This is a genomic window from Cognatilysobacter xinjiangensis, from assembly GCF_014651995.1.
In the GTDB taxonomy this organism is placed as follows: Bacteria; Pseudomonadota; Gammaproteobacteria; order Xanthomonadales; family Xanthomonadaceae; genus Cognatilysobacter; species Cognatilysobacter xinjiangensis.
In genome coordinates this window covers 1,017,282-1,469,245 of sequence record NZ_BMXY01000001.1, presented here as the reverse complement: position 1 = coordinate 1,469,245, position 451,964 = coordinate 1,017,282, and the positions used below count along the sequence as shown (strand labels likewise).

The 451,964-nt window shown below is 69.4% G+C and carries 431 protein-coding genes, 8 tRNA genes and 9 pseudogenes (1 of these 448 only partly in view); 253 read left to right on the top strand and 195 right to left on the bottom strand.

What is annotated here, in order from left to right:
* Nucleotides 1-36 precede the first annotated feature (36 nt).
* The 6 genes from pgaD to IE066_RS06970 all read right to left on the bottom strand — a co-directional run bounded on the left by pgaD (nt 37) and on the right by IE066_RS06970 (nt 6,152).
* Entirely contained in the window at nt 37-516 is a 480-nt protein-coding gene (pgaD, locus tag IE066_RS06995; protein ID WP_189448121.1) for a poly-beta-1,6-N-acetyl-D-glucosamine biosynthesis protein PgaD, read from the bottom strand.
* Nucleotides 513-1,763: a poly-beta-1,6-N-acetyl-D-glucosamine synthase gene (gene pgaC / locus IE066_RS06990; protein ID WP_189448119.1), complete on the bottom strand. Its 1,251-nt coding sequence runs from the start codon at nt 1,761-1,763 to the stop codon at nt 513-515. The genes pgaD and pgaC overlap by 4 nt, the downstream gene beginning before the upstream one ends.
* Before the next feature lies 1 nt (nt 1,764).
* The gene (gene pgaB / locus IE066_RS06985; RefSeq protein ID WP_189448117.1) at nt 1,765-3,369 is read right to left on the bottom strand and encodes a poly-beta-1,6-N-acetyl-D-glucosamine N-deacetylase PgaB; all 1,605 of its coding nucleotides are present in this window, start codon (nt 3,367-3,369) and stop codon (nt 1,765-1,767) included.
* Nucleotides 3,369-5,471, bottom strand: coding sequence for a tetratricopeptide repeat protein (locus IE066_RS06980; RefSeq protein ID WP_189448115.1), 2,103 nt, complete (start codon nt 5,469-5,471; stop codon nt 3,369-3,371). The genes pgaB and IE066_RS06980 overlap by 1 nt, the downstream gene beginning before the upstream one ends.
* 189 nt (nt 5,472-5,660) lie before the next feature.
* The gene (locus tag IE066_RS06975; RefSeq protein ID WP_189448113.1) at nt 5,661-5,978 is read right to left on the bottom strand and encodes a hypothetical protein; all 318 of its coding nucleotides are present in this window, start codon (nt 5,976-5,978) and stop codon (nt 5,661-5,663) included.
* A 97-nt stretch (nt 5,979-6,075) separates the two neighbouring features.
* A tRNA-Pro gene (locus tag IE066_RS06970) sits at nt 6,076-6,152 on the bottom strand.
* Between the two features lie 123 nt (nt 6,153-6,275).
* Here IE066_RS06970 and hisS point away from each other — a divergent pair.
* The 12 genes and pseudogenes from hisS (at nt 6,276) to IE066_RS06910 (ending at nt 18,901) form a co-directional block, all read left to right on the top strand.
* Nucleotides 6,276-7,658, top strand: a complete 1,383-nt coding sequence (gene hisS, locus IE066_RS06965; protein ID WP_189448111.1) for a histidine--tRNA ligase — start codon at nt 6,276-6,278, stop codon at nt 7,656-7,658.
* Nucleotides 7,655-9,568: an HAL/PAL/TAL family ammonia-lyase gene (locus IE066_RS06960; RefSeq protein WP_189448108.1), complete on the top strand. Its 1,914-nt coding sequence runs from the start codon at nt 7,655-7,657 to the stop codon at nt 9,566-9,568. The genes hisS and IE066_RS06960 overlap by 4 nt, the downstream gene beginning before the upstream one ends.
* Nucleotides 9,569-9,885: 317 nt before the next feature.
* Nucleotides 9,886-10,224: a YerC/YecD family TrpR-related protein gene (locus IE066_RS06955; protein ID WP_189448106.1), complete on the top strand. Its 339-nt coding sequence runs from the start codon at nt 9,886-9,888 to the stop codon at nt 10,222-10,224.
* Entirely contained in the window at nt 10,221-11,129 is a 909-nt protein-coding gene (gene hisG, locus IE066_RS06950; RefSeq protein ID WP_189448105.1) for an ATP phosphoribosyltransferase, read from the top strand. Before IE066_RS06955 ends, hisG begins: the two co-directional genes overlap by 4 nt.
* A pseudogene (gene hisD / locus IE066_RS06945) lies at nt 11,126-12,380 on the top strand (histidinol dehydrogenase). Before hisG ends, hisD begins: the two are co-directional and overlap by 4 nt.
* Entirely contained in the window at nt 12,377-13,456 is a 1,080-nt protein-coding gene (gene hisC, locus IE066_RS06940; RefSeq protein ID WP_189448103.1) for a histidinol-phosphate transaminase, read from the top strand. Before hisD ends, hisC begins: the two are co-directional and overlap by 4 nt.
* Nucleotides 13,453-14,580: a bifunctional histidinol-phosphatase/imidazoleglycerol-phosphate dehydratase HisB gene (gene hisB, locus IE066_RS06935; protein WP_189448101.1), complete on the top strand. Its 1,128-nt coding sequence runs from the start codon at nt 13,453-13,455 to the stop codon at nt 14,578-14,580. The genes hisC and hisB overlap by 4 nt, the downstream gene beginning before the upstream one ends.
* Complete coding sequence (gene hisH, locus IE066_RS06930; protein WP_189448873.1) at nt 14,577-15,176, top strand: imidazole glycerol phosphate synthase subunit HisH; 600 nt, start codon at nt 14,577-14,579, stop codon at nt 15,174-15,176. The genes hisB and hisH overlap by 4 nt, the downstream gene beginning before the upstream one ends.
* The gene (hisA, locus tag IE066_RS06925) at nt 15,173-15,925 is read left to right on the top strand and encodes a 1-(5-phosphoribosyl)-5-[(5-phosphoribosylamino)methylideneamino]imidazole-4-carboxamide isomerase (protein WP_189448099.1); all 753 of its coding nucleotides are present in this window, start codon (nt 15,173-15,175) and stop codon (nt 15,923-15,925) included. The genes hisH and hisA overlap by 4 nt, the downstream gene beginning before the upstream one ends.
* The gene (gene hisF, locus IE066_RS06920) at nt 15,919-16,692 is read left to right on the top strand and encodes an imidazole glycerol phosphate synthase subunit HisF (RefSeq protein WP_189448097.1); all 774 of its coding nucleotides are present in this window, start codon (nt 15,919-15,921) and stop codon (nt 16,690-16,692) included. Before hisA ends, hisF begins: the two co-directional genes overlap by 7 nt.
* Nucleotides 16,685-17,317 carry a bifunctional phosphoribosyl-AMP cyclohydrolase/phosphoribosyl-ATP diphosphatase HisIE gene (hisIE, locus tag IE066_RS06915; protein ID WP_229790696.1) on the top strand — a complete coding sequence of 211 codons (633 nt, stop codon included), beginning with the start codon at nt 16,685-16,687 and terminating at the stop codon, nt 17,315-17,317. Before hisF ends, hisIE begins: the two co-directional genes overlap by 8 nt.
* A 33-nt stretch (nt 17,318-17,350) precedes the next feature.
* Nucleotides 17,351-18,901, top strand: a complete 1,551-nt coding sequence (locus IE066_RS06910) for a calcineurin-like phosphoesterase C-terminal domain-containing protein (RefSeq protein ID WP_189448093.1) — start codon at nt 17,351-17,353, stop codon at nt 18,899-18,901.
* Nucleotides 18,902-18,908: 7 nt separating this feature from the next.
* On the opposite strand, the gene mtnC is transcribed toward IE066_RS06910, so the two are convergent.
* From mtnC to IE066_RS06890, 4 genes are all read right to left on the bottom strand, one after another.
* Nucleotides 18,909-19,604, bottom strand: a complete 696-nt coding sequence (mtnC, locus tag IE066_RS06905) for an acireductone synthase (protein ID WP_189448091.1) — start codon at nt 19,602-19,604, stop codon at nt 18,909-18,911.
* Between the two features lie 72 nt (nt 19,605-19,676).
* A complete protein-coding gene (locus IE066_RS06900; RefSeq protein WP_189448089.1) occupies nt 19,677-20,234 on the bottom strand; it encodes a 1,2-dihydroxy-3-keto-5-methylthiopentene dioxygenase in 558 nt (185 codons plus the stop codon).
* A gap of 13 nt (nt 20,235-20,247) precedes the next feature.
* The gene (locus IE066_RS06895; RefSeq protein ID WP_189448086.1) at nt 20,248-20,895 is read right to left on the bottom strand and encodes a methylthioribulose 1-phosphate dehydratase; all 648 of its coding nucleotides are present in this window, start codon (nt 20,893-20,895) and stop codon (nt 20,248-20,250) included.
* 136 nt (nt 20,896-21,031) lie between these two features.
* Complete coding sequence (locus IE066_RS06890) at nt 21,032-22,570, bottom strand: amino acid permease (RefSeq protein ID WP_189448085.1); 1,539 nt, start codon at nt 22,568-22,570, stop codon at nt 21,032-21,034.
* A gap of 151 nt (nt 22,571-22,721) precedes the next feature.
* Here IE066_RS06890 and IE066_RS06885 point away from each other — a divergent pair, with 151 nt between their 5' ends.
* Nucleotides 22,722-23,303 (top strand): NUDIX hydrolase, encoded by a 582-nt coding sequence (locus tag IE066_RS06885; protein ID WP_189448083.1) that lies wholly within the window; start codon nt 22,722-22,724, stop codon nt 23,301-23,303.
* A gap of 55 nt (nt 23,304-23,358) precedes the next feature.
* On the opposite strand, the gene IE066_RS06880 is transcribed toward IE066_RS06885, so the two are convergent.
* The 7 genes from IE066_RS06880 to IE066_RS06850 all read right to left on the bottom strand — a co-directional run bounded on the left by IE066_RS06880 (nt 23,359) and on the right by IE066_RS06850 (nt 29,562).
* On the bottom strand, nt 23,359-23,748 hold the full coding sequence (locus tag IE066_RS06880) for a hypothetical protein (protein WP_189448081.1): 390 nt from the start codon (nt 23,746-23,748) through the stop codon (nt 23,359-23,361).
* Between the two features lie 95 nt (nt 23,749-23,843).
* Complete coding sequence (yeiP, locus tag IE066_RS06875) at nt 23,844-24,410, bottom strand: elongation factor P-like protein YeiP (protein ID WP_189448079.1); 567 nt, start codon at nt 24,408-24,410, stop codon at nt 23,844-23,846.
* 12 nt (nt 24,411-24,422) lie between these two features.
* A complete protein-coding gene (locus tag IE066_RS06870) occupies nt 24,423-25,193 on the bottom strand; it encodes an SDR family NAD(P)-dependent oxidoreductase (protein ID WP_189448078.1) in 771 nt (256 codons plus the stop codon).
* Between the two features lie 50 nt (nt 25,194-25,243).
* Entirely contained in the window at nt 25,244-25,735 is a 492-nt protein-coding gene (locus IE066_RS06865; RefSeq protein ID WP_189448076.1) for a GNAT family N-acetyltransferase, read from the bottom strand.
* Nucleotides 25,732-26,628 (bottom strand): hydroxymethylglutaryl-CoA lyase, encoded by an 897-nt coding sequence (locus IE066_RS06860; protein ID WP_189448074.1) that lies wholly within the window; start codon nt 26,626-26,628, stop codon nt 25,732-25,734. Before IE066_RS06860 ends, IE066_RS06865 begins: the two co-directional genes overlap by 4 nt.
* Nucleotides 26,625-28,625: an acetyl-CoA carboxylase biotin carboxylase subunit gene (locus IE066_RS06855; RefSeq protein ID WP_189448072.1), complete on the bottom strand. Its 2,001-nt coding sequence runs from the start codon at nt 28,623-28,625 to the stop codon at nt 26,625-26,627. The genes IE066_RS06860 and IE066_RS06855 overlap by 4 nt, the downstream gene beginning before the upstream one ends.
* 151 nt (nt 28,626-28,776) lie before the next feature.
* Nucleotides 28,777-29,562: an enoyl-CoA hydratase-related protein gene (locus tag IE066_RS06850; RefSeq protein ID WP_189448070.1), complete on the bottom strand. Its 786-nt coding sequence runs from the start codon at nt 29,560-29,562 to the stop codon at nt 28,777-28,779.
* A 155-nt stretch (nt 29,563-29,717) separates the two neighbouring features.
* Here IE066_RS06850 and IE066_RS06845 point away from each other — a divergent pair, with 155 nt between their 5' ends.
* Genes IE066_RS06845 through IE066_RS06835 form a run of 3 tightly spaced genes read left to right on the top strand, consistent with a single transcriptional unit; the run spans nt 29,718 to nt 32,090 of the window.
* A complete protein-coding gene (locus IE066_RS06845) occupies nt 29,718-30,008 on the top strand; it encodes a FeoA family protein (RefSeq protein WP_189448068.1) in 291 nt (96 codons plus the stop codon).
* Nucleotides 30,005-31,861, top strand: coding sequence for a ferrous iron transport protein B (gene feoB / locus IE066_RS06840; protein ID WP_189448066.1), 1,857 nt, complete (start codon nt 30,005-30,007; stop codon nt 31,859-31,861). Before IE066_RS06845 ends, feoB begins: the two co-directional genes overlap by 4 nt.
* Nucleotide 31,862: 1 nt before the next feature.
* Nucleotides 31,863-32,090, top strand: a complete 228-nt coding sequence (locus IE066_RS06835; RefSeq protein WP_189448064.1) for a DUF6587 family protein — start codon at nt 31,863-31,865, stop codon at nt 32,088-32,090.
* Nucleotides 32,091-32,097: 7 nt separating this feature from the next.
* On the opposite strand, the gene IE066_RS06830 is transcribed toward IE066_RS06835, so the two are convergent.
* The 10 genes from IE066_RS06830 to IE066_RS06785 all read right to left on the bottom strand — a co-directional run bounded on the left by IE066_RS06830 (nt 32,098) and on the right by IE066_RS06785 (nt 42,086).
* A complete protein-coding gene (locus IE066_RS06830) occupies nt 32,098-32,454 on the bottom strand; it encodes a hypothetical protein (protein WP_189448062.1) in 357 nt (118 codons plus the stop codon).
* Nucleotides 32,451-32,996, bottom strand: coding sequence for a bactofilin family protein (locus tag IE066_RS06825; RefSeq protein WP_189448060.1), 546 nt, complete (start codon nt 32,994-32,996; stop codon nt 32,451-32,453). Before IE066_RS06825 ends, IE066_RS06830 begins: the two co-directional genes overlap by 4 nt.
* Nucleotides 32,997-33,092: 96 nt before the next feature.
* Nucleotides 33,093-34,703, bottom strand: coding sequence for a carboxyl transferase domain-containing protein (locus tag IE066_RS06820; protein WP_189448057.1), 1,611 nt, complete (start codon nt 34,701-34,703; stop codon nt 33,093-33,095).
* Nucleotides 34,704-35,056: 353 nt separating this feature from the next.
* Nucleotides 35,057-35,437: a hypothetical protein gene (locus IE066_RS06815; protein ID WP_189448055.1), complete on the bottom strand. Its 381-nt coding sequence runs from the start codon at nt 35,435-35,437 to the stop codon at nt 35,057-35,059.
* Nucleotides 35,438-35,600: 163 nt separating this feature from the next.
* Nucleotides 35,601-35,924 carry a hypothetical protein gene (locus IE066_RS06810; protein ID WP_189448054.1) on the bottom strand — a complete coding sequence of 108 codons (324 nt, stop codon included), beginning with the start codon at nt 35,922-35,924 and terminating at the stop codon, nt 35,601-35,603.
* 116 nt (nt 35,925-36,040) lie between these two features.
* On the bottom strand, nt 36,041-37,222 hold the full coding sequence (locus tag IE066_RS06805; protein ID WP_189448052.1) for a thiolase family protein: 1,182 nt from the start codon (nt 37,220-37,222) through the stop codon (nt 36,041-36,043).
* A 113-nt stretch (nt 37,223-37,335) separates the two neighbouring features.
* On the bottom strand, nt 37,336-38,319 hold the full coding sequence (locus IE066_RS06800; protein ID WP_189448051.1) for an alpha/beta fold hydrolase: 984 nt from the start codon (nt 38,317-38,319) through the stop codon (nt 37,336-37,338).
* 17 nt (nt 38,320-38,336) lie between these two features.
* Entirely contained in the window at nt 38,337-39,494 is a 1,158-nt protein-coding gene (locus IE066_RS06795) for an isovaleryl-CoA dehydrogenase (RefSeq protein WP_189448049.1), read from the bottom strand.
* A 73-nt stretch (nt 39,495-39,567) separates the two neighbouring features.
* A complete protein-coding gene (locus tag IE066_RS06790; protein WP_189448047.1) occupies nt 39,568-40,671 on the bottom strand; it encodes a Glu/Leu/Phe/Val dehydrogenase in 1,104 nt (367 codons plus the stop codon).
* Nucleotides 40,672-40,919: 248 nt separating this feature from the next.
* Entirely contained in the window at nt 40,920-42,086 is a 1,167-nt protein-coding gene (locus IE066_RS06785) for a tetratricopeptide repeat protein (protein WP_189448045.1), read from the bottom strand.
* Between the two features lie 95 nt (nt 42,087-42,181).
* On the opposite strand from IE066_RS06785, the gene IE066_RS06780 reads away from it, so the two are divergent.
* The 4 genes from IE066_RS06780 (at nt 42,182) to IE066_RS06765 (ending at nt 48,795) form a co-directional block, all read left to right on the top strand.
* Nucleotides 42,182-45,700, top strand: coding sequence for a methylmalonyl-CoA mutase family protein (locus tag IE066_RS06780; protein WP_189448043.1), 3,519 nt, complete (start codon nt 42,182-42,184; stop codon nt 45,698-45,700).
* 249 nt (nt 45,701-45,949) lie between these two features.
* Complete coding sequence (locus tag IE066_RS06775; RefSeq protein WP_229790695.1) at nt 45,950-46,975, top strand: DUF262 domain-containing protein; 1,026 nt, start codon at nt 45,950-45,952, stop codon at nt 46,973-46,975.
* A 3-nt stretch (nt 46,976-46,978) separates the two neighbouring features.
* Nucleotides 46,979-47,620 (top strand): MAE_28990/MAE_18760 family HEPN-like nuclease, encoded by a 642-nt coding sequence (locus IE066_RS06770; protein ID WP_189448039.1) that lies wholly within the window; start codon nt 46,979-46,981, stop codon nt 47,618-47,620.
* 245 nt (nt 47,621-47,865) lie between these two features.
* Nucleotides 47,866-48,795, top strand: coding sequence for a hypothetical protein (locus IE066_RS06765; protein WP_189448037.1), 930 nt, complete (start codon nt 47,866-47,868; stop codon nt 48,793-48,795).
* 22 nt (nt 48,796-48,817) lie between these two features.
* On the opposite strand, the gene IE066_RS06760 is transcribed toward IE066_RS06765, so the two are convergent.
* From IE066_RS06760 to IE066_RS06740, 5 genes are all read right to left on the bottom strand, one after another.
* Nucleotides 48,818-49,132, bottom strand: a complete 315-nt coding sequence (locus tag IE066_RS06760) for a hypothetical protein (protein WP_189448035.1) — start codon at nt 49,130-49,132, stop codon at nt 48,818-48,820.
* Nucleotides 49,133-49,145: 13 nt separating this feature from the next.
* Nucleotides 49,146-50,260 (bottom strand): IS3 family transposase gene (locus IE066_RS06755; RefSeq protein WP_189448032.1). Its coding sequence is split into 2 segments (ribosomal slippage): nt 49,146-50,008 and nt 50,008-50,260, totalling 1,116 coding nucleotides; the frame shifts between segments, so codons are not numbered across the junction.
* Nucleotides 50,261-50,296: 36 nt separating this feature from the next.
* Nucleotides 50,297-50,725: a transposase gene (locus IE066_RS06750; RefSeq protein WP_308427428.1), complete on the bottom strand. Its 429-nt coding sequence runs from the start codon at nt 50,723-50,725 to the stop codon at nt 50,297-50,299.
* Nucleotides 50,726-51,011: 286 nt separating this feature from the next.
* On the bottom strand, nt 51,012-51,986 hold the full coding sequence (locus IE066_RS06745) for a tetratricopeptide repeat protein (protein ID WP_189448030.1): 975 nt from the start codon (nt 51,984-51,986) through the stop codon (nt 51,012-51,014).
* Nucleotides 51,987-52,205: 219 nt separating this feature from the next.
* Nucleotides 52,206-53,123 (bottom strand): tetratricopeptide repeat protein, encoded by a 918-nt coding sequence (locus IE066_RS06740; RefSeq protein ID WP_189448028.1) that lies wholly within the window; start codon nt 53,121-53,123, stop codon nt 52,206-52,208.
* Between the two features lie 385 nt (nt 53,124-53,508).
* On the opposite strand from IE066_RS06740, the gene IE066_RS06735 reads away from it, so the two are divergent.
* The gene (locus tag IE066_RS06735) at nt 53,509-53,700 is read left to right on the top strand and encodes a CsbD family protein (RefSeq protein ID WP_189448026.1); all 192 of its coding nucleotides are present in this window, start codon (nt 53,509-53,511) and stop codon (nt 53,698-53,700) included.
* 196 nt (nt 53,701-53,896) lie between these two features.
* On the opposite strand, the gene IE066_RS06730 is transcribed toward IE066_RS06735, so the two are convergent.
* From IE066_RS06730 to IE066_RS06720, 3 genes are all read right to left on the bottom strand, one after another.
* Nucleotides 53,897-55,207 carry a DUF2254 domain-containing protein gene (locus tag IE066_RS06730; RefSeq protein ID WP_189448024.1) on the bottom strand — a complete coding sequence of 437 codons (1,311 nt, stop codon included), beginning with the start codon at nt 55,205-55,207 and terminating at the stop codon, nt 53,897-53,899.
* 168 nt (nt 55,208-55,375) lie between these two features.
* The gene (locus IE066_RS06725; protein WP_189448021.1) at nt 55,376-55,939 is read right to left on the bottom strand and encodes a DUF305 domain-containing protein; all 564 of its coding nucleotides are present in this window, start codon (nt 55,937-55,939) and stop codon (nt 55,376-55,378) included.
* Nucleotides 55,940-55,954: 15 nt separating this feature from the next.
* Entirely contained in the window at nt 55,955-56,272 is a 318-nt protein-coding gene (locus IE066_RS06720) for a topoisomerase DNA-binding C4 zinc finger domain-containing protein (RefSeq protein WP_189448019.1), read from the bottom strand.
* A gap of 507 nt (nt 56,273-56,779) precedes the next feature.
* On the opposite strand from IE066_RS06720, the gene IE066_RS06715 reads away from it, so the two are divergent.
* From IE066_RS06715 to IE066_RS06695, 5 genes are all read left to right on the top strand, one after another.
* Nucleotides 56,780-57,097: an ArsR/SmtB family transcription factor gene (locus IE066_RS06715; protein WP_189448017.1), complete on the top strand. Its 318-nt coding sequence runs from the start codon at nt 56,780-56,782 to the stop codon at nt 57,095-57,097.
* Nucleotides 57,098-57,112: 15 nt separating this feature from the next.
* Nucleotides 57,113-57,679, top strand: coding sequence for an ArsI/CadI family heavy metal resistance metalloenzyme (locus IE066_RS06710; protein ID WP_189448015.1), 567 nt, complete (start codon nt 57,113-57,115; stop codon nt 57,677-57,679).
* A gap of 1 nt (nt 57,680) precedes the next feature.
* Nucleotides 57,681-58,067 carry an arsenate reductase ArsC gene (locus tag IE066_RS06705; protein ID WP_189448013.1) on the top strand — a complete coding sequence of 129 codons (387 nt, stop codon included), beginning with the start codon at nt 57,681-57,683 and terminating at the stop codon, nt 58,065-58,067.
* Between the two features lie 331 nt (nt 58,068-58,398).
* Nucleotides 58,399-59,436, top strand: a complete 1,038-nt coding sequence (gene arsB / locus IE066_RS06700; protein WP_189448871.1) for an ACR3 family arsenite efflux transporter — start codon at nt 58,399-58,401, stop codon at nt 59,434-59,436.
* Between the two features lie 206 nt (nt 59,437-59,642).
* The gene (locus IE066_RS06695; RefSeq protein ID WP_189448011.1) at nt 59,643-60,326 is read left to right on the top strand and encodes a type 1 glutamine amidotransferase domain-containing protein; all 684 of its coding nucleotides are present in this window, start codon (nt 59,643-59,645) and stop codon (nt 60,324-60,326) included.
* Nucleotides 60,327-60,545: 219 nt separating this feature from the next.
* Here the strand turns inward: IE066_RS06695 and IE066_RS06690 are convergent, their stop codons facing one another.
* The gene (locus IE066_RS06690; RefSeq protein WP_189448009.1) at nt 60,546-60,941 is read right to left on the bottom strand and encodes a host attachment family protein; all 396 of its coding nucleotides are present in this window, start codon (nt 60,939-60,941) and stop codon (nt 60,546-60,548) included.
* 231 nt (nt 60,942-61,172) lie between these two features.
* On the opposite strand from IE066_RS06690, the gene IE066_RS14760 reads away from it, so the two are divergent.
* The 3 genes and pseudogenes from IE066_RS14760 to IE066_RS06680 all read left to right on the top strand — a co-directional run bounded on the left by IE066_RS14760 (nt 61,173) and on the right by IE066_RS06680 (nt 63,654).
* On the top strand, nt 61,173-61,379 hold the full coding sequence (locus IE066_RS14760; RefSeq protein WP_229790694.1) for a hypothetical protein: 207 nt from the start codon (nt 61,173-61,175) through the stop codon (nt 61,377-61,379).
* A gap of 24 nt (nt 61,380-61,403) precedes the next feature.
* A pseudogene (locus IE066_RS06685) lies at nt 61,404-62,579 on the top strand (pyridoxal phosphate-dependent decarboxylase family protein); the annotation flags it as partial.
* 220 nt (nt 62,580-62,799) lie between these two features.
* A complete protein-coding gene (locus IE066_RS06680) occupies nt 62,800-63,654 on the top strand; it encodes a PA4780 family RIO1-like protein kinase (RefSeq protein WP_189448869.1) in 855 nt (284 codons plus the stop codon).
* Nucleotides 63,655-63,825: 171 nt separating this feature from the next.
* On the opposite strand, the gene IE066_RS06675 is transcribed toward IE066_RS06680, so the two are convergent.
* Nucleotides 63,826-64,923, bottom strand: coding sequence for a diguanylate cyclase domain-containing protein (locus tag IE066_RS06675; RefSeq protein ID WP_229790692.1), 1,098 nt, complete (start codon nt 64,921-64,923; stop codon nt 63,826-63,828).
* A gap of 14 nt (nt 64,924-64,937) precedes the next feature.
* Between IE066_RS06675 and IE066_RS06670 the strand changes: the two genes are divergently transcribed.
* The 5 genes from IE066_RS06670 to IE066_RS06650 all read left to right on the top strand — a co-directional run bounded on the left by IE066_RS06670 (nt 64,938) and on the right by IE066_RS06650 (nt 69,274).
* Nucleotides 64,938-65,399 carry a pyridoxamine 5'-phosphate oxidase family protein gene (locus IE066_RS06670; protein ID WP_189448007.1) on the top strand — a complete coding sequence of 154 codons (462 nt, stop codon included), beginning with the start codon at nt 64,938-64,940 and terminating at the stop codon, nt 65,397-65,399.
* Nucleotides 65,400-65,484: 85 nt separating this feature from the next.
* Nucleotides 65,485-66,381 (top strand): COG3650 family protein, encoded by an 897-nt coding sequence (locus tag IE066_RS06665; protein ID WP_229790691.1) that lies wholly within the window; start codon nt 65,485-65,487, stop codon nt 66,379-66,381.
* A 118-nt stretch (nt 66,382-66,499) separates the two neighbouring features.
* Nucleotides 66,500-67,750 carry a threonine synthase gene (locus IE066_RS06660; protein WP_189448003.1) on the top strand — a complete coding sequence of 417 codons (1,251 nt, stop codon included), beginning with the start codon at nt 66,500-66,502 and terminating at the stop codon, nt 67,748-67,750.
* 101 nt (nt 67,751-67,851) lie between these two features.
* Nucleotides 67,852-68,130 carry a hypothetical protein gene (locus tag IE066_RS06655; protein WP_189448001.1) on the top strand — a complete coding sequence of 93 codons (279 nt, stop codon included), beginning with the start codon at nt 67,852-67,854 and terminating at the stop codon, nt 68,128-68,130.
* Between the two features lie 358 nt (nt 68,131-68,488).
* Nucleotides 68,489-69,274 carry a hypothetical protein gene (locus IE066_RS06650; RefSeq protein WP_189447999.1) on the top strand — a complete coding sequence of 262 codons (786 nt, stop codon included), beginning with the start codon at nt 68,489-68,491 and terminating at the stop codon, nt 69,272-69,274.
* A gap of 643 nt (nt 69,275-69,917) precedes the next feature.
* Here IE066_RS06650 and IE066_RS06645 read toward each other — a convergent pair.
* The 3 genes from IE066_RS06645 to IE066_RS06635 form a co-directional block, all read right to left on the bottom strand.
* Nucleotides 69,918-72,191 carry a PAS domain-containing protein gene (locus tag IE066_RS06645; protein ID WP_189447997.1) on the bottom strand — a complete coding sequence of 758 codons (2,274 nt, stop codon included), beginning with the start codon at nt 72,189-72,191 and terminating at the stop codon, nt 69,918-69,920.
* 196 nt (nt 72,192-72,387) lie between these two features.
* A complete protein-coding gene (locus tag IE066_RS06640; protein WP_189447995.1) occupies nt 72,388-72,669 on the bottom strand; it encodes a hypothetical protein in 282 nt (93 codons plus the stop codon).
* A 280-nt stretch (nt 72,670-72,949) separates the two neighbouring features.
* Entirely contained in the window at nt 72,950-73,276 is a 327-nt protein-coding gene (locus IE066_RS06635; RefSeq protein ID WP_229790690.1) for a hypothetical protein, read from the bottom strand.
* 184 nt (nt 73,277-73,460) lie between these two features.
* Between IE066_RS06635 and IE066_RS06630 the strand changes: the two genes are divergently transcribed.
* The 3 genes from IE066_RS06630 to IE066_RS06620 all read left to right on the top strand — a co-directional run bounded on the left by IE066_RS06630 (nt 73,461) and on the right by IE066_RS06620 (nt 78,006).
* Entirely contained in the window at nt 73,461-74,762 is a 1,302-nt protein-coding gene (locus IE066_RS06630; RefSeq protein WP_189447991.1) for an MFS transporter, read from the top strand.
* 106 nt (nt 74,763-74,868) lie between these two features.
* Complete coding sequence (locus IE066_RS06625) at nt 74,869-77,118, top strand: tetratricopeptide repeat-containing diguanylate cyclase (protein WP_189447989.1); 2,250 nt, start codon at nt 74,869-74,871, stop codon at nt 77,116-77,118.
* Between the two features lie 258 nt (nt 77,119-77,376).
* Nucleotides 77,377-78,006 (top strand): hypothetical protein, encoded by a 630-nt coding sequence (locus IE066_RS06620; protein WP_189447987.1) that lies wholly within the window; start codon nt 77,377-77,379, stop codon nt 78,004-78,006.
* 192 nt (nt 78,007-78,198) lie between these two features.
* Here the strand turns inward: IE066_RS06620 and IE066_RS06615 are convergent, their stop codons facing one another.
* Nucleotides 78,199-78,555, bottom strand: a complete 357-nt coding sequence (locus IE066_RS06615) for an MmcQ/YjbR family DNA-binding protein (protein WP_189447985.1) — start codon at nt 78,553-78,555, stop codon at nt 78,199-78,201.
* A gap of 155 nt (nt 78,556-78,710) precedes the next feature.
* Here IE066_RS06615 and IE066_RS06610 point away from each other — a divergent pair, with 155 nt between their 5' ends.
* Nucleotides 78,711-80,159, top strand: coding sequence for a hypothetical protein (locus IE066_RS06610; RefSeq protein ID WP_189447983.1), 1,449 nt, complete (start codon nt 78,711-78,713; stop codon nt 80,157-80,159).
* A gap of 47 nt (nt 80,160-80,206) precedes the next feature.
* Nucleotides 80,207-80,815 carry a DUF6445 family protein gene (locus IE066_RS06605; protein WP_189447982.1) on the top strand — a complete coding sequence of 203 codons (609 nt, stop codon included), beginning with the start codon at nt 80,207-80,209 and terminating at the stop codon, nt 80,813-80,815.
* Between the two features lie 199 nt (nt 80,816-81,014).
* On the opposite strand, the gene IE066_RS06600 is transcribed toward IE066_RS06605, so the two are convergent.
* Nucleotides 81,015-81,407, bottom strand: a complete 393-nt coding sequence (locus IE066_RS06600; RefSeq protein ID WP_189447979.1) for a GFA family protein — start codon at nt 81,405-81,407, stop codon at nt 81,015-81,017.
* Nucleotides 81,408-81,450: 43 nt separating this feature from the next.
* Nucleotides 81,451-81,957 carry a DUF1579 family protein gene (locus tag IE066_RS06595; protein WP_189447977.1) on the bottom strand — a complete coding sequence of 169 codons (507 nt, stop codon included), beginning with the start codon at nt 81,955-81,957 and terminating at the stop codon, nt 81,451-81,453.
* Between the two features lie 416 nt (nt 81,958-82,373).
* On the opposite strand from IE066_RS06595, the gene IE066_RS06590 reads away from it, so the two are divergent.
* From IE066_RS06590 to IE066_RS06550, 10 genes and pseudogenes are all read left to right on the top strand, one after another.
* Nucleotides 82,374-82,817, top strand: a complete 444-nt coding sequence (locus IE066_RS06590; protein WP_189447975.1) for a FecR family protein — start codon at nt 82,374-82,376, stop codon at nt 82,815-82,817.
* A gap of 4 nt (nt 82,818-82,821) precedes the next feature.
* Nucleotides 82,822-83,436, top strand: coding sequence for an OmpA family protein (locus tag IE066_RS06585; protein WP_189447973.1), 615 nt, complete (start codon nt 82,822-82,824; stop codon nt 83,434-83,436).
* A gap of 49 nt (nt 83,437-83,485) precedes the next feature.
* Nucleotides 83,486-84,589: pseudogene (locus IE066_RS15005) on the top strand (CHASE2 domain-containing protein); the annotation flags it as partial.
* A gap of 204 nt (nt 84,590-84,793) precedes the next feature.
* Nucleotides 84,794-85,340: pseudogene (locus IE066_RS15000) on the top strand (HD-GYP domain-containing protein); the annotation flags it as partial.
* Nucleotides 85,341-85,732: 392 nt separating this feature from the next.
* Nucleotides 85,733-86,611 (top strand): acyltransferase, encoded by an 879-nt coding sequence (locus IE066_RS06575; protein ID WP_189447969.1) that lies wholly within the window; start codon nt 85,733-85,735, stop codon nt 86,609-86,611.
* Nucleotides 86,612-86,772: 161 nt separating this feature from the next.
* Nucleotides 86,773-86,982, top strand: a complete 210-nt coding sequence (locus IE066_RS06570) for a hypothetical protein (RefSeq protein ID WP_189447967.1) — start codon at nt 86,773-86,775, stop codon at nt 86,980-86,982.
* Between the two features lie 101 nt (nt 86,983-87,083).
* Nucleotides 87,084-87,845: a hypothetical protein gene (locus tag IE066_RS06565; protein ID WP_189447965.1), complete on the top strand. Its 762-nt coding sequence runs from the start codon at nt 87,084-87,086 to the stop codon at nt 87,843-87,845.
* A gap of 120 nt (nt 87,846-87,965) precedes the next feature.
* Nucleotides 87,966-90,005 (top strand): M13 family metallopeptidase, encoded by a 2,040-nt coding sequence (locus tag IE066_RS06560; RefSeq protein ID WP_189447963.1) that lies wholly within the window; start codon nt 87,966-87,968, stop codon nt 90,003-90,005.
* A gap of 79 nt (nt 90,006-90,084) precedes the next feature.
* On the top strand, nt 90,085-90,570 hold the full coding sequence (locus IE066_RS06555) for a VOC family protein (RefSeq protein ID WP_189447961.1): 486 nt from the start codon (nt 90,085-90,087) through the stop codon (nt 90,568-90,570).
* Nucleotides 90,571-90,692: 122 nt separating this feature from the next.
* On the top strand, nt 90,693-91,904 hold the full coding sequence (locus tag IE066_RS06550) for an MFS transporter (RefSeq protein WP_189447959.1): 1,212 nt from the start codon (nt 90,693-90,695) through the stop codon (nt 91,902-91,904).
* Nucleotides 91,905-91,935: 31 nt separating this feature from the next.
* On the opposite strand, the gene IE066_RS06545 is transcribed toward IE066_RS06550, so the two are convergent.
* Nucleotides 91,936-92,571 (bottom strand): tetratricopeptide repeat protein, encoded by a 636-nt coding sequence (locus tag IE066_RS06545; RefSeq protein ID WP_189447957.1) that lies wholly within the window; start codon nt 92,569-92,571, stop codon nt 91,936-91,938.
* 52 nt (nt 92,572-92,623) lie between these two features.
* Nucleotides 92,624-94,276 (bottom strand): Na+/H+ antiporter, encoded by a 1,653-nt coding sequence (locus IE066_RS06540; protein WP_189447955.1) that lies wholly within the window; start codon nt 94,274-94,276, stop codon nt 92,624-92,626.
* A 150-nt stretch (nt 94,277-94,426) separates the two neighbouring features.
* Here IE066_RS06540 and IE066_RS06535 point away from each other — a divergent pair, with 150 nt between their 5' ends.
* Together IE066_RS06535 and IE066_RS06530 are read left to right on the top strand one after the other, a co-directional pair.
* Nucleotides 94,427-94,975: a YdeI/OmpD-associated family protein gene (locus IE066_RS06535; protein ID WP_189447953.1), complete on the top strand. Its 549-nt coding sequence runs from the start codon at nt 94,427-94,429 to the stop codon at nt 94,973-94,975.
* Between the two features lie 200 nt (nt 94,976-95,175).
* A complete protein-coding gene (locus IE066_RS06530) occupies nt 95,176-95,739 on the top strand; it encodes a hypothetical protein (protein WP_189447951.1) in 564 nt (187 codons plus the stop codon).
* Nucleotides 95,740-95,757: 18 nt separating this feature from the next.
* Here the strand turns inward: IE066_RS06530 and IE066_RS06525 are convergent, their stop codons facing one another.
* From IE066_RS06525 to IE066_RS06505, 5 genes are all read right to left on the bottom strand, one after another.
* Nucleotides 95,758-96,375 carry a trimeric intracellular cation channel family protein gene (locus IE066_RS06525; protein WP_189447948.1) on the bottom strand — a complete coding sequence of 206 codons (618 nt, stop codon included), beginning with the start codon at nt 96,373-96,375 and terminating at the stop codon, nt 95,758-95,760.
* A gap of 125 nt (nt 96,376-96,500) precedes the next feature.
* Entirely contained in the window at nt 96,501-96,998 is a 498-nt protein-coding gene (locus IE066_RS06520; RefSeq protein WP_189447946.1) for a lipocalin family protein, read from the bottom strand.
* 92 nt (nt 96,999-97,090) lie between these two features.
* Nucleotides 97,091-97,813, bottom strand: coding sequence for a GAF domain-containing protein (locus IE066_RS06515; RefSeq protein WP_189447944.1), 723 nt, complete (start codon nt 97,811-97,813; stop codon nt 97,091-97,093).
* Nucleotides 97,814-97,895: 82 nt separating this feature from the next.
* Nucleotides 97,896-98,036, bottom strand: coding sequence for a hypothetical protein (locus IE066_RS06510; RefSeq protein WP_189447943.1), 141 nt, complete (start codon nt 98,034-98,036; stop codon nt 97,896-97,898).
* A 29-nt stretch (nt 98,037-98,065) separates the two neighbouring features.
* Nucleotides 98,066-98,275, bottom strand: coding sequence for a hypothetical protein (locus IE066_RS06505; RefSeq protein WP_189447940.1), 210 nt, complete (start codon nt 98,273-98,275; stop codon nt 98,066-98,068).
* A 312-nt stretch (nt 98,276-98,587) separates the two neighbouring features.
* On the opposite strand from IE066_RS06505, the gene IE066_RS06500 reads away from it, so the two are divergent.
* Nucleotides 98,588-99,145, top strand: a complete 558-nt coding sequence (locus IE066_RS06500) for a DUF3228 family protein (RefSeq protein ID WP_189447938.1) — start codon at nt 98,588-98,590, stop codon at nt 99,143-99,145.
* Nucleotides 99,146-99,161: 16 nt separating this feature from the next.
* Here IE066_RS06500 and IE066_RS06495 read toward each other — a convergent pair whose 3' ends face one another.
* Both IE066_RS06495 and IE066_RS06490 read right to left on the bottom strand, forming a co-directional pair.
* Nucleotides 99,162-100,472: a PQQ-dependent sugar dehydrogenase gene (locus IE066_RS06495; RefSeq protein WP_189447936.1), complete on the bottom strand. Its 1,311-nt coding sequence runs from the start codon at nt 100,470-100,472 to the stop codon at nt 99,162-99,164.
* Nucleotides 100,465-100,899: a DUF2231 domain-containing protein gene (locus IE066_RS06490; RefSeq protein WP_229790689.1), complete on the bottom strand. Its 435-nt coding sequence runs from the start codon at nt 100,897-100,899 to the stop codon at nt 100,465-100,467. The genes IE066_RS06495 and IE066_RS06490 overlap by 8 nt, the downstream gene beginning before the upstream one ends.
* Nucleotides 100,900-101,067: 168 nt before the next feature.
* Between IE066_RS06490 and IE066_RS06485 the strand changes: the two genes are divergently transcribed.
* Nucleotides 101,068-101,328, top strand: coding sequence for a glutaredoxin domain-containing protein (locus IE066_RS06485; protein WP_229790688.1), 261 nt, complete (start codon nt 101,068-101,070; stop codon nt 101,326-101,328).
* Between the two features lie 3 nt (nt 101,329-101,331).
* Here IE066_RS06485 and IE066_RS06480 read toward each other — a convergent pair whose 3' ends face one another.
* Nucleotides 101,332-102,069, bottom strand: a complete 738-nt coding sequence (locus IE066_RS06480; protein WP_189447935.1) for an rRNA pseudouridine synthase — start codon at nt 102,067-102,069, stop codon at nt 101,332-101,334.
* Between the two features lie 219 nt (nt 102,070-102,288).
* Between IE066_RS06480 and IE066_RS06475 the strand changes: the two genes are divergently transcribed.
* The gene (locus IE066_RS06475; RefSeq protein ID WP_189447932.1) at nt 102,289-102,963 is read left to right on the top strand and encodes an alternative oxidase; all 675 of its coding nucleotides are present in this window, start codon (nt 102,289-102,291) and stop codon (nt 102,961-102,963) included.
* A 64-nt stretch (nt 102,964-103,027) separates the two neighbouring features.
* Here IE066_RS06475 and IE066_RS06470 read toward each other — a convergent pair whose 3' ends face one another.
* Together IE066_RS06470 and IE066_RS06465 are read right to left on the bottom strand one after the other, a co-directional pair.
* Entirely contained in the window at nt 103,028-104,125 is a 1,098-nt protein-coding gene (locus IE066_RS06470) for an NAD(P)/FAD-dependent oxidoreductase (RefSeq protein WP_189447930.1), read from the bottom strand.
* 182 nt (nt 104,126-104,307) lie between these two features.
* The gene (locus IE066_RS06465; protein ID WP_229790687.1) at nt 104,308-105,150 is read right to left on the bottom strand and encodes a class I SAM-dependent methyltransferase; all 843 of its coding nucleotides are present in this window, start codon (nt 105,148-105,150) and stop codon (nt 104,308-104,310) included.
* 184 nt (nt 105,151-105,334) lie between these two features.
* Between IE066_RS06465 and IE066_RS06460 the strand changes: the two genes are divergently transcribed.
* The 3 genes from IE066_RS06460 to IE066_RS06450 all read left to right on the top strand — a co-directional run bounded on the left by IE066_RS06460 (nt 105,335) and on the right by IE066_RS06450 (nt 108,731).
* Nucleotides 105,335-106,249: a M14 family metallopeptidase gene (locus IE066_RS06460; protein WP_189447926.1), complete on the top strand. Its 915-nt coding sequence runs from the start codon at nt 105,335-105,337 to the stop codon at nt 106,247-106,249.
* Nucleotides 106,250-106,316: 67 nt separating this feature from the next.
* Nucleotides 106,317-107,036 carry a hypothetical protein gene (locus IE066_RS06455; protein ID WP_189447924.1) on the top strand — a complete coding sequence of 240 codons (720 nt, stop codon included), beginning with the start codon at nt 106,317-106,319 and terminating at the stop codon, nt 107,034-107,036.
* 69 nt (nt 107,037-107,105) lie between these two features.
* Complete coding sequence (locus tag IE066_RS06450) at nt 107,106-108,731, top strand: POT-type proton-dependent oligopeptide transporter (protein WP_189447922.1); 1,626 nt, start codon at nt 107,106-107,108, stop codon at nt 108,729-108,731.
* A gap of 157 nt (nt 108,732-108,888) precedes the next feature.
* Here IE066_RS06450 and IE066_RS06445 read toward each other — a convergent pair whose 3' ends face one another.
* Nucleotides 108,889-110,091, bottom strand: coding sequence for a PQQ-dependent sugar dehydrogenase (locus tag IE066_RS06445; protein WP_189447921.1), 1,203 nt, complete (start codon nt 110,089-110,091; stop codon nt 108,889-108,891).
* Between the two features lie 148 nt (nt 110,092-110,239).
* On the opposite strand from IE066_RS06445, the gene IE066_RS06440 reads away from it, so the two are divergent.
* Nucleotides 110,240-110,740: a GFA family protein gene (locus tag IE066_RS06440; RefSeq protein WP_189447919.1), complete on the top strand. Its 501-nt coding sequence runs from the start codon at nt 110,240-110,242 to the stop codon at nt 110,738-110,740.
* Nucleotides 110,741-110,809: 69 nt separating this feature from the next.
* Nucleotides 110,810-111,331 carry a type 1 glutamine amidotransferase domain-containing protein gene (locus IE066_RS06435; protein WP_189447917.1) on the top strand — a complete coding sequence of 174 codons (522 nt, stop codon included), beginning with the start codon at nt 110,810-110,812 and terminating at the stop codon, nt 111,329-111,331.
* Between the two features lie 60 nt (nt 111,332-111,391).
* On the opposite strand, the gene IE066_RS06430 is transcribed toward IE066_RS06435, so the two are convergent.
* From IE066_RS06430 to IE066_RS06415, 4 genes are all read right to left on the bottom strand, one after another.
* Nucleotides 111,392-112,444 (bottom strand): NAD(P)-dependent alcohol dehydrogenase, encoded by a 1,053-nt coding sequence (locus IE066_RS06430; protein ID WP_189447915.1) that lies wholly within the window; start codon nt 112,442-112,444, stop codon nt 111,392-111,394.
* Nucleotides 112,445-112,603: 159 nt separating this feature from the next.
* Nucleotides 112,604-113,110 (bottom strand): RcnB family protein, encoded by a 507-nt coding sequence (locus IE066_RS06425; protein WP_189447912.1) that lies wholly within the window; start codon nt 113,108-113,110, stop codon nt 112,604-112,606.
* Between the two features lie 55 nt (nt 113,111-113,165).
* On the bottom strand, nt 113,166-113,309 hold the full coding sequence (locus IE066_RS06420; RefSeq protein WP_189447910.1) for a hypothetical protein: 144 nt from the start codon (nt 113,307-113,309) through the stop codon (nt 113,166-113,168).
* Nucleotides 113,310-113,320: 11 nt separating this feature from the next.
* On the bottom strand, nt 113,321-113,626 hold the full coding sequence (locus tag IE066_RS06415) for a hypothetical protein (protein ID WP_189447908.1): 306 nt from the start codon (nt 113,624-113,626) through the stop codon (nt 113,321-113,323).
* A 457-nt stretch (nt 113,627-114,083) separates the two neighbouring features.
* Between IE066_RS06415 and IE066_RS06410 the strand changes: the two genes are divergently transcribed.
* Complete coding sequence (locus IE066_RS06410) at nt 114,084-114,875, top strand: SDR family NAD(P)-dependent oxidoreductase (protein WP_189447906.1); 792 nt, start codon at nt 114,084-114,086, stop codon at nt 114,873-114,875.
* Between the two features lie 69 nt (nt 114,876-114,944).
* On the opposite strand, the gene IE066_RS06405 is transcribed toward IE066_RS06410, so the two are convergent.
* Complete coding sequence (locus IE066_RS06405) at nt 114,945-116,033, bottom strand: alkene reductase (RefSeq protein WP_189447904.1); 1,089 nt, start codon at nt 116,031-116,033, stop codon at nt 114,945-114,947.
* Nucleotides 116,034-116,243: 210 nt separating this feature from the next.
* Between IE066_RS06405 and IE066_RS06400 the strand changes: the two genes are divergently transcribed.
* On the top strand, nt 116,244-116,669 hold the full coding sequence (locus IE066_RS06400; RefSeq protein ID WP_189447902.1) for an organic hydroperoxide resistance protein: 426 nt from the start codon (nt 116,244-116,246) through the stop codon (nt 116,667-116,669).
* An 11-nt stretch (nt 116,670-116,680) separates the two neighbouring features.
* On the opposite strand, the gene IE066_RS06395 is transcribed toward IE066_RS06400, so the two are convergent.
* The 3 genes from IE066_RS06395 to IE066_RS06385 form a co-directional block, all read right to left on the bottom strand.
* On the bottom strand, nt 116,681-116,878 hold the full coding sequence (locus IE066_RS06395) for a hypothetical protein (protein ID WP_189447900.1): 198 nt from the start codon (nt 116,876-116,878) through the stop codon (nt 116,681-116,683).
* 86 nt (nt 116,879-116,964) lie between these two features.
* Complete coding sequence (locus tag IE066_RS06390; protein WP_189447899.1) at nt 116,965-117,516, bottom strand: peroxiredoxin; 552 nt, start codon at nt 117,514-117,516, stop codon at nt 116,965-116,967.
* A gap of 105 nt (nt 117,517-117,621) precedes the next feature.
* Complete coding sequence (locus IE066_RS06385; protein WP_189447897.1) at nt 117,622-118,377, bottom strand: alpha/beta hydrolase; 756 nt, start codon at nt 118,375-118,377, stop codon at nt 117,622-117,624.
* Nucleotides 118,378-118,416: 39 nt separating this feature from the next.
* Between IE066_RS06385 and upp the strand changes: the two genes are divergently transcribed.
* The 6 genes and pseudogenes from upp to IE066_RS06360 all read left to right on the top strand — a co-directional run bounded on the left by upp (nt 118,417) and on the right by IE066_RS06360 (nt 123,981).
* Nucleotides 118,417-119,049, top strand: coding sequence for a uracil phosphoribosyltransferase (gene upp / locus IE066_RS06380; RefSeq protein ID WP_189447895.1), 633 nt, complete (start codon nt 118,417-118,419; stop codon nt 119,047-119,049).
* A 131-nt stretch (nt 119,050-119,180) separates the two neighbouring features.
* Entirely contained in the window at nt 119,181-121,298 is a 2,118-nt protein-coding gene (locus IE066_RS06375) for a M13 family metallopeptidase (protein ID WP_189447893.1), read from the top strand.
* Between the two features lie 129 nt (nt 121,299-121,427).
* Nucleotides 121,428-121,799, top strand: a complete 372-nt coding sequence (locus IE066_RS06370) for a response regulator (protein WP_189447891.1) — start codon at nt 121,428-121,430, stop codon at nt 121,797-121,799.
* Between the two features lie 198 nt (nt 121,800-121,997).
* Nucleotides 121,998-123,176: pseudogene (locus IE066_RS06365) on the top strand (ATP-binding protein); the annotation flags it as partial.
* 30 nt (nt 123,177-123,206) lie between these two features.
* Entirely contained in the window at nt 123,207-123,575 is a 369-nt protein-coding gene (locus IE066_RS14755) for a response regulator (protein ID WP_268244875.1), read from the top strand.
* 7 nt (nt 123,576-123,582) lie between these two features.
* On the top strand, nt 123,583-123,981 hold the full coding sequence (locus IE066_RS06360) for a hypothetical protein (RefSeq protein ID WP_189447889.1): 399 nt from the start codon (nt 123,583-123,585) through the stop codon (nt 123,979-123,981).
* A 76-nt stretch (nt 123,982-124,057) separates the two neighbouring features.
* Here the strand turns inward: IE066_RS06360 and IE066_RS06355 are convergent, their stop codons facing one another.
* On the bottom strand, nt 124,058-125,881 hold the full coding sequence (locus IE066_RS06355) for a GGDEF domain-containing protein (RefSeq protein ID WP_189447888.1): 1,824 nt from the start codon (nt 125,879-125,881) through the stop codon (nt 124,058-124,060).
* A gap of 133 nt (nt 125,882-126,014) precedes the next feature.
* Between IE066_RS06355 and IE066_RS06350 the strand changes: the two genes are divergently transcribed.
* Nucleotides 126,015-126,740 carry an SOS response-associated peptidase gene (locus tag IE066_RS06350; RefSeq protein WP_189447887.1) on the top strand — a complete coding sequence of 242 codons (726 nt, stop codon included), beginning with the start codon at nt 126,015-126,017 and terminating at the stop codon, nt 126,738-126,740.
* Nucleotides 126,741-126,758: 18 nt separating this feature from the next.
* Here the strand turns inward: IE066_RS06350 and IE066_RS06345 are convergent, their stop codons facing one another.
* From IE066_RS06345 to IE066_RS06330, 4 genes are all read right to left on the bottom strand, one after another.
* A complete protein-coding gene (locus tag IE066_RS06345; protein ID WP_189447886.1) occupies nt 126,759-128,573 on the bottom strand; it encodes a DUF7844 domain-containing protein in 1,815 nt (604 codons plus the stop codon).
* 14 nt (nt 128,574-128,587) lie between these two features.
* On the bottom strand, nt 128,588-128,896 hold the full coding sequence (locus IE066_RS06340; RefSeq protein ID WP_189447885.1) for a DUF2388 domain-containing protein: 309 nt from the start codon (nt 128,894-128,896) through the stop codon (nt 128,588-128,590).
* Between the two features lie 76 nt (nt 128,897-128,972).
* The gene (locus tag IE066_RS06335) at nt 128,973-129,272 is read right to left on the bottom strand and encodes a hypothetical protein (RefSeq protein ID WP_189447883.1); all 300 of its coding nucleotides are present in this window, start codon (nt 129,270-129,272) and stop codon (nt 128,973-128,975) included.
* Nucleotides 129,273-129,406: 134 nt separating this feature from the next.
* The gene (locus tag IE066_RS06330) at nt 129,407-130,075 is read right to left on the bottom strand and encodes a M23 family metallopeptidase (protein WP_229790686.1); all 669 of its coding nucleotides are present in this window, start codon (nt 130,073-130,075) and stop codon (nt 129,407-129,409) included.
* Here IE066_RS06330 and IE066_RS06325 point away from each other — a divergent pair.
* Nucleotides 130,074-130,589 (top strand): DUF1993 domain-containing protein, encoded by a 516-nt coding sequence (locus tag IE066_RS06325; protein ID WP_189447881.1) that lies wholly within the window; start codon nt 130,074-130,076, stop codon nt 130,587-130,589. The genes IE066_RS06330 and IE066_RS06325 overlap by 2 nt on opposite strands.
* Nucleotides 130,590-130,673: 84 nt before the next feature.
* Nucleotides 130,674-131,663, top strand: a complete 990-nt coding sequence (locus IE066_RS06320) for an SDR family oxidoreductase (protein WP_189447879.1) — start codon at nt 130,674-130,676, stop codon at nt 131,661-131,663.
* A gap of 6 nt (nt 131,664-131,669) precedes the next feature.
* Here IE066_RS06320 and IE066_RS06315 read toward each other — a convergent pair whose 3' ends face one another.
* Nucleotides 131,670-132,782: a DUF1615 domain-containing protein gene (locus IE066_RS06315; RefSeq protein WP_189447877.1), complete on the bottom strand. Its 1,113-nt coding sequence runs from the start codon at nt 132,780-132,782 to the stop codon at nt 131,670-131,672.
* 131 nt (nt 132,783-132,913) lie between these two features.
* Between IE066_RS06315 and IE066_RS06310 the strand changes: the two genes are divergently transcribed.
* Both IE066_RS06310 and IE066_RS06305 read left to right on the top strand, forming a co-directional pair.
* Entirely contained in the window at nt 132,914-133,381 is a 468-nt protein-coding gene (locus tag IE066_RS06310; RefSeq protein ID WP_189447875.1) for a DUF1203 domain-containing protein, read from the top strand.
* 121 nt (nt 133,382-133,502) lie between these two features.
* A complete protein-coding gene (locus IE066_RS06305; protein WP_189447873.1) occupies nt 133,503-133,769 on the top strand; it encodes a DksA/TraR family C4-type zinc finger protein in 267 nt (88 codons plus the stop codon).
* On the opposite strand, the gene IE066_RS06300 is transcribed toward IE066_RS06305, so the two are convergent.
* The 9 genes from IE066_RS06300 to IE066_RS06260 form a co-directional block, all read right to left on the bottom strand.
* The gene (locus tag IE066_RS06300; RefSeq protein ID WP_189447871.1) at nt 133,770-134,243 is read right to left on the bottom strand and encodes an NUDIX hydrolase; all 474 of its coding nucleotides are present in this window, start codon (nt 134,241-134,243) and stop codon (nt 133,770-133,772) included.
* Nucleotides 134,244-134,303: 60 nt separating this feature from the next.
* Nucleotides 134,304-134,696: a hypothetical protein gene (locus tag IE066_RS06295; RefSeq protein WP_189447868.1), complete on the bottom strand. Its 393-nt coding sequence runs from the start codon at nt 134,694-134,696 to the stop codon at nt 134,304-134,306.
* A gap of 62 nt (nt 134,697-134,758) precedes the next feature.
* The gene (locus IE066_RS06290) at nt 134,759-135,088 is read right to left on the bottom strand and encodes a hypothetical protein (protein ID WP_189447866.1); all 330 of its coding nucleotides are present in this window, start codon (nt 135,086-135,088) and stop codon (nt 134,759-134,761) included.
* Nucleotides 135,089-135,148: 60 nt separating this feature from the next.
* The gene (locus tag IE066_RS06285) at nt 135,149-136,048 is read right to left on the bottom strand and encodes an SDR family NAD(P)-dependent oxidoreductase (protein WP_189447864.1); all 900 of its coding nucleotides are present in this window, start codon (nt 136,046-136,048) and stop codon (nt 135,149-135,151) included.
* 66 nt (nt 136,049-136,114) lie between these two features.
* The gene (locus IE066_RS06280) at nt 136,115-137,092 is read right to left on the bottom strand and encodes an MBL fold metallo-hydrolase (protein WP_189447861.1); all 978 of its coding nucleotides are present in this window, start codon (nt 137,090-137,092) and stop codon (nt 136,115-136,117) included.
* A gap of 71 nt (nt 137,093-137,163) precedes the next feature.
* The gene (locus tag IE066_RS06275; RefSeq protein ID WP_189447859.1) at nt 137,164-138,003 is read right to left on the bottom strand and encodes an NAD-dependent protein deacetylase; all 840 of its coding nucleotides are present in this window, start codon (nt 138,001-138,003) and stop codon (nt 137,164-137,166) included.
* Nucleotides 138,004-138,051: 48 nt separating this feature from the next.
* On the bottom strand, nt 138,052-138,852 hold the full coding sequence (locus tag IE066_RS06270) for a glucose 1-dehydrogenase (RefSeq protein ID WP_189447857.1): 801 nt from the start codon (nt 138,850-138,852) through the stop codon (nt 138,052-138,054).
* Nucleotides 138,853-138,921: 69 nt separating this feature from the next.
* Complete coding sequence (locus tag IE066_RS06265; RefSeq protein ID WP_189447855.1) at nt 138,922-139,230, bottom strand: HPF/RaiA family ribosome-associated protein; 309 nt, start codon at nt 139,228-139,230, stop codon at nt 138,922-138,924.
* Between the two features lie 60 nt (nt 139,231-139,290).
* A complete protein-coding gene (locus IE066_RS06260) occupies nt 139,291-140,064 on the bottom strand; it encodes an alpha/beta hydrolase (protein ID WP_229790685.1) in 774 nt (257 codons plus the stop codon).
* A 90-nt stretch (nt 140,065-140,154) separates the two neighbouring features.
* On the opposite strand from IE066_RS06260, the gene IE066_RS06255 reads away from it, so the two are divergent.
* From IE066_RS06255 to IE066_RS06245, 3 genes are all read left to right on the top strand, one after another.
* Entirely contained in the window at nt 140,155-140,835 is a 681-nt protein-coding gene (locus IE066_RS06255; protein ID WP_268244859.1) for an SOS response-associated peptidase, read from the top strand.
* Nucleotides 140,836-140,939: 104 nt separating this feature from the next.
* Nucleotides 140,940-142,049 (top strand): sensor domain-containing diguanylate cyclase, encoded by a 1,110-nt coding sequence (locus IE066_RS06250; protein WP_189447850.1) that lies wholly within the window; start codon nt 140,940-140,942, stop codon nt 142,047-142,049.
* A gap of 79 nt (nt 142,050-142,128) precedes the next feature.
* Nucleotides 142,129-142,827 (top strand): COG4315 family predicted lipoprotein, encoded by a 699-nt coding sequence (locus IE066_RS06245; RefSeq protein WP_189447848.1) that lies wholly within the window; start codon nt 142,129-142,131, stop codon nt 142,825-142,827.
* A 36-nt stretch (nt 142,828-142,863) separates the two neighbouring features.
* On the opposite strand, the gene IE066_RS06240 is transcribed toward IE066_RS06245, so the two are convergent.
* The 4 genes from IE066_RS06240 to IE066_RS06225 form a co-directional block, all read right to left on the bottom strand.
* Nucleotides 142,864-143,079, bottom strand: a complete 216-nt coding sequence (locus IE066_RS06240) for a hypothetical protein (RefSeq protein WP_189447847.1) — start codon at nt 143,077-143,079, stop codon at nt 142,864-142,866.
* A 142-nt stretch (nt 143,080-143,221) separates the two neighbouring features.
* Nucleotides 143,222-144,064: a cyclic di-GMP-binding domain-containing protein, MshE-related gene (locus tag IE066_RS06235; protein ID WP_189447845.1), complete on the bottom strand. Its 843-nt coding sequence runs from the start codon at nt 144,062-144,064 to the stop codon at nt 143,222-143,224.
* A gap of 10 nt (nt 144,065-144,074) precedes the next feature.
* Complete coding sequence (locus tag IE066_RS06230; RefSeq protein ID WP_189447843.1) at nt 144,075-144,455, bottom strand: response regulator; 381 nt, start codon at nt 144,453-144,455, stop codon at nt 144,075-144,077.
* Between the two features lie 99 nt (nt 144,456-144,554).
* Nucleotides 144,555-145,796: a TIGR03862 family flavoprotein gene (locus IE066_RS06225; RefSeq protein ID WP_189447840.1), complete on the bottom strand. Its 1,242-nt coding sequence runs from the start codon at nt 145,794-145,796 to the stop codon at nt 144,555-144,557.
* 89 nt (nt 145,797-145,885) lie between these two features.
* Here IE066_RS06225 and IE066_RS06220 point away from each other — a divergent pair, with 89 nt between their 5' ends.
* The 5 genes from IE066_RS06220 (at nt 145,886) to IE066_RS06200 (ending at nt 149,500) form a co-directional block, all read left to right on the top strand.
* Nucleotides 145,886-147,514, top strand: coding sequence for a serine hydrolase (locus IE066_RS06220; protein WP_189447838.1), 1,629 nt, complete (start codon nt 145,886-145,888; stop codon nt 147,512-147,514).
* A gap of 52 nt (nt 147,515-147,566) precedes the next feature.
* Nucleotides 147,567-147,719, top strand: coding sequence for a hypothetical protein (locus tag IE066_RS06215; RefSeq protein ID WP_189447836.1), 153 nt, complete (start codon nt 147,567-147,569; stop codon nt 147,717-147,719).
* 31 nt (nt 147,720-147,750) lie between these two features.
* On the top strand, nt 147,751-148,098 hold the full coding sequence (locus IE066_RS06210; RefSeq protein ID WP_189447834.1) for a hypothetical protein: 348 nt from the start codon (nt 147,751-147,753) through the stop codon (nt 148,096-148,098).
* Between the two features lie 54 nt (nt 148,099-148,152).
* A complete protein-coding gene (locus IE066_RS06205; protein WP_189447832.1) occupies nt 148,153-148,893 on the top strand; it encodes a sulfurtransferase in 741 nt (246 codons plus the stop codon).
* Between the two features lie 88 nt (nt 148,894-148,981).
* Nucleotides 148,982-149,500: a pyridoxamine 5'-phosphate oxidase family protein gene (locus tag IE066_RS06200; RefSeq protein WP_229790745.1), complete on the top strand. Its 519-nt coding sequence runs from the start codon at nt 148,982-148,984 to the stop codon at nt 149,498-149,500.
* 138 nt (nt 149,501-149,638) lie between these two features.
* Here IE066_RS06200 and IE066_RS06195 read toward each other — a convergent pair whose 3' ends face one another.
* Entirely contained in the window at nt 149,639-151,684 is a 2,046-nt protein-coding gene (locus IE066_RS06195; protein ID WP_189447830.1) for a DEAD/DEAH box helicase, read from the bottom strand.
* Between the two features lie 176 nt (nt 151,685-151,860).
* Between IE066_RS06195 and IE066_RS06190 the strand changes: the two genes are divergently transcribed.
* Complete coding sequence (locus IE066_RS06190) at nt 151,861-153,423, top strand: protein adenylyltransferase SelO (protein WP_189447828.1); 1,563 nt, start codon at nt 151,861-151,863, stop codon at nt 153,421-153,423.
* Nucleotides 153,424-153,458: 35 nt separating this feature from the next.
* Nucleotides 153,459-155,345, top strand: a complete 1,887-nt coding sequence (locus IE066_RS06185; RefSeq protein ID WP_189447826.1) for an ATP-binding cassette domain-containing protein — start codon at nt 153,459-153,461, stop codon at nt 155,343-155,345.
* Nucleotides 155,346-155,573: 228 nt separating this feature from the next.
* On the opposite strand, the gene IE066_RS06180 is transcribed toward IE066_RS06185, so the two are convergent.
* From IE066_RS06180 to ftsY, 4 genes are read right to left on the bottom strand one after another with little or no spacing between them, the layout of a single operon-like run.
* Complete coding sequence (locus IE066_RS06180) at nt 155,574-155,843, bottom strand: oxidative damage protection protein (protein WP_189447824.1); 270 nt, start codon at nt 155,841-155,843, stop codon at nt 155,574-155,576.
* 1 nt (nt 155,844) lies between these two features.
* Entirely contained in the window at nt 155,845-156,909 is a 1,065-nt protein-coding gene (gene mutY, locus IE066_RS06175; RefSeq protein WP_189447822.1) for an A/G-specific adenine glycosylase, read from the bottom strand.
* On the bottom strand, nt 156,896-158,173 hold the full coding sequence (locus IE066_RS06170; protein ID WP_189447819.1) for an AsmA family protein: 1,278 nt from the start codon (nt 158,171-158,173) through the stop codon (nt 156,896-156,898). Before IE066_RS06170 ends, mutY begins: the two co-directional genes overlap by 14 nt.
* On the bottom strand, nt 158,170-159,576 hold the full coding sequence (ftsY, locus tag IE066_RS06165) for a signal recognition particle-docking protein FtsY (protein WP_189447817.1): 1,407 nt from the start codon (nt 159,574-159,576) through the stop codon (nt 158,170-158,172). The genes IE066_RS06170 and ftsY overlap by 4 nt, the downstream gene beginning before the upstream one ends.
* 75 nt (nt 159,577-159,651) lie before the next feature.
* Here ftsY and rsmD point away from each other — a divergent pair, with 75 nt between their 5' ends.
* From rsmD to IE066_RS06130, 7 genes are all read left to right on the top strand, one after another.
* Nucleotides 159,652-160,269: a 16S rRNA (guanine(966)-N(2))-methyltransferase RsmD gene (gene rsmD / locus IE066_RS06160; protein ID WP_425488901.1), complete on the top strand. Its 618-nt coding sequence runs from the start codon at nt 159,652-159,654 to the stop codon at nt 160,267-160,269.
* Nucleotides 160,266-160,763, top strand: a complete 498-nt coding sequence (gene coaD, locus IE066_RS06155; protein WP_189447813.1) for a pantetheine-phosphate adenylyltransferase — start codon at nt 160,266-160,268, stop codon at nt 160,761-160,763. Before rsmD ends, coaD begins: the two co-directional genes overlap by 4 nt.
* A gap of 21 nt (nt 160,764-160,784) precedes the next feature.
* Complete coding sequence (locus tag IE066_RS06150; protein WP_189447811.1) at nt 160,785-161,282, top strand: hypothetical protein; 498 nt, start codon at nt 160,785-160,787, stop codon at nt 161,280-161,282.
* 171 nt (nt 161,283-161,453) lie between these two features.
* Entirely contained in the window at nt 161,454-161,717 is a 264-nt protein-coding gene (locus IE066_RS06145) for a YfhL family 4Fe-4S dicluster ferredoxin (RefSeq protein WP_189447809.1), read from the top strand.
* The gene (gene ggt, locus IE066_RS06140; RefSeq protein ID WP_189447807.1) at nt 161,717-163,453 is read left to right on the top strand and encodes a gamma-glutamyltransferase; all 1,737 of its coding nucleotides are present in this window, start codon (nt 161,717-161,719) and stop codon (nt 163,451-163,453) included. The genes IE066_RS06145 and ggt overlap by 1 nt, the downstream gene beginning before the upstream one ends.
* 81 nt (nt 163,454-163,534) lie before the next feature.
* Nucleotides 163,535-163,939 (top strand): YbjQ family protein, encoded by a 405-nt coding sequence (locus IE066_RS06135; RefSeq protein ID WP_229790684.1) that lies wholly within the window; start codon nt 163,535-163,537, stop codon nt 163,937-163,939.
* Nucleotides 163,940-163,964: 25 nt separating this feature from the next.
* The gene (locus tag IE066_RS06130; protein WP_189447805.1) at nt 163,965-164,588 is read left to right on the top strand and encodes an alpha-ketoglutarate-dependent dioxygenase AlkB; all 624 of its coding nucleotides are present in this window, start codon (nt 163,965-163,967) and stop codon (nt 164,586-164,588) included.
* 3 nt (nt 164,589-164,591) lie between these two features.
* Here the strand turns inward: IE066_RS06130 and IE066_RS06125 are convergent, their stop codons facing one another.
* Nucleotides 164,592-165,443 (bottom strand): SDR family oxidoreductase, encoded by an 852-nt coding sequence (locus IE066_RS06125; protein WP_189447803.1) that lies wholly within the window; start codon nt 165,441-165,443, stop codon nt 164,592-164,594.
* An 89-nt stretch (nt 165,444-165,532) separates the two neighbouring features.
* On the opposite strand from IE066_RS06125, the gene thpR reads away from it, so the two are divergent.
* Both thpR and IE066_RS06115 read left to right on the top strand, forming a co-directional pair.
* Complete coding sequence (gene thpR / locus IE066_RS06120; RefSeq protein ID WP_189447801.1) at nt 165,533-166,084, top strand: RNA 2',3'-cyclic phosphodiesterase; 552 nt, start codon at nt 165,533-165,535, stop codon at nt 166,082-166,084.
* 42 nt (nt 166,085-166,126) lie between these two features.
* On the top strand, nt 166,127-166,876 hold the full coding sequence (locus tag IE066_RS06115; protein ID WP_189447799.1) for a DUF72 domain-containing protein: 750 nt from the start codon (nt 166,127-166,129) through the stop codon (nt 166,874-166,876).
* Here IE066_RS06115 and IE066_RS06110 read toward each other — a convergent pair whose 3' ends face one another.
* Both IE066_RS06110 and IE066_RS06105 read right to left on the bottom strand, forming a co-directional pair.
* Entirely contained in the window at nt 166,877-167,761 is an 885-nt protein-coding gene (locus IE066_RS06110; RefSeq protein ID WP_189447797.1) for an MliC family protein, read from the bottom strand. It lies immediately after the preceding gene.
* A gap of 173 nt (nt 167,762-167,934) precedes the next feature.
* The gene (locus IE066_RS06105; protein WP_189447795.1) at nt 167,935-169,716 is read right to left on the bottom strand and encodes a M14 family zinc carboxypeptidase; all 1,782 of its coding nucleotides are present in this window, start codon (nt 169,714-169,716) and stop codon (nt 167,935-167,937) included.
* Nucleotides 169,717-169,791: 75 nt separating this feature from the next.
* Here IE066_RS06105 and IE066_RS06100 point away from each other — a divergent pair, with 75 nt between their 5' ends.
* The 10 genes from IE066_RS06100 (at nt 169,792) to IE066_RS06055 (ending at nt 181,956) form a co-directional block, all read left to right on the top strand.
* Nucleotides 169,792-170,421 carry a glutathione S-transferase family protein gene (locus IE066_RS06100; protein WP_189447793.1) on the top strand — a complete coding sequence of 210 codons (630 nt, stop codon included), beginning with the start codon at nt 169,792-169,794 and terminating at the stop codon, nt 170,419-170,421.
* 34 nt (nt 170,422-170,455) lie between these two features.
* Nucleotides 170,456-171,052, top strand: coding sequence for a rhomboid family intramembrane serine protease (locus tag IE066_RS06095; RefSeq protein WP_189447790.1), 597 nt, complete (start codon nt 170,456-170,458; stop codon nt 171,050-171,052).
* Between the two features lie 59 nt (nt 171,053-171,111).
* Nucleotides 171,112-171,384, top strand: a complete 273-nt coding sequence (locus tag IE066_RS06090; protein ID WP_189447788.1) for a GNAT family N-acetyltransferase — start codon at nt 171,112-171,114, stop codon at nt 171,382-171,384.
* A 55-nt stretch (nt 171,385-171,439) separates the two neighbouring features.
* Nucleotides 171,440-172,159 (top strand): pseudouridine synthase, encoded by a 720-nt coding sequence (locus IE066_RS06085; RefSeq protein WP_189447786.1) that lies wholly within the window; start codon nt 171,440-171,442, stop codon nt 172,157-172,159.
* A gap of 65 nt (nt 172,160-172,224) precedes the next feature.
* Nucleotides 172,225-173,064 (top strand): DUF3298 and DUF4163 domain-containing protein, encoded by an 840-nt coding sequence (locus tag IE066_RS06080; protein ID WP_189447784.1) that lies wholly within the window; start codon nt 172,225-172,227, stop codon nt 173,062-173,064.
* Entirely contained in the window at nt 173,064-173,768 is a 705-nt protein-coding gene (locus IE066_RS06075; RefSeq protein WP_189447782.1) for a UdgX family uracil-DNA binding protein, read from the top strand. The genes IE066_RS06080 and IE066_RS06075 overlap by 1 nt, the downstream gene beginning before the upstream one ends.
* 71 nt (nt 173,769-173,839) lie before the next feature.
* A complete protein-coding gene (locus tag IE066_RS06070; RefSeq protein WP_189447780.1) occupies nt 173,840-175,072 on the top strand; it encodes a putative DNA modification/repair radical SAM protein in 1,233 nt (410 codons plus the stop codon).
* Between the two features lies 1 nt (nt 175,073).
* A complete protein-coding gene (locus IE066_RS06065; RefSeq protein ID WP_189447778.1) occupies nt 175,074-176,498 on the top strand; it encodes a UdgX family uracil-DNA binding protein in 1,425 nt (474 codons plus the stop codon).
* A 345-nt stretch (nt 176,499-176,843) separates the two neighbouring features.
* The gene (asnB, locus tag IE066_RS06060; RefSeq protein WP_189447776.1) at nt 176,844-178,550 is read left to right on the top strand and encodes an asparagine synthase B; all 1,707 of its coding nucleotides are present in this window, start codon (nt 176,844-176,846) and stop codon (nt 178,548-178,550) included.
* A 97-nt stretch (nt 178,551-178,647) separates the two neighbouring features.
* Nucleotides 178,648-181,956, top strand: a complete 3,309-nt coding sequence (locus IE066_RS06055; RefSeq protein WP_189447774.1) for an EAL domain-containing protein — start codon at nt 178,648-178,650, stop codon at nt 181,954-181,956.
* A 3-nt stretch (nt 181,957-181,959) separates the two neighbouring features.
* On the opposite strand, the gene IE066_RS06050 is transcribed toward IE066_RS06055, so the two are convergent.
* The 3 genes from IE066_RS06050 to parC all read right to left on the bottom strand — a co-directional run bounded on the left by IE066_RS06050 (nt 181,960) and on the right by parC (nt 187,482).
* Nucleotides 181,960-184,308 carry a penicillin acylase family protein gene (locus IE066_RS06050; RefSeq protein ID WP_189447771.1) on the bottom strand — a complete coding sequence of 783 codons (2,349 nt, stop codon included), beginning with the start codon at nt 184,306-184,308 and terminating at the stop codon, nt 181,960-181,962.
* A gap of 45 nt (nt 184,309-184,353) precedes the next feature.
* Nucleotides 184,354-185,010 (bottom strand): thiopurine S-methyltransferase, encoded by a 657-nt coding sequence (locus tag IE066_RS06045; protein ID WP_189447769.1) that lies wholly within the window; start codon nt 185,008-185,010, stop codon nt 184,354-184,356.
* Between the two features lie 228 nt (nt 185,011-185,238).
* Nucleotides 185,239-187,482 carry a DNA topoisomerase IV subunit A gene (gene parC, locus IE066_RS06040; RefSeq protein ID WP_189447767.1) on the bottom strand — a complete coding sequence of 748 codons (2,244 nt, stop codon included), beginning with the start codon at nt 187,480-187,482 and terminating at the stop codon, nt 185,239-185,241.
* Nucleotides 187,483-187,710: 228 nt separating this feature from the next.
* Between parC and IE066_RS06035 the strand changes: the two genes are divergently transcribed.
* Both IE066_RS06035 and IE066_RS06030 read left to right on the top strand, forming a co-directional pair.
* Nucleotides 187,711-187,795, top strand: a tRNA-Leu gene (locus tag IE066_RS06035).
* A gap of 114 nt (nt 187,796-187,909) precedes the next feature.
* Nucleotides 187,910-188,095, top strand: a complete 186-nt coding sequence (locus tag IE066_RS06030) for a hypothetical protein (RefSeq protein ID WP_189447765.1) — start codon at nt 187,910-187,912, stop codon at nt 188,093-188,095.
* Between the two features lie 50 nt (nt 188,096-188,145).
* On the opposite strand, the gene IE066_RS06025 is transcribed toward IE066_RS06030, so the two are convergent.
* Nucleotides 188,146-188,769, bottom strand: coding sequence for an RES family NAD+ phosphorylase (locus IE066_RS06025; RefSeq protein ID WP_189447763.1), 624 nt, complete (start codon nt 188,767-188,769; stop codon nt 188,146-188,148).
* Nucleotides 188,770-188,877: 108 nt separating this feature from the next.
* Here IE066_RS06025 and IE066_RS06020 point away from each other — a divergent pair, with 108 nt between their 5' ends.
* Genes IE066_RS06020 through IE066_RS06000 form a run of 5 tightly spaced genes read left to right on the top strand, consistent with a single transcriptional unit; the run spans nt 188,878 to nt 193,918 of the window.
* Nucleotides 188,878-189,888: a magnesium transporter CorA family protein gene (locus IE066_RS06020; RefSeq protein ID WP_189447760.1), complete on the top strand. Its 1,011-nt coding sequence runs from the start codon at nt 188,878-188,880 to the stop codon at nt 189,886-189,888.
* Between the two features lie 39 nt (nt 189,889-189,927).
* Entirely contained in the window at nt 189,928-192,384 is a 2,457-nt protein-coding gene (gene rnr / locus IE066_RS06015) for a ribonuclease R (protein WP_189447758.1), read from the top strand.
* Nucleotides 192,385-192,395: 11 nt separating this feature from the next.
* Nucleotides 192,396-192,821, top strand: coding sequence for a VOC family protein (locus tag IE066_RS06010; protein ID WP_189447756.1), 426 nt, complete (start codon nt 192,396-192,398; stop codon nt 192,819-192,821).
* 57 nt (nt 192,822-192,878) lie between these two features.
* On the top strand, nt 192,879-193,640 hold the full coding sequence (gene rlmB / locus IE066_RS06005) for a 23S rRNA (guanosine(2251)-2'-O)-methyltransferase RlmB (RefSeq protein WP_189447754.1): 762 nt from the start codon (nt 192,879-192,881) through the stop codon (nt 193,638-193,640).
* A complete protein-coding gene (locus IE066_RS06000) occupies nt 193,640-193,918 on the top strand; it encodes a CBU_0592 family membrane protein (RefSeq protein ID WP_229790683.1) in 279 nt (92 codons plus the stop codon). The genes rlmB and IE066_RS06000 overlap by 1 nt, the downstream gene beginning before the upstream one ends.
* A gap of 15 nt (nt 193,919-193,933) precedes the next feature.
* On the opposite strand, the gene rnt is transcribed toward IE066_RS06000, so the two are convergent.
* From rnt to IE066_RS05945, 11 genes are all read right to left on the bottom strand, one after another.
* Nucleotides 193,934-194,557: a ribonuclease T gene (gene rnt / locus IE066_RS05995; RefSeq protein ID WP_229790682.1), complete on the bottom strand. Its 624-nt coding sequence runs from the start codon at nt 194,555-194,557 to the stop codon at nt 193,934-193,936.
* A gap of 91 nt (nt 194,558-194,648) precedes the next feature.
* A complete protein-coding gene (phoU, locus tag IE066_RS05990; RefSeq protein ID WP_189447752.1) occupies nt 194,649-195,344 on the bottom strand; it encodes a phosphate signaling complex protein PhoU in 696 nt (231 codons plus the stop codon).
* A gap of 15 nt (nt 195,345-195,359) precedes the next feature.
* Nucleotides 195,360-196,169 carry a phosphate ABC transporter ATP-binding protein PstB gene (gene pstB, locus IE066_RS05985; RefSeq protein WP_189447749.1) on the bottom strand — a complete coding sequence of 270 codons (810 nt, stop codon included), beginning with the start codon at nt 196,167-196,169 and terminating at the stop codon, nt 195,360-195,362.
* 29 nt (nt 196,170-196,198) lie between these two features.
* A complete protein-coding gene (gene pstA, locus IE066_RS05980; protein WP_189447747.1) occupies nt 196,199-197,047 on the bottom strand; it encodes a phosphate ABC transporter permease PstA in 849 nt (282 codons plus the stop codon).
* Nucleotides 197,047-198,009 carry a phosphate ABC transporter permease subunit PstC gene (gene pstC, locus IE066_RS05975; protein WP_189447745.1) on the bottom strand — a complete coding sequence of 321 codons (963 nt, stop codon included), beginning with the start codon at nt 198,007-198,009 and terminating at the stop codon, nt 197,047-197,049. The genes pstA and pstC overlap by 1 nt, the downstream gene beginning before the upstream one ends.
* Before the next feature lie 37 nt (nt 198,010-198,046).
* Nucleotides 198,047-199,123, bottom strand: a complete 1,077-nt coding sequence (gene pstS / locus IE066_RS05970; protein ID WP_189447743.1) for a phosphate ABC transporter substrate-binding protein PstS — start codon at nt 199,121-199,123, stop codon at nt 198,047-198,049.
* 164 nt (nt 199,124-199,287) lie between these two features.
* Nucleotides 199,288-200,316: a phosphate ABC transporter substrate-binding protein PstS gene (gene pstS, locus IE066_RS05965; RefSeq protein ID WP_425488900.1), complete on the bottom strand. Its 1,029-nt coding sequence runs from the start codon at nt 200,314-200,316 to the stop codon at nt 199,288-199,290.
* Nucleotides 200,317-200,483: 167 nt separating this feature from the next.
* Complete coding sequence (locus IE066_RS05960; protein WP_189447741.1) at nt 200,484-201,719, bottom strand: OprO/OprP family phosphate-selective porin; 1,236 nt, start codon at nt 201,717-201,719, stop codon at nt 200,484-200,486.
* An 86-nt stretch (nt 201,720-201,805) separates the two neighbouring features.
* Nucleotides 201,806-202,513: an endonuclease III gene (nth, locus tag IE066_RS05955; RefSeq protein WP_425488899.1), complete on the bottom strand. Its 708-nt coding sequence runs from the start codon at nt 202,511-202,513 to the stop codon at nt 201,806-201,808.
* Nucleotides 202,514-202,761: 248 nt separating this feature from the next.
* Nucleotides 202,762-202,992, bottom strand: coding sequence for a hypothetical protein (locus IE066_RS05950; protein WP_229790681.1), 231 nt, complete (start codon nt 202,990-202,992; stop codon nt 202,762-202,764).
* 125 nt (nt 202,993-203,117) lie between these two features.
* A complete protein-coding gene (locus IE066_RS05945) occupies nt 203,118-203,912 on the bottom strand; it encodes an enoyl-CoA hydratase/isomerase family protein (protein WP_189447737.1) in 795 nt (264 codons plus the stop codon).
* Nucleotides 203,913-204,137: 225 nt separating this feature from the next.
* On the opposite strand from IE066_RS05945, the gene IE066_RS05940 reads away from it, so the two are divergent.
* The 3 genes and pseudogenes from IE066_RS05940 (at nt 204,138) to IE066_RS05925 (ending at nt 206,570) form a co-directional block, all read left to right on the top strand.
* Nucleotides 204,138-204,842 (top strand): FKBP-type peptidyl-prolyl cis-trans isomerase N-terminal domain-containing protein, encoded by a 705-nt coding sequence (locus IE066_RS05940; RefSeq protein ID WP_189447735.1) that lies wholly within the window; start codon nt 204,138-204,140, stop codon nt 204,840-204,842.
* An 81-nt stretch (nt 204,843-204,923) separates the two neighbouring features.
* A pseudogene (locus tag IE066_RS05930) lies at nt 204,924-205,719 on the top strand (CoA pyrophosphatase).
* The gene (locus IE066_RS05925) at nt 205,716-206,570 is read left to right on the top strand and encodes a sulfurtransferase (RefSeq protein ID WP_189447729.1); all 855 of its coding nucleotides are present in this window, start codon (nt 205,716-205,718) and stop codon (nt 206,568-206,570) included. The pseudogene IE066_RS05930 and the gene IE066_RS05925 overlap by 4 nt, the downstream one beginning before the upstream one ends.
* A 6-nt stretch (nt 206,571-206,576) precedes the next feature.
* On the opposite strand, the gene IE066_RS05920 is transcribed toward IE066_RS05925, so the two are convergent.
* The gene (locus IE066_RS05920) at nt 206,577-207,353 is read right to left on the bottom strand and encodes an enoyl-CoA hydratase/isomerase family protein (RefSeq protein ID WP_189447727.1); all 777 of its coding nucleotides are present in this window, start codon (nt 207,351-207,353) and stop codon (nt 206,577-206,579) included.
* A gap of 87 nt (nt 207,354-207,440) precedes the next feature.
* Here IE066_RS05920 and IE066_RS05915 point away from each other — a divergent pair, with 87 nt between their 5' ends.
* Nucleotides 207,441-207,890, top strand: a complete 450-nt coding sequence (locus IE066_RS05915) for a copper chaperone PCu(A)C (protein WP_189447726.1) — start codon at nt 207,441-207,443, stop codon at nt 207,888-207,890.
* Here IE066_RS05915 and IE066_RS14750 read toward each other — a convergent pair.
* Entirely contained in the window at nt 207,887-208,288 is a 402-nt protein-coding gene (locus IE066_RS14750; protein WP_229790742.1) for an acyl-CoA thioesterase, read from the bottom strand. The two genes, IE066_RS05915 and IE066_RS14750, sit on opposite strands and share 4 nt — an antisense overlap.
* 452 nt (nt 208,289-208,740) lie before the next feature.
* Nucleotides 208,741-211,629: an excinuclease ABC subunit UvrA gene (gene uvrA / locus IE066_RS05905; protein WP_189447724.1), complete on the bottom strand. Its 2,889-nt coding sequence runs from the start codon at nt 211,627-211,629 to the stop codon at nt 208,741-208,743.
* Nucleotides 211,630-211,927: 298 nt separating this feature from the next.
* Between uvrA and rplU the strand changes: the two genes are divergently transcribed.
* From rplU to cgtA, 3 genes are all read left to right on the top strand, one after another.
* Nucleotides 211,928-212,245 (top strand): 50S ribosomal protein L21, encoded by a 318-nt coding sequence (rplU, locus tag IE066_RS05900; protein ID WP_189447722.1) that lies wholly within the window; start codon nt 211,928-211,930, stop codon nt 212,243-212,245.
* Nucleotides 212,246-212,260: 15 nt separating this feature from the next.
* Nucleotides 212,261-212,521, top strand: coding sequence for a 50S ribosomal protein L27 (rpmA, locus tag IE066_RS05895; RefSeq protein ID WP_189447720.1), 261 nt, complete (start codon nt 212,261-212,263; stop codon nt 212,519-212,521).
* 157 nt (nt 212,522-212,678) lie between these two features.
* Nucleotides 212,679-213,764 carry an Obg family GTPase CgtA gene (cgtA, locus tag IE066_RS05890; RefSeq protein ID WP_189447718.1) on the top strand — a complete coding sequence of 362 codons (1,086 nt, stop codon included), beginning with the start codon at nt 212,679-212,681 and terminating at the stop codon, nt 213,762-213,764.
* Between the two features lie 197 nt (nt 213,765-213,961).
* Here cgtA and rpsT read toward each other — a convergent pair whose 3' ends face one another.
* The gene (rpsT, locus tag IE066_RS05885) at nt 213,962-214,234 is read right to left on the bottom strand and encodes a 30S ribosomal protein S20 (RefSeq protein ID WP_115646483.1); all 273 of its coding nucleotides are present in this window, start codon (nt 214,232-214,234) and stop codon (nt 213,962-213,964) included.
* A 137-nt stretch (nt 214,235-214,371) separates the two neighbouring features.
* On the opposite strand from rpsT, the gene murJ reads away from it, so the two are divergent.
* The 6 genes from murJ (at nt 214,372) to IE066_RS05855 (ending at nt 221,504) form a co-directional block, all read left to right on the top strand.
* A complete protein-coding gene (gene murJ / locus IE066_RS05880) occupies nt 214,372-215,982 on the top strand; it encodes a murein biosynthesis integral membrane protein MurJ (RefSeq protein WP_189447717.1) in 1,611 nt (536 codons plus the stop codon).
* A 37-nt stretch (nt 215,983-216,019) separates the two neighbouring features.
* Nucleotides 216,020-216,970: a bifunctional riboflavin kinase/FAD synthetase gene (locus IE066_RS05875; RefSeq protein WP_189447715.1), complete on the top strand. Its 951-nt coding sequence runs from the start codon at nt 216,020-216,022 to the stop codon at nt 216,968-216,970.
* Between the two features lie 76 nt (nt 216,971-217,046).
* The gene (gene ileS, locus IE066_RS05870; RefSeq protein ID WP_229790740.1) at nt 217,047-219,842 is read left to right on the top strand and encodes an isoleucine--tRNA ligase; all 2,796 of its coding nucleotides are present in this window, start codon (nt 217,047-217,049) and stop codon (nt 219,840-219,842) included.
* 45 nt (nt 219,843-219,887) lie between these two features.
* A complete protein-coding gene (lspA, locus tag IE066_RS05865) occupies nt 219,888-220,397 on the top strand; it encodes a signal peptidase II (RefSeq protein WP_189447711.1) in 510 nt (169 codons plus the stop codon).
* A 9-nt stretch (nt 220,398-220,406) separates the two neighbouring features.
* Complete coding sequence (gene ispH, locus IE066_RS05860; RefSeq protein WP_189447709.1) at nt 220,407-221,357, top strand: 4-hydroxy-3-methylbut-2-enyl diphosphate reductase; 951 nt, start codon at nt 220,407-220,409, stop codon at nt 221,355-221,357.
* 71 nt (nt 221,358-221,428) lie between these two features.
* Nucleotides 221,429-221,504, top strand: a tRNA-Thr gene (locus tag IE066_RS05855).
* Nucleotides 221,505-221,545: 41 nt separating this feature from the next.
* On the opposite strand, the gene IE066_RS05850 is transcribed toward IE066_RS05855, so the two are convergent.
* The 4 genes from IE066_RS05850 to IE066_RS05835 all read right to left on the bottom strand — a co-directional run bounded on the left by IE066_RS05850 (nt 221,546) and on the right by IE066_RS05835 (nt 228,676).
* Nucleotides 221,546-223,648: a putative bifunctional diguanylate cyclase/phosphodiesterase gene (locus tag IE066_RS05850; protein WP_189447690.1), complete on the bottom strand. Its 2,103-nt coding sequence runs from the start codon at nt 223,646-223,648 to the stop codon at nt 221,546-221,548.
* A gap of 362 nt (nt 223,649-224,010) precedes the next feature.
* Nucleotides 224,011-226,200, bottom strand: coding sequence for a sugar nucleotide-binding protein (locus IE066_RS05845; RefSeq protein WP_189447688.1), 2,190 nt, complete (start codon nt 226,198-226,200; stop codon nt 224,011-224,013).
* Nucleotides 226,201-226,216: 16 nt separating this feature from the next.
* Nucleotides 226,217-227,401, bottom strand: a complete 1,185-nt coding sequence (gene glf / locus IE066_RS05840; protein ID WP_189447686.1) for a UDP-galactopyranose mutase — start codon at nt 227,399-227,401, stop codon at nt 226,217-226,219.
* A 12-nt stretch (nt 227,402-227,413) separates the two neighbouring features.
* Nucleotides 227,414-228,676 carry a glycosyltransferase gene (locus IE066_RS05835; protein WP_189447684.1) on the bottom strand — a complete coding sequence of 421 codons (1,263 nt, stop codon included), beginning with the start codon at nt 228,674-228,676 and terminating at the stop codon, nt 227,414-227,416.
* A gap of 59 nt (nt 228,677-228,735) precedes the next feature.
* Here IE066_RS05835 and IE066_RS05830 point away from each other — a divergent pair, with 59 nt between their 5' ends.
* The 4 genes from IE066_RS05830 to IE066_RS05815 are packed head-to-tail and all read left to right on the top strand — an operon-like array spanning nt 228,736 to nt 233,700.
* The gene (locus IE066_RS05830) at nt 228,736-230,586 is read left to right on the top strand and encodes a glycoside hydrolase family 2 protein (protein WP_189447682.1); all 1,851 of its coding nucleotides are present in this window, start codon (nt 228,736-228,738) and stop codon (nt 230,584-230,586) included.
* On the top strand, nt 230,586-231,674 hold the full coding sequence (gene galT, locus IE066_RS05825) for a galactose-1-phosphate uridylyltransferase (protein ID WP_189447680.1): 1,089 nt from the start codon (nt 230,586-230,588) through the stop codon (nt 231,672-231,674). Before IE066_RS05830 ends, galT begins: the two co-directional genes overlap by 1 nt.
* Nucleotides 231,671-232,744, top strand: a complete 1,074-nt coding sequence (gene galK, locus IE066_RS05820) for a galactokinase (protein WP_189447677.1) — start codon at nt 231,671-231,673, stop codon at nt 232,742-232,744. The genes galT and galK overlap by 4 nt, the downstream gene beginning before the upstream one ends.
* Nucleotides 232,741-233,700 carry an aldose 1-epimerase gene (locus IE066_RS05815; RefSeq protein WP_189447675.1) on the top strand — a complete coding sequence of 320 codons (960 nt, stop codon included), beginning with the start codon at nt 232,741-232,743 and terminating at the stop codon, nt 233,698-233,700. Before galK ends, IE066_RS05815 begins: the two co-directional genes overlap by 4 nt.
* Nucleotides 233,701-233,738: 38 nt before the next feature.
* On the opposite strand, the gene IE066_RS05810 is transcribed toward IE066_RS05815, so the two are convergent.
* Entirely contained in the window at nt 233,739-233,948 is a 210-nt protein-coding gene (locus IE066_RS05810) for a hypothetical protein (RefSeq protein ID WP_189447674.1), read from the bottom strand.
* 199 nt (nt 233,949-234,147) lie between these two features.
* On the opposite strand from IE066_RS05810, the gene radA reads away from it, so the two are divergent.
* From radA to IE066_RS05785, 5 genes are all read left to right on the top strand, one after another.
* Nucleotides 234,148-235,557 carry a DNA repair protein RadA gene (radA, locus tag IE066_RS05805; protein ID WP_189447672.1) on the top strand — a complete coding sequence of 470 codons (1,410 nt, stop codon included), beginning with the start codon at nt 234,148-234,150 and terminating at the stop codon, nt 235,555-235,557.
* Nucleotides 235,558-235,653: 96 nt separating this feature from the next.
* Nucleotides 235,654-236,067: an MAPEG family protein gene (locus tag IE066_RS05800; RefSeq protein WP_189447670.1), complete on the top strand. Its 414-nt coding sequence runs from the start codon at nt 235,654-235,656 to the stop codon at nt 236,065-236,067.
* Between the two features lie 109 nt (nt 236,068-236,176).
* Nucleotides 236,177-236,536 (top strand): putative quinol monooxygenase, encoded by a 360-nt coding sequence (locus tag IE066_RS05795; RefSeq protein ID WP_229790680.1) that lies wholly within the window; start codon nt 236,177-236,179, stop codon nt 236,534-236,536.
* A gap of 200 nt (nt 236,537-236,736) precedes the next feature.
* Nucleotides 236,737-237,027 (top strand): antibiotic biosynthesis monooxygenase, encoded by a 291-nt coding sequence (locus tag IE066_RS05790; RefSeq protein WP_229790679.1) that lies wholly within the window; start codon nt 236,737-236,739, stop codon nt 237,025-237,027.
* 119 nt (nt 237,028-237,146) lie between these two features.
* The gene (locus IE066_RS05785) at nt 237,147-237,617 is read left to right on the top strand and encodes an energy transducer TonB (RefSeq protein ID WP_189447666.1); all 471 of its coding nucleotides are present in this window, start codon (nt 237,147-237,149) and stop codon (nt 237,615-237,617) included.
* Between the two features lie 273 nt (nt 237,618-237,890).
* Here the strand turns inward: IE066_RS05785 and IE066_RS05780 are convergent, their stop codons facing one another.
* Nucleotides 237,891-238,163: a hypothetical protein gene (locus IE066_RS05780; RefSeq protein ID WP_189447664.1), complete on the bottom strand. Its 273-nt coding sequence runs from the start codon at nt 238,161-238,163 to the stop codon at nt 237,891-237,893.
* A 239-nt stretch (nt 238,164-238,402) separates the two neighbouring features.
* Here IE066_RS05780 and IE066_RS05775 point away from each other — a divergent pair, with 239 nt between their 5' ends.
* The 7 genes from IE066_RS05775 to IE066_RS05745 all read left to right on the top strand — a co-directional run bounded on the left by IE066_RS05775 (nt 238,403) and on the right by IE066_RS05745 (nt 242,711).
* Nucleotides 238,403-238,717 (top strand): hypothetical protein, encoded by a 315-nt coding sequence (locus IE066_RS05775; protein ID WP_189447661.1) that lies wholly within the window; start codon nt 238,403-238,405, stop codon nt 238,715-238,717.
* Nucleotides 238,718-238,995: 278 nt separating this feature from the next.
* On the top strand, nt 238,996-239,427 hold the full coding sequence (gene arr, locus IE066_RS05770) for an NAD(+)--rifampin ADP-ribosyltransferase (RefSeq protein WP_189447659.1): 432 nt from the start codon (nt 238,996-238,998) through the stop codon (nt 239,425-239,427).
* Nucleotides 239,428-239,567: 140 nt separating this feature from the next.
* Nucleotides 239,568-240,068 carry a GNAT family N-acetyltransferase gene (locus IE066_RS05765; RefSeq protein ID WP_189447657.1) on the top strand — a complete coding sequence of 167 codons (501 nt, stop codon included), beginning with the start codon at nt 239,568-239,570 and terminating at the stop codon, nt 240,066-240,068.
* Nucleotides 240,069-240,326: 258 nt separating this feature from the next.
* Nucleotides 240,327-240,506, top strand: coding sequence for a hypothetical protein (locus tag IE066_RS05760; protein ID WP_229790678.1), 180 nt, complete (start codon nt 240,327-240,329; stop codon nt 240,504-240,506).
* Nucleotides 240,507-240,606: 100 nt separating this feature from the next.
* Complete coding sequence (locus IE066_RS05755; protein WP_189447655.1) at nt 240,607-240,918, top strand: antibiotic biosynthesis monooxygenase family protein; 312 nt, start codon at nt 240,607-240,609, stop codon at nt 240,916-240,918.
* Nucleotides 240,919-240,944: 26 nt separating this feature from the next.
* Nucleotides 240,945-241,529 (top strand): hypothetical protein, encoded by a 585-nt coding sequence (locus IE066_RS05750; protein ID WP_189447653.1) that lies wholly within the window; start codon nt 240,945-240,947, stop codon nt 241,527-241,529.
* 60 nt (nt 241,530-241,589) lie between these two features.
* Nucleotides 241,590-242,711: a M23 family metallopeptidase gene (locus IE066_RS05745; RefSeq protein WP_229790677.1), complete on the top strand. Its 1,122-nt coding sequence runs from the start codon at nt 241,590-241,592 to the stop codon at nt 242,709-242,711.
* 141 nt (nt 242,712-242,852) lie between these two features.
* Here the strand turns inward: IE066_RS05745 and IE066_RS05740 are convergent, their stop codons facing one another.
* The 5 genes from IE066_RS05740 to IE066_RS05720 form a co-directional block, all read right to left on the bottom strand.
* A complete protein-coding gene (locus tag IE066_RS05740) occupies nt 242,853-244,400 on the bottom strand; it encodes a DHA2 family efflux MFS transporter permease subunit (RefSeq protein ID WP_189447651.1) in 1,548 nt (515 codons plus the stop codon).
* Between the two features lie 98 nt (nt 244,401-244,498).
* On the bottom strand, nt 244,499-245,683 hold the full coding sequence (locus IE066_RS05735) for an HlyD/EmrA/EmrK family protein (RefSeq protein WP_189447649.1): 1,185 nt from the start codon (nt 245,681-245,683) through the stop codon (nt 244,499-244,501).
* Nucleotides 245,680-247,155, bottom strand: coding sequence for an efflux transporter outer membrane subunit (locus IE066_RS05730; protein ID WP_189447647.1), 1,476 nt, complete (start codon nt 247,153-247,155; stop codon nt 245,680-245,682). The genes IE066_RS05735 and IE066_RS05730 overlap by 4 nt, the downstream gene beginning before the upstream one ends.
* Before the next feature lies 1 nt (nt 247,156).
* Nucleotides 247,157-247,606, bottom strand: coding sequence for a MarR family winged helix-turn-helix transcriptional regulator (locus IE066_RS05725; RefSeq protein WP_189447645.1), 450 nt, complete (start codon nt 247,604-247,606; stop codon nt 247,157-247,159).
* A gap of 91 nt (nt 247,607-247,697) precedes the next feature.
* Entirely contained in the window at nt 247,698-248,489 is a 792-nt protein-coding gene (locus IE066_RS05720) for a cytochrome C assembly family protein (RefSeq protein ID WP_229790676.1), read from the bottom strand.
* A gap of 84 nt (nt 248,490-248,573) precedes the next feature.
* On the opposite strand from IE066_RS05720, the gene ffh reads away from it, so the two are divergent.
* From ffh to IE066_RS05670, 10 genes and pseudogenes are all read left to right on the top strand, one after another.
* Nucleotides 248,574-249,941 carry a signal recognition particle protein gene (gene ffh / locus IE066_RS05715; RefSeq protein WP_189447644.1) on the top strand — a complete coding sequence of 456 codons (1,368 nt, stop codon included), beginning with the start codon at nt 248,574-248,576 and terminating at the stop codon, nt 249,939-249,941.
* Between the two features lie 128 nt (nt 249,942-250,069).
* On the top strand, nt 250,070-251,185 hold the full coding sequence (gene wecB, locus IE066_RS05710) for a non-hydrolyzing UDP-N-acetylglucosamine 2-epimerase (protein ID WP_189447642.1): 1,116 nt from the start codon (nt 250,070-250,072) through the stop codon (nt 251,183-251,185).
* Nucleotides 251,182-253,398, top strand: coding sequence for a glycosyl transferase family protein (locus tag IE066_RS05705; RefSeq protein WP_189447640.1), 2,217 nt, complete (start codon nt 251,182-251,184; stop codon nt 253,396-253,398). Before wecB ends, IE066_RS05705 begins: the two co-directional genes overlap by 4 nt.
* The gene (locus IE066_RS05700) at nt 253,395-255,821 is read left to right on the top strand and encodes an NfrA family protein (RefSeq protein ID WP_189447638.1); all 2,427 of its coding nucleotides are present in this window, start codon (nt 253,395-253,397) and stop codon (nt 255,819-255,821) included. Before IE066_RS05705 ends, IE066_RS05700 begins: the two co-directional genes overlap by 4 nt.
* 110 nt (nt 255,822-255,931) lie before the next feature.
* Nucleotides 255,932-256,189, top strand: a complete 258-nt coding sequence (gene rpsP, locus IE066_RS05695) for a 30S ribosomal protein S16 (RefSeq protein WP_189447636.1) — start codon at nt 255,932-255,934, stop codon at nt 256,187-256,189.
* On the top strand, nt 256,189-256,740 hold the full coding sequence (rimM, locus tag IE066_RS05690; RefSeq protein WP_189447635.1) for a ribosome maturation factor RimM: 552 nt from the start codon (nt 256,189-256,191) through the stop codon (nt 256,738-256,740). The genes rpsP and rimM overlap by 1 nt, the downstream gene beginning before the upstream one ends.
* 70 nt (nt 256,741-256,810) lie before the next feature.
* Nucleotides 256,811-257,599 (top strand): tRNA (guanosine(37)-N1)-methyltransferase TrmD, encoded by a 789-nt coding sequence (gene trmD / locus IE066_RS05685; RefSeq protein ID WP_189447633.1) that lies wholly within the window; start codon nt 256,811-256,813, stop codon nt 257,597-257,599.
* Nucleotides 257,600-257,712: 113 nt separating this feature from the next.
* Nucleotides 257,713-258,126 (top strand): 50S ribosomal protein L19, encoded by a 414-nt coding sequence (gene rplS / locus IE066_RS05680; RefSeq protein ID WP_189447631.1) that lies wholly within the window; start codon nt 257,713-257,715, stop codon nt 258,124-258,126.
* A 185-nt stretch (nt 258,127-258,311) separates the two neighbouring features.
* Nucleotides 258,312-258,857: pseudogene (locus IE066_RS14995) on the top strand (Mut7-C RNAse domain-containing protein); the annotation flags it as partial.
* Between the two features lie 121 nt (nt 258,858-258,978).
* The gene (locus tag IE066_RS05670) at nt 258,979-259,383 is read left to right on the top strand and encodes an RNA-binding S4 domain-containing protein (RefSeq protein WP_189447629.1); all 405 of its coding nucleotides are present in this window, start codon (nt 258,979-258,981) and stop codon (nt 259,381-259,383) included.
* 19 nt (nt 259,384-259,402) lie between these two features.
* Here IE066_RS05670 and IE066_RS05665 read toward each other — a convergent pair whose 3' ends face one another.
* The 3 genes from IE066_RS05665 to IE066_RS05655 all read right to left on the bottom strand — a co-directional run bounded on the left by IE066_RS05665 (nt 259,403) and on the right by IE066_RS05655 (nt 261,916).
* Nucleotides 259,403-260,038 (bottom strand): DUF937 domain-containing protein, encoded by a 636-nt coding sequence (locus IE066_RS05665; protein ID WP_189447627.1) that lies wholly within the window; start codon nt 260,036-260,038, stop codon nt 259,403-259,405.
* A gap of 27 nt (nt 260,039-260,065) precedes the next feature.
* Nucleotides 260,066-260,272 carry a DUF3606 domain-containing protein gene (locus tag IE066_RS05660; protein WP_189447625.1) on the bottom strand — a complete coding sequence of 69 codons (207 nt, stop codon included), beginning with the start codon at nt 260,270-260,272 and terminating at the stop codon, nt 260,066-260,068.
* Nucleotides 260,273-260,371: 99 nt separating this feature from the next.
* The gene (locus IE066_RS05655; RefSeq protein WP_189447623.1) at nt 260,372-261,916 is read right to left on the bottom strand and encodes a catalase; all 1,545 of its coding nucleotides are present in this window, start codon (nt 261,914-261,916) and stop codon (nt 260,372-260,374) included.
* 150 nt (nt 261,917-262,066) lie between these two features.
* Between IE066_RS05655 and IE066_RS05650 the strand changes: the two genes are divergently transcribed.
* Complete coding sequence (locus tag IE066_RS05650; protein WP_189447621.1) at nt 262,067-262,693, top strand: TMEM175 family protein; 627 nt, start codon at nt 262,067-262,069, stop codon at nt 262,691-262,693.
* Here the strand turns inward: IE066_RS05650 and mutS are convergent.
* On the bottom strand, nt 262,690-265,242 hold the full coding sequence (mutS, locus tag IE066_RS05645; RefSeq protein WP_229790739.1) for a DNA mismatch repair protein MutS: 2,553 nt from the start codon (nt 265,240-265,242) through the stop codon (nt 262,690-262,692). The genes IE066_RS05650 and mutS overlap by 4 nt on opposite strands.
* Before the next feature lie 132 nt (nt 265,243-265,374).
* Between mutS and IE066_RS05640 the strand changes: the two genes are divergently transcribed.
* The 9 genes from IE066_RS05640 to IE066_RS05600 all read left to right on the top strand — a co-directional run bounded on the left by IE066_RS05640 (nt 265,375) and on the right by IE066_RS05600 (nt 272,258).
* Nucleotides 265,375-265,872, top strand: a complete 498-nt coding sequence (locus tag IE066_RS05640; protein ID WP_189447617.1) for a CinA family protein — start codon at nt 265,375-265,377, stop codon at nt 265,870-265,872.
* Nucleotides 265,873-265,917: 45 nt separating this feature from the next.
* Nucleotides 265,918-266,541: a transcriptional repressor LexA gene (lexA, locus tag IE066_RS05635; protein WP_189447615.1), complete on the top strand. Its 624-nt coding sequence runs from the start codon at nt 265,918-265,920 to the stop codon at nt 266,539-266,541.
* A 10-nt stretch (nt 266,542-266,551) separates the two neighbouring features.
* Nucleotides 266,552-266,743, top strand: coding sequence for a YegP family protein (locus IE066_RS05630; RefSeq protein ID WP_189447613.1), 192 nt, complete (start codon nt 266,552-266,554; stop codon nt 266,741-266,743).
* A 154-nt stretch (nt 266,744-266,897) separates the two neighbouring features.
* Nucleotides 266,898-267,926, top strand: a complete 1,029-nt coding sequence (gene recA, locus IE066_RS05625; RefSeq protein WP_189447612.1) for a recombinase RecA — start codon at nt 266,898-266,900, stop codon at nt 267,924-267,926.
* Nucleotides 267,927-268,387: 461 nt separating this feature from the next.
* A complete protein-coding gene (locus IE066_RS05620) occupies nt 268,388-268,816 on the top strand; it encodes a regulatory protein RecX (protein WP_229790738.1) in 429 nt (142 codons plus the stop codon).
* A 125-nt stretch (nt 268,817-268,941) separates the two neighbouring features.
* Nucleotides 268,942-271,605, top strand: coding sequence for an alanine--tRNA ligase (gene alaS, locus IE066_RS05615; RefSeq protein ID WP_189447609.1), 2,664 nt, complete (start codon nt 268,942-268,944; stop codon nt 271,603-271,605).
* A 116-nt stretch (nt 271,606-271,721) separates the two neighbouring features.
* Nucleotides 271,722-271,925, top strand: a complete 204-nt coding sequence (gene csrA, locus IE066_RS05610; RefSeq protein ID WP_189447607.1) for a carbon storage regulator CsrA — start codon at nt 271,722-271,724, stop codon at nt 271,923-271,925.
* A 65-nt stretch (nt 271,926-271,990) separates the two neighbouring features.
* A tRNA-Ser gene (locus IE066_RS05605) sits at nt 271,991-272,083 on the top strand.
* 98 nt (nt 272,084-272,181) lie between these two features.
* Nucleotides 272,182-272,258: transfer RNA gene (locus IE066_RS05600), tRNA-Arg, on the top strand.
* Between the two features lie 250 nt (nt 272,259-272,508).
* Here the strand turns inward: IE066_RS05600 and IE066_RS05595 are convergent.
* Complete coding sequence (locus tag IE066_RS05595; protein WP_189447605.1) at nt 272,509-273,648, bottom strand: glutathione-independent formaldehyde dehydrogenase; 1,140 nt, start codon at nt 273,646-273,648, stop codon at nt 272,509-272,511.
* Between the two features lie 230 nt (nt 273,649-273,878).
* On the opposite strand from IE066_RS05595, the gene IE066_RS05590 reads away from it, so the two are divergent.
* Both IE066_RS05590 and fnr read left to right on the top strand, forming a co-directional pair.
* On the top strand, nt 273,879-274,130 hold the full coding sequence (locus IE066_RS05590) for a hypothetical protein (protein ID WP_189447603.1): 252 nt from the start codon (nt 273,879-273,881) through the stop codon (nt 274,128-274,130).
* Nucleotides 274,131-274,277: 147 nt separating this feature from the next.
* Complete coding sequence (gene fnr / locus IE066_RS05585; protein ID WP_189447601.1) at nt 274,278-275,042, top strand: fumarate/nitrate reduction transcriptional regulator Fnr; 765 nt, start codon at nt 274,278-274,280, stop codon at nt 275,040-275,042.
* A 6-nt stretch (nt 275,043-275,048) separates the two neighbouring features.
* Here the strand turns inward: fnr and IE066_RS05580 are convergent, their stop codons facing one another.
* The 17 genes from IE066_RS05580 to IE066_RS05500 form a co-directional block, all read right to left on the bottom strand.
* Nucleotides 275,049-275,771, bottom strand: coding sequence for a sulfite exporter TauE/SafE family protein (locus tag IE066_RS05580; protein WP_189447599.1), 723 nt, complete (start codon nt 275,769-275,771; stop codon nt 275,049-275,051).
* A 1-nt stretch (nt 275,772) separates the two neighbouring features.
* Nucleotides 275,773-275,925: a cbb3-type cytochrome oxidase assembly protein CcoS gene (ccoS, locus tag IE066_RS05575; RefSeq protein WP_189447597.1), complete on the bottom strand. Its 153-nt coding sequence runs from the start codon at nt 275,923-275,925 to the stop codon at nt 275,773-275,775.
* Complete coding sequence (locus IE066_RS05570; RefSeq protein WP_189447595.1) at nt 275,922-278,303, bottom strand: heavy metal translocating P-type ATPase; 2,382 nt, start codon at nt 278,301-278,303, stop codon at nt 275,922-275,924. The genes ccoS and IE066_RS05570 overlap by 4 nt, the downstream gene beginning before the upstream one ends.
* 11 nt (nt 278,304-278,314) lie before the next feature.
* Nucleotides 278,315-278,815, bottom strand: coding sequence for a FixH family protein (locus tag IE066_RS05565; protein WP_189447592.1), 501 nt, complete (start codon nt 278,813-278,815; stop codon nt 278,315-278,317).
* The gene (locus IE066_RS05560; protein WP_189447590.1) at nt 278,815-280,353 is read right to left on the bottom strand and encodes a 4Fe-4S dicluster domain-containing protein; all 1,539 of its coding nucleotides are present in this window, start codon (nt 280,351-280,353) and stop codon (nt 278,815-278,817) included. The genes IE066_RS05565 and IE066_RS05560 overlap by 1 nt, the downstream gene beginning before the upstream one ends.
* A complete protein-coding gene (locus IE066_RS05555; RefSeq protein ID WP_189447589.1) occupies nt 280,353-280,646 on the bottom strand; it encodes a hypothetical protein in 294 nt (97 codons plus the stop codon). The genes IE066_RS05560 and IE066_RS05555 overlap by 1 nt, the downstream gene beginning before the upstream one ends.
* Nucleotides 280,647-280,659: 13 nt before the next feature.
* On the bottom strand, nt 280,660-281,586 hold the full coding sequence (ccoP, locus tag IE066_RS05550) for a cytochrome-c oxidase, cbb3-type subunit III (RefSeq protein WP_189447586.1): 927 nt from the start codon (nt 281,584-281,586) through the stop codon (nt 280,660-280,662).
* Nucleotides 281,583-281,729: a cbb3-type cytochrome oxidase subunit 3 gene (locus IE066_RS05545; protein ID WP_189447585.1), complete on the bottom strand. Its 147-nt coding sequence runs from the start codon at nt 281,727-281,729 to the stop codon at nt 281,583-281,585. The genes ccoP and IE066_RS05545 overlap by 4 nt, the downstream gene beginning before the upstream one ends.
* A 3-nt stretch (nt 281,730-281,732) precedes the next feature.
* On the bottom strand, nt 281,733-282,359 hold the full coding sequence (gene ccoO, locus IE066_RS05540) for a cytochrome-c oxidase, cbb3-type subunit II (protein ID WP_425488898.1): 627 nt from the start codon (nt 282,357-282,359) through the stop codon (nt 281,733-281,735).
* Between the two features lie 4 nt (nt 282,360-282,363).
* A complete protein-coding gene (ccoN, locus tag IE066_RS05535; protein ID WP_189447581.1) occupies nt 282,364-283,845 on the bottom strand; it encodes a cytochrome-c oxidase, cbb3-type subunit I in 1,482 nt (493 codons plus the stop codon).
* Nucleotides 283,846-284,061: 216 nt separating this feature from the next.
* Nucleotides 284,062-284,595 carry a hypothetical protein gene (locus tag IE066_RS05530; RefSeq protein WP_189447579.1) on the bottom strand — a complete coding sequence of 178 codons (534 nt, stop codon included), beginning with the start codon at nt 284,593-284,595 and terminating at the stop codon, nt 284,062-284,064.
* Nucleotides 284,596-284,668: 73 nt separating this feature from the next.
* Nucleotides 284,669-286,066, bottom strand: coding sequence for an oxygen-independent coproporphyrinogen III oxidase (gene hemN, locus IE066_RS05525; protein ID WP_189447577.1), 1,398 nt, complete (start codon nt 286,064-286,066; stop codon nt 284,669-284,671).
* A 170-nt stretch (nt 286,067-286,236) separates the two neighbouring features.
* Nucleotides 286,237-287,067: an alpha/beta hydrolase family protein gene (locus IE066_RS05520; protein WP_229790674.1), complete on the bottom strand. Its 831-nt coding sequence runs from the start codon at nt 287,065-287,067 to the stop codon at nt 286,237-286,239.
* On the bottom strand, nt 287,064-287,858 hold the full coding sequence (gene thiD, locus IE066_RS05515; protein ID WP_229790673.1) for a bifunctional hydroxymethylpyrimidine kinase/phosphomethylpyrimidine kinase: 795 nt from the start codon (nt 287,856-287,858) through the stop codon (nt 287,064-287,066). The genes IE066_RS05520 and thiD overlap by 4 nt, the downstream gene beginning before the upstream one ends.
* Nucleotides 287,855-289,252, bottom strand: coding sequence for a PhoH family protein (locus IE066_RS05510; protein WP_189447573.1), 1,398 nt, complete (start codon nt 289,250-289,252; stop codon nt 287,855-287,857). The genes thiD and IE066_RS05510 overlap by 4 nt, the downstream gene beginning before the upstream one ends.
* 76 nt (nt 289,253-289,328) lie before the next feature.
* Nucleotides 289,329-289,802 carry a peroxiredoxin gene (locus tag IE066_RS05505; protein ID WP_189447571.1) on the bottom strand — a complete coding sequence of 158 codons (474 nt, stop codon included), beginning with the start codon at nt 289,800-289,802 and terminating at the stop codon, nt 289,329-289,331.
* A gap of 7 nt (nt 289,803-289,809) precedes the next feature.
* Nucleotides 289,810-290,385, bottom strand: a complete 576-nt coding sequence (locus IE066_RS05500) for a glycine cleavage system transcriptional repressor (RefSeq protein WP_189448838.1) — start codon at nt 290,383-290,385, stop codon at nt 289,810-289,812.
* A gap of 151 nt (nt 290,386-290,536) precedes the next feature.
* Here IE066_RS05500 and dapA point away from each other — a divergent pair, with 151 nt between their 5' ends.
* Both dapA and IE066_RS05490 read left to right on the top strand, forming a co-directional pair.
* Nucleotides 290,537-291,439, top strand: a complete 903-nt coding sequence (gene dapA, locus IE066_RS05495) for a 4-hydroxy-tetrahydrodipicolinate synthase (protein ID WP_189447569.1) — start codon at nt 290,537-290,539, stop codon at nt 291,437-291,439.
* Nucleotides 291,440-291,452: 13 nt separating this feature from the next.
* On the top strand, nt 291,453-291,947 hold the full coding sequence (locus IE066_RS05490) for a hypothetical protein (protein WP_189447567.1): 495 nt from the start codon (nt 291,453-291,455) through the stop codon (nt 291,945-291,947).
* Nucleotides 291,948-292,014: 67 nt separating this feature from the next.
* On the opposite strand, the gene fdxA is transcribed toward IE066_RS05490, so the two are convergent.
* The gene (gene fdxA, locus IE066_RS05485; protein WP_189447565.1) at nt 292,015-292,338 is read right to left on the bottom strand and encodes a ferredoxin FdxA; all 324 of its coding nucleotides are present in this window, start codon (nt 292,336-292,338) and stop codon (nt 292,015-292,017) included.
* Between the two features lie 113 nt (nt 292,339-292,451).
* Nucleotides 292,452-292,527, bottom strand: a tRNA-Glu gene (locus IE066_RS05480).
* A gap of 102 nt (nt 292,528-292,629) precedes the next feature.
* Here IE066_RS05480 and pcnB point away from each other — a divergent pair.
* From pcnB to pgi, 6 genes are all read left to right on the top strand, one after another.
* Nucleotides 292,630-293,943: a polynucleotide adenylyltransferase PcnB gene (pcnB, locus tag IE066_RS05475; RefSeq protein ID WP_189447563.1), complete on the top strand. Its 1,314-nt coding sequence runs from the start codon at nt 292,630-292,632 to the stop codon at nt 293,941-293,943.
* On the top strand, nt 293,940-294,434 hold the full coding sequence (gene folK, locus IE066_RS05470; protein ID WP_189447561.1) for a 2-amino-4-hydroxy-6-hydroxymethyldihydropteridine diphosphokinase: 495 nt from the start codon (nt 293,940-293,942) through the stop codon (nt 294,432-294,434). The genes pcnB and folK overlap by 4 nt, the downstream gene beginning before the upstream one ends.
* Nucleotides 294,435-294,438: 4 nt before the next feature.
* Nucleotides 294,439-295,254, top strand: coding sequence for a 3-methyl-2-oxobutanoate hydroxymethyltransferase (panB, locus tag IE066_RS05465; protein ID WP_189447560.1), 816 nt, complete (start codon nt 294,439-294,441; stop codon nt 295,252-295,254).
* A 2-nt stretch (nt 295,255-295,256) separates the two neighbouring features.
* On the top strand, nt 295,257-296,114 hold the full coding sequence (panC, locus tag IE066_RS05460; RefSeq protein ID WP_189447558.1) for a pantoate--beta-alanine ligase: 858 nt from the start codon (nt 295,257-295,259) through the stop codon (nt 296,112-296,114).
* Between the two features lie 81 nt (nt 296,115-296,195).
* Nucleotides 296,196-296,576: an aspartate 1-decarboxylase gene (gene panD / locus IE066_RS05455; protein WP_189447556.1), complete on the top strand. Its 381-nt coding sequence runs from the start codon at nt 296,196-296,198 to the stop codon at nt 296,574-296,576.
* A 3-nt stretch (nt 296,577-296,579) separates the two neighbouring features.
* Nucleotides 296,580-298,094 carry a glucose-6-phosphate isomerase gene (pgi, locus tag IE066_RS05450; RefSeq protein ID WP_189447555.1) on the top strand — a complete coding sequence of 505 codons (1,515 nt, stop codon included), beginning with the start codon at nt 296,580-296,582 and terminating at the stop codon, nt 298,092-298,094.
* 3 nt (nt 298,095-298,097) lie between these two features.
* On the opposite strand, the gene IE066_RS05445 is transcribed toward pgi, so the two are convergent.
* Both IE066_RS05445 and queG read right to left on the bottom strand, forming a co-directional pair.
* A complete protein-coding gene (locus IE066_RS05445) occupies nt 298,098-298,541 on the bottom strand; it encodes a TfoX/Sxy family protein (RefSeq protein ID WP_189447552.1) in 444 nt (147 codons plus the stop codon).
* A 26-nt stretch (nt 298,542-298,567) separates the two neighbouring features.
* Entirely contained in the window at nt 298,568-299,677 is a 1,110-nt protein-coding gene (queG, locus tag IE066_RS05440; RefSeq protein WP_189447550.1) for a tRNA epoxyqueuosine(34) reductase QueG, read from the bottom strand.
* Between the two features lie 22 nt (nt 299,678-299,699).
* Between queG and IE066_RS05435 the strand changes: the two genes are divergently transcribed.
* The 7 genes and pseudogenes from IE066_RS05435 (at nt 299,700) to IE066_RS05410 (ending at nt 306,908) form a co-directional block, all read left to right on the top strand.
* Entirely contained in the window at nt 299,700-301,151 is a 1,452-nt protein-coding gene (locus tag IE066_RS05435; protein ID WP_189447548.1) for an NAD(P)H-hydrate dehydratase, read from the top strand.
* Complete coding sequence (gene tsaE, locus IE066_RS05430) at nt 301,148-301,621, top strand: tRNA (adenosine(37)-N6)-threonylcarbamoyltransferase complex ATPase subunit type 1 TsaE (RefSeq protein ID WP_189447545.1); 474 nt, start codon at nt 301,148-301,150, stop codon at nt 301,619-301,621. The genes IE066_RS05435 and tsaE overlap by 4 nt, the downstream gene beginning before the upstream one ends.
* 80 nt (nt 301,622-301,701) lie before the next feature.
* Nucleotides 301,702-303,183 (top strand): N-acetylmuramoyl-L-alanine amidase, encoded by a 1,482-nt coding sequence (locus tag IE066_RS05425; protein ID WP_189447543.1) that lies wholly within the window; start codon nt 301,702-301,704, stop codon nt 303,181-303,183.
* A 79-nt stretch (nt 303,184-303,262) separates the two neighbouring features.
* Nucleotides 303,263-304,270: pseudogene (gene mutL / locus IE066_RS14990) on the top strand (DNA mismatch repair endonuclease MutL); the annotation flags it as partial.
* A gap of 195 nt (nt 304,271-304,465) precedes the next feature.
* Nucleotides 304,466-305,059, top strand: a pseudogene (locus IE066_RS14985) (DNA mismatch repair MutL family protein); the annotation flags it as partial.
* Nucleotides 305,038-305,964, top strand: coding sequence for a DUF1684 domain-containing protein (locus tag IE066_RS05415; RefSeq protein ID WP_189447539.1), 927 nt, complete (start codon nt 305,038-305,040; stop codon nt 305,962-305,964). The pseudogene IE066_RS14985 and the gene IE066_RS05415, both read left to right, overlap by 22 nt.
* An 11-nt stretch (nt 305,965-305,975) precedes the next feature.
* Nucleotides 305,976-306,908 (top strand): TraB/GumN family protein, encoded by a 933-nt coding sequence (locus IE066_RS05410; RefSeq protein ID WP_189447537.1) that lies wholly within the window; start codon nt 305,976-305,978, stop codon nt 306,906-306,908.
* A 7-nt stretch (nt 306,909-306,915) separates the two neighbouring features.
* Here the strand turns inward: IE066_RS05410 and rnfB are convergent, their stop codons facing one another.
* From rnfB to IE066_RS05390, 4 genes are all read right to left on the bottom strand, one after another.
* Nucleotides 306,916-307,323 (bottom strand): Rnf electron transport complex subunit RnfB, encoded by a 408-nt coding sequence (gene rnfB / locus IE066_RS05405; RefSeq protein ID WP_189447535.1) that lies wholly within the window; start codon nt 307,321-307,323, stop codon nt 306,916-306,918.
* Between the two features lie 28 nt (nt 307,324-307,351).
* Complete coding sequence (gene metG / locus IE066_RS05400; RefSeq protein WP_189447533.1) at nt 307,352-309,430, bottom strand: methionine--tRNA ligase; 2,079 nt, start codon at nt 309,428-309,430, stop codon at nt 307,352-307,354.
* A 127-nt stretch (nt 309,431-309,557) separates the two neighbouring features.
* Nucleotides 309,558-309,983, bottom strand: coding sequence for a DUF2147 domain-containing protein (locus IE066_RS05395; protein WP_189447531.1), 426 nt, complete (start codon nt 309,981-309,983; stop codon nt 309,558-309,560).
* A 525-nt stretch (nt 309,984-310,508) separates the two neighbouring features.
* Nucleotides 310,509-313,448 carry a TonB-dependent receptor domain-containing protein gene (locus IE066_RS05390; RefSeq protein ID WP_189447529.1) on the bottom strand — a complete coding sequence of 980 codons (2,940 nt, stop codon included), beginning with the start codon at nt 313,446-313,448 and terminating at the stop codon, nt 310,509-310,511.
* 147 nt (nt 313,449-313,595) lie between these two features.
* Here IE066_RS05390 and apbC point away from each other — a divergent pair, with 147 nt between their 5' ends.
* A complete protein-coding gene (apbC, locus tag IE066_RS05385; protein ID WP_189447527.1) occupies nt 313,596-314,660 on the top strand; it encodes an iron-sulfur cluster carrier protein ApbC in 1,065 nt (354 codons plus the stop codon).
* 79 nt (nt 314,661-314,739) lie between these two features.
* Nucleotides 314,740-315,315, top strand: coding sequence for a dCTP deaminase (dcd, locus tag IE066_RS05380; RefSeq protein WP_189447525.1), 576 nt, complete (start codon nt 314,740-314,742; stop codon nt 315,313-315,315).
* Between the two features lie 6 nt (nt 315,316-315,321).
* On the opposite strand, the gene IE066_RS05375 is transcribed toward dcd, so the two are convergent.
* On the bottom strand, nt 315,322-315,732 hold the full coding sequence (locus IE066_RS05375; protein ID WP_189447523.1) for an HIT family protein: 411 nt from the start codon (nt 315,730-315,732) through the stop codon (nt 315,322-315,324).
* A complete protein-coding gene (locus tag IE066_RS05370) occupies nt 315,729-316,391 on the bottom strand; it encodes a dienelactone hydrolase family protein (protein ID WP_189447520.1) in 663 nt (220 codons plus the stop codon). The genes IE066_RS05375 and IE066_RS05370 overlap by 4 nt, the downstream gene beginning before the upstream one ends.
* 129 nt (nt 316,392-316,520) lie before the next feature.
* Between IE066_RS05370 and rimO the strand changes: the two genes are divergently transcribed.
* Nucleotides 316,521-317,906 carry a 30S ribosomal protein S12 methylthiotransferase RimO gene (gene rimO, locus IE066_RS05365; protein WP_189447518.1) on the top strand — a complete coding sequence of 462 codons (1,386 nt, stop codon included), beginning with the start codon at nt 316,521-316,523 and terminating at the stop codon, nt 317,904-317,906.
* A 37-nt stretch (nt 317,907-317,943) separates the two neighbouring features.
* Here the strand turns inward: rimO and greB are convergent, their stop codons facing one another.
* Both greB and IE066_RS05355 read right to left on the bottom strand, forming a co-directional pair.
* Nucleotides 317,944-318,447: a transcription elongation factor GreB gene (gene greB / locus IE066_RS05360; RefSeq protein ID WP_189447516.1), complete on the bottom strand. Its 504-nt coding sequence runs from the start codon at nt 318,445-318,447 to the stop codon at nt 317,944-317,946.
* Between the two features lies 1 nt (nt 318,448).
* Nucleotides 318,449-319,915 carry a helicase HerA-like domain-containing protein gene (locus IE066_RS05355; RefSeq protein ID WP_189447514.1) on the bottom strand — a complete coding sequence of 489 codons (1,467 nt, stop codon included), beginning with the start codon at nt 319,913-319,915 and terminating at the stop codon, nt 318,449-318,451.
* A gap of 132 nt (nt 319,916-320,047) precedes the next feature.
* On the opposite strand from IE066_RS05355, the gene IE066_RS05350 reads away from it, so the two are divergent.
* Nucleotides 320,048-321,607: a transglycosylase SLT domain-containing protein gene (locus IE066_RS05350; protein WP_189447512.1), complete on the top strand. Its 1,560-nt coding sequence runs from the start codon at nt 320,048-320,050 to the stop codon at nt 321,605-321,607.
* A gap of 73 nt (nt 321,608-321,680) precedes the next feature.
* On the opposite strand, the gene asd is transcribed toward IE066_RS05350, so the two are convergent.
* Nucleotides 321,681-322,532: an archaetidylserine decarboxylase gene (gene asd, locus IE066_RS05345; protein ID WP_189447510.1), complete on the bottom strand. Its 852-nt coding sequence runs from the start codon at nt 322,530-322,532 to the stop codon at nt 321,681-321,683.
* Nucleotides 322,529-323,167, bottom strand: coding sequence for an SCO family protein (locus IE066_RS05340; protein WP_189447507.1), 639 nt, complete (start codon nt 323,165-323,167; stop codon nt 322,529-322,531). The genes asd and IE066_RS05340 overlap by 4 nt, the downstream gene beginning before the upstream one ends.
* A 79-nt stretch (nt 323,168-323,246) precedes the next feature.
* On the opposite strand from IE066_RS05340, the gene prmB reads away from it, so the two are divergent.
* The 11 genes from prmB to IE066_RS05285 all read left to right on the top strand — a co-directional run bounded on the left by prmB (nt 323,247) and on the right by IE066_RS05285 (nt 335,281).
* Nucleotides 323,247-324,185 (top strand): 50S ribosomal protein L3 N(5)-glutamine methyltransferase, encoded by a 939-nt coding sequence (gene prmB / locus IE066_RS05335; protein WP_189447506.1) that lies wholly within the window; start codon nt 323,247-323,249, stop codon nt 324,183-324,185.
* A gap of 66 nt (nt 324,186-324,251) precedes the next feature.
* A complete protein-coding gene (aroC, locus tag IE066_RS05330; protein ID WP_425488920.1) occupies nt 324,252-325,376 on the top strand; it encodes a chorismate synthase in 1,125 nt (374 codons plus the stop codon).
* 133 nt (nt 325,377-325,509) lie between these two features.
* Nucleotides 325,510-326,523: an aspartate-semialdehyde dehydrogenase gene (locus IE066_RS05325; RefSeq protein WP_189447502.1), complete on the top strand. Its 1,014-nt coding sequence runs from the start codon at nt 325,510-325,512 to the stop codon at nt 326,521-326,523.
* Nucleotides 326,524-326,614: 91 nt separating this feature from the next.
* Nucleotides 326,615-328,282, top strand: coding sequence for a type IV pilus assembly protein FimV (locus IE066_RS05320; protein ID WP_189447500.1), 1,668 nt, complete (start codon nt 326,615-326,617; stop codon nt 328,280-328,282).
* Nucleotides 328,279-329,112 carry a tRNA pseudouridine(38-40) synthase TruA gene (gene truA / locus IE066_RS05315; RefSeq protein WP_189447498.1) on the top strand — a complete coding sequence of 278 codons (834 nt, stop codon included), beginning with the start codon at nt 328,279-328,281 and terminating at the stop codon, nt 329,110-329,112. Before IE066_RS05320 ends, truA begins: the two co-directional genes overlap by 4 nt.
* The gene (locus IE066_RS05310) at nt 329,109-329,780 is read left to right on the top strand and encodes a phosphoribosylanthranilate isomerase (protein WP_189447496.1); all 672 of its coding nucleotides are present in this window, start codon (nt 329,109-329,111) and stop codon (nt 329,778-329,780) included. Before truA ends, IE066_RS05310 begins: the two co-directional genes overlap by 4 nt.
* A gap of 45 nt (nt 329,781-329,825) precedes the next feature.
* Nucleotides 329,826-331,055 (top strand): tryptophan synthase subunit beta, encoded by a 1,230-nt coding sequence (trpB, locus tag IE066_RS05305; protein ID WP_189447495.1) that lies wholly within the window; start codon nt 329,826-329,828, stop codon nt 331,053-331,055.
* Nucleotides 331,056-331,166: 111 nt separating this feature from the next.
* Nucleotides 331,167-331,958, top strand: coding sequence for a tryptophan synthase subunit alpha (trpA, locus tag IE066_RS05300; RefSeq protein ID WP_189447492.1), 792 nt, complete (start codon nt 331,167-331,169; stop codon nt 331,956-331,958).
* Between the two features lie 94 nt (nt 331,959-332,052).
* Complete coding sequence (gene accD, locus IE066_RS05295) at nt 332,053-332,931, top strand: acetyl-CoA carboxylase, carboxyltransferase subunit beta (protein WP_189447490.1); 879 nt, start codon at nt 332,053-332,055, stop codon at nt 332,929-332,931.
* Complete coding sequence (gene glmM, locus IE066_RS05290; protein ID WP_189447487.1) at nt 332,928-334,277, top strand: phosphoglucosamine mutase; 1,350 nt, start codon at nt 332,928-332,930, stop codon at nt 334,275-334,277. Before accD ends, glmM begins: the two co-directional genes overlap by 4 nt.
* 62 nt (nt 334,278-334,339) lie before the next feature.
* Nucleotides 334,340-335,281 carry an isopenicillin N synthase family dioxygenase gene (locus IE066_RS05285; protein ID WP_189447485.1) on the top strand — a complete coding sequence of 314 codons (942 nt, stop codon included), beginning with the start codon at nt 334,340-334,342 and terminating at the stop codon, nt 335,279-335,281.
* A gap of 97 nt (nt 335,282-335,378) precedes the next feature.
* Here the strand turns inward: IE066_RS05285 and IE066_RS05280 are convergent, their stop codons facing one another.
* On the bottom strand, nt 335,379-335,957 hold the full coding sequence (locus tag IE066_RS05280) for a DNA-deoxyinosine glycosylase (protein WP_229790671.1): 579 nt from the start codon (nt 335,955-335,957) through the stop codon (nt 335,379-335,381).
* Between the two features lie 3 nt (nt 335,958-335,960).
* On the opposite strand from IE066_RS05280, the gene tpiA reads away from it, so the two are divergent.
* The 25 genes from tpiA (at nt 335,961) to pnp (ending at nt 361,479) form a co-directional block, all read left to right on the top strand.
* Entirely contained in the window at nt 335,961-336,713 is a 753-nt protein-coding gene (tpiA, locus tag IE066_RS05275) for a triose-phosphate isomerase (protein WP_189447483.1), read from the top strand.
* Between the two features lie 14 nt (nt 336,714-336,727).
* The gene (gene secG / locus IE066_RS05270; RefSeq protein ID WP_189447481.1) at nt 336,728-337,177 is read left to right on the top strand and encodes a preprotein translocase subunit SecG; all 450 of its coding nucleotides are present in this window, start codon (nt 336,728-336,730) and stop codon (nt 337,175-337,177) included.
* Nucleotides 337,178-337,272: 95 nt separating this feature from the next.
* Nucleotides 337,273-337,357 (top strand) — tRNA-Leu (locus IE066_RS05265).
* A 95-nt stretch (nt 337,358-337,452) separates the two neighbouring features.
* Nucleotides 337,453-337,809 carry an NADH-quinone oxidoreductase subunit A gene (locus tag IE066_RS05260; RefSeq protein ID WP_189447479.1) on the top strand — a complete coding sequence of 119 codons (357 nt, stop codon included), beginning with the start codon at nt 337,453-337,455 and terminating at the stop codon, nt 337,807-337,809.
* Between the two features lie 13 nt (nt 337,810-337,822).
* On the top strand, nt 337,823-338,389 hold the full coding sequence (locus tag IE066_RS05255) for a NuoB/complex I 20 kDa subunit family protein (protein WP_229790670.1): 567 nt from the start codon (nt 337,823-337,825) through the stop codon (nt 338,387-338,389).
* Nucleotides 338,390-338,421: 32 nt separating this feature from the next.
* Nucleotides 338,422-339,129 carry an NADH-quinone oxidoreductase subunit C gene (locus IE066_RS05250; RefSeq protein WP_189448835.1) on the top strand — a complete coding sequence of 236 codons (708 nt, stop codon included), beginning with the start codon at nt 338,422-338,424 and terminating at the stop codon, nt 339,127-339,129.
* A 71-nt stretch (nt 339,130-339,200) separates the two neighbouring features.
* Nucleotides 339,201-340,430, top strand: coding sequence for an NADH-quinone oxidoreductase subunit D (locus tag IE066_RS05245; protein ID WP_229790736.1), 1,230 nt, complete (start codon nt 339,201-339,203; stop codon nt 340,428-340,430).
* A gap of 28 nt (nt 340,431-340,458) precedes the next feature.
* Nucleotides 340,459-340,986, top strand: a complete 528-nt coding sequence (nuoE, locus tag IE066_RS05240; RefSeq protein WP_189447476.1) for an NADH-quinone oxidoreductase subunit NuoE — start codon at nt 340,459-340,461, stop codon at nt 340,984-340,986.
* 6 nt (nt 340,987-340,992) lie between these two features.
* Complete coding sequence (gene nuoF, locus IE066_RS05235; protein ID WP_189447473.1) at nt 340,993-342,357, top strand: NADH-quinone oxidoreductase subunit NuoF; 1,365 nt, start codon at nt 340,993-340,995, stop codon at nt 342,355-342,357.
* The gene (gene nuoG, locus IE066_RS05230) at nt 342,354-344,582 is read left to right on the top strand and encodes an NADH-quinone oxidoreductase subunit NuoG (protein ID WP_189447471.1); all 2,229 of its coding nucleotides are present in this window, start codon (nt 342,354-342,356) and stop codon (nt 344,580-344,582) included. Before nuoF ends, nuoG begins: the two co-directional genes overlap by 4 nt.
* A 3-nt stretch (nt 344,583-344,585) precedes the next feature.
* Nucleotides 344,586-345,647, top strand: coding sequence for an NADH-quinone oxidoreductase subunit NuoH (gene nuoH, locus IE066_RS05225; RefSeq protein ID WP_189447469.1), 1,062 nt, complete (start codon nt 344,586-344,588; stop codon nt 345,645-345,647).
* Nucleotides 345,648-345,663: 16 nt separating this feature from the next.
* Nucleotides 345,664-346,152 carry an NADH-quinone oxidoreductase subunit NuoI gene (gene nuoI, locus IE066_RS05220; RefSeq protein WP_189447467.1) on the top strand — a complete coding sequence of 163 codons (489 nt, stop codon included), beginning with the start codon at nt 345,664-345,666 and terminating at the stop codon, nt 346,150-346,152.
* A 7-nt stretch (nt 346,153-346,159) separates the two neighbouring features.
* Complete coding sequence (locus IE066_RS05215; protein ID WP_189447464.1) at nt 346,160-346,792, top strand: NADH-quinone oxidoreductase subunit J; 633 nt, start codon at nt 346,160-346,162, stop codon at nt 346,790-346,792.
* Nucleotides 346,789-347,115, top strand: coding sequence for an NADH-quinone oxidoreductase subunit NuoK (gene nuoK, locus IE066_RS05210; RefSeq protein ID WP_189447463.1), 327 nt, complete (start codon nt 346,789-346,791; stop codon nt 347,113-347,115). The genes IE066_RS05215 and nuoK overlap by 4 nt, the downstream gene beginning before the upstream one ends.
* A 13-nt stretch (nt 347,116-347,128) precedes the next feature.
* Nucleotides 347,129-349,282, top strand: a complete 2,154-nt coding sequence (gene nuoL / locus IE066_RS05205; RefSeq protein WP_189447460.1) for an NADH-quinone oxidoreductase subunit L — start codon at nt 347,129-347,131, stop codon at nt 349,280-349,282.
* Between the two features lie 28 nt (nt 349,283-349,310).
* Nucleotides 349,311-350,834 (top strand): NADH-quinone oxidoreductase subunit M, encoded by a 1,524-nt coding sequence (locus IE066_RS05200; protein WP_189448834.1) that lies wholly within the window; start codon nt 349,311-349,313, stop codon nt 350,832-350,834.
* 9 nt (nt 350,835-350,843) lie between these two features.
* Nucleotides 350,844-352,310 carry an NADH-quinone oxidoreductase subunit NuoN gene (gene nuoN, locus IE066_RS05195; RefSeq protein ID WP_189448832.1) on the top strand — a complete coding sequence of 489 codons (1,467 nt, stop codon included), beginning with the start codon at nt 350,844-350,846 and terminating at the stop codon, nt 352,308-352,310.
* 79 nt (nt 352,311-352,389) lie between these two features.
* Nucleotides 352,390-352,466: transfer RNA gene (locus IE066_RS05190), tRNA-Met, on the top strand.
* Between the two features lie 152 nt (nt 352,467-352,618).
* On the top strand, nt 352,619-353,227 hold the full coding sequence (rimP, locus tag IE066_RS05185; protein WP_189447458.1) for a ribosome maturation factor RimP: 609 nt from the start codon (nt 352,619-352,621) through the stop codon (nt 353,225-353,227).
* 5 nt (nt 353,228-353,232) lie between these two features.
* A complete protein-coding gene (gene nusA, locus IE066_RS05180) occupies nt 353,233-354,744 on the top strand; it encodes a transcription termination factor NusA (RefSeq protein WP_189447456.1) in 1,512 nt (503 codons plus the stop codon).
* A gap of 128 nt (nt 354,745-354,872) precedes the next feature.
* Entirely contained in the window at nt 354,873-357,455 is a 2,583-nt protein-coding gene (gene infB, locus IE066_RS05175; protein WP_189447454.1) for a translation initiation factor IF-2, read from the top strand.
* On the top strand, nt 357,455-357,844 hold the full coding sequence (gene rbfA, locus IE066_RS05170) for a 30S ribosome-binding factor RbfA (RefSeq protein ID WP_189447452.1): 390 nt from the start codon (nt 357,455-357,457) through the stop codon (nt 357,842-357,844). Before infB ends, rbfA begins: the two co-directional genes overlap by 1 nt.
* 72 nt (nt 357,845-357,916) lie before the next feature.
* Entirely contained in the window at nt 357,917-358,834 is a 918-nt protein-coding gene (truB, locus tag IE066_RS05165; RefSeq protein WP_425488919.1) for a tRNA pseudouridine(55) synthase TruB, read from the top strand.
* Between the two features lie 160 nt (nt 358,835-358,994).
* Entirely contained in the window at nt 358,995-359,255 is a 261-nt protein-coding gene (rpsO, locus tag IE066_RS05160) for a 30S ribosomal protein S15 (RefSeq protein WP_189447447.1), read from the top strand.
* A gap of 115 nt (nt 359,256-359,370) precedes the next feature.
* On the top strand, nt 359,371-361,479 hold the full coding sequence (pnp, locus tag IE066_RS05155) for a polyribonucleotide nucleotidyltransferase (RefSeq protein ID WP_189447445.1): 2,109 nt from the start codon (nt 359,371-359,373) through the stop codon (nt 361,477-361,479).
* A gap of 75 nt (nt 361,480-361,554) precedes the next feature.
* On the opposite strand, the gene IE066_RS05150 is transcribed toward pnp, so the two are convergent.
* Together IE066_RS05150 and IE066_RS05145 are read right to left on the bottom strand one after the other, a co-directional pair.
* Nucleotides 361,555-363,012 carry a DUF1501 domain-containing protein gene (locus IE066_RS05150; RefSeq protein WP_189447444.1) on the bottom strand — a complete coding sequence of 486 codons (1,458 nt, stop codon included), beginning with the start codon at nt 363,010-363,012 and terminating at the stop codon, nt 361,555-361,557.
* Nucleotides 363,013-363,016: 4 nt separating this feature from the next.
* Complete coding sequence (locus tag IE066_RS05145) at nt 363,017-364,825, bottom strand: DUF1800 domain-containing protein (RefSeq protein ID WP_189447442.1); 1,809 nt, start codon at nt 364,823-364,825, stop codon at nt 363,017-363,019.
* 182 nt (nt 364,826-365,007) lie between these two features.
* Between IE066_RS05145 and IE066_RS05140 the strand changes: the two genes are divergently transcribed.
* The 12 genes from IE066_RS05140 to pbpC all read left to right on the top strand — a co-directional run bounded on the left by IE066_RS05140 (nt 365,008) and on the right by pbpC (nt 386,177).
* Nucleotides 365,008-365,622, top strand: coding sequence for a CDP-alcohol phosphatidyltransferase family protein (locus tag IE066_RS05140; RefSeq protein ID WP_189447440.1), 615 nt, complete (start codon nt 365,008-365,010; stop codon nt 365,620-365,622).
* A 49-nt stretch (nt 365,623-365,671) separates the two neighbouring features.
* Entirely contained in the window at nt 365,672-366,553 is an 882-nt protein-coding gene (locus IE066_RS05135; RefSeq protein ID WP_189447438.1) for a poly(R)-hydroxyalkanoic acid synthase subunit PhaE, read from the top strand.
* Nucleotides 366,553-367,647 carry a class III poly(R)-hydroxyalkanoic acid synthase subunit PhaC gene (locus IE066_RS05130; RefSeq protein WP_189447436.1) on the top strand — a complete coding sequence of 365 codons (1,095 nt, stop codon included), beginning with the start codon at nt 366,553-366,555 and terminating at the stop codon, nt 367,645-367,647. Before IE066_RS05135 ends, IE066_RS05130 begins: the two co-directional genes overlap by 1 nt.
* 4 nt (nt 367,648-367,651) lie before the next feature.
* The gene (gene ligA / locus IE066_RS05125; RefSeq protein ID WP_189447434.1) at nt 367,652-370,156 is read left to right on the top strand and encodes an NAD-dependent DNA ligase LigA; all 2,505 of its coding nucleotides are present in this window, start codon (nt 367,652-367,654) and stop codon (nt 370,154-370,156) included.
* Complete coding sequence (gene epmA, locus IE066_RS05120) at nt 370,153-371,127, top strand: EF-P lysine aminoacylase EpmA (RefSeq protein ID WP_189447432.1); 975 nt, start codon at nt 370,153-370,155, stop codon at nt 371,125-371,127. Before ligA ends, epmA begins: the two co-directional genes overlap by 4 nt.
* Nucleotides 371,128-371,227: 100 nt before the next feature.
* Complete coding sequence (locus tag IE066_RS05115; RefSeq protein ID WP_189447430.1) at nt 371,228-371,950, top strand: DUF3011 domain-containing protein; 723 nt, start codon at nt 371,228-371,230, stop codon at nt 371,948-371,950.
* 38 nt (nt 371,951-371,988) lie between these two features.
* Nucleotides 371,989-373,041: an S-methyl-5-thioribose-1-phosphate isomerase gene (mtnA, locus tag IE066_RS05110; protein WP_189447428.1), complete on the top strand. Its 1,053-nt coding sequence runs from the start codon at nt 371,989-371,991 to the stop codon at nt 373,039-373,041.
* Nucleotides 373,042-373,310: 269 nt separating this feature from the next.
* Nucleotides 373,311-376,007 (top strand): DNA gyrase subunit A, encoded by a 2,697-nt coding sequence (gene gyrA / locus IE066_RS05105; RefSeq protein ID WP_189447426.1) that lies wholly within the window; start codon nt 373,311-373,313, stop codon nt 376,005-376,007.
* Between the two features lie 198 nt (nt 376,008-376,205).
* Nucleotides 376,206-377,468 carry an HD-GYP domain-containing protein gene (locus IE066_RS05100; protein ID WP_189447424.1) on the top strand — a complete coding sequence of 421 codons (1,263 nt, stop codon included), beginning with the start codon at nt 376,206-376,208 and terminating at the stop codon, nt 377,466-377,468.
* A 2-nt stretch (nt 377,469-377,470) separates the two neighbouring features.
* Entirely contained in the window at nt 377,471-378,778 is a 1,308-nt protein-coding gene (locus tag IE066_RS05095; RefSeq protein WP_189447422.1) for a putative bifunctional diguanylate cyclase/phosphodiesterase, read from the top strand.
* Nucleotides 378,779-378,854: 76 nt separating this feature from the next.
* Nucleotides 378,855-383,798, top strand: coding sequence for an alpha-2-macroglobulin family protein (locus IE066_RS05090; RefSeq protein ID WP_189448831.1), 4,944 nt, complete (start codon nt 378,855-378,857; stop codon nt 383,796-383,798).
* A gap of 30 nt (nt 383,799-383,828) precedes the next feature.
* Entirely contained in the window at nt 383,829-386,177 is a 2,349-nt protein-coding gene (pbpC, locus tag IE066_RS05085; protein WP_425488897.1) for a penicillin-binding protein 1C, read from the top strand.
* A 17-nt stretch (nt 386,178-386,194) separates the two neighbouring features.
* Here the strand turns inward: pbpC and IE066_RS05080 are convergent, their stop codons facing one another.
* Nucleotides 386,195-386,677 (bottom strand): peroxiredoxin, encoded by a 483-nt coding sequence (locus IE066_RS05080; protein WP_189447420.1) that lies wholly within the window; start codon nt 386,675-386,677, stop codon nt 386,195-386,197.
* Nucleotides 386,678-386,813: 136 nt separating this feature from the next.
* Between IE066_RS05080 and IE066_RS05075 the strand changes: the two genes are divergently transcribed.
* Both IE066_RS05075 and IE066_RS05070 read left to right on the top strand, forming a co-directional pair.
* Nucleotides 386,814-387,308, top strand: coding sequence for an Hsp20/alpha crystallin family protein (locus IE066_RS05075; protein ID WP_189447418.1), 495 nt, complete (start codon nt 386,814-386,816; stop codon nt 387,306-387,308).
* Nucleotides 387,309-387,431: 123 nt separating this feature from the next.
* Entirely contained in the window at nt 387,432-388,319 is an 888-nt protein-coding gene (locus IE066_RS05070; RefSeq protein WP_189447417.1) for a DnaJ C-terminal domain-containing protein, read from the top strand.
* Between the two features lie 53 nt (nt 388,320-388,372).
* Here the strand turns inward: IE066_RS05070 and IE066_RS05065 are convergent, their stop codons facing one another.
* From IE066_RS05065 to purB, 11 genes are all read right to left on the bottom strand, one after another.
* A complete protein-coding gene (locus IE066_RS05065; RefSeq protein WP_133499922.1) occupies nt 388,373-388,738 on the bottom strand; it encodes a response regulator in 366 nt (121 codons plus the stop codon).
* Nucleotides 388,739-388,795: 57 nt separating this feature from the next.
* Nucleotides 388,796-389,785 carry a YhdH/YhfP family quinone oxidoreductase gene (locus tag IE066_RS05060; protein WP_189447414.1) on the bottom strand — a complete coding sequence of 330 codons (990 nt, stop codon included), beginning with the start codon at nt 389,783-389,785 and terminating at the stop codon, nt 388,796-388,798.
* A gap of 19 nt (nt 389,786-389,804) precedes the next feature.
* Nucleotides 389,805-390,407, bottom strand: coding sequence for an LOG family protein (locus IE066_RS05055; RefSeq protein WP_189447412.1), 603 nt, complete (start codon nt 390,405-390,407; stop codon nt 389,805-389,807).
* A complete protein-coding gene (locus IE066_RS05050) occupies nt 390,407-391,264 on the bottom strand; it encodes a class I SAM-dependent methyltransferase (protein ID WP_189447410.1) in 858 nt (285 codons plus the stop codon). The genes IE066_RS05055 and IE066_RS05050 overlap by 1 nt, the downstream gene beginning before the upstream one ends.
* Before the next feature lie 70 nt (nt 391,265-391,334).
* A complete protein-coding gene (gene lpdA / locus IE066_RS05045) occupies nt 391,335-392,765 on the bottom strand; it encodes a dihydrolipoyl dehydrogenase (RefSeq protein ID WP_189447408.1) in 1,431 nt (476 codons plus the stop codon).
* Nucleotides 392,766-392,825: 60 nt separating this feature from the next.
* Nucleotides 392,826-394,055 carry a dihydrolipoyllysine-residue succinyltransferase gene (gene sucB, locus IE066_RS05040; protein WP_189447406.1) on the bottom strand — a complete coding sequence of 410 codons (1,230 nt, stop codon included), beginning with the start codon at nt 394,053-394,055 and terminating at the stop codon, nt 392,826-392,828.
* A 58-nt stretch (nt 394,056-394,113) separates the two neighbouring features.
* On the bottom strand, nt 394,114-396,945 hold the full coding sequence (locus IE066_RS05035) for a 2-oxoglutarate dehydrogenase E1 component (RefSeq protein ID WP_229790668.1): 2,832 nt from the start codon (nt 396,943-396,945) through the stop codon (nt 394,114-394,116).
* Nucleotides 396,946-397,103: 158 nt separating this feature from the next.
* Entirely contained in the window at nt 397,104-398,003 is a 900-nt protein-coding gene (locus IE066_RS05030; RefSeq protein ID WP_189447402.1) for a GNAT family N-acetyltransferase, read from the bottom strand.
* Entirely contained in the window at nt 398,000-399,175 is a 1,176-nt protein-coding gene (locus IE066_RS05025) for a cupin domain-containing protein (protein ID WP_189447400.1), read from the bottom strand. The genes IE066_RS05030 and IE066_RS05025 overlap by 4 nt, the downstream gene beginning before the upstream one ends.
* A complete protein-coding gene (gene bla, locus IE066_RS05020; protein WP_229790667.1) occupies nt 399,172-400,056 on the bottom strand; it encodes a subclass B3 metallo-beta-lactamase in 885 nt (294 codons plus the stop codon). Before bla ends, IE066_RS05025 begins: the two co-directional genes overlap by 4 nt.
* Nucleotides 400,056-401,432, bottom strand: coding sequence for an adenylosuccinate lyase (gene purB / locus IE066_RS05015; protein WP_189447399.1), 1,377 nt, complete (start codon nt 401,430-401,432; stop codon nt 400,056-400,058). The genes bla and purB overlap by 1 nt, the downstream gene beginning before the upstream one ends.
* Before the next feature lie 105 nt (nt 401,433-401,537).
* Between purB and IE066_RS05010 the strand changes: the two genes are divergently transcribed.
* Nucleotides 401,538-402,947 carry a class II fumarate hydratase gene (locus IE066_RS05010; RefSeq protein ID WP_189447396.1) on the top strand — a complete coding sequence of 470 codons (1,410 nt, stop codon included), beginning with the start codon at nt 401,538-401,540 and terminating at the stop codon, nt 402,945-402,947.
* Between the two features lie 73 nt (nt 402,948-403,020).
* Here the strand turns inward: IE066_RS05010 and IE066_RS05005 are convergent, their stop codons facing one another.
* From IE066_RS05005 to IE066_RS04980, 6 genes are all read right to left on the bottom strand, one after another.
* Nucleotides 403,021-403,656, bottom strand: coding sequence for a DUF2884 family protein (locus IE066_RS05005; protein ID WP_189447394.1), 636 nt, complete (start codon nt 403,654-403,656; stop codon nt 403,021-403,023).
* A gap of 23 nt (nt 403,657-403,679) precedes the next feature.
* Nucleotides 403,680-404,324 (bottom strand): hypothetical protein, encoded by a 645-nt coding sequence (locus tag IE066_RS05000; protein ID WP_189447391.1) that lies wholly within the window; start codon nt 404,322-404,324, stop codon nt 403,680-403,682.
* A 175-nt stretch (nt 404,325-404,499) separates the two neighbouring features.
* Nucleotides 404,500-405,501 (bottom strand): ABC transporter permease, encoded by a 1,002-nt coding sequence (locus IE066_RS04995; RefSeq protein WP_425488896.1) that lies wholly within the window; start codon nt 405,499-405,501, stop codon nt 404,500-404,502.
* Nucleotides 405,498-406,385: an ABC transporter ATP-binding protein gene (locus IE066_RS04990; RefSeq protein WP_189447389.1), complete on the bottom strand. Its 888-nt coding sequence runs from the start codon at nt 406,383-406,385 to the stop codon at nt 405,498-405,500. The genes IE066_RS04995 and IE066_RS04990 overlap by 4 nt, the downstream gene beginning before the upstream one ends.
* The gene (locus tag IE066_RS04985; RefSeq protein ID WP_189447387.1) at nt 406,382-406,753 is read right to left on the bottom strand and encodes a GntR family transcriptional regulator; all 372 of its coding nucleotides are present in this window, start codon (nt 406,751-406,753) and stop codon (nt 406,382-406,384) included. Before IE066_RS04985 ends, IE066_RS04990 begins: the two co-directional genes overlap by 4 nt.
* Before the next feature lie 3 nt (nt 406,754-406,756).
* Nucleotides 406,757-406,996, bottom strand: coding sequence for a hypothetical protein (locus IE066_RS04980; RefSeq protein WP_189447385.1), 240 nt, complete (start codon nt 406,994-406,996; stop codon nt 406,757-406,759).
* Nucleotides 406,997-407,174: 178 nt separating this feature from the next.
* Here IE066_RS04980 and bamJ (IE066_RS14935) point away from each other — a divergent pair, with 178 nt between their 5' ends.
* Genes bamJ (IE066_RS14935) through IE066_RS04955 form a run of 5 tightly spaced genes read left to right on the top strand, consistent with a single transcriptional unit; the run spans nt 407,175 to nt 411,223 of the window.
* Nucleotides 407,175-408,161, top strand: a complete 987-nt coding sequence (gene bamJ, locus IE066_RS14935; protein ID WP_308427425.1) for a BamJ family beta-barrel-assembly machinery protein — start codon at nt 407,175-407,177, stop codon at nt 408,159-408,161.
* Between the two features lie 34 nt (nt 408,162-408,195).
* Nucleotides 408,196-408,999 carry a BamJ family beta-barrel-assembly machinery protein gene (bamJ, locus tag IE066_RS04970; RefSeq protein WP_189447383.1) on the top strand — a complete coding sequence of 268 codons (804 nt, stop codon included), beginning with the start codon at nt 408,196-408,198 and terminating at the stop codon, nt 408,997-408,999.
* A gap of 31 nt (nt 409,000-409,030) precedes the next feature.
* Nucleotides 409,031-410,368, top strand: coding sequence for a UDP-glucose dehydrogenase family protein (locus IE066_RS04965; RefSeq protein ID WP_189447381.1), 1,338 nt, complete (start codon nt 409,031-409,033; stop codon nt 410,366-410,368).
* The gene (locus tag IE066_RS04960; RefSeq protein ID WP_189447379.1) at nt 410,365-410,595 is read left to right on the top strand and encodes a SlyX family protein; all 231 of its coding nucleotides are present in this window, start codon (nt 410,365-410,367) and stop codon (nt 410,593-410,595) included. Before IE066_RS04965 ends, IE066_RS04960 begins: the two co-directional genes overlap by 4 nt.
* Before the next feature lie 7 nt (nt 410,596-410,602).
* Nucleotides 410,603-411,223: a DUF2058 domain-containing protein gene (locus IE066_RS04955; RefSeq protein ID WP_189447377.1), complete on the top strand. Its 621-nt coding sequence runs from the start codon at nt 410,603-410,605 to the stop codon at nt 411,221-411,223.
* A gap of 22 nt (nt 411,224-411,245) precedes the next feature.
* Here the strand turns inward: IE066_RS04955 and metH are convergent, their stop codons facing one another.
* The 3 genes from metH to IE066_RS04940 are packed head-to-tail and all read right to left on the bottom strand — an operon-like array spanning nt 411,246 to nt 416,076.
* A complete protein-coding gene (gene metH / locus IE066_RS04950) occupies nt 411,246-413,987 on the bottom strand; it encodes a methionine synthase (RefSeq protein WP_189447375.1) in 2,742 nt (913 codons plus the stop codon).
* A gap of 47 nt (nt 413,988-414,034) precedes the next feature.
* Nucleotides 414,035-415,126 (bottom strand): homocysteine S-methyltransferase family protein, encoded by a 1,092-nt coding sequence (locus tag IE066_RS04945; protein ID WP_189447373.1) that lies wholly within the window; start codon nt 415,124-415,126, stop codon nt 414,035-414,037.
* On the bottom strand, nt 415,123-416,076 hold the full coding sequence (locus IE066_RS04940; RefSeq protein WP_189447371.1) for an ArsR/SmtB family transcription factor: 954 nt from the start codon (nt 416,074-416,076) through the stop codon (nt 415,123-415,125). The genes IE066_RS04945 and IE066_RS04940 overlap by 4 nt, the downstream gene beginning before the upstream one ends.
* A 121-nt stretch (nt 416,077-416,197) precedes the next feature.
* On the opposite strand from IE066_RS04940, the gene IE066_RS04935 reads away from it, so the two are divergent.
* From IE066_RS04935 to IE066_RS04910, 6 genes are all read left to right on the top strand, one after another.
* The gene (locus IE066_RS04935) at nt 416,198-417,382 is read left to right on the top strand and encodes an acyl-CoA dehydrogenase family protein (protein WP_308427433.1); all 1,185 of its coding nucleotides are present in this window, start codon (nt 416,198-416,200) and stop codon (nt 417,380-417,382) included.
* A 138-nt stretch (nt 417,383-417,520) separates the two neighbouring features.
* A complete protein-coding gene (locus IE066_RS04930) occupies nt 417,521-422,470 on the top strand; it encodes an NAD-glutamate dehydrogenase (RefSeq protein WP_189447367.1) in 4,950 nt (1,649 codons plus the stop codon).
* 106 nt (nt 422,471-422,576) lie between these two features.
* Nucleotides 422,577-423,368: an NAD kinase gene (locus IE066_RS04925; RefSeq protein WP_189447365.1), complete on the top strand. Its 792-nt coding sequence runs from the start codon at nt 422,577-422,579 to the stop codon at nt 423,366-423,368.
* Nucleotides 423,369-423,447: 79 nt separating this feature from the next.
* Nucleotides 423,448-424,341 carry an SDR family oxidoreductase gene (locus tag IE066_RS04920; RefSeq protein ID WP_189447363.1) on the top strand — a complete coding sequence of 298 codons (894 nt, stop codon included), beginning with the start codon at nt 423,448-423,450 and terminating at the stop codon, nt 424,339-424,341.
* Between the two features lie 21 nt (nt 424,342-424,362).
* Nucleotides 424,363-424,569 carry a DUF2795 domain-containing protein gene (locus IE066_RS04915; protein ID WP_189447361.1) on the top strand — a complete coding sequence of 69 codons (207 nt, stop codon included), beginning with the start codon at nt 424,363-424,365 and terminating at the stop codon, nt 424,567-424,569.
* A 41-nt stretch (nt 424,570-424,610) separates the two neighbouring features.
* Nucleotides 424,611-425,540, top strand: coding sequence for a 5'-nucleotidase (locus IE066_RS04910; protein ID WP_189447359.1), 930 nt, complete (start codon nt 424,611-424,613; stop codon nt 425,538-425,540).
* Here IE066_RS04910 and IE066_RS04905 read toward each other — a convergent pair.
* From IE066_RS04905 to asnS, 14 genes are all read right to left on the bottom strand, one after another.
* Nucleotides 425,537-426,097, bottom strand: coding sequence for a DUF2939 domain-containing protein (locus IE066_RS04905; protein ID WP_189447357.1), 561 nt, complete (start codon nt 426,095-426,097; stop codon nt 425,537-425,539). The two genes, IE066_RS04910 and IE066_RS04905, sit on opposite strands and share 4 nt — an antisense overlap.
* 79 nt (nt 426,098-426,176) lie before the next feature.
* Nucleotides 426,177-427,616: an exodeoxyribonuclease I gene (gene sbcB, locus IE066_RS04900; protein WP_189447355.1), complete on the bottom strand. Its 1,440-nt coding sequence runs from the start codon at nt 427,614-427,616 to the stop codon at nt 426,177-426,179.
* Nucleotides 427,613-428,971, bottom strand: a complete 1,359-nt coding sequence (locus IE066_RS04895; RefSeq protein WP_229790666.1) for an FAD-dependent oxidoreductase — start codon at nt 428,969-428,971, stop codon at nt 427,613-427,615. The genes sbcB and IE066_RS04895 overlap by 4 nt, the downstream gene beginning before the upstream one ends.
* Before the next feature lie 114 nt (nt 428,972-429,085).
* Nucleotides 429,086-430,363: a kynureninase gene (kynU, locus tag IE066_RS04890; protein WP_189447351.1), complete on the bottom strand. Its 1,278-nt coding sequence runs from the start codon at nt 430,361-430,363 to the stop codon at nt 429,086-429,088.
* A gap of 4 nt (nt 430,364-430,367) precedes the next feature.
* Nucleotides 430,368-431,378, bottom strand: a complete 1,011-nt coding sequence (locus tag IE066_RS04885; protein ID WP_189447349.1) for an amidohydrolase family protein — start codon at nt 431,376-431,378, stop codon at nt 430,368-430,370.
* Nucleotides 431,379-431,447: 69 nt separating this feature from the next.
* Nucleotides 431,448-431,999 carry a 3-hydroxyanthranilate 3,4-dioxygenase gene (locus IE066_RS04880; protein WP_189447347.1) on the bottom strand — a complete coding sequence of 184 codons (552 nt, stop codon included), beginning with the start codon at nt 431,997-431,999 and terminating at the stop codon, nt 431,448-431,450.
* Nucleotides 431,996-432,430 carry a RidA family protein gene (locus tag IE066_RS04875; RefSeq protein WP_189447345.1) on the bottom strand — a complete coding sequence of 145 codons (435 nt, stop codon included), beginning with the start codon at nt 432,428-432,430 and terminating at the stop codon, nt 431,996-431,998. The genes IE066_RS04880 and IE066_RS04875 overlap by 4 nt, the downstream gene beginning before the upstream one ends.
* On the bottom strand, nt 432,427-433,092 hold the full coding sequence (gene can, locus IE066_RS04870; protein ID WP_189447343.1) for a carbonate dehydratase: 666 nt from the start codon (nt 433,090-433,092) through the stop codon (nt 432,427-432,429). Before can ends, IE066_RS04875 begins: the two co-directional genes overlap by 4 nt.
* The gene (locus IE066_RS04865; protein ID WP_189447341.1) at nt 433,092-434,522 is read right to left on the bottom strand and encodes an aldehyde dehydrogenase; all 1,431 of its coding nucleotides are present in this window, start codon (nt 434,520-434,522) and stop codon (nt 433,092-433,094) included. Before IE066_RS04865 ends, can begins: the two co-directional genes overlap by 1 nt.
* Nucleotides 434,523-434,536: 14 nt before the next feature.
* The gene (locus IE066_RS04860; RefSeq protein ID WP_189447340.1) at nt 434,537-435,322 is read right to left on the bottom strand and encodes an SDR family oxidoreductase; all 786 of its coding nucleotides are present in this window, start codon (nt 435,320-435,322) and stop codon (nt 434,537-434,539) included.
* Nucleotides 435,323-435,324: 2 nt separating this feature from the next.
* Complete coding sequence (locus tag IE066_RS04855; protein ID WP_189447337.1) at nt 435,325-435,966, bottom strand: FMN-binding negative transcriptional regulator; 642 nt, start codon at nt 435,964-435,966, stop codon at nt 435,325-435,327.
* Nucleotides 435,963-436,259, bottom strand: coding sequence for a hypothetical protein (locus IE066_RS04850; protein WP_189447335.1), 297 nt, complete (start codon nt 436,257-436,259; stop codon nt 435,963-435,965). Before IE066_RS04850 ends, IE066_RS04855 begins: the two co-directional genes overlap by 4 nt.
* Nucleotides 436,260-436,261: 2 nt before the next feature.
* Entirely contained in the window at nt 436,262-436,570 is a 309-nt protein-coding gene (locus IE066_RS04845; RefSeq protein WP_189447333.1) for a hypothetical protein, read from the bottom strand.
* Nucleotides 436,570-437,970, bottom strand: coding sequence for an asparagine--tRNA ligase (gene asnS / locus IE066_RS04840; protein WP_189447331.1), 1,401 nt, complete (start codon nt 437,968-437,970; stop codon nt 436,570-436,572). The genes IE066_RS04845 and asnS overlap by 1 nt, the downstream gene beginning before the upstream one ends.
* Before the next feature lie 136 nt (nt 437,971-438,106).
* On the opposite strand from asnS, the gene IE066_RS04835 reads away from it, so the two are divergent.
* From IE066_RS04835 to IE066_RS04775, 13 genes are all read left to right on the top strand, one after another.
* Nucleotides 438,107-438,442 carry a HesB/IscA family protein gene (locus tag IE066_RS04835; RefSeq protein ID WP_189447329.1) on the top strand — a complete coding sequence of 112 codons (336 nt, stop codon included), beginning with the start codon at nt 438,107-438,109 and terminating at the stop codon, nt 438,440-438,442.
* 75 nt (nt 438,443-438,517) lie between these two features.
* Complete coding sequence (locus IE066_RS04830; RefSeq protein ID WP_189447327.1) at nt 438,518-440,323, top strand: DUF885 domain-containing protein; 1,806 nt, start codon at nt 438,518-438,520, stop codon at nt 440,321-440,323.
* A gap of 151 nt (nt 440,324-440,474) precedes the next feature.
* Complete coding sequence (rpsF, locus tag IE066_RS04825) at nt 440,475-440,897, top strand: 30S ribosomal protein S6 (RefSeq protein ID WP_189447325.1); 423 nt, start codon at nt 440,475-440,477, stop codon at nt 440,895-440,897.
* A gap of 12 nt (nt 440,898-440,909) precedes the next feature.
* A complete protein-coding gene (gene rpsR, locus IE066_RS04820; protein WP_031372470.1) occupies nt 440,910-441,140 on the top strand; it encodes a 30S ribosomal protein S18 in 231 nt (76 codons plus the stop codon).
* Nucleotides 441,141-441,323: 183 nt separating this feature from the next.
* The gene (gene rplI / locus IE066_RS04815) at nt 441,324-441,776 is read left to right on the top strand and encodes a 50S ribosomal protein L9 (RefSeq protein ID WP_189447323.1); all 453 of its coding nucleotides are present in this window, start codon (nt 441,324-441,326) and stop codon (nt 441,774-441,776) included.
* A 222-nt stretch (nt 441,777-441,998) separates the two neighbouring features.
* Nucleotides 441,999-443,411, top strand: coding sequence for a replicative DNA helicase (locus IE066_RS04810; RefSeq protein WP_189447321.1), 1,413 nt, complete (start codon nt 441,999-442,001; stop codon nt 443,409-443,411).
* Between the two features lie 83 nt (nt 443,412-443,494).
* Nucleotides 443,495-443,707, top strand: a complete 213-nt coding sequence (locus IE066_RS04805) for a KTSC domain-containing protein (RefSeq protein ID WP_189447319.1) — start codon at nt 443,495-443,497, stop codon at nt 443,705-443,707.
* 62 nt (nt 443,708-443,769) lie between these two features.
* Nucleotides 443,770-444,864, top strand: coding sequence for an alanine racemase (gene alr / locus IE066_RS04800; protein ID WP_189447318.1), 1,095 nt, complete (start codon nt 443,770-443,772; stop codon nt 444,862-444,864).
* Nucleotides 444,865-444,867: 3 nt separating this feature from the next.
* Nucleotides 444,868-446,334 (top strand): cryptochrome/photolyase family protein, encoded by a 1,467-nt coding sequence (locus IE066_RS04795; protein ID WP_189447315.1) that lies wholly within the window; start codon nt 444,868-444,870, stop codon nt 446,332-446,334.
* 81 nt (nt 446,335-446,415) lie between these two features.
* Complete coding sequence (locus IE066_RS04790; RefSeq protein WP_189447312.1) at nt 446,416-447,096, top strand: YiaD family glycine zipper/OmpA-like lipoprotein; 681 nt, start codon at nt 446,416-446,418, stop codon at nt 447,094-447,096.
* Between the two features lie 145 nt (nt 447,097-447,241).
* A complete protein-coding gene (locus IE066_RS04785; RefSeq protein ID WP_189447310.1) occupies nt 447,242-448,240 on the top strand; it encodes a ligase-associated DNA damage response exonuclease in 999 nt (332 codons plus the stop codon).
* Entirely contained in the window at nt 448,237-449,829 is a 1,593-nt protein-coding gene (locus IE066_RS04780; RefSeq protein WP_189447308.1) for an ATP-dependent DNA ligase, read from the top strand. Before IE066_RS04785 ends, IE066_RS04780 begins: the two co-directional genes overlap by 4 nt.
* Nucleotides 449,826-451,964, top strand: the 5' portion of a protein-coding gene (locus tag IE066_RS04775) for a ligase-associated DNA damage response DEXH box helicase (protein ID WP_189447306.1). The gene runs 609 nt beyond the window's last position; the window shows 2,139 of its 2,748 coding nt (coding positions 1-2,139); its start codon is at nt 449,826-449,828; the stop codon falls past the right edge of the window. The genes IE066_RS04780 and IE066_RS04775 overlap by 4 nt, the downstream gene beginning before the upstream one ends.

The following is a 451,964-nucleotide window of genomic DNA, read 5'->3' as shown; positions in this document are numbered from 1 at the left end:
AGCAGCCGCCGGACATGGCGCCGGCGGCTGCGTGGCTCAGGCGGGTGGTGCGAGCGGCGTATGGTGGTGGATGCCGGCAAGTCTCGCGTCCTCGCCCATGTTCAACGTTATCGATTTCGCGCCGGCAAGCTGCCGCGACAGCTCCGGCGGCGCGAGCAGCGACTGCGCGACGTCGTCACCGTCGACGTTGCGCGGCGTGCTGCGGCGGTCCTGCCCGCCGAACTTGTGCCGGTTGTATTCGGCCCATCCCACCAGCAGCACGGTGGCCACCAGCGCGAGCACGAGGATGACCATGAACACGCTGTTGTCGAAGCGGTTGTTTCGCACGTACAGCTCGACATAGCTGGTACGCACGCCCATTACCCAGGCGAGGACGGTGAGCACCGGGAGCCACAGGTAGGCGTACAACGCCCAGGCGGCGAGGGTCAGCACACCGTGCAGCGTGCGGGTGGCGGTGGAGGCGCGGGTCTTCGGCGCGTAGATGAACGGGCTGGGATCGGTCGCGGGCGTGTTCATCGATAACCTCGGTCGGGACTGGTCCACGTGGCGATGCCGCGTGACTTGGAGAAAAGCGTCTTGGGTACCGCGACGATGGTGGTCAGCAGGCTGAGCATCCAGTAGGCCAGCGGGTACCAGATGATCCAGAAGTAGTTCCAGCCGATGCCGCGCTCGTAGCGGCGGTCGATGATCATGCTGATCGCGAACTGCAGCAGGCAGGTGACGCCGAGCACGACGCCGTGCCAGCGCGGAATCAGGCCACCGGTCTGCAGGCCCGGCGGAATGTCGAAGAAGTAGCTGAGCAGCCAGAGCACGATCGACAGCAGCATCACGTAGGCCCAGACCACGCTCAGCAGGTACTCGAACACGACGCCCCACATGCGCCGCCGGCGCCAGGCGTTGAGCGACTTCGCATGCCGCGTGATCACTTCCACGCCGCCGCGTGCCCAGCGCAGCCGCTGGCGCCACAGGCCGCGGAATGTCTCGGGCATCAGGATGTAGGCCAGCGCGTTCGGCTCGTAGCGGATGTCCCAGTGGTCGATCTGCAGCCGCCAGCTGACGTCGATGTCCTCGGTCACCATGTCGTCGGACCAGTAGCCGACGCGGTGCAGCGCGGTCTTGCGGAAGGCGGAGATCACGCCCGACACGGTGAAGATGCGCCCATAGCTGCGCTGCGCGCGCTTGATCATGCCGATGATCGAGCTGAACTCGCCCACCTGCATCTTGCCCAGTAGCGTCGAGCGATTGCGGATGCGCGGATTGCCGGTCACGGCGCCCACTCGGGGGCCGCTGGTGAGGTGCGAGACAAGCCACTGCGTCGCGTTCGGGTGCAGCAGCGCGTCGCCGTCGATGCAGACCAGGTACTCGCTGCGCGAGGCCAGCGTGCCCATGCGCAGTGCATTGGCCTTGCCGAGGTTCCGGTCGAGGTGGATGACGCGCATGTTCGCGTGCATCGCCGCAAGTGCGTCGAGGCGCGCGCCGGTGTCGTCGGTGCTGCCGTCGTCGATCGCGATGATCTCGAAGTCGGGATAGCGCTGTGCGACGAGCGAGGCGATGGTCTCGTCGATGCAGGCACCTTCGTTGTGGCAGGGCACGAGGATCGAGACCATCGGCGTGGTGGACATCGCCGGCAGGTCCTCGGGCCCGGCGGCATGCCGTTCGCGGCGGAGGTAGTAGTAGATGCCGCCCGCCATCCAGAACAGCGACATCACGATCGGGTAGAAGAACGCGAATCCGAACAGGACGCCGAGGAGATCGAACTGCATATCAGCGCTCCAGGTAGGGGAACGCGCGGGCGCTGATCGCTGCGCGTGCCGGGTCGAGGGGCGGCTGATCCTTCAGAGCGATGTCCTGGAAATAGGCGACGTGGCGGCCTCCGGAAGCGATGACGCGGCGCGACAGCGCTTCCAGCGTGTCGCCGTCGGCGGCGGTGGCGTCGATGACGAATACCGTGCGTTCCAGTGCGCGCGGCGTGGCCGCCGCGTCGGCGACGATCCGGTCGACGGTCGCGGCGCGCGCATCGGCCGGCAGCATCACCGCGGTGAAGTCGAAGCCGGTGTCGCCGGCAGGCGGCACCGCCCCCGGCTGCAACGCCTGCGCCACCACGAGGCCCGGTCGCCAGCGAGTGGGTGAAACGCCCGTGGCACCGCCGGCCAGTACTACCCCATCAATGGGCGTGCCCGCGGCCAGCGCGTCGACCATCGCGGCATCGCCCGCCGACAGCCAGGCGAACACGCGCACGTCGGCACGCGCGGCCAGACGCGCGGCGACGTGGGTAAGCAGGTCGTCGCGCATCGCGACGCCGGGCGCAGGGAAGTACGAGGCATCGGCACGGCCGTCGCCGTTGGTATCGGACGTGGCCTGCAGGAAAACGTGGCTCGGTTTGATGGAGCGGATCCGCTCGACCATTGCATCCACATTGCGGGCCGTCGTGGCCGCATCGGCGCCGACCACATCGTCGAGCGCGACACGCACCGCGCGCAGACCATCGAGTCCGATGTCGCGGCGCAGCTCGTAGGCGATGTCGCCCGAGCCGGGGTTTTCGTGCATGACCAGTCGCGCGAGGCGGGTCGGCTCGCCGTCCACCCGGGCGACCCCGGCATGGCGCAGATCGGCGGTGCCGCTGCGGCCATCGGCGTCGATGGCGAGCGTCAGGCCGAGGGAAGCGGCGAGCGAGCGTGCCGTCGCGTTGCCGCCGCCCGGCCAGACCACGGCCTGCGGGCGCTGGCCGGTCGCGCGCTGGATCGCGTCGATGCTGGTCGCGAGGTCGCTGCGCAGTCGCTCGCGATACGCCGTGTCGGTTTCATAGCCCCCGGCCCAACGGCGGGCACGCACCGCAGGCAGAAGGTCGCCCTGCGGATCGACCGGAACGGCCGTGGCCAGCGCATGCCCCTGCGTGGCGAATTCGACGAGCCCACTGGCCTGGAGCGCCTTGACGTCGTTCCACGACAGGAAGGCATCGCCCGGCACCGCGCGCGAGCCGATGCGCACGGCGTCGGCCGGTGCACGTCCGATGCGTTCGGTCGGCAGCGCCACCAGCGCCGGATAGCCGAACGCACGTAGCAGCGGCAGCGCCTGCGTGTAGGTGCTGCGGTAGCCGCCGTCGAAGGTCAGCAGCACGGCCTTCGACGGCAGCGCGCCCCGGCCGGCGCGGGCGTCGCGTACCGCCTGCGCGGTCACCGGCACGTAGCCGTGCGATCGCAGCCAATCGAGCTGCATCGCGAGATTGCGCGACGTGATCGCGCCGGTATCGGGCTCGCCGTCGGCGATGCGGTCGCGCACGTCCTGCCAGCCGAGGACGACGACGGCCTGCGCCGGGCGCGGCAGTAGCGCGGAAACGAACAGCGCGAGCGAAAGGACGACCGAGCGCATCAGAACCCCCACCGGTAGGCCAGCTCGAACGCGATGCGGCGCTCGCGTCCACCGTCGTAGACGGGCTTCGCCCACGACACGCCGTATTCGAAGGTATGCCCGAGCGCCGGTCGCCACTCGTGGCGGTAGGCGACCGACGGCACCCACTTCGTGCCGAAGCCTTCCTGCCAGTACGGACCGGCCTGCAGCTCCAGGCGCTGGCGCAGGTAGGCGTCGTAGCGGCGCCAGATGAGGTGGTTGAAGCGCACGCCGACCGTCGCCATCGCATCCCGCGACGGATTGAAGTAGGGCGCGTCGTCGCGCGAGCCGCGGCTCAGCCACAGCGAGCCGAGGCCGTCGATCATCAGGTGCGGCGACGTGTACAGGCGCCAGCGCCCGAACGCGGACAGCTGGTCGCGTTCGTTGCCGTCGTCGTAGCGCAGGTGCTTGATGCGCATGTCGATGGCGCCGAGGTCGTTCGGCCGCCAGGACGCCATCAGCGAGGCCGAGTCGGCCTGGATGCCCGCGCGGCGCGCCTGAAGCGAGGTGTCGACGTCGTTCTCCGCGACCTGCGCACGCAGCGTCCAGGTATCGCTGAGGAACCAGCCGGCATCGACGGTCCAGGCATCATCCTTGTTCGGCTCGTCGACGTTGTAGCTCGACAGCCGGAAGCCGAACTTGCCGTGGCGATAGTCGAGTGCGCCGCCGATGCGGCGATAGCGCACGGTGTCGGGCTGGAAGTGGGCGTCGACGGTGTCGCCGACGATGCCGACGCGCCAGCGGTTCTTCAGCAGCGGCGTCCAGGTCTCGAAGTTGAAGCGGTGGTCCTCGATGCCGAACGGCGAGCCCGCGGCCGTTTCGGCGTCGTTGCGGCCCTTCACCCAGCCGATGCGGCCCATCGGGCCATTACGCAGCCAGATCTCCTTCTGCAGGCGCTGCGCGTGCAGGTCCTTCGGATAGCGCGACTGCACCTGGCGATTGGCGTCCATCGCCGCGTCGATCTCGCCGATCTCGTAAAGCGCGGAAACACGGCCGATCTCGGCGTCGCGCTCGCGCGGGTCGAGCGTCAGCGCCATGTCGTAGCGCTCGAGCGCCTGAGTGGGATGGCCGCGGCGGTACATTAGCGCGCCCATTGCCGCCTGCGTGCCGGCGCGGTTCGGCGCGATGCGCACCAGCGGCTCGATGATTTCCTGCGCGCGAGCGTTGTCGTCGCCGAAAGAGATCATCTGGCCGTAGGCCATCTCGGCGCGGAAGCGCTTCCAGTTGGCCTGGTCCATCTCCACGCCGGCACGCTCGATCCACGCGGGCTGCGAGGCGACGAGTTCCCGCATCATCGGCAGCGCACGGTCGAAGCGCTCCTGCTCCAGATACGCGTAGGCCAGCAGGATGCGCGTATCCACGTCCGACGGGTTCAGCGCGACCGCCTTCTCCAGCGCCTCCTGCGCGTCCTCGGGACGGTGCAGCGCGAGGTAGGAATCGCCCGCCGGGCCATGCGCATAGGCGGGCAGGTCGACGCCCTCGCGGACCAGCGCCTCGTACTCGTCGACCGTTTCCTGATAGCGGCCCAGCGCGTTGAGCGCGGTGAGCGCGTCCATGCGCAGTCGTGTCTGCTCCCACTGCGTGCGGTCGGGACGGGCCTTGAGCTCCAGCAACGCGTCGTAGGCCCGGCGCAGCTCGGCGTTGGGGTCGTCGGCGTTCTCGGGGTAGGCCATGCCCCAGCCGATCATCCGTGCGACGCGGTCGCCCTCGATGCGGTCGCGCTGCCAGTCGGCGAAGTCGGCCGGCTGGCGGCGGCGCAGCTCGTCCGCGCGATAGGCGGCGCCGAGGTCGGCCAGCGTGATGGCCTGCATCCGGTAGGCCACGTCGTCACGCGGGTCGGCCGCGAGCAGGTGCTGGTAGATCCCCAGCGCCTCGGCGAAGCGCTCGGCCTTGCGGGCGGCCTCGGCGCGGGCCAGCAGCCCGTCGCGGACGTCGCGGCCGGTGACGCGCGGCAGATCCGGCGAGCTGCCGGCCGCGGCCGCCACCGCGGTAGGGGTAGGAACTGCCGCCGGCTGCTGCGCCATCGCAGGCGCCCAGGCCAGGGGCAGAAGCAGTGCCAGCGCATGGGGTCGTAGTGGACGCACGTGTCGATCCGAGTCGAAATCAGGGCTGAACGGCGCCGAGTCTTCGCCGCTCCGTGTGAAGGCAACGTGGGACGAATCGAGAATGCGGTCACAATTTAAGCGGCCTTAGCGGCGCGGCCGCGGCCGCTTGGCGGCGGCGCCTACGGGCGGCCGACGAGCGGCGGTACGACAACCAAGCGGCGGTGTGGCCTAGGATTCTTCGGGGTCGGCCAGTTCGTTGAGGTGCTCGACCCGCTGCTTAGCGGTGTCGGCGATTTCCGCATCCCAAGGCGACGGGCCGCGGACAATGACGTTCGGAATGACCGCCGCGGACGACTGCCGCCACACGCGGTTGAGCGATTCGCGGTCGGGATGCGACAGGATCAGCGCGGAAAGCATGCAGTCGTTGACCTGCGCGCGGCCGATCATGATGGCGAGGTACTGCGCGAGCAGCGACATCTGCTCCTTCAGGAAGGCGACCTCGCCCTCCAGCGCCTCGACGCGGTCCTGCTCGGATTCATCGTTCATGGCCCGAGCCTGACAGCCCCGGCTTGTCGACCCGGTGAAACCACGGGCGACGGACACGAAAAAGCCGGCTCGAGGCCGGCTTTTTCGATGAATCATTTGGTCGGGGAGACAGGATTCGAACCTGCGACCTCTACGTCCCGAACGTAGCGCTCTACCAGACTGAGCTACACCCCGACACCGAGCCGCAAAGTCTAATGGGCCGTGACGGCTACGACAAGGGGCTGTGAACGATTCCGGCGGAGAAGGGCTGCCACCGTAAACTGTGACGTCCGATTTCCGCCCGTTCCGGGGACACCCTTGATCAAGCCACGCACGCCGGCCGGAGTGCTCGAACTCCTGCCGCCCGACCAGATCGCCTTCCAGCGGATGCTCGACGTCATCCGCCGCAATTTCGAGCGTTTCGGCTTCCTGCCGGTGGAAACGCCGGTGATGGAGCTTTCCGACGTCCTGCTGACCAAGTCGGGTGGCGAGACCGAGCGGCAGGTCTACTTCGTGCAGTCGACCGGCGCGCTGGAGAAGGCGGGCGAGGGCCTGCCGGAAATGGCGTTGCGCTTCGACCTCACCGTGCCGCTCGCGCGCTACGTGGCCGAGCACGAGCACGAGCTCGCGTTCCCGTTCCGTCGCTACCAGATGCAGCGCGTCTACCGCGGGGAGCGCCAGCAGCGCGGGCGCTTCCGCGAGTTCTACCAGTGCGACATCGACGTGATCGGCAAGGACGCGCTCTCGGTGCGCTTCGATGCGGAGCTGCCGGCTGTCATCCACGCGGTGTTCTCCGAGCTCGACATCGGCGCGTTCACCATCCAGCTCAACAACCGCAAGCTGATGCGCGGCTTCTTCGAGCAGCAGGGCGTGGCCGACCCTTCGCTGCAGGCGATGGTGCTGCGCGAGGTCGACAAACTCGACAAGCGCGGCGCGGACTACGTGCGCGAGACGCTCACCGGCGAAGGTTTCGGCCTCGCCGCCGACGCGGTGGATCGCATCCTGCGCTTCGTCGAGATCCGCTCGACTTCGCATGCCGACGCGATCGCGACGCTGGACCGCCTGGCGAACGATGGCGAGGTCAACGACGCGCTCGTCGCCGGCGTCGCCGAGCTGCGCGAAGTACTGGAACTGGTGCGCGCGATGGGCGTGCCGGAATCGGCCTACGCCCTGAACCTGTCGATCGCGCGCGGCCTCGACTACTACACCGGTACGGTCTACGAGACCACGCTCGACGATTACCCGCAGATCGGCTCGATCTGCTCGGGCGGGCGCTACGAGGACCTCGCCAGCCACTACACCAAGTCGAAGCTGCCGGGCGTCGGCATCTCGATCGGCCTGACGCGCCTGTTCTGGCAGTTGCGCGAAGCTGGCCTGCTGGGCGCTGCCGAAAGCACCGTGCAGGTGCTGGTCACGCAGATGGAGGCCGCGCATCTGCCGCACTGTCTGTCCGTCGCCGCCGAGCTGCGTCAGGCCGGTTTCAACACCGAAGTGGTGATGGAAGCGTCGAAGCTCGCCAAGCAGTTCCGTTACGCGGATCGCGCCGGCATCCGTTTCGTGGTGGTGCTCGGCGACGACGAGATCGCCGCGAACAAGGTGACGGTCAAGGACCTCCGCCGCGAGGACCAGTTCCAGGTCGACCGCGCCGAACTGGCGTCGACGCTCCGCGTCGAACTCGCACAGCCGGCGGTCCGCGCATGAAGCCCGTCCACCTCGACGGGCGCTCGCTGACGCGCGCGCAGGTGCTCGCCGTCGCCTACGGGGCGCCGGTAGAGCTCGACGAGGCGCAGCTGCCGGCGGTCGCGCGCGCCGCGGATTTCCTCGCCGAGCAGGTCAGCCGCGAGGAGCCGATCTACGGTGTGTCGACCGGCTTCGGCAGCAATGCCGATCGACTGCTCGGCTCGTACCGGCTGCGCAACGGCGCGGGCAGCGATGCGAACAATCCGCACGAGTCGCTGCACGCCGAACTGCAGCGCAACCTCATCGTCACCCATGCAGTCTGCGTGGGCGAGCCGTTCGCGCCGGAAGTGGTGCGCGCGATGCTCTGCATCCGCATCAACACGCTGATGCGCGGGCATTCGGGCATCCGGGTGGAGACGTTGCGCGCGCTCGCGGCGATGCTCAACGCCGGCATCGTGCCGGTGGTACCGCAGCTCGGTTCGGTCGGCGCGAGCGGCGATCTCGCGCCGCTCTCGCATCTGGCCATCGTGCTGCTCGGTGGCGGCGAAGCCTTCCTCGGCGGCGAACGCCTGCCGGGCGGCGAGGCGCTGCGTCGCGCAGGGCTCGCGCCGGTCACGCTGTCGTACAAGGAGGGCCTCGCGCTCAACAACGGCACCGCGCAGATGCTGGCGACCGGGGTGCTCGCGCTGGCGAAGCTCGAGGATCTCGTCGACACGGCGGACCTCGCCGCGGCGATGACGATCGATGCCTTCGCCGGTCGCCTCGGCGCGTTCAAGCCCGAGGTGCATGCGCTGCGCCCGCATCCGGGCCAGGTGCACGTCGCCGCGCACCTGCGGCAGTTGCTCGAAGGCTCGACGCTCGCCGACATCCCTTACCACCTCGTACCGCGCTTCCGACCCTGGCTGCCCGAAAGCTGGGCGACCGAGGAAGCGCGCGAGCTGCGCTTCGACATCGGCTGGGACTGGGTGCCGACCTCGCAGCGCCACGGCCGCGAGAAGTTCTACGAGCGCTTCCTGCCGTTCCGCGGCGGCAAGAAGCACCAGCCGCAGGACAGCTACTCGCTGCGCTGCATCCCGCAGGTGCACGGCGCCGTGCGCGACGCGATCGCGCAGGCCGCGCGCGTGCTGGAGATCGAGCTCAATTCGCTCACCGACAATCCGATCGTGTTCCCGGACGCGCAGGCCGAGCACGTCGAGGATCAGGTCGTATCCGCCGGCCATTTCCACGGCATGCCGCTCGCGCTGGCGATGAGCTACGTCAAGGCGGCGATCCCGGTATTGGCGAGCATCTGCGAGCGTCGGCTCAACAAGCTCGTCGATCCCGCCACGAACGACGGCCTGCCGGGCTTCCTGATCGGCAACGAGGACGCGACCGAGTCGGGTTTCATGATCGTGCAGTACACGGCCGCCGCGATCGTCAACGATCTCGCCAGCCGGGCGATGCCGGCCTCGGTGTATTCGATCCCGACCAGCGCGAACGCCGAGGATCACGTGTCCATGGGCGCGAACGAGGCGCGCCACGTGCTCGCGATGGCCGACGACCTCGGCAAGGTGCTGGGCCTGGAGCTCTACACCGCCGCGCAGGCGCTGGACCTGCGTCGCGACATGATCAATGCCGCGCGTGCGCTCGCACGCCAGCGTCCCGTGGACGAGCTGGCGGGGAAGATCGCGGGCGCACCGGCGGCCAGCGCGGATCGCTCGACCTTCGAGGCGGAAGTCGAGTCGCTGCGGCGCCAGCTCGCCGACACCGGAGAATTCGGCCCGGGCCACGCCGTGCGCGCCGCGCACGATGCGATCCGCGAGTCCATCGCCTTCATGGGGTTCGATCGCGCGATGGACGGCGACGTACAGGCGGCGGTACGACTGGTGAAGGACGGCCGCGTGCTGGCGGCGGCGCGTGACGCGGTTCTTCGGCGCGGCAAGATCGCCTGAAGCAGCAACATCGCGAGACGACACGCACGGGCCGGACTTTCCGGCCCGTTTTTTTTCGCCCGGAGCAGACGAGGGGCAGGTAGCCGGGCCGGCGTCGGGCCTGCGCTGCATCCGAGGCGTGCGGCTCCGCGCCGCCGCTTCGCCCCCGGTCGATCCCGCCTTCCGGTTGTCCCCTGGCGGCGCACGCCGAGCGACGTCGGCATGTGCCCTTGGCGCCGACTTCGACTGAATCAGCAACGCAACGGGCCGCGGACGCGCGTTGACACGGCGGTCGCCCGGCAATTAATGTACTAGCACGCTAATACATTGGAGCGACGATGAAGCGCCGCCCACCCCTCGCCGACGCCGACGCCGACAAGCAGCTTTCCCTCGAAGCCCTCGCGGCGGCGTTCGCCTCGCTGAAGTCGGCCGACGACGTCATGGCCTTCCTCGACGACCTCTGCACGCCCGCCGAACTGGAGGCCATGGCCGACCGCTGGCGCGTCGTGCCCTATCTGCTGGACCGCGTGCCCTATCGCGAGATCCACGAGGAGACCGCGGTCAGCGTCACCACCATCGGCCGCGTCGCACGCAGCCTCGAATACGGCGCCGGCGGCTATCGCACCGCCATCCAGCGCACCACCGCACCGCGGAAGTCCCGCAAAGAGAACGCATGAGCCCCGCCGTCGAATCCCGCGATCGCCTGCGCATCGCCATCCAGAAATCCGGTCGTCTGGCCGACCCCGCGCGCGCACTGCTCGCGTCCTGTGGCCTGAGCTGGCGCGAGAGTCGCGACCGCCTGTTCTGCTACGGCGAGACGCTGCCGGTCGACCTGCTGCTGGTGCGCGACGACGACATTCCGGGCCTGATCGCCGACGGCGTCTGCGACCTCGGCATCGTCGGCCGCAACGTGCTCGAGGAGCAGGACGCCGAGCGCCTGCGCGGCGGTGCGACGCCCGCGTTCCGCGAGATGCGCTCACTGGGTTTCGGAGGTTGCCGCCTCGCGTTGGCGGTGCCCGAGAGCTGGAGTTGGCAGGGCCCGGCGCAACTGGCCGGAACCCGCATCGCGACGAGCTACCCGGCGCTGCTGCAGGCTTGGCTCGAACGCGAAGGCATCGTGGCCGACGTGGTGACGCTGTCGGGCTCGGTCGAGATCGCGCCGCGTCTCGGACAGGCCGACCTCGTCTGCGATCTCGTCTCCAGTGGTGCCACGCTCGCGGCCAACCAGCTGAAGCCGGTGGCGACGCTGCTGGAGAGCGAAGCGGTACTCGCCGGCCCGGTCGGCGAGTTCGACGGCGAGCGCGCGTTGCTCGCGGAGATGCTGCTTCGTCGTCTCGACGGCGCGCTTCGCACGCGCCACAGCCGCCTGCTGATGTTCCAGGCCGAGCGCAATGCCATTCCGCAACTGCTGCCGCTGCTGCCCGATGCCGAGACGCCGACGCTGCTGCAGGTCGATGGCGCGGACCGCCTCGCGCTGCAGGCGCTCTGCCACGGCCGCCTCACCTGGCAGCGGCTGGAGGACCTCAAGCGCGCCGGCGCGCAAGGCCTGATGGTGTTGCCCGTCGAGAGCCTGCTGGCATGAGGCGCGTCCGCTGGTCCGACCTCGACGCCGTCGCGCGCGAGGAGATGCTGCGACGTCCGGCGCAGCGCGTCGCCGACGACGTCACGGCCGCCGTCGCCGCGCTGGTTTCCACGGTGCGCAATGGCGGCGACGCCGCACTGCGCGAACTCACGCAACGTTTCGACGGCATTGCGCCGGCGACGTTCGAAGTCGAAGAGCAGGCGTTCGCCACGGCCGGGGCCGCGCTGACGCCGGGGCTGCGTCGCGCCATCGACGAAGCCGCCGCGCGCATCCACGCCTTCCACGCCGCGTCGATGACGCAGCCTGTTGCGATCGATACGGCGCCCGGCGTGCGCTGCGAGCGCGTGCTGCGGCCGATCCGGCGCGTCGGCCTCTATGTACCGGCCGGCTCGGCACCGCTGCCGTCCACCGCGCTGATGCTCGGCGTGCCCGCGGCGCTCGCCGGCTGCAGCGACATCGTGCTGTGCTCGCCGCCGCGCGCGGATGGCAGCGTCGATCCTGCCGTGCTCTACGCCGCGCGCGCCTGCGGCGTCCGTCGCGTGTTCGCGCTGGGCGGAGTGCAGGCGATCGCGGCGATGGCCTTCGGCACCGAGTCCGTGCCCAAGTGCGACAAGCTGTTCGGCCCCGGCAACGGCTGGGTCACCGAAGCCAAGCGCCAGGTATCGATGACCGAGGGCGGCCGCCGACCTCGGCGCCAATGCGTCGTTCGTCGCGGCCGACCTGCTGTCGCAGGCCGAGCACGGCGCGGACTCGCAGGTGCTGCTCGTCAGCAACGAAACCACGGTGCTGGAAGCGGTGGAGACCGAGATCGAGCGCCAGCTGGCCACGCTGCCGCGCGCCGAGATCGCGCGACGCGCGCTCGATGCGTCGCGCCTCGTCGAGGTCGATTCGCTCGAGGCCGCGTTCGACGTGAGCAATGCCTATGCGCCCGAGCACCTGATCCTCGCGCTGCGCGAGCCGCGTCGCTGGCTGGATCGCGTCGAAGCCGCCGGCTCGATTTTCCTCGGCGACTGGGCACCGGAAGCGCTCGGCGACTACTGCAGCGGCACCAACCACGTGCTGCCCACCGGTGGCGCCGCCCGATTCACAGGCGGGCTGAGCGTGGCCAGCTTCCAGACCGCGATTACCGTGCAGGAAGTCGCGCGCGAGGGTATCGCGGCGATCGGCCCATGCGCCGTCGAGCTGGCCGGCGCCGAGGGCCTGGACGCGCACCTGCGCGCGGTCGCGGTGCGGCTGGAGGCGCTCGCATGAGCTCGCCGATCGATCTGGTGCGCGCCGACCTGCGCGACTTCGCCGGCTACCGGTCCGCGCGCAGCGACAAGCTCGACGGCGACGTCTGGCTCAACGCCAATGAATCGGCCTGGCCGAATTCCGCCGACGCCTCAGCACGTGTGCGTCGCTATCCCGAGCCGCAGCCCGAAGCGCTGCGCGAGCGACTGGCCGCGCTGTACGGCTGCCGCGCGGACGAGGTGATCGCCGGCCGCGGCAGCGACGAGGCGATCGACCTGCTGGTGCGCGCCTTCTGCGTGCCGGGGCAGGGCGCGATCGTCACCACGCCGCCCACGTTCGGCATGTACGCGGTGAGCGCGCGCCTGCACGGTGCGCGCGTGGTCGAAGCCCCGCTGGTGGACGAAGGCGCGTCGTTCCGTTGCGATGCGGACGCGATCGAAGCCTGCGTCCTCGGCAGCGGCGCGACGCTGGTGTTCCTGTGCTCCCCCGGCAACCCGACGGGTGAAATCGTTCCATTCGACGTCGTGCGCGACATCGCCACGCGACTGGAGGGCCGCGCCATCGTGGTGGTCGACGAGGCTTACCAGGAATTCGCATCGACCGCTTCGGCGCTGACGCTGTTGCCGTCGATGCGCAATGTCGTGGTGCTGCGCACGTTGTCGAAGGCGCACGCACTCGCGGGCGCCCGTTTGGGCGTCGCGATCGGGGATGCCGAACTGATTGCGTTGCTGCGCCGCTGCCAGGCGCCGTATCCCCTCCCGCAGCCCTGTGTCGACCTCGTGCTGCGCGCACTGGATACCGATTCGTTGGCGACGACGCGTGCCAATGCGGCAGTCGCGACGCGCGAGCGCGGCCGCCTCGCCGCAGCGCTCGAAGGCGCAGCCGGTGTGAGGCGGGTCTACGTATCGTCGGCCAACTTCCTGCTGGTGCGTTTCGATGACGCGCAGGCTGCGTTCCAGCGCCTGCTTACCGCCGGCGTGGTGGTGCGCGACGTGCGCGCGCAGCCCGGCCTGGGCGACGCGCTGCGCATCACCATCGGCTCGGCCGAGCAAAACGATCGCGTGATCGCGGCGCTGGCCGAGGCGGTGCCGGCATGAGTCGACCCATCCTGTTCGTCGACCGCGATGGCACGCTCATCGAGGAGCCCGGGGACTTCCAGATCGACAGCTACGCCAAGCTGCGCTTCGTCGAGGGCGTGATCCCGGCGATGCTGAAGCTGCGCGATGCCGGCTACGACTTCGTGATCGTCTCCAACCAGGACGGCCTCGGTACCGATGCGTATCCGCAGGAGAGTTTCGACGGCCCGCACGCGCTGATGATGCAGGTCTTCGAAAGCCAGGGCATCCGCTTCCGCGACGTGCTGATCGATACGAGCTTCCCGGAGGACAACGCGCCCACGCGCAAGCCGCAGATCGGCCTGGTGTTGCCCTACCTCAAGGACCGCACGATCGACTGGGCGCGTTCGGCGGTCGTCGGCGATCGCCCGACCGACGTGCAGCTGGCGGACAACATGGGCATACGCGCCTTCCAGCTGCGCACCGCGCAGTTCGGCGGCGAGTGGGACTGGGCCGGCATCGCGCATGCGCTCGCCGACGCACCGCGCACCGCGCGTGTCGAGCGCACGACGAAGGAAACGCGCATCGTCGTCGAGGTGGATCTCGACCGCGCCGCCGAGCCGCGTGTGCGCACGGGCCTAGGCTTCTACGACCACATGCTCGAGCAGCTCGGCAAGCACGGCGGCTTCGCCCTGTCGCTCGAGTGCGAGGGCGACCTGCACATCGACGAGCACCACACCATCGAGGACTGCGCACTCGCGCTCGGCCAGGCGTTGCGCCAGGCGCTGGGCGACAAGCGCGGCATCGGCCGCTATGGCAGCGACGTCGTGGCGCCGGACGTGCCCGACGCGCGCCCGACGACCTACGGCCTCAATCTGCCGATGGACGAAACGCTCGCCAGCGCCGCGCTGGATTTCTCCGGCCGTCCGTACTTCGTGTTCGACGGCGAATTCCGCCGCGAGCGCGTCGGCGATCTGCCGACCGAACTGGTGCCGCACGTGTTCCGATCGCTCTGCGAGACCGCGGGCCTGAACCTGCACCTCGCCGTGCGTGGGGACAACGACCACCACAAGGTCGAGGCCTGCTTCAAGGCGGTCGCGCGCGCGCTCCGCCAGGCGCTCGCGCGCGAGGGTCGCGAGCTGCCGTCGACCAAGGGAGCGCTCTGATGGAGGTCGTGCTGATCGACGCCGGCGGCGCCAACATCGGCTCCGTGCGCTATGCCTTCGAGCGCCTCGGTGCGAGCGCCCGCTTCAGCGCGGATCCGGCGGTGATCGCCGCCGCCGACCGCGTCGTGCTGCCAGGTGTGGGCGCCGCGGCTGCGGCGATGGCCCGCCTGCACGAGCTCGGCCTGGAAAGCTGCGTGCGCGACCTGTGCCAGCCGTTGCTCGGCGTCTGCCTGGGCATGCAGCTGCTGTTCGACTCGTCGGAAGAGGGCGACGTCGACTGCCTCGGCCTGTTGCCCGGGCGGGTGCGCAAGCTCCAGGGCTCGCCCACGCTGCGCGTGCCGCACATGGGCTGGAATACGCTGGAGCCCGTGCTCGACGACGCGCTGCTGGACGGCGTCAGCGCCGGCGACAGTGCGTACTTCGTGCACGGGTACGCCGCCCCGGTGACCTGTGACACGCTCGCGACGTCCACGCACGGCGAGACATTCGCCGCCGTCGTCCGTCGCGGTAACCGCATGGGCGCGCAGTTCCATCCCGAGCGCTCGGCAACGATCGGCGCACGCATTCTCGAGAACTTCCTGAAGGTGCCGGCATGAGCGGCTTCGAGGTCTATCCCGCCATCGACGTGCGCGACGGCCGCGTCGTCCGCCTGAAGCAGGGCGACTACGCGCAGGAAACGCGCTACGCCGACCAGCCGCTCGAGGTGGCCTCGCGTTACGCCGCCGCAGGCGCACGCTGGCTGCACCTGGTCGACCTCGACGCGGCGCGCGACGGCGGCTATTCCATCGCGGCGCTGCTGTCGGGCATCAAGTCGAAGACCGCACTGAAGGTGCAGACCGGCGGCGGCGTGCGCAGCAAGGACGATCTGCTGCGGCTGTTCGACGCCGGTGCCGATCGCGTGGTGGTGGGCTCGCTCGCGGTGCGCGAGCCCTCGACGGTGGCGGGGTGGATCGAGCGCTACGGCAGCGAGCGCATCACCGTCGCGCTGGACACCCGCGAAGTCGAGGGCGAATGGCGTCTGCCGACGGCCGGCTGGACGCGCAGCGACGGCACCTCGCTGTCTTTCCTGCTCGCGCTCTACCTCGGCACCGGGCTGCGCCACCTGCTGTGCACCGACATCGGCCGCGACGGCATGCTCGGCGGCCCGAACATCGCCCTGTACCGGGAAATCATGCAGCTCGCGCCGCGCGTTGCGCTGCAGGCCTCCGGCGGCGTGCGCGACCTCGCCGACATCGAGGCGGCCCGCGAGGCCGGCTGCGCGGGTGCGGTGCTCGGCAAGGCGTTGCTGGAAGGCCGCTTCAGGCTCGAGGATGCGGTGGCGCGCGCGGACGCGATCGCATGCTGAGCCGTCGCGTCATTCCGTGCCTGGACGTGCGCGACGGCCGCGTGGTCAAGGGCGTGCGTTTCCGCGACCACGTCGACATGGGCGACATCGTCGAGCTGGCGCTGCGCTATCGCGACGAGGGCGCCGACGAGCTGGTGTTCTACGACATCACGGCGAGCCCCGAGGGGCGGAGCGTGGACCGCGGCTGGGTCGAGCGCGTCGCTCGGCTCATCGACATACCGTTCTGCGTCGCCGGCGGCATCCGCAGTGTCGACGAGGCGCGTGCGGTTCTGCACGCGGGTGCGGACAAGGTGTCGATCAACACGCCGGCGCTCGACCGCCCCGAGCTCATCGGCGAGCTCGCCGACGCCTTCGGCGTGCAGTGCGTGGTGGTCGGCATCGACAGCCTGCGCGACCAGGACGGCGAATGGCGCGTGCGCCAGTACACCGGTGACCCGTCGCGAACCCGCGCGCTGGCACGCCGCGCGCTGGACTGGATCGTCGAGGCGCAGGACCGCGGCGCCGGCGAGATCGTGCTGAACTGCATGGGCAGCGACGGCGTGCGCAGCGGCTACGACATCGAACAGCTGGCCGCCGCGCGCGCGCTCTGCCGGGTGCCGCTGGTCGCCTCCGGCGGTGCCGGGGATGCGACGCATTTCGTCGACGTGTTCGAGAAGGCCGATGTCGACGGCGCGCTCGCCGCGAGCGTCTTCCATTCCGGCAGCATCCGGATCCCCGAACTCAAGCAACAACTGGCGGCCGCCGGCATCAAGGTGCGACGTGTCTGAACCCCTCGCTTTCGACGCCGGTGGCATCGACTGGAACAAGCAGCAGGGTCTCGTTGCGGCCGTCGTGCAGGACGCCACGACGCTGCGCGTGCTGATGCTCGGCTGGATGGATCGCGACGCGCTCGCCCACACGCTCGCGACGCGGCAGGCGACCTTCTTCAGCCGCACCCGCGGCCGCCGCTGGACCAAGGGCGAGACGTCGGGGAACGTGCTCGAGGTGGTGGACCTGCGCCTGGACTGCGACGGCGACACGCTGCTGGTGCTCGCGCACCCGCGCGGCCCGACCTGCCACCTCGACCGTGCGAGCTGCTTCCCCGATGCGCCCGGCGCGTTCCTGGGCGAGCTCGATGCGCTGATCGCGCGCCGCGAGGCGGAACGGCCGGCCGGCAGCTACACCACGAGACTGTTCGACGCGGGCGTGCGCCGCATCGCGCAGAAGGTGGGCGAGGAGGGCGTCGAAACGGCGCTGGCTGCCGTCGCGCAGGACGAGGCCGCGTTGCTCGGCGAATCGGCCGATCTGCTGTATCACCTCACGGTGCTGCTGCGCGCGCGGGGCCTCTCGCTCGACGACGCGGTCGACGTGCTGCGCGCACGCCACGCCCCCGGGCCCGTAGTCGCCAGCTGATACGCTTTTGCGCTGCCGAACCGGAGCGCCCGCATGATCCGCACCCTCGTCGCCCTCTGTCTCGCACTCGCGGCCGGTGCGGCGCAGGCGCAGGCCGCCGCGTGCGGCGGCGTCGTGTACGACGATCGGGATCGCGACGGTATGCGCGACGCGACCGAGCCCGGGCTCACTGGCGTCCGCGTGTCGGACGGCATTTCGATCGCGACGACGGGTCGCGACGGCCGCTACCAACTGCCGGCGAATGGCGAGCGCGCGCGCTTCGTGATCAAGCCTTCCGGATTCGACGTGCTGCGTGCGGCCAACGGGCTGCCCGCTTTCTGGCGTCGCTCCGCCGACGGTGCCTGTCCCGACTTCGGACTGGTGCGCGCATCGAAGGCCCCGGCTGAACTCGACGTGCTGGTGTTCGCCGACACGCAGACCAAGTCGATGACCGACGTGGACTACTACGCGCGCGACATCGTCGAGCCGCTGCGTCGCGCCGGTGCTGGTCGAGCGCATCTCGGCATGACGCTGGGCGACATCGTCGACGACCATGTCTCGCTGTATCCGGCGGTGACCGAGGTGACCACCCGCCTGGGCCTGCCGTGGCTGCACGTGCCCGGCAACCATGACGTCGATGCAGGCGCGGCGAGCGACGAGGATGCGCTCGGCAGCTTCCATCGCCACTTCGGGCCCGACACCTTCGCTTGGGAGGAAACTCAGGCCGACTTCCTGATGCTCGACGACGTGGTCACGCTGCCCGGCCAGCGACCGGCCTACGTCGGCGGGCTGCGCGAGGACCAGTTCGCCTTCATCGAGGCGTACCTCGCCACGCGCGATCCGAGCCGGCTGCTTGTCGTCGGCGTGCACATCCCGTTCTTTCCGGTGGGCGGCGAGAGCTTCCGCACCGCCGACCGCGAGCGCCTTTTCGCGATGCTCACCCGGGTACCGCGCGTGCTGCTGCTGAGCGCGCACGGCCACGTGCAGCGGCATGTCTTCCACGATGCGGCCACCGGCTGGCACGGCACCGGGCCGTTGCACGAGTACAACGTCGGCGCGGCCTGCGGTGCGTTCTGGTCCGGCGTGCCGAATGGCGACGGCATCCCCGATTCGACGATGTCGGATGGCACGCCCAATGGCACCGCACGGCTGCAGGTGGGCGCCGACGGCCACTACCGTCTCGCCTGGCAGCCTGCGGGCGTCGATGCGACCGCCGGCGCGTTCACGCGCGCGATGCGCCTGCACGCGCCGCGCGCGCTGCGTCGCGGCGCGTATCCGGCCTGGGGCGTGTACGCCAACGTGTGGATGGGCACGCCCGACATGCGCGTGGAGTTCCGCGTCGACGGCGGCGAATGGAAGCCGATGAAGCGCGTCGAGCAGCCCGATCCGTGGCTGCTGGCGGAGAACGTGCGCGATGATGAAGCGGAGGCGCTACGCGGTTACGACCGCTCGCCCGAGGCCGATGCCTCCACGCACCTGTGGCGCGGCGCGCTGCCGACGACGCTGGCCGCGGGCCTGCATCGCGTCGAGGTGCGCGCGTTCGATCCCTGGCAGGGCCTGCAGACGGCCGACACGAGCTATCGGCTCGTCGACGCCACGCCCTGAAAACGCGTCAGACGCCGATGTCGGCGAAGGTCTCGACGCGGCGGTGGCCGTGCGTGGCCTCGCCCTCGCGCGGCTGCGGATAGTCCTGGCGACGATCCAGCAGCACCGTCTGCAGGCCGGCCTCGCGCGCGGCGTCGAGCTCCTCGACCACGTCGGAGAGGAACAGGATGTCGCCCGGCGCCTGGCCGATCGCCTCGGCGATGCGCGCATAGCTCGCGGCTTCCCGCTTGCCGCCGGTTTCGGTGTCGAACCAATTCGAAACCATTCCCGTCAGATCCCCGGCGTCGCTGTGGCCGAAGAAGAGCTTCTGGGCGGGCACGCTACCGGAGGAATACACGTGCAGCGGATAGCCCGCGTCATGCCATTCCTGCAGTGCACGGGCCGCATCGGGATACATGTGCGCGGTGAAATCCGCGCGCCGGTAGCCGGAGTCCCAGATCATGCCCTGCAGCGCCTTGAGCGCGGTGTGCTTGCGGTCCTGGTCGATCCAGCCCTGCAGCACCTCGACGATCGTGTCGTCGCTGCAGACGCCGCCCTGTTCGGTCGCCACCGCATCCAGCCAGCGACGCACCTCGGGCTCGCCGCCGCGTTCGCGGACGAAGCCGGGCAGGGCGCGGCGCGCGTACGGGAACAGCACGTCCTTCACGAACGAGATGCTGCTGGTGGTGCCTTCGATGTCGGTGAGGATCGCGCGCACGGGCATGGCGGGGGTCCGGAAAAAGCGAGGCCCGGCATTGTCGGCCGGGCCCCGGTGAAGTGCCAGCGTCGGCGGCGCTCAGCCGGCCTGGCCGGGCTCGAAGCGCGGGAATTTCTGCGCGATGTCGGTGCCGGTGAAATGGCCGACCCAGCCGTCCGGCTCGGTGAAGAAGCGGATCGCGACGAAGCTCGGCTCCGGGCCCATGTCGAACCAGTGGTGCGTCGAATCGGGTACCGAGATCAGGTCGCCGGCGACGCACTTCATCTCGTAGACCTTCTCGCCGACGTGCAACGTGAACAGGCCCGAGCCGGCCACGAAGAAGCGCACCTCGTCCTCCTTGTGGAAGTGCTCGTCGAGGAACTTCCTGCGGGCTTCCTCGCGCGCGGGGTTGTCCGGCGCGATGCTCACCACGTCGACGGTGCGGAAGCCGCGCTCGGCGACGATGCGGTCGATGTCGGCGCGATAGGCCTCGAGGATCGCTTCCGGCGGATCGCCCGCCTGGATCGGCTTGCTGGCCTCCCATCGCTCGAAGCCGACGCCGATCGGCGCCAGCTCGCGCTGGATCTCGGCGAGGTCGGTGGTGACGAGCTCGGGCTGGTCGGGAGTGGCGTCGTGGAAGATGCGCAGGCGGCTCATGGCGCGCTCCGGGTCAGTTGGACGAGGCGCCGAGGCGGCGCATCTCGAGCTCGCAGGCGAGCAGGAATTCGAAGGCTTCGAGGTGGCGGCGCGCCTCGGCCATGTCGCGGCCCCAGGCGTACAGGCCGTGGCCCTCGATCAGGTAGCCCCACATCGGGCCGCCGTCCAGCAGCGCCTCCACCTTGGACGCCAACTCGGGCATGTCCTGCGTGTTGGGCAGCACGGGTAGGTCGAGCAGCGTGTCATGCGTGGTGTTGCCGGCAAAGGCCTTGAGCAGCTCGTAGCCTTCCAGCCGGATGGCGCCCTTCGCCGCATACAGGCGGGAGGCAACGGTCTGGTTCACCGAATGCGTGTGCAGCACGCAGCCGATCTCCGGGAAGCGCTTGTAGAGCTGCGTGTGCAGCAGCGTCTCGGCCGACGACTTCTGCGTGGTTGCGACAGGGTTTCCACCGACGTCCACGACCATGATGTCGGCCGCCACCAGTCGGCCCTTGTCGCGGCCGGACACGGTGATGGCGACGTTCGTGGCGTCCATCCGACACGAGAAGTTGCTGCTGGTCGCAGGCGTCCAGCCACGCTCGGCCAGCTCGCGCACATTGACGATGATTTCGTCGGCGCAGCGGGCCAGCCGCTGCGGATCGTAGGGCAGGGAAGCGGTCATCTGCAGAGTTTAGGGCAGCCGGGTGGCGGCCATGCATCGGCGGCCGGGCCGCCGGGTTCCGCCTGCGGAACTGTCGCCACAAAAAAAGAAACGGCGCAGTTGCCCGCGCCGTTTCCTTGCCGTGCTGCCGTGCCGGTCAGGCCTGCGGACCCTCGTGGAACGGCGGCTCCGGATCGATGCGCGGCGTAGGCGTTGCATCGCGGTTGCCCGGTGCGAGGTGGCTGCGGCGGTAGCCGTAGAGGAAGTAGATGACCAGGCCGATCGCCGCCCAGCCGAAGAACATCGACAGGGTATAGCCCGAGAGGTTCAGGAAGAGCAGCAAGCAGCCGGCGACCGCGAGCGGGCAGACGATCCACACCAGCGGCGTACGGAACGGACGCGGGCGGTTCGGCTGCTGGACGCGAAGGATCATCACCGCGGCCGAGACCATGACGAACGCGAACAGCGTGCCCGAGTTCGAGATATCCGCCAGGATGCCGACCGGGAACAGCGCCGCGAAGGCGGCGACGAACACGCCGGTGATCATCGTGATCACGTGCGGCGTGTGGAAGCGCGGATGGACCTTCGACAGCCGCTCCGGCAGCAGTCCATCGCGGGACATCGTGAAGAAGATGCGGGTCTGGCCGTAGATCATCATCAGGATGACGGACGGCAGCGCGAGGCCGGCGGCGATGCCGATCGCATTGCCCCAGTTGGCAAAGCCGAGCACACGCAGCACGTGCGCCAGCGGCTCGCGGCTGCAGACCAGCGCCTCGCTGCCCTGGCAGGCCGCCGCCAGTTCAGGGCTGCCCGGATGCAGCGCCATGCCGTCCGGCCCCATCATCGGCTGCGAGCCCACCGAACCAACGGCGCCGTAGCCGACCAGCAGGTAGAACAGGGTGCAGACGCCCAGCGAACCGATGAGGCCGATCGGAATGTTGCGATTCGGATTCTTGGTTTCCTCGGCCGCGGTCGAAACCGCATCGAAGCCGACATAGGCGAAGAAGATCGAAGCGGCCGCACCCAGCACGCCGACACCGCCCAGCGGGCTGCCCCAGCCGGTCGGGAAGAACGGCTCGAAGTTGGCGTCCTGCGCCGCCGGCACCGCGATCGCGATGAAGGCCGTGAGCGCAGCCACCTTGATCAGCACCAGCACCGCATTGACCTTCGCGGACTTGGAAGTGCCGATCACGAGCAGGCCGGTGACGACGAGCGAGATGAGGAAGGCGAGAAGGTTGAAGCTACCCCCGTCCAGCGGGCCTGCACGAAGAGGCAGTGGAAGCCCCATGCCCGCACTCGCGAGCAGTCCGTTGACGTAGCCGGACCAGCCGACTGCGACGGCACCCGCCGCGATCGCGTATTCGAGCACCAACGCCCAGCCGACGGTCCATGCGAGGCCCTCGCCGAGGACGCCGTAGGTGTAGGTGTAGGCGGAGCCGGATACCGGCACCATCGATGCGAGTTCGGCATAGGCCAGCGCAGCGAGGCCGCAGACGATCGCCGCAATGATGAAGGCGATCATCATCGCCGGACCTGCCTTCTGGCCGGCCTCGGCCGTCAGGACGAAGATGCCGGTGCCGATGATCGCGCCGATGCCGAGCATCGTGAGCTGGAAGGCACCGAGCTGTCGCTTCAGCGACTTCTTTTCGGCAGTCTCGAGAATCTTGTCGAGCGGCTTGACACGCCAGAACAGCATTGCTTTCTCTCCCCAGGAAAAGCCCGGGCCTGACGGACCGGACAACCCGCCGACCTTAGCCGCAGCCGCAGGCCATGCACAAGTCGCCTTTCGCCTGCTTTCGTCGCTAAGCGGGGATAATGCTGCACTGCACCCAAGAGGACGCTGCCGTATGGACCTCGCATACGACCCGCAATCGATCGACCGCCTGCGTGGCGAGCTCGAGGACTACGCGCGGCGCTGGCCGGATGAGGCGGAGGTCGTCGGCCATTTCCTCGAGCTGCTGGACGAGGTCGAGAGCGCGCCGTTCACCCGCGCGCGGCTTGCGGGCCACTTCACCGGCTCGGCTTGGCTGGTCGATCGCAGCGGCGCGCGCGTGCTGCTCACGCACCATCGCAAGCTCGGGCGCTGGCTGCAGCTGGGCGGCCATGCCGACGGTGATACCGACCTCGGCCGCGTGGCGTTGAAGGAGGCGGAGGAGGAATCCGGTCTGGATGGCCTGACGCTGGAACCGGGCCTGTTCGACCTCGACCGTCACTGGATTCCCGAACGCGGCGACGTGCCCGCGCACTGGCATTACGACGTGCGCTACGTGGTGCGTGCGGGCGCGAACGAGGCGTTCGTGGTCAGCGAGGAGTCGCTTGACCTCGCCTGGCGCGACGTGCGCGAGCTGCTCGCCGATCCGTCGTCGGACGAATCGGTGCGGCGCATGTCGGAAAAGTGGCGCGCGTGGTCGGGGCAACAGGCGGGCTGACTGCCCACGGCCGCGCGATGTATCGGCACCGCGTGTCGACGATCTCGCGACCGCTTCAGCGCTGCTGGTAAGCCGCGAGCAGCGCCGCCACCGGCGCATTGGACGCGTGCCGCTGGCGCAGCTCGGTCAGACGGCGCTCCAGGCCCGCGCAGCTCGTGCGAAGCCCCTCGACGATCTCGCTGCGGCGATGGCGGTCGGCGGGGCTTTCGGACGACGGCCAGGGCGCGGCGCGAAAGTCCTCGCAGGTGTCGCGGTCGTCGACGAAGGCGCGCACGTCGGCCGGCAGGTCGCACCACGTGGCGAAGGCCTCCCGCTTGGCTGGCGCCGGACAGCTGAGCACCAGTTTCGGCGCCGCGGCGGGCTTGGGCGCCGCGGTCTTCTGCGGCGCGGTGGTGGCGCAGCCCGCGCAGGCGGCGAGGACGAGAGCGATGGGAAGAGCGCGCATGGTCACCTCAAGGACGTCGGAGGGCGCGATGCCGGCGTGGCCGGCGACGGCGCGGAGATGGGACCGGCCGCCGCCGTGCGAGTTCCCGGTGCCGATCAGTCGGCGCGGCCGGCGAACTCGCCCGTGGTCGTATTGACCAGCACGCGCTCGCCGTTGCCGATGTACTCGGGAACCATGATCTCCAGGCCGGTCGACAGCTTCGCCGGCTTCGGGCGCTTGGTCGCCGTGCCGCCCTTGAGCTCCGGCGGCGTCTCCACGACGTCCATCGTCACGGTCTGCGGCAGTTGCAGGCCGACCGGCGCATCGTCGATGACCTGCACGTAGCAGCCCGAGAGATCCGGCACGATGTAGCCGGCCATGTCGCCGACGACGTCCGCGTCGAGCGTGTAGGGCGTGTAGTCCTCGTCGTCGAGGAATACGAACGCGTCGCCGTCCATGTACGAGAACGTGGCCTGGCGACGGACGAGGTCGACTTCGCGCAGGTCGTCGTCGCCGTCGAAGCTGGCGTCGAGCTTGTTGCCGCCCGGCACGCTGTACATGGTGAAGCGGAAGCGCACGTTGCCGCCGCGGCCTTGCGGGCTGCTGCGCTCGATGTCCCGGATCTGGTACACGCCGCCGTTGTGCTCGACGACGTTGCCCTTCTTGATGTCGTAGGCCTTCATTGCAGTTCCTGATTACTTCGGCGCGAGGCGCGTCGCGCCGTCGAGGCGGATGGTCTCGCCGTTGAGGTAGGTGTTGCCGAGGATGTAGGCCGCGAGGTCCGCGAATTCCTCCGGCTTGCCCAAGCGCGACGGGAAGGGAATCGACGCGGCCAGCGACTGCTGCACCGACTCCGGCATGCCGTCGACCATCGGCGTCCAGAACACGCCCGGCGCGATGGTGAGCACGCGGATGCCGAAGCGGGCCAGCTCGCGCGCCATGGGCAGCGTCATGCCGACCACGCCGCCCTTCGACGCGGAGTACGCAGCCTGGCCGATCTGGCCTTCGTAGGCAGCGACGGACGCCGTGTTGATGATCACGGCGCGCTCGCCGTCCGTGCCGGCCTCGTTGGCCTGCATCACCTGCGCGCAGGCCTTGGCGACGTTGAAGCTGCCGACCAGGTTCACCATGACGGTGGTCTGGAACTGCGACAGCGGCATCGGGCCGTCCTTGCCGAGCACGCGGCCCGAGCCGAGGATGCCCGCGCAGTTCACCGCGACGTTGAGACCGCCGAGGAACTCGTTGGCCGCCGCCACGTTCGCGACCACGCCCGCCTCATCGGTGACGTCGGTGCGGAAGAATTTCGCCTTGTCCGCGCCGAGTTCGGCGACGGCCGCCTGGCCCTTCTCCTCGTTGACGTCGAACAGGGCGACGCGGCCGCCCTCGCGGACGATGCGCTGGGCGACGGCGAAGCCGAGGCCGGAGACGCCACCGGTGATGACGGCGCGGGCGTTGGAGATCTGCATGGCGGATCCTCGAAAGGCGGAAAGGCCGCGATTCTACCGGCGGGCGCCGATCAGAGCTCGCGCAGGTACCAGATGTCGCAGCCGCCGTGGCCGGTCGCGCCCAACGGCGCGTCGATTCGACGGAAGCCTGACCGCTCGTACAGGCGCATCGCCGCGTCCATGCCGGTGAGCGTTTCGAGATAGCAGCGGCGGAAGCCGAATTCGCGCGCCTTCCCGAGCGACAGCTCCATCACCTTCGCGCCGGCACCCAGTCCGCGCGCACGCGGCAGGAAATACATCTTGCGCAGTTCGCAGGTGTCGGCGTCGCCGCCTTCCAGCGGCGCCACGCCGCCGCCACCGACCACCTCGCCGTCGACTTCGACGACGAAATACGCAGCGCGCGGCGACGAGTAGGCGCGATGCATCCAGTCGACCTCGGGGTCGTTGATCGCGAAGCCCGAGCCGCAGGCGCCGAACTCGGGCATCACGCCGCGGATGATCGCGGCCATCGCCGCGTCGTCGCGCGCCTCGATCGGGCGGATCGTGTATTCGGCCGGTTTCATGCGGCGGCGCTCCGTGCGCGCGTGACCTTGCTGGACGTCTCGCGGCCGAGCAGCCCCGCCAGCCAGCGGCCGGTGTCGACCAGCGCATCGAGGTCGACGCCCGTCGTCATGCCCATGCCGTGCAGCATGTAGACCACGTCCTCGCTGGCGACGTTGCCGCTTGCGCCCTTCGCGTACGGGCAGCCGCCGGTGCCGGACACCGCCGAATCCACCACGCGCACGCCTTCCTCGATGCAGGCGAGGATGTTGGCCAGCCCCTGCCCGTAAGTGTCGTGGAAATGCACGGCCAGGGCCTGCATCGGCACTTCGTTCGCGACGGCGCGCAGCATCTGCCGCGCCTTCACCGGCGTGCCGACGCCGATGGTGTCGCCCAGAGACACCTCCTCGCAGCCCATCGCGTGCAGCGCCTTGGCCACGCGCACCACGTCGGCCACGTCGACCTCGCCCTGGTACGGGCAGCCGAGCACCGTCGACACATAGCCGCGCACGCGTACGCCGTCGGCCTGCGAACGCTCCATCACCGGCGCGAAACGCTCGAGCGACTCCTCGATGGATGCATTGATGTTCTTGCGGTTGAACGCTTCGGACGCTGCGGTGAACACCGCGATGTGCGTGACGCCGACCTCGCGAGCGCGCCCGTAGCCCTGCAGGTTCGGCACCAGCACGGGATAGTCGACGCCCTTGCGACGGGAGATGCCGCGATAGACGTCGGCTGCGTCGGCGAGCTGCGGCACCCATTTCGGGCTGACGAAGCTCGTCGCCTCCACCACCGGCAGGCCGGTCATCGACAGCCGATCGATCAGCGCGATCTTGTCGGCGGTCGAGATGATCGCCTTCTCGTTCTGCAGACCGTCGCGCGGGCCCACTTCGACGATGCGGACGAAATCGCTCACGACACGACCTCCAGCAGCACCAGCGCAGCATCGGCCTCGACGAAATCGCCCGCCGCGCCGCGCACTTCGGCCACCACGCCCTCGCGCGGGGCCTTGAGGCTCAGCTCCATCTTCATGGCCTCGATCACCATCACTTCCTGGCCGGCGCCTACCGCGTCGCCGGGCTGCACGCGTGTGACGACGATGCGCCCGGGCATCGGTGCCACCACGCGATCGGTGCCGCCTTCGGCGCCGCCCTGGTGCTCGTCGTGCAGCGGCGCGGCCGCAAGTGCGAGGCGGCGTTCGCCGTCGTGCACGCTCCAGTAACCGCGCTCACCGCCGACGGCGACGCGCATCGCTTCGCCATCAAGACGGAGGCTGAGCGCGCCATCCTCGATGCGCGCGCCTTCGACCTCGTGCATGCGACCGGCGTGCTCGACGCGATAGCGCCCGCCATGCCCGCCCGCGCGCAGGACGATGCGCTCGCCACGATGCGTGACCGCCATGCGCGACACCGCCGGTGCGCCGACGCGCCAGCCGTCGGGCGTCGCCCAGGGCGAGGTCGGATCGTTCGACGCGGAATTGCACATCCATGCGCCGCGCTCGGCCGAAATCAGTCGCGCGACGACCACCGCGACGAACAGCTTCGCATCGTCGCCCGTGGTCGACAGGAACTCGTCGAGATGGCGATCGAGGTAACCCGTGTCGATCGTGCCCCCGACCACCGCCGGATGCCGCGCGAGGCGCTCGAGGAACTCGATGTTCGACTTCGGCCCTGCGATCTCGCAGCGCGCCAGCGCCGCGCGCAGCCGCGCGAGCGCCTGACGGCGATCGGCGCCGTACACGATCAGCTTGGCGATCATCGGGTCGTAGAAGATCGTGACGGTGTCACCCTCGACCACGCCCGAGTCGACGCGCACGCCGTCCATGCCGACGGGCAGGCGCAGCCGTTCAAGGCGGCCCGAACCCGGCAGAAAACCCGCGTCGGGATCTTCGGCGTACAGGCGCACTTCGATCGCATGGCCCTGTTGGCCCAAGGCATCCTGCGCCATCGGCAGCGGCTCGCCGGACGCGACCCGCAGCTGCCACTCGACGAGGTCCTGTCCGGTCACGAGCTCCGTGACCGGATGCTCGACCTGCAGGCGCGTGTTGATCTCCATGAAGTAGAAGCCGCCGTCCTGCCCGACGATGAACTCGACGGTGCCGGCGTTGACGTAGTCGATCGCGCGCGCGGCCTGCACGGCGGCATCGCCCATCGCGCGGCGCAGCCCGGGCGTGAGGAAGGGCGAGGGCGATTCCTCCAGCACCTTCTGGTAGCGGCGCTGTGCCGAGCATTCGCGCTCGAACACGTGGATCGTGTTGCCGTGGCGGTCGGCGAACACCTGGATCTCGATGTGGCGCGGCTTCTCGATATAGCGCTCGAGCAGCACGCGATCACGACCGAAGGCGTTGCGCGCCTCGCGCTGGCAGCTCTCGAGGTTCGGCAGGAACTCGCCGGACGTGCGCACGATGCGCATGCCCTTGCCGCCGCCGCCGTGCGCGGCCTTGATCATCAGCGGATAGCCGATACGGTCGGCCTCGCGGTGCAGCAGCTCGGGCGACTGGTCCTCGCCCGTATAACCCGGCACGACCGGCACGCCCGCGGCCTGCATCAGTTCCTTCGCGCCGGCCTTGCTGCCCATCTTGCGCATCGACGCCGCAGGCGGGCCGATGAACACGAGGCCGGCGGCTTCCACCGCGTCGGCGAAATCCGCGTTCTCGCTGAGGAAGCCGTAGCCGGGGTGGATGGCCTGCGCGCCCGACCTCAGCGCGACGTCGAGGATCGCGTCGCCGCGAAGATAGGACTCCTGCGGGCGCGGGCCGCCAATGCAGTACGCCTCGTCGGCCTGGCGCACGTGCTGCGCGTCGGCATCGGCCTCGGAGTACACGGCCACGGTGCGGATGCCGAGCGCGCGGCAGGTGCGGATGACGCGGCAGGCGATCTCGCCGCGGTTGGCGATCAGGATCTTGTCGAACATCAGGACGTGGCTTCCGGGCGGTCTCGGACCGCTGCGATGGCGGGGCGGTGCGTGTCGATCACGAACCGGCCGAGGTAGTCGGGGTGCGCATGCCGCGCGCGGGCCTTGAACGCACCCGGCTTCGTCGATTCGTGGCCGTGCGTCGCGCGGTTCACGGCTGCCAGGCAGGCGTGCGCTTGTCGAGGAATGCGCCCAACCCTTCCTGGCCCTCGGGCGACACGCGCAGCGCGGCGATCAGCGCCGCGTTGTCGGCATCAAGGCGGTCGCGGTCGGTCCGGGCGGCGACGCGACGTACCAGCGCCTTGGCGCCCGCCGCCGCGACCGGGCCCGCCTTCAGCAGCAGGTCGATCTGGCGTTGCACGGCAGCGTCGAGCGCGGCTTCGTCGTCCACCAGTTCGTGGAGCAGGCCGATGCGGTGCGCGGTGGCGGCGTCGAACATCTCGGCGGTGGCGAACCAGCGGCGCGCCTGGCGCTCGCCGATCGCCTCGATGACGTAGGGCGAGATCACGGCGGGCAGCAGGCCGAGCCGGGCCTCGGTCAGGCCGAACTTCGCGTTGGCCGTGGCGATCGCGATGTCGCAGCAGGCCACCAGCCCGACGCCGCCCCCGAAGGCGGCGCCCTGCACGCGGGCGATGGTCGGCTTGGGAAGCTCGTCGAGCGTGCGCATCAGGCGGGCGAGGGCGAGCGAGTCGCGGCGGTTCTCCTCCTCGCTGGCCGTGGCCATGCCGCGCATCCAGTTGAGGTCGGCGCCCGCCGAGAACGACGCGCCTTCGCCCTCGACCACCACCACGCGCACATCCGGATCCGCGGCGACGCTCTCCAGCGCGCCGGTGAGGGCGGCGATCAGCGTGGCGTCGAAGGCGTTGTGCAGCTGCGGCCGGTTCAGCCTCAGGCGCGCGACCGCGCCGTCGCGCAGGTGGAGCAGGGGATGGCTCATCGAGATGTGCCCGGGGAAAGCGCCTGATCATAGCCGGTCGCCGTGGACGCCCCGCGGCGTCGGCGAGCAAGCTGAAGCGGCGCGAGCGGTACCGGTCGCGGCCGAGGCGGCGGTGATAGAATGAGAACAATTCCCATTTGGGACGACGTTCCGCCGTGAAACTGTCCGAGCTGCCGTTCCGCACCGCCGCGACCGTCGTCGCCGTGGAGGACGCCGCCCCGAACGACCCGATCGCGCGCCGCCTGCGCGAGCTGGGCTTCGTCGCCGGCGAACCCGTCGAGGTGATGGCCGCCGGGCCGGTGGGCGCCGAACCGCTGCTGGTGCAGGTCGGCTATACCCGTTTCGCGCTGCGTCGCCGCGAGGCCGACCGCATCGGCGTACGGCTGCCGCAACCGGCCGACGCGCCGCTGCGCCGCGAGGCCGAGGCGGAGGTCGAGCGCGCATGAGTGCCGGCACCCTGCGGCTCGCGCTGGTCGGCAATCCGAACTGCGGCAAGACCGCGCTGTTCAACCGCCTGACCGGCAGCCGGCAGAAGGTCGCGAACTACGCCGGCGTCACCGTCGAGCGCAAGGAAGGCCGCTTCGCCGCGCCGTCCGGGCGCGAGTACGTGGTGCTCGACCTGCCGGGCGCCTACAGTCTGCACGCCGCGAGCCTGGACGAGGCGGTCACCCGCGACCTCTGCCGCGGCTTCTACCCGGGCGAGCCGGCGCCGGACGTGATCGTCTGCGTGGTCGACGCAACCAACCTGCGCCTGCACCTGCGTTTCGCACTGGAAGTACGCGAGCTGGGCCGGCCGATGATCGTCGCGGTCAACATGATGGACGCGGCCAAGCGCCGCGGCATCGAGGTCGATCTGGATGCGCTGTCGCGCGAGCTGGGCGTGCCGGTGGTGCCGACCGTCGCGGTGCGCAGCGGTGGCGCGAAGGCGCTGGTCGACATCCTCGACCGCGGCGGCGCCGCGCTGCCCGCGATCGACCCGGACGCCGGCATCAGCGACGTCGAGGACCTGCACGCCCGCACGCGCGACATCCTCGCCGCGGCCGTGCGCATGCCGCGTCGCACGGCGGCCATCGACGACGCGCTCGATCGCTGGCTGCTGCATCCGGTGTTCGGGCTCGTCGCGCTCGCGGCGGTGATGTTCCTCATCTTCCAAGCCGTCTACGCCTGGGCGACGCCGGTGATGGACCTGATCGACGCCGGCGCGGGTTGGCTTGGCGAACAGGCGACGAACACGTTACCGCCGGGGCCGCTCACCAGCCTGCTGGCGGACGGCATCATCGCCGGCCTCGGCGGCGTCATCGTGTTCCTGCCGCAGATCCTCGTGCTGTTCCTCTTCATCATCGCGCTCGAGGAATCCGGCTATCTGCCGCGCGCGGCCTTCCTGCTCGATCGCACGATGGCGGCCGCGGGCCTGTCGGGCCGCTCTTTCATCCCGCTGCTGTCCAGCTTCGCCTGCGCGATTCCCGGCATCATGGCGACGCGCTCGATCCAGGACCCGCGCGATCGTCTCGCGACCATTCTCGTCGCGCCGCTGATGACCTGCTCGGCACGCCTTCCGGTGTACGCGCTGCTCATCGGCGCGTTCATTCCGCGCCGGGAAGTGCTCGGCTTCCTCAACCTGCAGGGTCTCGTGCTGTTCGCGCTGTACGCGGCGGGCATCCTGAGCGCGCTCGCGGTCAGCTGGATCATGAAGAAGTGGCGGCGCGACAAGGGCGAGCATCCGCTGATGCTCGAGCTGCCGTCCTATCGCATCCCGCACGTGCGCGACGTAGCCATCGGGCTGTGGGAGCGTGCGACGATCTTCCTGCGTCGCGTCGGCGGCATCATCCTCGCGCTCACCGTCCTGCTGTGGTTCCTGCTCAACTTCCCGGCACCGCCGGACGGCTGGGTGGGCAATCCGGTCGATTACAGCCTCGCCGGCCGCCTAGGCCATGCGCTGACGTCGATCTTCGCGCCTCTCGGCTTCAACTGGCAGATATGCATCGCGCTGATTCCGGGGCTTGCGGCACGCGAAGTCGCCGTGTCCTCGCTCGCGACTATCTACGCGCTGCAGGCAGCGAACGACGACGCAGCCGCCCAGGCGCTCTCGCCGATCATCGCGCAGGGCTGGTCGCTCGCTACCGCGCTGTCGCTGCTGGTGTGGTTCATCTACGCGCCGCAGTGCATTTCGACGCTTGCCACCATCCGCCGCGAGACCAACTCCTGGCGTCACGTAGCGATCTCCGCTGGCTATCTGTTCGCGCTGGCCTACCTGGCGTCGCTGCTGACCTACCAGGTGGCGCACGCGCTGGGCGGCTGAGATGGATGCCGGACTCGCAGTGCAGTACGTGCTGGTCGCGCTCGCGGTATTCGCGAGCGTCGTCTACGTGCTGCGCACGCGGTTCCCGGAAGCCACGCGCCGGCTGCGCGGCTGGGTCGCGATCCGTTTCATCGACAGCGGCTCGCCGCGTCTTGCCACGCTCGGCCGGCGCATCGCGCCCGCCCCTCGCGCGAAGGACGGCTGCGGCAGCTGCGGCGGCTGCGACTGACGCGTCGTCAGCGGCGCCGGCCCTTGCCGGCCGGCACCACGTTCGTTTCCACGGTGACGCTGAAGCTGCGGCTCTGGCTGCCTTCGAGCGCGCCGACGCCGACGATGTGTCGGTTCACTTCCTCGCCGCGTTCGTTGCGGATGACCAGCACCATCGTGTACTCGACGGCCTCGCCGGGCCGGTCGGCGCGCAACGTGCCTTCGACCGCGAGCGTGGTGGTGCGCTGGAGGTCGGTGCCGGTGGCCGCGTCGAAACGCAGGTGGTGTTTGCAGCCCGGGCAGACGCTCGCGGTGTCGAGGATCGTGGCCCGGCAGTGCGGGCAGGTCCGCGTCGCGCCCGGCGTGCCGGGCCGGACGGCGCTCATGCGGCGCTGCCGGCCTCCGGCGTCGCGTCCGCCTTGGACTTGCCCTTGTCGGTATCGGCCGCGCTGTCGCCCCAGCCGAACTCCACGCGGCCGCGCATGCGCGCGCCGGGCGCTACGGTGACGGTGCCGGCCTTGACGTCGCCGGTCATCGCGCCGCTCTCGACCACTTCGACGCGCTGCGCCGATTCGATGTTGCCCTCGAGCTCGCCCGCCACGACCACGCGACGCGCCTTGACGCCGCCGTTGACGCGCGCGCCCACTTCGATGGTGAGGTCGCCCTCCACCGCGATGTCGCCGGTGAAGCGACCCGCGATGCGCACGTTGCCGGCGCCCTGGATGCGGCCCTCGATCGACAGATCCGAAGCGATCACCGATTCCTTCGCCTCACGCGAAGACGCGCGCGGCGCGGACGAGATCGGCGAGGGCGCGGGCGCGACCTGCGCCGGCGCGAACGAGAATTCGTTGGGGGATGGATCCTTGGCCAACGCGGTCTCGGGCTGCGAGGCCTCGCGCTTGTTGCCGGTGTTCGGGAAGATCGCCATGGTGGTCCCTCGGGGGCGGGATGGAGGTCCGACCTTATCACGCGGTCTTGACGTCATTTCCGTGACGCGCCCTGCCGTTTGGTCCAGCCGGGTGGCTTACATCCTGAACACACCGAAGCGCGTGCGCTCCTCGATCGGCGCATTGAGCGAAGCCGATAGCCCTAGCCCGAGAACGCGTCGCGTGTCGGCCGGATCGATGATGCCGTCGTCCCACAGGCGCGCGGTGGCGTAGTACGGATTGCCCTGCGCTTCGTACTGCTCGCGGATCGGCGCCTTGAAGGCGTCCTCGTCCTCCGCGCTCCACTGCTTGCCGGCGCCTTCCAGCGCATCGCGACGCACGGTCGCGAGCACGCTCGCCGCCTGTTCGCCGCCCATCACGCTGATGCGCGCGTTCGGCCACATCCACAGGAAGCGCGCGCCGTACGCGCGGCCGCACATCGCATAGTTGCCGGCGCCGAAGCTGCCGCCGATCACGACGGTGAACTTCGGCACGTGGGAGCAGGCCACGGCCGTCACCATCTTCGCGCCGTCCTTCGCGATGCCCGCGTTCTCGTACTTGCGGCCCACCATGAAACCGGTGATGTTCTGCAGGAACACCAGCGGAATGCCGCGCTGGTTGCACAGTTCGATGAAGTGCGCGCCCTTGAGCGCGCTCTCGGCGAACAGGATGCCGTTGTTGGCGACGATGCCGACCGGATAGCCGTGCAGGTGCGCGAAGCCGGTCACCAGCGTCTTGCCGTATCGCGCCTTGAACTCCTGGAACTCGCTGCCGTCGACGATGCGCGCGATCACCTCGCGGATGTCGAACGGGCGACGCGCATCCTTCGGCACGAGGCCGTAGATCTCATCGGACGGGTACAGCGGCTCGCGCGACGGTATCGACGCCACCGGCAGCACTTTGCGGCGGTTGAAGCTCCTGACGATGTCGCGCGCGATCGACAGCGCATGGTCGTCGTCCTGCGCGAAATGATCCGCTACACCCGACACGCTGGTATGCACGTCCGCGCCGCCAAGCGCTTCGGCATCGACCACTTCACCGGTCGCCGCCTTCACCAGCGGCGGGCCGCCGAGGAAGATCGTGCCCTGTTCCTTGACGATGACGCTTTCGTCGCACATCGCGGGCACGTAGGCGCCACCCGCCGTGCAGCTGCCCATGACGACGGCGACCTGCGGGATGTTGAGCGCCGACATGCGCGCTTGGTTGTAGAAGATGCGGCCGAAGTGTTCCTTGTCCGGAAACACCTCGTCCTGCAGCGGCAGGAAGGCGCCGCCGGAATCGACCAGGTAGATGCAGGGCAGGTTGTTCTCGAGTGCGACTTCCTGCGCGCGCAGGTGCTTCTTCACCGTCATCGGGAAGTAGGTGCCGCCCTTGACCGTCGCGTCGTTGGCGACGATCACCACTTCCTGGCCCATGACGCGGCCGATACCGCAGACCATGCCGGCCGCAGGCGCCGCGTCGTCATACATGCCTTCCGCGGCGAGCGGGGCGATCTCCAGGAACGGCGAGCCCTCGTCCAGCAGCGTGGTGATGCGCTCGCGCGCGAGCAGTTTGCCGCGGGCGGTGTGCTTGTCCCTGGCCTTTTCGCCACCGCCGTCCGCCGCGCGCGCGAGGCGCTGGCGCAGCTCGTCCACCAGCGATCGGTGATGCGCGACGTTCTCCTGGAACGAGGCGGAGCGCGGGTCGAGCTGGGTTTCGATGACGGGCATGGCAGTGACGGCGGAACGGGACGCGCGATCAAACCACAGAGCGGGCGAGGGGGCCAGCAATGCGCCGCTAGTGCAGGCGCGAAAGGACGATGGCGAGCCGCATCGGCTGTCTCTGTCCCGAGCGTCGCATTAGCCGAACGGCGATAGGGCGAGTTGCGCGGTCCGGTTGCCGATAGTGGCGGCGAGCCTGCTTAGCGATGTATCGCGGCGGGCGCCGCGATGGGGACTGCGATGCGCGAGCGTCGACAGTGCGCTGCGTCGCTTTCGGAGCGCCGCGACCGCGGATCGTCCCGGTGTCGGGCAAAAGAAAGGCCCGCTTTCGCGGGCCTTTCAGGAAACACTGAAGCGATGGATTACTTCTTCGCTTCTTCGGCAGCGGCGTCGGCCTTGTTGGCGACGTTCTGCGCGGCGTCGGCGGTCGACTGGGCAGCCTGGGCCGTAGCGTTGGCGGCCGAGGCAGCAGCCTCGTTAGCGGCGGCGGCAGCCTGGTCGGCGGCGTTGTCGACAGCCTGGCCAGCCTCGGCGGCGGCTTCGCCGGTCGCGGCAGCGGCGGCGTCGACACCTTCGGCGGCGGCGTTACCGGCAGCGTTCGCGGCGTCGGCAGCAGCGGCGCCAGCGCTGTCGGCGGCGTTCGCGGCTTCGGCGGCTTCGTTCTGCGCGGTCGGCGTTTCGTTCTTGCAGGCCGACAGCGAGAGGACGGCGGCAGCGAGGAGCACGTAGAGCTTGGTGTTCATTGCAATCTCCTAGAGTTGTCTGAAACGAGATGCACCACAGTCAGGCAACGCCAGTGCGCGCATCGCTCGGCAGGGCCGGCCTATCGTTCACTGACACCTACTTACGGAAAAAGCCGCCGGAGACCCGACGGCTTTTCCAGATGCTACAACAGCGCGAGCGATATTACTGCTGCGCGTCGGTCGCGGCCGGAGCGGCAGCGTCCGTAGCGGCCGGAGCAGCGGCGTCCGTAGCGGCCGGAGCGGCAGCGTCGGCAGCCGGAGCAGCGGCGTCGGCGGCCGGAGCAGCGGCGTCGGCGGCCGGAGCCGTGGCAGCGGCGTCAGCCGAGGTCGCAGCGGCGTCGACGGCGGCCGTGTCGGCGGTCGTCTGCGCGGCGGCGTCAGCAGCCGGAGCAGCGTCCGTGGCGGCGGTGTCGGCAGCCTGGTCCTTCGAGCAAGCGGTCAGAGCCAGGCCCAGGGCCAGGGCGAGCAGCGCCTTGTTGATGTTCATCGGATCTATTCCTCGTCGTGTGGTTTGGCAACGCGCATTTGCGCGCCGTAAACATGATGACAAGCGGCTGCGGCATGTCAAGCGATTGCTCGACGAGCGGCATATCCCTCTGATCTTCAGCCCTGCACCAGCTCGACTGCAATAGCCGTGGCCTCGCCACCGCCGATGCACAGCGACGCCACGCCGCGGGTGCCGCCGCGCGCCTGCAGCGCGTGCAGCAGGGTCACGACGAGGCGCGCGCCGCTGGCGCCGATCGGATGGCCGAGGGCGAGCGCGCCGCCGTGCACGTTGAGCTTTTCCTGCGGGATGCCGAGGTCCTTCATCGGCGCCATCGCGACGCAGGCGAACGCCTCGTTGATCTCGAAGAGGTCCACGTCGTCCACGGTCCAGCCCGCCTTCTCCAGCACGCGGCGCGTGGCCTCGATCGGCGCCGTGGTGAACCACTCCGGCTCCTGTGCGTGGCCGGCCTGCGCGACGATGCGTGCGATCGGCTTGGCGCCCAGGCGCTGCGCGGTCTCGGCCGACATCAGCACCGCCGCGGCGGCGCCGTCGGAAATCTTCGACGAGGTCGCCGCGGTCAGCAGGCCTTCCTTGCCAAAGGCCGCACGCAGCGAGGGAATCTTCGCCGCGTCGATCTTGCCCGGCTCCTCGTCGGTGTCGACGACGACCTCGCCCTTGCGGCCCTTGACCGTCACCGAGACGATCTCGGCCTTGAACGCGCCGGACTGCACCGCGTCCTGCGCGCGGCGCACGCTCTCGGCGGCGTAGGCGTCGAGCGTCTCGCGCGAGTACTCGTAGGTCGAGCAGGTGGCGTCGCCGAACACGCCCATGGCCTTGCCGTCGTACGGGTTGGTCAGGCCGTCGTGCGCCATGTGGTCGAGGAATTCGGCCGAGCCGTAGCGGATGCCGGTGCGCGAGCCGTTGAGCAGGTGCGGCGCATTGGTCATGGATTCCATACCGCCGGCGACCACGACCTCGGCGCTGCCTGCGCGGATCATGTCGGCGGCCATCATCATGGCCTTCATGCCCGAGCCGCAGACCTTGTTGATGGTCACGCAGGCGGCGGAGGTCGGCACGCCCGCGGCGATCGCGGCCTGGCGCGCCGGCGCTTGGCCAAGGCCGGCAGGCAGCACGCAGCCCATGAGGACTTCCTGCACGGCGTCCGGCGCGATGCCGGACTGCTCGATGGCGCCGCGGATCGCGGCCGCGCCGAGCGTCGGGGTCGGCACGCCGGTGAACTGGCCGAGGAAGGAACCGATGGCGGTGCGCTTGGCACCGACGATGACGACGTCGCTCATGGCGGACTCCGGAAGCGGGGCGGCGCGGGGCCGCAACCGCCCGATTATGCGGCGGCGTGCTGCAGTGCCGCAAACGGCCGCCGGTGGCGGCGCCGGAGGCTCGCCAGACGCGCTCAGCGCACCTTCGCCGCGAACGCCGCGATGGCGCGGGCAAAGCCTTCCGCGTCCTCGTAGAACGCCATGTGGCCGCCCTTGAGCACGGCGACGGTCTGCTTCGGGTAGCGGAACGCCTTGTAGTGCTCCGGGCCGGTGACCTGGTCGGCATCGCCGGTCACCACGAGCACCGGCACGTCGACCGACTCGGTACCGGCGGTCATGTCCTCGAGGTAGCGACCCGGGTTGCCCGAGAAGATCTTCTGGGCCATGTCGCCGTTGCGGCCGGGCGCCGGGTTGGCTGTGAGCCGCGCCTTGGCACGCGCGGCCGCGTCCTCGCCCGCGTACTGCAGGCGGTCGGACAGGCCCATCTGGCCGAGCATGCCCAGCACGGTGAAATAGCGCTGCGGCAGCGGCATGGAGGGGTCCATCGGTGGACGCCTGTCGGCCGGCAACAGGCCGTAGCCGTAGCTCGCCGTGCTCTCCATCGACGCGGGCAGGTTGAGCAGGCTGTCGATGTGGACGATGCCGGCCACGCGGTCGGGGTGGGCGGCGGCGTAGGCCTGCGTGATCAGCCCGCCGAAGGAGTAGGCGACCAGTGTCCAGCGCTCCAGCCCCAGCCTGGCGCGCAGCTCCTCGAGGTCGGCGACCTGCCGGTCCAGCGAGTAGTCGCCCGAAGGCGCGCTGGCCGAGGCACCGCTGCCGCGCTGATCGAGCCAGGCGATGCGGAAGTGCGTCTCCAGGATGCCGTCCGACAGCAGGCGGAAGGCATGGCTACCCGACCCCGGGCCGCCGTGGACGAAGACCGCCGGCGCACCGTTGCCCGCGACCTCGTAGGCCAGCTCCACGCCATCGGTCGTCGTGAAGCGGCTCATGGGCGCGACGACGGCCGGGGCCGTCGACGTGGCGTCCTTCGACGGTGCGGCAGCGAAGGCGGCGGAGGTCATCGCCAGGCCGAAGGCGAGCGCGGCGAGGCGGAAGGGGCGGCTGGCGTTGCGGTCCATGCAGTGTCCTCGTGGGCTCAGGCGTTGCCGGCGAACAATTCGCGGCCGATGAGCATACGGCGGATCTCGTTCGTGCCCGCGCCGATCGCGTAGAGCTTGGCGTCGCGCAGCAGCCGGCCGGTGGGGTACTCGTTGATGTAGCCGTTGCCGCCAAGCGACTGGATCGCTTCCAGCGTGACCTGCACTGCGGCTTCCGAGGCGTGCAGCAGGCAGGACGCGGCGTCGACGCGGGATTTGTGCCCGGCGTCGTAGTCGCGTGCCACCTGGTAGGCGAAAGCTCGGCTCGACTGCAGCGCCGTGTACATGTCGGCCACCTTGCCCTGCATCAGGCCGAACGTGCCGATGGCCGCGTCGAACTGCTTGCGCTCGCGGACGTAGGGCAGGGTGATGTCGAGCGCGGCCTGCATGAGGCCGAGCGGCCCCCCCGTGAGCACGAGGCGCTCGGTATTGAGGCCCGACATCAGCACCTTGACGCCGTTGTTGACCTCGCCGAGCACGTTCTCCTGCGGGATCTCGCAGTTCTCGAACACCAGCTCGCAGGTGTTGCTGCCGCGCATGCCGAGCTTGTCGAGCTTCTGCGCCGTCGAAAAGCCCTTCATGCCCTTCTCGACGAGAAAGGCGGTCATGCACTTGCTGCCGGCCTCCTTGCTCGCCGTGCGCATGTAGACGATCAGCACGTCGGCCTCGGGGCCGTTGGTGATCCACATCTTGTTGCCGTTCGCAACCCAAACGCCGTCGCGCAGTTCCGCGCGGCAGCTCATCGAGCCGACGACGTCGGAACCCGCGCCCGGCTCGCTCATCGCAAGCGCGCCCTTCCATTCGCCGGTGCAGAGCTTCGGCAGGTACTTCTGGCGCTGCGCCTCGTTGCCGTTGGCGTAGAGGTTGGACACGCACAGGTTCGAGTGGGCGCCATAGGACAGGCCCACCGAGCCCGACGCGCGCGAAATCTCCTCCATCGCGACGAGATGCGCGAGGTAGCCCATCTCGCTGCCGCCGTACTCGCCGGGCACGGTCATGCCCAGCAACCCCATCTCGCCGAGCTTGGGCCACAGGTCCTGCGGGAAGGCGTTGTCGTGGTCGATCTGCGCCGCGTGCGGGGCGATCTCGCTCTCGGCGAAGCGGCGCACCGCGTCGCGCAGGGCATCGATTTCCTCACCGAGGGGGAAAGGACGCATGCATCACTCCGTAATCTGGTCGTCTAAAAGCATGACGGGGCGCGAAGCCCCGTCATGTGGAACGAAACGCGGATCAGTGACCGCCGCGAATGCGCCCTTCGAAGCGCGGCTTGCTGCGGCCCAGCGGCAGCTTCAGCTTGCCGAGCATCGCGATGCGCTCCTCGGCCATGCGGTCGGCGGCGCGGTAGGTCGGGATGCCGTCGCGGTCGGCGATCTCGTAGATGCGCGCGAGGTTGTGGTAGATCGTGCGCATCATGCGCATCGCGCGCTCACGGTTGTAGCCCGTGATTTCCAGCGCGACGTTCATCACGCCGCCCGCGTTCACCGCGTAGTCCGGCGCGTAGACGATGCCGCGCTTCTCCACCTCGTCGCCGATCGCGTTATTGGCGAGCTGGTTGTTCGCGGCGCCGCAGATGATCTTGGCCTTGAGGCGCGGCAGCGTGTTCTCGTTGACCGTGCCGCCCAGCGCGCACGGCGAGTACACGTCGGCCGGCACGTCGTAGATCTCGTCGGTGCCCACGGCTTCGGCGCCGAAGTCCTCGACCGCACGCTCCACCAGGCCCTTGTTGATGTCGGTGACGAACACCTTGGCGCCGCGCTCGCGCAGCAGCTTCACGTATTCCATGCCGACGTGGCCTAGGCCCTGCACGGCGTAGGAGTAGTTGCCGACTTCCTCGTTGCCGAACTTGCGGTTCAGCGTGGCCATCAGGCCCTGCAGCGCGCCGTAGGCGGTGAACGGCGACGGATCGCCCGAGCCGCCGTGGACCTGGTGCACGCCGGTGACGTACTCGGTCTCGCGGTAGACGTATTCCATGTCGTTGACGTCGATGCCGACGTCCTCGGCCGTGATGTAGCGGCCGCCCAGCGAGTCGACGAACTTGCCGAACGCGCGGAACAGCGCCTCGGACTTGTCCTTCGACGGATCACCGATGATCACCGCCTTGCCGCCGCCGATGTCCAGGCCCGCCACCGCGTTCTTGTAGGTCATGCCGCGCGACAGGCGGAGCACGTCGTTCAGCGCTTCCTGCTCGCTCGCGTACGGCCACATGCGCGTACCGCCGAGCGCCGGACCGAGCACGGTGTTGTGGATCGCGATGATGGCCTTCAGGCCCGCGTCCTTGTTGTGGCAGAAAACGACCTGCTCGTGGCCGGTGGTGTCGAGGGTTTCGAAGATCATCGTCAGGCTCCGCGCCGGCACCGACGAACACGCTCCGCGCATTCCGGCCGACTGGGTTGGTTAGGTCGTGAAACGAATGGGAACGCGGGACGTGCCGGACCGTGGTCCGCCCGACACAGAAGCGGGATTTTAGTCCATTCCCGTTATGCGGGCCTCCACGCCGGACGTCGCGGTCCGCCCGGGCGCTCCGGACGCTGGCGGATGGAGGCGGCGGATCGCAGGCCCGGCGTGCCGTGGGCCCGCGTCGATCAGTAGTCTCGACGCCGGCGCGAGGACAGCGGCAGCGTGGCGAACCAGCCATCGCCCTCGATGGTCGCGCCCGAGGCATCGGCGACGATCGCCCGCCCGGCCTCCGCGTCGATCACGATGCCGCCCGGAAAACGCAGCCGCGCGCCGCCCTTGCCGATGGCGAGGCAGGCATAGACCGCACGCTGGCGCTCGTCGTCACCTTCGGCTGCTTCGGGCAAAACGGGCCCGTCGCCCGGTGCGACGCGAGCCACCACCAGCGGCTCGGCTTCGACCAGTTCCATGTCCGCCGCCGCGGCCAGGCGCAGCTGCACCAGCCTCAGCGCGACGTCCTCCAGCAGCGGCTCGAAGGCCACGCGCGGCACCGGGCCGATGCCCGGCGTCTGTGCCGCGGCGCGCAGGAGAGGTTGCGCGGTGGCGACCAGCAGGCGGCATTCGTCCACCGACAGCAGGCCGTCGACCTGCGCGATGCGCGGCGACTCCGCCAGCACCTCGGCCTCCGGCGGGTCCATCACCTCGTCGAGCGCGAGCGTCGACGGCGGGCTGGGGCGCTTGGGCGCTGCCGGCACCGCGATGATCTCGGGCAGGTCGTCGAAGCCGCCCTCGCGCAGCTTGGCCTTGAGCTGCGCCGCCGCCTCGGGCTGCGCCGTGCAGCCTTCGCCGCGGCGCACGCGCTCGGCCAGCAGGTGCGCGGCGATGGCGTCGCCGCGCCCGGCCGCGTGGTCCAGCAACTGGATGGCCAGCGCCTGGTCCTGCAGGTTGGGCTTGCGTCCGAAATGGATCGCCGCGGCGCGCAGCGCGGGCGGGTAGGCGGCCTGCACGGCGGCCAGCAAGCGCTCGCCAACGCGCGCATCGCGCGGCACGGCGGTATCGCCCAGCCCGATCAGCGCAAGGAAATAGCCCGCGATCGGCTGCCCCGCGGCCTCGGCCTGCTCGAACGCCTGCACGGCGCGCGCGATGTCGGCGGTGGTGCCGACGCCATACATCAGCATCCGCCCCTGTTCGAGCAGCGCGCCCGCGTGGCCGGCCTCGGCGGCGCGCGAATAGGCCTCGAAAGCCTCTTCCATCCGCAGGTTGGCCACCAGCGCGGCAGCGTAGCGATGCAGGTCGTCCGGCGCGCCCGAGGCGGCGGCCTGGCGCAGCGTTTCCAGTTCGTTCGAATCGTTCATGCCGCGCAGGGTACCCGACCCTACGCGCGCCCCGGGCTGCGTACGGTCGCCTTGTTACAATCGGGCCATCCTTAGAAATAGATGTGCGCGCACCGATGAGCTCGCCTGCCGACCGCCTGCCCGAATCCACCGCCAGCGCCGCCGAGAACGCGACGCCGCTGCGCTTCGTCACCGCCGCGAGCCTGTTCGACGGCCACGACGCCGCCATCAACATCATGCGCCGCCTGATCCAGGGACAGGGCGCCGAAGTCATCCACCTGGGCCACAACCGCTCGGTGGAGGACGTCGTGCGCGCCGCGCTGCAGGAGGACGCCGACGGCATCGCGCTGTCGTCCTACCAGGGCGGCCACGTCGAGTACTTCAAGTACATGGTCGACATGCTGCGCGAGCGCGGCGCCGGCCACATCCGCGTGTTCGGCGGCGGCGGCGGCACGATCACGCCGGAAGAGATCAAGGAGCTGCAGGACTACGGCGTCGAGCGCATCTACCACCCGAACGACGGCATGCACATGGGCCTCGTCGCGATGATCGAGGACGTGATCCGCCGTGCCTCGCAGGCGCGCGTGGAGAACGCCCCGCCGACGCAGAACCCGGCCATCAGTGATGAGATCGCACTCGGCCGCATGCTTAGCGCGATCGAAGAGGGCGCGCTCGACGAGACGCAACTCGCGCACCTGCGCAAGCAATGGCAGCTGGCCGGCAGCAAGACGCCCGTCGTCGGCATCACCGGCACCGGCGGCGCGGGCAAGTCGTCCGTCACCGACGAACTGCTCAACCGCTTCCTCGCGCACTTCCCCGAGATGCGCATCGCGGTGATTTCGGTCGACCCCACCCGCCGCCGCACCGGCGGCGCGCTGCTGGGCGACCGCATCCGCATGAACTCGCTGCGCAGCCCGCGCGTCTACATGCGCTCGATGGCCACGCGCCGCCAGCACGCCGCCACCAACCTGGTGCTGCGCGACTGCATCGGCTTCCTCAAGGGCGTGGGCTACGACCTCGTCATCGTCGAAACCGCCGGCATCGGCCAGTCCGACTCGGAGATCGTCGACCTCGTCGACTTCCCGATGTACGTGATGACCTCCGACTTCGGCGCGCCCAGCCAGCTCGAGAAGATCGACATGCTCGACTACGCCGAGCTGGTCGTGCTCAACAAGTTCGACAAGCGTGGCGCCGAGGACGCCCTGCGCGACGTGCGCAAGCAGTGGAAGCGCAACCGCGTGGCCTTCCAGACGCCGGACGAGGACGTGCCGGTCTACCCGACCATCGCTTCCCAGTTCAACGACCCCGGCGTCAGCTGGATGTTCGCCAACCTCTGCCGCCTGCTGCGCGAGAAGCTGCAGCTGCCGGCCGAGAAGTGGACGCCCGACCTCGACACCTCGCTGCGCGAGCCGCGCGCCACCGTGCTGATCCCCGGCAGCCGCGTGCGCTACCTCGCCGAGATCGCCGAGCAGGGCCGCGGCATCAACCGCCAGATCGAGACGCAGGCCGAGATCGCCGACCGCGCGCAGTCGTACTGGCAGGCGCTCGAAGCGCTGGAAGACCCGCAGCTGCCGCAGGCGCTCGACCTCTACGGCGCCGACCACCTGCTCGGCGGCAACGGCCTCAAGCCGGTCGCCGACGTCGACGACGAGGGCGGGTTCAGCTACCTCGAGCGCGGCGTCGACCGCACGCTGCTCACCCTGCGCCAGCGCTACAACGACGCCGTGCAGTCGCTCAGCTCCGAGGCGCTCAAGCTGCTGCGCGAGTGGCCGGCGCGCCTGAAGTCGATCACCGACGACGTCAACGAGTACAAGGTGCGCGACAAGGTCATCGCGGTCGAGAACTACCGCGAGTCGCTGAGCCACCAGAAGATCCCGAAGATCGCCGCGCCCACCTACAAGGGCTGGGGCGACCTGCTCACCTTCCTGCAGAAAGAGAACCTGCCGGGCGCGTACCCGTACACCGGCGGCGTCTACCCGTACCGCCGCACCGGCGAGGACCCGATCCGCATGTTCGCGGGCGAGGGCACGCCCGAGCGCACCAATCGCCGCTTCCATTACCTGAGCCTCGGCCAGCCCGCCGCGCGCCTGTCCACCGCCTTCGACAGCGTCACGCTGTACGGCGAAGACCCGGCGCCGCGCCCGGACATCTACGGCAAGATCGGCAACTCGGGCTGCAACATCCCCACGCTCGACGACATGAAGAAGCTGTACTCCGGCTTCGACCTGTGCGCGCCCAGCACGTCCGTCTCGATGACCATCAACGGCCCCGCGCCGATGATCCTCGCGATGTTCATGAACGCCGCGATCGACCAGCAGGTGGAGAAGTACCTGCGCGAGGACGAGTCGCGCTGGCTGGCCGCGCGCGAAAAGATCGACGCCATCTACGAAGGCCGCCAGCGCCCGACCTACGAAGGCCCGCTGCCGGAAGGTAACGACGGCCTGGGTCTGGGCCTTCTGGGCGTCACCGGCGACGAAGTCGTCGAGCCCGAGGTTTACGAGCGCATCAAGGCGCACACGCTGCAGACCGTGCGCGGCACCGTGCAGGCCGACATCCTGAAAGAGGACCAGGCGCAGAACACCTGCATCTTCAGCACCGAGTTCGCCCTGCGCATGATGGGCGACATCCAGCAGTACTTCGTCGATCGCGGCGTCCGCAACTTCTACTCGGTGTCGATCTCGGGCTACCACATCGCCGAAGCCGGCGCGAACCCGATCAGCCAGCTCGCCTTTACGCTCAGCAACGGCTTCACCATCGTCGAGTACTACCTCGCGCGCGGGATGAACATCGACGACTTCGCGCCCAATCTCTCGTTCTTCTTCAGCAACGGCATGGACCCGGAGTACACCGTCATCGGCCGCGTCGCCCGCCGCATCTGGGCGCGCGCCATGCGCGAGCGCTACGGCGCCAGCCCGCGTAGCCAGATGATGAAGTACCACATCCAGACCAGCGGCCGGTCCCTGCACGCGCAGGAGATCCAGTTCAACGACATCCGCACCACGCTGCAGGCCCTGTACGCGCTGTTCGACAACTGCAACAGCCTGCACACCAACGCCTACGACGAAGCCATCACCACGCCCACGGAAGAAAGCGTGCGCCGCGCCGTGGCGATCCAGATGATCATCAACAAGGAGCTGGGGCTGAACTTCAACGAGAACCCCTGGCAGGGCAGCTTCATCGTCGACAAGCTCACCGACATCGTCGAAGAGGCCGTCTACAAGGAGTTCGAAGCCATCTCCGAGCGCGGCGGCGTGCTGGGCGCCATGGACACCATGTACCAGCGCGGCAAGATCCAGGAAGAGTCGCTCTACTACGAGCACAAGAAGCACGACGGCTCGCTGCCGCTGGTGGGCGTCAACACCTTCCTCGGCAAGGACGGCCATAGCGATGTGGCCACCGAGATCGAGCTCATCCGCTCGACCGAGGAGGAGAAGGGCCAGCAGATCACCAACGTGGCCGGCTACCAGGCCAACAGGAATGCACGGGCCGGGGAGGGTCTGAAATTCCTACAGAAGACCGCCCGCGAGCGCCGTAACGTGTTCGAGGCGCTGATGGAGGCGGTGAAGACACATTCGCTGGGGCAGATCAGCCATGCGTTGTATGAGGTGGGTGGGGAGTACAGGCGGAATATGTGAGGCTGCGATAGAAAAAGGTCCGCGAAAAGCGGACCTTTTTTTACTTCTCCGTGATGCGGGAACTATATTTGGAGCGTCTGCAGCGCATGTTGTAGCGTCGGTTTTCGCATCTGTTAGCAGTTCCCGTTAATACCATGATGTCACTGCATCGCCTAAAGGGCTGACATGTCTCTTGTAGATCAGATCAACAGCAAGCGCCGAGAGATCAAGACGGACGGATATCCGATGTCCATCGGAGAATGGACAAGCATGTATGAGAAGAAGGAACTCGACATCCACCCGGAGTTCCAAAGGTTCTATCGCTGGACTGAAGCTCAGAAAGCAAGCCTGATCGAGTCCATTTTGCTTGGGATTCCGCTTCCTCCAATTTTCGTTAGCCAAAGACAGGACGGCGTGTGGGATGTTGTCGATGGCCTCCAGCGGCTTTCGACGATCTTTCAGTTCATGGGCCTGCTCGAAGACGAGGGCGGAAACAAGGTGAAACCGCTGGTTCTTGAAGGCACGAAATACCTGCCCGCGCTTCAAGGGACATATTGGCACCCTAAGACAGACGGTGATCCTAAAGCGCTGCCTAAGGACCTACAGCTAATCATTAAGCGAGCAAAGATTGGCGCTAGCATCGTGCTGAAGGAAAGTGACGAGTCGGCCAAGTACGACTTGTTTCAGCGACTGAATACTGGCGGATCCGAACTTAGTCCACAGGAAGTTCGCAACTGTCTTCTTGTCATGGTGAATAAGTCCTTCTACGAGTGGTTGAAGGATTTTCGACGCGAGGACGACTTCATCGCCGCTACCGCTCTCGCCGATCGCCCGCTGGAAGAGGCTTATGACACTGAGCTCGCACTTCGTTTCATTGTCTTGAGCCTGCTGCCCGAGTCCGAGTTTCGATCCATCGGAGATGTTGGAACGTTCCTCACTGATCGTATGACCCATATTGCGTCTGACAAGAAATTTCGTAAGACGTCTACGAAGTCCTTGTTCAAAAAGACGTTCGCGACACTGAATAGTGCGATGGGCGACGATGCATTTAAGCGGTACAACCTGAAGAAGAATAAGCACGAAGGCGGTTTTTTGCTTTCCCTCTTTGAGGTCGTTGCGCTTGGTGTGGCATTCAACATTCACAATAAATCTTTGTGCGACGAAACGGACATTCCAGCCCGCGCACGATCGCTCTGGTCGAATTCAGGCTTCACGCGTTGGGCCACTTCCGGGATGACGGCGACTCGTCGTCTGCCTCACCTCATTCCGCTTGGCCGTCAGCTCTTCCAGAGATGATCAATGCGAACGCTCGACGATCTCTTGACGGCTATTGCAGAAGATTTGATCTGGCGACGCAAAGAGCTGACTGAATTGCGAGCGATGATTCAGACGCATCGTGGTCAGCTTAAGGAGAAAGTGCTAATCCGTGCTGCGGTTGCACTCCTTTACGCGCATTGGGAGGGGTTCGTTAAGCGTTGCGCGTCGAGCTACCTCCAATACGTGTCATACCAGCGCGTCGACGGGGACAAGCTTGCTCTGAACTTCCTGAACCTCGCGGCGAGGTCGAAGGCTCTGGAGTACATCAAGCAGGGCGATCACAAGATGGGCATGGAACTCGCGTCGTTCTACTTGAGTTGCGCAGGTAAGCAGGCTCGTGTCCCGTACAAGAAGGTCATAAGCACGCAGTCCAACCTAAGTTCGAGCGTGCTTAAGGACATTCTGGAAACCCTCGGGCTCGATGAGGACCGATTCAGCATTCGAATGACCTTCATCGACTCAAATCTTGTAAATCCGCGTAACCACGTAGCGCATGGTGAGTCGTTGGATGTTGCTCCCGCGGATTACGAGTCCTTGCACGACGATGTCTTAGGCCTGATAGAAGCGTTTAGGAATGAAATTGAGAATGCCGCGGCCACCCAAGCGTACTTGCGCAGGGCGTGAACGCCGTAAAAGTCGGGTTGGAGTCCAGCTTCCTTTGCGCTTTACACCTGCGCGCCGCTGAGACACACCGTCGGGAGAACTGTAAGAGGGAGGCCAGAATGCAGGTTCGCGAAGCATAAGCGCGCTTTGCGCACGCGCGTCTTCGCGGGAAAAGTAATTCCCAGGCCAAGGTACAAGTCTTTGGGATGGTCAAGCGGTCCCTGAACCAGCGCCATTGACTGCAAATCACATTTGGGGGGCGAATGATGAGTACATCGGAACTGTCGCGCGTAAAAGAGCGGTCGAAAAGCCGAAAAAAGCTCAACGAGATCTATGAGGATGCGATCAATAGCTACCTAATCCATTACTCATGTGAGTCGTTCTACGCGCCGCCTGGGCACGCCCCTGTCGGCGGATCAACGCGCGTTACCTGCATTGTCGTGAGGAATCTCAAGTCAGCACAAACGAAGACATGGTCGATCCACAAGTCAGCAGAGTTGCTTGGTCAGCTCGCCGCGCTCAATGAGATAGTGCCCTCGTTTCCTCAGGGGTACAGCCACGGGCCTGGGGGCGCTACCCACCTTAACGTGGCGCCGAGCGTACTTGCCGCGACCCTTGATCCTCTCGAACTTGACATGCTGGAAGGGTACTTCGCGTTCCTGAGTAGAAATACGGATAGCAACTTCATCCACTGGAACATGCGCGACGACAACTACGGTTTCTCGGCTTTGGAACACCGGTATCGTGTGCTTGGTGGGCAGCCAACAATTCTTCCCGACAGCCGCAAGTTTGACTTGGCGAGGGAGCTGGTAACGATTTACGGTAAAAGATATGCATCGCACACTTCTGAATCCGGCCGAAAAGGCCGGCTAATGAGTGTGATCGAGATGAATAAGATTTCCGATGCCGATGCTTTGCAGGGTGCTGAGGAGGCGGATGCTTTTGTGAAGGGGGAGTACAGGAGGTTGCAGCAGTCGACGTGGAGAAAGGTCGACGTGCTGGCAAATATTTTCGATCGCGTTCACGAGAAGAGTCTGAAGACCCGGGCTGGGTTTATCGACAAGTACGGGATTCATCCCATTGCTTTGGTTGAAGTGGCAAGAAACAACCCAATCGTGACTGGGCTTATTTTTGTTGGTGCTGTAGGGGCTGCAGTTATGAACTACGGGAAGGTTTGGCTGGGGCTCACTGGTTAGGTGTTCGCGGGGGAAAAGGGGGTCAGGTTCCATTACCCGCTGACCGGCGTGGCCGCCCGGCGGGTCGCACCTCGAGGGACCGGCCTGTCAGCACTTCGATCTCCCGCCTGAAGCGATCGCTGCCCCAGGGCTTCTGCTGGCGGGTGTGCAGGGTGAGGGCGTCGCGCAGCTCATCGGGAATACCCGCGGCCGCCAGTGCGCGGTAGGCAAGTCGACGGGCTTCGTCGGTCGCGCCAAGCGCGGAGAACGCCCGATGGAGCCGCAGCCGCGGCTCGTGTCGACCCAGGGCATTGGCGTGGTAGCTGCTCCACGCGTACTCGCCGGGTGCGGTGCACACGTAAGCTCCCCCGTCAAGCAGGCACTTCAAAAGTAGAACTTTCGGCGTGTCGAACGCGGTACTCGGCAGGCGTCAAGCCGCCGAGCGCGTCGTGGGGTCGGGTCTCGTTGTAGTCGATCATCCACCAGTGCACGGCCTCGCGGACGTCTTCAAGGCGTGCAAACAGGTGTTGATCCAGTACCTCTTCGCGGAACGTACGGTTGAAGCGTTCGATGAAAGCGTTCTGGTTCGGCTTGCCGGGTTGGATGTACTGGATCGCGACGCTGTTGGCCTTGCACCAGGCGGTAAAGGCCTCGCCCAGGAACTCCGGGCCGTTGTCCGAGCGCAGCACCTGCGGCAAGCCGTGATCGCGTTTGAGTTGCTCGAACACACGCACGAGCCGGTTGGAGTTGATCGACGTGTCGACCTCGATATGCAGTACCTCGCGGTTGAAGTCGTCGACCACGTTGAAGGTTCGGAAGCGTCGACCACAGGCCAGCGCATCACTCATGAAGTCGACCGACCAGACGGTGTCCGGCAGCCTGGGCACGTACAGCGCCACGCGTTCGCGCTTTGGGAGGCGCCGCTTCGCAGCCCGCCGCAGGTTCAATCGCATCGCCTTGTAGACCCGGTAGATCCGCTTGGGGTTCCAGTCCGGCCGAAGTCGGCGCAGCTGATCGCTGCACTTCCAGAAGCCGCGGCTGGGCCGCTCCTCCACCAGCTTTGCCAGCGCTGCGATCAACTCCGCATCGCGCACCGTCCAGTCCAGCGGCGGCGCGTACCACGCTGCCCGCGACAGCCCCAAGTAGCCACAGGACCGGCTCAGCGGCCGCGCGTGCACTTCGGTCAGAAAGCGCACCGCCTCACGCTTCTGGGCCGGCCCTACAGTTTTTTTGCGATCAGGTCCTTCAGTGCCGCGTTGTCCAGCGCCATCTCCGCGTACATGCGTTTGAGCTTGGCGTTCTCGGCTTCGAGCTCCTTGACCCGGCGAAGTTCGGACGCTTCCAGACCGCCGTACTTGCTCTTCCACTGGTAGTAGGTCGCGGTGCTGATGCCGGCCTGTCGACACAGGTCTTTTACCGGCACGCCAGCGTCCGCCTGCTTGAGGATCGAGACGATCTGGCTTTCGGTGAACTTCGAAGTGCGCATGCAACCTCCTGGCTGGGAAAACGATGCCAGAAAGTTCTAGTTATGAGATGTCTGCCTGCCGGGGGAGCTTACGCACATGCCGGCGCGCACGGGGTTGAGCTCGATGTAACGGTAGCAGGCGAGGACGTACCCCTCGGTGTCGACGGGCACCGACTTGAAGCGACCTTCCCATAGCGTCCCCGTGCGCCTGTATCGCGCATTGAAACAGGCCACGTAGCGTCGGCCGATCGCCTGCATCATGCGCGACGCACCGCCGGGCTCGGCGGGCGTCAGGAGCAGATGCACGTGGTTCGTCATCAGCACGTAGGCATGCACGTCGCAGCCGTGCTTGAGCGCCGCCTCGCCGAGCTCCTGCCGGTACTGCTGATAGTCCGCATCGCGCGCAAAGCATGGCTGCCGGTCGTTGCCACGCTGGACGATGTGTTGCGGGATGCCTGGCAGATCGAGTCTCGGGAGTCGGGCCATGCGGGCGGACAGGACGTTGGGGCCTGAAGACTCGCGTGGAGGGACAGCCTCGTCTGTCAGGGATTCGCGGTGCGTGGCTCGGAATACAACCTGACCCGATTGCCTCGCGTAGGACGGGGCGGTGCCGAGCGCGAGGTACTACCTGCAGGGCGTGGGCAGCGGATCGCGCTCACCGAACGCATTCGTGGCAATAGGGGTCAGAGTCGTAACCCGCCGGTCTTGTGCCTCCTGATGTCGGAAACAGGGGGCAGAGTGCAATTTCTCCCTGCGCCCAACCGCCCTGACGTCAGCTTCCGGGGCCCTCGTCTTCGTCCTCGTCCTCGTCATCCTCCGCCCCGCGCCACCACACATGGCCATCGGCCGGCTCCGATGCCTCGACCTCGCGCTCCTCGATGCCCTCGACCGAGCGCCCCGGCGCGGCACGGGCCCAGTCCTGCAGCAGGCGGACGACGGCGGCGCGGCTCTGGGCGCCGATACCGAGGTTGCGGTCGGGCGACCAGTCCTCGTCCGCCTGGTCCTCGTGCCGATGCGGCGCGCCGTAGCTGCAGCGCAGGCAGTAGTGCGTGATCGAGGCCGTCCAGTCCTCCACATAGCCGATGCCGGGCAGCGTGGCCGCGGACAGGGCCTCCATGTCGTCGGGCGAGTCGCAACTGACGAACGCGACGAAGGTGCGGAAGTCGGACGGTTCCAGGCGGGCGAGGGCGTTGAACACGTTGACGGTGCCGCCGTCGGACAGTTGGCGCTGGCCGGTGCTCGCGCCATCGTGCAGCACGATGTCGAACAGCCGATGGCCGCTCTCGGGCAGCGGCACGTTCAGCAGCCGGGCGCGCACCACGTCGATCCGGCGCGCGAACACGGTCTCTCCATCGCCCCATGGATTGAGGCGGATGCTCACCAGGCCGAAGTCGCCATCGATGGGGCCTTCGCCCTCGGGAATCCGGATGCCGCACGCACGCCACTGCGCGCGCGCCTGTGCCCAGTCGCCGAGCGCGGTGGCGGCGATGCCGGCATTCCACGCGGACGATTCGTTGACTTCGTCGCTCAGCGCCTGCGCGCGCAGGTTGTGCTCCAGGCTTGTCGGCCAGTCGCGCAGGTACTTGTGGGTGAGGCCCTGCATGTAGTGCAAGTGCCGTGCGTCAGGCTGCCGCTTCAGCAGCTCGCCGAAATGGCGCGAGGCCTCGGCGAGGTCGCCCCGGTCGAACGCTTCGTATGCGCGCGCTTCGAGCGCTTCGTCGTCGGTCAAAGTCTGCGGGTCGGTCATCGAAGCGGTGCCATCTGCGGAACAGCCAGCATAGCGATCCGGGGTGGGGAACGGCTCTGAAGTGACGGAACAGCGGGGAGCGAAACAGGGGCCAGCGTCGAATTCCGCGCTGATCGGCGCTAGGTCGATAGAAGCGAGGTTGCGAAGAATGGAGAAAGAAGGCGAGGTTCATTCGTCGAGAAGTTGGACCTGACCCTTTTTCTACATTGACCCGACTCGTTAGGCGCCCGCCTCGATGCGGCTCAGCGCCGCGCCTGCGGTATCGCGCCAGGCGGGGCTGAACTGCGGTTGCGTCGCGGCGCGCTGCAGCGCCGAGCGCACCGATGCCTTGCGCGTGGAATATCGGTAGCCCTTCAGCACCGCGTCGAGCGCGGCGTCCTGGCGGCCGAGCTCGGCATAGGTCTGCCCGAGGTTGAGCCACGTGGCCGAGCGCGTCGGCGACAGGTCGAGCGCGGCCACGAAGCGCGACCGCGCGCGGGCATGCTCGCCCACCAGCATGTAGGCGTAGCCGAGGTTGCCCAGCATCTCGGCGTCGCGCGGCTGCAGCGCCAGCGCGTGTTCCAGCAGCGGGACCGCGGCCTCGGGGCGGCCGCCGTTGATCAGTGCGATGGCACGGGCATTGAGGCTGCGTGCATCGCCGTCGATCGCCGTCGCGGGGGCAGCGCGCGTGCGCGCCTGCGCGGCGGTGTCGCGCGCGCGTTCGGGCGTGGCGTCACGCGGGGGCGCCTTCGACGTGTCGCGGGTGGTGGCGACCCGCGGCGCGCGCGCGTCGGCCACGGGCGGCGCCGTGCGCGCGCTGCCGGCCGGTGCGGCGGGCACGGTGGCGGCGGTCGTGTCCCGACGCATGTAGGCCTCGGCCGCCGAACGTCCGGGGCCGTCGTCGCGCGGCACGTCGTCCTCCCGCGCGACGTCACCGTCCCGCTCGACGGCATCCTGCGACGGGGCCTCCACCACGACGCGCTCGGCAACCGCCGGCGTCGGACCGCCGGCGGAACCCGCCGCGCCCGGCGCGTCGGAGACGCGGAAGAAGTCGTCGGAGTCCGACGTCGACGGCTGGCAGCCGCCGGCGGCGAGTGCCGCCGTCAGAGCCAAAGCGAGTGCGATGGGTGCGTGCATGGTGCGAGGCGAGATGTCCATGCGCCCGACCGTAGGCATCGCGGGGTCGAGGAAGGGTTCAAGCGACGGGTTCGCGCTTCGCGCCGGTCGTGGCGTGTTCACCAGAAAGGGGTTCGAAGCGCAGCGCGAGCACTGAGCGGAGGACCGGATCGCGATCGCGCGTGCCCTGGTCGGGCAAGTCATCAGGTTCGTTTCGTCGATGCGGAAAGACTCGGCTTCATAGGCCGGGGTATCGAATCCGCGCGATGCCGTTCTGCGTTTTGCTCGCTCGACAACGCTCGGCGTTTTATCTGAACCCGTGCAAAGTCCCTATAAATTCGGCATCACGGCGATCACTCGTGTCTAACGCCGCATTTGAGAGGATGTGGTTGTCGCGCTCCTGCGGCATCACAGAGGAGAAGACACCATGGACAGCAAGCGCACCGATGGCATGGGCCATGAAGTGAAGGGTTCGGTCAAGGAAGCGACCGGCAAGTTGACGGGTGACCGCTCGCAGCAGCTCGAAGGCAATCTCGAAAAGAATGCCGGTAAGGTCGAGCGCAGCGTGGGTCGTGCCCAGGACGACGTGAGGTCGAGCGAGCGCGACTCGCGCCGCTGAGCACTCGAGTCGGAAAGTCGGAAAAGGCGCGCTTCGGCGCGCTTTTTCTTTGCGTGCCTGACCGACGGGGGCGGGCCGTGCACCCGATGCGATGCTCGCCGCCGCATCTGCACCGGCCGAAACACGAGCAAGGCATGCGCGCATGCGAAGACCGGATTCGTCCGGCGGCGTCGCGGCGGTCTACCGACCGCCCACCTCAATTTCGCGGGGACGTCGGTTGGCCCGTTCCGCCCGGTGCTGCGTGGCGCGCGGCAGCGTCGCGCGCGATGGCGTCGGCGACATCGGCCAGGCGCGGCATGTCGTGCAGCGACTGCAATGCATCGCGCGCCAGCAGCATTGCGTAGGTCGACAGGCGCGCTGCGGCTTGGGAGACGCCAGTCGCCCCTTCGGTGACGAGGGCATGCAGGGCCTTCTGGAGGCGCAGGCCGACATCCGGGTTGGATGCGCCGTCGCGGGCGATCGCGGCGAAGGCGTCGGTTACAAGATCGTCCGGGTCGATCGCGGGCGCGAAGACCCGGTCGAATTCGGGCGCGGACTCCCTCGCGGGGTCGAAGTCGAGGAGCAGGCGCAGGCTGCGGCCGATCACGCCGATCGCGGTGCCGGGATCGTTCACCGCCGGCGATAGCGCGCGACTGGCGATTTCCGAGAGCACGAGCAGGCCGAAGCGCGGGTCCTGGTCGAAAGAGCGGCTGTGCGCCACGGTCAGCGCAGCGCGGATGCGCTTCGCCATCCCGTCGTCGCATGGCTCGCCGGCCTCGCGTTCAACTATCGCGACGCGCGTCGCCGTAGTGAGGAACGTGCCCGGCAGCGCCAGCACGTAGATGCGTGCCCCGCGTTCCTCGGCGATCGCCTGCAGTTTTGCTGCGTCGACATGCTGCAGGTAGCCGGTCGATGGCGCGAGCACGGGGCTGCCCTGCGGTGTCGCCCCGGGAAACGGTTGCGCGCCCAGGTACGGGCGGCGGGCGCGATCGGCAAGAGCGCCCGCGGCCACCTCCTCGATCCGCTCCGCGGTCTCGGTCACGCCGCCCAGGCTCGATACATGGTCGATCCACCGCACGAGGGTGACCACCACGACCGCCACCATGCCGAGCGTGGCGACGAAGAGCACCAGGCGGCCCCGCTCCCCGTAGTAGCCGGTCTGGAGCGCGATCATGCCGACGAGGCTGAAGAGGAAGGCGCCGAGGAACGTGGAAAGCGCATTGAGCGCGGCGCGGTCGCCCTGCAGCAGCCCGCGCGCACGTGGGGTCACGCCGCTGGTCGCCGCAGCGAGGGCCGATACCAGCGTGCTCAGCGAGAAGATGGTGACTGCGAGCATGCTCGAGGCCAGCGCCCCGAGGATGCTCGTCACCGCCTCGGCACTGACCTTGAACGGCATGTCGGCCGGCAGGTAACCGTCCACCTGCTTGGCCAGCAGCGCGGCGCCGACGGCGACAAGTGAGAATATCCCCGCGCGAAACCAGAGCTGGCGCGTGACGAGCAGGAGGCTGCGTTGCAGTCGGGTGGTCACGGCGGGAGTGTCACCGCGAGGAGGCCGACAGCCAGTGAAGCGCAGCGGGAGCGGGTGAGAAGCCAGGGTCGGAGTGCAGTTTCCGCACACGCCTGGCCGTAGAGGGTTTCAAAAAAGAAGAGGTCAGGTTCATTCCTCACGAAGTTGGACCGACCTCTTTGCCTTCCGTCACCGCACCGCGTCTTGCGCCTGCTGCTCCATTGCCGGCGTCGTTTCGGCCGCTATCGCAGGAAGCGGCTCGCTGCCGCGCTCGCCATTGTGTTGGATATCCGCCACCAGCAGCTTCATCTCGTGGATTTCGCGCACCTGCGCTTCGATGATCCGATCGGCGAGTTTGCGAACACGCGGATCGCTGATCTCCGCCTTGCGTGCGTTGTTGATGGCGATGGAGTGGTGCGGAATCATGGCCTTCATGAAACGCACGTCGTCGACCAGCGCCTGGTTCCGATTCACCAGAAGCAGTATCAGGCCCAGTGCGGATGCAACCGTCAGCACAGCGACCTTCAGCATCCGCCCCTCGTACATGGACCACATGAAGGTCAGCATCACGACGGTCATGACGCATCCCATGAGAAGGGACGACACGAGCCGGGTAACACTGAAAACCGCGTGGTCGGCGCTGTAAACCAGCTGATACATCAGGATGAACATGATGACGGTGGACACCGCGATCATCGCGGCGAACTTGCGCCAGCTCATCGTCATCATGTGCTGTGATTCACGGCGGTCCATGAGGTCTCCAGAGTGTCAGGTGCGGCGGGGAAATCCGGGGCCGCCGCGGACGTCGGTTTTGCCGCTCGCGTGCTTGGCAGTGCCGCGACAGCGCGGGAAGTTCGTGCAGCCCCAGAACGCGGCGGCCGTTTGGCGGTTGGTTCGCCGGGCCATCGCGGCGGAGCAGGTCGGGCGGGGCGGCGGTACCGCCGCACTGACTTCCGTGACCGCCTGTGGGGCGAACACAGGTTCGACACCCACGGGTGCGGGAGGCGTGATGGCGGCGTGTCCCTGCGCCGCGCGCACCATCCGCACGAGTTCCTGCCCGGTGATAAGACGGATCGCCTTGCCCATGGCGAAACGACGCGCCTCGTGGCTGTGGTACGGCGCGTTTCGCGGTTGAGGCTCGAAGCCTCATCGCCGAGGCTGCGGAGCCTCAGCGTCCAGGCCGGAAGCCTCACGCATGAGGCTCTGAGCCTCACCGTCGCGGCCCAGAGCCTCATCGCTGAGCCTCTGGGGCCTCATCGCTGAGGCTCGAAGCCTCACGCACCAAGCGCTGAGCCTCATCGTTGAGGCTCATAGCCTCACGCGCCGGGCTCGAAGCTCCATCGTCGAGGCTCCCGATCCTCACGATCGAGGCGAGAAGCCTCGTCGCCGAGGCGAAAAGCCTCATCGCTGAAGCAAGAAGCCCGGCAAGCCGCGCCTTTACCCGATCCGCACGCCCCGAGGCTCCGCGCCGGCCCGGGAAGTCGCGGGCAGAGCGGGCGGCCGGGGGCCTTCAGTCGCCCACACGGGCCAAGGCCGCGGGCACCGACGGCACACCCTCTTGCATAAATTCCATAATTCCGGAAATATGGAACTATGGACACCAACCAGACCCTCGCCGCCCTCCGCGCGCTCGGCCACGAGAGCCGGCTCGCCGCCTTCCGCCAGCTGGTTCAGGCTGGCCCCGACGGCCTCGCCGTGGGCGAGCTGCGCGAGCGGCTCGACCTGCCGCCGGCAACGCTCACCGCCCACCTCAACGTGCTGCGCGGGGCGGGGCTGGTGGCCGACACGCGCGAGGGGCGGGTGATCCGCGTACGTGCCGACTACGCGCGCATGGACGCGCTGATCGGCTACCTCACCGAGAACTGCTGCCAGGGCGCCGCCTGCGCCCCGGCGGGCCGCTGCACCCCCTGACCGAAGGAGACCGCCATGAGCAATGCCCTCGCCAACGTCCGCAAGCCGCACCTCTCGCTCAACGTCCGCGACATCGACGCCGCGGTCGGCTTCTACCGCGCGCTGTTCGGCACCGCGCCGGTCAAGCACTACCACGACGAGACCACCGTGCATTCCGTCCTGCAGGACGACACCGGCGTCGACAGCCGCCAGCGCCGCACCGGCTACGCCAAGTTCGACTTGGACGCGCCCGCGCTCAACTTCGTGCTCAACGAGATGCCGGGCACGCGCTTCGAATCGTGCGGCACGCTCTCGCACCTCGGGCTGCAGGTGGATTCCACCGACGACGTGATCGCGATGCGCGAGCGCGTCGCCGCCGCGGGCCTGGCCACGCGCGAGGAGATGTCGGTGGATTGCTGCTATGCGCGGCAGGACAAGTTCTGGGTGGCCGACCCCGACGGCAACGAGTGGGAGGTGTTCACCGTGCTGGAGCACCTCACGCCCGAGGCGCTGCGCGAAAAGGCCACCCGCAGTGCCTGCGACACCGGCTGCGCCACGTCCGCCGCGCCGGCGCGCGCCGAAGCCGCCTGCTGCGGGGCCTGACATGTCGCGCCGCGTGCTGTTCGTCTGCGTCGAGAATTCCAACCGCAGCCAGATGGCCGAGGCCTTCGCACGCCTGCACGGCGGCGAAGGCGTCGAGGCCCTGAGCGCGGGCTCGCGGCCTTCGGGGCGCATCAACCCGAAGGCGCTGCGCTTCATGGCCGAGCGCGGCATCGACCTGTCGACCCATGCCTCGAAATCGCTCGACGACGTGGCCGGCGAGTTCGACGCGGTGGTCACCATGGGCTGCGGCGACGACTGCCCGTGGGTGCCGGCGAAGCGCCGCGAGGACTGGGCCTTGCCCGACCCGCGCGACATGGACGACGACGGCTACCGCGCGGTACGCGACGACATCGAGGCACGGGTGAAGGCGCTGCTCGCGTCGTTGTAGGTCGTGCTGCCGGGCGTGCGGGCCGCGCGCTGTCCGGCGCGCAGGCGGGGCGGTCGCCGCCGCGCTGCCCCGGCGGGAACGCAGCGCGGGTGACGCGGGGTCACGTCGTTGTCGCGTGCTCGCGCTGCGCCTGTCGCGCGATGGAAGGCGCACGCGGTAGCCCACCCACGCGCCGTTGTCTGTTGTCCGTTTCGCCGTAGCGCCCAGGCCAGGTTGTCTTTCCGTTCCACGCCGCCGCGATCGCGCGGCCCGGTCTCCCAACGTATCTGCCGGATCGAATCGAATGAGTTCAACGCTGCAAGCCGCCGAAGACGCACCGCTCTCGTCCCGCATGGGGCGCTTCGAGCGCTACCTCACCCTGTGGGTCGCGCTGTGCATGGGCGCGGGCACGCTGCTCGGCCATCTGTTTCCCGCGGGGTTCGCACGCCTGGGCGGCGCGGAGGTCGCGCAGGTGAACCTGCCGGTGGCGGTGCTGATCTGGCTGATGATCATCCCGATGCTGCTGAAGATCGATTTCGGCGCGATGCGCCGGGTCGGCCGGCACTGGAAGGGCATCGGCGTCACCGTCTTCATCAACTGGGCGGTCAAGCCGTTCTCGATGGCGCTGCTGGCGTGGCTGTTCGTGCGCCACGTGTTCGGCGACGCGCTGCCCGTCGCGCTGCACGACGACTACATCGCCGGGCTGATCCTGCTGGCCGCCGCGCCGTGCACGGCGATGGTGTTCGTCTGGAGCCACCTCTGCGACGGCGAGCCGCAGTTCACGCTGAGCCAGGTGGCCATCAACGACCTGATCATGGTGTTCGCGTTCGCGCCGATCGTGGGGCTGCTGCTGGGCATCGCGTCGATCAGCGTGCCGTGGTCCACGCTGCTGCTCTCGGTCGGGCTGTACATCGTGGTGCCGGTGGCCGTCGCCGCGCTGCTGCGCGCCTTCGTGCTGCGTCGCCACGGCGAGGCGGGGCTGGCCGCGCTGCTGCGGCGGCTCGGGCCGGTGTCGCTGTCGGCGCTGCTGGCCACGCTGGTGCTGCTGTTCGGCTTCCAGGGCCGGCAGATCGTCGAGCAGCCGCTGATCATCGCGATGCTGGCGGTGCCGATCCTGATCCAGGTGTATTTCAACGCGGGCCTGGCGTACTGGCTCAACCGCCGTGTGGGCGAGGCGCACTGCGTGGCCGGGCCGTCGGCGCTGATCGGCGCGAGCAACTTCTTCGAGCTCGCCGTGGCCACGGCCGTCGCCGTGTTCGGCGTGCGCTCGGGCGCCGCGCTGGCCACGGTGGTGGGCGTGCTGGTGGAGGTGCCGGTGATGCTGTCGGTGGTGCGCATCGTCAACCGCTCGCGCGGGTGGTACGAGCGCGGGTTGCCGCGGACGGGTTGAGCGGGCGCGATGTGTCGCACCGGCACGTTCCCGGCACCGGTGCGGCGTGCAGTTGTCGCGGACTGCCGGAGGCATCCGTCGGTTTGCCGGGCGGCGCGAATTGCGGCAGGCGGGCGATCCGCGTGAGCTGACGGCGGCGGTCATGCCCGGCTCACCGCGGCTTAGCGGCGCGCGGCGTAGCGTGCCGGGTTTTCAGGGAGACGGCCATGAAAGTCCTGATGGTGCTGACGTCGCACGACCGGCTGGGCGACACCGGGAAGAAAACCGGCTTCTGGCTGGAGGAATTCGCCGCGCCGTACTACGTGTTCAAGGACGCGGGCGTCGACGTGGCGCTGGTGTCGCCCAAGGGCGGGCAGCCGCCGCTGGACCCCAAGAGCGACGAGCCCGACGCGCAGACGCCCGCCACCGAGCGCTTCCGCAAGGATCCCGACGCGCAGAAGGCGCTCGCCCACACCGGGCGCCTCGTCGACGTGCAGGCCAGCGAGTACGACGCCGTGTTCTACCCCGGCGGCCACGGCCCGCTGTGGGACCTCGCCGAAGACCACGATTCCATCGCGCTGATCGAATCGACCTACGCCGCGGTCAAGCCCGTCGCGCTGGTCTGCCACGCGCCCGGCGTGTTGCGCCATGCGAAGGGCATCGACGAAGCGCCACTCGTGCGGGGCCGCCGCGTCACCGGTTTCACCAATTCCGAAGAGGCCGCGGTGGGCCTGACCGACGTGGTGCCGTTCCTCGTCGAGGACATGCTCAAGGCCAACGGCGGCCGCTACGAGAAGAAGGCCGACTGGGCGAGCCACGTGATCACCGACGGCAACCTCGTGACGGGGCAGAACCCGGCGTCGTCGGAAGCGGCGGCGAAGGCGGTGCTGACGTTGCTGGGCGTGCCCTGAGCGGGACGCAAGTGGACCCGGCTCTGTCGATGCCCGGATACCGCAACGGCTGGAGGACGCGAGCGGACCCGATGCGCCGGTCGCGCCGCGTCGACGTTTGCACGGGACGCGCGCGATCGGGCTGACATCGGGCGGGCGTTCGATGGGTGAGGCGACGGCGCAGATCCACAGCGCGCGCCCCGCGGTGGCAACGGGCGGAGCCCACCCCGACCGCCACGTTCAGTGCAGTGCGCGCTGGATATCCTCGAGCGGCGCATTCGTCAGCGTCTTGGCGATCTCGCCGATCAGGCGGTCCTGCGTTTCCTTGTGCAGCTGCGGACGGATCTCGCCCAGCGTGCCGGGGTCGGCGATCAGCACGAGGCGGTCGTATTCCTGTTTGAGTGCACCCTCGTTGAGGCGCTGCGCGACGTGCTTGGCGAAGGTGCGCTCGTCGTTCTCCTGCGGCGTCTGCTGGTGCGGTGCAACGCCGGATGGACCCTGCAACGGGATGTCCTCGGCGTTCATCATGTCGTGCTGGCGCAGCGTGAGCTCGTTGTCGTCGCCGACATTACGGAGCATGCGCGCCTTCTTGCCGTCGGCGACCACCACGAGCGTTCCAGCCGGTACGTTCTGCATCGTTCGTTCCTCGATCCGGGGAGGCCGCCAGCGTAGGCCGGCGGGTGTGATGCCTGCATGGCCGGGACCGGCGGCCGGCGCACCGAGCGGCCGTGCGCTGGGCTGCTGCGATGCGCCCGCGCCGTACGTTCAGGGGCTCCGGATAGCGGCCGTGCCTGAGTGCCGGCGGCGGCCGGCGCGATCGCATAATCGCCGCGGGCCGAGCGGGCCCGCGAGTGCACGGGGCATGCCATGACGTTCGACGACTTCGGCCCGTTGCTCGGCCGTGCGCAGGCGCATGCGATGCGCTTCATCGACGCGCTTCCCGAACGCTTCGTCGGTGCGCGCGCCGGTCGCGACGACATGCTCTCCGCGTTCGATGGCGCCTTGCCCGCGCGCGGCGAACCCGCCGACGCGGTGATCGACCGGCTCGCCCTGCACGCGCCGCGCGGCACGTAGGCCTGCGCGGCGCCTCGTTATTTCGGCTTCGTCATCGGCGGCACGGTGCCGGTCGCGCTCGCTACCGATTGGCTGGTCTCCACGTGGGACCAGAACGCGGGTATCCACGTGATCTCGCCAATGGCGGCCGCGCTCGAGGAGATCGCCGCGCGCTGGCTGCTCGAACTGTTCGACCTGCCACGCGGGAGCGGGGTGGGTTTCGTCACCGGCTGCCAGATGGCGCACTTCACCTGCCTCGCCGCCGCGAGGCACGGCGTGCTGCAACGCGTCGGCTGGGACGTGGAGAGCGAGGGTCTCGTCGGCGCGCCGCGCATCCACGTGGTCGCATCGGCGGAAGCGCACGTCACCGTCGACGTCGCGCTGCGCTATCTCGGGCTCGGCACGCGATCGCTCGTGCGCGTGGCGTCGGACGAGCAGGGCCGCATGCGGGTGGACCGCCTGCGCGAGGCGATGGACATGCTCGACGGCCCGGTGATCGTCTGCGCACAGGCGGGGCACGTGAACACGGGTGCGTTCGATCCGCTGCGCGCGATCGCCGACGTGGCGCGCGAGCGCGGTGCGTGGCTGCACGTCGACGGCGCGTTCGGCCTTTGGGCGCGCGCGGGCCGCGACGTGCGCGGCATCGCCGACGGCATCGAGCTTGCGGATTCGTGGGCGATGGATGCGCACAAGTGGCTCAACGTGCCCTACGACAGCGGCGTCGCGATCGTGCGCGACGCGGAGGCGCATCGCGCGGCCATGACGGTGTCGGCCGCCTACCTGGTGCAGACGCGCGGCGCCGAGCGCGACGCCGTCGACTGGGTGCCGGAGTTCTCCCGGCGCGCCCGCGGCATCCCGGTATACGCGGCCCTGCGAACGCTGGGGCGCGAAGGCGTCGCCGACCTCGTCGATCGCTGCTGCGCGCATGCGCGGCACTTCGCGCGGCGCCTCGGCGATGCCGCGGGCGTGCGGATCCTCAACGACGTCGTGCTGAACCAGGTGCTGGTGCGCTTCGGCGACGACGATGCGACGACGCGCGCGGTCATCGCGGGCATACAGGAGGACGGGACCTGCTGGGCCAGCGGCACGACGTGGCAGGGCCTCGCGGCGATGCGCATCTCGGTCTCCAACTGGGCGACCACCGGGTCCGACGTGGACCGGAGCGTCGAGGCGATGCTTCGCGTGTACCGCGGTGTGGTGGAGCGCACGACGGCCACGTGACGCCCGGGCCGCATACACCGCCCGGTCGCAGGCGGCGCGGGCGACGACGGCCGCGCCCGGGTCGACGGCGCGGGCCCCGGGCTGCTGCCGATGCGGCCTGGTCCGCAGAACGCGCCTGTCGTGAGGCGCGACGGGCGCGCCGGTCGGGCGCCGACGGCGTCGACCTGCAACACTACGCGCCCGCGGCCGTCCGGCCCGCGCGTCCCGTCCCGGAGCCACCCTGAAGACCCCCGCAAGCCTGCAGACGCTGATCGAAGACGGTGTCATCGACGAAGTGCTCAGGCCGCTCAAGAGCGGCAAGGAAGCCGCGGTGTACGTGGTGCGCGCCGGCGACGATGTGCGCTGCGCGAAGGTCTACAAGGACATGGCGCAGCGCAGCTTCAAGCAGCGCGTGCAGTACCAGGAAGGCCGCAAGGTGCGCGGCAGCCGCGAGGCCCGCGCCATCGAGAAGGCCAGCAAGTACGGCAAGAAGCAGCAGGAAACAGCCTGGAAGAACACCGAGGTCGACGCGCTGTACCTGCTGCGCGACGCCGGCGTGCGTGTGCCCACGCCCTACGGCTACTTCCACGGCGTGCTGGTGATGGAGCTGGTGACCGACGCCGACGGCTACTCCGCGCCGCGCCTGGGCGAGGTCGAGCTCACGCCGGAGCAGGCGCGCGAGTTCCACGCGGTGCTGGTGCGGCAGGTGGTGCGGATGCTGTGCTGCGGGCTGATCCACGGCGACCTGTCCGAGTACAACGTGCTGGTCGGCCCCGACGGCCCCGTCGTCATCGATTTCCCGCAGGTGGTGAGCGCGGCCGGCAACAACGCCGCGCGCACGATGCTGCTGCGCGACGTCAACAACCTCACCGCGAGCCTGGGCCGCTGGGCGCCGGAGCTGCTGGACACCTGGTACGGCGAGGAGATGTGGGCGCTGTTCGAGGCCGGCGACCTGCAGCCCGACACCCCGCTCACGGGCCGGTTCACGCCCGACATGCGCAGCGTCGACCTCGACGCCGTGCGCGAGGCCATCAACGACGCGCGCGAGCTGGCGCTGATCCGCCAGCAGGGGCGCGAGGCGCAGGACGAGGACTGAGCGGGAGGCCCGCCTCGCGGAACCGGGGTTGGACTCCGGGTCCTCGACGGATTACGCGCCCTTGGGCCCTGAAGCCCCGTCGAGGAGGCACGAGGCTCGGCAGGCGGGCGTTTGGCCGGTACGCCGCGCGCATCAGCGGCCGGCAGTGCGGCTGCCGCCGCCGATGTCGCGTCAGGTCGCGTCGACGAGGACGCCGGCGGACCCGGCGCGACGCCGCTTCATCGCGTACATCGCGGCATCCGCGCAGGCGACCAGGGCGTCCGCATCGCTCGCGTCGGCGGGATACGTCGCTACCCCGATGCTCGCGTGGAGCTCGACGGGGCAGCCGTCGATCAGGAACGGTCGCTGCAGCTGCATGCACATGGCATCGGCGACGGCACGCCCGCCCACCGCGTCGCAGGCCGGCAGCAGTGCGATGAATTCATCGCCGCCGATCCGCGAGACGCTGTCGCCTTCGCGAAGGCCGGCGCTGAGCCGGCGCGCGGCCTCCGCGAGGACGCGATCGCCTGCGGGATGGCCGAAGGCATCGTTGATCGCCTTGAATCCGTTCAGATCGATGTAGAGCACCGCCAGCGGCACCTCCGCGCGCTCGCCCTCGGCGAGCGCGGCCCCGAGGAGTTCGCCGAACCGGCGCCGGTTGGGCAGGGCGGTGAGGGCGTCGTGGTTGGCGCGGTGTTCCAGTTCGCGCTCCACGCGCCGCAGCTTGCTGATATCGCGCGCCACGCCGACACGCACGCCGTACCGCGGCAGCCACTGCGCCGACCAGAGCAGGTCGACGGTGCTTCCATCGCGGTGGCGGTAGCGGTTGCGGAAGTGGCGCTCGCCGCCGCCCTCCATGAGGCGCACGGCCTGCTCGCGCGTGGCCTCGATGTCGTCGGGATGCACCAGCTCGAACATCGGCCGGCCGAGCAGCGCCCCGCGCGGATGGCCGAGCATGCGTTCGAACGCGGCGCTGGCGTACAGAAGGACGGCGTTGGCATCCACGACGCACACCGCGTCGGGCATCAGGTCGAGCAGTTCGGCGGGGGACGGTAACTCGGCTGGCATGCACGACGATATCGGCAAATGCGGCGGCAAGTGTAGGCGCGCGCGTTCCCTCGGTTCGCGTCGATCCCGCGCAGCCGGGGCCCCGGGTGCCGGCGCGAAGCGCGGGCGCCCGCAGCCCGCCCGGCCGGAGCGCGGCGCTTCGGCGGCGGCGGCACGTCGCCGCCAAGACTGATCCACGTCAACATCACCGGCGTGCGCGGGGTGACGATGGCCGCCGATCACTCGGAGGCCCGGCGATGGACGAGGCGATCCGCCGCAAGATCCTCGACCTGCTCGACGCGCACCGCATCATGACGGTCGCGACGCTGCGCGAGGACGGCTGGCCGCAGGCCACGACCGTCGGCTACGTCAGCGAGGGCCTGGTGCTGTACTTCATGTGCGGGCCCGACAGCCAGAAGGCGCGCAACCTCGCGCGCGACAACCGCGTGTCGCTGACCATCGACCACGACACGTCCGACATCATGGCAATCGCCGGCCTGTCGATGGCCGCGCGCGCCACGCGTGTGCAGGACCGCGCGGAGGCCGAACGCCTGCTGCGCCTGCTGCCCGCCAAGTACCCCGCGCCCGCGGCGCCGCTACCGTTCCCGATGCCCGCCGCAGAGCAGGTGGCGATGTTCCGCGTCGAGCCGGAAGTGATCTCGGTGCTGGACTACCGGCTGAGCTTCGGCCACACGGATCTGGTTGACTGCCGCGCCTGAAGCGGTGCGCGTGCGCGCGGCGGCATGGCCACGCGTTCACGTCGCGCCCGCACACTCGCCGTGTCTACCGCTTCCGGAGCACTGCATGCGTCTGTCCGCCGTCGCCGCGTTCGCGCTCGTCCCGCTGCTCGCCGGCTGCGGGCGCACCGATGCACCCGATGCGTCCACAGATGCGGCGCGGCCGCCCGCCGCGCCGGCCGTGGCGCCGCCCGCCGTCGCTGCGCCGTCATGGCGTCTCGCGTCGGGCAGCGAGGGCACGTCGCTGGCCGTGGAGAACGCTTCGGGACGCACGCTGCTGCGGGCCTGGTGCAAGTCCGGCGAGGACCGGCTGCGCGTCAACGTGCCGGACTTCGCGGCGATCGCGAGCGAGGAGCGGATGTCGTTCGGGCAGGGCGGCGAGGTGATGGCGCTCGTGGCGGATGCGGCGGGCGACGCCGCGCGTGGCGGGGTCAGCGCGGAAACGCCGGTGCCGTCGAACCTGCGCACCCTCCTGTCCGGGGCGGTCACCGCGACCTACGGTGCACAGATCAGCGGGCCGCATCCTGTGCCGCCGCCGGCGCTGGTGTCGGATTTCGTCGTGGCCTGCGCGTCGCGGGGCGCGAATGCGGACGGTGATGCGATCACGGATGGCCATGCATCGGCGTCGCCGCGAGCCAGCGCCTGTCTCGTGCAGGACGGGCAGCCGGTGCCTGCCAATCGCGTGCGCGCGGTCGGCACCGAACCGTTCTGGAGCGCGCAGGTGGACGGGCGATGCGTGACCTATTCGCATCCCGACGATCGCGACGGCACGCGGGTGTGGACGCGTTTTTCCGGCACGCCCGAGGCCGGCACCTGGTCGGGCGCGCTCGATGGCAAGCCCTTCGTGATGCGCACGCGGGCGCAGAAGGACTGCTCGGACGGCATGTCCGACCGGCGCTATCCCCTCGCGGTGTCGCTCACGGTGGGCGGCGAGCAGCGCAGCGGCTGCGCGTTTCTGCAGTAGGCGCGGCAGGCCGAGACCGGCGCCTGGATCCACCGCGACGTCGCGGGCGTCGAGTGGCCGGCGGTTGAAATCCGCGCGCGCGGCTGCGACAAGGGCGGACCTCCGAACGGGTGCCTCCATGTCCTACGTCCGTTGCGTACGCGGTATCGCGTCCGGTGTCGAATATTCCGCCGACGTGCCGATGAACCTCGATCCCGTGGACGGCCGTCCGGTCGAGATGGTGCTCGACCTCGAGCGCCTGGCGCGCGAGAAGCCCAATGCCGCGTGGTATCGCCCGGAGCGCCGCGACCTGTGGCGCTTCGGCGCGCTGATGGCGCTGGACATCGACGACCCCGCCGATGCCGCGCACATCGTCGCGCTGGGCGAGGGCGCGACGCCGCTGCTCGACTACTCGGCGCATCCGGTGGCGGCGAAGGCGGGCGTGGCGCTGCAGCTCAAGGACGAGGGCAAGGCGCATCCGGGTTACGGCGCCAACCCGACGCAGAGCTTCAAGGACCGCGGCATGGCGATGGTGGCCGCGCAGGCGCGTCGCCTTGGCCTCACGAAACTCGCGGTGCCGACGCAGGGCAATGCCGGCGATTCGCTGGTGCGCTATGCGCTCGAGGGCGGTTTGTGCGTCGTCGTCGCGATGCCCGACGACACGCCGATGCCGATCCTCGGCGGCGTGGCCGCGGCCGCGAAGCGCCATCCCGACCGCGTGCGGCTGGAACTGGTCGGCCCGACCATCCGCGAGGCCGGCGCGTTCCTCAAGGAGCGCTACATCCCGGACGGCTGGTTCTCGGTGGCGACGTTCCAGGAACCGGGCTGGCGCATCGAGGGCAAGAAGTCGCTCGGCCTCGAACTGGCCGAGCCGCGGGTGGGCGAGACGCGCTGGTCGCTGCCGGATGCGGTGATCTATCCCACCGGCGGCGGGACGGGCGTGCTGGGCATGTGGAAGGCCTGGGACGAGCTGCAGGCACTGGGGCTGATCGATTCGCGTCGCCCGCGCATGCTGTGCGTGCAGAGCGCACGCACCGCGCCGCTGGCGCGCGCGTTCGACGCGGGCGCAGAGGACACAACGGTCGTAGGGGCGGGGCAGACGCTCGCGGTCGGCCTCAACGTTCCGGGCGGCGTCGGCCATTTCCGCGTACTGCAGATCATCCGCGCCAGCGGCGGCGCGGCGGTGGCGGTGGACGAAGACGAGATCGCGACCGAGCTGTCCGCCACGTGGCGCCGCACGCACGACTGGATCTCGCCCGAAGGCGCCGCCTGCCTCGCCGCGCTGCCGCAGTTGCTCGACCGCGGCCTCGTGCGCCGTGGCGAGCGGGTGGTGGCGGTGAATACGGGCTCCAGCGAGAAATACCTGCCGACGCTGCGGCATCTGCTTTGAGGACGCCGGCATCGCGGACGTCCGTTGACTGCGACCGGTTGTAGGCTCGCGAGCGCCGCGACGCGCTACGCTTTGCGCAGGTTGGAAACAGGGATGAAGGAATGAATGCCACCGTCGTCGGACTCGTGACGCCGCACCTGCTGCGCGTCATCGACCTCGCCAACGAAGCCGAGAAGGGCATGAACGTCGACTGGCACGTGCGCGGCGCCGTGGACGCGACCATGGCGGAGCTGCGCGACCAGTGGAACGCGCAGGCGCTGGTGGCCTCGTATGTCGAAGGACTGGAGACGGCGGCGAAGCAGGCGCCGGCCAATCGCCCGAACTATGTGCGCGTCCTGCAGGCGGCCGCCGCGGCAGCTCGGGGCGGGCGACGCGACTGACGGCACCGCCACATCGCGCGGCGACCCACGAGGCCGGCCGCGGCAGTGGTCCGGCCTCCTTCTTCTGTCGCAACCGGCGTCACGGGCAACGCCGCGGCCTTGCGGCCGTTCGCGCGCACTTGTCGCAACGGCTCGATGGAAAGGTGCCAACAGTCCAACGTCGAACGGGCGGAAGCCCACGATGGACGCACCGCCCGTGCCGTCGAAACAGTCCGGTTCACCGGCGTAATCGGCCGCACGCATGTACAGCGTTTGTACAAATCGGCGCTTTATCCACGGATAACTCCGCGCCGCCCAGTATTTTCCGCGTCGCCGCCAATGGCGCCCACGCCCCCGATCGCTGGATATGGAGTTCCCCATGCGCACTTCCTGGTTTCTTCTCCCCCTTGCCGCCCTCGTCGCCACGTCCGCGCATGCCGCGGGCCCGGAGGCCGGACGCTTCTCGTTCGGCATCGTCGGCGGCGTCGATGTGCCGGTCAGCGGTGACGTGCACGACGGCGCGACCGCCCCGGTGCCCGACCTCGGCCCGCTGAACCCGGCGCTGGCCGGCGTGTCCGCCGAGCTGCGCGTCGGCTCGCGCGGCCACGACCGCATCTACGACCTCGCCACCACCGCCGGCCTCGAGTTCGGCTACGGCCTGAGCGACAGCTCGGAGATCTTCGGCTCGGTGCGCCAGACCCGCGCCGACGAAGGCCGCGTGCAGGTGGGCGGCGCCTACGTGCCCGCGCTCGCCACCGAGCTGCCGGTCTACGGCAGCTTCGGCGACTACGACGCACTGACGGCCGAGATCGGCTACCGCCACTACTTCGGCACCGCCGGCTATGCGCGCCCGTTCTTCGGTGCCCGCATCGGCGCCACGCGCACCGACGACATCCGCGCCAGTTTCGAGATCCCGGCGGCGGGGATCACCATCGCGAATGCGCCGTTCTACCAGTCCGGCTGGTCCCCCACCGGCGGCCTGGACGCTGGCGTGATCGTGCCGGTGTCCGACCGTTTCAGCTTCACCATCGCCAGCGGCGTGCGCTACGTCGGCGACCTCAAGGACGACGACAGCGCCATCGCCGGCCTCGGCCTCGGCAACATCAACGACACCGGCAGCCGCGTCTCGGTGCCGGTGACGCTGTCGGCGCGCTGGGACTTCTGAGCTGCGCAACGCATCGCGACGAAGTTGGCGGGCGCGGCGGGACGGGTGACCGGTCGTCCACCGGTCCCGCGCCATCGCAGGCCGCCTTCGGGCGGCCTGCTTTCCAATACGTCGCGCCACTGGACGAGCGGTCGGCCCCTCGCGACAGCATCGTCTGTTCGTCTACACCTTCGGCTTGCCCGAGCGGCGATTCGCAGGCCACGGACACAGTCCGACGGGCGGACTACACGCACGCAGCTATGGACACTCTGATCGGCAGCGAGGCACGCAGGACGGAGAAGCATCTCGGCGTCGACGCGGAGGCACCTGATCCGGTCGATGGGCGAGGCGATGGCTTGGTTCGAACGCGAGCTCAAGCGGGACGTGCGGCCGACGGAGCTTCACCGCCTTGTCGGCCGCACCGGAAACCCTATGCCGCGCTCAACGCCGACAGGCAGATGGCGACCGACGTAAGTCAGCGGGTTATGGCGCCGTGCGCGGGCAGGGTGAACGCATTTCGGTAAGGACCACAGCCATGATGGATTCGGCGACACCCTGATCGCAGTGCGGGCGCGTGGCTCGGGTGCGCGCGTCGATCGCTCATCGCCGCAAATGTCCCACGGCACCTGGCGCCGCCGGCGCGGCGCGTCCGCGGCATGAAGCATCAGCGCGACGCTGCAGCGCCAGCGCGATCGGCAGCCTGCAGCGACGCTAGAAGCGGGACGAGCTCCGGGACGGCGACGGGCTTGACGAGGTGGTGGTCGAAACCGGCTGCCAGGGCGCGCTGGCGGTCGTCGTCCTGGCCCCAGCCCGTCAGCGCGATCAGCGGGATGACGACGCCGCGCGAGCGCAGTCCGCGTGCGACGTCGTGACCGGTGACCACCGGCATGCCGATGTCGAGGATGGCGACGTCGGGCGAGACGCCGTCGAAGGCGTCCAGCGCGGCGGCGCCGTCGTGCAGCAGGTGCACCTCGGCACCGAACAGGCGCAGGGTCTCGGCGAGGCTGCCGCCCACGTCCGCGTTGTCGTCGACCAGCAGTACGCGCATCGACAGCGAGCCGACGGCCTCGGGCTGGTCGGCGCGGGACGCCGGCGCCGCCTGCGCGGGCAGCGGCAGGCGGAGCTCGAACGTGCTGCCGCGCCCCGGGCCTTCGCTGGTGGCGTCGAGCGACCCGCCTTGCAGCTCCGCGAGGCGCCGCGCGAGCGCCAGGCCGATGCCGAGACCGCCCTGGTGCGAGGCGCGTACGCGGTCGCCGCGCGCGAACATCTCGAACAGGCGCGGAATCTCGCTGGGCTCCATACCGAAGCCGGTATCGGTGATCCGTAGGACGAGCGCGTCGCCCTCCACCGACGCGCCCAGCGATATCGAACCTCCGGGCTCGGAATACTTCGCTGCGTTGTTGAGCAGGTTCGCGAGTATCTGCGCGAGCCGCACGCGGTCGCCCTGCAGGACGACGGGCGTGTCCGGCATGTCCACGAGGAGGCGGTGTGCGCCCCCGTCGATCGCGGGCTGGGCGACCTCGAGCGCGCTTTCGACGACCGTGGCGAGTTCGACCGGCTCGACCTGCAGCGCGACCTTGCCGCGCGTGATTCGCGAGACCTCCATCAGGTCGTCGACGAGGTGCACGAGGTGGTCGACCTGCCGTTCCATCATCGCGTGGATGCGCGCGGACGGCGCCGCGGCGTCGGTGGTGCGACGCAGGATCTCCAGGCCGTTGCGCAGCGGTGCCAGCGGATTGCGCAGCTCGTGCGAGAGCGTGGCGAGGAACTCGTCCTTCATGCGGTCGGCCTCGGCGAGGCGCTCGGCATGGCTGCGGATCATCTGCTCGGCGGCCTGGCGGTCGGTGACGTCTCGCGTGGTACCGGCGACGGCGACCACTTCGCCATCCGCGCCGAACACCGGCGCGAAGATGTAGTCGTAGACGCGGCGCCCGTTGGTGCCGGTGAACGGGATCTCGCCGCGGATCGGCGCCTTGGTGCGGATGACCTGGGCCAGCTCGCGGTCGTGCATGTCGGCATGCCACTGCTCGTAGCCGAGGTCCATCCAGGTCTTGCCGCGCACGTCGTCGACGCCCCAGACCTTGAGCAACGCGTCGTTGGCGTATATCGCGCGGTGGTCGACCCCGAACACGTAGACGAAGTCGGGCGTGTTGTTGAGCGCGGCCTCGTAGATGCGGCGCTGCCGCGCCGACTCGGCGGCGAGCTGCTCGCGGTCGCGCTCGGCGAGCACGTGCGAGGTGACGTCGTGGAAGTAGACGGCGATGCCTTCCGGTGCGGGATAGGCGGTGACCTCGTACCAGCTGTCGAGGCCCGCGTAATAGGCAGTGAAACGGCTCGTGACCGCCTCGTCCATGGTCCGGCGGTAGTGCTCGCCGAAGGCCTCCTCGGCGCCGGGGAAGCGTTCCCAGACGACATGACCGATGAGCGATCCCGGCGTCTCGCGCAGGATGCGATACGCCTCGGGGTTGACGTAACTGAAGCGCCACTGGCGATCGACGGTGAACACGCCTTCCGTCATCGCATCGAGGATGGCCGTGGAGCCCTGTCGGCGACCCGTGGCCGCGTCCTCGGTCTGGTGCAGGATGAATTCGACCTCGCCGTTCGCGTCCAGGACCGGCGTGTTGGTCGCCGTCCAGTAGCGTTCGCGGTAGGTCCCCGTGGCCGCGTCGAACAGGTCGAAGCGCTGCTCGTTGCGATCGACGGCGCGCTCACGGACCACGCGTTCGAAAGAGGCGGTCAGCGGCCTGCTGCTGCCCGCGGCTTCCGGGGCTTCGGGAAACAGCTCGAAAAGAGGCCGCCCGATCGCGCCGTCGGGATCGCGCGAGAGGGCGCGCAGGGAGCGGCTCATCGCCACCACCGGATAGCCCGGCACGGCCCGCAGCAGGGCGAAATGCCCGGGCAGGCTGTCGAATATGCGGTTGAAGTCGCCGAGGTCCACGACTGGGCACCGAATGCGGGGTGCGCCAGCCTAAGGCACGGCCGCTTTCGCGCAGTGAAAACGTCACCGTGTCGGGGACCCGCCGTTCGCGTGCCGGCGCGGCGGGCGGAGCGCCCGCTGCGCCGGAAAGTGGAGCGGCGAGCGACGGCCGGGGAGGTTGCCGGCGTCGCCGCTCCGGGGAACTCGCGCGCTCGCCTCAGCCCCCGCCGCCGGCGTTCGCGTTGGCGTGCTGGCTGCGGATCAGGTCGATCTTCTGCTCCTCGGTCAGCGTGCGTGCCTGCTCTTCGGTCAGGCAGACGCGGATGGTGCGGTTGCTGCCGGTGACGCGTTCGCGCGTGCACTTCACCTTGCCCCCGGCCTGCGCGGCGTCCATTGCGACGCTCGCCTTTCCGGTCGCGGCGTCGGCCTTGGCGGCGGGTGCGGCGATCGCGCCGCTGCTGAAGACGGCAAGGGCGAGGGCGAGACTGGCGTACTTCATGGCGGGACTCCTTTTGTTGGGGGAGGCCGCAGGTTCCGGAATTCGCCGCGTCGCAGCCTGTGCGTTTCTTCAGCGGGACGTTCGGGATACGTGTGCCCGGCGGGTGCATCCGCAGCGCCGGAGAGACGCGTTTTTCGCGGGAAAACGCCAGGTTCTCGGGGCGGGCGAGAGTTCGAGCCGGTTGCGCCGCGTGACGAGTAGGTCGTCGGTAACGGTAACCGTCGTCAGGCCTGCGACGTTTGGACGATGCAGCACGCGGTAGCCCCCTGGCGCGGAGCCGCTAGCCGCCCCGGTGGCGGTAGAGATACGCCGCGGTGCCGACGGCCGCGGCCAGTGCGGCTAGCACCCAGATGCCGTAGCGGAGGTGGAACGGAATTTCGGGCTTGCCGAAGGTGCGTTCGGCGGCGCACCGATCGAGCTTCCAGCCACCGTTGCATACCGGGCAGACGAGTTCGTAGCGCTTGTCGTAGACGAAACCGAACAGCAGGTCGAACTGGCCGAAGGCGTAGGTCAGGCGCGGCACGAAGTCGCGCTGTTCGCCGCAGCGCTCGCAGTGGTCCGGTTGCGGCGGGCCGATCACCTGCACGCGTTCGCCCTGGCCGATCATGAACATCATCCGCGTGCTCCCCGCCCTCAGTTCGACTCGCGGGGCCGCATGCGCGACGCCGTTTGCACCCATGGCCCGTGTCGGCGATTTGACCACGTCGGCCTGCATGCCGGCCGCGTCGCCGCTGCCTGCGTGCTTCGTCTTGACCCGCCGCACAACCACGCGCCGCTAACCTGCGTCGTCAGTGAGCGGCACTTTCTCTTCCCTACGGATCTACAACTACCGCGTCTGGGCCGCGGGCGCGCTCGTGTCCAATGTCGGCACGTGGATGCAGCGCGTCGGGCAGGACTGGCTGGTGCTCACGCAGCTCACCGACCACAGCGCCACCGCGGTGGGCATCGTGATGGCGCTGCAGTTCGGGCCGCCGCTGCTCCTGCTGCCGCTCACCGGATGGGCGGCCGACCACCTCGATCGCCGCCGGCTGCTGATCTGGACGCAGGCGCTGTCGGGGCTGCTGGCACTGGGGCTGGGCATCGTCACGCTGACCGGCGTGGTGGAGCTGTGGCAGGTGTACGGCTTCGCGTTCCTGCTGGGCTGCGTGACCGCGTTCGACGCCCCGGCGCGGCAGACCTTCGTCTCCGATCTCGTCAGCGACGACTACGTGGCCAACGCGGTCGCGCTCAATTCCACCTCGTTCAACGGCGCACGCATGGTCGGCCCGGCCATCGCCGGCCTGCTGATCGCGGCCGTGGGCGAGGGCTGGCTGTTCATGGTCAACGCGGGCTCGTACGCGGCGGTGCTGGTCTCGCTGCTGTGCCTGCGCATCAACGAGCTGTACGCGGATCCGCCGCCCGAGCGCGCGCGGGGCGCGATGCTCGAAGGCTTCCGGTACGTGTGGCATCGGCCTGACCTGATGGCCGTGCTGGTGATGCTCGCGCTGATCGGCACCTTCGGCTTCAACTTCGCGATCTTCATCTCGACGATGTCGGTCACCGTGTTCCAGGGCGACTCCAGCCAGTACGGCCTGCTGTCCTCGGCGATGGCGGTGGGAACGATGGGCGGGGCGCTGCTGTCGGCGCGCCGGCCGGTGCCGGGCATGGTGCTGATGTGCGCGTCCGCCGCGGCCTTCGGCGTCGCCGCGTTGCTGGCCGCGGCGATGCCGGGTCCGTGGACCTTCGCGCTGATGCTGGTGCCGGTCGGGCTGGCGGCGCTTACCTTCATGACCGCCAGCAACTCGATGATGCAGCTCACCACCGAGCGCGGCATGCGCGGTCGCGTGCTGGCGCTACGCATCGCGGTGGTGATGGGCGGCACGCCGGTCGGCGCGCCGCTGGTGGGCTGGATCGCCGACACCTTCGGCGCGCGCTGGGCACTGGGTGCGGGCGCCCTGTCCGGGCTGGCGGCGGCGGGGGTCGCACTGCTCTACCTGGTGCGCCATCGCGACCTTCGGCTGCGGCGCGACGCCGGCCGTTGGCGGCTGCTGCTGCGACCCGCGCCGGGCGACGTCACGCCGCCGCGCGTGGCCGCCGGCGAGCGCGTGACCTGATGCGCCGAGCGCGACAGGCGCGTCCGCTTACGGCCGCTCCAGAACTGTGACGCCCGGTCGATAAACCGGCGTCGGGCCGAGGAGCGGCCGCAGAAGCACTCGTTCGATGCCCAGATTGGATTTCCTGGCCGGTGCGGTACTGCCGCTGGCGCTTTCGTTGCTGGCCACGCCGGCGTTCGCCGTTTCGCCGGGCGTCGCACCGGCCGCCGCCGCGGCGCAGCGCGGCGACGTGCTCGCCACCGTCAAGGTCCTCCGCAAGAGCGACCCCGCGAAGGCGCTGGCGATCGGCGAGCCCGTGTGGGCCGCCGCCACCGACAAGAACGCCGTCGTCGAACTCGGCCTGGAGCTGGGCGACGCCGCCGTTGCCGCGCGCAACGAAGCCAAGGCCGTCGAGATCGGCAGCGCGCTGCGCGAGCACGCCGTGCTGACGCCCGAGCAGCAGGTGCGCCTGCTCAAGGCGCTCAACGGCGCGATCTGGTCGACCAAGGACGCCAAGCGCATCGCCGCGCTGGAAGCCGACCTCGCCAGGCTCGAGAAGACGCTGCCCGCCGACGCCGCCAACGTCCCCGAGCTCTGGCGCCAGCTCGCCGCCTCGTACATGAAGATGCAGGCGCTCGACGACGCCTCGCGCGTGGCCAGGCTCGCGCTGTCGAAGGTGCGCAAGCATCCCGACCTGGTCGAGTACAACGCCAACCAGATCATCTTCATCACCGCCGCCCAGCAGGGCCGCATGCCCGAGGCGGTCGCGGCCATGCTCGAAGTCGAGCGCGTCGGCAAGGCGCTGGGCAAGCCGGAAGACCCGGCGCTGCTGCACAACGCCACCGGGCTTTTCAACTACATGCAGGATTGGCCGAAGGCGGTCGCCTACGGCGAGCGCGCGGTGAAGGCCTGGGACGCGAAACCCAAGCCGGGCCTCGCACGCGCGGAAGTGCTCAACAATCTCGGCGCCGCCTACATGGGCGCCGGCCAGCGCGAACGTGCCGAGGCGGTCTATCGCGAGGCACTCGCGAGCGCGCGCGCCAACGGACAGCCCGTCGGCGTGTCGCTCAACAACATCGCGGACGTGCTGCAGCAGACCGGCCGCCAGCGCGAGGCGCTGCCACTGCTCGCCGAGGCCGCCGCCGAATTCGAGCGCGACGGTTCCATCCCCGAGGCGGCGATCGTCTATTCGAACATCGGCGCCAACCACGCCGACCTCGGCCAGCGCGCCGCCGCCGCGTCGGCGTTCGCGCGCTCGCTGGCGCTGTTCAAGCAGTCCGACAACGTGCCGCGTCGGCTGGAGCTGTACCCGCGCATGATCGACAACCTCGATGCGCAGGGACGGCATCGCGAGGCGCTGGCGCTGATGCGCGAGTTCAAGGCCGCCAACGACGATTTCGTCAACGTCGAATCCAAGACGCGCATCGGCGAACTCGAATCGGCCGTGGCGCTCGCGCGGAAAGAGGGCGAGCTGGCGCAGTCCGAACGCGACCGCGCGGCCCAGCAGGCGCGCCTCACCGCGCTGGAAGCCGCTTCCCAGCACCAGCGCCTGATGGGCTACGGCCTGATCGCCGCCTTGTTGCTGCTGGGCGCCCTCGCACTGGTGAAGATGCGCGAAAGCCGCTTCCGGAAGCGCACCAACCTCGAGCTGGAACGCAGGAACGCGGAGACGCTGTCGCAACACCGCGAGCTCGAGAAGCTCAACGCCACCATCCGCCGCCAGAGCGAGGAAGACGCGCTCACGGGCCTGCACAACCGTCGCTACGCGCAGGACTGGTGCGCCCGCCTCGCCGCTACCCAGGCCGAGGCGCGTGCGAACGGCCAGCGCATCGAGCCGGTGCTGGTGATGCTGCTCGACATCGACCACTTCAAGCGCATCAACGACGTCCACGGCCACGAGGCCGGCGACCACGCGCTGCTGCACTTCAGCGACGTGCTGCGCAGCTGTGCGCGCGGCAGCGACCTGCTGGTGCGCTGGGGCGGCGAAGAGTTCCTGTGGGTCTGCCCGAACACGTCCGCCTCGGAAGCGGCGGCGTTGTTCGAGCGCGTGCGCGAGCAGCTGCGCGCGCAGCCGCTGGTACGCGCGAGCGGGACGGTGACGCTCACGGTGTCCGCCGGCGTGAGCCTGTTCCCGCTGTGGCCGGGCCGCGTGGGCGACTGGTCGTTGAGCCTGCGCGTCGCCGACGCCGCGCTGTACCGCGCCAAGCGCGAAGGCCGCGACCGCTGGGTGGGCCTCGGCCCGGGCCGCATGGCAGCGTTCGATGCCTGCCAGCCGGAGGCCAGCATCGAGGCACTGGAAGCGCAGGGTTGCCTTGCGCGCCTCGGAAACGACGGCCGCGTCTCGCATGGGGAGCGCGGCGACACGCTCGCTCACTGAGAAGCGATCCGGCAGTCGGCGGCTCGGGCGATCCACGCGTCGACAGGCCACGGGACATCGTCGCCACGAATGCCGTGGCGACGTCGCGTGTCGCGCAGGCGCGGCGCCGTGGTAGCGAGCGGTCAGACAGTGGCTTGCGGCCATGCGCGGCCGCGTCGATGTCGCGACTGCGACGTTCCTCACGACGCGACATGCAGCGCGAACGTGTCGGCGTTCCAGGCCCTACACTCGCGCACCCTTCGATCAACGGCACTCCGCATGCTCCGCACGACCGGCTTCGCAATCGCGCTCGCTCTCTCCAGCCTCGGCGCGCACGCGGGGACGAAAGTCGTTGGCACTGCACCCGGTTCCGTGTCGGGCGTCCTCTCGTACGCATCGGGCCAGTACTGGGTCGAATCCGCGAGCGGAACGCTCTGCGTGATGGTCGACGAGGCCGACGAGGCGGCACTGGCGCCAATGGTCGGAAAGAAGATCGCGTTCACCGGGCCGGTACAGACCTGGTCCGATCGCAGCCGCTGCATCGTGGTGGGACCGGATTTCCCCACGCTTGCGGCCGCGCGTCCCGCCGCGGGCGCGGTGCCGGTCGTCATCGGCGCGCATCGCCAGCCCGACATCGACGCATGCCCGAGCCTGGGCGTGGTGACGTCGGCCGTGGCAGTACGGCTGGCGCCTGGCGAAGGTGCGGGCACCGCGGTGCGCCTCGCGGCGGGCGACGCCGTCTACCTCTGCGGTGCGTCGCCGGACGGCGCGTGGGAGAGCGTGGTGGTGCCGCCGACGGTGGGCGCGGACTGCGGCGTCTCGGGCGCCGTCGCCACGCCGCGTCCCTATCGGGGTTCCTGCAAGTCGGGCTGGGTTCCGGCACGGCTGGTCGACGTCGTCGCGGGCTGACGCTGCGCCCAGCCGGCTATCGCCGATCTCCTGCTGATCGGGCTCTATTCCCGCGCGGCGCGCACGCGCACTGCGCTTGGATCGTCGGTTCGCCAGCACGGCGCCATTCCTCTGCGCGGCGAGGTTTCACGTCCCAACGCGCAGGCAGCGCTTTCGATCCGTCGTCAGCCGATGGGCGCGTCGCTGCGTCCCTCAAGCGCGTCGGGCGCCGCGGCCCGTCGCCCGCCGGCTCGCCGTCGCGCGCTCGTACGATGCGCTGACGAGCCCGCGCAGCTCGTCGTCCTGCACGCGGGCGACGTCGACGATGGTTACCCAATGCCACCGCGCCAGGAACCGCGCGGGCTTGATGCCCGGGATGTCGGTCAGCTCGAGGAAGCGCTCGGGCGTCGTGCGGATGCTGAAGCGCCAGCGCTCGGGCTCGCTCGTCTTGAAATACGCGAACTTCCTGCCGCGCGCGTAGTAGACGAGCACATTGCTCGGCGGCCCGAACAGTTTCGAGGCCGCGCCGGGTAGCGCGCTGCAGAATTCCTTCAGGGCGTCGACATCCATGCGGGCTCCAGCGTGTTCGATGGGCAACGCGATGCCACGGCGGCGACGCACTGCGGGTGCGGCGCAGTGTGGTGCCGCGAACGGGGCGGTGGAAGCGGTACCGATGCGCGAGGACACGCGACGCGAAAGTGCGTGGCCGGGGTATATAGGGCGCCATGTCGAAATCCATCGCGCTCCTGCTTTCCAAGACCGGCGGCCCGCCGTTCCACGGCTCCGTGGGTTACGTCAACGACGCGATCGCGCCGATCCTCGCGCGCCGCGGTTGGGACACGCGTGCGTTCGCGCCGCCGCGCGGGCAGGGGCAGGAGGCGTTGCTTCCGCTCGCGCTCGCGTCGCAGCTGGCCGCACTCGACGGCGATGCGCGTCCCGACGTCGCGCTGTACGACGCGGCGGCCACGTCGGTGGTGCGCGCACCGTCGCGCGGCACGGCACGGCGCAACGCGATGCTCTACCACGGCCTCGCCTACGGCGCGGGCAGCTGGATGGGCTCGGCCGATGTCGACCTGCACCTCGCCAATTCGCCGTACCTCGCGCGCGTGCTGCGCGCGTTCTTCGCGTTCCCGAACTGGCAGCGCCGCGAGTGCCTGAACCCGGCAGGGCTGCAGGCGGTGGTCGACCTGCCGCTGCCCTTGCCCTGCGTCGAGCAGCCCGACGGCCATCCCGGCTTCACCATCGGTGCCGATCTGCCGACCAACGTGCGGCGCGCGCTCGATGGCGACGTGATCTGGGGCCATGCGCTGCAGCCGGGCAAGAACGACTGGTTCGCCACGCTCGCGGTCCTGGTCTGGCTGGACATGCTGCGCAGCGCCGCGCGCCTGCCGCGCATCGCGCTGCTGATCCCGCAGGGCGCGCTGGGCCGCGAACTGCGCGCCGCGCTCGACGGCATGCTGCCGCCCGGCCGCAGCTGCGACGACTACTTCCTCGAAGTACCGCTGCTGCGCCAGCGCGCGCTGTTCGAGGTGATGCGCGCCTGCCGTTTCGGGCTGGCCTACGGGCCGGTGCCGGAGTCGTTCGGGTTCTACGCGCTCGAATCCGTGCACAACGGCTGCCCGTTCCATACGAACGGCGCCGGCAACCTGCGCTTCCTGCTGCCGGCCGGCCACGGCCTCCGCGTGCACGAGAGTTTCGACATGGTGCCCGGCCCGCAGGGCGAGCAGGATCCGTCCGCCTACCGCGCCGTCGCCGAACGCATCCTTTCCGACCTCGCGCGCCCGCAGGCGGTCGCGGACGAGTGCGCACGCGGCGCCGCGCTGGTCCGCGAGCGCCACTCGCTGGCCGCCTTCGGCCGCGCGCTCGGCGATGCGCTCGACGCCATCGACAGCCCGCGTCCCGCACCGCCCGCGTTCGACGAAATGCACGTGCAGTTCGGCCCGCTGGTGCGCGCGCTGGACCCCGTGACCGGCCGCGTCCACTGCGACTACGCCAGCACCACGCTCGCGCCCGATGCACTCGCTGCGCTGCGCCAGCTCGTCGGCCAGCCGTGCAGCGCGCTCGACGGCCGCGACATGCACGCGCTCGAATCCAGCCACCGCCTTTTCGCCCGCGGCCTGCTGTCGCTCGCGTCCGCCGGCGCCGTTGCGGGCCCCGCGAGCGCTCTGGCCTAATCGGGCGGACGCGGCGCCGTTCGGCGCCGCCAGGGGATCCCGCCGCCATGCCCACCTCGCTGATCGTCGTCGACGATTTCCTGCCCGACGCCGACGCGTGGGCCTTCCGCGACGCCGCGCTCAAGCTCACCTATCCGGAGCAGGAAGGCGCCTTCCCCGGCCGCAACTCGCTCGAACGCCTCGAGATCGACGGCCTGGCCGAATACATCTCGCAGCTCACCGGCGAGCGCCTCGGCCCGATGACGCCGCCCGGCTCCTACGCGAAGTTCCGCATCACGCTCGCGTCCGACGTCGGCCGCGCCGGCGTGCACGTCGACCCCGGCCACTGGTCCGGCATCCTATACCTAAGCCGCCCCGAGGACTGCCAGGGCGGCACCGACTTCTTCAAGCATCGACGCACGGGCACCGAGCGCCGCCCGATGACGCCCGAGGAAGTCGCCAAGCTCGGCTACGCCAGCTACGACGACGCCTTCCGCGACATCATCGAGCGCGACAGCGTGGACGAGAGCGCATGGGAAACCACCATGACCGTGCCCATGCGCTTCAACCGCCTCGTCCTGCTGCGCCCGTGGCTGTGGCACACCGCCGGCCGCGGCTTCGGCGACAGCCTGGAGAACGGGCGGCTGGTGTATCTGATGTTTTTTGCGCCGGTGTAGCGCCAAAGCGCGTGGCCGCGGCGCAGACGTGCCGTGATAAGCCGGTGCCTCTCGTGAATCCGGAGGCGGCGGCACCCCGATGGAACCGCGGGCCTGTGTCGGATCTCTCGGCGCAGATGCAGACGGGGATCACGCGGCCGCCGGCGCGCCGCGGGTTGGCGGGGACGTGACCGGCAACCCGGCGCGCCACAGTAAACGTCTACTCGTACTGCTCGATCGTGTCCGCGAGCGTCAGCCAGGGATGCTGGCGCACGTGGTAGACGGCGATCGCAGGTGGCGGAAAGCCGGGATCGGCGAACGCGCCGATCGGGATCGCAATGCAGCCGGGCTCGGCGGCGCGCCGGTAGAACACCGTGCAACCGCAGTGCGGGCAGAAGGAGAACGTGGCCGAGCCGTCCGAGCCTTTGCGCACGTACTCGTGCGTGGCGCCCTCGATGCGCACGTTCTCCTCGGGAAAGCGCGCCTGCGCGGCGAAGACGCTGCCGCTGCGCCGCTGGCAGTCGAGGCAGTGGCAGACGGAGACGCGGAGGGGCTCGCCTTCGGTGCGGGCGACGAGGCTGCCGCAGGTGCAGGTGGCGACTCGGCTTGTCATGGCGGGCCTCCCTCGGGTGGGCGGTGTATCGCGTCGCCGCCCGTCAGGGGCGGCGGACCTCGTAGCGGGCGAAGTGCTTCCAGCTGCCGTCGGGCTGGCCCGCTTCGAGCACGAACAGCCAGCTGTCGGTGTCGGCGCTGTAGGTGAAGGTGTCGCGGAACGGGCCGCTCGCGTAGGGGATCGTGAAGCGGATCGAGTGGTCGTCGAGGCTGCCGGCGCCGTGCGGGATCGAGTATTTCGCGCCGAAGCTGTCCATCCAGTGCGCGATCACGCTGCGGCTGTCGGCGTCGTAGCCGATCAGCACGCGGGCCTCGTACTGCGAGGGCCGCTGCACGTCGTCCATGTGGATCTCGGTGAAGGCTCCCTGCAGCGTCGGCCCGCCGTGCATGCGGTAGGTCACCGGCTCGCCCATGACGTCGCCGGTCATCACCCAGTCGCCGTCCAGCGCCTTCAGCGCGGCGGGGCGTTCCGGGATCGTCGGATGGTCCTGTGCGCCCGCGATGCCGCTCGCCACGAGCAGCGCCAGGGGCAGGAAGGTTGCGAGGCGCATCGGAGGGTTCCCGCGTCGGTGCCGCCGGGAAGGGCGGCGGGGCGTCGATGCTCCGCCCTGCACGGAGCGTCGGCAAGGGCGCGAGCTGCGCGGCGACGCGTGACGGGCAGGCGAGCCGCGATACCGGACCGCGCCGGCCGCGGCGTTCGCGATGCTGCAGTTGCAGCCGCCCGAAAATCCGGCGCCGCGCTTCACGCCGGCACGACGCGCCTTAGGCACCCATCGTGCCGGATCACAGTTCGCGCATCGGCCCGCGCGCGGCGGCGGGAAACGGGCTATACGTCACGCACGGCATCGGAGATGCCCGGAATGCGGCCCCGGTTCGGCAAGAAGGGATACTGAAGCCATCGGGACTGATGCCGCTATCGAGGGGTGCCGTCACGCGGCACCGGATTTCCGATTACAGGGGTGTACCGATGAACAGGGTCCTGGCTCTTCTGGTTGCTGGATGGCTGCTCTGCGCCTCGATGCCGCTGTTCGCGGCCGAGCCCCATGTCGCGCTGGTCAAGAGCGTGTCCGGCCGCGTCACCGTGATGCAGGGCGGGACGTCGCGCGAGGTCGCGAGCGGCGCGCAGCTGCAGGTCGCCGACCGCATCGTCACCGCGCCCGGCGCGACGGCGGCGATCGTGTTCACCGACGGCACCATGCTCACGCTCGGCGGCGGTGCCGACGTGCAGGTGCGCGACTACGCGTTCCAGCCCAAGGCCGGCAAGTACGGCTTCTCGCTGTACATGAGCAAGGGCGCGGCGATCTACGAGTCCGGCAAGATCGGCAAGATGGCGCCCGAAACCGTGAAGGTCGAAACGCCGAAGGCCACGGTGGGCGTGCGCGGCACGCGCTTCCTCGTCGAGGCCGGCTGATCCCATGAACCTGCAGGGCCTTCGCCGCGGCTGGCGTGCCGTCGCGGCGCTTTCGTTCGCCGTGCTGCTGTCGGCCTGTTCGGCGGCGCCCACGCGCGTCACGCTGATGCCCGACCAGAGCGGCAAGGTGGGCGCGGTGGTGGTCGGCAACGGGCAGGCGCAGGAGCGCGTGGACGAAGCCTGGGGCAGCGTCGAGGTGGATGCGCGCGGCGTGCCGAAGAAGCTCTCGCCGCGCGAGCGCGCGGCCTTCGAGAAGAAGCACCGCGCGCTGCTGGACGCCCAGCCCAGCGCACCGCTGAGCTTCGTGCTCAATTTCAGGTTCGACAGCATGGAGCTGACGCCCGAGTCGCGTCGCATGCTGCCCAAGGTGCTGGAGGCCGTGCGCCAGCGCCTGCCGACGGAAGTGACCGTATTTGGCTACACCGATTCGGTGGGCACGCCGCAGTACAACCTGCAACTGTCGGCCGAGCGCGCACGCGCCGTGGCCGCGATCCTGAAGCAGATCGACCCCGACCTGCCGGTGCAGGTCGACTATTTCGGCGACAAGGCGCCGCTGGTGCCGACGCGCCCGGGCGTGCCCGAGCCGCGAAACCGCCGCGCGGAGATCTTCGTCCTGTGAGCGCATCGCGCCGCATCGGCCCGCTGCGCAGCGCCGCACGGAGGCCGGCATGATCCCGCCGCTCGTATCGGCCGCGCGTCCGTCGCGCTACCAGGGGCTGCTGTTCCTGCTCGCGGGCGTCGCGCTGGCGCTGCTGGTGGGGCTCGGCGGAATGCTGCGCGTCGCGCCGATCGAGCGCATCGACAACGCCATCCTCGACGCGCTGGTGCGCGCCACCGCGCACGACCGGCCGTCGCAGGACACGGTGGTGGTCGACATCGACGACGTGAGCCTGTCGGCGGTGGGGCAGTGGCCCTGGCCGCGCTACCGCCTGGCCGCGCTGATCGAGCGCATCGCCGCGGAACGTCCGTCGGCCATCGCGCTCGACGTGCTGCTGCCCGAGGCCGACCGCGCCTCGCTGGTGGACGTGCAGAAGACCTACAAGCGCGACTTCGGCATCGACGTGGCCTTCTCCGGCGTGCCCGACGGCCTGCTCGACAACGACGGCTATCTCGGTGCGCAGATGGCGCAGGCCGGCGTGGTAGGCGCGCGCTACTTCTACTTCGACCACGCCACGCGCGAAGCGTCGCCGGTCCGTCCGGGCGTCGGCTTCGAGGGCGCGCTGCATAGCCTCGCGCCGGACCGCGCGCACGGCGTGCTGGAGAACGTCGACACCATCGCCTCGCAGACCCGCTTCAACGGTTTCGTCAACATGCAGGTGGACGGCGACGGCCGGCTGCGCCGCCTGCCGCTGCTGATCGAGTACCGCGGCGTGATGCATCCGAGCCTCGCGCTGGCGGCGACGATGCGCGCGCTGGACGTGTCGTCGGCGCAGGTGAAGGCCGGCCGTGACGGCGCATCGCTGGTGGTCGGCACGCACGAGATCCCGGTGGACCGCGCCGGGCGCGCGCTGCTGCGCTTCGACGGCGATCCGTCGCGCTATCCGAGCGTGTCGGCGGTGGATGTGCTCGCCGGCCGGCATTCACCGCAGGACCTGCGCGGCAGGGTCGTGTTCGTGGGCTCCTCGGCCGTCGGCCTCAACGACCTGCACGCGACCGCGGTGAGCCGCAGCTTCTCCGGCGCGAAGGTGCAGTCGGTGCTGGCGCAGAACATCCTCGACGACCGCATGCTGCGCGCGCCCGACTGGGGCCCGACCGCGGCGCTGCTGCTCGCGCTGTTGCTGGCGGCCTCGCAGGGCAGCCTGTTCCTGGCCGGCCGCAGCCTGATCGTGCTGGGCGTCGCGACCGCCGGCGTGCTTCTGGCGCTCGGCGCCACGGCCTACGTGGCTTTCGCGCGCTGGGGGCTGGTGCTGCCCGTCGCGGTGCCGGTGCTGGTGGCCTGCGTGGTGCTGGCGACCGGCTTCGCGATCCGCTTCGCGATGCACCAGCGGCATGCGCAGCGCTGGCGGCGCCAGCTGGAGAACGCACGGCAGGTCACCATCGAATCGATGTCGGCGGTCGCCGAAACGCGCGACCCGGAAACCGGCGCGCACATCAAGCGTACGCAGCACTACGTGCGTGCCATCGCGCGCAGGCTGCGCGACACCGGCCAGTACCTCGAGGTGCTGACCGACGAGTACATCCACCTGCTGTTCCTGTCCGCGCCGCTGCACGACATCGGCAAGGTGGGCGTGCCCGACCACATCCTGCTCAAGCCCGGCGCGCTGACCGCCGAGGAGTGGGTGATCATGCGCAAGCACGCCGAGTTCGGGCGGCAGATCATCCTCAGCACGTCGCGGCACATCGACGGCGACAACTTCCTCACCGTCGCCAGCGAGATCGCGGCCACGCACCACGAGAAGTGGGACGGCACGGGCTATCCGATGGGGCTGGAGGGCCAGGCGATCCCGCTGTCGGGGCGCATCATGGCGGTGGCCGACATCTACGACGCGCTGATCAGCCGCCGCTGCTACAAGGACCCGTTCCCGCACGAACGCGCGATGCAGATGATGCGCGAGCTGCGCGGCGTCACCTTCGACCCGGTGGTGCTGGACGCGTTCTTCGCGATCGAGAAGGAGATCCGCCGCATCGCCGGCAACTTCCGCGACGAGGACGAGGAGGAAGCCTCGGTCTCGCTGTCGCGGATGCTGCAGGGCCATGCCGGCGCGGACGCCTCGGGCGACGTCGTGCGCGCGGCGGTGGAGCGCGCCGAGGGTTGAGACGTCGCGTCGCACCGCGGCGTGCGGCGCGATCACCGGGCGCGCCACGCCAGACTCGCGGCCCCGCGCGCGCGGCACCCGTCACACTGCGCGCGCCGGGTGAGGGCCCCGATGCCGTGCCGGCGGCACAATAGGCGTCCCCCGTAAGCCCGCGAATCCATGGCCCTGCTGCGCCTGTCCTTCGTTTTCCTGCTCATCGCGCTCAGCACGATCGTGCACGTCGTGCCGCTGATGGCCGTCGCGTTGACCAAGGCGATGCTGCCCTCCGACCGCCTGCGACGCGCGAGCAATCCGCTGCTCACCGGCATCGCCGAAAGCTGGATCGGCTTCAACGGCTGGATGGTGGACCGCTTCACGCCTGCGCAGGTGCGGGTGGAGATGGACGCGACGCTCGACGTCCACGGGCACTACCTGATGCTGGCCAACCACCAGAGCTGGGTGGACATCATCGCGATGCAGAAGGTGTTCAACCGGCGCATCCCGCTGATGCGCTTCTTCCTCAAGCGCCAGCTGTTCTGGGTGCCCCTGCTGGGCGTGGCCTGGTGGGCGCTCGATTTCCCCTTCATGGGGCGCTACACGAAGAAGCAGATCGCCCGGCGCCCCGAGCTCGCGGGCCGCGACATCGAGGCCACGCGCCGCGCCTGCGAGAAGTTCCGCTCGATTCCGGTATCGATCGTCAATTTCGTCGAGGGCACGCGCTTCACGCCGCAAAAGCACGCGCGCCAGGGCTCCGACTATCGCCACCTGCTGCGTCCGAAATCCGGCGGCGTCGCCTTCGTGCTCGACGCGATGGGGCAGGGCCTGCACGCGATCCTCGACGTCACCATCGCCTACCCCGGCGGCCGCCCGACGCTGGCCGACCTCCTGGCGGGGCGGGTCCGCGAGATCCGCATGCATGTGCGGCAACGGCCGATTCCGGCGGAGCTTCTGGGCGGCGACTACCAGAACGATCGCGCGTTCCGCGTGCGTTTCCAGCAGTGGATGAACGGCCTGTGGCACGAGAAGGACGCACAGGTGGAGCGCCTTCTCGCCGGCTGAAGCACGTGCTTCTACGGCCGTCGTGACATAGCGAACGCATGGCTGAACTCGTGCGGCGAGCGTCCGTGCGCGCTGCGCCCGGCGGCGTAAGAATCGGATCGCCAGGGGCGCGTGCGGACCGGACGATCCGCGGAATGGAGGGCCCCCGGCGAGGAGGCCGTATGAGCAACTTCGTCCACACGCTGCTGCACCCGCTCGACCAGCCGTTCGCACGCAAGACGGACGCGCGGCCGCACGATCCGCCGCGCCACGAAGGCTGGCCGCCGCTGTCGGTTCCCACCGGCACCCATCGTCGCGCCAGCGATGCCGTGCCGTGGTATCCCGACGGCCCCTACGATCCGTGGAAGCGGCCGCCGTCGCCCGGCGCCTGAGTGCCGCGTCGCGCAGGCATCCGGCCGTCGCGGCGTCGCCATGACCGGCGAAGGCCAGCCCGCTGGCCGCCGCTTCACGGCCGCCGCCTATGCTGTGCGGCATGGACAAGCTCGCCGACACCTTCTGGAACATCCGTGGCACGTACCGCATCGCGGGCGTGCTGAACATCGGCACGCACATGTCGGTGGTGAAGCGTGCCGACGGGCGCTTCATCGTCATCGACGGCTGCGACCTGGACGACGACGAGCGCGCGCAGCTGATGGCGCTGACCGGCAACGGCGAGAAGGTGGCGGCCGTGGTGCACGTGCATCCGTTCCACACCATGCACGTCGAGGCTACGCATGCGCTGTTCCCGCTGGCGCCGCTGCACGGCACCGAGCGGCACCGCCGCCGGTTCCCCGCGCTGCCCTGGGCGGGCGTGCCGGTGGAGGCATGGGGCGACGACCATGCGTTCGCCGACACGCTGGAGCTGTCGGTGCCGGACGGCGTGGACTTCGTCTGCGTGGACGAGCGCGTGCACGTGGCGTCCGTGGTCGTGCGCGACCGCGCGAGCCGCATCGTCCATGTCGACGACACCTTCAACGTGATGGCCGCGCCGGGCTTGCTGGGCAGTTTCCTGCCGGCATCGTCGCTGCGCATGCATCCGATGCTGGGCCGCGCGCTCAAGCCGCAGGCGGGCGCCGCCGATGCCTACGCCGCCTGGGCGCGCGATCTCGCAAGGCGTTGGGCCGATACGCGCATCGTCTGCGCTGCGCATTCGAGCGTGCGCGAGCTGCCGGAGGGCGGGTTCGGGCGCGAGGTGGAAGCGGCGCTCGAGCGCGTGGCCGGTACGCTGGAACGGCATCGCGCCCGCTACGGCTGAGCCGGCGCCGGGTCGTGCGGCATGCTGAACGTGTTGCGGCGCGCGGCGTGACGTTCGGGGCTTGGCCCCGTGCCGCCGCCGCGACAGAGTGCGCGTTCCGCCATGTTCCCGGAGTGCCCGATGGGCCAGCGCCGCGCCTTCTTCCGTAACGCCCTGTTCGTCGCCACGCTCGCGCTCTTCGCCACGGCCAATGCGGCCGGTCGCCCGGATTTCCTCGCCTCGCATCTCGACACCTCGGTCGATCCCGGCGTCGACTTCTTCGAGTACGCGAACGGCGGCTGGCTGAAGGCGCATCCGATCCCGAAGTCGGAGTCGGCCTGGGGCATCGGCAACGAGGTCAACGAGGAGCTCTACGCGCGACTGCGAACGATCAGTGAGGCGGCCGCGACGGCCGGCCCGTCGGCCGATGCCGACACGCGCCGCATCGGCGACTTCTGGGCCACGGCGATGGACGTAGCCAGGGCCGACCGCCTCGGCGTGCACCCGCTGGACGCCGAGCTCGCGCGAATCGATGCGGTCCGATCGACCGCCGACGTGCTGGACACGGTGTTCGCGTTCAAGCCGATCGGCGTGGGCGGCCTGTTCCGCATCGGGGTGAGCCAGGACGAGAAGGACAGCGCGACCATGGCGGTGCAGTTGCGCCAGGGCGGCCTGGGCCTGCCCGAGCGCGACTTCTACTTCAATACCGAGGCCGGCGTGGCGAAGATCCGCGCCGCCTACGTCGCGCACCTCGCGCGCACGTTCGAGCTGCTCGGCCGCGCACCCGCCGACGCGAAGACCGCGGCCGATCGCGTGATGGCCTTCGAGACCGCGCTGGCGCAGGCCTCGCGCCGCCTGGAAGCCCTGCGCGACCCCGAGAAGAACTACAACAAGATGTCGCCGGCCGAGCTGACGGCGAAGTACACGCCGTCGATCGACTGGACCGCGCGCCTCGCGGGCTGGGGGCTGAAGCCCTCGTACGTGATCGTCGGCCAGCCGGAGTTCTTCGCCGCCGAGGAGAAGCTGCTGCGCGAGACGCCGCTACCCGTGCTGCAGGACTACCTGCGCTACCACCTCGTCGATGCGTACGCCGAGTACCTGTCGAGCGATTTCGACCGCGCGCATTTCGATTTCCACGGCCGCGCGATGTCCGGCCAGCAGGAGCCACGTCCGCGCTGGAAGCGCGTGCTCGACGAGCAGAACGACGCGATGGGCATGGTGCTGGGCCGCCTGTTCGTCAAGGAATACTTCCCCGAGGCCAGCAAGCAGCGCTACGCCGCGATGGTCGACGCGATCCGCGATACCTATCGCGAGCGCATCGAGCGCCTGGACTGGATGGGCGCGGCGACCAAGACGAAGGCGCTGGCGAAGCTTGCCTCGATCACGCCGAAGGTCGGCTATCCGGATCGCTGGAAGGACTACTCGGCGTTGGTGGTCGGCCGCGATTCCTATGCCGCCAACGTGATGAACGCCGCGCGCTGGCAGTTCCAGGACAACCTGTCGAAGTTCGGCAAGCCCGTCGACCGCACCGAGTGGGAGATGACGCCGCAGACGTACAACGCGTACTACAACCCGTCCAACAACGAGATCGTGCTGCCCGCGGCGATCTTCATGGTGCCGGGGGTGCCGGACGCGGAGGTCGACGACGCGGTGGCCTACGGCTATGCGGCGGCCAGCACCATCGGCCACGAGATCACGCACGGCTTCGACGACGAGGGCCGGCAGTTCGACGCCCAGGGCAACCTGTCGGGCTGGTGGACGAAGGAAGACGCCGAGCGCTTCACCGTCGCCGCGCAGAAGATGGCCGAGCAGTTCAACGCCTACGAGCCGCTGCCAGGCCTGCACATCAACGGGAAGGCGAGCCTGGGCGAGAACATCGCCGACTACGGTGGCGTGCTGCTGGGCCTCGAGGCATTCAAGAAGACCGCGCAGTACCGCGAGGGCAAGTCGATCGGCGGGTTGACGCCGACGCAGCGCTACTTCCTCGGCTATGCGCTGGGCTGGATGAGCCAGCAGCGCGACGAGCGCCTGCGCCAGCGTCTGCTGTCCGACGTGCATGCGCCGGCGAAGTGGCGCGTGCTCGGCCCGATGTCGAACATCCCCGAGTTCTACGAGGCCTTCGGCGTGAAGCCGGGCCAGCCGATGTGGCGCGCCCCCGAGGATCGCGTCCGCATCTGGTGACCGCCGTCGTGACGCGCCGCCGCATGGCCCGCGGCGCGCACGGCGTTATCGTCGCGGCTCCGCCCATGGAGCCGCCGCGATGATTCCGAAGATCCAGCCCTGCCTGTGGTTCGACGGCAATGCCGAAGCGGCCGCGCGCTTCTACGCCGAGACCTTCCCCGACAGCCGCATCGATGCCGTGCATACCGCGCCCGGCGATTACCCCGCGGGCGAGAAGGGCGGCGTGCTGATGGTGGAGGCCACCATCCTCGGCATGCGCTTCCTGCTGCTCAACGGCGGCCCCGCGTTCAAGTTCGACGAGGCGATCAGCTTTCAGGTCGCCACCGACGACCAGACGGAAACCGACCGCTACTGGAACGCGATCGTCGACAACGGCGGCCAGCCCAGCGCCTGCGGCTGGTGCAAGGACCGCTACGGGCTGTCGTGGCAGATCACGCCGCGCCGGCTGACCGAGCTGATGTCGCAGGGCGGCGAGCCGGCGCGTCGCGCCTTCGAGGCGATGATGACGATGACGAAGATCGACATCGCGGCGCTGGACCGCGCGGTCGAGGGCGTCGCCGGCTGATCGCGGCGCATCGGGGATGTCGCGGCACGCAGCGATCCGGCGGATGCAGGTCGCCGTGAGCGGCGATCGTCGACAATAACGTTCCACGGCCGCGCTCGCGGCCGTCGCATGGAACTCCCCTGATGACCGTTCGCCATTCCTGGCGCGGGCGCCTGTTGGCGCTGGCGGCGCTGGTGCTCGCCGCGTTCAACCTCCGCACCGCGGTGACCTCGCTGACGCCGCTGCTCGCGTCGGTCGGCGAATCGTTGCGCTTCGGTACGACGGTGGCCGCGATCCTCGGCACGCTCGCGCCGGCCGCGTTCGCGGTGTTCGCGGTGGCGACGCCGCGCATCGACGCGCGCTTGGGCCTCGAGCGCACCACGGCGCTGGCGATGCTGCTGGCAGGCATCGGCCTGCTGGTACGCGCGTGCGTGGCGGGGCCGGTCGGGCTGGTGGCGGCGTCGTTCGTCGCGCTGGCCGGAATGGGAATTGGCAACGTGGTGCTGCCGCCGCTGGTGAAGCGCTATTTCTCCGACCGCATCGGCAGCGCCAGCGCGATGTACATCACGTCGCTGCAGCTCGGCACGATGCTGCCGGCCTTCGTCGCCGTGCCGATGGCCGAGGCCTTCGGCTGGCGCGTCTCGCTCGGCGCCTGGGCGCTGCCGGCGCTGCTCGCGGTGCTGCCGCTGTGGCCGCTGCTGCGGCGCACGAAAGCGGACGGCCGCCACGACGCGCTGCACGTCGCGCCGCCGGCGGATGCGCGCGTCTGGCGCTCGCCGGTGGCCTGGTCGCTCGGCGCCCTGATGGGCATGACCTCGCTCATCACGTACGCGATGTTCACCTGGATCCCGCGCTGGATGGTCGACGCGGGCGCTTCGCCGGCACGGGGCGGTGCGCTGCTCGGCGTGTACTCGGCGGTCGGGCTGGTATCGACGTTCGTGGTGCCGGTGCTGGCCGCGCGCATGCGTCAGCCGTTCTGGCTGGTCGCGATCGTCCTGGTGCTGCATGCGATCGGTTACGCGGGCCTGCTGATCGCGCCGCTCGCGTTCGCCGATCTCTGGGCTGCGCTGCTGGGCCTTGCGGGTGCGACGTTCCCGCTCTCGCTCACCCTGATCAACCTGCGCACGCGCTCGGCGGCGGGCTCGGCGCGGCTGTCGGGCTTCGTGCAGTCGATGGGCTACCTGCTGGCCTGCGCGGGGCCGTTCGTGGTCGGCGCGCTGCGCGATGCGTCCGGTGGCTGGCATGCACCGGTGGCCTTCCTCGCCGGCTGCATCGTGCTGCAGGCGGCCGGCGGCTGGTACGCCTGCCGGCCGCGCATGCTTGAGGACGGCTGGGCGCCGCGCGGCGCTCACTGAGGGGCGCGCCGCGCAGGTCGGACCAGTCGCGTCAGGGCGTGGCGAGCGCCGCCCGGCGCTGCTTCCACGCGGCGAAGGCCTCGCGCATGCGCTCGCGCTGCTGCGGGCGCCAGGAATCGGTGCGGGCCTCGAAGCCGTCTTCGGTCGCCCAATCGCCATTGGTGGCCACCGCCGCGTCGTACCAGGCGACTGCGGTGTCCCGGTCGCCGGTGGTCCAGTAAAGCAGGGCCATCGTATGCGGCACCCAGAACGGGCGGCCGCCATGCGCGGCGAGCGCGCGACGCCAGTCTTCGAACGCGTCCTCGTATTCGCCGAGGTCGTAATGGCCCCACCCGCGCGACCACTGCAGGTGCCGCTCCTGCGGGCTCCCGGGCTTCGCGGCCGCCGCGGCGCGCTCCCAGTCCCGCCGTGCTCGCTTCACCTGTCCAGAGTTCTTCAGCAGGTAGGCGCGTGCCACCAGCGCCGCCACGTTGTCCGGACTCTGCTGGATGACGGCGTCGAGATAGCGGCGATAGGCGAACGGATTGCCGGACGGCGGCCGCATCGCGGCGGCGGCCGGGTCGTCCTCCCGGTAGACGCCCTGCGGCCGATGCACGGGCAGCGGACCGGCCGCTTGGGCGATGCCGGCCAACGCGGCGAGAACGAGTACGACGGCGAAGTGGCGCATCCTGCGGCTCCGTAAATCGAAGCCGCGATTCTGCCGGAGCGCCGCCGCGCGGTCAGTGGGCAGTTTTCGCGGTCAGCGTGGCTTCCATCAGGTCGATCTCGTGCACCAGCTTCTGGTGCACCTCATCGTCGATGACGAGCGCGCGGCGCAGGCGATAGAGCGTGTCGCGCTCGGCGTCGAGCGCGGCCAGGCGCAGGCGACGCTCGGCATCGGCCACGCGCTGCATGTCCTCCGCGGATTCGCCGCTGAGGTCGCCGTAGTCGATGTGGCGCTGGTAGACGTCGCGCACGGTGACGGCGGCCTCGGCGCGCACCGCTTCCTCCTGCGGATCGGTCAGCGGCGTGGCCAGCACCTTGTCGATGCGGCGCAGCGCGGCCTCGGCCGCGGCCATGCGTGCATTGGCCTCGGTGTCGCGGCGCTCGGGCTCGGGCAGCTGTTCCTCGAGGCCGCGCGCGAGCAGCGGCAGGCCCACGCTCGCGATCAGCAGCGAGAGCAGGATCACGCCCATCGCGATGAACACGGCGACGTCGCGCGCCGGGAACGGCGTGCCGTCGGCCAGCGCGAGCGGGAGGGTGAGGATGCCGGCGAGCGTGATCGCACCGCGCACGCCGGCGGTCGCGATGATGGCGAGCAGGCGAGTTGCCGGCGCTTCGACGCGCTCGCCGCGGATGGCGGCGCGGAAGATCGTCAGGCGGATCGATACCCACACCCACGCGAAGCGCAGCGCCCCGAGCATCAGCGTGATCACCACGACGTAGCCGATCAGGTGCAGCACGTCGTTGCCGCTGCCGCTGGCCTCGGCGGCCTCGGGCAGGCGACGGATCATCGCCGGCAACTGCTCGCCCAGCAGCACGAAGATGATGCCGTTGAGCGCCGTCTGCACGGTGTCCCACACGGCCGTGCGCTGCATGCGAGTGGCCGCGAGCGGGCGGCCCGAGAGCTCGCCGTAGTGCATCGCGATGCCCGCCACCGCCGCGGCGAGGATGCCCGACACATGGACATGTTCGGCGGCGAGGTAGGCGGCGAAGGGGATCAGCAGGCTGACCAGGATCTGGATGCCGGGCTCCTCGCCCGCGCGCCGCACCAGCCAGCGGTTGAGCCGGCCGACGATCGCCGCGACCAGCACGCCTGCAACCACGCCGCCGCCCGCGACCTTGAGGAAGCTGATCGACGCGACGGTCGGCGAGAACACGCCGGTCATCGCGGCGGTCACGGCGAAGGTGAAGCACACCAGTCCCGTGGCGTCGTTGAGCAGCGACTCGCCTTCGAGGATGTGCATCACGCGCGGCGGCAGCGGCGCGTTGGCGGTCATCGCGCCGACGGCAACGGGATCCGTGGGCGAGAGGATGGCCGCGAGCGCGAACGCCACGGCCAGTGGCATCGCCGGCACCAGCCATTCGATGAACCAGCCCATGCCCAGCACGGTGAAGAACACGAGTCCGATCGCGAGCGCGAGGATCGGCTTCCAGTCGCGGAAGAACGCGCCCTTGGGGATGCGCCAACCGTCGAGGAACAGCAGCGGCGGGATGAAGAGCAGCAGGAACAGGTGCGGGTCGAACTCGACGTTGAAACCGAACGCCGAGAGCAGCGCGCCAGCGCCGATCTGCAGCAGCGGCATTGGCGCCTTGATGGGCAAGAGGCGCCCTATGAAACCGGTGACCACCACCGTCAGAAGAAAGACCAGCACGATGGTGACGACAGGCATCCAGCTCTCCGGGCGCAGCGAAAACGGCCGGCATTGTCGCAAGGCGCGGTCTCAGGCCGTGGAGCGCACCACGCGGCACTCGTCCACGGTCGCGGTGGCGCGTTACTTTCGACGCCATCGCGCGACGGCGCGACATCCGGGAGACGGACCATGGCGGAGCGGGGCGCATCCATCGAATTCGAAGCACGCCTGCGGCGGCCCGCGCAGCCGAAGGGTGCGACCTGGAGCTTCCTGGTGCTGCCCGCGGCGGCGAGTGCCCGGCTGCCGTCGCGTGGCTTGGCGAGCGTGGAGGGCACGTTCGGCGGCGTCGTGTTCGCGGCGACGCTCGAGCCGGACGGCAGGGGCTGCCACTGGCTGAAGGTGCCGCGTGCGCTGCGCGAGGCGGCGGGTGTCGCTGTCGGCGATACGGTCGCGTTGTCGATCGTGCCGGCCGCGAAGGAACCCGAGCCGCGCCTGCCACCCGACCTGCGCGCCGCGCTCGCTGCGACACCTGCCGCGAAGGCGCAGTGGGACAGCCTGACCACAATCGCCCGTCGCGATTTCATCCAGTGGCTGGGCAGCGCGAAGAAGGCCGAGACGCGCGAGCGCCGCATCGCCACCGCCTGCGACATGCTGGCGCAGGGCAAGCGGCGCATCTGCTGTTTCGATCGCTCGGGGATGTATGGCGGCAACGCGAGCGTGCCCGCAGCGGTGGATTGATTCGTCGACGTGGTCATGCGCCCGCGGCGCGTGAATCGACGCGACGATCCGGACCCGCGTTTCGCCGGGCACCCGCATCGCCGTCGCCGTAACCGAGCAGCAATGTCGGGACGGGCGACTGACAGGCGGCGGAACGCCGGCGGCCGCACGACTGCTACGCTCGCCCGGCCGCCGGATCGGACGGTACACAGGGGAAACGCATGAAGACCATCGCCCGTGCCGCGCTCGTCGCGGCGCTCCTGCTGGCCGCCGTGCCGGCTTTCGCCGTCAAGGGCACGTACGTGCTCAAGGACGGCAGCTACTCGATCACGGTGGAGGAGGAGGGCGCGAACCTCGTCGTCGTCGAGCCGAACAAGCGCTCGGTGTACACGCCGGCGGGCGACGGCAGCTACCGCTTCCACAACGACGTGACCGGCTCGGATTTCTACATGCGCGTGCTCGACGACGACACGCTGGAAGCCGGCCGCGTGCCGCAGACCGGCTCTCCGTCGATCCTCAAGCGCGCGAATACCGCGGCCGCGATGGCGGCGCTGGAAACGAACGACACGCTGACGGGCATCGCCGAAGCCTACGCGGAACGGGCGCAATCGGAGCCCGACAATGCGCAGGCGTGGTCATTCTGCTCGGCGGTCGCCTTCAAGCGCGCGATGGGCGAAGACGATGAGGCCGCGCAGTTCGCTCGCCAGAGCGCGGAACTGCTGCGCTCGATCCTGGTCGGATCGGCCAACCCGTGTCCGGACGCGATCCCGCAGAAATACTGGTGACCGGCGCCGGGCGCGTCCTCAGTGGCGTGCCCGGGCCACGGGCAGCTGCCAGCCGCGTCGCAGCGCCATGAAGCGCAGCACGATGCAGGCCACGGCGCCCACGACGGCGGTCGGCGCCGCCGGCAGCGCGAGCGCATGCCCGGCCACGACGATGAGCGCACCGACGAGTGCCGCGACCGCGTAGAGCTCGCGCTGCAGCACGATCGGGATCTGCATCGACAGCACGTCGCGCACGATGCCGCCGCCCACGCCGGTCAGGATGCCCAGCATCACCGCACCGACGGGGCCGAGCCCGTAATCCAGCGCCTTGCCCGCGCCGATCACCGCGAACAGCCCGAGGCCGACCGCATCGGAGATCTGCAGCGGATTTCGGAAGCGTTCGATCGCGTCGTGCCTGAAGAACCCGATCAGCCCGGCCAGCATCGAGATCGCGAAGTAGCGCCAGTCCACCAGCGCGACCGGCGGCGTCGCGCCCAGCAGGGCGTCGCGCGTGATGCCGCCCGCGGTGGCCGCGGCGAAGGCGAGCACCAGCACGCCGAACAGGTCGAGATGGCGACGCACGCCCGCGGTCGCACCGCTGATGGCGAACGCGAAGGTGCCGAGGAAGTCGATCGCGGTAACGAAGCCGTAGGACATGGCGCGGGCGGAGCGAGGGCAGTGCACTCTCGCTCCGCCGCGCAGGCGCCGCAAGCAGGCGCGCTATCGGCGGCTCTACAGGGAGGCAAATGACGCGACACCGCGTCGCGTGGTGCCGCCTGCGATCAGGCGGTGCGCTGGCCGGTATGCGGGGTGAGGATCAGCCGGTCGAGGTCGTAGCCGAGCGTTCGCGCGGTATCGAGATAGTCGTCACGCGTTGCGGCATCGAGCGTGGGCTCGCGATGCAGCAGCCAGAGGTATTCGTAGTCGGGGCTGCCAACCAGCGCGGTGCGGTAGTCGGAATCGAGGCGCAGGATCCAGTAATCGCCCTTGGTGAACGGGATCCAGCGCAGGCCTTCGGGCAGGAAGGTCACTTCGAGCTTGGTGTTGTCGCCCGGCTTCGCGGGCTTGGCCTGGCCGATGGATTCCTGCAGCTCGCGCTTGCCGTCGAAGGCGCGGTTCTGCACGCGCACGGCGCCATCGGCTTCGAGGCTGTAGGTGGCGCTCACGTCGGTGTAGTCGGCCGGCTCATGGCGCATCGGCAGGCGCGCGATCTCGTACCAGGTGCCCAGGTACCGGGCGAGGTCGACGGTCGTGACGGTCGGGGGCGCGGGACGCGACATGGATGCCTCCTTGGATGGAAAGCGCCATTTTATGGGCCCTTCGGTGAAAGGCCGGGCAAGCGCCGCGTCCGAACGTGAACGCTGACTGCGCGTCAGGCGTCGGCGCCCACGTCCGCGAGGATGCGGTCGAGCTTCTCGCGCAGCAGTCTCGCGACGGCGCGACAGCTCGCATCCATGTCCTGCAGCAGTCGGCGGTCGTCTTCGGCCAACGTGCGCGAGGTCTGCAGCAGGTAGAGGTTGGTGACGAGCGGTTGCAGCAAGTCACGGATCTCTTCCTCGGTGCGTTCGAGCAACGCTTCGCGCACGTGCGAGGCACTGAGGCCGCGCCGCGCGGCGTCGAGGTCTTCGACGAGTTCGAGCTGCAGGCCGATGAGTTCGGCGAACAGCTCGATCGACTTGAGGATGCCCGGCGCCTCGATATCGGCGGGGCGTGCGTCGATCGCACAGAGCGTGCCGAAGAACTCGCCATTGGCGCGCAGGATCGGCACCGACACGTAGCTTTCCAGGCCGTAGATGCGCGGCGTGTGGTGCTCGGCGAACACCGGGTGCTCGCGCGCATGGCCGAAGATCACCGCCTGCTGGTGCTGGCGGATCTCGTTGCAGATGGTGGTCTCGAGTTCCAGCTCGCCGCCGGGCTCCAGCCCGAAGCCGAGTTCGTCGAGAACGGCGCAGGCGATCCAGCGCGATTCGGTGACGCGCGCGACCGCGGCGAAGCGCATGCCGGTGATCTCGACCACGGCGCGCAGAATCCGCGGCACCGCTTCGATGCGGCGGATCGTGGCGACGTCCTGCTCGATCGTGTTCCTGTCCTGCATGGCGGGTCCGCCGTTGAAGGTCGGTTCAACCATACGGAAAGCGGCGCGAGCGTGCATCTGCGCTACGGCCGCTTGGGCATCGTCATGCCGAGGCGGGCGGCGCGTCGGACGCGGGCGCGGCGGCCGCCTTCGCCTCGCGCTTGCGCGCGTCCTTCTCGTCCTTCTGCTTCTTCTTGGCGAGTTCGCGCTGGCGCTTTTCGAAGGCGTAGTTCGGCTTGGGCATCGTGCAGTGGCTCCTCTGGGTAGATGGGTTCAGGCCGCTCGCGGCTTGGCGGGCTTGACGGCGGCGTTGGTGGCCGCACGCTTCGCCCAGTCGGTGTTGCCCAGCACTTCGACCACGCCGCCGGCGGCGAGGAACTTGGCCAGGTGCTCGTCGATGCGGTCGCTGGTGACCTGCTTGGAGAGGTCGGGGCGGCGTGCGTACGCGAGGTTCTCGCGCGGAGATTCGTTCTTGCTGGTCATGGGGGCCTTGGAAGGAACGTCGACGCGGCGGCTGGGCCGTGTCGGGCAGGACTGCCAAGGATCACGGCGCATCGGCGCGGCGTGGGGAAGCGTCGGCTTCCGGCAGCAGGATTCCGCGTCGGGCGACGGCGGAGCATGGGTCGATCCTACGCGTCGCGGCCGGCGGTGTCGCCCGGCGTGTGCCGCATGGATGGCCGGCGCAGCATGCGGCCCCCCGGCTGAACATGATGTTCAGCGGGCCGGCGAAGGGCTCCGGTGTCGGCGACGGTGCCCGGGCCGCGATAATGCCCGCGGTTTCCGACGGCCCACCGCATGTCCATCGTCCTCACCGATTTCGCCCGGCCCCGCCTGTTCCCGCGGGAGGCGCGCCGCAACACGATCCAGGACATCACGCCCGAGGAATTCGTGCGGTACCTCAACGAGGTCGCCCCGGTCGCGGTTCTGGACGGCTACGCGCCGTTCTGCAAGCTGCACGTGCATCGCAACTGGACGTCGACGCGCTGCCTCGCGGTGCCGATCACCGACGACAACCGCCATCTGCTCCGCTCGGACTACGAGGCACGCACGCGTGACGAGCTGCCGGTGCTGGTGCGCTGGTTCGAGGGGCTGGAGCCGCCGGTGGCCGAGTACCTAATCCCGATCCTTTACAGCCGCGAACAGCTGGCGAAGGAGGGCACCCTGATCGACGCGGACTGGGGCATCGTCGGCTGCATGTACACGATGGCGCCCGAGGAAACCCCGATGGCACCGATCACGATGATGCGCAATGCGCTCGGCGTGGAAGAGGGCGGCTCGGGCGTTCCGGTCGACCGCGAGGCCTATGGCCGCGCGGTCGAATTCTGGCGCAACCACGCCAACTGGCGCGGCTGACGCGGATCGCGGCGCCTCAGCGCGCCGCGGTCACCCGCCACACCGTGTCGCCCACGTCGTCGGCGAACAGCAGCGCACCGTCGCGGTCGAAGGCGACGCCGACCGGCGCGCCGTAGAGTTCCTGCTCGTCGTCCGAATGGAAGCCCGACACCAGCGTCTGCGGCTTGCCGGCGGGCCTGCCGTCGCGGAACGGCACGAACACCACGGCGTAGCCGCTGAGCGGCTTGCGATTCCAGCTGCCGTGCTCGCCGACGAACGCGCCCTGCTGGTACTGCGGCGGCAGTGCATTGCCCTGCGAGAACGCGAGGCCGAGCGCGGCGACGTGCGACCCGAGCGCGTAGTCGGGGACGATTGCGCGGCGGACGAGGTCGGGCCGCTGCGGCACCACGCGCGTGTCGACGTGCTGGCCGTAGTAGCTGTAAGGCCAGCCGTAGAAGCCGCCGGGGCGGATCGACGTGAGGTAGTCGGGCACGAGGTCGCCGCCGATCTCGTCGCGTTCGTTCGCGATGGCCCAGAGCTGGCCCGTCCACGGGTTCCAGCCCAGACCGGTGGGATTGCGCACGCCCGAGGCATGGATGCGACTGCTCGCGCTGGCCATGTCGACTTCCAGGATCACCGCGCGGCGGTATTCCACGTCGAGGCCGTTCTCGCCGGCATTGCTGTTGGAGCCGACGCCGACGTACATCTTTCTGCCGTCGGGGCTCGCGAGCAGCGCCTTCGTCCAGTGATGGTTGTTGGTGCTGGGCAGGTCGGTGAAGGGCACGCCGGGCGCCGTGATGCGCGTGTCGCCCACGCGGAACGGGAAACGCACGATCTCGCCTGTATTGGCGACGTAGAGCGAATCGCCGACGAGCTGCACGCCGAATGGCGAATGCAGCTTTTCCAGCAGCACGTGCTTCTGCCATTCGCCAGCGGGCGTGGGGCGCAGCAGCGTGATGCGGTTGCCGCCCTTGGCACCCTTGCCGGAATTCGCCTTGACCTTGCCGGCGATCAACTGCTTCGGCGTGGTGATGGCTTCCTGCCCGGGCCCGTTCGATTCGACGACGAGCACGTCGCCATTGGGCAGCGCGAGCAGCTGCCGCGGATGCATCAGGCCGCGCGCGATCGGCGCGATCGCGAGGCCGGGAGCGACCTTCGGCATGCGGCCCTGGGCCCAGCCCACACCGTCGGGTACCTGCATCGGCGGCACGAAGAAGTTGCGCGCCGGCGGCAGCGGTGGCGAGGCGCCCGACTGCTGCTCGGGCGTGTAACGCGCGCCGGTGTCGCAGCCGGCGATCAGCAGCGTGGCCGCGAGCGCGAGGACGCGGCCGGTCATCGAATCAGCCATGGGCCAGCCCTCCGCGACGCATCGCCAGCACGATGCGCGCCACCGCGATCAGCAGCACCGTCAGCACCGACAGCCACTGCCCGGCGGGCACCACCGCATAGGCGTCACGGCTGTGCACGAACGCATTGGCGATCGCCGCGACCACCGCGAACAGGTTGAGCCAGAACGCGATGCGCTCGCCGCCCGCGGGGCGCCGCCGCGACGGGCCCCACGTCCACCACAGATTGATCAGGCGTGGGAGGATCGCGACCACAAGGCCCAGCACGATCAGCCAGGCGGCGGCCTTGGTCCAGAGTATCTCCGCGGTGCGCGCGTAGGTGATGTCGAACACCAGCGCGGCGACGAAGCAGCCGTAGGGAATGGGATCGAGCAACTCGAACACGGCATCCGCGACGGCGGGGCGGCTCGGTGGAGCGGGCAGGTTCACGGGGACCTCGGCGGCGGAAACGCGCGACGTGCGCCGACCGTAGGCGCGCGCGTGTCCAGAGTGCGTTAGTGCGTGGTGGCAGCGATGCGGCCGGTCGGCCGGCGGCCGCCGCGTTGATCGCTCCGTCGCATGCGCGCGGCAAGGATGCGGCAATCAACGGAGACGCCCATGTCCGCTTCGAACCCGACCGATCGCCACGCAACGCTGTACCGCATGGTCCTGCCCGACCACGTCTGCCCGTTCGGACTGCGCGCCCTGAGGCTGCTGGAGGACGCGGGCTACGACATCGACGACCGCCCGCTGCGCTCGCGCGAGGAGACCGATGCCTTCAAGGCCGAGCACGGCCTCGACACCACACCGCTGGTGTTCGTCGGCGACGAGCGCATCGGCGGCGCGCGCGAGCTGGAAGCCTGGCTTTCGGCGCGCTGAGGGTCAGAAGCGTTCGCCGACCGGCAGGTAGCGCCACGCGCCCGGCGGCATCGCGCCGTTCGGGCCCTTGCCGGTGGCCACGCGGCCGATGCGCAGCCGGCGGATCGCCACGGCGCGCAGCCCGACCTGCCCGCACATCCACTGCAACTGGCCTTCGCGCACGCCCTTGAGAGCGAAGCGCAGGCGGTTCTCGCTCTGCCAGCTCACGCTGCAGCGCGGCAGCAGGCCGCCGCGATGTGGCAGCCCGTCGCGCAGGCGCTCGAGCCCATCGGGCGCCACCGTGCCTTCCACTTCCACCACGAATTCCTGCTCGATGTCGTCGGCGTCCTCGACAAGGCGGCGGCGCACGCGTCGGTCCTGCGTCAGCACCATCAGGCCGCTGGCCTCGCGCTCAAGCGGCACCAGCGGCACCAGCCGATGGAAGTGCCGTTGCAGCAGGTGCACGCCGGACGGGTCGTCCTCCCAGCGCGACGCGGGCACCACGAGCGCGACGGCGGGATCCGGGCCTTCGATCGCGTCGACGCCCGCCGGCTTGTGCAAAAGGATCGTCGCCGGCTCGACCTCGCCGGGCGGCGTGCGCGTGTCGATCTCGATGCGCTCGTCGCTGACGCGATGCTGCGGCAGCTCGACGATCTCGCCGTCCACCGACACGCGTCCGTTGCGGATGTAGTGCTCGGCCTCGTTGCGCGAGCAGTTCAGCAGCTGGACGACGCGCTGGGCGAGGCGGACCGGGTCGGTCATCGGAAATACCGGATGGAACGGGCGCGAAGTGTAGCGGCACGGGCGCCTGCGACCGGTTCCGGCCGCTTCTCAGCCGCTTGGCGAGCGCGATTAAGGAAGCGGAACGACATCGCGCTGAACGTTCGGCAGGGAATTGATCGGCGTCAAACCGAGCGCCGCGCATCGGCCTAGCCTTTGCGCCATGGATGCACACCTTCGATCGCATCCAAGAGGCCTGACATGAATACGCTGATCACTCCGTTCGTCGATACCCCCACCGACGTCGCGCTGGACCTGCACCGCCCGACGCGCGACCTTTCCGATCGCGTCGCCTACGGCATCACCCGGGGCCTGCGCTTCCTCGCAGATACCTTCTTCGCCAAGCGCTACGGCAACCGCGCGATCGTGCTGGAGACGGTGGCGGCCGTGCCGGGGCTGGTCGGCGCCGCACTGATCCACCTGCGCTGCCTGCGCTGGATGAAGCACGACCACGGCTGGATCCGCGCGCTGATGGAGGAGGCCGAGAACGAGCGCATGCATCTCATGACCTTCATCGAGATCGCCAGGCCGAACTGGCTGGAGCGTGCGCTGGTGCTGGTGGCGCAGGCCGCGTTCTTCACCTTCTTCCTCGCGCTCTACCTGCTGTCCGCGCGTACCGCGCATCGCCTCGTCGGCTACTTCGAGGAGCAGGCGGTGATCAGCTACACGCAGTACCTGCGTGAGATCGACGAAGGGCGCGTGGAGAACGTGCCGGCGCCGAAGATCGCCCGGGAGTACTGGAAGCTGCCCGCCGACGCACGCCTGCGCGACGTGGTGGTGGCGGTGCGCGCCGACGAGGCCGGCCATCGCGACGTCAACCACGGCTTCGCCGACGAGCTGCGCCCCGCACGTGGCGAAGCGCTCGCGCACGGCTGATTCCAGCCGACAGGGCAGGGACGACGAGGGGCCGCGCGGCCCCTCGTTCGTTTCCGGGCGCCGGTCAGGCGCGGCGCTTGTGGAAATAGACCTGCTCGGCGGCCCAGCGCAGCGGCGGCGAATACAGCAGCAGATCGAACGGCCAGTCGAACTGCAGGCGGTCGTAGGCCCAGCGCAGCGCGCGCTTGGCGCGAAAGCGCGGGGCGGCGTCGACGGCGACCTGGTCCGGCGCCGGACCGCCATCGCGAAGACGTGCGGCCAGCGCACGACCCACCGCCCAGCCGTGCTCCCACGCAGAATGGATGCCACCCGCGGTGACCGGCGAGACGATGCCCGCGGCGTCGCCGACGAGGATGACGCCGTCGCGCGCCATGTCGAACACCGGCCCGCTGCAGGGAATCAGGCCGGCGCGGGTGCTGCCGGCGCGCAGATGTCGCGGCAGGCCGCCTGCATGGCCCACGCGCAGCAGGAAGCCGTCGATGTCCGGGACGCGCGCGTTTGCCGGGTCGTGGCGCAGCGCGAGGCCCGCCTGGATGCCGGTCGGGCTCTGCGCGATCCAGCCGATGTAGCCGGGCGCGTAACGCTTGCTGATGAAGCAGTGCAGCGCGCCAGGCTCGGCCAGCTGCGCGCCGGGGAAGTCGTACTCGACGCCGTACAGGAACTGCCGCACCTCGCCCAGCCCGCAGCGCCGTGCGACGCGCGAGCGCGCGCCGTCCGCGCCCACGAGGTAGCGCGTCGTGCCGACGCCTTCCACTCGCCAGCCGCCGTCGACCGGCTGCGCGTCGGTGAACGCGCACTCCAGCCGCAGGTCGACGCCGTGCGCGCGCAACTGTTCCGCCAGCCAGCGCATCACCGCGGGCGTGTCGGTGGTGAGGAAGTAGTAGCCCGGCGCCGCGAGTGCGACCTGGCGAAGGCTGGGCGCATACAGCCGCACCTGCTCGATGCGTCGCGTCATCGCGGGCGGCAGCTGGTTGAGCAGCGTCTGCTCGGCGGCCTCCTTCACGATGATGCCGGTGGTGTGCAGCTTCTTGCCGGGGTCGCGCTTGCGTTCCAGCACCACCACGCGCAGCCCGCGCTGCGCGGCGGCGAGGGCGCAGGCGGTGCCGGCGAAGCTCGCGCCGACGATCACCACGTCGGCATCGAAGGCGGGATCGGTGTCCATGTCGGTCCGTAGGAGGCGGTGCCGCTACGGTTGCGCGGGCCTGCGAGGCGGCGATGGCCGTTGTGTGAGGCGGGGCTGAAGTCGCCGAGGCGGCGCGGGTGCGGAGGATTGAACTCGTCGGGCGTCGTTCGCCTGAATCGGGCGTGCTTGACGCGTCGTAGCGCCGAGGTGCGCCGATGCCGTCAGCGGCGTAAGGCCAGCACGCCGTCCAGCGCCGGCTCGGCCTTGAAACCGGCCTTTTCGAGCCGCTTCGCCACCTCGCGCGGCACGTCGCGGCCGCTGGTCAGGCGGTTGGGCGCGCCGGTGTAATGGAACATCCGGCCGCCGCGGCGCAGCACGCGCGCCAGCTGGTCGTAGAACGCTTGCGAATACAGCTCGCCGGCGATGCCGAAACGCGGCGGGTCGTGCAGCAGCGCATCGACGGAGGCGTCGCCGATCGTGGCGATCGCCTTCGAGACGTCGCCATGCGTGAGCTGCAGCCGTCCACCGGCCTCGGGCGAGTCCGGATCCGGGGACCACGGATTGAGCGTGCGCAGCCACAGCACGTCCTCGTTCTTCTCGAACGAGACGATCCGCGCGGCGCCTTCGGCGAGACAGCAGGCGGCGAAGTAGCCGAGCCCGCCGCAGGTATCCAGCACGACCTTGCCGCGCGGCGCGACGAGCGCCACCTTGCGCTTCGCATCGTCCACCGGAGACGCCTTCGACGTGGGCAGCATCTTGATGCCGTCGATCTCGAAGGTCGGCGCGCCCCATTCCGTCGGCACCAGCTTGATCAGCGAGCCGGCGTAGCGCTGCACGGGCGCGAAGTCCTCGCCGTCCCAGTAATGGACCGTGCGGTCCTTGAGGCGCGCAGGGTACGGGTAACGCGCGTCGCGCCAGACCCATGCACCGGGTTCCAGCCGCGCTTCGCCGCTGCTGCGGCCGAGGTCGAGGGAACCGCTCCAGGCAGCCGCGCCCGCGTCGCGCGCGACGACCAGCGCATCAGCGTCTGCACGGGTGAGCAGGGGGCCGGAGTAGTGCGTCACGGCGGTCTCGTCGGGCGGGAAGGGCGCAGAGCATGACGCATGCGCCGCGGGGCGTGCATCGCGACGGAGCCTGCGCGTGCCGGCTGATAGGCTTGCGGCGTCGGCCGCCAAGGCGGCCAGCAGCGAGGAGTCCCGCTTCCATGCGTCCGAAGCATTGCCCGAAGTCGTGTATGGAGACCTGGCCATGACGCAGCCCTATCCGATCGGCATGCCCGGCCAGCCCTGGGGCGAGACCGAGTGCGCGCAGTGGCGCGCCAGCCAGCCGCTCCGTCGCAGCTATGCCGACGACGTGCTGTCGGTGATCGACCGCCTGCGCGAGCGCTTCGACGTGCAGGAATACGGCCGCCTCGACTACGACGGCGAGATCTTCCGGCTGATGGCGATCCGCTTCCGCGGGCGTCGCGACAACCTGCCGGTGGCGCTGGTCACCGGCGGCGTGCACGGCTACGAGACCAGCGGCGTGCACGGCGCGCTGCAGTTCGTCGAACGGCACATAGCCGATTACGAGGGCCGGTTGGAGGTCGTGGTCGCGCCCTGCGTGAGCCCATGGGCCTACGAGCGCATCCACCGCTGGAACATCGACTGCATCGACCCGAACCGCTCGTTCCGCGACGACAGCCCCGCGCAGGAATCCGCCGCGTTGATGCGGCTGGTGTCGGCCTGGCGCGACCGCGTGCTGGTGCACATCGACCTGCACGAGACCACCGATTCCGACGAGTCCGAGTTCCGCCCCGCCCTGGCCGCACGCGACGGCAAGCCCTTCGAGCCGGGTGGCATTCCCGATGGCTTCTACACCGTCGGCGACACCGAGAACCCGCAGCCCGATTTCCAGCGCGCGATCATCGAGGCGGTGGAGAAGGTCACGCACATCGCGCCCGCCGATGCGAATGGCGAAATCATCGGCTCGCCGGTGGTGGCGCATGGCGTCATCAATTACCCGCTGAAGCAGCTCGGGCTGTGCGCGGGCATCACCGATGCGCGCTACGTAACCACCACCGAGGTCTATCCCGACAGCCCGCGCGCCACGCCGCAGCAGTGCAACGACGCACAGGTCGCGGCGGTGCGCGCGGCGCTGGACTACGCGCTCGCCCACCGCTGAGGAGCGCTTCGCCCGGCGGCCACGCACCGCCGGCTAGCCTGCTGGCTTCGTCGCGAGGAGGCCCGGCATGCGCCAGCTCGACTTCAGTTCGTGGCAGTCGCTGCTGTCGACACTGCTCACGCTGGCGATCATCACGCTGATCGGCGTCGGCATTCGCCTCGTGGTCATGCAGACGGTGCAGGCGCGGCGCCAGCGCGAGAACCGCCAGATCAACGAGCGCCTGCGTACGCTGATCGCCGCCTACAAGACGCTGGGCGGGTCGTTCACCGGCGATCTCGCCGTCGATCCCACGCATCTCGGCGCGCTGCGCCGTCGCCAGATCGAGGACGGCGCGGCCGCGGAGGAAGCGCAGGCGCTTGCGTTGGCCGAGGCGCTCGCCGGGAGCTCGGACCGCTCGCGGCGCATGCGCGACGCGGTGGAGGCGGCGCTGTCGGACATCCTGCTGCTCGGCACCGACGGTCAGGTGCGGCTGGCCGCGCGCGCCGCGCGTGAACTCGCCGAGGGCCGGCGCGTGCATACGGCGGAACTCGTGGTCTCGCTGCGCGATTTCATCCGCGACGTGCTCGACCTCGATCCGGTGCCGGCCGACCTCGAAATCCCGCCACAGGGCCCGACGCGCCCGGGTGGCGCGGCGCCGAAGCCGGGTGGCAAGGACGGCGGCAGGAACGGCGGTGGCGGTGGTGGAGGCGGCGGAACGGGCGGCGGTGGAGGAATGGGCGGTGCCGCGGCAGGCGGCGCAGCAGTGGGATTCGGCGCGCACGGCTCGATGGACGAGGAGTCGCGCTGAACCGGCGCAGGCACGCACCGCCGGTTCGCGGTTAGGCTTGGCGCACCCGCACCACCGGAACGATCCCGCATGACCGCAGTCGCTGCAGACGCCGCGCGCCTTCCGCGCCAGGTTCCCTACATCATCGGCAACGAGGCCTGCGAGCGCTTCAGCTTCTACGGGATGCGCAACATCCTGACGCCGTTCCTGGTGTCGACGCTGCTGCTCTACGCGCCCGAGGCCGAGCGCGCCGGCATCGCCAAGGACGTTTTCCACAGCTTCGTGATCGGCGTGTACTTCTTCCCGCTGCTGGGCGGCTGGCTGTCCGACCGCTTCTTCGGCAAGTACAACACCGTGCTTTGGTTCTCGCTGATCTACTGCGCGGGCCACGCGATGCTGGCCGCGTTCGAGGGAAACCGCACCGGCTTCTACACCGGCCTGTTCCTGATCGCGCTGGGCTCGGGCGGCATCAAGCCGCTCGTGGTGTCTTTCGTGGGCGACCAGTTCACCCAGGCCAACAAGCACCTCGCGAAGATCGTCTTCGACGCGTTCTACTGGACCATCAACTTCGGCAGCTTCTTCGCCTCGCTGCTGATGCCGATACTGCTGCGTGAATACGGGCCTTCGGTGGCGTTCGGCATTCCAGGCGTGCTCATGGGCATCGCCACGCTGATCTTCTGGATGGGCCGCAAGCAGTACGTGCGCGTGCCCCCGACACGCGGCGAGGACCCGGATTCGTTCTTCAACGTCGCCCGCACCGCGCTCACCACGCGCGACGCGAATGGCAGTCGTCCGGGCCTGGTGGTGGCGGCGGCCGGCGTCGTGCTGGCCGTGGCGATGCTGCTGTGCTGGGCGATCGAGGCGATCGCAGGCGAGGGCACGCTCGGCGTCTGGCCCAGGGACGCGGGTTTCGTCATCACCGCCTGCCTGGCGCTCGGCGTGCTGATCGCGGCCGGTGGCGTTGGCACGTCGATGCAGCTGGAACGCGCGCGCGGCCGCCATCCCGATGCCGCGGTCGACAGCGTGCGCGCTGTGCTGCGCATCCTCATCGTGTTCGCGCTGACCACGCCGTTCTGGTCGCTGTTCGACCAGAAGGCCAGCACCTGGGTGCTGCAGGGCGCCGAGATGCGCGTGCCGCACGAGGCCTGGTGGTGGCCGAGCTTCCTCGTGCGCGAGGCCGCGCAGATGCAGGCGCTGAACCCGCTCCTGGTGATGCTGCTGATCCCTTTCAACAACCTGGTCGTGTTTCCGGCGCTGCGCCGCATGGGCTTCGAGCCGACCGCGCTCAAGCGCATGGGCTGGGGCATCGCGATCTCGGGTCTGTCGTGGATCGTCGCGGGGCTGATCCAGCTGAACCTCGACGGCGGCGGCGCCACGTCGCTGGCGTGGCAGACGCTGCCGTACATCCTGCTGACGCTCGGCGAGGTGCTGGTGTCGGCCACGGCGCTCGAGTTCGCCTACAGCCAGGCCACGCAGGCGATGAAAGGCGTGATCATGGCTTTCTGGTACCTCACCAGCACCTTCGGCAGCCTGTGGGTGCTGCTGACCAACGCCGCCGTGCGCAACGAAACGGTCACGTCGCGCATCGCGAGCACGGGGCTGAGCGAGAACGCGTTCCTGATGTTCTTCTTCGCAGGCTTCGCGTTCCTGGCCGCGGCGGCCTTCGCGCTGTATGCGCGCCGCTACCCGATGCAGGACAACTACCGGGCCGCCTGAGCGCGCACAAGAGAAAGCCCGGCGGCGCGCTTGGCGCCTTTCCGGGCTTCTCCACGTCAGGGGCTTCGCCGCGGACCTCGTCCCGTTCGGCTTGTTCCCTGACGGTGGCGATACTAGTCCCCGCGACGTTCAGGCCGCGTCACAGCGGCGGTGGGCGTCAGCGGCCGGCCGTCGACGCGCCGTCCGGCTGCAGCCTCAGCAGCGCGCCGGCCTTGGCGTCCTCGATCACCAGCAGCGAACCGTCGGGCATCTGCAGCAGGTCACGGATGCGCCGCTTCACGTCGATGCGCTCCTCGGCGGCGATGCGCGTGCCGTCGAGCTGCAGCCGCACGATCGACTTCGACGACAGCCCGCCCACCAGCAGGTTGCCGCGCCATTGCGGGAACAGGGTGCCGGTGTAGAACAGCGCGCCCGACGGCGACACCACCGGCGTCCACGAGCGCAGCGGCGCCTCGAACTCCGGGTGCGACGGGTGGTCGGGGATCACGGAGCCGTCGTAGTTGTCGCCATTGCTTACGGTCGGCCAGCCGTAGTTCTTTCCGGCCTTGATCAGGTTCACCTCGTCGCCGCCCTTAGGGCCCATCTCGAAGGCCCAGATGTTGCCGTTGGCCGGGTCGATGGCGGCGGCGATCACGTTGCGATGGCCATAGCTCCAGATCTCGCCGCGCGCACCCTTGCCGAGGTCGGGGTTGCCGCGCGGCACTGTGCCATCGCGGTTGATGCGCACGATCTTGCCCAGGTTGTTCTGCAGGTGCTGCGCCGGATCGAAGCGCTGGCGGTCGCTCGACGTGACATACATCGTGCCGTCCTGCGCGAACAGGATGCGCCCGCCGAAATGGCCGCGGCCCAGTGTCTTCGGCACCTGCCGCCAGATCACCTGCACGTCGCGCAGCTCGTCGCCGACCAGCCGGCCGCGCGCGACCACGCCGCCGCGCACGACGTTGTCGGTGAGGTCCATGTCCTTGCCGAAGCGGATCTCGCCGGTTTCCTCCTGCCCCGCGGGCTGTGGGTCGGCGGCCTCGACGTAGCTGAAATACACATAGCCGTTGCGCGCGAAGTCGGGATCGGCCTCGACGTCGAGAAGCCCGCCCTGGTCATGGTCGTCGCGGTGATAGACCGCGGGCAGGCCGCGCACCGGTGCGGACAGGCGACCGTTCGTCCAGATGCGCAGTCGGCCCGGCTTCTCCGTCACCAGCACGCGGCCGTCGGGCAGCAGCGCGAGGCCCCACGGGAATTCGAGCGTCGCAAGCTGTTCGGCGCGCAGCGGGCCGGCGACGGTGTCGACGCGCGCCTGCTGGGCGACCGCGGTGCCAGTGCTGGCGAGCAGGACGGCGAGGGCGAGGGAACGGAGGGCGGGCATCGTCGGCTCCTGGCGGCGGAATGGCGGCGAGTGGACGCTACGGCCGGTGACGCGCGCGTCGAATGGGCGAGGCCTGCGACGGACGGCGTCTTGATGCCGGCCCGCCACCGCGCGCGCTAGGCTCGCGCCTCCCGCCCGGAGCCCGGCCATGCGGATCGAAGGTTCCTGCCATTGCGGCCGCGTGCGCTTCAGCTGCGAGGCCTACGCGCCAGTGCCGTACCAGTACTGCTACTGCTCGATCTGCCGGAAGACCGCGGGCGGCAGCGGCAGCGCGATCAATCTAGGCGCGTATGCCGACACGCTGGACGTGGACGGGCGCGAGCACCTGGGCATCTACCACGCGAAGATCCGCGACGGCGACACGTGCACGATCAGTTCGGGCGAGCGCCACTTCTGCACCGGCTGCGGCAGCGCGCTCTGGCTGTTCGACCCGGAATGGCCGGAGCTCGTGCACCCGCATGCCTCCGCCATCGACACGCCGCTGCCCGAGGCGCCCGAGCGCATGCACATCCTGCTCGACTCGAAGGCGAACTGGGTGCGCGTGCCGCGCGGCCCGAACGATCGCCATGCGCAGCACTACCCGGACGAGTCACTGGAGGACTGGCATCGCCGGCACGGCCTGCTGGAGGCACGCGAAGGCAGGCGCTGAGCACGGCCGTTCACCGTAGTGCGACCGTGCACGGCGGAGCATTCGTCGCTTTCCACACAGGAGCGGCCCATGGCCAAGCGAATCGCCATCCTCGCCACCGACGGCTTCGAGCAGTCCGAACTCACCGGCCCGCGTGACGGCCTGAAGGCCGCCGGCTTCGACGTGCAGGTCATCGCCCCGAAGGGCGGCAGCATCAAGGGCTGGCAGCACACCGACTGGGGCGACGAGGTGCCGGTCGACCTCGAACTCTCGCAGGCCCGACCCGACGATTTCGACGCGCTCGTGCTGCCCGGCGGCCAGATGAACCCCGACTCCCTGCGCATGAAGCCCGAAGCCGTCGAGTTCGTGCGCGCCTTCGACAGCGCCGGCAAGACGCTGGCCGCGATCTGCCATGGCCCGTGGCTGCTGGTCGAGTCGGGCGCGGCGAAGGGCCGCGAAGTGACCTCGTGGCCCTCGGTGAAAACCGACCTCGTCAATGCCGGGGCAAGCTGGAAGGACGCCGAGGTCGTGGTTGACGGCCACGTCATTACCAGCCGCAAGCCGGACGACATCCCGGCCTTCACGAAGGCCGTCATCGACGCGCTGGGTTGATCCTCCCCTCAAAAGAAACGGGCCGCACGAAGCGGCCCGTTTTCGCTTTCGCGCCTGCGATCAGGCCGCGAGGGAGGCGATGTCGATCACGAAGCGGTACTTCACGTCGCTGCGCACCATGCGCTCGTAGGCCTCGTTGATCGCCTGCGCCGGGATCATCTCGATGTCGGCCACGATGCCGTGCTCGGCGCAGAAATCGAGCATCTCCTGCGTCTCCCTGATGCCGCCGATCAGCGAGCCGGCGATCGAGCGGCGCCCGAAGATCAGCATGCCCACGCTCGGGCTGGGATGCGGATCCTCCGGTACGCCGACCAGGCACAGCGTGCCGTCGCGCTTGAGCAGCGCGGTGAACGCGTCGAGCACGTGGCTCGCGGCGACCGTGTCGAGGATGAAATCGAAGCTGCCGGCATGCGCGGCCATCGCATCAGCATCGCGCGAGACCACGACCTCGTCGGCGCCGAGCGCGTGCGCGTCCTGGCGCTTGCTCTCGCTGGTGGTGAAGGCGACGACGTGCGCGCCCATCGCGTGGGCGATCTTGATGCCCATGTGGCCGAGGCCGCCGATGCCGACGATGCCCACCTTCTTGCCCGGCCCCACGTTCCAGTGGCGCAGCGGCGAGTAGGTGGTGATACCGGCGCAGAGCAGGGGCGCGACCGCGGCGAGCTGGTCGGACGGGTGGTTGATGCGCAGCACGAAGCGTTCGTCCACGGTGATGCGCTGCGAGTAGCCGCCCAGCGTGTAGCCCGGCGGATCCTGCGTGCGGCCGTTGTAAGTGCCGGTGAAACCGTTCTCGCAGTATTGCTCGAGGCCTTCGGCGCAGGCCGCGCAGTGCTGGCAGCTGTCGACCATGCAACCGACGCCGACGGTGTCGCCGACCTTGAAGCCGGACACGTCGCTGCCGACCGCGCTCACGGTGCCGACGATCTCGTGGCCCGGCACGCACGGGTACTGCGTGCCCGACCATTCGGACTTCACCGTGTGCAGGTCGGAATGGCAGACGCCGCAGTAGGCGATCTCGATCTGGACGTCGCGCGCTCCTGGCGTGCGGCGCTCGATGTCGAGGGCGACCAGCGGCTGGTCGGCGGCGTGGGCACCGAAGGCTTTCGTCGGCATGGGCAGGCTCCTGGAGGACGGAAGCCGACAAGCCTACGCCGACGGCGCTACGCCGGCGTTGTCGCCGCGATGCTCGGTGCATTCCACGAATGCGGCCGCAACGCGCGCACATGCGAAGGGCCGGCAGGTGCCGGCCCTTGGGGACTGCCCCGCCGGGGATCAGCGGAAGATGTCGTACAGCACGTTGGCGATGAGGCCCGATGCGATCGACACCATGTACACGTCGCGGTCGACGCGGACCCAACGGTAGCCGCGCGGCGGCGGGGCCAGGCGGTAGGCGTACGGATCGACGTAGTAGGCGCTGGCGTAATACGGCGCCGGCATGCGTGCGCCGACGCGCCAGCGGTTCACGGTGTACCCGCGCGGGACCACGTAAACGTGCGAGGGGCGGTACGTGCGCGGCGCGTAGTAGCGGCGGTCGTCGCGATGATCGTAGCGGTCGTAGCGGTCATGACGGTCATTGCGGGAGTAGCGACGGTCGTCGTGTCGGCGGTCGTCCCAACGATGATCGCGGCGATCGTCGTTGCGGCCGCGGTCGTGGTCGCGCTGGCTCCATTCGCGGTGCGGGCCGTCGTTGCGGTCGCGGTGCTGCGCGGCAGCCGGCGTCGAGAGGCCGGCGACAGTGGCGAAGAGGACGGCGGCGCCGATTGCAGTGAGCTTCTTCATGGTGGTGGCCTCGGTGCGGGGATCGCGAGCCGAGCATCCGGTCCACACCACGTATTCACCCTGAACGAAATCGCGACACGGCCTTCACGTTCAGCGGCCGGTTGAGGACCGCGCCGGCGTCGAAACGGAAGTCGGAAATCCCGGGCATCGGCGTCAACCGAAGTCGGGCAGCGGCGTTCTCCGCGGCCGCGGTGTCCATTGGGCGCCGCCTCAGTCGCGCGGTGGATCGGTGTTCGTGTCGTCCGCATCGGTGGCGTCGTCGCGCGTCCCCGAGTCGCTGCCGGCCAGATTGGCGCGGCCCGTGAGCGTGGACGCTCCTGACGAGCCAGAGCGCCCCCGTACGTCGTCGGAGGTGCCGGTGGCGCCATAGGCGCCGATGGCACGGCTCCCCGCCGCCGAGACCGCAGTGGAGCCTGCGACGGGGTTGGACGTGGTGCCCGTCGACGAGGCCCCGGTGGTCGCGCAGGCCGCGAGCACGAGGGCGAGCGGAACGACGAGAAGGATCTGGCGCTTCATGGGAGCCTCCGCGTTCGGCGGGCGTGTAGTGACAGTGCGAGGCTAGCGCGCCGCGCATCACGCCGGAGCGAAAGCGCGCAGAAGCAGGTTGCGCGGTTACGGGGCGCGCTTCGCGGCTGTCAACCCGGATTGACAAAATCGCGCGCATGGCGAGGCCGCGGTGCATGCAGCGCGGAGCAATACACAGGCCCTGTGGACAACGTTGGGGACGATCACCCGGATATAACGTTCCACGCCAATGGCCGCTTGGGCCGACGCTGTTCTGGCTAAAAAATCACCACGCGTGCGAATGTTGCTTGCTCACCGCCAACGCGCTCGAAACGCTTGAAAAGCACGGCCAGAAGGGTTAGCCGCGATCGTCTCCCATCCGGCGGCACATCGTGGGGCGCATACCGACGACGATCGCGTAACCACCGGCGCGCGACCCTCGCCTCCCGTCCGACGCATGTGCACCGCCATGAGCCAACGCCCCCGGGCCCTCGTCACCGGCGCGTCCGCCGGCATCGGCCGCTGCTATGCCGAACACCTGGCCCGTACCGGCCACGATCTCGTTCTGGTCGCGCGCCGCGCCGATAAACTCGAGGAAGTCGCGGGCCTGCTACGCGCAGAAGGTGCCGACGTCGAGGTACTGCCGGCGGATCTCTCGACGGACGAGGGCGTGGCGCGCGTTGTCGAGCGCATCGAGCGCGATCCCGCGATCGGCTTTCTGGTCAACAATGCAGGCTACGCCGCGCGTGGGCGCGTCGCCGAGCTCGATGCCGATGCCACCGCGCACATGCTGCGCGTCAACGTGATCGCGCTGACGCGGCTGACCATCGCAGCCATGGCGCGCATGAGCGCGGCGGGACACGGGCGGATCATCAACGTCGCCTCGGGTACGGTGTTCATGCAGATGCCCGGCAACGCCGGCTACGGTGCGTCGAAGAACTACGTGCTCGCCTTCACCCGCACCCTGCAGACGGAAGCCGAGGGTACCGGCGTGCGCGTGCAGGCATTGATCCCGGGCGTGATCGCCACCGACTTCCACGAGATCGCCGGCAACGCAATCGGCAATTTCCCACCCGAGCGCGTGATGCAGGCCGACGATCTCGTCGTCGCCTCGTTGCGTGCGCTGGAGATGGACGAGCCGGTGTGCATTCCGTCGCTGCCGGACATGAGGGACTGGGATGCCTACGTCGAGGCCGAGCGCGGGCTGGTGCCGAACGTCTCACGCGACCGCCCCGCGGAGCGCTATCACGACCGCGACTGAGTGCAGGTATCCGCAGAGCGCGTAGCTGCGAAGAAGAAGGACCGCCTCTGCAGGCGGCCCTCCGGTCGATCAGGCCTCGACGCCGTCGAGGGACGGATAGTCGATATAGCCCTCGGCGCCGCCGCCGTAGAACGTCGAGCGGTCCGGCTCGTTGAGCGGCGCGTTCTCGCGCAGGCGCCGCACGAGGTCGGGGTTGGCGATGTACGCGCGGCCGAACGCGACCGCATCGGCACGGCCTTCGAGCACGGCGGCCTCGGCCATCTCGCGGTCGTAGCCGTTGTTGACGATCCACGCGCCGCGGAACTTGCCGCGCAGCGCCGCGTAGTCGAAGGGCTGCACGTCGCGCGGGCCGCCGGTCGCGCCTTCGATCACATGCACGTAGGCGATGCCCAGCGCGTCGAGCCTTTCGACCGCGCGCTCGAACAGCGCCTGCGGGTTGGAGTCGTGCATGTCGTTGGCCGGCGTCACCGGGGCGATGCGCACGCCGACGCGCTCCGCGCCGATCGTCTCGACCGTCGCCTGCACCACTTCGTGCAGCAGACGCGTGCGGTTCTCGATGCTGCCGCCGTAGGCATCGTCGCGGTGGTTGCTGCCGTCGCGCATGAACTGGTCGATCAGGTAGCCGTTGGCGGCATGCACCTCGACACCGTCGAAGCCGGCCTCGATGGCATTGCGGGCGGCGCGAGCGAAGTCGGCGACCACGCCCGGAATTTCGTCGATGCGCAGCGCGCGCGGCGCGGACGTGTCGACGTAGCCGTCGGCGGTGAACGTCTTGGTGTTGGCACGGATCGCGCTCGGCGCCACCGGCACCTCGCCGTCGGGCAGCAGGCTCGTGTGCGAGACGCGGCCGACGTGCCAGAGCTGCACCACGATGCGGCCGCCCCGGCGATGCACTTCATCCGTCACCTTGCGCCAGCCGGCGATCTGCTCGCGCGTGAACAGCCCGGGCGTCGCGATGTAGCCCTGCGCCAGCGGGCTGACCTGCGTGGCCTCGGTGATGATCAGGCCCGCGGTCGCGCGCTGCGCGTAGTACTCGATCGCCGTCGGCGACGGCACGAGTCCGTCGGCGGCGCGGCTGCGGGTGAGCGGCGCCATCACCACGCGGTTGGCGAGGTCGATGGCACCGATGCGTATGGGATCGAAGAGCGTGGCGGTCATGCGCGGATCCGTTGCTTGGGGAAGATGGGGGACATGGGGCGCGCACGCGCACTTGCACGGCTCGTGTGCTCAATGCTCCGTTGCGCTGCCGCGCGCAATCGTTCGCGCCGAGCCGTCGCGCGGGATGGTGTGATGTCCAGTCCTTTGCGGCACCCGGGTGGCCGCAACCACGGCGCGCACGAGCGCGCCCCAGCAACGGAGCTACGCAGCATGGCGATCGACAAGGTTCTCTACACCGCGCAGGCCAGCGCGACCGGTGGGCGCGACGGGCGCGTCGTCTCGTCCGACGGCGCGCTCGACCTACGCGTGGCGACGCCGCGCGAACTCGGCGGCGCAGGCGGCGAGGGCACCAATCCCGAACAGCTGTTCGCGGCGGGGTATTCGGCGTGCTTCCTGAGCGCGATGAAATTCGTCGCCGCGCAGCAGAAGATCGCATTGCCGTCCGACACGCGCGTCGAAGGCCGCGTGGGCATCGGCCCGTCGGGCGCGGGTTTCGGCATCCGGGCGGAGCTGGTGATCGATGCGCCGGCGCTCGAGCGCGAGCAGCTGCAGGCGCTGGTCGAGCAGGCGCACGCGGTGTGTCCTTACTCGAATGCCACGCGCGGCAACATCGACGTGACGCTCACCGTCGCCTGAGGCGGCCGTGTTCAGCCGCGGTCGGCGTCGCCGCCGCGGCCCTGCTGCTGCGTGCGCTCCGGCCCCTGGCCGCGGTCGTTGCGTGGATCGAGCTGCTTGCCGTCGCGATAGCCCTCGGTGGATTGCAGGACATGCGCCTGCGGCTTGCCGTCGGCACGGCCGGCCGGGCTGGTGCGGCCCGGCAGGTTGTCGTTCTTGTTGGTGGTCATCGCTCGCCTCCTGTGTGCACGCACCTTGGAGGCGATGCGATTAACGCGCGATCAAAGCGGCGCGAACCGGTCGTCGAGCGCCGACATCATTTCGCCGGTCGCAGGCCGAGCGCCTTCACCGCGTCGAGCATCGACTTCACGTGCAGCGAAGGGTTGAGGTCGGAATGCACGGCGGCGATGCGGCCGTCCTTCGTCACCACGTACGACGTGCGGTCCGAACGATCGGCCCGGCCACCGAGCAGCGCGTCGTAGGACTTCGCGATCTTCGCGCCCGGGTCCGCGGCTACCGGGAAGCGGCCGCCGCAGTGCTCGGTTTCCTTGGAGAAGTCCGCGAGCTGCTCGGTGTTGCCGGCGCTGAGGCCGACGACGGTGGCGCCTGCCTTGCGGAAGTCGTCGATGGCCTCGGAGAACAGGTGCGCCTCGAGGTTGCAGCCCGGCGTATGCGCGGCCGGGAAGAAGTAGACGACCACCGGGCCCGAGCGGCGCGCCTTCGCGAGGTCGAAGGTGAAGGGCTTGCCGGCGAGGTAGGCCTGCGCCCTGAAGTCGGGGGCACGCTCGCCGGGCTTGAGCGCGGCGGCGGCGGGCAGTGCCAGCGCCAACACGGCGACGGCGAGCGTGGTGCGGAGGGCGGCGTTCATGGCGTTCTCCTGGAAGGTCCGCGTCGTTATACGCCACGGCCATTCGTCCCGGTTAGCGCTCGGCGGCGATACTCCAGGGCGACCGCGAAGTCGCGGTCGCCGACCTCATGCCAACACGCGCGACAGCCACTCGACCGCGTCGTTCTCGACCACCCCGGTGAGTTCGTGTCCGCCGCGATGCAGCCGCAGCTCGTGACGGATGCCGAGCTGCGAGAGCCGCTCATCGCTGAGCTCCGCCTGCTCGACAGGCAGGGTGTCGTCCTGCCGGCCGTGCACGATGAGCGCGCGCAGGTGCGCGAGGTCTGCGCGCGGCGTGTGCAGCGGCTCGACCTCGGGCGGCATCTGCCCGCACAGCAGCGCGAACGCCGCTACCGTTTCGGGTGAGGTCAGCGCGAGGCTCGCCGCCAGCATGCCGCCCTGGCTGAAGCCGGCGACCACGGTGCGCTCGGGCGGCACGTCGAAGCGCGATTGCAGCTGCTGCACGAACTCATGCAGCTTCAGGCGCGCTTCCTCGGCCTCGTCCTCGACCACCTGCAGCCCGTCCTCACTCAGGCCGACGCGGTACCAGCCGAGCTTGCCGCCGCTGATCGAGCGGTAGCCGCGCGGCAGCGCGACGAGCACGTCGCCCGGCGTGCGTTCGCCGATCGATGCGAGTTGCAGCTCGTCGCTGCCCACGCCGTGCAGCAGCACCAGCAGCGCACGCGGTGCATCGGGCCGGGGTTCCAGCGTGCGGAAGGAGAACGCGTAATCGGCGGCGTCGATGAGGTCGCCCGGCTGCGGCATGCGGAGGTGATCGCGATGGGGGAAGGGCGAAGTGTCGCGGGCGACCGGCGGCGGCGCGGTGAATGCGCGTCGCGGCATGGGTCAAACTGTGCCCAGTCGAATCCCCAGGGGCGCCGCATGAAAGTCACCGAAGTCCGCCATCCGCTGGTGCAGCACAAGCTCGGTCTGATGCGCCGCGCGGAGCTTTCCACCAAGGAGTTCCGCGACCTCGCCTCCGAGGTGGCCACGCTGCTGACCTACGAGGCCACCGCCGACCTGCCGACCGAGACGGTCGACGTGCAGGGCTGGGCGGGCCCGGTGCAGGTCACGCGCATCAAGGGCCGCAAGGTGACTCTGGTGCCGATCCTGCGCGCTGGACTGGGCATGCTGCCGGGCGTGCTCGAGCTGGTGCCCGCGGCGAAGGTGAGCGTCGTCGGCCTGCAGCGCGACGAGGAAACGCTCGGCGCCGTGGGCTACTACGAGAAGCTGGTCGGCGGCATGGCCGACCGCATCGCGCTGATCCTCGATCCGATGCTCGCCACCGGCGGCACCATGGTCGCCACCATCGACCTGCTCAAGGCCGCGGGGGCCACGCGCATCAAGGCGCTGTGCCTGGTCGCCGCGCCGGAGGGCCTGCGCGCGGTGGAAGCGAAGCATCCGGATGTCGAGATCGTCACCGCATCGGTCGACGAGCGACTCAACGAGCGCGGCTACATCCTGCCGGGCCTCGGCGACGCGGGCGATCGCATCTTCGGCACGCGTGTGCGCTGAGCCCACGCGTGAACCCGGTCACCTTCGGGCGCGCCGGGGCGGGACTTCTGGCCTAGAGGCGCTCCGGCGGGCGGCCGTATGCTCCGGGGTCGTACCGCGCCGGCCGTTCCGGCGACCTGGGGAGAAACCGCTTGAAGACCTCGCTGCTCTCGCTCGCGACCGCCGCCGCGCTCGCGCTGGCCCCGTCCCTCCACGCGCAGGACGCACACTGCCTCGACGCGACCTGCAGCCTGCAGGCGCTGCTGCCCGTCGACACTGCCGCGCCTGCCAGCGGCTCGGGCGACGCGATCCAGGCCAAGCGCCTGGGCGACTGGGGCGTGGACCTCGGCGGCATGGACCGCAGCGTCAAGCCGGGCGCCGACTTCTTCGGCTACGTCAACGGCAACTGGGCCAAGACCACGCAGATCCCCGCCGACCGCTCGAGCTACGGCGGTTTCGCCGTGCTGCGCGACCTGTCCGAGGCGCGCGTCCGCCAGCTGGTCGAGACCTATCCGTCGAATGCCGGCAACGACGACGCCTCGAAGGTCGGCGCGCTGTATCGCGGCTTCATGGACGAGGCGACGATCGAGAAGCTCGGCGGCGCGCCGCTGAAGCCGCGCATCGAAGCGATCCGCAAGGTGTCGAACAAGACGCAGATGGCCGAGCTGATGGGCCGCACGCAGGGCGGTTTCGGCCGCAGCCTGTTCGGCCTCTCGGTCGGCGACGACGCGCGCGATCCGGACAAGTACACGCTGTACATCGGCCAGTCGGGGCTGGGCCTGGGCGACCGCGAGCTCTACCTCGACGCCAAGTTCGCGCCGCAGCGCGAGCGCTACCAGCAGTATCTAGCGCAGATGCTGGGCCTCGCCGGCTGGGACAAGCCCGCCGAGCGCGCTGCCGCCATCCTCGCGATGGAAACGAAGATCGCGAACGCGCACTGGACCCGCGCGCAGAGTCGCGACCGGGACAAGACCTACAACCCCGTGCAGGTCGCCGAGCTCGCCACGAAGGCACCGGGCTTCCCGTGGGCGCAGTTCCTCGCCGCCGCGGGCGTCGACCACGCGGGCCGCGCCGTCGTGCGCCAGGACACCGCGCTGCCGAAGATCGCCGCGGTGTTCAACGAGACCGACCTGGAGACGCTGAAGGCCTGGGAAGCCTTCATGGTGACCGACCAGGCCGCGCCGCTGCTGTCGAAGGCGTTCGCGGACGCGCAGTTCGAGTTCCGCTCGAAGTTCATGCAGGGCCAGCCGCAGCAGCGCGAGCGCTGGAAGCGCGCCGTCGCCGTCGCCGAGGGCTCGATGGGCGAGGCCATCGGCCGCGACTACGTGAAGCTGTACTTCCCGGCCGACTCCAAGGCCAAGATGGACGCGCTCGTCGCCAACGTTAAGGACGCGATGCGCGTGCGCCTCAACCAGCTCGACTGGATGAGCCCGGCCACCCGCGCCGAGGCGCTGGCCAAGCTCGACAACTTCGGCCTGAAGATCGGCTACCCGGAGAAGTGGCGCGACTACAGCGGCCTGAAGATCGTCGCGGGCGACGTGTTCGGCAACGCGGAGCGCGTGCAGCAGTTTGAGTGGGATTTCCGCCGCGCGCGCATCGGCAAGCCGGTCGACAAGCTCGAGTGGGGCATGACCCCGCAGACCGTCAACGCCTACTACAACTCGGTCAAGAACGAGATCGTGTTCCCGGCCGCGATCCTGCAGCCGCCGTTCTTCGATCCGGATGCCGATCCGGCGGTGAACTACGGCGCCATCGGCGGCGTGATCGGCCACGAGATCATTCACGGCTTCGACGACCAGGGCCGCAAGTCCGACGGCAAGGGCTACCTGCGCGACTGGTGGACGGCGGAGGACGCCGAGAAGTTCGAGGCGCAGGCCACGCGCCTCGGCGCGCAATACGAGAGCTACGAGTTCCCGACCCTGCCGGGCGTGCACATCAACGGGCGCGCCTCGATGGGCGAGAACATCGGCGACCTCGGCGGCATCACCATCGCGCTGGAGGCCTACCACCGCTCGCTCGGCGGCAAGCCGGCGCCGGTGCTCGATGGCTTCACCGGCGACCAGCGCGTGTTCCTCGGCTGGGCGCAGGTCTGGCGCACGCTGTTTCGCGACGACGCGCTGCGCCAGCAGCTGGTCGGCGACCCCCATTCGCCGGGCCAGATCCGCGCGTTCGCGCCGCTGCGCAACCTCGATGCCTGGTACACGGCGTTCGGCATCACCGACAAGGATCCGCTGTGGATCCCGCCGGAGCAGCGCGTCCGCATCTGGTGATCCAGGCGGTACATGCGGGCCGGCGCACTGGCGCCGGGCCGTCATGCGAGGCCGGGGCGACCCGGCCTCACGCGTCTTGAATCCGCGGCGGGTTACCACTAGCGCAACCCAACCGGCCGTAGCTTCCTGATGGAAACCCGAATCCTCGTCGTGGACGACAACTCACGCGTGCGCGAAATGCTCGCGGACCTGCTGGAAATGGAAGGCCACACCGTGTTCCAGGCCGACACCGGCGCCGGCGCGCTGCAACTGCTGCAGGGCGGCCTGCAGCCGAAGCTGATCGTCTGCGACCTGATGATGCCGGACGTGGACGGCTGGCAGGTGCTCGAGGCGGTCGAGCAGCTGGACGAGCGGCCGCCGGTGATCGTGTTCACCTCGCTGGGCGACCTGCATTCCATCACCCGGCTGACCGAGCGCTACGGTTGCACCGTCATGAAGAAGCCGGAGCAACTGCGCGACGTGGTCGGCGCCGCGCGCGAGCGGCTGCACCGCCCGATGTAGCCGAAGGCCGGCGCGACATGAACCGTACGTGGGCTCGTTCGACGCGGGCGTACCGGGGTTCAGCGCCGATGACGGGCGCGCCAACCAGAATCCACGTTGCGCCGCGGATGCGCCGTCGGCGCGGCGCGGCCAAGCGGCCGTCGCGCTGTCTTCACGCCGTCATCACTAATTTGCAGGAAAGCGGTAACAGGGGTGGTCATGCAGCAGGGTTTCACTGATCCGGGTGCGGCGGTTTCCGCCGGGCCGAACGGGATCGGTCTGGGCGAGAGCGAGCGTCAGTTCCGTCTGCTCGTCCAGGGCGTCACCGACTACGCGATCTACATGCTCGATACCACGGGCAGGATCGCCAGCTGGAACGCCGGCGGCCAGCGCATCAAGGGCTATGCCGCGGATGAGATCGTCGGCGAGCACTTCTCGCGGTTCTACACCGATGAGGACCGTGGCCGCGGCGAACCCGCGATGGCGCTGGAAACGGCGCGCACGCAGGGGCGCTACGAGAAGGAAGGCTGGCGGCTGCGCAAGGACGGCACGCGCTTCTGGGCCAACGTCATCATCGACCCGGTGTATGACGACGACGGACGCCACATCGGTTTCGCCAAGGTCACCCGCGACATCACGGAACGCCGCGAGCAGCAGCGCGCCCTGGAAGTTGCGCAGCAGGCCATGCTTCAGGCGCATCGCATGGAGGCGATCGGCCAGCTCACCTACGGTGTCGCGCACGACTTCAACAACCTGCTGACGGTCATCACCAACAGCCTCGATCTCATCGCGGTCGACAGCAGCGACCCGCAGCGCGTGCGCAGGCTGGTGGCGGGCGCGCAGCGCGCGGCCGAGCGCGGCTCGCTGCTCACGCGGCAGTTGCTCGCGTATTCCCGCCGGCAGACGCTGAGGCCGGAAGTGCACGACCCGAACGCGCTGATCTACGGCGCGGAGTCGGTGCTGCGCCGCGGCGTAGGCGAGAACGTGGCGATCGAGTTGTCGCTGGGGCGTGGCCTCGGCGAGGTGCACGTCGACGCGCCGGAGTTCGAGGCCGCGCTGCTCAATCTCGTGGTCAATGCGCGCGACGCGATGCCGGAGGGTGGCCGCATCACCATCCGTACGCGCGAGCACGTGCAGCGCGACAAGGAGGGCCGTCGCGGGCCAGGGCGCTACGTGCTGGTGACCGTCGAGGACACCGGCGAGGGCATGGCGCCCGAAGTGATCGAGCACGCGATGGAGCCGTTCTTCACCACCAAGGAAGTGGGCAAGGGCAGCGGTCTCGGCCTCAGCCAGGTCTACGGCTTCGCGGTGCAGTCCGGTGGCGACGTCACGATCGATAGCGTGCTCGGTCAAGGCACGACGATCAGCTTCTACCTGCCTGTCCGCGGCGACGGCGAGTCGCTCGACGATGGCGACGGCGGGGCACCCGTGAAGGTACTGCTGGTGGAGGACGACCCGGACGTGCAGATGATGGCGGTCGAGTCGCTACGCTACCTCGGGTACGCGGTGCTGACCGCCAACGAGGGGGCCGCGGCGCTCGAGGTGCTGGCGCGCGATCCCGAGATCGAGGTGCTGTTCACCGACGTGGTGATGCCCAAGGGCATGAGCGGCGTCGACCTCTATCGCGAGGCGCGGCGCATCCGCCCCGACATCCGCGTGCTGCTCGCCTCGGGCTATGCGCGCGGGCAACTGCCGACGATTCCCGAGGGTTGCGATTTCATCGCCAAGCCTTACCGCGTCGAGGACCTGCAGAAGCGCCTCTCGCAGTTGCTTGCCGCGCCGCCCGCCCCGGGCTGAGTCCGCTGTGACGACGCACGGCCCGGAGGATCCCGCGCGGGCCTACGGCGGCGCGTTGCGCGACGACGCGCGTCGCCGCGACGAGCGCGAGCGGCGCCGCTACGGGCCGCGTCGCGGCGCAGCGGCGTGGATCTGGTGGGCGATCGCGATCGTCGGGCTCGCGCTGTTCGCGCTGCTGATGCGCGGCGTCGTCGAGAAGACGAAATGGACGGCGGGCGATACCGCCGTCCAACCCGCGCCGGGCGCTGCGTCTGCCGCCCCGGCGGGGCCCGTGCGCATCGGCTGCTTCGAACTCGTCGACGCCTACAGCCGGACCTACGTCGACCGCTGCGGGGGCAATGGGCCGCCGCTCACGGCGGCGCAGCGCGAGGAAATGCAGCGGCGCGCGGCCGAAGCGGCGCGCTGAGCCGTTTCGTAGAACCCGGTCCGCGCGCGGATAGGGCTGCGGCGGTCGGTGGCCGCCTGCGCCGTCGGCGATGGCCTCAGCCGCTGATCGCCGGGAGCGTGGTCGACAGCGTGACGCGATCCCGGCCGGCGCGCTTGGAGGCGTACATGGCCTCGTCGCTGGCGCGCATCAGCATCGCCGCGTCCGTGCCGTGCACCCCGAACAGCGCGACGCCCACCGACACGGTGACGTGCAGCGACTCGCCCGGCGCCACCTCGAAGGCCTGGCTGGAAATCGCGACGCGCAGGCGCTCGGCGAAGGCGAGCGCGCCGTCGATCTCGTGCTCGGCGATGACCACGAGGAATTCCTCGCCGCCCAGCCGAACGGGCAGGTCGCTGCCGCGGCTGGCCTGGCGCAGCTGGCCGGCGACGCCCGCGATCACGCGATCGCCCGCCTCGTGGCCCCAGGTGTCGTTGATGCGCTTGAAGTGGTCGACGTCGATGGCGACGAACGCCAGCCCACCACCGCGGCGCTCGGCCAGCGGCAGCTGCACGCGCAGGTATTCGTCGAGGAAGCGCCGGTTGTAGAGGCGCGTGAGCTCGTCGGTGATGACCAGCTCGTGCAGCGCCTCGGCCTCGCGTCGTGCGGCCTCGCGGATGCGGCGGTTCTCGATCGCCATTCCAAGAAGTTTCGCTGCCGACAGCAGCGTGCGCTCCTGGCGCTGCGACGGGGGCCGCGGCCTCGCGGACAGCGCGGCGAGCATGCCTATGGGCGTCGCCGTACCGGGAAGCGGTGACAACGCGAGTACGTGCACGCCATGCTCGCGCAGGCGCGCGACCAGGCCGCCGGTGCCGTCGTCGCCCTCGGCGGGCGGCGTTGAATCATTGAGGCGGCCGTCGCTGACCGTCGCGGCGACGCGGTGCAGGCGGCCGGCGTCGTCGAAAACGTGCACGCTCGCGGCCTCCACGATGTCGTAGGCGACGAGGATCTCGCAGGCGTTGTGCGCCAGGCGTTCCTCGCCCATGTCCGGGTCGGCGAACGCACGCGACAGCGCCGACAGCGTGGAGAGCTCGCGATCGCGCGCGCGCTGGCGGCGCTGCAGCAGCAGGATCATCAGGCCGGCGAGGGCGACGATGCCCAGTCCCGCGCCTACCGCGGGCAGGAACCAGCGCTGCCACTCGGGCGGCGGGGGTTGCAGGATCTGCAGATCGCCCGCGTCGGCCAGCACCACCTGGAAGCCACCGTCGAACGGCCAGGTCGGCTTGTAGATGGACAGCACGCCGGTGGCGGCGACGCGCGTGCCGCGCGGGAACCGCTTCCAGTCGAAGCCGTCGGCGATCGGCGCCGGGACGAACAGCTGCAGCGGGATGCCGTCGTCGCCGGTGATGCGCAGCATGCTGTAGCTGTCGAGCGTCACCGCGCCGGCGAGGCCCTCCACGCGCACGCGGCGGCCGACGTGCTTCCAGCCGTCGGCTTCCTCGGCGCTCAGCGCCAGCGCCTCGGGGAGCGCGGCACGGCCGACGCGGCGCACGCGGGCGTTCTCCAGCTGGATCGCGCCCTTGAACTGGCTGACGCGGCCCCAGGCCTCGATCACGTCGCCCGCGGCCAGCGGGGTCGACTCGCGCATGTTGAAGACGCCCATGCCGCCGGTTTCGTCCTGGATGGCGGCCTGAAGGCTCTCCACGCGCAGTACGTCGGACGGAATGGTCACCACGCCGCGCACCCGCACCATCTCGCCCTTGCGGTCGGGCACGGTGTCGCCATCGCGGTCGGCGACCACGCGCGCGATCGGCTCGATCGGCAGGGTCTGCGGATCGATCTCGCTGATGCGGGTCCGCGCCGTGCGCGGAGCATCCGCCGCCTGCACGAGCAGCGCGGGCAGCAGCAGGGCGAGGAGGACGAGGCGGCGACGATTACGCACGGGCGCTCACGGTGCGGCAGGGGATGCCGGCTCGACGCCATTAACGGCTGCTTCCGCGCGTCCTGAAGTCATTGCGCGCACGTGCCGACCACGCCGGCCGTGGCATCTGGACGCTTTCCTCTTGCCGAGAGCCATGCGCCGATTCGCCCAGGCCTTCCTGCTCGACGCCCTGCCACCGGGACTTCCCGGCGGCGTGGCGGCCGCGCTCGCCGCGGCGCCGGAGCGCTACAACGTCGCGGTGCGCAAGCCCGCGTCGATCGTGCTCGACCGTGGCGACGGCGCGGCGGTGGAGGACGCCGTCTGGGGCCTGGTGCCGAGCTGGTCGAAGACGCCGGACACGAAGTACACGACGGTCACCGCGCGGCTGGAGCGCGCGCCCACCAGCCGCATCTACCGCAGCGCCTGGGAAAAGCGCCGCTGCGTGGTGCCGATGACCGGCTACTACAAATGGGATCGCACGCAGAAACCGGCGCGGCCGTACTTCATCCAGGCGCGCGACGGACGTGCGCTGTTCGCCGCGGGGCTATGGGACCGCTGGCCCGCCGACGAGCCGGATCTGCTGACCTTCACCGTGCTGACGATGCCCAACGACGCCATCCCGGCGCCGCTCGTGCCCGACGGCCCGGTCTTCCTGCCCGCCGTCGAGGCCGAGGCCTGGCTCGCCGGCCCGCGCTGGCCGACGCGCTTCCTCGCGCGCCTGCGGCAGCCGGCGCTGGAGGCATACGAGGTGTCGCGCCGGGTCCGCAGCGCGGAGGTCGACGACTACACGCTGCTCGAGCCCGCCGACGCGGCAGGCGACATGCCGGCCGAGCCTTCGGACGAGGCGTGGCTGGACGAGGAGGACGAGGACATCGATTGACGGCGGTCGCCTTCGCTTTCAGTCGCGTGTCGTGACCGCCAGTTCCCGCAGGCGCGCCGACAGGCGGGCGATGTTGTCGCGGCTCGCGGCCAGCGCGTCTCGGCGCCCGACGGATAGCAGCGCTTCGCCCGCATTGCGCAATTCTGCGCTGCGCGACGACCATTCGGCCGCATCCGTTTCCAGCCGCGCACGCAGAACCGAGCGCTCGCCGGGCATTGGCTGGCCGTAGCCGCCATCGGCCAGCAGCGCCGCGGGGCGGGTGAGGCGATCGGCGAGCGCGAGCGAGCCGCGCAGATCGCCCCGCAGAGCGACGGCCTGCGCGTCGTCCTGGAGCAGGCGACGCTTGAGCACGTCGGCCGCGCGCGCCTCGGCACGACGCAGCGCCGCGTTCTCCAGCACCAGCAATGCGGCGGCTGCGCGCAGGTCGGCCTGTTCGATCCAGCGCGCGCGCGACGCCGGCGGATCGTCCAGCCATGCCTCCACGCTGCGGGGGCCGATCGGCAGCGACGCGCGCACGACGTCCAGCAGTTCCGCGTAATGCGCGCCCTGCGAGTCGAAGCGGTAGCCGAGCCGCAGCGCCGCGTCGGGATCGGACTGCATCGAGGCGTCGGCCACGCCCGCGGACTGCAGGCGGCGCAGCAGGCCGGTCGGCGTGAGTCCGGTGAGCGATGCCGAGGCGAGGCGCGGCACGCCCGCGTGCAGCAGCCGCCAGGTTTCCACCGCGCAATTGCGGTTCACGAAGCGGTAGCGCCCGTCGTAGCTCCAGTGCACCTGCGCGGCCTGTTCGAGGAGCAGCGCGATCTCGTCGTCGGACAGTCGCAGCGGCACCGAGCGCAGGCCGCGCAGCTCGACCTTGGTGTATTCCTCGATCACCTGCGGCATCGGCAGCACGAACAGGCGCGAGGGATACGCGCCGGTGAGGCCGCGCCAGCCGGAGATCTGCAGGTCGTCGACGAACGCGCGGAACGAGAGCACTACGTGCGACGCGATGTCGAGCCTGCAGTCCGGCCCCCGCGGACGGCCCGGCGCGCAGACGACCAGACGCAGCATCGAATGGCCCCAGCGGCTCATCGGATGCGCATCCGGCTCGGCGAGCAGGTAGTCGACGCCGGCGATGCGTGCGGGGTCGATCTCCAGCAGCGGCGACGGATCGGCCGCGCCTTCCATCGACGGCTGCACGAATGCGGGCGGCGCGCAGTTGGGCCTCGGCATCGCCGCCTGCGTGCGCGCGACGAAATAGCGGTGCAGCGCGGGGCGGCGGCACGCGTACTCGGGATCGAGCAGGAAATGCTCGAGGTTCACCGCGACGAACTCGCGCGGGGTGGCGAGCTCGTAGGCGTCGGGCGTGCGGTCGCGGAAATCGTTCGCGCCGACACGGCCCCTGCGGATCGCCGTCGCCGGCCAGCCCGCGAGGTCGAGCAGGCGTGCGTCACGCGACAGGCCGCCCTTGTGCGATCGGTCCCAGGCATGAGCGAGTTCGTGCAGCACCGCGGCGCGTGCGGCGCGCGTGGCAGCGTCATCCGGGCGCGACGCATCGCGCGCCTGCCAGTCACGCAGCAAGGAGCGACGCAGGCGGACGAGGCCATTGCGGTAGCGACCCTCGACGTGCGCCGGGAGGCCGTCGTGCCACTCGATGCGCAGCGGTCCGTCGATGCCGGCCGACCAGCCCAGCGGAAGCAGTCGCTGCACGTCGTCGAGGATCTGCGCACTCGCGACGCGTTCGCCGGCATCGAGCCCGTCGGTGCGCACGTCGAGCTCCACCGCGCTCGCGGGCGCGGCGGATACGGAGATGAGCGCGGCCGCGAGCGTGGGGCCGCGCGAAAACCGCTTCATCGGAAGGCGGAATGTCAGCGCGCGAGAATCGAGCGTGCGAGTTCGAGTTCGCTCGCGGCGCGGGCCTCGTCGCGCTGCGCACGCAGCACGCGGAAGGCCGCTTCGAGCTGCGCGCCGCGGACGCGGCCCTCGGTGGCGACGAACATCGCCGCGTCGTCGCGTGCCTGCAGCACGATCTTGTCATCGCCGGTGCTGCTGCCGCTGGTATTGGACGCGCCGGCGGCCGAGGAACCGGCCGACGAGCCCGCGAAGCTGCTGGCGGCCGCGGAAAGCGGAAGGGCGAGCGCGACGGCGGTCGCGAGAAGCGTGTATCGGGCGGTCATGGAACGGTCCGGTCGGCGGGAGCGCCGAGGATAGTCGCCCGGACGCGCATCCCGCTGAACCGGCCGTGTCGCGGCCTCAATGCGTGCGCTTGGTATCGTCCGGCGTGCCGTCCTTCGGGTCGAGCACCGCGTACGGCGGCGCCTCGGCATCGTGCACGTGGCGCAGCGCCTCGACGACGTCCGGCTCCAGCCGGTCGAGGTCGAGCAGCACCTTGCCCGAATGCACGTCGCGCACCGCGCTGACCGGCAGCACGAAATCGCCGGCGTTCTGGATGTTCACGACGATGTCCTCGCCGCGGGTCTCGCGCACCGCGCCGACCCCCATCGCGCCATCCGTCACGAAGACCATCTGCCCGACTTCGATCCGTTCCTGCATGACGACTCACCTCGTTCCGACCGGCGCCCGGCGCCGCATGCATCGATGATGGCGGCCGTGAACGTCGCGGGGCGGTGAACGCGCGTCCGCTCGATCGCGACGCGCGCTGGGAACGTCGGCGCACCGCGCTGGCCTCAATGCCCGTCGGGTGAATCCTCGCGGCGCATCGAGGCGCCGGCCTTCAGCCGCGGCAGCGGGTCGATCGCCCCCTCGCGGGTGTAGATGCCGTAATGCAGGTGCGTGGGCGTGCCGCGCGCGTTGCCGGTATCGCCGACTTCGCCGAGCCGGCTGCCTGTGCGCACGAGGTCGCCTTCGCGCAGGTCGGGCTCCCAGGCGTCGAGGTGCGCGTAGTAGTGGCGCTCGCCGCCAGGGCCCATCACCCAGACCTGCTTGCCGCCGAGGCCGTGGTCGCGGATCGAGACGACCACCCCGCGCGTCGCACTGAGCACAGGGGTGCGGCGCGGCGCGAAGATGTCGACGCCCTGGTGCGAGCGGTCCGCGCCGCGTCGCGCGCCCCAGGTATCGGCCACGCGCGAGGCGCTGATGCCGTCGACCGGCATCGGCAATGCATCCGGTGCCGGCTCGCGCATGAGCGACGCCACGGCTCTCGGATAAGCCATGAACGGCTGTCGCCATTCCCAGTAGCCTGCGAGCGCCAGCATGCAGCCGACCGCGACCAGCGTCAGCACCCGACGCAGCAGTGGCGCGTAGTCGCGCGGCGGCGGGGGTCCTGCGCCCTGCGGCCGATCAAGCGGCGCGGCGGCCGTATTAGGCTGGCGGCCCCTTACCGGTGAATCCGTCATGACGATCTCCATGTACGCGGCGTCCGTTCCGGTGTTCGAGCGCGCGCTGCGCAACCTGCGCCATATTCTGTCCAAGGGCGAAGCGCACGCGCGCGAACGCGGCGTCGATGTCGACGGCCTGCTGGGGCTGCGCATCATCGACGACATGCTGCCGCTCTCGCGCCAGGTGCAGATCGCCTGCGACATGGCCAAGAACGGTGCAGCGCGCCTCGCCGGCCAGCAGCCGCCCGCCTTCGAGGACAGCGAGACGACGATGGACGAGCTGTACGCCCGCATCGATCGCACGATCGCGTTCATCCACACGCTCGACGCCGCCGACATCGACGGCAGCGAGGAGCGCGACATCCTGCTTGTCATGCGCTCGGGCGAGCTGCGCTTCAAGGGCCAGGACTACCTGCTGGGCTTCGTGCTGCCCAACCTGCATTTCCACTGCACCGTCGCCTACGCGCTGCTGCGCGGGCAGGGCGCGCCGCTGGGCAAGACCGACTACATCGCGGGCGCCACGCCCGTCTGAGGGGGCTCACACTTTCCTCGCCCGGCGATCACCGGCGCTTTGCAGCCGGCGGGCCATGTTGGCGCTTTCCCTCGAGGAGCCTCCATGGCCAGCCAGCATCCGAAGGGCGACGCCGCCCGCACCGCCGAGAAGCAACGCGAGATCCAGAGCCGCATCGACGCGAAGGAGGCATCGGGCGGCGGTTCCTCGGGCGAAGCCAAGCCCATGCAGGCAGGCCTGGACGACAAGCCCGTGAACCCGCTGCCCAAGCAGCACCTGAAGAAGCCCGGCAACGAGCACGAGCTCGAAGTCGAGCCGCGCTTCCTGGCGCCCGGCTACAAGGGCAGCGAGAAACTCAAGGACATGGTGGCGATCGTCACCGGCGCCGATTCCGGCATCGGCCGCGCGGTGGCCGTGCTGTTCGCGCGCGAGGGCGCCGATGTCGCGGTGCTCTACCTCGACGAGCATGAGGACGCGAAGACCACCCAGGAATTCGTGGAGGCGGAAGGCCGCCGCTGCCTGACCATCGCCGGCGACGTGCGCGACGCGAAGTTCTGCGACGGCGCTGTGCAGCAGGTGGTCGACGAGTTCGGAAAGCTCGACATCCTGGTCAACAACGCCGCCTTCCAGCAGCACGTCACCCGGCTGGAGGACATCACCGACGACCAGCTGATGATGACGCTGGAGACCAACATCGGCGGCTACTTCCACATGGCGCGCGCCGCGCTGCCGCACATGAAGGAGGGCGCCTGCATCATCAATACGACGTCGGAGACGGCGATCTTCGGCAACAAGGAACTGCTGGACTACTCGGCGACGAAAGGCGCGATCAACGCGTTCACGATGTCGCTGGCGAGCAACCTGCTGGAACGCGGGATCCGCGTGAACGCGGTGGCGCCGGGGCCGGTGTGGACACCGCTGAACCCGGCCGACAAGGACGCCGAGTCGGTGTCGAAGTTCGGCGAGGACAGCGACATGAAGCGTCCCGCGCAGCCCGAGGAGCTGTCGCCCGCCTACGTGTTCCTGGCCTCGCCGGTGACGGGCTCGTACGTCAACGGCGCGATCCTGCCAGTGATGGGCGGCCCGCGCGGCTGACGCGCCTCAGCCCTTGGCCCGCGCCATGCAGCGCCGGTAGCGGGTGTCCACGCGCGTGGCGAACCATTCGGTGGTGAGCTTGCGGGTGATCTTCGGGCTGGACAGGCGGATCTGCGGGATGCGCGCGCGCGGCAGCTCGCGTCCCGCGGCGTGGTCGGCGAGCTCGAAGACCTCGCGGTAGAGATCGGTCTCTTCGAAGTCGTGCGTTCGCGCCTTGCGCAGCGCGCGGTGGATCTGCGCGTCGGTCATGCCCAGCTGCTGCGAGAGCACGCGCACGGCGACCTCGGTGCGGCTCGGCTCGTCGCTGTCGTAGCGGACGAGGTCGCCGTCCTCGTCGAGCTCGATGCCGGTCGCCACCGTGACCGCGTGCTGGAAGGCGGCATTCCGGCTCGCGTACCAGCCGGCGTTGAAGTCGGCGAAGCGATGGATGGGCCGGGTGTAGGTCGCGCGATAGCCGAGCAGGTGCGCGATGCCGAAGTACATGCCGCCGCGACGGGTGAACACCTCGCGGCGGATCGAGCCCTCGATGGGATACGGATAGTCCTTCTCCTTCGCCAGTTGCTCGGCGAAGGCGATGCCGACCTGCATCGGCCCGCCGGTGCGCACGGGGTTCGAGCTCGCCAGCAGGCGCTGACCCATCGGCACTCGGTCGATCATCGCCTCGTAGACGTTGCTGAGTTCGCGCTCGCTGGTGGCCGCGGCGATGCGCTGCTCCCAGGTGCGCCCGTCTGGCGATTCGATCTGCAGCGCGGCGCGCGCGACCAGCGGCGGGATGTGGCGCGCGCGCATGCGGCGGTCGATCTCCTCCAGCGCGATGCGGCCGAGGCCCGGTACCTTCGGGTCGCTGGTGAACGTCGATTCCTGCTCGGTCACGGCCAGCACCGAGCAGAGGTTCGCGGTCGACGGCTCGATGCGTAGCGCCGCGAAGGCCGCCTGGATATCGGCCGCCCAACCATTGCGGTCGGCCATCGTGGCCGGCAGCAGGCGGTGCAGTTCGGCGCGTACTTCCTCGGGCGTCTTCTCGCGCGGGCGGGGCGTGCGGTCGCAGCCGCAGGCGAGTGCCACGAGTGCGAGCAGGGCGGTGGCAGCGATGCGGCGGAAGCGGTGCGGAGACGTCATCGGGCTTGGTCGGATCGGGCTGCTGCGGATAGTGCACGAGCGCGACACCGCCGCATGCATCGGCGCAGGATCCGGATAGCCGCGGTGCTGCGCGCGGGCGAGCCTGTGACTCCCGTCAACGGAGCCTGTCCATGGATTTCCGCGTCATCGGCCTCGACCCCGCGCCCTTCATGCATCTCTACGGCCTCCACGAAACGGAGCTCGCAGGGCACGGCGCCATCAGGATGCGGGCCACCGAGCCTCGCGCGATGCCCGGGCGCGTGCGGTTGCGCGACCTCGAACCCGGCGAGACCGCGTTGCTCGTGAACCACGTGCACCAGCCCGCCGACACGCCGTACCGCGCCGCCCACGCGATCTTCGTGGAGGAGGGCGCCGCGGCGCCGCGCATCGTCGAGGGCCGGCTGCCCGGCGCGCTCGCCCGGCGCCTGCTGTCGCTCCGTGCGTTCGACACGGCGCACATGATGGTCGATGCCGACGTGGTCGAAGGCGCCCTCGCGAGGGATGCGGTCATGCGTCTTCTGGACGACCCGCGCGTGTCCTACGTGCAGGCGCATTTCGCCCGTCGCGGCTGCTACGCCGCACGCATCGAGCGGGCCTGAATCGCGCCATCGTCGGTCCGATATCCGGCATCCGGCATCCGGCAAGGCGCAGCGGGCGGCGTGATCGTCGCGCGTTCACCGCCGCGGGCCTATGCTCGCCGCGTACTTGGAGGATGCGGTCATGGCGACAGGCTGGGCGGGCGACGGCGCGGTACAGGACCAGATCGACGCGACGGTGGGCGACGCGATTCGCCGAGCGCGCAGCCGGCTCCCGCAGGGGCCCGGGCGCGAGCGCTGCGAGGAATGCGATGCGCCGATTCCTGAGGCCCGCCGCGCCGCGATGCCGGGCGTGCGCCTGTGCATTGCCTGCCAGGAGATCCTCGACGCCGAGGAACGCGACCACGCGGGTTACAACCGCCGCGGCAGCAAGGACAGCCAGTTGCGCTGATCAGATCAGCGGGCCGCCGTTGATCAGGGTGTCGAGGCGGTCGAGCAGCGGACGCTGGCTCTCCAGAATCATCCCGCGCGCCTCCGCCAGCGCGAACCAACGCGCCTGATCCACCTCGGGGAATTCGCTGAAGCGCCCGCTGCGCGGTGGCCACTCCATGCGGAACATGATGCTGTTGAGTCGTTCGGGCTCGAACTCGCCCTCCATGGCATAGGCCTCGACCCATTTGCCGCCCTTCTGGCGCAGACGGCCCAGCGGCTGCAGCGGACCTTTGGCCGGCATGCCGAGTTCTTCCTCGAACTCGCGCCGCGCTGTCTGTTCAGGCGTTTCGCCGTCCTCGCGCCCGCCCTTGGGAATGCACCACGCGCCTTCGTCGCGCGAATGCCAGAAGGGCCCGCCCGGATGCGCGAGGAGCACCTCAAGTCCGGCGGGGTTGCGGCGGTAGAGCAGGATTCCGGCGCTTTCCTGGGGCATGCGTCGTCCGTCGTTGCGTCGCGCACTCTCGCGCGACGCCCGCGTCGGCGACGTGAATCCCTACTGGAGTCCCGGGCCGCCGCGCTCGTCGGCACGTTCGACGCGCTCGGCTTCGAGTGCGGCGAGGTAGGCCTCCAGCGTCATGCCGGCGTCGTCGGCCTCCTGCGTCGCAGGTGTTTCCAGCGCCGGGGCGATGCGGATCGCGAGCCTCGTGTCGTCCGCGGAGAGCGTGGCACGTGCATGGCGCAGCATGGCGATGGCCATGCCGGCGCTGTCGGTGGACGCGATCACGCGGCCGCCGAGCACCAACGCGTACTCGTCGTCGCGCCGCGCGATGCCGCCGACGATCTGCCCATCCTCGGCGACGAGGTGCGCGACGGCAGGCATGTTGCCGCCGCGGCCATCGCCATCGGGGCGGCGGCGCGGGTGGCGGGGGCGGGACGAGACGGGCATGCGGTCGGGTCGGCGTCAGGGGCGCGCAGTCTGCATGGTCGCGGCGCGATGCGCGAGCAGGCTCAGTCCTGCAGGCTGTTGCCGCCGTCGCGGGAGTCGCGGTCGGAATCGTTGCGCCCGGCCGAGGCGCGCGTGCCGACGGTCGATCCTGCGCGCGAGTGGGTGCCCGCGGGCGCGTCGGCGCTGGCGCCGTGCACATCGCTCGCCGTTCCGCCGCCCGCGAGGCGGCCGAGGTCGCTGCGTGCTGCGCCCGCCTCGTTGCGATGCGCGTGATCGCGCGCATCGCGCACCGCGTCGCGCGATTCGATCGCCGCGCGCGTGCCGCCCTGGTCGCTGCCGACGAGGTTACTGCTGCCGTAGCCACCGTCTTCCTGTTTGCTGTCGCGCGTCATTGCCGTTCTCCCGTGTTCGTGATCGAGGCTGCCAGCGCGGCCGTTACCCGCGCGTGGCCGTCAGTGGCGCCGCTGCTGCCGCTCGACGTCGAGCCGCTGCAGGATGCTGCCGTGCACGCCGGTGCCGATTGCGAGGGGGCGGTGCAGGTTGCCGGACTCGTGCGGCGCCTCCGGTGCGTCGTCGACCAGCAACTGCTGCATCGCGCCGGTCATGCCGTGCGTGACGGTCTGCGACAGGCGTTCGGCGATCACGGCCGCGGTGGCGGACATGCCGACGGTGACCTCGTCCTGCGGCGCGTTGACCACGCCGACGATGGCCTCGACGACCTCCTCGGCATCGGTGATCGGGAACGGCTGCAGCGTATGGCCGGTGTAATTGGCCGCGTGGTCGAAGAACGGCGTGTCGGCGGCCATGGGCAGCACGGCGCAGATGCGGATGTCGTTTGCGCCCTGCGCCGCCATCTCCTGCCGCAGCGCATCGCACAGTCCGACGATCCCGTACTTGGTCGCGCAGTAGGACGCGTAGTACGGCGCCGGCGTGCGGCCCAGCATCGAAGCGACGTTGACCAGCGTGCCGGCGCCGACCTGGCGGAAATGGCGCAGCGCCACGTGGCTGCCGGCGATGGCGCCGCCGAGGTTGGTCTGCATCACGCGCAGGTGGTCCTCCAGCGGAATGCGCTCGAACGCGCCCAGCGCGGCGACGCCCGCGTTGTTGATCCACACGTCGATGCGGTTGAACTTCGCGATCGCCGCAGCGGCGAGTTTCTCGACCTCGTTGGGATTGCCGACGTCGCAGTGCACGGCGATGGCGTTGCGGCCGCATTCGGTCGCGAGCTGCTCGAGAAGGTGGCCGCGGCGCGCGGCGAGCACGAGGTTGCAGCCCTGCTGCGCGAGGCGAAGCGCGACGCCGCGGCCGAAGCCGCTGGACGCGCCGGTGATGACGACGGTGGGGGCCGGCATGGCGGTCTCCTGCGGGGAACTGCGTGCAGACTGCAGGAGCCGCCGTCGCGGCCGGGTGTGCGCGGGTCAGTGTGCGCGGCCGCGGCCGTCGGGGCGATGCGTCGACGGCCGCGTCGGAATCTGCAGGTCGTCGAACATCCAGTCGGGCTCGGCGACACGTGCGCGGTGGCGGACGCCGTCGGCACGCAGGCGGTCGGCGGGAATGCGCGCGGAGCGTCCGGCGAGGCGTTCGAACTCGAGTACATCGTGCGAGCAGAAGATGTCGACGTCGACCGCGTGCTGGCGGCGCAGTTCGCGCAGGCGCTCCTGGTTGCGCAGGCGCGCGGCGCGGTCCTTTTCCATCATCCACTGGTAGAAGCGCAGGCCGGGCGTGCAGTGCGGGCGCACCACGTCCATTTCCGCGTGATAGAAGTACGCGTCGCCGGCGTTGAGTTTCCAGCGGCCTTCGCTGCGCACCGCCACGCCGACATGGCCGTGCGTGTGGCCCTCCAGCGGCACCAGCAAAAGATCGGGCGTCAGGCCTTCGAGGTTGCGCACGCAGTCGAAGCCCATCCACGGCTCGCCCGATGCGCCGGCATACGTATGCCACTGTCGACGCGTGGACCACTGCTGCGGCCGGAAGCGCTGGCGGTCCAGCCACGTGCGCTGCTTCTCGGCGTACTCGCGCTCGGCGGTCATCATGTGCACGCGCGCATGGGGGAAATCGTCCAGCCCGCCGGCATGGTCGAAATCAAGGTGGGTCATCACGATGTCGCGAACGTCGCGCGGGTCGAAGCCCATGCGCTCGACCTGGCGGATCGCGGTCATCTCCTCGCGGAAATCCGGTGCGACGAGGCCGAGGAAGAAGCGCGAGAGCCGGCTGCGCGGATCGCGAACGTCGCGCAGGCCCATGCCGGTGTCGACGAGGATGAGTCGGTCCGGCGCCTCCACCAGCAGGCAGTGCGCGGTGAGGTGGCCGCGTTCCACCATCGACGGCGTGAACCCGTCCATCAGCCGCCCGCCGAGCGGGCAGGTGGAGATGCAGTTGAGGTGGTGGATCTTCATGGCCGCGGGCGCCGGGGGGTTGCGTTGGAGTCTCCACGGCGCGCGGTCGCCGCCTCGTGAGAGCGCCCTGTTCAGGCCGTGGCGATGGGCAGGACCCGACTGCAATCGGCGCGCAGCGCCAGCGCGATCAGGTCGTCGGCACGGGTGGCGCCCAGCGTGACGGAGGCGATCGGCAGGCCGGCCTCGTGCGCCATGCGGGCGAAGCGGAAACCGGAATAGACCATCAGCGAGGAGCCGACGACGAGCAGGCCGTCGCTGGCGAGCAGGGCGTCGTGCGCCGCCTGTACGCGCTCGCGCGGCACGTTCTCGCCGAAGAACACGACGTCGGGCTTGAGCATGCCGCCGCAGCGCAGGCAGTCGGGCACGAAGTAGCCACTGAAGTCCGTGCGTTGGATGTCCGCGTCGCCATCGGGAGCGAAGGCGGCGACCGTATCGACCCAGCCGGGGTTCGCGTCGGCCAGCCGAGCCTGCAACAAGGCGCGCGGCGTACGCTCGCCGCAGGCCAGGCAGACGACGGTGTCGAGGCGGCCGTGCAGGTCGACGACGCCGCGGCTGCCCGCGCGCTCATGGAGGCCGTCGACGTTCTGGGTCAACAGCATCGACACGCGCCCGGTGCCCTGCCAGGCGGCGAGGGCGGCATGCGCTGCATTCGGGGCGGCGGCGTCGAAGCGCGGCCACCCGGCGAAGGAGCGCGCCCAGTAGCGCCGCCGCGTGGCCTCGTCGCCGGTGAACGCCTGGTAGGTGACGGGCGGCTGGCGCTTCCAGCCGCCGGCCTCGTCGCGGTAGTCGGGAATGCCGGATGCGGTGCTGATGCCCGCGCCCGTCAGCACGAAAACGCGCCGCAGGGGCGAAAGCCACTCGCGCAGCGCATGCGCGGCTTCTATCTCGTCAAGGGTGGCCGGCACATCCATTGCCGAATGCTAGCGGCGCCGCGCGCGTTGGCGTGATGAGGGCGAGGCTCAGTCGTAGACCATCTTGCGGCTCATGCCGCCGTCGACCACGAAGTTCTGCCCCGTAATGAAACCCGCCGCAGCGGACATGAGGTAGACGGCGAGCGCGCCGATGTCCTCGGGCACGCCGACGCGGCCGACCGGGTGCTGCGAGCGGTCGGTGCGGCTCAGCGACGGCTTTCGACGGGAGGCCGGTTTCTGCCAGGCCTCCGTCGGCACCCAGCCGGGGCTGATGCAGTTGACCCGCACCTCGGGACCCGCGCTGATCGCCAGCGCGTGGGTAAAGGCGACGAGGCCGCCCTTGGTCGCGGCATAGGCCTCGGTATCCGGCTCCGACTGAAGTGCGCGGATGGAGGCGATGTTGACGATGCTTCCTCGGGCTTCGCGCAGCGCGGGCAGCGCCTGCCGACTGCACAGGAAGGCGCCGGTGAGGTTGGTGGCGATGTAGCGGTTCCAGTCGGCGAGCGAGAGTCGCTCGAGCGGACCGGTCTGCGGGTCGGCGATGCCGGCGTTGTTCACCAGCCCGTCGATGCGGCCGAACGTGCCCTGCGCAGCGTCGACGAAACGGCGGATCGAGCTTTCCTTCGAAACGTCGAGCCGCAGGAACATCGCCGATGCGCCGGCATCCCATTCATCGAGGCAGGCCTGCCCGGCCTCGACGTCGGAGTCGCCGATCACCACCGCGCCGCCCGTCGCGAGCACGCACTGCGCGATGCCGCGGCCGATGCCTTGCGCACCACCCGTGACCAGCACCACGCGCCCGCGCATGGGCTGCGGGTCGGCAACGGGAATCGGTGGGGTCAGGCCCATGCGACGCGCCTCGGCTCGGTTTCGACGAAGGCGACCGGCATCGCTTCGGACGATGCCGGTCGCGCGGGCTCAGTGCAGGCGGCCGAGGTCCGTGTCCAGGCGGCGCTGCAGCTTCTTCGCGGCGCCGCTGATCGCCGCCGCGAGCGTGTCCGCCTCGTCGGACGCGGCCAGCGGCGGCCGGCCCTCCACCTTGGCTTCGAGCAGGCAGTGCTTGTCGTTGCCGCCCTTCTTGTCGGCGTTCTTGTCGTGCAGGTGCACCTCGACGCGCGTCACCTGGCCGGAGAAGCGCGAAAGCGCGGTGTCGAGCGCCTGCCGCACGTGGCGTTCGACCGACTCGTCGTGATTGATGTTGCGGTCGTGGTTGATCTCGATATGCATGCGGCGTGTTCCCTTCGTGGACCTGTGGCCAAGCTAGACCAGCGGGCGTGGATGAAAAGTTCAGCGGGCTTCGCGCTGGGACGCGCGTTCGGCGTCGATACGGCGGAAGACGTCCTCGACGGCCGGCGTCCACGTGCTCCATGCGTGCTTGCCGCCCGGCCTCACCAGCACGTGCTCCGGGCGCAGCAGGCCGGCGACCAGCGGCATGCCTTCGCGCAGGTAGTCGGCATCGCCATAGGCGAGCCAGACATCGCGGGTGCGCGCGGGCTCGTGGGCCCAAGTCTTCAGGTGCGCCCAGAGTTCGCGTTGCCAGCCGTCCTCGTCGTCGGCCGCGCCGGCCGGTGGCTGCCACGTCGCCAGGCCGCCGGCCGCGCGGATCTCGTCGTGGATCGCGCGTTCGCCCGTGTAGGGCGCGAGCAGCACCATGCCGTCGACCTGCCCGGGATACATGCGGTCGTAGAGCAGGCAACCCATGCCGCCCAGCGACGCGCCCACCAGCCAGATCTCGGTGTAGGCGCGGCGACGCGCGGGCAGCAGTACCTCGTCGTGCAGCCGCTGGGCGGCGCTGCGGTCGAGGTAGTAGGGCATGGACAGCTCGGCGAACAGCACGTCGGCATCGGGCCAGACGCGCTGGACGGCCTCGCCGACGCCGCTGCGGCGCAGCGATTCCAAGCGGTCGCGCCGGCCGGGCAGCACGACCACCAGCCGGTGCGAGCCGTCGTTCGACGGCAGCAGCGCGGTGGGCACCGGCCGCGGCGATTCCATGCGCTTCGACGCACAGGCGAGCAGCGCGCTCGCGGCAAGCAGAACCACCGACCAGCGCAGCAGGCGCATGCGACCTCCGTTCGTGAAACGGCAGTCTTCGCAGCGCGGCGTGATGCGCCGGTGCAGGACTGGCGCTGCACGGGGTCGTAGAGTCGCGGCATGTGCGGACGCGACACCTTGAAGGCGACATGGGCGGAGGTCCGCGCGGCCGCCGCGGCCTTTCCCATCGAAACGCCCGCCGAGGACCCGCCGGCCACCTACAACCGCGCACCCACCCAGCGCGGCTGGGCGGTGGTGCCGACGGGCGAAGGCGGGCGCGTGCTGCCGATGCGATGGGGCCTGCTGCCGCCCTGGGCGAAGGACACGCGGCTGGCCTACAGCACGATCAATGCGCGTCTCGACGGCGTGGCCACCAAGCCGGCCTTCCGCTCGGCCTGGAAGTCGCGGCGCTGCCTGGTGCCGTCGTCGGGCTACTACGAGTGGCAGCCCGTCGCCGGTGGCAAGCAGCCCTACTTTATCCATCCGGTCGACGCGCCGGTGATGTTCTTCGCCGGGCTCTATGAGGCGCGCCCCGATGGCGCGGGCGGTGAGCTCCTGACCTACAGCATCATCACCCGCGAAGCCGATCCCGGGCTCGTGGCGATCCACGACCGCATGCCGCTCGTACTGCCCGCCGACGTGTTCCACGACTGGTTGCATGGCGGGCCCGACGAGGCGATGTCGATCGCCATTGCCGCGCCCGAAGCGGCGGTGGAGGCGTATCCGGTGGATCGCGCTGTCGGCAACGTCCGCAACGATCGTCCCGACCTTGTCGCGCGAATCGCGCTCCCGGCCGCGTGACGCAGGCCATTCGAAAACGTGAACTGCATTCATCGCGGCTCACGCGCACTTGATGGGCGCGCGCTCAGCATCGGTCGGGTCGTAAGTGCAGGACTAATGCCATCGTGCTGACCCCCGGACGACCTCGCGGCGAGCGGGGCCTGCCCTGGATCGCGTCCTCGTCGAAGGACAGCGAGATCCATCGCCTGCGCGGGCTGGTCGCCGCGCTGGGCGCCGTGACCGAGCATCCGGGAACCACGCAGTCCTTCATCGAGTACGCGCTGGAAAAGGCGGTCGAGATCACCCGCGCCACCGGCGGCGTGGTGCTGCTCGACGGCGCCGATGCCGGCCTGTCGATCGCCTGCGCGATGGGGCAGATGGCCAAGCTCGACGTCGATGACTACAACGGCGGCGCGACGCTCGCGCGTGCCTGCCTCGAGAGCGGCGTGCTGCTGCGCAGCGATGCGACGGCCACGGACGAACGCATCCGCGGCGGCGCGCGCCGTCGCCAGTCGCTGCACTCGCTGATCGCCGCGCCGATGCGCTACGGCGACTCCGTTCTGGGCGTACTGGAGGTCTGCTCATCGGTCACCCACGCATTCGACGACATCGACGCGCAGGCGATCGGCCTGATGGGCAACGCCACCGGCGGGGCGCTGGGCCGGCAGCTCGCGCTCGAGGAGAACGCACGCCTGCTGCGGCGCCTGCACGACGTACTGCTGGACACGCAGGCCACCGCGCAGATGTACCAGAGCGCCGCGTCACTCGATGCGCTCACGGGCCTGCCCAACCGCTCGGCCTTCGAGGCGCAGCTGGAGGCGGTCTGCAGCGCGCACATGGGCCAGCCGCACCGCTTCGGCCTGCTGTTCATCGACCTCGACGATTTCAAGGACGTCAACGATACGTACGGCCATGCGATGGGCGACCAGGTGCTGCGCGCCACCGCCGCCGCACTGCGCGAAACGCTGCGCGATACCGACGTGGTCGCGCGCCTGGGCGGCGACGAGTTCGTGGTGCTGCTGTCCTCGCTGCGCGACGCCGATCGCGACGTGCGTTCCGTGGCCGACGCGGTCGAGGACGAGCTCGCACGGCCGCGGGTGGTCAACGGCGTGCGCCTGCGGATCAAGTGCAGCGTGGGCTGGGTGATCCACGACGGCGAGGCGCACGCGTCCGACGTCATGCAGGCGGCCGATGCGCGGATGTACGAGCAGAAGCGCGCGCGCCGCCAGCGCTGAGCGCGACCGCACGCTCACGCGTGTGGGGCTATCCAGACGGCGATGCGGCATCGCCGCGACCCACGAAGGGAGGCCCCACATGCACGACCGACTTTCCGCCGCGCGCCTGCTCGGCGTCGCGCTGCTCGCCGCCGTTGCGGCGACCGCCTGCCAGCGGGGGCAGGGCAGCAACGACACGCTGGCCGACGGCACGATCGATCGCCCGACGGCCAACAACGGCTCGACCGCGGCAGGCCCCGGTGCCCCGCCGGTCGACTCGGCCAGCCCGGCGTTGGGCAACAGCGCCTCGCAGCCTGGCACCGGCGCCGGCAGCGCTCCGACGCTGGTGCTGGTCCCGCAGGGGCCGCGCGGGCCGTACCTCAGCAATTCGGCAGGCCAGTCGCTGTACTACGTCGAGGGCGACCGCGATGGCAGCAAGTGCGCCGGCGACTGCCTGCAGGCCTGGCCGCCAGTACTGGTGTCGGGCCAGCAGCCGAACGGCGGGCCGGGGCTGCAGGGCGCGATGATCACCACCGTCAACCGCCCCGAGGGCGGCACGCAGGTGGTCTACAACGGTCATCCCCTCTACCGCTACGCCGCCGACGCGGGCGCCGGTGCCGCCAACGGCGACGGAGTGAAGGACCGCTATGGCACCTGGCATCTCGCCACGGCCGAGATGGCCGGGGGCGCGGCCGCGCAGTCGGGTACCACCAGCGGTTCGACGACGGGCGGTTCCACAGGCGCCGGCGCGAACGGCGCGGGCACCAATGGCACGGCCCAGCCCACGACGGGCGGCTGAGCCAAGGCGCGGTGGCCGGCGCTGCCGGCCGCCCGTTTAGCCCACCGCGCGGCGCGCTGCGTCCATCTGAAGGTGGATCGCATCGCGGCCGGCCGGCGAAAGCGCGCGGTCCCAGGCGCTCTGCAGCAGGCCCTTCGCGTACAGCTCGTCCTCGAGCTGCTTGTCGATCCGGGCGCGGGCGTCGACCGCCAGCAGGCGGAGCGCGCAGATTTCCCGCGGGGTCAGGCTCGTCGGCTGTATCTCTTGGCTCATCGGCACTTCTCCCCGGTCATGCGGGAGTCAGTCTCGTCGCCGGAACCCTCAAGGCCGCGTGAAATGCGCGTCGCACCGCGGGTGAGCGGACGGGCGGCGCGTGGTGGCCGCCCCGTGGTCCATCAGGCGGCGGTCGGCTTCGTCAGTCGCCCAGCACCAGCAGGAACGGACCGAGCTGCGAGGTCATCGACACCAGCACGTGCATGCCGTCGTCCAGCGCCGACACCGGCGTCTCGAAGTCCGGCGGCGAGGCGCGGTAGTTGGCGTCGTCGGGCAGGTTGTCCTTGACGACGTAGCCCATCAGCACGTTGACCAGCTCGCCCAGGGCATCCAGGGCGAGTTCGTCGTCGCAGGCCTCGGCAGGGATGGAGAGGAAGGCCTGCGCCATCGCCTGCATGGTTGCGGTATCGCAGGCGATGCCGATGGCGAGCGGGCGCTCGGCGGCGACGCGCACCAGCGCCATCACGTCGGTCGTCGGCGGGTTCTTCGGATCGGCGACGCTCGAGAACTGGCACTGGGTGCGCAGCAGGCGCGGGAAGAGCTTGTTGCAGGTCGCGATGGAGTTGCCCATGCGACGGCCGAGCTGGTGCGCGGCCTGCAGCGCGTCGAGCGAGCGCATCGCCTCGTCGCGCTCGCCGGCATGGATGCGAAGCTCGCTTTCCAGGCGCTCGCGGTCCAGGAAGCCTTCCTCGACGAGGATCTCGCCGAACAGCTTGCGGCGCGATTTCTGGGCATCGAGCAGCACGCCGACCTCGTCGGCCGTCAGCAGGCCCATCGACTGCGCGATGTCGCCGAAGCGGCGGTCCTCGCGGCGCTGGCGCTCGTTGATGGCCAGCGCCTGGTCGGCGGTGAGCATGCCCTTCTCGCAGGCGATCTCGCCCAGCGCGGGGTTGGAAACGCGCTGGATCTCGAGCGCGCGCAGCAGTTGTGCCGCGTCGATGACGCCCTTTTCCAGCAGGAACTGGCCGAAGAACTTGGCTGCCATGGTCGGGGCCTCAGGCGGTGGCTTCGGCGGTGACTTCGGCCAGCACGCGCGCGAGGGTGTCGCGGTCGATCGGCTTCTGCAGGTAGCTCTTGGCGCCCATGGCCAGGCACTGCTCGATGTCGTTCTGGGCGCCCAGCGAGCTCAGCACCACGACCTTGGCGGCCGGATCGAGTTCGAGGATGCGCTTGAGCGCGGCCTTGCCGTCGACCTTCGGCATGACGAGGTCCAGCAGCACCACCGCGGGCTTGAGCGCGAGGTACTGCTCGACCGCCCGGATACCGTTTTCGGCTTCGCCCGCGAGCGTGTAGCCGCAGGCGTCGATCTGCTGCGCGGTAAGCATGCGCAGCGCACGGGAGTCGTCGCAGAGCAGAACGGTGGGACGGGCGGTCATGTCGTATGTCCTGGCGCGAGTGCGGCGCGCGTATGCCGTGGGCGTCGTGATCGGCCCTCCGAACGTGCTAACGGCAGGCGCCGCGCTTCCTTGAGGGCTTCACGCGCGAAGGTGCCGGACCGCCGCGCGTCCTGCCCGCAGCCCGCTCGCGAAACAGGCCGTGAGCAGATAGCCGCCCGTGGGCGCTTCCCAGTCGAGCATCTCGCCGGCGACGAACGTGCCCGGGCGCTGGCGCAGCATCAGGCCGTCGTCGAGCGCTTCGAGGCGGACGCCGCCGGCCGAGCTGATCGCCTCGTCGATGGGGCGCGGCGCGACGAGTCGCAACGGCAGGCGCTTGAGTGCCGAGGCCAGGCGCACCGGGTCGTCGGTGAGCGGATGGCCGAGCGCCTCGTGCAGCAGGCCGGCGCGTACGCCGTGCACGCCGGCCGCGCGACGCAAATGGTCCGACAGGCTGCGCCCGCCGCGTGGACGGGCCAGCGCGGCGCGCAGCATGGCCTCGTCGCGGCCAGGCACGAGGTCGAGCTGGAGCAGGGCGTGGCCGTCGCGGTCGATGGACTCGCGCAGGTCGGCCGACATCGCGTAGACGAGGCTGCCTTCGACGCCCGCCGCACTCACCACGCATTCGCCCTGCAGCGCGCGCTCGATGCCGCTCGCGTCCGTCCAGTGCGCGATCACCGGTTTGAGCGGCGCACCCGCGAAGCGCTGGGCGAAGTGCGGCGTCCAGGCGACGTCGAATCCGCAGTTGGATGGACGCAGCGTCGTCACGTCGATGCCAGCGTCGCGAAACCGTACGACCCACGCGCCGTCGGAGCCGAGCTCCGGCCAGCTGGCGCCGCCGAGCGCGAACAGGCTGGCGCGCGCGGCGTATTCGCGCTCGCCATCGGGCGTATCGAAGCGAAGCGCGCCGTCGTCGGCCCAGCCCGTCCAGCGATGCTGCACGTGGAAACGCACGCCGGCTTCGCGCAGGCGCCGCACCCAGCCGCGCAGCAGCGGCGCGGCCTTGAGGTCGGTGGGAAACACGCGGCCCGAGGTGCCGACGAAGGTCTCCACGCCGAGCCCGCGCGCCCAGTCGCGCAGCGCGTCGGCATCGAAATCGTCCAGCCAGCGCCCGACCTCCCGCGCACGTTCCCTGTAGCGCGCGTCGAACGCGGGGCGCGGCTCGGAGTGCGTGAGGTTGAGGCCGCCCTTGCCGGCGATCAGGAACTTGCGGCCCACGGAGCCCTTGGCATCGAACAGTTCGACCTCGACGCCCGCGGCGCGCGCGACCTCGGCCGCGATCAGGCCGGCGGGCCCACCGCCGACGATGGCGAGGCCGGGGAGTTCGGAACGGGGCGGCGACATGGCACGGGACATCGATTCGGGCCGCACAGCATGCCTGCACCGGCCGTCCGCACGGTATCGTCGGCGCTTCGAACGACGACACGACCTCGATGACGCCACGTCTTTCCGCCTGCCTGCTCGCCCTCCCGCTGCTGCTCGTCGCGCCCGTCCATGCGCAGGTCGAGCAGGCCCTGCCTGCGGAAGCCGCGCGCGACGCGCTGCCCGCGCAACTCGCCGACCTCGACGCCTTCGTCGAGGGCACGCGCCAGCGATTCGATGTGCCCGGCATCGCCGTCGCCATCGTCAAGGACGGCCGCATCGTGCTGGAGAAGGGCTGGGGCCTGCGCGAGATGGGCAAGCCCGGCGCGGTGACCGCGCACACGCGCTTCGCGATCGCGTCGAACACCAAGGCATTCACCGCGACGGCGATTTCGATGCTGGCGGACGACGGCAAGCTCTCGCTCGACGACCGCGTGATCGACCACCTGCCGTGGTTCCGCATGTCCGATCCGTACGTCACCCGCGAGATGCGCATCCGCGACCTGCTGGCGCACCGTTCTGGCCTCGGCCTCGGCGCGGGCGACCTGCTGTACTGGCCGGGCACCACCTACAGCGGCGAGGAAGTCGCGCGCCGCCTCAAGGACGTGCCGATCACCGGCGGATTCCGCAGCCAGTACGCCTACGACAACATCCTGTTCGGCGTCGCGCAGCAGGTGGTCGAGCACGTGTCGGGGCAGGATTTCCGCAGCTTCCTGCAGTCACGCATCCTCGATCCGCTGGGCATGGACGAGACGCGCTACAACTCGGATTTCCTCAAGCCCGGCGACGAGGTCGCGATCGGCCACGCGCCGATCGACTTCAAGGACGTGCGCCCGCTGGCCGCGCCGATGACCTGGTCGAACGTCGCCGGCGCCGGCGGCATGTATTCGAGCGTGCACGACATGGCGCGCTGGATGCAGGTGCAGCTGGCGGGCGGCGTAATCGAGGGCGAGGGGGCGAACGCCCGCCGCCTCGTCAGCGAGAAGCGCCACCAGGGCATGTGGCAGCTGGTAACGCCGATTCCCGTCTCGCGGCCGACGGTACCCGAGCTCGCTCCGCTGACCCCGAATTTCGCCGGCTACGGCGAGGGCTGGTTCCTGTCGGACTACCGCGGGCACAAGCTGGTCTGGCACACCGGCGGCTGGCCGGGCATGGTTTCGAAGGTGACCATGGTGCCGAGCCTCGGCGTGGGCGTGGTCGTGCTCACGAATGCGGAGTCCGGTGGCGCGTTCAATGCGATCACCTACCGCGTTCTGGACGCCTACACCGGCGCGCCGAAGACCGACTGGGTGGCGGCCTACGGCAAGGCGCTGGACAAGCAGCGCGGCGACGCGGACGAGAGCTGGAAGAAGCACCTGGCCAAGCGCGACGCGAAGTCCAAGACGTCGCTGCCGCTCACGGGCTACGCCGGCACCTACCGCGACCCCTGGTACGGCGACGTGGTCATCGAGCCCGCCGGCAACGGCCTGCGCATGCGCTTCACCAGGACCCCCGAGCTGGTCGGCCGGCTGGAGCACTGGCAGCACGACAGCTTCATCGTGCGCTGGGACCAGCGCTGGCTCAACGCGGATGCGTTCGTCGACTTCGACCTCGACCACGACGGCGCGATCCGCGGCGTGCGCATGCAGTCGGTGTCGCCGATGACCGACTTCAGCTTCGATTTCCACGACCTGCGCCTCGCACCGGTACCAAAGTCATGAGTGCGACGGCCGCGCGCCGTCTATGCTGCGTTGCCCCTGACCGGAACCGTGCATGAGCTGGATCGCGATACTCGTCGTCATCCTCGGGCTGTACCTCGCGTACAAGGCCGTGGGGCTGCTCGTCCGCCTGCTGCTGTGGGCCGTGGTGATCGGCGCGATCTACTGGATCGCCGCGCCGCACCTCGGCCTGCCGCTGCCGGGCTGACGCCTGTAACGAACGCGGTGGGGGACCGCACATGAACTGGCACGTCTATTCCATCGGGCCGATCGACTACGGCTGGCACCAGCTGCGCACCGTGCGCGAGACGCTGGAGGTGGCGGCGGTGCCCTGCGAGGGCAGCGACCCGCGCGAGGGCCTCGATACGTCCTCGTCCATCGCCTTCCTGAAAAGCTGGGAGTCGGCGAAGGAAGCCGCGCTGGCCGCGGGCTGGGAAGGCGGCTTCCGCCTTGAACCGCGCGTGTTCTGGGTACCCGACGACCTGCAGATGACGCACGGCTTCGTGTTCAAGCAGGAGCACAACGGCGCGACCTTCGTCGCCAGCCCGCAGCCGCTGCCGCATCTGGCCGCGCTCGTCCCCGCCTGAACGCGGTCCCGCGTCGGGGATGGGGCGGCGCGGCCGCTCCGTACAATGGCGCGCATGCTCCTGAACATCGCCGCCTACCACTTCGCCACCGTCGACGCCCCCGATGCGCTCGCCGCATCGCTTCAGGCCGCCGCCGAGGCGGGTGACGTTCGAGGCACGATCCTGGTCGCGCCCGAGGGCGTGAACCTGTTCCTCGCCGGCAACGAGCCGGCGGTGGAGGCGGTGCTCGACGTACTGCGTGCCGATGCGCGCTTCGACGGGCTGGAGGTCAAGCGCAGCTGGAGCCGTGCGCAGCCGTTCGGCCGCCTGAAGTGCAAGGTCAAGCCCGAGATCATCACCTTCCGCCGCGACGGCACCGCGCCGCTGGACGCCCGCGCGCCGGCAGTGGATCCGCCGACGCTCGCGCGCTGGATCGCGCAGGGCCATGACGACGCCGGCCGCCGCCTCATATTGCTGGACACCCGCAACCGCGAGGAATACGGCTACGGCACGTTCGAGAACGCGCTGACGCTGCCGATCGACAACTTCACCGACCTGCCGGCGGCGCTGGCGCCGCATCGCGAGGGCCTGGCCGACGCCACCGTGGTGAGCTTCTGCACGGGCGGCATCCGCTGCGAGAAGGCGGCGATCTGGCTGCAGGGCGACGGCATGGACAACGTGCTGCAGCTCGACGGCGGCATCCTGGGCTACTTCGAGCGCGTCGGCGGCTTCGGCTTTGATGGCCGCTGTTTCGTCTTCGACGGCCGCGTCGCGTTGGCCCCCGACCTGTCGCCCCTGGTCGACGACGCCGCCTGACTCACCGGCGTTTCACTCCGCGTCGGCGGTCGATGAGGTCCCCTTGTGGCAAGCGGCGAGGCCGCAATCCCGAGGAGACGAGATGGACATGCGTGACGACATGCGCACCGCGGCGCCGGACCGCGACGACAACATCGAGAAGCTGCGCGAGCTGGCCAAGGGCCTGCATGTGGCGATGCTCACCACGCAGGGCGAGGACGGGCGCCTGCTGAGCCGCCCGCTGGGCGTGGCGGAGATCGAATTCGACGGCGACCTGTGGTTCGCCACCGGCCTCGACAGCGAGAAGGTGCGCGAGATCGAGGCGAACCCGCAGGTCAACGTGGCCTTCGCCTCGAAGGACAACGGCACCTACATCTCCATCTCGGGCCGCGGCTCGATCGTGCGCGACCGCGCCGAGATCGAGCGTCGCTGGAAGCCGGGCATGGGCGTGTACTTCAAGGACGGCAAGGACGACCCGAACGTCTGCCTGATCCGCGTCGAGGCGCAGAGCGCGGAGTACTGGGACGGCCCGGGCACGCTCGCCGGCAAGGCGCTGCACTTCCTGATGACGGCGGTGACCAAGGACCCCGGCGCGCTCAGCGACAACCAGCGCATCAACCTGCAGTAACGCGCGCGGCGGCGATCGCCACTACATCCGCGGAAAGCGACAACGAGAAAGGGCTGGCGATTTCGCCAGCCCTTTCTCGTGCGGCCGTGCGACGGCGCGTGCCGGCCGCGGTGTCGCGACGCAACGCGCCGATCCGCGTCAGCGATCCCGGCGCGGCCCGCGCGGGCCACGGTCGAAGCCGCCACGGTCGCCGCGCGGCGGCGCACCGTCGTCGCGGCGGATCTTGAGCTGCTGCCCCGCCACGCGCACGCGCTTGAGGTGCTCCATGGTCTCGCGCGGCATGCCCTCGGGCAGGTCGATCAGGGTGAAGTGGTCGCGAATGTCGATGCGGCCGATGAAGCGGCTCTCGAGATCGGCCTCGTTGGCGATCGCGCCGACGATGTTGCCGGGCTTCACGCCATGGGTGTGCCCGACTTCGATGCGGAAGGTCTCCATGCCCGGCTCGGGCCCGTTGCGCTGCGGGCGCTCGCGGCGCGGCGCGTCGTCGAAGGCGCGCTCGGCGTCGTTCTGCTCGCGACGCGGCTCGCGCTCGAAACGTGGGCCGCGCTCGGCGAAATCGCTGGCCGGACGGCGTTCGGCGAAATCGCGCTCCTGGCGCGCCGGCGGACGCTCGTTGCGCGGGAAGTCGCGGTCCTGGCGCTCGGCACCGGTGCCCTCGAAACGCTCGATCGCGGGCCGTGGCGGACGGTCGTTGCGTGGCGCATCGCTGCGGGCCGGGCGCTCACCGTAGGCACGCTCGGGTCGGCCGCCCTCGCGCTCGAAACGTCCGGGGCCGCGCTGGTCGAAGCGGGCAGGGCGCTCGCTACGCTCGGGGCGACGGTCCTGGCGCGGCGCCTCGCGCAGCGGATCGGGGCCACTGGGCATCAGCAGCGGCGACTCGCCCTGCAGCAGGTGCGCGAGCGCGGCGGCGATCTCGATGGCCGGCACCTCGCGCTCGTGCTCGAAGCGCGCGATCAGATCGCGGTACATCGCAAGGTCGGGCGACTCCAGCGCTTCGGAGATGCGGGTCAGGAAGCGGTCGACACGGCGCTCGTTCACCGCCTCGATGGTCGGCGCCTCCATCGGCTCGATCGGCTGACGCGTGGCGCGCTCGATCGCGCGCAGCATGCCGCGCTCGCGCGGGGTCACGAACAGGATCGCCTCACCCGTGCGGCCCGCGCGGCCGGTGCGGCCGATGCGGTGCACGTAGCTCTCGGTGTCGTACGGAATGTCGTAGTTGAGGACGTGCGAGATGCGGTCCACGTCCAGCCCGCGCGCGGCCACGTCGGTGGCCACAAGCACGTCGATGCGGCCGTCCTTGAGCTGCTGGACGATCTTCTCGCGCTGCGCCTGCTGCACGTCGCCGTTGAGCGCGGCGGCGGCGATGCCGCGCGCGGCCAGCTTGTCGGCCAGCTCCTCGGTGGCGATCTTGGTGCGCGCGAACACGATCATCGCGTCGAAGCTCTCGGCCTCCAGCACGCGGGTGATGGCGTCGAGCTTGTGGTGGCCGCTGACCAGCACGAAGCGCTGGCGGATGTTGGCGGCGGTGGTCGTGGTCGACTTGATCGCGATCTCGACCGGATCCTTCAGGTGCGTCTGCGCGATGCGGCGGATCGGCGGCGGCATGGTCGCGGAGAACAGCGCCACCTGGCGCGTCGGCGGCGTGGCGTCGAGCACCGCCTGCACGTCGTCGATGAAGCCCATGCGCAGCATCTCGTCGGCCTCGTCGAGCACGAGGCAGCGCAGCTCGGAGAGGTCGAGCGTGCCGCGCTTCATGTGGTCGATGACGCGGCCCGGCGTGCCGACGATGACGTGCACGCCGCGGCGCAGCGCGGCCAGCTGCGGGCCATAGCCCTGGCCGCCGTAGATCGGCAGCACCTGGAAATTGGGCAGGTAGGTCGCGTACTTCTGGAACGCTTCGGCCACCTGGATCGCGAGCTCGCGCGTCGGCGCCAGCACCAGCGCCTGCGGCTTGCGCTGGGCCGGGTCGATCTGCGCCAGCACCGGCAGCGCGAAGGCGGCAGTCTTGCCGGTGCCGGTCTGCGCCTGGCCGATGACGTCGCGGCCGGCCAGCAGCGGCGGAATGGTCTCGGCCTGGATGGGCGAGGGGGTCTCGTAGCCCACGTCGGCAAGCGCGCGAAGCAGCGGCGCGCCGAGGGCTAGATCGTTGAAAATGAGGGAGCTGGGTGCGTTTTCGGCGCTCATGGCAGCTGGATATCGGCGCCGGGCGTGCCGGTCGGAGGGGCGGCAGTCTACCCGCCCGCCTGCATGATCACCGTGCAAGCACTGCGATGACGCGTATCGCCGCGGCCCGGAAACGACCGCACAGGCATGACGTCGCGGCCCGTAGGATGCGCGTCCGTGCCGTGCATCGAGCCACCATGAGCCTCGCCGACCTGCAGTTCGACAACCGTTTCGTGCGCGAGCTGCCGGGCGACCCGCGCGAGGGTCCGGGGGTGCGGCAGGTGCACGGGGCGCTGTGGTCGAAGGTGGAGCCGACGCCGGTGGAGGCGCCGCGCGTCCTGGCCGTGTCGCGGGAGATGCTGGACGCGCTGGGCCTGACCGAGGCCGAGGCAGCGTCGCGCGAGTTCGCACGGCTGTTCGGTGGCAACGCGATCCTGTCGGACATGGCGCCGTACGCCTCGAACTACGGCGGCCACCAGTTCGGCCACTGGGCGGGCCAACTGGGCGACGGGCGCGCGATCACGCTCGGCGAGGTCGTCAACGCCGCCGGTGAGCGCTGGGAGCTGCAGCTGAAGGGCGCCGGGCCCACGCCCTATTCGCGTACCGCCGACGGCCGCGCCGTGCTGCGCTCGTCGATCCGCGAGTTCCTCTGCAGCGAGGCCATGCACCACCTCGGCGTGCCGACCACGCGCGCGCTCAGCCTCGTCGCCACCGGCGAATCGGTGGTGCGCGATATGTTCTACGACGGCCATGCCGCGCCCGAGCCGGGTGCGGTGGTCTGCCGCGTGGCGCCGTCGTTCATCCGTTTCGGCCATTTCGAGCTGCCGCCGTCGCGGGGCGACGTGCCGCTGCTCGACAAGCTGGTGCGTTTCTGCATCCGCCGCGACTTCCCCCATATCGACGCCGACGGCCCGAACGCGCTCGGCGACTGGTTCGGCGAGGTCTGCGAGCGCACGGCCGTAATGGTCGGCCACTGGATGCGCGTGGGCTTCGTCCACGGGGTGATGAACACCGACAACATGTCGATCCTCGGGCTCACCATCGATTACGGCCCTTACGGCTGGATCGACGACTACGACCCGGACTGGACGCCCAACACCACCGACGCCCAGCGCCGCCGCTACCGCTTCGGCCAGCAGCCCGCCGTTGCCTACTGGAACCTCGGGCGCCTCGCCGGCGCGCTCGCGCAGCTCGACGGCGATGTCGCGCCGCTACAGGCGGGGCTGGCGCGTTACGTCGAGGCCTACGAGCGGACCGAGCGCGGGAACGCGGTCGCCAAGCTCGGCCTGGGCGCATTCCGCGACGGCGACCTCGAGCTGATGACCGCGCTGCAGGACTGGATGAAGGCCACCGAAGTCGACATGACGCTGTTCTTCCGCGCGCTCTGCGATGTCGACCCGGGCACCGCCGGCCCGGACGACTTCGCCGCCGCGTTCTACGACGAGGGCAAGCGGCGCATCGGCGAGGACGGGCTGCGCGAGTGGCTGTCGCGCTACGCCGCGCGGCTCGCCGACACGGTGGGAGATCCCGCACGCCGCGAGGTCATGCGCCGCGCCAACCCGCGCTACGTGCTGCGCAACTACCTCGCGCAGCAGGTGATCGACCGCGCCACGGCCGGCGATGCGTCGGGCATCGCGGAACTGCTCGACGTCATGCGAAGGCCGTACGACGATCAGCCCGGCCGCGAGGAATTCGCCGCGCGACGCCCCGACTGGGCGCGCGAAAAGGCCGGTTGCTCGATGCTGTCCTGCAGCTCGTGAGGCCCTCGGCGTGCACGGCCGCGTAAACTGCGCGCATGCCCCTCATTACCCTCCAGTCCGTCGACTACAGCGTCGGCGGCCCGCTGCTGCTCGACCACGTTGACCTGTCCATCGAACCCGGCGAGCGCATCGCCATCATCGGTCGCAACGGCGCCGGCAAGTCCACGTTGCTCAAGCTCATCTCGCGCGACCTCCAGCCCGACGATGGCGAGCTGCGCTACGAGGACGGCGTGCGCGTCTCCCGACTGGAGCAGGAAGTGCCGGCCGACACCGCGGGCGACGTGTTCGACGTCGTCGCTGGCGGCCTGGGCGAGCAGGGCGCGCTGCTCGCCCGCTTCCACCATCTCAGCCACGCGGCCGAGGTCGATGGCACCGCTCTGGCCGAGGTGCAGTCGCGCATCGAGGAACTCGGCGCGTGGACGCTGGAGCAGCGTGTCGGTGAGACGCTGACGCGCCTCTCGCTAGACGGCGACCGGCCGTTCGCGGGCCTTTCCGGCGGTATGCGTCGCCGCGTGATGCTGGCCCGCGCGCTGGTCGCGCAGCCCGACGTGCTGCTGCTGGACGAGCCGACCAACCATCTCGACATCGAGTCCATCGACTGGCTGGAAGGCTTCCTCAAGAGCTGGCGCGGCACGCTCGTCTTCATCACCCACGACCGCCGCTTCATGCGCGCGCTGGCCACCCGCATCGTCGAGATCGACCGCGGCGCGCTCACCAGCTGGCCGGGCGACTGGGACAACTACCTGCGTCGCCGCGAGGAGCGCCTGCACGCCGAGGCGCAGGAGAACGCGCGCTTCGACAAGCTGCTGGCGCAGGAGGAAGTCTGGATCCGTCAGGGCATCAAGGCGCGCCGCACACGCGACGAAGGCCGGGTGCGCCGCCTGAAGGCCATGCGCGACGAACGCGCGCAGCGTCGTGAGGTCACCGGCAAGGTGCGCATGGAAGCCGCACAGGGCGACGCGTCGGGCCGCAAGGTCATCGAGGCGAAGAACGTCACGGTGACGCTCGGCGGCCGCGGCATCCTGCGCGACTTCGAAACCACCATCTTCCGGGGCGACCGCATCGGCCTGATCGGCCCGAACGGCAGCGGCAAGACCACGCTGCTGAAGACGCTGCTGGGCGAGCTGACGCCGGACAGCGGCGAGGTGCGCCTGGGCAGCGGCCTGCAGATCGCCTATTTCGACCAGTACCGGCAGACGCTCAACGAAAGCTGGAACGCGATCGAGAACGTGGCGGAGGGCAGCGAGTTCGTCGAGATCAACGGCAAGCGCAAGCACGTCATCGGCTACCTGCAGGATTTCCTGTTCACGCCCGAACGTGCGCGCGCGCCGATCACGCGGCTCTCCGGCGGCGAGCGCAACCGCCTGCTGCTGGCGCGCCTGTTCGCGCAACCGTCCAACCTGCTGGTGATGGACGAACCGACCAACGACCTCGACGTCGAGACGCTCGAGCTGCTGGAGGAGCTGCTCGGCGACTACGCCGGCACGCTGCTGCTGGTCAGCCATGACCGCGATTTTCTCGACAACGTGGTTACGTCCACGCTGGTGATGGAAGGCGAGGGCCGCGTCGGCGAGTACGTCGGTGGCTACACCGACTGGCTGCGCCAGCGACCGCAGGGCGAGGCGCGTGCGTTCCGCGGCGAGCCCGCAAAGGCGGCTGCGCCACAGGCGTCGACGCCGCCGCCCGCTGCGCCCCCGCCCGCGAAGCGCAAGCTGAGCTACAAGGAGACGCGCGAACTCGAGGCACTGCCAGGCCGCATCGAGGCGCTGGAAGCCGAGGTCGCGAAGCTGACCGAAGCACTGTCCGACCCCGGCTTCTACTCCCGCGACGCCGCGGCGATCAGCGCGCACAACGCCGAGCTCGCGCGGGTGCAGGCGGAGCTCGATACCGCGTACGCGCGCTGGTCGGAACTGGACGCCTGAGGCAGGAACAGCGCGCGATGGGCGCCGGGCCGCGCACCGGCGGCCCATGAAAAAGCGCACTTGCGGATGGCCGCACCCGGATCACGCCGCGCTATCGCGCCGTCGACTACGCGCCCGACGATCCCGCGCCGTTTGCAGCCGCGGTCGAAGGCGTGCTGGCGCAGCAGCTGGAGTCGCTGGCGGCGCGCATCGACCGCACACTGCGCGGACGCACACCGCACCCGCGACTCAGCCCTCGGGCCTGTAACCCTCGGCGGCGTCCGCGCCGCCACCGAACAGGAACTTCTCCATCTGCTCGGCGAGGTACTCGCGGTGCCTGGGGTTCATCGGCGACAGCCGGTTCTCGTTGATCAGCATGGTCTGGTGGGCGAGCCACGCGGCCCAGGCCTGCTTGCCCACGCTCGCGTACACGCGGCGCCCGAGTTCGCCGGGCCACGGCACGAAATCGAGGCCTTCGTCCTCGCGCTTGAGCCAGACGCAGTCGACGGTACGGGCCATGTCAGTCCTCGAATAATCGGTTGAGCAGGGTGCGGATCGGCGCGGGAATACCAAGCGACGCGAGGTCCGCTGGCGCGACCCAGGCGAGCGAGTCGTCGTCCGCAATGCGCTGCGGCGCGTCGATGCGATGCAGCCGCGGGCGCAGGGTGAGATGGTAGTGCGAGAACCCGTGGCGCACCTCGTCCAGCCACATCACCGCGTCGCCCGCCGGCGAATACGACGCGAGCCAGCGATCGGCGGCCGCCTCGTCGTCGAACTGCGGCAGCGACCACAGCGATGCCCACACGCCGACCGGCCCGCGCCGCTGCAATAGGATGCGGCCGCCGGCATCGCGCAGTGCGAGCACGACGGCTTCGCGCTGCGGCAGCACTTTCGCGGGTCGCGGTGTCGGAAGCTCGTCCTGGCGGCCCGCGATGCGCGCGACGCAGTCGTCCTGCAGCGGGCAAATGACACAGGCCGGGCGCGCGCGCGTGCATAGCGTCGCACCGAAATCCATCTGCGCCTGCGTGTAATCGGCGAGGCGGTCGCCCGGCAGCGCGGGATCCTCGACGTGCCGCTGTGCGAACGTCCAGAGCTTCTTCTCGACGGCCGATGCGCCCGGCCAGCCTTCGATGCCGTGGAATCGGGCCAGCGCGCGCTTGACGTTGCCGTCGAGGATCGCGTGCCTGTCGTTCCAGGCCTGCGCGGCAATCGCGGCCGCGGTGCTGCGGCCGATGCCCGGCAGTGCGGCCAGCGCTTCGACATCGCGCGGCAGTTCGCCGCCGTGGTGCTGCATGCACGACTGCGCGGCCGAGTGCAGGTTGCGCGCGCGGGTGTAGTAGCCGAGGCCGGACCACAGCGCGAGCACGCGGTCGAGTGGCGCATCGGCAAGCGCCGGCAGGTCGGGCAGGGCCTCGACGAAACGATGGAAGTACGGGATGACCGTCGCGACCTGCGTCTGCTGCAGCATCACTTCCGAGAGCCATACGCGATACGGCGTGCGTGGATGTTGCCACGGCAGGTCGTGGCGGCCGTTGACGTCGAACCACGCCAGCAGGCGCGGCGCGAAGCCGTCACTCGCGGTCATCGACGATCTCGACTTCGACGCCTTCCAGCGTCGCGCCTGGGATTTCCAGCCGCGGCGTCGACACGCGGCCATCCAGCGGCGGAAGCGGCACCGCGTTCGCGGGCGCGTCGAGCCAGGCGAGCACGCGCGGCAGGCGGAAACGTCCGTCGAAGAGCGTCGCGCCGGACTCCACGTGGAGCGCGGCATCGCCCGAGAAGTTCGCCGGCCCGGTATAGGCCAGCGTCGTCGGCAGCGGACCGTTCGGGCGGCCCAGCGGCGCCGGCAGGGCCGGCCAGGCTTCGGGCCAGCGCTCCATGCGGCCGTCGAAAGCGAGCGCCAGCGAGTCGCCCCAATCCAGGCGGCCACCCCCGGTGATATCGGGAATCGGACCACCGCGTCGCAGCGCGAGCCCGAGCGGAGCGATGTGCAGCCCGCTCGCATAGGACGCACGCCCCGCGATGCCCATCGCAAATGGCAGCGAGGTCTCGCGCGACACGTAGCGCGCCTGCGCACCCAGCACCATGGCGTCGAGCGCGAGTCCGTCGCCGAAATCGGGAACGCCGCGCAGTACCAGGTCCAACGGAAGGCGCCAGTCGGGCTGCACGACCGTCAGGTTTCCCGCGACGCCGAGACCCGCCGGCATTTCCGGCCGCATCAGCGTCGCCGCGAGGTCGAACGGCACGCGCGTCGCACCCGCGATGATCCGGCCGCGCAGGGCGGCGCGCACACGCTGCCCCGGCGCCAGCGTCTGCACCGTCAGTGCGAGGCGTTCGACCGCCCAGCCCACGCCAGTGACGCGCCCATCGGTGACGACGAAGCCATCGGTGAGTGTGGGGGTCGGGCGTTTCTCGGACGGCGGGCGTGTCGCCAGCCAACGCTGCAGCGCGCCGATGTCGAGCCGCGGGCGGTCGAGCTCGATGCGATGCACGGTGATGTCCCGCCCGCGCGACTTCAACGTCGACCACGGCAGCGACAGCAGCACGCGATCGGCCTGAAACACCGGCGTGGCGTCGCCGTCGCGCTGCGCGGTGACGTCGCGAAGCACCAGCTTCGGCAGGCCGCGCAGGGTGTATTCGCTGACGCCCTTGGCGGTGATGCGCAGCCCCAGCGCGCGGCTCGCCTGCGAGAGCACGAGCGATGCGACCTGCTGCGGACGCGACGCCCAACGCAGCAGGCCGGCGAGCAGCACCAGCGCGACGACGAGCACGATCAACCACGTGCGGCGCCGCGAGCGCGGCGGCCGCTTCGCGGGCGTGGTGGCCCCGTCGCCCGTGTCCGCCGTCATCCCGCGCCCAGCGACTCCGGCAGCAGCGCGTCGACGAACGCGGCGGCGTCGAACACGCGCAGGTCCTCCGGGCGCTCGCCGATGCCGGCGAAGCGGATCGGAATGCCGAACTCGCGTGCCAGGGCGAACACCACGCCGCCCTTGGCGGTGCCGTCCAGCTTGGTGACGACGAGCCCCGTCACGCCGATCGCCGCATTGAACTGGCGCAACTGCGAGATAGCGTTCTGCCCCGTCGTGCCGTCGATCACCAGCAGCACCTCGTGTGGCGCGGCGGGGTCGAGCTTCTGCAGCACGCGCTTGATCTTGCCGAGCTCGGCCATCAGGCCCTGCTGCGTGTGCAGCCGGCCCGCGGTGTCGGCGATCAGCACCTCGGTGCCGCGCGCCTTCGCAGCCTGCAACGCATCGAAGGCGACCGACGCGGCGTCCGCGTTCTGGCCCTGCGCGACCACGTGAACGCCGTTGCGGTCGCCCCAGGCCTGCAGCTGCGCGACGGCCGCGGCGCGGAAGGTGTCGCCCGCGGCGAGCATCAGCGTGCGGCCCTCGTCCTTGAAGCGGCGCGCGAGCTTGCCGATGGTCGTGGTCTTGCCGACGCCGTTGACGCCGATCGTCAGCAGTACGAACGGGCGCGTTGCGCGATCGATGACCAGCGGCCTGGCGACCGGCTCGAGCATCGCCAGCAGATCGGCACGCAGCGCGGACAGCAGCGCGTTCGCATCGGCGAACTCGCGCGCCTTCATGCGCTTGCGCAGGCGCTCGACCAGCTCGGTTGTGGCGGTGACGCCGACGTCCGCGGTGATCAGCGCGGTCTCGATCTCGTCGAGCAGGTCGTCGTCGAGCTTGGGATTGCGCGAGAACAGGCCGCCCAGCGAACGCGTGATCGCATTGCCGCGCAGGCGCTCCAGCCAGCCACGCTTGCCGGCGGGCGCGGCGGGCGCGTCGGTGGCGATGCCCGGAACGTCGGCGCTCGCCGGTTTGACAGCAGGAGCGGGCTCAACGGCAGGCGCGGACTCGACCGAAGCGGGCTCCACGTCCGGCGCTTCGATGCGCGCCTCGGCCTCCGGCATCGCGACAGGTGCCTCGGCGGGCGCGAGCGACTCCGCGGCGGCGTCGACCACGGCCGGATCGTTGATCGCGACGTCGAGCGCGGCTTCGGAGGCGACCGCTGCGGTGCGCGCGTCCTCGATTGTTTCGTCGGCAGGCGTTTCGGCCGAAGTCCCTGCAGCCTCGACTCGTGCTGCGAAGCCCGTGGCCTCGATAGCTGGTGAGGGTGACTCTCCGACCGGCTCGTCCGCGACCGTCTCCGCCGGCGCGGCGTCCTGGTTCGGAAACGCCGCGGCGAGTTCCTCGACCGACAGGCGCCGCTGGGGCTCGTCCGGCTTTTTGCGGCGCAGGAAACTCAGCATCGGAAGGCGTCGGAATGGGGGAAAATGGCGCGACATGCTAGCACCGGCGTACAGGCACCCCCGATGAACGCAGCGATGGGAAAGGTCCGCGTGATCGGCGGGCGTTGGCGCGGCACGCGCCTCGAGGTGCCCTCGGTGGCGGGCCTGCGCCCCACCTCCGACCGTGTCCGCGAAACCGTCTTCAACTGGTTGATGCCCTGGCTGCCGGGCGCGCGCGTCATCGACCTGTTCGCCGGCACCGGCGCGCTCGGGCTGGAAGCGCTGTCGCGCGGCGCGGCATCGGCGGTGCTGGCCGAGCGTGATGCCTCGCTTGCCGCGGCGCTGCGCGGCACGCTCGCGCGGCTGGAAGGCGGCGAGCGCGGGCAGGTGCTGCAGGGCGATGGGCTGGCGTTCCTGCGCGGCTCGACCGATACGTTCGACATCGCCTTCGTCGATCCGCCCTTCGCGGGCGACCTGTGGACGCAGGCGTGGCCGCTGCTCGCCCCGCGCCTGGCGCCGGAGGCGATGGTGCACGTCGAGAGCCCCGTCGACGTCGATCCCGCCGTGCCCGCGGACTGGGTGGTGCACCGCGAGGGCCGTACCCGCGAGGTCCGCTACGCCCTGTACCGGGTGCCGGGCGCGGAACCGGCCGCTGATACACTCGACGCCGATCCGACGGCCGGGGAGCCGTCGACCCAAAACGAGAACGCATGAGCGCGGCCCGCCAACGCACCGCCGTCTATCCCGGCACCTTCGATCCGATCACCAACGGTCACGTCGACCTGGTGAACCGCGCCGCGCCGCTGTTCGAGCGACTGGTGCTCGGCGTGGCCGAGAGTCCGTCCAAGGGCCCGGCGATGCCGCTCGAGCAGCGCGTGTCGCTCGCGCGCGAGGCCACGGCCCATCATCCCAACGTGGAAGTGCGCGGCTTCAACTCGCTGCTCGCGCATTTCGTGCGCGAGGTCGGTGCCGGCGTGCTGCTGCGCGGGCTGCGCGCGGTGTCGGACTTCGAATACGAGTTCCAGCTGGCGAGCATGAACCGCCACCTGATCCCGGAGGTGGAGACGCTGTTCCTCACCCCGGCCGAGCAATACGGCTTCATTTCATCATCGCTGGTACGCGAGATCGCCCGCCTCGGCGGGGACGTCTCCGGCTTCGTGCCGCCGGCGGTAGCCTCCGCGCTGCAGGCCCACTGGCGGCGTACCTGACGTCCAACTCCGAGGAACACCATGAAGACCACCACCCGCCTGATGCTGCTCGCCGTGCTCGCCCTGCCGGTCCTGGCGGCGTGCAACAAGGACGACGCCACGCCGACCGCCAAGGTCGAGAAGGCCGCCGTGCCGAAGCCGGCCAACCAGACCGACGAGGACGCCTGGAACGCGTACATCCAGGACCAGGTCGTGCGCAACGCGCAGGGCGCGTCGAGCACGTTCGCCTACACGCTGCCGGTTCCGGGCGCGGAGGGCTTCGACGAGTCCTTCCAGCGCCAGGCCGAGAAGGCCAAGGAAGACGTCTCGCGCGGTGGCGTGGAAGGCACGCTGATGGCCTTCGGCTCGGCCGACTCGGCCAAGACCGCCGACCTCATCGCCTCGGCGTTCCAGGGCGTCGGCGTCGACACCATGAAGGGTGTGCGCGTGCTGTTCATCGGCGACGCGGCCGATCGCGACCGCGCCGAAGCGGCGGTGAAGCCGTCGGGCGCCAAGTTCGAGTTCATCGAAGCGAAGTGATCCATCGGCGGCCGCGTGCTGCCGGAAGCATCGCGACGGCCGGCCCTGCGCCGGCCGTCGTCGTTTCCGGCCCGGCGTTGCGCCTGCGGGCCTGCAGCGTGGCCCTCGCGTCAGCCTGCGCTCCGTCGCCGGGTGCGACAATGCCGGCCTGACCCGACCCGTACCGGCGCGATGTCCCTCCGCATCAACGACCTCTGCGTGAACTGCGACGTCTGCGAGCCCGCCTGCCCGAACCAGGCGATCTCGCAGGGCGAGGTCATCTACGTGATCGACCCGGCGCGCTGCACGGAATGCGTGGGCCACTTTGATGAGCCGCAGTGCGTCGTCGTCTGCCCGGTCGAGTGCATCGACCCCGATCCCGACCACCCCGAATCCCGCGAGGCGCTGCTGGCCAAGGCCATCGCGCTGGCCGGCGGGCCGCTGGAGCACGCCTGATGCGTTCGACGCTGCACGTCCTTTCCGTCGCCCTGCTGTCTTTCGTCGTCGCGCTGCCGCTGGCAGCCAAGCCTCCCATCCCCGCCGCGCCGGTTGCCGCGGTCGCGGCGCGTCCGCCGGGCGCCGCGGTCGCCAGCGCGCATTCGCTCGCGACGGAAGCGGGCCTGGACATGATCCGGCAGGGCGGCAACGCGTTCGACGCGGCGGTGGCGGTGTCGGCGGTGCTGTCCGTGGTCGAGCCGGTGAGCTCGGGCCTGGGCGGCGGCGGCTTCTTCCTGCTGCGCGATGCCAGGAGCGGGCGCGAGGTGTTCGTCGATGCGCGCGAGACCGCGCCCGAGTCCGCGACGCCCGAGGCCTATCTGGACGCCAAGGGCGACCTCGACCGCGACCGCGCGCAGAACGGCCCGTGGTCCGCCGGCATTCCGGGACTGCCCGCGGCGCTGGTGCATATCGCGAGCACCTACGGAAAGCTGCCGCTTTCGACCACGCTGGCGCCCGCGATCGGCATCGCCCGCGACGGCTTCCCCGTCTATGCGCGCCTGGAGAAGGGCTACGCCAGCCGCAGCAAGGTGATGGAACGCTACCGCGGCACGCGCGCGGTATTCCTCGCCGATGGCGATGCGCCAAGAGTCGGCGAGACGCTGCGCCAGCCCGAGCTCGCGCGCACGCTTGCGCTGATCGCGCAGAAGGGCCGCGACGGCTTCTATCGCGGCGACACCGCGAAGAAGCTGCTCGCGGCGGTGAAGGAAGAGGGCGGCCGATGGACCGCCGCAGAGCTCGCCGGCTACCGGGTGCGCGAGCGCGAGCCGCTGCGGCTGAACTACCGCGGCTGGCACATCACCACCGCGCCGCCGCCGTCATCGGGCGGCGTTGCGCTCGCGGAGATCCTGCAGACGGTGTCGGGCTGGGACCTCGCCAAGCTCGACGACGCGCAGCGCACCCACGTGCTGGTCGAGGCGATGCGCCGCGCCTACCGCGATCGCACGATCTATCTAGGCGACCCGGACTTCGTGAAGATCCCGCTCGCCCGCCTGACATCGCCGGACTACGCGGCGGGCCTGCGCGCCACGATCCATCCGGAAAAGGCGACCCCGAGCGAACTGCTCTCCGGCCAGCCCGCGCCGCTCGAGGACGACGAGACCACGCACTTCTCGATCATCGACGCCGACGGCAACCTCGTGTCGGCGACGCAGACGGTCAACCTGACCTACGGGTCGGGCATGGTCGCGCCGGGCACCGGCGTGCTGCTCAACAACGAGATGGACGACTTCGCGCTCAAGCCCGGCACCGCCAACGCCTTCGGCGTGATGGGCTTCGAAGCCAATGCGCCGAAGGCCGGCAAGCGCATGCTGAGCTCGATGACACCGAGCATCATGGAATCGTCGGACAAGCTCACCGTGCTCGGCGCCCCCGGCGGTAGCCGCATCATCACCGAGGTGCTGCTGGGCATCCTCGGTTACGACGCGGGCCTCTCGGCGCAGCAGGTCGCGGCGCTGCCGCGCATCCACCACCAGTGGATGCCCGACGTGATCTCCGCCGAGGCCGGCGCGCTCGACGCGGCCACGGTGTCGGCGCTGCAGGCAATGGGCCACAAGGTCAATGCCGGTGAGTCGACCTGGGGCAACCTGCAGACGGTGGCCTGGGACAAGCGCGCCAACACGCTGGAAGGCGGCACCGATCCGCGCAATCCGGTCGGCAAGGCCGACGTGCTCGTGCAAGCGCAGGCGCCCCGCTGAGTTGCCACCGTCGGTCCACGACCGGCGGCCTTTGAAGCGTGTGGCGCACATGGAACCATGGCGGCTTTCGGGAGGCCCGCCATGGATCCGTACAACAACACCGCAGTCCCGGCGCCTATGTCCGCGGGGATGCCCGCGCTGGGCGATTCGATGGTCACCACAGCGCTCGAGCTGCCCGGCATGCGCATCGTGCGCAACCTCGGCCTGGTGCGAGGCATCACCGTGCGATCGCGTTCCATCGTCGGCAATTTCCTCGGCGGCCTGCAGACGATCTTCGGCGGCAACATCACCATCTACACGGAACTGTGCGAGCAGGCGCGGCAGGAGACCTACCGCGACATGCTGGTGCACGCGCGCCAGCTCGGCGCGAATGCGATCGTTGCGGTGCGCTACGACGCGACGGAGCTCATGGCGGGCCTGACCGAAGTGCTGTGCTACGGCACGGCGGTGGTGGTCGAGCCCGCCTCGGACATTCACCGCGGGTGAGACGCGGCGGGTGGATGCTGGCCGCATGCCTGCCTCCCAGCCCGCACTGTTCGCCACTGGCGACGTCCTGCTCTTCGAAGACGCCGAGGGTGGCATCCGCTACCGGCCATCGCTGGTGGACGCTGCGACCGCCGCGCGGTGGTTCGAGTCGCTGCATCGCGAGGCCGGCTGGCGCGCGCTGCAGCGCGAGATGTACGAGCGCACCGTCGATGTGCCGCGACTGATCGCCTCGTACGGACTTGACTCGCCGCAGCTGCCGGTGCCGGTCGTCGAAGCACTCGCCGCGGTGCGCGCCGTGGTCGATGCGCCGTTCGATTCGGTCGGGCTGAACCTGTACCGCGACGGCCGCGACAGCGTGGCGCCGCATAACGACACGCTGCATGCGCTGGCGCCCGGCCAGCCGATCGCGCTGCTCTCGCTCGGCGACGTCCGCGACATGGTGATCACCCCCAAGCCTGGCACGCGCGGGCGGCGCATCCGCGTGCCGCTCGAGCCCGGCAGCCTGCTGCTGATGAGCCATGCGTCGCAGTCGACGCATGATCACGGCGTACCCAAGACGCGCGATGCCGTCGGCCCGCGCATCAGCCTCGCGTTCCGCGTGCGCCTGCCGGGCAGCGACCTGTTGCGCGGCTACCGGCCGGCGTCCTGAGCCTCAGCCGATGAAGCTGCCGCCGTTGACGTGGATGAACTGGCCGGTGACATAGCTGCTGTCCTCGCAGGCGAGAAACACGTACGCCGGGCCGAGCTCGCTGGGCTGGCCCGGGCGGCCCATGGGCGTTTCCTTGCCGAAATTCGCGCGCTCCTTCGGCCCGTAGGTCGATGCCACCAGCGGCGTCCAGATCGGGCCGGGCGCGACGCCGTTGACGCGGATGCCGCGCTTCACGAGGTTCTTCGCGAGGGAGTAGGTGAACGTCTCGATCGCGCCCTTGGTGCTCGCGTAGTCGAGCAGGTGATCGCTGCCGCGGAAGGACGTCACCGAGCCGGTGTTGATGATCGCGTCGCCCTCGCGCATGTGCTCGAGCGCGAAACGAGTGATGTAGAAGAACGGATAGACGTTGTTCTCGAACGTGGTCTTGAGCTGCTTGGCGCTGACGTCCTCGAGCCGCTCCTGCGAGACGTGGTCGGCGAGGTTGTTGACCAGAACGTTGAGCGCGCCGAGTTTCGACACGGTCTGCTCGACCGCGCGCCGGCAGCGCGCCTCGCTGCGCGCGTCGCCCTTGAGCAGCAGGCAGCGACGGCCCTCGGCCTCGACCATGCGCGCGGTGTCGCGCGCGTCGTCGTCCTCGTCCAGGTAGAGGATCGCGACGTCCGCGCCTTCGCGCGCGAAATGCACGGCGACCGAGCGTCCGATGCCGCTGTCGCCGCCGGTGACCAGCGCGACCTTGCCGTCGAGCTTGCCGCTGCCGCGGTAGCCCGCGCGGATCGTCTCGGGCTGCGGATCCATCGGCCGTTGGCGGCCCGGTTGCGTGAGCTTCTTCGACGTCGACTTGCTGCGCGTGGCCATGGCGTTCCTCCTTTCCGGCGCGATGGTCGTGCGGACGGCGTCGGAGCGGCATGAAGCAGGCGCGACGTGGCGCGGCGTAGGCTGGCCATATGACCGATCGATCACGACACGCCGGCGCCGGCCACAGGCTGTTCTTCGGCCTCTGGCCCGGCGACGAGGTGCGCGCCGCGCTCGCGCAGGCGCTGGATGCATCCGCGCTGCTGCGCGATGCGGGCCGCCGCGTGTCGCCCGCGAAGTACCACATCACGCTGCATTTCCTCGGTGGCTGGGCGACGCTCCCGCACGACGTGCTCGAACGCGCGAGCGGTGCTGCAGCCACGCTGCGCTGCGCGCCGTTCCATCTGGTGGTCGAACGCGCCGGCGGCTTCCACGGTGCGCGGGTGGGCTGGCTGGCGCCGTCGGGCAACTCGGGGCTGGACGCGCTGTGGTCGGATCTCCGACGCGCGCTGGACGAGGCCGGCGTGCGCTACCGCGCGCATGAGCCGTTCGCGCCGCACGTCACCGTCGCGCGCAACGTACGCGGTCGGTTGGAAGAGGCGAGCGTCGATCCCATCTCGTGGCCGGTCGAGGACTTCGTGCTGGTGCACAGCCACGATGGCCGCTACGACATCGTCGGGTGTTGGCCGCTGGCGCCGCGCTGAGCTTCACGGCGCGCAGCGGCCGCTGGTGCAGCCTCGGCGTCCATGAGCACAACGGGTGGTCTTCGAATCGGCTGCGCGGGCTGGGGCCTGTCGGCCGCGCACGCAGCGCATTTCCCCCGCGACGGGACGCATCTCGAGCGCTACGCGCGGCGCTTCGCGGCGGTCGAGATCAACTCCTCGTTCTATCGCCCGCATATGCCGCGGACCTATGCGAAATGGGCCTCGCTGGTCCCGGACGACTTCCTGTTCGCGGTGAAGTTCCCGCGTGCGGCCACGCACGACGCGCGGCTGCGCGATGCGGACGCGGTGATCGAACGCTTCGTGAGCGAAGTCTCCGCGCTCGGCGATCGCCTGGGCCCGGTGCTGGTGCAACTGCCGCCGAGCCTTGCCTTCGACGCCGACGTGGCGGACGCGTTCTTCGCGGCATTGCGCGAACGCGTCGCGACGCCGATCGTCTGCGAGCCACGCCATGTGACCTGGTTCGCGCCGGAGCTCGACGCGTTCTGGCAGCGCCATGAGGTCGGTCGCGTCGCCGCGGATCCCGCGCGCGTGCCGCTGGCGGCGCAGCCCGGCGGCGCCGGGCGCGTGCGCTACTGGCGCCTGCACGGCTCGCCGCACGTGTACTACGACGCCTACGGCGAGGCGCGCCTGCAGCCCTGGGCCGACGCGGTGCGGGCCGAGCGCGAGGCGGGCCTCGACTGCTGGGTCATCCTCGACAACACCGCGCTGGGCCACGCAGTGGCGGATGCAATGCGGCTGGAAACGATGCTGGGCGTGGAGGCGCCGCGCTGATCAGTCCTGCAGCCAGCCGCCGCATCCGCGGTAGGTCCTGCCGCCGGATTCGAGCGTGACCGCCGCCTCGAAGCGTTGGCCACTCATGCCGTCCTCGCACAGACGGCGCGCGATCCGAAGCCGCACCGGCTGCGCGGTGTCGCTGGATACGTAGCCGTCGGGTGTCGCCCGCAAGGGGATGCGCATCCGGCGTTCGCCGTAGTCGAGGTCCGCGTCCAGCATCGGCGGCTCGCCGGCGATTTCCGCATACCAGCCCGGTTCGTTGCCGACAGCGCGGAAAGAGGCGCCGCCCAGCACCGCGGCGTTCCACGGCGAGGCCTGCGCCGCCTGCACGCAGTCGCGGCGTTGCTCGCCCGCGAGCGCGAACGTGCCGGTCGCGCCTTTCGTCCAGAACTCGTTGCCGCGCGTGTCGGCATAGCGGGCGCCGGACGCGGAGCGCCCGATCGGCAGCTCCAACCGTTGGCCGTTGAACGAGAGACGCACGCGCGAGGCGTCCGCCTCGTAGCGCGACATCACGCCGATCTCGCCGCATTCCCAATGCGTGACGGAGGCATCGCTCGCCGCAGGCGCGGGCACGGCGGGATTCGCGACGCGGCGCATGCGGATATCCACCGAGCCGCCGCCGGGCGTGGCGGCGACGGGCGCGGGCGTTTCGAACCAGGGCTCGCCCTGTGGCCCGAGCAGCGTCGCGCGCAGGGCGACGCCGCCGGCGGTGCCGGTGTTTGCCGGCAACGCGATCGAAAACGGAATCGGCGGGCCGGCGACGTCGGGCATCGTCGTCGTCGCGAGCGCCGCGCCGCTCGCCGCATCCAGCGCCTCGACGCGCAGCGAGGCGCCCGGCGGCATCTTGATGCGTTCCAGGTAGGTCGCCGTGCCATGCAGCATGACCGATGCGGCAGGCCACGCTTCAGCCGCGGACGACGGCCGCTGCGGCGCCGTCGACGCGGGGCCGGACTGGCACCCGGCGAGCGCGGCGGCGAGCGCGCAGACAAGGGTGGCTCTGACGTTCATCGGGGCACCTCCGCGCGCACCATGGCGGCGATCACGTTCAGCCGGCGTCAGCGCGGGTCGCGGTCGACGCGCAGGACCGGATACAGGCCGTAGCGGTCGTCCCAGGCGCTGTGGCGGCGATAGAAGAACTCCAGGCGCTGCTGCGGGCTGTTCGCGAACGCCTCATCGTCGCGCAGGCGCTTCGCGAACTCGTCGCGCAGCGCGGGATCGGCGGCGAGCATCTTCTCGGCCTCTTCCTCGGCGACGTAGGCCTCCATGTATTCCTTGCGCTCGAAGGCGGCGTTGAACAGGCCCCAGCCCGCGATGGCGTCGGGCGCCGTTGGCTCGAGCAGGCCCATGGCGAGGCGCGCCTTCGGCTGCGCGATCGGCACGAACAGCGCACCGGCGGCGACCGCCTGCGTCGTCGGCGCCCACTTGCCCTGCGCATCGAGCCGCTGGTGGCCTTCGACCGAGTCGGCGGCGAAGCGGATCGCCTCCGCGCGCCAGGCCTCGGCCGTCAAGGCCGGCAGCGGCGACGCCATGCGCTCGTAGCGCACGCCATGCACATCGAGCTTCTCCGCGACGCGCTCGGCCCAGGCGGGCGGCACCACGTAGCCGGCGCGCGGCGCGGCCACGCTGACGCGCGGCACGATCACGTCGCGCAGCGGCAGCTTCCAGACCTGCGGCTTCGTCTCGTCGTAACGCGTCATCAGCGCACCGGAAATCTCCGACGGCGTGCGCGTGTAGGCATAGCCGCGGAACTCGACCGTGCGGGTGGCGTCGGTGGCCTTGTAGTCCAGTGGTACGTCGACGCCGGCCAGGCGCGTCGCGCGCTCGTCGGCCTGGCGTGCGAGCTTCGCCCAGCCCGCGCCCTGCGCCGCAACCTGTTCCAGCACAGCCAGCACCGCGTCGTGCGTCACGCGCACGCGGTAGGGATACGGGCGCCATGAGTGCGTCTCGACGAGCATGCCCATGCGGTTTCGCAACTGCATGTAGCCATGCGAGAAGCGCGGCGCCGACACGCCGTCGACGAACCCGGAGGACGGATCGTCGTCGACCACGAACGACGGGTAGTAAGGCAGCGGCATGGAGCCGCGGCGGGCGAGGCGATCGATCGTGCCCTGCCGCAGCGCGCGGCCGGCGGCGCGCAACGGTTCGTCGCCCGAATTCACCGGTTCGACCTGGATCGACACGTCGTGCTCGAACTTGGCGCCGTCGGTGACGTGCAGGTCGACGTAGACGATCGGGTCCCAGCGCTCGATCAGGCCGAGCATCGCGCGCATCTCGGACGAATCGGCCTTCATGTAGTCGCGGTTGAGGTTGAGGTTCTGCGCGGTCACGCGCCAGCCCATCTCCTCGGGGCCACGCTGGTTCGGGCGGTTCCAGGCCTTGAAGCGCTCGTGGCCGTCGACATTGAACACCGGCACGAACACGAATACCTGCCTCGCGAGTGCGTTCCTGGCCAGCTTTCCGTCGAGCATCTCGCGCAACGCAAGGAAACCCGCGTCCTTGCCGTCGATCTCGCCGGCATGGATGCCGCCCTGGATCAGCGTGACCGGCAGGCCGCGCTCGCGCGCCGCCTCGGGCGTCAGCGCGCCGCTGGTGGACGCGACCAGCACCTTCATCGGGCGACCCTCGGGCGTGGTTCCGAAGGTCTCGCAGCGCACCGCCTGCGGATACGCGGCCGCGAAGCGGTCACACAGCGCGATGACCTCGTCGTAGCGCCCCGTGCGGACGAAGCCGCTGCGCTCGGACACGGTAGTCAGCGCATCGTCCACGGCTTTAGGCGCCGCCGCGAAGGCGGGCAGGGACAGGGCGAGCAAGGCGGCGAGCAGCGGCGTGCGGTTCATGGGCGTCCGGCGGCGGGAAGACCGCCGCATGGTAGCCCGTGCGATCATGCGGGGCCTTTCGCCCGGAGCACTGCGATGCGTGTCCTGTACTACGCGCCCGGCGCGGCGAGCTTCGTCGTGCACTGGCTGCTGATCGAACTCGGCCTGGAAGCCGAGCTGCGGCCGGTGGACATCGCCGCGGGCGAACAGAAGCGCGCCGAATACCTCGCGCTCAATCCGGGCGGCGTGGTGCCGACCTACGTCGACGACGGCCAGGTGATGTGCGAGGCCGCGGCGATCGCGATGAGGCTCGGCGACCACCGCGCGGGCCACCTCGCGCCGACCTTCGATGCGCCCGCGCGCGCCTTCTACAACCAGTGGATGTTCCACCTCGCCAATGCGGTGCAGCCGCTGTTCCGCATCTGGTGGTATCCGCACGAAGTCGCGGGCGAGGCGAATGTAGAACTCGCGCGCGAGCACGTGGCACCGCGCATCGAGGCCGCTTGGCAGCGCATCGACGACCATCTCGCAAAGAACGGCCCGTACCTGCTCGGCGGGCAGCCCACCGTCGCCGACTTCTACCTGACGATGCTGCTGCGCTGGTCGCGGCACATGCCGAGGCCCGGCGACCGCTGGCCGCACCTGGGCGCGCTGGCCGCGCGCATGAAGGCCCGGCCGTCGTTCGCGAGGCTCTGCGACCGTGAAGGCCTCACCGAGTGGCGCTGAGCCGCTCCCGTCCCGACAGGAAACACCGACCCGAATGCTGACCCTTCTCTTCATCGCCGTGACCGTCGTGGTGTCCTGGCTCGCCTTCCAGAACCCGCGGCTTCTCGATCGCCTGATCCTGTGGCCGCCCGCCGTGCGCCGCGGCCAGGTCGACCGCCTGCTCACGCATGGCTTCATCCACGCGGACTGGTCGCACCTGCTGTTCAACATGATCACGCTGTTCTTCTTCGGCCGACTGGCCGAGCGTGTGGTGGTGGGTCTCGCCGGTCCTGCGACGTTCGTGCTGTTCTACGTGTCCGCGATCGTCGTCGCGATCCTGCCGAGCTACCTGCGCCATCGCGACGACCCGCGCTACCGCAGCCTCGGCGCTTCGGGCGCGGTGTCGGCGGTGCTGTTCGCGAGCATCCTGCTCGATCCGTGGATGCTGATCTTCATCCCGATCCCGGTGCCGGCCATCCTCTACGGCATCGGGTACGTCGGCTGGTCCTGGTGGGCCGATCGCAACTCGGCGGACGGCGTGAACCACAACGCGCACCTGTCGGGCGCGATCTACGGCGTACTGTTCATGCTGTTGATGGACGGACGCGTGGGCGCGCACTTCCTGGCGCGCCTGGTCTCGCCGAGCTTCTGACGCTCACCGCGCGTGCATCGCGACCGGTGTCTGCTGCGGGCAGCAACGAAGGAGCATCCATGGACGTCGAACATCAGCCCGATGCCGAACGTTTCGTCATCCACGCGGACGGCCACGAGGCCGAGGTGAACTACCGCGTCGAGGGCGGCGTTCTCGCCATCACCCATACCGGCGTGCCGGAGGCCATCGGCGGCCGCGGCATCGCCAGCGACCTGGTGCGCGCCGCATTCGACTTCGCGCGGGCGCAGGGGCTGCGGGTAAGGCCTGCCTGCAGCTACGCGGCGGCCTGGAGCCGGCGCCACGGCGAGTACGCGGACCTGCTCGCGGACTGACGCCGGTGCAGCCGGGCGCGCGCTATGACAGGATGCGCGCCCGTCGAACCGCTCCATGCCCATGCGCCTGAACAAGCACATCAGCGACACCGGTTTCTGCTCGCGTCGCGAGGCGGACGGGCTGATCGCGGAAGGCCGCGTCACCGTCAACGGCCTGCGTGCGCGCGTGGGCGCGGAGGTGGCCGAGGGCGACGAGGTGCTTGTCGACGGCCAGAAGCTTGCCGTCCGCAAGGCCGCGCCGGGCAAGCGCCGGCACGTCTACATCGCGCTGTACAAGCCGGTGGGCGTGACGTCGACCACCGAGAGCGATGTCAAGGACAACATCGTCGACTTCGTCGGCCACCAGCAGCGCATCTTCCCGATCGGCCGGCTCGACAAGGACTCCGAAGGGCTGATCCTGCTGACCAGCAACGGCGACATCGTCAACGAGATCCTGCGCGCCGAGAACAAGCTGGAGAAGGAATACCTGGTCGCGGTGAACAAGCAGGTCACCGAGGACTTCGTGCGCGGGATGTCGCGCGGCGTGCCGGTGCACGGCCAGACCACGCTGCCCTGCAAGGTGCGCAAGCTCGGACCGTTCGGCTTCCGCATCGTGCTGGTGCAGGGCCTCAACCGGCAGATCCGCCTGATGGCCGCGCATTTCGGGTATCGCGTCAAGACGCTGGTGCGTGTGCGCATCGGCAACGTCACGCTCGGCCACCTCAAGCCCGGCCGCTGGCGCAACCTCACCGACGCCGAGCTGCGCGCGCTGCTGCCGGGCCGCACCGACTGGTAGCCTCGATGCGGGCGTCACACGCCCGGCATTAATTTTGCGTCGACGCCCGCTCCAGCCGACGCTTGATGACCCCCTCGACCACTGCTCCCTACCGCGCGCCCATGCTGGCCGCGACGGTGTCCGCATGCCTGATGCTCGCCGCCTGCCAAGGCCGCGATGCGCCTCCGCAGCAGGCCACCGGTGCCGCCCGGCCCGTCGCCGCCGCGCAGGCGCCGGTGGCGCTGAAGGACGTGCTGGAGACCACGCCGACGCACATCATCGGCATCAGCTATCCGCCCGACCTCGCGAAGTACCCGGGCCTCGCGATGCAGGCACAGCGCTACGCGGAGGAGGCGCGGGAGCAGGTTGTCGAGGCCGCCACCCATCGCGACAAGGACGACGCGCCCGGTCCATACGAGCTGTCGCTCGAGTTCAAGCTGCGACACGAGTCGCCGACCATGGTGGTGCTGGCGGTCGACGGCAGCGCATACACGGGCGGCGCGCACGGCATGCCGATGATCCAGCGCTGGGTCTGGCTGCCGCGCGACTCGCGGATGCTCACCGCCGCGGAACTGTTCCCCAACCGCGACAGCTGGGAGCGGATCGCCGGGGACGTACGCGCGCAGCTCGGTACCGAACTGCGCCAGCGGATGGAAGCGGACGGTGTCTCGCCGGAGGACCGCGCGGCGATGCTGAAGTCGGCCACGGCGATGATCGAAGGCGGCACCGAGCCGGGCCCCGACGATTTCGCGGTGTTCGAGCCGGTGCTGGACGGAGACGGCAAGATCACGGCGCTGCGCTTCGTGTTCCCGCCCTACCAGGTGGGCTCGTATGCGGACGGCATGCGCACGGTGGAGCTGCCGGCCGCGCGCTTGGTGCCGGAGGTCGCACCCGCGTACCGCCCGCTGTTCGGAGCCACGGGCTGATGTCGCCACGGGCGTCGACGGGCGCGTCGACCCACACGCCCGCGCGTGGCGACCGCGCCCGCGGGGAGCGCTTTCCAGAGGTCGCCGAGGGAACCGCGCCGGTGCCCACGGGGCGCGGCCTGCGTGCGCTGCGACAGGCCGCAATCGCCTGCAAGCGCTGCGACCTGTGGCGCCCGGCCACGCAGACGGTTTTCGGCGAGGGCCCGGCGAGGGCGCGCGTGTTCGTGATCGGCGAGCAGCCCGGCGATCGCGAGGATCTCGCCGGCGAGCCATTCGTGGGGCCGGCCGGCCACATCTTCGATCGCGCGATCGAGGAACTCGGGCTGGACCGCCGCACGATGTACGTCACCAACGCGGTCAAGCACTTCAAGTTCGAGCTGCGCGGCAAGCGCCGCATCCACAAGCAGCCCAATCCGGCGGAGCAGAAGGCCTGCCAGCTGTGGCTGGAACGTGAGCTCGCCGTGGTGAAACCGGAGATCGTCGTCTGCCTCGGCGCGATCGCGGCAAAGGCGGTTTTCGGCAGCAAATTCAGGCTGATGAAGCAGCACGGAGAGTGGCAGGACCTGGCCGACGGCCGCCGCGCATTCGCGACCATGCATCCGTCCTGGGTGCTGCGCCAGCGCAGCGATGCCGAGCGCGAGGCGGCCTACCGAACGTTCCGCGCCGATCTCGCGCTGCTCACCGAACTCGAAACACGCCATTAAGCGGCCGTAGGCGTCTCATGGGCTGATACGGCGCCCGGCGAGGATGGCGGACGACCCGCCGGAGCCTTGCCGTGAACACGATCGACAAGCTCGCGATCCTCGCCGATGCCGCCAAGTACGACGCCTCATGCGCGTCCAGCGGCGGCAAGCAGCGCGATTCGCTGGGCACCGGCGGCGTCGGAAGCACCGGTGGCATGGGCATCTGCCACTCGTACACGCCGGACGGCCGCTGCGTTTCGCTGCTGAAGATCCTGCTGACCAACTTCTGCGTTTACGACTGCGCCTACTGCGTGAACCGTCGCAGCAGCAACGTGCCGCGCGCGCGCTTCTCGACCGACGAGGTGGTGCGGCTCACGCTGGACTTCTACAAGCGCAACTACATCGAGGGCCTGTTCCTCTCCAGCGGCATCATCCGCAATGCCGACTACACGATGGAACAGCTGGTCGAGGTCGCGCGCTCGCTGCGCGAGGATCATGCCTTCGGCGGCTACATCCACCTCAAGACGATACCCGAAGCCTCGCCGGAGCTTCTGGCCGCTGCGGGTCGGCACGCCGACCGCCTGAGCATCAACGTCGAGCTGCCGACCGAGAACGGGCTGGCGTCGCTTGCGCCCGAAAAGACAACGTCCAGCATCCGCGGCGCGATGGGGCAGCTGCGTTGGCGCATCGACGAGTCGAAGGAGGAGCGCGCGAAGACGGTGCAGGCGCCGGTGTTCGCGCCGGCGGGGCAGAGCACGCAGATGATCGTCGGCGCAGATGGTGCGGACGATCGCAGCATCCTCGATACGAGCGCGAACCTCTACGGCAACTACCGGCTTCGCCGCGTCTACTACTCGGCGTTCAGCCCGATTCCCGATGCATCCGTCGCGCTGCCGCTCAAGGCGCCGCCGCTGGTGCGCGAGCACCGGCTCTACCAGGCCGACTGGCTGATGCGCTTCTACGGCTTCGAGGTCGACGAGATCGCGCCGCGCGCGGCCAACGCAGGCATGCTCGATCTCGACGTCGATCCCAAGCTGGCCTGGGCGCTGCGCAATCCCGAGCGTTTCCCGGTCGACGTCAATCGCGCGCCGAAGGAAATGCTGCTGCGCGTGCCGGGCTTCGGCACCAAGACGGTCAAGCGCCTGCTGTCCTCGCGCCGTTTCGCGCGCATCCGGCTGGACGACCTGGCGCGGCTCGGCGTGAGCCTGCGCAAGGTGTTGCCGTTCGTGCAGACGCTCGACCACCATCCGCAGGGCGCGCTGGACGATCCGCAACGCCTGCGCGCGCGGCTGGCGCCCGTGCCCGTGCAGGCCGGGTTGTTCTGACATGTGGCGGGCGGTCGTCGAGCCGGGCTGGGATCTCGACGCGTGGCGCGTGGTGGCGCGGCATGCGTTGCGTGCCGGTCTGTCGCCGGATGCCATCGATTGGGCCGTCGGCGACGGTGGCTTGCTCGGCGGTGCATCGGTCCTCGAGGCGCCGGCCGTGCGCGAGTCTCCGTCGGTGCCGGCCACGTTCCTGCAGCTTGCGCGCGACGTACTCGCGCATCGCGACCCGCGTCGCCACGCCTTGCTCTACGCGTTGCTCTGGCGCATCGCCGAAGGCGAGCCCCGCCTGCTCGGCCACGAGACCGACCCCGACGTGCGTCGCGCGATGCAGTTGCAGAAGGCGGTTCGGCGCGACGCGCACAAGATGGAGGCCTTCGTGCGGTTCCGCGAGGTGCCGGGCGAGGCGAACGCGTTCGTCGCCTGGTACGAGCCCGACCACCAGGTGCTCGATCTCTGCGCACCGTTCTTCATGAAGCGATTCGCCGGCATGCGCTGGGCAATCCTCACGCCCGACCGGCGCGCGGTATGGGACGGCGAGTCGCTGGCGATGGGCGAGGGGGGCGCGCCTACCGACGTGCCCGCCGATGATGCCGGCGAAGCGCTCTGGCGCCGCTATTACGCGAGCATCTTCAACCCCGCGCGGCTCAACCCGCGCGCGATGCGCGCCGAAATGCCGCAGCGCTTCTGGAAGCACCTGCCCGAAGCCCGCGACCTTCCGCAGCTGATGCGCGACGCCGCGCCTCGCGTCGCGGACATGGTGGCGCGCGCGCCGGAGGCAGCGAGGCGGCGCATACCCGCGCCGGTGTTCGACACGCCCGTGCCCGTGGACGACCTCGACGCCCTGCATGCGGCCGTGCGCGGCTGCCGCGCCTGTCCGCTCTGGCAGCCCGCGACGCAGGCGGTGCCCGGCGAAGGCCCGCTCGATTCGCGCATCGTCTTCGTCGGCGAGCAACCGGGTGACGAGGAGGACCTGCGTGGTCGGCCGTTCACCGGTCCGGCCGGGCGCCTGTTCGATCAGGCCCTGCTCGAGGCGGGGTTGGATCGCGCCTCGGCCTACGTCACCAATGCGGTCAAGCACTTCAAGTTCGAGCCGCGCGGCAAGCGCCGCCTCCACAAGCGTGCGAACGCGGCCGAGCAGAAGGCCTGCAGCGGATGGCTGCATCGAGAGCTCGAGCTGGTGCGGCCCGAGCGCGTGGTCTGCCTCGGCGCGACGGCGGCCACGGCGCTGCTCGGCAGCGGCTTTCCGTTGCTGCGCGAGCGCGGGCGCTGGCACCGGAATAGCGATGGCATGCCGGTGCTGGCGACCGTCCATCCGTCCTGGGTGCTGCGCCAGCCGGCTGCGGACTACGAGTCGGCGTACCGCTCGCTGGTCGAGGATCTGAAACGGGTGGTTGTGGCGCTCAGGGACGATCCCGCCGCCGCCTGATCGCTTCGTCACCACACAGCGACACCGTACTACGGCCGCTTGAGCACGCCTTCGAGCTTCCAAGCGGCTGTTCCGTGTCTCCGCACCGACGAACGGCGCCCACGCGGGTTGTACGCAGCGGGGTTCGCATGCAGGATCGACCCATGGTCCTTTCGCGCACCGCTTCGCCGAACGCCGCCCCCAATGGGCGCGTCGCCGCGTGCGCCGCCAACAATAATCGCAATAACGCCAGCCTCCCGCGGGCCGGCGATTAGCGCGCGCAACACACGCTCAATCGACCACCAGGGCCCGCACTGAAAAGTGCGGGCCTTTTCGTTTTCTCCCCCACGAAAAAGGAAATCCGCCATGTGTTCGATCCTCGCCGCCTTCGATCTCAGGCCCGACGCCGACCTTCGCCTGCTGCGCCCGCTGGCACTGGCGATGTCGGCACGCCAACGCCACCGCGGGCCCGACTGGAGCGGCGTGCACGTGGAGCCGGCGGCCCTGCTGGTGCACGAGCGGCTGGCCATCGTCGATCCCGTCGGCGGCTCGCAGCCGATCCTTTCGAAGGACGGCCGCGTGGTGCTCGCCGTCAACGGCGAAATCTACAACCATCGCGACCTGCGCCAGGCGATGCCGGACTACCCCTTCACCACCGGCTCGGACTGCGAGCCGATCAGCGCGCTGTACGCGTCGGGCGAGGACGTCGGCGCGTGGCTGGACCGGCTCAACGGCATCTTCGCGTTCGCCCTGTGGGACAGCTCGCGCGCGCGCTTCATCGTCGCGCGGGATCCCATCGGCGTCTGCCCGCTGTACTGGGGCCACGATGCGGACGGGCGCGTCTGGGTGGCGTCCGAGATGAAGGCGATCGATCGCACCTGCCACGACGTCGCGCCGTTCCCGCCCGGCCACTGGTACGACAGCGCCACGGGCGAGCTGCGCCGCTACCACGTGCGCGACTGGCGACGCTTCGAAGCGACGGAAGGCGTGCGCGTGACGCCCGACGAACTGCGCGAGGCCTTCGAGCGCGCCGTGCATCGCCAGTTGATGAGCGATGTGCCCTACGGCGTGCTGCTGTCGGGCGGGCTGGATTCCTCGCTCGTGGCCGGCGTGGCTGCGCGATACGCGCGCCATCGCATCGAGGATGGCGACCAAAGCGAGGCCTGGTGGCCGCGCCTGCATTCCTTCGCGATCGGCCTCGAAGGTTCGCCCGATCTCGCCGCCGCGAAGGTCGCGGCCGACGCCATCGGCACCGTGCACCACGGCTTCACCTACGCGGTCGAGGAGGGCATCGACGCGCTGCCCGAGGTGATCCGGCATATCGAAACGTACGACGTCACGACGATCCGCGCCTCCACGCCGATGTTCCTGCTCGCGCGGCGCATCCGCGCGATGGGCATCAAGATGGTGCTGTCGGGCGAGGGCAGCGACGAGATCTTCGGCGGCTACCTGTACTTCCACAAGGCGCCGAACGCCCGCGAATTCCACGAGGAGACGGTGCGCAAGCTCGAGGGCCTGCACCAGTTCGACTGCCTGCGCGCCAACAAGTCGATGATGGCCTGGGGCGTCGAAGCGCGCGTGCCCTTCCTCGACACCGAGTTCCTCGACGTCGCCATGCGGATGGATGCGAGCGCGAAGATGGCCGGCGGCGGGCGCATCGAGAAGGCGATTCTGCGCGAGGCCTTCCAGGGCTGGCTGCCCGATTCGATCCTGTGGCGGCAGAAGGAGCAGTTCAGCGACGGCGTCGGCTACGGCTGGATCGATTCGCTGAAGGCGCTGGCCGAGCGCGAGGTTGCGGACGCGGCGCTGGCGACGGCGGGCTACCGCTTCCCGGTCAACCCGCCGCAGACCAAGGAGGCCTACCTGTACCGCACTCTGTTCGAGCGCTGGTACCCCGGCGAGGCCTGCGCGCGGACCGTGCCGGGCGGCAAATCCATCGCCTGCTCGACGCCCGCGGCCATCGCCTGGGATGCCGCATTCGCCGCGTCGGCCGATCCGTCGGGCCGTGCGGTGGCCGGCGTGCATGCCGCCGCCCTCGACGCGTCGGCGGACGCACGCGCGACCGCTGCCTGACTCAAGGCTGACTGCAACCGGCCGTTAAGGGACGAAGAGCGCACGTGGGGCCGGTCTGCCGACCCCACCGCGCGCCCACGCACGCGACCGGAGCGGCATGACTTCCCAGCAGGCGACATCCCGTACGACCCGAGACGCCGCCGGCTCCGCGCGCCCGCGCCGCCTGCGACTGCTCGCGATCGGCTGGGGCCTGGCGGCGCTGCTGCCGGTCATCGCCGTGGTGCTGATCGTCAACGACTACCGCCAGTACCAGGATGCGCGCGAACTGCGCAGCCGGCTGGTGCTGGACGCGGTGGAGCGCCAGTTGCTCGATCGCCTGTTCCTGTTCGGGCGCCAGCTTGAAGCCGCGGCCGGTGCCGGCACGGCGCCGCCCGTCGTCGCGATGCACGACGTGGTGCTGCGTCCGGTGCGCGCGGGCGATCCGGTCGCCTCGCGGGAATCGCCGGTGCAGGTGGATCGCCCGATCCGGCTGGACGGGCGCTGGTACGTGCCGATCTCGCGCCGCGTGGGCGACCGCATGGTGTCCGCACGCGTCGACGCCGGGGTCCTCACCGCCGTGGTCCAGGGTTATCGCCTCGACACGGACGAGTTAGCGAGCCTCGTACAGGACGATCGCGTGCTGGTGGCGGGCTCGTTCGACTCCGGCCGCGCTCCCGGCCAGTCGATGTCCGCCTCGCCGCTGTTCGACCCGGAACGCATCCATGCGCGCGAAGGGCGCTATGTCTCCGAAACCGTGGCCGACGGGATTCGCCGGGAACACGCCTTCCGCCGCATCCCGGGTACGCGTCTCACGATCGTCGTCGGCACCGCGCCGCCGCGCCTGCTCGACCTGTGGGGCCGACCTGCCTCGGCGCTCTGCCTCGTCGCGCTGCTCATGGGGCTGGTCTGGGGCTGGCTGGTGCGCCGCTTCGATCGCGCGCAGGGCGAGCAGGCCGCGTTGATCGGCGAGCTGGAGCAGGCACTGTCGACGCTGCGCAACCGCGAGGAGCGCCTGCAGCAGGCGCAGGACCTCGCGCAGCTCGGCGAATACGTCTGGGATCCGCAGGCGCGGGTCGTCCATTTCAGCGAGCAGTGCGCGCGGCTGCACGGCATGCCGGCGCACCAGCGCCTGATCGCCGACGTCGAGCTCGCCGGCTTCCTGGACTCCGACGACCGCGATGCCGTCATCGCCGCGGGCGAGGCGGCGCTCGCCGGGCAGGGGCCCGTGCAGTTGAGCTACCGCATCCGCCGCGTCGACGGTGCCGAGCGCGTGCTTCTGGCGCGATCCATCGCCGCCATCGACGACGCCGGCCGCACCGTCGTGCGCGGCTACCACCAGGACGTGACCGAGCTGATGCAGGCCCGCGAGCGCGCACTCCAGGCCGAGGCCGAGTACCGCTTCCTGTTCGAGCACAATCCGCTGCCGATGTGGGTCTACGACCGCGAGTCGCTGACCATCCTCGCGCTCAACGACGCGATGGTCCGGCACTACGGCTATGCGCATGAGGAACTGGTCGGCGCGAGCATGCTGTCGATCCGGCCGGAATCCGAACGCGAGCGCCTGCTCGAAGCCGCGCGCATGGCGTCGCGCGAACGCCCGCAGGGCCAGGTGTGGACGCACCTGCACCGCGACGGCAGCGTCATGCGGATGGCGGTGTTCAGTCACGACATCGACTTCGACGGCCGCAGCGCGCGTCTTGTCGCCGCGCAGGACGTCACCGAGCGCGAGCGCGCCGAGGAGCGTTTCCAGCTGGTCGCGCGCGCGACCAGCGACGCGGTCTACGACTGCGACATCGCGACCGGCCAGATCTGGTGGAGCGATTCGTACTACACGCGCTTCGGCCACACGCAGCCGGATCTGCCGTCGGACGAGGAATGGCGCTCGCGCGTGCATCCGGCCGACCGCAATCGTGTGTTCAGCGGGCTCAAGCGGGCGCTTGCGGGCAAGGAAGCCGAGTGGCAGGAGCAGTACCGCTACCGTCGCGCCGATGGCGGCTACGCGCTGGTGCTCGATCGCGGCTTCATCCAGCGCGCCACGAATGGCCATGCGCTACGGATGGTGGGCGGCATGCTCGACCTCTCCGAGCGGCAGCAGTACGAGGAGCGCCTCGCGTACCGCGCCACGCACGATGAGCTCACCGACCTGCCGAACCGCCAGCTGCTGCAGGACCGCCTGCACCAGGCGCTGCTCAACGCGCAGCGCTACGACCGCGACGGCGCGCTGATCTTCATCGACCTCGACGACTTCAAGCTGGTGAACGACACGCTGGGCCACAGTGCCGGCGACCAGGTGCTCTGCGAGGTTGCCGAGCGCCTGCGCGGCGTCGCGCGGGAGACCGACACCGTCGCCCGCTTCGGCGGCGACGAGTTCGTCGTCGTGCTCACCGAGCAGAGCGGCGAGGACGGTGCGGCCGAGGTCATCCGTCGCATCACTGAAGCACTGGAGCGCCCGATCAACCTCGGCGGCTCGCTGCAGACGCTGACCGCCAGCATCGGCTGGTGCCGCTTCCCCGAGGCCGGGCACGACGTCGAGACGCTGCTCAAGCACGCCGACCTCGCGATGCACCAGGCCAAGCGCCAGGGTCGCAACCGCGCGGTGTCGTTCCAGAGCGAGTTCGTCGAGGGCGTGTCGCGTCGCGTGCAGCTGGTGGCGGAACTGCGCCAGGCGCTGGAGCGCGACGAGTTCGTCGCAGTGTTCCAGCCGCTGTTCGACAGCGACGAACGCCCCGTCGCTCTGGAAACACTGGTGCGCTGGCAGCACCCCGAACGCGGCCTGCTGCCGCCGGGCGAGTTCATCCCGGTCTGCGAGGAAAGCGGGCTGATCGTCGAACTGGGCCGTCGCGTACTCGACCAGGCAGCGCGCCATTACCGCCGGCTGGTCGACGAAGGCCTGCCAGGCCTGCGCGTTGCGGTGAACGTGTCGCCCGCGCAGTTCAACGACGAGCTGGTTCGCCACGTCACTGAAACCATCCAGCGCCATTCGTTGCCGCCCGAGGCGCTCGAACTGGAGATCACCGAGGGGCTGCTGATGCAGGACCCGGAGCGCGCGATCGAGCTGATGCGGCAGATCGCCGCGCTGGGCGTGAGCTTCTCGATCGACGACTTCGGCACCGGCTATTCGTCGCTCGCGTATCTCAAGCGCTTCCCGATCGACCGCCTGAAGATCGACCGCTCGTTCGTGCGCGACCTCGGCAGCGACGAGGACGATGCGGCGATCTGCAACTCGATCATCGGCCTCGCGCAGGCGCTCGACATCCGCACCGTCGCCGAGGGCGTGGAAACCGTGCTGCAGCTGGACTGGCTGCGCGCGCGCAACATCGACGAGGTGCAGGGCTACCTGCTCGGCCGCCCGATGCCGTTCGAGGAACTGCTGCCGCTGCTCCTGCGCTATCTCGAGCGCACGCGCGAGCCCGCGCTGCTCGCCTGAGGCTCAGCGCGCGGCCGGCTCCAGCGTCAACGCATGACGCGCGGTGCCGGGCAGGAAGGGCGTGGCGTTCCCGCGTACCCAGTCGGCATGGCCCGCGCCCCAGAACGGCGACAGCGGATGCCCGCTCTGGCCGCCCGGCATGTGCGCGAGACCCTCGGCCTCGTGGCCCGGCGCCACCACCATGCGCTGCGACGCGCCGAAATTCTTCGCCATCGCGCGCGGCGTGAGCCCATCGCCGTCCAAGGGCTCGGCTGGCATGCACAGCAGGCGCTTGCCCATCGGCAGCGCGGTAGCCAGCGGATGACAGATCGCGGCGGTATTGCGCTCGCCCCACGTGCGCTCGCGGAGCGGGCCGCGCTTGACGAGGCCGTCGCGCACTTCGCGCGCCGCGTCCTCGAACAGTGCATCCCAGCTGTCGAAGCGCGGATTGAGCAGGTGCACGGGCCGCGTCGTCACCATCGGCCAGGCGATGCCTTCGAGCTGCGGAAGCTCCGGCAACTCCGCATTGGCGCCCAACGCCACGCGCGCCGGCATCAGCAGGCCTTCGCGGATGCGGTCGAGCACCGCCTGGCGCCAGACGCGCACGAGCCGGTACTGCACGGCATCGGCCGAGGCGCGTGGCTCCAGCGGGCCGAGGTCGAGCGCGCGCAGCGCCGCATCCCCATGCGATCGGCCCGCCTGCTCGTGCAGCAGCGCGGCCCAGCGCTGCAGGAACAGGCTGCGGTCATCGAGTTGAACGGCCAGCAGGTCGCGCTCGGCGAACCGCGATCTGGCCATCAGGTCATCGCGGATCATGCGCGCCCGCACCGCGACGACGTAGCCGCCATCGCCGATCCGCGCGAGGTCGGCGCCGTCGGTGACGCGTGCGTTGGCCGTCCACAGGCGGCCCGAGGCCGGGTCGACGATCGACGGCGTGGCGACGGTGGTCGCCGTCCACGGCGGGCAGTTCGCAGCGACCGAGACGCCCGCCGGCACGCAACCGGGCGCGCGCTGCGGTATGGGGCCGAGCAGGCGCCAGCCTATGCGCCCGGCGCGGTCGGCCACGAGCAGGTTCTGCGCCGGCAGCGCCGTCGCATCGGCCACGCGCATCGCGTCATCGAGCGAGCCGGCGCGCGCCATCCCGAGCAGTCCCAGCCCGAGCGAACCGGGCAGGTGCGCGACCCAGCGCCGCACCATTGCGCGGCCTTGCGTGTCGTAGTGGTCGACGGGGCCCCACGGCGTCTCCACGACATCGACGGACACGGCGTTGCCGCCCGCGACCTCGATGCGCTCGCGGTGCACGCGCCCTTGCGGGCAGGCGTCGCGACGACAGCCGGGCAGCACGATCCAGTCGAGCCAGTCGCCGTAGCTGTTGGTGAAACCCCAGGCGACGTGCCCGTTGCTGCCGACGATCACGCCGGGCAGGCCGGGCAGGGTGAAACCCGTAACGTCGACGCGCCCGCCCGGCGCGGCGGGATCGGCGTAGCGCAGCCGCGCGCGAAACCAGATGTTCGGCGCGCGCAGGCCGAGGTGCATGTCGTCGGCGAGGATCGCGCGGCCGTTGTCAGTGAGCGTGCCGGCGACGGCGAAGTTGTTGCTGCCGACTTCGGCGCGCGGCTCGGCCGGCCCGATACGCCGGGCCTGCGGCGCCCAGCGGCGCAGGTCGACCTCCTCGGGCGACGGCAGCACGGCATCGCCGCGCGGCTCGCCCTGCAGCGGTGCATCCCAACTGCTGCCATCGCGCAGCACCAGCGCGCGCAGCGCGGGCGGCAACTGCGGCAACGCGCGGGACAGCGCGAGCTCGCGCGCGCCCGTGGCGTCCTGCAGGTCGTAGTACATCGCGTAACCGACCAGTGGCGTGTCCTCGGCGCGCCAGGCGCGGGGCGACTGGCGTAGCAGCAGGTAGGGCCAGGGACGCACGCGCAGCGCGCCGACACCCGCGTTCACGCCGTCCGCATAGGCCTCGACAAGCGCGCCGCGTTCGTCGAGCGTCCTGGCGAGGCTGGCTTCCACGCGCGCACGCAGGCGGTCATGGCGATGCGCGCGGTCCACGTCCAGCGCACGCGCGCCGAACAGGCCCGAAAGCTCGCCTGCGCCGACTCGCCGCATCAGGTCCATCTCGAAGAAGCGCTCCTGCGCATGCACATAGCCCAGCGCGCGCATCGCGTCGCGCTCGTCGGCGGCGTCGATGGTCACCGTGCCCAGGGCGTCGCGATGCACGGATACGGGTGCCGAGAGTCCGGGTAGGGCGACCTTGCCGTCGAGCCGCGCGAGGCTGCCGCGTAGCGCGAGCCAGGCGGCGAGAGCAAGTGCGAGCGCCAGCGCCGCGAGGGCGATCACCAGCCATCCGGTCCTGCGAATCCACGTCTTCATGCCGCCGCTCCCCGAGCCTGCCCGTACTGTAGCGGGCGGCCCCGATCAGCGCCGTTCGAGGCGATAGGCCACCGTGTGCCGCGAGCTGACGCCTTCGGCGACGAAAGCGGGCTGCGCGTCGAGGATGTCGCGCCGGACCAGCACCTCGATGCGCCAGTCGCGGCCGAACAGATCGCGCACCTCGGCCTCGGGCACGCTGAAAGGCGGCCCGGCTTTCTCGTGTGCCGGATATTCCAGCGTCACCAGCAGCCCGCGGCAGCCCGCCGGCAGCCGTGCGTAGAGCTCGCTGGCGTAGCGACGGCGCATGTCGGGCGGCAGCGCGATCAGTGCGCCGCGATCGAACACGCCCGCGCAATCGCGCAGCGTGTCGGCGTCCAGTGCGAACGCGTCACCGCGGACGATATCGACGTCGCCGGCACGGTAGATATCGCCTGCCGGGTGTTGCTCGATGGAAGGCGCGAGACCGTGCTCGTCGTAGAACGCCCGCACCGCCATCGCCGACAGCTCGACCCCGAGCACGCGATGGCCCTGCGACGCCAGCCAGGCCATGTCCAGCGACTTGCCGCACAGCGGCACGAAGACGCGCGAACCCTGTGCGAGGCCGAGCGACGTCCAGTGCTCGACCAGCAGCGGCGTCGGGCGGTCCTGATGGAAGCCGATGCGGCCTTCCTGCCAGCGCGAATGCCAGAACGCGGGATCCATGGTCGTCCTCCGGGTAGGCCTGCACGCTAGCCGCGGGCGCCGCGGATGGGAAGACGCGGAAGCGAAAAGCCCGGCGCTGGCCGGGCCTCTCGTACTTGGTTGCGCTGCGTCACGCTTGTGCCAGGGTCACTCCACCAGCAGGCCTTCGACCTTCTGCCGCGCCGGGACGAGGCACGATCAGCGTGACCCGTCCGCGGCGCCGCGCGCTGCGTCATTCGCGTGCCGGGCTCACTCGACGAGCAGGCCTTCCACCTTCTGCCACCCGCGCGGCAACAGTCCACCGCGCGCGCCACGCTGCCCCATGTAGGCCTCGAGGTCCTTGTACGACACCGTCATCGTGCGCGCGCCCGACATCACGACCAGCGACTGCTCCGGCCCGACGACGACCACGTCGACGACCCGCTCGGTGCCGAGCTTGGCCTTCGGGATGTCGATGATCTTGTTGCCCTTGCCGCGCTCCATTTCCGGCAGCTGCGCGATCGGGAAGGCAAGCACGTGACCCGCGCTCGTGGCGGCGACCACGCGATGGCCCTTGGTCGTCGGCGCGACGGCCGGCTGCAGCACCTCGGCGTTGGGCGTTAGCGAGAGCATCGCCTTGCCGGCCTTGTTGCGGCTGACCAGGTTCTCGAACCTGGTCACGAAGCCGTAGCCGTGGCTGGTCGAGAGCAGGTAGGTCTGCTCGGACTCGCCGCTGGCCACCGCCTGGAACGACGCGCCGGACGGCGGCGCGAAACGGCCCGTCAGCGGCTCGCCGTTGCCACGTGCCGAGGGCAGCGTGTGCACCGCGGTCGAATAGCTGCGGCCCGTGGAATCGAGGAAGGCGACCTGTGCATTGCTACGCGTGCGTACCGCCGCGAGGAGCTCGTCGCCTTCGCGATAGGAGAGGCCGGCCGCGTCGATCTCATGGCCCTTGGCCGCGCGCACCCAGCCCTTCTGGCTGACGACGACCGTCATCGGCTCGGTCGGCACCAGCTCGGACTCGCTGATCGCCTGCGCGGCGCCACGCGCCACCAGCGGCGAGCGGCGCTCGTCGCCGAACTTCTTCGCGTCGGCCAGGAGTTCGTCCTTGATGAGCTTGCGCAGCTTGGATTTGCTCGCGAGGATCGCCTGGATGCGGTCGCGCTCGGTCGCCAGGTCCGATTGCTCGCCGCGGATCTTCATCTCCTCCAGCCGCGCGAGCTGGCGCAGGCGCGTCTCGAGGATGTAGTCGGTCTGCTCCTCGGTGAGCCCGAAGCGCGCCATCAGCACGGGCTTCGGCTCGTCCTCGGTGCGGATGATGCGGATCACTTCGTCGAGGTTGAGGAATGCGACCAGCAGGCCTTCGAGCAGGTGCAGGCGGCGCTCGACGCGCTCGAGACGATGGGTGAGGCGACGCGTCACCGTGTCGCTGCGGAACTGCAGCCATTCCGACAGCAGCGCCCTCAGGTTCTTGACCTGAGGCTTGCCGTCCAGGCCGATGATGTTGAAGTTGACGCGGTAGGTGCGCTCAAGGTCGGTCGTCGCGAACAGGTGGCCCATCAGCGGCTCGACGTCGACGCGGTTGCTGCGCGCGACCAGCACGATGCGGGTCGGGTTCGCGTGGTCGGACTCGTCGCGGATGTCCTCCAGCCACGGCAGCTTCTTGGCGCGCATCTGCGCGGCGATCTGCTCGATCACCTTGCTCGGCGATACCTGGTAGGGCAGCGCGGTGATGACCAGATTGGTGCCGTCCTTCTGCCAGGTCGCGCGGGCGCGCACGCTGCCGCAGCCGGTCTCGTACATCTGCAGCAGGTCGGCGCGCGGAGTGATGATCTCGGCCGTGGTCGGGTAGTCCGGCCCCTGAACGTGCTCGCAGAGGTCGCGCACCGTCGCGTCGGGGTCGTCGAGCAGCCGCACGCAGGCGCTGACAACCTCGCGCAGGTTGTGCGGCGGCACGTCCGTTGCCATGCCGACCGCGATGCCGGTGGTGCCGTTGAGCAGCAGGTGCGGCAGGCGCGCGGGCAGCCAGCTCGGCTCCTCGAGCGTGCCGTCGAAGTTCGGATCCCAGTCGACCGTGCCGTGCGCGAGCTCGCCCAGCAGCACTTCGGCGATCGGCGTCAGCTTCGACTCGGTGTAACGCATCGCCGCGAACGACTTGGGATCGTCCTGCGAGCCGAAGTTGCCCTGGCCCTCGATCAGCGGATAGCGGTACGAGAACGGCTGCGCCATCAGTACCAGCGCCTCGTAGCAGGCGCTGTCGCCATGCGGATGGAACTTGCCGATAACGTCGCCGACGGTGCGAGCCGACTTCTTGGGCTTGGCGCCGGCATTGAGGCCCAGCTCGCTCATCGCATAGACGATGCGGCGCTGGACGGGCTTCAGGCCGTCGCCGATGAAGGGCAGGGCGCGGTCGAGGACCACGTACATGGAGTAGTCGAGGTACGCGCGCTCGGCGTACTCGCGCAGCGGAATCTGCTCGAAACCGTGGAAGGTGGAGCGGGGCGATTCGGTCATGGACTTCCGTGAGGCGACGCGAGCGGCGCTCGCGATGGCGCGGGCGCTGCCCGCGGGGTTGCGTTGTCGCATGGGATTCTACGTGCGCACTGGACGCCGCCAGCATCCCCGGCAGGGGTCTCAGCGGTCGCGACCGTCGCCGGCGAAAACATTTGGCGAAATGCCGTTGACATCTCGTCCACCGGCGGCGAACATACGCGCCCTCGCCGGTGACACATTGCCGGCCGGGCCCGGGTGGCGGAATTGGTAGACGCACTAGTTTCAGGTACTAGCGGGTAAAACCGTGGAGGTTCGAGTCCTCTCCCGGGCACCACTCAAGACGATGAACCCTCGGGAAACCGGGGGTTTTTCGTTTTTGCGGCCTTGTCGGCGCTTTCACCGCGGCCGCGCGACGCTCGACCACACCCGTTTCGAGGACCGTGGACCGATGAGCAAGCGAGAACTGATCGAGCCGACTCCGGGCGACAAGCGTTACGTGCGCCGCGACGAGAAGGGCCGCTTCAAGGAAGTCGACGACGTGGGTCGCTCGCTGTCGCAGGACCAGAAGCGGCACGCGAAGAACGACGCCGGCGCCGGCCAAGGAGACCGCGGCGACCGTCAGACCCGCCACTGAGCCGGCAAGGAAAAACCCCGCGATCTCCGCGGGGTTTTTCCTATCCGCCGTCAGCCGCCGGTGGCACGCCGCAACCGCGGGTCGATGCGGATCGGCGAAACGTGCAGGCCCTGGATCAGCGGCGCGTCGACATGCTCGGGGTTGATCACGACGTTGCAGGACTCGTCGCAAAGCGCGCTGGGTACCTGCGCCGCCAGGGATTGGTGCGACCGCGACCAGGCATCGCCCACCTGCTGCACGTCACCGCGATAGGGATAGTCGCGCCAGGTCGACGGATAGTTCTGCGCCACCCACATGCGGTCGCGCGGCACGTGCGCCTTGGCGAGGTAAGCCGACTCCGGCACGGCCTCGTCGCAATGGGCGAGGTATTCGAGCAGCGCCCCGGCCGGCGACAGCGAGGCATAGACCGCGGGCGTGCCGTCGGACGTCCAGCGCCCGGCCTTGTTGCCGTTCGCGGCGAAGGGCTTTTCCTTCTGCGCCTCGTCGACGACGCGGTAGATCGCGACGGTACCCGGGTGGTCGGAGCTGCGCTCGGCGGCGTCGAGGTGGTCGGTCGTCGGGGTCGCGGTGAGATGCGCGGTCGCCGACAGCGGGTCGCTGGCGGGAAAGGTGTCCTTGAGCGCCTTGTCCAGGTCCTGTTCGGTGGTGGGTGCCGGCGTGTCGGGCATGTTCATGGCGATCCTCGCTGATGACGGTTCGACGCAGGGCGTCACGGCCGGCGTTTTAACAAGGCCTCGTCATGGCGACCGTGAAGCTTCAGCCGCTTGCCCAGGAGGTGTCGCATGTCCCAACGCATCGAAGCGCTGTCTGCCGCCACCGACGATGGCGGCCCGCGCGTGCGCGCAATGCTTTTCGAGCGCGACCAGCCCAGCCGCGAGATCGAGCCGGGCGCGATCTCGGCGTCCTGCCCGGTGCCCGACCACCAGTTGCTGTGGGTGGACGTGGTGGCCGACGACGGTGCCGAGGCACTGGGCGACCTTGGCGCCGACCCGCATCGGCTCGACCCGCGCGGCGGTACGCCGCTGGGCATCGCCATCGCCGAGGGCTGGAAGTACCTGCACGTGCACGCGCTGAACTGGCATGACGGCCGTCGCGCCACGCACGAGCCGGTGGCCGTCGGCATCGGGCCGAACATCGTGGTGACGGTGCACAGGCAGCCCGTCGATTTCATCGGCGACGTGCTCGACAACGAGGCCGACCACCTGCGCGTCGGTCGACTGGAGGCGATCAGCTTCGCCACCGGCCTGCTCGATCGCATGCTTACCGACTACCTCGACGCGCGCGACGCGTTCGAGAGCGCACTCGACCGTCTCGAGATCGTCGTACTGCGGCGACCGCGGCCGGGCCATCTCGCCGAGTTGCAGGGCCTGCGGCACCTCGCGTCCAAGCTGCGCCGGCACCTCGCCTCGCAGCGCGACCTGTTCGATGCACTGGGGCGGCCGGATTTCGACCCGGGTCAGTCGGACTCCGCCGAGCGCCACTGCCGCGCCGTGAGCGCGCGCTACACGCAGGTGATGAGCGCGGTGGAGGCCGCTCGCGAACTGGTCAACGGCAGCTTCGACCTCTACACCTCGCGTGCGGCCGAAAGCACCAACCAGGCCATGCATACGCTCACCGTCGTCACGGTGGCGATGGGCCTGGCAGCGACGGTAGCAGGCGTACTCGGCATGAACTTCCAGTCCCGGCTGTTCGACACGGGCGAGCAGGGCTTCCGCATCGTCGCGGCCGTCATCGCCGCCATCGTCCTCGGGTCCTGCGTCTGGGCCGCATGGCGGCTGCGTGGCGCCCGCTGAGCGACATCGTCTTGATGCGCGTGTGAGACGATCCTGTTCATGAAGAAGAAAACCCCTACGCGCGGCCGTGGCGGCGCAGGCAAGTCCGGGTCGCGCGACGCGACCACCGGCGGTCCCACGAGCAAGCGCGGCGACGCCCGCGGGACGAAACCCGCCTCCCGTACGGGTCCGTCCAAGGGCCGTGCCGGCCCGCAGCGCCCGGCCTGGATGCCTGAGCCGCCGAAGCCGCTCGCGCCTCGCGGCGCCGGCGGCGCGCCGACGGTCGACCCTCAGGCCGCACGCGAAGCGGCCCGTTACGAGAAGCCGATCGCCAGCCGCGAAATGATCTTGCACCTGCTGGCGGCTTCCGACGGACCGCTGCCGATCGACGTCATTGCCGAAAAGCTCGACATCACCGACGACGAGCGCCGCGAGGCGCTGGGCTTCCGCCTCCGCGCGATGCTGCGCGACGGCCAGCTGCTGCAAAACCGGCGCGGCGGCTACGTGCCGGCGCAGGAGGTCGACCTCGTCCCGGGCGTGGTGATCGCCAATCCCGATGGTTTCGGCTTCCTCAAGCCCGATCCGGGCCACGGCGACGACCTGTTCCTGCCGCCGTTCGAGATGCGCAAGGTGATGCACGGCGACCGCGTGCTCGCCAACGTCACCAACATCGATCGGCGCGGGCGCCGCGAGGGCGGCATCGTCGAGATCCTCGAGCGACGCCTCACGCGTCTGATCGGCCGCTACGAGACACGCGCCGGTGTCGGTTTCGTGATCCCCGACGACCGCCGCATCCAGCAGGACATCCTGATTCCGCCGGCCGAGCGCAACGAGGCGCAGAACGGCCAGCTGGTGGTCTGCGAGATCACCGAGATGCCCGATGGCAAGCACGTGCCGGTCGGCCGCATCCTCATCGTGCTCGGCGACCGGCTAACGGCGTCGCTCGCGGTGCAGGCGGCCATCCATGGCCACGACATCCCGCACGAATTCCCGCAGGCGGTGATGGAGCAGGCCGCGTCGATCCCGATCGAGGTCGACGCCGGAACCGCGACCGGGTGCGTCGACCTGCGCAGCGTCCCGCTGGTCACCATCGACGGCGAGGATGCGAAGGATTTCGACGACGCGGTCTGGTGCGAGCCCAACCGCGACGGCTTCCGGCTGATCGTGGCGATCGCCGACGTTTCGAACTACGTCAAGCCCGGCACGCCGCTGGACGACGAGGCCCAGAAGCGCGCGACCTCCGTGTACTTCCCCGGCTTCGTCGTGCCGATGCTGCCGGAGACGCTGTCCAACGGCATCTGCTCGCTCAAGCCCAAGGTCGACCGCCTCTGCTTCGTCTGCGACATGCAGGTCGACCGCAAGGGACAGGTGACCGACTCGAAATTCTACGAAGCCGTCATGCACTCGCATGCCCGCCTGACCTACACGCAGGTCTGGAATGCGATCGGCGACGACGTGACCGAAGAAGCGAAGACCGACGCACTGCAGGTCGTCGGCAGCCTGCTGCCGCAGATCCGCAATCTGCACGACCTGTTCCGCGTGCTGGTGCGCGCCCGCGAGAAGCGCGGCGCGATCGAGTTCGAGTCGAGCGAAGTGCGATTCGTGCTCGGCCCGCAGGGCGAAGTCACGCAGGCGGGGATGATCCAGCGCAACGACGCGCACAAGCTCATCGAGGAATGCATGATCGCCGCCAACGTGGAGGCGGCGAAGTTCCTGCTGCGCGCGGACGTCCCGGCGCCGTACCGCATCCACGAGCGCCCGCCGGAGCAGAAGTACGAGGACCTGCTCGAGTTCCTCAAGGAATTCGGCCTGAAGATGCCGGCCTGGGCGAAGGTCGAGCCGCGCGACTTCACCGCGCTGCTCAAGAAGATCCGCGACCGGCCCGACGCCGCGCTGCTGGAATCCGTGCTGCTGCGGAGCCAGTCGCTGGCGGTGTACTCGCCCGGAAACGTCGGCCACTTCGGCCTCGCGCTGGAGGCCTACGCGCACTTCACCTCGCCGATCCGCCGCTATGCCGACCTGCTGGTGCACCGCGCGATCAAGCACGCGCTCAGCGGCGCGAAGCCGGAGAAGTTCAAGTACTCGCCGAGTGCGATGGCGCAGCTGTCGCTCGAATGCTCGGAGAAGTCGCGCCGCGCCGATGAAGCGCAGCGCGAGGTCGACGAGCGCTACCGCGCGGCCTGGATGGAGCAGCACGTCGGCGGCGAATTCGAGGGCACGATCAGCGGCGTGACCAGCTTCGGCCTGTTCATCGAGCTCGACGATTCCAAGGTGAACGGCCTGGTTCACGTCACCCAGCTGCCGAACGATTTCTACCGCTTCGACCCGATCCGCAAGACGCTCACGGGCGACCGCCGCGGCAAGGAGTACCGCCTCGGCGACCGCGTGCGCATCGTCGTGCTCAAGGCCAGCGTGGAAGACCGCCGCATCGACTTCCGCCTGCTGGAGGGCGACGCGGGCGCCAAGGCGCCGCCGCCGCGCGGACAGCCGGCCAGGCGCAAGAAGCAGCCTTACTGAGCCGGCCCGTCGTGCAGCCGCGCATCAACGTATTGACCCTCGCGGTCGAGGATCTGGACCGGGCCGTCGCGTTCTACCGCGATGGCCTCGGGTTGGCGACCGACGGCATCGTCGGCACGGAATTCGAGCACGGCGCCGTCGCGTTCTTCGACCTGGGGCCCGCGTTCCGTCTCGCGCTGTGGCCACGTTCGAGCCTGGCGGCGGACGCGGGCCTCGAGCTCGCACCTGCCGGCACGGCGCCGATGTCGCTCGGGCACAACGTCGCTTCACGGCACGATGTCGACGCCGTGATGGCGCAGGCTGTCGGCGCAGGCGCCCGCGTGGTCAAGCCGGCGGGCGACACGTTCTGGGGCGGTTACGCCGCCTACTTCAGCGATCCGGACGGCCATCTCTGGGAGGTGGTCTACAACCCCGGATGGCCGCCGCGCGACGCGTAGCCGGCGTCCGCCGAGATTTCGCGGGCGCCGCGCGTCCCGGCGCGGCACAATAGCCGGATGAGCAAACAGAACCAGTGGATTGCCGGCATCAACGCCGTGTCGGCGGCGCTCCAGAACGACGCCGAGCACGTGCGTGAAGTGCTGCTGGAGGCGGGGGCGAAGAATCCGCGGATCCAGGACATCGAATCGCAGGCGCGCCGGCTCGACATTCCCGTGCGGCGCGTGGCGCAGCAGGCGCTTGACGGTGCGGCCGGCGGCCTGCGTCACCAGGGCGCGATCGCGCGCTATGCCGCGGCGCGCACGTGGAGCGAGAACGAGCTGTCCGGGCTGGTCGAAGCGGCGGAGGGCAAGGCGCTGCTGCTGCTGCTGGACGGCGTGCAGGACCCGCACAACCTCGGCGCCTGCCTGCGCAGCGCGGCCGCAGCCGGTGTCACGGCGGTGGTGATCCCCAAGGACAAGTCGGTGCAGGTCAACGCGACCGTCCGCAAGACCTCCGCGGGTGCCGCGGACGCGGTGCCGATCGTGCCGGTCACCAACCTCGCGCGCACCATGAAGGAGCTGCAGCAGCTCGGTGTCTGGCTCTACGGGCTGGCGGGCGACGCCGCCGGCGACGTCTACGGCATCGACATGCGCGGCAACGTCGGGCTGGTGCTCGGCGGCGAGGCGGACGGCCTGCGTCGCCTGACCCGCGAGACCTGCGACGGGCTGGTGTCGATCCCGATGCCGGGCGCCGCGCAGACGGGCGTCGAGAGCCTCAACGTGTCCGTGGCCACGGGCATCACCCTGTTCGAAGCCGTACGGCAGAGGAGCGTGCGCTGATGGAAAGCGATGCCCTGATCGCGCTGCACTGGTACGACGTCGTCGGTCTCGGCGGCACGCTGTCGATCCTGCTCGCCTTCGTGCTCCTGCAGACGCGCCGCCTTTCCGGTACCGGGCTGGTCTACCAGCTACTCAACCTGTTCGGCGCCGCCGGCATCCTGGTGTCGTTGTTCGGCACCTTCAACCTGTCGGTGTTCCTGCTGGAACTCGCCTGGGTGATCGTCAGCCTCTACGGCATCGTCCGCTCGCTTCGCGAACGGGGCCGCGGCGCGGGCTGAGCGCCCGAAGCCGGATCAGTCCGTTCGCGCCGGCCCCGGCCCGCCGAGCATCGGCCAGCTGTTGACGATCCTGCAGAACAGCTCGGCCGTGCGCTCGGCGTCGTAGACGGCCGAGTGCGCTTCCTCCGCGTTCCACTCGATGCCGGCCGCCTGCAGCGCCCGGCCCAGTACCGTCTGCCCGTAGGCCACGCCGCCGAGCGTCACAGTGTCGAATACGCTGAACGGGTGGAACGGGTTGCGTGGATGGTTGGAACGCGCGACCGCCGCATTGAGGAAGTTGAGGTCGAAGTGCGCGTTGTGGCCGACGAGGATCGCTCGCTGGCAGCCGTGCTTCTTCATCGCCGCGCGCACGGGCGCGAACACCACGTCCAGCGCCTGCTTCTCATGCTTCGCGTCGCGGAAAGGGTGGTCGATGATGATCCCGGTAACCGCGAGCGATTTCGGGTCGATCTCCGTGCCCGGCGCCGGCACCACGTGCGCACTGGTCGTCGGGCAGCGCACCAGCCGGCCGTCCTCATCGAGGTCCAGCGGCACGACGGCGATTTCCAGCAGCGCGTGCCGGTTCCAGTCGAAGCCCCCCGTCTCGACGTCGACGACGACGGGCAGGAAGCCGCGGAAACGGGTGGCGAGTGAAGGCACGGGCGTTACGGCGATGAGCGGGCCGGCAGCCTAGCAGACGCGGGCTTGGCCGGTCGTCGCCGCTGCGGCGTGAGTCGCGTCCCGGTCGTGCCTAGAGCGTCGCGGTATTGCTCTCGTCCGCCTTCTCGCGCGGGGGCAGGGCGTCGTCGCCGCGCACGAGGAACCACACGTTCTCGGCGATGTTGGTGGCGTGGTCGCCGATGCGCTCGATGTTCTTCGCCATGAACAGCAGGTGCGTGCAGGGCGTGATCGCGCGCGCGTCCTCCATCATGTAGGTCAGCAGCTCGCGGAACAGGCCGGTGTAGGCGGCGTCGATCTCGGCGTCCGACGCCCGCACGCGCTGGGCGGCCTCGACGTCGCAGTCGCGGTAGGCGGCCATCACGTCGCGCACCTGCTTCACCGCGAGGCGGCCGATCAGCTGCAGGCCGGCGACGTGCGGCAGCGCCGGCGCGGTGTTGAGCGCCATCGAGCGCTTGGCGACGTTCGCGGCGTAGTCGCCGATGCGCTCGATGTCCGCGGCGATGCGAATCGCCGCGAGGATCTCGCGCAGATCGCGCGCCATCGGGCCGCGCAGGGCCAGCTTCATCACGTCATGGCTGACCTCGTGCTCGAGGGCGTCGATCGCCTCGTCGTTTGCGACGATGCGGGCCGCGGCCTTGTCGTCGCGGCGCTGCACGACGTCCAGTGCAGCCTCCAGCTGCGCCGCGGCCATCTCGCCCATGCGCAGGGTCTCGTCGAGCAGGCGCTTCTGCTCGGCGTCGTAGCTTTTCAGGATGTGATCGTGCATGGCGGGTCCTGCGGCTCAGCCGAAGCGGCCGGTGATGTAGTCCTCGGTCTGCTGCTTCGAGGGATTCGAGAAGATCGTCTCGGTAGTGCCGTGCTCGACGAGCTCGCCGAGGTACATGAAGGCGGTGTAGTCCGAGATGCGCGCGGCCTGCTGCATGTTGTGCGTCACGATCACGATGGTGAAGTCGCGCTTGAGATCGTCGACGAGCTGCTCGATGCGGCTGGTGGAGATCGGATCGAGCGCGGAGGTCGGCTCGTCGAGAAGCAGCACGTCGGGCCGCAGCGCCACCGCGCGCGCGATGCACAGGCGTTGCTGCTGGCCGCCTGAAAGCCCAAGCGCGCTCTGCCCCAGCTTGTCCTTGACCTCTTCCCAGAGCGCGGCCTGGTGCAGCGCCTGCTCGACGCGGTCCTTCATCTCGCCCTTCGACAGGCGCTCGTGGTGGCGGATGCCGTAGGCCACGTTCTCGAAGATCGTCATCGGGAACGGCACCGGCTTCTGGAACACCATGCCCACCTTGCTGCGCAGGCGATTGAGCGGATAGCGCGGGTCGAGGATGTTCTCCCCATCCAGCAGCACTTCGCCGGTCGCCACGAGCTTCGGATAAAGCGCATAGATTCGGTTGAACACGCGTAGCAGCGTCGATTTGCCGCAGCCCGATGGGCCGATCAGCGCGGTGACGCGCTTTTCGGGGATGTCGAGGTCGATGCCGCGCACCGCGTGGAAGCGGTCGTAGTGGAAGTCGAGGCCGCGCGCCGCGAGCTTCGGCGCGGACGCGACCGGCGCAGCGTGGAGGGTCTCCAGGTGGAGGCGAGGAGCGTCGTTCATCGCGGGGTCCGGAAAGAGGGCGGCGTTCATCAGTCGTGGGCGACCCGGTTGCGCATGACGATCGCGCGCGCGACGAGGCTGACCGCGAGCACGAACAGCATCAGCACGAAGGCGCCGGCCCAGGCGAGCGAGTGCCAGGCGTCGTATGGGCTCATCGCATACTGGAAGATCACCACCGGCACGTTCGCCATCGGCGAGGTGATGTCGGTCGACCAGTACTGGTTATTGAGTGCGGTAAAGAGCAGCGGCGCGGTTTCGCCGGAAATTCGGGCGAGTGCGAGCAGGATGCCGGTGACGATGCCCGGTAGCGACGAGCGGTACAGCACCTGCACCACCACCTTCCACTGCGGGATGCCCAGCGAGAGCGCGGCCTCGCGCATCTGCGTGGGGACGAGGCGCAGCATCTCGTCGGTCGTCCGCACCACCACGGGCAGCACGATGAAGGCGAGTGCGATCGCGCCGGCCAGCGCCGAGAAATGGCCCATCTGCGCGACGACCAGCGTGTAGACGAACAAGCCGAGCACGATCGACGGCGCCGACAGGAGGATGTCGTTCACGAACCGGATCACGTCGCCAATGCGGCTGCGCGCGGAGTACTCGGCGAGGTAGGTGCCCGCCAGCACACCGACCGGCGCGCCCATCGCGATGCCGAGCAGGCTCATCAAAGCGCTGCCGAGAAAGGCATTGAGCAGGCCGCCTTCTTCGCCGGGCGGAGGGGTCATCTGCGTGAACAACGCGGGGTTGATCGACGCGATGCCGTTGCTCAGCGTGGTCCACAGGATCCACACCAGCCAGAACAGCCCGAACGCGGTGGCGACGATCGCGAGCGCCTGCGCGACGAGGTTCTTCGCGCGGCGCATTCCGTACAGCGGCAGCATCACGCCCCCTCCCGCTTGGACAGGCGGCGCAGCATCAGACGCGCCACCGAGAGCACCACGAAGGTGACGAGGAACAGCACGAAGCCCAGCGCGATCAGCGCGGAGCGGTACTGCTCGGAATCGGCTTCCGCGAACTCGTTGGCAATGGTCGCGGCGATCGAGTTGCCCGGCATCAGAAGCGACGCGGTGAGCTCGTGCGCGTTGCCGAGTACGAAGGTGACGGCCATCGTCTCGCCGAGCGCACGCCCGAGGCCGAGGAAGATGCCGCCGATCACCGCCGAGCGCGTGTAGGGCAGCACGACGTCCCAGACCACCTCCCAGCGCGTGGAGCCGAGCGCGTAGGACGATTCCTTCAGCCGGTTCGGAACCGTCAGGAACACCTCGCGCATCACGGATGCGATGAACGGGATGACCATGATCGCGAGCACGAGCCCGGCGGTCAGCATGCCCAGGCCCAGCGGCGGCCCGACGAACAGCGTGCCGACCAGCGGCAGCGTGCCGAGGTTCGCGTCGATCCACGGATAGACGTGCTCGCTGAGGTAGGGCACGAGCACGAACAGGCCCCACATGCCGTAGATGATCGACGGAATGCCGGCGAGCAGCTCGATCGCCGTGCCCACCGGGCCGCGCAGCCACTTCGGCGCGATCTCGGTAAGGAACATCGCGATGCCGAAGCTCACCGGCACCGCGATGAGCATGGCGATCAGTGCCGTGACGACAGTGCCGTAGATCGGCACCAGGGCGCCGAAATCCTGCGCGACCGGATCCCACGCACGCGAGGTGAAAAATCCCAGGCCGAACTTCTCGAAGGTGGCGCGCCCGCCCCAGAGCATCGACAGTGCGGCCGCGGCGAGCGCGACGAGCACAAAGATGCCGGCGGCGGTGACCAGCCAGCGGAAGCCGCGGTCGGCCGCGGCGTCGCGCGAGCCCGTGTCGACGGCGGGAACGGAAATGGCGCTCATGCGGTTGGCGGCGTCGGTCGGTGGACGTGCATGCCCGTCACTTGAACTGCGTCGACCAGTACTGCTCGACCTGCGCGACGACGTCCGGCGGCAGTGGCACGTAGTTCAGCGACTGTGCGGTCGCGCTGCCGTTCTCGAGCGCCCAGCGGAAGAAGTCCAGTGCGGCCTTCGAGCGCGCCGGGTCCTTCGGCTGCTTGTACATGAGGATGAAGTTCGTCGCGGCGATGGGCCAGGCCTGCGGGCCGGGCGCGTTGGTGATCACGAGGTTGAAGTCCTGCGCGTTCTTCCAGTCGGCGGTCGCGGCCGCGGCCTGGAAGGACGCGATGCTCGGCTGAACCCACTGGCCGGCGGCGTTCTGCATCTGCGCGTGGGCCATGCCGTTCTCGGCGGCATAGGCCAGCTCGACGTACCCGATCGAGCCCTTGATCTGCTTCACGTACGCGGCGACGCCTTCGTTACCCTTGCCACCGATGCCCAGCGGCCAGTTGACCGACGTTCCTTCGCCGACCTTCGACTGCCACTCGGGGCTGACCTTCGAGAGGTAATTGACGAAGTTGAACGTCGTGCCCGAGCCGTCGGAGCGCTTGACCACGTTGATCTTCGACGCCGGCAGCGAGAGGCCCGGATTGAGCCGTGCGATCGCGGCGTCGTTCCAGCTCGTCACCTTGCCGAGGTAGATGTCGGCCAGCAGCGGGCCGGTGAGCTTCAGCTGCCCCGCCGAGATGCCGGGAAGGTTGATCACCGGCACCACGCCGCCGACGGCCGACGGAAACTGGCCGAGGCCCGCGGCCGCGAGTTCTTCGGACGCGAGCGGCTTGTCGCTTGAACCGAAGTCGACGGTGCCGGCCTTGATCTGCGCGATGCCGCCGCCCGAGCCGATCGACTGGTAATTGATCTTGTGGCCCGTCTGGCGCGCGTACTCGGCGGACCACTTCGACAGCAGTGGGTAGATGAAGGTGGCGCCGGCACCGGTGATCTCTGCCTGCACGCGCTCGTTGCCGGTGGAAGCGGCGGTGGCGGCGGACGGCGGCGCGTCGGTGGACGAACCGCCCGAGCACGCGGTCAGCGCGGCGGCGAGCGCGAGGGCAAGGCCTGCAAGGCGAAGAGCGGACATGTGCGACTCCGGTCGGCCGCACCTCGCGGCCCGTGGGCGCCATGAAATGATGTTTCCGTGACACGGTGATTACAGCCGTCGCGAAAGCCACTGCCACGGCAGACGGTGGAAACGAAGACGGGCCCCGGAGGGCCCGTCGGTTAACCGGCAGCGAAGCGACGTGATCAGTACTTCGTGTTCGCGGCCCAGTACGCCTCGATCTGCTTCACCAGCGCGTCCGGCAGTGGCACGTAGTCGAGCGTGCGCGCCTGCGCATCGCCGCTCGCGTACACCCATCGGAAGAAGTCCTTGGCGTTCTTCGCGCCTGCGGCGTTCTTGGGATTGCGATACATGAGGATGAAGTTCGTCGCGGTGATCGGCCAAGCGTTCGCGCCCGGCGCATTGGTCATCACCAGGTGGAAGTCCCTGGTGCCGGCCCAGTCGGCGCTCGCGGCCGCCGCGGCGAAGGTCTCGTCGCTCGGCAGCACGTAATTGCCGGCGGCGTTCTTCAGGCGCGAGTAGGCCATCTTGTTCTGCAGCGCGTACGACAGCTCGACGTAGCCGATGCCGCCCTGAATCTGCTTCACGTACGCGGCGACGCCCTCGTTGCCCTTGCCGCCGATGCCGGTGGGCCACTGCACCATGGTGCCTTCGCCGACCTTCTGCTTCCAGGACGGGCTGACCTTCGAAAGGTAGTTGACGAAGTTGAAGGTGGTGCCCGAGCCGTCGGAGCGGTGTACGACGGTGATCTTCTTCGCCGGCAGCTTGATCCCGCCATTCGTGGCGACGATGGCAGGGTCGTTCCACATCGTGATCTCGCCGAGGAAGATGCGCGCCAGAACCTCACCGTCGAGCTTCATCGCACCCGAGGCTACGCCCGGTACGTTGATGACCGGCACCACGCCGCCGATCACCGACGGGAACTGGATGAGGCCGGACTTCGCGAGGTCCTCGGGCTTGAGCGGCGCATCGGTCGAGCCGAAGTCGACGGTGCCCGCCTTGGCCTGCGCGATGCCGCCGCCCGAGCCGATCGACTGGTAGTTGATCTTCTTGCCGGTGGCCTTGGCGTAGTCGGCCGACCACTTCGACATCACGGGATAGATGAAGGACGCGCCGGCGCCGGTGACGTCCGCCGCCTGCGCGCCGAAGCTGGCGATGACGAGGGACAGCGCGAGCGCGCGGGCGCGCGTGGAGAGGGAGATGGACTTCAGCACGATGGACTCCTGGTCGATGACGGGAACGACCCGCCTGCCGCGCATTCCATCGACGTGCGGTGACACGGCGGTGTCGCGGCGATGACAGGGCGGTGACACGCGCACAAAAAAAGAGGCGCAGCCGGAGCCGCGCCTCTTTCCACCTTGGAGAGATGTGACCGTGGGGATTACCAGTAGAACTGCACGCGCGCCTCGACGATGCTCGGGTCGTCGTCGACGTCCGCGCGCGCGGAGGAGATGTAGCGGCTACTGTCGACCTTGACGTAGTTCAGCATGAACTTGAAGTTCGAGCGCCAGTACCAGTTGACGCCTGCGGTGATCGAACTCTGCTCGCCGCCGAGCACGCCTCGCACCACCGGAGCCGCGGTCGGGGTCGCACCCGGCGCGAGGTAGCCGTCGTTGAGGTCGAGGCGGTCGTAGCGCAGCGCGAGCTGCCACATGCCCGAGCCCGGATTGTCGGGAAGCGGCGTGGTCGGCACGCCGGCCTTGTAACCGAACTTCTCGCCGGTCAGGTTCCACACGCCCTGCACGTAGAAGCCATCGGCATCGTAGGCATCGGCCGGCTGCGTTGCGACGCCCGTCGCGTAGCGGTAGACCTGCGCCTTCATGTATTCGCCCTGCAGCTTGAAGGGGCCCGTGGCATACATGCCTTCCAGGCCGATCACGCTCATGCGGTCGGCGTTGAGGATGCCGGTCGAGCCGGTGTCGACCAGCCGCACGCCGGCGAGGTCCGCGAGCGGACGCGCGCGCAGGCGCACCGTGTCCGCATCGGTGTCCATGTCCACGTAGGACACGCCGAGGTGCAGGACGTTGCCGCCCTGGTTGATCGGCGCCCAGGTGCCGCGCAGGCCGTAGCCACTGCCGTGCGCTAGGTTGCGGGTCAGCTCGCGGCCGAAGTAGCTCGCGGTCAGCGACCAGTCGTTCGTGCCATAGCTGTACGCGCCGCCCAGGCGGCGCGCGACCGCCAAGGTGTTGGTGATCGACGCCTTCGCGATGAAGTCGTTGTTCTTGGTCGAGGACAGCTCTTCGAGGCTGTTGGGCTGCTTGAACTGGCCGAGCTGCAGGTAATGGTTCGAGTCGCCGCCGAGCTTGTACTTGGCGTTGACGTCCAGCCACTTGTCGGCCTTGGCGTCGTAGCCGACCACCCAGTCGACGTTGCCCGGGCCCTTGCCCTTCAGCACGATCTCGGCGCGACGCAGTTCCTGGTCGCTGTCGAGGCCATCCGGCACGTCGCCGTTGAGGTTCGCGACATCGCTGTCGAACCAGTTGTAGTCGGCCTGGATCAGGCCTTCGAACGAGACCTCGGAATCATGGATGACGTCGATCGCGACTTCGGCATGCGCGGCCGGCGCGGCGAGCGCCGCGAGCAGCGCGACGGCGAGCGTGTTGCGGGAAGGTTTCATGGCGGGTCCTGGAGAGGAGGAGCGCCGCGAAGCCTAGGTCGTGAAGTTTGCGTAAATGTGACACCGCGGCGTCCGCGGGATGACGCTCAGCCGCGGTTGGTTCGCGCGCGCTTCGTCGGCACTTCCAGAGGCGGCGAGGCACCCGGCGTCTTCGCTGTGTACTGGCAGAGATCGCGCACGATGCAGCGCGGGCATTCGGGCGTGCGCGCCTTGCAGACGTAGCGGCCGTGCAGAAGGATCCAGTGGTGCGCGTGCTGCAGGTATCGCTCCGGCACCCGGCGTAGCAGCCCGTCCTCGACCTCGCGCACGTCACGGCCCGGCGCGAGGCCGGTGCGGTTGGATACGCGGAATATGTGCGTGTCTACCGCCATCGTCTGCTCGCCGAATGCGGTGTTGAGCACCACGTTCGCGGTCTTGCGGCCTACGCCCGGCAGCGCTTCCAGCGACTCGCGATCGCGCGGAACCTCGCCGCCGTGGCGTTCGATCAACTGCTTCGCCATCGCCACGACGTTCGCGGCCTTGGTGCGATGGAAGTTGATCGTGCTGATGTAGGGCGACAGGCCCTCGACGCCGAGCCTGGCGATCGCCGCGGGCGTATTGGCGACGGGGAACAGCCGCCGCGTCGCCTTGTTCACGCCGACGTCGGTCATCTGCGCGGAAAGCGCGACGGCGACCAGCAGCTCGTAGGGCGTCGAGAATTCGAGTTCCGTCGTCGGCGCCGGATCGGCCGCGCTGAAGCGCTCGAACATCGCGTCGATCTCGGCCGGCTTCATACGGCGGCGCGGCGGCGGCATGTCCGCCGGTGGCGCGGCACGACGCGCAGGCGCCTTCCGTGCGCCGCCCGTACCGGCCGCTGGCGCGCGTCTCGACGGCTTAGCCGGCGTCGCCGATGACGGAGGCCGTGCGCGCTTTCCTGTTGGCGCCTTCGTGTCGCCCTCCGCCTCGACCAGCGTGCGTCGCACGCGGTTTGGCGCCTTCTTTGCGGCGGTCGCAAGCTTGCGCACGCTGGATGACGTGCGGCCCGCATTCTTCGTCGTCGCCATCAGTCGCGCTTCGCCTTGGCTAGCGCGCGCTGCAGTGCTGCCGCGGCCGCCGGTGGAAGCGCGGGCGTCGGGCCCGGGGCGACCGGCACACGTCGCGCGGCCTCGCGCTGCGCGGCACGACGTGCGAGCCGGGCCGAGCGCAGGCGGAAGCGTTCACGTGCCGCGAGCGCGGCGAGCCGCGAGGCACGCGTCTCCACCAACTTCGCGGCGCAGGCCGGCGCACACGACACGCACGGCTCCGCCTGCATAAGGCCGGCGTCGATGGCCGCGTCGACGTCGTCGCACAGCAGGAGCCCTGCGATGCCGTGCGCCGCCGAGGCCGCGGCGCAACCGCACGTGGGGCAGGGCGTCGGGGTCACGCGCCGGTAAAGGCCGGCTTGCGGCGCTCGAGGAAGGCCGATGTACCCTCGCGCATGTCCTCCGTCGAGAACATCAGGCCGAACTGCGCGGCTTCGTATTCGAGGCCTTCCTCGATGCCGCATTCGCCGCCGACGTTGATGCAGTCCAGCGTGCCGCGCAGCGCCAGCGGCGCCGCATTGGCGAGTTGCTGCGCGATCGCCATCGTCTGCGCCTCCAGCTCCGCCGCCGGCACGACCCGGTTGACGATGCCGAGTTCGCGCGCACGCGCGGCGTCGATCGGCGCGCCCAACAGGCACAGCTCCAGCGTGGCCGCGCGGCCGGCGAGGCGCAGCAGGCGCTGCGTGCCGCCGAAGCCGGGAATCAGGCCGAGGTTGATCTCGGGCTGGCCCACGCGCGCGGTGTCGGCCGCGATGCGCAGGTGGCAGCACATTGCGAGCTCCAGCCCACCCCCGAGTGCGAAGCCGTTCACCATCGCGACGACCGGTTTCGGGCTTTTCTCGACCCGGCGCATCATGCGCTGGCCGCGCAGTGAGAAGTCGCGGCCCTGCACCGGCGTCAGCGTGTTCATCTCGGCGATGTCGGCGCCGGCAACGAAGGCCTTGGGACCGGCGCCGGTCAGCACGATGGCACGCACGGAAGCCGCGGAAATCGCCTCGGCGAAGGCGGAATCGAGCGCGTCGAGGGTTGCGGCGTTCAGCGCGTTGAGCTTGTCCGGCCGGTTCACGGTGATGATGCGGACGCCGTCGCGGTCGGCGACGGTCACCGGCGAGGCACTGCTGCTGGCGGTCATGGCGGGCCCGGGAATGAATGGCAACTTGGAAAAAACGGGGCCGGAAGCCCCGCGGGAACTCGCGCGGCAGGCCGCGGTCAGACGGGTCGGTGTCAGTGGCGGTTAAGCCCTGCCGCCAGTATCCTAGCGCGCCACTCGGGGCTTTAGACCAGTACGCGGCACAGGGGTTTTCCAACGCCGTTGCGCACGGGCGCACCGAGCATCTCTTACCGGAGGTTTCACCCGATGAAGTTTCGTCTGATTGCCGTCGCGGCGGCCGCACTGGTCGTGTCCGCCGGCATCGCGTCCGCGCAGGACACCTCGACCGAGAAGGGCAAGCTGAGCTACGCGCTGGGCTACCAGTACGGCCAGGAACTGCAGGGTCTGATCGCCCGTGGCGAGCAGCTCGACATCGCCGCGCTGGTGAAGGGCGTGCAGGATTCGGCTGCGAAGAAGGAGCCGACCGTCAACGTCGACCAGCTCCGCACCGCCGTGCAGAACTTCCAGAAGCGCGAGCAGGGCCGCATGGAGCAGGCCAAGGCCGAGTGGGAGAAGCAGGCCGCCGAGAACAAGACCAAGTCCGACGCGTTCCTGGCGTCGAACAAGGCCAAGGCTGGCGTGAAGACGCTGCCCTCGGGCGTGCAGTACCGCGTGATCGAAACCGGCACCGGCGCAAAGCCGACGCTCGCGAGCACCGTCGAGGTCGAGGCCGCCGGTCCGTTCCCGATGGGCCAGCGTCCTGCGCAGGCGCAGCCCGCGCAGAAGATGCCGACCGTCAAGGTCAGCGAGATCCAGCTGGTGGGTATCCGCGAGGCGCTGCAGCAGATGCCGGCAGGCTCGAAGTGGGAAGTGACCATCCCGGCCGACAAGGCCTATGGCGCGAACCCGGGCACGGGCTTCCCGCCGAATGTGGCGGTGCAGTTCGAAGTCAAGCTCGTCAGCGTCAAGTAAGACGGGCAGATGCGGTAATCCCGGACGCCGGCCTCGTGCCGGCGTTCGTGTTTCCGGGCCCCGCTCTGCGAGAATCGCCAAATGGCCACTTCCTTCCGCGCGGTCCTCAGCCCCTGCATCGGCGTCTGCGAGATCGACGCGCAGGGGCTGTGCGCGGGTTGCTTGCGCACGCTCGACGAAATCGCGAGCTGGGGCACGATGGGCGACGCCGAGCGCCTGCGGCTGATGGAGGCCGTGCTGCCGATGCGCGAGGCCGGGCGCGCGGATGACTGAGGCCGAGGTCGCGCGGCTGCGCGCCGCGTTGCATCCGCTCGACGCGCCGCCCCGCGGCGACTGCTGGAACCTCGTCGAAGTCGAAGGCCTCGTGGATGCGTCCAGCTTCCGCGAGGCCGCGGTACTCGTCGGCCTCGTGCCGCGCGACTCGGGGCTGCAGGTCCTGTTGACCCGTCGCAACGACGAGCTCCGCAACCACGCCGGCCAAGTGAGTTTCCCGGGTGGACGCGTCGATCCGGGCGATGTCGACGCCATCGACGCCGCGCTGCGCGAAACGACCGAGGAGGTGGGCATCCCGCGCGCAATGGTGGCGCCGCTCGGCTATCTCGATCCGGTGGCGACGATCACCGGTTTCCGCGTGCTGCCGGTTGTCGCCTGCATCGCGCGCGACTACGTCGCGAGGCCCGATCCCGCCGAAGTCGCCGCGGTGTTCGAAGTCCCGCTCGCCTACCTGATGGACCCGGACAATCGCGTCGAGCGCCGTTTCGTCTACGAAGGCCGTGAGCGCGCGGTCTGGGAGTACCGTTATCCCGACCAGCGCATCTGGGGCGTCACGGCTTCGATGCTGCTCAATCTCTACCAGCGGCTGGAGGGCTCGCGATGACCTGGACCACGCTCGTCGACGCCGACACGCTGTCCCGCGCGATCACACACGGCGGCGATCGGCCGCTGGCGATCGTCGACGCGCGCGTCGACCTGGCCGATCGCAGCGCGGGTGCGCGACGCTTCGCCGAAGGGCACGTGCCCGGCGCCGCCCGGGCCGACCTGGAAACCGACCTGTCCGGGCCGCATTACCCGGGCGCCGGCCGGCATCCATGGCCGGAGGACGAGGCGTTCGCGCGAGTGCTCGGGCGCCTCGGCATCACGCCCGCGCATCAGGTCGTCGCCTATGACGACGCGCAGGGCGCCCTGGCGGCCGCGCGCCTGTGGTTCATGCTCAAGGCGTGGGGCCACGAAGCGGCGGCCGTGCTGGACGGCGGCTGGAGTGGCTGGAATGCCGCGGGCGGTGCCATCGAGACGGGGGCGTCGCGCGTTGCCGATGCCGGTGCTTACGCGGGTGCATTCGACTCCACGCGACTGCTACATGCGGCCGACGTGGAAGCAGCCTTGTCTCGCGGCGAGCCGCTGGTGGACGCGCGTGCGGCGGAGCGCTATCGCGGCGACGTCGAGCCGCTGGACCGCAAGGCGGGTCACATCCCGGGCGCGCTGAACCGGCCGTTCGCCGCCAATCTTGAAAACGGCCGCTTCAAGCGGCCGGACGCGTTACGTGCCGAGTTCAACGCGCTACTCGCCGGACGTGAGCCGGCCACGCTGGTCGCGAGTTGTGGCTCCGGCGTCACGGCCTGCCATCACCTGCTGGCAATGGAGCACGCCGGCCTGCCCGGCGCGCGCCTCTACACCGGATCGTGGAGCGGCTGGATCGAGGACCCGGCCCACGCCGTCGCCACGGGCTGACGCGCCTCAGCGCTTGCCCAGGCGCTCGAGCACGGCACGCAGTGCGGCCTGCGAGTCGGGCGCGTACCAGGCCTCCACGAAGCGCTCGAGCTCGATGTGGCGCGCCTGCAGCGCCTCGACGGCGTCGGCACGCGCGATCGCACGCGTTTCCAGCATCGGCTGGCGGGGCAGGGCTGCCAGCGTGCGCAGCCACGCCACCGCGCGCGCCGGCGTCTCCTCGACACTCGAAATCTCGTCGACCAGGCCGATCGCATACGCCTCGTCGGTGTCGGGCATCAGCCCGCCGACCAGAAGCCGCTCGGCACGATGCGGCCCCACCACCCGGCGCATGAGCCGCTGGATGCCTTCCGGCGCAACCAGGCCCACCTGCGTTTCGTTCAGGCCAACGCGGAACGGCTTGGCCGCGTCGGGCGAGCGCGCCATGACGCGGTAATCGCAACACAGCGCAAGTACGCAGCCGCCGGCGGGCGAATGTCCGGTAATGCCCGCGGCGACGGGGACCGGCGAGTCCACCAGCGCCCGCGCGACGCCGAAGAACGCTTCCCATGCGTGCTGCAGCGCGCCGCGGTCCTCGCCGAGCGACATCAGGTAGGGCACGTCGAGCCCGGCCGAGAAGATCGAGGGCAGCCCGGTGAGCGCGATGCCCTGCGCGCCCTGATGCACGGCCTGGGCGAGCGCCTCGCGCAGCTCGGCGCAGAACGCCGGGCTCAGCGCATTGACCGGCGCGCGCGCCATGCGTACTTCCGCGATGCCGTCGTGGTCGAGCAGTTCCACCAAGCCCATGGGCCATTCCCCGATCGAGAAACCGGCAGATTAACCGCCGCCCCGGCCGCGGGCGACCGGCGCTGCGTGCCGCCTACAATGCGGGGCATGCGAAACGCCCTCGTGCTGCTGTTCCTCGGCTTGGCCGCCCTCTCGACGACCGCGGATGCCGCCCGCGCGAAACCGGCCTGCGTGCCCGTCATCCGCGGCGCCTGGGTGCGCATGACGCCCGTCATGCCGATCGGCGCGGGCTACTTCACGATCGAGAATCCCTGCGCCATGCCGGTCACGCTCTCCGGCGCGAGCAGCGCGCGTTTCAGCGACGTGTCGATGCACGAGACGCGGCTGGAGAACGGCATCAGCCGCATGCTGCCGCTGGCCTCGCAAACCGTCGCACCGGGCCAGCGCATCGAGTTCCGCCCGGGGGGGCGGCATCTGATGCTGGCCATGCCGCGCGAGGGAAGCGCGGTGCCGACGACGCACCTGCGCATCGATCTGCGCCTCGCCGACGGGCGCGTGCTGCCCGTCGACTTCGAACTGCGTCGCGCCGCGCCCTAGCGGCAGGCGGCGCGCACGTCCTCGGGAAGCGGAGCGGAGCGGCCCGTGTTCCGGTCGATCCACACCATCACCACGTTGCCGTCGCAGTAGAGGACGTTGCCGTCCGTCGAGTCGACGATGCGATGGCCGATGGTGAGGCTGCTGCCGCCGATGCGTTCGACGAAAAGCTCGACGACGATGTCGCCGGGCCAGCCGATCGGGCGGCGGTAGCTGAGGTTGGAGGCCGCGACGACGGGCGCGACGTTTTCGTCCATTCCCATGCCGGGAACCGACAGCATCCAGCGCAGCCGCGCTTCCTCGAGGTAGCTCAGGTACTTCGAGTTGTTGACGTGGTTGAAGGCGTCGAGATCGCGCCAGCGCACCGACAGCGGCACGCGGATCAATTCGCCCGGGCGCAGCGAGGCCTGGCGCTGGATCGGGGCGTTCGGCGTTGCTTCGGCAGCGCGAGCCTGCGGCGTTTGCGCCGGCTTTTGCGCAGGAGCGGCCGTCGGCTCCACGTCGGTGCGTTCCGCGGCGGCGGGTAACGACGCAGCCGCGGCGGGCGCGTCGGCGCTAGGCGCGTCGCTTGCCACGGCAACGGGCTCCGGCGACTTCTGCACGAATGCCGCGTCGGTCGCCGGTGCATCGCCACGCGTGCCCGGTTCCGCAAGCGGCTTCGGGTCAAGCACTGCCGGGATGTCGGCGGACTTCGCCGTGGGTTCGACCGGCGCGGCAGCTTCCGAAACGGCGTTCTCCACGGCAGCCGCCGCCTCAGGCGCATCCTTCTTCGCAGCGACGCGCCGGCCCGGGCGCTTTCGTGCCGCGGCGGGGCGGCGGGGCTTCTTGTCGGTCGGCGGAGGCGGCTGGTCGGTCATCGTGCGGCGGTCTTGCGCTTGCGGCCGGGCTTCGGCGCGGGCGCGACAGCTTGATCGCGTCGGAGCAGCGGCGCAAGGAAGCGGCCGGTATGCGACTGCGGCAACGCCGCGATTTCCTCGGGCGTACCGCAACCCAGGATCGTGCCGCCGCGATGACCGCCCTCGGGGCCGAGGTCGATCACCCAGTCCGCCGTCTTGATGACGTCGAGGTTGTGTTCGATCACCACCACCGTGTTGCCGTCGTCGCGCAGGCGATGCAGCACGCCGAGCAGCTGCTCGATGTCGGCGAAGTGGAGGCCCGTGGTCGGCTCGTCGAGGATGTAGAGCGTGCGGCCGGTGTCGCGCCGCGAGAGCTCCTTCGACAGCTTGACGCGCTGCGCCTCGCCGCCCGACAGCGTGGTCGCCGACTGGCCGAGCTTGATGTAGCTCAGGCCGACGTCCATCAGCGTTTCCAGCTTGCGCGAGATCGACGGAATCGCATCGAACAGGCCCAGCGCGTCCTCGACGGTCATCTCGAGCACGTCGCTGATGTTGTAGCCCTTGTAGAGGATCTCCAGCGTCTCGCGGTTGTAGCGCTTGCCGCCGCAGACGTCGCAAGGAACGTACACGTCGGGCAGGAAGTGCATCTCGACCTTGATCAGGCCGTCGCCCTGGCAGGCCTCGCAGCGTCCACCCTTGACGTTGAAGCTGAAACGGCCTGGCGCGTAGCCGCGGGCGCGCGATTCCGGCACCTGCGCGAACAGCTCGCGCAGAGGCGTGAACAGGCCGGTGTACGTGGCCGGGTTGCTGCGCGGCGTGCGGCCGATCGGCGACTGGTCGATGTCGACCACCTTGTCCCACAGCTCGATGTTGTCGTAGCTGTCGTAAGGCGCCGGCGACATCGAAGCGCCATTGAGCTCGTTGGCGGTAATCGCGTGCAGCGTGTCGTTGATCAGCGTCGACTTGCCGGAACCCGAAACGCCGGTCACGCAGGTCAGCAGGCCGGCCGGAATCTCGAGGTCGACGCCGCGCAGGTTGTTGCCCTTCGCGCCCTTGAGGTGGAACCACATGCCCTTGTCGGGCTTGTGGCGCGTGGCCGGCACTTCGATCCGGCGCGCGCCACTGAGGTACTGGCCGGTCACCGACTTCGGGTTGGACATCACCGCCTGCGGTGTGCCCTCGGCGACGACCGTGCCGCCGTGCACGCCTGCGCCGGGGCCGATGTCGACGACATAGTCGGCGAGGCGGATCGCATCCTCGTCGTGCTCGACGACGATGACCGTGTTGCCGAGTTCGCGCAGGCGCGTCAGCGTGCCCAGCAGGCGCTCGTTGTCGCGCTGGTGCAGGCCGATCGATGGCTCGTCGAGCACGTACATCACGCCGACGAGGCCCGCGCCGATCTGCGAGGCGAGACGGATGCGCTGCGCCTCGCCGCCGGACAGCGTGTCGGCCTTGCGCTCGAGCGTCAGGTAGTCGAGGCCTACGTCGACGAGGAACGTCAGGCGCTCGGCGATCTCCTTGACGATCTTCGACGCGATCTCGCCGCGCCAGCCCGGCAGTTCGAGGCCTTGGAAGAAGCGCAGCGCCGCGTCGATTGGCATCACCACGATCTGCGCGATGCCGTGGTCGGCCACGAACACGTTGCGCGCGGCGCGGTTGAGACGCGCGCCGCCGCACTCGGTGCACGGACGGTCGCTGATGTACTTCGAGAGCTCCTCGCGTACAGCGTCGGATTCGGTCTCGCGGTATCGCCGTTCGAGGTTCGGGATCACACCCTCGAAGCGATGCCGGCGCTGGTAGCGGCCGCCCGAATCATTGATGTAGGTGAAGGTGATCGCCTCCGTACCGCTGCCGTAGAGCACCGCCTGCTTCGCCTTCTCGGCGAGCTGGTTCCAGGGCATGTCGACGTTGAAGCCGTAGTGCTTGGCGAGCGACTGCACCAGCTGGAAGTAGTAGGTGTTGCGGCGGTCCCAGCCGCGCACCGCGCCGGCCGACAGGGAGAGGTCGGGATGCACGACCACGCGCGCCGGATCGAAGAACTGGCTCACGCCGAGGCCGTCGCAGGTCGGGCAGGCGCCCATCGGTGCGTTGAACGAGAACAGCCGCGGCTCCAGCTCGGGCAGCGAGTAGTCGCACATCGGGCAGCTGTAGCGCGCGGAAAACAGCAGCGGCTTTGCCGCGGCATCGTCGAGCGATTGCACCTGCGCCATCCCGTCGCCGAGCTTGAGCGCGGTCTCGAACGATTCCGACAGGCGCTGCTTGAGGTCCTCGCGCGGGCGGAAGCGGTCGATCACCGCCTCGATGGTGTGCTTGCTGCGCAGGCTGAGCTTGGGCACCTCGTCGATCTCGTACAGCGTGCCGTCGACGCGCACGCGCACGTAGCCCTGCGCGCGCAGCTGGTCGAACACGTGTGCGTGCTCGCCCTTGCGGTCGCGCACCACCGGCGTGATCAGCATGTAGCGCTGCTCGGGATCGAGCGCGAGCGCCTGGTCGACCATCTGGCTGACGGTCTGCGCCTCCAGCGGATAGCCGTGCTCGGGGCAGCGCGGCGTGCCGACGCGCGCGTACAGCAGACGCAGGTAGTCGTAGATCTCGGTGATCGTGCCGACCGTGGAGCGCGGGTTGTGCGAGGTGGACTTCTGCTCGATCGAGATCGCCGGCGACAGGCCTTCGATGTGGTCGACATCGGGCTTTTCCATCACCGAGAGGAACTGCCGCGCATAGGCCGACAGCGACTCGACGTAACGGCGCTGGCCCTCGGCGTAGATGGTGTCGAAGGCGAGCGACGACTTGCCGGAGCCCGAAAGGCCGGTGATGACGATGAGTTTGTCGCGGGGAAGGTCGAGGTCGACGTTCTTCAGGTTGTGCGTCCGCGCACCGCGGATGCGGATGAATTCCATCGCCATCGGTAAATCCTGGGGGAGGGGGCTCGCCGGCGCGCGGCGAACAGGAGAGCCTATCGGGAGCGGGGAGTCCGGACAATTTGTCGGCGCCGCGGGCAGGAAGACGTGAGCGGGCAGCGGCCGCCGGTTCCTGAACAGGGGTACTTTGCGCTCGCGGCGTCTCGCCGGGTGAGACAGGCATCGCCGCGCGGGACGCAGAGGGCCGGTTGCGCTAAGCCGTTGAGTCGCCTAGAATTCCGCTTCTGTCTGCGTCGATCGCCGGCAGGTAACCGACCACAATAACTACAGAGGAAGTCTGGTCATGTACGCAGTACTGGTCACCGGCGGCAAGCAGTACCGGGTGATGGAAGGCGAGACGCTGCGCGTCGAGCTGCTCGAGGCCGATGCCGGCAGCGAGATCACCTTCGAGAACATTCTCATGCTGGGCGGCAGCGACGGCGTGAAGCTCGGCGACGCGCTGAAGGGCGCGACCGTCAAGGCCACGGTCGTCGGCCACGGCCGCGCCGACAAGGTGAAGATCGTCAAGTTCCGTCGACGCAAGCACCATCGCAAGCAGATGGGCCACCGTCAGCACTACACCGAAATCCAGATCACCGGCATCGCCGGCGGCAACAAGTAAGCAGGAGACGCAGCCATGGCACACAAAAAGGGCGTAGGTTCCACCCGCAACGGCCGCGACTCCAACCCGAAGTACCTGGGTGTGAAGATCTTCGGCGGCCAGGCCATCGAGGCCGGCAACATCATCGTCCGCCAGCGCGGCACCCAGTTCCATCCGGGTCCGGGCGTCGGCCTGGGTCGTGACCACACGCTGTTCGCGCTGGTCGACGGCAAGGTCGAGTTCTCGGTCAAGGGTCCGGCCAAGCGCCGCACCGTCAGCGTCGTCACCGCCGAGTAATCCGGCGAGCGTCGCTTCGACGAGCCCCGCTTCGGCGGGGCTTTTCGTTTGAGCGATCATCATCTCCGCGATGCGGTGCCCTCAGCGGCGCGGCACGCGATTCAGTCACAATGCGGCGCGGCATTTTTCGCCCTCCCGCACTTTCCGGTCATGCGCCATGAAGCTCGTCGACGAAGCCGAAATCCAGGTCATCGCAGGTAACGGCGGCAACGGTTGCGTCGGCTTCCGCCGCGAGAAGTTCATTCCGCTCGGCGGCCCTGACGGCGGCGACGGCGGCGACGGCGGCAGCGTCTGGCTGGTGGCCGACGAGAACCTCAACACGCTGGTCGATTTCCGCCACCAGCGCATGTTCAAGGCGCAGCGCGGCGAGAACGGCATGGGCCGGCAGATGTACGGCAAGGCTGGCGAGGACCTCGTCGTGACCGTGCCGGTCGGCACCGTCGTCACCAACGTTGAGACCGACGAGGTGATCGGCGACCTCACGCGCCACGGCGAGAAGCTGCTGGTCGCGCAGGGCGGCAAGGGCGGCCTCGGCAACATGCATTTCAAGAGCTCGGTGAACCGCGCGCCGCGCAAGGCGCTGCCGGGTCTGCCGGGCGAGCAGCGCGCGCTCAAGCTCGAGTTGAAACTGCTGGCCGACGTCGGCCTGCTGGGCTTCCCGAACGCCGGCAAGAGCACCTTCATCCGCGCGGTTTCCGCGGCGACGCCGAAGGTGGCCGACTACCCGTTCACCACGCTGTATCCGAATCTCGGCGTCGTCAGCGTGGAGCCGCATCGCAGCTTCGTGATCGCGGACATCCCGGGCCTCATCGAGGGCGCGGCGGACGGCGCGGGCCTCGGCGCGCAGTTCCTGCGCCACCTGCAGCGCACGCGCCTGCTGCTGCATCTGGTGGACATCGCCCCGATGGAGGGCGGCGTCGAGGGCGTCAGCCCGGCGGAGCAGGTGCGCGCGATCGAACGCGAACTCGAAAAGCACGATCCGGAACTGCTCGCCAAGCCGCGCTGGTTGGTGCTCAACAAGGCCGACCTGCTGCTCGACGAGGAGCGCGACGAACTGGTCGCACAGATCGTCGACGAGCTCGTCTGGACCGGGAATCGCTACGTCGTGTCCGCCATCGGCCGCGAAGGCACCTGGCCGATCATGAAGGACGTCATGGCGTTCTTCGACCGCCAGCGCGAGGAAGCCGAGGAAGCGCGCGAGGCGGCGCACTGGCAGGGCGACGCAGGCACGCCCGAAGCCTGAGCGGCGCACATTCCGTGAGCCGGGTCCGTTCGATGCAACCGGATGTGCGCGCTTGCTGGCGCGTGCTGCGACGTGCTGCGCGTATGGCCGTGCGCATGCGCCGCCGCGTCGTGTCCCTCGCAGTCGCCACGCGAACGGAATCGCAGGCACAAAAAAACCCGGCCGAGGCCGGGTTTCTTCGCGAAACGCTGCGCGTATCAGGCAGCGGCCTTCAGCGCCTTGATGCGGGCATTCAGGCGGCTCTTGTGACGGGCAGCCTTGTTCTTGTGGATCAGGCCACGCGAGCTGAAGCGGTCGAGCAGCGGCTGAGCCTGCGCGAAAGCGGCTTCGGCACCGGCGGCGTCGTTCGCATGAAGGGCCTTGAGGACCTTCTTGACGGAGGTGCGGAGCATCGAGCGCTGGCTGGCGTTGCGCATGTTGCGCACGATCGTCTGCTTGGCGCGCTTCTTGGCGGACTTGATGTTGGCCACGGCGGTTTCCTGGAAGTCTTGGTGGAGCGGCTGTCCGGGAGACAGCACGTTGAGGAGAGGGAATTGGGTACAGACAGACCGGAAAGTATGGCGGTTTCAATGGCTTGCGTCAACGGGCCGTCAACGGAGCGGAACCTGTGACCGCGCCCCGCGTCGCCCGCGGCCTGCTGTCCTTCAGCAGCATGACCATGGTGAGCCGCGTCTTCGGGCTCATCCGCGACCAGGTGCTCACCACCACCTTCGGCGCCTCGGCGGCGACGGACGCGTTCTGGGTCGCCTTCCGCATCCCGAACTTCATGCGCCGGCTGTTCGCCGAGGGCTCGTTCGCGACCGCTTTCGTGCCGGTCTTCACCGAGGTGAAGGAGACGCGCCCGCATGCCGACCTGAGGGCGCTGATGTCCCGGGTCTCCGGCACGCTCGGCGCGGTGCTGCTGCTGATCACCGCGCTCGGCCTGATCTTCACCCCGCAGGTCGCTGCGCTGTTCAGCATGGGCGCCTCGCCGGACAAGGCGGAGAAATTCGGACTGACGGTCGAGCTGCTGCGGCTGACCTTCCCGTTCATCCTGTTCGTCTCGCTGACCGCGCTGGCCGGTGGCGCGCTCAACAGCTTTCACCGGTTCGCGATGCCCGCGCTGACCCCGGTCATCCTCAATCTCTGCATGATCGCCGGCGCGCTGTGGCTGGCGCCGCGGTTGGAGACGCCGATCCTCGCGCTTGGCTGGGCGGTGCTGTTCGCAGGCATCCTGCAGTTGCTGTTCCAGCTGCCGTCGCTGGCGAAGCTCGACCTGCTGACGCTGCCGCGCTGGGGCTGGAGCCATCCGGACGTCCGGCGCGTGGTGCGGCTGATGGTGCCGACGCTGTTCGGCTCGTCCGTCGCGCAGATCAACCTGCTGCTCGACACCTGGATCGCCGCGATGCTGTACACCGGCTCGCAGACCTGGCTGTCGTTGTCCGACCGCTTCCTCGAGCTGCCGCTGGGCGTGTTCGGCGTCGCGCTCGGCACGGCGATCCTGCCGGCGCTCTCCCGCCACCACGTGCGCACCGATTCGGCCGCGTTCTCGCGCACGTTCGACTGGGGCCTGCGCACCACGCTGCTGATCGCTATCCCGGCCGCGCTCGGGCTGATGATGCTGTCCACGCCGCTGGTCGCGACGGTGTTCCAGTACGACCGGTTCACCGCGTTCGACACCCAGATGACGGCGATGGCGGTGTTCGGCCTGAGCTTCGGCCTGCCGGCGTTCGCACTGGTCAAGGTGGTGCTGCCCGCCTTCTATTCGCGGCAGGACACCAAGACGCCCGTGCGCGCGGGCGTGGCCTCGCTGGTCGCCAACATGCTGTTCAACGCGATCTTCCTGGCCGCGGTCTACGCGTGGCGGGTGCCGGCGGAGGACCGGGCGGGCGGCGTCATGCAGGCGCTGGCGACCACGCCGGGCCTGCACCTGGCGCTCGGGCTCGCCAGCGCGGCGGCGAGCTACCTCAACCTCGCGCTGCTGTGGCACTGGTTGCGGAAATCGGGCGCGTACGCGCGCCAGCCGGGCTGGGGTCGCTTCCTGACTCAGGTCGGGCTGGCCTGCGCTGCGATGGTGGCGGTGGTGATGCTCGGCCTGTACTGGCTGCCGGACTTCACCGAGGCCGCCATGCATCTGCGCATCGTCAACCTGCTGCTGCTCGTGGTCGGGGGCGCGGCCAGCTACGGCATCGTGCTGGTCGCGCTGGGGATCCGCCCGCGCCACCTGCGCGAGCACTAGGGCCGGCGGGCCGCGTGGGCTGGCTATACTTCAGCGGATGAGCAGGCTGTTCCGAGACGTCGACCGCGCGCCGCGAGCGCCGCAGGGGCGCGTGGTCTGCATCGGCGCATTCGACGGCCTGCACCTGGGGCATCAGGCGCTGGTGCGCCGCGCCGTGTCGCGTGCGCGCGAGCTGGGCGTACGTGCGGCCGCCGTCACCTTCGATCCGCTGCCGCGCGAGGTCTTCGCACGCGGCAGCGTGCCACCGCGGCTCATGTCCACGCGCCGCCGCGTGGAGGGGCTGTTCGAACTCGGCATCGACGACGTCGCACTGCTGCGCTTCGACCCGCGCCTGAGCGGCATGTCCGCCGAGGATTTCGTCGCCCGCGTGCTCGTCGACGGCCTGCAGGCGCGCGACGTCTGGGTCGGTCCCGATTTCCGCTTCGGCCGCGCGCGCGGCGGCGATCTCGAGCTGCTGCGTCGCGAGGGCGCCACGCGCGGTTTCGGCGCCGGCGAGATCGAGCCCGTCGACGCTGGCGCCGATCGGGTGTCCAGCACCCGCATCCGCCAGGCGCTGGCCGACGGCGATTTCGAGTTCGCCGCGCGGCTGCTCGGGCGCCCCTACGACATCGCGGGGCGCGTCGTGCGCGGCAAGCAGCTCGGGCGCACGCTCGGTTATCCCACCGCGAACCTGCGCCTGCCGCGTGGCACGCCGCCGCTGGCGGGCATCTTCGCCACGCGCGTGCATGGCCTGTCGCCCGCGCCGTTGGCGGCCGTATCCAGCCTGGGCACGCGGCCCACGGTCGGCGGCATTGAGCCGCTGCTGGAAACCCACATATTCGACTTCGATGCGGACATCTACACCCGCCGCATCCGTATCGAGTTCGTCGCCAAGCTGCGCGACGAACTGAAATTCGACGGACTCGACGCCCTGGTCGCGCAGATGGATCGCGATTCGGAGCAGGCGCGGCGCATCCTCGCTCCCATGAACACCCGCAGGACCGCCTGATCCCGTGACCGACCGCGAAGCCCCCGACGCCAACCCGTACAAGGCCACGCTGCACCTGCCGGCCACGGAATTCCCGATGCGCGGCGACCTGCCCAAGCGCGAGCCGCAGACGCTCGCGCGCTGGGAAGCCGAGGGCCTGTACGCGCGCCTCCGCGAGCAGGTCGGCGGTCGCGCCGAGTCCTTCGTGCTGCACGACGGCCCGCCGTACGCCAACGGCGCGATCCACATCGGCCACGCGGTCAACAAGGTGCTGAAGGACGTCATCGTCAAGTCGAAGCTGCTCTCAGGTTACGACGCGCCGTACGTGCCGGGCTGGGATTGCCACGGCCTGCCGATCGAGGTCGCGGTCGAGAAGAAGCACGGCAAGGTCGGCGACAAGCTCGATGCCGCGCAGTTCCGCCAGAAGTGCCGCGAATACGCGGCCGAGCAGATCGACCTGCAGCGCGCCGGCTTCAAGCGCCTGGGCGTGATCGGCGACTGGGACAACCCGTACCGCACGATGGATTTCGCCTTCGAGGCGAACATGCTGCGTTCGCTGGCGAAGATCGTCGAGCGCGGGCACGTGGTGCGCGGCGCCAAGCCCGTGCACTGGTGTTTCGACTGCGGCTCCGCGCTGGCCGAGGCCGAGATCGAGTACGCCGACAAGACCTCGCCGGCGATCGACGTGGCCTACCTCGCACGCGATCCGCAGGCGCTCGCGCGCGTGTTCGGCGCCGAGCTGGAGCCGGGCGTCGAGGTCGCCGTGCCGATCTGGACCACCACGCCGTGGACGCTGCCCGCGAGCCTCGCCGTGTCGATCGGCCCGGAACTCGAGTATTCGCTGGTCGAGGGCCCCGCGGGCCCAAACGGTCGCCGCCTGCTGGTGCTCGCGAGCGCGCTGGTCGAGCGCGCGCTCAAGCGTTACGGCGTCGACGAGCCGCGCGTGCTCGGCACGTCGGCGGGCGCGGCGATGGAAGGGCTGGTGCTCGCGCATCCGTTCTACGAGCGCGACATCCCGCTGCTGCTGGGCGATCACGTGTCGGCCGAGGACGGTACCGGCGCCGTGCACACCGCCCCGGGCCACGGCCAGGAGGACTTCGCGGTCAGCCAGAAGTACGGCCTGGTCGATCGCTATCCGGCCGCGGTCATGAATCCCGTCGACGCGCGCGGCCGCTACCTTCCGGGCACGCCCGCGGCGAACGGCACCGAGATCGCCGGCATCCATCTGTGGAAGGCGAACGACCTGATTGTCGACGCCGTGCGCGGGCTCGGGCTGCTGCTCGCCGCGCATCCGCTGCAGCACAGCTATCCGCACTGCTGGCGCCACAAGACGCCGGTGGTGTTTCGCGCCACGCCGCAGTGGTTCATCTCGATGGAGCAGGCCGGTCTGCGTCGCGACGCGCTCGCCGCGATCAAGGAGGTGGGCTGGTTCCCCGACTGGGGCGAGGCGCGCATCGCCGGCATGATCGAAGGCCGCCCCGACTGGTGCATCAGCCGCCAGCGCACCTGGGGCGTGCCGATCGCGCTGTTCATCCATCGCCACACGTTCGAGCCGCATCCCAACTCGGCCGAGCTGATGCGTCAGGTCGCCGCGCGCGTGGAATCCGGCGGCGTCGACGTCTGGTACGACCTCGATCCCGCCGAACTGCTGGGCGATGAGGCGGCCGACTACGAGAAGGTCACCGACATCCTCGACGTCTGGTTCGATTCCGGCGTCACGCACGAGTGCGTGCTCGCCGCGCGCCCGCAGGACGGCCTGCGCAAGCCCGCCGACCTCTACCTCGAAGGCTCGGACCAGCATCGCGGCTGGTTCCAGTCCTCGCTGCTGACGGGCGTCGCGATGGACGGCGTCGCGCCGTACCGGCAGGTGCTCACGCACGGCTTCACGGTCGACGCGCAGGGCAAGAAGATGTCGAAGTCGATCGGCAACACGATCGAGCCGCAGAAGGTTGTCGACCAGATGGGCGCGGACGTGCTGCGGCTGTGGATCGCCTCGACCGACTACCGCAACGAGATGTCGGTCTCCGACGAGATCCTCAAGCGCAGCGGCGACGTCTATCGGCGCCTGCGCAACACCGCGCGATTCCTGCTCGCCAACCTCGACGGCTTCGATCCGGTGTCGCACCTGCAGGCGCCGGAGTCGATGGTCGCGCTCGACCGCTGGATCGTGCATCGCGCCTTCGAGCTGCAGCAGAAGATCATCGCGGCCTACGCACGCTACGACCTCGCCGAGGTGGTGCAGTCGCTGGCGAACTTCTGCAGCGTCGATCTGGGCTCGGTGTATCTCGACGTCACCAAGGACCGGCTCTACACCATGCCGGAGGATTCGGCCGGCCGGCGCTCGGCGCAGACCGCGATGTACCACGTCGCCGAAGCCTTCGTGCGCTGGGTCGCGCCGGTGCTGAGCTTCACCGCCGACGAGATGTGGCGCTTCCTGCCGCAGGCGACGCCCGGCGGAGCGCGCGCGGGCCACGTGCTGTTCGCGACCTGGTACGACCGTCTGCAGCCGCTGCCGGCCGATGCCGCTATCGACGGCGCGAAGTTCGAGCGCCTGCTGGCGCTGCGCGAGCAGGTCAGCCGCACGCTCGAGCCCATGCGCGCCGCGGGCGAAATCGGCGCTGCGCTGGAAGCGGAGATCTCGATCGCCGCGACGCCGGACGAGGCCGCCTGGCTGCGGGAGCTGCAGGACGAGCTGCGCTTCCTGTTCATCACCGCCGACGTGACGGTGGGGGATGGCGGTGGCGAGGTGTCCGCACAGCGCACCGGCAAGACCAAGTGCGCACGCTGCTGGCATTACCAGGCGGACGTCGGCAGTGTGGCCGCGCACCCGCTGATCTGCGGCCGCTGCGTCGTCAATATCGAAGGACCCGGCGAAGTGCGCCGCTGGTTCTGACCGGCCGCCGAGTCGCCTCTGCCTTCCCGGCCGAACGGAGTTCCGATGCGTCAACGTGATGGAAAGAACGCGCTGGTCTGGTTGCTGGTGTCGGTGGCGGTCATCGCCGTCGACCAGCTGTCCAAGGCCTGGGTACTGCGCAGCCTGCCGGAGTTCACGCCGGTCGAGGTGATACCGGGCTTCTGGAACTGGTTCCGCACCTACAATACGGGCGCGGCGTTCAGCCTGCTGAGCGATGCCGGCGGCTGGCAGAAGTACCTGTTCCTGGTGTTCGCCGTCGCCATCTGCGGCGTGATGACGTTCTGGTTGTCGCGCACGCCGCGCAGGGCCTGGCGCACGGCCCTGCCGTACACCCTGGTGGTCGGCGGCGCGATCGGCAACGTGATCGACCGGCTGGTGCACGGCCACGTGGTCGATTTCATCCAGTGGTATGTCGGCCGCTTCTACTGGCCCTCGTTCAACATCGCGGATGCCGCCATCGTCGTCGGCGTGATCGGCATCGTCCTCGCCGGTCTGTTGCCGGACCGTCAGGCGGGCACGCCCGACGGGCGCTAGCATTCGCGCATGGAAATCCTTCTCGCCAACCCGCGCGGCTTCTGCGCGGGCGTCGACCGCGCCATCGAAATCGTCAAGCGGGCGATCGAACTGCTGGGCGCGCCGATTTACGTGCGCCACGAGGTGGTGCACAACCGTTTCGTGGTCGACGACCTCAAGCAGCGCGGTGCGATCTTCGTCGAGGAACTCGACGAGGTGCCCGACGGCGCCACCGTGATCTTCAGCGCGCATGGCGTGTCCAAGGCCGTGCGCGAGGAGGCCGACCGCCGCGGCCTGCGCGTGTTCGACGCGACCTGCCCGCTGGTGACCAAGGTGCACTTGGAAGTCTCGCGCCACTGCCGTGCGGGCAACGACGTCGTGCTGATCGGCCACGAGGGTCATCCCGAGGTCGAGGGCACGATGGGGCAGTGGCTGCGCGAAGGCGCTACCGGTCGCATCTACCTGGTGGAGGACGAAGAGGATGTCGCACGGCTCGAGGTCTCGCAGCCGGAGAAGCTCGCCTACACGACGCAGACCACGCTGTCGGTCGACGATACGCAGGTGGTCATTGCGGCGCTGCGCGCGAAGTTCCCGCTGATCCAGGGGCCGCGCAACGACGACATCTGCTACGCCACGCAGAACCGGCAGGACGCCGTGCGCGAGCTAGCCGCGAAGTGCGACCTCGTGCTGGTGGTCGGCTCGGTGAACAGCTCCAATTCCAACCGCCTGCGCGAACTCGCGGAGCGGCAGGGCGTGGAGTCCTACCTCATCGACGGCGCGCACGAGATCGACCCGCGATGGGTCGAGGGCCGCCGCAACGTCGGCGTGACCGCCGGCGCGTCGGCGCCGGACATCCTCGTGCAGGGTGTGATCGACCGCCTGCGCCTGATGGGCGGGGCGACCGTGACCGAGCTGTCGGGCGAGCCCGAGAGCATGGTGTTCGCCCTGCCGAAGGCGCTGCGGCTGCAGCTCGTCGAGTAAACCGCACGGCGACATTGACGCCGTCGCCACGGCTGCCTAGAATCCCGCGTCTCGCCGCACTGCGGCGGATCGCCGGAATAGCTCAGTTGGTAGAGCGGCGCATTCGTAATGCGTAGGTCGTAGGTTCGATTCCTATTTCCGGCACCATTTCAACGCCCGACCGGGAAACCGGCCGGGCGTTTTCTTTTTCAGGCCGGCAGCGGCTCGGCCGCGGCCTTGGTCGCGATTCCCGCGCTGTCGGCGAAGGCGTCCGCCGGCATAGGCCTGCCGAGCAGGTAGCCCTGCAGGTACGTGCAGCCGAGGTCGACGAGCTGCTGGCGCTGTTCGCGCGTCTCGACGCCTTCGGCCACCACGTCGAGCTCCAGCGCGCGCGCGAGCGCGAGGATCGAGGTGACGATGGCGGCGTCCTCGCCCGCGCGACGCAGGTCGCGGACGAAGCCGCGATCGATCTTGAGCTCGGTCGCCGGCAGGCGCTTGAGGTAGAGCAGGCTCGAATAGCCGGTCCCGAAGTCGTCGATCGAGATGCGCACGCCGAGTGCGACCAGCGCGTCCAGCATGGCAAGGCTCGCCTCGACGTTGCGCATCGCCATGCTTTCGGTGATCTCCAGCGTCAGCGTGCCGGGTGCGATGGCGTGGCGCGCCAGTGCCGCAGCGACGTGGTGCGGCAGCGACGGCGCGGCGAACTGGGCGGGCGAGAGGTTCACCGCCATCGTCAGGTCGGTGCGGCCCGCGCGCTGCCAGGCGTGCAATTGCGCGCAGGCGCGGTCGATCACCCACTCGCCGATGCCGACGATCAGGCCGCTGCGCTCGGCGAGCGCGATGAAGGTGGCGGGCGCGAGCAGGCCCTGCTCGGGGTGCTGCCAGCGGAGCAAGGCCTCGGCGCCCGCGAGGCGCGGCGTGTCGTCCGCGCTCGCGACGAACTTGGGCTGGTAGTGCAGCACCAGCTGGTCGCGCTCGACCGCATGCCTGAGATCGCCGAGGAGGCCGAGCTGCGCCTGCATGTCGCTGTTCATCGACGGCGCGAAGAAGGCATAGCCGTTCCGGCCTGCGTCCTTCGCGTGGTACATCGCCGCGTCGGCATTGGCCATCAGCGAGCGCTCGTCGCCGCCGTCCGCGGGATACATCGCGATGCCCACGCTCGCGCTGACGCCGAGTTCGACGCCGGCGACCATGCAGGTGCGCGCGAGCGCGGCGAGGATGCGTTCGCTCAGCACCGCGACGTCGGACGGATCGCCCTGGTGCACGAGCAGCACGAATTCGTCGCCGCCGAGCCGGGCCACGGTGTCTTCCCCGTCGAGCAGTTCGCGGACGCGCAGCGCGAGCTCGACGAGCAGCGCATCGCCGATGTGGTGGCCGTAGGCATCGTTGACCGCCTTGAAGCCATCGAGGTCGAGGAACAGCACGGCGAAGCCTTCGCCCGATGCTTCCGCCGCGGCGATCGCCTGCTCGAGGCGGTCGCGCAGCAGCATGCGGTTCGGCAGTTGCGTCAGCGGGTCGTGCAGCGCGGCATGCATCAGGTCGCTGTTGGCCTGCGCGAGCGCGTTGCTGAACATCGTGGTGCGCTGGCGGATGTGGCGGTCGAGGATCGACACCGCGAGCGTGATGCCCAGCAATGTGACGGTCGTGACGATGACGCCCAGCGCCAGCCATCCCGTCGGAAGGCTGTTGTCGCGGTAGGCGCCGCAGATCGCATCGGGCGAGAAGCGCGCGGCGGCCATGCCGCTGTAGTGCATGCCGACGACCGCAAGACCCATTACCGACGCCGCCGCGAGGCGAAGCCGCGTGGCGCCGCGCCGTTCGCGGCGCAGCTTGAAGGCGATCCACAGGGCGACAGCCGACGCCAGAACCGCGATCGCTACAGAGGCGGCGAACCACGCCGGGTCGTAGCCCAGCGAGGGCTGCATGCGCAGCGCGCCCATGCCGGTGTAATGCATCAGCACGATGCCCCCGCCCATCAGCAGCGACCCGGCCAGCCAGTCGCGACGCTTCATGCGCCGCCGCGTGACGCGCCACAGCGCGAATGCCGAGGTGGCGATCGCTGTGGCCAGGGAGGCGAGGGTGATGCCGAGGTCGTAGCCCAGCCGTATGGGCAGGGAGAACGCGAGCATGCCGACGAAATGCATCGACCAGATGCCCAGCCCCATGGCGCATGCGCCACCGGCGAGCCAGAGCCGTCCCGCGCGCCCGCCCGCCGCCATGACGTGTCCGGCCATGTGCAGCGCGGTGTAGGAGGCAAGGATCGCGATGGCGAGCGAGGCCAGCACCAGCGAGTAGTCGTAGCTGCCGGTCATGGAATTCAGTACGGGGGTCGATGGAGCGGTATCGGCGCGCCAGGAAGCGGCTGAACGACGACGCCGACATTCATCGTTCCAAACGTAGGCGCGGTTCATTGGGCGTTTTAGAACCACCCGCGCCGCGACTTTCCATGCGGACATGGCTGCGATCGAATGGTGTCGGGGAGTCGTGACCAGCCGCGCGCCAAGCATTCGGGCGGCGCGACGTGCGACATGGAATTCCCGGCTGACCCGCGTACTCGCGGCGTGGCCGAGGTGAACGGCGGCACGAGTCGGGTCTTGCGGGCGCACACGATCGCGATCGGACGGCACCGACTGGCTGGCGAGCGAGCGCCGCGGCCAGTGCGCGGCGCGAGTGGTCAGTTGAGCGGCGCCTGTCGAACGTAGCGGCCCAGCGCGTCGTCGAGCGTGGGCATCGGGTACGCGCGTCGGCTGCTGAGCGCGCTGTAGCGCGGGCGACGCGCGCGCAGGTGGCTGCGATGGTCGCTGCAGATTTCGAGACGGCTGGTGTCGACGCTGGCCATCTCGGCGGCGCGCAGGGCGAGGTCCGCCCAGGTGATCTCGCCGCTGTTGGTCAGGTGCCAGATGCCGGACTCGCGGTCGATCAGCAGGTCGAGGCAGGCGTGCACGAGGTCGGGCACGTACGTCGGCGAAACCGTCATGTCGCGCGCGGCGAGGAACGGGTCGCCGTTGCGCAGCGTTCTCAGCGCGATGGTGATGAAGTTGTGCTCGTCCCACGGGCCGAAGAACGAGCTGGTGCGCACCACCAGCGTGTCGGGATGGCGGTCGAGCACCAGCCGCTCGGCGCGCGCCTTGCTCTCGCCATAGACGTTAAGCGGGCGGGTCGCGTCGTCCTCGACGTAGGGTGCATCGCGCTCGCCGTCGAACACGAGGTCCGAGGAGAACGTGACGAGCGGCAGCGCGTGCCGCGCGCACGCGGCGGCGAGGTTCGCCGGGCCCTGCGTGTTCTCGAGGAAGCAGCGCTCGGCCTCGTTCTCGGCGTCGTCCACGCGCACGTAGCCGGCGGTGTTGATGATCGCCCAGGGCTGGTAGTCGTCGATCGCGCGCTCGATGGAGTCGGGATCGGTGATGTCCATCTCCGCGCGCGTCAGCACGCGGCAGTTGAGGTCTCGCTCGGCGCAGATGCGCGCGAAGGCGCGGCCCAGCGTGCCGGTGGCGCCGGTGACGAGGATGGGGGCACGGTTGGTGCCGGCACTGGGCCGCAGCGGGAAATCATGGGTGGGCAGCATGGCGGGCTCGCTGCGGAAAAAACGGCCTTCCCGGCGCCACCAGCCGGTACCGGCGAGGACCGGGTGGTCCGGCACGCGTCCGGCAGCGAGGTCCTTCATCAGCCACGCGATGGCGGTGGGGCGGGGCTCGCCGCCTCGTACGTCGAAGGCACCCGACTCGTAATAGCCGCGGCACTCGGTGAGCAGGCAGTTCCAGTCGTACAGCCCGAGCAGGCCCCAGACCGTGACCGCACGCATGTCGACGCCTTCGGCGCGCACCTGTTCGGCGGCCGACCAGACTTCCGTAATCCAGCGCAGCTGGTTCTCGCGCGTGGAGTCGATGTGGACCTCGGTGATCGCGATCGGCAGGCGGTAGCGGTCCCAGCATTCGCGCAGCAGCGGCGCGATGCCGCCGGTGGGATGGGCGAGCGCGCGCGCGGCCTCGATGTCAGCGTAGCGATGCCGTCCGTTGCCGCCGTGGAAGTGCGGCGGGTACTGGTCCAGCTCCTCGTCGAGGAAGCGCTCGCTGGTGATGTAGTGGTTGACGCCGATGATGTCGGGCGGACACGGGTTGTCGCGGAACCAGAGGATGTCCTCCGGCGTCGCGCCCGCGCGCTCGATCAGCCAGCCCCAAAGCGGGTGGTGCTCGTCGACGCGTCCGCACAGCAGGTCCCAGCCCAGCCAGCGCGCCTCGTTGCTGTAGTCGGCCTGGTATTGCAGCAGCGGCGTGCTGTAGACCTTGCCCAGGTCGTCGGTCTGCAGCAGTTTCGCAGCCGGGTTGACCTTGCGGATTTCGCGCATCGACAGCACGACGCCGCGAACCTCGTTGAACAGCGCGTCCTTGAACGTGCGCTCGTCGCGGCCGTGCGGATACCACACGCCGTACAGGCCGCTGAAGCGCGCGGTCGTCAGCGGCTCGTTGACCGGCGTGTAGTACTCGACCCAGGGATATCGTGTTGCCACCGCGCGCGCGTAAGCCGCGAGCTTGATGGGAAACTCGGGGTCGACGAGGCTGGTGTGCAGCGGGCCGCTGCCGTGGTGCACCAGCCCGACGATGGGCGCGATGCCGACGTCGCGAAGCTGCGCGAGGCGCTCGTCGGGCCACGTCCAGTCGGCCGATTCGAGGCCGTCGGGCGCGACCTGCTCCCACAGGACGGGGTAGCGGATCGCCTGCATGCCGAGCTCCGCGAAGCGGGCGATGTCGCCGTCCCGCGTCGCGTGGGCGGTTCGCTCGAGCTGCCGGGTGTAGGTGTCGCCCACCCGGCAGATCGTGCATTCGAGCCCGCCCCAGAGATGCAGCTTCGCGTCGTCCAGCGCCATGCCGACAGCGTGTCCCTTAGTGGCGGCTGGCGATCAGCGGCATCGCTGCATCGGTGCGCGCGGCCTGCGCGGCCAGCTCCACCGGCGCCTTCCCTGCGTCCGCGCCCATCTTCTCGAGGATGTACTCGACCGACTTCAGCGCCGCGCCGACGCACTGGTCCATGTTGTAGTAGCGATACTGCGCGAGGCGGCCGACGAAGGTGACGTTGGCTTCCTGCTCGGCGAGGCGCTCGTACTTCTTGAACAGCGCCTCGTTCTCGGGACGCGGCACCGGGTAGTAAGGATCGCCTTCCGCGGTCGGGAACTCGCGCACCAGCGAGGTGCCACGATGCTGCTGGCCGGTGAGGTGCTTGAACTCGGTAGTACGGGTGTAGTCGTAATCGTTCGGGAAGTTGACCGTGCCGACCGACTGGTACCACTCGGTATCGGACAGGTGCTCGTGCTCGAACCGCAGAGAGCGGTAGGGCAGCTTGCCGTAGCAGTGCGCGTAGAAGGCGTCGATCGGGCCGGTATAGACGATGTGGCTCGCCTCCACCCGCTCTCGCACCTCGAAGAAATCCACGCCCAGCTCGACCTTGATCGAGGGATGGTCGAGCATGCGTTCGAACATCCGGGTGTAGCCCTCGGCCGGCATCTTCTGGAACTTGTCGGTGAAGTAGCGGTCGTCCCGGTTGGTGCGCGTGGGAACGCGCGCCGCCACCGAGGCATTGAGCTCGGACGGGTCCAGGCCCCACTGCTTGCGGGTGTAGCCGCGGAAGAACTTCTCGTAGAGGTCCTGCCCCACGGCGTTGACCACCACGTCTTCCGATGTGCGGATCTTTTCCCGCGGCTCGCGCACCGAGTCGTAGAAGCCCTGGATGCTGTCCTCGTCGAGGTCGAGGCCGTACAGCGCGTTCACGGTGTCGATGTTGATCGGGATCGGCACCAGCTTCTCCTCGACCTTCGCCAGCACGCGGTGCTCGTACGGGCGCCAGTCGGTGAACTGCGACAGGTACTCGGCGATGCGGTCGGCATTGGTGTGGAAGATGTGCGGGCCATAGGGGTGGATCAGCACGCCGTGCTCGTCGAGGCGGTCGTAGGCGTTGCCGCCGATATGGTCGCGCTTGTCGATCACCAGGACTTCGTAGCCGCGCTCGGCGAGCTCGCGTGCCACGACGGAGCCGGAAAAGCCGGCGCCAACGATCAGTACATCGGTCTTCATTCAGTGCTCCTGTCAGGCGGCGGCTTGCGCGGGGACATCGGTCCAGATGGCCTGCTGGACGTCGTTGCGCATGGATTCGACGGTCGCGTCCCAGGACGCGTTCTGGGCGCGCTCGATGCCCTGCGCGATCAGTTCCGCATCGGCCTGGCGCCAGGCGCGCTCGACGGCGTCGACGAACTCGGAGGGCGAGCGGGCGACGTCGACGATCGGGGTGAAGTTGCGAACCACGTCGGCCACCGCGGTAGATACGATGGGCTTGCCACCCGCCATGTATTCGAGCGTCTTGGTCGGGTTGATGTATTTCGTCGCCTCGTTGAGCGCGAACGGCATCAGGCAGACGTCGAAGCCCTTGACGATCGCGGGCAGGTCCTCGTAGCGCTGCTGGCCAAGCCAGTGGATGTTTTCGTGCTTGGGCAGCTCGTTCGGGTCGACCTTGACCACCGGGCCGGCCATGACGACCGAGGCGGCGGGGAAGCGCTCGGCGAGCGCGGCGATCAGCTCGTAGTCCAGGCGCTCGTCGATCACGCCGAAGTAGCCGAAGCGCGGTCCCGGCGCGGCGAGCACCGCCGCCGGCACTTCGGTCGCCTCGTCGCGCGCCTTGCCGTAGTGCTCGACGTCCACGCCGCAGCCGTAGAAGTGCACGTTGTCGTGGAACCGCGACTTCGACTCGAACAGCTGGTAGCCGCCGGTGAACACGACGTCGGCCCTGGACATGACGAAGCGCTCGCGGTCGGCGATGTCCGGTGGCGCAAAGCGGAAGTTCGCGAGTTCGTCCATGCAGTCGTAGACCACGCCGACGGCATTGAACTGACCCATGTAGCCCGGCGCCGGCATCGGCGAGTAGAACCAGTGCAGCGGCTGCTCGAAGCGGCCCGCGAGAAGCGGGTGTTCGTCCAGCGCCTTCTTGATCTGCGGCAGGAAGATCTCGGCGTCCTTGTCCGCGTTCACCGCGAGGTGCTGCGGGATCTGCGGGACGATGCGCACGAGGTTCGGGTAGGGCTCGTCGATCGCCAGGCGCGGCTCGCCCTCGGCGATGACCGGGTCCTCGATGAAGAGCACGCGGTGGTTGCGCGCCAGCCGCGAGAAGATCTGCTGCGGCCTCTGCCAGACGAAGTCCCAGCGCAGATGGCAGTGGACGATGATCGGAAAGCTCTCGCGCCCGTCGCCGAACGCACCCGAGACCGCCGCGGAGGCCGAATCCGCGGTGTCGGCGGCATTCGTGCCGCCACCGACTGCAGCCCGCTCGTCGCCTACCGAATCCGTTTGCTTTGACATGGCGCTCTCACTGGTTTGGTTAAAAAAGATGAGTCTTGGGTGAACGGCATCTCGACGAAGTGAAATCCGCACATCAATCGACTGCAGCCGATGCATCGCGTTTCTGCGACGACGAGGCCTATCCCCGCCCGCAGCTGCGACGCACGCACTGGCAGTCGCTCGACGGACCCTGGCGGTTCACGTTCGACGACGAAAAGCGTTATTCGCACCCGGGTGAGATCGAGCAGTGGCCGTTACGGATCGAGGTGCCGTATCCGATCGAATCGAAGGCCAGCGGGATCGGTGATCGCGGGTTTCACAAAGCCTGCTGGTACCAACGTGAGTTCGACGTGGAGGCGACAGGCGCTTCACGCGTGATCCTGCACTTCGGCGCGGTCGACTACTTCGCGAAAGTGTGGGTAAACGGGCACTTCGTAACGTCGCACGAGGGTGGACACACGCCTTTTCAATGCGACATCACCGACGTTCTGAATTCTTCAGGCCCGCAGGTCCTCAGCGTCTACGTCGAGGACGATCCGCAGGAACTCAACAAGCCGCGCGGCAAGCAGGACTGGCAGCTGGAGCCGCATTCGATCTGGTATCCGCGCACCACCGGCATCTGGCAGACGGTGTGGATCGAGCGCGTCGCGCGCACCTACGTCCAGAAGATCCGCTGGACGCCGCATGTCGAAGGCTTCGCGCTCACCTTCGAGGCGCGCGTGATCGGCGAGCGCGTCGACGGCCTGTCGATGGAAGTGCAGATCCGCCACAAGGACAGGCTGCTGGCCGACGACCGCTACATGATCATCGACGGCGAGGTGGACCGCCGCATCATCCTCTCCGATCCCGGCATCGACGATTTCCGCAACGAGATCCTCTGGAGCCCGGAAAAGCCGCAGTTGCTCGACGCCACCATCCGCCTCAAGCGCGGCGACGAGGTGCTCGACGAGATCCAGTCCTACACGGCGCTGCGCTCGGTCGGCGTGCTGCGCGACCGCTTCATGCTCAACGGCCGCCCGTACCAGCTGAAACTGGTGCTGGACCAGGGCTATTGGCCCGATACGCTGCTGGCGGCACCCGACGACGCCGCGCTTCGCCGCGACGTCGAGCTCGCCAAGGCCATGGGCTTCAACGGCGTGCGCAAGCACCAGAAGATCGAGAACCCGCGCTACCTCTACTGGGCCGACCGGCTCGGGCTGCTGGTCTGGGAGGAGATGCCGTCGGCCTACCGTTTCACGCGCACCGCGATCAAGCGCATCGTCAAGGAATGGGGCGAGGCGATCGAGCGCGACTTCAGCCACCCCTGCGTCATCACCTGGGTGCCGTTCAACGAGTCCTGGGGCGTGCCGGAACTCACTTCGGTCGGCGCGCACCAGAACGCCGTCGCCGCGCTCTACCACCTCACCAAGACGCTGGACCCCACGCGTCCGGTGATCGGCAACGACGGCTGGGAAAGCAGCGATACCGACATCATCGGCATCCACGATTACGACGCGAACATCGAGCACCTGCGCCAGCGCTATGGCCCCGAGGTCAGCACCGAACAGCTGTTCGACCGCCGCCGCCCGGGTGGCAAGGTGCTGACGCTCGACGGCTATCCGCACCGCGGCCAGCCGGTGATGCTCACCGAGTTCGGCGGCATCGCCTTCGACACGCGGCCGCGCAAGGCCAGCGACGTGGACGGCGACACGGCCGAGATTTGGGGCTATTCGGTCGCCGAGGCCGCCGACGAGTTCGCGCGCCGGTTCCACGAGCTGATCGAGGCGGTGACCTACACCGCGCTCTTCAGCGGCTACTGCTACACCCAGTTCGCCGACACCTTCCAGGAGGCCAACGGCCTGCTCACCGAGGATCGCGTGCCCAAGATCCCGATCGAGCAGATCCGCAAGGCGGTGGGCATGTCGCGCACGCACATCCAGGGCGCTGCGTGATGCACACGCTGCAGCTCACCAAGCCGGACGGCCGGTCGCTGACGCTGTACTCGCGCGCGCCGCTGGAAGGTATCGCCGACGCGCCCAGCCCGTTCCTCGAGCCCTTGGGCCGCAGCCCGCACCTGCGCCGCCATCCGCTGCGAGACGAATGGATTACCTATGCGGCCTACCGTCAGGACCGCACGTTCCTGCCGCCGCCCGAGTACAACCCGCTGGCGGTGACGGTCGATCCTGCCGCACCGACGGAACTGCCGCAGGGCGCGTGGGACGTGGCCGTGTTCGACAACCGCTTCCCGTCGCTCGCGCCCGGGGCCGACGAGGCGCCGCCGTCGATCGTCGAGACGGCGCCCGGCACCGGCAAATGCGAGGTGGTGGTGTTCACGCAGGACCGGCTGTCCTCGCTCGGCCGCCTGCCGCTGTCGCACATCGAGTTGCTGCTGCAGGTATGGGCCGACCGCACCGCGAAGGTCGGCGCCGGTACCGACATTCAGTACGTGCTGCCGTTCGAGAACCGCGGCGCCGAAGTCGGCGTCACGCTGCATCACCCGCACGGGCAGATCTACGCTTATCCGTCGGTGCCGCCGGTGCCCGCGCGCATGCAGCAGGTGGCGCAGGCGTACTACGAACGTACCGGGCGTGGCGTGCTGCAGGACCACATCGCCAAGGAGATCGAGGACGCGCAACGCCTCGTCTACCGCGGCGAATACGCGGTGGTCTTCGTGCCGGCCGCGGCGCGCTACCCGTACGAGGTCTGGGTGGCGACGATCGATCCGGTCGCCACGTTCTGCGACCTCTCCGGCCCGCAGCGTGCGGACCTCGCACGCGCGCTCAAGACCGTGCTGATGAAGTACGACGCGTTATGGCACCGGCCGTTCCCATACCTGATGGCCTGGTACCAGGCGCCCACCGACGGCCGCCCGCATCCCGAATCACACCTGCACGCGGAATTCTATCCGCCGTACCGCACACGCGAGCGCCTGAAATACCTTGCCGGCACCGAGATCGCCGCCGGCTGGTTCGCCATGGACGCGTTGCCGGAAGACAAGGCGCTCGAGCTGCAGCAGATCCACGTGGACGTCGACGCATGACATTCAAGGACATTTTCGGAAGTGAGCCCACCGTCGTCGCCTCGGCGCCGGGTCGGGTCAACCTGCTCGGCGAGCACACCGACTACAACGACGGCTACGTCCTGCCCACCGCCATTCCGCAGAAGACGACGGTATCGCTGCGCCCGAACCGCGGCGGCGAGTTCGTGGTGCACGCCGCCGACCTCGCCAGCGAGTCCCGCTTCCAGCGCGACACGCTGCCCGGCGACCACTTCGCCAGCTACGTGTACGGTTGCATCCGCGGCGTCATGGCAACGGGCGCGGAGGTGCCGCATCTCGACGTGTTCGTTCACTCCGACGTGCCCATGGGCGTGGGCCTGTCGTCCAGCGCGGCGCTCGAAGTGGCCATGCTGCGCGCATTGCGCGAGCTGCTTTCGCTCGACATCGACGACGTGCACATCGCTCAGATGGCGCAGCGGGCGGAGATCGATTACGCGAAGGTCAACTGCGGAATCATGGACCAGATGGCGTCCAGCCTCGCCGACGACACGCGCATGCTGTTCCTCGACACGCGCACCCTGGAGCGGCGTCTGGTGCCGATGCCCGAGGGCACCGAGCTGCTCGTCGTCGATTCGGGCCTGAGCCGCTCGCTCGCGGGCAGCGCTTACAACGAGCGCCGCGCCGAATGCGAAGCCGCCGCGCGCGCGCTGGGTGTGCCGGCGCTGCGCGACGTCACTGAGGTTGCCGCCGTCGAAAGCCTGCCCGAGCCGCAGCGCCGCCGCGCCCGCCACGTGGTCACCGAGAATGCGCGCGTGCTGCGTGCGGTAGACGGCGTGGACGCCGCGGAATTCGGCCAACTTATGAATGCCTCGCACGCGAGTCTGCGCGACGACTACGAGGTATCCGTGCCCGAGCTCGACCGCCTTGTCGACCTGCTTCAGCAGCACCCGTTCGTGCACGGCGCGCGCCTGACGGGCGCGGGTTTCGGCGGCGCCTGCGTCGCACTCTGCAGGGCAGGGGAGGCCGCACGGGTCGGCCGCAAGGTCGTCGGGCAGTACAACGCCGCCCATCGCCACGGCCGCGTGCTGGTGCCGCAGGAGGCGAAGGCATGAGTTCCGGGCGCAACGTCATGGAGTCCCAGCCGCAGGCCCATCGCCCTTCGCCGCGAACGCACACCATGGCGGCGGGCGAACTGGTCGCGGTGTTCCGCCCCGAGCAGGGGATGATCGGGCTCTCGCTCAAGCACCGCGGCGAGGAGATCCTGCGACGCGTGGACGAGCTGGACGAGGCGCTCGCCACCGGCATGTCGATCGGCATTCCCCTCAACTATCCGTACGCGAACCGCCTGCGTGGCCGCAGCTACGAGTTCGACGGGCGCCGCGTCGAACTCGACCCGTCGTCGCCCTGGCTGATGAAGGACTGGAACGAGGTGATCATCCACGGCGTGCCGTGGCCCAAGCTGGAATGGCGGGTGGAGGAGGCCAGCGACCGCCGCCTGCGCAGCCGGCTTGCCTGGAACCGTCCCGAGCTGCTCGCGGTGTTCCCGTTCGAGCACGAGATCGAGATGACTGCCACGCTCGACGGCCTCGGTCTCACCATCGAGACCGCCGTGCTCGCCAACGCCGGCGTGCGCGTGCCGGTGAGCTTCGGCTTCCATCCCTACATCGGCATTCCCGGCCTCAACCGCCGGCAGTGGCAGCTCACGCTGCCGGCGATGCAGGGGATCGTGCTCGACGACCGCCTGCTGCCCGTGGGCGAGCGCTCCGATCTGCCGCCGTACGACGACCGCCTCGCCGACCTCGATTTCGACCACGGCTTCGTGGTCTCGCCGGGCGCCAGCATGTCGATCGCCGGCAATGGTCGCCGCGTGAGCGTGGATTTCCTGGACAACTTCCCCTACGCGCAGATCTACGCGCCGCCGACGCACGACTACATCTCGCTCGAGCCGATGACCGCGCCGGCCGACGCGCTGACCAGCCACGAGGACCTCCCGGTGGTCGAACCCGGCGAGCGCTTCGCGGCCAGGTTCCGCCTGCGAGTCGAAGCCACCCACAACGCGCTGCACTGAAACGGCGGCCGCACCTCGCGGCCGCCGTCGTCATCCGCTCAGGGCGTGCCGGATTCCGGCGCGCGGCTCACGTCGTCCTTCGCCTTGCCGGATTCGTCGGTGCGCTGCGAGGAGGACTTAACGTCTCGCTGGTCCTGCGTGCGCTGGTCGCTGCCGCGGTCCATCAGGTCGTGGCGCTGGTCGTCGTTCACCCCGGCCAGGCCCTGGCCCATGTTCTTGCCGGTGTCGTTCTGATCGCGGTCGCTCATGACGCTGCTCCGTTGGGGGACGCCGCGACCGTAGCCGCTGCGCCGTGAGCCGGGTTTCAGCGGCAGCAAGCCGCAGCACCGCAGGGAAGCCGCGCGACAGCGTGCCGGCAGCGCCCGCGGGGCGTCCCCGTCCCCGAAAAAAACGTCTTACCGGCTGCGACCTCCCCCGTTTAACCTGCGGGCCACACCGGAGGGTTCGATGATCGGGAAGTCCGCGAAATCCGGCGCGCGCCGCGCCACCGCCTACGTCTGTTCCGACTGCGGCTCCGAGCACAGCAAGTGGCAGGGCCAGTGCGTGGACTGCGGCCAATGGAACACGCTGAGCGAGATCGCCCTCGAAGCCGCCGCCGCGCCGGTGAAGTCCGGCGTCGCGCAGAGCCGCCGCAGCGGCTGGGCCGGCAAAGTCGATCCGCCGGCCATCACCGCGCTCAAGGACGTCACCGTTTCCGAGGAATCGCGCGAGACGACGCACATCGGCGAGTTCGACCGCGTCCTCGGCGGCGGCCTCGTGCACGGCTCGGTGGTGCTGGTCGGCGGCGACCCCGGCATCGGCAAGTCCACGCTGCTGCTGCAGGCCGTCGCGCACATGTCGCAGACCCTGCCGGGCCTGTACGTCACCGGCGAGGAATCGCTCGCGCAGGTGGCCGGCCGCGCCGTGCGCCTCGGACTGCCGCTGGAAGGCGTGCACGCGCTGGCCGAGACCTGCATCGAGCGCATCCTCGAACAGGCCGCGCCGATGGGCCCGCGCCTGATCGTCGCCGACTCCATCCAGACCCTCTGGACCGAGACCCTCACCGCCGCGCCGGGCTCGGTCAGCCAGGTGCGCGAAAGCGCCGCGCGCCTCGTGCGCTACGCCAAGGAGACCGGTACCGCCGTGTTCCTCGTCGGCCACGTCACCAAGGAGGGCGGGATCGCCGGCCCGCGCGTGCTCGAGCACATGGTCGACGCCGTGCTGTATTTCGAGGGCGAGTCCGGCAGCCGCTTCCGTGTGCTGCGCGCCTTCAAGAACCGCTTCGGCGCCGTCAACGAACTCGGCGTGTTCGCGATGGCCGACAAGGGCCTGCGCGAGGTGCCGAACCCGTCCGCGATCTTCCTGTCCGGCAGCCGCGAGGCGCAGCCCGGCAGCTGCGTGATGGTCACGCGCGAAGGTACGCGCCCGCTGATGGTGGAAGTGCAGGCGCTGGTCGATGCCTCGCCGCTGTCCAACCCGCGCCGCGTCGCCGTCGGCATGGAAGGCAACCGCCTCGCCATGCTGCTGGCCGTGCTGCACCGCCACGGCGGCGTGGCGGTGGGCGACCAGGACGTGTTCGTCAATGTCGTCGGCGGCATCCGCGTGCAGGAAACCGCGGTGGACCTGCCGCTGCTGCTCGCCGTGCTGTCGTCCCTACGCGACCGCCCGCTCGGCGAGATGACCGTCGCATTCGGCGAAGTCGGCCTGTCCGGCGAGATCCGCCCCGTGCCGAACGGCGAGGAGCGCCTGAAGGAAGCGGCGACGCACGGGTTCAAGCGCGCGATCGTGCCGAAGGCGAACGCGCCGAAGTCGGGGAAGGTGGCGGGGATGGAGGTGATCGCGGTGGAGCGGCTGGCGGATGCGTTGGAGCATGCGTAGTGCAAGTGGTCGGTGATACCACGCATAAATGCGGCCGCCATCGTGCATGTGCCGCATTTTCTCTAGATTGCTGGTGTTGGGCCACTGGATGAAGGCATGTCGCCGTCGCTGATTCTTCCCATGGCAGCTCACGTGGCTCTAGCCGCGCTGCTTTATGTGCTTCTCACTGTCGCGCGTGCGCCGGCCATTTGGGGCATAGGTCGCGGCAGTGATGGCTCCAACCCGTTCGCTGGCGTCGAGCCGCGCGTTAGCGCGAACCTTTCAAACCAATTCGAATGGCCCGTCGTGTTCTATGCCGCCTGCATCATCTTGTGCTTGCAGGGCGAACCCGGGCGTGCGGCGATCGGCTTGGCTTGGGTGTTCGTCGGCGGCCGCATCCTGCACAGTGCAGTGCAGATCGGCACGCGCAACGTTCGGCTCAGGGGTATCGTGTTCACCCTGAACTTCCTGGCGGTCCTCGGCCTCTGGGTTCTGGTGGTCGCCCGGGCGGTATCAGGCCCAGTGGCCTAACAATTTGTCAGGCCGACGCCACTTCGCGGCGCGGCTTAATTCGGGTGTTGGGCAGCTCATGAGAGATCACGGTCGCCGCGAGTTCGTCTTGGCCACAGTATCGGCGGTCATGGCCGGCATACTTCCGCTCGACGCGGCCGAGCCCCAGGGAGGACTCATGTACGGACTAATCGGAAAGATCACCGTCATGCCAGGGCAACGCGAGGCGGTGGTCAAGGCGCTGCTCCTGGGCACCGGTTCCATGCCGGGCTGCCTGAGCTACGTGGTGGCCCATGATCCGTCGGACCCAAATGCCATCTGGGTAACTGAGGTCTGGGACTCCGAGGAGAGCCACCAGGCGTCCCTAAAGCTGCCGGCCGTCCAGCAGGCCATATCGCAGGCTCGGCCCTACATCACGGGCTTTGGCGAGCGCTTTGAAACGGTCCCGGTCGGTGGGCAGGGTCTGGCTGGTGCTGGCGGCGCTGCCTAGCAATTCGTGCAAGCCGACGCCGCGTCGTGGCGCGGCTTAATTCGGGTGTTATGCGTTGATGGCGGTGACGACGCTCTTCCGCCACCGCACTGCAGACTGCCGGCAGAGTCGGGTCCGGCTCCGAGGTAGCTCTTCTGCACGATGCGACTCGGAGTTTCGCGGGACAGGAGATCTCCATGATTTGCCGGATGTGGCATGGCATGACCCCGCGCGCCAAGGCGGACGCCTATGCGGCGTTGCTTGAGCAAAGAGCGCTCTCCGGATACCGCGCGGTACCGGGCAACCTCAGCGCCTATATCCTGCGTCGCGACGAGGCCGAGGTGACGCACTTCATGACCGTCACCTATTGGGAGTCCGAAGAATGCGTCCGGGCCTTTACCGGTGACGACGTTCTGACCGCCAGGTACTTCCCGGAAGACGAGGAGTTCCTGTTGGAGTTCGAGCCGTTCGTCCAGCACTACACGGTGGCGGCTGAAATGCGTGCCACGTGAGGGGCACGAATGCCCGGGTAAGCATCGAGCCTCGCGCCTCATCGAAACATGGGTCGGCGTCGAGTTTCGATCGGCGAATCGTTGACGGATAGACAGCCCGAGTGCCCAGGAGCCGTGAAGTGACCCGTCGTAATGAGACTTCCGTGCTCCTAGGGGGCGTCGTATTCGCCTTGATTGGAATGGCGCGTGCAGCAGGGGTCGTGGCGGACCCGTCAGCCCGCATCGAAGCGCCATCAGCGCAGCATGTGCCTGCGGACGCCTACAACCGGGCATTGGCGGGCGGACGTGCCGGTGACCTTTGCCGGAACATTCGCTGCGACGTGCCGCCTTCTCTGCGTGAGGGCAGGGCGCCTTCGTATCCCGCGAGCGAGCTACGCGCGGGGATCGAGGGCCGCGCTGCAGTTCGGTTCGACATCGATGTCGAAGGGCGGCCGGTGAACGTCGTGGTCCATTCGGCAACCGCCGAGGCCTTCGGCATTGCGGCGAGCGACGCCGTCAAGGCCTGGGAGTCCACGCCCGCAATCCTGGATGGAAAGCCCGTGGCGTATGGGCCCGTACTGCAGGTGTTCCCGTTCGGGCTGCCCTACTGACCAAGAGGCGAGAGCAGGGGTCGCAGCCGAGTTTTCCCTTGCGGACGTCGTGCGAACGAGCAATCGGGCGCGTCATTGGTGGAAATAAGCCCGCTAGCGAAGGGGAGCTTTGCAGCTCCCCTGGAAGCTTCCCCGCGCAGGGCGTAGCGTCAGGGCACCAGCCCGCTTACAGAAGCAGTGGGCAGCGTCGGGTTTCCGCTCTTCATCACCTTGAAAGTTTCCGCGTCAGCGGGACGAGCCAGAGTCGAATTCTCCGCGCCGACCACACCATCGTCAGCAGGGATACCAGGTCTCGCTTACGAACGCCCACGAGCCCGCGGCATAACGTCGATAAACCAGAAGCTTGTAGTGCGGGACCCCGTTGAGAACGCGGTGGTCGACCACCCAGCTCTTGTAGCACTGGGTGCTGCGCGGCGAGCAGTCACCCGACAGCCCCTTGTCGCCGATGGACGGGCATCGCGCCTGCGCGATAGAGGGCAGCACGAGAAGCGCGCCAATCAATGAAGAGGCCATAAAACCGGTGAGGGGACGCAGATATCGTTTCATCGATCGTTCCCTGGCTAGGCGCGGATCGCGGCGGGATGCGTGGCTCGCATGGCGGCTCGCGGAGACAGCCTGGCCCGACGTCCGTCGTTGAACGGTTACCGCGTCTGCGGGCAGGTATTGCAGCAACAGGAAGCAGCGGACAGAGTCGAGGTTCCGCCCCTCTCCCGCTGGAAGGGCGCCACCTCCGCCGTTCGCATTGACGCTCTCGGAGAGCCTGTATGCAGGCTGGCGCAACCCGAATGTCGATGCCCTTGAAGCCAGCAGCTCGCGCCTCGAACTTTCTCGCCGACCCGGCCACCGCCCGCGGGGGCGCCTGGCTGTTCTTCGTGTTCTCGGCCGCCGAGTTCTTCCTGGGTCTCAAGGCGCTTGTCTCGGGCTGCATCCGCACGATGCGCGGGCGCCATGGCCCGGGGGTTCTTCACTGCACGCCTGACCCCTGGTACTGGGGTCACACGGCGATCGCGTTCCTCCTGGGTGCGGGCTTGGCCGTCGTGGGCTGCAAGCTTCTGCAACTCGCGCGTCGCGCTCGTACCGATTGCGCTGCAGGGCGCTGAGAGGGCCAGGGACGGGTCGCGTTTTCGAGCGCGCGGCTGACGCCGGAAACGGAATGTCGGAGCCGACGCTCCCGAAGTAACGGGTCCAAGGATGCCGCGTCACGACGCGGCCAATCCATGCGTTGGTTGATCTGGCCGACTCGACCCCGCAAAAAAACGGGAGGCGCTCTGCGCCTCCCACAATGAATTTATATCAGCGCTAGGGGCTTGCGGCAACGCCGGGCGCGAACACTAGAGTCGCGCCTTGCCGACACGGCACGCGATGCGAGGTGCTTCCAATGACGCATGACGAGTGGACTCCGGTTACGCCCGAGAACTGCCATACAGTCGCGGGCCCGTTCTTCCACGGCACGCGGGCGGATCTCTCGATCGGTGACTTGCTGGTCGCCGGATTCAGATCCAACTATCGGCAGGACGTCGTGATGAATCACATCTATTTCACGACGATCCCGAAGGGCGCCGGCCTGGCCGCGGAAATCGCGCAGGGGGAAGGACGACCCCGCGTCTATGTGGTGGTTCCGACCGGGGATTTCGAGGACGACCCGAACGTCACCAACAAGAGGTTTCCGGGTAATCCGACGCGGTCCTACCGAAGCCGGGAGCCCCTGAAGATCGTCGGCGAACTCGAAAGCTGGGAGTCCTGCGAGCCGGAATTCATCGAGAACCTGAGACGGTTCGTGGAATCGGGCTCGGGCGAGATCATCAATTAGGCGAGGACCGGCGGGGCGGGGCTCGGCAAAACGTATGGCAAGGTTCGACGTCGAGGTCCTGGTCGAGGTTTCGGGTATCCGTGGAGCCGACTCCGCTTCGCGGTGCCGCTCCACTCGGTGTTTGAGCGCAGGGGAAAGCCATGTCGCACGTTGCACAGTCGGACCAGTTGGAACTGAGACTTATCGACCTGCCGAATCTCCGGCGCTTGGCGGCTTCGGAGCGGGTCGAGCTAACGGGCCTCCGTGCAGTCGAGGATGCGCTGCCGCCCGCGCGCGTCGCCGTCGATGCGCTTGCGGCGTTCGACAGCGGCACGCCCGCCGAATGGTGCGTGCCCTTCCTGATGGTGTCGGGCAATACCGTGCTTGGCAGCTGCAGGTTCAGGACTGCGCCCGCAGGGGGCAGGGTGGAGATTGGGTACGGAGTCGCTGCGAGCCAACGCGGGCGAGGCGTAGCGACGCGTGCGGTCGAGCGAATGCTGGAACTCGCGACGGCCAGCGGGCAGGTCACGGAGGTCGTGGCGCATATCGTTCCGGATAACGCCGCGTCGTCGAAGGTCGTGTCGCGGCTGGGCTTCTCGAAGGGCGAGCTACGCGCCGATCACGATGGCGAGATGGTCGTCGTCTGGTCGTTCCGCATCTAAGAAGCCGGGAACCCGATCGAGCGGTCGGCGCGGTCGACGGCATGGCCCGCCGAAGCGGCGCGCTCCTGCCTGGGTCGGCACGACCTCGACCTCCCACCTCTAACTGGGCCATCTGAGCGCCAGTGGCGACGCGCGGGCAGGCTCGACCTGAAGCGGGTCGGGGTCGAGGGGCACGGCCGCCGCGGGAAGTCATCCGGGCAGCCACGCGCGCGGCGGTACTCGGCATAAGCTTGGCGCTGGAATCGACGGAGCAGGATCGTGGATCTCTCGAGCAGCAGGGAATTCTTCGTGGGCTGGGGCACGCTCTCGCTCATCAATGCGGGCCTGGCTCAGTGCAAGGGCCGGCACGGCGGCGGTTGGTGGCTGGCATCGATGCTGCTCGGCCCCCTGGCCACGCTACTCATCGTCCTCCTGCCGGGGTTTCGGCCGCAGCCTTGAAACGCACGGGCGCCGGCGACGTCATGCCTGTCGTCTCGACGAAGGCGCCGACGCCGCACAGCGCGACATACTGCGGCTCTGGCCGAGAAGGAGGCCTTGCATGATCTGCCGGATGTGGCATGGCATCACGCCGCGCTCGAAAGCCGATGCCTACGCGGACCTGCTGGAGCCGGCACTCTCGGGCTACCGGGCAGTACCCGGCAACATCAGCGCGCAGGTTCTCCGCCGCGACGAGGCCGAGGTGACGCACTTCATGACGGTCACCTACTGGGAGTCCGAGGACAGCATCCGCGCATTCGCGGGCGACGACGTGCTGACCGCGCGTTACTTCCCGGAAGACGACGGGTACCTGCTGGCGTTCGAGCCCTTCGTACAGCACTACACCGTAGCGGCGGTCCTGGGCGCCGCCTGACGTCCGCCCGGCCATGCCGCTTCGGCATGCGCGGCCGTACTTGTATCGACCATCAAACGAGGCACCGCCCGATGAAGCTTCTCCTTGCCGCGCTGTCTTCGCTTGCGCTCGCGCCGGTTGCCGGCGCTGCGGAGCCCGCATCGCCGTACGTCGGTGAGCAGGCGCGGGAGATCAAGGCACTCCCGCCGACCGAGATCGAAGGGCTGCTCGCCGGCAAGGGCTTGGGCTATGCGAAGGCCGCCGAGCTCAACGGCTTTCCCGGCCCCGCGCACGTACTCGAACTGGCCTCCGAGCTTGGCCTGTCCGAGGCGCAGGCCGTTGCCACGCGCGCCCTGCATTCGCGCATGCAGGAACAGGCGAAAGCGCTGGGCGCCCGGGTCGTCGCCGCGGAGGCGGCGCTCGAACGCGACTTCCGGGATGGCACGGTGACCGAGGCGGGCCTAACGTCGTCCGTCGCGCAGGTCGGGCAGCTGCAGGCGGAGCTTCGCGCCGTGCATCTGCTCGCACACGTGGAGCAGCGCCGATTTCTGTCGCCGGAACAGGTGGTGCGTTACATGCATCTGCGCGGGTACCACGCAGGCGGACATGCGTCATCGGCACACGCGCACTGAAGGGGTCGTCGACCGGGACAGCGGTCGAGGCACGTTTCGGTTGCGACCGACGATCAGCGCGTGCCCGCGCGGCTCGCAAGCATCATCAGCGCACGTAACGCCGTGCCTGGCGCTCACGGCCGACGTCGGGCACGGCGCGAGTTCGCCGCCCGCATCCACCATCAGAGGTTCGACATGGTTCGCCGCATCGCATCGATCTTTCTTCTGGTAGCGCTGGCCCTCCCCGCCATCGCCTGGGCTTCCGACGCGCGGCAGCAGGCGGCCGAGCTCACGGCCGCGTTCTATGCCGGGCGCATCGACGAGGTATGGGGGCGAATGAGCGCGCAGATGCAGTCCGCCATGAAATCGCGAGACGGCCTCGCTGCCTTTCGCGAGCAGGTCGAGCGGGACCTGGGCGCCGAAAAGGAAGTGATCGACGAGTCGGTCGAGCCCATGCAGGGCATGAGCGCCTACCGCCGCCGCGCACGCTTCGAGAAGGTGCCGGTGGTGGTGCTGGTGCAATGGTTGATCGACGCGGATAGCCGGGTGCAGGGCTTCGCCATCCGCCCCGAGCAGGCCGCGCCGCCCGTGGCGGCCCCGAGTGCATTCCTCGATTACCGGACCCGCACGAATCTTCGCTTGCCCTTCGAAGACGAGTTCCACGTGTTCTGGGGCGGACGTACCGTCGAGCAGAACTATCACGCCGCACATGCGCACCAGCGCTTCGCGCTCGACCTGCTGGTGATGCGCGACGGGCGTTCGCATTCGAGCGAAGGCACCCGCAACGAGGACTACTACTGCTTCGGCAGGCCGATCCTGGCACCGGCGGCGGGCAAGGTGGTCGAGGTGATCGACGGCGTCGAGGACAACGTGCCGGGACAGATGAACCCGAAGCAGGTCACCGGCAACCGCGTCGTCATCGACCATGGCCAGGACGAATACTCGGTGCTCGCGCATCTGCGCCGCGGTTCCACGCGGGTCAAGTCGGGCGATGCCGTCCGCGGCGGGCAACGCATTGGCGAATGCGGCAACAGCGGCAACTCTTCGGAAGCGCATCTGCACTACCAGCTGCAGAATGGCGCGGCCTTCGGCGTTGCTGCAGCGCTGCCCGCGCAGTTCCACGATTACATCGCCGACGGTGAACCCGTCACGCGAGACGAGCCCATCAAGGGGCAGCGTATTCGCCCCGCCGGAGCACGTTGAACGGCGAAGGCCGTAACGCGACACGTCGCGGCCGGTTCGCGTGTGCGCGGCGAGATCCGGGGCTGACGACCGCCTTCTCCGGCGCGGTCGTCCAACGAAGAAGCCGGCTTTCGCCGGCTTCTTCGTATACGTGTGCAGGCGTCAGTGCCCGCCCGCCGCCGCTGGCCCCATCTTCGCCGCGAACGGTGGCTTCGCGAACCAGACGAAGGCGATGACGATCAGGAAGATGATGCCCAGCACGTGGAAGATCTCGTTGAAGCCGATCTGCACGGCCTGCTGCGAGATCATCTGGTTGAGCATCACCGCGCCGCGTTGCAGGTCGCCCTGGCCCAGTTGCTCAGCGGTCTGGCGGATGGTGGGGTCGTAGGCGCTGATGTGCTCGGTGAGCTGCGCGTGGTGCACGGTGCTGCGCTGGTTCCAGGCCCAAGTGGTGAGCGAGGCGGCGAAGCTGCCGCCCAGCGTTCGCACGAAGGTGGCGAGGCCCGAGCCCGCGGCGATCTCGTGCGGTTCCAGGTCCGACAGCAGGATCGTCAGCACCGGCATGAAGAACAGCGCGACGCCGAGGCCCTGCCAGAGCTGCACCATCGCCACGCGCTGGAAGTCTACGTCGAGGTTGAAGCCCGAGCGGATGAAGCTGGTGCCCGCCATCACCACGAACGCGAACGTGGCGAGGATGCGCAGATCGAAGCGCTGGGCGTACTTGCCCACGAACGGCGTGAGGATCACCGGCAGGATGCCGATGGGTGCGCTCGCGAAACCCGCCCAGATGGCCGTGTAGCCGAGGTTGCGCTGCAGCCACAGCGGCACCAGCAGGCCGACGCTGAAGAACGCCGCGTACGCCATCACCATCGCCAGCGTGCCGGCGCTGAAGTTGCGGTGGCGGAACAGGCGCAGGTTGACGATCGGGTCCTTCTCGGTGAGCTCCCAGATGATGAACACCGCGAGCGAGATCGCCGAGATGATCGCGAGGATCACGATAGTGGTGGAGTTGAACCAGTCCTCGTCGTTGCCGAGGTCGAGCATGGTCTGCAGCGCGCCCACGCCGAGCACCAGCGTGGCCAGGCCGATGTAGTCCATCTTCGGCTTCTCGAGCCGCTCCGGCCGGCCCTTCAGCTGTCGCCCGACGACGAAGCTGGAGAACACGCCGATGGGCACGTTGATGAAGAAGATCCATTCCCAGCTGTAGTTGTCGGTGATCCAGCCGCCGAGGATCGGACCCGCGATGGGCGCGACGACGGTCACCATCGCCAATAGCGCGATGGCCTGCCCGCGTTTCTGTGGTGGATAGATCGACAGCAGCAGCGCCTGTGTGACCGGGTACATCGGGCCGCAGACGAAGCCCTGCAGCGCGCGCGCCACGACGAGGAAGCCCATCGAGTTGGCGAGGCCGCAGAGCAGCGAGGCGACGACGAACGCGAGCGTGGCCCAGGTGAAAAGGCGCAGCTCGCCGAAGCGGCGCGTCAGGTAACCGGTGAGCGGCAGCGCGATCGCGTTGCTGACGGCGAACGAGGTGATGACCCACGTCGCCTGGTTGGAGCTCGCGCCCAGGTTGCCGGCGATGGTCGGCAGCGAGACGTTCGCGATCGTGGTGTCGAGCACCTGCATGAACGAGGCGAGCGCGAGGCCGACCGTCGTCAGGGCGAGGTTGGGCGGACGGAAGCCGTTGGCGGGGGCGGGGGCAGCAGCCATGGAGCCTTCGAGATCAGGTCGGCGGCCCGAGCGGGCCACCGGGAAGCGGGGCGCTTACCGGCGCGACGCGTACGCGAGGCGCCGGCGCATGCGTTGGATCAGCTGCGGCGGCCCGAGAGGTTGTCGCGGATCACCGCGTCGATGCGCTCCTGCGCGGCGTGCATCTGCCGCTCGTAGGCCGACGTGGTGAACAGCGGCTTCTGCTGCGGCAGGCTGCCGGCGAGCACCGGGCCGGACTGGTCGTGCAGGTCGACGTCCGCGCTCATCGACAGGCCGATGCGCAGCGGATGCTTGACGAGCTGCGCGCGGTCGATCTCGATGCGCACCGGCACGCGCTGCACGATCTTGATCCAGTTGCCGCTGGCGTTCTGCGCGGGCAGCAGCGAGAACGCGCTGCCGGTACCGAGGCCGAGGCTGGCGATGCGGCCCTTGTAGTTCACGTCGTCGCCGTAGAGGTCGGCCTTGAGTTCGACCGGCTGGCCGATGTGCATTTTGGCGAGCTGCGTTTCCTTGAAGTTCGCCTCCACCCAGACCTGCTCGAGCGGGATCACCGTCATCAACGCCTGGCCCGGCTGCACGCGCTGGCCCAGCTGCACGGTGCGCTTGGCGACGTAGCCCGAGACCGGCGCGACGATGCCGCCACGCTGCAGCGCCAGAAAGGCCTGGCGCACCTGCGCGGCGGCGGCCTGCACCTGCGGCTGGCTCTGCACGGTGGTGGCGTCGACCAGCGCACGGTTGCGCGACAGGTTGCCGCGCGACGTGGCCAGCGCGGCCTCGGCGGCGGCGAGGTCGTCGCGCGCATGGGCGAGTTCTTCCGCCGACACCGCGCCAGTGGCGACGAGGCCGCTGCGGCGCGCGACGTCGGCGCGCAGCTTGCCGATCGCGACTTCGCGCGCGCGGATCTCGGCCTCGGACGCGCTCACCGAGCTGTACAGGCCACGCACCTGGCGGACCGTATTCGCGAGGTTGGCGATGGCCTGGTCGTAGGCGACCTGCGCATCCGTCGCGTCCAGCTGCACCAGCACCTGGCCGGCCTCGACGCGCATGCCGTCGTCGGCGCCGATGGCGGTCACGGTGCCGACCGTCTGCGGCGTGATCGTCACGATGTTGCCCTGCACGTAGGCGTCGTCGGTGTCCTGGTGCCAGCGGCCGACGAGCATGTGCCAGGCGAACCAGGCGCCGCCGCCGATGATGACGACGGCGCCGAGGATGGTCAGCGCGCGACGGCGCTTGCTCGGCTTCGCGGGGGTGTTGGAAACGGTCGTTTCGTTGGACGTGCTCATCGGGCGGCGGTCGCGGATTCGGAAGTGGAGTCGGAGGTCGGCGCGGTCAGTTCGAGACCGCCACCGAGGGCCTGGTCGAGGTCGACGACGGCCAGCAGGCGCTGCGCGCGCAGCGCGGCGATCTGCTGGTCGAGTTGCAGCAGCGGGCGCTGCGCGGCGAGCACGTCGAGCTGCGTCGACAGGCCGGCCTTGTAGCGCGTGTTGGCGAGCGAGAACGCCGACTGCGCGGCTTCGCGTGCGCGGCGCACGGCGGCGATCTGGCGGTCGAGCCCGCGCGCGGCGTCGAGGGCGTCGGCCACTTCACGCAGCCCGGTCACCAGGTTGCCGTTGTAGGCGGCGACGGCGAGGTCGTAGTCGGCATTGGTGCGCGCGAGGTTGTTGCGCAGGCGGCCGCCGTCGAAGATCGGCAGCGAGATCGCCGGCCCGCCCTGCGCGACCAGCGCGTCGCTTGAGAACAGCTTGTCCAGCCCGCCCGCAGCGATGCCGACCAGCGCGGACAGATTCACGGTCGGATAGAACTCGGCCTTGGCCGCCGCGATGCCGCGGCTGGCGGCCTCGGCGCGCCAGCGCGAGGCGACCACGTCGGGACGGTGGCCAAGCAGCTCGCTCGGAATCACCGACGGCAGGCCGGGCTCGGGCGCCGTCAGCAGCTTCGGCCTCGCGATGGTGTCGGCGCGGTCCGGGCCTTCGCCCAGCAGCGCGGCAATCGCGTGCTTTGCGGCGTCGATCTGCTGCTGCGCGGCGGCGGCCTGCTGGTCGGCGGCACCGACCAGCGACTCGGCGTTGCGCACCGACATCTGGTTGTCGATGCCGGCCTTGACGCGCTGGCGGCCCAGGCCGAGAAGGCGCTGCGAGCGCGCCTTCTCGGCGCTGGCGACGTCGAGCGCGTCATGCGCCTGCGCGAGGCCGACGTAGGCGCGGACGATGTTCGAGGCGAGCGTCAGGCGCGCGGCCTGCGCTTCGACCTCCGCCGCGCGGACCTGGCCGATCGCGGCCTCGTAGCGCGCGCGCTGGCCGCCCCAGAAATCCGGGCTGTACTTGATGTTGAGACCGAGCAGGACGATGCCCGAGTACTCGCCACCCAGCGGCTCCGGCGCGACGCTGTCGGGGATCAGGATGCCCGAGTACTGCGCGGTGACGCCGACGGTGGGCTTGCGCGCCGCATCGGCGAGGCCCGCCTGCGCGACGGCCTGGCGCACGCGCGCATCGGCGGCGGCGAGGCTGGGCTGGCCGGCGAGAGCTTCCTGCACCAGCGCGTCGAGCTGCGGATCGCCGAACGCGGTCCACCAGTCGCGCGAGAGCGCGGACACGCGCCCCGCCGACGACAGCGTGGCGGATGCCGCGAGGCTGTCGGCATCGGTGGGGCGTACCTGCGTATCGAGGCCATGCGTGCTGGCGCAGCCGGCGAGCGCCAGCGCGAGGAACAGCGGGGTCAGGCGCCGGGCGGCCGGCGCGACGGGTCGTGGGGTCATGTCAGTCGGCATCGGAAGAGAGGTTGTCGCGGACGCGGCCCAGCAGCTCGATGAGGTGCGCGCGTTCGGTGTCGTCGAGACCGTTGAGCGCGCGCTCGTGCACGCGGCGGCCGCAGTCGCAGACGTTGCTCCAGAGCGCGCGGCCGGCGGGCGTCAGGTCGACGTGCACGGCGCGCCGGTCCTGCGGATCGACCACGCGGACCACGAGCCCCTGCGTCTCGAGCTTGTCGAGCAGGCGGGTCATTGCGCCCGGGTGCAGCTGCGCGGCGCGGGCGAGTTCGGTCACGCCGGCGCGCCCGTGCCCGAGCGTCTTGAGCGTCAGGTACTGGCTGAAGGTGAGGTCGTGGCCGGCGGCGGCGAGCTCGCGTTCGACGCGGGCCCACATTGCGTCCCGGACCTGGCGGAACAGCAGGCCCAGCGACGAGCCGTTATTGAGTGGGGTATTCGTCATGGCGGCGCGCACTTTAGATGCGCGCGCAATAGTTGTCAATGCAACTATTGCCGCTGCAGCTAGTTATCCACTGTTGCAGCCACGGAACGATTCAGACAGGACGGTGCAGTACGAGCTCGAGGACGCCCTTGCTGCCGAAATAGGCGAGCACCAGCAGGCCCATAGCGGCGAGCGTCCAGCGCACCGCCTTGGCGCCACGCCAGCCGTGGCGCCGACGGCCGTAGAGCAGGGCGCCGAACGCGAGCCAGGACAGGATGCTCAGCACGGTCTTGTGCACGAGGTGCTGGGCGAACAGGTTCTCGACGAACAGCACGCCGGTCAGCAGCGTGGCGGTGAGCAGGCCGAAACCGACGGCGATGGTGCGGAAAAGCAGCGATTCCAGTTGCACCAGCGGCGGCAGCGCCTTCAGCCAGCCGTGGAACTCGCGGCGGCGCATCGCGCGCTCCTGGATCGCGAGCGCGACGGCGAGCAGCGCCGCGACCGCGAGGGTGGCGTAGGCGAGCAGGGCGAGGGTGGCGTGCAGCTGCTGCTGCCAGTCCAGCGCCATCGAGGGCGCATGGCCAGAGGCGCGGTAGGCGACCAGCAGCGCGCCAGCCAGCGGCAGCGCGATGATGGCCAGCGCCGACACCCGCTCGCGCCGCGCGACCGCCGTGGTCATCCCGGCCATGCCCAGGCTGACCAGCGAGAGCGCCGCGAAGAAGTGCAGGTCCGGCCCGTCGACCTCCTTCCACGCGGCGATGTGCGCCGCGGCATGCAGCGCCATGGCGAGCGTCGCCGGGATGCGCCAGCCGTCCGAGGGTGCGGACGGGTCGCGTCGCAGCGCGGCGGCCAGCAGACCGGTCGAGACGAGATAGAGGGCGACGGAAACGAGAACGAGTGTCATCTAGCCAGTGTCGCACAGCCGTACGGCAGGCCGCAGGCGCTCGACCGCTATACTTCGCGACCGTTTTTTTCCGGCGTCGCCTCCATGTTCGAGTCCCTCTCCCAGCGCCTGTCCGGCACGATCGAGCGCCTGCGCGGCCGCGGTCGCCTGACCGAGGAGAACATCCGCGAGTCGCTGCGCGAGGTGCGCATCGCGCTGCTGGAGGCGGACGTCGCGCTGCCGGTGGTGCAGGCGCTGATCGAGCGGATCAAGGTGCGCGCAGTCGGCCAGGAAGTGCTGAAGTCGCTGACGCCCGGCCAGTCGCTCATCAAGGTCGTGCGCGACGAGATGAGCGCGGTGATGGGCGCGCAGGCGGCGGACCTCAACCTCAACGTGCCGGCGCCGGCGGTCATCCTGATGGCCGGCCTGCAGGGCGCGGGCAAGACGACCACCGTCGGCAAACTCGCCAAGCACCTGAAGGAGCGCCGCAAGAAGAAGGTCATGGTGGTGTCGGCCGACGTCTACCGACCGGCCGCGATCGAGCAGCTGCGCCAGCTGGCGCAGCAGGTCGACGTGACGTTCTTCCCCTCCGACGCATCGCAGAAGCCCGAAGCCATCGTGCGCGCGGCGATCGACGATGCGCGCAAGTCGTACGTCGACGTGCTGCTCGTCGACACAGCAGGCCGCCTCGCCATCGACGAGGCGATGATGGCGGAGATCAAGGCGCTGCACGCCGCGGTAAGCCCCGTGGAGACGCTGTTCGTCGTCGACTCGATGACGGGCCAGGACGCCGCGGTCACCGCCAAGGCGTTCGCCGAGGCGCTGCCGCTCACCGGCGTGGTGCTGACCAAGACCGACGGCGACGCCCGCGGCGGCGCTGCGCTGTCGGTGCGCTACATCACCGGCAAGCCGATCAAGTTCATCGGCACCGGTGAGAAGCCGGAGGGCCTCGACGTCTTCCACCCCGACCGCATCGCCAGCCGCATCCTCGACATGGGCGACGTGCTGTCGCTGGTCGAGCAGGTCGAGCAGCAGGTCGACAAGGACAAGGCGCAGAAGCTCGCCGAGAAGGTCGTCAAGGGCAAGAAATTCGACCTCAACGACATGCGCGACCAGCTCGAGCAGATGCAGAACATGGGCGGCCTGAGCGGCCTCATGGACAAGCTGCCGGGCATCGGCAAGCTGCCCGACGAGGTCAAGAACCAGGTCACCGGCAAGGAAGTGCCGCGGATGATCGCGATCATCAACTCGATGACGAAGAAGGAGCGCCGCAACCCGGCGCTGCTCAACGGCTCGCGGCGCGCGCGCATCGCCAAGGGGGCGGGCCTTCAGCCTTCGGACGTCAACAAGCTGATGAAGCAGTACCAGCAGATGGAAAAGATGATGTCCAAGCTGGCCGGCGGCGGCATGAAGGGGCTCATGCGCGGCATGAAGGGCATGATGGGCGGCCGCGGCGGGATGCCGTTCCGCTGAGCCCTGGGCGAGGACGGCGTCCCCCACGGGCTGCGGCTCGCCGCCGTCCTGCATAATGCGCGTCAGCATTGTGTGAAGAGGCTCCACGCCCCACTCGGGCGTGGGCCTCGCGCTTAGGGGAGCGCGGCATGCACGACATTCTTCTGGTCTCGGGCACGCGTCCCGAGATCATCAAGCTCGCACCCGTCTATCATGCGCTGAAGCGGCGCCCGTGGGCGCGCCCGGCATGGCTGCACACGGGCCAGCACGACGCCATGGCGACGCCCATCCTCGACGGATTCGGGATCAGCCCCGACTACGTCTTCGAACGCGATGGCGCCACGCTCGCCCGGTTCGGCGCGCGTTGCCGCGAGTGGCTGTCGGACGTGATGTCGGCCCGGCCCTGGTCGGGAGTGATCGTGCAGGGCGACACCGAGAGCACGTTCCTCGGCGCTTTGGCGGGCTTCTATCACCGCGTGCCGGTGTCGCACGTCGAGGCCGGCCTGCGCACGCATAACCTCGATCGGCCGTTTCCCGAAGAAGGCCTGCGGCAGATGATCAGCCGCATCGCGCGCCATCAGTTCGCGCCGACGGCCCGTGCGCGCGACATGTTGCTGCGCGAGGCCGTGCCCGCGGACTGCGTGCAGGTGACGGGCAATACGGTGGTCGACGCCCAGAAGTGGCTGATCGAGGAGCGCGGACTGCGCCGCCGCGTGGGCGGTCGCGGCCACATCCTCGTCACCATGCATCGTCGCGAAAACTGGGGCGACGAGGTGGCGCAGGTGTTCGGCGCCATCGCCGACATCGCGATGTGCTATCCGGACGTCGATGTACTGTTTCCGGTGCACCTCAACCCGCTGATCCAGGCGCCCGCGCACGCGATCCTCGGCGGCCTGCCGAATGTGCGGCTGGTCGCGCCACTGGATTACCTGGGCATGCAGCAGGCCCTGATCGATGCATGGCTGGTGCTCAGCGATTCGGGTGGGCTGCAGGAAGAGGCGCCCACCTACGGCGTGCCGCTGCTGGTGCTTCGCGAGGAAACCGAGCGCCCGGAGGCCGTGGGGGCCGGTTGCGCGCGGGTGGTGGGGACCGATCGTGCGCGGATCGTCGCGCAGGTGCAGGAATTGTGGGAGGAGGAAACCGCGTACGCGGCGATGCGCCGAGCGGGTAACCCGTTCGGCGATGGACTCGCCAGCGAACGCATCGCCGACACCCTGGCAGCGTCGTTCGGCATCACCGATGCGGCCGTCGGGGTCGCCGCATGATCGATGCCGCGCTTCTCACCGACATCCTCGGAAATTATCTCTACGCCCTGAAGTTCGTCGCGATGCTCACCGCGGTGCTGCTCATCGTGAGCGGCGTCGACGATCTGTTCATCGACCTCGTCTACTGGCTGCGCCGCGGCTGGCGCGCGTTGACCGTCTATCGCCGCCACGAGCGTGCCGGCTTCGACCTGCTGCAGACGTCTGCCGAGAAGCCGCTGGCCATCATGGTGCCCGCGTGGCAGGAGACGGGCGTCGTCGGACCGATGGCCGAACTCGCCGCGTCGACGCTCGACTACGAGAACTACCACATCTTCGTCGGCACCTATCCGAACGACTCGGACACACAGGCCGAGGTCGAGGCGGTCTGCCGTCGCTTTCCGAACGTGCACAAGGTGGTCTGCGCCCGGCCCGGGCCGACCAGCAAGGCCGACTGCCTCAACAACATTCTCGACGCGATCCTGCAGTTCGAGCGCGACGCGAAGCTGGAGTTCGCGGGCTTCGTGCTTCACGATGCCGAGGACGTCATCAGCGCGCAGGAGTTGCGGCTGTTCAATTACCTCGTCGAGCGCAAGGACCTGATCCAGGTGCCCGTCTACCCGTTCGAGCGGCGCTGGAATCACTTCACCAGCATGCATTACCTCGACGAATTCACGGAACTGCATGGCAAGGACCTGGTCGTTCGCGAAGCGCTCGCGGGGCAGGTGCCGAGTGCGGGCGTCGGTACCTGTTTCAGCCGCCGCGCGATGCTCGCGCTGCTGGAAGACGGCGACGGCATCGCGTTCGACGTGAGGAGCCTCACCGAGGACTACGACATCGGGTTCCGCCTGAAGGCGCGCGGGATGCTCGAGATCTTCGTGCGCTATCCCGTATGGGACGGCGAATCGGGCCGACGTCGCTTCGCGCGCAGCCGCATCCAGGCCAGCGTGGTCTGCGTGCGCGAGTACTTCCCGGACACGTTGGGCGCGGCCGTGCGCCAGAAGGCGCGCTGGATCATCGGCATCGTCTACCAGGGTTACCGCACGCATCGCTGGTCCACGAGCGCGATCGTCAATTATTTCCTGTGGCGCGACCGGCGCGGCGGCATCGCCAACTTCGTCAGCTTCGCCGCGGTGCTGATCTTCGGCCAGATGGCGCTGTTGTGGCTCGTCCAGCAGCTGTGGCCGGCTGCGCCGCGTTTCCTGTCGATCTTCGAGCAGGATCCGTGGTTCCGCGCGGTGCTCGCCATCAATTTCGTGCTGATGTGCAACCGCATCTTCCAGCGTCTGTTCTTCGTGGCGGGCTACTACGGGCCGACGCAGGCATTGCTCGCGATACCGCGCCTCGCCTGGGGCGCGCTGATCAATTTCCTCGCCAACTGCCGCGCGATCCGGCAGATCGTCCAGCAGGGCGATCCGCGGCGCGTCGCCTGGGACAAGACCACGCACGATTTTCCGAGCGTGGATGGCGTGCAGCGCACGCGACGCCCGCTTGGCGAGATCCTCGTCGAGCAGGGCGCGTTGTCGCGCGAGAGCCTCGACCGCGCACTCGCCGAGCCAGTACCGGGCCTGCGCCTGGGCAGCCGGCTGGTGCACGACGGGCTCGTCTCCGCTGCGCAGCTCGCGGCCGCGGTTGCCGAGCAGAACGAAGTGCCGGCGGAGGACATCGAGCCCTACGCACCGACGCAGGCCCTGCTCTCGACGGTGCCCCATGATCTGTTGCTGCGCTACGGCGTGCTGCCGCTGCGGGAAGAGGGCACGACCCTGGTTCTCGCGAGCGAATCCGGTATCGATCCGGTGTCGCTGGCGGCACTGGCGCGTCGCCTGCGCCGACCGGTGCGCTATGTGATCGCGCATCGCGGGCAGGTGGTGGTCAACACGCGCCATCTGCTTGCAGGCGGCGCGGATCCCAGGTCGGAGCTGCATGAATGGGCCGACAGCACGGGTGCGGCGGCGCGGACCGTCGATTCACTGTGGCGACGATACGTGTCGATGCAGGTCTCGCTCGGTGAACTGCTGATGTCGCTGGGCCACGTGCAGCCGACGGCGTTCCGTGCGCTGATGCTGCGGTTCGGCGGTTCGGTACAGCTCGGCGAATTCCTCGTTGACAACCGCGTCATCAGCGCGGACGTCCTGCATCGTGCGCTCGCGCTGCAGGAGCACCTGCAACCGACGCTGCGTGCCGTGCTGGAACGCGCGGCCGATCCGGCCCCGCTCATCGAAGGCGGTGCCGCATGAGGCGCCCGATCATGCTGCTGGCCGCGCTGGTTCTCGCGTTGCCTTCGGGTCTGCGGGCGGCGGAGCCGATCGATCTCGGTCCCGGCGTCAGCGATTACCAGCGATTCATGGCCTATCCGCACCTGCAGCGTGGATTCGACGCGCAGCGGCGCGGCGATGCGGCCGCCGCCGTCGCCGCGTTCGAGCGCGCACGCCGTTACGCGCCACGCAGTGCGACGGTCGCGCTTTACCTCGCCGATGCGTACCGGCGCGGCGGCCGCGCCGAACAGGCCGACCGTCTGCTAGCGGAACAGCGTCGCCATACACCCGGGGACGCGAGACTTGCCGGTCGACCGGTAGCGGCATCCGCGCCGGCGAGAAGATCACCGGCCGCGACCCGGGCTCCCGTGATCGCGGGCCAGCCGAGCGTGACGCCAGCCGCATCCGCGGGATCGACACCCCGTCGCGGCGCGCTCGATCGCGAGGGGACCGCACGGCTTGATCAGGCGCTGCTGTCGGCACTGGCGACAGGCGACGTGGCACGGGCGGAAGCGCTCCTGGTCGACGTCCCAGCGCGCGCCTTCCCCGAGGCGCGCTTCGCGATTGACCTCGAGCGCGGTCGGTTGGAGCAGGCGATGGGCCGTGCGCGGCAATTGCTCGACGGTGCGCCCGCCGATGCGGCACTGCTCGATCGCCTGACGTATCGACTGGTGCTCGCGAATCGGCCGGCGGCCGCGCTCAGCCTGTTGGCGCACGGTTGGCCGTTTCCCGTCGCGGGCTCGGACGTTCTCGCGACGCGCATGGCGACCCTGGTCCGGGCGGATCGCAGCCTGGTGAAGCCGGGATTGCTCGACCGGCTGGCGCGGCCGGTCGATCCGAGCGCGATCCCCGCGCAGGTCGCCGTGCTGGCCAGTTCCGGCGAGTGCCACGCCGCCGCGGCCACGCTTTCGGCGGCGCCGGTAGCGCCTGCGGACGCTTGGCTTGCGCTCGCCGACTGCCAGGGCGGCACGGCTTCGATCCCGGCACTGCGCATGGCGGTGGAGCGGGGTGGTGGCGACCGGGCCTCGGTGCGGCTCGCGAACGCGCTCTATGCGTCGGGCGACCCGGCGGGCGCGGTGTCCGCATGGAAACGCATCTCGCCGGCCGGGCTGGAGACCGGGGATCTGGTCGCTGCCGCACAGAGCGCAGTGGACGCCGGCATTCCTGCCGCTGCCGTGCCGTGGCTCGACGAAATCGCGCGGCGGCACCCGGCGCCCGAGGACGCTTATTGGTGGCTGCGCTCCCGCTCCCTCGCGCAGGGCGGTCCGCAGGAACGCGCCGCGATCGAGCGTGCACTGGCGATCCGGGAAGATGCGCGCTACCTCGCGCGCCTCGCCGAGCTTCAACGGGCCGATGGCGATCTCGCCGGCGCCGTGCACAGCCTCGAGCGAGCGCGGGCGCTCGCGCCGGATGACCTCTCGCACGCCGCTTCACTCGGCTATGCCTACGCCGCCGCGGCCCGGCGAGCCGAGGCCGTCGAGCAGCTCGACGCGTACCGCGCAGCTCATCCGGACGACCCCACGGTCGCGGAGGACGTCGCCGAGCTGGAGCAGCGGCTCGCACGGCACTCACGGGCGCAGCGCGCAGCGCGTGCCGCGTTGGACGCGTTGCCCGTCGAGGCCGACCCGGATCGTCGCTTCCGCTTGCGACGACTGCACGAACAGCTCGGGCGCACCTGGAGCTTGGTTGCCGACGCGACACTGGGCGACACCGCGGGCACGGCCAACGCGAACGTGCCCGGCGCCAGCTACCGCAGTTACGCGCAGGTCCAGGCCGAGCGTTGGCTGGGCCAGCGGATCGGGCGGCCCGACGGTGATGCGCTGGCCGTCTACGGACGCGTGTTCGCCGGCGCGCAGTCGGGTGGAATCCTGCCGGACGACCTGCCGACGTTCGGTGTCGGCCTTCGATGGAAACCGTTCGCGGATCGCATCGTGTATGTCGCGGTGGAGCGCCAGCTCGCGCTGGACGCGCGCGACATCCGTCGCGACGACACCCTCGTGCGCGTGAGCGCCGCGCCGCTCTCGCATCCCGCCATCGGGCGGGATTGGCACGCCGCGACGGCCGGTTGGTGGTCGCACACCGTCTATTTGGACGCGGCCCACTATCTGGAATCGGGCGACAGCGCGGCGACGGCCGACTACCAGGCCGGCAGGCATTTCAAGTTGGGGCAGGGGGCCACGGTCGAGCCCTTCGCGCGTATCCAATGGAACGGCCGCTGGCAGGGCGGCCATTTCGACGATGACCTGCGGGTTGGCGCAGGCGTCCGCTGGAATCGCTGGTACGGCGGGAGTGCGTACGATGCATGGCCGCACAGGTGGGTCGCCGGGCTGGAAGTCCAGCAGGCGCTGGAGACCTATCTTCCGGAGCGGACGGCAGTGCTGCTGACGGTCGGGAACTACTGGTAGCGGCGGCTGCGAGGGACCCGTCCGACCCGCCGGGTTCCCCGCCGGCGAAATTCCCGTTAAAATCGCCGGCTTACCCTGCCATTCCGGCAGCTGGGCAACACGAGAACCTCATGGTCAAGATCCGTCTTACCCGTGGCGGCGCCAAGAAGCGCCCCTTCTACCACATCATCGTCACCGACAGCCGCAGCGCCCGCGACGGCCGCAACATCGAGCGCGTCGGCTACTACAACCCGGTCGCTTCGGGTAACGACAAGCGCGTCGAGCTGAACGTCGAGCGCGTGCAGCACTGGGTCGGCAACGGCGCCCAGATGACCGACAAGGTCGCCGACCTCTACAAGCAGGTCGTCAAGGCGCAGGCCGCGGCCTGATGTCCGCGCCCGTGCATGGCGCGGGCGGTAGCGATACGAACAAACCGGGGCGCCGCATCCTTGTTGGAAGGGTGGTCGGCGCCTTCGGCGTTCGTGGGGAAGTGAAACTCGAGAGCTGGACCGAGCCGCGCTCGGCCATCTTCGGCTACCGGCCCTGGATCCTCCGCGACGCGCGCGGCAACGAGCGCGAGCTGATGGGCGTGCGCGGCCGGCAGGTCGGCAAGGGCCTGTCCGCCGAGATTCCGGGCGTCGAGGACCGCGACGCCGCCGAGGCGATGCGCGGCACCGAGGTCTACGTCGACCGCTCCGCGCTGCCCAGGCCCGCCGAGGGCGAGTTCTACTGGATCGACCTCGAAGGGCTCGAGGTGGTGAACGTCGAGGGCGTCGCGCTCGGGCGCGTCAGCCACCTGTTCGCCACGGGCGCCAACGACGTGCTGGTGGCCCGCGACGGCGATCGCGAGCGGATGATCCCGTTCGTGCGCCCCCAGTACGTCACCGCCATCGATTTCGACGCCGGCCGCATCACGGTCGACTGGGATCCCGATTTCTGATCGCGCGGGGCCGCAGGGTCCCGCGTCGAAGCTACGCCGTCCGCGCTTCGCGGCGGCCCGCGAGCCACGCATGCGCATCGACGTCGTCAGCCTGTTCCCCGAGTTCGTCGCGCAGTGCGCGGCCTTCGGCGTCGTCGGGCGCGCGGTGGAGCGCGGGCTGCTGTCGATCCACGGCACCAATCCGCGCGACTTCGCCGAGGGCAACTACCGCCGCGTGGATGATCGCCCGTTCGGTGGCGGCCCCGGCATGGTCATGCTGATCGAGCCGCTGCGCCGCGCACTCGACGCGGCGCGCCGGGCAGGCGAGGGGCCCTCGCGGGTGGTCTACATGAGCCCGCAGGGGCGTCGGCTGGATCAGGCCGGCGTACGTCGCCTCGCCGCCGAGCCGCGGCTGATCGTGCTCTGCGGCCGCTACGAGGGCGTGGACGAGCGTCTGATCCGCGCCGAGGTCGACGAGGAGGTCTCGATCGGCGATTACGTGCTGTCCGGTGGCGAACTGCCCGCCGCGGTGCTGGTCGACGCGATCGCGCGGCTTCAGGACGGCGTGCTCAACGACACCGAGTCCGCCCAGCAGGACAGCTTCGAGGACGGACTGCTCGACTGCCCGCATTACACCCGGCCGGTCGAGCACGACCTCGGCCGCGTGCCGGACGTGCTGCTGTCGGGCGACCACGCGCGCATCGCGCGCTGGCGGCGCATGCAGTCGCTGGGGCGCACGGCCGCGCGGCGCCCGGACCTGCTGGACGGGCGCGAGCTCTCCAAGGCCGACCGCGAGCTGCTGCAGGCTTACCGCGAAGAAGCGGCCGCAACGGCCGCCGGCGCCGGCGGAACCGCGACCGCCGGTCCGGAAACCGGCTAAGCCCTAGCCACCAAAAGGAAAACCCCGCTACAATTGCGGGCTTCGCTCCACCAGCCGGCACGCGGGTCCACGCGCACTCGCGGCTCTACAACGACACCAACAGGCAAAAGCCCATGAACAAGCCGTCCATCAATACGCTGCTCCAGAACTTCGAAGCCGAGCAGATCACCCGCAAGCTTCCTGAGTTCAGCCAGGGCGACACCGTCGTCGTGAACGTGAAGGTCAAGGAAGGCAACCGTGAGCGCGTGCAGGCTTACGAGGGCGTGGTCATCGGCATCAAGAACGCCGGCCTGAACTCCTCGTTCACGGTTCGCAAGATCTCGCACGGCTTCGGCGTCGAGCGCGTGTTCCAGACGCACTCCGCCACGATCGACTCGGTCGACGTGAAGCGCCGCGGCAAGGTCCGCGCCGGCAAGCTGTACTACCTGCGTGGCCTGCAGGGCAAGAAGGCGCGCATCAAGGAAGATCTGGCCGGCAACGCGAAGGCCAAGGCCGCTGCTGCCGCCGCCGCCGCTGCCGCCGAGTAGTCGCGCCGCAGTGGTTCTGCGACGGCCGCCTTCGGGCGGCCGTTCGCGTTTGCGGCCCTCGACGACGCGTGCACCGCGGACTGTCAGGCTGATGAGGTGTCGATCGAGCGTCGCGACTGCGGAATGCGGGCCCACGGGCGGCTGGAACGGTTCCTAGCGCCTCGTCGCCGGGGGGCACGTTCGCGGTGGGCTTCGATGGGTCGCCCGCGTTGAAGGATCCGATCGAGTCCGTCGGCATTCCGCATGTCGAGATCGGGCGGGTGATCGTCGATGGCCGCATTGCTTCACTCATGCATCGGCTGCGCGGTGGCGAATCCATCAGCGTGTTTCCGCGGCTCGTGCAGCCCGCCGGCGATCCGCCACGCTTCGTGCTCGACGTGCACCTCGGCCGCCTTGCCGGCTATTTGCGCCTGCTGGGCATCGATACCGCTTACCGCAACAATGCCGGTGACGACGCGCTGGTGGCCCTCGGCACCGCCGAGGGCAGGGTGCTGCTGACGCGCGACACCGGCCTGCTCAAGCGCACCCGCCTTGGGCCGGCAGCCTTCGTGTATGCGACCGCGCCGCTCGAACAGCTCGCCGAAATGAACGCGCGCTTTGGACTCGCCGTGGCCTTCGCGCCGTTCACGCGCTGCGCCCATTGCAACGGCGTGGTGGCGCCCACAGAGCTGGCGAACGTGGTCGACGCCATACCCGCTGGCGCCCGCCGCAGCGCCACACGCTTCAGCCGCTGCGGAGACTGCCGCCGCGTCTACTGGAACGGTAGCCATGTCGTCCGGCTGCGCGAGCGGCTCGCCGCGGCCGGTATCGTGCTTCCGCCCGAACCCCCGATCCAACCGACATCACCAACGCATGACCGAATCCCTCCCGCTCGCTTCCGTCCGCATCGATCAGTGGCTCTGGGCCGCTCGCTTCTTCAAGACCCGTTCGCTCGCCAAGCAGGCGATCGAGACCGGCCGCGTAGAAGTCGACGGCCAGCGCGTCAAGGCATCGCGCGCGGTGAGGGAGGGCGATGCGCTTTGCATCCTGCGCGGCGACGAGCGATTCGAGGTACGCGTGCTGGGCCTGAGTACCGTTCGCGGGTCCGCACCGGTCGCGCAGGCGCTGTACGCCGAGACAGAGGAATCAAAGGCGCTGCGCGAACAGGCGCGTGCGGAGCGGGCCGCGGCGCGCGACGGCTACCGCGCGCCCGAACAGCGCCCCGACAAGCGTGCGCGCCGCCTTATCCGCGCGCTGGGCGACATCGACGCCGCCTGAGCGCTTCGCCACGAGCGCCTCAGAGCCGTGGGCGCGGGCTGCGCATTTCCGCCGTCTGCACCGGTAGCGGGCCGAGCCCGTCGTCGTCCAGGCCGGGCATGTCCATGCCCGCGATCGCATCGCGATGCGGCATCGCCTCTGCCGGCTCGCGACCGCGCATGCCTTCCACCTCGGCGGCCAGCGCCGCGCGCAGCCCGTCCGGCGTGGCGCGCGGCGTGGTCGCGCCATCGGCGTCCGCCGGCGTGAAAAGGCGGCGTGCCAGATACGCCATGAGGGTCGGGGCGAGCGCGCGCAGCAGCGCATCGGCACGCACGCTGTCGAGGCCGCTCGCGGTGGCGACGCCGTCCGCCGTGGAGATGCGATGCTCGCCCAGGATCGCATCGAGCACCGCATCGCGCCGGGCGCCTCCGGCGATCGCCGTGGCGAGCGCGTTGGACGGGTCGACGCCGCGGTGGTCGAACTCGAGCGCGCCCAGCAGCGCGCGGGCACCTCCGTCGCCCTGCACCGCGTGATGCGTGGCGCCGATGAGCACGCGCAGCGCGACGTCCGTCGCAGCGGTGGCCACGTCGCGCGAAACGTCGAGGTACTCGGCCAGGCGCCGCGTGGGCTCGCCGCGCAGCTGGTCGTGGAGGTCGTCGAGCAGGGGACCGTTCATCGCGTCTCTCCGTATTGCGGGCGCCAGTCAGCCACGCACGGCATCGACGGCCCGTGACGGATCGCGCGTCGCCTGGCCGAGGTGCAGGCGCACGTCCGCGGCCTGCACGCCGACGGCGCTGACGGCTTCCTGCAGTTCCTCGGCGCTGCAGCCGAGTTCGCGGCACCAGTACGCCGCTTCCTGCTCGTCGTTGACGTTGACGCGTTCGGGGTCGTTGGGGATTCGATGGCTCATGGCGGCTCCGTGTCGGGCGTCCATCGAAACATCTCGTACGTCGATCGCGCGAAAAAGGCCCGGCCGGAGCCGGGCCTTCGCACCGGGAAACGCTTGCGATCAGCTCGCCACGGGTTCGACCGAGTCGGTCGCGCTGGTGCCCTTGAGGCGATCGTCGCCGGCCGGATCCGGTGCGAGCGCGCGCGCCACGCCGGCGGCATAGGCCGGGTCGGCCTTGGCGAAGTGCGCCAGCTGGCGACGCACGATCACCTCGGGAACGCCCTGCATCGCGGCGGCGATATTGTCGAACAGGCGCTGTTTCTGGCCCTCGTCGAACAGTCGGAACAGATTGCCGGCCTGCGTGTAATCGTCGTGGTCGTCGCGATGGCTGTAGCGGTCGGCCATGTCGCCGATCTTCAGCGGCGGCTCGCGGTACTGCGGCGCCTGCTGTGCGCTGCCGGCGACGGAATTCGGCTCGTAGTACGCGTCGGGGCTGCCGGTCTGCAGGCCGAAGAAGCGCATCGAGCCATCGCGGTGGTAGCTGTGCACGGGGCAGCGCGGGCGGTTCACCGGCAGCGCCTCGTAATGCGTGCCGATGCGGTAACGGTGCGCGTCGGCATAGGCGAAGATGCGGCCCTGCAGCACGCGGTCCGGCGAGAAGCCGATGCCGGGCACGATGTTCGAGGGCGAGAACGCGGCCTGCTCGATCTCGGCGAAGTAGTTGTCGGCATTGCGGTTGAGTTCGACCACGCCCACCTCTATCAGCGGAAAATCCTTGTGCGGCCACACCTTGGTGAGGTCGAAGGGATTCCAGCCGGTGCGCGCCGACCACTCGTCCGCCATGTCCTCGGTCATGATCTGCACGCACATCCGCCAGCGCGGGTAGTCGCCGCGCTCGACGGCCGCGAACAGGTCCTCCTGCGTGGATTCGCGCGTGCGGCCGACGACTTCGGCGGCCTCGGCGTTCGTCCAGTGGCGATGACCCTGCATCGACTTGAAGTGGAACTTCACCCACACGCGCTGGCCTTCGTCGTTGACGAAGCTGTAGGTATGCGAGCCGTAGCCGTTCATGTGGCGCACGTCGGTGGGCAGGCCGCGGTCGGAGAACAGGATGGTGATCTGGTGCAGCGACTCGGGCGAGAGCGACCAGAAATCCCACATCGCCGTCGGCGAGCGCAGGTTGGTGCGCGGGTGGCGCTTCTGCGTGCGGATGAAGTCGGGGAACTTCATCGGATCACGAATGAAGAACACCGGCGTGTTGTTGCCGACGAGGTCCCAGTTGCCTTCCTCGGTGTAGAACTTCACGGCGAAGCCGCGCACGTCGCGCTCGGCGTCGGCGGCGCCCATCTCGCCGGCAACGGTGGAGAAGCGGATCAGCAGGTCGGTCTTCTTGCCGATCTCGGAGAACAGCTTCGCCTTCGTGTAGCGGCTGATGTCGCCGGTCACGGTGAGGCTGCCGTACGCGCCCCAGCCCTTGGCGTGGACGACGCGCTCCGGCACGCGCTCGCGGTTCTGGTGGGCGAGCTTCTCGACCAGCTGGTAGTCCTGCAGCAGCAGCGGGCCGCGCGGGCCGGCGCTGAGCGAATTCTGGTTGTCGGCGATGGGGTTGCCGGCGGTGGTCGTCATGACTGGGCACTGCGCGGCGTTGGGGTCGGGGCTGCTCATTGGTGACTCCTCGGTGGTGCGGCCAAGCTAGGCGGTAGGCGGCCTCGACGGAAATCGATTGTTCGGACCGCTGTGATAGGCCAGGCCTATATCCATCTGCTTGCGACGCAGGAGCCCGTCGGCGAACAATCGGGCGACAGGGGAGATGCCATGACCGATCACGTCGACCAGCCGCTCGAGCGGCTGACGTTCTTTTCCGATGCCGTCTTCGCCATCGCGATCACGCTGCTGGTGATCGAGGTGCATGTGCCCGAAGTGCCGCGAGGCGTCGGCGACATGGCGTACTGGCGGGCGCTCTGGCACCTGCTGCCGAACCTCATCGGCTTCTTCGTAAGCTTCGGCGTGATTGGCGCCTTCTGGGCCGGCCACCATCGCGCGATGTCATTGGCCTCGCGGTTCTCGCAGCGCATCGTCGGCTGGAACCTGATGCTGCTGGGCGCGATCGCCTTCATGCCGTTCCTCACGGCCTTCATGAGCGAGTACGCCGGCGCCCGCGTACCGGCGTCGCTCTATTGGGGCTGGATGCTGGTGACCGCGCTGCTCAACCTGCGCGTCAACACGCTGGCGACCGGGCCGGCGATGCGCGCGTCGACCACGACCGCCGACGACGTGCGCTTCATCCGCGGGCGCGGCATCGCGACGATCTGCGCATCGATCACCGCGCTCGCGCTCGCACAGCTCGCGCCGTTCTTCGCGCCGCTGGCGATGCTCACGCTGCCGCTGTGGCGCCGCCTGCTGTGCCGTCCGGCGACGACGGCGGCCCCCGAAGCCGCCTAGAGCAGCGAGCGCAGCCGGTACAGCGCCTCGAGCGCCTGCTTTGGCGTGAGGTCGTCCGGGTCGATGCCGGCCAGCGCATCCAGCGCAGCCGAACTCGGTGGGAACAGCGCGAACTGCTGCGGCGATTCGAGCGCCGACGCCGTCATCGGCGGACGCGGAGCGTCCGGCCGCTGCTGCTCGAGTTCCGCCAGCCGCGCGCGCGCCTGCGCGACGACCGCCTTCGGCAGGCCGGCCAGTGCCGCGACCTGCAGTCCGAAGCTCCGGTCCGCCGGGCCGTCCTTCACCGCGTGCATGAACACCAGACGGTCGCCGTGCTCGACGGCGTCGAGGTGCACGTTGGCGATGCCGCTGCCGGGCTCGGCGAGGCGCGTCAGCTCGAAATAGTGCGTGGCGAACAACGTGTAGGCGCGATTGACGCCCGCCAGATGCCGCGCGCAGGCCTCGGCCAGCGCCAGGCCGTCGTAGGTCGACGTGCCGCGGCCGATCTCGTCCATCAGCACCAGCGAGCGGTCCGTGGCGTGGTGGAGGATGTAGCTCGTCTCCGCCATCTCGACCATGAAGGTCGACTGGCCGCGCGCGAGGTCGTCGCCTGCGCCGATGCGGGTAAGGATGCGGTCGATCGGACCGATCACCGCCATCGACGCCGGCACGAAGCTGCCGATGTGCGCGAGCAGCACGATCAGCGCGTTCTGCCGCATGTACGTGCTCTTGCCGCCCATGTTCGGGCCCGTGATCACCAGCATGCGGCGGCCGGCGTGGTCGGGCGCGCAGTCGAGGATCAGGTCGTTGGGCTCGAACGGCGCGTCGCGCACGGCCTCGACGACCGGATGACGCCCGCGCTCGATGCGGATGCCCGGATGCTCGGTGAGTTCGGGTTGCGCCCAGTCCAGCGCCTGCGCGCGCTCGGCGAAGCAGGCGAGCACGTCCAGTTCCGAGAGTGCCGCAGCGCAGCGCTTGAGCGGCTCCAGCCCCTCGTTGAGCGCGTCGAGCAACTGCTCGTACAGGAGGCGCTCGCGGGCCAGCGCTCGCTCGCGGGCGCTCAGCACCTTGTCCTCGAACTGCTTGAGTTCCTCGGTGATGTAGCGCTCGGCGCCGGTCAGTGTCTGGCGGCGCGTGTAGTGCGCCGGCGCGCGCGAGGCCTGCGCCTTGCTGACCTCGATGTAGTAGCCGTGAACACGGTTGTAGCCGACCTTCAGCGTCGTGATGCCCGTCGCCTCGCGCTCGCGCACCTCCAGGTCGACGAGGAACTGGTCGGCGTTGGTCGACAGGCGGCGCAGCTCGTCGAGCTCGGCGTCGAAATCGTCAGCGAACACGCCGCCGTCGCGCGCGAGCACGGGCGGCTGCGGGACGATCGCCTCGGCGAGGTAGGCGGCCATCGCGTGGTGCTCGCCGAGCTCGTCGCGCAAGGCCTGAAGGCGCGGGGCGTCGAGCGGCGCCAGCGCATCGCGCAGGCCGGGCAACATGGCGAGCGCGTCGCGCAGTGTCGAAAGGTCGCGCGGACGCGCGCTTCGCAGTGCGACGCGGGCGAGGATGCGCTCGACGTCGCCCACCGCGCGCAGCCGCTCGCGCAGCGAGTCGTCGGCGCGCGAATCCATCAGCGTGGCGACCGCGTTGTGGCGCAGGCGCAGCACGCCGCGATCGCGCAGCGGGCGGTGCAGCCAGCGGCGCAGCAGGCGCCCGCCCATTGGCGTTACGGTGGAATCGAGCACGCCCAGCAGGGTGTGGCGGGTGTCGCCGTCGATGCGCGTGTCGAGTTCGAGATGACGTCGCGTCGCGGCGTTCATCGCGATCGCGCCGTCGCCCGACTCGACCGAGATCGAGGTCAGGTGCGGCAGCCGCTGCTTCTGCGTCTCCTCGACGTAGCCCAAGAGCGCGGCCGCCGCGGCGACGGCGAGCGGGCGGTCGTCGATGCCGAAGCCGGTGAGGTCATGTACGGCGAAGAAGCGCAGCAACTGGCGGCGGCCGCTGTCGAGGTCGAACAGCCAGGGCGCGCGGCGGCGCAGGCCGGTGCGGGCCGCGATGCATGCCGGCACCGAGTCCTCGTCGGGGCAGAGCACCTCCGCGGGATCGAGGCGCGCGATCTCGGCTTCGAGCTGGTCCTCGTTCGCCACCTCGTTGCACAGGAAGCGCCCGGCGGCAAGATCGGCCCAGGCCAGGCCCCAGCCGTTCTTCCCGCGCGCGACGGCCAGCAGCAGCGTGTCGCGGCGCTGGTCGAGCAGCGCCTCGTCGGTGACGGTGCCCGGCGTGACGATGCGCACGACCTTGCGCTCGACGATGCCCTTGCTCGCGGCGGGGTCGCCGATCTGCTCGCAGATCGCGACCGACTCGCCCAGCGCTACGAGCCGCGCGAGGTAGCTCTCGGCGGAGTGGTGCGGCACGCCGGCCATCGGGATCGGCTGGCCGGCCGAACTGCCGCGCTGGGTCAGCGTGATGTCCAGCAGCAGCGCGGCCTTGCGGGCGTCGTCGTAGAACAGTTCGTAGAAATCCCCCATCCGGAAGAACAGCAGCACGTCCGGGTGCTCCGCCTTGCAGGCGAAGAACTGCCGCATGAGCGGGGTATGGGCGTCGGCGGAGCGGACGTCGGCGCTGGCGTCTGGCACGGGATGCGTCGGTCGGGCAGGCCGGGCGGGGTGGTCCGGCGGGGCGACAGTATGCCCGCGACCGCCGTCCATAATGGCCGCATGGACCTTCCCACCGACAACGACCTGCGCTGCCTAGGCGAAATCCTCGCCCGCGCCGCGCTCGACCGCCACCTCACCGTGGTGACTGCCGAAAGCTGCACCGGCGGCTGGATCGCCAAGACGCTGACCGACCTCGCCGGCTCGTCCGCCTGGTTCGACTGCGGGATGGTGGTCTACAGCTACGAGGCCAAGCAGGCACTGCTGGGCGTGAATCCGCACACGCTGGAAACGCACGGCGCGGTGAGCCGCGAGACGGTGGTCGAGATGGTCTCGGGCGCATTGGTGCACTCGGCGGCCAGCCTGGCGGTCGCCGTCACCGGTATCGCGGGGCCGGGTGGCGGCACCCCGGACAAGCCCGTCGGCACGGTCTGGATCGGCTGGAAGCGCCGCGGCGGCTACCCGCAGGCGGCCGTCTTCCATTTCGAGGGCGACCGCGAGGCCGTCCGGCGCCAGACCGTGGGCCGGGCGCTGCGGGGACTGATCGAGCACGCGGGCTGACGAGCGGTCTTGCGGTTGGTGGTCGAGTTAGTAGTATTGCTACTAATGAACCTGACCGACACCCAGCAGGCGATCCTCGAAATGATCGCCGAGCGCATCGAGGCCGACGGCGTGCCGCCGTCGCAGACGGAAATCGCCGAGGTCTTCGGCTTCTCCAGCGTCCGCGCCGCGCAGTACCACCTGCAGGCGCTCGAGCAGGCCGGCGCGATCCGCCGGGTGCCGGGGCAGGCGCGGGGCATCCGTCTCGTGGCCACGCCGAACCGGCCGGCTGCCAATGCCTCCGACATGCTGCAGCTGCCGGTGCTCGGCCAGGTGGCTGCGGGCCTGCCGATCGGTGCCGACATCGGTTCCGACGACATGGTGCTACTCGACAAGAACCTGTTCGCGCCCGCGCCGGATTACCTGCTGCGAGTCAAGGGCGATTCGATGCGCGACGAGGGCATCTTCGATGGCGACCTCATCGGTGTGCATCGGACCAACGAGGCGCGCTCGGGGCAGATCGTCGTCGCCCGTATCGACGACGCGATCACCGTGAAGCTCTTGAAGATCGCCAAGGACCGTATCCGCCTGCTGCCGCGCAACCCCGACTTCGCGCCGATCGAAGTCGGCTCGGACCAGGACTTCGCGATCGAAGGCCTGTACTGCGGCCTCGTGCGGCCGAACCGCTGAGGCCGCGCGCATGAAGTTCGAGATCTACCGTTCCGGCGACTCGCTTCTGTCCCTGCAGTGGCGGTGGCGCCTCGTCGCGGCGAACGGCGAAGTGGTGGCCGACAGCGCCGAAGGCTACGTCAGCAAGTTCGACTGCGAGTACTCGATCGGGCTGGTGCGCTCGACCTCGCAGTCGACGCCGATCGTCGACGTTTCCGGCTGACGCCGCGGACATTTCCTACGACCGCCGAGCGGCTCGACCGACGGCGCCGGGCTGCCGCTCATCGCAAAGTTCAGCTGCGGATGCCATCGTCTCAACCCCTGCGATGTCCGCACACGAGAATCCTCCTACACCAATGAACACCAGGAACCCGTCAATGGATGAGAACAAGAAGCGCGCGCTTGCAGCGGCTCTCGGCCAGATCGAGAAGCAGTTCGGCAAGGGTTCGGTCATGCGCATGGGCGACCGCAGCGTCGAAGCCGTCGAGACCGTCGGCACGGGTTCCCTGATGCTCGACATCGCGCTCGGCATCGGCGGCCTGCCGCGCGGCCGCGTGGTGGAGATCTACGGCCCGGAGTCGTCGGGCAAGACCACGCTGACCCTGCAGGCGATCGCCGAATGCCAGAAGAAGGGCGGCACGGCGGCCTTCATCGACGCCGAGCACGCGCTCGACCCGATCTACGCCGCCAAGCTGGGCGTCAACGTCGACGACCTGCTGCTCTCACAGCCCGACACCGGCGAGCAGGCGCTCGAGATCGCCGACATGCTGGTGCGTTCGAACGCGGTTGACATGGTCGTGATCGACTCGGTCGCCGCGCTCACGCCGAAGGCGGAGATCGAAGGCGAGATGGGCGACCAGCTGCCGGGCCTGCAGGCCCGCCTGATGTCGCAGGCGCTGCGCAAGCTCACCGGCAACATCAAGCGCAGCAACACGCTGGTGATCTTCATCAACCAGCTGCGCATGAAGATCGGCATCATGATGCCGGGCCAAAGCCCCGAGACCACCACGGGCGGCAACGCGCTCAAGTTCTACGCCTCGGTCCGTCTCGACATCCGCCGCATCGGCTCGATCAAGAAGGGCGACGAGATCATCGGCAACCAGACCCGCATCAAGGTCGTCAAGAACAAGCTGGCGCCGCCGTTCAAGCAGGTCGTCACCGAGATCCTGTACGGCGAGGGCATCTCCCGCGAGGGCGAGCTGATCGACATGGGCGTGGACGCCAAGCTCGTCGAGAAGTCGGGTGCGTGGTACAGCTGCGACGGTGAGCGCATCGGGCAGGGCAAGGAGAACGCTCGCCAGTTCCTCAAGGAGAACCCGGCGATGGCCGCCAAGCTGGAGGCCGCCCTGCGCGAGAAGTTCGTGCCGGAGGAGATCAATCCGGCGGAAGCCGAAGCCGACGCCTGATCGAGGCGATGGCACGGCCGCGCCCCCCACGGGATCGCGACTCGGCCCCGGGCGAACAGCCCGGGGCCGAGTCGTTTGCGTCGTCCGAGCCGCAGGGCATCGTGCGGTTGTCGGACCTGTTCGCGCCGGAGGATTTCGATGCCCCGTCGAAAACCGCGAGCCGATCGGCGAAGAAATCGCACGCTCGAAACGCCCCGGCGGACGGACGCGATCGCGCACGCGTTGCCGACGACACGCGGGCGCGGCAGGCGGGTCCCACCTCCTCGAACTGGGCCGATACCGCCGGGGACAACACTGCTCCCGCGGTCCAGCCAATGTTGGACAGCGATCGCCCTGACGAGCCGACCTCCGGGAACTTCCTGGAAGGCGGCGCCGACGCCGGCCCGGCTTACGAAAGCCTGTTCGGCGGCGAAGGCGATACCCGTCGTCGCCCGAAGCGCGAGCGGAAGCCGGCCACCGCGATGCAGCGGGCACTCGGCCTGCTCACCCGGCGCGAGCACTCGCGCAAGGAGCTGACCCGCAAGCTGGTCTCGCGCGGCGTCGATGCCGCCGAAGTCGAGGCGGCCGTGGACAAACTGACCGGCGCCGGCTGGCAGGACGACCGCCGCTTCGCCGAGAGCCTGGTCCGCAGCCGCGCGGCCAATGGCTACGGCCCGCTGCACATCCGCGCCGAACTCGGAACGCACGATCTCCCGGCCGAGGTCCGCCATTCGGCTCTGGACGAATTCGAGGGCGACTGGACCGAAATCGCGCGCGACTTTGTCGAACGCCGCTTCGCGAGGATCGAGGATCCGCGCCTGCGCGAACGCAAGGCGGGGGACTACCTGCTGCGCCGTGGCTTTCCGTCCGACGTGGTGCGGGCGGCAATCCGGTTCCCGACCGCGGACTGACCGGTCCATCCGCGCGGGTATGCAGGGGCCCGTCGCCTGTTACTCTTCGTGGTCCACTCGATACGCCCGATCCGCCTCCAGGCGGCCGTGGCGCTGTCCGGCTCCACCTCCGACCGCGGCTCCGCATGAAAACCACGTCCGAAATCCGCAGCGATTTCATCGAATTCTTCCGCAGCAAGGGCCACACGATCGTCCCGTCGGCCCCGCTGGTGCCCGCCAACGACCCGACGCTGCTGTTCACCAACTCGGGCATGGTGCAGTTCAAGAACGTGTTCCTCGGCAGCGAGAAGCCCGGCTACGTGCGCGCGGCAGACGTGCAGCGCTGCCTGCGGGCCGGCGGCAAGCACAATGACCTCGACCAGGTCGGTTACACCGCGCGCCACCACACCTTCTTCGAGATGCTGGGCAACTGGTCGTTCGGCGATTACTTCAAGAAGGAAGCGATCGCCTGGGCCTGGGAACTGCTGACGCAGGTCTGGAAGCTGCCGGCCGAGCGCCTGCTCGTCACCGTCTACCACACCGACGACGAAGCCTTCGACATCTGGCATCGCGACATCGGCCTGCCCGTCGACCGCATCATCCGCATCGGCGACAACAAGGGCGCGCCGTTCGCGTCGGACAACTTCTGGCAGATGGCCGACACCGGCCCCTGCGGCCCGTGCACCGAGATCTTCTACGACCACGGCGCGCACATCGCCGGCGGCCCGCCGGGCTCGCCCGACGAGGACGGCGACCGCTTCATCGAGATCTGGAACAACGTCTTCATGCAGTTCGACCGTCAGCCCGACGGCACGCTGCTGCCGCTGCCTGCGCCGTGCGTCGACACCGGCATGGGCCTGGAGCGCATGGCGGCCGTGCTGCAGGGCGTGCACGGCAACTACGAGATCGACATCTTCCAGCGCCTGATCGCCGAAGCCGCGCGCCTCACCAGTCGCAGCGACCTCGACAACAAGTCGCTGCGCGTCATCGCCGACCACATCCGCGCGTGTTCCTTCCTGATTGTCGACGGCGTGCTGCCCTCGAACGAAGGCCGTGGCTACGTGCTCCGCCGCATCATCCGCCGCGCGATCCGCCACATCTGGAAGCTCGACGGCCTCAAGCCCGACGGCACGTTCTGGAAGATGGTGGGCACGCTCGTCGAGGTGATGGGCGACGCGTATCCCGAGCTTGCCGACAAGCGCGAGCTGGTCGAGCGCGCGCTCAGGGCCGAGGAAGCCGCGTTCGCGCAGACGCTCGACGCCGGCATGCAGCGCCTGGAAGGCTATCTGCAGCGCAACGGCGGCCGCATCGACGGCGAGCAGCTGTTCCAGCTGCACGATACCTACGGCTGCCCGCCCGACCTCATCGCCGACATCGTGCGCGAGCGCGACAGCGCAGAGCTCGAGCCCTCCGCGATGGAGGATTACGAGCGCCTGATGACCGAGCAGAAGGATCGTGCGCGCGCCGCAGGCAAGTTCGGCAACGCCACCACGCTGCCGGCCGAACTCGCCGCGCAGTTGCCCGCGACGGACTTCCTCGGCTACGACAAGCTCGTCGAAGGTGGGCTGGAAGTGCTCGCGATCCTCAAGGACGGCCGCCCGGTCGATTCGATCGAGGCGGGCGACGAGGCCGTCGTCATCCTCGACCGCACACCGTTCTACGCCGAGAGCGGCGGCCAGGTCGGCGATTCCGGCGAGCTGGACGAGAAGGGCATGCGTTTCGTCGTGCGCGACACGCTGAAGTTCGCCGGCCAGTTCCACGGCCACATGGGCGCGTTGCAGACCGGCCGGCTCTCGAAGGGCGACCGCCTGATGGGTTCTGTCGACGGCGAGCGCCGCGCGGCTACGGTGCTCAACCACTCGGCGACGCACCTGCTGCATTCCGCACTGCGCCGCCTGCTCGGCGAGCACGTCGCGCAGAAGGGCTCGCTGGTGGCGCCGGATCGCCTTCGCTTCGACTTCTCGCATTTCCAGCCCGTGTCGGCCGCGGAACTCGCGGAGATCGAGCGCCAGGTCAATGCGGAGATCCGCGCCAACCACGCGGCGGAAATCCACCACATGGGCATGCAGGAAGCGCTCGACTTCGGTGCGCTGGCGCTGTTCGGCGAGAAGTACGGCGAGCACGTGCGAGTGCTGCGCATGGGCGACACCTCGACGGAACTCTGCGGCGGCACGCACGTATCGCGCACCGGTGACATCGGCCTGTTCAAGATCCTCTCGGAAGGCGGCGTGTCCGCCGGCGTGCGCCGCATTGAAGCGGTGACCGGGCAGGCTGCGCTGGACTACGTTTCGTCGGAAATGCACCGCCTCGATGAGGCCGCGCGCGTGGTCGGCGCGCCGCGAGCAGAGCTGCCGGAAAAGCTGCGTTCGCTGGTCGAGCGCCAGCGCCGCCTCGAGCGCGAGCTCGAGTCTCTGAAGGCGAAGGCCGCCTCGGGTGCGACGGCCGACCTCGCGTCATCCGCGGTCGACGTCAACGGCATCAAGGTGGTGACCGCGCGTCTGGAAGGATTCGATGCGAAGGCGCTGCGCGAATCGGTGGACCGGCTAAAGCAACAGCTGGTCGATGCCGTTGTTGTTCTCGCGGGCGTCCAGGATGGAAAGGCCTCGCTCGTCGCCGGTGTCGGCGGCAGTGCGCTGGGCCGCGTCAAGGCCGGCGATCTGCTCGGCGACGTGGCCCGGCGGATCAACGGCAAGGGCGGTGGACGGCCCGACATGGCGCAGGGCGGAGGCGAGGATGGCCCCGCATTGCGAGCCGCGCTCGGCGAGGTTGCCGGGCTGGTGAAGGAACGTACGGCTGCTGCGGGAGTGTGAACAGCTTCCTTGCGGCTTGAAATGGCTGCTCGCTACCATGGCGGGCGTTTGTGTCCAAATATCTGTGCGCGGCATCGGTCGCGCCCCCGGCGGTCTGCCGGGTCAAGGAGGTCGTAATGCTCATCCTGACGCGTCGCGTCGGCGAAACCCTGATGATCGGCGACTCGGTGTCCGTCACCGTGCTCGGCGTCAAGGGCAACCAGGTCCGCATCGGCATCACCGCGCCGAAGGACGTGGCCGTGCATCGAGAAGAGATCTATCAGCGCATCCAGCGCGGCGACAATGTCCGCGACGAATCCGCGGACGGCACGCAGGGCTGACGGATTGCCGCATCGGCGTCGGGGCGTTAACATCGCGCCCTCGCATCGAAGCGAGAGTTGTTCCCGGAGACGTGCCCGAGAGGCCGAAGGGGCTCCCCTGCTAAGGGAGTATGGGGTCAAAAGCTCCATCGAGGGTTCGAATCCCTCCGTCTCCGCCAGTTGTACCGCCGCATCGCGGCAGCGATCGAAAGCACCATCGAGATCGCGACGAAAAAGTTGACGTGCAGTGAATCGGACGTCATAATTTTTCGACTAGGCGCCCGTAGCTCAGCTGGATAGAGCACCAGGCTACGAACTTGGGGGTCGGAGGTTCGAATCCTTCCGGGCGCGCCAACTAGTCGAGGCATCGAAACCGCTACGGATCGATGCATGGGATATCCCGCAGCGTCAGGCGGGACGAAAAAAAAGCCACCGTATGGTGGCTTTTTTGTTTTCCGGGTTCGACGAATCCTATTCGGCACTGTGTGCTCGCACCGCCGCGAGTCCCATTGGCTTCCGTGCACGTCGGCTGGCCGCGTTTGGCTCGGCTGAAGGCAGGCCCAACTGCACGCGCATGCAGACGTGGCATGCGCGTGCAGGACGCTTACTTGCCCGGCTTGAGCAGCACCTTCGTCCAACCGTCCTTGCGCGCGTCGAAGTTGCGGTAGCCATCCGGCGCCTGCTCCAGCGGCAGTTCGTGCGACACGATGAACGACGGCTTCGCCTTGCCGGCGTGGATCAGATTCATCAGGTAGCGGTTGTACTTCTTGACGCTCGCCTGGCCGGTGCCGAGTTGCAGGCCCTTGGTCCAGAACTCGCCGAAATCGAAGGCGATCTGGCCCTTCCTGGCGAGCTCGTCCGCGCCGCCCGGGTCCTGCGGCATGAAAACCCCGACGCAGCCGATGCTGCCGGTCGCCTTCACCGTCTTGACCAGGTTGTTCATCGTGAGATTCGGCACTTCGTGGCCGGCGCAGTTGAAGCACTGGTAGCCGACGCATTCGCAGCCGCGGTCGGCGCCCTTGCCCTTCGTCAGTTCGAGCACCTGCTCGACGCCGCGGTTCTCGGTATCGTCGATCGCGATCGCGCCGATCTTTTCCGCAAGCGCGAGGCGATCCTTCTGCGAGTCGACCACCATCACTTGGTGTGCGCCGCGGATCATCGCGGAATACGCGGCCATCAGCCCCACGGGGCCTGCGCCGTATACAACGACGCTCTCGCCCGGCTGCACGCCGGCGAGCTCGGTCGCGTGATAGCCGGTGGGAAAGATATCGGAGAGCATGACGTAGTCGTTCTCCTTTTCCTGCGCGTCCTCGGGCAGCACCAGGCAGTTGTAGTCGGCGAACGGCACGCGCAGGTATTCGGCCTGGCCACCGTCGTAGGGACCCATCTCCGCGTAGCCGTAGGCCGCGCCGACGTTGCCCGGGTTTGCAGTGAGGCAGGCTGCGCTGAAGCCGCGTTCGCAGTTCTCGCAGAAGCCGCAGCCGATGTTGAACGGCAGGCAGACGCGGTCGCCCACCTTTACGCGTTCGACGCAGGAGCCGACCTCGATCACCTCGCCGAGGTTTTCGTGGCCGAAGACCTTGCCCTTCTCGACGGTCGTGCGCCCCTCGTACATGTGCAGGTCGGAGCCGCAGATGTTGGTCGTGGTGATACGGACGATGACGTCCGTCTGCTTCTCGATCTTCGGATCGGGGCGATCGACGACGGAGACGTCTCGGGGGCCGTTGTAGACGAGTGCGCGCATGGAGACTCCCGGTGATGGACCTGCTTGGGCCAAGAACGCTACGGCTTGGGACGTTGGGAGCGCGGCAAAGCGGCCTTGAATCAACGCCCCAAAGGCGCCGGTCACGTCGATCACACCGGTGAGGCAGCAGCGAAATAGGGTGACGCGTGCCTGAATCGGGATGTGATAGCGGCCTCGTAATCACTGGGCGGCTGTTATCGTTCTCGCCCTGTGAAACGGGGTGTACGCGCATGCTGGACATCAACCTCTGCTGGGACGAGAACGGGCGTAACGTCGTGATTCGACGCGATGCGCGACCGCGCGACGTCTGGCCGGTCGGTGTGTTTCCGCTGGGCTTCGCGGAAGTCGAAAAGGCGATGCTCAGCGCCGAGCTGGTCGACCAGCTCGACATGTTCGGTTCGGCGGAGCTGTCGGCGGCGGACGAGGGCGCGATCGTGCGACGCCTGTCGCCGTATGCCCGACGTGAACGCCAGGCAGCCTGACGCGGTGACGCGCGTCTGTGACGCCGATCGCGATCCCGGGTGACCCATGCGCATTGGCGTCGTGGCCGCGCTGACGCGGATCCGACGCAACAGGCGTAACCTTCGCACATCGACGCACCGCGTCCGTCGGCGTTGTTTACCGGACTCATGGCGACCACTCCCATCGACGTGCTGACCCTTCGACGCGGCTGTGCGCATTGCACGCTGCAGCAGCTCTGCCTGCCCGCGGGCATCGGCCGCGAGGAGCTTGAGCGCCTGGACGAGATCGTCAAACGCAAGCGCCCGGTCGAGGTGGGCGAGCGTCTGTTCCGGCAGGGCGACGGCATGGATTCGGTGTTCGTCGCGCGCGACGGCGCGTTCAAGACCGTGCTGGTCAGCGAGGATGGCGAGGAGCAGGTGATCGGCTTCCACCTGCCGGGCGAGCTGATCGGCCTGGATGCGCTGGGTTCGGGCGAGCATCGCTGCGAGGCGGTCGCCCTCACGCGCGCCAACGTCTGCGAAGTGCCGTTCGACGACCTGTCGGGCGTGGCGGCGCGGATTCCCGGGCTGCAGCGGCAACTGATGCGCGTCATCGGGCAGAGCGTCGGCCGCGACCAGGACCATCGCGAGATCCTCGTGCGCCGTCAGGCCAGCGAACGCATCGCGCTGTTCCTGCACGGGCTGAGCGAGCGCTTCGAGAAGATCGGGCAGGCGGCGGACCGTCTGCGCCTGCCGATGAGCCGCGAGGACATCGCGCGCTTCCTCGGCCTGGCGCTGGAGACGGTCAGCCGCGGCTTCACCCGTCTGCAGGAGGACGGCGTGATCGCCGTGCACGGTCGCAAGGTCGAGATCCTCGACATGGACGAGCTGCAGCGGCTCGCGCACGGCGCCGAGGGCGACGCACCGCCGAAGAAGGGCGCGCGCAGCGGCTGAGCCGCGTCAGGCCGGCAGGCAGCCGAGCGCCGCGAGCGGGCCGTGCAGCGCCGGCACGGCGGTCATCAGCATCGGTGCGGCGATCGTCAGCAGGCCCGCGCCCATCACCAGCATGCCGACCGCGGGCCGCAGCGGGCCGTTTAACAGGCGTCGTCCGATATGGTGGCCTGACCACGTCAGCGGCAGCATCACCGGAAGCGTTCCCATGCCGAACGCCGCCATCGTAAGCGCGCCACTGCCGGCGTTCGCCTGCAGCCAGGCAGCGGTAAGAAGCGTGGTGCTGAGCCCGCAGGGCATCCAGCCCCAGAGTGCACCGAGCGCGAGACGGCGACCGGTGGTGTTGGCAGGAAGCAAGCGCCGCTGCAGCGGCTTGAGCGCACGCCAGACGCCGCCACCGAGGCTCGCGTAGCGCGACGTACCGCGTTGCCCCGCGAGCAGCCTGATACCGACGACCAACAGAATCAGTCCCGTCGCGACGCGTAGCCCGGTACGCAGCCAAGGCAGGGCCGCCACATCGACGATGGCATGGCCCAGCCCGCCTGCCACGGCGCCGGCGGCTGCATAGCCCAGCACACGGCCGAGGTTCGGCTCGATCACGTATCGCCAGGCGGCGCGTGGCGCCATCGCGGAAAAGCCGGTGGCAACGCCACCGCACATCACCGCGCAGTGCCCGCTGCCGACGAGCCCCGTCAGCAGCGCGGACATCAGCGTCAGCCAGGCCACGTCCATCTCAATCGGGCTGCTTGGGATCGTCGCGAAGGATGTCGATGGCGGGCGTGTCGAGGTCGTCGAACTGGCCGCGCTTGACCGCCCACCAGAATGCCCAAACGGCCACGCCGAGCAGCATCAGGCTGAGCGGAATGAGAAGCAGCAGGATGGTCATTCGGGTCTCCGCGCGAGACGCAGCGCGTTCAGGGTGACGACGAGCGACGATGCACTCATGCCCAACGCCGCAAGCCATGGTGGCACGAGCCCCATGACTGCGGCCGGAAGCGCAAGCACGTTGTACGCGAGTGCCCAGCCCAAGTTCTGGCGAATGATCGCGCGCGTGCGGCGTGCCAGCGAAACCGCCTGCGGCAGGCGCGCCAGCGAACGGCCGGCGAGGACCAGATCCGCCGCGCGCTGCGCGAGTGCGGCGCCCGTACCGATCGCGATGGAGACATCGGCACCGGCCAGAACAGGCGCGTCGTTCAGGCCATCGCCGACCATCGCGACGACGCGGCCCTCGCTCTGCCGCCGGCGCACGTACGCAAGCTTGTCCTCCGGCGTCTGGCGCGCCCTCGCGTCGTCGATGCCGATGCGCGAGGCGAGGGCAGCGACACGCTCGGCCGCATCCCCGCTGGCGAGATGCAGGCGCAGGCCCTGGGCATGGAGCGCTGCCGCGGTATCCATCGCGTCTTCGCGCATGGATTCGCCGATTTCGAAGCGCGCGGCAGGGTGCTCGCCATCGCCAAGCCACACGGCGCCGTCGTCCTCGCGGCCCGCGGCGAAGTCCCCGCGGCCGATGCGCCAGCGACGTCCTTCCACCATGCCTTCGATTCCGAGCCCGCCGATGACGCGGATGCCGGTGGCGGAGGGGGCGTTCCCCTGGGTGAACGCAGCCGCGAGCGGGTGTGTGCTGCCGGCCTCCAGCGCGGCGGCGATGCGCAGCGCATCGTCGTTGTGGATATCGAACGCGTCGACACGCTCCAGCCGGGCGCCGCCGTCGGTCAGCGTGCCGGTCTTGTCGAAGACGACGTCCGTGACCCGTGCAAGGCGGTCGAGCGCATCGGGACGCGTGGCGAGCATGCCGATCTTGGCGAGGCCGCCGTGCGCCGCCGCGAGCGCGGCCGGTATCGACAGCGAAAGTGCGCAGGGGCAGGAAATGGCGAGCACGGCCAGCGTCACTTCCAGCGCGCGCGCCGGCTCGTGCATCTGCCAGGCGACGAAGGTCGCGCCGGCGACAAGCAGCATCGCGATCACGAACACGCCGGCGATGCGATCGGCCACCTGCGCCAGACGCGGTCGGTGGGCCTGCGCCTGTTCGACCAGGCGGGTGAGCTCGGACAGGCGCGTATCGGCGCCGGTACGGATCACGCGGATGCGTGCCGGGCGATCGCGGCAGATCGTTCCGGCGAATACCGCGTCGCCTTCGTGGCGCGCGACCGGATGCGGTTCACCGGTTAGCAGCGCCTCCTCGAAGCGCGCCTCGGCGTCGAGCAGCCGTCCGTCGGCGGGTACGGGTTCGCCGGCCGCTACGTGGGCGATGTCGCCGACGCGCAGCGCCGCGACCGGCACGGTCTCGCGCGTGCCGTCCGCGAACTCGCGCGTCGCCAGCACGGGCCGCGCGCGCGCGAGCGCGTCCACCTGCGCGTTTGCCGCCGCGCGCGCATGCGCTTCGAGCGTGCGTGCAACCAGCAGCAGGAAGACGAACATCACCGCCGCGTCGTACCAGACGTGGGCGCCGCCGCGCACGGTTTCGACCACGCTCGCGAGGTAGGCCAGCAGCGTCGACGTGGACACCAGCACGTCCATGCCCAGCCGGCGGTGGCGAAGCTCGCGCCACGCACCTTCGAGGAATGGCCAGCCCGCATAGAACACGACCGGCGTCGATACGAGGAAGGTGATCCAGCGCAGGAAGTCGCGCGTCGCCGGCGCCATCGTGCCGCTGGTATCGAGATAGAGCGCCTCGCCGAACATCATTGCCTGCATGGCGCCGAGCGAGGCCAGCCCGATCCGCAGCAGGGAACGATTGCGCGCCCGACGGCGCGCGTCCTCGTCACGCGTTCCCGCAGCGAGATAAGGGCGATAGCCGAGCAGCGCCAGGCGACGCAGCGGCGCCGAGAGCGCGGTCGTCGTCGGATCCCAAGTCAATCGGATGCGCCCGGTGACGGCGTTGGCGCCGACGTCGAGGACGCCTGGTTCCTTCGCCAGCGCACGGTCGATCAGCCATGCGCAGGCCGCGCAGCGCATGCCGTCCGTGAGCACGGTGATCTCGCGGCCGCCCTCGACGTCGCGCGCGTGCCCCGCCACCACGTCGTCGCGGTCCCAGATGGCGAAGTCGGCCGGCTCGGTCCCGACGCGCGACGCATGCTCGCTGCGCAGGCGGTAGTAGTCGCCGAGATTGGACTCGCGGATCCACTGCGCCGCGGCCGCGCAGCCGTCGCAGCAGAAGGCGCGCGATGCGCCGTCCACCTCCATCCGGGCGGGCGAGCCCGGCAGCGGCTCGCCGCAGTGCCAGCAGCCGGATGCGACGCCGGCGTCGGCCGGGGCCGCGCGCATGTCCACGATCGTCAGCCCGCACCCTTCAGCGCGGGTGCGAGGCGCGCGGCCTGCTGGCCCTTGGGCAGTCGTCCGTCGATGCGCCAGCTGCTGTCGAGCGGCTGCAGCCGGAGGTTCCAGTCGTTGCCCAGGCCTACCGCCTGCATCACGCGCCAGCCGGTTTCCGTCGGCGCGAGCGTGAGCACGCGATCGTCATCCGAGCGCGACGGATGCAGGAGGCTGAGTCGCAGTGGCGCCTTGCGGTCGAAGTCCCCGCTGACCGGGATCACCTCGACGGCGCCACCTGTAATGCGCACCACAGCGCTGAGTTTCCTGCGCTGGGCGAGCGCGTCCGGGCCAAGATCGACCACCTGCATCTGCGCCGTGCGACGCACCGGGTCGACCACGGCGTCATTCGAATCACGGCTGGCGATGACAACCAGCCCGATGCCGAACACCACCGATGCGACCGGCAGGCCGACGAGCAGCCACATCACGGGATTCGACCACTTGGAACGTTCGCGTTTGTCCATCACATCGGTCCGAAGAAGCTGCTGTCGACGCTCTCGCGGACGCGACCGTCCACGGATTCGACGGTGAAGCGCACCGGGCGCCGGCCGCCGATGCCCTTGCCGGCATGGACGGTGGCCTCGATCGGCACGACCTGCTGCGGCGGCACCACGACCTCCGCGGGCACACCGCGCAGTTCAAGGCCCTTGGCGTCGATCGAGATGCGATAGCGCTGCGGGCTGTCCGACTTGTTTGCAAGCTTGAGCGTGTAGCCGTTGTCGATGCCGTCGGCGGTGACACGATAGAGCGCGTTGCGATCGCGGATCACGTCGACGTTGAGCTGCGCCCGGTTCATCACCCCCCAGCCCCACGCGGCGAGCAGCGCGACCAGCAGGCCGCCGTAGATCAGGATCCGCGGGCGCATCACACGAGTCCGGCGTCCGTCTACGGCGTTCTGCGTGGTGTAGCGGATCAGCCCCTTCGGATAGCCGACCTTCGCCATCACGTCATCGCAGGCGTCGATGCAGGCGCCACAGGCGATGCACTCGTACTGCAGGCCGTTTCGGATGTCGATGCCGACGGGGCAGACCTGCACGCAGATCGTGCAGTCGATGCAGTCGCCAAGCTCCTCGGGCGCGAACTTGGGCAGCGGCGCCGCTTCCACGCCGGCGCTGGCGAACGTGATCGTGCCACCGGCACCGGCTGCCGCGGCCGCCGCGGTCGGGTGCTGCGCGGCGCGGAACACGTAGTCGTACGCGGTGACCTTGTCGAGCAGGCCACGCGCGCGCTCGAGCACGCTGCCGAGGCCGCGCTTGCGCGGGCCACGCGGTTCGCCCCGCATCGGGTCGTACGCGATGATGAGGGTATTGCGGTCGAACATCGCGCCCTGGAAACGCGCGTAGGGGCACATGTACTTGCAGACCTGCTCACGCAGGAAGCCGGCATTGCCCCAGGTCGCGAGCGCGTAGAACAGCACCCAGAAGGTTTCCCAGCCGCCCCAGGCGAACGGCACGAGGCGCGCTCCTAGATCGGTGATCGGGGTGAAGAAGCCGACGAAGGTGAAACCGGTCCAGAGCGCGAAGATCGCCCAGAGCGCGTGCTTGGCGGTCTTGCGCAGGATCTTCTCGCGGGTCCAGGGGCCGGCATCGAGCTTGATGCGCTTTGCGCGGTCGCCCTCGGTCCACTTCTCCATCCACAGGAAGACCTCCGTCCATACCGTCTGCGGACAGGCGTAGCCGCACCAGAGACGGCCGGCGAGGGCGGTGAAGAAGAAGAGCGCGACGGCGGCCACGATCAGCAGCATCGCGAGGAACAGGAAATCCTGCGGCCAGAAGGTCAGCCCGAAGACGTGGAACTTGCGCGCAGGCAGGTCGAACAGCACGGCCTGCCGCCCATCCCACCGCAGCCAGGGGAAAACGTAGTACATGCCCAGCAGCCACACCACCGCGGCGACGCGCAGGCGCGCGAGCCTGCCCGAGACGGAGCGCGGGTACACCTTGCGCTCGCTGACGTAGGCGCCGGCGGTTTCGTCGAGCATTTGCAGGGGAATCGAACGGCTCATCAGGTTTCGTCCGGCAGGGGCCGGTTGAAGCGGCTGGCGGGCCGCAGCAGGATCCATGTGAAGAGGCTCGACGCACTCGTCGCGAGCCAGAAGGCGAAGAAGCCGATGGTGTAGCCGAACTCGCGGCTGACCGGGAGCGCCGGGAACGTCATGTCGCGCAGAACGATCGGATCGACGTAGGCGAAGAACACCATCGTCGCGACCCCCGCAGCGAAGAAGCTCGGCCAGAGGATCGCGCCCACCCGCTGCGACATCGGGCGCGGCGGATGGTCGAATACGTGCGGCTGGGACATGACGTGGGCTCCGTTAGTTGGCAGCGACTTTGGACGGGCCGTTCGACAGCGACCACACATAGGCGGCCACGAGGCGCGAGCGCGTCTCGCCGAGAAGCTCGCGGTGAGCGGGCATCACACCGTGGCGGCCATTGCGGATGGTCGCGGCGATCTGCGCCTTGCTGTCGCCGTAGAGCCAGTAGTCGTCGGTCAGATCGGGTGCGCCCATCGTCGGGTTGCCCTTGCCGTCCGCGCCATGACACGCGACGCAGAGGCCTTCGTACATCGGCTTGCCCTGTGCCGCCATGAAGTTGTTCTGCAACCCCTTCGGATCCGAGAGCGACTGCACATAGCTCGCCACGTAGTCGACGGCGTTCTCGCCGCCCATGCCGGTAAGGACCGTGCCCCACGGCGGCATCACGCCCTCGCGTCCGTCCATTACCGTCTGGAGGATGGCGTCCGGCGTACCGCTCCAGTGCCAGACGTCGTCGGTGAGGTTCGGATAGCCGATCGCGCCCTTGGCCGAGGAGCCGTGGCAGCCCGAGCAGGTGTTGGCGAAGATCGAATGGCCGATCGACACCGCGGCCGGGTCACGTGCGATCTCGTCGATCGGCTTGCCCTTGTAGCTGGCGAAGGCTTCGTCGAGCTTGGCGTCCTGCACGGACTTCTCGCGGTCGTGTTCCTGCGTCGAGGACCACTTGCCGTAGCCCTTGTACCCACCTAGGCCGCCGAACCAGGCGATGTAGCCGATCGAGAAGATGATCGTCAGGTAGAAGAGGTTGATCCACCACTTCGGCAGAGGCTTGTTGTACTCGGTGATGTCGTCGTCCCACACGTGGCTGGTATCGGTCGGCTTCGGGTCGCCAGGGCGACGCCGTGCCGTCCACCACAGGAGCCAAACGCAACCGACGATGTTGACCGCTACCAGCGCAATCACGTACCACGACCAGCCGTTGCTCATCGCGGGTTCTCCTCGTTCTCGTTCTCTTTGAGCGGCAGGCGGGCTGCCGCATCGAATTCAGCCTTGCGCGACGGGCGCCAGACCCAGATCCAGCCGCCGACGAACAGCACCAGCAGCAGCGCGGTGACGATGCCTGCGACCATGGCTCAGCCCCCCCTCGGTGCGTGCTTGCCCAAGCCCTGCAGATAGGCGACTACGGCGTCGAGTTCCGTCTTTCCTTCCACGGCCTTCGCGGCGCCCGCGATGTCGGCGTCGGTGTAGGGGTCGCCGATCGTGCGCAGCGACTTCATGTGCGCGGTGATGCGCTCACCGTCTACCGTCGTGGTCTCAAGCCACGGAAAGGCCGGCATGTTCGATTCCGGCACCACGTCACGCGGGTTGATCAGGTGGACGCGGTGCCAGTCGTCGGAATAGCGGCCGCCGACGCGGGCGAGATCCGGGCCCGTGCGCTTGGAGCCCCACTGGAACGGGTGGTCGTAGACCGATTCCCCGGCGAGCGAGTAATGGCCGTAGCGCTCGGTCTCGAAGCGCAGCGTGCGCACCATCTGCGAGTGGCAGTTGTAGCAACCTTCGCGGACGTAGACGTCGCGCCCCGCGAGCTCGAGTGCGGGGTAGGGCTTCACGCCCGGCAACGGTTCGACCGCCTCGGCCTGGTACATCAGCGGGACGATCTCGGCGAGGCCGCCGAAGGACACCACCACCGCGATGAGCACGGCCATCAGGCCGACGTTCTTCTCGACTTTCTCGTGTGCGTTCTTGTTGCTCATGTCCATGTCCTCAGGCGCGAGCCAGCGTGGCGGCCGGCGCCGCGGCCGGCTTGCGGCCGTCGCTCAGGGTCTTCAGCACGTTCCAGCCCATCAGCAGCATGCCGCCGACCACCAGCAGGCCGCCGCCGAGGCGGATGAGGTAGTACGGATAGGTCGCGTTGAGCGACTCGACGAAGCTGTACGTGAGCGTCCCGTCGGGATTCGTGGCTCGCCACATCAGGCCCTGCGTCACGCCGGCGATCCACATCGCGACGATGTAGAACACGACGCCGACGGTGTGCAGCCAGAAGTGGAGGTCGATCGCCTTGGTCGAATGCATCCGCTCGGCGCCCACCAGCTTCGGAAGCATCGCGTAGATCGAGCCGATGGTGATCATCGCCACCCAGCCGAGCGCGCCGGCGTGCACGTGGCCGATCGTCCAGTCGGTGTAGTGGCTCAGCGAGTTGACCGTCTTGATCGACATCATCGGCCCCTCGAACGTGCTCATCATGTAGAAGCTGAGCGAGACGACGAGGAACTTGAGGATCGGATCGGTGCGCAGCTTGTGCCAGACGCCGGACAGCGTCAGCACACCGTTGATCGCGCCGCCCCACGAGGGCGCCAGCAGGATCAGCGAGAACACCATGCCGAGCGACTGCGCCCAGTCCGGCAGTGCCGTGTACTGCAGGTGGTGCGGGCCGGCCCACATGTAGACCGCGATCAGTGCCCAGAAGTGCACGATCGACAGGCGGTACGAGTAGACGGGGCGCTGGGCCTGCTTCGGGACGAAGTAGTACATCATCCCGAGGAAGCCGGCGGTCAGGAAGAAGCCCACAGCGTTGTGGCCGTACCACCACTGCACCATCGCGTCGACCGTGCCGCTGTAGACGCTGTACGACTTGAATGCGCTGGCCGGAATCGCGATGTTGTTGACGATGTGCAGCAGCGCGACGGCGATGATGAAGGCGCCGAAGAACCAGTTCGCCACGTAGATGTGCGGGATCTTGCGCTTGGCGATCGTGCCGAGGAACAGCACCGCATAGGCGACCCACACGGCCGTGATCAGCAGGTCGATCGGCCACTCGAGCTCGGCGTACTCCTTGCCCTGCGTCAGGCCCAGCGGCAGCGTGACCGCCGCCGACACGATGACGGCCTGCCAGCCCCAGAACACAAAGGCCGCCAGCCGGTCGGAAATCAGACGCACGCCGCAGGTTCGCTGCACGACGTGCAGGCTGGTCGCCATCAGCGCCGAGCCGCCGAAGGCGAAGATCACCGCGTTGGTGTGCAGCGGGCGCAGGCGGCCGTAGGAAAGCCAGGGGATTCCATGGCCGAGGTCGGGCCAATAGAGCTGCGCGGCGATGAAGGCGCCGACGGTCATCCCGACGATGCCCCACAGCACGGTGGCAAGGGAGAACTGCACGACGACACGATCGTTGTAGGTGACCGGCGGCGTGCGGTGGGTGGCGGGCGCACGCGCCGGCGCCGCGGCGACGGACGTCTCGAGAACGGACATGGATGGACCCCAGGTAAGAGGATGGATTTTGACGGGGGTAATTCTCGGCACCCCGCCCGCTTCGGACTTGATTGAGATCAAGTTCCGGTGAAGACATGCGATCGCATTGTCTCCATCCGAGCCGTTCTTGCCTGCGACCGCGTCCGCGAAAGTGCCTCTTTGAGCCCTTTTTGCGCTCGGTCGCTTCGGAGCGCGCGCGGCCCGCCTTGCGGACGCCTACAGCGTCGTCACGACCTCACCGTGGGCGGCTTCCAGTGCGGCGCGCGCGGCGTCCCGTTCCTCCGCCGTGCGCGCGTGAACGACGGCCGCGCTGCGCCCGGCCTGGCAGGCCTCGAGCACCTTCAGGATGTAAAGGTCATGGTCGGGCCGCAGCGTGGCCAGCCCGCCGAGCATCAGGCCGCCCATGGTCGTGAGGAAGACGATCGCGCCGGCCGCCGCCATCGGACTGCTGACGATAAGCGGCAGGCCCGAGCGCCAGAGCGTCCAGAAGATCAGCAAGCCGGCAAGGAAACCCGCGGTGCCGAGCGCCGCATGCGTCTTCAGGAGCACCGACCATATCCCATGGGATTCCGGCTCCAGGCGGCGGCCGGGCCGCCGCGTTTCCGACGTCAGGACGGTCACCTGTTCCGGTGCCAGGCCCAGGCCGGCTTGTACCTGTTCGGCCGCCGAGCGCGCGGTTCCGGCGTCCGCGAAGATTGCGGCCACCTTGTGCGGCGAAATTTCACCCTTGGAAAGGCGCCTACGGGTCATGACGTGCTCCGGGTCGTTCTGTGTCCCGAGTGTCCCTGAAAGGGCGTCTAGGGCCGGTCGATAGCGGTGTGCCTCAGATCGCCCGCGAGAACCTCGGCGCATCGCCCTGCGCGCGATCGAGGTAGGCGTCGAAGCACATCGCTATGTTCCGCAGCAGCAGGCGGCCTTCGGGCGTTGCGACGATGCGCGCCTCCTCGCGGCGTACCAGCCCGTCGGCCTCCAGCGGCCGCAGACGGTCGAGAGCACGGTCGAAATAGACCGCGAAGTCGATGCCATAGCGGCGTTCGAGCGCGCGCACCGGGATCTCGCCCTGGCACATCAGCGCCTGGATAAGGTCCGCGCGCAGCTGGTCGTCCTCGCTCAGGTGCAGGCCGCGGAACACCGGCAGGCGGCCGGCATCGATGGCCGCTTCCCACGACGGCAGGTCGCGCGGGTTCTGGCTGAAGGTCTCGCCGATATGGCTGATCGAGCTGACGCCCAGCCCGACGAGGTCGCTGTCGGCATGCGTCGTGTAACCCATGAAATTGCGATGCAGCCCGCCGCGCGCCTGCGCACGGGCGAGCTCGTCGTCCGGCAGCGCGAAATGGTCCATGCCGATGTAGACGTAGCCCGCCGCCGTCAGCCTGCGGATGGCGAGGACGAGCAGTGCGAGCTTGTCGATGGGGGAGGGCAGGTCGGCATCGTCGATCTGCCGCTGCGGCCGGAACATGGCGGGCAGGTGCGCGTAGCTGTACACCGCGAGCCGCTCCGGCCGGATCGCCAGCACCTCGTCGAGTGTGCGCGCGAAGCCGTCCAGCGTCTGCCGGGGCAAGCCGTAGATCAGGTCGATGTTGACCGAGCGGAAGCCGCCCGCGCGGCAGGCGTCGACCACCGCGCGCGTTTCCTCGACGCTCTGGATGCGGTTCACCGCCGCCTGCACGGCCGGATCGAAGTCCTGCACGCCCAGGCTCGCTCGGTTGAAGCCGATACGCGCCAGCTCGGCGATGCCTTCGGGCTGCACGAAGCGCGGGTCGAGCTCGATCGAGATGTCGCGATCGTCGGCGTCGGTGAAACGGAAATGGCGGCGCAGCGTGTCCACGCAGTCGCCCAGCTGCGCCGGCGCCAGGAAGTTGGGCGTGCCGCCGCCGAAATGCAGCTGGATCGCCTCGCGGTCGGCGGCGAACAGCGGCGCCACCAACTCGATCTCGCGATACAGGCGGGACAGGTAGGTCGCGCCGCGCGAGGCATCGCGGGTGATGATGCGGTTGCAGCCGCAGTAGAAGCAGGGGCTCGCGCAGAACGGCACGTGCACGTAGATCGACAGCCGCCTCGGGATCGGATCGCCGTTGCTGGCCGCGATGGCGGCGCGCAGCTCGGCCTCCCCGAAGCCGTCGTGGAACTGCGGCGCGGTCGGATAGGACGTGTAGCGCGGCCCCGGGCCGCTGTAGCGCTCCAGCAGTCCGCGTTCGACGAGTTGATCGGGTAGGGCCATGGCGCGCCGCCTGCTGTCGGGAAGGACCGACCGGCGTGCGCCGTCATCGGGGCGCGCGTCGCGATCGTGGCCGACACGTTAGCCACGCGGCCGCGAGCGGACTTGATCCGAATCAATCGACGTTCGGCGGGCTGAACGTCGCATGCCTCATCGGCAGCGCCGGGCTGCGGTCAGTCGTGGAGCAGGGCGTCCACGACAGCGGCCGGGGACTTCATCCACGCGAAGTGATCGTCCGCGGTGCCGAGCGCCGCAGCGTCGAGCAGATCGACGCGCGTGCGCGCCGGCGACATCTTCGACACCAGGTAGTCCAGCGAGCTGCGCGGCGCGAGCCAGTCGTGCGCGAGCAGCACGCCGTGCAGCGGCACGGTCACCCTGCGCAGTGGCGCGTCGATGTCGCCGATGCCGCGGGCCGCGTAGCGACCGGTGAGGCCGGTGCGCGACCAGTCGCGGATCACCCCGCACGCCTCGTTGCCGCCGAAGCCGATGCGTCGGCCGGGCAGGGCGCCGAACAGCCGGGCGAGCGCGTCGAGCAGGCGGTAGGTGGGCCTCAGCCAGTGCCGCATCGGCGAGGGAAACGCACGCCAGTAAGGCGCGCCGCTCGCGACCAGCCACAACGCCGACGCCGGTGCAGCCAGCGCCTGCAGGCAGCAGGCGAGCTGCCCGCCGAGGCTGTGTCCGCCCAGCACGTCGACACGCCCGAACGCGTTGCGCGCGGCCTCGACCGTGGCGGGCAGGTCGTCGCGCAGCAGTTCGAGATAGCCCCAGTCCGTGCGACGCGAGGCACGGAGCGAGCTGCTGCCCAGCCCCCGCCATTCATGCACGACGACGGCAATGCCGCGCGATGCGAGCTCGCGCGCGAGCGGCTCGTAGTTGCGCGCCGCCACGCCGAGTGCCGGTACCCATACCAGGCAGCGGTCGACGCGCTCCCCCCGGGCGACCGGAACCTCCCAGCGATGCCCGTCCGCTGCCTCGAGCGGCAGCCAGCGCACGTCCGCGCTCACCGCGCGGCGCCGAAGTGGTCGAGCACGGTCACGTCGCTGCGCCCCGGGCGATAGCCGCGGGCGAGCGCGCGATGCACGTAATCGGTGGCGCGGCCGCAGGCGGTGGACAACGGATGGCCGATGGCCAGATTCGCGGCGATGGCCGAGGCCAGCGTGCAGCCGGTGCCGTGCGCGCGTGCGTCGAGTCGTGCGTGTTCGAAGCGCTCGACGCGGCCGCCCGGCAGCGCCAGCGTGTCGATCACCGCGCCCGGCACCGGCAGATGCCCGCCCTTGAGGAGGACGCCGCGACAGCCGCGCGCCAGCAGCTCGCGCGCGGCGGCGAGCGCGTCGTCCACGTCGGTGATGGGACGGGCCAGCATCGCCTCCGCCTCCGGGACGTTCGGCGTGATCACCGCCGCCATCGGCAGCAGCCGGTCGAGCAACTCGCCGACGGCGGCGGGATCGAGCAGCGCGGCGCCCGACGTCGCGATCATTACCGGGTCGAGCACCAGCGGCACCGGATGCTGGCGCTCAAGCGCGTTCGACACCGCGTGGATGACCTCCGCGTTCGCGAGCATCCCCAACTTCACCGCGCGGATGTCGAAATCGGCGAAGCAGGCGTCGATCTGCTCGGCGATGAAGCCCGGGTCGGTCACCGCGACACCGGTGACGCCGCGCGTGTGCTGCGCGGTGAGCGCGGCGATCGCGCTCAGGCCGTGCACGCCGTGCGCGGCGAAGGTCTTGAGGTCGGCCTGGATGCCGGCGCCGCCGCCGGAGTCCGAGCCGGCGATGGTGAGAACGGATACGGTCACAGCACGTCCGAAGCGAAATCGGCCAGGCGCGAGCGCTCGCCGCGACGCAGCGTGATGTGCGCGCTGTGCGGCCATGCCTTGAAGCGGTCGACGACGTAGGTGAGGCCGGACGTCGTCTCGGTGAGGTACGGCGTGTCGATCTGCTCGAGGTTGCCCAGGCAGACGATCTTGGTGCCGGGGCCCGCGCGGGTGATCAGCGTCTTCATCTGCTTGGGCGTGAGGTTCTGCGCCTCGTCGAGGATCAGATAGCGCGACAGGAACGTGCGCCCGCGCATGAAGTTCATCGAGCGGATCTTGATGCGCGAGGCCAGCAGGTCGTTCGTCGCCGCGCGTCCCCAGCTGCCGCCGTCCTGGTTGCTGGTCAGCACTTCGAGGTTGTCGGTCAGCGCGCCCATCCAGGGCGTCATCTTTTCTTCCTCGGTGCCGGGCAGGAAGCCGATGTCCTCGCCGACGCTGACCGTCGCGCGCGTCATGATGATCTCGCGGTAGATCTGCTGGTCCATGGTCTGCGCGAGGCCGGCCGCCAGCGCGAGCAGGGTCTTTCCGGTGCCCGCGGTGCCGAGCAGCGAGACGAAGTCGACCTCGGGGTTCATCAGCGCGTTGAGCGCGAAGTTCTGCTCGCGATTGCGCGCGGTGATACCCCAGACGGCGTGCTGCTGGTGGCGGTAATCGTCGACGATCTGCAGGCGAACGCGCTGCTCGTCGGCCTCGACCACGCGCAGCTCGGCTTCCTCGTCGCCCGGCAGGTGCAGGAACTGGTTCGCGTACCAGTCCTCGTTATCGCCGCGCGCCACTTCGTAATAGGTGCGGCCGCGCTCGGTCCACGAACGCATGCCCTTGCCGTGCAGCGCCCAGAAGTCCTCGGGGAGCTGGGTGACGCCGGTGTAGAGCAGGTCGAGGTCGGACAGCGCGCGGTCGTTCTCGTAGTCCTCCGACCGTAGACCGGCGATCGCGGCCTTGATGCGCAGATTGATGTCCTTCGACACCAGCACGACATCGTGCTGCGACTCGCGCGTCTGCAGTGCCTCGACCGCGCCGAGGATCGCGTTGTCCGCGATCGCCGCACCGAAGCGCGGGGCGATCTCGTCGGGGCGGGTCTGGAAGCGCAGGCGGCCCACGCTCTGCGCGCCACGCAGGTTCAGGCCTTCCGGCTGCACCAACGGCACGCCGGCGGTCAGCGCCTCGTTGCCGTGCGACTGGATCAGCTCGTTGAGATAGCGGCTCGCCTGCCGCGCGTTGCGGCTGGCCTCGGACGTGCCTTTCTTGCCCCGGTCCAGCTCCTCGATGACCGTCATCGGGAGATACACATCGTGTTCTTCGAACCGGAACAACGCGGTCGGGTCGTGCATCAGGACGTTGGTGTCCAGCACGTAGATCCGCTTGCCTGCCGTCATCTGCCGCTCCGTGATGCGCGCCTGTCGCGCGCCGACAGCGCACCATAGCGCCGGGGGAACGGCGGGTGAAGACGCCTCAGCCGCCCTGCAGCTCCCGCAGGCAGGCAAGCACCGCGTCCGCATGGCCGGCGACCTTCACCGGGCGCCAGGCATGCGCCACGCGGCCGTCGGGGTCGACGAGGAACGTACTGCGCTCGATGCCCACGTACTCGCGGCCGTAGAGCTTCTTCGGCTTGATGACGTCGAAGGCCTCGCAGAGCGCGCCATCGGCATCGCTGACGAGGTCGAACCGGAAGCCCTGCTTGGCACAGAAGTTCCGGTGCGATCGGATCGAGTCTCGCGAAACGCCCAGCACCGTCGCGCCCGCCGCGTCGAACTGCGGCAGCAGCGCATTGAAGTCGAGCCCCTCGGTCGTGCAGCCGGGGGTGCTGTCCTTGGGATAGAAGTAGAGGACCAGCCAACGGCCGCGGTAATCCGCGAGCGAGCGGGTCTCGCCGCTGGACAGCACGAGGGGCAGGGCGGGAACGGTGTCGCCGATGTCGATCGCCATCGCTACCTCAGAACTTCATCGGATCCATGATCGCGTCGAGGTTCAGGTGGTCGCAGAACTCTAGGAAGTCGTCGCGCAGCGCCGCGATGTGCATGCTCGAGGGCACGCCGATCGTGAGCTGCGCGGAGAACATGTCGGCGCCCGTCTGCATCGCGCGGTAGCGAGAGCAGTGCAGGGTTTCGATAGTGATGCCCTGGCGGTCGAAGAAATCGGCGAGCTGGAACAGGATGCCTGGCTTGTCCGCGGCAACCACTTCGACCACGTACGGCAGCAGGTTCGACTGCACGGGCTTCGGGCCCGTGCGGTACCACACGAGCTTCAGGCCTTCTTCACGCTCCAGCCGCGTCAGCATCGCTTCGAGCTTGGCCACCGAATCCCAGGAGCCCACGGCGAGGGCGGTCACCGAGACGTCGCGGCCGACGGTCGAAAGGCGCGCGTCCACCATGTTGCAACCACTGTCGGCGATGCGCCGGGTGACGGTCAGCAGCGGCGATGCCGGATGCGTGGTGTACGCATTGATCAGCAGATGGTTTTCGTTCGGCGACGGCCGGGTAGCGGAGTCGGTCAAGGCGGCGCCTGCGATCGAAAGGAGGGGAAATCCGGCGAAATGCCGGCGAAATGCCCGCAGTGCGGGCCCGACAGGATACTTGCCGCCGGTTTTTGGCCGCAAGTAACATCCGGGCGCGCATACTGCGCGTCCCCAACCGACAGTCCGCGCCCAGCGGAGGCCCTCCTTGCGACTCAGCGGCAGCATCACAGCGCTCGCCACGCCTTTCGACGCGTCCGGCGAGCTCGATCTCGACGCCTGGCAGCGGCTGTTGCGACAGCAGCTCGACGCCGGCATCCAGGGCATCGTCGTTGCCGGTTCCACCGGCGAGGCGGCCGCGCTGCTGGATCCCGAATACGACCTGCTGCTGCGCACGGCGGTGGAGACCGTCGGCGGCCGCATTCCGGTACTCGCCGGCACCGGCCAGTCCAATACGCTCAAGACGATCGAAACAACTCGCCGCGCCGCCGCCCTCGGCGCCGATGCCGCGCTGGTGGTAACACCGCCCTACGTGCGCCCGACCCAGGCCGGCTTGGTCGCGCACTACCGCGCCGTTGCCAACGACGCCTCGTTGCCGGTCGTGCTCTACAACGTGCCCGGCCGCACCGGCTGCGACATGCTCCCGGAGACGGTCGCCGAGCTCGCCGGGCATCCGCGCATCGTGGGCATCAAGGAAGCGAAGAACGAAGCCGAGCGCATGACCGCGCTGCTTGCACTTCGCGACGATGGCTTCGCCGTGCTCAGCGGCGACGATCCGACCGCCTGCCGCGCGATGCTGCAGGGCGCCGACGGCGTCATTTCGGTGGCCTCCAACGTCGTTCCCGGCATGTTCCGCCGCCTCTGCGACCTCGCACGCTCGCGCGACGCATCGGCGTCCGAGGTCGACGCACGCATGGTGGACCTGTACGAATTCCTCGGCGTCGAGCCCAATCCCATCCCGGTGAAGGCGCTGCTCGCGCGCTTGGGCATCGGGCAGGGGCTGCGCCTGCCGCTCACCGATCTTTCCGCGGCGCATGCCGACGCGGCCACCCGTTTCGCCGGGCTCGTCCAGCAGCTCGAAAACGCCTGCCGCGATGCCCACGCGGCCTGAACCCGGAGCTTCCATGTCCAAGTCGTCCCTCCTCCTGCGCGCCTCGCTGCTGGCCGTCATCGTCGCCACCACGGCATCCGGCTGCGGCTGGCTCAACCGCACCTCCAAGCTCTACGCGGGCCCCGCCGAGTCGCGCCCGCTGGAAGTGCCGCCGGATCTCGACGTCGCCTCCGCCAGCACCAATACGGCTAGCAGCGCCACTGCCGCCGGCACGCAGCAGGCCGCCTCGCAGGCGTCCGCGCTCGGCTTCACCGTCGCCGGCACGCGCGACGAGGTGTTCGCCAAGGTCGGCGATGCGCTGGCCAAGGTGCCGGGCGCCGTGATCGCGAACCGCGCGCCCCTGATCGGCGCCTATGACGTGAACTACGGCGGCTCGAATTTCCTCGTGCGCGTGAGCACGGGCGAGAACGGCAGCTACGTCGCGGCCGTCGACCCGCGCGGCCTGCCGGCGACGGGTGAGGCGGCCAAGCGCCTGGTCGGCGCGCTGAAGGCCTCGCTGGCGCCCTGATCGTCGCCACTGCCGCAAAAGACAACGGGCGCCGAAGGGCGCCCGTTCTCGTTCATGCCGTCGGCGATCAGCGCTCGAGCAGCGGCAGCTTGTCGGGCTTGCCTTCCCAGTCCTTCGCGTCGGGCAGGCCGTCCTTGCGCGCGGTGATCGCCGGCCACGCCTTCGACAGCTCCGCGTTGAGCGCGATGAAGGCTTCCTGGCCGGCGGGCACGTCGTCCTCCGGATAGATCGCGTTGATCGGGCACTCGGGTTCGCAGAGCGTGCAGTCGATGCACTCGTCCGGATCGATTACGAGGAAGTTGGGGCCCTCGCGGAAACAGTCGACCGGGCAGACCTCGACGCAGTCGGTGTACTTGCACTTGATGCAGTTCTCGGTGACGACGAAGGGCATGTCGTTGCTTCCGTGGGCCGTGGCCGGCTTCGCCGGCGCCTAAACGAAACAACCCGCGCATCGCTGCACGGGTTGCCGGTGTCGCCTGTCGCATCGAAGCGCCGGGCCGTGTATGGCGCTCCCTACGGGATTCGAACCCGTGTTTTAGCCTTGAGAGGGCCACGTCCTAGGCCTCTAGACGAAGGGAGCAGAGGTGTTCGCCGGAAGCTCCGTCCGGCGCGGCGTGTAGTATAGGCGGGCTCACTGTCCCGCGGCAATGGGCGCACCTCCACTTCGCGGCCATGCCCGCTGATGACCGACGATTCCGACGCCGCCCTGACCATCATTCCCCGCGACGCGCACAATGTTTCGCGCCGCGACATCAGCCCGAATGCCCTGCGCGTGCTGTATCGCCTGCGCGAAGCGGGCTTCGGGGCCTACCTCGTCGGCGGCGCCGTGCGCGACCTGCTGATCGGCGGCCACCCGAAGGATTTCGACGTCGCGACCAATGCGACGCCCGAGCAGATCCGTGGGCTGTTCCGTAATTGCCGCCTGATCGGCCGCCGCTTCCGCCTCGCGCACGTCGTGTTCGGCCGCGAGATCATCGAGGTGGCCACGTTCCGCGCCAACCAGGTTGAAGAGGACGGCGTGGAGGCGCACGAGGTCGAGGCCGTGCTGCGCGACAACGTCTTCGGTTCGATCGACGACGATGCAGTGCGTCGCGACTTCACCGCCAACGCGCTCTATTACTCGATCGAGGATTTCTCGATCCGCGACTACGTCGGCGGCTTCGCCGACGTGCAGGCGCGCGTGCTCAAGCTGATCGGCGATCCGGAGCGTCGCTATCGCGAAGACCCCGTGCGCATGCTGCGCGCGGTCCGGCTGTCCGCGAAGCTCGGCTTCACCATCGACGCCGCCACGGCCGAGCCGATTCCGCGCCTCGCACCGCTGCTGCGCGAGGCCGCGCCGGCGCGCCTGTTCGAGGAATGCCTGAAGCTGTTCCTGTCCGGCCACGGAGTGCAGAGCTTCCTGGGCATGGAGTCGCACGGCCTGCTCGACGTGATGTTCCCCGAAGCCGCGGCCGCGCTGCGCTCCAACCGCAGCGGTGCGCTGCGTCGCATGGTGCTGAAGGGCCTTGCCGATACCGATGCACGCGTGGCGGCGGACGAGCCGGTCTCGCCGGCATTCCTGTTCGCGCTGCTGCTGTGGCCGGCGTACTGCCGCTCGCTCGCCCGCCTTCAGGCGGACGGCGTGCATCAGCCGGAAGCGCAGCAGCGCGCGGCCGATCGCGTCACGCTGCACGAGATGGACGTGATCGCGCTGCCGCGCCGCTTCTCGCTGCCGATGCAGGAGATATGGCTGCTGCAGCCGCGCTTCGCGCAGCGACAACGCCGCCGCGTGTTCCGGCTGCTCGCGCATCCGCGTTTCCGCGCTGCCTTCGATTTCCTCGTGCTGCGGCTGACCGCGTCGGACGAGCATGCCGCCGACGTCGAGTTCTGGCGCGAGGTGCAGCAGCATCCGGAAGCGGCCGTGTCCTCGGCCGAGGCCGCGCCGGGGCTGGACGAGGCCGGCGCACCGCGGCGTCGCAGGCGTCGTCGTCGCGCCTCCGGCGGCACGGGAGAGTGAGCGCGCCGGTCCGGGCCTACATCGGGCTCGGTGCCAACCTGGGCGAGGCCGCCTGCAGCGTCGAAAACGCCATCGCGCGCCTTGCTGCAAAGGCGGGGTTGGCTCTGGTCGCCCGCTCACAGCTGTACCGCACACCCGCTTGGGGCGTGATCGAGCAGCCGGACTTCATCAACGCCGTCGCCTGCGTGGACACCACGCTGTCGGCCAACGACCTTCTGTACCTGCTGCTCGACATCGAGCGCGACGCGGGCCGCGATCGCGCGGCCGAGCGGCGCTGGGGGCCGCGCGCGCTGGACCTCGACCTGCTGCTTTACGGCGACCGACGCATCGACGCGCCGGGACTGCGCGTGCCACATCCGCATCTCCACGAGCGGGCCTTCGTGCTCGTGCCGTTGGCCGAGATTGCACCCCGACTGGTGCTGGACGGCCACGGGCCGATCGCTGCGTTGCTGGACCGCATGGCGACCGGCGACATCGAGGCGCTACGCTAGCCGCATGTACGCGAACGCCGCCGGCGATACGTCGCCCGTCACCCTTCCGCAGCTGCTGCAGGCACGCCGCGAAGGCCGCCGCCTGACCATGCTCACCTGCTACGACGCCGGCTTCGCCCGCGCGATCGACGCCGCGGGCGTCGACATGGTGCTGGTCGGCGACTCGCTCGGCATGGTGGTGCAGGGCCACGACAGCACGCTGCCGGTCACGGTCGACGACATTGCATATCACACCGCCTGCGTCGCCCGCGGCCTGCACCGCGCCTTCCTGCTCGCCGACCTGCCGTTCCAGGCTGATGCGAGCACGTCCAGCGCGCTCGAGGCGTCCACACGCCTGCTACGCGCGGGTGCCGCGATGGTCAAGATCGAGGGCGCCGGCTTCAAGCTCGACGTGATCCGGCATCTGGTAGAACGCGAGATTCCGGTCTGTGCGCACCTGGGCCTGACGCCGCAATCGGTGCTGCGCCTCGGCGGTTACCGCGTGCAGGGCAGGGGCGACGAGGCCGCGCAGCGCCTGCTCGACGATGCGCGCGCGGTCGAAGCCGCCGGCGCGTCGGTGCTCGTGCTCGAATGCGTACCTTGGGCGTTGGCGCAGCGCATCACCGAAGCGGTATCGATTCCCACCATCGGCATCGGTGCAGGCGCAGCGTGCACGGGACAGGTGCTGGTGCTGCACGACATGCTCGGCCTTCGCCATGGCCGGCAGCCCCGTTTCGTCAAGGATTTCCTCGCCGCCGGCGGCAGCGTGTCGGGCGCGTTCGAGGCCTATGTGCGCGAAGTGCGCGAGGGCACGTTCCCCGCGCCCGAACACGGATACTGAGAATGACCACCGTCATCGACGAGCTCGATCGCCTGCGCGCGACCGTGCGCGAGTGGAAGCGCGCGGGCGAGCGGGTGGCCTTCGTGCCGACCATGGGCAACCTCCACGCCGGGCATTTCTCGCTGGTGCGGCTCGCGCGCGAGCATGCCGACCGCGTCGTCGCCAGCGTTTTCGTCAATCCGACCCAGTTCGGCCCGAACGAGGATTTCGCGCGCTATCCGCGCACGCCCGAGCGCGACGCGCAGGGCCTGGAGGAAGCCGGCTGCGACGTTCTCTGGATGCCTTCCGTCGAGACCATGTATCCGTTCGGCGTCGACGGCGCCGTGCGCGTACGGGTGCCCGGTGTCACTGACGTGCTCGAGGGTGCGCATCGCCCCGGGCACTTCGACGGCGTCGCGACCGTGGTCGCACGGCTCTTCCTGCAGGTGCAGCCGGACATCGCCGTCTTCGGGCGCAAGGACTACCAGCAGCTGGCGGTGATCCGCTACCTGGTGCGCGAGATGTCGTTCCCGATCGAGATCGTGCCGGCGGACACCCGGCGCGAGGACGACGGGCTGGCGATGAGCTCGCGCAACCAGTACCTGTCGGAGGACGAGCGCGCCCGAGCGGTCGCCATCCACCGGGTGCTGGGCAGGATGCGCGATGGCGCGGTGGCGGGACGGTCCGTTGCCGATATCGAAGCCGACGCCGCGGCCGAGCTTGGCGGCGAGGGCTTCGACGTCGACTACGCGGTGCTCAGGCGTCGCGACTTCCAGGCCGCCGAGGCCGGTGACCGCGAGCTGGTGGCGCTCGTCGCCGCCCGCATCGGCCGTACCCGCTTGATCGACAACCTCGAGTTCGAACGGCCGCCAAGCGCCTGATCCGCCTCATGTTGCAGCGCGCCATGCGCTGCTAGACTTCCTTTCCCCATCGTCCGCGACCCTAGGGTCGAGCCTGCCGCCATGCTCCTCAATCTGCTCAAGGCCAAGATCCACCGCGCGACCGTGACCCACGCCGAGCTGCATTACGAAGGCTCCTGCGCGATCGACGGTCGCCTGCTCGACATCTCCGGCATCCGCGAGTACGAGCAGATCCACATCTGGAACGTCAACCAGGGCACGCGCTTCGTGACCTATGCGATCCGCGCGGAGGAAGGCAGCGGCACCATCTCGGTGAACGGCGCCGCGGCGCACCTCGCCGCGATCGGTGACCTCGTCATCATCGCCGCCTATGGACAATGCGACGAGGCGGAGGCCGCGAAGTTCAAGCCGACGTGCGTCTACGTCGATCGCGACAATCGCCTGACCCACACCAACCAGTCGATTCCCGCACAGGCCGCATAACGCATGCTGATCGCAGACCGCCTCAGCCCGTTGCGTGCCGAGGCGGCGCGTGTCAGCCGGACATCACTGCGCAGCCTCGTCACCGACGACCCCGACCGCTCCCGCGACTTCGCGTTGCGCGTCGGCCCGATCCACGCCAGCTTCGCCCGCCAGCGCTACGATCGCGGCGCGCTCGAAGCCCTGTTTCAGCTCGGCGAATCGCTCGATTTCACCGCCTGCCTGCGCGCGCTGTTCGGCGGCGAGCAGGTCAATGTCACCGAGAAGCGGCCCGCGCTGCATACGGCGCTGCGCGGCGACCTGGGCGATACGCCGGTCGCGCGCGAGTCGCAGGGCGCGGCCCGCGATGCGCGCGCCCGCATGCGGGCGGTTGTCGACGCGATTACCGCGTCCGGCGTGACGGACGTGGTCAGCGTCGGCATCGGTGGTTCCGACCTCGGGCCGCGACTCGCGGTGGACGCGCTGGTGCCGCCCGGCGGCGGGCGCATCCGTGTGCACTTTCTCTCGAACGTAGATGGCCACGCCGCGCAGCGCGTGCTCGCCGGCCTCGATCCGTCGCGGACGGTGGCCTCGCTGATTTCCAAGAGTTTCGGCACGCAGGAGACACTGCTCAACGGGCAAGTGCTGCGCGACTGGCTCGGTGACGACGCCCGGCTGTACGCGATCAGCGCGAACGGCGCGCGCGCGGCGGAGTTCGGCATTCCGGCCGAGCGCATCCTGCCGATGTGGGACTGGGTCGGCGGGCGCTATTCGATGTGGTCGGCGGTCGGCCTGCCGATCGCGATCGCCATCGGTATGGATGGCTTCGAAGCGATGCTCGCGGGCGCTGCGGAGATGGACGCGCATGTCCTCGCCGAGCCCGTGCGCCGCAATCTTGCGGCCTGGCATGCGCTGACGTCGGTGTGGAACCGAAACGCGCTCGAGTTCGCGAGCCATGCGGTGCTTCCCTACGACGAGCGCCTTCGCCTGCTGCCGAACTACCTGCAACAGCTGGTGATGGAGAGCCTTGGCAAGTCCGTGCGGATCGACGGCGCCGATGTCGGCGTCGACACCGTGCCCGTGTGGTGGGGCGGCCCTGGTACCGACACGCAGCACAGCTTTTTCCAGGCGCTGCACCAGGGCACGATGATCGTGCCGAGCGACTTCATCGGTGTCGTGCGCCCGGATTCGCCGTACCGTGGCAACCACGAGGCGCTACTGTCGAACCTGCTCGGCCAGAGCGAGGCCTTCGCGAACGGGCAGGACAGCGACGATCCGCACCGGCGCTATGCGGGCGGTCGGCCGAGCACGGTATTCCTGCTCGATGCGCTCACCCCGCACGCACTCGGCGCGCTCATCGCGATGTACGAGCACAGCGTCTACCTGCAGTCGGCGGTCTGGGGCATTAATGCCTTCGACCAGTTCGGCGTGGAGCTCGGCAAGCAGATCGCGAACACCCTGCTGCCGGCCGTTCGCGGCGAGTCGGAAGCGGGCGACCCGGTCACGCAGGCGCTACTGGCGGAGCTTCGCGCCCGCGGCTGACGCTCACCGCGCCGGCTTGGGCGCCCGGGGCGTGGTACGAGGCTTCGATGTCTTCCTCGACGTGGCCTTCTCCGGCGGGACATCGCCCGCGGGCGACGTAGGGGGCCGGCGGGGAGCCTTACGCGGCTTCGGCGCAGGAAGTGCGTCGGCCGTCGCGTCGAGCACGCGCGCCAGCCATTCGCCGTCGTCCCACAGGTCGGGCGCGAGCCGCAGATACAGCTTCGCGCCGGGGTAGGGCGGGCCGAACTGCAGCGGCGTCGCGGCCTCGATCACTGCGCGTCCGGCGGGCGTGTCCTTCAGGAACAGCACGTCGTCGCAGACGAACGCGACGGGATTGGCCTCGCGATAGAGGCAGTACTCGCCGAACATCCGTTTGGTCGAATACGCGCCGCGACGGCGGCCGAGCTGGTCGAGCAGGAAGTCGATGGTGCCGGGATCGGTGGCCATGCAGCGCTCCTCGATTCGGATTCGTTCTAGACGGACGGGTCTGTCGAACGTGACGCGCTGCGCTGCGCATGCTGCTGCAGCCCCCAATCTACCGCTTCGCGAACGACGGGATCGTCCGCCTCGCGACGCGTCTGCAGTGCCGTCAGCACGGCCGGCGTCGTAGGCGCATTGCCGAGCGCGATCGCGATATTGCGCAGCCAGCGCGAGTGGCCGCTGCGGCGGATCGCCGTGCCCTCGGTGCGGCGCAGGAACTCGTCCTCGTTCCAGGCGAACAGCTCCGGCAGCGTGGCCGTGTCGAGGGCGTTGCGTGCGCGGAAATCCGGCTCGTCGGTGCGTCGCGCGAACTTGTTCCATGGACACACGAGCTGGCAGTCGTCGCAGCCGAAGATGCGGTTGCCGATCAGCGGACGCAGCGCCGGATCGATCGGCCCCTCGTGTTCGATCGTGAGATAGGAAATGCAGCGGCGCGCGTCGAGGCGGTGCGGGCCGACGATCGCCTGCGTCGGGCAGATGTCGATGCAGCGCGTGCAGGTGCCGCAGTGCGCGGTGGCGGGCGGATCGACCGGAAGCGGAATATCGACGTAGATCTCACCGAGGAAGAACCACGAGCCGCCGTCGCGATCGATCAGGCAGGTGTGCTTGCCGATCCAGCCGAGCCCCGCATTGCGTGCGAGCGCACGCTCGAGCACCGGTGCGGAATCGACGAAGACGCGATGGCCGAACGGCCCGATCTCGTCCGCGATGCGGTCGGCCAGCTTCTGCAGGCGGTTGCGCATCAGCTTGTGGTAGTCGCGGCCGAGCGCGTAGCGGGCGACGTAGGCGCGCTCGCCGTCCTCGAGCGTGGCCCAGGCCTCCTGGTCGTCGCGCCGCCCGTAGTCCAGGCCGACGCTGATCACGCGCAGGGTTCCCGGCAGGAGCTCGGCGGGGCGCGAGCGCTTGCTGCCATGGCGCGCCATCCAGTCCATGGTTCCGTGCAGGCCGCGATCGAGCCAGTCGAGGAGGAAGGGCTCGTCGCCGGACAGGTCCACGTCGCTTATGCCGCAGCGCTGGAAGCCCATCTCGCGCGCGAGCCCGCGCACCCGCGCACAGACGGCGGCGAGGTCGACGGTCGCGTCGGACACGGCGGCGGGGCTCATCGCGCAAGTATAGAATCGACCGATGCGCGACCTTTCGCCGCTGTTCGCCACCGATTCAGTACGACGCTTCGAAGCCGATGCGATCGCCGTCGCCGCGGACGAGGCGGTGCTGATGGAGCGCGCCGGCCAGGCCGCCTGGCGCCGTGCACTCGAGCTATGGCCGTCCGCGGCCCGCCTGCTCGTGGTCTGCGGCGCGGGCGGCAACGGCGGCGATGGCTTCGTGTTCGCGCGCCTCGCGCATGAGTCGGGGCGACAGGTGACCGTCGTCGAACACGCGCCACGAGGAATCCACCATGCCGCGGCGGCCGCGGCGCGCTCGCGTTTCGTCGATGCGGGCGGAAACGTCGAGCCTTGGCGCGATGCACTGCCGGACGCCGATCTGGTGGTCGACGCGCTGCTTGGTATCGGACTGACGGCCGAGCCGCGCAACGATGCTGCCGCGGCGATCTCGGCGATCAATGCCCATGCGGCGCCCGTGCTCGCGCTCGACGTGCCGAGCGGGGTCGATGCCCGCGGCGTTCCCGGCGAGGCGGTGCGCGCGCAGGCGACGATCGAATTCCTGCTACCTAAGGCGGTGCTGCGGACCGGTCGCGCGCTTGAATGCGCGGGGCGGCTGAGCTGCGCGGCATTGGAGGTGACCGGCGTGACACCGCCTGCCCCCAACGCCTTGCTGGCGGATGCATCAGGGCTTTCGCGCTGGCTGCGGCCGCGTCGCAGCGACACCCACAAGGGCGAGCAGGGACGGGTTGCCTGCGTCGGCGGCGACACGGGCAGCGCGGGTGCGATCCTGCTCTGTGCCGAGGCCGCCGCGCGCACGGGCGCTGGGCTGGTGCGCGTGCACACGCGCGATGCGCACCATGCCGCGCTGCTCGCGCGTCGCCCCGAGCTGATGGCCACGCCCGAGTGCGAAGGTGTCGATGTCGACTGGCCCGATGCGATCGCCATCGGTCCCGGCCTCGGGCAGGGCAACTGGGGCTTCGCGCACCTTCATCGCGTACTCCAGGCGGACATCGCCTGCGTACTCGATGCGGACGCAGTCACCATCGTCGCGCGGCACGGGTTCACGTTGCCCACGCGTTCGGTGCTGACGCCGCACCCGGGCGAGGCCGCACGCCTGCTCGGGACGACGACCAACGATGTGCAGCGCGACCGCTTCGGCTCAGCCGCCGCGATCGCCGACCGCTACCGCGCCGTGGTCGTGCTCAAGGGCGCCGGAACCATCGTCGCGGCCGCTGGCCGCGTGCCGCTCGTACTCGACGCGGGCAACCCGGGCATGGCCACCGGCGGCATGGGCGACGTGCTGGCCGGCGTCATCGCCGCACTGATGGGGCAGGGCATGGCGCCCTTCGACGCGGCCTGCGCCGGCGCGCTGCTGCACTCCGCCGCCGGCGACGCCGCCGCGGCCGACGGCGAGCGCGGGCTGCTGGCTGCCGATCTCATGCCGCAATTGCGGCGACTGGCGAATCCCGCATGAACCTGCGTTTGCCCGATGCCCCCGCGACCGACGAGCTGGGCGCGGCGCTGGCGCGAACCCGCCCTGCGCAGGCGGTCGTGCACCTTGTCGGCGACCTAGGTGCAGGTAAGTCCACGCTGGCGCGCGCGCTGCTGCGGGCGCTCGGCGTGCAGGGCACGATCCGCAGCCCGACCTATACGCTCGTCGAGCGTTACCCGGTCGACGGTGGCGAGGCGCTGCATCTCGACCTCTACCGCATCGGCGATCCCGGCGAGCTGGACTTCCTCGGCCTCGACGCGTCGGAGGTCTGCCTGTGGCTTGTCGAGTGGCCGGACCGCGGTGCGGGCTCCCTACCGCCGGTCGACCTGCGGATCGAATTGTCGATCGACGGCGACGGGCGCGCAGCCGTGCTGACGCCGTTCTCACCCGAGGCTCACCGCTGGCTTACGCGGCTGGAAAGTGCCTTCACATCGGTTCACCTGCGGACCTGAATGAGGAAAGTGCGGCAGGTCCCGGATTCACAAGGAAAAGTTGCTTGCATTGACGGCGCGCCGGTGGTTGACTACCCGGCATGCGCGTGAAGGCTGACACTGTGCAGAAGGTCCTCCTCGGGGCGGCGCTCCTTGCTGCGCTGGCGTGGAACCTTGCCCAAGCGGCAGAAGTTCGCGCCGTCCAGCTGAGCCGCGGTGCCACCGGCACCCGCGCCGAGATCGCGCTGGACTCGGCGCCGGCCGACTACCGCCTCATCCGACTGGCCGGCCCCGACCGTCTTGTCGTCGACCTGCCGGCGTCGTCGGTTCGTCGCGGCGCGTCGCTGCCGGCACCCGCGGGTGTGGTTCGCTCGGTGCGCTATGGTCAGCCCGAGCCCGGGGTCGCGCGGATCGTCTTCGACCTTGCCCAGCCTATCGCCGCGCTGCAGCCGCAGGTCGAGCCCGCCGCGGGTGGCTCGCGGCTGGTGATCGAATGGCCGGGCGACGACGAGCCGGCGTCGGGCACGGACACGCTGGTGGCGACTGGTGCGGCTGCGACCGGGCCGGCCGTGTCCTCGCCGGCACCCGTCACCGCGGCGCCCGTATCGAGCGTGGTCCTGCCTCCCGCGCAGACCGCGACGTCCAGCAGCCTGGATGCCGTGATCGCCTCCGTCGGTACGACGTCCATGTCCGGCGCGACGCCTCGCTCGACCCAGATTCCTGTCGGCATGCAGGCACAGGCGCAGCCCGCGCCGACCGTCGCCGCGGCCAATACACCGCTCCCGCAACCCGTCAAGTCGCTGCGGGACGCCAATGGCAAGGCGCTGCGTCCGCTGGTCATCGCCATCGACGCCGGCCATGGCGGACAGGATCCCGGCGCCCTCGGCCCGAGCGGCCGCCGCGAGAAGGACGTGACCCTCGCGATCGCCCGCGAACTCGCTCGTCAGGTCAATGCGACGCCCGGCTACAAGGCGGTGCTCACCCGCGACGCCGACTTCTTCATTCCGCTCAACGAGCGCGCGCGCCTCGCCAAGCGCGCCGGCGCCGACATGTTCGTGTCGATCCATGCCGACGCCGCGGAGAACCGCAACGCGCGCGGCTCGTCGGTCTACGTTCTCTCGCTGAAGGGTGCATCGTCGCAACGTGCGCGCTGGCTGGCGGACAAGGAGAACGCGGCCGACCTGATCGGCGGCGTACGCGTCGAGCCCGGCAACACGCTGGCGTCGGTGCTGCTCGACCTCACCCAGAGCGGCAACCTCAAGGCGTCCGAGGACGTCGCTGGGCAGGTGCTGACGGGCCTGGCGCGGCTGGGGCCGAACCACAAGTCGACCGTCGAGCGGGCCAACTTCGCGGTGCTGCGGACCTCCGACATCCCGGCGATGCTGGTCGAAACCGCCTTCATCTCGAACCCGGACGAGGAGCGGCGCCTCAGCGACCCGGCGCAGCAGGCCGCCATCGCGCGGGCCGTGTTCGGCGGCATCAACGGCTACTTTGTCCGCACGCCGCCGCCGGGCACCATGCTCGCGGCGCTGGCCGGCAGCGATGCCGTCGCCGACAGCGGGCGCGCGGCGGTCAACCGCTGACCCCGCCATCCGCGCGGCCCGGCGGCCGCGCGTCTATCATCGACGGCCATTACCGCGCGAACGCGCGATGAAGCCCGCCGTGCCGATCCGACAGCTTCCCGATGTCCTCATCAACCAGATCGCAGCCGGCGAGGTCGTCGACCGCCCGGCGTCCGTCGTCAAGGAGCTGGTCGAGAACGCCCTCGACGCGGGAGCCGGCCGGGTCGACATCGATCTGGAGGAAGGCGGCACGCGCCTCATCCGCATCCGCGACGACGGCCTTGGCATCGAGCCCGACGAAGTGCCGCTCGCGGTGCGCCGTCATGCGACGAGCAAGATCGCGAGCCTCGACGACCTCGAAGGCGTCGCGACGCTCGGCTTCCGCGGCGAGGCGCTGCCGTCGATCGCGTCCGTAAGTCGTTTCGCGCTGGTGTCGCGCACGCGCGAGGCGGCGCACGCGACCGCGATCGAGGTTGATGGCGGCCTGGTCGGCGAACTCGCGCCTCGCGCGCATCCGCACGGCACCACCGTCGAGGTGCGTGATCTGTTCTACAACGTGCCGGCGCGCCGCAAGTTCCTGAAGGCCGAGCGCACCGAGCTGTCGCACATCGAGGACTGGCTGCGCCAGCTGGCGCTCGCGCGGCCGGACGTCGAGCTGCGCGTCTCGCACAACGGCAAGCCGTCGCGTCGCTGGAAGGGCGAGCGCGACCTGCTGTCCGGCGAGCGCCTGCACGAGGCTCTGGGCCCCGATTTCGTCCGCCATTCGCTGCGCGTCGAGCAGGGCGACGTCGGCGACGGCCGCGGTCTTCGCCTGCATGGCTGGATCGCCGAGCCCAGCTACAACCGCGCCAGCACCGACCAGCAGTTCCTGTTCGTCAACGGCCGCGCCGTGCGCGATCGCAGCGTCGCGCATGCCGTGCGCCAGGCCTATGCCGACGTGCTTTTCCACGGGCGTCATCCGGCCTACGTGCTGTTCCTCTCGCTCGACCCGCGGCGCGTCGACGTCAACGTGCATCCCGCCAAGCACGAGGTGCGCTTCCGCGACGGTCGCCTGATCTACGACTTCGTCTACCGCACGTTGCAGGGCGTACTCGCGGAGACGCGTGCAGGCTCGAGCCTTGCGGGCGTCGCCGCGCAGGCGGCCGCGACCAGTTCCGCGCCCGCCATGCCGGCCTGGACGCCACCGCCGCGGCAGTCGCCCCTCGGTTTTCAGGTCGCCGAGACGCGTGCGGCGTATGAGGCGCTCTACGCGCCGACCGAGCGCGGCCTGCCGGTGTCGGCGCCGTCGATGGCCGCGAACGAGGACGACGGCATTCCGCCGCTGGGCTATGCGCTCGCGCAGCTGCACGGCATCTACATCCTGTCCGAATGCGCCGACGGGCTGATCGTCGTCGACATGCATGCCGCGCATGAGCGCATCGGCTACGAGAAGCTCAAGACTGCGCACGACGGCGAAGGCCTGCGCACGCAGCCGCTGCTCGTGCCGCAGGCGGTGGCGGTTTCGGAGCGCGAGGCCGACGTTGCCGATCGCGAGGCCGCGACGCTCTCGCAACTCGGGTTCGAGGTGACGCGCACAGGCCCTCAGTCGCTGCTGCTGCGCGCGGTGCCGGCACTGCTGGCGAACGGCGATACCGAGGGACTGTTGCGCGATGTGCTCGCCGACCTGCGCGAACACGGCGAGACGCGGCGCATTGCGGCCGCGCGCGATGAGCTGCTGGCGACGATGGCCTGCCATCACGCGGTGCGCGCGAACCGTCGCCTGACGATCCACGAAATGAATGCACTGCTGCGCGAGATGGAAGCCACCGAGCGCTCGGGCCAGTGCAACCACGGTCGCCCGACATGGGCGCGCTTCTCGTTGCCGGAGATCGATCGATGGTTCCTGCGCGGCCGTTGATGCGCTACGTGCTGCTGGGCACGCTGCTGTTGCTTGCAGGCTGCAGGAGTGATGGCCCGACCGCACCGAAGGCGGCGGCGCTGCCGGCCGAGTACGTCAAGACGCAGCAGGCGTGGCGCGAGGAGCGTGTCCGCCAGCTGACTGCGGCGGACGGCTGGACGTCGCTCGTCGGCCTGCACTGGCTCGATCGCGGCGCGCACTACGCCGGCAGCGCCGCAGGCAACGGCATCCGGCTCGCCGTTGGGCCCGAGCACTTGGGCATGTTCGACGTAACGCCGCGCGGCGTGCGCTTCGTGCCCGCCCGGAACGCCGCGCTGACCATCGACGGTGCAGCCGCGCGCACTTCGACGCTGCGCGCCGACGACGACACCGCCGGCCCCAGCCTCATCGCCTTCGACGAGGGCCGCGGCCGCGCCACGGTGATCCGCCGCGGCGATCGCTATGCGCTGCGGGTCAAGCACGCCGACGCGCCGTCCCGCACCGGGTTCCGTGGCCTCACCTACTGGCCGGGCGGACCCGACTGGATCGTCGACGCGCGCTACGTTCCGAACCCGGCCGGACGCACGATCGACATCGTCAACATCGTTGGTACGGTCGAGCCGATGCCGAACCCGGGTCGCGTGGAATTCGAGCGCGGCGGCCGCACGCATCGCATCGAGGCGCTGGACGACGGCAGCGGCGGCGTGTTCCTCGTGTTCGCTGACCGCACCAGCGGGCACGGAAGCTATGGCGCCGGTCGCTTCATCGATGCGCCGGCACCGTCCAACGGCCGCGTCCGCATCGACTTCAACCAGGCCTACAACCCGCCCTGCGCGTTCACGCCGTTCGCGACGTGCCCGCTGCCGCCGCCCGAAAACCGTCTCGATCTCGCCGTGAACGCAGGCGAGAAAGCCTACGTGCACTGATGGAGCACTCGATGCGCCGTTTCGCCCTCGCGATCGCGGGCCTGCTGCTCGCGTTGCCCGTGTCGGGGTCCACGCCGACGCCCGTACGCACCGACGCGCCGCCGGTGCCACTGCTATGGAAGGTCTCGGACGCGGACAACAGCGTTTATCTGCTCGGCTCGTTCCACCTGCTGCGCAAGTCGGATTATCCGTTGTCGGCCGACATCGATCGTGCGTTCGATGATGCCGAAGCGCTGGTGTTCGAGATCGCGCCCGAGGAGCTCGACGATCCGGGCATCGCGGCCCGGATGCTGCAGCTGGCCACGTCGAATCCTGCCTCCACAATCGGACAGGTGCTGCCGACCGAACTGCGCGAACCGTTGCAGCGGCAGGCACGCCGGCTCGGCGTGGCGCCCGAGCAGCTCGACCAGTTCGAGCCCTGGTTCGTGGACACCACGCTGGTGACGCTGATGGCCCAGCGCAATGGTTTCGCGCCGGAGGACGGGCTGGATCGCCACCTGATGGCGCGTGCACGCGCGGCAGGCAAGTCCGCATCGGGCCTCGAGACGGTCGCGCAGCAGTTGGCGACGCTGGACGGCATGCCGATGGACGAGCAGATCGACACGCTGCGCGAGTTCGTCGAGGAGGGCGAGGGCGCGACTGCGCGACTGGAGGAACTGCACGGCGCGTGGCGACGCGCGGACGTCCCGCTGCTCGAGCAACTTACGCGCGAGGACATGGCCGACCGCACGCCGGTCACCTACCAGCGCCTCAATGTCGACCGCAACCGCGCGTGGATTCCGCGCTTCGAGGCGATGCTGGCGAAGCCCGCGGGCAACGACGTGCTGGCCGTGGTCGGCGCGTTGCACCTGCTCGGCGACGATGGCGTGGTCGCGATGCTGAAGGCGCGCGGCTATCGTGTGGATCGCGTCTGCACCGCGTGCGATAGCCGCACGACGCGCTGATCGCGTTTCAGGCGGCCGGCACCAGCACGATGCAGTCGACCGGGCAGGCGGGCACGCAGAGCTCGCAGCCCGTGCAGAGCGGCTCGACGACCGTGTGCATGTGCTTCGCGCCGCCGACGATCGCGTCGACCGGGCAGGCCTGGATGCACTTGGTGCAGCCGATGCAGTCCTCTTCGACGACCAGCGCGACCTGCGGCGGCTTGTGCATGCCGCGCGTGCGGTCATAGGGCAACGCGGGCACGTCCAGTAGCCTTGCGAGCGCCCGTGCGCCTGCATCGCCGCCCGGCGGGCAGTGGTCGACGCCGGCTTCGCCCTGCGCCATCGCTTCGGCGTAAGGGCGGCAGCCGGCGAAACCGCACTGGCCGCACTGCGTCTGCGGCAGCAGGCGGTCGAGGCGCTCGACGAGATCGGTCATGGCGATGCCGCGGATGCGGCCACGACGCTCAGCGGACCGGCATGCCCGGCGCTGCGCCGTCGTCGGCGTCCAGCAGGAACAGGCTGCCGCCGTCGAAGCCCGCCGAAAGGACCATTCCCTCGCTGACGCCGAAACGCATCTTGCGCGGCGCGAGGTTCGCGATGAACACCACGCTGCGGCCGACGAGCTTCTCCGGCTCGCCGTAGGATGCCCGGATGCCGGAGAAGATCTGGCGCTGGCCGAGGTCGCCCGCGTCCAGCAGGAAGCGCAGCAGCTTGTCGGAACCGTCGACGAAGCCGCATTCGACGACCTTGCCAATGCGCAGGTCGAGCTTCGCGAAATCGTCGATGCCGATCGTCGTGCTGCCGGCAGGTGCGGCCTCGGCCTTCGCGGCCGGCGCCTTGGCGGCCTCGGGCTGCGCGGCGGGCTGGGCGGCCTTCGCGGCGTCGGTGGGCTGGAGGGTGTCCTTGCTGGCGTCGGTCATCGCATTGATCTGCTTCGGGTCGATACGGGTGAAGAGCGGGGTATAGGGCGCGATCTCGCGTGCGACGAGCGGCTGCCCGACATCGTTCCACGACGCCACCGGCGCGCGCAGGAAGGCCTCGGCCTGCGCGGCCACGCGCGGCAGCACCGGCTTGAGCGCGACGGCCAGCACGCGGAACAGGTTGAGGCCCTGCGTGCACACAGCCTGCAGCTCGGCCTCGCCACCTTCCTGCTTGGCGAGCACCCACGGCTTGGTCTCGTCGATGTAGCGGTTGGCTTCGTCGGCGAGCGCCATCGCTAGGCGCAATGCGGTGGCGGCCTCGTTGCGCGCGTAGGCGTCGGCGATCGGCTGCAGCTGCGCGACGAAGCGCTCGTACATCGCGGCGTCGGGCAGGGCGTCGGCGAGACGGCCTGCGAAGCGCTTCTCGATGAAACCGGCGCAGCGGCTGGCCAGGTTGACGAACTTGCCGACGATGTCGGAGTTCACGCGCGCGACGAAGTCTGCGAGGTTGAGGTCCACGTCGTCGACGCCGCCGGAGGTCTTCGCGGCGAAGTAGTAGCGCAGCGCCTCCGGGTCAAGGCCCGATTCGAGATAGGTACGCGCCATCACGAACGTTCCGCGCGACTTCGACATCTTCGCGCCGTCGACCGTCAGGTAGCCGTTGACGTGCAGGCGCGTCGGCGCGCGCAGCCCCGCGCCGTGCAGCACGGCCGGCCAGAACAGGCCGTGGAAGTTGACGATGTCCTTGCCGATGAAATGATGCATCTCGGCGCTGGAATCCGCACGCAGGAACGCGTCGAAATCGATGCCTTGGCGCCGCGCGAGCGTCCTGAAGCTGGCGAGGTAACCGATCGGCGCGTCGATCCAGACGTACAGGAACTTGCCGGGATGACCGGGGATCTCGAAGCCGAAGTACGGCGCGTCGCGCGAAATGTCCCAGGCGCGCAGGCCGCCTTCGGCGTCGAGCCATTCCTGCAGCTTGGCCTTGACGCCCGGAATCGCGACGTCCCCGGCCAGCCACTCCCGCAGGAACGCATCGAAATGGCCGAGTTCGAAAAAGAAGTGTTCGGACTCGCGCAGCTTCGGCGTTGCGCCGCTGATGACCGAGCGCGGTTCCTTGAGCTCCGTCGGCGCATAGGTCGCGCCGCAGTGCTCGCAGTTGTCGCCGTACTGGTCGGCGGTGCCGCAGTTGGGGCAGATGCCCTTGACGTAGCGGTCGGGCAGGAACATGCCCTTGACCGGGTCGAACAGCTGCGCGACCGCGCGGCGCGTGACGTGGCCGGCGGCGTCGATGGCGCGGTAGATCGAGAGCGTCAGCTCGCGATTGACGTCCGAATTCGTCGAATCGTAATGGTCGAAGGCGACGCCGAAGTCGGCGAAGTCGCGCTCGTGCCCGGCCTGGATGCCGGCGATGAAGGCCTCCGGCGTGGTGCCGGCCTTCTCGGCAGCCAGCATGATCGGCGTGCCGTGGGTGTCGTCCGCGCAGACGAAATGCACCGTGTGCCCGGCCATGCGCTGCGCGCGGGTCCAGATGTCGCCCTGGATGTAGCCGACCAGATGGCCGAGATGCAGCGGGCCGTTGGCATAGGGCAGGGCGCAGGTGACGAGGATCTGGCGGGACATGGGTGCGGCGTTGCGTCGGGGGTCGTGAAGTATCGCATGCAGGCACCGCGCGGCCTGGGGACCGCGGCCGCCGAAACGGAAACGGCCCGGTTGCCCGGGCCGTCGGTACCGCGGATGTAGGCCGGAATCAGTCGGCGCGCACCCAGGTCTGCGTCTTGCAGATCACGAACTTGCAGCCGGTGACCTCCAGCTTGTTGCCTCCGTTGACCAGCTTCACGCTCTTGGCCTTGAAGTTCATGCCCGCGGACGCCTTGAAGCCCTCGCCGTTGCCCCAGCCGCCGTCCACCGGCGACAGGTTCCACAGGATCGGCATGCCGATCGTCGACTTGCCCTTCTGGGCGCCGCTGCACTTGGTGCAGGTCGCCGCCGACGGATCGATTGCCTCGACGATCTTCGCGGCCAGCTTGCCGTTCTGGGCCTGGTAGACCTCGGCGATGGTCATGACCTTGCCGGTTTCCTCATCGAAGGTCTTCCAGCGGCCGACGGGCGAGTTCTGGGCCGACGCGACCACGGGCAGGGCGAGCATCAGCAGGGCAAACAGTTTCGTGCGCATGGGTCCCCCTCAGGACATTGGATCGCTGCGCCGCGCGCAGGTGGCTCTTTATAACCGGATTCCCGGGCGGCGGCGCGGCGCCACGGCCGCCTGTTCAGCCGGGACGCGCTCACGCCGAATGCCTGCAGGCGCCGCCTCACCGCCGGTACGGATCCCGCCCGTGCCTACGCTGCGGTCGACGCGAGTAACCGGGACGACTACGCGCGGCCTCTCGCCTTCGCCTTGCGTGCCGCGCCCGAGCACCGCCGCGCGTACGTCGTGTACGTCGTGGCCGGCGTGGCGGCGCTCCGCTTGCGCCGGATGTCCCACCGACCGACGGATCTGCTGGGCTTCACTCGAAAAGAGCGGGTGCGGCGCATCGATCGAGGCGCGCTGCCAATGCGCTTGGGGTCCGGATGTGGCGAACGTCTCGATCTGGCGACGTTTCCCGGCGGCGGTCACCGCATCGCCCGAATGGGCGAGTTTCCGTGGTGCAAGAAGAAGCCCGGCTTTCGCCGGGCTTCGTGTTACGTCAAGCGGGGCGATTTAGAACTTGTAGCCCACGCTGAAGTACATGCGACGGCCCTGCGGGTCCGCGCCGATCGTGTAGTCGAAGAACGGATAACCCGTGTAGCTGGCATCTTCGCGGTACTGCTCGTTCAGCACGTTGTTGATGGTCAGCGAAGCGGTCAGGTTCGGGCCGAACTTCTTGGCGACCTGCAGGTTGTAGAGCATCCACGGCTCGAGGCGACGCGGCGAGAACGCACCGGTCTGGGTGTCGACGTAGTCGGCGCCCGCCCAGTTGCCGTTGCTGCCGAAGCGCGTACCGAACACCGTCGTGGTCCAGTCACCCTTCGACCAGGACACCGTGCCGCGCACGCGGCTGCGCTGATCGCTGATCAGCACGCTGTCGCGGTACTCGATCAGCTCGTCACCCTCGAACTGCTTGTACTTGTTGGTGAGGCTGAGCGAGTAGCCGAGCTCGAGGCTGAAGCGGCCCCAGTTCTCGGTGTCGAAGCGGTAGCGGTAGGTGGCGTCGATGCCGCTCGAGTCCTGCAGCGCGGCGTTGATGTACGCCGAGTTCAGGCCGTCGACGCGGTTGTCGAGCGCCGTGCCCGGGTTCGAGGGCAGGCGGGTCACCAGGCTCAGGATGTTCTGGCAGAACGCCGAGTCGATCGAGTTGCCGAACGGCGTACCGTCCGGGTTGGTGCCGAGGCGGCAGTTCGCTTCGTTCTGCAGGATGTAGGTCGAGCTCAGCTGCGTCGCCGCATCCTTGAGCTTGATCCGCCAGTAATCGACGGAGACATCCATGCGTTCCATGATGTCCCACACGAAGCCACCGGTGAAGGACTCGCCTTCCTCTTCCTTCAGCAGAGGATTGCCCGCGACGCGCGTCTGCGCCTGGTAGAGGGTACGGTCGCCCGACACGTTGCACTGTGCGCGGGTGCGCGGCGTGGCCGGGGTCGGGGCGCCGAGGCCCGTGCCCGAGCGGCACGAGTACTCGTCGAGGATCGTCGAGTACGAGGCGGCGCCTTCAGCGAAGACGAGCTGCATGTCCGGCGCGCGGAAGCTGGTCGCATACGACGAACGCAGCAGCAGCTTGTCGAACGGACGGAACTCGAGGCCGATGTTGTACGTGATCGCGTCGTCGACCGCGGTGATGTCGTCGTACTTGTCGTAACGACCCGCCAGCTGCGCCGTGAGGTTGCTGAGGATCGGCACGCGCAGCTCGACGCCGGCGGCGTAGCGGTCACGCTTGCCGTGGGTCTCGCCCGAGCTCGTCAGGTTGTAGATCGTCTGCGAGTCGCGCGGACGCAGCTGGTCGGTACGCGGATCGCTGATCAGGTCGAACTCCTGACGCGCCGCTTCGACGACCGCCGCGAAGCCGACGGAGCCGGCCGGCAGGTCGAACAGATCGCCCGCGACGTTGAAGTTGAAGGTCGAGGAACCGGTCTGGCCCTTGTTGATGACGCGCGTCGACAGGCCGGCGTACTGCTCCGGCGTCAGCGGGGTCGCCCAACGGGCAAGGTTGAGGTTGTAGATCGGGTAGCCGCTGATGAACTGCGGTGCGCCGGTCGCGGTGGTCAGCTGCGGGCCGAGGAAGTAGTCATGCACGGCCTTCGACAGCAGACGAGGGCGGTTCGCCGTGTAGTCGTAGCGCGAGGTCGCCAGCGAAGCTTCCCAGTCGAACGCTTCGCCGAACGTGCCGGTGGCGCCGACCATCACGTCCCACGTGCTCTCGTCGAAGTTGGTGGTCGACGCTTCGAGGCCGCCGATCTCGAACGGGTTGATCACGCGCTGCAGCTGGATCAGCGCACCGAACTGCGGGTCGTAGTACACGCTGCTGGCGCCGCCGCTCGAGGTGCGCAGGAACTGGTCACCCGAGGTGCCCCAGAACTCGGTGCCGCCGGTCGCGGATGCCTTGCTGGAGTAGTACGTCGCGCTGCCGAAGAGCTGGACGTTGTCGGTCAGATCGAACGTGCCGTAGCCGTAAGTCGACCAGAACTCTCCCTTGTTAACGATCGAGCGCGAAGCCGACTGGTCGAACGAGCCGCAGTACTGGCCACGCGCCGCCGTGGTGCGGGTCGTGTAGCCAAAGCGGTCGCAGGCTTCCTGGCCGGGGTAGTAGGCGTTCTGGCCCACGCCGGTGCCCGACTGGCGGATGGCGATCAGCGACAGCGCCGGGTTGGTGAATTCGGCACCCTTCGGACCGTTGCGGCTGTCCTTCAGGAAGTCGCGCTGGCTGGCGAAGACGGGCTCGTTTTCCCCGTATTGCAGGGCGTAGACGGCGCTCCAACGGTCGCCCGTGCGGCCGCCGGTGTATTCGAGGTTGACGCTGTCACCGCCGCCATCGGAGGTCGTGCCGACCGTGCCGCGGAGGAAGTTGCCGTCGAAGTTCTTGCGCGTGACGATGTTGACCACGCCGGCGACCGCATCGGAACCGTAGATCGCCGAGGCGCCGCCGGTGAGCACTTCGACGCGCTCGATGATCGACGACGGGATGGCGCGAATGTTCACGACGTTGTTGTCGCGGTTGTACGGCTGCGGGTACTGCGCCGGGCGACGACCGTTGATAAGCGTCAGCGTGTAACCGGGGCCGAGGTTACGCAGGTTCACGACCTGGGCGTTCGGCGTGAAACCGGTGACCGCGAGGTCGCCGGTGAACGACGCCGTGGTGTTCTGCGTCAGCGTCTGCAGCATGTCGCCGACGGTCTGGAAGCCTTCGCGGTCGATGTCCTCGCGGGAGATGACGGTGACCGGCGCCGGGCCTTCGATCTGGTTACGCGCGATGCGCGAGCCGACGACCGTGACGCGATCGAGCGCCGCCTTGTCGTTGCTGCTGGTCGCGGTGGTGGTGGTTTCGGTGTCGGTCGCATCCGTGTCGGCCTGCTGCGCGAAGGCGGCGGTGGCGACCGGCAGAGCGAGGGCGGCAACGACCGCGGCCGTGATGCGGCTGCGCCGCAGCCCCTGGTTGTTTACTGGCATTTCGTATCCCCGAAAAAGACAATAGCGAGGCCGCCATACGTGGCAGCGAAGTTGGTCAACCCCTGACGCCCCCGAACCTAACATGGTTTTAACGAGCGAAGGAACAGGGGTTGACATCACAGTCCGCGCCAATCGGGGAATTTCGTCATGTCGGATCCGTTCATCGAGGCACTCGGCCGCCTCGTCATCCCCGAATTGGGCCTTCCGTTGTCGGACGTCGCAGCTATCCGCCGGCGGGGGGGCGTGGACGGCGCAGGCGTCTTCGACGTCGCACTCGGGGTACCGTCTGCTGCGCTGCAGCATCGCGTTGCGACGCAAGCGCAGGCGGTCGTCGACGCGACCGGCATCGCGGCGCGCGTCGAGGTACGCCAGCGCATCCAGGCCCACAAGGCCCAGACCGAGGCCGCGCTGCCAGGCATCCGCAACATCCTCGCCGTCGGCTCTGGCAAGGGCGGCGTGGGCAAGTCGACGGTCGCGGTGAACCTCGCGGTTGCGCTGGGCCAGGAGGGCGCGCGTGTGGGCATTCTGGATGCCGACATCTACGGGCCGAGCGTGCCGACGATGCTGGGTCTGTCGGGGCGGCCGGACAGCCCCGACGGCAAGTCGATCGAGCCGCTGCGCGCGTTCGGCCTGCAGGCGATGTCGATCGGGCTGCTGGTCGAGGCCGACACGCCGATGATCTGGCGCGGCCCGATGGCGACGTCGGCGCTCACGCAACTGCTCAACGACTCGCGCTGGGACGACCTCGACTACCTGATCCTCGACCTGCCGCCGGGCACCGGCGACATCCAGCTCACGCTGGCCCAGAAGATTCCGGTGGCGGGCGCGATCGTGGTGACCACGCCGCAGGACGTCGCGACGCTGGACGCGCGCAAGGCCCTGCGCATGTTCGAAAAGGTCGACGTGCCGATCCTTGGCCTGGTCGAGAACATGGCGCTGCACGTCTGCTCGAACTGCGGGCAGGCCGAGCACATCTTCGGCGAGGGTGGCGGGCAGCGTCTCGCCGAGCAGTACGGCTATCCGCTGCTGGGCAGCCTGCCGCTGGAGCGCACGATCCGCGAGCGCGGGGACGCGGGCGCGCCGATCGTGGCGAGCGAGCCGGAGTCGCCGGCTGCCAAGGCTTTCGTCGCGACCGCGCGGCGCGTGGCCGTCGAGCTGGCGCGGCGTCCGGTGGTGGCGCAGCCCCTGTCGATCCGCCTCGCGGGCGACTGAGGGCCTGCGGCGGCGGGCCGCGACGCCTCGGGGCGCATGGCCGCTAGAATGCGGTCCCCACGTTTGCCGGACGCGCCGCATGTCGATCAAGTCAGACCGCTGGATCCGCCGCATGGCGCAGGAGCACGGCATGATCGAGCCGTTCGAGCCCGGCCAGGTGAAGCGCGCCGCCGACGGCCAGCGCATCGTCAGCTACGGCACGTCGAGCTACGGCTACGACGTGCGCTGCTCGCGCGAGTTCAAGGTCTTCACCAACATCAATTCGACGATCGTCGACCCGAAGCATTTCGACGAGGGCAGCTTCGTCGACATCGAGTCGGACGTCTGCATCATCCCGCCGAACTCGTTCGCGCTCGCGCGCACGGTCGAGTACTTCCGTATCCCGCGCGACACGCTGGTGGTCTGCCTCGGCAAGAGCACGTACGCGCGCTGCGGGATCATCGTCAACGTGACGCCGCTCGAGCCCGAGTGGGAAGGCCACGTCACGCTCGAATTCAGCAACACGACGCCGCTGCCGGCGCGCATCTACGCGAACGAGGGCGTCGCGCAGATGCTGTTCTTCCAGTCCGATGCCGACGACGTCTGCGAGACGTCCTACCGCGATCGCGGTGGCAAGTACCAGGGCCAGACGGGCGTCACGCTGCCGCGCACCTGAGTCGCTTCAGCCCGCCCCGAGCGCCTCGCGCAGGCGGGCGAGGGCGGCGTCGCGTGCCGTTTCACCATAGCGCTCGGCGGGGCCGCCCCACACCGGGCGCGGCCAGGCGGCATCGTCGGTGGTGCGCGCGACCACGTGCACGTGCAGCTGCGGCACCATGTTGCCTATCGCGCCGATGTTGAGCTTGTCGACGCGGTGAAGCCGGCGCAGCACGTCACCGCAACGCGCCACTTCGTCCAACAGCGCGTGGCGATCCGCCTCCGGCAGGTCGATCCATTCCGTCGCCCCGGCCACCCGCGGCACCAACACCAGCCAGGGAAACAGCGCGTTGTCGAGCAGGCGCACGTCGCTCAGCGGAAGCGAGGCCACGGGCAGCGTGTCGGCGCCAAGCTGGGGATGCAGGGTCCAGGCGCTCATGCGAGCGAACGTCGCAGGAAGTCGACGCTGCGCGTCCAGGCCTGCGCCGCGGCTTCGGGCGAGTAGTCGGCGCGGCGATCGCAGTTGAAGCCGTGGCCGGCGTCGTAGACGTGGATCTCCGCGGTCGGCAGCTTGCGGCGATGCAGTTCGATCTGCTCCGGCGGGATGCTGTGATCGTGCTCGCCGAAGTGCAGCAACATCGGCGCGCGCAGCGGCTCGTCGAGGAAGGGCAGGCTGCGGGCGCCGTAATAGCTGATGGCGGGCAGGCCGATGCGCGTATTGGCGAGCAGGGCGACACTGCCGCCCCAGCAGAAACCCACCGCGCCGACATTCGGATGATGCTCGCGAAGCCGCGCAGCCGCCGCGTCGACGATATCCACCGCGGCCTCCATTCCGAGCGCGCCGACGAGCTCGCGGCCGCGCGCGATGCCGGCCTCGTCGTAGCCGAGTTCCACGCCGCGCTCGACGGGGTCGAACAGGGACGGCGCGATCACCTCGAAGCCCTCGCGCGCGAACCGGTCCGCCACGTCGCGTATGTGCCCGTTGACGCCGAAGATCTCCTGGATGACTACGAGGCCGCCGGTGGCTTCGCCGTCGGGGGCCGCGTGCCAGCCGCGCACCGGCCCGCGCCGGGTGTCGAGTTCGATCCAGTCGCCCATCACGCCTCCGTATGAATACGTGCCACGGCCGCTCGGGAGCGGCCACCGCCCGCCGTTATACTGGACGCCCGCTGTGGCCGCCGTCGCAGCCCCCGGGCCGTCGGTGACGACCGCCCCCGAGATCCCGTCATGTCCCAGAACTCTCTCCGGAACCCCAAGGTGGGTTTCGTCAGCCTCGGCTGCCCGAAGGCGCTCGTCGACTCCGAGCGCATCCTCACCCAGCTGCGCGTCGAAGGTTACGACCTCGTCCAGACGTACGACGACGCCGACGTCGTGGTGGTGAACACCTGCGGCTTCATCGACAGCGCGGTGGAGGAGTCGCTCGATGCGATCGGCGAGGCGATGGCCGAGAACGGGCGCGTCATCGTGACCGGCTGCCTGGGCAAGCGCGCCGACGTGATCCGCGAGGCGCATCCGGACGTGCTCGCGATCAGCGGCCCCGCGGACTATTCGAGCGTGATGACCGCCGTGCACGCCGCGCTTCCGCCGACGCGCAACGCGTTCCTCGACCTGCTGCCCGCGGCGCAGGACGACGTCGGCATCAAACTCACGCCGAAGCACTACGCGTATCTCAAGATTTCCGAAGGCTGCAACCATCGCTGCAGCTTCTGCATCATCCCGTCGATGCGCGGCGACCTCGTGTCGCGCCCGGTCGACCAGGTGCTGCGCGAGGCCGAGAAACTCGTGATGGGCGGCGTGCGCGAGCTGCTCGTCGTGTCGCAGGACACCAGCGCCTACGGCGTCGACGTACGTTACGCCGAGCGCGAATGGCGCGGCCGCGCCTACCAGACGCGCATGAAGTCGCTCTGCGAAGGCCTGTCGCAGCTTGGCGTGTGGTCGCGCCTGCACTACGTCTACCCGTACCCGCACGTCGACGACGTCATTCCGCTGATGGCCGAGGGCAAAGTGCTGCCTTACCTGGACATCCCGTTCCAGCACGCCAGCCCGCGCGTGCTGCGCCTGATGAAGCGCCCCGGCGCGGTCGAGAAAACGCTCGAGCGCGTGCAGAACTGGCGGCGCATGTGCCCGCAGCTCACACTGCGCAGCACGTTCATCGTCGGATTCCCGGGCGAAACCGAGGCCGAGTTCGAGGAGCTGCTCGACTTCCTCGACGAGGCGCAGCTCGATCGCGTCGGCGCGTTCGCGTACTCGCCGGTCGAGGGCGCGGCGGCGAACGACCTGCCGGACCCTGTGCCGGAGGACGTGAAGCAGGAGCGCCTCGCGCGTTTCATGGAGCGCCAGGCGGAGATCTCGGCCGCGCGCCTGGAAGCGAAGGTCGGCACGGTCCAGCAGTGCCTGGTCGACATGGTCGACGGCGAGCTCGCGATCGCGCGCTCGAAGGCCGATGCGCCGGAGATCGACGGCGTCGTGCAGATCCAGAACGGCGGCGAGATGGGCCTGAAGCCGGGCCAGTTCGTCGACGTCGAGATCATGGGCAGCGACGAGCACGACCTGTTCGGCGAGGCGCTCGCGCCCGAGCCGGCCAAGCTCGCGCCGCTGCCGATGCATGCCTGAGCCGGGTGGCCGGCGTTGCAGCCGGCCCGCGCGGTGACTACGCGGGATAGGTCACGTCGACGATCGCCATGCGGCGCGGCCCCGACGGCAGTTCGACAGCGACCTCGTCGTCCACGCGTTTCTTCAGCAGCGCACGGGCCAGCGGGGAGTCGATGCTGATGTCGCCACGCGACGGCTCCGCCTCGTCGGGGCCGACCAGCCGGTAGCGCGACGTGTCGCCTGTATCGACGTCTTCCAGCTCGACCGTGGCGCCGAAGAAGATCGCATCGCGATCCGCCGGCGCTTCCTCGATCACGCGCAGCGACGGCACGCGCTTGCTGAGGTAGCGCACGCGTCGGTCGAGCTCGCCGAGCTGCTTCTTTCGATAGATGTATTCCGCGTTTTCCGAGCGGTCGCCTTCCGCGGCCGCCGCGGACAATGCGCGGACGATTTCCGGCCGTTTCACCCGCCAGAGGTCGTCCAGCTCCGCCTTCAAGCCCTCGAACCCGTCGCGGGTGATCAGCGCGGTGCTTTGCTCGCCCGGCGGCCGCCAGCGTCCCACGTCAGCGACCGCGGCCGCCGAGCAGGCTGCCCAGGAGGCCCCGCACGATCTGCCGGCCGAGCTGGCTCCCCACCGTTCGCGCCGCCTGCTTGGCCATCGTTTCCAGCAGGCCCTGGCGATTGGACGCCCGCTGAGCCGGGCGGGCGGGGTCGGCAGCGGGCGCGGTAGCGGCGATCGGCGCTTCGGCACGGCGCGCGAGCATCTCGGCCGCGGAATCGCGGTCGAGCGCCTGGTCGTACTTCGCACCGACCGCACTGGTCGCCCGCAACTGGTGCCGCTCGGCAGGCGTGATGGGTCCCATGCGGCAGCGCGGCGGCGCGATCATCACGCGCTCCACGGGCGCGGGGACGCCGCTCGACGACAGCACTGAGACCAGCGCCTCGCCGATCGCCAGCTGGGTAAGCGCCGCCTGCACGTCGATGGCCGGATTGGGCACGAAGGTTTCGGCGGCCACGCGCACGGCCTTCTGGTCGCGCGGCGTGAACGCGCGCAGGGCGTGCTGGATGCGGTTGCCGAGCTGTCCGAGGATCTCCGGCGGCACGTCGTCCGGGAACTGCGAACAGAAGTACACGCCGACGCCCTTGCTGCGGATCAGCCGCACCACCTGCTCGACGCGCTGGCGCAGCGCCGGCGCGGCATCGTCGAACAGCAGGTGCGCCTCGTCGAAGATGAAGACGAGCTTCGGGCGGTCGATGTCGCCGACTTCGGGCAGCCGCTCGAACAGCTCCGACAGCAGCCACAGCAGGAAGGTCGAATACAGACGCGGCTTGAGGATGAGGCTGTCGGCCGCCAGCACGCCGATCACGCCGCGTCCGTCCGGCGTGGTGCGCATCAGGTCGGCGATGTCGAGCGCGGGCTCGCCGAAGAACTTCTGCCCGCCGTCCGATTCCAGCCGCAGCAACGCCCGCTGGATCGCCGCGATCGACGGCGCGCTGACCAGCCCATACTTCGTCGACACGGACTTGCGCTGCTCGGCGAGGTAGCCGAGCACGGCGCGCAGGTCCTCAAGGTCCAGCAGCAGCAGTCCCTCGTCGTCGGCGAGGCGGAAGGCGATGTCGAGCACGCCCGCCTGCGTGTCGTTGAGCTCGAGCATGCGCGCGAGCAGGATCGGCCCGACCTCCGACACCGTCGCGCGGATCGGATGTCCGGCCTCGCCGAACAGGTCCCAGAGGATCGCGGGGCTGGCCTCGGGCGCGTGGTCGGTTATGCCGAGCACCGCAAGGCGCGACTGCAGGCGCTCGTCAGGCGAGCCCGGCATCGCGACACCGGCGACGTCGCCCTTCACGTCCGCCATGAACACCGGCACGCCGATGCGGGAGAAGCCTTCGGCCAGCGTCATCAGCGAGACCGTCTTGCCCGTACCGGTCGCACCGGCGACGAGCCCGTGGCGGTTGCCGACGCGGGCGGGAAGTTCGACGGCCGCGAGCGCGGGAGGCGCCGTCTTGCCGAGCAGGACCGTGGGCGTCATCGAATGGCCGCTTGTGGAGATGACCCGATTCTAACCACGCGTTCGCAAGCGGCCTGAACCGCGCCGACGTTCCTTGCCGGGCCCCGGATCGGCGGCTACGCTCGCCCGTCCGTCGTGTCCGTAATGCCATCGATGACTCCGTTCCCGAATCGCCACCGACTGCTGCAGGCCTGCATCGCGGCTCTCCTCGTCGTCCCCGCGTTTTCCGTCGCCGCGCGGCGCGAAGCGGTGACCGCCGACTCGCTCACGGCCCGCATGCAGGCCGCGGAGGCGCGCTTTACCAAGGCTGCGATCGGCGTGCGCAACGGCGAGCCGGAGGCGCAGCGCGAGAGCGACGCGGCGCTGCAGGACATGGAGGACGCGATGAACGCCTGCGCACGGCTGCGCGGCTGCCAGATGAACACCATGCTGGCCACGTACAACCGCCTGCTCAAGCGCACGGTCGACACGGAGATGGAGGAGGACGACGACGACTTGGCCGCCGATGCGCTCGGCCACGAGCTCGGCGGCGACGTGCCGCGCGGCGCCGACGCCGCGTCGTTGCTGGCCGACGACCACCGCTTCGACCGCATGGTCGAGTACAACCCGGCCGTGCAGCAGTCGATCCGGCGCTGGCTCACCGACATGCGCGGCCCGCTGATCGCCAGCTGGGAGAACTACCGCAACATGCGCCACCTGATGTGGCCGGAGTTCGAGAAGCGCGGACTGCCCGAGGCGCTGCTGTTCGGCATCATGGCCAAGGAGTCGAACGGCAAGGTCCATTCGACCTCGCGCGCCGGTGCCGCGGGCCCGATGCAGTTCATGTACAACACGGGCCTCCGCTTCGGCCTCGGCAACGACGGCACCGGCTTCGACACGCGCTACGACCCGCGCTCGGCCGCGATGGCGAGTGCCGAATACCTCGCCGAACGCATGCGCCAGCTCGACGGCAACATCGAGCTCGCGCTCGCCGGTTACAACGGCGGCGAGGGCCGTGCGCTGCGTGTCTACCAGTCCAGCGGCGGCCGCCCGTTCTGGGACGAATCGGTCTACAACCAGTTCCCGGCCGAAACGCGCGATTACGTGCCGATGGTGATCGCCGCGGCGTGGCTGTTCCTGCACCCCAAGGAATACGGGCTGACGCTGCCGAAGGTCGAGCCCAAGCCGGTCGCCCTTCGCCTGGTGCAGCCGGCGTCGATCTACCAGCTGAGCATCTGCCTCGGGAACAAGGGCGTGCGCGAGGGCTACATGCGAACGCTGCGCAACCTCAACCCGCGCTACCAGCCGGAGACGTTCATTCCCGCGGGCACCACGATCAGCGCGACGGCGCGGATGGTCACGCAGTACAACCGCTGGTGCACCAGCGGCGCCCGTGCGGACCTCGCGCGCACGCTGGTGGTGAGCGACCCGAGCCGCGCGATCGTGCGGGCAGGGCAGCTGCAGACGGTGGCGCGAACGACCGATGATTCGGCCCCGGGCGATACGGTGGAGGCGACTATGCCTGTGCCCGCGGCAACCGCAGCGCCGGCGCGGAAGCCGGCGTCCAAGCCGGCCGCGCCGCGCGCCTATCGCGTTCAGGAAGGCGAGTCGCTGGCGACCATCGCCCGCAAGTTCCGCTGCGACGTCGGCGATCTCGCCAAGGCGAACGACATCAAGCGGCCGAACTCGCTCAAGCGCGGGCAGTCGATCCGGCTGGCGGGCTGCGAGGGCTAAGCCCCACGGACGTCGCAACGGAAAAGGGCCGCTCGATGCGGCCCTTCTTTCTTGCGCCGTGCGATGTCCCCGCTCAGCCCGCGCCGTCGATCCTGCGCGCCAGACGCTCCCCCAGCCGCACCGGCGATTCCGCGCCGAGCGAAGGATCGAGCTCCGCCACGCCCGGCGGCAGCAGCACGATGACGGTCGAGCCGTAGTTGAAGCGCGCCATCTCCGCGAAGCGCTCAAGCGTGATGCCGGTTTCGTAGGTCTTCTCGGTGATGCGGTCGCCGTACTGCGGGATCTCGACACCGCTCCAGACCGTTTCCACGCCCGACACCAGCAAGGCGCCGACCATCACCAGCACCATCGGCCCGAAGTCGGTGTCGAAATGGCAGACGAGGCGCTCGTTGCGCGCGAACAGCCGCGGCACCAGGCGCACCGCGTTCGGGCCCACGCTGAAGAGGCGGCCGGGCACGTGCACGGTGCGGCGCAGCGTGCCGGTCCACGGCATGTGGACGCGATGGTAGTCCTTGGGCGAGAGGTAAACGGTCGCGAACAGGCCGTTGGCGAACGGCCGCGCGTCAGCCTCGCTGCCGAGCAGCTCCGCGGCCGTGAACGAGCGGCCCTTGGCCTGGAAGATCTCGCCGTCGCGGACCGGGCCGCACTGGCTGATGCGGCCGTCGGCGGGCATCAGGATCGACGCGGCGTCCGCATGCGGCTGGCGCGCGCCGGGTTTCAGCGATCGGGTGAAGAACGCATTGAACGAGTCGTACGAGCGCGGGTCGGCGTTGGCGGCTTCCTCGAGGTCGACGCCGAACTTCCGCGTCACCGTGTCGATCAGCCAGCGGCTGACGCGCGGGTGCTTCGAATAGGCGAGCGAGCGCGCCAGCGACGACAGGAAGCGATGGGGCAGGGCGTAGGTGAGGCGCGTGACCAGGCTCATCGCTGCGTCTTCGTCAGGTGGGTGAGGTCGTCGGCGATGGCCAGCGCGTCGAACGGCGGCTGCACCAGGCCGGCCATGCGGGCCTGCGGGTCGAGCATCACCAGCGCCCCGCTGTGCTCGATGCTGTAGGCATCGGGCGCCGCCTCGTCGTGCGAAGGCACCTTCGCGAACACCAGCCCGATCGAGCCCACGAACCGCTCCAGCGTCGGCACGTCCGCCGTCGCGGCGAGCGTGTCGCGATGGAAGGCGTGCGCGTATTCGCCGACGCGGTCGGGCGTGTCGCGCTCGGGGTCGACCGACACGAACAGCACGCGCGGACGCCTCGATTCCGGCAGCGACTCCCACTGCTTCTGCGCCTTCGACAGCTCGCCGAGCGTGGTCGGGCAGACGTCCGGGCAGTGGGTGAAGCCCAGGAACACGACGGTCCAATGGCCGCGGAGCTCGCCCGGCACCAGCTGGGTACCGTCGGACTGGCGCAGCGTGAACGGCGCCACGCGGCGCGGCGGGTCGATGAGGTGCACCGCCTTGGTGGTCGGCAGTGCCACGGTCGGCCCGAAGAACAGCCTCGCGACGACCAGGCCGAGGCCCGCGGCGAGCGCGGCGGCGAGGACGAGCAGCGTGGTCCGGTTGAACATGGCGGCTCCTGGCACGACGGGACGGCGATGATAACGGCCGCCCGCTATAATCGCCGGCCTTTCTGCGCGTGCGACGTCAATGGACGCCGGTCTCCCGACCTTCCAGCAGGCTTCGATCATCGACCTGATCCGCTACGGCGGCTCGTTGTTCAATGCCTCCGGCCTGACCTTCGGCCACAGTTACGACAACGCGCTCGACGAGGCCACCCAGCTCGTCCTGCACGCCCTGCACATGCCGCACGACCTCAGCCCGGTGTACGGGGCCTCGCGCGTCACCGAGGAGGAGATGCGCCGCGTGCTGGAGCTGTTCCGGCGCCGTATCGAGGAACGCGTGCCTGCGGCCTACCTGACCGGTGAGGCCTGGTTTGCCGGCCTGAGCTTCAAGTCGGACGGCCGCGCGCTGGTGCCGCGCTCGCCCATCGCCGAGCTGATCACCACCGGCTTCGAGCCGTGGTTGGGCGAGCGGCACGTCGGGCGAGCGCTCGACCTGTGCACGGGCTCGGGCTGCATCGCGATCGCCACTGCGCACTACCACCCGAACTGGGAGGTGGTCGGCATCGACATCAGCGACGACGCGCTGACGCTTGCCGAGGAGAACAAGGAGCGCCTGCAGGTGCCGAACGTCTCCTTCGTGAAGTCGGACCTGTTCGACGGCCTGCAGGGCGAGGTGTTCGACCTCATCGTCACCAATCCGCCGTACGTGACCAACGACGAGACGGATGCGCTGCCGCGCGAGTACTCCTACGAGCCCGAGCTGGGCCTGCGCGCAGGCGACGACGGCCTGGACCTCGCGCTGCGCATCCTGCGTGACGCGCCCGAGCACCTGAGCGAGGACGGCGTGCTGATCTGCGAGGTGGGCGAGGCCGAGCGCGCGCTGACCGCGCTGCTGCCGGAGCTGCCGCTGGCCTGGGTGGAGTTCAAGGTCGGCCAGATGGGCATCTTCGTGGCCGAGCGCGCCGACCTCGTCGAGCACGCCGGGCGCATCCGCGAGCTGGCCGACGCGCGCGCGAAACGCTGAGGCGTCGGTGCGGCGCGCCCGTCGCGCCGCGAACCCGCTGCGGTACGGCACCGCCGCAGTGCGAGACTGAGCAGCAGCCCATCGAGCCCGCCCGCCTTGAACACCTTCGGCCACTTCCTGCGCGTCACGACCTTCGGCGAGAGCCACGGGCCGGCCATCGGCTGCGTGGTCGACGGCTGCCCGCCGGGCCTGTCGATCGCGGCCGAGGACTTCGCGCATGACCTCGAGCGTCGCGCGACCGGTCGCAGCCGCCACACCTCGCAGCGCCGCGAGGCCGACGAGGTCGAGATCCTCAGCGGCGTGTACGAGGGCGTGACCACCGGGACGCCGATCGCGCTGCTGATCCGCAATACCGACGCGCGCAGCAAGGACTACTCGGCGATCGCGTCCCAGTTCCGCCCGGGCCATGCCGACTACACCTACTGGGCGAAGTACGGCGTCCGCGACCCCCGCGGCGGCGGTCGCTCCAGCGCGCGCGAGACGACGATGCGCGTCGCCGCCGGCGTCATCGCCAAGAAGTGGCTCGCGCAGGCGTTCGGCGTCGAGGTGCGCGGCTTCCTGTCGCAGCTCGGGGAGATCCGCTCCTCCCGTCCGGAAATGCCGGACTGGGCAGACGTCGAATCCAACCCGTTCTTCTGGCCCGATGCCGCGCAGGTGCCCGAGCTTGAGGCCTACATGGACGCGCTACGGAAGTCCGGCGATTCGGTCGGCGCGCGTGTCGACGTCGTCGCGACCGGCCTGCCGGCGGGCTGGGGCGAGCCGGTGTACGGCAAGCTCGACGCCGAACTGGCTTCTGCGCTGATGAGCATCAACGCGGTGAAGGGCGTCGAGATCGGCGACGGATTCGATACGGTACCGATGGCCGGCTCGCGGCACCGGGACGTGATGCGCCCCGGCGCCGACGGCCGCCCGGCCTTCGACAGCAACCATGCCGGCGGCGTGCTCGGCGGCATCAGCACCGGCCAGGCGCTGCGTTGCTCGGTCGCGTTCAAGCCGACCTCGAGCCTGCGCCTGCCGGTCGAAGGGCTCGATGTCGACGGCAACGTGGTCGACGTGGTCACCACGGGCCGCCACGATCCCTGCGTCGGCATCCGCGCCACGCCGATCTGCGAGGCGATGGTCGCGCTCGTGCTGATGGACCAGGCGCTGCGCCATCGCGCGCAGTGCGGCGACGTCGCGACGAAACGATAGCGGCCAGTCGTCGCGCGCGCGTTCCGGCGCGCCGCCCGCCTGCGCCGCGTCGCTTGTCTTCCATCCCCGCACACCCCATCGTCGCCCGCGTGCCGAAGCGGCCGGCGCGACGATCCAGAGAGAAACGCAGACCATGAAGAATCCCGTGAACGTCGCCATCGTGGGCGCCACCGGCGCCGTCGGCGAAACCATGCTCAAGGTGCTCGCCGAGCGCGAGTTCCCGATCCGCGAGCTGCACCTGCTCGCGAGCGCGCGCTCGGCCGGCGAAAAGGTCGAGTACGGCGCGCGGAAGATCGTCGTCGAGGATCTCGCGACCTTCGATCCCGCCGGCATCGACATCGCGCTGTTCTCCGCCGGCGGCGACGTGTCGAAGGAATACGCGCCGAAGTTCGCCGCGGCCGGCGCGGTCGTCATCGACAATTCGTCGGCCTTCCGCTACGACGACGACGTGCCGCTGGTGGTGTCGGAAGTGAACCCCGAGGCGCTGCGCAACCGTCCGCGAGGCATCGTCGCCAATCCGAACTGCTCGACCATGCAGATGCTCACCGCACTCGCGCCAATCCATCGCGCGGTCGGCATCGAGCGCATCAACGTGGCGACCTACCAGTCGGTCTCGGGCACGGGCCGGCGCGCGCTGGAGGAACTCGGCCGCCAGACCGCGGCGCTCCTGAACTTCCAGGACCCGAAGCCCGAGGTCTATCCGGTGCAGATCGCCTTCAACGTGATCCCGCACGGCGGTGACTTCCAGGACAACGGCTACACCAGCGAGGAGATGAAGCTGGTCTGGGAGACGCGCAAGATCCTCGGCGACGACAGCATCCAGGTGAACCCGACCGTGGTGCGCGTGCCGGTGTTCTACGGCCATTCGGAGGCGGTGCACATCGAGACGCGGGAGAAGATCGACGCGGCGCGTGCACGCGAGCTGCTCGCGTCGGCGCCCGGCGTCGAGGTCGTCGACGAGCGCACGGGCGGCGGCTATCCCACGCCGGTGACGCATGCCTCGGGCAACGATCCGGTCTACGTCGGTCGAATCCGCGAGGACATCTCGCATCCGCGCGGGCTCGACCTTTGGATCGTCGCCGACAACATCCGCAAGGGCGCGGCGCTCAACGCGGTGCAGCTCGCCGAGCTCGTCATCGCCGAATGAGGGAGACGGCGCGGCGCTGCGACGCTCGTCGCGCGCGGCGCCGGCCTGTTAGAGTCGGCGCCGAACGACGGGGGATATACGCGTGAGGTCAATGTTGCGATCCGCCTGCCTGCTGGCACTCGCGCTGGCGAGCGGCTCCGTGCACGCGCTCGGGCTTGGCCAGATCCAGGTGAAGTCGGGCCTCGGCGAGCCGCTGCTCGCCGAGATCCCGGTCATCAGCAACGATCCGACCGAGCTGGTCGATCTCGACGCCGCGCTGGCATCGCCCGAGACCTTCACCCGCATCGGCCTCGAGCCGCCGATGGGCATCGTCGCCGACCTGCGCTTCACCATCGGCACCGACGCGCAGGGCCGGCCGGTCATCCGAATCACATCCGTGCAGCCGGTAACGCAGCCGCTGCTGAACTTCCTGATCGAGGTCGACTGGGGGCAGGGGCGCCTCGTGCGCGAGTACACGGCGGCGGTGGATCGCCCCGGCTCGGTCGCCGCGGTGCCGGCGGCGCCCGTGCAGGCGCCCGAGGTCGACGCGGCGCCGGTGATCGAGCGGCCGGCGCAGCCGGTCGCGCAGGCGCCTGCACCGACGCCGGCAAGGCCGCGCCCGCAGGTGCCGGCGCCGGCAACGCAGCCGGTGGCGACGGCGCCCACGCAGCGCGCGTCGCAGGCCGCCGACGAATACACGGTGCGCGCTGGTGACAGCGCCTCGCGCATCGCCGCGCGCCTCGCGCCGGAGGGCGTGACGGTCGACCAGACCATGGTCGGCCTGCTGCGCGCGAATCCCGCGGCATTCATCGCGGGCGATCTCAACCGCCTGCGCGGCGGCAGCGTGCTGCGCGTCCCGGCGGCCACCGAGTTGCAGGCGGTGGAAGCCCGGGAGGCCGCCGATCTCGTTCGCGCCCATGCGCAGCAGTGGCGTCAGGCGCGCTCGCAGCCGCAGGCACCGGCCGCGGCGTCCGCCGTGCCCGCGTCGCCGTCCGCGCCGGCCGTGACACCGCCGGAAGGCCGGCTCGAAATCGTTCCGCCGGGGGCAGGCCGTCAGGCCCGCGGCGGCACCCAGTCCGGCATCGCGGCCGGAGGCGAGGGGGAAATGCTTCGACAGGAACTCGTGCAGACCAAGGAAACGCTCGCCGCGCGCGACGCCGAAGTGCAGGAACTAAAGAGCCGCGTGGCCGAGCTCGAGAAGCTGCAGGCCGACCAGCAGAAGCTGATCGCGATGCAGAACTCGCAGCTGCACACCGCGCAGCAGCGCCCGGCGGCGCAGCCCGCACCCGCGCCCAGCACCGAGTCCTCGTCGACGCTGCCGTGGGTCGCCGGCGGCGTGCTGGTGATGCTCGGCCTGCTGGCGGCCGCATGGAACCGTCGTCGCGCCTCGCGGGCGCCGGTGTTCCGCGCGCCGCCGACCGAGTCGCGTGCGTCCGTCGCCGATGCGTTCGAGCCCGCGGCGGAGCCTATGCCGGCGGCCGCCTTCGCGGGCGATGAGGTCGCCGAGGCGGTGCCCTCCTGGGGGCGCGGCGCTGGCCGCACCGCACGCACCCCGGCCGTCGTCGAAACGGTCCGGCCCGTCGACGAAGCCGCCGCCGTCGTCGCCGACCCGGACCCCTCGCAGGCCGACGCGGCCAATGTCGAGCGGCTGGAGCTCGCGCAGGCCTATCTCGACCTCGGCGACACCGATAATGCGCGACGCCTGCTCGGCGAGGTGGCCGAGACCGGTGACGCCACGGCACGCGGCGTCGCGGTAAAGATGCTGCGGGACATCGGATGACCGACGTCCCGGCGGACGCGCCGGACGCCCGCGACATCACCCGGTACGCGATCGGCATCGAGTACGACGGCACCTGTTTCAGCGGCTGGCAGCGCCTTTCCGCGCACGGGGAGCCCGAGCCGACGCCGCTGCCCACCGTGCAGGCGACGGTGGAAGCCGCGCTGTCGTTCGTGGCCGGCACGTCTATTGAGTTGACCTGCGCCGGCCGTACCGATGCCGGTGTTCACGCGGCCTGCCAGGTCGCCCACTTCGACTCGCCGGTGCGCCGCGATCCGCGTGGCTGGACGCTCGGCGCCACGTCTAAGCTGCCGCCCGAAGTGGCCGTGCTCTGGTGCCGCGAGATGCCCGCGGACTTCAACGCCCGCTTCTCGGCCCGTGCGCGGCGCTACGTCTACCGCATCCTCAACCGCCCCGTGCGGCCCGCGCTCATGCGGCAGGTGACGGCCTGGGAGCGGCGCCCGCTTGACGCCGCCGCGATGCACCGCGCGGCACAGTCCCTGCTCGGCGAACGCGATTTCTCCGCTTTCCGCACCGTGCACTGCCAGGCCGCGCACGCACGGCGCGACATGCAGGAGATCATCGTCCGCCGCGTCGGCGAGGTCGTGGAAGTCGAGGTGCAGGCCAATGCGTTCCTGCACCACCAGGTCCGCAACATCGTCGGCAGCCTGCTGATGGTGGGCCGTGGCGAAAGGCCGGAAGGCTGGATCGCCGCGGTCCTGGAAGGCCGCGACCGTACCCTCGCGGGGCCGACCGCACCGTCGGCCGGGCTGGTATTCCTGGGTCCGCGCTATCCCGCGGAATGGCACCTTCCTCCCGAGGTCACCCTGTGAACCGAACGCTTTTCCGAACCCGCATCAAGTTCTGTGGCTTCACCCGTCCCGGCGACGTGCGCCTGGCCTGCGAGCTCGGCGTCGACGGCATCGGCTTCGTCTTCGCCCACAAGAGCCCGCGCCGCATCGCGCCGGAGGAGGCGCGCGCCATGCGCCAGGCGCTGGCGCCGCTGGTCGACGCCGTCGCCCTGTTCCAGGACAACTCGCTGGACGAGGTCCGCGACGTCGTCCGCCAGGTGCGCCCGAGCCTGCTGCAGTTCCACGGTACGGAGGACGACGCGTTCTGCCGTTCGTTCGGACTGCCGTACCTCAAGGTGGTGCCGATGGGCGAGGAGATCATGGCGCCGCACTACCTGCAGCTGCGCTTTCCCGGCGCTGCCGGCTTCCTGCTCGACAGCCACCGCGCCGGCGAAAGTGGCGGCAGCGGCAAGACCTTCGACTGGTCGCGCATCCCGAAGGATCTCCAGAAGCCCTATGCACTCGCGGGCGGCCTGACCCCGGAAAACGCGTTCGAGGCCGTCACCGTCGCCACGCCATGGGCCGTGGACGTCTCCAGCGGCATCGAGGTGGAGCCCGGCATCAAGGACGGCGACAAGATGCGCCGCTTCGTGGAAGAGGTGCGGCGGGCCGACTGCCATACCGACGCCGCGACCGCCGCCGCCTGCTGATGGCCTAAACTGGCGGGCCGCAGAACGCGGTCCGCAGGCCTTCGAATGCCCGATGCAGTCCCGTCGTCGACGGTCGACGACTACAACGCCTTTCCCGATGCCGACGGCCACTTCGGCCGCTTCGGTGGTCGTTTCGTCGCCGAGACACTCATGGGCCCGCTGCAGGAGCTGGCCGACGCCTATGACGCCGCGCGCATCGATCCCGCGTTCGTTGACGCCTTCGACCGCGACCTTGCGCACTACGTCGGCCGCCCGAGCCCGATCTATTTCGCCGAAAGGCTCAGCCGCGAAGTCGGCGGCGCGCGCATCCTCCTCAAGCGCGAGGACCTGAACCACACCGGCGCGCACAAGATCAACAACACCATCGGCCAGGCGCTGCTCGCCAGCCGCATGGGCAAGACGCGCATCATCGCGGAGACCGGCGCGGGCCAGCACGGCGTGGCGAGTGCGACGGTTGCCGCGCGGCTCGGCCTCGAGTGCGTGGTCTACATGGGCGCGACCGACATCGAGCGTCAGAAGATCAACGTCTACCGCATGAAGCTGCTGGGCGCGACGGTCGTGCCCGTCACCAGCGGCTCGGCGACGCTCAAGGACGCGCTCAACGAAGCGATGCGCGACTGGGTGACGAACGTGCGCGACACGTTCTACATCATCGGCACCGTCGCCGGCCCCGATCCGTATCCGCGCATGGTGCGCGACTTCAACGCGATCGTGGGCCGCGAGGCGAGGGCGCAGATGCTCGTCGAGTACGGCCGCCTGCCCGACGCGGTCACCGCCTGCGTCGGCGGCGGCAGCAATGCCATCGGCATCTTCCACGCGTTCCTCAATGATCGCGACGTGCGCCTCGTGGGTGCCGAGGCCGCGGGCGACGGCATCGACACCGGTCGACATGCCGCGTCGCTCGCCGCGGGCCGCCCGGGGGTGCTGCACGGCAACCGCACGTACGTCATCTGCGACGACGACGGCCAGATCATCGAGACGCATTCGGTCTCGGCCGGCCTCGACTATCCGGGCGTCGGCCCCGAGCACGCGTTCCTGAAGGACACCGGCCGTGCGGAGTACGTCGGCGTCACCGACGACGAAGCGCTCGCCGCGTTCCACCAGCTGGCGCGCACCGAAGGCATCCTGCCGGCGCTCGAATCGAGCCACGCGATCGCGCAGGCGATCAAGCTCGCGCGTGAGCTGCCGGAGGACGCGTTGGTGCTCTGCAACCTGTCGGGGCGCGGCGACAAGGACGTGCACACCATCGCCGCACGCGAAGGGCTGTCGCTCTGATGGCGGGCCATGGAGGGACGATGGCGTCGCCGCGATGGCGACGCCCGCGCTGACGCCATCGACGACCTTTCGGCACCTTCGACGAAGGTGCGCCACCGGACGCAAACCTCCATGTCCCGCATCCAGACGCGTTTCGCGCAGCTCGCTGCCGCCGGCCGCAAGGCCCTCGTTCCCTTCGTGACTGCCGGCGATCCGTCGCTGGAGGCCACCGTTCCGGTGATGCACGCGCTGGTCGAGGCCGGCGCCGACGTCATCGAACTCGGGGTGCCGTTCTCCGACCCGATGGCCGACGGTCCGACCATCCAGCGCAGCTCCGAGCGCGCGCTCGCCCGCGGCGTCGGCGTCGACTACGTGATGCGCAGCGTGCGGGCGTTCCGCGAGCGCGACGCAGATACGCCCGTCGTCCTGATGGGCTATCTCAACCCGGTGGAGATCCGCGGCCCGGCTGCGTTCGCGCGGCTGGCGGCGGAATCGGGCGTCGACGGCATCCTGCTGGTCGACCTGCCGCCGGAGGAGGCGCGCGATTTCCGGGACGCGTTCGAGTCCGCAGGCGTCGACCTGATCCTGCTCGCATCGCCCACCTCGTCGGAAGCGCGCATCGAGATGCTGCGTCGTCTCGCGCGCGGCTACCTGTACTACGTGAGCTTCGCCGGCGTGACCGGCGCCGACCGCCTGGACACCGGCGCCGCCGGCGAGCGCCTGCGCTCGATCCGCGAAGGCACCGACGTGCCGGTGGTGGCGGGCTTTGGCATCCGCGACGCCGCGAGTGCCGCGGCGATGGCGGTGGACGCCGATGGCGTGGTGGTGGGCAGCGCGCTCGTCGCCGCAATTGGCCAGGCCGCCGACCCCGCCGCCGCGGCACGCGATTTCCTCGCGCCGCTCCGGGCCGCCCTCGACGCCTGAGCCCTCGGGCCCGCGCTGGGCCCGTGAAGGGCTGCGCTACACTGACCCGCTGGCCGCGCGGCGGCCGTTCGTCCGACAGGAGAGAGCCTCCAGCATGTCCTGGCTCAAGAAACTGATGCCCTCCGGCATCCGCACCGAAGGTACCCAGCGCCGCCGCAGCGTGCCCGAGGGCCTTTGGGAGAAGTGCGACCGCTGCGCGACCGCGCTGTACCGCCCGGAGCTCGAAGAGAACCTCGAGGTCTGCCCGAAATGCGGCTTCCACATGCCGATCCGCGCCCGCGCGCGGCTCGCGTCGCTGTTCGACGCCGGCAGTACCAGCGAGATCGCGGCCGAGCTCGGCCCGACCGACGTATTGAAGTTCCGCGACCAGAAGAGGTATTCCGACCGCATCAAGGCCGCGCAGAAGTCCACCGGCGAGCGCGACGCGCTGGTCGCGATGCGCGGCACGCTGGACGGCCGCCCGCTGGTCGCGTCCTCGTTCGACTTCGCCTTCATGGGCGGCTCGATGGGTTCCGTTGTCGGCGAGCGGTTCACGCGCGCCGCGGAGACGGCGCTCGAGATCGGCTGCCCGTTCGTGAACTTCTCGGCCTCCGGCGGCGCGCGCATGCAGGAGTCGCTGTTCTCGCTGATGCAGATGGCGAAGACGTCCGCCGCGCTCGGCCGGCTGCGCGAGTCCGGCCTGCCGTACATCTCCGTGCTCACGCACCCGACCACCGGCGGCGTGTCGGCGAGCTTCGCGATGCTGGGCGACCTCAACATCGCCGAGCCCGAGGCGCTGATCGGCTTCGCCGGCCCGCGCGTGATCGAGCAGACGGTGCGCGAGAAGCTGCCGGAAGGCTTCCAGCGCTCGGAATTCCTCGTCGAGCACGGCGCGATCGACATGATCTGCGACCGCCGCGAGATGCGTGCGCGCCTGTCGAGCATCCTCGCGATGCTGATGAAGCAGCCGCGTCCGGAGTCCGACGCCGCATGAGCCGCCGCTACTTCGGGACCGACGGCATCCGCGGCCGCGTGGGCGAGGGCGCGATCTCGGCCGACTTCGTGCTGCGCCTGGGCAATGCCTACGGCCACGCGCTGCGCTCGCGCGCGCCGGCCTGGCGCAAGCCCGTCGTCATCATCGGCAAGGACACGCGCATCTCGAACTACATGTTCGAGGCCGCGCTGGAAGCGGGGCTGGTAGCCGCCGGCGTCGACGTGCAGCTGATGGGCCCCATGCCGACGCCCGCCGTGGCTCACCTCACGCGCTCGCTGCGCATGGATGGCGGCATCGTCATTTCCGCCTCGCACAACCCGCATTACGACAACGGCATCAAGTTCTTCTCGGCCGAAGGCGAGAAGCTCGACGATGCGACCGAACTCGCGATCGAAGCCGCGCTCGACGAGCCGTTCCGCACGGTCGCCTCCGAGGAGCTCGGCAAGGCGGTTCGCACGCGCGACGCGCTGGGCCGCTACGTTGAGGCCTGCAAGAACTCGGTGCCCAAGGGCTTCGACCTCGGCGGCATGCGCATCGCGATGGACTGCGCGAACGGCGCGACCTACCAGATCGCACCGATGGTGTTCCGCGAGCTCGGTGCCCGCGTCACCACGCTGGGCATCGATCCGAATGGCACCAACATCAACGACGGTGTCGGCTCCACGCATCCGGAGCTGCTCGCGAAGACGGTGGTCGAACTGGGCGCCGACGTGGGCATCGCCTTCGACGGCGATGGCGATCGCGTGCTGTTCGTCGACGGCGACGGCGTGGTGCGCGATGGCGACGACCTGATCTACGTGCTCGCCCGCGACTGGCAGGCCAGCGGCCGCCTGCGCGGGCCGGTGGTCGGCACGCTGATGAGCAACTTCGGCCTCGAGCAGGCCATGGGCGGGCTCGGCATCGATTTCATCCGCGCCAAGGTCGGCGACCGCTACGTGCACCAGCAACTGGTCGCCAACGAAGGCGTGCTGGGCGGCGAAGCCTCGGGCCACTTGCTGTGCCTCGATCGCGTGAGTACCGGCGACGGCATCGTCAGCGCCCTGCAGGTGCTCGAGGTGCTGGGCCGCCGTGGCCTGTCGCTGTCGCAGGCACTCGAAGGCCTGCGCAAAGTGCCGCAGAAGACCGTAAACGTCCGCTGCGCCGCCGGCGCCAAGCCCGCCGAAGCCGACAGCGTCAAGGCCGCGCTCGCCGACGCGCAGCAGGCGGTCGCCGGACGTGGCCGCGCTTTCCTGCGCCCCTCGGGCACGGAGCCCGTGGTGCGCGTCACGGTCGAGGCCGATGACGACGCACTGGTGCAATCCACCCTCGAACGCCTCGCGGAGGCGGTCCGCGCCGCGGCCGCCTGATTTCGGTCAAACCGGCTTCGGCGACGCTGCCGCACACTGTCGACAAGCCACGAGAACAACACATGAGCCAGATCCCGACCCTCGACATCCAGCGCTTCGACGATCCGTCGCAGCGCGAAGCCTTCGTCGCCGACATCGGTGCGACCTACCGGGAATGGGGCTTCGCCGGCATCCGCAACCACGGCATCCCGCAGCAGCTCATCGATGACGCCTACCGCGTGTTCGCCGAGTTCTTCGCGTTGCCGGAAGAGGTCAAGCGCCGCTACCACGTGCCCGGCATCGGCGGCGCGCGCGGCTATACGCCGTTCGGCATCGAGACCGCGAAGGGTGCGCAGCACTTCGACCTCAAGGAGTTCTTCCACATCGGCCGCGAGATCGCGCGCGATTCGAAGTTCGCCGACGTGATGCCGCCGAACGTGTGGCCCGAGGTGCTGCCGGAGTTCCGCGACGTCGGCTACCGCCTGTACACCGCGCTCGACCAGCTCGGCTCGCGCATCCTCTCGGCGCTCGCGCTGCACATCGGCCTGCCGGCGGATTACTTCGTCACCGTCACGAACGAAGGCAACTCGATCCTGCGCCCGATCCATTATCCGCCTATCACCACACCGGACGTCCCGAACGTGCGCGCCGGCGCGCACGAGGACATCAACCTCATCACGCTGCTCGTCGGCGCGAGCGCGGAAGGCCTCGAGGTGCTGTCGCGCAAGGGCGAGTGGATCCCGTTCACGGCGCAGGCCGACACCATCGTCGTCAACATCGGCGACATGCTGCAGCGCCTGACCAACCACGTGTATCCGTCGACGACGCATCGCGTGGTCAACCCGCCGGGCGAGAAGGCGCGCCAGCCGCGCTATTCGACGCCGTTCTTCCTGCACCCGAATCCGGATTTCGTGATCGACGTACTGCCGTCCTGCGTCACCGCGGACAACCCGAGCCGCTACCCCGAGCCGATCACGGCGCAGGGGTACCTCGAGGAGCGCCTGCGCGAGATCAAGCTGAAGTAATCCGCTCCGGCGGTGGACACGAAAGGCCCGGCTCCGGCCGGGTTTTTCGCGCCGGGGGCGCGGGAAACGCGCCTTCGACAGCGCCGGCCTGCCGCCGTCACGACTGCAGTGCGACGACCCGCACGCCGGCGGCGTCGAGCGCACCGGCCCACTGCCGCAATTTGGTCGCCTCGTCGATCGATCGGTTCGCAGGGCTGGTGGAAGGCAGGCGGATGCGCCGGACCGCCGCCGGCAGCGCATCGGCCGGCACCTGCTTCATGAACGTCGTCTCGGCCGCCGCTCCATTGAACAGCACGGCCCGCAACGACGGATGCCGCGCGAAAAAGCCGGCGAAATCGTTCGCCACGGCGCCGCGGATCGCACTGTCGAGGCTTCCTTCGCGCTCGCAGCTCGCGATCACGTCCCACAGTGCGATGCCCGCGCCGCGCAGAACATCAAGCCGGGCATCGTAGGGCAGGGCCGGCGACGCCCCGACGAGCCGTCCCATGAACGGCCAGAACAGGTTCTGCGGATGCGCGTAGTAGCGACCGGTGCGAAGCGACATGCCGCCCGGCATGCTGCCGAGGACCAGCGCGCGGGCGTCCGGATTCTCGATCGGTGGCAGTCCCTGGAGCGTCGTCATGGTCTCGTCGGCAAGCGGCTGGGCTAGACTCTCGCGCCACGTCGAGGAGAGCACGCCATGCGTCGTCGGATCGTTGCCGGAAACTGGAAGCTGCATGGAGACCGCGCGTTCGCCGCGTCGCTGCTCGATGCGATCGCCGCGGAGCCGGCGCCGGAAGGCGTCGAGCAGGTGATTCTGCCGCCGCTGCCGTACCTCGGCGAGCTGGTCCAGCGCTACGCCGGGCGTGGGCTGCGCTTCGGCGCGCAGGACGTGAGCGCGAACGAGAAGGGCGCCTACACCGGCGAGGTCTCCGCCTCGATGCTGGTGGACGTCGGCGCTACCTACGGCCTCGTCGGCCATTCGGAGCGCCGCGAGTACCACCACGAGTCGAACCAGCTGGTGGCGCGCAAGTTCCATGCGGCGAAGAAGGCGGGCCTCGTTCCGCTGCTCTGCGTGGGCGAGACGCTGGAGGACCGCGAAAACGGCCGTACCTGGTGGCGCCTGGAGCAGCAGCTCGAGCCGCTGCTGGCCGACGGCGGTGTCGCCGCGCTCGAGGGGGCGGTCATCGCATACGAGCCGGTCTGGGCGATCGGCACCGGCCGCACGGCCACCCCGGAGCAGGCCCAGGAGGTCCACGCCTTCATCCGTGGCGAGATTTCCGGCTGCGATGCTAGAATCGCCGGCTCGCTGCCCATCCTCTACGGTGGCAGCGTCAAGCCCGACAACGCGGCCGAGCTCTTCGCCCAGCCCGACGTCGACGGCGGACTGGTCGGCGGCGCGTCGCTGAAGGCCGAAGACTTCCTGGCGATCGTGCGAGCGGCCGCCCACTGAGCAATGACGGGGCCATGCCCATGCTGTTCCTGAACATCATCTATGTGTTGCTGGCGGTCGGCATGATCGCGCTGATCCTTATGCAGCGCGGCGCTGGCGCACAGGCCGGTTCCGGCTTCGGCGGCGGCGCTTCCGGCACGGTGTTCGGCGCCCGCGGTTCGGCCAACTTCCTGTCGAAGACGACGAAGTGGCTTGCGGTCGCGTTCTTCGTGCTGAGCCTGCTGATCTCCTGGCAGATTTCGCACAGCGCGCGCAGCTCGGCCGAGGCAGAAGGCGGCAGCGTGATGTCGCAGATTCCGGCTGCACCGGCGTCCACGGTTCCGGCCGCGCCCTCGAACGGTACGGTTCCGGCCGCGCCTGCGATCCCGTCGACCGTGCCGGCTGCGCCGCAGTCTTCGCCGGCGACCACGCCTGCGCCGACGAGTGCGCCGGATGCAGCGAATTCGCCTTCACAGGCTGGTTAAACGGCGTAATTCAGTTACAATGCGCTGCTCCGGCACGGAAAGCCGGAGCGGGTCGACGAGAGATCCGGTCGACGTGTAAGGGATGACGAGTTTTTGCCCAGGTGGCGGAATTGGTAGACGCACTACCTTGAGGTGGTAGCGACGCAAGTCGTGGGGGTTCGAGTCCCCCCTTGGGCACCACACCGAAACATCCCCCCGACCCGCGACGGGCGGGGCGAACCAGGCGCGCCGCGCGGCCTCCGCCGGCCCGCCGCGCGAGAGCCGAGAGAACACGAGTGCTGGCCGAATATCTGCCGACCCTGCTGTTCCTGATCGTCGCCGGCGGTATCGGCGTCGCCCTCATCATTGTCGGACGCATGCTCGGCCCCAAGACGCCGAGCGTGGAGAAGCTGCTGCCGTACGAAAGCGGTTTCAACGCGTTCGAAGACGCGCGCATGCAGTTCAACGTGCGCTACTACCTGATCGCGATCATCTTCATCGTCTTCGACCTTGAGATCGCGTTCGTTTTCCCGTGGGCGCTGGTGTTCCGGGAACTCGGGGCATTCGGCCTCGTCGAGATGGGTACCTTCCTCGCACTGCTGGTGATCGGTTTCGCCTACGTGTGGAAGAAGGGCGCCCTGGATTGGGAGTGAGGCGGCAGTCGCCATGAAGACGTTATCCGACCTCATGTTCAACCCGCTGCCGGAAGGGCGGCTCGACGACATCCTGCTGCCGGAAGACCAGAACCCGGTCATGCAGCAGGGCTTCGTTACCACGAACCTCGACACGCTGTGGAACTGGGCGCGCACCGGCTCGATGTGGCCGATGACGTTCGGCCTGGCGTGCTGCGCCGTCGAGATGATGCACGCGGGTGCGGCGCGCATCGACCTCGACCGCTACGGCGTGGTGTTCCGCCCGTCGCCGCGCCAGTCGGACGTGATGATCGTGGCCGGTACGCTCGTCAATAAGATGGCGCCCGCGCTGCGTCGCGTGTACGACCAGATGCCCGACCCGAAGTGGGTCATCTCGATGGGCAGCTGCGCCAACGGCGGCGGCTACTACCACTACTCGTATTCGGTCGTGCGCGGCTGCGACCGCATCGTGCCGGTCGACATCTACGTGCCGGGCTGCCCGCCGACGGCCGAGGCGCTGACCTACGGCATCCTGCAACTGCAGAAGAAGATCCGTCGCGGCACCAACTTCGGTGATCGCCGCCAGGGGGTGCGCGAGTGAGCGCCGTGCCTTCGGAGGCCGTCGAGCCCGCGATCGCCGCGCGCCTGCGCGAGCGCTTCCCGCAGGCCGCGGTCATCGTCGCGCAGCCGCGCGGCGAGGTGACCCTCGAAGTGGGGCACGAGAGCTGGTTCGAGACCGCGCGCAGCCTGCGCGACGAATTCGGTTTCGAGCAGATGATCGATCTCTGCGGCGTCGACTACCTGAGCTACGGCAGCGACGAGTGGGATACCACCGTCTCGTCGGAAGGGTACTCGCGCGGCGTCGAAGGCAAGAGCACGCCTCGCATCGTCTGGGGCGAGCAGCCCAACGGCGTCGAACTTGAGACCGACCGCCGCTTCGCGGTGGTCCTGCACCTGCTGTCGGTGCAGCACAACCTGCGCGTGCGGCTGCGCACCTTCGCGCCGGACGACGCGGTTCCCGCGGTGCGTTCGGTCGTCGAGCTGTGGCCGGTCGCCAACTGGTTCGAGCGCGAGGCGTTCGACCTCTACGGCATCGTGTTCGATGGCCACCAGGACCTGCGCCGCATCCTGACCGACTACGGTTTCGTCGGTCATCCGTTCCGCAAGGACTTCCCGCTGATCGGCAATGTCGAAGTGCGCTACGACGCGGAGCGTCGGCGCGTCGTCTACCAGCCGGTCACGATCGAGCCGCGCGTGCTCGTGCCGCGCGTGATCCGCGAAGACGCGCGCTACGAGACCTCGGTCGGCGAAGCCGCGCAGCGCGCGGAGGGCAACAAGTGAACGTGACCGCGTCGACCACCAGCGACTACGCGCCGCCGGGCCAGCCGGGGCCGGAGATCCGCAACTACACGATGAACTTCGGTCCGCAGCATCCCGCCGCGCATGGCGTGCTGCGACTGATCCTCGAGATGGACGGCGAGGTCGTGCGCCGCGCCGATCCGCACATCGGCCTGCTGCATCGTGGCACCGAGAAGCTCGCGGAGTCCAAGCCGTTCAACCAGTCGGTGCCGTACATGGACCGCCTGGACTATGTCTCGATGATGTGCAACGAGCACGCCTACGTGCGTGCGATCGAGACGCTGCTCGGCATCGAGGCGCCGGAGCGCGCGCAGTGGATCCGCACGCTCTTCGACGAGATCACGCGCCTGAAGAACCACCTGATGTGGCTGGGCTCGAACGCCCTCGACCTCGGTGCGATGGCGGTGTTCCTCTACGCGTTCCGCGAGCGCGAGGAACTGATGGACATGTATGAGGCAGTGTCGGGCGCACGCCTGCACGCGGCCTACTACCGTCCGGGCGGCGTGTACCGCGACCTGCCGGACCGCATGTCCAAGTACCGCGAGTCGCAGTGGCGCAAGGGCAAGGACCTCAAGCGCTCGAACGAGGCGCGCGAGGGCTCGCTGCTCGACTTCATCGACTGGTTCGCCGACAACTTCCCGGCGCGCGTCGACGAGTACGAGACGCTGCTCACCGACAACCGCATCTGGAAGCAGCGCACCGTCGGCATCGGCGTCATTTCGCCGGAAGACGCGCTGGCCTGGGGCATGACCGGCCCGATGCTGCGCGGTTCGGGCATCGCATGGGACCTGCGCAAGACGCAGCCCTACGCGCGCTACGACCAGGTCGACTTCGACATCCCGGTCGGCGTGACCGGCGACTGCTACGACCGTTACCTCGTTCGCGTGGCCGAGATGCGCGAGTCCACGCGCATCATCAAGCAGTGCGTGAAGTGGCTGCGGGCCAACCCGGGCCCCGTGATCGTCGACAACTTCAAGGTCGCCCCGCCGAAGCGCGAGGAGATGAAGGACGACATGGAAGCCCTCATCCACCACTTCAAGCTGTTCTCGGAAGGCTATTGCGTGCCCGCCGGCGAGACCTACGCTGCGGTCGAGGCGCCGAAGGGCGAGTTCGGCTGCTACCTGATCTCCGATGGCGCCAACAAGCCGTTCCGCCTGAAGCTCCGCGCGCCGGGCTTCGCGCATCTTTCGTCGATGGACGCGGTCGTCAAGGGCCACATGCTGGCCGACGTGGTCGCGATGATCGGCACCTACGACATCGTTTTCGGCGAGATCGACCGCTGACGCGGCGCCGCTGGGGAACCGAACCGAAATGAAAGCCACCGGCAACTTCGAGGCCTGCCAGAACGTCGACCCCATGGTCGCGCTGACGGATGCCACGCGCGCCCACATCGACCACTGGCTGTCGAAGTTCCCGGCCGACCGCCGTCGCTCGGCGGTGCTGCAGGGCCTGCACGCCGCGCAGGAGCAGAACGGGGGCTGGCTGAGCGACGAGATCATCGCCGCCGTCGCCAAGTACATCGGCATTCCGCCGGTGTGGGCCTACGAGGTCGCGAGCTTTTACTCGATGTTCGAGACGGAGAAGGTCGGCCGCCACAACGTCGCCTTCTGCACCAACATCAGCTGCTGGCTCAACGGCGCCGAGAAGCTCGTCGAGCACGCCGAGAAGAAGCTCGGCTGCAAGCTGGGCGAATCCACGGCCGACGGCCGCGTGTATCTGAAGCGCGAAGAGGAATGCCTCGCCGCCTGCTGCGGTGCGCCGGTCGTCGTCATCAATGGCCATTACCACGAGAAGCTCGACACCGCGAAGGTGGACGAACTGCTCGACGGGCTGGAGTAAGCCGCGATGGCGCATTCCCACCACGACTATTCCAAGGGCTACGGCCCGGTCGGCCCGGCGCCGCAGGAGCACAACGTCGTCTATACGACGCTGCACTTCGACACGCCCTGGTCGTACGAAAACTACCTGAAGACCGGCGGCTACAGCGCCTGGCGCAAGATCCTCGAAGAGAAGATCGAGCCGGCCGCGGTGATCGACATGGTCAAGCAGTCGGGCCTGCGCGGTCGCGGCGGCGCGGGCTTCCCGACCGGCCTGAAGTGGTCGTTCATGCCGAAGGGTGCGGGGCAGAAGTACATCCTCTGCAATTCCGACGAGTCCGAACCGGGCACGGCGAAGGATCGCGACATCCTGCGCTACAACCCGCATGCGGTCGTCGAGGGCCTCGCCATCGCCTGCTATGCGACGGGTTCGACGGTCGCCTACAACTACCTGCGCGGCGAGTTCCACCACGAGCCGTTCGAGCATTTCGAGCAGGCGCTGAAGGAAGCCTACGAGAACGGCTGGCTGGGCAGGAACGTGCTCGGCAGCGGTATCGACGTGGACATCTACGGTGCGCTCGGCGCCGGCGCCTACATCTGCGGCGAAGAGACCGCGCTGATGGAGTCGCTGGAAGGCAAGAAGGGCCAGCCGCGCTACAAGCCGCCGTTCCCGGCGAACTTCGGCCTCTACGGCAAGCCGACGACGATCAACAACACCGAGACCTATGCCTCGGTGCCCGCGATCATCCGCAACGGCGCGGAGTGGTTCGCGGGCCTGGGCAAGCCGAACAACGGCGGCCCGAAGGTGTTCTCGGTGTCGGGCCACGTGGCCAATCCGGGCAATTTCGAGATCCGCTTGGGTACGCCGTTCTCCGAGCTGCTGCAGATGGCCGGTGGCGTGCGCGGCGGCCGCAGGCTCAAGGCGGTGATCCCGGGTGGCTCCTCGATGCCGGTGCTGCCGGGCGACACGATGATGTCGCTGACGATGGACTACGACTCGATCCAGAAGGCCGGTTCCGGCCTCGGCTCCGGCGCCGTCATCGTGATGGACGACACCACCTGCATGGTTCGCGCCTGCCAGCGGATCGCGCGTTTCTATTTCAAGGAGTCGTGCGGCCAGTGCACGCCGTGCCGCGAAGGCACCGGCTGGATGTACCGCATGCTGACGCGCATCGTGAACCGCGAGGCCACGCTCGACGACCTGCACATGCTTCGCACCGCCGCCGGGCAGATCGAGGGCCACACCATCTGCGCGTTCGGCGAAGCCGCGGCGTGGCCGGTGCAGGGTTTCCTCCGCCACTTCTGGCACGAATTCGAATACGCGATCGTCAACAAGCGCTTCCTCGTCGACGACGAGGCCGCCGGCACGGTCGTGCAGCAGGTGGCCGCATGAGCGCCCAGCCCGTCAACCCGAACCTTCCGCCCGACCACGTCACCGTCTTCATCGACGGCCTCGAGCTCGCCGCGCCGAAGGGCTCGATGATCATCCAGGCCGCTGACAAGGCCGGCATCGCGATCCCGCGCTTCTGCTACCACGACAAGCTGAGCGTGGCCGCGAACTGCCGCATGTGCCTGGTCGAGGTCGAGAAGATGCCGAAGCCGGCGCCGGCCTGCGCCACGCCGGTGATGGACGGCATGAAGGTCGTCACGCGCAGCGAGAAGGCTCTCAAGAGCCAGCGCAACGTGATGGAGTTCCTGCTGATCAACCATCCGCTCGACTGCCCGATCTGCGACCAGGGCGGCGAGTGCGAGCTGCAGGACCTGTCGATGGGCTACGGCCGATCGATCAGCCGCTTCTCCGAGCGCAAGCGCACGGTGCCCGACGAGGACATCGGTCCGCTGGTCGCCACCGAGATGACGCGCTGCATCCAGTGCACGCGCTGCGTTCGCTTCACCGCGGAAGTCGCCGGCACGTACGAGCTCGGTGGCATGTACCGCGGCGAGAACCTGCAGATCGGCACCTACGACGGCAAGCCGCTGACGACGGAGCTTTCCGGCAACGTCATCGACGTCTGCCCGGTCGGCGCGCTCACCAACAAGGTGTTCCAGTTCAAGGCGCGGCCGTGGGAACTGATGGCGCGCGAGTCGCTGGGCTACCACGACGCGCTCGGCAGCAACCTGTTCCTGCACGTGCGCCGCGGCGAAGTGCTGCGTACCGTGCCGCGCGACAACGACGCGCTCAACGAGTGCTGGCTGTCGGACCGCGACCGCTATTCCCACCAGGGCCTGTACGCGGCGGATCGCGCGGTGCGCCCGATGGTCAAGGAAGGCGGCGAGTGGGTCGAAACGTCGTGGGAGCAGGCGCTCGCCCGCGCTGCGCAGATCCTGCGCGACAACGGCGCCGATCGCCTCGGCATGCTCGTGCATCCGTCGACCTCGAACGAGGAGGGCGCACTGCTGGCGCGCCTCGCCGACGCGCTCGGCACCGGCAACATCGATCACCGCATTTCGCAGGTCGACCTGTCGGACGCCGCGGTCGCCGAGCCGTTCGCCGCTCCCGTGGCCGACATCGACACGGCGTCGACGATCGTCATCGTCGGTTCGAACATCCGCCACGAGCTGCCGCTCCTGCACGCCCGCATCCGCCGCGCCTGGCGCAATGGCGCGAAGGTGCACGTCGTCAATCCGGTCGATTTCGATTTCACCTTCGAGCTCGCCGGCCGCCATGTGGTCGCGCCTTCGCGCATCGCGGAGACGCTCGCCGACTCGTCGCTGCGCGAATCCATCGCCGGCGGCGATGCGATCGTGCTGGTGGGTGCGATCGCCGAGAACGGCCCCCATGCCGCGCGCATCCGCGCCGCTGCTCGCGATCTCGCACAGGCCACCGGTGCCCGCGTCTGCCGCATTCCGCAGGGTGCGAACGCGGTCGGTCTCGCGCGCCACGGGGTGCTGCCGACCTCGATGGACGCGCAGGCCATGCTCGCTGACCCGCGTTCGGCCTATGTCCTCTACGGCATCGAGCCGGGCCTGGATTTCGCCGATACGGCGCGCGCGATGGCCGCGCTGAATGGCGCGCAGGTCGTGGCCTTCAGCCACTTCGCCTGCGAGTCGACGCGTGCCGTCGCCGACGTGATCCTGCCGATCGGCCTGCTGCCCGAGGTCGACGCAACGCTGACCAATCTCGAGGGGGTCGACCAGCTCGCGATTGCCGGCGGCAAGCTGCCGGACGCCGCACGCCCGGGCTGGCGCGTGATCCGTGCGCTCGCTGGCGAGCTTGGCGCCGCGGGCTTCGAGTTCGTGAACCTCGCCGGTGCGCGCGCGTCGATCGCGCCGCGCACGGTGCAAGTCGCGGCCGGCCGCGCGGTCGATGCGGGGCAGGGTGCTCTCGAGATCGCCATGAGCCCGGCGATCTATCGCACCGACGCCATCGTGCGCCGCGCTGCCGCGCTGCAGTCGCATCCGCTCAATCAGGCGCCGACCGCGCACCTGAATCCGCAGGACGCGCAGGCGCTCGGCCTCGAGCAAGGTTCCGTCGGTCGCTTCGCCGTCGCCGCCGGCACCGCGAAGCTGCCGGTCGAAGTGAGCGGGAAGGTCGCGCCGGGCACGGTCTACATCGAGGGTGGCCACGGGGCCACCGCGCCGCTCGGCGCCGGTCGCATCGACGCGGGGAGGGTCTGACCGATGCTGCATGAATCCATCGATTCCGTGCACGGCTGGTTCGACGGCCTCGGCGTCGGCGGCCAGCTGGCGTGGATCGTCCTGAAGATCCTGCTGATCGCGATGCCGGTGATCATCGCCGTCGCGTTCTACGTCGTGTGGGAGCGCAAGCTGATCGGCTGGATGCACTCGCGCCACGGGCCCATGTACGTGGGCATGGGCGTGTTCCAGGCGTTCGCCGACGTCTTCAAGCTGCTGTTCAAGGAAGTCATCGAGCCGGTCCGCGCCGACAAGGTGCTGTACGTGCTCGCACCGCTGATCGGCCTCGCGCCGGCGTTCGCCGCCTGGGCGGTGGTGCCGTTCGACGCCAAGCTCGTGCTCGCCGACGTCAATGCCGGCCTGCTGTACCTGCTCGCGATGACCTCGCTCGGCGTGTACGGCATCATCCTCGCGGGTTGGGCGTCGAACTCGAAGTACGCCTTCCTCGGCGCGATGCGTTCCGCCGCGCAGGTGGTGTCGTACGAGATCGCGATGGGTTTCGCGCTGGTCGGCGTTTTGATCGCGGCGGGCAGCCTCAACCTGACGCAAATCGTGATGGCGCAGTCGGGCGACGCGGGCCTGTTCGAGTGGTTCATGTGGCCGCTGCTACCGCTGTTCGTCGTCTACTTCGTGTCGGGCGTCGCCGAGACCAATCGCGCGCCGTTCGACGTGGTCGAGGGCGAGTCGGAAATCGTCGCCGGCCACATGGTCGAGTACTCGGGTTCGCAGTTCGCGCTGTTCTTCCTGGCGGAATACGCGAACATGATCCTGGTGAGCTTCCTCACCCCGCTGTTCTTCATGGGCGGCTGGCTGAGCCCCTTCCAGGGCCTGGGCATCCCGTTCCTGTCGGTAGACGGCTGGTGGTGGCTGCTGATCAAGGTCGTGTTCTTCGCCAGCGCCTTCATCTGGTTCCGCGCGTCGTTTCCGCGCTACCGCTACGACCAGATCATGCGTCTGGGCTGGAAGGTCTTCATCCCGCTGACCATCGCCTGGATCTGCGTGACCGCGCTGATGGCCTATTACGGCGTCTTCGAGCCCTTCAAGTGACGGACGCCCGGACCCCATGAACCGAATCACGTCCTACTTCAAGAGCCTGCTGCTCATCGAGCTGCTTGGCGGCCTGTGGCTGACGCTGAAGTACCTCTTCAGGCCGAAGTACACCGTCATGTACCCGATGGAGAAGATCCCGCAGTCGCACCGCTTCCGCGGCATCCATGCGCTGCGCCGGTATCCGAACGGCGAGGAGCGCTGCATCGCGTGCAAGCTGTGCGAGGCGGTGTGTCCCGCGCTGGCGATCACGATCGACTCGGAGAAGCGCTCGGACGGCACGCGCCGCACCACGCGCTACGACATCGACCTGTTCAAGTGCATCTACTGCGGCTTCTGCGAGGAGTCGTGCCCGGTGGACTCGATCGTCGAGACGCACGTGCTCGAGTACCACTTCGACGCGCGCGGCCAGAACGTCGTGACCAAGCCGCAGCTGCTGGCGATCGGTGACCGGCTCGAGGCCGAGCTCGCCGAGCGTCGCCAGCTCGACGCCCGCTTCCGCTGAGGCCGCCATGGACTTCGCGCAGATCGCTTTCCTCATTTTCGCGGCCGCGGCCGTGATCGCGGCCACCGCGGTCATCAGCCTGCGTAACCCCGTGCACGCCGTGCTGTGCCTGGTGCTGACGTTCTTCTCCGTCGCCTGCACGTGGATCGTCGCCGGTGCCGAGTTCCTCGGCATCGCGCTGATCCTCGTCTACGTCGGCGCGGTGATGGTGCTCTTCATGTTCGTCGTGATGATGCTAGACATCGACGTCGGCCCGTTGCGCCGCGGCTTCGCCAAGTACCTCCCGATCGGCCTGATCGTCGCGGTCGTGATGCTGGCCGAGATCGTTACGCTGATCGGCGTGCGCGCCAACATGTCCGTTACGTTCTCGGCCGCCGACCCGGCGGGCGACGTGCCGAACACGGTCTGGCTGGCCCGCACGCTCTTCACCGACTTCCTGCTGCCGTTCGAAGTGGCGGCGGTGATCCTGACGGTCGCGGTCGTTGCCGCGGTCATGCTGACCCTGCGCCATCGGAGCGGCGTCCGGCAGCAGGATCCGTCCTGGCAGTCGAGCGTCCGTGCAGCGGATCGCGTGCGCATGGTGCGCATGGAGCCGGTGCGCCCCGCGGCGACCGGCGATACCACCGGAGGTGAGGCATGAACCTGCTCGCGGAAGGCGGCATCTCGCTCGGCCATTACCTTGCGCTTGGCGCGGTGCTGTTCTGCATCAGCGTCGCCGGCATCTTCCTGAACCGGCGCAACATCATCGTGTTGCTGATGTCCATCGAGCTGATGCTGCTCTCGGTGAACATCAATTTCGTCGGGTTTTCCCGTTATCTCGGCGACGCGTCCGGCCAGGTGTTCGTGTTCTTCATCCTGACCGTCGCGGCGGCCGAGGCCGCCATCGGCCTGGCGATCCTCGTCACGCTGTTCCGCAACCGGCGCACGATCAACGTCGCCGAAGTCGATTCGCTGAAGGGTTGAGCCGATGCCCGGAGTGGAACCCACGTTGTCCAAATCCATCCTCGTCGCGATCGTCCTCGCGCCGCTGATCGGCTCGATCGTCGCCGGCCTGTTCGGCCGACGCATCGGCCGTGCAGGCGCGCATTGGGTAACGATCCTCGGCGTCGCCGCCAGCTGCCTGATGTCGATCAGCGTGCTCTGGCAGCTGGTGGGCGAGGGCACGCCCCCGTTCAACCAGAACCTCTACACCTGGTTCGACATCGGCGGCCTGCAGGCGCACGTCGGCTTCATGGTCGACAAGCTCACCGCGATGATGATGGTGGTGGTCACCTTCGTGTCGCTGCTCGTGCACATCTACACGATCGGCTATATGGAGGAGGATCCGGGCTACCACCGGTTCTTCAGCTACATCTCGCTGTTCACCTTTTCGATGCTCATGCTGGTCATGAGCAACAACTTCCTGCAGCTGTTCTTCGGCTGGGAAGCGGTGGGCTTGGTGTCGTACCTTCTGATCGGCTTCTGGTTCAAGAAGCCGACGGCGGTCTTCGCGAACCTCAAGGCGTTCCTCGTCAACCGCGTCGGCGATTTCGGATTCCTGCTCGGCATCGCGCTGGTGCTGATGATGTTCGGTTCGCTCGACTACGGAACCGTGTTCGCGCGTGCCCCGATCGCCGCCGGTCATACGCTCGGCGAGCTGTTCCGCCATCCCGGCGCCACCACGGGCATGTGGTCCTGGTCGCTGATGACGGTCGCCTGCATCTGCCTGTTTATCGGCGCCATGGGCAAGTCGGCGCAGGTCCCGTTGCACGTCTGGCTACCTGACTCGATGGAAGGCCCGACGCCGATCTCCGCGCTGATCCACGCGGCGACGATGGTGACCGCGGGCATCTTCATGGTCGCGCGCATGTCGCCGCTGTTCGAGATGAGCGAGACGGCACTGCACTTCGTGCTGTTCATCGGCGCGACAACGGCGTTCTTCACCGGCCTTATCGGCATGGTGCAGAACGACATCAAGCGCGTCGTGGCGTACTCGACCCTGTCGCAGCTGGGTTACATGACCGTCGCGCTGGGCGTGTCGGCCTATTCCGCTGCGGTGTTCCATCTGATGACGCACGCCTTCTTCAAGGCGCTGCTGTTCCTGGCCGCCGGTAGCGTGATCATCGGCATGCACCACGAGCAGGACATGCGGAAGATGGGCGGCCTGCGCAGGTACATGCCGGTCACCTACTGGACGAGCCTGATCGGCACGCTGGCGCTGGTGGCGACGCCGTTCTTCAGCGGCTTCTACTCGAAGGACATGATCATCGAGGCCGCGAAGCTATCGACGGAACGAACGGGCGCGAACTGGATCAACAGCTACGCGTACTGGGCCGTGCTGCTCGGTGCGTTCGTCACGTCGTTCTACAGCTTCCGCCTGCTGTACCTGACGTTCCACGGCCGCGAGCGCTTCCGCGACGCCGCGCCATCGGATCCGCACCATAACGTCGACGCACACGCCGATGGCGCGCAGACGCTGCACGAGCCGCTCGCCGACGATGGTCACGGCCATCACGACGATCACGGACATCACGGCGCGCACGAGCCGCACGAGTCGCCATGGGTGGTGACGGTGCCACTCATCCTGCTGGCGATCCCGTCGATCCTCGTCGGCTTCTTCACCGCAGGCCCGATGCTGTTCGGCACCGACTGGTCGGGTCACGTGAAGCAGTGGCCGTTCTTCCTCGGAGCGATCGACCTGCAGGCTGCGCGCGACACGATGGCGCAGATCGGCGCCGAGCACTGGCACACCCCGTGGGAACTCGCACTGCACGGCTTCATGACTCCGGCGTTCTGGCTCGCCTTCGGCGGCTTCGCGCTCGCGACCATCATGTACCTGTGGAAGCCGGAACTCGCCACGCGCGCCCGCCGCATCTTCGCGCTGCCGGTGCGCGTGCTCGAGGAGAAGTACGGCTTCGACAAGCTGTGGATCGAGGGCTTCGCCGGCGGTGGCATTGGCCTCGGTCGCGTCTCCCGTGCGTTCGACAGCGCCGTGATCGACGGCGTCATCGTCAACGGCAGCGCCCGCGTCGTCGACGTCGTCGCCCGCATGACCCGTCGCCTGCAGTCGGGTTACCTCTACCACTACGCGTTCGCGATGATCGTCGGCCTGATCGTTCTCCTGGCCTTCGTCATCCGCGGCTGGCACTGATTAGGACCGCATCGTGAGCCCCGAGCCCTTGAACGGGACCTTTCCCCTGCTGAGCCTCCTGATCTGGCTTCCGATCCTCGCCGGCGTGATCACGCTCGCGTTCGGAAACGCACGCCCCAACGCCGCCCGCTGGTTCGCGGTGCTGAGTTCGGTCGTCGTGCTGCTGCTGACGATTCCGCTGTTCACCGGATTCGACTTCGCGAACCCGGGCATGCAGTTCGAAGAAGCGCGCGTCTGGATCGCGGCCTACGACATCCAGTACCACGTCGGCGCCGACGGCATCTCGGCGGCGCTGATCGCGCTCACGACGTTCACCTCGGTGCTGGTGCTGATCGGTGCCTGGGGTTCGGTGAACGAGCGCGTCAGCCAGTACTACGCAGCCTTCCTGATCCTCGAGGGCCTGATGGTCGGCGTGTTCGCCGCGCTGGACTCGATGCTGTTCTATGTCTTCTTCGAAGGCATGCTGATCCCGATGTTCCTGATCATCGGCGTGTGGGGCGGCCCGCGTCGCATCTACGCCTCGATCAAGTTCTTCCTGTACACGTTCCTCGGCTCGCTGTTCATGCTGGTCGGGCTGATCTACCTGTACCTGAAGGGCGGCAGCTGGCAGCTGGCGGACATGTATGCGCTGCAGCTGACCATGCAGGAGCAGACCTGGCTGTTCTTTGCCTTCTTCATCGCCTTCGCGGTGAAGGTGCCGATGTTCCCGGTCCACACCTGGCTGCCGGACGCGCACGTCGAGGCACCGACCGCAGGCTCGGTGGTGCTGGCCGCGATCATGCTGAAGATCGGTGGCTACGGCTTCCTGCGCTTCAACCTGCCGATCGTCCCGGACGCCAGCGCCGAGTGGGCTTGGCTCGTGATCGCGCTGAGCGTGATCGCGGTGATCTACGTCGGCCTGGTCGCTCTCGTGCAGGACGACATGAAGAAGCTGATCGCGTACTCCTCGATCTCGCACATGGGCTTCGTCACCATCGGTACGTTCATCGCGCTGGGCCTCGTGCGCGACGCCGGTAATTTCACCGGCGCCGAGCTCGGCCTGCAGGGCGCGATGGTGCAGATGGTCAGTCACGGCTTCGTGTCGGGTGCGATGTTCACCTGCGTCGGCGTGCTCTACGACCGCATGCACAGCCGCATGATCCGCGACTACGGCGGCGTGGCGAACGTGATGCCGTGGTTCGCGGCTTTCATGGTGCTGTTCGCGATGGCGAACTCCGGCCTGCCGGGTACGTCGGGCTTCGTCGGCGAGTTCATGGTCATCATCGCCAGCTTCCAGAAGCACCCGCTGCTGGCCTTCGGCGCCGCGTTCACGCTGATCATCGGCGCGGCCTACACGTTGTGGCTGGTCAAGCGAGTGGTCTGGGGCGAGGTCGGCAACGCGCGCGTCGCCGAACTCACCGACATCAACAAGCGCGAAGGCTTCGTGCTGGGGGCGTTCGCGGTCGGCGTCCTCGTGCTCGGCATCTGGCCGAAGCCGTTGACCGACCTGATGCAGCCCTCGATCGCGCAGCTCGCCAAGCAGATCGAATCGTCCAAGCTGTCACAGCAGTAAGCCGACGGAATACCGCCGCCCATGATCGCCCCGATGCCCACCGCCGCCGACCTGATGCCGCTCCTGCCGGAGTTGGTGCTCATCGGTGCCGCCTTCTTCCTGCTGATGCTCGATCTGTTCCTGGACGAGAGCCGCAGGATCGTTACGCATGCCCTCGCGGTCGTCGCGATGGTCGTCACCGGCCTGCTCATCGCGGCCGGCGTGGGCGGGCAGGGCACCGTGCTGGGCGGGATGTTCATCCGCGACACGGCCGCGGACGTCCTCAAGGTCGCGGTGCTCGGCACTTCCGCGTTGTCGATGCTCTACCTGTGGCCGTTCCTGCGCGCGCGCGATCTCTACCGCGGCGAGATCGCCGTTCTGGTGATGTTCGCCACCGCCGGCATGATGCTTCTGGTTTCGGCCGGCAGCCTGGTCATGATCTATCTGGGCCTCGAGCTGCTGGCGCTGTGCTCCTACGCGCTGGTCGCGATCGACCGCGACAACGCGTTGTCCTCGGAGTCGGCGATCAAGTACTTCGTGCTGGGTTCGTTGGCGTCCGGCCTGCTGCTCTATGGCATGTCACTGGTCTACGGCGCGACCGGCTCGCTGGATCTCGCGCGCATCGCCGAGGCCGTGTCGGCGGGCGGCGAGTCGGGGACGACCGCGACGATGCTGCTGACGGGCGTCGTGTTCATGCTCGCCGGCGTGGCATTCAAGTTTGGTGGCGCGCCGTTCCACATGTGGCTGCCCGACGTCTACACCGGCGCGCCGACGCCGATCACGCAGTTCGTCGGCTCCGCGCCGAAGCTGGCGTCGTTCGGCATGGCCTACCGACTGTTCGAGGTCGGAGCGGGTGGCCTCGACGACCGCTGGCGCCTGCTGTTCGCGGTGATCGCCGTGGCCTCGCTCGCGGTCGGCAACCTGGCCGCGATGGTGCAGAGCAACTTCAAGCGCATGCTCGCGTACTCGACCGTCTCGCACGTCGGCTTCCTGTTCATGGGCATCGCCGGCGGTGGCGAGCAGGGCTTCGCCGCGGCGATGTTCTACGCGATCAGCTACGCGATCATGTCGGTCGCGGCCTTCGGCGCGATCGTCGTCATGGCCTCGCGCGGCTTCGAGGCGGACCGCATCGACGACTATCGCGGCCTGAACGCCCGCAGCCCGTGGATGGCCGGCTTCATCCTGTGCGTGATGGCCTCGCTGGCCGGCCTGCCGCCATTCCTCGGCTTCTGGGCCAAGCTCGCGGTGCTTCGTGCAGCGCTGGACGGCGGCATGCTGTGGCTGGCGATCGTCGGCGTGGTCTTCGCGGTGGTCGGCGCGTTCTATTACCTGCGCGTGGTCAAGGCGATGTACTTCGACAAGGCCGACGGCGAGGTCCATGCGATCGTCGCCAGCCGCCCGCTGCGCACGGTATTCGCGGTGAACGCGTTGGGTCTGCTGGCTCTCGGCATCGCCTGGAACCCGATCATGGCCTGGTGCCAGCGCGCCTTCGCCTGACTTTATTTCGAACGAAGGTGGAATTGGCGCAATTCAGGCTTGCGCGAATTCCGTGATGAACATACAATTCTCCTCCTGATGCGGGGTGGAGCAGTCTGGCAGCTCGTCGGGCTCATAACCCGAAGGTCGCAGGTTCAAATCCTGCCCCCGCTACCAGCTTCGGGTTCTTCGATTTCTGGGGAACCGATGCTTGGGCTCGACGGTCGCGGCTCCACGCGACCGACCGACATCCAGCAGTACCGGACAAGGGGCCCAATGGGCCCCTTGTTGTTTTCGGACGCGGCGAATCGTCGCCCGGAGGTAAGCGAATGGCGGACAAAGCCACCCAGATCACCGGCCTTCTCACGCCGACCGTCGACGCCCTGGGGCTCGAGCTGGTCGGTGTGGAGTACCTGCCCGCGCCGGGCAGCGCCGTGCTGCGCCTTTACATCGACGTGACGGAAGCGGCCGCGGCCGACGGCCGCATGGTCACGATCGAGGACTGCGAGTCCGTGAGCCGCGAAGTTTCGGCGCTGCTCGACGTCGAGGATCCGATCAGCAGCAACTACACGCTCGAGGTGTCCTCGCCCGGCGTGGACCGACCGCTCTTCACCGCCGCGCAGTTCGCGCGATTCGCGGGCGAGGAGGCGAAGGTCACGCTGAAGCTGCCGCAGGAAGGCCGTCGACGCCTGCAGGGGCGCATCGTCGCCGTCGAGGACGAGACCGTGCGCTTCGACGTCGAGGGCCTCGGTGGCCAGCGGCAGGCGATCGACGTCGCCGTGGGCAACATCGAGAAGGCGCGCCTGGTGCCCGACTGGGTCGCCCTGGGCTACGCGCCGAGCAAGGAATCGAAGGGCCGTGGCGGTAAGGCCGCCAAGGCACCGAAGAAGCAAGCCAACCCTAAGCCGGCGGCCGAGGGGCCGACCGAGGCGGAGTAATCGAGATGAGCAAGGAACTTCTGATGGTCGTGGACGCGGTCGCCAACGAGAAGGGCGTCCCGCGCGACGTCATTTTCGAGGCGATCGAGGCGGCGCTCGCGTCTGCCGCGAAGAAGCGCTACCACGACGAGGACGTGCTGGTGCGCGTCTCGATCGACCGCAAGGACGGAAGCTACGAAACCTTCCGCCGCATGGAAGTGGTGGCCGACGACGTCGTCATGGAATCGCCGGATCGCCAGATCCGCCTGATGGACGCGATCGACGAGGTCGAGGGCGTGGAGGTCGGGGACTTCATCGAGGAGCAGGTCGAGAACGCCGAGTTCGGCCGCATCGCCGCGCAGGCCGCCAAGCAGGTCATCGTGCAGAAGGTGCGCGAGGCCGAGCGCCAGCAGGTCATCGACGCGTGGAAGGATCGCGTCGGCGAGCTCATCACGGGCATCGTCAAGCGCGTGGAGCGCGGCAACATCTACGTCGACCTGGGCGGCAACGCCGAGGCCATCATCCCGAAGGACAAGGGCATTCCGCGCGACGTGCTGCGTACCGGCGACCGCGTTCGCGGCTACCTGTACGACGTGCGCCCGGAGCCGCGCGGCCCGCAGATCTTCATCAGCCGCGCCGCCCCCGAATTCATGATGGAGCTGTTCAAGCTCGAGGTGCCGGAAGTCGGCCAGGGCCTGGTGACGATCCGCGCCTGCGCCCGCGATCCGGGCGACCGCGCGAAGATCGCGGTGCTCGCGCACGACAACCGCACGGATCCGATCGGCGCCTGCATCGGCATGCGCGGCTCGCGCGTGCAGGCCGTGAGCAACGAGCTCAACGGCGAGCGCGTCGACATCATCCTGTGGTCGGACAACCCGGCGCAGTTCGTGATCAACGCGATGGCGCCGGCGGAAGTGCAGTCGATCGTCGTCGACGAGGACAAGCATTCGATGGACCTCGCGGTCGCCGAGGAGCGCTTGGCGCAGGCGATCGGTAAGGGCGGCCAGAACGTGCGCCTCGCCAGTCGCCTGACCGGCTGGCAGCTCAACGTCATGACCGCCGACCAAGTGCAGGCCAAGAGCGAGGCCGAGCAGGCCGCGTCGCGCCAGCTGTTCCAGGACAAGCTGGAGGTCGACGAGGAGATCGCCGGCATCCTCGTGTCGGAAGGCTTCAACACGGTCGAGGAGATCGCCTACGTGCCGGTCGGCGAGCTGCTCGCGATCGAGGGCTTCGACGAGGACATCGTCGAGGAACTGCGCTCGCGCGCCCGCGACTCGCTGCTCAACGATGCGCTCGCCGAGGAAGAGTCACTGGAGGGCCAGATGCCGTCCGACGACTTGCTGGCGCTCGACGGCATGGACGAGGCGACCGCGCATGCGCTGGCGGCCAATGGCATCCGCACCAGCGAGGATCTCTCCGAGCTCGGCGCGGACGAGGTGGTCGAGTTCGGCATCGAGGGCATGGACGAGGAGCGGGCCGCCCAGCTCATCCTCGCCGCCCGTGCCGAGGAGATCGCCCGCCTCGAGCGCGGCGAGTAATCCGGCGCCGACGCCGCCGGCTAAGGCCGGTGGCCGGTCGAGGCCGCCACGGGGCGCTTTCCCGGCCCGCGCTAGAATTCAACGGATCGGTCCGGCCTCGCGCCGGGTCACCAGCACACGGAAACCGAATGTCGCAGCAAACCACCATCCGCAAGCTCGCCGAGCTGGTCAATACGCCGGTCGAAAAGCTGCTTGAGCAGCTGGCGGAAGCCGGCATGAAGTTCAGCGGCCCCGACCAGGTCGTTACCAGCATCGAGAAAGTGAAGCTGCTCGGCTTCCTGAAGCGCGCGCACGGCAAGAGCGAGGCCGCGGCCGCCGAGGTCGACGCGCCGAAGAAGATCACGCTCAACCGCAGCCGCAAGCAGGAAATCACCGTCGGCGGCGGCAAGGCCAAGCAGACGGTCGATGTCGTCGTGCGCAAGAAGGTCACGCTGCTGCGCGATGCGAGCGGTGCGCCGATCAGCGAGGACGACGAGCGCGCCGAGATCCTGCGCAGGCTCGAGGAGTCGCGCCAGCGCAACCTCGACGAGCAGCAGCGTCTCGCCGAATCCGACCGTCGCCGCGCCGAGGAAATCGAGCGCGCACGGCAGGAAGCGGCCGAGGCGGAGCGTGCGCGGCTGGAGGCCGAAGCGGCCGCGAAGGCTGCCGCCGAGCCCGAAGTCGAGGCCCGCAAGCCCGCGCACGGTCACGGCCGACCGGCACCGCGCGCGGCCGAGCCGGCGCGTGCGCCCGCGCACGACGCCAAGCACAAAACCCGCGGCTCGCACGCGATGGTCGCCGGTCCGGAAGACGACGACCGCACCAGCCGCTTCGCCGGCCAGATGCACCTCAGCGCCGCCGACCGCGCGCGCCGCGGCGCGGGTGGCCGTGGCAAGCCGAGCGGCAAGCCGCAACGTCGCCAGCTCGACCAGTCCCGCACCGGCTCGGGCTTCCAGCGCCCGACCGCGCCGGTCAAGCGCGAGGTCGCCATCGGCGAGACGATCACCGTCGCCGACCTGGCGCAGAAGCTCGCGCTGAAGGGCGGCGACGTCGTCAAGGCGCTCTTCAAGATGGGCGTGATGGCGACCATCAACCAGACCATCGACCACGACACCGCGGTGCTCGTGACCGAGGAGCTGGGCCATACCGCGGTGCGCGCGTCCGAGAACTCCGCCGAGGAGCTGCTGATCGCGCACGTCGAGGAGGCGCAGGGCGAGAAGGTCGCGCGTCCGCCGGTCGTCACGATCATGGGTCACGTCGACCACGGCAAGACCTCGCTGCTCGACTACATCCGTCGAACAAAGGTCGCGTCGGGCGAAGCCGGCGGCATCACGCAGCACATCGGCGCGTACCACGTCGAAACGCCGAAGGGCGTCATCAGCTTCCTCGATACCCCGGGCCACGCCGCGTTTTCGGCGATGCGTGCCCGCGGTGCGAAGTTGACCGACATCGTGGTGCTGGTGGTCGCGGCCGACGACGGCGTAATGCCGCAGACGGCCGAGGCGATCCAGCACGCGAAGGCGGCCGGCGTTCCGCTGGTGGTCGCGATCAACAAGATCGACAAGTCCGACGCCGATCCGTCGCGCGTCAAGAACGAGCTGCTCGCGCACGACGTCGTGGCCGAGGAATTCGGCGGCGACACGCAGATGGTCGAGCTGTCGGCCAAGACCGGCCAGGGCGTCGACGAACTGCTCGAGTCGCTGGGCCTGCAGGCCGAGGTGCTCGAGCTGCGCGCGGTGCCGACCGGTCGTGCGACCGGCGTGGTCATCGAGTCGTCGCTCGACCGTGGCCGTGGCCCGGTCGCGACCGTGCTCGTGCAATCGGGTCAACTCGAGAAGGGCGACTACGTCGTCTGCGGCGTGCAGTACGGCCGCGTCCGAGCGTTGTTCGACGAGAACGGCCAGCAGGTGCAGTCGGCGGGTCCGTCCATCCCGGTGCAGGTGCTCGGCCTGTCGGGCGTGCCGGATGCCGGCGACGACCTCGTGGTCGTCGAGGACGAGCGCCTCGCCAAGGACGTCGCCCAGCAGCGTGACGCCAAGCGTCGCGAATCGCGTCTCGTCGCCCAGGGCGGGAACCGCATGGAGGACATCCTGGCCCAGATGGGCGAGGGTGCAGGCCAGCTCACGCTCAACCTCGTCGTCAAGGCGGACGTGCAGGGCTCGGTGCAGGCGCTTCGCGATGCACTGACCGGCCTGTCCAACGACCAGATCCGCATCAACGTGATCGGCTCGGGCGTGGGCGGCATCACCGAGTCGGATGCCCAGCTCGCGGCAACGTCGAAGGCCACGATCATCGGCTTCAACGTGCGCGCCGATGCCACGGCACGCAAGGTCATCGAGAACCAGGGCGTGGACCTGCGCTACTTCTCGATCATCTACGACGTCATCGATCAGGTGAAGCAAATCGCGTCGGGCGTGCTCGGCGTGGAGATCCGCGAGGAGATCATCGGTACGGCCGAGGTGCGCGACGTGTTCCGCTCGTCGAAGTTCGGCGCGGTCGCGGGCTGCATGGTCGTCGAGGGCGTCATCCGTCGCGGCAAGCCGATCCGCGTCCTGCGCCAGCAAACGGTCATCTTCGAAGGCGAGCTGGAGTCGCTGCGCCGCTTCAAGGAGAACGTCGACGAAGTGCGCAACGGCACCGAGTGCGGCATCGGCGTCAAGGCGTACAACGACGTCAAGGCCGGCGACCAGATCGAGTGCTTCGAGCGCATCGAAGTGCAGCGCACGCTCTGATGCCGTCCAAGAGCTTCCACCGTACCGACCGCGTTTCCGCCCAGCTCCGCCGGGAGCTGGGCACGCTGGTCCACGAGGCCGTGCGCGAGCTCGGCCTGCCGTCGGTCAGCGTGTCGGACGTCGAGGTCACCCGCGACATGGCGCATGCGAAGGTTTTCGTGACCGCGCTGCAGCCCGAGCGTGCGGACGAGGCGCTCAAGGGCCTGAAGGAAGCGGCCAAGCAGATCCGTTACGGGCTGGCGCGCGCGATGAAACTGCGGCACGTGCCGGAGCTTCACTTCCACTACGACGCCTCGTTCGACCGTGGTGAGCGCATCGAACAACTCCTCCAGGCCAATCCGCGCCTGGAGGACGACGCGGAAGGCGACGCCTCCGATCGCGACGCCTGAGTCCGTCGCGTGAAGGGCAAGACGCGTTTCCGCCGACTCGACGGCATCCTGCTGCTCGACAAGCCGTCGGGCATGAGCTCGAACCAGGCGCTGCAACGCGTCCGCCATCTGTTCCGCGCGGAGAAGGCCGGCCACACCGGCAGCCTCGATCCGTTGGCGACCGGCCTTCTGCCGGTCTGCTTCGGAGAGGCGACCAAGATCGCGGGCCTGCTGCTCGGATCGCGAAAGGCCTACGAAACGGTCGCCACGCTGGGCGCCACCACGGATACCGACGATGCCGACGGCGTCGTGCTGCGCGAGCGGCCGGTCCCCGTGCTGGAGAACGCGGCGATCGAGGCCGCGCTCGTGCCCTTCCACGGCCGCATCCGGCAGCGCGCGCCGATCTATTCCGCGCTGAAGCAGGGCGGCGAGCCGCTCTACGCGATGGCGCGCCGTGGCCAGACGGTGGAAGCGCCGGAGCGCGACGTCGAGGTCGATGCGTTCCGCCTGGTCGAGCGGGGCGACGGCTGGCTGCGACTGCACGTCGAATGTGGATCCGGTACGTACGTACGCAGTCTCGTGCGCGATCTCGGCGAAGCGCTGGGTTGCGGCGCGCACGTGGCGTCGCTGCGGCGGCTGTGGGTCGAGCCGTTTCGGCAACCCGCGATGCTGACGCTCGAGGCGCTGCAGCAGCAGGCGGACCAGGGCGTCGACCTCGATGCGCACCTGCTGCCGATCGACGCGGGCCTCAGCCGCTTCCACCGCGTCGTACTCGATGCCGACAGCGCGCGGCGCTTCGGGTACGGGCAGTCGCTGGCCTTCGATGCTGTCTCGTCCACGGCGATCGGCAGCGACACCCCGGGCGGCGGCTCCAGCGCGGCGAGCCATGGCGCCAGCGACCTGAGCGTGGTCGTCGGTCCGGGCGGGACGCTTCTCGGCCTCGCTTCGCGTGAAGGCGATCGCCTGCGCCCGCAGCGGCTTTTCAGCTGGGCCTCGACGACTGCCGCTTAGCGGCGCGGCGGGGTTTCGCCTTGTTGGGCCGGACCCCGGGGCTTACAATACGCGCGCCTTCGGGCACCCCTTCTCATCTACCGACGGACCATGCGGTGCGCCGGCCCGGAAATTTCCGTTGCCGACCGCGTCTGCAGGATCCGCGTCTCAAGGAAAAAAGATGTCCATCGATACCTCCAAGGTCATCAGCGAACACGCGCGTGGCACCAACGACACGGGTTCGCCGGAAGTGCAGGTCGCCCTGCTCACCGCCCGCATCGAGCAGCTGACCGAGCACTTCAAGATCCACAAGCAGGATCACCACAGCCGTCGTGGCCTGCTGCAGATGGTGAACCGCCGTCGCAGCCTCCTCGACTACCTGAAGCGCAAAGACGTCGAGCGCTACAAGGCCCTGATCGAGAAGCTCGGTCTGCGCCGCTAAGAGATATACCCGCCGCGGCGCAGTGATGCGCCGCGGTTTGTTTTTGGGATGCAAGGCAGTGCCGGCCGGGGCAGGGGCTCCGGACGAAACCAAGTGATTCAAGGGAACACACAACGTGGCGAAAATTACCAAGACCTTCCAGTACGGCGCCCATCAGGTCACGCTGGAGACCGGCGAAATCGCACGCCAGGCCGGCGGCGCGGTCCTCGTGAAGATGGATGACACCGTGGTGCTCGTTTCGGCCGTCGCGGCCAAGACGGCACGTGAAGGCCAGGACTTCTTCCCGCTGACGGTCGACTACCAGGAGCGTTTCTACGCCGGTGGCCGCATCCCGGGCGGCTTCTTCAAGCGCGAAGGCCGCGCGACGGAGAAGGAGACGCTGATCTCGCGCCTCATCGACCGTCCGATCCGTCCGCTCTTCCCGGAAGAGTTCAAGAACGAAGTCCAGATCATCGCCACGGTGGTCTCGATGAACCCGGAAGTCGACGGCGACATCCCGGCGATGATCGGCGCGTCCGCCGCGCTCGCGCTCACCGGCGCCCCGTTCCAGGGCCCGATCGGCGCCGCGAAGGTCGGTTACATCAATGGCCAGTACGTGCTGAATCCGACCGCCACGCAGCTGAAGGAATCCGCGCTCGAGCTCGTCGTCGCCGGCACCAGGGACGCCGTGCTGATGGTGGAGTCCGAAGCCGACGTGCTGTCCGAGGACGTGATGCTCGGCGCCGTGATGTTCGGCCACCAGGCCCAGCAGGTCGCGATCAACGCGATCAACGAGATGGTCGCCGAGGCGGGCACGCAGTCGTGGAACTGGGAAGCGCCGGCGAAGAACGAGTCGATGATCGACGCGCTGCGCAACGCGATCGGTGACCGCCTGGGCGCCGCGTACCAGATCGTCAACAAGGCCGAGCGCCGCACCTCCATCCAGACGCTGAAGAAGGCGGCGATGGAGATGCTGCAGCCGCATACCGAAGCGAACGGCTGGAACCCGAACGACGTCTCGAAGGAGTTCGGCGAGCAGGAATACCAGACGATGCGCCAGTCGGTGCTGCGCACGCGCAAGCGCATCGACGGCCGCGACCTGACCACGGTTCGCCCGATCACCTCGAAGGTCGGCGTGCTGCCGCGTACGCACGGATCGGCGCTGTTCACCCGCGGCGAGACGCAGGCGCTGGTGGTGGCGACGCTGGGCACCGCGCGTGACGGCCAGATCATCGACGCCGTCTCGGGCGAGTACAAGGAACACTTCCTGTTCCACTACAACTTCCCGCCGTACTCGGTGGGCGAGACGGGCCGCATGATGGGCCCGAAGCGTCGCGAGATCGGCCATGGCCGCCTCGCCAAGCGCGGCATCCTCGCCGTCATGCCGACGATGGAGGAGTTCCCGTACACCATCCGCGTCGTGTCGGAGATCACCGAGTCGAACGGCTCGTCGTCGATGGCCTCGGTCTGCGGTTCGTCGCTGGCGCTGATGGACGCGGGCGTGCCGATCAAGGCGCCGGTCGCGGGCATCGCGATGGGCCTGATCAAGGAAGGCGACGACTTCGCCGTCCTGTCGGACATCCTCGGTGACGAGGATCACCTCGGCGATATGGACTTCAAGGTGGCCGGTACCGCGGAAGGCATCACCGCGCTGCAGATGGACATCAAGATCCAGGGCATCACCGAGGAGATCATGAAGGTCGCGCTCGCCCAGGCGAAGCAGGGCCGTCTGCACATCCTCGGCGAGATGGCCAGCGCGCTCACGACGCCGCGCTCGGAGCTGTCGGAGTACGCGCCGCGCCTGCTGACGATGAAGATCCACCCGGACAAGATCCGCGAAGTGATCGGCAAGGGTGGCGCGACCATCCAGGCGATCACCAAGGAGACGGGTACGCAGATCGACATCCAGGACGACGGCACCATCGTCATCGCCTCGGTCAACGCCGCCGCCGCCCAGGCCGCGAAGGCGCGCATCGACCAGATCGTCTCGGACGTCGAGCCGGGTCGCATCTACGAGGGCAAGGTCGCCAAGATCATGGACTTCGGTGCGTTCGTGACCATCCTGCCGGGCAAGGACGGCCTGGTGCACGTCTCGCAGATCTCCAACGAGCGCGTCGAGAAGGTCTCCGACAAGCTCAAGGAAGGCGACGTGGTGAAGGTCAAGGTGCTGGAAGTCGACAAGCAGGGCCGCATCCGCCTGTCGATGAAGGCCGTCGAGGAAGGCGAGGGCACGCCGGCCGAATAAGGCCGCGTCCTACTCGTACCGACGAAAAGCGGGCCGAAAGGCCCGCTTTTCTTTTGCCCGGTCGCCACGTGGCGATCAGAGGTTGCGGCGCAGGATCTGCTCGCGCAGCGAACCGCGGGCGCGCAGCGTGTGCTCCATCGCGATGTCTTCTGCCGACTGCATCGACAGAAGCTCGTCTTCCGACATGGCCGAGGAGGATGCGGCCATCGGCGCCGATGGCGATGCGGCGACGCCCTTCATGAGGCCGAGCGGCGAGTACGGCATCTGCGGGAAGACGCCCGCGATGTCGCCGATGCCCATGCGCGCGACGAGGATTTCCGAGAGCACGCGGCGGTAGTCGGTGGTGACCGGCACGTCGCCGTTCGCGGCGGTGACCGTCGCCGGCGCGAGCCCCGGCCAGCTGCCGTAGAAGCGGCGCCCGGCGACATTGCCACCCATCACCAGCATCGGATTGGCCGAGCCATGGTCGGTGCCGCCGGCCGAGTTCTGCTTCACGCGCCGGCCGAATTCGGACTGCACGATGGTGGTCACCCGGCCTGCCAGGCCGCCGGCTTCGAGCTCGGCCTGGAACGCGGCCAGCGCCTGCGAGAGTTCGGCGATCTTGTTCTGGTAGTAGTGGTAGCCCGAGCCCGCCGTGCCCTGGCCATCGTGCGTGTCCCAGCCGCCGAGGTCGACGGTGGCGTAGCGCAGGCCGATGCCGAAGCGGATCGACTGCGCGATCACCCACAGCTGGCGCGCGATGGTGGTCGTCGGCCAGCCTGCGGGTACCGGTGCGTAGGTCTGCCGCGCGATGACGCGCAGCGCGTTGTCGGTGCGTGCGCCCGAGGCCTCGAGGCCCGTGTCGCCGGTCCACAGCTTGTTGAGCGTCTCGTTGAGGCCGACGTGGCCCGCGGGCGAATCCGCGCGCGTCGCCTGCCAGGCCCAGGCGCCGTGGTTGAGGGTGAAGTCGACCGGGTTGTCCATCGCGATCGGCGCCGACGTGCCCGCGAACGAGGTCGGCGCGTTGTAGCCCGCCGACAGCGCGGGCATCACGCCGGCGACACCGGTGTCGCGCTCCATCGCTCGCGCCAGCCAGCCCGACGTGGTGCCCGTGGCGAGGCCGCGCTCGATCGCCATCTGCGCGTCGAAATGGCTGCGCGAGGTCGAGTTGAGGATGCCCGCGGCATGCACGATGGCAAGCCGCCCGGCCTGCCACAGGTCACGCAGGCCGGTCGCGGACGGATGCAGGCCGAACCCCGTCGCCGCGCCCGACGACAGCGTGAGCGGCAATGCGCCGTAGGCGCCACTCGCGGCGACCGAGAGCGACGGACGCGCCGTTTCGTAATGCGTGCGGTCGTCTCCCGCGATCGGCACGACGAAGTTCAGTCCGTCCATGCCGCCTCGAAGGAACAGCATGACGACGACGTCGAACGCGCCGGCGGACTGCGCGCGCGCTTCCGGGCCGAACAGGAGCTTCGGGCCGATCGCGGCGGTGGCGGCGGCTGCGCTGCAGCCCTTGAGGAACTGGCGACGCGTGATGCGTGGCATGTGCATGGCGTTACCGGCTCATGAATTCGGGCGAGAGCAGGATCAGCGTGACCATGCTCCTCAACCGCTGGTGGTTGTAGTGCTTCTTGAGATCGTTCGCGGCCCATGCATCGCTGTCTTCGATGCGGTAGGAGGCCGGGTCGCCGTTCTGCGCCATGAACTTCGCCAGCGTCTGGCGTCGTTCGGCGGTGGGGAGGTAGCCGAGCAGGCGCGTGCACCAGTAGTCGACCAGCGCGTTCGCGGTCCACGTCGGCACGTTGGCGCGGGTGAGCTGGACGATCGGCAGCAGCGGCTTGTCGCCGTCGCTGGCCTCGGTCAGCCAGTTGAGCATCTTCCACGTCATCGCCATCGCGCTCGAGCCGGACCAGGCCGAGGCGACGTCGGGATAGCCGTTCGGCGGCGCCCAGTTGAACGGCGTGTGGCCGGTGAGGCCCGCGAGCCAGACGAAATGGCTCGACTTGTCGCCGTCCGCGCCCATGCGCAGCGTCCAGTCCGAGCCGCCGGCGCGCATCGCCGCGACCAGCGCGTCGAACGGGCGACGCGACTTCTGGCCCCAGGCGTTGTACATCGCGGTCGAATTGAGGATGTGGCGCAGCACCAGCTCGATCTGGTTCGGCGCCTGCCAGTTCTGCCGGAACACCTGCGCCGCGCTGGTGACGAGCGTGGCGGGCGGCGTGTCGGTGATGAAGCGTCGGATGAGCTTGCTGCAGATGAAGCGCGCCGTGCCCGGATGACTCGCGAGGCGATCGAGCACGTCGCGGCCGTCCTTCATCGACGCCTGGTTGGCCGCCATCGCGAGGCCGAGCACCGACTTCGCGTTGGTGTCGTGCCAGGTCGAGCGGTACACGAACGTGCCGTCGTTCTCGTTCGGGAACTGCCAGTGGCCTTCCTTGAGCGTCCAGCCGGTGAACGCGCGCGCCACTTCGTAGACGTCGACGTCGGAATAGCCGTCGGGGTAGGCCGCGTCCATCGGATCGCGCGGCAGCGTCGCCGGGTCGGCGAAACCGCGGTAGTGGATCGCGCCGAGCGTGTGCAGCTCCATCAGCTCGCGCGCCCAGTTCTCGTTGGGGCCTGTGCGCGTGTTGGAGTTGTTGTTGAGGTAGTAGAGCATCGACGGGCTGGTCGCCACCGCCTCCAGCATCGTGCGGAAGTTGCCGAGGGCATTCGGGCGGATCACGTCGCGGTCGTAATGCACGTACAGCGGGCCGGCAGACCAGTGCGAGCCCTGCACGTTGAAGTGGTTGTGCCAGAACGCGACTACCATCTCGCGCACCTGGCGCTTCGAATACGTCGCGCGCACCCACTGCAGGCGCTGGATCTCGAACGCCGGCCGCATGCGCACCTCCCAGTCAGGATTCGGCACGATGTGGTCGGCCCAGAGCTGCTGCAGCGACTTCGACAGCGTCGTGTAGTCCTGCGCGGCGATGCGCGCATCGAGCGCGCTGTCGTCGATGTTGCGCCAGTCGAGCTGCCAGTCGACCCAGTTCGCCAGTTGCTGCGCGTCGGTCGAGCCCAGCCCGTTGAACTCTGCGATCGAAGCCGGCGTGTGGCCGAAGCTGAGATTGCGCAGCATGCGCACGGCGAACGGCGGCGGCGCGAGCGTGAGTACTTCGGCGGCGGAGATGCGGCCGGCGCCCGGAGCGTCCGCGACGGAGTCGTCAACGACGCTGCTCCGGAACGGCTGGCTGCGGATCGTCGCCCCGTTGCCGTAGCGCTGGGCGAGGGTCGGGCCGGCCGCCGGCGAGCGGCGGTTGACGGTCCAGAACGTAGTACGGCTGGCGACGCGGGCGCGCCGCATCGGGAGGAGTGATCGCTTCATGGTCCTTTCCCTGGAACCCCGTCCAGTGAAGGCACTATAGAAATCAACAGCTTGCGGAAACGGGCGTCGCGTCACGGCTGGCTGTCAAGAAATTGGCGACCGCCGCTCGGCTACATGAACCGGCTGTTGCGGCCGTCACACTGCGTTTGGCACGCTGCCACGAAACCAACGGAACGCCCCGGATGAAGCGCCATTTCTCGATGCTCCGCGATTTCCACCTGGCCGACTGGTTCACGCTCGGCAACGCCTTCTGCGGCACCGGCGCGATCTTCGCGGCGATGCGGTTCCTGCAGGAGGGCGTGGTTCGCGACCTGCTGGTCGGCATGGCGCTGATCCCGCTGGCTTTCGTCCTCGATGCGCTGGACGGTCGCGTCGCGCGCTGGCGCCAGTCGGCATCGACGCTGGGGCGCGAGCTTGACTCGCTGGCCGACGTCATCTCGTTCGGTGTCGCGCCCGCGGCGCTCGCCTACGCCTGCGGTCTGCAGGGCGGCTGGGATTGGATCGTGCTCAGCTATTTCGTCGGTTGCGGCGTCAGCCGTCTCGCTCGCTACAACGTCACCGCCGAGCAGCTGTCGGGCGGCGGCGACAAGGTGAAGTATTTCGAGGGCACGCCGATCCCGACCAGCCTGCTGCTGGTGGTGGTGCTGGCGATGGCCGCGGTGCAGGGCGCGCTGGGCCCTGACGTGTGGCTGGGCGTGGTGCAGCTGGGCCCCTGGCAGCTGCATCCGCTGGTGCTGATGTTCGCGCTGTCGGGCTCGCTGATGATCAGCAAGACGCTGCACATTCCGAAGCCCTGACGGGCGCCGCGCGCGCTCCGTTATCATCGCCGCGACGCTGGAGGATCCCATGTCGACATCCCCATTCGGAGCCGTGGGCTTCGGTTTTCCCGCCTTCGATCCCGCGGCCTTTGAACGCATGGGCCGGCAATGGCTGGCCGCGCTGACGCCGCAGCCGGCGCCCGCGGATCCTTTCGCCGCGTGGAAGCCCGCGTCGCCTGCGAATGCGTTCGACCCGAGCGCCGTAGCCACTCAATGGCTGTCGCAGATGCAGCAGCTGGCCGCGCAGTTCGGCGGCGCGCAGCCCGCCGATGTCGCACGCGCGTGGCGCGCAATGCTGGGCGACAACCCGTTCGCGCAGGCCGCTGTGACGAATGCCTTCGTGCCGCCGTCGTTCACGATGCCGGGCGCCGCGCGCGGTCCGTTCGAGCAGCCGGCATTCGGTTACACGCGGGAGCACCAGGAGCGCGCGCAGGCGTTCGCGAAGTCGGTCACCGAGTTCCAGCAGGCGGCGCAGGCCTTCGGCGCGTTCATCGCCGCTGCCGGGCAGGACGCGTACTCGCGTTTCGAGTCGCTGCTCGCGCAGCGGTCGGAGAGTGGTAAGCCGGTCGAATCGGCGCGTGCGCTGTTCGATCTGTGGATCGATGCCGCCGAGGACGCCTACGCCGACGTCGCCCTTGGCGAGCCGTTCCAGAAGGCGTTCGGCGACTACGTCAATGCGCAGATGCGCGTGCGAGCCGGGATTCAGAAGGAAATTGAGCTCTCGGCCGCGCAGCTTGGCCTGCCCGGGCGCGAGGAAGTCGACGCCGCGCATCGCAAGATCACGGCGCTCGAGCGCGAGGTGCGCCGTCTGCGCGAGACGGTCGAATCGCTGTCGGCCGCCCCTCCCGCGGCTGACGCGGAAACGGCACCGACGCCCAAGCGCGGCGCGCGCACGAGCGGGAAGCGTTGATGGATACGACGCAACGCCCGCCGATCGACATCGGCTTCGACGCGCTCGCTCGCGAAGCGCTGCAATTCCAGTCGCGCCTGCGCAGGGGCATGGAGACGCTTGCGAATCTCGACCCGGTCGAAGTGGGTGCGAGCGGTCGCGAGGAGGTCTGGCGCGACGGCAAGGTGGCGCTTTACCGCTTCCATCGCGAGGGCGTTACGCCGTCCGAACATGTGCCGCTGCTGATCGCGTATGCGCTGGTCAACCGTCCTTACATGGTCGACCTTCAGACGGACAAGTCCATCGTGCGCGGCCTGCTCGAGCGCGGACAGAACGTCTACATCATCGATTGGGGTTATCCGGACCGGTCCGACCGTTTCCTCGACCTCGAGGACTACATCCAGCGCTTCCTCGGCGGCGCGGTCGATCACCTGCGCCGCTCTCACGGCGTCGACGCGATCAACCTGCTCGGCATCTGCCAGGGCGGTGCCTTCTCGCTGTGCTATGCGGCGCTGAACCCGCGCAAGCTGCGCAACCTCGTCACCATGGTGACGCCGGTGGATTTCCACACGCCGGACAACATGCTGGCCGGCTGGGCGCGCCAGCTCGACGTCGACCTGATGGTCGACACGCTCGGCAACGTGCCGGCCGACGTGATGAACTGGTGCTACCTCACGCTCAAGCCGTACCGGCTTCTCGTGCAGAAGTACGTCGGGCTGGTCGACATCCTCGAGGACAAGCGCGCCCTCGAGGATTTCCTGCGCATGGAAACGTGGATCTTCGATTCGCCCGATCTCGCGGGCGAGGCGTTCCGCGAGTTCATCAAGCAGTTCTACCAGGCCAACGGCTTCGTCAACGGTGGCGTTCACGTCGGCGGCCGCACGGTCGACCTGAAGGCGATCGACATGCCGGTGCTCAACGTCTACGCGGAACAGGATCACCTGGTGCCGCCGTCCGCATCGAAGCCGCTGCGCGGACTGGTCGGAACGAAGGATTACAGCGAGCTGTCGTTCCGCGGCGGCCACATCGGCATCTACGTGTCGGGGCGTGCGCAGCGCGATATTCCGCAGGGCATCCACGACTGGCTCTCGCCGCGCTCGAAGGACGCGCGCTGACCGCATGACCGACGCCGCCGCACGCATCGATCAACTGCGCCGCGCCATTGCCGACGCCAACCACCGCTACTACGTGCTGGACGATCCGGCGATCCCGGATGCCGAGTACGACCGGCTGCTGCGCGAGCTGGAGGCGCTGGAAGCCGCGCATCCGGAACTCGCTACCGCCGACTCCCCGACCCGTACCGTCGGCGCAAGGCCCGATGGCGGCTTCCGCGAGGTACTCCACGCGATCCCGATGCTCTCGCTGGCCAACGCCTTCGAGACGCCAGGTGTGGGCGACGACGCGGACGACCGCACCCGCTTCTCGGAGGTCGCCGATTTCGAGCGTCGTATCGAGCAGAAGCTCGGCATCCGGTCGCCGGTGTTCTCGGTCGAGCCGAAGCTCGATGGGCTGGCCATCAGCCTGCGCTACGAGGACGGCGTGTTCGTGCAGGGCGCCACGCGAGGCGATGGCACCACCGGTGAGGACGTGACGGCCAACCTGCGCCAGGTGCGCTCGGTGCCGCTGCGGCTGCGCGACGTCGGACAGCCGCCGCCGCGCGTGCTCGAAGTGCGTGGCGAGATCTACATGCCGCGCGACGCGTTCGCCGCTTGGAACGCGAAGGCGCTGGAGAACAACGAGAAGCTGCTCGCCAATCCGCGCAACGGCGCGGCGGGTTCGCTGCGCCAGCTGGACCCCGCGGTGACGCGGCGCCGGCCGCTGGCGTTCTTCGCCTATTCGGTCGGCGAGGTGCGCGGGCTGGAACTTCCGGAGACCCATTCCGAGACGCTGGCGCTGCTGCGCGCATTCGGTTTCCCGGTGTCCCCGGAGACCCACACGGCGGCCGGTTTCGACGGCCTGATCGCCTACTTCCGTCGCATCGGCGCGCGGCGCGACGTGCTGCCGTACGACATCGACGGCGTCGTCTACAAGCTCGACGACTACGACCAGCAGGCGGCGATGGGCTTCGTCGCACGCGCGCCGCGCTGGGCGCTGGCGCACAAGTTTCCGGCGCAGGAACAGGCGACGGTGCTGCGCGCGATCGAGGTGCAGATCGGCCGCACCGGCGCGGTCACGCCGGTCGCGCGGCTGGAGCCGGTGCAGGTCGCCGGCGTCACCGTCACCAACGCGACGCTGCACAACGCCGACCAGATCGCGCGGCTCGACGTGCGCGAGGGCGACACGGTGATCGTCCGCCGCGCCGGCGACGTGATTCCGGAGATCGTTCGCGTCGTCGAGTCTGGGCGCCCTGCGGGCACGACGCCGTGGGCCATGCCGACCGACTGTCCCGTCTGCGGTTCCGAAATCGTCCGCGAGGAAGGGCAGGCCGTCTGGCGCTGCTCCGGCGGGCTCGCGTGCCCCGCGCAGCGCAAGGAAGCGGTCAGGCATTTCGCGTCGCGCCGCGCGATGGATATCGAGGGCCTCGGCGACCGGCAGGCCGAGGCGCTGGTGGAGTTCGGTTTCGTGCATTCGCCGGCCGACCTGTACGTGCTGACGGTGCAGGACCTGGTCCTGATGAAGACCGCGCTCGATGCCGCGACGCCCGCCGACCTGTTGGACGCCGTCGCCGAAAGCAAGGGCGCGCTCTCGCTCGATGCGGAAGGCAAGGCGTTGCTCGCGGACGAGTCCGTGAGCTGGAAGGATGCGGGTTTCCTGCGTGCGCATCTCGCCGTCGAGCCGGACGGCCGTCTGGCGACGCGATGGGCCGAGAATCTCGTCGACGGTATTGATGCCAGCCGCACCACGACGCTGCCGCGCTTCCTGTTCGCGCTCGGCATCCCGCATCTCGGCGAGACCACGGCGAAGGCCCTGGCGCACTGGCTGGGCTCGCTGGACTTCGTCCGGACCACGCCGGCGGCGCTGCTGCAGGCGCTGCCCGACATCGGCGGCGAAGTGGCACGCTCGATCGCGACGTTCTTCGAGCAGCCGGGCAATGTCGCCGTGGTCGACGCCCTGATCGACGCCGGCATCCGGTTCACCGACGAGGGCGCGCCGTCTCCCGACCTGCACGAACGCCTCGATCTCGCCCACCTGCTCGCGACGCTGCCGGTCGACAAGCTCGGGGAGAAGAGCGCACGCAAGCTCGGCGAAACCTACGGCACGCTGGAGGCACTGCTGCGCGCGAACGAGAGCGGCTGGACCGGCGCCGGCGCATCGAAGGCGGGCGCCGCCAACCTCGCCGCGTATCTGGCCGATGGCGCGTCGCGCAAGGACTTGCTCCACGCGGACATCGCCATGCGTCGACTGCTGGAGGCCGCACCGGCACGCGCGACGCGTAGCGCCGGGCCGCTCGACGGCGTGACGGTCGTGCTGACGGGCAGCCTCGCGTCGATGACCCGCGATGCCGCGGGCGAGAAGCTCGAATCGCTCGGCGCCAAGGTTTCGGGCAGCGTGTCGAAGAAGACCGGATTCGTCGTCGCGGGCGAGGCGGCCGGCTCGAAGCTCGACAAGGCGCAGCAGCTCGGCATCGAGATCTGGGACGAAGCGCGGCTGGTCGAGTTCCTCACCGGGCACGGCCTCGCATGACCGCGCCCTGGCGCCCCTCGGGCTCGCCGGATGCGCTGCGCCTGCGGGCCTCGGTGAACCGGCGCATCCGCGATTTCATGGCCGAGCGCGGCGTGCTGGAAGTCGAGACGCCGGTGATGTCGCGCGCCGGCAACACCGATCCGAACATCGCATCCTTCAGCGTCGAGTTCGGCGGCCGTACCGATGGCGCGCCGCGCACGCGCTGGCTGCGCACGTCGCCCGAATTCCCGCTCAAGCGCCTGCTCGCGGCCGGCGTCGGCGACTGTTACGAGCTCGGTCGCGTATTCCGCGACGGCGAAGCGGGCGGGCGGCACAACCCCGAGTTCACGATGCTGGAGTGGTATCGCGTCGGCATCGACCACGTCGCGCTGGCGCGCGAAGTCGCCGATCTCGTCCAGGCCTGCCTTGCGCTGGTCGGTCGCAGCACGAGCGTTGTCGAAACGACGTATGGCGCGCTGTATCACGCGCACCTCGGCATCGACGCGCATCGCGACGACATCGACGCGCTGCGTGCGGCGATCGCCGATGTCGTCATCGATCCGGAAGGCCTCGGGCGCGACGACTGGCTCGACCTGCTGATGACGCATCGCATCCAGCCGACCTTCCGCGAGGACGAAGTGCTGATCGTCCACGACTACCCGGCCTCGCAATGCGCGCTGGCGCGCGTGCGCGACGGCGATCCGCCCGTGGCCGAGCGCTTCGAGCTCTACCTCGGGCCGCTGGAACTCGCGAACGGCTACCACGAGCTCGCGGATGCGGTGGAGCAGGCTGCGCGCTTCGACCGCGACGTGGGGCGGCGCGTGAAAGCGGGTTCCATCGCCGTGCCGCGTGACGAGGCACTGCTCAATGCGCTGGCGCATGGACTGCCGGCCTGCGCCGGCGTTGCGCTCGGCGTCGACCGGCTGCTGATGGCGATGCTGCGCACCGATCGGATAGCCGATGTACTCGCGTTCGACTTCGCCTCCGCATGACGGCGGTTGAACGGCTCAGCCACGCGTCGCGTATGGACGACTGCCGTTCACGTGTTAGCGCTACAGTCCGGCTGTACGTGAATGCGGCGGGGAATGCCTGATGCGTGTGCTGTACGGCGTGGTGCTCGGCCTGTGTGCGGCGTCGTCGCTGCCCGCGCAGGGGCTACCGACGGCGGAGACCCGACGCGTGCGCTGCGAGTCCACCGATGGCCGGCCGCGCGAATGCCCCGTCGCCGACGTGCGCGCGGTGCGCCTGCTCAAGCAGATCTCGCGTACGCCCTGCGAGGAAGGTCGCAACTGGGGCCGCCGCCGCGACGCGATCTGGGTGTCGCAGGGCTGCCGCGCCGAGTTCGGCGTACTGGCGGTCGACGACGGCCGGCCTTCGTCGCGCGCGCGTCGTGATCGTTCGTTGCTGGCCTGCAGTTCCGAGGACGGTCGCTGGAAGCACTGCAATGCCGACGTGCGCGGTGGCGTGGAGCTCGCGCGGCAGCTGTCGCGCAATGCCTGCATCCGGGGTCAGTCCTGGGGCACCGACGCGCGCGGCATCTGGGTCAACGGCGGTTGCCGCGCGGAGTTTCGCGTCGCGTCGGCGACTCTCGCCGCGACGCCGGGTGGCAACCGCTTCCGCTGCGAATCCGATGGCCGCCGCGAACGGACGTGCCCGCTGCGCACGCAGGGGAACGTGAGGCTGCTGAAGCAGCTGTCGAACGCCGACTGCGTGCCGGGGCGGAGCTGGGGCGTGGAAGGCGACAGCGTATGGGTGCGCGAGGGCTGCCGCGCCGAGTTCGAGGTCGCGCCGACCTGGGCCGACGGCCGCTGGTAGATCCGCGGCCGCTTCCGCCGCGCCCGTAGAATGGGCGGATGGAAGCCTTCGATTTCGACCGATACGACCGCGTCCGACCCATCCGCTGGACGGGCGACGCCCTGGAACTGCTCGACCAGCGCAAACTGCCGTTCGCGGTCGACTACGTGCACTGCGGCGACTACGCCGCGGTGGCGGACGCGATCGCCAACCTCACCGTGCGCGGCGCGCCGGCGATCGGTATCGCGGCGGCATGGGGCGCGGTGCTCGCCGCGCGTGAAGTGGAGGCCGACACGGGCGCGCAGGCACTCGAGCGGCTCGAACCTGCCTTCCAGCGCCTCAATGCGGCGCGCCCGACGGCGGTGAACCTCGCCTGGGCGCTCGCCCGCATGCGGCGGGCACTGCTCGACGCCGGTGCGGGCTGGCGCGAGGCCCTGCTGCGCGAAGCCGAAACCATCGCCACCGAGGACCTGGCGGCCAATCGCCGCATGGGCGCGCTGGGCGCGTCGATGATCGAGCCGGGCAGCCGGGTGCTCACGCACTGCAATACCGGCTCGCTGGCGACGGCCGGCTTCGGCACCGCGCTCGGCGTGATCCGCGCGGGTGTCGCACAGGGGCGCATCGACAAGGTGTTCGCCGGCGAGACGCGGCCGTGGCTGCAGGGCGCGCGCCTGACGGTGTGGGAGCTGCAGCAGGATGGCATCCTGCCGACGTTGATCGCCGACGCCGCCGCCGCGCATCTGATGCGCACGGGCGAGGTGCAATGGGTGATCGTCGGCGCCGACCGCATCTGCGCGAACGGCGACACCGCGAACAAGATCGGCACCTACCAGCTGGCGATCGCCGCGCGCCACCATGGGGTCAAGTTCATGGTGGCGGCGCCGTCCTCGACGGTGGACCTGGAGACGCCGAGCGGCGATGCGATCCATATCGAGGAGCGCGAGCCCACCGAGCTGTTCCACATCGGCGGGGTGCGCACCGCGGCCGAGGAGATCGAGGCCTGGAACCCGGTGTTCGACGTCACGCCGCACGAGCTGATCGACGTGATCGTGACCGAGCGCGGCATTATCGAGCGCCCCGACGAGGCCGCGATGCGGGCGGCCTTCGGCTGATCCGGCGGGCGATCGTTCTCCACGATCGCCCGCGATTTGCGATGGCGCCCGACGGCGCGCCGTCGCATCCGGCGAGACCCGTCTGAACCCCACCGTGTTCCACGCGTAAGTGCTTGTTTTGAGGCCGGAAATCGCGTGCTTCCGGCGCCTGCGCGTGGTAACATTTCACCTCTTCCGGACACCACTCCGAAGACGCGTCCCGGCCGCCTTCCACAGGCGGTGCCCGCGGGTGCAGGACGGCCGGTGTCCATCGTCCAGACGGAATCCCGATGACGGAACTCGCCCGCGAAATCATCCCGGTCAACCTCGAAGACGAGATGCGCCGCAGCTATCTCGATTACGCCATGAGCGTGATCGTGGGCCGCGCGCTCCCGGACGTGCGCGACGGCCTAAAGCCCGTGCACCGTCGCGTGCTCTACGCGATGCACGAGCTGGGCGCGCACAGCAACCGGCCGTACTACAAGTCGGCGCGTATCGTCGGCGACGTCATCGGTAAGTACCACCCGCACGGCGACACCGCGGTCTACGACACGCTGGTGCGCATGGCGCAGCCGTTCTCGCTGCGCTACATGCTGGTGGACGGGCAGGGCAACTTCGGTTCGATCGACGGCGACTCCGCCGCGGCCATGCGTTACACCGAGGCGCGCATGTCGCGCATTGCGCACGAGCTGATGGCGGACATCGACAAGGAAACCGTCGACTTCCAGCCGAACTACGACGAGAAGGAACTCGAGCCCACCGTCATGCCGACGCGGGTGCCGAACCTGCTGGTCAACGGCTCGGCGGGCATCGCGGTCGGCATGGCGACGAACATTCCGCCGCACAACCTGGGCGAGGTGATCGACGCGACGATCGCGCTGATCGACAATCCGGAGATCGACGTCGAAGGCCTGATGGAGCACATCCCGGGCCCGGATTTCCCGACCGCGGGCATCATCAACGGCACCGCCGGCATCGTCGCCGCCTACCGCACCGGCCGCGGCCGCGTGCGCATGCGCGCGAAGGCCGACATCGAGACGATGGACAACGGCCGCGAGGCCATCATCGTCACGGAGATCCCGTACCAGGTGAACAAGGCGCGGCTGATCGAGAAGATCGCCGAGCTGGTGAAGGAAAAGCGGATCGAGGGCATCAGTGAGCTGCGCGACGAGTCCGACAAGGACGGCATGCGCATCTACATCGAGGTCAAGCGCGGCGAATCGGCCGACGTCCTGCTGAACAACCTGTATCAGCAGACGCAGATGGAGTCGGTGTTCGGCATCAACATGGTCGCGCTGGTCGATGGCCGTCCGCGCCTGCTGAACCTGCGCGAGATCCTCGACGCCTTCGTGCGCCACCGCCGCGAGGTGGTCACCCGTCGCACGATCTTCGACCTGCGCAAGGCCCGTGCCCGCGCACACATTTTGGAAGGCCTGACGGTCGCGCTCGCCAACATCGACGAGATGATCGAGCTGATCAAGACGTCGGCGAACCCGGTCGAGGCGCGCGAGCGCATGCTCGCGCGTACCTGGGAGCCGGGCCTGGTCAGCGCGCTGCTGGCTTCGGCCGGTGCCGATGCCTCGCGTCCCGACGACCTGCCGATGGGCGTCGGCCTGGTCGACGAGAACGGCGCGTCCCGCTACCAGCTCACCGAGACGCAGGCGCAGCAGATCCTCGAGATGCGTCTGCATCGCCTGACCGGCCTCGAGCAGGAAAAGCTGACCGACGAATACAGGGCGCTGCTGGAGACGATCCGCGGCCTGATCGAGATCCTGGTCAACCCCGAGCGCCTGCGCGAGGTGATCCGTACCGAACTGCTGGACCTCAAGGCCGAGTTCGGCGATGCCCGGCGCAGCGAGATCCGCGAGAGCGAGGAAGACCTCGACATCCTCGACCTGATCGCGCCGGAAGACGTGGTCGTGACGCTGTCGCACGCGGGCTACGCCAAGCGCCAGCCGGTGGCGGCGTACCGTGCCCAGAAGCGCGGCGGCCGTGGCCGCAACGCGGCGCGCACCAAGGACGAGGACTTCATCGACCAGCTGTGGCTGGTGAACACGCACGACACGCTGCTGACCTTCACCAGCACCGGCCGCGTGTTCTGGCTGTCGGTGCACCAGTTGCCGGAGGCGGGGCCGACCTCGCGCGGCCGCCCGATCATCAACTGGATCCCCCTTGAAGCCGGCGAGCAGGTGCAGGCCGTCGTGCCGGTGCGCGAGTACACGGAAGGCAAGTTCGTGTTCTTCGCCACGCGCAACGGCACGGTCAAGAAGACGCCGCTGACCGAGTTCGCCTTCCGCCTGCAGCGCGGCAAGATCGCGATCTCGCTGGACGAGGGCGACGCGCTGGTCAATGCCGAACTGACCGATGGCGACCGCGACATCATGCTGTTCGCCAGCAACGGCAAGGCCGTGCGCTTCTCCGAGAGCGAGGTGCGCCCGATGGGCCGCAACGCCACCGGCGTGCGCGGCATGCGCCTGGCCGAAGGCGAGGGCGAGGAGGACGGCGCGAAGGTCGTCAGCCTGATCGTGGTGGACGGCGAGGGCGATGTGCTCACCGCCAGTGCGCGCGGCTTCGGCAAGCGCACGCCGCTGGACGAGTACCCGCGCAAGGGCCGCGGCACGCAGGGCGTGATCGCGCTGAAGACGAACGACCGCAACGGCGACCTCGTCGGCGCGATCCAGCTCAGCGAGCACCACGAGGTGCTGCTGATCTCCGACCGCGGCACGCTGGTCCGCACCCGGGCCTCCGAGATCTCGCAGGTCAGTCGCAATACGCAGGGCGTGACGCTGATCAAACTGGCGCAGGACGAGACCCTGCAGGCGATCGAGCGCGTCGATGTCTCCCTCGAGGAGGAGGACGAGATGCTGACGGGGCCCGTGGTGCCGGGTGACGAGACCGTTCCGGGCCTCGACCCCGACGTCCTGAGGGTCGCCGGACACAATCCGGACGCCCTTGCCGAGGCGCCCGCGGACGACGAGCCCGCCTGATCCCGCTCCACCGATGCCGCCTCCGGGCGGCATCGAATTTTTCGGGGTGTGGGGGATCAAGCTTTTCCGCGCGCCGCCGTTAGGCTGTCGAGAAGACTTCTCTGGCCGTGGCATGCGTCGCCCCCTTACCCCTCCGTCGTCGTACCGATCCGGGCCCGCCGCAACGGGTCGCGACCGCGCGCGCAGCGGGGCTCGGCCGTGCTGAGCCCGAAGGCCGAGCCGGGCGAGTTCCGCCAGGAGCTGCGCATCCGCGTCGAGGGCCTACGGGCCGGAATGTTCGTCAGCGCGCTGGACCGGCCGTGGCTGGGCACAGGCTTCGCGTTCGAAGGGGTGATGCTGCGTTCAGACGACGAAGTGCAGCGGCTCCGGTCGCTCTGCAGGTACGTGGTGGTCGATATCGGCCGCGGCGACGCCCCCGCGCCGTCATTCGTCGAGCTGGAGGTCGTGGAGGAGCCGGCGCCCGTCGCCGTCCCGCCCGCGCGCCCCGGCTCGGCGCGCTCGTTCGTGGCACGCTTCTTCGGCCAGGAGGTATTGGCCGCCGGGAAGGCGCACGACAGCCTTGAGGCCGGCGTGCGCGACGTGATCGACAGCCTGCGCACGGGCGGCAAGCTCGATGCCGAGAAGCTGCAGCAGGGTGTCGACACGATGCTGGATTCGATCACCCGTAATCCCGACGCCTTGCCCTGGGTGATGGAGATGCGTCGCAAGGGCGACTACATCTACCAGCACGGGATCGCTTGTTCGATCTGGTCGGCAGCGTTCGGCCGGCATCTGGGCTACGAACGCGACGATCTGCGCGAGCTCGCGCTGGGCGCGCTGCTCTGCGACGTCGGCAAGGTGCGGCTGCCGGCCGACCTGCTGGTCAAGCAGGGCCCGCTGACGGACGACGAGATCCGTCTTCTGCGCTCGCATCGCGACGAGAGCCTCGCGATCATCGCCGCCACGCCCGGTATTTCGCCCGTGGTGCGGCAGGTGGTCGAACACCATCACGAGCGCCACGACGGCAGCGGCTATCCCGCAGGCGTGCGTGGCGCCGCGATCCCGATGTTCGCGCGCATCGCCGGGCTGGTGGACAGCTACGACGCGATGGTCAGCCAACGCCCCTACGCGCCGAGCCGTTCCGCGCACCAGGCGGTGATGGAGCTGTACGAAGCGCGCGACGTGCTGTTCCAGGCCGAGCTGGTCGAACAGTTCATACGCACCTGCGGCGTCTATCCCACCGGCACGCTGGTCGAGCTGAGCGACGGCACCGTGGGCGTGGTGATGTCGATCAACACGCTCAAGCGCCTGCGGCCGACGGTGATGCTGCTGCTCGATGCCTCCAAGAACCCGCTTGCCGAGTTCCGCCTGGTCGACCTGGCCGAGGTGGCGTTGGACGCCAACGGCGCGCCGCTCAATGTGCGCTGCGGGCTCGCGCAGGGCGCGTACGGCATCGACCGCGCCGCGCTGTTCCTGGACTGACCGTGCTGCTCGCGACCGACGACGAGACCACCGGCCTGCGCGGCCGGAAGGCGTTCCTGTCGCTGCTGGGGCGACAGGTGGTGCTCGCCAGCGAGAAGCGCTCTGCGATGGCGCTGCTGGTGGTCGACATCGACGGCTTCTCGGACATCAACGGCATCCACGGCTTCGGCACCGGCGACCAGCTGCTGCGGCACCTGGCGCGACAGCTGGAGCGCGTCGCACGGCCGCAGGACTACGCCGCGCGCATCGGCGACGACCGCTTCGCGCTCGTGCTCACCGGCATGCTCAACCCCGGGCATGTCGAGCTCGCGGTGCAGAAGCTGTTCCGCCTGCTGGACCAGCCGGCCGCGGCGGGCGAGCACCGCCTGCACGTGCCGGTGACGGTCGGCGTCGCCATGTGCCCGCAGCACGCGACCCATTCGGAGTTCCTGCTACGGCGCGCGGAGGCCGCGCTGGGACGTGCCCGTCGCGCCGGCACGCGCTACGGCTTCGCCACCGACAGCCACGGCGATCTCGACATCTCCGACCAGTGGGACCTCGAAGTCCAGCTCGGCGGCGCGGTGGAGCGTGGCGAGATGCTGCTCAATTTCCAGCCCAAGCTCGATGCCGCCTCGCTCGCACCCGTGGGCGCGGAGGCGTTGATGCGCTGGAACAGCCCGACGCGCGGCATGGTCTCGCCGGCGGTGTTCATTCCGGTCGCAGAGCGCATCGGGCACATCAAGAAGCTCACGTTATGGGCGCTCAACAGCGCGCTGCGGCAGGCCACGCAGTGGCCGATGGCGGCGGGCACGCGGCCAAGCGTCTCGGTGAACATTCCCGGCATGCTGGCCACCCAGCCCGACCTGCCCGAGCTGATCGAGGACGCGCTGCGGCTGTGGGGCGAGGGCGTGCAACTGGTGCTGGAGATCACCGAAAGCTCGCTGATGGACGCGCGCCTCGCATTCCCGGTGCTCAAGCGCATCCGCGACCTCGGCGTCGGCATCTCGATCGATGATTTCGGCACGGGCTATTCGTGCCTCGCGTACTTCCGCGATATCCCGGCCGACGAACTGAAGATAGACCGCTCGTTCGTGACCGGCTTGCTTACCGACCCGTCCTGCGCCGACATCATCCGCTTCGTGGTGGACCTCGCGCATCGTTTCGACCTGAGCGTCGCGGCCGAAGGCATCGAGGACGTGGAGACCCGCGACCGTCTGCGCGAGCTCGGCTGCGACGCCTTGCAGGGCTACCTGTTCGCCCGCCCGATGCCGCAGGCCGAACTCGTCGACTGGCTCGCGGCGCAGGCGCCGGGCGACGCCGCGACGGCCTGACCGGCGCGCTTCGCAAGCGGCCGTGCCGGCGTATAGTCCGGCCAATTCCCGACACCGGAGTGTCCGCATGCACCGCATGCATCGCGCGGATGGATTCGCGGCAGGTGGCCTGCTGCGCGCCTGCCTGTCCTTCGCCTTCGCCTTCTTGCTGTGCGCCGGCTGTACGCGCGACACCGACGGCGACCTGCCCGCCGCGGGCGGCGAGGCGATCCGCGCCGAGCGCGTGGTGCCCGGCGAGTTCGCGCTGGCCTCGGCGTATCCGGACAAGCGTGGCGGCGAACTCGCCATCGCGCTCGAATTCAGTCGCGCACTCGCGCCCACGCAGGCCTTCGACAGCATCGTGGTCGTGCAGGACGAAAAGGGCGGGCGCATCGACGGTGGCTGGGTACTGGACGATGACGCGACGCACCTGCGCTTTCCGCACGTCGAGCCCAATCGCAATTACGTGGTGGCGCTCAATCCAGGCCTGACCGCCGCGGACGGCAGCCGCATCGACAAGCGCATCGAGCGCAAGGTGTACGCGGGGCCGCTCGACCCGGTCGTGGGCTTCGCCTCGCAGGGCAGCGTGCTGCCGGCGCGCGAGACACGTGGCCTGCCGGTGGTCTCGATCAACGTGCCGGAGGTGGACGTCGAGTTCCTGCGCGTGCGTGACGGAGAACTGCCGCGTTTCTTCGCCGAGTACCAGCGCGGTGGCCGCCGTGGCAGCTGGGACCTCGGCGGCGACGGCGACAGCCGCGCCGCGCTGTCGCGCGTGGCCGATCCGGTCTACGTCAATCGCTTCATCCTCGGCGGGCGGCAGAACGAGCGCGTACTCACCTACCTGCCGATCCAGGACATCCACGAGCTGCAGTCGCCGGGCCTGTACTTCGCGGTCATGAAGAAGGCGGGCGAGTTCCGCGACGAATTCGAGACTGCCTTCTTCACCGTCAGCGACCTCGGCGTACATACCCGCGCATACAAGGATCGCCTGTTCGTGCACGTCGCCTCGCTGCGGAGCGGCGCGGGCACCGGCGGCGTCGAGCTGCGCGTGCTCGACGCGAAGGGCGAGCCGGTCTTCAAGTCGGCCACCGATTCGAACGGCAATGCATTGCTCGACTACAGGCTCGACGCCGGCCACGTGCTCGTCGCGCGCAAGGATCGCGACGTCACGCTGCTGCCGTTCAACCAGCCCGCGCTCGATCTCTCCGAGTTCGCGGTCGCCGGCCGCGAGCAGGCGTGGTTCGACGTGTTCGCGTGGTCGGGACGCGACCTCTATCGGCCGGGCGAAACGGTGCACCTGTCGGCCCTGCTGCGCGACCAGGACGGCAGCCCGCTGCAGGCCCCGGCCGGTCGTCGCGCGCAGCCGGTCTACGTGCGCTACGTGCAGCCCGATGGCAAGACGCTCATCCAGACGCGCCTGCAGCCCGATGCACAGGGCTACGTGCGCCACGAGCAGGTCATTCCCGCCGATGGGGCGACCGGACGCTGGCGCGTCGAGTTCCGCACCGACCCCGCGAGCCGCGAAGCCGTGCAGGGCATGACCCTGCGCGTCGAGGAATTCCTGCCCGAGCGCTTGAAGCTCGACCTCGCCGCGCCTGCCGTCGTACCCCGCGGCGGCCCACTCGCACTTCACGTGCAGGCCGACTACCTCTACGGCGCACCCGCCGCGGGCAACCGTTTCACCGCGCGCCTGGCGGTGGCGCTCGAGCCGCATCCGCTCGATCAGCTGCCGGGCTACTTCTTCGGCGACGCGACGGTAACGCTGCCGGCGAAGGCCGAGGACGTGCTCGACCAGCCGCTCGATGATGCAGGCCGCCTCGATGCCGCCATTCCGCTGCCCAAGGACGTCCGCCCGGTTACGCCGACCGCGCTGATCATCAGCGGCAGCGTGTACGAGACCGGCGGACGCAGCGTCAACCGCAGCCTCAAGCGCGTGTTGTGGCCCGCCGATGCGCTGGTCGGCGTGCGCCCGCTGTTCGATCCCGAGGACGGCACCGACGCGAATGCGAACGCGCGCTTCCAGATCGTCCGCATGGATCCGCAGGCGCGCATGCGTCCGGCGAAGGGCCTGCGCGTGACGCTGGTGCGCGAGCGTCGCGATTACCACTGGGATTACGACGAGGACAGCGGCTGGGACTACGCCTTCACCCGTCGCTTCGAGAACGTGCAGACGAAGACGGTCGACGTTGGCGCCGACGCGGCCGCGATCGATTTCCCGGTGGAATGGGGCGAATACCGCATCGACGTGTACGACCCGCAGACGCGGCTCACCTCGCGCTATCCCTTCACCGCGGGCTGGAGCTGGGACGACGAGAACCGCGGGCTGGACGCGCGTCCCGACAAGGTCAAGCTCGCGCTCGACAAGACCGGCTACCGCGCCGGCGACACGCTGCGAGTGACCGCGACGCCGCCGAATCCCGGCAAGGGCCTGCTGATCGTCGAATCGGACCGCATGCTGTACGTGAAGTCGGTCGACTTCAAGGCCGGCAGCCGCTTCGAGATACCTGTGACGAAGGACTGGGAGCGGCACGACGTCTACGTCACCGCGCTGGTGTTCCGCGGTGGCAGCGCGGCGAGCAAGGTGACGCCCGCGCGTGCGGTCGGCGTGGCGCACGTGCCGATGGACCGGCGCGACCGTCGTCTCGCCGTCGGCATTTCGGTGCCGCGACAGATGCGCCCCGAGCGCGACGTGCCGGTCACCATCGCTGTTCCGCAGCTGGCGGGCAGGCAGGCTCACGTCGTGGTCTCGGCGGTCGACGTCGGCATCCTCAACATCACGCAATTCCCGGTGCCCGACGCAGCCAAGCACTTCTTCGCGCAGCGGCGCCTGGGTGTCGACGCGTACGACATGTACGGCCGCGTGATCGAGAGTTTCGACGGCGGCACCGCGAAGCTGAAGTTCGGCGGCGACATGGCATTGCCGGCACTGCCGCAGGCCCGCCGCCCGACCTCGCGGGTCAAGACGGTCGACCTGTACGCCGGCCCTGTGGCGCTCGACGCCAAGGGCGTCGCACGCCTCCGCCTGCCCGTACCCGACTTCAACGGCACGCTGCGCGTCTCGGCGGTGGTCTATTCGGGCGGCAGCTACGGCAGCGGCGCCGCCGAAAGCACGGTGCGCGCACCGATCCTCGCCGAGCCGAGCATGCCGCGCGTGCTGGCACCGGGCGACTCCAGCCGCGTCACGCTCGACGTGCAGAACTTCACCGGCCGCGCCGGCACGTTCCGTGTCGACATCGTCACGCGCGGCCCGCTGTCGCTCAAGAACGGCACGCGCAGCCTCTCGCTCGCGCCGGAGCAGAAGGTCAGCCTGACCTTCCCGTTGGTCGCGAAGGAGGGCTTCGGCACGGGCGCGGTGCGGCTGCGCGTCGAAGGGAACGGCGTCCGCACCGAGCGGAGCTTCGACCTGCCGGTGCGCCCCGCCTGGCCGCAGGTCCTGCGCACGCGCAGCCTGGGCGTCGAGGCGGCCGCCGCGGTGACGCTGCCGGCGGATCTCGCCGAGGGCCTCATCACCGATTCGGTGAGCGCGCGCCTGACCGTCTCGACGATGCCGCCGATCCCGTTCGCTGCGGCGCTGCAGGGCGCGATCGATTACCCGTACGGCTGCATCGAGCAGACCACCACCAAGGGCTACGCGGGCCTGATCCTCGATGCGGACACCGCGCGCCTGCTGGGCGTGAAGGGTCTCGATGCCGCCAAGCGCCGCGCGCGAATGGACGGCGCATTCGCGCGCATCTCCGGTATGCAGGTCGCATCGGGACATTTCTCGATGTGGGGCGACGACAGCGACAGCGTCAATCCGCTGCTGACGCCCTACGTAGCGGAGTTTCTGCTCGACGCGCGCGACGCCGGCTTCGCGGTGCCGGACACGGTGCTGCAGAAGTCGCTGAAGGCACTCAACGAGGACCTGCTCGGCGGCAGCAGCGGCTTCTACGGCTATGAGCATCGCGAGCACCTGCGCTTCGCCTACCAGGCGTATGCCGGCTACGTGCTCGCACGTGTCGGGCGGGCGCCGCTCGGCACGCTGCGCGGCCTGCACGACAACGAGCGGCGACGCAGCGTCACCGGCCTGCCGATGGTGCACCTTGGTCTGGCGCTCGCGCTGCAGGGCGACCGTACGCGCGGTCTGCGGTCGATCCAGGAAGGCTTCGACCGCGATCCTTCGGCGCGGCCGTACTACCTTGGCGACTACGGCAGCCGCGTGCGCGACGACGCGCTGATGCTCGCGCTGGTGCGCAAACACGCGCTCGCGCCGCGCGCGTTCGACACGCGTCTGATGGCGCTGTCCCGCGAGCTCGATGCGCGTCGTGGCAACTATGGCCTCTGGCTGAGCACGCAGGAGCAGGTCGCGATCGCCAGGCTCGGGCAGCAACTGATGCTGGACACGACCCGCCAGGTTGCCGGCACGTGGCGCGTCGGCGACGCGGGCGCGGAGGCGCCGCAGGCGCGCGTGCAGGCGCGGGTGGTCGACGGCGCGGCAGTTCGCAGCGGCCTGCGCTTCGAACCCAGGGGCAGCGGCACGCTGTACGCGACGGCCGACGTCGCCGGCATCCCGCGGCAGGCGCCAGCGTTCGACGATTCGAAGATCGGCATCGTGCGTCGCTGGTATACGCCGGACGGCGCTCCGTGGACGGCGGGCCGCATCGCCGAGGGCGAGGCGCTGATCGTCTCGGTGTCGATCAGCGCGCAGGAGGACATCCGCGATGCGCTGTTCACCGACCTGCTGCCGGCCGGCTTCGAGATCGAGAACTTCAACCTCGGCGACGAGAAGCAGTGGGCGGACGTCAGCATCGAGGGCATCGACATCGCGGATCGCGCCTCGGCCGCCGAGGTCAAGCACGAGGAGTTCCGCGACGACCGCTACGTCGCCGCGCTGAACCTGTCGCGCGGCGACACCGCGCGCGTGTTCTATCTCGTGCGCGCGGTGACGCCCGGCACCTACACGGTGCCGCCGCCGCTGGTGGAGGACATGTACCGGCCGTGGATCCGCGGCGTCGGCCGCTCGACGCCGGCGACGCTGTCGGTGGTCGAGCCGGGCCGCTGACCCGAGGGGGCGACGGTGGAGGGGCAGGGCGTGCGGGCGCGTGCGTCGCAGGGCAGGCGCCGGTGGTGGGCGCTGCTCGCCGCCGAAGTGGTGCTCATCGGCGCGATGCTGCTCGACCTCGCGTTTCCGCTGCCGCTGCCGTCCGCGCACGGCGGCGGCGCGGTCGTGCTGGCACGCGACGGCACGCCGCTGCGGGCCTTCGCCGACCGCAAGGGCGTATGGCGCTATCCGGTGCAGGCCGACGCGGTGTCGCCGCTGTACCTGCAGGCACTGGTCGGCTACGAGGACCGCTGGTTCTGGCGGCATCCGGGCGTCAACCCCGTGGCGCTGGCGCGCGCGGCGGGGCAGGCCCTGCGCAACGGCCGGGTGGTGTCGGGCGGGTCGACGCTGAGCATGCAGGTCGCGCGAATCATCGATCCGCATCGGCGCACGCCGGCGGGCAAGCTGCGCCAGTTGTTCCGCGCGCTGCAGCTGGAATTGCACGTCGGCAAGCGCGGCATCCTGCAGCTCTACCTCGATCGCGCGCCATTCGGCGGCGCCATCGAGGGCGTGGAGGCGGCCAGCTGGGCGTATCTCGGCAAGCCGGCGTCGCGCTTGTCGCACGCCGAGGCCGCATTGTTGGCGGTATTGCCGCAAGCGCCGAGCCGGTTGCGTCCCGATCGGCATCCCGACGCTGCGCAGGCGGCGCGGGACAAGGTTCTCGTGCGAATGGCGGGGCTTGGCATCTGGTCAGCAGCTGACGCGCACGATGCGCGCATCGAGCCCGTCGTCGCACGTTCGCTGCAGGCGCCGCGGCATGCAGCGCTGCTGGCGCAGCGCCTGCGCTCCGGTGCACGCGGCGCGGCGCGCATCGCATCCACCATCGACCTCGACCTGCAGCGGGTGGTCGAGGATCGCGTCGCCGCCTATTTCTCGTCGTTGCCCGATCGCACCTCGGCCGCGTTGCTGGTGGTCGACAACGCCACGATGGAAGCGCGCGCGTACGTCGGATCGCTCGATCTCGACGACAACGCGCGCCTCGGCCACGTCGACATGGTCCGCGCCTGGCGCTCGCCGGGCTCGACGCTCAAGCCGTTCCTCTACGGCATGGCGCTGGACGACGGCCTGATCCACTCCCAAAGCCTGCTGGTGGACGCGCCGCAGTCGTTCGGCGACTACCGGCCCGGCAACTTCGATACCGGCTTCAACGGCCCGGTCAGCGCCGCCGATGCGTTGCGGCTGTCGCTCAACATTCCGGCGGTCGACCTGCTCGACCGGCTCGGGCCGTCGCGCTTCGACGCACGCCTCGCGCACGCCGGCATCCGCCTGAAATGGCCGGAGGGCGCCAGGCCGAACCTGTCGATGATCCTCGGCGGCGTGGGCGCGCGACTGGAAGATCTCGTCGGCGCCTACGCGGCGCTGTCGCGCGGTGGGGTCGCCGGCCGCGTGCGGTACACGCCGGGCGATCCGCGCGTGGAACGCCGGGTGATGTCGGAAGGCGCGGCCTGGATCGTGCGCGACATCCTCGAGCGCACGCCGCGGCCCGGCTCGCCTACGGACCTCTTCGATACCGGCGGACGCTCGCGCCTGGCGTGGAAGACCGGCACGAGCTACGGCTATCGCGATTCCTGGGCTCTGGGCACGACGCCGGCCTACACGATCGGCGTCTGGGTGGGGCGTCCGGACGGCACGCCGATGCCCGGACAGTACGGTGCCCTCACCGCGTTGCCGCTGCTGCTGGAGATCGGCGGCAGCCTGCCGCGTGGCCGCGTCGCGGGGATCCCGCGACGCCCGGCGTCGGTGGCGCCGGTCGACATCTGCTGGCCGCTCGGCACGCCGGTGCACCTGCAGCCGGCCGCGCTCTGCCACCGGCGCATGGCGGCCTGGTCGCTCGACGGAACGGTGCCGCCGACGCTCCCGGAGCGGCAGGCGCGCGCATGGAATGCCGGTCGCGAGGATTTCGACATCGACGCGGTGACCGGCCAACGCCTGTCCGCCGACTGCCAGCGCCCACATTCGCGACGTCCGGCCGCGATGGCACGCTGGCCGGTTCTGGCCGCGCCGTGGCTGACGCCGCGCGAGCGCGAGGCGTCATCGCTGCCGCCGCTGGCGCCGGACTGCGCCGACGATGGACGCGCCCGGACGATGGCGCTGCACATCGAAGGCGTCCGCGATGGTGCCACGCTCGCCTCCGGCAGCCACGCTCCGGTACGCGTGGACGTGCGTGCGCTGGGCACCGACGACAGCGTGCGATGGCTGGTCGATGGACGACTCGTCGCGGAAACGCGCGGCGCGACAGCCACGTCGCTGACGTTCGCCGAACCGGGCGAGCACGTGCTCACCGCACTGGCCGACGGCGGGGCCTGGGATCGCCTCGGCTTCAGCGTACTGGCGCGCTGAAGCCGATACGGGGTCGATCAGCCGCCGACCGCCTCGAGCATGTTCTCCGCGGTGGACACGCGGAACTCGCCGGGCGCCTCGACGAACACCTGCCGCGCCACGCCGTCCTCGATCAGCATCGCGAAGCGCTTGGAGCGGATGCCCATGCCGTAGGACGACGCGTCCAGTTCCAGCCCGAGCGCGCGGGTGAGCTCGGCATTGCCGTCGGCCACCATGCGCAGTCCCTCGGGCACGCCGGCGCTCTGCATCCAGGCCTGCATCACGAAGGGGTCGTTGACCGCCATGCAGGCCACGTCCACGCCGCGCTCGCGGAAGGCGTCGAAGTTCGACACGTAGCCCGGAAGGTGGCGCTCGCTGCATGTGGGGGTGAACGCGCCGGGCACTGCGAACAGCACCGTGCGGCCGGTGCCGAACAGCGCGAGCGTGTCGGTCTTCTCGATGCCCTTGGGCGTGATGTGCTGGACCACGACTTCGGGGATGCGGTCGCCGGGCTGGATCATGGTGGAGCTCCTGTCTGCTGTCTTAACCCAGTGTACGGCGCGCCCGTGGCGGCGGGGTCGACTCTTGAAAGACCGCTGCGCGCCACTAGTTACCGCGGCAGAGCGGCCCCGCCGCAATCCAACGAGGAGTGCAGCCATGAACCTGATGCAGTACCCGCAGCAGCGCGCCGGCCAGTCGCAGTTGCAGGACGAGTTCAAGCAGCTCGTCGAGCGCTTCTTCAACCTCAGCGAGACCACGTCCGACGAGTCGTCGGTAGTGACCAGCCAGTGGGCGCCGCGCGTGGACATCGTCGAGGAGCCGGACCGCTTCGCCATCTTCGCCGACCTGCCGGGCGTCGATCCCCAGGACGTCGAGGTGCTGATGGACAAGGGCATCCTGTCGATTCGCGGCGAGCGCCGCGGCGAGATGGACACGCAGAACGGCCGCTATTCGCGCATCGAGCGCCGTTACGGCATGTTCCATCGCCGCTTCGCGCTGCCGGACAGCGCCGACGCCGAGGGCATCACCGCCAACGGCCGCAACGGGGTACTGGAGATCAGTATTCCCAAGCGCCCTGAAACCACCCCGCGCCGCATCCAGGTCGGCAACGGTACGTCGGTCGCGCGCGAGAGCGAGTCGACGCGCCAGTAATCCTGCCCGGACAGCGGGTGCCGCGCGGATGCGCACGTCGCCGTTCGTGCGGTGAAACTACACTGACGGCCCGCCGGCGACGCCTGCGGGCCGTTTTGTTTCTATCGATCGACGGAGCGTCGAATGCAGTTCAAGGACTACTACGAGATCCTCGGCGTCGAGCCGACCGCGGGCGATGCCGAGATCAAGACGGCCTACCGCCGGCTGGCGCGCAAGTACCACCCGGACGTCAGCAAGGAAAAGGACGCCGAGGAACGCTTCAAGGCGGTCAACGAGGCCTACGAGGCGCTGCGCGATCCCGCCAAGCGCAAGGCCTACGACCAGATCCGCTCGCGCGGCTACCGACCGGGCGACGACGTGCAGCCGGGGCCGCAGGGCTTCGGCGATTTCGGCGGCGTGGACTTCGAGGAGATCTTCGCGGGCGGTGGTGCGGGCGGCGGTTTCAGCGACTTCTTCGAGAACCTGTTCGGGCAGGGGCGCCGCGGCGGCCCTCGCCCCGGGCCCGGCATGGGCCGCGGCCCGATGCCGCGCAGCGACACGCGCGCCAAGCTCGCCGTGCCGCTGGAGGCCGTCTACGAGGGTCGCTCGGTGCGGATCGGCGTAAACGGCCGCACGCTCGACGTGCGCGTGCCCAAGGGCGTGCGCGAGGGGCAGGTGATCCGCTTGGCCGGTCAGGGCTCGACCGGCGGCGACCTGCTGCTGGAGGTCGAATACGCCGCGCATCCGCAGTTCGAGGTCGACGGGCGCAACGTGATCCATGTGGTGCAGGTAGCGCCCTGGGACGCGGCGCTCGGCGCCACCCGGCACGTGCCCACGCTAGGTGGCGACGTCGAGCTGCGCATCCCGCCGAATTCCGACGCCGGCCGCAAGCTGCGCCTGCGCGGCCGCGGCCTGCCGGGCGACCCGCCGGGCGACCAGATCGTCGAACTCGAAATCACCGCGCCGCGGGCGCAGTCGGTCGGGCAGATCCAGGCCTACGAGGCCTTGCGCGACGCGTTCCAGGGCGCCTGACGCGGCAAGCAATAGGAACGGTGGCCGCGGCGCGATGCCGTGGCCGTCCGTGGTCAGCCCGGCATCAACTGGCCGATGACCTCGGCCAGGTCGTTGTCGTTGAACGGCTTGGTGATGTAGGCCTTCGCGCCCTGGCGCAAGCCCCACATGCGGTCGGTGTCCTGGTCCTTCGTGGTCACCAGCACGATCGGGATGTGCTTGGTCGTCGCCTCGCGCGTGATCGCGCGCGTGGCCTGGAAGCCGTTGAGGTTCGGCATCACCACGTCCATCAGGATGAGGTCGGGCAGCTCGCGCTTGGCGGCTTCCACGCCCGCAGCGCCGTCCTCGGCGGTGAGGGCCTCGTGGCCCAGCTTCTCGACGAGGCGGCGGATGCCCATCAGCTGGGAGGGCGAGTCGTCGACGATCAGGATGCGGGCCATGGCGTGCTCTCGGGGATTGTCGCGATTCTAACGGGGCATGCCGTACCGCCCGCAAGTTCAGAGGCGGACGAGCGTTCGGCCCAGCGAGCCGCCGGCGAGCATGCTGTCGAATACCTCCGGCAGCTCGTCCAGGGTGACTTCCCGCATGCAGATCCGTTCGAGGTGGACCGGCTTCCAGTCGGTGGCCAGGTGCTCCCAGACGCGCTCGCGGATGGTCCTCGCGGTACCGGCCGATGCGACGCCCAGCAGCGACACGCCGCGGATGATGAAGGGCATCACGGTGGTCGGCAGGTCGGCCGTCGCCGCAAGACCCGCGCTCGCCACGTTGCCGTAGGGCGCTGTCTGCGCGAGAAGGCTCGCGAGCATGGCGCCGCCGACGTTGTCGAGCCCGCCGCCGAAGCGCGCGCTTTCCAGCGGTCGTGAGGTGGCGAGCGCTTCGCGGCCCAGCACATCCGCGGCGCCGATTTCGCGCAGGTAGCCGGCCTGGTCGGCCTTGCCGCTGATCGCATGCACATCGAAGCCCGCACGGCTGAAGATATCGACGGCGAGCGAGCCGACGCCGCCGGTCGCGCCGGTGACGGCGAGCGGCCCGTGCGCGGGCACCTGGCCGTTCTCCAGCATCCGGTACAGCGCCAACGCTGCGGTGAAGCCGGCGGTGCCGAGGATCATCGCCTCGCGGAGGCCGAGGCCGGCGGGCAAGGGGATCGCCCAGTCCGCCTCGAGCCGCGCGTATTCGGAATAGCCGCCATCGCGCGTTTCCGACAGACCGCTGCCGGTTACGAGTACGGCGTCGCCCTCGCGATAGCGAGCATCTCGACTCTCGACGACGTGGCCCGCGACGTCGATGCCGCCCACCAGCGGGAAGCGGCGCAGGATCTTGCCCTTGCCGGTACCCGCAAGCGCGTCCTTGTAGTTCACCGACGAGTAGGCGGTGCGGATGACGACTTCGCCCGGTGCGAGGTCGTCGATCGACACGTTTTCGATGCGGGCGCGATAGCCGGCATCGTCGCTGTGGATGCGGAAGGCGCGGAAGGTCTGCGGAATCATCGGGTGCTCCTCGTCTTGCTCAGCGGATCTCGCGGCGGCGCTTCTCGTCCATCCACTTGTCGGCCTGCGCCGGCTTGTAGGCGCGCATCCAGTCGAGCAACGTGTCGATGTCGTCGCCGTGCCAGAGGTCCGTGCGCTGTTCGGGATGCAGGAAGCGCTCGGCGACCATGCGATCGAGCATGCCCATCAGCGGTGCGTAGAAGCCATCGACGTCGAGGAACGCGCAGGGGCGGTCACCAAGGCCGAGCTGGCGCCAGGTGAGCATCTCGAACATCTCGTCGAGCGTGCCGAAGCCGCCGGGCAGGGCGATGAACGCGTCGGACAGATCGAACATGCGCATCTTGCGCGTGTGCATGTCGGCCACGACCTCCAGCCGGGTCAGGCCGCGGTGCGCGACTTCCCAGTTGACCAGCTGCTCGGGGATGACCCCGATGACCTCGCCACCGGCTTCGAGCGCCGCATCGGCGACGACGCCCATCAGCCCGACGTTGCCGCCGCCGTAGACGACCGCGATGCCTTCGCGCGCGAGGCGCTGCCCGAGCGCCGCCGCGCGATCGGCGTAGACGGGACGGTTGCCGGCATTCGAGCCGCAGTAGACGCAGACGGCACGGAGTTCGCGCATCAGTTTCGGTTCTCCATCAGAACGATGCCCGACATGCGCCGGATGGCGGCGGCACGTCGTGGCGAGAGCTTGGAAAGCAGGTTCAGCAGCGGCGCGGCAGGCGCGGAACGCTTGAGCCGGAGGGATTCACCCCAGGTGGAGCGGAATTCGCGCTCGTGCCACCCCATCGGCTCGAAGAAGGCGGAGCCATCCGCCGGCGCGAAGCGGAACGGCGCATTACCGGCCGCGAGGTCGCGGTCCAGGTGATTCGTGAAGCGCTCCAACAGCAGCGGCGAGGCGAGATCGAACAGCCACCAGCGCGCCGCCGCGACGTCGTGCAGGTCGCGGGCGAGGGCGGCGACGTCCTCGGCCTCGAGGTAGATCAGCAGGCCTTCGGAGACGACGAGCAACGGACCGGTCGACGTCGCATCCCCGAACAGCGCGCGACGCGCCTCGGCGTCGCGCAGATCGGTCGAATGGAACTCCAGCTTGCAGCGCGGTGTCTCCGACGCCATCTGCTCACGGAAGTAGTCGAGCATCTCCGGCAGGTCGACGTGCATCCAGCGGACGTCGGCAGGCAGGTCGAGGCGATAGGGTCGTGCATCGAGGCCGGCGGCCAGATTCAGCACCGTGCGCGCGCCTTCGCGCACGCAGCGCATGACGATCTCGTCCATGACGGCGGTGCGCACGATCATCGGCCACGCCAGCGAGCGACCGCGCGGCAGGTCGCGCACGATCTGCTCACCGCGTTCGCCGCCGAGCCTCCGCGCGAACGGGTCGCGGAAGATCGCGTCCGGGCGCTCGGTTTCCATCGCGCGATAAATCGCGACCCAGCGGGCCGTGTCGGACACGTTGCGAACGGGCGTGGCGTCGGTCATGGCGGTGTCGGAAACGACGAAGCCGCCATCATCGCAGGATGACGGCGGCTTCGATGTCGATCCGGACGGATCAGTTGGCCTTGTGGATCGCGCGCTTGTGGACGGCCATCGCCGCGTCGTGGACCGCTTCCGACAGCGACGGATGCGCGTGGCAGATACGCGCGAGGTCGTCGGCCGAGCCCTTGAACTCCATGGTCAGCACGCCCTCGTGCACCAGCTCGGACACATTCGCACCGACCAGGTGCATGCCCAGTACGGTGTCGGTCTCCGCATGCGCGATGACCTTCACGAAGCCCGCGGGCTCGGCCATGGCGACCGCACGACCCACCGCCGCGAACGGGAAGCTGCCGGCCTTGTAGGGCACGCCCTCGGCCTTGAGCTGCTCCTCGGTCTTGCCGACCCAGGCGATTTCCGGTTCGGTGTAGATCACCCACGGGATCGTGTCGAAGTTGACGTGGCCCGGCAGGCCGGCGATGAGCTCGGCCACCGCGATGCCTTCCTCGAAGCCCTTGTGCGCGAGCATCGGGCCACGCACGCAGTCGCCGACCGCCCAGACGCCGTCGACGCCGGTGTGGCAGTGTTCGTCCACCACGATCTGGCCACGCTCGTTGACCTGCACACCGGTGCCGTCCGCGAGAAGGCCCTTCGTTGCAGCGCGGCGACCGACGGCCACGAGCAGCTTGTCGACCACGAGTTCCTGCGCCGCGCCCGAGGCATCGGTGTAGGCGACATGCACGCCGTCGGCCTGCACGTCGGTGTTCGACACCTTGCAGCCGAGGCGGATGTCGAGGCCCTGCTTCTTGAACTCGCGCGCGGCGACCTTGCTGGCCTCGCCATCGGCGGCGGACAGGAACGTCGGCATGCCTTCGAGGATCGTCACCTCGGCACCGAGGCGGTTCCACACGCTGCCGAGCTCGAGGCCGATCACGCCGGCGCCGATCACGCCGAGGCGCTTCGGGACTTCCGTGAAGTCGAGCGCGCCGACGTTGTCGACGATGTGCTCGCCGAACTTCGCGAACGGCAGCTCGATGGAATCCGAGCCAGCGGCGATGATCACGTTCGTGCCCTTGAGCTCGACGGTCGAACCGTCGTGCTGCTTCACCACCACGACGTTACCCGGCTGCAGTTGGCCGAAGCCGTAGAACGCGGTGACCTTGTTCGCCTTGAACAGCGAGGCGATGCCGCCGGTGAACTGCTTGACGATCTTGTCCTTGCGACCAACCATCGTCGCGACGTCGATCTTCTCGTCCGCGAACGAAATGCCGTGGTCGGCGAAGATGTGGTGCATGTTCCAGAACTGGCGCGAGCTGTCGAGCAGCGCCTTGGACGGGATGCAGCCCACGCGCAGGCAGGTGCCGCCGAGGGCGGGCTTGCCGTCCTTGCCGAGCGCCGCGTCGATGCAGGCGGTCTTCAGGCCGAGCTGCGCCGCGCGGATGGCGGCGTGGTAGCCGGCGGGGCCGGCGCCGATGACGACGACGTCGAATTGCTGCTGTTCGCTCATCTCAGGTATTCCTTGTTCGCCTAATGCAGAGGCCCCGCGCGAGGGCGGGGCCGGCGGGCATTACATGCCCAGCAGCATGCGGTGCGGGTTCTCGAGCTGGTTCTTGATGTCGACCAGGAACAGCACCGCGTCCTTGCCGTCGATGATGCGGTGGTCGTAGGAGAGCGCGATGTACATCATCGGCGCGGCGACCACCTGGCCGTTCTCGACGATCGCGCGCTCCTTGATGGCGTGCATGCCGAGGATCGCGGACTGCGGCGGGTTGACGATCGGCGTCGACATCAGCGAGCCGAACGTGCCGCCATTGGTGATCGTGAACGTGCCGCCCTGCAGGTCGTCGAGGCCGAGCTTGCCGTCGCGCGCCTTCTTGGCGTAGTCGGCGATGCCCTTCTCGATGTCGGCGAACGACATGCGCTCGACGTTGCGAAGCACCGGCGTCACCAGGCCCTTATCGGTGGACACGGCGATCGAGATGTCGGCATAGCCGTGGTAGATCACGTCGTTGCCGTCGACCGAGGCATTGATGATCGGATGGCGCTGCAACGCGTTCGCCGCGGCCTTGGCGAAGAAGCTCATGAAGCCGAGCTTGATGCCGTTGGCCTTGACGAAATCGTCCTGCAGCTCCTTGCGCATCTCCATCACCTTGCCGAGGTTGACCTCGTTGAACGAGGTCAGCATCGCGATGGAGTTCTTGGACTGCATCAGGCGCTCGGCGATGCGCGCGCGCATGCGCGTCATCGGCACGCGCTCCTCGGGGCGCGCGCCGCCCGCGGAACCGACGCCGCCGGACTTCGCGTAATTGACGATGTCTTCCTTGGTGACCGCGCCACGGCGGCCGGTACCGGCGACATCGGCCGCGTTCACGCCCGAGGTCTCGGCGGCGAAGCGCGCGCCCGGCGGCAGCTGCGCGTTGGCGCCCGGCGCGGGCTGCTGCGGTGCCGACTTCGGCATCACCGGCTGCGCCTCGTTGGTGGTCGCGGCATCGTTCTTGGCGTCGATCGCCTTGTCGGACGCCGACTCCGCGGCGGCCGCGGCCGGTGCGGCGGCAACCGCGCCGGCCTCGACGATTGCGATGACCTGCTCGCTGTTGACCGTCGCGCCGGTGTCGAACTTGATCTCCTTCAGGACGCCGTCGACGGGCGAGGGCACTTCCAGCACGACCTTGTCGGTCTCGAGGTCGACGAGGTTCTCGTCGCGCTTGACCGCGTCGCCGGGCTTCTTGTGCCAGGTGGCGATGGTGGCGTCGGAGACCGACTCGGGCAGCACGGGAACCTTGATTTCGGTGCTCATGGAGAAGCGTCCTTAAGGAAATTGGGTACGGCGAAAAGGGTGGGCAGGGCCGCGGGGATCACTCCTCGCAGGCCTCGCCGGTCAGCGGATTGACGAGCGCGTCGGCGATCAGCTGCTGCTGCTCGCGCACGTGGTCGGCGAAGTGGCCGGCGGCGGGCGACGGCGAGCGCAGGCGACCCGCGTAGTGCAGCGTCTGCTTCGCGCCCAGGCAGGCGACCAGGTGATGGCGGATCTGGTACCAGGCGCCCTGGTTCTGCGGCTCTTCCTGGCACCAGACGACGTCCTTGGTCGCGTACTTGGCGAGTTCGGCCCTGAGCTCGGCACGCGGGAACGGGTAGAGCTGCTCGACGCGGATGATCGCCACGTCGTCGGCGCCACGCTTCTGCGCATCTTCCAGCAGGTCGTAATAGACCTTGCCGCCGCAGAGCACCACGCGCTTGGCCTTCTTCGGCGTGCTGACGGTGTCCGGGATCAGCTTCTGGAAGCCGCCGGCCGCGAGGTCGTCCAGCGACGACACCGCGAGCTTGTGGCGCAGCAGCGACTTCGGCGTCATGACGACGAGCGGCTTGCGCGTCGGCATCAGCATCTGGCGGCGGATCATGTGGTACGCCTGGGCCGGCGTGGTCGGCGTGCAGACGACCATGTTGTCCAGAGCACAGAGCTGCAGGTAGCGCTCCAGGCGTGCCGAGCTGTGCTCGGGGCCCTGGCCCTCGTAGCCATGCGGCAGGAACAGCGCTAGCCCGCACAGGCGGCCCCACTTGGCCTCGCCGGAGGACAGGAACTGGTCGATCACCACCTGCGCGCCGTTGGCGAAGTCGCCGAACTGGCCTTCCCAGATGTCCAGCGTCATGGGATCGGCGGTCGAGTAGCCGTACTCGAACGCCATGACCGCCTCCTCGCTCAGCAGCGAGTCGATGATGGCGACGTCGTTCGGGTTCGACACCAGCTCGCGCAGCGGCAGGTAGTACTCGTCGGTCGACTGCTCGTGGAGGATGGCGTGGCGGTGGAAGAACGTGCCGCGGCCACAGTCCTGACCGACCAGGCGAAGCTTGTAGCCCTCGCTGAGCAACGTCGCGTACGCGAGGTTCTCGGCGAAGCCCCAGTCGCCCGCGAGCTCGCCGGCCGTCATCTTGCGGCGGTCCTCGTAGATCTTGGCCACGCGCGGATGCAGCTTGATGCGCTCCGGAATCGTCGTGATCGCCCGGGCGAGGTCGACGAGCTTGGCATGGTCGAAGCTCGTGTCCACCGGCTCGGCGAGCTTGCCGGTGAGGAAGCGCGACCAGTCCGGCGTGAACTCGTCCCCGGTGACGTCGACCACCTCGGCGGTGACCTCGCCGGCGTCCAGGCGGTTGCGGTAGGCGTCGGCGATGGCCTGCACCTCGCCCTCGGCGATCACGCCGTCGGCCACCAGGCGCTTGCCGTACATTTCGCGCGGCGTCGGGTGCTTGCGGATCACCTGGTACATCAGCGGCTGCGTCGCCGCCGGCTCGTCCGCCTCGTTGTGGCCGTGGCGGCGGTAGCAGACGAGGTCGATCACCACGTCCTTGCCGAACGTGTTGCGGAAGTCGAGCGCGAGCTCGCCGCAGAACAGCACCGCGTCCGGGTCGTCGCCGTTCACGTGCAACACCGGCGCGCCGACCATCTTGGAGACGTCGGTGCAGTACAGCGTCGAACGCGCGTCCTGGCGCTCGCTGGTGGTGAAGCCCACCTGGTTGTTGATGACGATGTGCACCGTGCCGCCGACCGCGAAGCCGCGGGCCTGCGACATCTGGAACAGCTCCATCACCACGCCCTGGCCGGCGAACGCGGCGTCGCCGTGCATCAGGATCGGCAGCACCTGCTTGCGGCCGTCGGTGCCGCGGCGGTTCTGGCGCGAGCGCGCGCTGCCGGCGACCACCGGGTCGACGATCTCGAGGTGCGACGGATTGAACGCGAGCGCGAGGTGCACCGGGCCGCCGGGGGTGGCGACGTCGGCCGAGAAACCCATGTGGTACTTGACGTCGCCCTGGTGGGCGAGGTCGTTGTGCACGTGCTCGAACTTGCCCTCGAACTCGTTGAAGAGGTCGCGCGGCGGCTTGCCGAGGGTATTGACCAGCACGTTGAGGCGGCCGCGGTGGGCCATGCCCATCACCACTTCCTTGGCGCCCTGCGAGCCGGCGCGGCGGATCATGTCGTCCAGCAGCGGGATCAGCGAGTCGCCGCCTTCCAGCGAGAAGCGCTTCTGGCCTACGTACTTGGTGCCGAGGTAGCGCTCCAGGCCGTCGGCGGCCGTCAGGCGCTCGAGCACGCGCTTGCGGTCCTCCGCGCTGCGCGCGTAGCGGCCGCCCGCCTTTTCCATGCGCTCGTAGAACCAGCGGCGCTGGTCGGCCTCGGCGATGTGCATGAACTCGGCGCCGACGGTGCCGGTGTAGGTCGACTTCAGCAGCGCGGCGAGGTCGCGCAGCTTCATGCGGTCCTTGCCGCCCACGCCGCCGGTGCTGAACTCGGCGTCGAGGTCGCGCTCGGAAAGGCCGTGGAACCCGAGCTCGAGGTCGGGCGCCTCGGGGGCCTTCTCGAGGCCGAGCGGGTCGAGCTTCGCGCCGAGATGGCCGCGCGAGCGGTAGGCGATGATCAGCTTGCCGACCGCGCGCTGGCGTTCGTCGCCGGCCTCGGTGCCACCCGAGGCGACCATGCCGCGCGCGGCCTGGCGGCCGGCCTCGGCGATCGACTCGATGACGGCCGAATGCGGGATTTCCGCGGTCGAGCCGTTCTTCACGCCATCGAAGTAGGCCTTCCATTTCGGATCGACGCTGTCCGGCGCGACCAGGTACTGCTCGTACAGCTCCTCCACGTAGGCGGCATTGGCGCCGAGCTGGGAGGACTGGGCAAACTGCTTCAGGAGGCTGTCCACGATGGCGGTGGGAAATCTCGTTGGGAGAGAGGCGGGACGCCCTGGGCCCTGCGCGAACACCGCGTGGCCTTCGTAACCGAGTACGGGCGCCAAAGAACCTGAATTATAGCGGGACGATCGGGTGTCGCGCCCGAACGCACCGTCACGCTGCGTGCATCTCAGATGCCGAGCGCCCTCAGCTCGCTCGCCGGACGTGCCCGTTCCCATGCACCGTCGAACACGGTGCGCAACTGGCGCATGCGCGCCGCTCCGTCCAGCTGCGTCTCGCCGTCGAGTCGGTGACCGAGGGGGCGGAAATACCAGCCGCCGGTATCCCCGGCCACGAAGGCGGACGGGTAGGTGAGGTCGACCGGCTCCTCGATGACCCGCACCGAGAAGGCGGAGGGCAGTCGCTGGGCCAGCGCGATCAACGGTGCATGCGCGCGCTGCGGGCCGGCGACGTCCTGCAGCAGAAGGCGGATCTCGCCGCCGCGGGTGGCGAGGCGGCGCAGCGCGGCCAGCACGTCGGGCTGGTCGAGCAGGCCGGGATCCATCTCACGGCTGTAAACCATCAGGGCCCGACGCGTATTGGCCACGATGCCGATCGTGGCCGCGGCCGCCTGCACGGCGGTCTCGACCGCCGCGGGGTGCCCGAGCACGCGCCTCATGGCCTGATGCTGGATGCCGGCTTCCTCGAAGCGTTCGCCGACGGGCAGGAACCCCTCGGCGGCGTAGAAGCGCTCGGCATCGACCTGCGCATGCAGGAACAGCTCGCGCAGGTCCGCGGCGCGCGCCGCCTCCACGAGTTGCAGCAGCAGCGCACGGCCGACGCCACGTCCGCGCCAGTCGCGCAGCACGGCCATCCGGCCGATCTTGCCGTCGGGCGCGAGGCGGCCCGCGCCGATGGGCCGGCCGCCCGCGTCGCGCGCGAGTACATGCGTGCAGGCGGCGTCGATCGCGTCGCGCTCGATGTCGACGGGCACGCCCTGTTCCTCGACGAAGACGACGTCGCGGACGGCACGCAGCTCGGGCAGCGCCGTGCCGTACTCGACGATCCCGACGTGCCAGTCCGTGCTCATTCCTCTTCGTCCCCGCCGGCCTGATAGTGCCCGGCGCCCGCCAGATCGACGACCGCGGCGCGTGCACCGGCGCCCAGGCGTGCGTACGCCCCGAGGTCGATCTCGGTCGCGGCGGCCAGGCGGCGTGCGTCGGCCACGGGCATCGGGTAGGACTGGCCCGCGACGAACAGCGCGGCGCCGCGCGAGAGCCGGCGCCAGGCCACGCGCGAGAAGGGATTGCGATGCAGTACGGCGCCCCGCGACAGCGCGGACTCGAGCGTCGCCGTGTCCAGCGGCTCGGGCGAAGCGGCCACGATGCCGCCGCTTCGATAGGTGGTGACGAAGCGCCCGAACCAGTCCGTCAGCCGGTCCTGGTCGTTCATGCGCAGGGCATTGAGCGCTTCGATGGCGCGGCGCATCGCCTCGTCGTCGATCTCGTTGGGATCGCGCGCGGGCGTCAGGTCGGGATCGCGGTAGCGCAGCGTCTCGTCGGCGCCGGCGGCGAGCGTGTCGACGAAGTCGCCGAGCAGTTCGGCGGCGGAGGGCGCACGCATGCCGACACTGAAGGTCAGGCACGGATCCTCCGCGACGCCATGGTGCGGCACACCGGGCGGGAGGTAGAGCATGTCGCCGGGCGCGAGCACCCATTCGTGGGTCGGGGTGAACTTGCGCAGCAGCCTGATCTCCGCATCGTCGCGGAAATCCAGCGGCGGATTCTCCGAGGCGTCGATCTGCCAGCGGCGGTGGCCCTTGGCCTGCAGCAGGAACACGTCGTACTGGTCGACATGCGCGCCCACCGAGCCGCCGGTCGCGGCGAAGGAGATCATGACGTCGTCGATGCGCCAGCGCGGCAGGAAGCCGAAGCGCGACAGGATCGCCGCCACGTCGCCGTCCCACTTGTCGACGTCCTGCACCAGCAACGTCCAGTCGTGGTCGGGCATGCCGGGAAAGTCGTCCTCGGCGAACGGGCCGGTGCGCAGCGTGTAGCGGTCGCTCGCGCGGTCGTGCTCGATGATGCGCGAGAGCGCGAGTTCCTCGCAGGCGAGACCGGCGAGGTCCTCGGGCTCGATCGGCGTGACGAAATCCGGAAACGCGTTGCGGATGAGCAGCGGCTTCTTCTGCCAGAACTCGCGCAGGAAGCGCGCGGGCGCCATGCCCAGCGGCGGCTTGCGGCGGGCGTCGATCTCGATCATTTCGCGGCGGCTTCCTTCTGCAGGCGTTCTTCGAGGCGCAGTCTGCCGGCGCCGGCGTAGGCGCGGCATGCATCGTCGGATTCGAGCGGCCGTGTTGCGCCGGGGCCTAGCCGCGCCCATAGCCCGCTGGCGGACGGATGCGGTGTGATCAGCACATCGCAGGGCAGCGCGGCGACGGTGTCGAAGGTCGCACGGAATGCGGCGAGAGCGCCCGGGTGCGCGGCGTCGTCGGAGTAGCGGTACACGTCGTCCGATATCGCGGTGAGGCTGTCGACGTAGGCCATGTCGACGCAGCGGCCGCCCTCGCATTCGCGCCAGGTCCAGCTGGTGCCGCCGGGCGTGTGGCCCGGCGTGGCATGGGCGACGAGCTCGATGCTGCCGACGCGGACGTGGCCACCGTCGTCCAGTGGTACGACGTTCGCCACTGCGGGAAAGGCATCGAGCGTCAGGAACTGCGGATCGGTGCGGTCGGCCCGGCCGCTCGACAGCACGCCGACCGCCGGCGTGCGGGCCCGCACCGTCGCGCCCGACGCGCGCTGCAGGCGGGCGATGCCGCCGGCATGGTCGCCATGCGCATGCGAGCCGACGATGGCGCGGATGTCCTCGACACGGAAGCCGGCGGCGCGGATGTTGGCTTCGACCAGAGGCGCGGATTTCTCCGTACCCGCGTCGATCAGCACGTGCCCGTCAGGCCCGGTGACGAGCAATGCCGCGATACCGCAGGTTCCGACGTACCAGGTGCCGCCGTACACGTGGCGCGGCGGCGAGGGGTCGTTCCAGCCGGCGTCGTCCGCGCAGCGCGTGTCCGCCGCGGCTCGGGGCGTCGTCGCGCAGGCGGACAATGGCAACAGCGCGAGCAGCGCAGCGGCATGGAGGCGCATCAGATGCTCCGCGCGAGGTCGGCGGCGCGGCCGATGTAACTCGAAGGCGTCATGTCGACCAGCCGCTGCTTGGCGTCGGCAGGCAACTCGAGTCCGGCGATGAACTCGCGCATCGCCTGCTCGCTGATGCCATGGCCGCGGGTGAGCGCCTTGAGCTGCTCGTAAGGCTGCGGCAGGCCATAGCGACGCATGACCGTCTGTACGGCTTCGGCGAGGACTTCCCATGCCGCGTCGAGGTCGGCCGCGAGACGTTCGGGATTCACGCTGAGCTTGCCGAGGCCGCGTAGCAGTGCGTCGAAGCCGATCAGCGCATGGCCGAATGCGGTGCCGAGCGCTCGCAGCACGGTGGAGTCGGTAAGGTCGCGCTGCCAGCGGCTGATCGGCAGTTTCGCTGCGAAGTGCTCGAACAGCGCATTGGCGATGCCGAAGTTGCCTTCCGCGTTCTCGAAGTCGATCGGGTTGACCTTGTGCGGCATCGTCGAGCTGCCGACTTCGCCGGCCTTCACCGCCTGCTTGAAGTAGCCCAGCGAGATGTAACCCCAGACGTCGCGGCAGAGATCGATCGAGATCGTGCCGATGCGCTTCATCACGTCGCTGATCTCGGCGACGCCGTCGTGCGGCTCGATCTGGGTCGTGTAGGGCTGCCAGGTCAGGCCCAGCGATCGTACGAAGCGCTGCGAGAACGCCGGCCAGTCGACATCCGGATACGAGGCCACGTGCGCGTTGTAGTTGCCGACGGCGCCATTGATCTTGCCCGGCATCGGCAGCGCCTCGAGCACCTCGCGCTGGCGCTCCAGGCGCGCGACGACGTTGGCGATCTCCTTGCCGACCGTGGTCGGCGACGCTGTCTGGCCGTGGGTGCGCGACAGCATCGGCAGCTCCGCGTGCTGGTGCGCCATCCCGCGCAACGTCGCGATCAGCTCCCGCAGTCGCGGCGCCATGACGTCCTCGCGCGCCTCGCGCAGCATCAACGCATAGCTGAGGTTGTTGATGTCCTCGGACGTGCAGGCGAAATGCACGAACTCCAGCGCCGGCGCGAGCTCCGCGTCGTCCTTCAGCCGCTCCTTGATCAGGTACTCGACCGCCTTGACGTCGTGGTTGGTGGTGCGCTCGATCTCCTTGACGCGCGCCGCATCGGCCAGCGAAAGCCCGTCCGCGAAGTCGCGCAGCCGCGCGATCGCTGCATCGGAGAACGCCGGCAGCTCGACGACGGCCGGCTCGGCGGCCAGCGCGATCAGCCATTCGATCTCCACCTTCACCCGTGCGCGGATCAGCCCGTATTCGGAGAACACTGGACGCAGGGCGTCCACCTTGCCCGCGTAGCGGCCATCGAGCGGCGAGAGAGCGAGCAGCGAGGTTTCGACGGTCGGGGACATGGCGGGCCGGTCGGGGAGGGAGCGGCGATTTTACCGCCCGCGTCCGGCGGCCGCCGCGCGTTGACGCGAGGCGGCGTAGGCTCGCGCGATCAACAGGAGGCGACGATGGTCCGGAACGACGCGCAGGTCCGCATCGAACACGACAGCATGGGCGAGCTGCAGGTGCCCTCCGACGCGCTCTGGGGCGCGCAGACGCAGCGCGCCGTCGAGAACTTCCCGATCTCCGGCCAGCCGATGCCGCGCGGCTTCATCGAGGCGCTCGGGCTGATCAAGGCCTCGGCCGCCGAGGTCAACGGGCGGCTGAAGCTACTGGACGCGGCGGTGGCGAAGGCGATCGTCGAGGCGGGCCAGCGCGTGGCCGACGGCGAGTTCGACGCGCATTTCCCGATCGACGTGTTCCAGACCGGCTCCGGCACGTCGAGCAACATGAACGCCAACGAGGTGATCGCGCACCTGGCGTCGAACAGCCGCCGGCGCGTGCATCCGAACGATCACGTCAACCTCGGGCAGAGCTCGAACGACGTCATCCCGACTGCCATCCGCGTGTCGGCCACCGTCGCCTGCGCCCGCGACTTGCTGCCGGCGCTCAAGCACCTGCAGGCCACGATCACCAGGAAGGGCCGTTCGCTGGCGAAATACACCAAGACCGGCCGCACGCACCTGATGGATGCGATGCCGGTGAGCTTCGCGCAGGAGTTCGGCGCCTGGGCCTCGCAGCTGGATTCGGCGCGCATGCGCATCGAGGACGCGCTCGTGCGCCTGCGGCGCCTGCCGATCGGCGGCACCGCCGTGGGCACGGGCATCAATGCGCATCCGCGCTTCGGCGAGCAGATGGCGAAGGCGGTCGGCCGGCGCGCGGGCGTTCGCTTCGAGCCGGCCGCCGACCGCTTCGAGGGCATCGCATCGCAGGACGACGCGGTGGAGCTGTCGGGCCAGCTCAATGCGCTGGCCGTCGCGCTGATGAAGATCGCCAACGACCTGCGCTGGATGAATTCCGGCCCGCTCGCCGGCCTCGGTGAGATCGAACTGCCGGCGCTGCAGCCGGGCAGCTCCATCATGCCGGGCAAGGTGAATCCGGTGATTCCGGAAGCGGTCGCGATGGTCTGCGCGCAGGTGATGGGGCACCACACCGCGATCACCGTCGCGGGCCAGAGCGGCAATTTCCAGCTCAACGTGATGCTGCCGCTGATCGCCTACGACCTGCTGGATTCGATCGGCCTGCTGTCCAACGTGACGCGCCTGCTGGCGGACCGCGCCATCGCCGGACTGGAGGTGCGCCGCGACCGCGTGCGCGAGGCACTGGACCGCAATCCGATCCTGGTCACCGCACTGAATCCGGTGATCGGCTACGAGAAGGCGGCGGCCATCGCCAAACGCGCCTACAAGGAAGGGCGGCCGGTGCTGGACGTCGCCGCCGAGGAGACCGGCATGCCGCGCGACCGGTTGCGTCGGCTGCTCGATCCCGCGGCGCTCACGGAAGGCGGCATCCGCGAAGGCATGTCGGGCGGCGGCTGACAAAGAGGCGGGCGCAGCGGCCGGGGATGCCGATGCGCCCGAAAGTCGGTACGTCGCCGCGTCGGCGTCGCCGTTACTCGGCGTTCGCGGCGGCCTCGGCCTCGGTCTTGCCGGGCAGGTCCTTGTCGATGTCGCGGCGGCAGTCGTCGATGTCGTCCGGCGTCATGCGGGCATAGGGCGCGAAGTCGGGCACGCCGGCGGCGACCTTCTGCTGCGCCGCGTAGAGGCGCGGCAGGCGGTCGCAGAGTGCGCGGGCCTTGTCCTTGATGCCCTGCGCCTGCGCCTCGATGCGGGCTTCGATCTCCTCGGGCTTGCCGCTGAAGATGCCGCCGATGGCCTCGGTCACCGCCTTGGTGGCGAGCTTGGCGCCCTCCGTCCCGACGTCCATGCCGGCCGATGCGATGGCCGAGACCTCGTTGCGGTAATCGAGCAGCAGGCGGCGCTGGCCCTCGTCGATCTCGACCTTGCGGCCTTCGATCAGCAGGTCGCCCTGCGGCGTGATCTCGGCCTTGCCCTGGCCGTCGTTGCTGATGGTGATGTTCTCGGTCGCGAGCTTCTCGCGACCCTTGTCCATCGCCGCTTCGACGTTGCGCGCGATCAGCCCCGGATCCTCCTGCGGCGTCGCCGTCGCGGTGTCGGGTGCCTTCTGCTGGCAGGCGGCGAGCGACGCGACGAGCGCGACGCAGAGCAGGGTGCGGACGGTCTTCATCGCAGGGTCTCCAGATATTCGGTTCAACGCATCGCCAGGTCGCGCTGGACGTCGCGCTCGCAGTCGGCGACGTCCTCCCGGCGCAGGGTGGCGTAGGGGCGGAAGGCGGGAATGCTCGCGGCCAGCGACTGCTGCGCCGCATGCAACTGCGGCAGGCGGCGGCAGATCTGCACGATCGCGGGCTGCAGTTCCTTCTTGACGGTGTTCTCGATGCGGCGTTCGAGCGAGCCGGTCAGGCCGCTGACGATCAGCCCGAACATCGACATATCGGTGGCGTCGAGCGCCACCAGCGCGGCCTTCTCGCCGGCCTCGAGGCCCGCCCGGGCGACGCCGATCACCTGGGCGCGGTAATCGAGAAGCAGTCGACGCTGCGCCGCGTCGATGGCGACGGCCTGGCCGTCGATCAACAGGTCGCCGGCCGGCGTGATCTCGCCCTTCGGCCGCTCGGTGGCCTTGTCGGCGGCCTTGCGGTCGCGCTTCCCGAACTGCATCGAATCGCCGAGCGACAGGTTCTCGGTTTCCAGCTTGGCGCGCTCCTGCGCCAGTTCTGACCGCAGCTCGATGCGCGCCTTGTCGAGCTCGCGGCCGATCTCGGAGCGCTCGCCGGAATGCGCAGCGAGGGGCAGCAGGGCGGCGAGCAGCAGGGGGGCGACGTAGGTGGCTTTCATGGCGGGGCTCGCTTTCGATTCGGGGTGGCGAGGGGCGATGGGTGGGGGGTGTCAGGGCCGTCCGTGGCCGTGGTTCGTCTGGGTTACGTCGGAGCGGGGAGGTCGTTCCCGGCCCGGTGCTGGGCGCCGGGCGTTCGGGCAGGCCGCGCGGCAGTGCCGCGCTAGCGGCCTGCTCTCACCCCTCATCCCGCCAGCGGCGGAGGCGGATCGCAGCAAGGATCATCAGCACGCCCACCACCACACCGATCCAGAGGTCCGCGGTACCGGCCACCGACCAGTTCTGTGCGGCATTGACGACGTTGGCGAACTCTTCCGGGCCATGGATGCGGTCGATGCGGGACTCCACCAGCGGAACCCAGGTGGCCGGGAAGACGCTGGCCAGGCCGCGGTAAGCGACGACGTACCAGAGCTTGCCCACGTCCACACCGAGGTTCATCACCGCGTTGGCGAAGCTGACCAGGGCACAGCCCAGCACCGGCACCATCACCGCCCACAGGAAGGGCTTGGAGCGCGCCGCGGCGGAGCAGAGCATCAGCCAGCCCACGGCGGGCAGGGCCCACAGCGCGTACAGCGGAATCATCGCGATGATGTGGCCGACCAGTTGCACCGGATGCGAGTAGGTGAAGATGCCGCTCGCGCCGGGCAGGCCGTTGATGGACGTGGTGAGAGCCGCGATGACCCAGCTGGCGCCGCCGAGCAGCAGGCCGATGCCGACCGCGATCAGCGGGGCAAGCGCCAGTGCCCAGGCCACCTTCGCGCCGACCGTGCTCGCATCCGAGACCGGCAGCGACTTCCAGAACAGCACGCTGCGGTCGCGTCGGTCGTCGTAGAGCGCACCGAGCGAGTAGAAGAACACCACGAAGCCCAGCACGATCAGGGTGATGCCGACGCCGCCGAGCAGCGCGAGGTCGCCCACGCCGCCGAGCACCCGGGCGATCTCGCCCGGATCCGCGCCCGCCATCTCGATCTCGTTGGTGTGGCGGTGCTTGAAGATGCTGCCGCCCACCGCCGCCATTAGCGTGAACAGCAGGGTGATACCGGCGGCGATCGCCGGCGCCCAGAAGAAGCCGCCACGATGCTCCCAGTACTCGCGCTTGAGCAGCAGCTTGAACTTGTGCGTGGCATGCGGCGCGGCGACCGCGCGGCGCTGCGGCAGGGTTTCGGTCATCGCGTTCATGCGTAGGTCCCCTTCATCGTTGCGACGAACAGGTCGGCCAGGCCCGGCGTGCGGGTTTCGCCGAGGGTTTCGAGCCGGTCGAACGGCATGCCGTCGAACAGCATCACGGTCTTGCCGAAGGGCAGCGCGCGCTCGTCCACCGGCTTGAGGGCGCGGGCGGCCTCGACCTGGCCCGCATCCACCAGCACTTCGACGTACCGCTCGCCCAGCGTGTCCATGGACGCGTCGAGCGTGATGCGCCCGTCGCGGATGAACAGCACGTCGGTGAGGATGTGCTCGATCTCCTCCACCTGGTGAGTGGTGACGATGATCGTCTTCTCCTCGTCGAAGTAGTCCTCCAGCAGGCGCTGGTAGAACTGCTTGCGGTAGAGGATGTCCAGGCCGAGCGTGGGCTCGTCGAGCACCAGCAGCTTGGCGTCGATGGCCATCACCAGCGCCAGGTGCAGCTGCACGATCATGCCCTTGCTCATCTCGCGAACCTTGAGGTTCGGCTTGAGCTGCGTGCCGGCGAGGAAGCGCTCGCAACGGGCCATGTCGAAGCGCGGGTGCACGCCGGCGACGAACTCGATCGCTTCCTTCACCTTGATCCAGCGCGGCAGCACGGCCACGTCGGCGATGAAGCAGACGTCCTGCATGAGGTCGTCGCGCTGGGTGCGCGGGTCGCGGCCGAGCACGCTCATCTCGCCGTCGAACGGCGTCAGGCCGAGCATGGCCTTGAGGGCGGTGGTCTTGCCGGCGCCGTTCGGACCGATCAGGCCGACGATGCGACCTGCGGGGATCTCGAACGAGGTGCCGTCGAGCGCCACCTTGTTCTTGTAGACCTTGCGGAGCCCGCGGGCGCGGACCACGGAGGCCTGGGAGGACGGGGCGACCTGCGCGTTCATTGCATGCCTTCCTTGCGGCCGGCGGCCATCAGTTCGTCGAGGCGGAGACCCAGGCGGGCGATGCGTTCCATCACCTGCGGCCACTCTTCCGTGAGGAAACGCTCGCGTTCGTTGACCAGCAGCTTCTTGGCGGCTTCTTCGGTGACGTACATGCCCAGTCCTCGGCGTTTTTCGACCAGTGCTTCGTCGGCGAGCTCCTGGTAGGCCCGCGACACGGTAATCGGGTTCAGCTGGTACTCCGCGGCGACCTGGCGCACGGAGGGCAGCGGATCGCCCGGCTTCAGGAGCCCATCGAGCATCATCGCGATGACACGCTCCTTGAGCTGGCGATAGATCGGAGCGCCGTCGCTCCATTGGATGGCGGCCATGGATCAGCCCCTCGGAAGGAAGGAGAAGTAGGGCATCGCCAGCGCGTGGCGGATGCGGCTGGTTCGCAGCGGCTTGCGGACGGTGCCGTCCGCGGCGACCGTGGCGGCGGCCAACTCCGCTGCGGGGGCGTCGAGAACGGGCGCCGCGGCGAAAGGCGTGGCCGCGACGGCGAAGGCACCGGTCGCGCACAGCGCCGCTGTCATCACCAGGGCATTCAGGTTGTTTCGGAGCTTGCGGCTCATGGCAAACATCCTCGTTGGTAGACCGGTGTTGTAGGCAACTATAACACCCAAATGGCGGAGGTCAACTGCCGGCTACCCAACTGATGGCATAGGCCCGGAACGGCGGATTTGCCCGGTTCAGTACGGCCCGCGACAATACGGGCCCCTCGCGCCGACCGGCGTCGCCCAGGAGCCGTAGATGAAGATGTCCGCACGCGGTCTTGCCGCGCTGCTCGCCACCACCGCCGCCGTCGCGGTCGCCGCGCCGCAGGCCAGCCCGAAGGCGCCGGCCGCGCCGCGTGCCGCCGAAGCGGCCGCCGCACCGATCACCGCGCAGTCGCTGGCCACCCCGCGGCAGAAGGCGAGCTACGTCGTCGGTTACGAGCTGTCGCAGATGCTCACGCCGATCGCGCCGGACTTCGACCTCGCCAGCTTCCGTGAAGGCGTGCAGAACCTCATCGACGGCAAGCCGCCGATGTTGACGCGCGAGCGCGCGATGGAACTCAACCAATTGCTGGTGCAGCGCATCGCCGCGCGTCGCGATCCCAAGGCGCCAAAGGCGCCGGACGTGTCGAAGCAGGAGGTCGGCCGCCTCGTGTCGATGGACCTCGGCCCGTCGCTGGTCGGCATCAAGGACGAGATCGACCTGCCGATCGTCTACCGCGCACTCGGCGACCTGCTCGCCGGCCAGGCACCGGTGCTCGACGAAGCCACCCGCACGGCAGTCCACAACGAATTCACCGCGATGGTGAAGCAGAAGATGGAAGCCAAGCGCGCGGGCGAGTCGACCGCGAATCGCGACGCGGGTCAGAAGTTCCTTGCCGAGAACAAGACGAAGAAGGGCGTGTTCACCACCGGCTCCGGCCTGCAGTACATGGTGCTGCGCCAGGGCTCGGGCGCACGTCCGAAGCCGAGCGACCGCGTCCGCGTGAACTACCACGGCACGCTGCTCGATGGCACCGTCTTCGACAGCTCGTACGATAAGAACGGCGGGCAGCCGGTCGAGTTCATGCTCAACCAGGTCATTCCCGGCTGGACCGAGGGCGTTTCGATGATGCCGGTCGGCGCCAAGTACCGTTTCTGGATCCCGTCCGAGCTCGCCTATGGCGAAAAGGGCGCGGGCGCGCAGATCGGCCCGAACTCCACGCTCGTATTCGATGTCGAACTGCTGGCGATTGCGCCCTGACCGCGGCCGAAGCCGCCTTCCAAAAGGAATTCCGATGAACGTCACCACGAAGCGCCCGCTCGCGCTCGGCCTGCTCGCCGTCGCGCTCGTCGCGGCCGCCGGCTGCAGCGACAAGACCGCCCCGGCCGACAAGGCGGACAAGGCCGCCGACGCCGGCAAGGCCGCCGACGCGAATGCCATCCCGGGCCTGAAGGACGAGAAGGCGCGTGTCAGCTACATGATCGGCCTCGACATGGGCCAGACGCTCAAGCAGGTGAAGGATGAGATCGACCTCGCCACGCTCGAGAAGGGCCTCAAGACCGCGATCGAAGGCGGCAAGCCGTTGATGGACGAAGCGCAGGCGCAGCAGGTGCGCGAGGCCTTCGCGCAGAAGCTGCAGGCCAAGCGCATCGCCGAGCAGATGCAGGCGGCGACGAAGAACGCGAAGGAAGGCCAGGAATTCCTCGCCAAGAACGCGAAGGCGGCCGGCGTGCAGACCACTGCGAGCGGCCTGCAGTACCAGGTGCTCAAGGCCGGTACGGGCCCGAAGCCGAAGGCCGACGACGCGGTGACCGTGCACTACACCGGCACGCTGCTCGACGGCACCAAGTTCGACAGCTCGTATGACCACGGCGGACCGGCGACGCTGCCGCTCGCGCAGGTTGTTCCGGGCTGGCGCGAAGGCATCCAGCTGATGCCGGTCGGCAGCAAGTACCGCCTGTGGATCCCGGCCTCGCAGGGCTATGGCGAGCAGGGCACGCCGGGCGGCCCGATTCCGCCGAACGCGACGCTGGTGTTCGACGTCGAGCTGATCGGTATCGGCGCGCCCAACGGCGCCGGCGCACCGGTCGGCCGCTGATACGTACCGGCCGACGGACACGGAGCCGCCGATGCGCGTCACCATTTTCGGCACCGGCTACGTCGGCCTGGTCACCGGCACGTGCCTGGCGGACGTCGGGCACGACGTCGTCTGCGTCGACATCGACGAGGGCAAGGTCGCCGCGCTGCAACGCGGCGAGATCCCGATCTTCGAGCCCGGCCTTGCGCCGATGGTGCGCTCCAACCACGCCGCGGGCCGCCTCGACTTCACGACCGATGCCGCGGCGGCGATCGCACGCGGGGAGGTGATCTTCATCGCGGTCGGCACGCCGCCGGGCGAGGACGGCAGCGCCGACCTGCAGTACGTGCTCGCGGTCGCACGCACGATCGGCCGTCATCTCGACCGTCCGGGCATCGTCGTCAACAAGTCGACCGTGCCGGTCGGCACCGCCGACCGCGTGCGCGAGACGATCGCCGGGGAACTGCAGGCGCGCGGCGTCGACGTGACGTTCGGCGTGGCGTCGAACCCCGAGTTCCTCAAGGAAGGCGACGCCGTCAACGATTTCATGCGGCCCGACCGCATCGTCATCGGTGCCAGTGACGCGCATGTCATCGAGCGCCTCAAGCGCCTGTATGCGCCGTTCAACCGCAACCACGAACGCATCGTGGTGATGGACGTGCGCTCGGCGGAACTGACCAAGTACGCCGCGAACGCGATGCTCGCCACCAAGATCTCCTTCATGAACGAGATGGCGAACATCGCCGAGCGCGTGGGCGCCGACATTGAAATGGTGCGGCAGGGCATCGGTTCGGACCCGCGCATCGGCTGGCATTTCATCTATCCGGGCGCCGGTTACGGCGGCTCGTGCTTTCCCAAGGACGTGCAGGCGCTCGCGCGCACCGCGCAGCAGGTGGGGTATCGCGCCGAGCTGCTACAGGCGGTGGAAGGCGTCAACGAACGCCAGAAGCACCACCTGTTCGAACTGATCCGGCGCCATTACGACGGCGACATCGCCGGCCGCACGTTCGCGGTCTGGGGCCTCGCGTTCAAGCCCAATACGGACGATATGCGCGAGGCATCGAGCCGTGTGCTGCTGCAGCAGCTCTGGGACGCCGGCGCGCGCGTGCGCGCCTACGATCCCGAGGCGAGACGCGAAACGCAGCGCATCTTCGGCGAGCGCGACGATCTCGTGCTCTGCGACAGCGCCAACGCGGCGTTGGTCGACGCCGATGCGCTGGTCGTGGTCACCGAATGGAAGCAGTTCCGCAGCCCGGATTTCGCCCGCCTGCGGGCGACGCTGTCCGACGCGGTGCTGTTCGACGGGCGCAACATCTACCATCCGGACGAGGTCGAGGCCGCGGGCATCGCGTACTACGGCATCGGCCGCGGCCGATCGGTGCAGGCATGAGCGACGCGACACTCGACGACCGCCTGGTCGAACTGGAGACGCGCCTCGCGTTCCAGGAACACTCGCTCGGCGAGCTCAGCGACGCACTCGCGGACCTGCGCTCCGAAAACGCGCGCCTGGTGTTGATGCTGCATCGCGCCCTCGACGAGCTGCGCCAGATCCGCGCCGGCCTTTCCACCGATCTCACCGGCGACCCGGGCCTCGAGCCGCCGCCGCCGCACTACTGATTCCCCCATGAGCGACAGCCTGCGCGACCAGCTCCTCGGCCTCGGCTTCAAGCCCGCGCCGACCCCGAAACCCGATAAGCGCGATCAGCGGCCCGGCTCGAAGCCGGGCGCGCCTCCGCGACGCGACGAGCGCCGTCCCGCCGGTAAGGGCGGCCCACGCGAGGGCGGCCGCGGACGTGGCGGCGGCCGTCCGCGTACGCAGGACGAGATCGATCTCGCCAAGGCCTATGCGATTCGCGCGCAGCGCGAAAAGGAAGAACGCATCGCCGCCGAGGCCGCACGCCAGGAAGAGGCCCGCCAGCGTCGAGAGGCGCGGGCGAAGCTCAGCGAGTTCCTCAAGGACAAGGCGCTCAACGACAAGGACGCGGACATCGCGCGCCATTTCCCCTACGGCGGCAAGATCAAACGGATCTACGTGAACCCGGAGCAGCTTCGCGCACTGAACGCCGGCGAGCTCGGCGTGGTGCAGCTCGACGGGCGCTACGTGCTGGTGACGGCGCAGGTGCTCGCCGAGGCCGGGGCGATCTTCGCGCCCAGCGTCGCGCTCAGGGTCGATCCCGATGCGCCTGCCGGCGACGACCCCTACAGCGATCCGCAGTACCAGGTGCCCGACGACCTGGTCTGGTGACGCACGGGCGGCAGGCGCCGCCTCACTCCGGGTCGTAATCGAGGTTGGGCGCCAGCCAGCGTTCCACCTGCGCGACGCCCACGCCCTTGCGGTGCGCGTAGTCGGCCACCTGCTCCTTCGACACGCGCCCGACAACGAAGTACTGGCTCTTCGGGTGGCTGAAGTAGTAGCCCGACACCGAGGACGCGGGGTACATCGCGAAGCTCTCGGTCAGCTCGATGCCGACATTGCGCGGCGCGTCGAGCAGCGCGAACAGCGACGTCTTCTCGCTGTGGTCGGGGCAGGCCGGATAGCCTGGCGCCGGGCGGATGCCGACGTAGCGCTCGGCGATCAGCGCGTCGTTGTCCAGCGACTCGTCGGCCGCATAACCCCAGAAATCACGGCGCACGCGCAGGTGCAGCCGCTCGGCCAGCGCCTCGGCGAGGCGGTCGGCGAGCGCCTTCAGCAGGATGGCGCGGTAGTCGTCGTGGTCGGCTTCGAAGCGCGCGACGTGCGGCTCGATGCCGAGCCCGGCCGTCACCGCGAAGGCGCCCATCCAGTCCTCGCGGCCGCTGTCGGCCGGCGCGACGAAGTCGGCGAGGCAGAAGTCCGGCCGATCGGCCGGCTTGTCGACCTGCTGGCGCAGGAAGTGCAGGCGTCGTGTCGAGTCGTCGGACGCCGGGACGACGTGGCGAAGCCCCGGCACGTCGGCGGGCGCACCGGCATGCAGGCGCACGTCCACATCGTCGCCAATGGAATTCGCGGGCCACAGGCCGAACACCGCTTTCGCGCGCAGCCAGCGCTGGCGCAGGATCGTGTCGAGCATCTCCCGGGCGTCGCGGTACAGCTCGCGCGCCTGCGCGCCGACCACCGCGTCGTCGAGGATCGCGGGATAGCGGCCGGCGAGTTCCCAGGTGTTGAAGAACGGCGTCCAGTCGATCGTGTCGACGATGTCCTCGAGCGGGTAGTCGTCGAACACGTGAACGCCGCTGACGCGCGGGCGCGGCGGCACGTAGGCGTCCCAGCCGCCGTCGAAGCGCTGCGTGCGTGCCTTCGCCAGCGGCATCAGGCGCTTGCCGTCGCCGCGCGTGCGATGGCGCTCGCGGATCTCGGCGAAGTCAGCGTCGTTCGCGGCGACGAAGGCATCGCGCAGGTCGGCCGAGATCAGCGACTGCGCGACGCCGACCGCGCGCGAGGCGTCCTTCACCCAGACGGTCGGCGCCTTGTAATGTGGGTCGATCCTCAGCGCCGTATGCGCGCGTGACGTCGTCGCACCGCCGATCAGCAGCGGCATGTCGAGCCCCTGGCGCTGCATCTCGCGCGCGACGTGGCTCATCTCCTCGAGCGACGGCGTGATCAGGCCGGAGAGACCGATGAGATCGGCGTTCTCGGCGCGCGCGCGATCGAGGATGGTCTGCGCGGGTACCATCACGCCGAGGTCGATGACCTCGAAGTTGTTGCAGGCCAGCACCACGCCGACGATGTTCTTGCCGATGTCGTGCACATCGCCCTTGACCGTCGCCAGCACGATGCGGCCGTTCGAGCGCCCGGTATCGCCGCTGCGCAGCTTCTCGGCCTCGATGAAGGGCAGCAGGTAGGCGACGGCCTTCTTCATCACGCGCGCGGACTTCACCACCTGCGGCAGGAACATGCGACCCGCGCCGAACAGGTCGCCGACCACGTTCATGCCGTCCATCAGCGGGCCTTCGATCACGTCGAGCGGACGCGCGGCCTGTGCGCGCGCCTCCTCGACGTCCGTCTCGACGAAGGCGTCGATGCCGTGCACCAGTGCGTGCGCGAGGCGGTCGCCAACAGGCTTTTCGCGCCAGCGCAGATCCTCGACCTTCTTCTCGCCCTTCTTTCCCTTGAAGCGGTCGGCGATCTCGAGCAGCCGCTCGGTGGCGTCGCGCCGGCGGTTGAGCACGACGTCTTCGACGCGCTCGCGCAGTTCCGGGTCGAGGTCGTCGTAGAGGGGCAGGGCACCCGCGTTGACGATGCCCATGTCCATGCCCGCCCGGATCGCGTGATAGAGGAACACGACGTGGATCGCCTGCCGCACCGGTTCGTTGCCGCGGAACGAGAACGACACGTTGGACACGCCGCCCGACACGTGGCTGTACGGGAACCGTCGCTTCAGCTCACGCGCGGCCTCGATGAAGTCGACCGCGTAGTTGTCGTGCTCCTCGATGCCCGTGGCGATCGCGAACACGTTGGGATCGAAGATGATGTCCTCGGGCGCGAACCCGACCTCGTCGGTCAGCAGCGCATAGGCCCGCGAGCAGATCTCCACTTTCCGTGGCAGCGTGTCCGCCTGGCCCTGCTCGTCGAATGCCATGACGACCACCGCGGCGCCGTAGCGCCGCACCAGGCGCGCCTGTCGCAGGAACTCGGCCTCGCCCTCCTTGAGCGAGATCGAGTTGACGATGCCCTTGCCCTGCAGGCACTTGAGGCCCGCCTCGATCACGCTCCATTTCGAGCTGTCGACCATCACCGGCACGCGCGCGATGTCGGGCTCCGCGGCGATCAGGTTGAGGAATTCGACCATCGCCTTCTCGGAGTCGAGCAGGCCCTCGTCCATGTTGACGTCGATGACCTGCGCGCCGTTCTCGACCTGCTGGCGGGCCACTACGACGGCTTCGTCCAGTCGCCCCTCGAGAATCAGCTTCTTGAACTGCGCCGAGCCCGTGACGTTGGTGCGCTCGCCGACGTTGATGAAGTTCGATTCGGGCGTCACCACGAGCGGTTCGAGGCCGGCGAGGCGGGTATGGCGATGGAGTGGTTTCATCGATCTCGTCTTCGGCCCGCGCAGGCGAGGGGCACGCAAATTGAGGATCAGGCAGCGCTCTGCAGCGCCGGCAGTGCGCGGGGCGCGAGGCCGCGTACGGCCTCCGCGATGGCGCGGATGTGCGCCGGCGTGGTGCCGCAGCAGCCGCCGACGAGATTGACGAGGCCCGCGTGCGCGAATTCGCCGATGACCGCGGCCATGTCCTCGGGCGTTTCGTCGTAACCGCCGAACGCGTTGGGCAGGCCCGCATTGGGATGCGCGCTGACGTAGGCATCGGCCACCTGGGCGAGTACGTCGACGTGCACGCGCAGCTCCTTCGCGCCGAGCGCGCAATTGAGCCCGATGGCGAGCGGACGTGCGTGCCGCACCGAGTACCAGAACGCTTCCGCGGTCTGGCCCGACAGCGTCCGGCCCGAAGCGTCGGTGATCGTGCCGGAGATCATTATCGGCAGCCGGGCGCCGCGTGCGTCGAAGGCTTCCTCGATCGCGAACAGCGCGGCCTTGGCGTTGAGCGTGTCGAAGATGGTCTCGACCATCAGCACGTCGGCGCCGCCGTCGATCAGGCCATCCGCCGCGTCTCGGTACGCGTCGCGCAGCTCGTCGAAGGTGACGGCGCGATACCCCGGCCGGTTGACGTCGGGGCTCAGCGAGGCTGTGCGGTTGGTCGGACCGAGCACGCCGACCACGAAGCGCGGCTGTCCCGTTGCGCGCTCGACCTGGTCGCAGACCTCGCGCCCGAGCCGTGCGCCGACTTCGTTGAGCTCGCGCGCGAGGTGCGACAGGCCGTAGTCGGCCAGCGCGATCGAGGTGGAGTTGAAGGTATTGGTCTCGACGAGGTCGGCGCCCGCCTCGAGGTATTCGCGGTGGATGCCGGCAATGATCCCGGGGCGGGTGAGGCTGAGCAGATCGTTGTTACCGCGCTGGTCGCGCGCGCAACCGCAGTCGGGGCCGTGTGCGTGCGCGGCCGCCTGTGCCGAGTCGAAACCTGCGGCGAAGCGCTCGCCGCGGTAGTCCGCTTCCGACAGCGCGTGCTGCTGGATCATCGTGCCCATCGCGCCGTCGAGCACGAGAACGCGCTCGGCGAGCAGCCGTGCGAGCGCGGTCGCGCGCTGCGGATGAAGCCAGGGAAGGGTGATCATCGTGCCTCCTTCGCGGGTGCGTCCGGTCGACGGGCGATCACCGAGATCACTTCGAAATGCGGGGGCCGCCGCTCGCGTGTCACCACGCCGCTGCCCTGGACCGACATGCCGGCGCGGGTGGCGAACCGCTGCAGCTCGCGCTCGGAAAAGCCGAGGTTCACGTGCCCGTAGGCGTCCACAACGGCGCGGTGCTCGTGCTTGGCGAGGCTGGTGAGCAATAGGCGGCCACCCGGTCGCAGCACGCGCGCGGCCTCGGCGACGGCCTTCGCGGGCTCGTCGGCATAGGTGAGCGCGTGCATCAGCACCACGAGATCGAAGCTGCCATCGTCGAACGGCAGCGCGTGCATGTCGCCCTCGTGCACTTCGACATTGCCCAGGCGGCGCAGGCGCTCGGACGCGGCCATCACCACCTTGCTGCTGGCATCCAGGCAGACGTAGCGGTGCGAGTGCGGCGCGATCAGTTCGGCGAGCACGCCGTCGCCGGACGCGATGTCCAGCACGTCGCCGGTTTCCATAAGCGGCAGTGCCGAGCGCGCGAGCGCTTCCCAGGTGCGGCCCGGCGAATAGTGCCGCTCCATGTCGCCAGCGACGGTGTCCGCCCAGTTCTGTTCGACCGCACGCGCAGCCAGCACGCCCGGTACGCGCTCGGCGTCCTGGCGCAGCAGCGGGTCGTCGCTGCCGTCGCGCAGCATTCGCCACAGCGAGCGCTGCGCCGGATCGAGGGTGTCCTCGTCGAAGCGGTAATAGGCCGACACGCCGGCGCGGCGGTCGCGCACCAGGCCTGCTTCCTTCAGCCGCGCGAGGTGGGTGGAGACGCGCGGCTGCGCGAGTCGGGTGATGGCCGAAAGCTCGGCGACCGTCAGCTCTTCGCCCTCCAGCAAGGCCAACAGACGCACGCGCGTGGCGTCGGCGAAGGTCTTGAGCTGGCCCGACCAGGCTTCGAGGTCCATGAGGCTGCTTTATCCACGTATCGCGATAGAGCGATGAGTTTCGGCGGTATGGCCGTCGCGGGTCAAGCCGGATGAGTCTTCCGCACGCGCATTGCCGGTACAATTCGCGGGCTTTGCAGTCATTCGTCCAATTCGAGGTGCCGACGTGGATTTTCGCTTCACCGAAGAGCAGTTGATGATCCAGGACGTGGCGCGGCGCATCGCGCAGGAGAAGATCGCGCCGAGCGCCGAGCACTTCGACCGCTCGGGCGAGTTCCCGCTCGACAACATCCGCACGCTGGGCGAGAACGGACTGATGGGCATCGAGGTGCCGGCCGAGTACGGCGGCGCCGGCATGGACCCGGTCAGCTACGTGCTGGCGATGATCGAGATCGCCGCGGCCGATGCCGCTCACTCGACGATCATGTCGGTCAACAACTCGCTGTTCTGCAACGGCATCCTCAAGTACGGCACCGAGGAGCAGAAGCAGCTCTACGTGCGTGCGATCGCCGAAGGCCGCGAGATCGGCGCGTTCGCGCTGACCGAACCGCAGTCGGGTTCCGACGCCACCGCCATGCGCTGCAAGGCGACCAGGCAGGCTGACGGTACCTTCGTCGTCAACGGCAAGAAGAGCTGGATCACCTCCGGCCCGGTCGCGAAGTACATCGTGCTGTTCGCGATGACCGACGCCGAGAAGGGCGCGCGCGGCATCACCGCCTTCATGATCGACACCACGCGTGACGGCTTCGGTCGCGGCAAGACCGAGCCCAAGCTCGGCATCCGCGCGTCGGCCACCTGCGAGATCGAGTTCAACGACTACATCGTGCAGCCGAACGAGGTGCTCGGCCAGGAAGGCGAGGGCTTCAAGATCGCGATGAGCGTGCTCGATGCCGGCCGCATCGGGATCGCGTCGCAGGCTATCGGCATCGCCCGCGCGGCATACGAGGCGACGCTTGCGTACGTCAAGGAGCGCAAGGCCTTCGGCGCGCCGATCGGCACATTCCAGATGACGCAGGCGAAGATCGCCGACATGAAGTGCAAGCTCGACGCCGCCACGCTGCTCACGCTGCGTGCCGCCTGGCAGAAGGGCGAGTACGACAAGGGCGGCGCGCGCTTCAGCACCGAAGCGGCCGTCGCCAAGCTCACCGCCTCGGAAGCGGCCATGTGGATCACCCACCAGGCGCTCCAGATCCACGGCGGCATGGGCTATTCGAAGGAGATGCCGATCGAGCGTTACTTCCGCGACGCGAAGATCACCGAGATCTACGAAGGCACGAGCGAGATCCAGCGCCTCGTGATCGCCCGGAACGAGACGGGCCTGCGCTGAGCCCACGATGAGCCGTTCGCCGGCGATTCGGCATCGCTGCACGGGCCCCGTCCCGCGCGCGATGCCGACGCCGGCGTTTCCTTTCTCAGGTGTCCGAACGCCGGCGTACGGAAGCCGGTACAGGGAGCCAAACTCGCCATGACCACCAAACGCACCCCCGCCGCCCGCAGCCGCAAAGTGAAGCAGGACGCGGCCGCGCTCGACCAGATCGTCGCCGTGCTCGGCCACCGCCTGCCGAAGGCCCAGCAGGCGCTGGGCGAGGCCTTTACCCGCGTGTTCTACAAGCGCATGACCGCCGACGAATTCCCGCAGCACTCGGCGGAGGCCTGGGCCTCGCTGGCCGCGGGCTTCCTCGACTTCATCCGCACGCGCAAGCCCGGCGCGCCGCTGGTGCGCCTGTTCAACCCGACGCTGCGCGCGAACGGCTGGGAATCCGCGCATACGGTGCTGCAGGTCGCCAACGACGACATGCCGTTCCTGGTCGATTCGGTGACGCTGGCGCTCGCCGAGCGCGGCATCGCCGTGCACGTGCTTGGCCACCCGGTCGTGAAGGTGACGCGCGACCGCGGCGGCCGCCTCACCGGCGTCGGCGAGGGCGTGGCCGAATCGTTCATGCACCTGGAGATCGATCGCCAGAGCGCGGAGGAGATGGCCGAGATCGAGACGGCCATCCTCCACGTGCTCGATGACGTGCGCGCGATCGTCGCCGACTGGTCGGCGATGCAGGACAAGATGCTCGAAGTCGCGGAGGACCTCGGCGGCCGCAAGTCGCCGCTGGAAGGCGAAGCCCTGCATGAGACGCAGCAGTTCCTGCGCTGGGCGGCGGACAACCACTTCACCTTCCTCGGCTACCGCGAGTACGAAGTGGTTCGCCAGGGCAAGGAGGACGTGCTGTGCGCGGTGTCCGGCACGGGCCTCGGCCTGCTGCGAGGCGAGGAGCGCGGCAAGCCGCGCGCGGTGTCGACGCTCGGCGCGCACAACGTCGAGGGCGGCGGTGCAGCCGACGCGCTGATCCTGACCAAGACGAATGCGCGCGCCACCGTCCATCGCCGCGGCTACATGGACTACATCGGCGTCCTCAGCTTCGACAAGTCCGGCAAGCCGGTTCGCGAGGAACGTTTCCTCGGCCTGTTCACCTCCAGCGCGTACAACCGTCGCCCCTGGGACATCCCCGTGGTGCGTCGCCGCTACGAGCACGTCATGGACCGCTCCGGCCTGCCGACCGACGGCCACAGCGGCAAGGCGCTCAAGCACATCCTCGAGACGTTGCCGCGCGACGAGCTGTTCCAGTCGAGCGAAGAGGAGCTGTTCCGCACCTCCATGGGCGTGCTGGGCCTGCAGGAACGCGTGCGCAGCCGCATCTTCTTGCGGCGCGACCGCTACGGGCGCTTCTACTCCGCGTTGGTCTACATTCCGCGCGACCGCTTCAACACCGAAGTGCGACTGCGCATCGAGACGATGCTCAAGGAGGCGTTGAACTCCGACCACGTCGATTCTTCGGTGCAGCTCGGCGAATCGCCGCTGGCGCAGCTGCACATCATGATCCGGCCGAAGCCGGTGGACGGCCACTCGGGCACGATGGCGGAAGTCGACGTGGCGGCGATCGAGGCGCAGTTGGCGCGCATCGTGCGCAACTGGGCCGACGACCTGCGCGACGCGCTGATCGCGCGCCACGGCGAAGGCAAGGGCCTGCCGTTGGCCAATGCTTACGGCCGCGCGCTCCCGGCCGGCTACATCGAGAACGTGTCGGCCGAAGTCGCCGCGAACGACGTCGAGAACCTCGCCGCGCTCGCCGGCCCGGACGACCTGCGGCTGAGCCTGTACTGCAGCCAGCAAGGCGGCCTGCGCTTCAAGTTCTATCGCCAGGGCGATGACATCCCGCTGTCGGATGCGCTGCCGATGATGGAGAACATGGGCCTGCGCGTCATCTCCGAGCACCCCTATCGCATCGAGGCGGCGGGCAGCGTGTTCTTCATCCAGGACTTCGAGGTCGAGTACCCGCGCTCGCTCGAGGTCAGCGAGATCGACGTCGACTTCGAGGAAGCCTTCGCCGCCATCTGGCGCGGGCAGGCGGAGAACGACGGTTTCAACCGACTCATCCTGGCCGCCGGCCTGTCGTGGCGGCAGGTTGCCATGCTGCGCGCCTACTGCAAGTACCTGCTTCAGGTGGGTGTGACCTTCTCGCAGGCCTACATGGAGCAGACGCTGTCGCGCTATCCGCTCCTGGCACGCCTGCTCGTCGAACTGTTCGAGGCGCGCTTCGACCCGACCACGGGCAAGGAGAGCAAGGCCGAGATCCGCGCCGGCATGGAGAAGTTCCAGGCGCAGCTCGAACGCCTGACCGCTGGCGACGCGGCGCTCGCCGCTGCCGTCGCGCCGGTGATCGACGCCCGCGCCGGCAAGCGCGATGCGCAGGCGCAGGCGGCGCGCGACACGCTGCGCGGCCTGATGGACCGCGTGTCGAGCCTCGACGAGGACCGCATCCTGCGCAGCTTCATGGGCGCGATCGAAGCGACGCTGCGCACCAGCTACTACCAAGCGGGCCGCGGCGGCGCGACCACCGGCTACGTCAGCTACAAGTTCGACTCGTCGAGGGTGCCGGACCTCCCGAAGCCGCGTCCGTACCGCGAGATCTTCGTCTGCGGCCCGCGCGTCGAAGGCGTGCACCTGCGCTTCGGCCCGGTCGCGCGCGGTGGCCTGCGCTGGTCCGATCGCCGCGAGGACTTCCGTACCGAGGTGCTGGGCCTGGTCAAGGCGCAGATGGTGAAGAACACCGTCATCGTGCCGGTCGGCTCGAAGGGCGGCTTCATCGTCAAGCGCCCGCCGGCCGCGGGCGACCGCGACGCGATGCAGGCCGAGGGCGTGGCCTGCTACAGGATGTTCATCAACGGGCTGCTCGACATCACCGACAACATCGTCGGCGGCCGCATCGTCGCGCCCGACGACGTGGTGCGCTACGACGACGACGATCCCTACCTGGTCGTCGCCGCCGACAAGGGCACGGCGACGTTCTCCGACATCGCCAACGGCATCGCGCGCGAGCATGGTTTCTGGCTCGACGACGCGTTCGCCTCGGGCGGTTCGGTGGGCTATGACCACAAGGGCATGGGCATCACCGCGCGCGGCGGCTGGGAGTCGGTGAAGCGCCACTTCCGCGCCATGGGCCGCGATTCGCAGAAGCAGGACTTCACCTGCGTCGGGATCGGCGACATGTCGGGCGACGTGTTCGGCAACGGCATGCTGCTGAGCAAGCACATCCGCCTCGTGGCCGCGTTCGACCACCGCCACATCTTCCTGGACCCGACGCCGGATGCCGCCGTCTCGTTCAAGGAACGCCAGCGCCTGTTCAAGCTTCCGCGGTCGAGCTGGGAAGATTACGACGCCAGGCTGATCACCAACGGCGGCGGCGTGTATCCGCGCAGCGCCAAGTCGATCCCGCTGAGCCCGCCGGTGAAGGAAGCACTCGGCATCGATGCCTCCATCACGTCGATGAGCCCGACGGAACTGATGAGCGCGATCCTGCGCGCGCCGGTCGACCTGCTGTGGAACGGCGGCATCGGCACCTACGTGAAGTCCAGTCGCGAGACGCATGCCGACGTCGGCGATCGCGCCAACAACGCACTGCGCGTGGACGGCCGCGACCTGCGGTGCAAGGTCGTGGGCGAGGGCGGCAACCTCGGCCTCACCCAGCTGGGCCGCATCGAGGCCGCGCAGCACGGCGTGCTGCTCAACACCGACTTCATCGACAACTCGGCGGGCGTGGATACCTCGGACCACGAGGTGAACATCAAGATCCTGCTGAACGCGGTGGTGCAGCAGAAGAAGCTCACGCTCGACCAGCGCAACAAGCTGCTGGCTTCGATGACCGACGAGGTCGCCGGGCTGGTGCTCACCGACAACTACCGCCAGAACCAGGCGCTGTCGGTGATGGAGCGCATGTCGGTCTCGCGCCTCGGCTCCAAGCAGCACTTCATCCGCACGCTCGAGTCGCAGGGCCTGCTCGATCGCCAGATCGAGTTCCTGCCCTCCGACGCCGAGTTCGCCGAGCGCAAGGCGCGTGGCCAGGGCCTCACGCGTCCGGAGCTGTCGGTGCTGCTGTCCTACAGCAAGCTCGTGCTGTTCCCGCAGCTCGTGCAGTCGGACGTGCCGGAAGATCCGTACCTCTCCAAGGAGCTGGTGCGCTATTTCCCGAAGCCGCTGCAGGACAAGTACGCCAAGCAGATGGAGGGCCACCGCCTCAAGCGCGAGATCATCGCGACGGCCGTGACCAACTCGATGGTCAACCGCATGGGCGCGACCTTCGTGCTGCGCATGCAGGAGGACACCGGGCGCTCGCCGGCTGAGATCGCCAAGGCCTACACCATCGCCCGCGAGGCGCTGGAAGCGCGTGACATGTGGGCGCAGATCGACGCGCTCGACGGCAAGGTGGTGGAGGCATCGCAGATCGACGCGTTGCTGGCGATCTGGCAGCTCATGCGCTCGATGACGCGCTGGCTGCTGTCGCGCCCCGGTGCGATCCCGGCGATCGAGGCCGCTGTGTCGCGCTACGGCGACGGCATCCGCGCCGTGCGCAGCTCGTTCGCCGCCGCCATGACCGGCGACCAGCGTGCCTCGTTCGATGCCCGCGTGGCCGAGTGGCGCCGCAAGGGGCTGCCCTCGGCCCTCGCCGAACAGCTCGCCGCGCTGCCGCTGCTTGACGCGTCGATGGACATCGTCGAGATCGCGCAGGCGCGCAAGCTCGCGGCGCCGGAGGTCACCAAGGCGCACTTCGCGCTGAGCAGCGCGCTGCATCTGTCGTGGCTGTACGAGCAGATCGACGCATTGCCCGTCGACAGCCGCTGGCAGGCGCTCGCGCGCGGCTCGCTGCGCGACGAACTCGGGGCGCAGCAGCGTGCCTTGGTCGGCCAGATCCTCGCCGAGAGCGGGCGCAAGCCGGCCGACGCGAAGATCGACGCCTGGCTGGCGCGCGACGATTCGAGCCTGCGCTTCACGCTGTCGATGCTGTCGGAGCTGGCGAGCCAGAAGTCGCTCGACTATCCGACCGTGTCGGTGGCCGTGCGTCGACTCGCGCAGCTCGCCGGCGCCTGACGCCGGCCGCCACGCAGGGCCACGAAGCCCGTCGCACGTGCAGTGCGGCGGGTTTCGTCTTTCCAGGGGCGCCTCATCGCGACGCCCGAGCCGTTATGCTCGGCCCATGCCGAACGAAACGCTGCTCACCGCCCAACCGCGGCTCGCGTTCCTCGCCGCGCCGACGCCGGAAGCGCAGGCCGCGCGCGAAGCGCTCGTGGCCCTGCATGGCGACGTGCCGCCCGCCGAGGCCGACGTGCTGATCGCGCTGGGCGGCGATGGCTTCATGCTGCAGACGCTCCATCGCCACGCGACGCTGTGCAAACCGGTCTATGGCATGAAGCTCGGCACCGTCGGCTTCCTGATGAACCACCAGCGCATGGAGTCGCTGGTCGAGCGACTGCATGCGGCGGAACCCGCGGTACTGCGCCCGCTCGAGATGATCGTGCAGAGCGAGTCCGGCGCGACCGTGGGCTCGCTCGCGTATAACGAGGTGTCGCTGTTGCGCCAGACGCGGCAGGCCGCGCACGTGCGAATCGACCTCAACGGCCAGACCCGCCTCGACGAGCTGATCTGCGATGGCGTGCTGGTCTGCACCCCGGCGGGCAGCACCGCGTACAACTTCTCCGCGCACGGGCCGATCCTGCCGCTGGGTGCGAACGTGATGGCGCTGACCCCGATCGCCGCGTTCCGCCCGCGTCGCTGGCGCGGCGCCGTGCTCAAGGCCGATACCGAGGTGCGCTTCACCGTGCTCGATCCGCTGAAGCGGCCCGTGAGCGCCACCGCCGACTCTCACGAGGTGCGCGACGCGGTCGAAGTCACCATTCGCGAATCGCGCGACCGCACCGTGACGCTGTTGTTCGATCCCGAGCACAACCTCGAAGAACGCATGCTGGCCGAGCAGTTCACCAGCGGCTGATCGCGAAAAATCCACTTGCGCTTGGCGGCCGCGTAACGGCCACGGCAACAGCATGGGCACGTCTCACAGGAGGTCGCACATGAAAGCGCAGCTCAAGCCCGTATCCGCCCAGGTGATCGTGATAACCGGCGCCAGCAGCGGCATCGGCCTGACGACCGCGCTCATGGCGGCCCAGCAGGGCGCCAAGGTGGTGCTGCTGGCACGCAGCGAGGACACCCTTGACGAGATCCGCCAGGGCCTGCGCGACGTGGGCAGCGAAGCGCTCGTATGCGTCGCCGACGTTGCGGATCGCGCTGCGCTGGAAGAAGCGGCGCAGAAGGCGATCGAACGTTTCGGCCGCATCGACACCTGGGTCAACAACGCGGGTGTTTCGATCTACGGGCGCCTGGACGAGGTGAGCGACGAGGACAACCGTCGCCTTTTCGACACCAACTTCTGGGGCACGGTCAACGGCTCGCTGGTCGCGCTGCCCTACCTCAAGCGCAACGGCGGTGCGCTGATCAACGTGGGCAGCGAAGTCTCCGACGCGGTGATCCCCCTGCAGGGCATGTACTCGGCCAGCAAGCACGCGGTGAAGGGCTTCACGGATGCTCTGCGCGTGGAGATCGAGCTGCTGGACAAGGCGCCGGTCGAGGTCGTGCTGATCCAGCCCACGGCGGTCGACACGCCGTATCCGCAGCATGCCGCGAACTACATGGCCGAGGAGCCGAAACTGCCGACGCCGATGATCGAGCCGGAGCAGGTGGCCGAGGCGATCCTCAAGGCGGCTGAAGAAGGCGGGCGCGACATCAAGGTCGGCGCCATGTCGAAGATGAACACCCTCACCGCGAAGATCGCGCCCAGCCTCGGCGACCGCATGTCCGCCAAGCAGGCCGACCGGCAGCAGCGCGACGTGCCCGCATCGGTGCGCGACCCGCAGGGCGCGCTGCATCGTCCCAGCGAGGACGGCCGCACCCACGGCGACCCGACCTGATCCACCGAAAGGAGCACCGTCATGACCCAGGGCCTGGGCGGCGAATCGCCGTCGAACGTCGAACGCTATCTCGCGGGTGTGAGCTATCCCGCCACGAAGGGCGACCTGTTGCAGGCGGCGCAGGCGAATTCCGCGCCGCGCGACATCATCCAGCTGCTCGAGCGCATCGAGCAGGACCGTTTCGGCGGCCCGCAGGACGTGATGAAGGGGTACGGCCGACTGCAGTAGGTCGCACCGCCTGCGACAGCGGCGCGTGCACAATAGGCCGCATGCCTGATCGTGACGCGGACCCGTTGATCGTCGCCATTTCCTCCCGGACGCTGTTCGACCTGGAGGAGGGGCACGGCCTGTTCGAGCGCGAGGGCCTGGAGGCCTACGCCGACTACCAGCGCGAGCACGAGAACGACGTGCTCGCGCCCGGAATCGCATTTCCCTTGGTGCGAAAGCTGCTGCGCCTCAACGAGGGCGCGCCGCCGGAGGCACCGCGCGTCGAGGTGATCCTGATCTCGCGCAACTCGGCGGACACGGGGCTGCGCATCTTCAATTCGATCGCGCACCACGGGCTGTCGATCCGGCGCGCGGCCTTCAGCAATGGCGCGCCGCCGTATCCGTACATCCGCCCGTTCGGCGCCGACCTGTTCCTGTCGGCGCATGGCGAAGACGTGCGCGCCGCGCTGCAGGCGGGCGTGGCGGCGGCGATGCTGCTGCCGTCAGCCTCGCGCTCGCCCGCGTCTGCGGCCTCGCGCAATCCCGACCAGCTACGCATCGCCTTCGACGGCGACGCGGTGATCTTCGACGACGAGGGTGAGCGGGTCTCGCGCGAAGGCGGCCTGGCCGCTTTCGCCGCGCACGAGCTGCAGCGCGCCGGCGAGCCGCTGTCGGGCGGCCCGTTCCGCGGCTTTCTCGACGCCCTGCATCGCCTGCAGCAGGCCTTTCCGACCGGCGAGGATGCGCCCATCCGCACGGCGCTGGTCACCGCACGCTCGGTGCCCGCGCACGAACGCGTGATCCGCACGCTGCGCGAGTGGGGCATCCGCCTGGACGAGGCGCTGTTCCTCGGCGGCCGCTCAAAGGGACCGTTCCTCGAAGCCTTCGGCGCCGACATCTTTTTCGACGACTCCGAGCACAACATCGTGTCCGCGCGTGACCATGTCGCCGCGGGCCACGTGCCGCACGGCGTGGCCAACGTGACGCGCTAGCCGGTCAGGCTCGCGATCAGCCGGTCGACGGGCAGCCGCACGTCGGTGAGACGCCAGTCGATGCCCTCACGGGTGAAGACGAAGACGATCGGCACGCCGTCGGCATTGTTGACGGTGGCCGTGAAGCGCGAGCCCGACTCGTAGCTGTAACGCGCATCCCGCAACGGGTCGAACGCCGCGCCCGGCTCGCCGCTGCGTTCGGCGGGGTAGCCCATCGCGCGACGGATCACGCTGCGGCCCTGCAGGATCGCGCCAATGCCCGCGGGCGTGGCCAGTGCGTCGACCACGCCACCGGTCATCGTGGCCGTCACCTGCCGTCCGAGTTCGCGCAGGCGGCTGTCGGTCGAGGGATCGCCCATGCTGCGCGCCAGATAGTCCTCGAGCTGGGCCTTGAGGCTGGCCCGCACCAGCGGAAAGTCGACTTCGCGTTCCAGCGTGCGCATGTCGCCGCGCTGTACCGCATCGCCGATCGATTTGACCGTGAGGAACGGCCCCGCCGCGACGAACGCGACGAACGCCAGCAGGGCGAGGACCAACAGGGCGATCAGCTTCTTCATGGCACCTCCGGAGTCGCGGCAGGGTAGCGGTTCGGCGGTGGGGCCCGTGTGCAGCGCCTGCCGTCGGCGACACAGGGGCTCAGGCGACCGAGGTCTGCAACTCGCGCCCCCACGCCTCGACGTCGTCGAGCAATGCCCGTACGCGTGCGTCGTCGGCGCGGTCGGTCCGCAGTTGGCCGATCTCGTCGAAGAACGAGTCGAAGGTGTACTCGGAGCGCCCGACGTCGGCGAGGCGCTCGCGACGGTAGCCGTCCCAGCGCGTGCGCTCGCCGTCGCGCAGCGAGTCGCGCCAGTTGCGGGCGCGGTAGCGGAACAGCAGTTCGGGCAAGCGCGCGTCGGTGAAGCCGAAATCCGCGCCGGCGAGATGCTGCGGCGGCGTGCCGCGTACGTCGGGGAAGCGCAGGCGATCGGCGTCCGGCAGGAAGCCGTCGTAGAGCGACGCGTCGCAGTCCGAGGGCTCGCGCTCGCGCGTCGCGGCGTACACGCGGCGCACCTTCTCGGCGATCTCGGCGCCACGCGCGCGGATCCGCTCGGCATGGCGCGCGACCTGCGCGGCGTCGATGCGCAGCCGTGCGAGGTCGGCCTCTCGCAGGTGATCCCAGGCCACCAGCGCCGGGCAGCGGTTGAGATGGACCTCCTTGAGCGCGATGCGTTCCGTGCCGTCCGGCAGTTCGTCCTGGCGCACGTACAGGCGATCGGCGATTGCCTCCGGCGCGAGCGCCAGCAGCATGTCGGGATCCTGCGCGAGGTCGAACACGATGACGCGGTTGCCGACGCGGGGATGCATCGCCAGCGGCATGACGGGCGCGGCGCACAGGCGGCTCGCGGGGAAGCGCTGCGAAACGTGCAGCACGGGCTTCATCGCGGCGACGTCCAGCAGGCTGCCGGCGAAGCGCTTGTCGCGCAGGCGCAGGCAGTAATCCCACAGCCGGGGCTGGGCCGCGCGCAGCCGCTGGGCCAGCCCGATAAGCGCGCGCACGTCGCTCAGCGCCTCGTGCGCGTCGCCGATACGGACGCCGTTGGCGTGGCCGAGGCCTTCGAGGGTGAACGAAGGCGTGCCGTCCTCGCGATACACCCACTCCACGCCGTCCGGCCGCAGGGCGTGCGCGAGGCGCATCACGTCGAGCAGGTCCCAGCGGCAGTTGCCGCCGCGCCATTCGCGTTCGTAAGGGTCGTAGAAATTGCGGAAGAATCCGTAACGCACGAACTCGTCATCGAAGCGGATCGAGTTGTAGCCCGCGGTGCAGGTGCCGGGCCGCATCATTTGATCGTGGATGCGTGCGAAGGCCTCGGCCTCGTTCACGCCGTGGTCGCTGGCGTGCTGCGGGGTGATGCCGGTAATGACGCTGGCGATCGGCGAGGGCAGCAGGTCGTCGGCCGGCTTCACGAAGAACGAGATCTCGTCGTCGACCTGCTGCAGGCTCGCGTCGGTGCGGATGGCCGCGAACTGCGCGATGCGGCTGCGGCGCGGGCAGGCACCGAAGGTCTCGAGGTCGTAGAACAGGAAGCTGTCGCTCACGCCTCGGCCTCCAGCGGCGCGAGGCGCTCGACCACGAGCCGGTCCGCGAGTGCCCGGTCGACGGTGTCGAGGCTCTCGTGCCCGCGCGTGAGCTCGGCCAGCAGCTCGCGCTGGATGCGACCGCGCTCGAAGGCCGTCGCGTAGGGCAGGCGCATGAACGTCACCATCGAATAGCGCGGCACGAAGCGCGTGGGATGGCGCTCGGCGAGCTCGCGCTCCAGGGCACGCTGCAGCAGGTAATCCTCGTTGTCGACACGGTCGCGCATCTCGAGGTAGTTCTCGAGCGCCATCTGCTGGATGGCCTGCGCGTTCGGCAGCCGCTCCCGCTGGAACGCGGCGAACGCGGCTTCGCGGTCGGGTGCGCGCTCCAGATGATCGGCCAGCGCGACGCAGTCCTCGAAGGCGCAGTTCATGCCCTGGCCGTGGAACGGCACCATCGCGTGGGCGGCATCGCCGAGGAGCACGGCATCGCCGCGCAGGTGCCAGCGGTCGAGGTACAGCGTCGCCAGCACGCCGGTCGGATGCGCGTCGAAATCGTGCTCAAGATCCGGAATCAGCGCGGACGCGTCGGCAAAGTCGCGCTCGAAGAACGCGCGCGCCTCCGCACCGTTGCGCACCGTCTCGAAACTCGGCTCGCCGCTGCTCGGAAGGAACAGGGTGACGGTGAACGTGCGCTCGTCATTCGGAAGCGCGATGCACATGTAGCGGCCGCGCGGCCAGATGTGCAGCGCATTGGGCTCGATGCGGAAGCTTCCGTCGGCGGCGGGCGGAATCTCCAGCTCCTTGTAGCCGTGACCGAGGTTTTCGACACGCTCACCGAGGTCCGCGACAGTCGCCATGGCATGCCGCAGCGCGGAACCCGCGCCGTCGGCGCCGACCAGCGATTCGTAGGCCACTTCGCGACGTACACCATCGGGCGTCGCGAACACCGCCATGCGACGGTCGAAGTCGACGTCCGCCAGCCCGAGGTCGAAATGCAGGCGTACGCCGGCGCCTTCGGCGATGTCGAGCAGCACGATGTTGAGCTCGCCGCGATGCACCGACCAGATGACCTCGCTGTCGTCGCGTCCGTATCGCTGCAAGTCGGTGCGGCCGTCCGGGAAGTGGACCATGCGGCCACGCATCATCACCGCGTGGCCCATCACGGCCGCGTCCGCGTCGGCCATGCGCAGGGCATGTCGTCCGCGTTCGGCGAGCGCGAGGTTGATCGAGCGGCCGCCCGCGTAGCCGGCCACGCGCGGATCGCCGCGCTTCTCGTACACGTCGACGGACCAGCCTCGACGCGCGAGCAGTGTGGCCAGCAACGCGCCGGCCAGGCCGGCGCCGATGATCGTGATGTGGCGGTTTTCGCTCACGGCGCATCCGTCCTGCGGTCGAGTCGGGAGTGTAGGCGCGGCCCTGCGCATGCGGGTGCGGGGTTTAGGCCGATGAACACGACGGCGCGGCAATTCGTCCGCTGCACGGCCACGTCAGTCCGCCCGGCCCGCCCATCGTTCCACCTGGCGCACGAAACGCAGCACGTCCGCGTGCGTGTTGTAGAGCGGCGCGGGAGAGATGCGGATCACGTCAGGTTCGCGCCAGTCGCCCAGCACACCGTGCGCGGCGAGATGGTCGAAGAGCGCGCGGCCCTGGTCGCGACCGCCGCGCACCCGCAGCGAGAGCTGGCAGCCGCGCTGCGCGGGATCGCGCGGCGTGAGCAGGTCGAGCACGTCGGCCAGGCGTGCGTGGATCAGCGACTCCAGGTACCCCGTGAGCGAGCGCGACTTCTCGCGCAGCGCCGGCAGGCCCGCCCGGTCGAACAGTTCCAGCGACGCACGCAGCGGCGCCATCGCGAGGATTGGCGGATTGCTCAGCTGCCAGCCATCGGCGCCAGCGGCCGGCACGAACTCCGGGCCCATTCGGAAACGCGAGGACGGGTCATGGCCCCACCAACCGGCGAAGCGCGGCACGTCCTCGCGCGAGTGGCGCTCGTGCACGAATGCGCCCGCGACCGCGCCCGGGCCGGAGTTGACGTACTTGTAATGGCACCACGCTGCGAAGTCGGCGTCGCTGTCGTGCAGCTCGACGTCGATATTGCCGACCGCATGCGCGAGGTCGAAGCCGCAGAGCGCGCCGGCATCGTGCGCGAGGCGGGCGATCGCCTTCAGGTCGAACGCCTGCCCCGTGCGGTACTGCACGCCCGGCCACAGCACCAGCGCGAGTCGGTCGCGGTTCGCGTCGATCGCCCGCCGGATGGCGGCCATCGAGATGGTGCCGTTCGCCTCGTCGGGCTCGACCTCGATCAGGTCGGTCGCGGGATCGAAGCCGTGGAAGCGCACCTGCGATGCGGTGGCGTGGCGATCCGACGGGAACGAGCCGGCCTCGATCAGGATCGCCGGGCGCTCGCGCGTAGGCCGATAGAAACTGACCATCAGGAAGTGGAGGTTCGCGGTCAGTGTATTCATCGCGACCACCTCGAGCGGCGTCGCACCGACCAGCCGTGCCAGCGGCTCGCGGACAAGCTCGTGATAGCGCATCCACTGCGCGTCGCCGGTGAAGTGGCCCTCGACGCCTTCCTCCTCCCATTTGCGCAGCACGGTTTCGACGTGCGCGCGCGCGCCGCGCGGCTGCAAGCCGAGCGAATTGCCGACGAAGTAGGCCATCGGCTCACCGGCGTGTTTCGGGATCAGGAACTCGTCGCGGAAGTCGCGCAGCGGATCGGCGGCGTCGAGCCGGGCTGCGTACGCGTCGTTGCAGATATCGGTCATGGAATCATGCGAATCGGGAGAGCGGCAGGCCGAGCCATTCCAGCGCGGTGCCGTGGTACAGGCGGGCCCGGTCCGCATCGGAGAGCGCGAGCGCGGCGATGCCGGCGCCCGGTTCCTGCTCGCCGAGCGGGAAGGGATAGTCGGTGCCGAGCATCACGCGGCGCGCACCGCAGGTGTCGAGCAGGTACTGCAGCGCGCGCGGGTCGGCGACCCAGGAATCGAAATACAGGCGCGAGATGTAATCGCGCGGATTGCGCGGATTGTCGGTGGCGACGAGGTCGGGGCGCATGTTGAAGCCATGCTCGATGCGACCGATGGTGTAAGGGAACGAACCGCCGCCGTGCGCGAGGCAGATCTTGAGCTTGGGCAGGCGCTCGAGCACGCCGCCGAAGATGAGGCAGCAGGCGGCACGGGACTGCTCGGCGGGCATGCCGACCAGCCATGGCAGCCAGTACTTCGGCATCGACTCGCTCCCCATCATGTCCCAGGGGTGCACGAGGATGGCCGCGCCGAGCTCGCTGGCCGCCTGGAAGAACTCGAACAGCTCCGGCGCGTCCAGGTTCCAGTCGCCGATGTGGCTGCCGATCTGCACGCCCTGCAGGCCCAGCTGGTCCATGCAACGCTCGAGCTCCTGCACTGCGAGGCGTGGCGACTGCAGCGGCACCGTGCCGATGCCGGCGTAGTGCCGCGGGAAATCGTTCACCGCCTGCGCCATGTGGTCGTTGAGCGCCTGGTGCAGCTCCAGCGCGTGCTGCGGCTTCGCCCAGTAGCTGAACATCACCGGCACGGTGCTGATCACCTGCACCTGCACGCCGAAGCGCGCGTAGTCGTCGATGCGCTCCTGCGGGTCCCAGGTCTTGCTGAAGATCTCGCGGAAGAAGCGCCCGTCCTTGTAGATGCGGTGGCGGCCATCGTCGGTGTGGTGGATGACCGGGAACCGCGGGTCGCCGTACTTGCGCGCGAGGTCGGGCCAGTCGCGCGGCAGGTAGTGGGCGTGGGTATCGATCTTCAGCATCGGGCGGCGGCGCGGCGGGGACGCCCAGAAGATAACCGACGCGGGCGCCGCGGCACCCGCGTCGCGGCCTCAGGTGACGTCGGCTTCGCTCGTCGCCTGCAGCTCGTAGCGGTTCGGGCGCGGGTTGAGGTGCCCGCAGGCCTTGCAGGTGCGCAGCTCGTCGCTGCGGTAGAAGCGCTCGAACACGCGGAAGAAGTCCTGCTCGATGTCGACGAGGTGGAAGAATTCCTCGTACACCTTGGCGTTGCAGCGCTCGCAGAACCACATCAGCGCATCGTCCTCATGGGCGAGGCGCCGGCGCTCGATGACGAGCCCCACGCCGCCCTCGCTGCGCTGCGGGCTGTGCGGGACGCGCGGCGGCAGGTAGAACATCTCGCCGGCGCGGATCGGTATGTCGCGCACCGCGCCGTCCTCCTGGATGCGCAGCACCATCTCGCCCTCGAGCTGATAGAAGAACTCGGGGCCTTCCTCGAAGTGGTAGTCGGTGCGCGCGTTCGGCCCGCCGACGATCATCACGATGTAGTCGCCGTCGACGATGCACTTGTTGCCCACCGGCGGCTTGAGCAGCTCGCGATGCTCGTCCACCCAGGCCTGCAGGTTCAGCGCACCGGGCAGGCTCATGACTTCAGCACCGCCACGCACTTCATTTCGACGGCGATCGGCGTAGGCAGGTAGCTGACGCCGACGGTCGTGCGGCAGGGGGCATTCGCCGGGTCGGGGAAATACTCCGCCCAGATCTCGTTGAATACGCGGAAGTCGTGCGGCAGGTCGGTGAGGTAGACGGTGACGTCGATCAGGTCCTCGAGACCGGCGCCGGCCGCCGTCAGGACCGCGCGCACGTTGCGGAACACCGAGCGGCACTGCGCCTCGATGTCGTAGCTCAGCAGTTTGCCGTCCGCGTCGCGTACGTCGCCGGCCACCTGGTTGGTGTCGGGGTCCCGCGGGCCGATGCCCGACAGCAGCAGCAGGTTGCCCGCGCGTCGTGCATGCGGGTAGCTGCCGACGGGCCGGGGGGCGTGGCCCTTGAGGATGATGCTGTCGCTCTCGCTCATGCGGTTCGCTCCGTGGCTTCGATGTGGTCCAGCGCGTGTGCATAGGCGGCGGGCAGGTCGGTGCGCCCGTCGACGTGCAGCCCCAGGTCGGTCACCAGCCCGTTGCGCAGGCTGTAGACCCACGCGTGGACGGTGATGTCCTGACCCCGCGCCCATGCATCCCGGAGGATGGTGGTGTGCGACACGTTAACCACCTGTTCGAGCGCGTTCAGCTCACACAGCCGGTCGTGCCTGGCCTGCGCGTCGGGCAGCGCTTGCAACCGCTCGACGTGCTTCTCCGCCACGTCGGTCACGTGGCGCACCCAATTGTCGGCGAGGCCGAGTCGCTGCCGTGTCAGCGCGGCCAGCACGCCGCCGCAGCCGTAATGACCGACGACGAGGATGTGCTTGACCTTCAGTACGTCCACCGCGAACTGCAGCACCGACAGGCAGTTGAGGTCGGTGTGCACGACGACGTTGGCGACGTTGCGGTGCACGAACACCTCGCCCGGCGCCATGTCGATGATCTGGTTGGCCGGCACGCGCGAATCCGAGCAACCGATCCAGAGGAATTCGGGCGCCTGCTGGCCCGAAAGTCGCGAAAAGAAGCCCGGGTCCTCGCGTTCGATACGCGCGGACCACTCGCGGTTGCGGGCCAGCAGGTCGTCCAGGGTCTCCGTCATCAGCAGTTCTCCAGGCAGAGGCCGACATTTTTGGGTTCGGTGAAGAAACGCATCGCTTCCCAGCCGCCTTCGCGGCCGAGGCCGGAAGCGCCGGTGCCGCCGAAGGGCGTGCGCAGGTCGCGCTGCATCCAGGTGTTGATCCAGACCATGCCCACGCGCAGGGCGCCGGCCAGTCGGTGCGCGCGGCCGAGGTCGCGCGTCCACACCGACGCGGACAGTCCGTAGTCGCCGCAGTTGGCCAGCTCGAGCGCATGCGCTTCGTCGTCGAAGGCCTGCAGCGTGGCGACGGGGCCGAAGATCTCGTCGCGGTTGGTCGCGCAGTCGGCGCCGAGCCCATCGATCACCGTGGGCTCGACGTACCAACCCGGCCGGTCGATGCGCCCGCCGCCGCACAGCACTCGGCCGCCTTCGTCGCGAGCGTGGCCGATCGCCGCAATCACCTTGTCGAAATGCGCCTGCGAGACCAGCGGGCCCATGTCCGTAGCATCGTCGGCGGGATCGCCGACCCGCAGCGCCCGCACGCGCTCGACGAAGGCTTCGGCGAATTCGTCGTGGATCGATCGCTCGACCAGCAGCCGCGACCCGCACAGGCAGATCTGGCCGGTGTTCTGGAACGCCGAGCGCACCAGCAGGTCGAGATGGTCGCGCCACGCGCTGTCGGCGAACACGAGCGTCGCGTTCTTGCCGCCGAGTTCCAGCGAGACCTTCTTCAGCAGTGGCGACGCGAGACCCGCGATCCGCCGCCCGACGCCGGTGCTGCCGGTGAAGGTAACGGCCTTGATGTCCGGGTGCGTAACGAGCGGCTCACCGACCTCCGGGCCCCGCCCGTGGACAAGGTTCAGCACGCCGGGCGGCAGCCCGATCTCGCCCGAGAGCTCGGCGAGCAGCGTCGCCGTCCACGGCGTCACTTCCGACGGCTTGGCGACGACCGTGTTGCCCGCGGCCAGCGCCGGCGCGATCTTCCAGGTCAGCAGGTACAGCGGCAGATTCCACGGCGAGATCGCCGTGATAGGACCGAGCGGCGTGCGCAGCGTGTAGTTGAGCCCGGCCTCGCCGTGGTGTGCCTCGCTCGCGAACTGCGTCGCCGCATGGGCGAAGAAGCGCAGGTTGGCGACGGCGCGGGGAATGTCGACGGTGCGCGCGAGCCTCAGCGGCTTGCCGGCATCGCGCGACTCGGCGCGGGCGAAGCCCTCGAGCCGCGCCTCCAGCGCATCGGCCAGCCGTTCGAGCCAGCGCGAACGCTCACTGTTTCGCAAGCCGGACCACGCTGGGAAGGCCGCACGCGCGGCTGCGACGGCAGCCGCGACGTCGCGCGCATCGCCGGCCGCGACCTCGCCGAGAAGGCGCCCGTTCGCCGGCTCGTGCACCTCTATCCAGGCATCCGCAGCAGGCGGGGCCGCGCGTCCATCGATCCAGTGGTTGAGGCGCATCCCGGGCTCCCGCATCAGATCGACTGCATCCGCCCGCCATCGACGGCGAGGCTGACGCCGTTGACGTAAGCCGCGGCCGGCGAGCAAAGGAACGCGATGACGGCGGCGACCTCCTTCGCTTCGGCGAACCGACCGGCCGGGACGGTGCGCAGCATCGACGCGGCGACCTCGTCCTCCGACTGCCCGCCGGCCTTCGCGCGGTCCGCGAGGATCTGCGCCAGTCGCGAGGTCTTCGTGTAACCGGGCAGCACGTTGTTGACGGTGATGCCGTGGCCCGCGAGCTCGCGCGAGATCGTCTTGGCCCAGCTCGCCACGGCGCCGCGCACGGTGTTGGACACGCCGAGGTTGGCGATCGGCTCGCGCACCGACGTCGAAACGACGTTCACGATGCGGCCCCAGTTCGCCGCCTGCATGCCGCCGACCACCGCCTGTACCAGCACCTGGTTCGCCAGCAGATGCCGCGCGAACGCGTCGCGGTAGGCATCGAGCGGTGCCGTATGCGCCGGGCCGCCCGGCGGGCCACCGGTGTTGTTGACCAGGACGTGCACCGGTTTGCCCGCGACCAGGCCGCGCACCTGGGCGTCGAGCGCGTCCAGCTGCGATACGTCGGCAGCGATCCAGCCATGCGCCTGCGCGCCGCGCACGGGCAGTGCCGCGACGACGTCCTGCAGCGCCTCGGCACGCCGCGCCAGGACGGTGACGTCCGCGCCCATCGCGGCGAGTTCGAGTGCCGCCGCGCGACCGATGCCTTCGGACGCGCCGCAGACGAGCGCGTGGCGGCCGGTGAGGTCGAGATCCATCGTCAGGCTCCTTCGGTCTGCGATTCGAGCGTGTGGCGCATCCACTCGGCGACGTCCCGATCGTCCGCGCGGCTCGACGCCGCGAGGCGCTCGATCACCGAAACGCGATTCGCGACCGGATGGTTCTGGCTCAGCTTGCTCTTGAACTCGACGCGGTCGATGCACATGCGGAAGCCGACGATGCCACGCAACTGCACGCGTTCTGCCGGGTTGTCGGCGTCGAAGCGCCAGTCACCCGCGGCCCGCGCCTCGTGCGTCGCGGACAGTCCGTCCAGAAGCCGTATGAGCGAATCGTGGTCGTCGAAGGCCTCGACGTCGCCCGAGAGGTGCGCGACGACGTAGTTCCACGTCGGCACGCGCGCCTGTTCGGCCTTGTCGGGATACCAGCCGGGCGACACGTAGGCCTGCGGGCCGTGCAGCATCGCCAGCACGCGGCCGCGATGGCGCGACTGCGGATTCGCGCGCGCGAGATGCCAGGTCAGTTCGATGCGTTCGCCGTCCCGCGCGTACAGCACGGGCGCGTGCGAGACGCAGGGCGTGCCGTCGTCGACGCTCACCAGTGAGGCGAACGGATGCGCAGCCGCGAGCGCGTCGAGCCGCGCGAGGTCGCGCTCGTCGAATGCCCGCGGCAGGTAGAGGCTCATTGCCGGCGCTGCAGCTTCACGATCATGCGCTCGCGCAGTGCCTGGTCGTCCTGGGCACGCGGCGGTGCGATCGCGTCGATGTCGAAGCCGCGCGCATCGGCGTCGTCGGCGTCGAGGCCCTCCAGGGAGACGAAATCGGCGTCCATCAATGCCGCGCGCGCGCTGTCCTCGCTGTCGTAGGGCAGGGTGGCGCCATCGCAATCGAAGACCTCGGCGGTGCCGGCTTCCTTCACGCGCAGCCGTGCCCAGATCAGCGTGTTGCCGGCCGTGGCCAGCCACCATTCCTCGCGCATGCTCAACCTCCGATCGAAACCGACACCAGCCACAGCAGCCCCGCCGCCAGCAGCGCACCAATGATCGTCAACAGCGACACGCGTGCCGGTGTGGCAAGCCCGCTCAGGCCGCGGTCCGGCGTCGCCCGGTAGCCGCCGCGCAGCAGCCAGCCCCAGGCGCGAGGTTGGAAGAACGGTCCGGGGCCCAGCTCGCGCGCGAGTTCCGGATGCCGGTCGCGGATGTGGACGAGCGCCAGCGGCCAGAAGATCACGAGCGCCGTCGCACCACCGATGGCGATGCCGACGAAGCACAGGGCGAGGAAAAGGATCATCAGAATTCCGCCTGGCCCGGCGCGCGCGGGTAGGGGATGGCGTCGCGGATGTTCTGCAGGCCGCAGACGTAGACCACGAGGCGCTCGAAGCCGAGGCCGAAGCCCGCGTGCGGCACCGTGCCGTAGCGGCGGAAGTCGCGGTACCAGCCGTAGTGCTCGGCATCGAGGCCGAACTGCGCCATGCGCTTGTCGAGCACGTCCAGGCGCTCCTCGCGCTGGCTGCCACCGATGATCTCGCCGATGCCCGGCGCCAGCACGTCCATCGCGGCGACGGTCTTCCCGTCGTCGTTGAGGCGCATGTAGAACGCCTTGATGTGCTCGGGATAATTCATGACGACGACCGGGCGGCCGACGTGCTGCTCGGTCAGCCAGCGCTCGTGCTCGGTCTGCAGGTCCAGGCCCCATTCGACCGGGAAGTCAAATTTCTCGCCCGACTTCTGCAGCAGCGTGATTGCGTCGGAATACTCGATGCGCTCGAACGGCGCATTGATGAAGGCTTCCAGTCGCGTGATCGCGTCCTTCTGCACGCGCTCGGCGATGAACGCCATGTCGTCGGCGCGCTCGTCGAGCACCGCGCGGAACAGGTACTTGAGGAAGTCCTCGGCGACGTCCGCGTCCTCGGCGAGGTCGGCGAACGCGATCTCCGGCTCGATCATCCAGAACTCGGCCAGGTGGCGGGTCGTATGCGAGTTCTCGGCACGGAACGTCGGGCCGAAGGTGTAGACCTTGCTCAGCGCGAGGCAGTAGGCCTCGACATTGAGCTGCCCGGAAACGGTGAGGAACGCTTCCTTGCCGAAGAAGTCGCGGCTGAAGTCGACGTTGCCCTTGGAATCACGCGGCAGGTTCGCCATGTCGAGCGTCGACACCCGGAACATCTGGCCGGCGCCCTCGGCGTCGGACGTGGTGATGATCGGCGTGCTGATCCAGAAGTAACCGCGCTCGTGGAAGAACCGGTGCACGGCCTGCGCGAGCGTGTTGCGGATGCGCGTCACCGCGCCGAAGAGGTTCGTGCGCGGGCGCAGGTGCGCGACCTCGCGCAGGAACTCGAGCGAATGTGCCTTCGGCTGGATCGGGTAGGTCTCCGGATCGTCGACGAATCCGATCACCTCGATCGAGGAGGCCTGGATCTCATAGGCCTGGCCTTGGCCCTGCGACTGCACGAGCTTGCCGGTCGCTATCACCGCACAGCCGGCGGTGAGGCGCTTCACCTCGGACTCGTAGTTCGGCAGGTCCGCGGGCGCGACGACCTGGATCGGCGCGAAGCAGGAGCCGTCGCTCACGTTCACGAAGCTCAGGCCCGCCTTCGAATCCCGGCGGGTGCGGACCCAGCCGCGTACCGTGACTTCCCCGCCCGCCGGCACCTTGCCCGCGAGCGCGTGCTCGACGCTCATGATCGTCATGCGCTGACTACCCGTCCTGACTTGAATTGCGGGCCGCCCGGCCCGACGTGGGATGGAGAGTTTACGTGCTGTTGCCGGGGCGGCGCGCGACGCTGCCTATACTCGTTCCCCGCACTACCGTGTCACCGGAGTTTCCATGGCCGTCTCGCTTGCTCCCGCCGCCCTCGACCGCGTCCGCCGTTACCTGTCGGAAACGCCCGGTGCTCTCGGGCTGCGCTTCGGCGTCAAGAAGACGGGCTGCTCCGGCTGGCAGTACGTGGCCGACCTCGCCAGGGAGCAGGGCGGCGACGACCGCATCTTCCTGCAGGAGGACGTGCGCATCTACGTCGACCAGGCCAGCCTACCGATCGTGGACGGCACCGAGATCGACCTCGTGCGCCAGAAGCTCGGCGAGCAGTTCGTGTTCCGCAATCCGAACGTGCGCGCCGAGTGCGGCTGCGGCGAGAGCTTCACCACCAACGAGCAGGACTGATCCGCGACGCGCGGCACGGGCAGGGCGTCGACAAGCGGCGCTAGACTCGGGCGGTCTTCCGCCCGGAACCGCGCCATGATCCGTCCGCTGCTGCTGGCCGTCGCGCTCGCGACGCTGCTCCCCGTGCATGCATCCGCCGCCGCGCCGGCCAGGTCCGCCGCGACGCCCGCGTCGACCGCGCTGCACCGATTCTTCGACGAGCAGTGGGAGCGCGGCCTGCGGGAGTACCCGGAAAGCGCGAGCTACAACGGCGACAGCCGCTACGACGACCGGTGGACCGACATGTCGCTGGAGGCGATCCGCGCACGCGAGGCCGCCGATCGCGAAGCGCTGGCGCGGCTGCGCGCGATCGACCGCGGCGCGCTGTCGGAAGCCGATCGCCTCAACTACGACGTCTACCTATGGGACCTGCAGCGCGGCGTAGAGCGCCAGCGCTTCAACGAATGGCAGCGGCCGCTGACGCAGCGGGGCGGCGTGCAGACCGCGGACGAGCTCGCCGAGGTGCTGCCGTTCCGCACCCTCCGCGATTACGAGAACTGGCTGGCGCGCCTGGAGGCGCTGCCGGCGCTGATCGGCCAGACCGAAACGCTGATGCGAGAGGGAGTCAAGGCCGGCAACACGCCACCGCGCGTGCTGATGGAACGCATCCCGGGACAGATCGACGCGCAACTGGTCGCTGTCGAAAAAAGCCGCTTCTACGCGCCGTTCCTGAAGTTTCCCGACGCCGTGCCCGCCGCCGACCGCGAGCGCCTGCGCGCGCGCGCCGCCACCGTGATAGGCGACAGGGTGATCCCCGCGTACCGCGACTTCGCGACGTTCTTCAAGCGCGACTACCTGCCCAACGCCCGCACCTCGATCGCCGCGCTCGACCTGCCAGAAGGTCGCGCCTACTACGACTTCCTCGCCGGCTACTTCACCACCACCGAACTGACCGCCGACCAGATCCACGAGATCGGTCTCAAGGAAGTCGCCCGGATCCGCGGCGAGATGGAGAAGGTGAAGGCGGAAGTCGGCTTCAAGGGCTCGATGCAGGAGTTCTTCCAGTACCTGCGCACGGATCCCCGGTTCTTCAAGAAGACGCCCGAGGACCTGTTCGAGGCCTACCAGGCCATCGCCAAGCGCATCGACCCCGAGCTGGTGAAGGTCTTCCGCACGATCCCGCGCCTGCCGTACGGCGTGCGCCCGATCCCGGCCGCCAGCGCGCCCGACACCACCACCGCCTACTACCAGCCGGGTGCCTCGGATGGCAGCCGCGCCGGCTACTACTACGTCAACCTCTACAAGCCGGAGGTCCGCCCGACCTGGGAAATGATGGCGCTGTCGCTGCATGAGGCCGTGCCCGGCCACCACTTCCAGTTCGCCCGCGCGCTCGAACTGCCCGAGGCGCCGATGTTCCGCCGCACGGCGTATTTCATTGCCTACGGCGAGGGCTGGGGCCTGTACGCCGAGCGGCTGGGCTACGACATGGGCCTGTACGACGACCCGTACGATCGCATGGGCCAGCTGGCCTACGACATGTGGCGCGCGGTGCGGCTGGTCGTCGACACTGGCATGCACACCAAGGGCTGGAGCCGCGACCGCGCGATCCAGTACTTCATGGACAACTCGCCCAAGACCCGCCAGGACGTGGTCAACGAGATCGACCGCTACATCAGCTGGCCCGGCCAGGCGCTCGGCTACAAGATCGGCCAGCTGAAGATCTCCGAGCTGCGCGACCGCGCCTCGGCGGCACTCGGTGACCGCTTCGACGTCCGCGACTACAACGACGCGGTGCTGGCGACCGGATCGGTCCCGCTGGCCGTGCTGGAGCGCCACATCGACGCATGGATCGCCGAGCGCAAGGCCACTCCGGCCGCTTCCACTGCTGCCACCGGCCGTTGACCGCGCGGCTTCACGCGGTTTGCACGTAACTCCTTGAGCTGCCATACTTTCCGGCTCCGTGGCCATCCGGTCGCGGAGACCTTGCTCCACTGCCGCGGTATCGCAGGGGGCTGACCGGCGCCGACGCGCCGCCATCCACAAGGAAACGAAAATGCGTCATTACGAAGTCGTGTTCCTGGTCCATCCGGACCAGAGCGAGCAGGTCCCGGCCATGATCGAGCGCTACAAGGCGCTGATCGAAGGCGCCGAGGGCAAGGTGCACCGCCTGGAAGACTGGGGCCGCCGCCAGCTGGCGTACCCGATCCAGAACCTGGTGAAGGCCCACTACGTCCTGATGAACATCGAGGCCACCCAGGCCACGATGAACGAGCTCGTCGACAGCTTCCGCTTCAACGACGCCGTGCTCCGCCACCTCGTCATCAAGCGCGACGAGGCCGACACCGAGCAGTCGCTGATCATGAAGTTCAAGGACGAGAAGGGCGACAAGGGCGAGCGTGGCGAGCGCCGCCGCCGCGACGATGACGGCGATGCCGCTCCGGCCGCCGACACCTCCGACAACGCCGAAGCCGCCTAAGGAATACGACCCATGTCCAAGTTCTTCCGTCGCCGCAAGTTCTGCAAGTTCACGGCCGAGGGCGTGAAGGAGATCGATTACAAGGATCTCAACACGCTCCGCCAGTACCTGACCGAGACCGGCAAGATCGTCCCGAGCCGCGTCACCGGCACCAAGTCGAAGTACCAGCGCCAGCTGGCCACGGCGGTCAAGCGCGCCCGTTTCCTGGCGCTGATCCCGTACACCGACAACCACAACGCCTAAGTCCGGGCCCCTCGGAACAGCCCCGCACATCCATGTGCGGGTCTTGATCCGAGTCCTTTGGAAAAGCCCGCACGTCCCTGTGCGGACTCTTCAACAAGAAGCGCTCGCGACCCATCCATTCGGACAGCGATCCGCTGTGTCGCCCGGCAGGCCGGGCGGCACTAACGAATACGGAGCACCACCATGCAGCTCATTCTTCTCCAGAACGTGACCAACCTCGGCCGCCTCGGCGACAAGGTCAACGTCAAGCCGGGCTACGGCCGTAACTTCCTCGTGCCGCAGGGCAAGGCCGTGCCGGCCACCGCCGCGAACCTGGCCGACTTCGAGGCGCGCCGCGCCGAGTTCGAGGCCAAGGCCAAGTCGCAGCTCGAGGGCGCCGAGAAGCGCCGCGCAGAGCTCGAGGGCGTCGAGGTGACGATCGCCGCGAACGCGTCGGCCGAAGGCAAGCTCTTCGGTTCGGTCACGCCCCGCGACATCGCCGAGCAGCTGACCAAGATCGGCCACAAGGTCGACAAGTCGGAAGTCGTGATGGGCGAAGGCCCGTTCCGCCGTACGGGCGAGTACGAGGTCATCGTGCGCCTGCACGCCGACGTCGAGCAGCCGGTCAAGGTGATCGTGGTCGGCGAAGCCGCCTGATCCACCTCGCATCGCCGTAGTCGAAGGGCGCCTCCGGGCGCCCTTCGTCGTTCCGGGCCGGGCAGGGCGCGCATTCGCAGGTGGCGAGACCGCGGCGTGCGACAACGCAGCCGACTTATCCCGAGTTGTCCACAGACTTATCTGCAACGGACGCAGGCGCTGGCTGGCTAGGATGCCGACGGTACGAACAGCCGCGTCGGCGGCACAGAGGCAGTAGAGACGATGAGCGCACGCGCCGGCTTCCGCAACGACAAGCGCTTCGAGACACGCGCCGAGCAGCGCGTGGACCAGCTGCGCCTGCCGCCGCAATCGGTGGAGGCCGAGCAGGCCGTCCTGGGCGGCCTGATGCTCGCGCCGGACGCCTTCGACCGCGTGTCCGACCAGCTCAGCGACAGCGACTTCTACCGCCGCGACCACCAGCTGATCTATCGCGCGATCCGCGAGCTGGCGGAGAAGAATCGCCCGTTCGACGCGGTGACGCTGGGCGAGTGGTTCGAGTCGATGGGGCAGTCGGAGATGGTTGCCGGCGGCGCGTATCTCATCGAACTTGCGAGCACGACGCCGTCGGCCGCGAACATCGCCGCCTATGCGGAGATCGTGCGCGACAAGGCGATCCTGCGGCAGCTGATCGAGGTCGGCACCGAAATCGTCAACAACGGCTTCCAGCCCGAAGGCCGCGAGAGCGCAGAAGTGCTGGAGGAAGCCGAGCGCGAGGTGCTGGCGATCTCGCAGGCGCATCGCTCGGGCCGCACCGACTTCGTGCCGGTGACCAAGGCGCTCTCGGAGGCCTTCGACGAGCTGCAGACGCGCTATGCGAACGGAAGCGGCGTCACCGGCCTGCCGACCGGCTACACCGAGTTCGACGAGATGACGGCGGGCCTGCAGAAGACCGACCTCATCATCCTCGCCGCGCGTCCCGCCATGGGCAAGACGACGCTCGCGTTGAACATGGCCGAGTACGCGGCGTTCAAGAGCCGCCTGCCAGTCGCGGTGTTCTCGATGGAAATGTCGGCCTCGCAGCTCGCGATGCGCCTGATCTCCTCGGTCGGCCGCGTCAACGCGCAGCGCCTGCGCACTGGCCAGCTCGAGGACGAGGACTGGAGCCGCGTGACCGGCGCGATCCGCCAGTTGCGCGAGGCCAAGATCTTCATCGACGACGAGCCCGGCATGTCACCGGCCAAGCTCGCGTCGAAGTGCCGACGCCTCAAGCGCGAGCACGGCATCGGCCTGATCGTCATCGACTACCTGCAGCTGATGAGCGTGCCGGGCAACAGCGAGAACCGTGCGACCGAGATCTCCGAGATCTCGCGCTCGCTCAAGGGCCTGGCGAAGGAACTCGGCGTGCCGGTGATCGCGCTGTCGCAGCTCAACCGCTCGCTGGAAACGCGTACCGACAAGCGCCCGGTGATGGCCGACCTCCGAGAGTCCGGCGCTATCGAGCAGGACGCCGACATGATCGTCTTCATCTACCGCGACGATTACTACAACAAGGAAAATTCGCCGGACAAGGGACTGGCCGAGGTCATCATCGGCAAGCAGCGAAGCGGCCCGACGGGCTCGTTCAAGCTGAAGTTCTTCGGCGAATACACCCGCTTCGACAACCTCTCGCACGATTCGGTCGGCTCGTTCGAGTAATCGTCTGGCGCGGCGCTGAACGGCGGGCGGGCCGCGCCTTCGGATTCACCGTGGCTGAGACGCCGGCTGCCTAGCCTGCGGGCATGGAACGCATCCCGCTCGAATCCGAGGCGCTCGCCAGCATCGGCTACGACCTCGCGCGGCACCTACTCGAGATCGAGTTCACCAACGGCCGCATCTACCAGTACTTCGACGTGCCGCGCACGGAAGTCGAGCGGCTGCTGGCGGCGCGCTCGCAGGGCGCCTACTTCAGCGAGCGCGTGCGGGACCATTACCGCTACGAACAGGTCCACTGACGCCCTCGAAACGCGCGCGCGCCGCGGTGCCGAAAAACCCGCGGCGTCGCTAGACTGTCGCGATGGCACGACCGACCTCCGCGACCATCCATCTCGACGCGTTGCGTCACAACCTCGGGCAGGTGCGCGCACTGGCCCCGCGTAGCCGTGCCATGGCCGTGGTGAAGGCCGACGGGTACGGGCACGGCCTGGAACGCGTCGCGCGCGCACTGGCCGGCGCCGATGCGTTCGGTGTCGCGGCTCTGTCGGACGCCGAGCGCCTGCGCGCCGCCGGAATCTCGCAGCCGATCCTGCTGCTTTCGGGCTTCGACGAGCCTTCCGACATCGAGCGGCTGCGCGCGCTGAACGTGTGGACGGCGGTGCACCACGTCTCGCAGATCGAGATGCTCGAGCAGGCCCTGCCGGGCGAGCCGCTCGACTGCTGGCTCAAGCTCGACAGCGGCATGCATCGCCTCGGCTTCGCGCCCGAGGCGTTCCGCGCGGCGTACGAGCGCCTGTCGGCGATGCGCGGTGGCACGGTCGGCGACATCGTGCTGATGAACCACTTCGCGAGCTCCGACGAGTTCGCCGACAGCCCGTCCCAAGGCGTGCAGACGCGCGAGCAGTTGGACGTGTTCCGTGCGACCACCGCGGGGCTCGACGCCGGCCACTCGCTGGCCAATTCGGCCGCCGTGCTCGGCTGGCCCGAGGCGCACGGCACCTGGATCCGTCCAGGTGGCGCGCTCTACGGCATGTCCGTCGTCGAAGGCCGCACCGGCGCCGACTTCGGCCTGCGCCCGGCGATGACGCTCTCCACCCGCCTGATCGCGGTGAACCGCGTGCGGCGCGGCTCGCGCATCGGCTATGCCGGTACCTGGGAATGTCCCGAGGACATGGACATCGGCGTCGCGGCCATCGGCTATGGGGACGGCTATCCGCGCGCGGCGCCGGCCGGCACGCCGGTGCGGGTGGCGGGGCATCACACGCAGGTGATCGGTCGCGTGTCGATGGACCTGATGACCGTGGACCTGCGCGGCGTACCGGGCGCCAAGGTCGGCGATCCCGTCACGCTATGGGGCGAGGACCTGCCGGTCGAGATCATCGCCGAGCGCGCCGGCACGATCGGCTACGAGCTCACCTGTTCGATCACCCGTCGCGTCCGTTTCATCGAGCGCTGAGCCGTGACCGTCGCGCTGGTCTGGTTCCGCAACGACCTGCGCCTGGACGACAACCCCGCGTTGCGCGCGGCACTGGACGGCGGCTTCGAGGTCGTCCCGGTCTACGTGCACGACCCCGACGGGGAAGGGCTGTCGCGCCCGGGCGCCGCCTCGGACGCCTGGCGCGCCCGCTCGCTCGCCGCGCTCGATGACGAACTGCGCCGACGCGGCGCCGCACTGCATGCCTTCGCCGGCCACGCCGCGCCGACGCTCGCCGCCGTCGCTGCCGCCTGCGGCGCATCGGCGGTGTTCTGGAACCGCCGCTACGAGCCGGATATCGAAGCGCGCGACGCCCGCGTCAAGCGTGAGCTGCGCGAACAGGGCCTGCAGGCCGAGAGCTTCAACGGCTCGCTGCTGTTCGAGCCGTGGACGCTCAGGACAGGCAAGGGCGGCCCGTACAAGGTGTTCACGCCGTTCTATCGCGCCGCACTGACGCGCTGGGCGCCCGAGGCGCCGTGGGAGGCGCCGGAACGGCTGCCGGTACCGGAAGAGGCCCCGCATGGGCTCGACCTTGCGCATCTGCGGCTCGCGCCAAAGCGCGGCTGGGATGGCGGCTTCTGGTCGATGTGGACGCCCGGCGAGGCAGGCGCCCTCGAGGCGCTGGAAGCGCACCTGGACAGCGCGCTGCACGACTATGCCAACGGCCGCGACCGGCCGGATCGTGCCGGCACCTCGCGCCTGTCGCCGCACCTGCATTTCGGCGAGATCGCCGTCTCGCGCGTGGCGCTCGCCGTCGAGGCGCAGCGCGGCCGCATTGCCGACACGCATATCGACGCCTTCCTGCGCCAGCTGGTATGGCGCGATTTCGCCGCGCACCTTCTGCATCACTTCCCGCATACCGTGCATTCCAACCTCGATGCGCGCTTCGACGGCTTCGACTGGGCGTCGCCCAACAGGACGACGCTGGAAAGCTGGCGGCGCGGCCGCACCGGCGTGCCGATCGTCGATGCCGGCATGCGCGAGCTCTGGTGCACGGGCTGGATGCACAACCGCGTGCGGATGATCGTCGCGAGTTACCTTTGTAAGCACATGCGCGTGCATTGGCGCGTGGGCGCCGACTGGTTCGCGCAGACGCTGGTCGACGCCGACCTCGCCAACAACGTCATGGGCTGGCAATGGGTGGCGGGCACGGGCGCCGATGCGGCGCCGTATTTCCGCATCTTCAACCCGGTGACGCAGGCCGAGCGCTTCGATCCGCATGGGGACTACGTCGCGCAATGGCTGCCCGAGCTCGCGCCGCTACCGGTACCGCTGCGCCACGCGCCCTGGCGCGATCCGCAGCGCCTCGCGGCCGTCGCCCCGTCGTACCCGCTGCAGCCTCTGGTGGACCTTGCGCGCGGCCGGGACGACGCACTGCTGGCCTATCGGCGCATGCGCAACGACGCTTCGTCCGCCGGCACGGACGAGACAGACGACGAAGCGTACCGGTAGCTGAACAGGAGCCCGGCATCCTCACCCGGCACCCACGGAAGCGTCCCTAGCGTGGCCACGCCTTAGCTGCGAGGGACTCCCATGAAGAATTCGAAGACCATCATCGCCACCGCCCTGTTGGGCGCTCTGCTGGCCGGCTGCGCCACCAACCCGGCGTCGTACGGCACCAATCCGAATACCAACGATCGCACTCGCAACGGTGCGCTGATCGGCGCGGCCGTCGGCGCGGTGGCCGGCGTGCTCAGCGGCGACGACGCCGTCGAGCGCCGCCAGCGCGCACTCGTCGGCGCGGGCGTCGGCGCGCTCGCCGGCGGCGCGGTCGGCAACTACCAGGACCGCCAGGAACGCGCGCTGCGCGACAGCCTGCAGGGCACCGGTGTCGGCGTCGTCCGCCAGGGCGACAACATCGTGCTGACGATGCCGGACGCGATCACTTTCGGCTACGACAGCGCCACGCTGCAGCCGCAGTTCCAGCCGGTGCTGAACAACCTGGCGACCACGCTGAGCCAGTACAACCAGACGGTCATCAACGTAGCCGGCCATACGGACCAGCGCGGTGACGCCAACTACAACCTCAACCTCTCGCAGCGCCGCGCCGAATCGGTCGCGAGCTACCTCGGCAGCCGCGGCGTGACGCGCGACCGCATGGTCGTCGTGGGCCGCGGCGAAACCCAGCTGCTGTGCACGGAGAACAGCGAGTCGTGCTGGTCGCGCAACCGCCGCGTGGAAATCACGCTGGTGCCGATCACCCAGCAGGGCTGACCGGAACTCGTTTCGACCCGACGGGGCGCTTCGGCGCCCCGTTTTCTTTGCGTTCCGCATCCGTCACGCCGCGTGAGACGCACGCGCCGTACGGTCGCCCGGCGTCTTGTCGGCGCGCAGACGGACCGTTGCCTACGGTCGCTCCATGACCAACGACCTCGTCGTTCTCCGCCGCGAAGGGCTGTACTGCCCGCAGGGCGATTTCTACATCGATCCGTGGAAGCCGGTGGAACGCGCGGTGATCACGCACGGCCACGGGGACCACGCGCGGCCGGGCATGGCCGACTACTACGTCGCGCGCGCCGGGCTGCCGATCCTGCGCTGGCGCCTCGGCGAACAGGCCTATCGCGCGTTCGACTACGGCGAGCCGTTCGAGATCGGTGATGCACGCGTGTCCTTCCATTCCGCTGGCCACGTGCTGGGCTCGGCACAGGTGCGCATCGAGGCGGACGGACAGGTCTGGGTGGCGTCCGGCGACTACAAGCGCCAGCACGACCCGACCTGCGAGCCGTTCGAGGTCGTCGACTGCGACACCTTCATCACTGAGGCGACCTTCGGTCTGCCGATCTACCGCTGGCCGGATACCAGCGACGTGGCGCGCGAGATCGTGGAGTGGCGCGACCACTGCGCCAGCCGCGGCGAGGCCGCGGTGCTGCTGTGCTACGCGCTGGGCAAGGCGCAGCGCGTGCTCGGCGAGCTGGCATCGTGGACCGACCGGCCTGTATTCCTGCACGGCGCGGTCGACGCCGGTGTGCAGGTCTATCGCGACGCCGGCGTCCGCATGGTCGACACGCTGCCCGTATCGGAAACCGCCAAGGGCGCCGAATTCGCCGGCGAGCTGATCCTCGCGCCGCCGTCGGCGGCCGGCAGCCCGTGGATGCGCCGCTTCAAGCGCTCGCAGATCGGCTTCGCCTCGGGCTGGATGCGCGTGCGCGGCAACCGGCGGCGGCGGAACTACGACCGCGGCTTCGTGATCTCCGACCACGCCGACTGGCCGGACCTGATGCGCACCATCCGCGAGACCGGCGCGCGCCGCGTGATCTGCACGCACGGCAATACCGACGCGATCATCCGTGCGCTGGTCGAGGACGGTATCGCGGCCGAAGCCTTCGAGACCGGCTATGGCGAGGAGGGCGGCGAATGAGGCGCTTCGCCGCGCTCTACACCGAGCTCGACCGCAGCACCGCCACGCTCGACAAGCGCGCGGCGCTGGTCACGTACTTCCGCGACGCGCCGCCCGAGGATGCGGTCTGGGCGCTCTGGCTGCTGTCGGGCGGCAAGCTGGCGAAGATCGCCAACACCCGCGAGCTGCGCGAGTGGCTGTCGCAGGAAACCGGCACGCCGGAGTGGCTGTTCGACGACTGCCACGCGCACGTGGGCGATCTCGCCGAAACGCTCACGCTGCTCTACGACGATCCGCCGAAGGGTGTGCCGGACGTACCGCTGCACGAATGGGTCGAGCGCCGCCTGCTGCCGATCGCGGGCCGCGACCCGGCGCTGCGTCGCGAGGCCGTGGTGAACGGCTGGAAATCGCTGTGCGCGGACGAGCGCCTCGCCTTCAACAAGCTGCTGACCGGCGCGCTCCGCGTGGGCGTCTCGCAACGCCTGGTGCAGCAGGCGCTCGCGGAGATGTCGGGCGTCGACATCGCGCGCATCGCGCAGCGCATGCTCGGCGACTGGAAACCGACGCCGCGTTTCCTGCGCGACCTGCTCGATCCGGACGAGCTGCCCGGCGACCGCGAGCAGCCGTACCCGTTCTTCCTGGCGTCACCGCTCGAAGCCGAGGCCGAATCGCTCGGCCCGGTCGAGGACTGGCTGCTGGAATGGAAGTGGGACGGCATCCGGCTGCAGCTGATCCGGCGCGGCGCGGACATCGCACTGTGGTCGCGCGGCGAGGAGCGCCTGGACGGGCGCTTCCCCGAAATCGAGGACGCCGCCACGCTGCTGCCGCGCGACTGCGTGATCGACGGCGAGCTGATCGGCTGGCGCGCGGGCGACGAGCAGCCGCTGCCGTTCACCGCGCTGCAGACGCGCATCCAGCGCCGCAAGCCGGGTCCGAAAACTCTCGCCGATACACCCGTAGTCGTGCTCGCCTACGACCTGCTGGAGCTCGAGGGCCGCGACCTGCGCGAGCTGCCGCTGGAGGAACGCCGCGCGCTGCTCGAGGAGATCCTCGGCGAAACCAACGATCCGCGCGTCGCACCATCGCCCGTCGTCGAGGCCGGCGACTGGACCGAAGCGCTGGCGCTGCGCGAGGCGGCGCGGGAGCGAGGCGTCGAAGGCCTGATGCTCAAGCGCCGCGCGTCGACGTACCAGGTCGGCCGCCGCCGCGGCGACTGGTGGAAGTGGAAGATCGACCCGCTCAACATCGATGCGGTGCTGATCTACGCGCAGGCCGGCCACGGCCGCCGCAGCAACCTGTTCACCGACTACACCTTCGCGCTCTGGGACGGCGACGCGCTGGTGCCGGTGGCGAAGGCGTATTCGGGCCTGGACGACAAGGAGATCCTGCAGCTCGATCGGTGGATCCGCGCGCACACGCTCGAACGCTTCGGGCCGGTGCGTTCGGTGGAGGCGGTGCACGTGTTCGAACTGGGCTTCGAGGCGGTGAACAAGTCGGGCCGCCACAAGTCCGGCATCGCCGTGCGCTTTCCGCGCATCCTGCGCTGGCGCCACGACAAGACGCCGCGTGACGCCGATCGCCTCGACACGCTGAAGGCGCTGGCGCGATGACGCGTTTCCTGCTGCGCGGGACGCTGCTGCCCGACGGCGACGATCCCTACGCCGATTACCCGGAGCGCCCGCCACCGGATGCGCCGCGTCAGACGGTGGAATCGATCCGTCGCGAGCAGTCGCGCAAGGCGGCTGTGGCTCGCCGCAAGGCCGATGCCGAGGCGCGTGCGGCGCGCGAGCGGGCGAGGGCGGAGGCCGCGGCGTTCATCGACCCGATCGCGGCTCTGGAAGGCGCCCTCCCGGATGCGGCTCCGCGCGGCGCACGAAGTGCACGCAGGAAGCCGGTCGATGCTCGCGACGTCCTCGTCGACTGGTTCGCGAAACGCGGCTGGTCGCCCGCGCCGTTCCAGCAGGACGTCTGGGCGCGCTACCTGCGGGGCGAATCGGGCCTCCTGCACACGCCGACGGGCAGCGGCAAGACGCTGGCGGCCTTCGGCGGGCCGCTGATCGAAGCCATCGCCGACCGCGGGACGGGCAGTACAACGACTGCGAGACGCGCAACGCCCGACCGCGAGCTCAAGCTGTTGTGGATCACGCCGCTGCGTGCGCTGGCCGCGGACACGCTGCGCGCATTGCGCGAGCCTGCGGACGGGCTCGGACTCGACTGGGAGATCGGACTTCGCACCGGCGATGCCAGCGCACGCGACAAGCGCATGGCCCGCGACGGCAAGCTCGATGCGCTCGTCACCACGCCGGAGTCGCTCGCACTGCTGCTCTCGTACCCCGATGCGGCGGAGCGCCTCGGCCGCCTGCGCGCGATCGTCGTCGACGAGTGGCACGAGCTTCTCGGCACCAAACGCGGCGTGTTGCTGCAGTTGTGCCTCGCGCGCCTGCGGACGCTGTCGCCCCGCCTGCGCATCTGGGGGCTGTCGGCGACGCTCGGCAACCTCGACGAGGCACGCGACGTGCTGCTGCCGCACGTGCCGCATGCGGAGGTCGTCTCCGGCGCCGCGCCGCGTCCGATGACGCTGGAGACGCTGCTGCCCGACGAGAACGAACGTTTCCCGTGGGCGGGCCACCTCGGGCTCGCGCAGCTGTCGCGGGTCGCCGAGCGGATCTTCCAGGCGCGCACCAGCCTGCTGTTCACCAATACCCGCGCATTCGCAGAACTCTGGCACCAGGCGCTCGGCGCGGTCTGGCCGGAGGATCCGTCCACACTCGCGCTGCACCACGGCTCGCTCGATCCGACAATTCGCAGCGACGTGGAAGGCGGCCTGCGCGACGGCAGCGTGCGTTGCGTGATCGCCACTTCCAGCCTCGATCTCGGCGTGGATTTCCCGGCCGTCGACCAGGTGTTCCAGCTCGGCAGCCCAAAGGGCACCGCGCGGCTGCTGCAACGTGCCGGCCGCGCGAAGCACCGGCCCGGGGAGTCCGGGCACGTGGTGTGCGTGCCGACGCACATGCTGGAGCTCGTTGAATTCGCCGCCGTGCGCGACGCGATCGGCGCCGGCGAAGTCGAGGCGCGCCGCCCGCCGCGTCTCAGCCTTGACGTACTCGCGCAGCACTGCGTGACCCTCGCGCTCGGCGGCGGCTTCGATGCCGACCAGTTGCTCGGGGAAGTGCGTGGAACACACGCCTTCGCCGGCCTCGCGGACGAGGCCTGGCAGTCGGTGCTCGACTTCATCGTGCAGGGCGGCCGCGCGCTCGAGCATTACCCCGATTTCCATCGCGTGATCCGCAACGGCGACGGCCGCTACGTCGTCGAGGATCGCCGCGTTGCCTCGCGGCACCGGCTGTCGATCGGCACCATCACCAGCGAGGGCTCCGTCGCGGTGAAGCTTATGCGCGGGGGTACGCTGGGGTCGGTGGAGGAGGGCTTCATCGCGCGCCTCAAGCCCGGCGACCGCTTCCTGTTCTCCGGCCGCATGCTGCAGCTCGTGCGCATGGAAGCGATGACCGCGCTGGTAAAGCGAGTGCCGCCCGGCGACGGCCAGGTGCCGCAGTGGACCGGCATCCGCCAGCCGCTGTCGATGGAGCTCGCCGCGCGCGTCGAGAACCTGCTCGCGCGGCCGGTCGACGTGCCGGAGATGCGCGCCGTCGCGGGACTGCTGGCATTGCAGTCGCGGCTGTCCTCGCTCCCGCAGCCGGGGCGCCTGCTGGTGGAATGGACGAAGACCCGCGAGGGCCCGCAACTG

Coding starts and splice junctions, on each gene's coding strand:
- pgaD (WP_189448121.1), bottom strand. CDS start 516: ATGAACACGCCCGCGACCGATCCCAGCCCGTTCATCTACGCGCCGAAG.
- pgaC (WP_189448119.1), bottom strand. CDS start 1,763: ATGCAGTTCGATCTCCTCGGCGTCCTGTTCGGATTCGCGTTCTTCTAC.
- pgaB (WP_189448117.1), bottom strand. CDS start 3,369: ATGCGCTCGGTCGTCCTTTCGCTCGCGCTGTTCGTTTCCGCGCTACTG.
- IE066_RS06975 (WP_189448113.1), bottom strand. CDS start 5,978: ATGAACGATGAATCCGAGCAGGACCGCGTCGAGGCGCTGGAGGGCGAG.
- IE066_RS06960 (WP_189448108.1), top strand. CDS start 7,655: ATGAAGCCCGTCCACCTCGACGGGCGCTCGCTGACGCGCGCGCAGGTG.
- IE066_RS06955 (WP_189448106.1), top strand. CDS start 9,886: ATGAAGCGCCGCCCACCCCTCGCCGACGCCGACGCCGACAAGCAGCTT.
- hisG (WP_189448105.1), top strand. CDS start 10,221: ATGAGCCCCGCCGTCGAATCCCGCGATCGCCTGCGCATCGCCATCCAG.
- hisC (WP_189448103.1), top strand. CDS start 12,377: ATGAGCTCGCCGATCGATCTGGTGCGCGCCGACCTGCGCGACTTCGCC.
- hisB (WP_189448101.1), top strand. CDS start 13,453: ATGAGTCGACCCATCCTGTTCGTCGACCGCGATGGCACGCTCATCGAG.
- hisA (WP_189448099.1), top strand. CDS start 15,173: ATGAGCGGCTTCGAGGTCTATCCCGCCATCGACGTGCGCGACGGCCGC.
- hisF (WP_189448097.1), top strand. CDS start 15,919: ATGCTGAGCCGTCGCGTCATTCCGTGCCTGGACGTGCGCGACGGCCGC.
- IE066_RS06910 (WP_189448093.1), top strand. CDS start 17,351: ATGATCCGCACCCTCGTCGCCCTCTGTCTCGCACTCGCGGCCGGTGCG.
- mtnC (WP_189448091.1), bottom strand. CDS start 19,604: ATGCCCGTGCGCGCGATCCTCACCGACATCGAAGGCACCACCAGCAGC.
- IE066_RS06900 (WP_189448089.1), bottom strand. CDS start 20,234: ATGAGCCGCCTGCGCATCTTCCACGACGCCACTCCCGACCAGCCCGAG.
- IE066_RS06895 (WP_189448086.1), bottom strand. CDS start 20,895: ATGACCGCTTCCCTGCCCTACGATCCGCAGCGGCTGGCCCGCTGCGCC.
- IE066_RS06890 (WP_189448085.1), bottom strand. CDS start 22,570: ATGCTGTTCTGGCGTGTCAAGCCGCTCGACAAGATTCTCGAGACTGCC.
- IE066_RS06885 (WP_189448083.1), top strand. CDS start 22,722: ATGGACCTCGCATACGACCCGCAATCGATCGACCGCCTGCGTGGCGAG.
- IE066_RS06880 (WP_189448081.1), bottom strand. CDS start 23,748: ATGCGCGCTCTTCCCATCGCTCTCGTCCTCGCCGCCTGCGCGGGCTGC.
- yeiP (WP_189448079.1), bottom strand. CDS start 24,410: ATGAAGGCCTACGACATCAAGAAGGGCAACGTCGTCGAGCACAACGGC.
- IE066_RS06870 (WP_189448078.1), bottom strand. CDS start 25,193: ATGCAGATCTCCAACGCCCGCGCCGTCATCACCGGTGGCGTCTCCGGC.
- IE066_RS06865 (WP_189448076.1), bottom strand. CDS start 25,735: ATGAAACCGGCCGAATACACGATCCGCCCGATCGAGGCGCGCGACGAC.
- IE066_RS06855 (WP_189448072.1), bottom strand. CDS start 28,625: ATGTTCGACAAGATCCTGATCGCCAACCGCGGCGAGATCGCCTGCCGC.
- IE066_RS06850 (WP_189448070.1), bottom strand. CDS start 29,562: ATGAGCCATCCCCTGCTCCACCTGCGCGACGGCGCGGTCGCGCGCCTG.
- feoB (WP_189448066.1), top strand. CDS start 30,005: ATGAGTGCCGGCACCCTGCGGCTCGCGCTGGTCGGCAATCCGAACTGC.
- IE066_RS06835 (WP_189448064.1), top strand. CDS start 31,863: ATGGATGCCGGACTCGCAGTGCAGTACGTGCTGGTCGCGCTCGCGGTA.
- IE066_RS06830 (WP_189448062.1), bottom strand. CDS start 32,454: ATGAGCGCCGTCCGGCCCGGCACGCCGGGCGCGACGCGGACCTGCCCG.
- IE066_RS06825 (WP_189448060.1), bottom strand. CDS start 32,996: ATGGCGATCTTCCCGAACACCGGCAACAAGCGCGAGGCCTCGCAGCCC.
- IE066_RS06820 (WP_189448057.1), bottom strand. CDS start 34,703: ATGCCCGTCATCGAAACCCAGCTCGACCCGCGCTCCGCCTCGTTCCAG.
- IE066_RS06815 (WP_189448055.1), bottom strand. CDS start 35,437: ATGAACACCAAGCTCTACGTGCTCCTCGCTGCCGCCGTCCTCTCGCTG.
- IE066_RS06810 (WP_189448054.1), bottom strand. CDS start 35,924: ATGAACATCAACAAGGCGCTGCTCGCCCTGGCCCTGGGCCTGGCTCTG.
- IE066_RS06805 (WP_189448052.1), bottom strand. CDS start 37,222: ATGAGCGACGTCGTCATCGTCGGTGCCAAGCGCACCGCCATCGGTTCC.
- IE066_RS06800 (WP_189448051.1), bottom strand. CDS start 38,319: ATGGACCGCAACGCCAGCCGCCCCTTCCGCCTCGCCGCGCTCGCCTTC.
- IE066_RS06795 (WP_189448049.1), bottom strand. CDS start 39,494: ATGCGTCCTTTCCCCCTCGGTGAGGAAATCGATGCCCTGCGCGACGCG.
- IE066_RS06790 (WP_189448047.1), bottom strand. CDS start 40,671: ATGATCTTCGAAACCCTCGACACCACCGGCCACGAGCAGGTCGTTTTC.
- IE066_RS06785 (WP_189448045.1), bottom strand. CDS start 42,086: ATGAACGATTCGAACGAACTGGAAACGCTGCGCCAGGCCGCCGCCTCG.
- IE066_RS06780 (WP_189448043.1), top strand. CDS start 42,182: ATGAGCTCGCCTGCCGACCGCCTGCCCGAATCCACCGCCAGCGCCGCC.
- IE066_RS06775 (WP_229790695.1), top strand. CDS start 45,950: ATGTATGAGAAGAAGGAACTCGACATCCACCCGGAGTTCCAAAGGTTC.
- IE066_RS06770 (WP_189448039.1), top strand. CDS start 46,979: ATGCGAACGCTCGACGATCTCTTGACGGCTATTGCAGAAGATTTGATC.
- IE066_RS06765 (WP_189448037.1), top strand. CDS start 47,866: ATGAGTACATCGGAACTGTCGCGCGTAAAAGAGCGGTCGAAAAGCCGA.
- IE066_RS06750 (WP_308427428.1), bottom strand. CDS start 50,725: ATGGCCCGACTCCCGAGACTCGATCTGCCAGGCATCCCGCAACACATC.
- IE066_RS06745 (WP_189448030.1), bottom strand. CDS start 51,986: ATGACCGACCCGCAGACTTTGACCGACGACGAAGCGCTCGAAGCGCGC.
- IE066_RS06740 (WP_189448028.1), bottom strand. CDS start 53,123: ATGGACATCTCGCCTCGCACCATGCACGCACCCATCGCACTCGCTTTG.
- IE066_RS06735 (WP_189448026.1), top strand. CDS start 53,509: ATGGACAGCAAGCGCACCGATGGCATGGGCCATGAAGTGAAGGGTTCG.
- IE066_RS06725 (WP_189448021.1), bottom strand. CDS start 55,939: ATGGACCGCCGTGAATCACAGCACATGATGACGATGAGCTGGCGCAAG.
- IE066_RS06720 (WP_189448019.1), bottom strand. CDS start 56,272: ATGGGCAAGGCGATCCGTCTTATCACCGGGCAGGAACTCGTGCGGATG.
- IE066_RS06715 (WP_189448017.1), top strand. CDS start 56,780: ATGGACACCAACCAGACCCTCGCCGCCCTCCGCGCGCTCGGCCACGAG.
- IE066_RS06710 (WP_189448015.1), top strand. CDS start 57,113: ATGAGCAATGCCCTCGCCAACGTCCGCAAGCCGCACCTCTCGCTCAAC.
- IE066_RS06705 (WP_189448013.1), top strand. CDS start 57,681: ATGTCGCGCCGCGTGCTGTTCGTCTGCGTCGAGAATTCCAACCGCAGC.
- arsB (WP_189448871.1), top strand. CDS start 58,399: ATGGGGCGCTTCGAGCGCTACCTCACCCTGTGGGTCGCGCTGTGCATG.
- IE066_RS06695 (WP_189448011.1), top strand. CDS start 59,643: ATGAAAGTCCTGATGGTGCTGACGTCGCACGACCGGCTGGGCGACACC.
- IE066_RS06690 (WP_189448009.1), bottom strand. CDS start 60,941: ATGCAGAACGTACCGGCTGGAACGCTCGTGGTGGTCGCCGACGGCAAG.
- IE066_RS14760 (WP_229790694.1), top strand. CDS start 61,173: ATGACGTTCGACGACTTCGGCCCGTTGCTCGGCCGTGCGCAGGCGCAT.
- IE066_RS06670 (WP_189448007.1), top strand. CDS start 64,938: ATGGACGAGGCGATCCGCCGCAAGATCCTCGACCTGCTCGACGCGCAC.
- IE066_RS06665 (WP_229790691.1), top strand. CDS start 65,485: ATGCGTCTGTCCGCCGTCGCCGCGTTCGCGCTCGTCCCGCTGCTCGCC.
- IE066_RS06660 (WP_189448003.1), top strand. CDS start 66,500: ATGTCCTACGTCCGTTGCGTACGCGGTATCGCGTCCGGTGTCGAATAT.
- IE066_RS06655 (WP_189448001.1), top strand. CDS start 67,852: ATGAATGCCACCGTCGTCGGACTCGTGACGCCGCACCTGCTGCGCGTC.
- IE066_RS06650 (WP_189447999.1), top strand. CDS start 68,489: ATGCGCACTTCCTGGTTTCTTCTCCCCCTTGCCGCCCTCGTCGCCACG.
- IE066_RS06640 (WP_189447995.1), bottom strand. CDS start 72,669: ATGAAGTACGCCAGTCTCGCCCTCGCCCTTGCCGTCTTCAGCAGCGGC.
- IE066_RS06635 (WP_229790690.1), bottom strand. CDS start 73,276: ATGATCGGCCAGGGCGAACGCGTGCAGGTGATCGGCCCGCCGCAACCG.
- IE066_RS06625 (WP_189447989.1), top strand. CDS start 74,869: ATGCCCAGATTGGATTTCCTGGCCGGTGCGGTACTGCCGCTGGCGCTT.
- IE066_RS06620 (WP_189447987.1), top strand. CDS start 77,377: ATGCTCCGCACGACCGGCTTCGCAATCGCGCTCGCTCTCTCCAGCCTC.
- IE066_RS06615 (WP_189447985.1), bottom strand. CDS start 78,555: ATGGATGTCGACGCCCTGAAGGAATTCTGCAGCGCGCTACCCGGCGCG.
- IE066_RS06610 (WP_189447983.1), top strand. CDS start 78,711: ATGTCGAAATCCATCGCGCTCCTGCTTTCCAAGACCGGCGGCCCGCCG.
- IE066_RS06605 (WP_189447982.1), top strand. CDS start 80,207: ATGCCCACCTCGCTGATCGTCGTCGACGATTTCCTGCCCGACGCCGAC.
- IE066_RS06600 (WP_189447979.1), bottom strand. CDS start 81,407: ATGACAAGCCGAGTCGCCACCTGCACCTGCGGCAGCCTCGTCGCCCGC.
- IE066_RS06595 (WP_189447977.1), bottom strand. CDS start 81,957: ATGCGCCTCGCAACCTTCCTGCCCCTGGCGCTGCTCGTGGCGAGCGGC.
- IE066_RS06590 (WP_189447975.1), top strand. CDS start 82,374: ATGAACAGGGTCCTGGCTCTTCTGGTTGCTGGATGGCTGCTCTGCGCC.
- IE066_RS06585 (WP_189447973.1), top strand. CDS start 82,822: ATGAACCTGCAGGGCCTTCGCCGCGGCTGGCGTGCCGTCGCGGCGCTT.
- IE066_RS06575 (WP_189447969.1), top strand. CDS start 85,733: ATGGCCCTGCTGCGCCTGTCCTTCGTTTTCCTGCTCATCGCGCTCAGC.
- IE066_RS06570 (WP_189447967.1), top strand. CDS start 86,773: ATGAGCAACTTCGTCCACACGCTGCTGCACCCGCTCGACCAGCCGTTC.
- IE066_RS06565 (WP_189447965.1), top strand. CDS start 87,084: ATGGACAAGCTCGCCGACACCTTCTGGAACATCCGTGGCACGTACCGC.
- IE066_RS06560 (WP_189447963.1), top strand. CDS start 87,966: ATGGGCCAGCGCCGCGCCTTCTTCCGTAACGCCCTGTTCGTCGCCACG.
- IE066_RS06555 (WP_189447961.1), top strand. CDS start 90,085: ATGATTCCGAAGATCCAGCCCTGCCTGTGGTTCGACGGCAATGCCGAA.
- IE066_RS06550 (WP_189447959.1), top strand. CDS start 90,693: ATGACCGTTCGCCATTCCTGGCGCGGGCGCCTGTTGGCGCTGGCGGCG.
- IE066_RS06545 (WP_189447957.1), bottom strand. CDS start 92,571: ATGCGCCACTTCGCCGTCGTACTCGTTCTCGCCGCGTTGGCCGGCATC.
- IE066_RS06540 (WP_189447955.1), bottom strand. CDS start 94,276: ATGCCTGTCGTCACCATCGTGCTGGTCTTTCTTCTGACGGTGGTGGTC.
- IE066_RS06535 (WP_189447953.1), top strand. CDS start 94,427: ATGGCGGAGCGGGGCGCATCCATCGAATTCGAAGCACGCCTGCGGCGG.
- IE066_RS06530 (WP_189447951.1), top strand. CDS start 95,176: ATGAAGACCATCGCCCGTGCCGCGCTCGTCGCGGCGCTCCTGCTGGCC.
- IE066_RS06525 (WP_189447948.1), bottom strand. CDS start 96,375: ATGTCCTACGGCTTCGTTACCGCGATCGACTTCCTCGGCACCTTCGCG.
- IE066_RS06520 (WP_189447946.1), bottom strand. CDS start 96,998: ATGTCGCGTCCCGCGCCCCCGACCGTCACGACCGTCGACCTCGCCCGG.
- IE066_RS06515 (WP_189447944.1), bottom strand. CDS start 97,813: ATGCAGGACAGGAACACGATCGAGCAGGACGTCGCCACGATCCGCCGC.
- IE066_RS06510 (WP_189447943.1), bottom strand. CDS start 98,036: ATGCCCAAGCCGAACTACGCCTTCGAAAAGCGCCAGCGCGAACTCGCC.
- IE066_RS06505 (WP_189447940.1), bottom strand. CDS start 98,275: ATGACCAGCAAGAACGAATCTCCGCGCGAGAACCTCGCGTACGCACGC.
- IE066_RS06500 (WP_189447938.1), top strand. CDS start 98,588: ATGTCCATCGTCCTCACCGATTTCGCCCGGCCCCGCCTGTTCCCGCGG.
- IE066_RS06495 (WP_189447936.1), bottom strand. CDS start 100,472: ATGGCTGATTCGATGACCGGCCGCGTCCTCGCGCTCGCGGCCACGCTG.
- IE066_RS06485 (WP_229790688.1), top strand. CDS start 101,068: ATGTCCGCTTCGAACCCGACCGATCGCCACGCAACGCTGTACCGCATG.
- IE066_RS06480 (WP_189447935.1), bottom strand. CDS start 102,069: ATGACCGACCCGGTCCGCCTCGCCCAGCGCGTCGTCCAGCTGCTGAAC.
- IE066_RS06475 (WP_189447932.1), top strand. CDS start 102,289: ATGAATACGCTGATCACTCCGTTCGTCGATACCCCCACCGACGTCGCG.
- IE066_RS06470 (WP_189447930.1), bottom strand. CDS start 104,125: ATGGACACCGATCCCGCCTTCGATGCCGACGTGGTGATCGTCGGCGCG.
- IE066_RS06460 (WP_189447926.1), top strand. CDS start 105,335: ATGACGCAGCCCTATCCGATCGGCATGCCCGGCCAGCCCTGGGGCGAG.
- IE066_RS06455 (WP_189447924.1), top strand. CDS start 106,317: ATGCGCCAGCTCGACTTCAGTTCGTGGCAGTCGCTGCTGTCGACACTG.
- IE066_RS06450 (WP_189447922.1), top strand. CDS start 107,106: ATGACCGCAGTCGCTGCAGACGCCGCGCGCCTTCCGCGCCAGGTTCCC.
- IE066_RS06445 (WP_189447921.1), bottom strand. CDS start 110,091: ATGCCCGCCCTCCGTTCCCTCGCCCTCGCCGTCCTGCTCGCCAGCACT.
- IE066_RS06440 (WP_189447919.1), top strand. CDS start 110,240: ATGCGGATCGAAGGTTCCTGCCATTGCGGCCGCGTGCGCTTCAGCTGC.
- IE066_RS06435 (WP_189447917.1), top strand. CDS start 110,810: ATGGCCAAGCGAATCGCCATCCTCGCCACCGACGGCTTCGAGCAGTCC.
- IE066_RS06430 (WP_189447915.1), bottom strand. CDS start 112,444: ATGCCGACGAAAGCCTTCGGTGCCCACGCCGCCGACCAGCCGCTGGTC.
- IE066_RS06425 (WP_189447912.1), bottom strand. CDS start 113,110: ATGAAGAAGCTCACTGCAATCGGCGCCGCCGTCCTCTTCGCCACTGTC.
- IE066_RS06420 (WP_189447910.1), bottom strand. CDS start 113,309: ATGGACACCGCGGCCGCGGAGAACGCCGCTGCCCGACTTCGGTTGACG.
- IE066_RS06415 (WP_189447908.1), bottom strand. CDS start 113,626: ATGAAGCGCCAGATCCTTCTCGTCGTTCCGCTCGCCCTCGTGCTCGCG.
- IE066_RS06410 (WP_189447906.1), top strand. CDS start 114,084: ATGAGCCAACGCCCCCGGGCCCTCGTCACCGGCGCGTCCGCCGGCATC.
- IE066_RS06405 (WP_189447904.1), bottom strand. CDS start 116,033: ATGACCGCCACGCTCTTCGATCCCATACGCATCGGTGCCATCGACCTC.
- IE066_RS06400 (WP_189447902.1), top strand. CDS start 116,244: ATGGCGATCGACAAGGTTCTCTACACCGCGCAGGCCAGCGCGACCGGT.
- IE066_RS06395 (WP_189447900.1), bottom strand. CDS start 116,878: ATGACCACCAACAAGAACGACAACCTGCCGGGCCGCACCAGCCCGGCC.
- IE066_RS06390 (WP_189447899.1), bottom strand. CDS start 117,516: ATGAACGCCGCCCTCCGCACCACGCTCGCCGTCGCCGTGTTGGCGCTG.
- IE066_RS06385 (WP_189447897.1), bottom strand. CDS start 118,377: ATGCCGCGACGCGCATTCACCGCGCCGCCGCCGGTCGCCCGCGACACT.
- upp (WP_189447895.1), top strand. CDS start 118,417: ATGAAAGTCACCGAAGTCCGCCATCCGCTGGTGCAGCACAAGCTCGGT.
- IE066_RS06370 (WP_189447891.1), top strand. CDS start 121,428: ATGGAAACCCGAATCCTCGTCGTGGACGACAACTCACGCGTGCGCGAA.
- IE066_RS06350 (WP_189447887.1), top strand. CDS start 126,015: ATGCGCCGATTCGCCCAGGCCTTCCTGCTCGACGCCCTGCCACCGGGA.
- IE066_RS06345 (WP_189447886.1), bottom strand. CDS start 128,573: ATGAAGCGGTTTTCGCGCGGCCCCACGCTCGCGGCCGCGCTCATCTCC.
- IE066_RS06340 (WP_189447885.1), bottom strand. CDS start 128,896: ATGACCGCCCGATACACGCTTCTCGCGACCGCCGTCGCGCTCGCCCTT.
- IE066_RS06335 (WP_189447883.1), bottom strand. CDS start 129,272: ATGCAGGAACGGATCGAAGTCGGGCAGATGGTCTTCGTGACGGATGGC.
- IE066_RS06325 (WP_189447881.1), top strand. CDS start 130,074: ATGACGATCTCCATGTACGCGGCGTCCGTTCCGGTGTTCGAGCGCGCG.
- IE066_RS06330 (WP_229790686.1), bottom strand. CDS start 130,075: ATGACGGATTCACCGGTAAGGGGCCGCCAGCCTAATACGGCCGCCGCG.
- IE066_RS06320 (WP_189447879.1), top strand. CDS start 130,674: ATGGCCAGCCAGCATCCGAAGGGCGACGCCGCCCGCACCGCCGAGAAG.
- IE066_RS06315 (WP_189447877.1), bottom strand. CDS start 132,782: ATGACGTCTCCGCACCGCTTCCGCCGCATCGCTGCCACCGCCCTGCTC.
- IE066_RS06310 (WP_189447875.1), top strand. CDS start 132,914: ATGGATTTCCGCGTCATCGGCCTCGACCCCGCGCCCTTCATGCATCTC.
- IE066_RS06305 (WP_189447873.1), top strand. CDS start 133,503: ATGGCGACAGGCTGGGCGGGCGACGGCGCGGTACAGGACCAGATCGAC.
- IE066_RS06300 (WP_189447871.1), bottom strand. CDS start 134,243: ATGCCCCAGGAAAGCGCCGGAATCCTGCTCTACCGCCGCAACCCCGCC.
- IE066_RS06295 (WP_189447868.1), bottom strand. CDS start 134,696: ATGCCCGTCTCGTCCCGCCCCCGCCACCCGCGCCGCCGCCCCGATGGC.
- IE066_RS06290 (WP_189447866.1), bottom strand. CDS start 135,088: ATGACGCGCGACAGCAAACAGGAAGACGGTGGCTACGGCAGCAGTAAC.
- IE066_RS06285 (WP_189447864.1), bottom strand. CDS start 136,048: ATGCCGGCCCCCACCGTCGTCATCACCGGCGCGTCCAGCGGCTTCGGC.
- IE066_RS06280 (WP_189447861.1), bottom strand. CDS start 137,092: ATGAAGATCCACCACCTCAACTGCATCTCCACCTGCCCGCTCGGCGGG.
- IE066_RS06275 (WP_189447859.1), bottom strand. CDS start 138,003: ATGGATGTGCCGGCCACCCTTGACGAGATAGAAGCCGCGCATGCGCTG.
- IE066_RS06270 (WP_189447857.1), bottom strand. CDS start 138,852: ATGGGCCTGACCCCACCGATTCCCGTTGCCGACCCGCAGCCCATGCGC.
- IE066_RS06265 (WP_189447855.1), bottom strand. CDS start 139,230: ATGCATATCGAGATCAACCACGACCGCAACATCAATCACGACGAGTCG.
- IE066_RS06260 (WP_229790685.1), bottom strand. CDS start 140,064: ATGCGCCTGCTGCGCTGGTCGGTGGTTCTGCTTGCCGCGAGCGCGCTG.
- IE066_RS06255 (WP_268244859.1), top strand. CDS start 140,155: ATGTGCGGACGCGACACCTTGAAGGCGACATGGGCGGAGGTCCGCGCG.
- IE066_RS06245 (WP_189447848.1), top strand. CDS start 142,129: ATGCACGACCGACTTTCCGCCGCGCGCCTGCTCGGCGTCGCGCTGCTC.
- IE066_RS06240 (WP_189447847.1), bottom strand. CDS start 143,079: ATGAGCCAAGAGATACAGCCGACGAGCCTGACCCCGCGGGAAATCTGC.
- IE066_RS06235 (WP_189447845.1), bottom strand. CDS start 144,064: ATGGCAGCCAAGTTCTTCGGCCAGTTCCTGCTGGAAAAGGGCGTCATC.
- IE066_RS06230 (WP_189447843.1), bottom strand. CDS start 144,455: ATGACCGCCCGTCCCACCGTTCTGCTCTGCGACGACTCCCGTGCGCTG.
- IE066_RS06225 (WP_189447840.1), bottom strand. CDS start 145,796: ATGTCGCCGCCCCGTTCCGAACTCCCCGGCCTCGCCATCGTCGGCGGT.
- IE066_RS06220 (WP_189447838.1), top strand. CDS start 145,886: ATGACGCCACGTCTTTCCGCCTGCCTGCTCGCCCTCCCGCTGCTGCTC.
- IE066_RS06215 (WP_189447836.1), top strand. CDS start 147,567: ATGAGCTGGATCGCGATACTCGTCGTCATCCTCGGGCTGTACCTCGCG.
- IE066_RS06210 (WP_189447834.1), top strand. CDS start 147,751: ATGAACTGGCACGTCTATTCCATCGGGCCGATCGACTACGGCTGGCAC.
- IE066_RS06205 (WP_189447832.1), top strand. CDS start 148,153: ATGCTCCTGAACATCGCCGCCTACCACTTCGCCACCGTCGACGCCCCC.
- IE066_RS06200 (WP_229790745.1), top strand. CDS start 148,982: ATGCGTGACGACATGCGCACCGCGGCGCCGGACCGCGACGACAACATC.
- IE066_RS06195 (WP_189447830.1), bottom strand. CDS start 151,684: ATGAGCGCCGAAAACGCACCCAGCTCCCTCATTTTCAACGATCTAGCC.
- IE066_RS06190 (WP_189447828.1), top strand. CDS start 151,861: ATGAGCCTCGCCGACCTGCAGTTCGACAACCGTTTCGTGCGCGAGCTG.
- IE066_RS06185 (WP_189447826.1), top strand. CDS start 153,459: ATGCCCCTCATTACCCTCCAGTCCGTCGACTACAGCGTCGGCGGCCCG.
- IE066_RS06180 (WP_189447824.1), bottom strand. CDS start 155,843: ATGGCCCGTACCGTCGACTGCGTCTGGCTCAAGCGCGAGGACGAAGGC.
- mutY (WP_189447822.1), bottom strand. CDS start 156,909: ATGACCGCGAGTGACGGCTTCGCGCCGCGCCTGCTGGCGTGGTTCGAC.
- IE066_RS06170 (WP_189447819.1), bottom strand. CDS start 158,173: ATGACGGCGGACACGGGCGACGGGGCCACCACGCCCGCGAAGCGGCCG.
- ftsY (WP_189447817.1), bottom strand. CDS start 159,576: ATGCTGAGTTTCCTGCGCCGCAAAAAGCCGGACGAGCCCCAGCGGCGC.
- rsmD (WP_425488901.1), top strand. CDS start 159,652: ATGGGAAAGGTCCGCGTGATCGGCGGGCGTTGGCGCGGCACGCGCCTC.
- coaD (WP_189447813.1), top strand. CDS start 160,266: ATGAGCGCGGCCCGCCAACGCACCGCCGTCTATCCCGGCACCTTCGAT.
- IE066_RS06150 (WP_189447811.1), top strand. CDS start 160,785: ATGAAGACCACCACCCGCCTGATGCTGCTCGCCGTGCTCGCCCTGCCG.
- IE066_RS06145 (WP_189447809.1), top strand. CDS start 161,454: ATGTCCCTCCGCATCAACGACCTCTGCGTGAACTGCGACGTCTGCGAG.
- ggt (WP_189447807.1), top strand. CDS start 161,717: ATGCGTTCGACGCTGCACGTCCTTTCCGTCGCCCTGCTGTCTTTCGTC.
- IE066_RS06135 (WP_229790684.1), top strand. CDS start 163,535: ATGGATCCGTACAACAACACCGCAGTCCCGGCGCCTATGTCCGCGGGG.
- IE066_RS06130 (WP_189447805.1), top strand. CDS start 163,965: ATGCCTGCCTCCCAGCCCGCACTGTTCGCCACTGGCGACGTCCTGCTC.
- IE066_RS06125 (WP_189447803.1), bottom strand. CDS start 165,443: ATGGCCACGCGCAGCAAGTCGACGTCGAAGAAGCTCACGCAACCGGGC.
- thpR (WP_189447801.1), top strand. CDS start 165,533: ATGACCGATCGATCACGACACGCCGGCGCCGGCCACAGGCTGTTCTTC.
- IE066_RS06115 (WP_189447799.1), top strand. CDS start 166,127: ATGAGCACAACGGGTGGTCTTCGAATCGGCTGCGCGGGCTGGGGCCTG.
- IE066_RS06110 (WP_189447797.1), bottom strand. CDS start 167,761: ATGCTGCATGGCACGGCGACCTACCTGGAACGCATCAAGATGCCGCCG.
- IE066_RS06105 (WP_189447795.1), bottom strand. CDS start 169,716: ATGAACCGCACGCCGCTGCTCGCCGCCTTGCTCGCCCTGTCCCTGCCC.
- IE066_RS06100 (WP_189447793.1), top strand. CDS start 169,792: ATGCGTGTCCTGTACTACGCGCCCGGCGCGGCGAGCTTCGTCGTGCAC.
- IE066_RS06095 (WP_189447790.1), top strand. CDS start 170,456: ATGCTGACCCTTCTCTTCATCGCCGTGACCGTCGTGGTGTCCTGGCTC.
- IE066_RS06090 (WP_189447788.1), top strand. CDS start 171,112: ATGGACGTCGAACATCAGCCCGATGCCGAACGTTTCGTCATCCACGCG.
- IE066_RS06085 (WP_189447786.1), top strand. CDS start 171,440: ATGCCCATGCGCCTGAACAAGCACATCAGCGACACCGGTTTCTGCTCG.
- IE066_RS06080 (WP_189447784.1), top strand. CDS start 172,225: ATGACCCCCTCGACCACTGCTCCCTACCGCGCGCCCATGCTGGCCGCG.
- IE066_RS06075 (WP_189447782.1), top strand. CDS start 173,064: ATGTCGCCACGGGCGTCGACGGGCGCGTCGACCCACACGCCCGCGCGT.
- IE066_RS06065 (WP_189447778.1), top strand. CDS start 175,074: ATGTGGCGGGCGGTCGTCGAGCCGGGCTGGGATCTCGACGCGTGGCGC.
- asnB (WP_189447776.1), top strand. CDS start 176,844: ATGTGTTCGATCCTCGCCGCCTTCGATCTCAGGCCCGACGCCGACCTT.
- IE066_RS06055 (WP_189447774.1), top strand. CDS start 178,648: ATGACTTCCCAGCAGGCGACATCCCGTACGACCCGAGACGCCGCCGGC.
- IE066_RS06050 (WP_189447771.1), bottom strand. CDS start 184,308: ATGAAGACGTGGATTCGCAGGACCGGATGGCTGGTGATCGCCCTCGCG.
- IE066_RS06045 (WP_189447769.1), bottom strand. CDS start 185,010: ATGGATCCCGCGTTCTGGCATTCGCGCTGGCAGGAAGGCCGCATCGGC.
- parC (WP_189447767.1), bottom strand. CDS start 187,482: ATGACCGAATCGCCCCGCTCCACCTTCCACGGTTTCGAGCAGATTCCG.
- IE066_RS06030 (WP_189447765.1), top strand. CDS start 187,910: ATGAGCAAGCGAGAACTGATCGAGCCGACTCCGGGCGACAAGCGTTAC.
- IE066_RS06025 (WP_189447763.1), bottom strand. CDS start 188,769: ATGAACATGCCCGACACGCCGGCACCCACCACCGAACAGGACCTGGAC.
- IE066_RS06020 (WP_189447760.1), top strand. CDS start 188,878: ATGTCCCAACGCATCGAAGCGCTGTCTGCCGCCACCGACGATGGCGGC.
- rnr (WP_189447758.1), top strand. CDS start 189,928: ATGAAGAAGAAAACCCCTACGCGCGGCCGTGGCGGCGCAGGCAAGTCC.
- rlmB (WP_189447754.1), top strand. CDS start 192,879: ATGAGCAAACAGAACCAGTGGATTGCCGGCATCAACGCCGTGTCGGCG.
- IE066_RS06000 (WP_229790683.1), top strand. CDS start 193,640: ATGGAAAGCGATGCCCTGATCGCGCTGCACTGGTACGACGTCGTCGGT.
- phoU (WP_189447752.1), bottom strand. CDS start 195,344: ATGCACGATCACATCCTGAAAAGCTACGACGCCGAGCAGAAGCGCCTG.
- pstB (WP_189447749.1), bottom strand. CDS start 196,169: ATGAACGACGCTCCTCGCCTCCACCTGGAGACCCTCCACGCTGCGCCG.
- pstA (WP_189447747.1), bottom strand. CDS start 197,047: ATGCTGCCGCTGTACGGAATGCGCCGCGCGAAGAACCTCGTCGCGCAG.
- pstC (WP_189447745.1), bottom strand. CDS start 198,009: ATGAGCGCCATTTCCGTTCCCGCCGTCGACACGGGCTCGCGCGACGCC.
- pstS (WP_189447743.1), bottom strand. CDS start 199,123: ATGTCCGCTCTTCGCCTTGCAGGCCTTGCCCTCGCGCTCGCCGCCGCG.
- IE066_RS05960 (WP_189447741.1), bottom strand. CDS start 201,719: ATGAAACCTTCCCGCAACACGCTCGCCGTCGCGCTGCTCGCGGCGCTC.
- nth (WP_425488899.1), bottom strand. CDS start 202,513: ATGCCGCCGCCGCGCCGCCGTATGAAGCCGGCCGAGATCGACGCGATG.
- IE066_RS05945 (WP_189447737.1), bottom strand. CDS start 203,912: ATGACCGCCAGCAGCAGTGCCTCGCCGGTGACCGTCGCCGACCGCGAC.
- IE066_RS05940 (WP_189447735.1), top strand. CDS start 204,138: ATGAAGTTTCGTCTGATTGCCGTCGCGGCGGCCGCACTGGTCGTGTCC.
- IE066_RS05925 (WP_189447729.1), top strand. CDS start 205,716: ATGACCTGGACCACGCTCGTCGACGCCGACACGCTGTCCCGCGCGATC.
- IE066_RS05920 (WP_189447727.1), bottom strand. CDS start 207,353: ATGGGCTTGGTGGAACTGCTCGACCACGACGGCATCGCGGAAGTACGC.
- IE066_RS05915 (WP_189447726.1), top strand. CDS start 207,441: ATGCGAAACGCCCTCGTGCTGCTGTTCCTCGGCTTGGCCGCCCTCTCG.
- uvrA (WP_189447724.1), bottom strand. CDS start 211,629: ATGGCGATGGAATTCATCCGCATCCGCGGTGCGCGGACGCACAACCTG.
- rplU (WP_189447722.1), top strand. CDS start 211,928: ATGTACGCAGTACTGGTCACCGGCGGCAAGCAGTACCGGGTGATGGAA.
- rpmA (WP_189447720.1), top strand. CDS start 212,261: ATGGCACACAAAAAGGGCGTAGGTTCCACCCGCAACGGCCGCGACTCC.
- cgtA (WP_189447718.1), top strand. CDS start 212,679: ATGAAGCTCGTCGACGAAGCCGAAATCCAGGTCATCGCAGGTAACGGC.
- IE066_RS05875 (WP_189447715.1), top strand. CDS start 216,020: ATGAGCAGGCTGTTCCGAGACGTCGACCGCGCGCCGCGAGCGCCGCAG.
- ileS (WP_229790740.1), top strand. CDS start 217,047: ATGCGCGGCGACCTGCCCAAGCGCGAGCCGCAGACGCTCGCGCGCTGG.
- lspA (WP_189447711.1), top strand. CDS start 219,888: ATGCGTCAACGTGATGGAAAGAACGCGCTGGTCTGGTTGCTGGTGTCG.
- ispH (WP_189447709.1), top strand. CDS start 220,407: ATGGAAATCCTTCTCGCCAACCCGCGCGGCTTCTGCGCGGGCGTCGAC.
- IE066_RS05850 (WP_189447690.1), bottom strand. CDS start 223,648: ATGACCGGCAGCTACGACTACTCGCTGGTGCTGGCCTCGCTCGCCATC.
- IE066_RS05845 (WP_189447688.1), bottom strand. CDS start 226,200: ATGGCGCTGGACGACGCGAAGCTGCATCTCTGGGGCGGGCTCGAATGC.
- glf (WP_189447686.1), bottom strand. CDS start 227,401: ATGAAGACCGATGTACTGATCGTTGGCGCCGGCTTTTCCGGCTCCGTC.
- IE066_RS05835 (WP_189447684.1), bottom strand. CDS start 228,676: ATGTCAAAGCAAACGGATTCGGTAGGCGACGAGCGGGCTGCAGTCGGT.
- galT (WP_189447680.1), top strand. CDS start 230,586: ATGCACACGCTGCAGCTCACCAAGCCGGACGGCCGGTCGCTGACGCTG.
- galK (WP_189447677.1), top strand. CDS start 231,671: ATGACATTCAAGGACATTTTCGGAAGTGAGCCCACCGTCGTCGCCTCG.
- IE066_RS05815 (WP_189447675.1), top strand. CDS start 232,741: ATGAGTTCCGGGCGCAACGTCATGGAGTCCCAGCCGCAGGCCCATCGC.
- IE066_RS05810 (WP_189447674.1), bottom strand. CDS start 233,948: ATGAGCGACCGCGATCAGAACGACACCGGCAAGAACATGGGCCAGGGC.
- radA (WP_189447672.1), top strand. CDS start 234,148: ATGATCGGGAAGTCCGCGAAATCCGGCGCGCGCCGCGCCACCGCCTAC.
- IE066_RS05800 (WP_189447670.1), top strand. CDS start 235,654: ATGTCGCCGTCGCTGATTCTTCCCATGGCAGCTCACGTGGCTCTAGCC.
- IE066_RS05795 (WP_229790680.1), top strand. CDS start 236,177: ATGGCCGGCATACTTCCGCTCGACGCGGCCGAGCCCCAGGGAGGACTC.
- IE066_RS05790 (WP_229790679.1), top strand. CDS start 236,737: ATGACCCCGCGCGCCAAGGCGGACGCCTATGCGGCGTTGCTTGAGCAA.
- IE066_RS05780 (WP_189447664.1), bottom strand. CDS start 238,163: ATGAAACGATATCTGCGTCCCCTCACCGGTTTTATGGCCTCTTCATTG.
- IE066_RS05775 (WP_189447661.1), top strand. CDS start 238,403: ATGTCGATGCCCTTGAAGCCAGCAGCTCGCGCCTCGAACTTTCTCGCC.
- arr (WP_189447659.1), top strand. CDS start 238,996: ATGACGCATGACGAGTGGACTCCGGTTACGCCCGAGAACTGCCATACA.
- IE066_RS05765 (WP_189447657.1), top strand. CDS start 239,568: ATGTCGCACGTTGCACAGTCGGACCAGTTGGAACTGAGACTTATCGAC.
- IE066_RS05755 (WP_189447655.1), top strand. CDS start 240,607: ATGATCTGCCGGATGTGGCATGGCATCACGCCGCGCTCGAAAGCCGAT.
- IE066_RS05750 (WP_189447653.1), top strand. CDS start 240,945: ATGCGCGGCCGTACTTGTATCGACCATCAAACGAGGCACCGCCCGATG.
- IE066_RS05740 (WP_189447651.1), bottom strand. CDS start 244,400: ATGGCTGCTGCCCCCGCCCCCGCCAACGGCTTCCGTCCGCCCAACCTC.
- IE066_RS05735 (WP_189447649.1), bottom strand. CDS start 245,683: ATGAGCACGTCCAACGAAACGACCGTTTCCAACACCCCCGCGAAGCCG.
- IE066_RS05730 (WP_189447647.1), bottom strand. CDS start 247,155: ATGACCCCACGACCCGTCGCGCCGGCCGCCCGGCGCCTGACCCCGCTG.
- IE066_RS05725 (WP_189447645.1), bottom strand. CDS start 247,606: ATGACGAATACCCCACTCAATAACGGCTCGTCGCTGGGCCTGCTGTTC.
- IE066_RS05720 (WP_229790676.1), bottom strand. CDS start 248,489: ATGACACTCGTTCTCGTTTCCGTCGCCCTCTATCTCGTCTCGACCGGT.
- ffh (WP_189447644.1), top strand. CDS start 248,574: ATGTTCGAGTCCCTCTCCCAGCGCCTGTCCGGCACGATCGAGCGCCTG.
- wecB (WP_189447642.1), top strand. CDS start 250,070: ATGCACGACATTCTTCTGGTCTCGGGCACGCGTCCCGAGATCATCAAG.
- IE066_RS05705 (WP_189447640.1), top strand. CDS start 251,182: ATGATCGATGCCGCGCTTCTCACCGACATCCTCGGAAATTATCTCTAC.
- IE066_RS05700 (WP_189447638.1), top strand. CDS start 253,395: ATGAGGCGCCCGATCATGCTGCTGGCCGCGCTGGTTCTCGCGTTGCCT.
- rpsP (WP_189447636.1), top strand. CDS start 255,932: ATGGTCAAGATCCGTCTTACCCGTGGCGGCGCCAAGAAGCGCCCCTTC.
- rimM (WP_189447635.1), top strand. CDS start 256,189: ATGTCCGCGCCCGTGCATGGCGCGGGCGGTAGCGATACGAACAAACCG.
- trmD (WP_189447633.1), top strand. CDS start 256,811: ATGCGCATCGACGTCGTCAGCCTGTTCCCCGAGTTCGTCGCGCAGTGC.
- rplS (WP_189447631.1), top strand. CDS start 257,713: ATGAACAAGCCGTCCATCAATACGCTGCTCCAGAACTTCGAAGCCGAG.
- IE066_RS05670 (WP_189447629.1), top strand. CDS start 258,979: ATGACCGAATCCCTCCCGCTCGCTTCCGTCCGCATCGATCAGTGGCTC.
- IE066_RS05665 (WP_189447627.1), bottom strand. CDS start 260,038: ATGAACGGTCCCCTGCTCGACGACCTCCACGACCAGCTGCGCGGCGAG.
- IE066_RS05660 (WP_189447625.1), bottom strand. CDS start 260,272: ATGAGCCATCGAATCCCCAACGACCCCGAACGCGTCAACGTCAACGAC.
- IE066_RS05655 (WP_189447623.1), bottom strand. CDS start 261,916: ATGAGCAGCCCCGACCCCAACGCCGCGCAGTGCCCAGTCATGACGACC.
- IE066_RS05650 (WP_189447621.1), top strand. CDS start 262,067: ATGACCGATCACGTCGACCAGCCGCTCGAGCGGCTGACGTTCTTTTCC.
- mutS (WP_229790739.1), bottom strand. CDS start 265,242: ATGCGGCAGTTCTTCGCCTGCAAGGCGGAGCACCCGGACGTGCTGCTG.
- IE066_RS05640 (WP_189447617.1), top strand. CDS start 265,375: ATGGACCTTCCCACCGACAACGACCTGCGCTGCCTAGGCGAAATCCTC.
- lexA (WP_189447615.1), top strand. CDS start 265,918: ATGAACCTGACCGACACCCAGCAGGCGATCCTCGAAATGATCGCCGAG.
- IE066_RS05630 (WP_189447613.1), top strand. CDS start 266,552: ATGAAGTTCGAGATCTACCGTTCCGGCGACTCGCTTCTGTCCCTGCAG.
- recA (WP_189447612.1), top strand. CDS start 266,898: ATGGATGAGAACAAGAAGCGCGCGCTTGCAGCGGCTCTCGGCCAGATC.
- IE066_RS05620 (WP_229790738.1), top strand. CDS start 268,388: ATGCAGCGGGCACTCGGCCTGCTCACCCGGCGCGAGCACTCGCGCAAG.
- alaS (WP_189447609.1), top strand. CDS start 268,942: ATGAAAACCACGTCCGAAATCCGCAGCGATTTCATCGAATTCTTCCGC.
- csrA (WP_189447607.1), top strand. CDS start 271,722: ATGCTCATCCTGACGCGTCGCGTCGGCGAAACCCTGATGATCGGCGAC.
- IE066_RS05595 (WP_189447605.1), bottom strand. CDS start 273,648: ATGCGCGCACTCGTCTACAACGGCCCCCGAGACGTCTCCGTCGTCGAT.
- IE066_RS05590 (WP_189447603.1), top strand. CDS start 273,879: ATGCTGGACATCAACCTCTGCTGGGACGAGAACGGGCGTAACGTCGTG.
- fnr (WP_189447601.1), top strand. CDS start 274,278: ATGGCGACCACTCCCATCGACGTGCTGACCCTTCGACGCGGCTGTGCG.
- IE066_RS05580 (WP_189447599.1), bottom strand. CDS start 275,771: ATGGACGTGGCCTGGCTGACGCTGATGTCCGCGCTGCTGACGGGGCTC.
- ccoS (WP_189447597.1), bottom strand. CDS start 275,925: ATGACCATCCTGCTGCTTCTCATTCCGCTCAGCCTGATGCTGCTCGGC.
- IE066_RS05570 (WP_189447595.1), bottom strand. CDS start 278,303: ATGCGCGCGGCCCCGGCCGACGCCGGCGTCGCATCCGGCTGCTGGCAC.
- IE066_RS05565 (WP_189447592.1), bottom strand. CDS start 278,815: ATGGACAAACGCGAACGTTCCAAGTGGTCGAATCCCGTGATGTGGCTG.
- IE066_RS05560 (WP_189447590.1), bottom strand. CDS start 280,353: ATGAGCCGTTCGATTCCCCTGCAAATGCTCGACGAAACCGCCGGCGCC.
- IE066_RS05555 (WP_189447589.1), bottom strand. CDS start 280,646: ATGTCCCAGCCGCACGTATTCGACCATCCGCCGCGCCCGATGTCGCAG.
- ccoP (WP_189447586.1), bottom strand. CDS start 281,586: ATGAGCAACGGCTGGTCGTGGTACGTGATTGCGCTGGTAGCGGTCAAC.
- IE066_RS05545 (WP_189447585.1), bottom strand. CDS start 281,729: ATGGTCGCAGGCATCGTCACCGCGCTGCTGCTGGTGCTGTTCGTCGGC.
- ccoO (WP_425488898.1), bottom strand. CDS start 282,359: ATGGACATGAGCAACAAGAACGCACACGAGAAAGTCGAGAAGAACGTC.
- ccoN (WP_189447581.1), bottom strand. CDS start 283,845: ATGTCCGTTCTCGAGACGTCCGTCGCCGCGGCGCCGGCGCGTGCGCCC.
- IE066_RS05530 (WP_189447579.1), bottom strand. CDS start 284,595: ATGACCCGTAGGCGCCTTTCCAAGGGTGAAATTTCGCCGCACAAGGTG.
- hemN (WP_189447577.1), bottom strand. CDS start 286,066: ATGGCCCTACCCGATCAACTCGTCGAACGCGGACTGCTGGAGCGCTAC.
- IE066_RS05510 (WP_189447573.1), bottom strand. CDS start 289,252: ATGACGGCAGGCAAGCGGATCTACGTGCTGGACACCAACGTCCTGATG.
- IE066_RS05505 (WP_189447571.1), bottom strand. CDS start 289,802: ATGGCGATCGACATCGGCGACACCGTTCCCGCCCTGCCCCTCGTGCTG.
- IE066_RS05490 (WP_189447567.1), top strand. CDS start 291,453: ATGTCCAAGTCGTCCCTCCTCCTGCGCGCCTCGCTGCTGGCCGTCATC.
- fdxA (WP_189447565.1), bottom strand. CDS start 292,338: ATGCCCTTCGTCGTCACCGAGAACTGCATCAAGTGCAAGTACACCGAC.
- pcnB (WP_189447563.1), top strand. CDS start 292,630: ATGACCGACGATTCCGACGCCGCCCTGACCATCATTCCCCGCGACGCG.
- panB (WP_189447560.1), top strand. CDS start 294,439: ATGTACGCGAACGCCGCCGGCGATACGTCGCCCGTCACCCTTCCGCAG.
- panC (WP_189447558.1), top strand. CDS start 295,257: ATGACCACCGTCATCGACGAGCTCGATCGCCTGCGCGCGACCGTGCGC.
- panD (WP_189447556.1), top strand. CDS start 296,196: ATGCTCCTCAATCTGCTCAAGGCCAAGATCCACCGCGCGACCGTGACC.
- pgi (WP_189447555.1), top strand. CDS start 296,580: ATGCTGATCGCAGACCGCCTCAGCCCGTTGCGTGCCGAGGCGGCGCGT.
- IE066_RS05445 (WP_189447552.1), bottom strand. CDS start 298,541: ATGGCCACCGATCCCGGCACCATCGACTTCCTGCTCGACCAGCTCGGC.
- queG (WP_189447550.1), bottom strand. CDS start 299,677: ATGAGCCCCGCCGCCGTGTCCGACGCGACCGTCGACCTCGCCGCCGTC.
- IE066_RS05435 (WP_189447548.1), top strand. CDS start 299,700: ATGCGCGACCTTTCGCCGCTGTTCGCCACCGATTCAGTACGACGCTTC.
- tsaE (WP_189447545.1), top strand. CDS start 301,148: ATGAACCTGCGTTTGCCCGATGCCCCCGCGACCGACGAGCTGGGCGCG.
- IE066_RS05425 (WP_189447543.1), top strand. CDS start 301,702: ATGCGCGTGAAGGCTGACACTGTGCAGAAGGTCCTCCTCGGGGCGGCG.
- IE066_RS05415 (WP_189447539.1), top strand. CDS start 305,038: ATGGTTCCTGCGCGGCCGTTGATGCGCTACGTGCTGCTGGGCACGCTG.
- IE066_RS05410 (WP_189447537.1), top strand. CDS start 305,976: ATGCGCCGTTTCGCCCTCGCGATCGCGGGCCTGCTGCTCGCGTTGCCC.
- rnfB (WP_189447535.1), bottom strand. CDS start 307,323: ATGACCGATCTCGTCGAGCGCCTCGACCGCCTGCTGCCGCAGACGCAG.
- metG (WP_189447533.1), bottom strand. CDS start 309,430: ATGTCCCGCCAGATCCTCGTCACCTGCGCCCTGCCCTATGCCAACGGC.
- IE066_RS05395 (WP_189447531.1), bottom strand. CDS start 309,983: ATGCGCACGAAACTGTTTGCCCTGCTGATGCTCGCCCTGCCCGTGGTC.
- IE066_RS05390 (WP_189447529.1), bottom strand. CDS start 313,448: ATGCCAGTAAACAACCAGGGGCTGCGGCGCAGCCGCATCACGGCCGCG.
- apbC (WP_189447527.1), top strand. CDS start 313,596: ATGTCGGATCCGTTCATCGAGGCACTCGGCCGCCTCGTCATCCCCGAA.
- dcd (WP_189447525.1), top strand. CDS start 314,740: ATGTCGATCAAGTCAGACCGCTGGATCCGCCGCATGGCGCAGGAGCAC.
- IE066_RS05375 (WP_189447523.1), bottom strand. CDS start 315,732: ATGAGCGCCTGGACCCTGCATCCCCAGCTTGGCGCCGACACGCTGCCC.
- IE066_RS05370 (WP_189447520.1), bottom strand. CDS start 316,391: ATGGGCGACTGGATCGAACTCGACACCCGGCGCGGGCCGGTGCGCGGC.
- rimO (WP_189447518.1), top strand. CDS start 316,521: ATGTCCCAGAACTCTCTCCGGAACCCCAAGGTGGGTTTCGTCAGCCTC.
- IE066_RS05355 (WP_189447514.1), bottom strand. CDS start 319,915: ATGACGCCCACGGTCCTGCTCGGCAAGACGGCGCCTCCCGCGCTCGCG.
- IE066_RS05350 (WP_189447512.1), top strand. CDS start 320,048: ATGACTCCGTTCCCGAATCGCCACCGACTGCTGCAGGCCTGCATCGCG.
- asd (WP_189447510.1), bottom strand. CDS start 322,532: ATGAGCCTGGTCACGCGCCTCACCTACGCCCTGCCCCATCGCTTCCTG.
- IE066_RS05340 (WP_189447507.1), bottom strand. CDS start 323,167: ATGTTCAACCGGACCACGCTGCTCGTCCTCGCCGCCGCGCTCGCCGCG.
- prmB (WP_189447506.1), top strand. CDS start 323,247: ATGGACGCCGGTCTCCCGACCTTCCAGCAGGCTTCGATCATCGACCTG.
- IE066_RS05325 (WP_189447502.1), top strand. CDS start 325,510: ATGAAGAATCCCGTGAACGTCGCCATCGTGGGCGCCACCGGCGCCGTC.
- IE066_RS05320 (WP_189447500.1), top strand. CDS start 326,615: ATGTTGCGATCCGCCTGCCTGCTGGCACTCGCGCTGGCGAGCGGCTCC.
- truA (WP_189447498.1), top strand. CDS start 328,279: ATGACCGACGTCCCGGCGGACGCGCCGGACGCCCGCGACATCACCCGG.
- trpB (WP_189447495.1), top strand. CDS start 329,826: ATGCCCGATGCAGTCCCGTCGTCGACGGTCGACGACTACAACGCCTTT.
- trpA (WP_189447492.1), top strand. CDS start 331,167: ATGTCCCGCATCCAGACGCGTTTCGCGCAGCTCGCTGCCGCCGGCCGC.
- accD (WP_189447490.1), top strand. CDS start 332,053: ATGTCCTGGCTCAAGAAACTGATGCCCTCCGGCATCCGCACCGAAGGT.
- glmM (WP_189447487.1), top strand. CDS start 332,928: ATGAGCCGCCGCTACTTCGGGACCGACGGCATCCGCGGCCGCGTGGGC.
- IE066_RS05285 (WP_189447485.1), top strand. CDS start 334,340: ATGAGCCAGATCCCGACCCTCGACATCCAGCGCTTCGACGATCCGTCG.
- tpiA (WP_189447483.1), top strand. CDS start 335,961: ATGCGTCGTCGGATCGTTGCCGGAAACTGGAAGCTGCATGGAGACCGC.
- secG (WP_189447481.1), top strand. CDS start 336,728: ATGCCCATGCTGTTCCTGAACATCATCTATGTGTTGCTGGCGGTCGGC.
- IE066_RS05255 (WP_229790670.1), top strand. CDS start 337,823: ATGAAGACGTTATCCGACCTCATGTTCAACCCGCTGCCGGAAGGGCGG.
- IE066_RS05245 (WP_229790736.1), top strand. CDS start 339,201: ATGAACTTCGGTCCGCAGCATCCCGCCGCGCATGGCGTGCTGCGACTG.
- nuoE (WP_189447476.1), top strand. CDS start 340,459: ATGAAAGCCACCGGCAACTTCGAGGCCTGCCAGAACGTCGACCCCATG.
- nuoF (WP_189447473.1), top strand. CDS start 340,993: ATGGCGCATTCCCACCACGACTATTCCAAGGGCTACGGCCCGGTCGGC.
- nuoG (WP_189447471.1), top strand. CDS start 342,354: ATGAGCGCCCAGCCCGTCAACCCGAACCTTCCGCCCGACCACGTCACC.
- nuoH (WP_189447469.1), top strand. CDS start 344,586: ATGCTGCATGAATCCATCGATTCCGTGCACGGCTGGTTCGACGGCCTC.
- nuoI (WP_189447467.1), top strand. CDS start 345,664: ATGAACCGAATCACGTCCTACTTCAAGAGCCTGCTGCTCATCGAGCTG.
- IE066_RS05215 (WP_189447464.1), top strand. CDS start 346,160: ATGGACTTCGCGCAGATCGCTTTCCTCATTTTCGCGGCCGCGGCCGTG.
- nuoK (WP_189447463.1), top strand. CDS start 346,789: ATGAACCTGCTCGCGGAAGGCGGCATCTCGCTCGGCCATTACCTTGCG.
- rimP (WP_189447458.1), top strand. CDS start 352,619: ATGGCGGACAAAGCCACCCAGATCACCGGCCTTCTCACGCCGACCGTC.
- nusA (WP_189447456.1), top strand. CDS start 353,233: ATGAGCAAGGAACTTCTGATGGTCGTGGACGCGGTCGCCAACGAGAAG.
- infB (WP_189447454.1), top strand. CDS start 354,873: ATGTCGCAGCAAACCACCATCCGCAAGCTCGCCGAGCTGGTCAATACG.
- rbfA (WP_189447452.1), top strand. CDS start 357,455: ATGCCGTCCAAGAGCTTCCACCGTACCGACCGCGTTTCCGCCCAGCTC.
- truB (WP_425488919.1), top strand. CDS start 357,917: ATGAGCTCGAACCAGGCGCTGCAACGCGTCCGCCATCTGTTCCGCGCG.
- rpsO (WP_189447447.1), top strand. CDS start 358,995: ATGTCCATCGATACCTCCAAGGTCATCAGCGAACACGCGCGTGGCACC.
- IE066_RS05150 (WP_189447444.1), bottom strand. CDS start 363,012: ATGCACATGCCACGCATCACGCGTCGCCAGTTCCTCAAGGGCTGCAGC.
- IE066_RS05145 (WP_189447442.1), bottom strand. CDS start 364,825: ATGAAGCGATCACTCCTCCCGATGCGGCGCGCCCGCGTCGCCAGCCGT.
- IE066_RS05140 (WP_189447440.1), top strand. CDS start 365,008: ATGAAGCGCCATTTCTCGATGCTCCGCGATTTCCACCTGGCCGACTGG.
- IE066_RS05135 (WP_189447438.1), top strand. CDS start 365,672: ATGTCGACATCCCCATTCGGAGCCGTGGGCTTCGGTTTTCCCGCCTTC.
- IE066_RS05130 (WP_189447436.1), top strand. CDS start 366,553: ATGGATACGACGCAACGCCCGCCGATCGACATCGGCTTCGACGCGCTC.
- ligA (WP_189447434.1), top strand. CDS start 367,652: ATGACCGACGCCGCCGCACGCATCGATCAACTGCGCCGCGCCATTGCC.
- epmA (WP_189447432.1), top strand. CDS start 370,153: ATGACCGCGCCCTGGCGCCCCTCGGGCTCGCCGGATGCGCTGCGCCTG.
- IE066_RS05115 (WP_189447430.1), top strand. CDS start 371,228: ATGCGTGTGCTGTACGGCGTGGTGCTCGGCCTGTGTGCGGCGTCGTCG.
- mtnA (WP_189447428.1), top strand. CDS start 371,989: ATGGAAGCCTTCGATTTCGACCGATACGACCGCGTCCGACCCATCCGC.
- gyrA (WP_189447426.1), top strand. CDS start 373,311: ATGACGGAACTCGCCCGCGAAATCATCCCGGTCAACCTCGAAGACGAG.
- IE066_RS05090 (WP_189448831.1), top strand. CDS start 378,855: ATGCATCGCGCGGATGGATTCGCGGCAGGTGGCCTGCTGCGCGCCTGC.
- IE066_RS05080 (WP_189447420.1), bottom strand. CDS start 386,677: ATGATCCAGCCCGGCGACCGCATCCCCGAAGTCGTGGTCCAGCACATC.
- IE066_RS05075 (WP_189447418.1), top strand. CDS start 386,814: ATGAACCTGATGCAGTACCCGCAGCAGCGCGCCGGCCAGTCGCAGTTG.
- IE066_RS05070 (WP_189447417.1), top strand. CDS start 387,432: ATGCAGTTCAAGGACTACTACGAGATCCTCGGCGTCGAGCCGACCGCG.
- IE066_RS05065 (WP_133499922.1), bottom strand. CDS start 388,738: ATGGCCCGCATCCTGATCGTCGACGACTCGCCCTCCCAGCTGATGGGC.
- IE066_RS05060 (WP_189447414.1), bottom strand. CDS start 389,785: ATGATTCCGCAGACCTTCCGCGCCTTCCGCATCCACAGCGACGATGCC.
- IE066_RS05055 (WP_189447412.1), bottom strand. CDS start 390,407: ATGCGCGAACTCCGTGCCGTCTGCGTCTACTGCGGCTCGAATGCCGGC.
- IE066_RS05050 (WP_189447410.1), bottom strand. CDS start 391,264: ATGACCGACGCCACGCCCGTTCGCAACGTGTCCGACACGGCCCGCTGG.
- lpdA (WP_189447408.1), bottom strand. CDS start 392,765: ATGAGCGAACAGCAGCAATTCGACGTCGTCGTCATCGGCGCCGGCCCC.
- sucB (WP_189447406.1), bottom strand. CDS start 394,055: ATGAGCACCGAAATCAAGGTTCCCGTGCTGCCCGAGTCGGTCTCCGAC.
- IE066_RS05030 (WP_189447402.1), bottom strand. CDS start 398,003: ATGAGCACGGACTGGCACGTCGGGATCGTCGAGTACGGCACGGCGCTG.
- IE066_RS05025 (WP_189447400.1), bottom strand. CDS start 399,175: ATGATCGAGATCGACGCCCGCCGCAAGCCGCCGCTGGGCATGGCGCCC.
- bla (WP_229790667.1), bottom strand. CDS start 400,056: ATGCGCCTCCATGCCGCTGCGCTGCTCGCGCTGTTGCCATTGTCCGCC.
- purB (WP_189447399.1), bottom strand. CDS start 401,432: ATGTCCCCGACCGTCGAAACCTCGCTGCTCGCTCTCTCGCCGCTCGAT.
- IE066_RS05010 (WP_189447396.1), top strand. CDS start 401,538: ATGGTCCGGAACGACGCGCAGGTCCGCATCGAACACGACAGCATGGGC.
- IE066_RS05005 (WP_189447394.1), bottom strand. CDS start 403,656: ATGAAGACCGTCCGCACCCTGCTCTGCGTCGCGCTCGTCGCGTCGCTC.
- IE066_RS05000 (WP_189447391.1), bottom strand. CDS start 404,324: ATGAAAGCCACCTACGTCGCCCCCCTGCTGCTCGCCGCCCTGCTGCCC.
- IE066_RS04995 (WP_425488896.1), bottom strand. CDS start 405,501: ATGAACGCGATGACCGAAACCCTGCCGCAGCGCCGCGCGGTCGCCGCG.
- IE066_RS04990 (WP_189447389.1), bottom strand. CDS start 406,385: ATGAACGCGCAGGTCGCCCCGTCCTCCCAGGCCTCCGTGGTCCGCGCC.
- IE066_RS04985 (WP_189447387.1), bottom strand. CDS start 406,753: ATGGCCGCCATCCAATGGAGCGACGGCGCTCCGATCTATCGCCAGCTC.
- IE066_RS04980 (WP_189447385.1), bottom strand. CDS start 406,996: ATGAGCCGCAAGCTCCGAAACAACCTGAATGCCCTGGTGATGACAGCG.
- bamJ (WP_308427425.1), top strand. CDS start 407,175: ATGAAGATGTCCGCACGCGGTCTTGCCGCGCTGCTCGCCACCACCGCC.
- bamJ (WP_189447383.1), top strand. CDS start 408,196: ATGAACGTCACCACGAAGCGCCCGCTCGCGCTCGGCCTGCTCGCCGTC.
- IE066_RS04965 (WP_189447381.1), top strand. CDS start 409,031: ATGCGCGTCACCATTTTCGGCACCGGCTACGTCGGCCTGGTCACCGGC.
- IE066_RS04960 (WP_189447379.1), top strand. CDS start 410,365: ATGAGCGACGCGACACTCGACGACCGCCTGGTCGAACTGGAGACGCGC.
- IE066_RS04955 (WP_189447377.1), top strand. CDS start 410,603: ATGAGCGACAGCCTGCGCGACCAGCTCCTCGGCCTCGGCTTCAAGCCC.
- metH (WP_189447375.1), bottom strand. CDS start 413,987: ATGAAACCACTCCATCGCCATACCCGCCTCGCCGGCCTCGAACCGCTC.
- IE066_RS04945 (WP_189447373.1), bottom strand. CDS start 415,126: ATGATCACCCTTCCCTGGCTTCATCCGCAGCGCGCGACCGCGCTCGCA.
- IE066_RS04940 (WP_189447371.1), bottom strand. CDS start 416,076: ATGGACCTCGAAGCCTGGTCGGGCCAGCTCAAGACCTTCGCCGACGCC.
- IE066_RS04930 (WP_189447367.1), top strand. CDS start 417,521: ATGACCACCAAACGCACCCCCGCCGCCCGCAGCCGCAAAGTGAAGCAG.
- IE066_RS04925 (WP_189447365.1), top strand. CDS start 422,577: ATGCCGAACGAAACGCTGCTCACCGCCCAACCGCGGCTCGCGTTCCTC.
- IE066_RS04920 (WP_189447363.1), top strand. CDS start 423,448: ATGAAAGCGCAGCTCAAGCCCGTATCCGCCCAGGTGATCGTGATAACC.
- IE066_RS04915 (WP_189447361.1), top strand. CDS start 424,363: ATGACCCAGGGCCTGGGCGGCGAATCGCCGTCGAACGTCGAACGCTAT.
- IE066_RS04910 (WP_189447359.1), top strand. CDS start 424,611: ATGCCTGATCGTGACGCGGACCCGTTGATCGTCGCCATTTCCTCCCGG.
- IE066_RS04905 (WP_189447357.1), bottom strand. CDS start 426,097: ATGAAGAAGCTGATCGCCCTGTTGGTCCTCGCCCTGCTGGCGTTCGTC.
- kynU (WP_189447351.1), bottom strand. CDS start 430,363: ATGACCGATATCTGCAACGACGCGTACGCAGCCCGGCTCGACGCCGCC.
- IE066_RS04885 (WP_189447349.1), bottom strand. CDS start 431,378: ATGCTGAAGATCGATACCCACGCCCACTACCTGCCGCGCGACTGGCCC.
- IE066_RS04880 (WP_189447347.1), bottom strand. CDS start 431,999: ATGAGCCTGCCCGGTGCGCTGAACCTGCAGGCCTGGGTGGACGAGCAT.
- IE066_RS04875 (WP_189447345.1), bottom strand. CDS start 432,430: ATGAGCGAGAGCGACAGCATCATCCTCAAGGGCCACGCCCCCCGGCCC.
- can (WP_189447343.1), bottom strand. CDS start 433,092: ATGACGGAGACCCTGGACGACCTGCTGGCCCGCAACCGCGAGTGGTCC.
- IE066_RS04865 (WP_189447341.1), bottom strand. CDS start 434,522: ATGCGCCTCAACCACTGGATCGATGGACGCGCGGCCCCGCCTGCTGCG.
- IE066_RS04860 (WP_189447340.1), bottom strand. CDS start 435,322: ATGGATCTCGACCTCACCGGCCGCCACGCGCTCGTCTGCGGCGCGTCC.
- IE066_RS04855 (WP_189447337.1), bottom strand. CDS start 435,966: ATGAGCCTCTACCTGCCGCGGGCATTCGACGAGCGCGACCTCGCGCGG.
- IE066_RS04850 (WP_189447335.1), bottom strand. CDS start 436,259: ATGCGCGAGGAATGGTGGCTGGCCACGGCCGGCAACACGCTGATCTGG.
- IE066_RS04845 (WP_189447333.1), bottom strand. CDS start 436,570: ATGATCCTTTTCCTCGCCCTGTGCTTCGTCGGCATCGCCATCGGTGGT.
- asnS (WP_189447331.1), bottom strand. CDS start 437,970: ATGACGATCATGAGCGTCGAGCACGCGCTCGCGGGCAAGGTGCCGGCG.
- IE066_RS04835 (WP_189447329.1), top strand. CDS start 438,107: ATGGCCGTCTCGCTTGCTCCCGCCGCCCTCGACCGCGTCCGCCGTTAC.
- IE066_RS04830 (WP_189447327.1), top strand. CDS start 438,518: ATGATCCGTCCGCTGCTGCTGGCCGTCGCGCTCGCGACGCTGCTCCCC.
- rpsF (WP_189447325.1), top strand. CDS start 440,475: ATGCGTCATTACGAAGTCGTGTTCCTGGTCCATCCGGACCAGAGCGAG.
- rpsR (WP_031372470.1), top strand. CDS start 440,910: ATGTCCAAGTTCTTCCGTCGCCGCAAGTTCTGCAAGTTCACGGCCGAG.
- rplI (WP_189447323.1), top strand. CDS start 441,324: ATGCAGCTCATTCTTCTCCAGAACGTGACCAACCTCGGCCGCCTCGGC.
- IE066_RS04810 (WP_189447321.1), top strand. CDS start 441,999: ATGAGCGCACGCGCCGGCTTCCGCAACGACAAGCGCTTCGAGACACGC.
- IE066_RS04805 (WP_189447319.1), top strand. CDS start 443,495: ATGGAACGCATCCCGCTCGAATCCGAGGCGCTCGCCAGCATCGGCTAC.
- alr (WP_189447318.1), top strand. CDS start 443,770: ATGGCACGACCGACCTCCGCGACCATCCATCTCGACGCGTTGCGTCAC.
- IE066_RS04790 (WP_189447312.1), top strand. CDS start 446,416: ATGAAGAATTCGAAGACCATCATCGCCACCGCCCTGTTGGGCGCTCTG.
- IE066_RS04785 (WP_189447310.1), top strand. CDS start 447,242: ATGACCAACGACCTCGTCGTTCTCCGCCGCGAAGGGCTGTACTGCCCG.
- IE066_RS04780 (WP_189447308.1), top strand. CDS start 448,237: ATGAGGCGCTTCGCCGCGCTCTACACCGAGCTCGACCGCAGCACCGCC.